Source organism: Pedobacter lusitanus (assembly GCF_040026395.1).
GTDB lineage: Bacteria > Bacteroidota > Bacteroidia > Sphingobacteriales > Sphingobacteriaceae > Pedobacter > Pedobacter lusitanus.
Genome location: NZ_CP157278.1, coordinates 3,171,927 through 3,633,299, shown reverse-complemented (window position 1 = coordinate 3,633,299; position 461,373 = coordinate 3,171,927). Strand labels below are relative to the sequence as shown.

Here is a 461,373-nt window from a genome sequence, read left to right as displayed (position 1 = left end):
AAATTGTCCCTATAATATTAACAGTACTGCTAATTGCAGGTGCCATCTTCGGCATAAAAGAATACATGTACTACAGAAATCACGTAGATACTGACGATGCACAGATAGACGGTGATATCAGTCCGGTAGTAGCACGTGTAGGTGGCTATGTAAAGGACATTAAATTTGAAGAGAACACTAAAGTTAATGAAGGCCAGATACTGGTTACTTTAGACGACAGAGACTATAAAGTCAAATTAGAACAAGCTATGGCCGGTCAGAAAGGTGCTGATGCCGGTGTTGGCGTTTCAGAATCTCAGATTATTGCTACTGCAGCCAATACAGGTACAGCTAAAGCTAATATTGAATCTGCCAAAGTAAAATTATGGCAGGCACAAAAAGATTATGATCGCTATGCAAACCTGATTAAAGACGGATCAATCACTCAACAGCAATTTGACCAGGCTAAAGCGACAAGAGATGTTGCTCAGGCTGCTTATAATGCTGCTCAGGATCAGTATACAGTTGCCCTTAAACAAATCGGCACAACAAAATCTCAACTTGCGGTAAGCAGCAATAGCGTATCTCAGCACCAGTCTGATGTTGATTTTGCTAAATTACAATTATCTTATACAGAGATTAAAGCACCGGCAACAGGAATCGTTTCTAAGAAAAGTATCCAGAAAGGTCAGTTAATCCAGGCAGGTCAGTCTTTATTTTCTATCGTGAATGAAAACAGTCTTTATGTAACCGCAAACTTTAAAGAAACCCAGTTGCAGGACATCCGCGCAGGTTTAAAAGTTGAAGTTGAAGTTGACGCGTTCCCTGATCAGAAAATAGAAGCAGAAGTTTATAACTTCTCTCCTGTTACCGGAGCAAAAGGTTCATTGCTTCCTCCTGATAACGCTACAGGTAACTTTGTTAAAGTTGTACAACGTATACCTGTAAAAATAAAACTTAAGGCCTCAAAAGAAGTTCTGGACAAATTACGTCCGGGTATGAGTGTTAAAGTTTCTGTAACTACAAAAGACTAAAAAAATGGCCGAGCATGGTTTAAAAAAATGGATAATCACGTTTACAGTGATCACAGCTTCCTTACTGGAGCTGATTGATACCACTATTGTAAACGTGGCTTTACCACAAATTCAGGGTAACCTGGGTGCAACCCTCGAGGATGTCGCCTGGTTATCAACAGGATATGCCGTTGCGAACGTAATAGTCCTGCCTATGTCAGGATGGCTTGGCAGTCGTTTCGGGCGTAAAAATTATTTCCTTACCTCCATTATTGTCTTTACGATAGCCTCATTCCTGTGCGGGAATGCGACTTCACTGGGTGAACTGGTTTTATTCCGTATTCTTCAGGGGATTGCCGGAGGTGGATTAATCTCTACTGCACAGGCAATTCTGATAGAAACCTGGCCACGTGAAGATATAGGTATTGCCACAGCATTATTTGGATTAGGTGCTGTTGTAGGACCAACTGTAGGACCAACTATCGGAGGATATATTCTGGACATCAGTTCATGGCCATGGATATTTTATGTAAATATCCCCGTCGGAATTCTCGCCGCCTACTGTACCATAACCTATATAAGGGCTACCCCTAAGGATGGGCAGGGTCTACCTGTCGACTGGTGGGGTATCGCATTACTGGCAATTGCAGTGGGTAGCTTACAAACCGTACTGGAAAAAGGAGAAAGTGAAGATTGGTTCGCAACTCCCTATATTATTGCCTTGTCAATAGCTTCAGTACTGGGTTTATTATTGTTCATATGGCGGGAAATGTCAACAGACCACCCGATTGTAAACTTTAAAATTCTGCGCCACAGAAGTTTCTCCATTGGTCTGGTCACCTCGTTTATTCTCGGTTTCGGACTTTATGGATCTGTGTTCGTTTTCCCTGTTTTCTGTCAGAACCTGCTAGGTTTCTCTGCTTTACAAACAGGAGAATTATTATTCCCTGGTGGTCTTTGCACCATAGCAATGATGCCATTTATTGGTATATTCCTTAAAAAGGGTATCCCGGCACAATTTATGGCAACGATGGGTATGTTCCTGTTCTTTGTTTTCTGTAATATGCTGAGCAAATCAACCCTTTCTTCAGGAACAGGTGATTTCTTCCTGCCACTGGTTATCAGAGGTATTGGTATGGCCTTATTGTTTGTTCCGTTAACAACACTGGCTATACAGGATCTTAAAGGTGCAGAAATTGGTCAGGGTTCAGGACTAAACAACATGATGAGACAGTTAGGCGGATCTTTTGGTATCGCAGCTTTAACTACACTGATTCATACCCGTCAGGGCTTCCACAGAAGTAGTCTTCTGGCAAATGTAAACGAATATAACCCTGCATTTACAGATAGACTGAATGCCTTTATCCGAAACTTTATGTCTAAAGGATACAGCATGCTTGATGCTAAAATGATGGCAATTAAAGCAATCGATGGCACAGTGACCAAACAGGCATTGCTGCTAACTTACAGTGATGCATACTGGCTGGTTGGACTGGTTCTGTTATGTTCTATTCCACTGCTTTATCTGCAGAAATTCAAAAAGAACGTGGACATCCCGGTTGACGTTCACTAAAATAAAAAACAGGCTGCCTTTTTGGGACAGCCTGTTTTCATTTCACAAAAAAATACAATGTCGCTACACACAACGAATGCTTATACTTTTAAAAGAGTTAAAAAACCTTAATGAAAGCAATTTATAGTATTTGTAATTAAAAAGCAAAATAAATTTATTAACATTATCTATAGGTCTTCCCGTCATTATTATGTAGCTTAAGCTCCCAAAAAGAACCCTTTTGTTATGACGCAGAAACTAAGAGTTACAGGACAAAGAGAATCCATTTTTAACAACGAAGTTGTCTCCAGATTTGAACTTTACAACAGCCTGTTCCTAACCCTCCCATTTTACAAAATCAAGGATACCGGTACCTTGCTGCCCCTTTTTATTAAGCACTGTGAAGACGGGGTAAAGAATCTCAAGACTCCTGCAGAAATCATTAAAACCTTTTTTGACCGGTATACCCAAACTACAGATCCTAAGGATATTATCGATTTATTATTCCGGTTTATTCAATATATTGAGCGTCAGGTTGTACTATTTGATGCTGTTGAAGATGCATCTTTCACTAAACTAAACACAACAGAAGATCATAGTTCACTGATTTCAATGTTGAAAAAAAGTGAATTCAATGCTGAACTTCATGAAAAAATAGAGCAGCTGATCAAAGATTTCTCTCTGCGTCTGGTTCTTACAGCTCACCCTACGCAGTTCTATCCGGGCAGTGTGCTTTCTATTATCAACGACCTTACCTCAGCCATAAAAATCAATGACATTGTCACTATTAATCAGCTGTTGCAGCAATTAGGGAAAACACCCTTTTTCAATAAAAAATCACCAACACCAGTTGATGAAGCATTGAGCTTATCCTGGTATCTGGAAAACGTATTTTATTTTGCCGCGGCCAAAATTCAGTCAGAAATAGACAGTAGTCTGGAGGAATTTAATATTCCTTCGAAAAAAGCAATAGAGCTTGGTTTCTGGCCAGGCGGAGACAGGGATGGGAATCCTAACGTACATGCTCAGGATACCATACAAGTTTCAAAAATGCTTCGCCAGATCCTGTTCCGCTGTTATTACAGAGATTTCAGGAAACTGAAAAGAAGGATCACTTTCAGAGGAGTGGAAGAAACTGTTTATAAAGTACAGGATGTACTTTATAAAAATGCATTTGACACTAATATTGAACCGGAAAACATTTCAGCCTTTCTGATTGAAAACCTGAATCAGATTAAAAATACACTGATTGAATTTCATGATGGGCTATTTGCAGATCTGGTGGATGACCTGCTGCGCAAAATTGAACTCTTTGGTTCTCACTTTGCCTCTCTGGATATCAGACAGGACAGCAGAGTTCTTCGTGACGTACATGCTTACTGCAGACAGTTCAAACCAATTATCTCTCTCTTCCCCGAAGATTATGATGAATTGAGCGAAGAAGAAAAAATACAGCAGCTTTCCTTCAAAACCGCAAAAGTAAACTACTCAGGTGATGCAGATCCGCTTACACAGGATACGCTTCAGACTATTGCCGAAATCAGACAGATACAACAACAGAACGGAGAACTTGCCTGTCATCGTTACATTATCAGTAATTGCCAGCAGGCCAGTGATGTGCTGCAGCTGATGGAGTTATTCTTATGGAACGGATGGGATGAAAAACAGCTCAGTATAGATTTTGTTCCATTGTTTGAAACCGTAAACGATCTGGCAGGAGCCTCACAGATCATGGAACGTTTGTATACCCATCCATTTTACAGAAAACATCTGGAAAGCAGAGGCAACAAACAGGACATTATGCTTGGTTTCTCTGACAGCACAAAGGACGGCGGTTATTTAATGGCCAACTGGTCCATTTTCAACGCCAAGGTGGCCTTAACTGCGACCTCTGTGGCTCATAACATACAGTTGGCGTTTTTTGATGGCCGTGGCGGTCCTCCTTCAAGAGGCGGGGGTAAAACCCATCGTTTTTACGCCTCCATGGGTAAAGAGATTGCTAATAAAAATATTCAGCTTACTATCCAGGGGCAGACGATCAGTTCTCAGTATGGCTCTGTTGACAGTGCCGAATTCAATATCGAACAACTGATTAATGCCGGGATTTCATCAGGATTGAAAGAGAGACACAATATCTTACTTGATTCACCACATAAAGACATACTAAATGTAATGGCAGAAGATAGTTTCAACGCTTTTGTTGCGTTGCGCAAACATCCCTTGTTTTTAAATTATCTTGAGCGCTTCTCTCCTTTAAGCCTGTTATCAAAAATCACAATCAGCAGCAGACCTGTAAAAAGGAGTTCAGGTGAGAAATTACGTCTCGAAGATCTCAGAGCTATTAGCTTTGTAACAGCCTGGGGCCAGCTAAAACAGAATATCCCTGGCTTTTATGGTATCGGAACCGCTTTAAAAAATCAGGAAGCTTCCGGGAACTGGGAAAAAATCCGCCAGACTTATCAGGAGTCAGGCTATTTTAAAACTATTATTGACAACGGAATGATGTCGATGAGCAAGACTGATTTTTCTATTACTGCACATTTTGCCAATGATCCTGAGTTTGGTGATTTCTGGAAAATGCTGCGTGATGAATACGAAAGATCTAAAGAAATGCTGCTAAAATTGGCTGGTCACACCACCTTAATGGAGAATTATCCGGTTGAGAAAAGGTCTATCGCAGTGAGAGAAAAGATCGTACTTCCACTGGTTCTGATCCAGCATTTCGCTTTAGAGAAGCTACAACAGCAACTAACCGATCAGGAGCATCAGTCTTATGAGAAACTAGCTATAAGAACCGTTTACGGAATTGTAAATGCAGGCAGGAACTCTGCTTAACGCTATAAAATCCATTTATATAAAAATAAAAAGGAGGCACCCCAAAATCTGGCGCCTCCTTTTTATTTTCATACCTGATCTGCAGATATATGCTCTTCAACCTCTATTGCCGGAGGTATCAGCTCGTAAATAATCGGGGTAACAATTCTGGATAATAAAGTAGAACTGATCAGTCCGCCGATTAAAACAATGGCCAGTGGTGCAATTAGTGGATTAGTGGAGATAGCAATAGGTATTAACCCCCCAATTGCAGTCAGCGAAGTCAGTACAATTGGTAAAAACCTTACCTCACCAGCCTCACGAATTGCATCCTGCAGACTCTTACCCTGCTTTCTCAGCTGATTAGTGAAATCTACCAGCAAAATTGTGTTCTTCACCTCTATCCCTGCCAGTGCAATCAATCCAATAATTGCTACAAAAGACAGCGAATTTCCAGTTATCCATAAAGCTACCGCAGCTCCAACCACTCCGAGCGGGATGACAGATAAAACGATCAGCGTACTTTTAAATGTCTTAAATAAAAGAATCAGCACAGCTATAAACAAGAATACAGTAACCAGAATAATGTTTAAAAATCCACCAAAAGAATTATTTCTGGACTCCACTTCTCCGCCCATTTCAAAACTGTAACCAGCCGGCAAATGAAGTTTATCCATTTTCAATACCACGTCATCAATTACGCGGTTAACCAAAAAGCCATCCTGAACATTCGCCTGTACAGAAACCACTCTTTTCTTTTCCTGGTGATTGATCACTGCCTGTGACGCTTCCAGCTTCAGATCAGCGACTTGATTCATCGGTAAAGCATTACCTTTAGTATTATCCACGTATAAATTACGGAAAGCATCCATTCCCGGTCTGCCTTCTTTAGTCCTGGTCAGTAATACGCCATATCCATTTTTATTATCGTTATTATAAAAAGTACCCAGGTTCAAACCAGTAACGGCAAGTCTTGCAGTCTGGTCAATACTGATCGTCGGTACCCCCAGCAGCTGCGCTTTTTCTTTGTTTATCACTACACGAATATCACTTTTAAGCAAATTAACTGGATTTCTGACATACATGGTTCCGGGGGCTTGCTGCAATAACTTTTCCACCTGGAGAGAAATTGAACGCAGTGTATCCAGATTATCTCCAAAAAGACGAACCTCAACCGGTGCCACAACCGGAGGCCCCTGCTGGAAATTCTTCACTTCAACTTTTGCTCCCGGATAATGTGCCCAGCGCTGCTGCAGTCTTTGAATGAGCTTTAACTTTTCATCAGGTGAGGTGTTTTCATCCAGCTGTACAAATAACTGAGCAAAATCACTCCTGTCATTTTCAGGTATTACATTGTAATAAATACGTGGATTCCCTTTTCCTACATTCGAAGAATAATATTTCACCTCTGGTTGCTGTTTCAGTTCTTTCTCGATAGCCCTTGTCACTGTATCGGTATAGGACAAATTAGATTGATTAGGTGTAGTGATATTGACCAGAAACTGAGGTTTTTCTGATGCCGGGAACAAGCTGAATCCAATAACCTTAAAAAGGAATATGGATGTAACAAAGAGTATAACAGCAATAGAAATAGTCAGCAGTGGTTTTTGAAGTGCTTTGTCCAGTAAACGGGCATAGCTACCATGAATTATTTTTTTCAATCCACGCATCAGCATGTTTCCTTCCGGATTTCCGACATGTGTTTTTAGCAAACGACTAGATAAAAAAGGGATAATCGTTAAAGAGACCAGCATTGAAGCCAGAACCGAAAAAATAACAGCAAGAGGTAAAGATCTGATAAAATCTCCTGAACCTTCCGGCAGGAACACCAATGGCATAAAAGCAATGATCAGCGTAATTGTACAGCCCACTACCGCCATACCTATCTGCCTGGTTGCCTTTAAAGTTGCTTCCAGACGACTATGACCTTCAAGCATCCAGCGTTCAATGTTCTCCACTACAACTATACTATCATCCACCAGGAGTCCAAGGGCAACGACTAATCCAACAATACTCAATTGGTTCAGGTTGAAACCAAACAATTGAAGCAATACTATCCCAATAGCCAGAGAAAGCGGAATTGAAATCATGACGATGATAGCCGGACGCATCCCCAAAGGCAATAAAGTCACTGCAACAAGCAAAATTGCGATGATAAAATCATGTCCCAGGCCAGATAATCTCCTGTTCACATTATCTGCCTGATCAAAATTCTGCACCAGATCAATATTAGCTGGTAATGTCTTTTTAAAACTGGCTAATACCGGCTGATAATCCTTTTGCGTTTTACTGATATTTTCACCCTCTTTCTGAGCCGCCGTTACAAATAAACTCCTGTGACCGTTAAGCCGCGTAATATGCTTATCTTCCTCATAACCATAATAAACTTTAGCTATGTTTTTTAAGACTATATTTTTCCCTCCCGCAGCATAAACAATCGTATTCTGAACGGCATCCAGTGTCCGGTATTCATTGGTTACAATATTAAAAGTCTGATGAGAAGCGTCAATGCTTCCTCCGGGAATACTGGCCATTTCACTCTGAAGACTATTCTTAACTGCACTGACCGGCAGGTTCATCTGTGCCATTTTTTCCAGATCCAGCTCTATACGAACCTGCTGTCTGGGCAAACCAAAAATGGATACTTTTTTAAGCGCAGCCACCTTTTCAAGTTCATCCTGGAGTTTTTCCGCATAATACTGCATCTTGCTGCGTGGCGCATTTTCCGATACCAGTGCAACCTGCAGTACATTAACATCCGAAGGCTGCTGTTTCTGTACTTCTATACTATAAATATCTGCCGGCAGCTCACTTCTTTTACCATTTACTTCTCTTACAATTTCCTGATACTTTCCTTCCACACTGCTGCTATACTTATAATCCACGCGCAAAACAGCCACACCATTAGAGATATTTGTTCTGATCCTTTTGATATCATCCAATCCGGATATTGTTTTTTCCAGCGGGGTAACCACCCTGTCTTCTATATCCCTGGGACTGGTACCCGGATAAACAATAATGACAGAAAAAGAAGGTGCATGCATTTCCGGATCCTCAGATCTGGGCATACTCAGCATGGTAGTAATTCCCAAGACAATGATCATCAGAAAGATTACCAGTGTAAACTGGCTGTTTTTTACAGCATAATCTGATATTTTCATTTTGTAGCCGTTAATGATGAATGAATACTTATCGGGCTGTTATCTGTCAGATATGCCGATCCCGAAACAATTAATGCCCCTGCATCCTGAAGGCCATCGCTGATGATAACCGTATTTTTTTCAATTCCGGCAACTGTCACTTTCACCTTACGGGCCGTTTTATTGTCATTGGTAATAAATACAAAACCACTATTCCCATTTCCGTCCAGTAAAGCTTCATAAGGTATTTGCCAGGTTCCTTTGTGATCAATTGTTTTTGAAGGTTTGAGTACAGCTTTCCCAAACATACCAGCTGCGATTGCTTTAGGTCTGCTGCCGGTCAAAGTAATATAGGCTGTAAAAGTTCCTGTAACTGCATCAACCCCTTCAGATTTACGACTGACTACCCCATCCAGCACCTGTCCCGGAATCGCGGTGGTTTCAATCTGAGCATGATCATTTAATTTTAAAATAGCCCATTCCCTGTCACTGATGCCTACTTTCAGCTGCCATTTTCCAGATTGAGCGCCATTAACCTGAAGCACTGCCGAACCCGCTGCTATCTGCTGCCCGGCATCGGCCAGCTTACGCAAAATGAATCCATTTTCCGGGGCATGTATTTCAGAATATTTTCTGTTGAAAGACACCAGATTAAGCTGTTGCTGGGATACCTGAAGAGCAGTTTTGCTATTCTGCAGTTGCTCCAGAGTCGCGACACTGTCACTGTAAAGATTTTTTGTTCGCTGGTAATCCCGTTTTGCCTTTTCAAAGCCCAGCTGTGCCTGCTGCACCTGTGCATTAATCTCGGTCAGGTTTAATGTAGCCAGTAATTGTCCTTTTCTGACCGCATCACCTTCTTTAACCAGCAGACTATTGATAATTCCTCCTGTTTTAAAAGACAGCAGAACTTCATCATCAGTGGTAAATTGCCCCGATACTGCAATTGAAGCATTACTGCTCTCCTGATTCAGCTTCATGATTTTAACCGGTATAGTATCATTACCCGTTTTACGGGCAACCGGAGTTGAAGAATTGCACGCGTAAAACAGTGGTATACACAGCAACAACGTGGTATAATGAATAGCTTTCATTTGTATATATTTAAATATTAATTAGTTAGTGGATAGGTGGCCTGATTACGTTCCAGATCAGCCAGTGTGATTTGCAAATCGGCCTGAGCGTCTGCCATTCTCAACTTTGCACTGGTTAACTGATCCTGCGCATCAATCAGTTCCAGATATAGCAGCTGTCCTGCACGATATGCCTTGAGCTGATCTTTATAGTATCTTCCAGCAAATGACAGCCCCGAGACAGCACTCACACAGGCAGCCTTTGCAGACAGATAATTGTTAAACGACTGCGTCAGCTGTAATTTAAATGCCTGTTCAGTTTCATCAATCTTCGCCGCATTGGCACGGATATTAGACTGAGCCTGTGCAGCTCTGAATTTATTTTTGCCCCCTGTAAACAAATCCCACTGAAGATTTACACCCCATAGGTAATACCTGGTTTTATCATTTACCTTAAAATCCATTCCCTGTGATCCCAGGTCAATAAATGTACTCAGCTTTGGAATCAGGTTAGATCGCTGTAGTTTATAATCAAGATTATTCACCGCTTTCAGTACATTTAGCTGCTTTAATTCTTCCCTGCTGGTCACCCCTGCTGTTGTATCAGGTACGGATAAAACAGCAGCGATAGTGCTGCTATCCGTATGAATAGAATCCTTTAAAGAGCGGTTGAGTAAAAAATTAAAATAAGCCTTCGCGTTATCTGCGTTACGCTGCGCATTGATTAAAGCCGCATTCGTTTTTTCCTGCTCGGTCTGAGCCCGGAGTAGTGCCGTTCCGTTTCTTACCCCATTACGCAATAAGCTCGTGTTTACCCGTATATTTTCATTAATAAGGATCAACGCACTCCTATAGGCTTCAATGCCCTGTAAGGCCTGGAAATAATGATAGTATGCCGTTTTAATATCTTTGACCAAAGTTCTTTTGTAAACATTCACTGCCGCCTGCTGGCTGCTGATCAGTTGCTGTTTGATCAATTTATTATAACGGATCTCCGCGTTAATCAGCGGAAGCGAGGTTCTGAGCTTCAGGTCATAAAAATTATCGGGATTCAATAAGAAAGACTGATTTGCAACCTGCGGAAATTTCGACGATGAGGTCAGCTGATTAAGTGCTGTATAAATCGGATTAACCAGATCACCAACAGGTACATCTATAGTTCTGCCCCCGGCAGACTTGGTATAACTCCCGAGCATGCTTACCGTAGGCATATACATAGCCTTTGCCTCTTTCAATGCAAACATTGATCTTTCCAAATCAAAGACCTGCTGTTTTAGGCCCTGATTCTGTGTAAAAGCGAATGAAATATAGTCATCCAGCTGCGGGTTCTGCTGCTGAGCCCGGACGGGGTTTCCCAAAAAAAGCATCCATCCGGTGAGTATTACAGACGCTTTAATAAATGATGTATACATAATAAACAGTGTTTAGTAAAAGGTCAAAAAAAAGGCCTAGGCCTTGATTGATAATAAATATTCTTCAATTGCCTGATGCAAAATTTCAGGAATTGATGCTTCTTCAGGGATCATAACCTTTAATCTGCAACGAAGATTAAGGGAGACCAGCCCGTGTACCATTGACCAGATCTGCAAAGCAGCCTGACTGGTATCTTTAAAAATCAACAGGTTATCCTTCATACAGTCTTCCAGACAGTCAATTAAAAATTTAAATGTGGCATCTCCATTATGTCCATGAACTGATTCATCTACATTTGTAGGTGCCCTGATAATAAACATCAGATCATACAATTCCGGATTAGCCAGGCCAAAGGAAACGTAGGTTTTACCTAATTGTTCCAGTTTTTCCAAAGGATCTTTGCTTATTGCCCCTTTCTTAAACGCTTCCAGCAATTGAAGATAAGCCTGTCCCTGAACTTCAAAAAGCAACTCATCCTTATCCTTATAATACAAGTAGATTGTGCCTGGGCTGTATTCAATAGCGTCAGCGATATTGCGGATAGAAGTTTTTGCATAGCCATCCTCCAGGAACATTTTCATGGCCGCTGTAGTGATCATTGTTTTCATTTCCTCCCTCTCGCGTTCTTTTCTCTCTGATATACCCATTATCTTAAATTATACACTGCAAATGTAATGAACACCGTTCAGTAAATCCAAGTAAATTCTCACCTTTTTTAAAAAAACAGCTTGTAAAACAAAAAGAGGCCCTTTTGGGAGCCTCCTTTTATATAATTAATGCCTTAGTAAAGGATTTTACCTGCAGAAGTGACAATTGAAGCAATACGGATTGCATCAAATACACGCTCTTCAGTGGCACCTAAAGCCAGAATAGATTCTTCATGAGCATTTACACACATTTCACATCCGTTAACGGCAGAAACAGCCAGACTCATCAGCTCAAAAAACTCTTTACCTGTAACCGGATTACCCATTAACTGCATTCTGACACGTGCAGGCATACGCGTGTATTTCTCTTTTGCAGTAAAATGACGGAAACGATAAAGTACATTGTTTAAAGCCAGCAAAGACGCACAGCCGGTTGCCTCGGCAATTTCTTCTGCTGTAGCTTCTTTCTGCTGCGCATATCTTTCAAAGAAATCAGTTAAAACTTTATTATTGTTATTGACAGCAATACTTAATCCCAGTAAAGCACATTCTTTTTCTGTGATATGCGATGAAGTCAGGGTGCTGCTGAAGTTTAATTTCAAGTCACGTACATATCTTGAATTTCCTTTTTCCAGCAGATGTATACTTTCATTTCTGTAGCCTGGATTTAAACCGACTATGGCTAATAATTCCTCTATGGTTTCAGTACTTTCACTCATTTTTTATGATTTTATGAACCTGCGCAAACCTAAACCGGCAGATTCTATGGATACAAAAAATCCCTGCAAAATGCATTTACAGGGATTTTTAAGAATTAAACCCTGTTTATAAAAACAGGATTATAAATTAAACTGTTAAAGTTGCTTCACCTTTTTCCCAGTTACAAGGACAAAGTTCGTCAGTTTGTAAAGCATCAAGGACTCTTAATACTTCTTTTACGTTACGTCCAACGCTTAAATCATTCACACTTGCCCAACGGATAATTCCTTGTGGATCAATGATGAAAGTTGCTCTGTAAGCGATTTTTTCTGTTGGCTCTAAAATATCAAGTGCTTCAGCTAACGATTTAGAAGTATCTGCAAGCATTGGAAATTTCAAACCACGTAAATCATCATGGTTATGTCTCCATGCCAAATGCACGTTTTCTGAGTCTGTAGATGCACCAATCAGTGTTGTATCACGGTCACGGAACTCACCAAAATTTGCATTAAATTCAGCGATTTCAGTAGGACAAACGAAAGTAAAATCTTTTGGCCACCAGAACATACAAGTCCATTGGTTGTTGTCATTTACTAAAGTTTCAGAAGTTAATGTTTCAAACTCTTTTCCTTTTTCTATACTAACTACAGCTGGTTTTGAATAAGCTGGAAATTGTTCACCTATATTAATCATAATGTTCTTTTTTTCGTTGTGCAAAAATACATCAATACCGGCTCTTTATCAACCCTATTAAAAAGATAACAGATATTTAATATTGATGCCCCCATAGACAAAAACTATACGGGAAACATCAGAGATTAGCACACCTCTATTTCCTTACTTTAAGGTAGTTTCAAATAGTTTAAAGATTCTTTTGTACTCATCAGTCCAGCTTGAGGGTTGCACAAATCCATGGTCTTCAACGGGGTAAACTGCCAGTTCCCAGTTGTTTTTACCTAATTCTATAAATCGCTGGCTCAGACGAACGATGTCCTGGAACTGTACATTTTCATCAACCATTCCATGACACATCAGCAAATTGCCCTTTAACCCTGCTGCAAAATAAATTGGAGAGCTGCGTTTATAAGCAAGTTCATCAGTAGCAGGTTCATTCAGAATATTGGAAGTATAGCCATGATTATAATGTGCCCAGTCTGTTACAGAACGCAATGCAGCGCCCGAAGCAAAAACATCAGCTTCATTAAACAAAGCCATCAGGGTAATAAATCCACCATAAGACCCTCCATATATCCCCACATGTTTAGGGTTTACATTATACTTTTCGACCAGAAATTTCACACCATCAACCTGATCCGTTAAATCTTTTCCGCCCATATGACGATAAATACCGGTACGGTGATTTCTGCCATAGCCAGAACTACCCGTATAATCAATATCAATTACAGTATAGCCATTATCAGCAAGCAGGTTATGGAACATATATTCCCTTGAATACTGGCTCCACCAGTAATGCACATTCTGGAGATAACCTGCCCCGTGTACAAACACAACCGCAGGACGGTTTGCCGCAGGTTTTAAAGCGGGATAAACCCGTGCATAAACTTCATCCCCATATCTGTTTTTAAATGACACCATTTCCGGCTCTCTCCAGGGATAAGCCTTAAAAGCAGCAGAGGAAGACTCCGTTACTTTTACTGCCCTTGCGCCGGGTTTATTAGCCTGAATATACAATTCCCATGGCTTGTTCATCGTAGAATAATTAATGGCCAGCCATTGCTCATCCGGAGATAATGTAACTTCATTACCACCTTTCATACTGGTAATTTTAACAGGAGTTCCCCCATTAACACTCACTTTATAAAAATGGGTAATCCCGGGATGCTCTATATTTCCGGTAAAGTAAAATGATTGCCTGTCTTTGGCTAAAGAAAGATTTTTCACTTCCCATTTCCCACTGGTCAGCTGTCGTTTACTGCCGGAAAAAACATCCGCAATGTACAAATGAGAATATCCGCTGGCTTCACTCTGAAAATAAATATGCTGATTATCTATCCATCCAATATTATCCGTTCCTATACCAGGTCCGCCAATCCAGGCCTCATCCCGCTGTCTGTCTAAAACTGTCAGATTTCCTGTAGCAGGATCCAGTTTCAATATCCAGCGATCTTTATTATCCTGAGATTCTGCAATTAAAACTGCGACAGTGCCAGACAGATTCCAGACTGGCTGAAATAAATTCACTTTCCTGTCCTCGTTTTTCTTAATTGCCGCCTCTTTTTGTTTAGGATAATCTTTCAGATAATCAGGTAAATCTTTAATTCCTGGTATCTGTACTGTCTGGATTTTGTAAACAGTATCTCTCTGTTTATCATAAATAAAATTATCGTAAGCAGGTAAAGGCTCTCCCACCTTAGTTCTGCCGGGAATATCTTCTGTATAGCCAGAAGCAGTAACAAAATTAGGTACAATGGTGGCTTTCCCTTCTTCAGTCTGAATTTTCAGCCTGTAACCAATATAACGTCCGTCCGGACTGATTACAAGGCTACTCAGTTCCTGATTTCCCAATTCAATTATTTTTAAAGGCTGATCATCTGCGCTCAGATATTTTTTTCTGGCCAGCTTATACGCTTCTTTCTCTTTTTTACTTTTGAGTACATCAAAAAGCCCGTCCTGATCAGTTTTCAACCAGTTATCCTGTGAGTTTCCTGTACGCAGAACTAACGCAGCAGTACTTTTTTTACCTGATACAAAATTAGTCAGCTGTCTGAGCTCACTGCTTTTAAGATTGAGTGCATATAAATTATTTCCTCTTTGAAAAGCAACCGTCCCATCATTTAAAAAAATAGCATTACGTTCAAATTCAACAGTATTTGTTAATCTTTGCTTCTGCTTTGTTCTGAAAGAATACAGATATAAATCACCCGCTCTTTCGCTTAAACCCAAACTACGGTCTTTATTATAAACATATTCAGGCATGATTTCCTGGTTGGCCAGCTTTTCGTCCGTCTTTACTGGTTTTCCGGAAGATACATCAGCTCTATAGGGCTCACTGTTTTCTTTTCCTTCAGGATTCCACTTAAAATAGATCGTTTTGCTATCACCAGACCAGTGATATTCAGTAGGAGAAACACCCAGCCACTTCTGGTCACGCATTATACTTTCTACAGTTAAAACAGGGCGGTCCTGTGCCCGTACAATACTATTACCCAATAAAAATAAGAGGCAGAATTTCTTCATTAATTTAAGCTTAGACCGCAATTTATGAAAAAATCAAACCTCCAGCCCAACGGCAAAAGAAGGTTTTATAAATGTTACAGGATCCGGTATGAATTCAGAAGAAAATTTCTGCCCCGCTTAGCCTATACGCACAGAAGTCATAGTTAAAGAGCCCCCTACTGCCTTATCATTAAAAACCGAGACTTCTTCCTGATTATTTTGCAGTCCCAGTGTATACAATAGAGGCAGATAATGCTCAGGGGTAGGAATAGCCAGCATGGCTGCCTTACCTAAATTCTGATAAGCCATTAAAGGCTGATGCTCCTTATTCATAATAAGATTTTTAAACCGATCATTCATTTCCAGTGCCCAGTCATATCCGCCACCATCCATCATCTCCCAGCTTAACATCCTCAGATTATGGACCATATTACCGCTACCCAGGATCAAAACCCCTTTTCTGCGCAGCTGATAAAGTTCAGCCGCCATTTCATAATGCGCTTTTGGATCTTTGGTATAATCAATACTCAACTGAAGCACTGGGATATCAGCATTGGGGAACATATGTTTCAGCACTGTCCACGCTCCATGATCCAGCCCCCAGTCATGATCCAGAACAACTTCAGTACTGGTAATCAGTTTAGCAGTTTCAGCCGCCAGCTGAGGATTTCCAGGTGCAGGGTATTCCACATCAAACAACGCCTGCGGGAACCCACCAAAGTCGTGAATCGTTTTCGGAAAATTCATCGCTGTCACTGCAGTCCCTCTGGTAAACCAGTGCGCAGAAACGACAATAACGGCTTTTGGCACAGGTATATTCCTCCCTGTTTCAGCCCATTTCTGACTAAATTCATTGTCTTCAATTCCATTAAATGGTGACCCGTGACCAATAAACAAAACAGGCATCAGTTCATCCTGAACAGGAAGGTTGGCGGTTAAATTTTTAAGCTCTGATAAGTTTGCCATAGTTTTATTCATAAAAAAGGGCTGTTTAAGTATTTAGAATGCTTAAACAACCCTCATTTCTGTTTGAAGACACTCTATTATTTATTTGGCCTGAACAAATTCCAGGTTTAACTCAATTTTGATGTCTTTCGCAACAGCCATTCCGCTCGGATCATATTGAATATGGTAGTCCAGACGGTTGACTGTGGTAGTAGCGTGAAAACCTGCTCTTGTATTGCCCTGCTGGTCTTTAGCCGTACCGCCATAAACAACGTTGAATTTAACGTCTTTAGTGACATCACGGATAGTTAATTTACCTGCAAGCTCATAATTATTATCCTTCAGTTTTCTGAAAGATGAACCCACAAAACTCATGGAAGGATACTTTTCTGCATTCAAGAAATCATCTGTTTTCAAGTGATTATCTCTCATTTCAACCCCGGTTGTAATACTATTTACATCAACAGTAAAGTTGATTTTTGCATCTGTCAGGTCTGGTTTGGCAGCATCAATTGTTCCTTCAAATTTTTTAAAGGATCCGTTGACAAAGGATATACCCAAATGTTTAACTTCAAAATTAATGAAGGTATGCATCGGATCTACTGACCACTTTGTTTGCGCAAATGACGCTGTGCTGATCGATACGACAAGCAGGAATAAAAATATCTTTTTCATAATGATGTGATTTAATAACCATACAAATCTATAGGGAATTATGGCAAAAACCCTTGATGTATGTTAAGAAACTATCAGTTCTTTTCAAGCGTATCTTTCACAGTACCACAGTCATACATCTGGCTGCCGTAATAAGGATTCTGTATTTCCTTAACCTCATTCAGCCAGCTGAATTTACCCATCGGACAATATTGAACAAAAACAGGCTGATCATTCAGCTTCAGCTCTTGTGCCAGTTTGATAAATGAAGTACTTATGCTTCCAAAACTCTTACGCTGGCTTTCCAGATCTTTGGATAAAGCTAATTCCGCAGCCTTTTGCTGAATTAATGCAGACTCTTTCATCCATAACACATGCTGTTCAGCACCGGAAAACCCCTGATGAGGTACATCTTTTACTGCTTTTTGAAGTGCCAGAGCCAATTTTGGAGCTTCTTCTGATTTATCCGTCGCCAATGCATTTTTCAGTGCGTAGTAGCTTTTCAAACTTTGATTAAACTTTCCCGATACATTCGTTTTCTGCGCAAAGGCAGGCTGTAATGATGCTATTAAAAGCAGAGCAAAACCTAAAATTATTTGTTTCATTTATTGATTGATTTTTTGTCGGATGAACCCGACATGATTTTATTTTAAAACATTAAAGAAATTAAACTCAGCACGTACCAGGTACATGTTTTTATTATATCTGCCAGCCATATCGCCTGCCACCTGGAATCTGTATCCCAGATCAATACGGGTTCTGCTATTTAGAATAACCTGTAAAGCAGGAGCAAGATCAAGATAAGATCTTCCATTTGCCGGATTTGTTTTACCCAGCATTTCAAAATAGACATTAAAATTTGGCTGATTATAGTTTTTATATACAAAAGGAAGAACCAGATAGCCTGAAGATAAGCTATAACCAATCATCTGATCAGGCCCGGGCATCCCCGATACCTGTTTGCTTTCCACATCAAAAGCTTTCGTATAACTCACCGTACCAGATAAAGCCAGTTTATGCAGTAACTGCGTTACAACCAATCCTCCCTGAATACCACTATTATCTCCTTCCAGGTTAATATCCTCAGTATAGACCGGGCGTTTACTTGTACTCACCCTGGCAAACACCGCTGCACGCAAATGACGCTGTGCATCATCTACGGAAAGAAAACGATATTTAGCATATACACTTCCGCCTTCCAGTCTGTATTTACCATCCATATCTGATAAAAACCCCTGAAAATGGGTCATCAGATTTTTATTGAAACTAAACATCACTTCCGGCATGGTTCTGTTTCCGCCGCCGTTGAAGATTCCTTCATTAGTAAGTCTGATACCTATTGATTTGGCAGCCATGTTACTTGCCGGTTCAGTAAACACATACAATTCCTGTGCACCAGCGCGCAGACCACTCCCTAGCAGAAAAATTACTGCTGCAAATTGAATATATTTCATTCCGGCAATTAGATACTTAAATGAAAAATACGTGTTTCTTTTCCTTGTACAAGACCTTTTCCTTTAAGATAGCTTTCCGAGTTTAATTCAGCAGCTTTTTTCTTAAAAGCCGAAGAAGTAATAAAATCTTTGTCCATTATTCTGGCTACAACCGGTCCGTCAAGAGTTTTATTTTTCGCATTGATAAATTGAAAAACATTCCCGTCAAGCTCAGCAAGACCGCTATCATTAACCTGTGTGTTTTTGAAGTTAATCGTTGCAGACAAGTCTCCGATAGAGAATCCGGCATCCTGAACCTTGTCTCTGATCTGATCCAGATCGACCTTCTGATCAGATTTAAAAGTAATAACAAAAATATTCCTGTTAAGATCAGGAGCTACATTTTCAATAAATCCAAGACTTTTTAAAGACGTCTCAGTTGCTCTTGAACACATAGAGCAGGTTAACCCATTAACCTGTAATTCAGCTTTGGAAATTTGCTGGGCGAAAGTATTCCCGCCAATAAATAAGAATAAAAAGAAGATGAAATATCTAATTGTTTTCATGATGAAATTTTTAATTGAAATAAATTAAACCTGCCTGGATTACCGGCAAATTCTGATACATAGGTTTACGTACGGACGATTATCCGTAACAAATGTCAATTTATTCCTGGTCTAATTTCTGAAAACGCAATTATAGGCATGCAATGCAAGCCGGGCAGATAAGGGGGGCACTTTGTTTTCTATTCTGCTAAACAGATTAGGTAAAACAAAATCTGCAATTTCTGCAAAAAAAGAAGGAACCAGCACCGGAAGGCTCTGGTTTTTAGGAACATCGACTTTCAGACCTGTCTGATGACTGTCTTTGATTTTAGCATCAACCTTAGTGTTTTTACAGCAGGAATCATCTGCTTTAACAGGTTTTTCAGCTTCCTTACAACCTCCGCAATGCGCAACTTCTGTCAGATGAATACCAGATAACTTACCCCCGCAAAAATGCAGGCTCAGGGCAACACCAATTACACTTACCAGGTAAAAGGCACATAATCCTAAAGCTATCTTTTGTTTTAATTTCATCCGGTTTTATTTCTGCGCTGATAAATACAGATTATTAAAAGATTCTGTCTGAGCATTATGAATGCCCATTTACTTTATCACTTTTTCAAAAATAAGTATTAATTCTTAAAAAGAACAAGAAGAGATGTTAAGAAACAGAAAGATTACAAGATTATGCTATACCTGTTTTTTAAAGCAGAATTCTCTCTTAACTTAGCCCAAAATACTCATTTGCAATGAAGCCATTCCTCACTTTACTACTTTTTTTCTGCTTAAACGCAGTTTTCGCTACCGGACCAAAACACCAGTATATAAAGATAACAACCGCTCAGGGCGAATGTATTATCATGTTATATAATAAAACCCCGCAGCACCGTGACAATATTGTTAAACTAGTCAAAAAAGGGTTTTATAACGGCACTTTATTTCATCGTGTAATTAACTCCTTTATGATTCAGGGAGGAGATCCCGACTCTAAAAATGCCCCTGCTGGTAAAGAGTTGGGTAATGGAGATGTAGGTTACACCGTTCCGGCAGAATTCAGGGATAGTCTTTTCCATAAAAAAGGCGTATTGGCTGCTGCCAGAGATGATAATCCCCTGATGGCTTCAAGCGGTTGCCAGTTTTATCTTGTACAGGGAAAAAAATTTACAGATGCACAGCTGGACAGTATGGAAGTTAAAAGGCTTCATTTCAAAATTCCGCAATGGGAACGCGAGATCTATAAAAAGACAGGCGGTGTACCTCATTTAGATAAAAAGTATACTGTTTATGGGGAGGTAATCAGCGGCCTGCCACTAATTGACACGATCGCGTCTGTAAAAACAGACTCTAATAACCGTCCTTTAACAGATGTTAAAATGGAGATTACCCTGTTAAAACGTAGAAAAGCAAAAAAACTGGAAAAAGAAATGAGAAAGTCAGGGGGCGATGAAGTCAGTTCTCTGCTTAATCAATAAACAACAAATAGATACTATAATGAAAATACTTTCTTACAACGTCAACGGAATTCGTGCTGCCTCTACAAAAAACTTTGTCGGGTGGCTGCAATCAACGGATGCAGATATGATCTGTCTTCAGGAAGTGAAAGCGCTTCCTTCACAAATTCCTGAAATAATCGCTTTAGTTGAAAACCTGGGTTATCATCATTATTGGTTTGCAGCAGAGAAAAAAGGATATAGCGGAGTAGCCATATTTTCCAAAATAAAACCGAATCACGTAGAATATGGTTGTGGTGAAGAATGGATAGATAAAGAAGGACGCATTTTAAGAGCCGATTTTGACACTTTCTCCTTAATGAGCGTATATCTTCCGTCGGGCTCTTCCGGAGACGAGAGACAGGTTAAAAAGTATGAATTCATGGCGTATTTCGAGAAGTATATCACTAAACTCCGTGAAACTTATCCAAATCTGATTATTTCCGGCGATTACAATATCTGTCATACCGCCATAGATATACACAATCCCAAATCAAACGCCAATTCGTCAGGCTTTCTGCCAGAAGAAAGAGCATGGATGGGCACATTTCTGGATGCCGGCTTTATTGATACTTTCAGGCATCTCAACAAAGATCCCCATCATTATACCTGGTGGAGCTACAGAGCCGGATCAAGAGGCAAGAATCTGGGCTGGCGTATCGATTATCATTTAGCAACAGCACCTATGCTGGAGCGCATTAAACATGTAGAGATCCTGTCTGATGCAATACATTCTGACCATTGTCCGATATTACTGGAACTGGAGGCATAAGTTGACTATTGAGGGCCGGTTTAAATCCGGCTCTCAGTTTTTAAAAGAAATTATTCCATCTGGTGTAATACACAAATCCAGGCGGACATCATTTACATCAGGATCAGTAATGATTCCCACACTTTTAAAAAGAGACAGCCCGACCTTCAACGTCTTTCTTCCTTCCAGAAAGCGGTCATAGAACCCTTTCCCATAGCCAACACGATATCCCCGGTCATCAAATGCCAGTAATGGCACAACAACCAGATCTATATCACCTGTATGCTGCTCTTCAGCCACAGGCTCCAGAATATTAAATGAGCTTTTCAGCAGCTCCTGTTCCCCGTTATAATAGTGATGAGTCATAATCAGCTGCTCAAAATCAGCTCTCGGAACAATAATTTTGACCTTCGGATGATTTTTCTTCAGCCAGTCAATAAACAAAAACGTATCCGGTTCATTTTTTTCTGCAATAGGCAGGAAAATGTGTAGTGTATTTACTACACTAAAATCAAGCAGGGTAAACTGTTCAAGCAGTTTTTTGCTTAGTACTGCCAGTTCTTCCGGAGTAAGCGCCTTTCTTTTTCTGTTTTCCTGTTTTCTTATTTCCGCTTTATTCATCTTTTTATCCTGTTATATTCTGCATTTTATGAATCCTGCAAAACTACAATGTCCGAAAATACAAAAAGGCTTTGGGAACCACCCCAAAGCCCTGATTAACTTTAACTAACCCCAAACAGATATCCGGAAGATTTCATTTAACCTCCCCCCGAATACTACCTGTGAAATAATTAATGCTAAAACAAATTGATTTGACAGCCTCATCGCAATATCCTGAACTACATAAACATGTGATACATGAACTCGCGGAAAGATAACAGGTAAAGAAAAACTGCCGTAAAAAAAATATGGCTTCGGGAACCACTCCGAAGCCAAAATCAACCTAAACCTAAAACTAAACTATGAAAATTCTTATTTTACTCTTTCTATATATTCGCCTGTACGTGTATCAACCTTAACTTTATCGCCCTGATTGATAAACATTGGCACTTTAATTTCAACATCTGCTCCAACGGTTGCATACTTCAATGCATTTGTGGAGGTATCCCCTTTAACAGCGGGCTCAGTATATGTCACTTCCAGTTCAACATGCTGAGGAGTCTGTGCCATAATCGGCTCGTCACTCTCAAAGGATATTACAACATTCGTGCCCTCTTTTAAGAACTTAATCTGATCCCCAAATAATGATTTTGGGATGTTAAATTGTTCAAAAGAACTGTTATCCATTACAACGAGGAATTCTCCATCTTCGTATAAATATTGGTAATCATTTGTCTCTACCCTGCAAATTGTTACCTCTTCATCTGTGCGGAATCTATACTCGACTAATTTGCCGCTTTTAATATTCCTCATTCTCGCCTGGTAGAAAGCTCTTAAATTCCCAGGAGTACGGTGAAGAAACTCTTCTACTTGTATTAATTCTCCATTGAAACGAAGAATATTACCGCTTTTTACTTCTGATGCTTTTGCCATTTTTTTCTGAAATTCATTGCTCTACCAGCAGCGCTATTTCGTGCCGCAAAGGTAAAAACAATTATTGGTTCTACAATAGTTATTTTTAAAATTATATATATAGCTAATTTTACGTCGATTTCTTGACATTAGCCTTGCAATTCAACACGTTTTGCTTTATTTATAGTCTGTTATCTTTATAAAATTATCGCAAAAAGAATACTCGCTTTCCTGATTGGACCCCACAAGTACCAATTTATCAGCCGTAAAATCTCTGATCAACTCATGATACCACTCAATTCCCTGTCTATCAAGGTTAGAAGTTGGCTCGTCCAGTAACAATAACGGTGTATTTGTACAGCAGGCCAGAGCAAGCTTGGTGCGCTGTTTCATTCCCGAAGAAAAATATTTCAGTGCTTTATCCTGAGCTTTCCCTAAACCCAGCAGATCCATCAGATGTGCTGCTCCGGTTCCTGGATGAAATTCTTTAAATTTAAAATGAAAATCAATGGTTTCCCGCAGCGTAAACTCTTCAACGAGATCCAGGTAGGGCGCCGCAAAACTAACCTCTTTATACCATTTTTCAACCGGAATGGCATTTCCACCCGCCGAATAACTGATACTTCCTTCAGAAGGCTCCAGATTGCCCAGAATTACACTTAAAAGCGTCGATTTACCAGAGCCATTCGGCCCGAGTATAGCATATTTACCGGCAGCGTTAAACTCGTAGGTGAAATTTCTGAAAATCCACTCCTGATTAAACCTTCTGCCGGCATCTTTTAAATCGATCGTCATTCAGATTTTTAGCTACTTGACCCAAAACCTTTCATTACACCTCTGTTTGAATTTCTGATAAAATCAACGATTTCATCACGAATTTCAGTTGGTGCAAATTCAGCCTCTATCTTATCCAGAGCTTTGGTTACATTATTATGTTTGACAAAAAGTACCCTGTAGATCTCTTGTATTTCGTTGATTTTCTCTGAAGAGAAGCCCCGTCTTCTTAATCCCACAGAATTAATTCCTGCATAAGATAACGGCTCTCTCGCAGCCTTAACATAAGGAGGTACATCTTTCCGAACCAGTGAACCACCGGTAATAAAAGCGTGCGAGCCTACGTTAACGAACTGGTGAATAGCAACAAGCCCCGCCAGAACAACATAATCACCAATGGTAATATGCCCTGCCAGTGTAGTACTATTAGAAAAAATACAGTTATTACCAACCTCGCAATCATGCGCGATATGCGAATAAGCCTGGATCAGACAATTACTTCCGATTACAGTTTTCCATTTATCTTTAGTTCCTCTGTTGATCGTAACACATTCTCTGATCGTGGTATTATCCCCGATTTCAGCAGTTGTAACTTCACCTGCGAACTTTAAATCCTGAGGGACACCAGAAATTACAGAACCAGGAAAAATCCTGCAGTTCTTTCCTATTCTTGCTCCATCCATGATTACCACATTAGAGGCAATCCATGTTCCTTCTCCAATTACAACGTCTTTATGTATAACAGAAAAAGGCTCTATTACTACATTATCAGCTATTATCGCATCAGGATGTATATATGCTAAAGGTTGTATCATGATACGCGTTCGCTATCTTTAACTTTTGAAATCTGGGCCATCATCTCTGCCTCTACTACTACTTTGTCTCCTACCATACCCACACCTTTCATTTGTGCAATTCCTCTGCGGATTGGCTCCATCAGATCACATCTGAAAACGATAGTATCACCTGGTAATACCTGCGCCCTGAATCTCACTTTATCAATTTTAAGGAAATAAGTAAGATAGTTTCTTGGATCAGGAACAGTGCTTAACACCAGAATTCCGCCAGTCTGTGCCATTGCTTCAATCTGGATTACACCTGGTAAAACCGGCGCTCCAGGGAAGTGTCCTTTGAAAAACTCTTCGTTCATGGTCACATTCTTTACACCAACCACATGTGTTTTAGACAGTTCAAGAATTTTATCAATGAACAAAAATGGTTGTCTGTGCGGTAAGATATCCATAATCTGTACCACATCATATAGCGGTTTTACAGCTGGATCATAAACATGCTGAACTTTTTTATTCTTTTCTTTTTTGATCGCTGCTTTAATTTTTTTCGCAAAGGCAATATTTGCCGCATGACCAGGTCTTGCAGCCATAATGTGTCCCTTAATATGCATTCCCACAAGTGCGAGGTCACCAATCATATCTAATAATTTGTGTCTTGCAGGCTCATTCTGGTAACGCAGCTCCATGTTGTTCAGAATACCCTGTGGTGCCACATCGATCTTCTCTCTGTTGAATATTTTCGCCAGGTGATCTAATTCATCACGTGTAACTTCCTTATCTACAATCACAATTGCATTATTCAGGTCACCACCTTTAATCAGATTATTCTGTAACTGGTATTCCAGTTCATGCAGAAAGCAGAAGGTACGGCAGGATGCAATTGCACTTTTAAATTCTGCTATAGTAGAAATTACTGCATGCTGACTACCCAAAACAGGAGAATTATAGTCAATCATACAGGTAAATCTGTAATCTTCAAGCGGCATAGCCACAATCTCCACTTTACGGTCAGCATCAGTATAAGTGATATTATGAGGAATCTGGAAATATTCACGATCAATACTCTGATTGACCACTCCAGCACTTTCCAGTGCCTCAACAAAGAGGATTGCGCTTCCATCCATAATCGGAGTTTCAGGGCCATCCAGTTTCATTAATATATTATCCAGGTCCATTCCAACCAGAGAAGCCATTACATGCTCTACAGTGCTGATACTTGCTCCGTTTTGTGTAATTGTTGTACCTCTTGCTGTATCAGTAACATTATCACAGTCAGCATCTATAATTGGTTGACCTGGTAAATCAGTTCTTTGAAATTTAAACCCGTGGTTTTCCGGAGCCGGACAAAAAGTTAAAGTAACAGTAGCTCCTGTATGCAGGCCTACTCCGTGTACAGAAACTTCGCTTTTTATGGTTTTTTGTTTAACGTTCATTATTGTTCTATGTGGTACTAATTATACTATGACTGGAGTTTCGATATAATTTCAGCCTCTAATTTTGCTATGCGTTTGTCAATTCCCGGCAAATGCCTGAACAGTACAGACGCACGCATCCAGTCTCTGTACGGTTGGGCAGGTGTTCCGTGCCATTGTTTATTTTCTTCTGTTATACTGGAGTTAACTCCCGCCTGAGCTCCAAGCTGTGAGCCTTTGGCTATGGACAGGTGTCCGGCTATACCTACCTGACCACCAACGATAGATCTTTCACCTACCTTACTGCTCCCCGAGATCCCTGCCTGCGCAGCAACTACGGTGTTTTCGCCAATCTCAACATTATGAGCAATCTGAATCAGATTATCCAGCTTTGACCCTTTCCTGATGAAAGTAGACCCCATTGTAGCTCTGTCTATCGCTGTATTGGCGCCTATTTCCACATCATTCTCAATCACAACATTACCAATCTGTGCAATTTTGGTATAAGTACCATCGGGTTGCGGAGCAAATCCAAATCCATCACTGCCAATCACCGTATTGGAATGGATAACGACCCCATTTCCAATTACTGACCGGTTATAGATTTTAACTCCAGGGTGAAAAGTTCCACCAGAGCCTATTTTTGAATCCGATCCGATATGAACCTGCTGTAAGATTTTAGTATCATCTCCAATCTCGACATTCTCATCTATATAAGAGAACGCCCCAATAAATACATTTTTGCCGATTTTGGCTGTTGGATGGATAAAACAGGGTTGCTCTATACCTGTTTTACCGGAAGTCTGATTTAATACTTCATTGTATTTTTCCAGTAAAACTGAAAACGCACTATATGGATCCTTCACCTTTACCAGCGTACAGCTGATAGGTTGTGAAGGAACAAAATCCAATCCTACGATAACCACTGACGCGTTCGTTGAATAGATGTAGTTCTCGTATTTCCGGTTAGATAGAAAACATAAGGTCCCTTTTCTTCCTTCTTCTATTTTTGAAAGCTCAGAAACTATCATCGTTTCATCACCTTCAACCGTTCCACTTAAAAAGTCGCTTATCTGCTTGGCAGTAAATTGCATTCTACAAAGTTAAATGTTAAATTGATATGAACAAATAATCACAACCCCCTATTTTATCAGCCATTTGAGCTTTTTTATGTGCTTGTATAATCGGATAAAAAACGGGATAATTATTGGATTATTTTGTTAAATAATGCTAAATAATTCGCGGATAGCAAAGTATGTGCTTTCTAACTGTCCTGTCAAGTGATTCCAGGTTGGATAAATCGGACGCTTTTGCAATATCAGTTGTTGTATTATTCTTCATTAAAATATTTATTGTACTGTTTCCGGCCCCCGTATTATAAGCCCGGTTGCTGATTACGTCTGTAAAAACAAAATAAGAAACCTCATTCTGACTAATTCCAAGACTAAACGCCGTGTTTTCACCCAGCAGAGAAACTCTGGCTGCATCAGGCGGATCATTGCTGATCTCCGTTTTAAATAAATTCCGGTTAACCAGCATATTACATAACATAGAAAGAATTCTGTCCGGATGTCCGCACCAGACTTTCACAGAAGCGAAAATATCCTGATCATCAAGTTTGGCAAATTGTAATAAATGTATATCTGTTTCAAAAAACTCCTTTTTTGAAATTTCATTTTTCAGAAAGTGCTGTAAAGCAGGAGTTGCAAATAAGTCTGCACCTTTAACCGCCAGATCCTTAGCTCTTTTTAGAATTTTCACCAGCAGCATTTCCCCAGAGATAACTGTTTTATGCAAATAAACCTGCCAGTACATCAGTCTTCTTGCAATCAGGAATTTTTCTATAGAATAAATCCCTTTTTCCTCAATCACAAGCTGATCATCAGCTACATTGAACATCTTAATAATACGATCAAAACTGATCACCCCCTCACTTACACCGGTAAAAAAACTGTCCCTGTTTAAATAGTCCATTCTATCCAGGTCAAGCTGACTGGAAATCAGCTGATGAAGAAATTTCCTGTGATACTCTCCTTTAAATATAGCGATCGCAGTATTTAACTTTCCCTCAAATTCCATATTCAGCCGCTCCATTATCAGGATAGAAATATCCTCATGCTGAATCTCTCTGACCAGTGAATATTCCAGTGCATGAGAAAATGGCCCATGACCTATATCATGAAGCAATATAGCTATCGTAGCACCCTCTTCTTCTTCTTTTGTAATCTCATGTCCCTTACTACGTAAAATGTCTATTGCCAGGCACATCAGGTGCATTGCTCCCAGTGCATGATGAAAACGCGTATGCAAAGCCCCCGGATAAACCAGATGCGTCATCCCCAATTGCTTTATATAGCGTAACCGCTGAAAAAAGGGATGCGAGATCAGATCAAAGATCAATTCTGAAGGTATATTGATAAATCCATATACCGGGTCATTTATTATTTTCTTTTTATTCAATCTTAGCAAAATAAATTATACGGTACAAAAATTGCTATTTTTATCCGTACTTAAGAAAGAGATGTCTCTTTTTAAGGAATTATTTACACCATATACATACAATAATGCAGGAAACCAAGATTCTATGGGCCGACGATGAGATAAACTTATTAAAACCACATATATTATTATTAAACGAAAAAGGGTACCACGTCACTACATTCACCAATGGGAACGATGCATTGGAGGCTTTTGGCAAAGAGCATTTTGACCTGGTATTCCTGGATGAAAATATGCCTGGTATGAGTGGCCTGGAAACCCTGTCTGCCATTAAAAATATAAAAAGTGACATTCCTGTTGTCCTGATTACCAAAAGTGAAGAGGAAAATCTGATGGAAGATGCGATCGGATCAAAAATTGACGATTATCTGATAAAGCCCGTGAATCCCAAGCAGGTACTGCTAACTATAAAAAAGATTATCGATAACAAAAGACTGATCAGTGCAAAAACTTCAATGGCTTATCAGCAGGATTTCAGACGCCTGGGAATGACCCTGAATGATAAATTAAGTTATGAAGAATGGACAGAGGTCTATAAAAAACTTATTTTCTGGGAACTGGAACTGGAAAAGCTGGATGACCCTCAGATGCATGAAATTTTAACTATGCAGAAATCTGAAGCCAATACACAGTTTTCCAAATTTATTGAGGACAATTACATTGACTGGGTAAATAAAAGAGGAAAAACGCCATTGTTATCCAATGAGCTGCTTAAAAAGAAAGCTTTTCCGCATATCAACTCTACCACACCTGTCTTTTTTATCCTGATTGATAACCTGAGATATGATCAGTGGAAGATTATCAACCCGTTAATTACTGAACATTTCAGACTGGATGAAGAAGATATTTATACAAGTATCCTTCCTACGGCAACACAATATGCCAGAAACTCGATTTTTTCCGGACTGATGCCTCTTGAAATGGAAAAACGTTTTCCGTCACTCTGGCAGAACGATGATGAAGAAGGTGGAAAAAACATGCATGAAGAAGCTTTTCTTGCTGACCAGATTAAACGCAGCGTTCGTAAAGACTGTAAATTCAGCTATCATAAAATTCTTACCTATGATGATGGAAAAGCACTTAATGAACAAATGAATAATCTGATGCAGAATGAGTTTAATGCAATCGTCTATAACTTTGTAGATATGCTTTCTCACGCACGTACAGATATGGCCATGATCAGGGAACTGGCAAATGATGACGCTGCCTACCGCTCACTGACACTTTCCTGGTTTGAACATTCACCTCTGCTGGAACTGCTGAAAAAACTTGCTCAGAAGCAGGTAAAGGTTATAATTACAACAGACCACGGAACAATCAGGGTTAAACATCCGAGCAAGGTAATCGGAGACCGGAATACAAATACAAATCTGCGTTATAAACAAGGCAGAAATCTGAATTTTAATGCAAAAGAGGTCTTTTTGATTAAAAATCCTCATGAGGCCCAGTTACCTAAAATAAATATCAGTTCTAATTATATTTTCGCCAAGGAAGACCGTTATTTTGTCTATCAGAATAATTACAACCAGTTTGTGAACTATTATAATGAAACATTCCAGCATGGCGGAATCTCTCTGGAAGAAATGATGATTCCGGTAGCGACTTACAGCTCAAGATAGTATCTTAAATGAACATTGAAATCAATCACCCGGAAAAACTGGGCACTGCTGCAGAAGCATTGCTCGGTTTTGCCGGAAACGAAAAAATATTCGCCTTTGAAGGCGAAATGGGCGCAGGAAAAACAACCTTTATCAAAGCGTTCTGCGAGAAATTAGGTGTAAGAGATGTGGTAAACAGCCCTACATTTTCTATCGTAAACGAATATGCTGCCGACGGACAGGTTATTTATCATTTTGACTTTTATAGAATTAAAAATCTGCAGGAGGTTTTTGACATCGGTTATGAAGAATACTTTTATTCCGGCAATATCTGCCTGATAGAGTGGCCCGAAAAGATCAGGGAATTAATGCCTGAAAATTATATCGAAGTTGAAATTACAGTGTTATCTGAAATGCACAGATCATTTTCCTTTACAAGAATTTAACATTCAGAACCTGCTTAAGTTCAAACAGTTTCTTATATTCAGCTTATTTTTCTTAATTTCAATCAAAAAATCACATAGACAAAATGGCTACAGGATTACGGGAAGAAATGGCCTCTATTGCTCAGAAAGGGTTGCTGCAACCTAAAGAGACATTGTCAGAAATCAAAAGTAAAAGCAACAGTTTATATATTGGCATACCAAAAGAGATTTCTTTTCAGGAGGCCCGCATTGCACTTACACCATTGTCTGTTGCGCTTTTAGTCAATCACGGTCATAAGGTACTGCTGGAAAGTGGCGCCGGTACAGGAGCAAATTTTTCTGATAATGATTACAGTGAACAGGGCGCACAGATAACTTTTAATAAAAAGGATGTTTATGATGCAGATATTATTGTAAAAATAGCGCCACCTACTTTAGAAGAGATAGAACTGATGCACAAGGGTCAGACGCTGATTTCTGCGCTGCAGATGGGCGCTCTTAAAGAAGGGTATCTTAAAGCACTGCTCAATAAAAAGATCAATGCATTATGTTTTGAAAGTCTGCGCGATGAAGGAAACGTTTTGACCGTAGTGAGGGCAATGAGTGAAATTGTAGGAGCGACTTCTATTTTTATAGCAGCGGAGTATCTAAGCAGTGTAACTGGAGGAAAAGGCCTGATGCTGGGCGGATTTACAGGCGTTCCTCCTACAGAAATTGTCATTCTTGGTGCAGGAACCGTTGGCGAATATGCTGCCAGAACAGCACTTTCCCTGGGGGCTGAAGTCAAAGTATTTGACAGCTCTATTTATCGCCTGCGCCGTCTTCAGAATAATTTAGGGAGCCGGGTGTTTACCTCTGTCATGCAGCCTATAGTACTGGGAAAAGCAGTAACCACCTGCGATGTCGTCATTGGTGCCATCCGCGCAACCAATGGCAGAAGCCCATGTGTCATCATGGAAGAAACGGTTAGCAGAATGAAGCCTGATTCTGTTGTTATAGACGTGAGTATAGATCAGGGAGGTTGTTTTGAAACCTCTGAGGTCACTAATCATAAAGATCCTGTTTTCAGAAAACACGATGTAATTCATTATTGTGTGCCTAATATCGCATCCAGAGTACCAAGGACAGCTTCTTATGCGCTGACTAATATCTTTACCCCAATTCTTGTGGATATAGGCGAGATGGGCGGGCTGATGAGCCTGGTATGGAATAAACCTGGTATAAGAGAAGCGCTGTACATTTACAAAGGACACCTGACCAGTAAAGATCTGGCTGCCAGATTTGGTCTCCCTTATAAAGATATTGAACTCCTGGTAGCTGCAAATCAGTAATTATACTGTTTCTGCAGGTTTAGCTTTCCAGATAAACTGGAGATAGACCAACGCTGTTATAGTGATCCCTGTACAGATGTAAAATGTAATGGGAATGGTTTTGATATCGTCAATAAACAGCCATCCTGCCAGTAATGCGCCTAATCCGATACCGACTTCCAGTGCAATATACATTGTTGCCATAGCCTTTCCGCGATGCTTTGGATCACTCAGATCTATAGTCCATGCGTTTACTGCCGGAGAAAGCATGCCGGTTGCCACGCCATATAAGGCCGCTGAAGCCATTAAAGTTGTCGAAGAGTAAGCAAGACCTGTACAGACCAGTGAAATGGCCAGCAGCACAAGAGAAATCTTCAGAATCAGCACTCTTCCATGTTTATCGGATGCCTTTCCTGCTACAAATCGGATCAGCAGAGATGCAAGGGTGAATACCATAAAGAATAATCCCTTATTACTTGTCCCCAGGTACTTGCTCCAGTCACCTACCACAGTCAGAATCGCACCGTAACTTACATAACTCAATAAAGTAATCAAGGCTGCGGGAATAACTCTCCAGTCAATAATATCCTGTCTTTTGATTTTCAGCAAAGCAAAACTGAAAGGTTGTTTTTCTTTCAGGGTTTCTTTCATATTTCCCAGGATAACAATCGAAGATAACGCAAATACGGAAGAGCAGTAAAACAACACGTTAATTGAAAAATGATCGGTAATTGTACTTCCGATAGCGGGCCCGATAGCCATTCCGGTACTAAAACAAATTCCATGAATACCCATAGCCTCACCCCACCTGTTTACAGGAACCAGATCTGCCACATAGGCTGCGGTTGCGGTTGGTTTAAACCCTGTAGAAAAACCATGAAGCAGTCTGAGCATTAAAAACCCGGCAATTGTGGTGAGTACCGGATAAAGGAAGCCGCAAATAAAACAAACAATTGAACCTACAGCCATCACTGGTACGCGACCAACCGTATCAGTCAGTTTACCGCTAAAAGGTCTGGATATCCCTGCTGTGAGCGTAAACAACGCAATAATCAATCCTTTATAAGACGCTCCTCCCATTGCGCTTAAATAAGCAGGCAATTCTGGGATTAACATATTAAAACTAGCTGAAAAGAGGAAAGAGCTTAAACATACCAGGCCAAACTGGAGGGTATAAATCGATTGATCAGACTTTTGCATATCCACACAAAAGTAGAGATTAAATCCATAGGATGATGTTAAATTTTTATGATCAAATAATTGGCATTGAAGCATCGAAGCCCGTTTATTTTTATAAGGAAAAGCCCATTGAAAGGACATTAAACAGGCATTGGAAGGGGGTTGGAAGGACCACAGTCCTTGCAACGTCCTTTCAAGGTCCTTCCAACCCCCTTCCAACCTCCTTCCAATAGCGAATAAAGGGGCTTTTCAACCCCTATTTGAATCGAAAAAAACAGGCGAACCGCTATTTTTAATATTTTTCGTGGATATAACCCATCAGTCTGGCCATTTCGGCCTTAATCCGGGTAACAGGTTCCATGAAATTATTATTCATGAAAGAGAAGACCAGCACTTTTCCCTTTTTCGTCAGGACGTAACCACTCTGATTATAATTATTGGAAAAAGTTCCAGTTTTAGCAAATACAAAAGGATGATCTGTTGTCGGATACGAATTTATCAGCGTTCCGCTATAGCCACCGGCTGGCAGCATGCTGAATAGCTTTGATCTGTTGTTTACTTCTTTATCAATCATCCTGAGCAGCATTACCATGTCTGCCGGACTAAACAGATTCATACGGGATACGCCCGATCCATCTACCCAGCGTGGACTGTCAGGCAGATCTTTCAGGTATTTATTCAGGATATACCGGATAGCATCAGTTCCATTCAGTTTCTGCTGAAACTGATTTGCATAAACCAGCAACAACTGTTCTGCAATAAAATTATCACTCGGCAACAGCATTTCCCGAAAGATATCTTCAGATTTCATATTATAAATTGTACCAGCGCTTTGTGGCATTTCCATATCGATCAGCTGTACGTTGCGATGTAAAGTATCCCTGAGTACACTTAATGTAGTTGCTGTACTCGTTTTATAGGGAATAAGCTGTTTAAACCCGTCTGGTATACTTCCGGAAGGATAATTAAATTCATTTTTTTCCGGATTCCTGATTACAGTGAAACCTTTTTCGGCTATTGAACTGTCTTTAAGCAGACAATCATTAAAAACCCGGGGAATTACGTCGATTCTGCCTCCCATATTTTTAATTTCAACCAGATTATCCATTAATGGAAATTCTGTTATTTCTGCTTGTGAATCATCATTATAATCGTCCCAGGCCCAACCCTTACCATAAGCATTTCCAGTATACCTGCCTGGCGCAAAAAATAACTGTTTAGAACTTGTCCTTAAAAAATTAAGGGCCCGGGCTCCATCTAGTCTACGTTTTAAAAAGGACGGATCTCCTGTACCCCAAAAGATCAGAGAGTCCCCCCGCTCAATATAACGCAAAGACGGAATAGAATCCGGCAGCATTTTCAAACCTGCGTAAAAAGTATATAATTTCACATTGGAGGCCGGAATAAAGTATTTGCCGGCATCTTTCTCATAGATCACTCCCTGCTGATCAAGATCTGCCAGTGAAAATCCAACCAGATGACTGTTCAGAACAGGAGAATCCGCTATAAAATGCGCAACATTTTTTTCCATTTGCCTGTGCACAGTACAGCTTTCAAAAAGGACTATAAGCAGCAAAGTCAAAACACAAAGCGGTTGAAAAAGACGGGCTGTCTTAAATTTCATTTCATTGTTTATTATTGATTCAAACCTAATGTATTGCTTTTTCTAATAAAAATGGTATTCGGCTTATATTTTGTAACGTTGCAATTACGTTGCATCATTTTCAATTACAATCAATATTTTTATCCATTCATCCCAAACCCTAAAATTTTTTAATCCTGATGAGTTCAAAGACTAAATTACTGGCCATTGCCGGTATATGTCTTTTAGGAACATTCTGTAATGAAACAGCTTCTGCGCAGAAAAAATCCAAAAAGACAAATACTTCTGCGGCCCCGGCTCCTGTTATTCCTGCAGCAAAAAAGGAAGGAATGAAACCCTTTTCTGAGGTGATTACTGCTAAGGCAAAGACAAAAAACGGCCTGTTTAAAACTTACAAAGTTGATGATAAATGGTTTTTCGAAATTCCAGATTCATTATTAAACCGGGAAATGCTTGTGGTAACCCGTCTGAATAAGGTTCCTTCTGGTGTCTCAGTAGGTAATCAGCAATATGGCGGAGAAAAATTAAATGATCAGGTATGGCAGTGGGAACGTCGCGGTAAACAGGTCTTTATCCGCGTTCCTGGCTACTCAGTAAGAGCAGACAGTACGTCTGATATGTATCAGTCGGTTAAAAACTCTAACCTGTCTACAATTCTCGCCAACTTTGAGATCAAAGCTTATAATAAAGATACTACAGGAGTAGTTATCGATGTGACCGATTTCTATAATGGCGATGTCATGGCTATTGGAGCCAGTGATGCTTTAAGAAAAGCTTATAAAGCAAGCTCTCTGGATGCTGGACGTTCTTATGTGGACACGATCAAAACATTCCCCATAAATATTGAAGTGGTTACCAGTAAAACCTATAAATCGGCAGAATCACCGATTGACAATACTATTGGAGCTGTAACTTTCGAATTCAATACTTCCATGCTCCTTTTACCAAAAAAACCTGCGAAAGCCAGGTTAACGGATGCAAGAGTAGGCTTTTTCGGACAGTCTCAGACTGACTATGGTACTGATGCACAAAAAGCAGAACGTACCGCTTATATCCACCGCTGGAGCCTGATTCCTAAAGATACTGCTGCTTATATGCGCGGCGAACTGGTAGAACCGGTTAAACCTATAGTCATTTATATTGACCCTGCTACCCCAAAGAAATGGGTTCCTTATTTAATACAGGGAATCAATGACTGGAATATCGCCTTTCAGGAAGCCGGATTTAAAAATGCAATTATAGGAAAAGAAGCCCCTACACCAGCCCAGGATCCCGATTTCAGTGTAGAAGATTCCAGATATTCTGTAGTTCGTTATTTTGCTTCAAATATTGCCAATGCCTATGGCCCTCATGTTTCTGATCCACGCACCGGACAAATTCTGGAAACACATATTGGCTGGTATCATAATGTGATGAGTTTACTCAGAAACTGGTATTTTGTGCAAACTGCGGCAGTAAACCCCGCAATCAGAAAAGCAAAATTTGATGATAAACAAATGGGTGAACTCATCCGTTTTGTGTCTTCTCATGAGATTGGTCATACACTGGGCCTGCCACATAACTTTGGTTCCAGTTATGCTTATCCCGTAGACTCTCTGCGCTCTAAAACTTTTACCAATACACATGGGACTGCTCCTTCAATCATGGATTATGCCCGTTTTAATTATATCGCACAACCCGGGGACGGTGTAACAAAACTTCACCCTGGCATCGGTGAGTATGATAAATGGTCAATTAAATGGGGATATACCTGGTTTCCGGGAAATTTAACCCCGAAACAGGAAAGAGAAAAACTGGATGTATGGACAGTTGCAAAGGCTGGAAATCCATTGTACTTCTATGGACGTCAGGGCACAAGTCTTGATCCTCGTTTACAAAGCGAAGATTTAGGAGATAATGCAATGAAGGCCAGCACATATGGCATTGCAAATCTTAAACGGATCCTGCCAAATATAGAAAAATGGACTTACCAGAAAGGGGCAGATTTTAGTGACCTGAAAGATATCTATGGTGAAGTAATTGCTCAGTTTAACCGTTATATGGGCCATGTAAGAGCCAATGTCGGTGGAATGAGTGAGAACTTCAAAACCTATGATCAGCAAGGTGCAGTGTATACATATCTGCCAAAGACGAAGCAGAAAGAAGCAATTGCCTTTTTCAATGCACAACTATTTAACACTCCACTATGGCTGATTAATAATGAACAGCTGAATAAGTTTGATAACGGACAGATACTGAATAAAATAAAAGCCGTACAAACCAGTACACTGGATAATTTGCTGAATCCATCCCGCATAGCCAGACTATTAGACAACGAAGCAAAAAACGGTATTGCAAGTGCCTATACGCTTCCTGAATTATTTACAGATCTGAAAACCGGTATATTCTCTGCCAGCAGACCAGATGCCTTCAAACGTAATCTGCAGCGCTCTTATGTAGAGATACTTTCACAGCTAATGACAAAAGAGATGGAAGCCCCATCAGGCGCAAGCCCTGAGGCCCTGGCTAATTATGGTTTTACTCCTGTAAATGTTTCTCTGTCAGATATCAGACCACTGGTCAGAGCAGAACTCAAAACCTTGCTGACACTAGTTAAATCAAGAGCAGTAGCAGGAGACAACCTGACAAAAGCACATTATGATGACGTGTCTGTCAGAATCAGCAACATCCTTTATCCTAAAAAATAAAAAATCATCTTTTACAGCTCCTCAGTCCTAAAAATCATCCGTTTTTAAGGCTGAGGGGCTTTTTGTTTCTTACGCATCCGCAATTTCATTCCTGAGTTCCGGAAGCGAATATTTCCTGAGTTATGATTAGCCATGAAAGCCTGATATATTTGCAGAAAAAAAGCGTTATCTGTTATATGAGAGCATATCCCTCCCTGTCCGTTTTTGTCATTTCCGTTCTGTTGTTTACAGCTTGCAATAACAGTAAACAGGCAAAAGAAAAATCACCATCAAAGACTCAGCTGGACGTCACTCCGGTAAAAGGGATCAGATATACAGAGGTAAAACGCCGCTTTAGTAACGGACTGTCTTTTGACACTACTGGTTTCCAGCAGGAACCAAGCTGGATTATTGAATTTAAATCTGCCGATACCGTATTGGCATACGATCCTGTGCAGAAGATCATGCAGGGTTTTCATTTGCATCATGATCATGCAGACGTCTTCAATTTTGCCAAAGAATGGTTCAGGTTTAAGCTGATCAGTAAAGACAGTCTTGTTTTTCAAAGGCTCCAGGTCTCTAAAAAGGAAATCGCCGATGATATCCGTTCGGATGTGAACATGACTTTTTATGCAGATGACTATATCAGGAATAAATTAAAGACCAAGCCCGAAAAATTACAGCGTCCAAGCAAAGCTGATACTATTTTTATCCGGGAACTGGTTGCAAGAGCTAATAAATACCCGGATAACAGGGACAGCGTCTTTGCAGGCCGTCAGGTCGCCACGCTGCGACCAAAAGATAACCGTATTACAGTAGAACGATTAAGCAGTGTAGATAAGCTAAATGGCCGCACTGAGGCCTATGATTACCTCTATCCACGTTATAAATTAGTTATTCCTGATGCCTATAAAGATTTCGCTTATGAATTCAATGTTGTGGTTGATGAAAATGGGAAATTACAGCTGAGTTATTTCTTTACCAATCTTCCGGAATTCAAGGAAACACGTAAAAAAGTCCTTGCCGGAATTACCAGTGTATACCTTCAAAATTTACTTATAATTAAACCGGGAAGTACCCTGGGGATACCCCACGCCAGTGAAATTACTGTTGACGTAACTGGCAGAAAGACTGCAAAATAAATCGTCAAAAATTATATTTATCAAAAAATGAAGCATTTGCATATTATAAAAAAATAATTACTACATTGCAGACTTAATTATTAATACATAATACAATGCAAGAAGGAACAGTAAAATTTTTCAATGTAACTAAAGGTTTTGGATTTATCGTACCAGCAAATGGCGATAGCGAAATTTTTGTACATTCAACAGGCCTTATCGATGAAATCCGTGAAAACGACAAAGTAGAATACGATGTTGAAAGCGGTAAAAAAGGTTTGAATGCGATCAATGTTAAAGTAATCTAGATTATTATAACCATAATTCGTACAAGCTTCCTGATGAGATATCGGGAAGCTTTTTTTATGCCCTTCAGATGCGGTTCGTTTTTCTTTAATTCCTGTTTTTTATCCGTAAAAGATAAAAAACAACAATTAGATTCGTTCTCTGCTTAAGGCTTTTCTATCTTTAAATTCAGGAAAGCTCAAATAGATTTTATGTAGCAGAGATGGATAGCAATTACAGTCTTTTAATTTCAAAGATTAATGAGTTTAAACAGCAGTTTTATCTCAATAAATTGCTCCATGGCCTGATTTATACGCTTGCCCTGCTATTTGCGCTATACCTGTTATTATTTATTCTGGTGTATTTTCTGCATCCAGCTCCGCTGATCAAAACGATCCTTTTCTTTTCCTACTTACTGATATTGCTGGGCTCTGCCGCTATTGGCATTATTAAACCTGCACTTGCTTACTTCAGACTAAGTAAAACGCTGAGTATGGAAGAATCAGCAGAGATTATCGGCAATCATTTTCAACCTGTTAGGGATAAATTATTGAATACGCTGCAGCTTAAAGCACTGGCTGATTTATCTCCTGCACATAATCAGCTGATCCTGGCAGGAATAGATCAGAAAATCAATGAGCTCACCCCGGTTCCTTTTAGTAAGGCAATTAATCTTGGGGAAAATAAAAAACTGGTTAAGTATTTTCTGGTACCTCTGGCTCTGATTCTACTCATCGGACTCCTTGCCCCTGCTGTACTGAGAGAAGGAACCAGAAGTTTTGTTGCTTATGACAAAGTAGTACTGCCCCCTGCGCCTTTTGAAATGATACTGCTGAACAAGGCACTCACAGTTACACAGGGCGATGATTTACAGCTCAGCTTAAAACTCGATGGAGATCAGCTTCCACAGGAAGTTTACCTGAAAGAAGGGCTGAATACTTTCAAATTTGAAAAGAAGAGCAGCAGTCTTTTTCAGTATACGCTAAAAAACCTGCAGCAAACGCAGGTTATACAATTTAGTGCGGGTGGCTTTGATTCCAGATCCTATACTATAATTGTTAAACCCAGACCTGCGGTATTAACTCTGGAAGCCAGTCTGAGTTATCCTTCTTATCTGAAAAAAAAGAACGAAATCATTCCCAATGCGGGCGACATCATTTTACCGGAAGGAACGGTTGTGACCTGGAAAATTTCAACTGAAAACACAAAACAGCTCTTATTCGCACTCGGCCCGGATCTGCAGAATCTTACTGTAATGGATAATCAGGCCGTTTTTAAAGCCACGCTGAAAAAAAGTCAGGATTACCGGATTGTACCTAAAAATGAATTCTCTTTACATAATGATTCTATCCGTCATAAAATTGAGGTGATCGCTGATCTCTCACCAGCTATTGAAGTGAAAGAAACTACAGATTCATTAAGCCGTAAGGCTTTATATTTTACAGGAAATATACATGATGACCACGGTTTCAGTGCATTGAAATTCGTTTACATCCTTAAGGAAAATGGAATTGCCAGAAAAACTGTTCAAACAGGAATTCCAGTGAAATCCAATCAGCAGGAAAATGCTTTTTTCTATTTCTGGAATCTGAAAAATATCGAAATAAAGCCTGGTCAGGTACTTGAATATTATTTAGAGGTGGCCGATAATGATGCTGTTAACGGACCTAAAAAAACCAGAACAGCTGTAAAGTCTTTTGCGGAGCCTACGGCCGTACAACTGGAAAAACAAATGAATACGGCAAGTACGCAGCTCAAACAAAAAATGGAATCTGCGATTAAGCTTGCCACACAGGTAGAAAAAGAAAGCAAAAAACTGGGAGAAACCTTACTGGATAAAAAAGATCTCACTTTCGAGGACAAAAAAGAGATCAGCCAATTACTTGATAAACAGAAAAAACTGGAAGATGCGGTCAGGGAAATACAAGAAGCCAAAAAGAAAGACACCTTTAATACAACTGAAAATAATGCGCTAAAAGAAGAACTGGCTGAAAAACAGAAAAAAATAGACGAGTTGTTTAATAATGTCCTGGATTCTAAAACCAAAGATCTACTGGAAAAACTGCAGAATTTAATTAATCAGAATAACAAAGAGCAGACTCAGCAGGAATTGGGTAAAATGACAATGGATAATAAATCCTTAAAAAAGGAACTTGACAGGATTTTAGAATTATACAAACAACTGGAATTTGAGCAGAATCTGCAGAATAAAATTGACCGGCTGACTGATCTTGCAAAGACACAAAAAGAACTGAGCAAGCTAACTTCTGATAAAAAAAATAATTTAAATGATCTGCAGAAACAGCAGGAAAAACAGCAGCAGGAATTTAACTTCCTGAAAAAAGAACTCAAAGAGCTGGATGCCAAAAATCAGGCTCTGGAGCGTCCAAATTCTTTCAAACCACAAGAAAAAACGCAACAGCAAATTCAGGAGCAGCAACAGCAAAGCCTGGAAAGTCTGGAAAAAAACCAGAGGCAAAAAGCCGCGGAGCAACAGCAAAAGGCTGCTGATAAAATGCAGGATATAGCACAGCAGCTTAAAGATGATCAGCAATCAGCAGCAGAAATGGAAAGTAATCTCCAGACTGAGGAACTAAGATTATTACTGCAACACTTGCTCAAAACTTCTTTTGATCAGGAAAAAGTAATGCTCAGCTTAAAGAAAATGGCTTTTAATGACCCGGCTTATGTAGCCCAGGTACAATTACAGCGTGGAATAAAAGACAATCTGAAAACTATTTCAGATAGCCTGTCCTCATTGAGCAGAAGGGTTCCCCAGATTCAAAGCGCAGTGGGCGAAGAAATGCAGCAGATCAATTTTAACCTGGATAAAAGCCTGGAAAATCTGGCTGATCGCAGAACTTATGAAGCTATTAAAAATCAGCAGTACACCATGACTTCGATCAATAACCTGGCATTGATGCTAAACGAGGCACTGGAACAGCTGGAAAAGAATAAACGGAATTCAAAATCCGGTGGAAAGGGAAAAGGAAAACAATCTATGCAGCAACTCCAGCAAATGCAGCAGCAACTCAATAAAAACATGCAGCAGGCCAGACAGCAACTGCAAAAAGAAGGTAAACAGGGTAATGTTCCCAAAGGAGAGATGAGTGAAAATTTTGCAAAAATGGCCCAGCAGCAGCAAATGATCAGAGAAGCATTGCAAAAACTCAATACCGAAGAAAATAAAGACGGGAATGGAAAGCTGGGAAATTTAAACCAGACGATCAGGGATATGAAAACTACAGAAACTGACCTGATCAATAAAAGACTGGAAGAGGCGACAATCAAACGGCAGCAGGATGTATTGACCAAACTGCTGGAAGCTGATAAAGCCAGCCGTGAACAAAACGAAGATGGTAAAAGAGAAAGTAAAGCAGGAAAAGATTTCCCTCCTTCTTATCCAAAACTGCTGGAACAATTCAAAAAGAAACAAGCCAGCGAAAATGAATTGTATCAGAAACTTCCCCCTTCTTTGAATTACTATTACAAAAATAAAATAGCAGACTATTTTAAATTGCTAAATTTGCAGCCGTAAACTGTGATTCATGAGTAAACCTGCTATCAATTTTTTTCTGGAAGACGTTAAGTATAATCTTAAAAATAAAACCCTGATCAGAGGATGGATCAATGATACAATCATTGCAGAAGGTTATCAGCTGGAGGAGTTAAGCTTTATTCTTTGTTCTGACGAATATCTGCTGGCTATAAACCAGCAATATCTTAATCATGACACCTACACAGATGTAATTACTTTTGATAACTCAGAGACGCTTAAAATGATTGAAGGAGATATTTTTATCAGTATTGAGCGCATACAGGAAAATGCTAAACAATTCAAAGGAACTGTACAACATGAACTATGCAGAGTAATGATTCATGGTACACTTCACCTGTTAGGTTATAAAGACAAAGGAAAAGCAGCAAAAACGCTGATGACCCAAAAAGAAGATGAATATCTTGCTTTATGGAGTGCTGCACTGACTAATTCTGCTATTTGATTTTGATTTCCAGCAACAGAAACAAATAAACAACTGATTATAAACTAGTTACAGACAACTTTCTCGACTCAAAAACCCGACTCATTTTAAAGCAGTACAGGCCATTTTTAACTTTTCTTAGGGTTATTATTCCAAAATGCCAATAACCTCGTTAAATCGCCTCTAATGTACGTTAAAAGGAAGATTAAAACCAGAAGCCAGATCAAATACCTCATTTCGCCGGTTTTTTGTATTTTGATTCAAATTATCCGGCAAACCTGCTGAAATGACGAACAATGATACCCCAGTTTTTTAAGGCCCTGTGGCTACGGCATATAAATTATTTCAGCATTCTGATTTCCCAAATCATTGCCATTTCTGATTTTCATTATATACTTATAACTCCGTACGTTACTTAATTGTAATATAATATTTAGATGTTTAAACACATGAATATTATACCCACAAATATTGCTTACTTTTGCCGGTAATTTCTTATCTGATAATTCGTTAAAAATATACTTTGAGCACATTAATTGCAGCAGAAAATTTAGGCCATGCCTACAATGATGAATGGTTATTCAAAAATTTAACCTTAGGCATCCAGACAGGTCAGCGGGTAGCGTTGGTTGGAATCAACGGAGCCGGTAAAAGTACCTTATTAAAATTACTTGCCGAGCGGTTTACTCCGCTGGAAGGGAAAATTGTAAAAAATAAATTTGTAAAGATTGGCTTTCTTGATCAGGAGCCCTCCTTCCCTGACGGCTATTCTATCAGTGATTTTATTTTTTCTACAGAGAATAAACAGCAACAGTTAATCAAAGAATACGAAGAGCTGATTGAAGATCCTAATCCTGATGAAAAAACGCTTAACCGTTTATATGAAGAATTAAGCGAACATAATGCGTGGGAATATGAGCATGAAATCAAAACGATTTTAAGCCGTATGGGTATAAATCATCTTCAGCAAAAAATAGCAACCTTATCCGGTGGTCAGAAAAAACGTTTAGCACTAGCTAAACTGTTAATTGAAGATCCGGAGATTTATGTATTGGATGAGCCTACCAACCATTTGGACATTGACACTATTGAATGGCTGGAAAAATTACTGACTTCAGGAAATAAAACTATCCTGCTGGTAACACACGACAGGTACTTTCTGGATAATGTTTGTAACACTATAGTCGAGCTGGATAGAGGTAAGATTTATAATTACAATGGGAACTACGCTTATTTCCTGGAAAAAAAATCAGAAAGGGAAGCTTCTGATGATGCTACCTTTCAGAAAAATAAAAACCTGCTGAAAAAAGAATTGGAATGGATGCGCAGAATGCCTGCTGCAAGAACAACTAAATCTCAATCCAGAATAGATGCTTTTTATGATTTAGAGTCTAAGACCAAACAACGTTCAGACAATGGAAGTGTAACACTGAGTATGAAAATGTCCCGCCAGGGAAATAAAATCCTGGAGCTGGATCATATCGGTCAGTCCTTTGATGAGAAAAAAATAATCAACGATTTCAGCTATACATTCAAACGCGCAGACCGTATTGGTCTGGCAGGAAAAAATGGTACCGGAAAATCTACTCTTCTGAATATTATTACAGGATTTTTAACTCCTGAAAAAGGGAATGTAAGTACCGGAGAAACTACTGTCTATGGATATTATAAACAAGGTGGTTTAGCTTTCAATGAAAAAGAAAGAGTAATTGATATCGTAAAATCAGATGCTGAATATATTAAGATGGCTGATGGTTCTATGATCTCAGCATCTCAGTTATTAACTTTATTCCTCTTCCCTCCTAAGAAACAACATGGGATGGTAGAAAAATTAAGTGGAGGAGAGAAAAAGCGTTTACACCTGATGAAGGTTTTGATGCAAAACCCTAACTTCCTTATACTGGATGAGCCTACCAATGATTTAGATATTGACACCTTAAATGTACTGGAAGAATTCCTTGAAAATTTTCCTGGTGTTTTAATACTGGTTTCTCACGACAGGTATTTATTAGACAAAATGAGTGAGCAATTATTCATTATGGAAGGTGATGGTGCGGTAAGCATTTACAATGGTAATTATTCAGAATACAGAATCAGCCTTGAAACTCCAAAAGAAAAAACAGATAGTAAATCTCCCAAAAACGAACAGAAAACTGCAGCGGCTCCTACTCATAAATTAACTTACAAAGAGCAGAAAGAACTGGATGATTCTGAAGCAAAAATAGCAGAAACAGAAAACGAAATAGATAAATTAACGAACTCATTGCTTTCTATTGATAGTGCTAACTATATGGAAATACAAGAAGTAACCAAAGCAATTGAAAAGTTGAATACTACCCTGGAACAAACTATGGAACGCTGGGTTGAATTATCAGAAAAAACAAATAAACCGGCTTAATTTAAGCCCTCACAAGGCTCTCTTTAAAATAAACAAGCCCGTTGAACTATAATAAAAATTAACGTTCCACGTGGAACACACTCGCTTCACAAAGAAAAATACAGGCGACGTTTCACGTGGAACATAAATAAAAATAAGATGTTTAAAGAATATGATGTGATTGTTGTAGGTGCCGGACACGCAGGTTGTGAAGCCGCGGCGGCAGCAGCAAACATGGGATCTTCCGTTTTATTAGTCACCATGAATATGGAGACAATTGCACAGATGAGTTGCAATCCAGCAATGGGTGGAGTGGCAAAAGGACAAATAGTAAGAGAGATAGATGCTATGGGTGGCTACTCCGGAATCATCAGCGATAAGACCACTTTACAGTTCAGAATGCTGAATCTTTCTAAAGGTCCGGCTATGTGGAGTCCACGTGCACAAAACGATAGAAAACGATTTGCAGAAGAATGGAGACTGGCTTTAGAACGCACACCAAATGTAGATTTCTGGCAGGATATGGTCAGCAGTCTGATCATAGAAAACAATAAAGTAACGGGTGTAAAAACATCCATCGGAGTTGAGATAAAAGCCAAAAGTGTAGTCCTAACCAATGGTACATTTTTAAATGGATTAATCCATATTGGTGAGAAGAAATTTGGTGGTGGCAGAACAGGTGAAAAAGCTGCTACTGGAATTACAGAACAATTAACTTCAATTGGTTTCGAAGCCGGCAGAATGAAGACTGGTACTCCCCCACGCGTGGATGGAAGATCATTAAATTATTCACTGATGGAAGAGCAATGGGGAGACGAAAATCCGGGAAGATTTTCTTACACAAATGTAGAAAGACCAACGGAAAAAAGATGCTGCTGGATCACCTATACAAATAGCAATGTTCATGAAACTTTAAAAGAAGGATTTGAAAAATCTCCAATGTTCACTGGAAGAATAAAGGGGCTTGGGCCAAGATATTGTCCTTCAATTGAAGATAAAATAAACAGGTTTGCAGAACGTGACAGACACCAGATTTTTGTAGAACCAGAAGGATGGAATACCTGCGAAATCTATGTAAACGGATTTTCAACTTCCCTGCCGGAAGATGTACAATACAGAGCACTGATTCAGATACCAGGTTTTGAAAATGCAAAAATGTTCAGACCAGGTTACGCAATTGAATACGATTATTTTCCGCCTACTCAGCTTTCTCTGACATTAGAAACCAAATTAATAGAGAATTTATACTTTGCAGGACAGATTAATGGAACTACAGGATACGAAGAGGCTGCTAGTCAAGGTTTTATCGCAGGAATAAATGCGCATTTAAAGATAAATGAGAAATCTCCGTTAATTATGAAGAGATCAGAGTCTTATATAGGTGTATTAATTGATGACCTGGTTACTAAAGGAACCGAAGAGCCTTATCGCATGTTTACTTCAAGAGCAGAACACAGATTACTATTACGTCAGGACAATGCGGATATCAGGCTCTCCCCTATTGGTCACTCTCTGGGATTAATTAGTGACGAGCGTTTAGCAATCGTTCATCAGAAAATTTCAAACTCAGATGATATCGTAGCATTTACCCGTAAACAGGGAATTGATATGACCGAAGCAAATGATATGCTGGAAACTTTAGGTTCTACACCACTAGCTCAAAATGTAAAAATAGTAAGTGTACTCGGCAGACCACAGGTTAGCATAGATGATGTAAGAAAGGTAAGCAAAAGCCTGGATGAATATCTGAATACCTTTGATCAGGAAACTATTGAACAGGCAGAAATCAAAATCAAATATGAAAGCTATTTCCAGAAAGAACAGGAAATCGTAAACAAAATGCAAAAGATGGAGGACAAAGATATTAATCCTGATTTTGATTATTCATCTTTAGTGTCCTTGTCAAAAGAAGCAAGAGAGAAATTATTGAAAATAAAACCACGTACTTTAGGACAGGCATCAAGAATTTCCGGAGTTTCTCCATCTGATATCTCAGTTCTAATGGTACATATTAGCAAATAAAACACAATACACTGAATATCAGTGTATTAACTATCAAAACAAAGACATCCGAAAGCGACTTGATTTAAAGCGATATAAGGCGCTTTCAGATGTTCCAGATCATAATTATTAAAAAGGTTAAAGATTTCATTATATCGCATATAAATGGCCAAAAACAGCTTATTAAAGATTACACAGATTTTCTTTTACATATTTTTAGGAATTTCCCTGATTTATGGTTGCGCAAGCATTGGACCGGGTCCACAGGGAGGCCCGAAAGATAAAACTCCACCAAAAGTTCTTTCTATGCTTCCAAAAAATCTGACCAGAAATTTCAGTACAAAAAAGATAGTGATACAATTTGATGAATATTTTAAACTGGTGGATCAGTACAAACAATTTTCCATCTCTCCGGATGTGGAAGTACTGCCTACCTTAAAAGTAAAAGACAAATCACTTGAAATTACCTTTAAAGATTCCCTGGAAAAAAACACAACTTATACACTAAACTTTGGTAAAGCAATTGCTGACGTTAACGAAGGAAACGTACTAAAAAATTTCAGCTACGTTTTTTCAACCGGACCATCTCTTGACTCTTTAAGTATCTCTGGAAATATCAAAGAATCGTTAACAGGTAAACCATTAATAGAAGGTGTAGCTTTTGTATTCCCCCTATCCAGAGACACACTGTTCGGAAAAAAGAAAGCTTCAATTTATACTTTAACAGACAGTAGCGGAAATTATAAAATAAATAATTTAAGAGCTGATACCTATAAAATCTATGCGCTGAAAGAGCAAAGCAGTGACAAGATTTATCAGCAGGTTTCTGACGAAATAGGCTTTATAAAGGAACCGATAGTACTTAAAAAAGACACACAGAATGTTAACATGGCCGTCTTTAAAGAGGATGCAATTGTCTTCAGAATAAACGACAGAAGATTAAATCCCGATGGAAGTATTACCATGAATTTCAATCAGAAACTGAAAAAACCTGAAATTATAGTCCTTGAACCTAAAAATCTGGACATCAGTAAAAAGGTAAAATTCAATAAAACGGGTGATTCAGTTAAAGTCTGGTTAGCAGATTTAAGCTTTGACTCCACAAAAATAAGTATAACTGATGCAGGTAAATTGCTTCAGACAGCCAATTTCAACAGAGGAAAAAAGGATACTTATAAAAGAACAGTTGTAGCTACAGATAATATCGAAGCAAACCTGATTAACCCGAATAAACCTTTTACATTAACTTTTGGTATACCAATAACAGCAGTAGATCCATCAAAAATAACCCTGATGGAAGACTCAGTAGTCAAAACCAATTTTACTGTAGTACAGGATAGTTCAGATTTTCTTGCCTACCATCTGATTTATCCCTGGAGAGCCAATAATATCTATGAAATCAAATTCAAAGAAGGTTCATTTACAGCTTTGTTTGATACCAAAAATAAAGAGTTTACCAAAAAATTCCAACTAGCTAAAAAAGATGATTATGGTACATTACAGGTGAAAATTGTCGTACCGGAACCTAATAAACAATTCCTGCTGGAGGTTACAAATGAGTCAAAAGCCATTGTAAACAGCCTGGTGGTATCCAGTGATACCACCGTAAAGTTTGCTAATTACAGAGCCGGAAAATATTTTATCAGAATTATCTATGATACCAATAAAAACGGCGTCTGGGATACGGGTAATGTCAAGCTGGGTTTACAACCAGAAACTATATATAATGAGCCTAAAGAGCTCTCAATACGTGCTAACTGGGATAGAAACGAGACGATAACCTTACCTAAAGAAAAATAGATTATCTGAACCAGTCAGCATACATAATATAATTATCCGGCAGCTTATTCAATAAAGCCCTTTGCTCTTCAGTAATGGGCTTTATTTTTTTTGCTGGTGTACCGGCATAAAGAAATCCGCTCTCACAAATTGTGTTTTCCAGCACCACAGAACCAGCTCCGATTATACAATACTCTTCTACAATAGCATTATCCATCACTATAGCTCCCATACCTATTAAAACATGATCCTTCAGTACACAGCCATGTACTATGGCATTATGCCCTACAGAGACTCTATTGCCTATTGTAGTAGCAGCCTTAAGGTACGTAGCATGTATAACAGCACCATCCTGGATATTGCTGTCATTTCCAATGGTAATAGTATTTACATCGCCTCTGATCACAGCATTAAACCATACCGAACAATTTGTTCCCATAGTTACATCTCCTACTATAGTTGCATTGGGAGCAATGAAACAATTCTCTCCCCATTGGGGATTTTTATCTAAAACCGGCAAAATAACGGGCATATTATATATATATTAAAAAATAGTATCTGTTAATTTTTCAGCATGACCGGGATAATCAGTAGTATAATGTAATCCCCTGCTTTCTTTTCTGGCCATTGCGGACTTAATCACTGTAAAAGCAACCTGTATCACATTTCTTAATTCACATAACTTAACTGATACTTTATTCGCTTTATAAAATTCTTCAGTTTCTTCATGAAGTAAAAACAAACGTCTCATAGCCCTGTCAAGCCTGAAATCAGAACGTACAATACCCACATAATCACTCATTAATTTCTGAGTTTCTCTCAGGTTATGTGTAACCAGAATATCTTCATCAGATTGAACAACACCATCGTCGTTCCATTCCGGAATATTTTCCGGAATAAAGCTTTCTTTAAACTTTTCTACTGCATCCAGATAAATCCGATGGGCAAAAACAGGAGCTTCCAGCAATGAATTTGAAGCAAGTCTGTTTGCACCGTGTAAACCTGTGGAAGAACATTCTCCGCAGGCATATAAATTATGAATAGAAGATCTTCCAAATTCATCCACCATAATTCCTCCGCACATATAATGTGCTGCCGGAGTTACAGGAATTAAATCTTTGGTCATATCAATTCCTATAGATAAGCACTTCGCATAAATATTAGGAAAGTGTGTCAATATGTCAGTTTTTGAACGATGTCTTATATCAAGATAAACGAAATCTTCTCCAGATTTTTTCATTTCAGAATCTATCGCTCTGGCAACAATATCACGTGGTGCAAGAGACCCTCTTTCGTCATATTCATACATAAATTCATCACCATTCTTACGTTTTAATACCCCTCCAAAGCCTCTTACAGCCTCCGAAATTAAGAACGATGGATACTCTCCAGGGTTATACAAAGCCGTCGGATGGAATTGAATGAACTCCATATTCCTTAATTTTCCCTTAGCACGATAAACCATTGCCATACCATCTCCAGTTGCAATCACCGGGTTTGTAGTACTTGAATAGACATGACCAGCACCACCAGAAGCAAGAACGGTCACCTTTGCTAAGATCTTTTCCACATCGTTAAGCTCTGTATTAAAGGCATATACACCAAAACAGTTAATAACTTTAGTGCTCTTGTCAACAAACTCACCAAGGTGATGTTGGGTAATTAACTCCAAACAAAAGTAATGTGTTAATATCTCTATGTTCGGATTTTCATGAATTTGCTTCAGTAAAACACTCTCAATCTCATATCCAGTAACGTCTTTATAGTGCAAAACACGATGCTCTGAATGCCCTCCCTCTTTAGCCAGATCATAAACGCCAGCGGTGTCCTTGTCAAAATTAATTCCGTAATCTATGATCTCCTGAATGCGCTGAGGCCCTTCTTTCACCACGATCTCCACAATTTTCGGATCACAAAGTCCATCACCGGCAATTAAAGTATCCTGAATATGTTTTTCAAAAGAATCATCTTTATCAACAACTACAGCTACCCCACCCTGGGCATATTTTGTATTCGATTCATCTTCGTTTGATTTTGTAATAATCAAAACTTTACCATGCTTAGCGGCCTTTAAAGCGAAGCTCAAGCCCGCAATCCCCGATCCTATAACTAAAAAGTCTGTATTCTTCATTGAATTCTGCTAATTCTACCTTGTTGTTAACAACGTTAGAAATATGTTGATTACTTGTCTAAATAAATAGAGTAACTATTTAAGAATGTTTAAAGCTAAGGTAAAATGAGAATTAGACACAATATTTTAAGTTATTTTTCAGCAACTTTGCATGAGTTATTAACTTTTTACTACCAGATAACTAATAAACATCTGAGTATGGATAAGTTTTTAATCTTAAAAATATCTAATTGTAAATCAGCGGATATTTTCTAAAAAAAAAGTGATTTATTTGTGGATAAGTATAGAACAAGTTATAAAAACGAATAAAAATCCCAGAGTTACAAACATTACTAACACACTAATAAACAATAGAAATCTATTTATATTAAATAATTATTAATTATTGAAACGTTGAAAATGGATACCTTAGAAGAATTGAACAGAAGAGGATTTGTAGAAGAAAGTATCGACCCAACACTTGATCTTTTTGCGGAAATTGAAAAGTTAAAAAAAGAGAAAAATGCAATAATCCTTGCACATTACTATCAAGATCCTGATATACAGGATGTTGCGGACTATATAGGGGATAGTTTGGGTCTTTCGCAGGAAGCCGCCAGAACAGAGGCTGATGTGATTGTGTTTGCAGGAGTGCATTTTATGGCAGAAACAGCTAAAATCCTCTCTCCGGAAAAAAAGGTTTTATTACCGGATTTAAAGGCAGGGTGCTCATTAGCTGATAGTTGTCCACCACATTTGTTTAAAAAATTTAAAGAAAAATACCCGGATCACCTGGTAATTACCTATGTAAACTGCACAGCAGAATTAAAAGCGATGAGTGATATCGTTTGTACTTCAACGAATGCAGTCCAAATTGTAGAAAGCCTGCCAAAAGAGCAGAAAATTATTTTTGGTCCGGATAAAAATCTTGGAGCCTGGGTAGCAAAGAAAACCGGCAGAGATCTGGTATTGTGGAATGGTGCCTGTATGGTTCATGAGATATTTTCAAGAGAGAAAATAACAAAGCTTAAAGAACGTCATCCGAATGCGAAATTTATTGCGCATCCGGAATGTGAAGAAGCAGTATTGCAGATGGCTGATTATATCGGATCTACTACAGGTTTGTTAAATTATTCTATCAAAAGTGATGCAAAAGAATTTATAGTAGCTACTGAAAGTGGTATAATCCACCAGATGGAAAAGGCAAATCCTACAAAAACATTTATTCCGGCACCACCGAATAATAATTGTGCTTGTAATGACTGCCCGTATATGAAAAGAAATACTTTAGAAAAATTGTATCTGTGTTTGAAAAACGGATCTCCTGAAGTGACTGTTCCTGAGCATATTATAACAGAAGCAAGAAAACCGATTGAAAGAATGCTGGAAATTTCAGCAAGTCTTGGATTGTAGAAACCGAACGGAGATTCCGCCGGTTAAAATTAGTATAGAAAAAAATGTTTGAAAATAAAGAACGTACAGAGTTAGGTGAATTAGGTGAATTTGGTCTGATTGATCACCTGACCAATAATTTCAAAATAAGACATGAAAGCAGTGTCAAAGGAATTGGTGATGATGCTGCAGTACTGCATTCGGGTGATAAAGAAGTATTGATTTCTACAGATTTATTACTGGAAGGAATTCATTTTGACCTGGCTTATGTACCCTTAATGCACCTTGGTTATAAGGCCGTACAGGTTAATCTGAGTGATATTTATGCTATGAATGGAGTAGCCACCCAGATCACAGTTTCTATTGGTGTTTCCAGTAAATTTCCGCTGGAAGCTGTTGAAGAAATTTATAAAGGAATAGAACTGGCCTGTAATAAGTTTAATATTGATTTAATTGGGGGGGATACTTCTTCAAGTAAACAGGGATTAGTATTGAGTGTAACGAGTATAGGTTATGCTGCAAAAGAGGATATCTGCTACAGAAATGGTGCAAATGAAGGTGATTTAATCTGTGTTTCCGGCGATTTGGGCGGTGCCTATGTAGGTCTTCAGATTCTGGAAAGAGAAAAACAGATATTCCTGGAAAATCCTAATATTCAGCCTGATCTGGAGGGTAAAGATTATATTATTGAGAGACAGCTTAAACCTGAAGGAAGAAGGGATATAGTGGATTTACTGGCTCAGATGAAAATTATACCGACATCAATGATTGATGTATCTGACGGGCTGGCTTCTGAAATTATGCATATCTGCAAGCAATCTGAAAAAGGCTGTACCATGTATGAAGATAAATTTCCTATTGATCCGATGACTTATGAAACTGCAAGAGAACTTGGTCTGGATCCAACTGTTTGTGCTTTAAACGGTGGAGAAGACTATGAATTGCTGTTCACGATCAAACAGGATGATTATACAAAATTAAAGCATGATGTGGATATTACCGTCATTGGACATATTACTGAGAAAGCATCAGGCTGTAAAATGATTTCTAAATCAAATGTGGTTCATGAACTGAAAGCACAGGGATGGAGTGCTTTTAAGTTATAGGATTTCATCGTCTATTAAAGCTGGGTCTAAAAATTTACGATCAATCTGTTTCGTGGTTTTTGCACCCAGTTTTTTTATTTTATCTGCGGTAACAGCCAGATTTCCTGTACCTGCTGATAATTTTCCTATGGCTTTGTCATAGGCATCCTGACTTTGACGGATGTTTCGTCCGATACTTTCCATATCAGTGATGAAACCAACAAATTTATCGTACATACTACCACTTAACCGGGCAATTTCCAATACGTTTCTATTTTGTCTTTCCTGCTTCCAGATACTTGAAATTGTACGTAATGTGGCCAGTAAAGTTGAAGGACTTACGATCACTACTTTTCTTTCCCAGGCATAGTTGAATAGTTCGGCATCTTTTTGTACAGCAATACCAAATGAAGATTCTATAGGGATAAAAAGTAAAACAAAATCAGGTGAATTGATTTGATAAAGCGCCTGATAGTTTTTACCTGACAAATCCTGTACGTGATTTTTTAAGGAGAGCAGATGCTGCTTAACAAATATTTCTCTTTCTTCTTCTGTTTCTGCAGTTACATATTTTTCATAGGCAATCAGAGAGACTTTAGAGTCCACTACAATGTGTTTATCTTCCGGCAGATCAATTATTACATCTGGCTGTACCCTGTTGCCGCTGGAAGTACTAAAACTGGATTGTATGCGATATTCCTGGTCTTTAACCAATCCTGAACGTTCCAGTACTCTTTCCAGAATAATTTCCCCCCAGTTACCTTGTTTTTTATTATCGCCTTTGAGTGCTTTGGTCAGATTATTGGCATCTTCCTGTATTTGTCTGCTCTGATCCATGAGCTGTGAAATTGCTCCCTTGAGTATATTCCGCTCATCAGACTCCGCTTTGTATACCCGGTCAACCTTTTCCTCAAATGCTTTTATATTTTCCTTCAGCGGGCTTAAAATGAGATCCATGTTAGCCTTATTGTTTGCTGTGAATTTTGATGACTTTTCTTCTAGGATCTTATTGGCAATATGTTCAAATTCCAGCTGGAATTTTTGCTGAAGCTCGGCTATGTATTTTTCCTGTTCTGTTTGTTTATCGAGCTGTGCTTTCAGCATTTCTTCTGCTTTTACAGCACGGCTTCTTTCGTCCATAAACCCTTTACGCAAATCGATAAGTTCATCTTCCAGATTTTGTTTTTCTTCTTTGTAATAAGATAAAATCTTATCATGTTCGGCTTCTTTTAAACAAAGAAGATCTTTTTGGTTATCGGCCACTCCTGGTTTTTTTAACAGAATTAAAAAAAGGAAAAGGATAACAATGGCGAGTAATACTATAATGACAATGTTCATTTACTAATTTTTTTATCAAAAATCTATAATATAAACGATTTTAACAAGTATTTTAGTATTATAATCTGTGTAAATTGTGGATTTTATGAAGTTTTTATAAGACATAAAATATTTTTACAAAAAATAAACTGATTATTTTAAGAGATATAGCGTGTAATTTTTTAATGGTTAATTAATTTATTAACTGTAAAGAGTGTTTGTTAATTTAAATCATCTGTTTTAATTTAATTATGTGGATTTCATTTAAAAATTATTGGAATAGAGAATTATAGGAACAATTTTTGAGTTATGTACATTTAGTAAAATGTGATATTAAGAGATGGGAACCTATTTGTTTTTTATAATTCCGATACTGATTCTAAGCATGTTTGTGCAATGGAAGTTCAGACATAAATTTTCGAGATATGCAGAAATGCAATTAAATTCAGGATTTTCAGGAAGGGAAGTTGCGGAGAAAATGCTTCATGATAATGGTATTTATGATGTGAGGGTAATGAATGCTGACGGACAATTAACAGATCATTATAACCCGGCTGATAAAACAGTTAATCTTAGTACAGATGTTTATTACGGGCGAAGTGTTGCAGCCGCAGCAGTAGCTGCACATGAATGCGGACATGCTGTTCAGCATGCCAAATCTTATCACTGGCTGCAATTCAGAACAAATATGGTTCCGGTAGTCAGTATATCTTCCAATCTTTTGCAGTGGGTATTGATTATAGGTATTTTACTGATAGGTTTTACCGGTAATCCTTTTGTATTGGGAATTGGTGTTGCCGGACTTTTACTGATAACCATTTTTAGTTTTATTACACTTCCGATAGAATTTGATGCCAGTAAAAGAGCTCTGATATGGCTTAAAAACAACCAGGTTGTTATGCATAGTCAGGAAGAAAATTCACAGGCCAAGGATGCTTTATGGTGGGCAGCAATGACCTATGTGGTAGCCGCACTGGGTGCATTGGCTAATTTAATATATTATGCATCCATGTTATTCGGAAGAAATAAAAACTAATTTAAGCGGTAGGGTACAATGAGTTGAAATTCAGGAATATCAACTGTAAAATCACTTTCATCAACCATACGGTGCATCAGGTAGTTTCCTGACATTGACCCCATATCTGTGGTTAAATTACATCCTGAAACATAAGAATAACTTTCTCCGGGTTCGATAACAGGTTGTATACCTACTACTCCTTCTCCTTCAACTTCACGCTGAGTACCATTTGAGTCAAATATGAACCATTGACGGCGCATTAATTGTATAGCGTAATCTGACAGATTTTCTACAGAAATCTGGTAAGCAAACATAAAATGTTCTTTCTCAGGATTGGAATATTCTTCCTGATACACCGTATCTACCGAAATCTTAACGCCTTGTGTAATCGCTGTAACCATTGTATTATAAATTGTAGTCTAATTGATTAAGTGGTTTTCAAAAATCAAGCCATTTCTCCTTCCAGGAGCAGGTGATGATATTTATCTGCCACTTCGTCTAAAATAGCATGAATTATTTCAATATTATCCTCTTTTACCAATAACATTCTATAATTCTTGAAATCAGGTAAGCCTTTGAAATAATTAGCATAATGGCGTCTCATTTCAAATATACCTACCTTCGGACCTTTCCAGGCAATAGATTTATCTAAATGGACTCTGCAAACGGCAACTCTTTCCGCAACAGTAGGACCGGCAAGTTTTTCTCCGGTCTTAAAGAAATGAGCGATTTCTCTGAAAATCCATGGATAACCAATGGCTGCCCTGCCTATCATGATTCCGTCAACTTCAAATTCTCTGCGCCAGTCCAGTGCTTTCTGAGGGCTGTCAACATCTCCGTTACCGAAAATGGGAATCTTAATCCGGGGATTTCTTTTTATCTCCCTGATCATACGCCAGTCCGCTTCTCCTTTGTACATCTGAGATCTTGTTCTGCCATGAATGGTCAGCGCCTTTATTCCGATATCCTGTAATCTTTCAGCTACTATATCTACATTTTTTGTGTTATCATCCCAGCCTAATCTGGTTTTAACTGTAACTGGTAAATGCGTAGCTTTTACGACAGCTTCAGTCATTTTAACCATTTTATCTATATCCTGTAAAAGAGCTGAACCTGCCCCTTTACAGGCTACCTGTTTAACAGGACAGCCATAATTGATATCGATAAGATCTGGTTTAGCCAGAGTAGCAATCTCTGTAGCTTCCTGCATAGTGGAAATCTCGCTTCCAAAAATCTGGATACCAATAGGTCTTTCATATTCAAAAATATCCAGCTTCTGTCTGCTTTTTGCAGCATCACGTATCAATCCTTCGGAAGAGATGAATTCTGTATACATCATATCCACCCCACTTTGTTTACAAACAAAACGAAAAGGCGGATCACTTACATCTTCCATTGGTGCAAGTAATAAAGGGAACTCTCCCAGGTCAATATTTCCTATCTTTACAGACATTTTTCTATCTTCAATCCAAAATTAAAACACAAAGGTACAAACTATTCCCAATAATGAATTTCATTTACAACGAGCCTGAAGAGAAGGGAGCTTATATACAGTTACTTATGATTCTCTGTTACGCTATAATAGGTTTGATTATTGGTTCTGTTCTTAGTCTGGCAGTCATACTTGGTGTTTATGGTTTTGATGGCCTGGGCAATGCTGATTTACTGACAGGTGGAGATGCAACTGCTATTGCTGTACTTAAAGTATCACAGGTTTTAACTACAGGCTGTATGTTCATTTTACCGCCATTAATGCTTGCATGGACGGAAAAAAGAAAAGTCAGCAATTTTTATGGATTCATTAAACCTAAAATTTCATTTCTTTTTTTAGTGTTTATGATCATGCTTTGTTCTATGCCGATTATGGAATGGGTTGGACTGGCTAATCAGAAAATGATACTTCCTGATTTTCTGAAACCAGTTGAGAACTGGATGAGAAATAAAGAAGATGAAGCAATGAAAATGACAATTTTATTATTAAAAACTAATAATGTTTTTGACTTTTTAATCAATATTCTGGTCATTGCTTTGATTCCGGCTATAGGAGAAGAACTTATTTTCAGAGGAGGTGTACAAAGATCATTTACCAGAATGTTTAAGAATCCACATGTAGCTATATGGATTTCTGCTTTTATTTTTAGTGCAATACATCTCCAGTTTTTTGGTTTTTTTCCAAGATTATTCCTTGGAGCAGCTTTTGGGTATATCTATTTATGGACAGGAAGTTTATGGTACGCGATGCTGGCTCATTTTTTAAACAATGCTTATGCAGTTAGTGTTGCCTGGTACCTGCAAAAACATAATATTCCTTTGACTGAAGCTGATAATTCTTCAAATTTTCCATGGTATGGATATGTTATTAGTTTAATTTTGAGCATCTTTTTATTTAAGTATTTAAAAAACAAAACCACAGCGAACGATGGAGAACAATTGGGTTAAGGTTTATACCACAGAAAATCCTGTAACAGCAGAGATTATTAAACAGGGATTAATAGAGAATGATATTGCAGCGGTAGTTATGAATAAAAAAGATTCTTCTTATCAGACTTTCGGTATCATTGAAGTATTGGTTAGTCAAAAGGATTTTGATGCCGCTGAAGCTTATATAAATTCTACAGAAACAGAATGAAAACCAGAGCAATAACGGCATTTTTTTTTACGATTGTTATGTTGGGTTCCATTTTTCTGGGGGCCTATACTTTTACTTTCTTCTATCTGCTTTTAAGCGTTTTTTCGCTCGCAGAATTTTATAAACTGGTTAAAACTTCCGGGATCAGACCCCATCGTAACATTGGTCTGGTTGTAAGTGCATTGATATTTTTAATTACAGCTGGTTATCATTTATATCAGTTTGAAACAAAGTATTTATTGTTACTTATTCCGCTGGTATCTGCTGTGTTTTTAGGTGAATTATACAAGAAGGATAAAATTCCTTTCGGCAATATTGCCTATACTTTTGTGGGATTTGTCTATGTGACAGTACCTTTCTGTTTTTTCTATTCACTAGCATTTATACAGGACTGGACAACACATAATTATCATTTGCCACTGGCTTTTCTGCTTTTATTGTGGGCTAGTGATACCGGTGCTTATTTATTTGGCAGAAAACTGGGAAGTCATAAATTATTTGAACGTCATTCTCCGAAAAAAACCTGGGAAGGTTTCTTTGGCGGTATGTTTACAAGCCTGGTGGTTTCTTATATTATTTCTTTGTTTTTTACCGAAATATCCGTGTTGGTCTGGGCTGGAATGGCCATCTTAATCGTAAGTTTTGGTACTTTGGGAGATTTGGTGGAATCCATGCTTAAAAGGAGTCTGAATGCAAAAGACTCTGGTACACTTTTACCAGGCCATGGTGGTTTACTGGATAGATTTGATGGCTTATTAATAGCTGCTCCGGTTGTTTTTGCCTATTTATACCTGGTTTTAAAATAGTATCTGATGAATAAATTAGCTTATTTCCTTTTGCTGTTTGTATTGCTTTCTGCCTCCTGTAATCAAAAAAATGGAACAGGAGAAAACAGTTCCGGTTCTGCTAAAAATAAAGGGCTGCAGGATGCAGCAATTAATCCTGATCAAAGAGAATTGATTGTTGCCGAACTGAAACAAATGCAGCAGGCATTCGGAGATAAAGATGTAAATAAAATTGAAAAATACTTTATTTTTCCACTAGCAGACAGTACTTTATCAATTTATGAAGTCAACGAGGATTTTGATCTGGCAAGAAAATCAACCGGAGGAAATATCAGCAGGGATCTTTTTGTAAAGAACTTCAATGATATTTATGATTATTTCCAAATGGGTGGTTTCAGTGATTTGTTTAAAGCAGTTGATTTGGATGAGCTGAAAAGCAAGCAGGAAGTCACCAGTGAACATCATGTGAAAGATGAGAGTTGCTATACTTTTTACCGGATCAGTATTGAAGGAGATATGGTGAATCTGCAATATGGAACAAATTCTGATCAGGCTTACAGGGAAGCACACCCTGATGAAGAAGAAGTTTGTGGTGAATCTGCTTTTAACTGGCTTTTTAAGCTGGAAGGAAATAAGTTACGTTTTATCAAAGAAATGACTGCCGGGTAAATAGACAGGCAGTTATTTCTTATCTTGTTTTTAATGGTTTTAACAGATATTCCAAACCGTTTAATCTGATCTCATACATGGTACCAATCAGCTCTCCGAGTTTACCAGGGGGCAGACCCTTATGATTAAACCAGATCAGATAGGATTCCGGGAGATCACAAATCAGCTTGTCTTTGTATTTACCAAAGGGCATTCTGAAGGTTACCAGATCATTTAATAATTGTGGATTCATCCTGAAATAATTTATTGTGGAACCATTTCCAGCATCTGAATAGCTTCATCTACGGTTTTCAAATCTTCAAATGCTATTCTTAAAGTATTTTTGACTTCTTTCAGATTACACATCCGGGGATGTTGCTGCGCAAAATGAAGTATATTATGGAATATTGGGGAATCAAAGAAGTTCGATTGTTTATCAGCAATAAAATAACCTCTCAGAACGCCTTTTTTAAAACTCAGTTTTTCAAATCCCAGTTTTTTAGCTGCCCATTGCAGACGCAGTACATTCAACATAGTCTTTACAGGCTTAGGAACCGGGCCAAAGCGGTCTTTTAAAGAACTTTCGAAGGACTTTAGCTGTAATTCGTCATCCAGTTTGGAAAGTTCGGTATAGAGGTTGTATCGCTCTGTAATATTGGTTACATAGTCATCCGGTATGTATAATTCCAGATCAGTATCTATTTGGGTGAAGGTTACAAAAGGACGTTCTTTATCATCTTTGAAAAGCTCTTTGAATTCATCTGCTTTGAGTTCCTGTATAGCCTCATCCAATATCTTATGATACATTTCGAAACCTATTTCTGCAATAAAGCCGCTTTGTTCTGCACCAAGAAGATTTCCACTGCCGCGAATATCGAGATCGCGCATGGCAATATTAAAGCCGCTGCCCAGATCAGAGAACTCTTCGATTGCACTCAGACGTTTCCGGGCTTCTGATGTCAGGGTGGATAGTGGAGGGCTTAACAAATAACAGAAGGCTTTTTTATTGGATCTTCCTACCCTTCCGCGCATCTGGTGCAAATCACTCAGACCAAACATATGAGCATGGTTAATAATGATTGTATTGGCATTTGGAATATCCAGTCCTGCTTCTATAATTGTAGTTGCTACCAGCACGTCCTTTTCTCCATTAATGAAATCGAGCATGACATCTTCCAGTGCATCTCCATCCAATTGCCCGTGCGCAATACCAATACGGGCTTTAGGCACCAGGGTTTGTATCAGTCCGCCCAGTTGTGGCAGATCATTTACTCTGTTATGAATGAAAAATACCTGACCGCCCCTGTCCAGTTCAAATTGTACGGCTTCCTGTATCAGTTTATCATTAAAAACATGAAGTTCTGTATTTACAGGCTGTCTGTTTGGTGGCGGAGTACTCATGATGGACAAATCTCTCGCTCCCATCAGCGAAAAATGCAGTGTTCGCGGGATAGGAGTTGCGGTAAGTGTGAGTGTATCTACGTTGACACGCAGTGCCCGGAGTTTTTCTTTGGCAGAGACGCCGAATTTCTGTTCTTCGTCGATAATCATAATACCAAGAGACTTAAATTTAACGTCTTTACTCAGTAAACGGTGTGTGCCGATAATAATGTCAACTTTACCTTCTTCTACCTGTGCAAGGGTCTCTTTGATCTGTTTATTTGTCTTGAAACGGTTGATATAATCAACCCTGCATGGAAATTCTTTAAGTCTTCCTGAAAAGGTTTTGAAATGCTGCAGAGCAAGAATAGTTGTAGGGACTAAGACCGCAGCCTGTTTTCCATTGGCTACTGCTTTAAATGCTGCTCTGATTGCAATTTCTGTTTTACCAAAACCTACATCTCCGCAAACAAGCCTGTCCATTGGATGCGGGGCTTCCATATCCTTTTTTACATCGCTTGTGGCTTTCATCTGATCGGGAGTATCTTCATAAATAAATGAAGCCTCAAGTTCCGTTTCCAGATAGCCATCAGGATCAAATGCAGTTCCTACCTGTGATTTTCTCAGTGCATAAAGCTTGATCAGATCACGGGCAATGTCTTTAACTTTTTTTTTTGTGGTCTTTTTAAGTTTATCCCAGGCTTCTGTGCCCAGTTTATTCATTTTTGGTGGTGTACCATCTTTTCCGCTATATTTTGCAATACGGTTCAGTGAATTGATATTGACATAAAGGAGGTCATTATCTGCATAAACCAAACGGATCATTTCCTGTGTTTTGCCATTTACCTCTACTTTTTCCAGACCGGCATATTTACCTATTCCATGGTCAATATGAGTAACAAAATCGCCCGGTTTCAAGTCTCTCAGGTCTTTCATGGTTATCGCCTGACTACGCTGATAACCTCTTTTTAATTTGTATTTATAAAATCTGTCAAATATCTGATGATCAGTATAAAATGCAATTGACTGACGGGGATCTATAAATCCCTCTCTGAGCTGAATATTGACAGGAACGAACTTAGCTGTTTTGTCAATGTCATCAAGTATGGCATATAACCGCTCTGTTTGTTTTGGAGAAGAGCTGGAAATAAAGTTATGAATACCATTTTTCTCATTCTCTTTCAGATTATGAATCAGGAGATTGAAATCTTTATTGAAAGAAGGTTGTGGTTTAGTGTCAAAAAGAAAGACATTGTCGGTCTTATAAAAAAATTGCTTTCCAAATTCAATCAGGGAGAAGTCATGAACGATATCTCCAATCATTCTTTCATCTGAAAAGGCAAATTTTGGATCGATCCAGTCCGGATTTTCCTGTTTTTCTTTTGAGGGAAGTGCTTTCCAGAGCTCTACTGCCTTTTTATAACCGGTTTTAATTATATCCAGGGTAAATTCCACATCTTTAAACCAGAGCTGGGTATCTTTTTCAATATAATCAAGCAGATTAATATTGCTTTCTGTAAGATATTTGGATTGTACATTAGGAATAATAGTGAAGGTCTTAACATCTTCTACAGACAACTGGCTTTCAATTTCAAAGGTTCTGATACTCTCAACCTCATCCCCGAAAAATTCTATTCTGTAAGGTAAATCATGAGAAAAAGAGAAAATATCAACTATACCACCCCGAATAGAGAACTGGCCCGGTTCATAGACAAATTCAGTACGGTTAAAGTCGTAATCAACCAGAAATTCATTGATAAAGTCTATGCCTAATTTCACACCCAGACTAATTTCAAGTGTGTTTTTTTCCAGAATGTCTCTGTTGATAACCTTTTCTGCCAGTGCTTCAGGATAAGTAACTACAATTTTTCCATAAGATGAATTATGGTTGAGTTCATTGAGCACTTCGGCTCTGGCTAATACATTGGCGGTATCTACCTGAGTGAAATCAAATGCTTTACGGAATGAAGAAGGAAAAATAAGAACTTCTTTTTCCAGTATACTTTCCAGATCTGCCATAAAATAGGCAGCCTCTTCACGATCGGGAAGAATAAACAATTGTGGTTTATGCAGTAAAAAATAGGTGGTTACAGCAATTGTGGCATCGGCAGAGCCAACTAAACCTTTTAATTGAAGTTTATTACCTTTACCCGAGTTGAGGGTCTTTGCAAGCGCTTCGATGCGCTCATCAGTTTTATATCTATTGATCAGGTCACGGATGTTCACTTCACAAAGATAATATTTATGATTTGCTAAAATGTAACAATGCAGCCATTTATAACTCTAAAATTCAAAACGAGGGTGCTTAACTGGTTAAGCCGCATACCATTGGAATTAATTTTCTGGGTTGTGAGTTTATTATTACTGGCAATAGCTGAACCTCAGGGACATGAAGCCGTAAATCACTTTACTTTTTGTCCGCTGGCGAATCTGGGACTGGACTGGTGTCCGGGCTGCGGACTGGGAAGATCTGTTACGCAATTGTTCCATGGTAACCTTGAAGAGAGTTTTCATCAGCACTGGTTAGGTATACCAGCGGTAGTGATTATCGGGCTGAGAATAATAACACTTGGTCGATACGAGTGGAAAAAAAATAAGAATAGATAAATTAAATATAAGGAGAGAGATTATGTACAATTCACCATTTATGATGCTTCCGGGCATCACGCCTCAGGAGTTTTCTTACCTGCAATCTATAACAACAGGTTTTAATGAGCAGCAGCTGAATGGATTTCTAATGATTTATAATAGTAAAAGAAGAAATCCGGATGATATGGTTCTGTATTGTGTGCTGGGATTTTTTGTACCGGGATTGTCGAGATTTTTAGTAAACCAGATTGGAATGGGTATTCTTTACTTTTTCACTTACGGACTATGTATGATCGGTACTATTATAGATCTGGTAAATTATAAGAATCTGGCTTTTGAATATAATCAGAAGGTTGCTTTTGAAAGTTTACAGATGGCAAAAATGGGTGCTATAACTCAATAAATCAGATAAATTTTAAGCTGGCTGTAAACCTTATTGTATCTTTACGTATTATGAGATTAGCTGTAATTACGAAACATCTGGAGACTTATGCGCCACTGAACTATCAGGAAGACTATGATAATTCAGGCTTGCTGACGGGTGATATGAACCAGGAAATCACAGGAGCTCTGGTTGCTCTTGATTGTACTGAAGATATTGTTGATGAGGCGATTGCTAAAAACTGTAATCTGATTATTACACATCATCCTATTGTTTTTAAAGGATTAAAAAGATTCACCGGTAAAAATTATGTGGAACGGGTAATTATCAATGCCATTAAAAATAATATTGCTTTGTATGCTATTCATACTAATCTGGATAGTGTCCAGAATGGGGTAAATGGTGTAATTTGTAAACGATTGGGCTTAAAGCAGGCTAAAATTCTGGCTCCCAAAGCTGGGATTTTAAAGAAATTGATCACTTTTTGTCCCATAGCTCAGGCAGGCAGACTGAGAGAGGCTCTTTTTGCTGCTGGTGCAGGGAATATTGCAAATTACAGTGAATGTAGTTTTAATACAGAAGGTACAGGTACATTTAAGGCCTCTGCTGGTACACAACCTTATGTTGGTCAGCATGGAATGCAGCATCATGAACAGGAAATAAGGATTGAAACTGTATTTCTGATTCAGGATGAAAGGAAAATATTGCTGGCGCTGCTGGAAAATCATCCTTACGAAGAGGTTGCCTATGATATTTTTCCTATGGAGAATAAACTGGATACAGTTGGTTCCGGAATGGTGGGCTGGCTGGAAGAAGAGCTGGATGCAGCGGATTTTCTGCGCTTTGTAAAATCAAGAATGAACGTAACGCTGATCAGACACACCCGGGATACTGGCCGGAAGATAAAAAAAGTGGCTGTTTGCGGTGGTTCAGGAAGTTTTCTGCTTGGACATGCTATTGCTGCTGGTGCAGATGCTTTTATTACTGCAGACTTCAAATATCATGAGTTTTTTGATGCTGATGGGAAACTTATGATAGCTGATATCGGACATTTTGAAAGTGAACAGTTCACATCTAACCTGCTGGTTGATATTCTGGAACGGAAGTTCCCTGAAATGACTGTACATTTAACAGGAGTGAATACGAATCCGATAAATTACTTCTACTAAGCAAGATAAATTAAGGCATAAAAAGGGCCTCCGAATTATTCGGAGGCCCTTTTTTATTATTCTTTAGTTTCTTCGCCTCTGGCATTATAATCTACGACAGCGACCTCCACGCCTTCTTTTTTCCAATGGTTCTCAATCAGTTTCATTGTGTTTTGGAAATAAGTATAATCCTTGCGGGATAAGTCTGTCCATCCTACTTCTGCATACGCAGCTAAACGCGGATAAATTTTTTGCTGCATATCTGCTACTTCCGGAATAAATTCACTCCACATCTGACAGCCCAGGCCCAGTACATGCTTATCATATTTCGGGTCCAGTCCTTGCGGAATCGGATTAAAATCATAAGCCTTTCTAATCGGGATTTCCTTGTAATCATAATCCAGATAGGTATAAATATGATAGGAGTTAACCAGGTCATATCCTTTTGAAGCTGCGCTGGTAATCATATCAGTTGTACCTCTCCAGAAATGAACAATAGTTCCCTGATCCAGTTTTTCTTTAACTACAGTTTCTTTGTCATCTGTGAATTCATGGACTTTGCCTCCCATAATTTCATTCCAGCCCATCATCCGGCGACCTTTTGAGGCAATGAATTTGGAAATTTTGTTGGTAAACCAGATCTGTACATCGGCAGGCGATTTTAAGCCTTCTCTGCCCATTAGAGCCTGTATCTGAGGGGAACTTTTCCATTGGTCATATAAAACCTCGTCTCCGCCAATATGAATAACTTTAGAAGGGAATAATGCCATCACTTCGGTTAGTACATCTTCTAAGAAGGTATAAACTTTTGGATCTGCGACATTGTAAGTATCTTTAAATTTACCAAACGTCACCGGCACTTCCACTTTTTCTCCGGTTGTACCCAACCATGGATAGGCGGCAATCGCTGCTGTAGCGTGGCCCGGCATTTCGATTTCTGGGACTATAGTGATATGTCTGTCTGCTGCATAGCGGACAACTTCTTTAATTTGTTCTTGTGTATAGAATCCTTCATGTGGTTTTCCTGAGCGTTTTTCGCTTCTCCAGGCCAATTGTGAATCTTTACGTTTGGACCCGATTTTAGTTAGTTCAGGATATTTTTTGATTTCAATCCGCCAACCCTGATCGTCTGTTAAGTGCCAGTGGAATACATTCATTTTGAGCATTGCCATATCATCCAACAGTTGTTTTACAACTTTTTCTCCTTTAAAATGACGTCCCTCATCAAGCATTAAAGCTCTCCAGCCAAAACGTGGTTTATCTTTAATGGTTACATATGGCACTGTTGCACTTTTTCCAGGTTCGGTTACTGTAATTAATTGCAGCAGACTTTGTATACCATAAAATAAGCCGGCCTTATCTGCTGCTGATATTTTAATACCATTAGTATTTACAGTAAGTTCATAACTTTCTTTACCGTAAGTTGCTGCCGGATTTTCTTTCAAATCCAGAAGTATATTGTTTTTACTGGCTTTTGGGGTAATAGTTACCGGAATATTCAGCCCGGCAATGAGCGAGAGTTTGTCTTTCAGGTACTGTGCTTCCGCTGGTAATCCATGAACAATAATTTTTGTTGCTGCACTCAGGTTTAAAGTCCCTTTTTTTGCTGTTTCCAGGATCAGGGGACGGGGAGAAATGAGGGGTTCCGTCTGGGCTGATACATGCTGATTACTGATCAGCAAACAGACTGCCGCAAACGATACTAAAAGCTTTTTCATAATGGTTATTTGGTTAAGTTGGGGAATTCTTAAATATAAGGGTTTAATGAAATAGTTTTTTATTCGTCTCCCATTAACGGGTCAGTAAAGCTCTCGCGGGAATGCTCAACATGACCTGCAAATTGCTGGCTGAATATGTGATTACCCTGCGCTTTTATTGTGAAATCATACCAGTGATGGCTCTTCCCTAACGCTAAAGGAACCAGTTTTTCTGTTTCTTTAGCTCCTATCAGAATATCCAGAGGAGGGTTATAATAAGCATTGTCTGTCAGTGTTAACTTTAGCGGAACCCCTTTTTTAAGACGTTTGATCTGCAAAAGAACATTTCCATTTAATTGATCAATCTTACCTTTCTGATTCTGATAAAGCAGAGTGAGTATAATTTCAGGATCATTCACATCACCGGTAAAATGTCTGAAAAAGCCATTTATGCTATATACTTTTAAATCATAGCGCTGATCTTCAAAGGTTTCTAATGGCCATTGGTATGAAAGCGTATCTCCTGCATCGGCTGTAAATGACCAGTTTTTGGCTTTTGCATAAATATTAAAACCTGCTCCGCTTGATTTTTTTCCAAAGTATTTATTACCGGCAGTGAGGGTTATTTTAAATGTTGTTTTATCTGTAGTTAATCCACCATCTGCGTAAATTTCATATGGAATTGCATTGGCTGGCTTAATCCCTTTTTCCTGTTTGGGAAGATGGGCTGAATCTTTTGTTTTTTTAACTATTTCAGCAATTTCAGTAGGTGTCAGTTTTTTAAAGTTATCTGGTAATTTGGCAAACTGAGCTTTATGGATTTCTTCAATGAAAGGCTTTTTCTCTATAGTTTTTGGCAGCGGAATTTTCTCTCCGTTATAAGGCCTGAACACAGAAGTAAGGTCCCCGCATAAACTTCTGCGCCAGGAAGTCAGATTGTCTTCATGAATTTTCTGTCCTGTTTTATGGCTTAGGAAATGTTCAAGGAACTGAATGGAAGATGTGTGGTCAAAGACCTGTGAATTGACATAGCCTCCACGTGTCCATGGGGAGACAACGACCATAGGAATTCTATAGCCAAGCCCAACCGGACTTTCTCTTTCACTTTGTCCTTTCTGCACAAACTCAGCCTCAGTATCAAGACTTTTTGAAACGATTCCGGTAGATGAATCTTTTGGGTTAGGAGCAACGAATGGTGGTAAATGATCAAAATAACCATCATTTTCATCATAAGTAAGAACGAAAATTGTCTTTTTCCAGACTTCGGGATTTTTGGTTAAGATATCAATGGCTTCTGACAGGTACCAGGCACCATACCAGGGCGCACCAGGATGGTCAGAGAAATTACATGGGGCAACCAGCCAGGAAACGGCAGGTAGTTTTCCTGTATCTACATCCTTGCGAAACTGATGTAATACATCGCCTTTTGGAATTTCAGTAGTCCTTTCTTTTCCGTTGTCGTTATAAGTAATAGATTCCAGTTTATGAAAGTCGGGATCATTTCTGTTGGTTGTAAAAGCTCGTTTATGTAGTTCCTGTTGTTCAGGTGATAATGATTCGAGGGGATTATTCTCTAGAAAATCAAGATCTTTCTGATAGCGTTCAAGAGTTTTTTGGAGTTTGGGGTCTGGTTTAATCTTTATTTTCGCAGCTAGATCAGCAGTAGCCTTTTTAAGCCATAGAATATGCTCAGGGTGTCTTTTAACATGGTATTGCTGAAAAAATTCAATAGGGTTGTCTGTGAAATTTCCAAGCCAGTCATCTTGTTCTCCTTCAAAGCCCACTCCTGCACTAAGCTCATTCTGATATATTTTCCAGTCTACTCCATGTTTAGACAGGCGCTCTGGAAAGGTTCCCCATGAAAGTCGTTCTGAACCGTCAATATCTCCATTGTTCAGATGAGCTTTGGCTGTTCCGTTTTGTTCTTCTCTGATTTTACCTGTCCAGAAGAAGGTACGGTTGGGGCTTGTTCCTGTAAGGGAAGAACAAAAACTATGATCACAAACTGTAAAGGCATCGGCCAGGGCATAATAAAAAGGAATATCTTCCCTGTTATAGTAACCCATTGTTAATGGCATATCGGCATAATTCTTATTGCCTGATCTCTTTGCTTCCAGCCAGCCATTATAATCACCGTTGTTACGGGCATCAACCTGATTTTCCCAGGAATGGGGCAGGGAATTCATCCAGGTTGCTCTGGTGTCTTTAAGATCTAATCTGAATGGAGCATAGGTTTCTCCTTTTTTATTGCTCTGCAACCAGACGGGATAATTGTTTGGTAAACGGATCGCCCGGGGATCATTAAAGCCCCGGACCCCCTTCAATGAACCGAAGGCGTGGTCAAAAGACCTGTTCTCCTGCATTAGAAATACAATATGCTCTGCATCTAAATAAGTTGTTCCAAGATCAGGATCAATAGCTAAAGCTCTTTGTATTGATCCCGGTAAAATTGTTGAAAGACTTAAAGCTCCGGTTAGTAATGAAGCTTTCCTGATAAAATCTCTTCTGTTTTCCATGTAAATAAAAATCTAAAAATTATTTTAACAAGCAAGCTTCAGGGGCGATTTAATATCGTTTTACATAATATCGTTACATATACATCTGTTTTGAATCGTTCTAAATTATCTTACCTTTGACGATTAACTCATAATGGATCGTGTCTGAACAGTCAACTGATAAATTAAAGAATCAGCTTAGAATTGATGAAGTCTCTTTCTTTCATCTTTACGAACGCTATTGGAAAAAGCTATATCAGCTGGGATATAAATATCTTGGAGATGCTTATCGCGCTGAAGGCGTAGTACAGGAGGTTTTTACTTCTATCTGGCAACGCAAGGATAGCTTATTGCTAAGCGAAGATACTATAGAAAATTATCTGGTCAGAGCAGTAAGATTCCGGATCAGCAGGATTTATAGTGATGAAGTCCGGAAAGCAAAAAAGATGGATGAATTATTACAGAGACAAACGGTCGGTGATACCAATCATACAGAGCAGGAAGTTTTATACAGATTTTTAAGGGAAGATATTGATAAACTTGTCAGTTGTCTTCCGGATCGCTGTAAGGAAGTTTATGTGTTGAGCAGGGAAAAAGGGTTAAATAACCAGGAGATTGCAGGAAATCTGCTGATCTCTGAAAAAACGGTCGAAAATCAATTGACAAAGGCCCTGAAATTTATCCGTAAAGGGCTTGAAAAATACCCTTTGTCTTAAAAATCATTCTTCGTCTGCTATAGGGGATAATGGCAGGTTGTGATAATATTAGTCAGTAAGCCAGGTATATGAATCCGGAATTATTAAAAAAATGTTTATCGGGAAATGCTTCTGAAGAAGAACTGAAAATCTATGAGAACTGGATAGAAGGGGGAGATGACGATTTTGATGCGGAAGAAATTACTGCTGAAAATATTCCTTCACAACAGGACGCATGGTCTAAAATCAAGGCACAAAACTTAAAGCATGATTATTCACAGCTCTATAAAAACCGGATATTTAAAATGGCAGTTGCTGCAAGTTTAGTGGCAATATTCTATTTCTTTGGTTTCCAGGATAAATGGATATCTGAAAAGCAAATGGTGTTTCATTATGACCATTCCCGGCCTTCAATGGAAAAAGAGTTTGATGGGCTTCGGATCCGTCTGGGACATAATGGAATGGTCAGATTAGCACAGCAGAGTGATGATTTAACGGATATTAGTTTTTCGGGAAATATGATGTTAAGTAATACAACTTCTGCTGATAAAGAGCTTATCGTTCTTTCTAAAGATCGTGAAGGCCAGACCAGGTCTAAAAAAATTAACCTGCGCAAAGGACGATCTTATTTACTGGCACACTATCTTTTTAGAGAGGATGAACTGGTTATGGTAGAGAACCATAATCTCATAAATATGCCACCAGCCCTGGCTATTAATATGAAGAGAGATTTTAACCTCTAAATGATTAGATTGAAACGATATTCCCTCCTACATCTCCGGATTATAACTGATATTGGAGTCCTGTTTATATTGCTTTTTTTTGCTGGTTGTGAAAGCAATAAAGGAAAGGAAAAATTTAGCTATGGGCTCATTGTATATAACCAGGAGAAAGATGTAACCAATTTTATGCCTGTTTACTCCATGGAAAATGGAAAACCGGAACCAGAAGGGATTGCTTTGCCAGGAATGGTTATTACCGTTGATGACAGGTGTTACTTTTTGATGGACAAATCAGATAAGACTTTGCTTAAATACAGGGCAACAGCGGATGGATTGGTACTGCAGCAGTCTGTTGATATGAAGGCGATTGCATGGGAACCTTATTCGGGCTGGGTAAACCGGGTAAATGATCATACTATTCTATTGGGTAGTGTAGTAAATGAGCGGTTCAGTTATTCAGAAGTCGATCTTAAAGAAATGAAAATATTGCGTAATGGCATATTAGCTGTTCCGCCTGCACCGAAAGGGGTAAATTATACAGGGATTTCTGCACAAATGGCTGATAACAGACTGTTTGTTTCCTATACTTTTCAAAAGGGTTTTATGAGGGAACATATTAATCCTCCTGATGATGCTGTTCATACGGCTATATTCAATTATCCTTCATTAAAATTGCAAAGGAAATTTGAAGATAAAAGAACTACCTGGCCCGGAAGCTATAATATCTGGAGTTCTAATTCTCTTGTCCTGAACGATACAGTTTATGTACTGGGGCAGCCAGGAGGCAGGACGGGTAATCATCCCTCTGCACCTTCGGCTATTTTAAGGCTCAATAAGGGAGAAAACACTTTTGACCCGGGGTACTTGTTCAAGTTGGGAAATCAGGGCGTACAGGAAGCTTATACGCTTTACAACTTAGGTCATGGACTGGCTGTTACAAAAATAGTAGAGTCTCCGGTGATCAGGGAGTTTGATGACTATATGACGAAAAGAATCTCCAGGTATGAACTCGTGGATCTTCGCAGGCAAAAAAAAATTGCACTGGCCATGCCTCCGGTATTTCTTGATTTTCTTATGAATGTTGCTGCGGATGATAATTTTGCATATTTTTCTGTCTATCAGGAAAATAACAAGAGCCAAATCTGGCTATATGATCTCCGTTCGGGGATACTTAAACGTGGCACTGAGGTAAATGGACAAATAATCCGTATAGATAAGTTAACAGATTAAAATCTTCAGGCTAATTTATTTAAAATAATTCTAAATAGATGTAGGGGTAATTGCGTGCTTATGATAATAGTATAAGTAGAAGCAGGGAAACCGATGTTTATGTTGTAAAAATTAAATAAAAAAGAGCCATACAGTTCGTACCTGTATGACTCATCCCCAGATGGGGTTACCTCTAAATCGTTTATCATTTAAAAGTAATGCAAAGTAAGAATTTTTTTCTGACGGGTATTTTGTGCGCCCTCATTTTTTTCGCTCAGGCTCAGAACAGCAGGAACGGCACGATTAAAGGAAATGTATATAATGACCAGTCGGAAGCTATTCCGGGCGCAATTATCAAATTATTACCACTTAATAAGACAACAGTCAGTGATGAAAGAGGGGAATTTCATTTTACTGGTGTTGCTGCCGGCTCTTATAAGTTGTCAATTCATGCACTGGGCCATATTAAAGCAGAGAAAAGCTTAACGGTTATTGCTGAAAAAGAGGTCGCTGCTAGCTTCAGACTTAAACAGGATGTAAGACAGATCGATGAAGTCGCTATTCTCGGCTTTAGCAAAAATCAGAAAACGAACAGGCAGGCATATAATGTAATATCGATAGACGCAAAAGCTCTTCATAATACGACGATGGATCTTGGGCAGGTCATGAACCGGGTTTCTGGTGCGCGTGTCCGTGAATCTGGCGGAGTTGGGTCGAATATGACTTTTAGTCTGAATGGCTTTACTGGTAATCAGGTGAAGTTCTTTCTGGACGGAATACCGATGGAGAATTTTGGATCTTCTTTCCAGCTAAATAATATTCCGGTAAATCTTGCTGACAGAATTGAAGTTTATAAAGGAGTTGTTCCGGTATGGCTTGGAGGAGACGCGTTAGGCGGAGCAGTAAATATAGTAACGAATACAGATCCGGGAACTTATGTCGATGCTTCTTATTCTTATGGATCTTTTAACACACATAAAAGCTCGGTTAATGCAGGCTATACTGCTAAATCTGGCTTTACAGCACAACTAAGTGCTTTTCAGAATTACTCCGATAATAATTACTGGATAAACGGAAACATAACAGACAGTATAACCGGAGTAAATACATTGAGAAGAGTACGCAGATTTCATGATCAGTATCATAATGAAACTGTAATCGCAAATATTGGAGTGTCCGGGAAAAAATATGCTGACCAGTTTCTGGTGGGTATTACTTTAGGACAAAACAAGGCAGACATACAGGTTGGAAACAGGATGGAAGATGTATTTGGTGCGAGATGGAAATCCGGAAATACGATACAACCTACCCTTAAATATGTGAAGAGAGATTTATTTGTTAAAGGACTGGATTTAAGGGTGAATGGAAATTTTAATTTTGGAGAAGAGCGTAATGTGGATACTGTTCCCAGAACATTTACCTGGGATGGATCTTCGGTAGCCAGATACCGGGGTATGCCTAATGCTATTGGCGGGGAAGTTAGTCTAACCGATTTTAAGTTTAAAAATAATAGTGGTCTGGCTAATGCAGGTCTGAATTATACGCTTAATGACCGTCACTCCTTTTCTCTTAATGAGCAATTCTCCACTTTTAACAGGAAAGGACTGAACCGTTTTGATCCGGAAAACCTGCAGGATAAACAACCCCAGGTTTCCAGGAAGAACATGTTAGGATTAGGTTATCGCTTTAATCTTAATGAAAAATCGAATTTTACTGCCTTTATCAAACAATATAACCAGCATATTTCCAGTAATAATGTAGTTAGTGAACTTGATAAGGTGACTAAAGAAAAAGTCTACGGTATACTTTCAAGGAACAAAGACTTATCCAGACAGGGATATGGTCTTGCGGGATCTTATTTTTTAACAGAAAACATTCAGCTTAAGGCTTCTTACGAAAAGGCTTATCGTTTACCAGACAATGATGAGTTCTTTGGTAATGTATATACTACTATTGCAAATCTGGACCTCAGGCCGGAGAAAAGTGATAATATTAACATTGGAGCCACTTATACTGCAGAAATAGATAAAATACATTTCTTCCAGATTCAGGCTAATTATATTTTTCGTAATGCGACCGACTATATCCGGGCCAGAGTACTTCCCGGAGGGAGTAACGGAACTTATTTGAGCATATCTGAGAATGTAGGAAAAGTAACCAATCGTGGGATTGATGCAGAACTGCGCTATGCCTATAAGCAATTATTCACGTTAAATACCAATTTTACTTATCAGAATTTAAGGGATAACAATGAGTTTGAAAAATTGAGAAGTGGAGAATTTTCTGCAACAAGAAGTATCAATTACAGAGATCGTATCCCTAATACTCCCTACCTTTTTGGAAATGCAAATGCCAGTGTTTATTTCAATAATGTCCTGAAAAAAGGGAACCAGCTTACTCTGGGTTATAATCTGTTATATGTCAATAAATTTTATCTGTACTGGCCTGGTCAGGGATCTAAAGAGGGTAAGATGGAAGTGCCAACACAGTGGGCGCATGATGTCAGTATGGTCTACGCGATAGGCGGGGGCAAATATAATATCGCAGTAGAGTGTATGAATTTAACTGATTCTGAGCTGTTTGATAATTATGCATTGCAAAAGCCAAGCCGCTCTTTCAATGTTAAGTTCCGCTATTATTTTTCTAAAAAAAGAGGCACCTGATTGCGGAGGACCATTTAATCCTTAAATAAATAAAACCATCATGTGTAACAGAACGCAAACCGAAATGAATACTATCTCTCGGTAGTACATGACTACAATTAACCACGACGTGCTCCTGAGAGCCATTAAAAACTTAAATAACACGTAAAAACAAATTATAAAACAATGAAAAAGACTACTAATTTTTTAATAACAGGCATATTAGGGATGAGTGTACTATTAGGCGCTTGCAGTAAGAATAATTCAGAAAATCCGGGTCCTGTCGATCCTGTAAAACCTGTTCGTTCAAAATATGTATTTGTTTATACTGGAAAGGGTGAAGCTGCCGCAACATATATCGTAAGTACTGATGATATTACCAAAGGAGGAGTTTCATCAGTCAATAATGGCGTGGAAGTAGACGCCTGGTCTTTTATCGTCCAGAATAATACTGTATTTGCCCAGGCTTATAATGAACAGGGACTTGTAAGACCATTTCGTCTTAATGAACAAGGCAAAGTTGTTGAAGCCGGAAGATCAGTAACGACTTTTCGTACAGGTGTATCCGGTAAAGTGGGTAAAGATTTCTGGATAGGTGGTGGTGACCCGCGTTCAAGTGGTATAGGTGAATTATACCGTTTTGATGCAGTTAATCTTCAAATTTCAGGAAGAAGTACAACTGATTTAAATAAAATAACAGGTACTGGCTTTAATGCTGTATGGACAGGCTTATTTGAAGTAGGGAATAAAATATATCTTCCTTACTATAAGTTTAAACATACTCCAGGTGGCAGAGTTTACGAGGGTGAGTACGGAAGTTTAGACAGTACGTGGGTGGCTGTTTTCAGTTATCCTGAGCTTAAATATGAAAAAACAATAGGAGATGATCGTACTGGTTTTATCGGAGACTGGAGCAGTCAGCAGGGTATGCATCAAATCGAGAATGGCGATACTTATGCATGGTCTACAGCAATGGGTGATGGTGAACATAGAAAATCGGCAAAGCCATCTGGTATTGTACGTATCAAAAAAGGAGCTGAACAGTTCGATAAATCCTATTTCTTTAATATTGAGGGTGCGACAGGGTCAAAAATATCAAGAGGTGAATATATTGGAAATGGCAAATTTCTGATGGCAGTTTATACTAATGCCGGAGCAACCGGAGGAAAAATCAAGATGATTATCGCAGATGTATTTAATAATAAAGTTACTCCCGTTACAGGTGTTCCTGTCCATGAATTTGGTGGATTTAAGCTGATTGTTTATGCTGAACAAGATGGTAAAACAATCAATTATGTAATGCAGGATGATGCAGGTGAGTACTATGTTTACATTATCAATGCAGATAGCGGAACGGCAACAAGAGGTGTTCATATTGAGGGCGCGGATGGTGTAACTGCTATATCGAAATTAAACTATTAAAATATTGTGTTTTGTTGGGCCGCATTATCAGGTGTAAGCGGCCCTTTTTTTAACTGTTTTTCAATGTTCAAAAAAATCAATGGCTGGCTCCATTTGTGGTTGGGACTTGCTTCTGGTATTATTGTAGTTATTGTTAGTCTGACTGGCTGCATACTAGTGTTTGAGCAGGAAATAAATAATTTACTCTATCCATATCTGACAGTTGAGCCAGAGGCGGAAAGTAAATATCTTCCGCCCTCTCAGATTTATAATAGTATCGCAAAAGCCTTACCGGGTAAAAAAGCTGGGAGCATCTGGTATCATGGGTTAGATAAATCTGCCCATGTGACGGTTAATTCTGATTCTACGGTGTATGTTAATCCCTTTTCCGGAGAAATACTTGCAGTTGCTGATCATGATGCATTCTTTCATTTTATGGATGAAGGTCACCGGAATCTGTGGATGGGGAGAAAAATCGGGAAAGCTGTTGTAGGTTGGGGAACTTTTATCTTTTTCTTGCTCTTAATCAGCGGACTCATTTTGTGGTATCCAAAAAAATGGAATAAAACGAATATCAATAAGAGTTTTAAAATAAAATGGAACGCTAAATTTAAAAGGGTCAATTATGATCTTCATAATGTACTTGGATTTTATTCTTTGTTAATAGCCGTTGTACTAGCATGCACGGGGTTGATAATGAGCTTTTCATGGTTTTCAAAAAGTGTTTACTGGCTGACCGGTGGCACTAATTCCAAGCGTCAGAAGCAGCAGGAAATTAAAATACAGCCTCCGCCAAACCCCATAGTTTACAGTTCAGACAAGGTATGGTATAAGGTAAGAAAGGAAATGGCGGTACATGAAAAAAATGCCATTATTGTTACTATTCCTGACCATAATGATGAAGCAATTTATGCCTGTACGGATATGCATAATGGTAGTTGGAGAGATCTTTACTTTGATCCGGTTACAATTGAAGCACTGCCTTATTCGGGGAAACGTTTAGCAGATCTTCCTTTTGCAGACTGGCTCCGTAAATCTAATTATGCCTTTCATGTAGGAGCTGTTGGTGGGCTTTTTACAAAAATTATTGCCTTTATAACAAGTTTGATCTGTGCGAGTTTACCAATTACGGGGTTTTATGTCTGGTGGGGTAAAAGAAAGAAAGTGAATAAAAATAAAAGAATGACTGCATGAAAGTACTCCTGACCCTATTAAGTTTTTTCATATTCTCTCTTATACAGGCACAGACACATCAGGTGAGAGGCCATCTGACAGATGAACAGCAAAAACCGGTTGGCTATGCAGGCATATTTTTGCTCAGGGCTGCAGATTCTGCAAAAGTGAAAGCGGTTGTAAGTGATTCTACGGGATATTTTAATCTTTCGGACATCCCTAAAGGCAAATATTTTGTCAAAATTAGTTTTATAGGTTATCAGCACTATATTAGTGAGCCTATTGAATTGAATGGTACTAATGTAATCTCTAATCTTGGCCGTATCAGGATGATAACGGATCAACTGGCCCTGAATACGGTTGAGATTAAAGCTGGTAAATCAGCTATTGTACAACAGCTTGACCGGATGGTGATGAATGTGGAAAATAGTATTATGGCAGAAGGCGGAACGGCATTGGAATTATTGAGTAAGGCACCTGGTGTAACCGTTAGTGATAAGGGCGAACTAAGTTTAAAAGGCAGACCTGGTACTATGGTCATGATTAACGGAAAACCGACTTATTTATCGGGAAATCAACTGGCAAATCTGTTACGTGGAACAGCCTCAAACACTATTTCCAGGATTGAAATCATGGCAAATCCATCCTCTAAATATGATGCGGCTGGTAATGGAGGTATAGTCGATATTGTCTTAAAGAAAAATGTTAAAACCGGCCTCAACGGAACAATTTCTGCTAATGGAGGGGCAGGAAGGGCTGCTCGTTTTGGCGGTGGTACAAGTCTTAACTACCGGTCAGAAAAAGTAAGTTTTTTTGGGAATTATAACTATTTCTATCAGGATCTGGAAGGGTCTGAAGAAGTTAGAAGAAATTTTTACCGCGATGGAAGCAGAAATGCATATAACAGCTCCATACAGCAAATGAATGAAAAAGCAAGGCTGCGGTCCCATAATTTCCAGGTTGGGATGGATTTGTTTCTTAATGAAAAGAACACGCTGGGTTTTCTTGTGAATGGAGGAGTCGGTCAATATCCAACAATTCAGCCAACGCGAAATCGTCTTTATGATAATTCAACAGGTGTTTTAATCTGGGATGCTCAGACTAATACTGAAGGAAAAGAAAGATGGACAGATATGCTCTATAACATTAATTACAAGCACCTGTTCAATGATAGTGGCCATGAACTGACTGCAGATCTGGACTATGTAACACATTCCTCTAAAATGAATCAGCAGCTGGATACCTGGTTTAATGGAGCTCACCATGCTGTTTCACCTACAGGTAAATCAAGAAAAGGAGACCTGCCTTCTGACAATGATATCTATGTGGCAAAGATAGATTATGCATTGCCAGTGGGTAATCTGGTAAAACTGGAAGCTGGCTGGAAAGGAAGTTTTGTCCGGATGCTAAATAATTTGAAGTATGATACACTGCAAAATGAGATTTATGTACCTGATTATTCAACCAGCAATGACTTCATTTATAAGGAACAGATTCAGGCGGGGTATATAAATTTGAAAAAAGAAATAGGTAAATTTAGTATACAGGCCGGGCTTCGCGGCGAGTACACTTATACCAGGGGACATCAGCTGACTACAGACTCTCTGGTGAAAAGAAGTTATTTCAAATTGTTTCCAAGTGTATTCCTGACGCAGGAAATTAATGATAAAAATAGAGTACAGTTAAGCTATAGTAAACGTATAGAGCGACCAGGTTACTGGGACATGAATCCTTTTAGAGTCTATATGGATCCTTTTTCTTATGAAGAAGGAAATCCGTATCTGCGGCCTTCGGTTGTAAATGCGTTTGAATTAAGTCATGGGTTTCGTTCACGGTATTATACGACACTTACTTATAATTCAAGCACGGATGTAATCAGTAGTCTGGTTGGAGGAAATGGTGAATTATCCTTCCAGAAACCTGAAAATCTGGCTACTTTTAAAAATTATGGCATCAGTTTTACAGCTTCAGTAGATTTTTTCAAATGGTGGTCAGGAACGCAGTTTGCAAATCTTTTCCATAATAATTTTTCTGTTGCAGGACAAAAAGGAGAGGAAAATATTAAAGGGACCAGTTTTTCTTTTGATTCACAGCACTCATTTAAGCTGGGAGATGGCTGGAAGGCAGAAATTGACGGATTGTATAAATCAAAAGTAATCTCCGGAGTGTTTACAACAAAAGCTTATTATATGATATCAGCAGGTGGCCAGAAGGATATTATGAAAGAAAAAGCCAGCATAAAGCTTCTGGTTAATGATATTTTTCAGAGCAGGCAAATTAAACAATCTGCTACGTATGATAATATTGCTACCTATAGCCATAGCAGGTCTGATAGCCGCGCAGTAGTCCTCTCATTCAGTTATCGCTTTGGAGGAGACGGATCTGGTAGTAAACAACGTAGTACAGCAAGTGAAGACTTAAAAGGGAGGATGAAATAAAGGGTTAAGCTCGACCGGACGAGGATAAAATATTTAATTAAAAGCCAATCAGCAGATTAATAGCAAATTGTATGGCTGAAAGAAAATATAATACTTATCTTTGCAAGCTTTAGCAATAGACTGTATGATAATTAATTCCAATAATTTAGGGAATTAAGTTTTGTTTTGAGTCTTTGCGAAAGCTAAGAAACGGTTAAATAACTGATATTTAGTTAAATATAATTATACCCATAAATTATTTCATTTAATGGAACAAACTGTAGAGCAAAAGCTGAAAGCTTTATACGAATTACAAACCCTTCATACAAAAATTGATAAAATACGTCAGATCCGTGGTGAATTACCAATGGAAGTAGCGGATTTAGAAGATGAGGTAGCTGGATTGGAGACGCGTATACAAAAATTCAAAGCTGAATTGGATGATACCGAAGATGCTATTGTAACACGTAAAAATATGATCAAAGAATCTCAGGCTTTGATTAAAAAATATGATACTCAGTTAAAAGAAGTAAAAAATAATCGTGAGTATGATGCTTTAACAAAAGAAGTTGAAATCCAATCTCTTGAAATTCAGGTTTGTGAAAAGAAAATCAGAGAATACGGGTTTGATATTTCTTCTAAAACTGAAGTTTATGAGAAAGCTTTGGCCGATCTTGAATCCAGAAAAAATGATTTAGAGATTAAAAGAGGAGAATTGCAGACTATTACTTCTGAAACAGAAAAAGATGAGCAGGCTTTAAATAAAAAAGCCGAAAAAGCTGAAGCTGTAATTGAAGAAAGATTATTGGTTGCTTACAGAAGATTAAGAGGAAATGCAAACAATGGTCTTGCTGTTGTAACCATTGATCGTGATTCTTGTTCAGGATGTTTTAATCAGATTCCTCCTCAACGTCAGCTGGATATTCGTCAACGTAAAAAAATCATCGTATGTGAGCATTGCGGTAGAATTTTAGTTGATGAGGCATTGACATTGGAAAATGTACCTGCATAATTAAGCTATTATTGCTAACACTATAAAAAAAACGGTCAGATTGTAATCTGACCGTTTTTTTTATACAGAATTTTCCGAATTTAAAATAATAATATACCCTTAGTCGTTTTTATGGATTCACGATATAGAAATACTGTAATTATGCCTGCCAAAAGGAAACTGATAATCCTGTTAAAATATTGTCTTTTACCTCTGCTTTTAGCTCTTCCCGGTACAGTACATGCCAACTTTGATTTTAATGCAAATTGCCTGAAGGCTTATCAATTGATATTTGAGCTTAAAATAAATGCAGCAAAACAATTGATTGCTGCAGAAAAGAATGTGCACCCAAAGAATTCTATCGTTCCTTTATTGGAGAATTATGCAGATTATTTTTACCTGATCACGGTAGAAAGCAAGCAGGATTTTGACAAATTGAAAGATGAAAAATCCAGCAGGTTAAGCCAGATTGAAGATGACGATGAAAAGTCTCCATATTATTTATATGCGCAAGCGGAAATCAATTTGCAATGGGCTTTATTGAGAAGTCGGTATGGAGAGTATTTCACTGCTGCCAGAGAAATCAAAAAAGCTAATGGTTTATTGCAGGAAAATAATAAGAAATTTCCTGGATTTCACTTAAATAGTAAAGGTTTAGGTCTTATCAATGTTTTTTTAGGGAATTTGCCAGACGGTGTGCTCAAAAGTACTCTTTCTACTTTTGGTGTAAAGGGGGATGTGCAAAAGGGACTTGTTATGCTGGATAAACTTGCTCAAAACCTACCCCGTTCTACTTTCGAGCCCTTTTATGAAGAAGTCGTGTTTTATTATTCTTATGTTTTATCCGATGTAATTCATTCTCCTGAAGCTTATGCTAAAACTATGAAGTATACTGCCAGAATATCAGATAATAGCCTATTAAAAGCATATCTTCAAGCATATGTATGTGCCAGAAACGGTCACAATGAAGAGGCTATAGCTATTCTTGCAAAACGACCTGCTGGTGAAGGTTATCAGGCATTCCCTTATCTGGAATTGTTAATGGGTACTGCAAAGCTGAATAAACTGGATTATTCAGCTACAAATAATTTCAAAAGATTTTTGCAGCTGAATAAGGGCGTGAATTACATTAAAGATGCAAACCTTCACTTGTCGTGGATAGCGTTATTAAATGGCGACACGGGAGCTTATAGAGGCTATATAGCTAAAGTTAAGAGCTCAGGTTATACTTATGCAGAAAAAGATAAACAAGCGGTGAATGAGGCTGGTGCCCCCGCTCCGGATAACAGCTTATTAAAGGCCAGGCTATTATTTGATGGAGGCTATTATGCTAAAGCGCTGGATTTGCTCGTGGATGAAAACGCATCGGGTTATCAGTCTGTAAAAGATAAAGTAGAATACTACTATCGTATGGGCAGAATATATGATGCTCTGGGCAAGGATGATAACGCATTACAATATTATCAGAATGCTGTAAACAATGGCAAGAATTTAAAATACTATTATGCTGCAACTTCTGCCTTGAATATGGGCAAGATATATGCAGGTAAAAAGAATGATGCCAAGGCTAAAGTTTACTTTAGCCAGGCAATCAATATGAAAAATCATGAATATGAGAACAGTATTGAGACTCAGGCAAAAGACGGTCTGAGAAAACTGAACAATTAAAATCGATATACGAAGGCGTTAATATGCATTCCTGCTCCTACAGAAGCAAATACGGCATATTCGCCTTTCTTTATTTTATAGCCGGCAACCTTTTCTTTGATGACCAGGTCTAACAAGGTAGGGATAGTTGCAACTGAACTATTACCTAACCATGAAATGGTCATAGGTACAAGGTTTTCGGGCACTGAGTCCTTATGATATAATTTGAAAAGTCTTTTCATAATCGCATTGTCCATTTTGCCATTTGCCTGATGAATAAATACGGTTTTGATATCCTCAATATCCAGCTCTGCTTTATCTATAGCCATTTTTACCACATGAGGAACGTTTACAACCGCAAATTCATATAGCTTGCGACCATTCATTTTCATGTAGGTATTACCATCATTTGCAGCTGGATTACAGCTTTTAGACATGTACAAGAGCGAGGCGAAATTACCCGCAAACGTTTGAGTTTTATGAGCAATAATACCGATCGGCTGATCATCTTCAGTTGCTTCAAAAACTACAGCTCCTGCCCCATCTGAAAATATCATGCTATCCCGGTCATGCGGGTCAATTATTCGGGATAGTGTTTCTGATCCAATGACCAAAACACGTTTTGCATCGCCGCTTTGAATTAGATAATTTGCCTGTATAGCACCTTGAACCCACCCCGGACATCCAAAAATGATATCGTAAGAAACACAATCCGGATTTACGATTTCCAGTTGCTGTTTAACTTTAGCAGCAAGCGAAGGCAGAATATCCATACGGTTACTGCCATGGTGGATATCTCCGAAGTTATGGCATACAATGATATGATCCAATGTCTCTTTATCGATTTTAGCATCGTCAAGAGCCCTTTGTGCGGCAATTGTAGCAATGTTGCTGTTCAACAGGTTATCATCTATGTAACGACGTTCTATAATTTCAGTAATTTCAGAGAATTTACTAATAATGTCTGCGTTGTCCTTTTCAAGAATGAGTCCGTTTTCGTAAAAAGTAGAGTTCAGGAAAGAATCACCTGAAACGATGTTCTCCGGAATGTAACTTCCTGTGCCTGCAATTACTGAAGATATATGCTTTTTATTACCCATTCTGAACCGTATACTATTTTAGTATTTAGTATAAAACTAGGATTAATTTATTGAAAACAAAAATTTAAGAGAAATCATCAATTAAAAAAACAAATAATTCTTTTGGACCATGGGCACCAAGAACAAGTGTCTTTTCAATATCGGCTGTTCTGCTTGGGCCGGTGACCGTACTGATCATTGATGGAATCCGCGATCCGTATTTGTTTTTTATTAATTGAAAGCCATCTTTAAGGTCCATTACCAACTGACCGGTTCTGGCAATAACAATATGATGATGAGGAAAAATACTTAGTCTTCTACCCGCTTCGTTCTGATTGCTAAGCAAAATGGAGCCATTTCTGGCAATTAGGGCTTCACACATGGTAATTCCAACTTCAGCCATCTCAAAGTCCTTATCAGTCTTGTAAAATGGAAATTCATAAGTGGAAAGTAAATTCTGAAGCTCGGTTTCCCAGCAATAGATTTTTCTCCATTTAAACTTATCCGCAAGTTCAAGGATGTTTTCAATAAATTCAACACCGTTTTCACAATAAATAAAATTTCCTGAAACAGCAGTGAGCTGCTCGGCAAATAAAATTTCCGGAATTTCTGTATTGGTCTTGTAGAGTGGGGTTTCTTCTAAATTAGGATAAGGGTTATCTCTTTTTTCCAGCAGAGCTTTCCTTATCTTTTTTAGCATTAACTCCTTTGAAGAAATATTCTCTTGCATAAAAAAATGGATTTGCTGTTACCAGATATTCTGGTAACAGCTCCATAAAGATAATTATTATGATTCAGAATTTAAAGGCGTTACCAATGGAGAAGACGGGTCTGTTGTCTCTCCGACGCCTTCATGAAGTAGACCTTCAGCAGCAGGTTTTTGATCACCTGTTCCATTCACGAATTCATCATATGTAGTACGGTTATCGAAAGGACGTTTGCCCAGGATTTCTTCAAGATCTGCCTGGAAAAGAATCTCTTTTTCCAATAGCTTTTCTGCAAGTTTTTCCAGGCCTTCTCTCTTTTCGATCAATAATTGCATGGTTCTTTCATAAACCTGATTGATCAATGTACGTACTTCGATATCAATCAGTTCAGACGTTTTTTCTGAATATGGTTTGTTGAAATTATACTCGTTTTGCGGATCATGGAAAGAAACATTTCCAATAGTTGTGTTCATTCCGTAAATAGTCACCATTGCATAAGACAATTTGGTAATTCTTTCCAGGTCATTCTGTGCACCAGTGGATATTTTACCAAAAACAAGATCTTCTGCAACACGGCCACCCATAGTCATACACATGCCATCAGTAAGTTGTTCTGTAGTATACAGGAACTGTTCTTTAGGTAAATATTGCGCATAACCAAGGGCTGCTACACCACGCGGTACAATAGAAACTTTAACCAGTGGGTCGGCATGTTCAAGGAACCATCCTGCTATAGCGTGTCCGGCTTCGTGATAGGCAACTATGCGTTTCTCCTCTGGAGAGATGATTTTGTTTTTCTTCTCTAAGCCACCAATAACGCGGTCAATTGCATCCTGGAAATCCTGCATGTCAACTGATTCCTTATTCCTTCTGGCAGCGATTAATGCAGCTTCATTACAAACGTTGGCAATTTCGGCACCAGCAAAACCAGGGGTTTGAGCGGAAAGTTTTTTGGCGTCCACAACTACATCAGTCTTGATTGGTTTCAGGTGAACCTTAAAAATCTGCTCTCTGCCAACCAAATCAGGTTTATCAATAGAAATTTGTCTGTCAAATCTTCCCGGACGAAGTAATGCACTATCTAATACATCAGGACGGTTAGTTGCAGCAAGAATAATAATTCCAGAATCTGTACCGAAACCATCCATCTCTACCAGTAACTGATTCAATGTATTTTCACGTTCGTCATTGCCACCCATCATGCTGTTTTTTCCACGGGCACGACCGATTGCATCCACCTCATCAATAAAGATAATACAAGGCGCTTTATCCTTAGCCTGTTTGAATAAGTCACGTACACGGGATGCACCAACTCCCACAAACATTTCTACAAAGTCAGAACCTGACAGAGAGAAAAACGGAACCTGAGCTTCACCGGCAACGGCTTTGGCCAATAAGGTTTTACCTGTACCCGGGGAACCAACAAGAAGAGCTCCTTTTGGTATCTTACCACCCAGGTTAGTATATTTTTTTGGGTTTTTAAGGAAATCTACGATTTCCATAACCTCCTGTTTGGCTTCTTCCAGACCAGCAACATCATTAAAGGTCACGTTTACCTGGCTTTCTTTGTCGAACAGGGTTGCTTTAGATTTTCCTATATTGAAAATCTGTCCACCACCACCGCCGGCACCGCCACCCATTTTGCGCATGATAAAGATCCAGAATCCAATGAATAACAACACAGGAATAATTACTGTGAAGAACCATGAATTGAATGTGCTCTGTCTGGTTTCTTTCTCAGCTAAAATCTGACTGTCAACAGGAACTGCTTTCTGTGACTCAGATAATTGCTTATCCAGAGCATCCATTGAACCCGCGGTAAAAGATACTGTCGGGCCACCGGTTGAGCCAAAATTACTTTTGGTCTGGTATTTTTTATATTTCTCCTGGTTCAGACGATCTGGCTTAATAAAAACATCGGCCCTGACCAGGTCTTCATATTTGTAGGCAACTATTTTTTGAACATCTCCAGGAGCGAGCATGTTTGTTTCAAACTCCCTGTATGTAATTGTTTTATTAGTATCATTGGTAAATAAAACGGAAACCAGGACAAGGCCTAAAATGATAGCAGCGTAAACCCAGAATATATTAAAGTTTGATCCTTTTTGAGGCTTTTTTGGAATGTTCGGTATTCTCTTTATTAATTTGGGCTTAGTATTTTCTTTCTCTTTCATCGTTGATTCAAAAAAATGTATAAGATTGTAACTGGTTATGCGCTTTGATAAGAAGTGGTCTGAGCATCGCCCCATAAGTCTTCTATACCGTAAAAATCTCTTTTTTCAGTTTTGAAGATATGAATAACAACGTCAAAATAATCCAGAATTATCCATTCTGCATTTTCTAATCCTTCTTTTCTCCACGGCGTGGCTTCTGTGTTTTTGTAAATTTCATCTTCAACACTATCAGCAATTGCTTTTACCTGTGTTGAAGAATCTGCATTACAAACTATAAAATAATCTGATACGGAGCTGTTTAATTCTCTTAAGTCCAGACGGACGATATCGTGGCCCTTTTTTTCCTGCATGCCTTGAACGGCTATTTCTGAAAGGTAGGTAGAAAGGTTTACTATTTTCTTTTTTACCATTAAAATGTTTTATTTTTGATAAATAACAACTATAAAATCAACTATTGCAAAATAACACTTTTTCAACACTATTTGTTGGTCAAAATCTTATCAAATTATTAGCAGTTGATTCTACCAATAATTTTCTGAAAAGGATGGTGTCAAATTCCGAGCCATTACCCGAAGGAACTGTTATTATGGCAGAGAATCAATATGAGGGACGCGGCCAGGCAGGAAACAAATGGCATGCAGAACCAGGCAAAAACCTGACTTTTAGCGTACTTCTCCATCCTTCTTTTCTTCCGCTTAATGAGCAATTTAACCTGAATATGACTATTAGTATAGCAATTCAAAAGGCGCTTTCAGGCATTATTGATAAAGGTTTAAGTATAAAATGGCCAAATGACATCTATTTTATGGATAAAAAAATAGGCGGCTTATTATTGGAGAATATCGTCTCTGGAAGTCGAATAAAGGCATGTATTATCGGAATCGGGATAAATGTTAATCAGGAAATTTACGAAACGGAACTAGAGCACCGTGCAGGTTCGATCTTTCAAATTTTACATCGGCATGTTGATTTAGTAGCGCTTTTAGCAGAAATTTGCAGTCATATTGAAGCAGGGTATTTAAAACTTAAAGCGGGTAAGGATAGCGGCCTGCGTAAGGAATACCTGAGTTATCTTTACCAATATAATATAAAGGCTAATTACAGACAAAATGGCGAGATAATTGAGGGAAGAATCACTGATGTGAGTGAGAGTGGGTTATTAAGTCTTGAAACCAGTGATGGATTAAAGACGTATAATTTTAAAGAAATTGAATTTGTTCATCCATAAACAATAATTATCATTTCATAAAACACCATTATAATTTATAAACATGAAAAGAATAACCTTAGTATTTGCATTTTTATTATTTACAGTTCTTGGGGCGTCAGCTCAGATTGAGACTCCGGTAACGTGGTCTTATGCACAAAAGAAAATCAGTAATACAGAAGCAATAGTTTACCTTAAAGCGACTATCCAGGATGGTTGGCATATCTATTCGCAAACAGTGAAACCTGGTGGACCGGTTAAAACAACCATTAAATTTAATCCATCAAAAGATTTCACCGTAGTTGGAAAAACTATTGAACCGAAAGCTCTTTCTAAATTTGAAAAGGTTTTTGATATGAACGTTGGTTATTTTGAAAACCAGGTTGTTTTTCAGCAGAAAGTCAAATTGAATAAACCTTCCACTGTTGTGACAGGAACAATAGAATTTATGGTTTGCGATGCTACGAAATGTCTTCCTCCGGATGAGGTGAAGTTTTCAGTTCAGGTCAAATAGATTTGTTTATAGCTTATGAAGAGTGTCAGGATTCCTGACACTCTTTTTTTTTGTCTTTTTCTATCGAATATCGCTGTATAGTAAAATATTGGCTATCCGATAACTCAATACTTTTTAAACAAGAAATTATAAGTAATTTCACAGCCTTATAGAATAGGGTGATACCCAATCAGGTTAAAAAAATATAAGAATGAAAAAGTTAATTTTAATGCTAGGCTTGGTCCTTTCAATGCTTTTCCTGCATTCCAGCGAGGGTTTTGCTTTGGTACAAAGTCATGATTCTACTGCGGTAAGTGATGACATTCAATTTACCGAAATTGGTTCTGCAGCAGATAGTGCTGCAAATGCTGTTGTGAAAGATAGTGTCAGGAAGGATAGCGTTAAAGCAGTTTCTGACGTTAAAACTGCGCCTGTTTTGCAGCAAACTGAACAGGAAAAAACATTATGGCAGACCTTTATACAAGGGTTAATTGGCGGATTCATTGCTTTTCTCATGCCTTGTATTTTTCCTATGGTGCCGCTTACTGTAAGTTATTTTACTAAGAGAGCCGGCAGCCGAAAAAAAGGAATAGGACAAGCAATAATTTATGGAATATCAATTATCATAATCTATGTAGCCTTTGGATTATTGATTACGCTGCTTTTTGGTTCGGCTAAACTTAATGAGTTGAGCAGCAGTGGTTGGTTTAATTTCGCTTTCTTTATTTTACTTGTTGTTTTTGCAGTATCATTTTTTGGTGCTTTTGAAATTACCCTGCCAAGTTCTTTTGTCAATAAAATTGATCAGAAGGCCGATGATAGTAAAGGTCTTGGCGGAATATTTTTTATGGCCGCTTCACTGGCTTTGGTTTCATTTTCCTGCACCGGGCCGATTATAGGCACCTTGCTGGTACAGGCAAGTTCTAAAGGTGAGATTCTTGCGCCCGCAATAGGGATGTTTGGTTTTGCTGTGGCACTGGCACTTCCTTTTACTTTGTCTGCAATATTTCCTGGTTTCCTGAATAGTATGCCTAAATCGGGTGGCTGGTTAAATAGTGTAAAGGTTTGTCTTGGATTTTTAGAGCTGGCTCTGGCGCTTAAGTTTTTATCTGCGGCTGATCTGGTTTGGCACTGGGAATGGTTTGACAGAGAGATATTCCTTGTATTGTGGATTGTTATCTTTTTCCTGATGGGGATTTATATACTTGGCAAAATTAAGTTTTCACATGACAGTGATATCCCTTACGTTTCTGTGCCAAGGTTGTTTTTTGCTATTTTCTCTTTCTCTTTTGCCATGTATCTTGTCCCTGGTCTTTGGGGGGCTCCGGTTAATATCTTAAGTGGTATCGCTCCTCCTTTGAATACACAGGATTTCATTTTGGGTGGAAACAGTAATGGAAGTTCACAGGGATCATCTGATTTTCCTGCTTCAGTTAAATATAATGATGTATTGCATCCTCCGCATGGTTTTAATGCATTTTTTGATCTTGATGAAGGATTGGCTTATGCTAAAAAAGTGAATAAACCAGTACTGATAGATTTTACCGGTCACGCATGTGTGAATTGCCGGAAAATGGAAGACAAGGTGTGGATAGATCCGCAAGTGGGTCATTTAATTAAAGATGAGTATGTTCTTATACAGTTATACGTTGACGAACGTTCGGTGAAAATGCCTAAGGATAAAGTTCATTATTCTAAAATTTTAAGAACTACAACTGATGATCTGGGGCGTTGGAACGGAGATTTTCAGGCTACGACCTATAACTCAAACTCGCAGCCATTTTATGTCCTTGGCGGGCATGATCTGGCTCCTTTGGTTGCCCCTCAGGGTGCAATCTTTGACGCTAAAGAATACGCTGCATATCTGCAAAGCGGTCTTGATAAATTTAAAGCATCCAAGAAATAATGAATAAAATTAAGAACATAGCTGTATTAACATCAGGGGGAGACGCACCCGGGATGAATGCTGCCATAAGGGCAGTAGTCAGAGCGGGTATATATTATGATTTAAATGTTTCAGGAGTACTAAGAGGATATGAAGGATTAATAAATGGTGATTTTATCGCTATGGACAGAAAATCCGTTGCAAATATTATCCAGCGTGGAGGAACCATTCTTAAAACTGCCAGAAGTGATGACTTCAGGACTAAGGAAGGAAGACAAAAAGCTTATAACCAGTTAAAGGAGCATAATATTGATGCTATGGTTGTGATTGGTGGTGACGGTACGTTTACAGGAGCGAATTTATTTACAAGTGAATTTGATTTCCCTGTAATTGGGTTGCCAGGTACAATTGATAACGATCTTGCAGGGACTGATTTTACAATTGGTTATGATACTGCAATTAACACAGTTGTAAATGCAATTGATAAGATCAGAGATACAGCAGAATCACATGACAGGCTTTTCATTGTAGAGGTTATGGGCAGAGATTCCGGATTAATAGCATTAAGAAGTGGAATTGGTGTAGGTGCTGAAGCAATTATGATTCCTGAAGCCAATATGGGTGTTGATGGGCTAATTAAAAGGTTAGAATACGGACGGAAAGATAAAGCTTCCAAAATTATAATAGTTGCCGAGGGTGATGAAGTTGGCGGAGCTTTTAATGTGGGAGAAGTTCTAAAAGAAAATTTTCCTAATTATGATATCCGGGTGTCTGTTTTAGGACATATTCAGCGTGGTGGAAAGCCAAGCTGTATGGATAGGGTGTTGGCCAGCCGTTTTGGTGTCGCTGCTGTAGAAGGCTTGCTGGCAGGTAGATCCGGTGGTATGGTCGGACAGATTAATAAGGAAATCTTATTCACTCCTTTTGATCATGCGATTAAACATATTGATGCTGAAGAAGTCAGTCCTGCCTGGTTAAAACTGGTAGAGATCTTGTCTTTATAAAAAAGGAATAGGCGTCATTATGATATGGCGCATTAATAATTTTTGTGGCATCTTGCTAATCATTAGTATTTTACTTACTTTTGCATCCCCGCTAGCATGAAGCTCCGGGAACTATGTTGAATACATAAACTTATAAAGAAATGGCAACTAAAATCAGATTGCAAAGATTCGGTAAAAAGAGCAAACCTTTTTTCCACGTAGTGGTAGCGGATTCACGCTCACCGAGAGATGGTAAATTTATTGAGCGTTTAGGTTCATATAACCCAAACACCAATCCTGCAACCATCGAAATTAATTTCGAAAAAGCATTAGACTGGGTAAACAAAGGTGCTGAGCCTACGGATACTTGCCGTACTATTTTATCTCACAAAGGTATCTTGTACAAAAAACACTTACAAGGTGGTGTTAAAAAAGGCGCTTTAACAGTAGAACAAGCTGATGCTAAATTTGCTGAATGGTTAGTAGCTAAAGACAGTAAAATTGAAGGCAAAAAAGACAGTCTGACTAAATCTAAGGATGAAGTTAGAAAAACTGCTCTTGCTGCTGAAGCTAAGAAAAATGCAGACCGTGCTGCTGCTATCGCATTGAAAAATGCACCGGTAGCAGAAGAAGTTGTTGTTGAAGAAACTACTGAGGAAACTCCGGTAGCTGAAACTCCAACTGAAGATGCTCCTGCAACAGAAGAAACAAAAGAAGAAGAAGCATAGTAATTTGTAATTCTTGATTATAGCGAAGAATCCTTCATTTGAAGGTTTTCTTCGCTATTTTTATTTAATGTATACTGATTTAGATTTTAATGACGCACGAAGAAGCTTTTTATATAGGATATTTTACCAAAACAAAGGGATTAAAAGGGGAACTTCAATTGTTCTTTGAATATGATGAACCTGGTCTGCTTGACCTTGATGTCATATTTGCAGATATGAATGGTAAGATGGTGCCTTTTTTCGTGTCGGCATGTAAAATGCAGCCGAACAGTACAGGGAATATTTATCTCGATGATATTGATCATATTGATAAGGCGCAGATTTTACTTAAGAAAAAGGTTTATTTGCCGATCAGTAAAATGCCAGACAGGGATGATGAGGATTTTCATTATACAGACCTGAAAGGGTTTATTGTGTCTGATGAAACTCATGGTGAACTTGGAGAGATACTTGAGGTAAATGAATATCCGCAGCAATTTGTAGCTACAGTATCCTACCAGGAGAAAGAAATTATGTTTCCCCTGAATGAAGATATGATTGTTGAAATTGATGAAGATGCCGGTACGTTGCTGGTTGACCTGCCAGATGGCCTGCTTGATATTTATCTGTCTAATTAAAATTTGTCATTATGCGTTTTGATATCATAACGGTTTTACCGGATTTATTGCAGAGTCCTTTTGCGCACTCTATTTTGCAGAGAGCACAGACCAAAGGCATTGCTGAAATTGTAGTACATAGTCTTAGAGATTATTCCAATAATAAGCAACGAAGTGTGGATGATTATCCATATGGTGGTGGCAGTGGGATGGTGATGTCAATTGAGCCTTTTGCCCGCTGTATTGATGCGTTAAAAGAACAGAGAACCTATGATGAAATTATTTTCATGACTCCTGATGGGGTAACGCTGAACCAAACAATGGCTAATGAGTTATCAGGGAAAGGAAATGTGATTATTTTGTGTGGGCATTACAAGGGAATTGATCAGCGTATCCGGGATATTTATGTGACCCGTGAAATCTCTATTGGTGATTATGTTTTATCTGGTGGAGAATTGCCTGCGGCAGTACTTGTCGATGCAATTGTCAGATTAATACCGGGCGTGCTGAATGATGAGACGTCAGCTTTGAGTGATAGTTTTCAGGGAGGATTACTGGACGCTCCGGTATATACCCGTCCTGCCGATTATAAAGGGCACCAGGTGCCTGAAATCCTGCTGAGCGGTCATGAGTTAAAGATTAACAACTGGAGGCATGAGCAGGCTCTATTGCGTACTCAGCGACTGCGTCCTGATTTGTTGGAAGACTAACGGTTTCTTTGAATATTTCCGCAGACTGTTCTAATTCTTTAATAAATAATTTATTTGCCTTATTGTTTATTTGCAAATGAAATTATTTATATATTTACGAAATAATATTTGGGCCTCTGTCAGCAGGCAATAAATAGGTTATGTAAATAAATTCAATAAGAATGAGCGAAAGTATAGATAAATATAAGATCAATTATTTTTTAGACCAGCTTACCGTTAAGGAATATAAGTTTGCAATGAAGACTATTCCTAAAATGTTGAATATTTCTATGAACACGTTTCATAACTACCGCAGGATAAAGATTGGGGAGACTCAGGATATTCCATATGAAAAAGTCAAACTCATGGAAATTTTATTTGACACAGAGAGCGGAGCGCTGGAAAATACAAAAATGAATGGAAAAAGCCTTGTACAATTGCTTAAAGGCCAATGAGAAGGGTAAAATAATTTCAATTCACAAACAAAAAAAAAGAGAATTATTGTGGATTTCGGAAAGAATGTTGAAAAAAAACAAGAATCACTTTTTTTTATTAAATAAAATTCCTAATATTGCAGTCCGATTTTAAACAACAAAAAGTCGGCTTAATAGCTTAAAATCATGGATTTAGTAAAATTTGTTGAAGAGCAGGTAATCGCAAAGAACGAGTTTCCTGCATTCAAATCAGGAGATACAGTGAGTGTTCACTATAAAATTCGCGAAGGTAATAAAGAACGTGTTCAAATTTACCAAGGTGTAGTCTTACAACGTAACAGCGTAGGTGCTAATGAGACGTTTACTGTTCGTAAAATGTCTAATGGTGTTGGTGTAGAGCGTATCTTCCCAATCAATTCGCCAAACATCGCTAAAATTGAAGTTAACAGTCACGGTAAAGTGCGTAGAGCTAAGTTGTTCTATCTTCGTGAACTGACTGGTAAAGCAGCTCGTATCAAGTCTAAGAGAGTTTAATTTCTCTACAAAATATATAGGCCTTCCCGATCGTATCGGGGAGGTTTTTTTGTATGCACTTAACTCATCCTTACTTTCGGTACTTCGATCTGTACAAATTTATTAGTCTATCGTGATAACCTGGTTTTGTACTTTTGCCGGATAAAATCATGAACATGGATTAAGCGAGGCAGATGGCCGGTTAAGCGGCGTTATAAAGCGATATAAGATCGTAAAACAGGATTGTAGGTGTTTGGGGTGCTGCGTCTGTATCTTGACCCTGCTGAGATGTAAACAAGCCTTGTATTATCTGGAAAAAGCTTAACAAAAAAGAGGGGCAATGTGTATACTTACACATTGCCCCTCTTTTTTATTTTATTCCGGTTAAAGATTATGCTAATTCGGCCAGGACAGTAATCCCGCCTTTAACTACCTGATTTAGCTCAAGATTTACTTTTGTACCAACAGGAAGGAATATATCTACTCTGGATCCGAATTTAATAAAACCGAATTCTTTAGTCTGTTCTACTATATCTCCCTCTTTAACATACCATACAATCCTTCTGGCAAGAGCTCCCGCAATCTGTCTGAATAATACAGGCGTTCCATTTGCATGTTCTACAACAACTGTTGTACGCTCATTTTCTGTAGAAGATTTGGGGTTCCATGCAGCAAGGTATTTACCTGGGTGATACTTGAAAAATTTAACGACACCTGCAATTGGATTTCTGTTTATATGAACGTTTACAGGAGACATAAAAATGGATACCTGTAATCTTTTGTCTTTGAAGTATTCATTTTCCTGTGTTTCTTCGATTACAACAACTTTGCCGTCAGCCGGGCAGATTACCAGATTGTTGCCTGTTACAAATGACCGGGATGGATTTCTGAAGAATTGAAGGACAATAACGAATAAAGCAAATGATGCGACATATACGGCCCATCTTAACCAGGTAACATCAGCAAATCTATAGTCGATGATGGCATTCAGGACGAAGATAAAAAGGAGTGAGAGTGCGATGGTTGTATAACCTTCTTTATGTATTGTCATTTAAATATAAATATGTTTTTGCAAAATTGTGAAAAATTTACGGGAATCAAGCTAAAGAATCTCGATCATGAAATTGTACGGTAAATATGTTTAAGATTTCTGCCTAATTCATCATAGTCCAGACCGTAACCAACTACAAATTCATTAGGAATCTCAAAGCCAACATATTCTAATTCTTTAATTGGCGAAAGTATCGCTTCCGGCTTAAAAAGGAGGCTGCAGACACGAACAGAAGCCGGGGCCTGCAAATAAACTTTTTCTAATATGTACTTTAGTGTAAAACCAGTATCAACGATATCTTCTACCAAAATCAGATGACGGTCTTTTAAGTTATCAGGCAGGCCGAATATTTCTTTCATTTCTCCACTGCTTGTTAAACCTCCCTGATAGCTTGAAACTTTCATAAAAGCCACCTCGCATGGGATTTCTGTTTCCTTAAGCAGATCAGCCATAAATAAAAAGCTGCCATTTAATACCCCAATAAAAATCGGGCATTTATCTTTATAATCTGCACTGATTTGTGCTGCAATCAATTTTGTACGCTCGTTAATGCGTTCGTTCGTTATCGATATCTCGAACTTTCTGTCTCCAACTTCTATCGTATTCATCATTTTTTATCTAGCGAAGTTAATTTGCTTCTTTTTCTTTTTCCAGACGGCGTTTTTCCCGTCTTTCCCTTCGCAGTTCTTTTCTTGTCTTTTTTACTGTGTCCTGTACCGTTAGTTGTTTTGTCGTGGTATCTTTTTTAGACCGGCCAAATAGCCTGTCAAAAAGGTTTTTTGATTCATCCTGCATTTTAACAGGTGCATCGGTGTCTGTATCAAAAGCAGCTGTATCAACCTTTGCTGAATCAGGCAGCAGGTAACGGCGCAGGCCTTCTCTTAGTCGTACATTATAAAAGCCATAACCACTGGTATCTGCAGGCGTTAAACCTCTTTTAGCCATTATTCTACCCATATATCTGAAGTAAGGCAGCATATAATCTTTAAGTCCTCCGTCACCGCGGAATTTGAACATGGCTATTTTTGGACGCGGAACTATATTTGCCAGAAAAATGCCTTCACCTATGTTCAGTTGCGACGGACTTTTGCCAAAATATTGTCTGGATGCCTCACCGATTCCATAAATGTTTTTGCCCATTTCAATGATATTGAAATAAACCTCCAGCATTCTTTGCTTACTGATGAGGTGATTATTTTCAATTAACCAGACAATCAGAATTTCTTCTGCTTTCCTGGCTAGTGTTTTCTGACGGCTTAGAAATACATTTTTCACTAGCTGCATAGAGATTGTACTACCACCTCTCACAAATTTCTTCTCTTTGAAATTAATCACAAAAGATTTACGTATAGACTCCTCAACAAAACCTTTGTGTGTGTAAAAAGAAGGATCTTCAGATGTTAAAAGTGCATTTTTAAAATTGCTGGAAATTTCCGAGAGCGGTGTATAGTTGGGATTTGAAGGACCAATGGTGATATCCCGCATTGGTTTTCCATATTCATAGGGTGTATAAACAAAAGTATCATTGATCTTTTGCAGATTTAACTTACCCCATTTGACTATTTTAAAGTTGTATGGTGTTAGCGCAGACGTAAATTTGAGGCTATCCGGTGTGCTGCTATCCAGATAGAAATTAAGGTCGTACTTAATCTTTCCTTTGACCTGTAATCCATCCAGAGATTCAAATAGTCCTTCGGGAAACGCATTTAAAACTGCCTGTGCATCCTGTTCATCAGCATGAAGCTTTACTTCATAAATTTTATTTGGTGTAAGTGTGTATTTCAAATAAGGATGAATTGCAGCATCTTTCAAAAAGACGGTTGATGTACTATCCAGGGCAACAAAGTTTGGCCCTATCAACATATCTGCGTCGATCTTCGCATCCTTTACTACAATATCATTTGACGCTATTTTGGGATGGTTGATTAATAGGTTTTTGACAGACCATGACCCTGTGATTTTAAAATTGTCCCCACTGTAATCGGCACTTTTCATCTCAGTTCTGACCGTGTCAAAACTTAATTTTGTATGTAGTTTATTTTCCAGGTAAGGCAATTCGACCTTTTGTCCGTCAGCAAAGAAAATTACATCCATTTGCTTTTTACCCGGTTTCAGTTTACCATCAATATGCCAGGTAGCTTCACGCCCATTCACAAGAATAGTTGATTTTAAGTCTCCACCATCAATTGTAGCTGTCGTAGTCAGGAAATTCAGTTTTGCCGTATCATTATCATTCAGTGTAAAAAGAAGGTCTTTCATCTCCATATCATCAGGTATTTTATTTAATACCTGATTAAGTACGTCATGAGCAATTTCACTCAGATCAATTTTTGCTTTATTGTCTTTTTTATCTTTCTTCTTTCTTTTCAGAATAAAGTCCAGATTGGTCAGACTATCCTTCAAAACCACGTTAACCTTTCCGGAATTTAAAGCAATTTCTGCCAGTTTAACATCGCCAAAAAGTAAAGGAAAGAGCTTAACCCCAATAGTGAGGTCAGCTACAGTGGATAATGTATCCCTGTCTTTTGGCACTACAGAAATATCTTTCATGTGTACTGTACTCAGTCCGTTGAAACCGGCGTTACCTATTTTTATAGCTAATCCGTAATCTGTGTCTGCCTTCTTAATAGCCTTGGCTATCATTTGTTTAAGGAGAGCTTCTCTTTTGCTGTAGGCTACAGAACCAAGAATGATGATGATTACAAGAAATACCCCTAGAACCCATGCACCTGTTTTGATGTATTTTTTAGGGATGTTTATTTTTGGAAGACGCATGCTGTAAAATAGATGTTTAATTGCTTAACGCTAAATGCAAATGTTTATTTCGTGTTAAAATTACACTTAAAAAGCCTAAAATCAATTAATTGTAACGTCCTTTTGTTAATTTTGGGCAATGAAGATTAGCAATGAACAAGTTTTAGCTGCTTTGAGAAATGTCGAAGACCCTGATCTTAAAAAAGATCTGGTGACATTGAACATGATTAAAGAGCTGAGCATCGAAGATAAAAAAATAAATTTCACCTTAGAACTCACCACTCCGGCGTGTCCAATGAAAGATATGCTTAAGAATGCATGTTTAAATGCTATCAGGCATTTTGTAGACAAGGAGGCTGAAATAAATATTAAGATTACTTCAAGAGTAACTAAACCAAATGATACCACGCAACTAAAAGATATTAAAAATATCATATTGGTATCTTCAGGTAAAGGTGGAGTTGGTAAATCAACAGTAGCAAGTAATCTTGCTGTTACTTTAGCTGCAGATGGAGCAAAAGTAGGTTTAATTGATGCCGATATTTATGGCCCTTCAGTACCAACTATGTTTGATCTTCTTGGAGCTAAACCTAGTGCAAGGGAAACAGCTGAAGGAAAAACGCTTATACTGCCCATAGAAAAATATGGTATAAAACTATTGTCTTTAGGCTTTTTTGCCGATCCTGATCAACCTGTCCCATGGCGTGGTCCTATGGCCTCCAATGCAATCAAACAATTGTTCAATGATGCTGACTGGGGAGAGCTGGATTACCTGATTGTGGACCTTCCTCCGGGAACTGGTGACATACATATTACTATTACACAAAGTTTTCCTATTGCAGGAGCAGTAATTGTAACTACACCACAACAGGTAGCTTTAGCAGATACAAGAAAAGGTCTGGCGATGTTCAGAATGCCAGGTATTAATATTCCTGTATTGGGGGTAATTGAAAATATGGCTTATTTTACTCCGGAGGAATTACCTGAGAACAAGTATTATATCTTTGGTAAAGATGGAGGAAAAGAGCTGGCAGCCTCTTTTGACGTTCCTTTTCTTGGTGAAATACCTTTGGTTCAGGGGATTACAGAAGGAGGGGATCGTGGTACGCCTATTGCAATGAATAAAGAGAGCCAAACGTCTATTGCATTCTCAGAAATGGCAGGAAAAATTGCACAACAGATTGCAATTAACAATGCATTGCGGACGGATTGCTAAAAAATTAGTAAATTTATATTTTAAAATATATCATGGATTTAAGAGAACAAGTAGAGCAAGCATTAGAAACCATTCGTCCTTATCTTAAGGCAGATGGCGGAGATGTTGCTATAGAAGAAATTACACCGGATAATGTCGTTAAACTGAAATTATTGGGAAACTGTGGGTCTTGTAAAATGAGCTTTATGACCATGAAAGCCGGCATTGAGCAGGCTATTATGAAAGCGGTACCACAAATTACTGCCGTTGAAGCAATTAACCTGACTGAGTCGGTTTAAACCATTTAACAAAATTTAACTAGTCACTGTAAGAAATACAGTTATTTTTGTACGATGAAATACATTTTTGCGGTAGTTTTCATTTTTTTTACTACAGGACTGTTTGCTCAGCAAACTCCTTCGGGGAAGAAACTGATTCAATTTTCCGGGATTATAACTGACAGGGACAGTGGTTTTGTTGTCCCTTATGTGACTATAACCAATAAAACTAATCAGGATCAGCGTTACGCAGCGAATTATAAAGGATATTTTTCTTTTGTAGCTCATCCTGGTGATACCTTGATTTACAATGCGATTGGATATACGGATAAGGTTGTGTTGATTCCGTCTGACGTTAAAGACTCAAAGTATACGGCTATGGTAAAAATGAAGTCAGATATTATTTACCTGCCGGCAGTGCGGATTTATCCATGGGCAACGGTAGAAGAGTTTACGAAAGATTTTCTGGCGATGAAAGTTGCAGATGATGATATGGAGATTGCAAGGAAAAACATGTCTTCACATTCCATTAATGGTAAGATTCAATATCTCCCCAGGGATGCTGGAGAGATTTCTTCCACGAATTTCCGTATAGATCAGGAAAGGGCGTTGAATAAGAATATGGTACAAACTAATCCATTATTAAACCCTTTCGCCTGGGGTAAATTAATGCAGCAGATCTTTAGTGGAGATAAAAGCAGGCAGATGAATAACAATTAACGCTTTTTATTGCGTTGTTGCGGGAACTTCATTCTGTAGTCTGCGTGTATGTCTCCTCTTGAGATAGAGTCCAGTTTAGATTTTAGCATCCGTTTACGTAATAAGCTAAGCGTATCTGTAAACAGCTTTCCTTCTATATGATCATATTCGTGTTGTACAACACGTGCAGGCATTCCAGATAGTGCTTCTTCATGCAATTCCCAGTTTTCATCGTAGTACTGTACTCTTACATTTGGTTTGCGCAATACATCCTCTCTGATTTCAGGAATACTCAGGCAGCCTTCTGTAAAAGCCCATGGTTCGCCGGTTTCTTCCAGAATAACAGCATTAATAAATACTCTTTTGAAACCTTCTTTACCATCTTCATCCGCACCTGTATCTACAATAAATAACCTGATTGGCAGACCGATCTGAGGTGCTGCCAGTCCAACACCACTTGCTGCGTACATGGTATCAAACATATTGCTGATCAGTTTTTGTAAATCCGGATAGTTTTCATCAATGCTCTGGCATACTTTCCTTAAAACGGGGTCTCCATAAGCTATAATAGGTAATTTCATTTGTATAATATTTTTTGACCTGTTTAATACATACAATTTGTATGATATCTTTTTCCCGCTCAATTGCGATGAACAGAATATGATACAAAAGTACGAATATTAGAGCCTGTTTAAAATTTATCTTGTAATCAGGGGATATGCAGATTTTACCCTGCAGGGTTAAAGGTTAAGACACTCAGATTTTTTTCATTTAAAATCTCGTCAGCAATCTTGGCTACATCCTGGGTACTTACATCCTCTATTTTCTGAAAAACTGTTTCAAGACTATCTATTTTATTATAATCGATTAAGCTTTTTGCCATTGAAACAATTAAGCCAATCCTGTTTTCTTCTCCAAGAGCAATCTGTCCGATAAATTTATTTTTTGCTTTTTGAAGCTGCACTGCAGTTAATGGATTTTCCCTTATCTTTTTAAACTCTTTATAGATAAGTGACAGTGCTCTGTCAACTTTTTCCTTATCTGTACCAAAGTATAAAGTGAAAATTCCCGTATCACTAAGTGGACTGTATCCGGATTCTATGCTGTAGGCAATTCCATGCTTTTCTCTGATCTGCAGATTCAAAATAGAACTCATTCCTGTCCCGCACAGTAAATTATTCAATAATAGTAAACCAGTTTTAAAAGGATGATGCAGGGAATAAGCAGCAGAGCCGATCATTGTGTGTGCCTGCATAATCGGTTTCTGATCAGTTCTTGTAATTACAGCTGATTTTTCAGGAGTTTTTCTATTCTCCGGATGCAGGTTTTGTGGAATTGCTTCGTAATATCTGGTGAAGACTTTAACTGCTTTAGGCAGGCTGTAATTGCCTAATACCGCTACAACAATCTTACCTGTGTTGTAATTATCAGCTATAAAGTCTTTAATATCCTGTTGGGAAAGACTGTTTACACTCTCAGTTGTCCCAAGGATATTTCTTCCTAATGAATGACCGGCAAATACGATATCTTCAAAATCATCATAGATTGCCTCTTCCGGCTGGTCCAGGTAAGATGCGATTTCATCTAATATAACCCCTTTTTCTTTCTCCATCTCCTCTTCAGGAAATGTAGAATGGAATACGATATCATTGAAAAGCTCGAGCGTTCTGTCCAGATAGGGATGTAGAAAGGATGCATGGATACAAGTATATTCTTTAGTTGTATAGGCATTTAAATCTGCCCCAACACTTTCCAGTCTGTTCAGAATCTGATTTGTATTCCGTTTTTCTGTACGCTTGAAAATTAAATGCTCAATAAAATGAGCTAGCCCGGCCTGGCTTTCAGTCTCATCACGTGAACCACTGTTTACTATAATACAGGCATGCGAAATTGCTGATGCTGAGGGTACGTGAAGAAGACGAATGCCATTAGGCAGTGTGTGTACATTATATTCCATTCTATGCAAAGATACAGAAGAACATTGCTAACCAATTGTAATATTCTTTCTTAAAAAGTTGAAGAAGAACCACCACCTCCAAAATCTCCGCCTCCAAACCGGGTTTCTGTACCTTTAGGAGCATCCAGCTGAGTGGTTGCTATAATAAGTGATTCCATATTAATTCCACCAGCTATGGTGTCCTGCTGAAGTTCTCTGGAGGTAAAGCCATTTCTCGGCGTTTTAAGGTATCTGATAGTCAGGTATGAGCCTGCCAGTGTAAATAATCCTATCAGAACAAGGGTAACCTCAATTGGCAGCACGTGATAATAATTTTTAAAAGTAATGGCAGCTATTGCGATCAGTACCAGTCCTGTACGCAATAGAATTACATTCTTTTTATAAATACCGAGCCCGGTATAAATAAATGGCACAAGGATAGTCCATGGCCAGAAAAATATGGGGTATGGGACCTTATATGGGCCAATAGAGGTATATCCGTAAAGCTCATTCCCTAATTGCTGGACTACATAGTAATTACCGGCCAGGTATAAAGTAAGGAGGCTACCGGTTTGCAGAAAGAGTAAGCAGTGCTGATAATGTACAAATTTCAGTTTGCTGCCTGCAGATAAAAAAAAGTAATAGACAACAGCAGAAATCAGCATGACTAAAAACGGGAGTATTGAAGCACCAAAAGAAAGATGATAAATGGCCAGCATTACTATAAGACTCAAAAGAGCAAGAAAGGAAAATAATGCCATCAGGCTGTCTGCAAACCTTAAAGCCAGGTATATACTTAACAGCAACGCGAAGGTGGCTATTGGTATAGAGGAATGCAGGTCACCATTATTGAAAAACCAGTTAAGCTTTGCTGTCATCCAGACAAAGGAGACACAGAATAAGCCACCTGAAATCCACAACAGCGCATCATCGGTTCCGGATCTGAAATGGTTCTTTTTTTTAACCACAATTTCAAGAGCAATATAACTGATAAGCCCTAAAAACAATATCCAGCCACCACTATCGACCATTCCCGTGTCCCAGAATATATAGCTCAGTAAACATCCGCCAAATAATGCAATGATACAGGTTAGCACAAATAATCCTGTTCTGACAAAGATATTGGGAGAATAGAATCCGACTGGATAGGTCCGTTCTATGTTTTTAAACTCTTCTTTAGGCAGGTCGCCAGCAATTACCGACTTATTCATCTGATCCTGTATAATCAGATTGGCGAGCCATGTTTTATTGTAGATAATCATGATTCTTTGATTTTTTTATTCAGCTGGATCAGCGCAATGATTAAACAGATAGCTGAACCAATAAAATATAGTAAGCCCATCACAAAGGCCGCTTCTGAGTTCATGTTAAAAAGAACTCTTACAATCAATGTACTGATAGCTGTATAAGCGTAAAGAATAATCAGCAAAAGAAAATAGAAGGATTTGTTCTTCAGGGCATCTGTGTATAAAATGAATGCAAGAACGAAGACACCAATCAGCCACAAAAAGCTTAGGGCGTTATCATAGGTAGTGAAATAACCAGTAAAAAGAGCAAGAAAGGAAATATTCAAACCGAAATTCTGATAGGTGAACTTGAAGTGTTTTTTGAAATTATAGCGCTCCGAAACATATCCTGCGGCCAGTAAAAACAGACCGAGAAAAAGATAGGGAATGATCAGCGAGTTATTACTACCCAGTCCGTTTGATAATATAGTATAGGGATTAACAGTTAAGCCCAGCCAGATTGCAAGATTGGTAATACCCATGCATAAGATGCCTATATGATCGAATTCATAAGCAACATAAAAAAGAATAAGCATAGGAATGAGTGTTGCGAGGCCATAATTATCACCAAAAACATGATATTGAAATTGAAGATAACCTAAAAAGCTTAAAAGGCTCAGACAACCCAATAACAGGATATAATCATAAAATGAACTGGGTGAATCGCTCTTTTCTCTGCTGAAAGGATTTCTGTTTTTAATGCAGTAAATGAAACAACCAGCGCAGATAGCTGCAATGAAAAGTAAAATAAACTGATGGCCAATAGTATCAATGTTTTTATAAATTAAAACTCCCAGGCCGGTACTTAAAAGCGTAACGCCAAGGTATAACAGGGTTTTAAGTTCCCAGTGCAAAGAGAATAAAGGGGTCGTGTTTTTGGCTATTATTTTCTCCAGTGTTTCATCACTGATAAGTCCTTCGTTATGGAGTTTTTTATAGAGGTCTGTATTCATTGATCAGGCTCAAAAGTTAATTCTTATTGTAAGCTTACGAAAATTTAATTGCTTAAGAGTGTGTTTTAAATTAATCTGTTCATTTTTTACTGTCAATTTGACAACTGAAATCAAATTGGAACATCCCTTGATAAAGCCGTTATGTACTTAAAAATGAGTTAACATATGAGCATAGAAGAAAAAGGGAGTATTTCCATACATACCGAAAACATTTTTCCTATTATTAAGAAATTCCTGTACTCAGACAATGAGATATTCCTGCGCGAGCTGGTTTCCAATGCGGTTGATGCGGTACAAAAAATCAAACGTTTAGCTGCATTAGGTCAATACAGTGGTGAGCTGGGTAGCCCTTTGGTAGAAGTAGCGCTTGATGTGGAAAAGAAGACTATCACTATCAGTGATAACGGCTTGGGAATGACTGCTGAAGAGATTAAAAAATATATTAATCAGGTGGCTTTCTCAGGAGCGAGTGAATTTGTAGAAAAATTCAAAGATGCTAAAGACGCAAATGAGATCATTGGTAAATTTGGATTAGGGTTCTATTCTGCATTTATGGTAGCTGATCTGGTTGAAATACAGACATTATCTTATCAGGATGGCGCAGAACCTGCACGTTGGGTTTGTGACGGAAGTACTTCTTATGAGATTACTGAAGGTTCACGCACGACTAGAGGAACAGCAATTATTCTTCATATTAATGAAGAATCAGCAGAATTCCTTAGTCAGCACAAATTAGAAGAGATCCTTGATAAATACGGTAAATTCTTACCGGTACCAATTAAGTTTGGTACAAAAACAGAACAGATTCCTGATGGTGAGGATGAAGAAGGGAAGCCAAAAACAGTAGCTGTTGAAACTGATAATATCATCAATACAACTGATCCTATCTGGACTAAAGCACCTGCAGATTTGTCAGATCAGGACTATCTGGATTTCTATAAGCAATTATATCCATTTGGCGAAGATCCATTGTTCTGGATTCACCTGAATGTAGATTACCCATTCAACTTAACGGGTGTTTTATACTTCCCTAAAGTGAAGAATGATTTTGATATGCAGCGTAACAAAATCAAGTTATTCAGCCGCCAGGTATTTATTACTGATGAAGTAAAAGATATCGTACCTGAATTCTTAATGTTGCTGCATGGTGTTATTGATTCTCCGGATATTCCATTGAATGTTTCCAGAAGTTTCCTTCAGGCAGATAGCAATGTGAAAAAAATCAATAGCTATATTACTAAAAAAGTAGCTGATAAACTAGGTGAGCTCTTCAATAAAGACCGTAAGGCCTATGAAGAAAAATGGAGCGATATCGGTCTTTTCGTGAAATACGGAATGGTAAGCGAAGAGAAGTTCTATGATAAAGCAAAAGATTTCGCTTTGGTGACGAACACTAAAAACGAAAACTATACGCTTGATGAATACCATGCAAAAGTTAAAGATATTCAGACCGATAAAAATGGTCAGGTTGTATACATCTATACCAATGATCCGGCTAAACAGGATGGTTTCATCCAGTCAGCTAATAAAAAGGATTATGATGTTTTACTGATGAATTCGGCAATTGATAATCACTTTGTAACTTCTTTAGAGCAAAAACTGGAGAAAACATTGTTGAAACGTGTTGATTCCAGCGTAGCAAGTAAACTGATCGAAAAGGATGAAGTTGTCGAATCAGTATTAACTGATGAACAATCAGCAACAGTGAAAGGTGTTTTTGAAAAAGCGATTGTTAAACCAGGTTTCCAGGTGGAGATTGTTGGCTTACATCCTGAAGAATTCCCTGTAACAGTAACTATGGATGAATTTATGCGCAGAATGAAAGACATGGCTCAAATGGGTGGTGGAATGAGTTTCTATGGTAATATGCCGGATAGTTATAAAGTTGCCATTAATGGTAATCATAAATTAGTAAATAAGATTTTACAGACTGAGAATAGTGAAGAGCAAAGTGCTTTGGCTAAACAGGCTGTTGATCTGGCTCTGCTATCTCAGGGTATGCTGACAGGTGCTGAACTGACTGCATTTGTTAACAGAAGTGTTGAGTTGATTTAATCTCTCCAGACAAAACTGCCGGTAAAAAAACATCCCTGTTTTCTGTATCTCCTTTCTGAAGGATTTATAGGAAACAGGGATTGTTTTTTATAGAAAAACCAGCTTGCTGTCTGGTGTTTTTATTTTTTTATATTCTCCAGACTAAGCAGGAAAGCGTAGTTCAGTGCAATATCTTTTAAATAATCGAATCTCCCGGATGCACCACCGTGACCAAAATCCATATCTGTCTTCAAAAGGAGGATGTTTTTGTCAGTTTTTTCAGCTCTGAGTTTAGCGACCCATTTAGCAGGTTCGAAGTACTGAACCTGACTATCATGCAGACCTGTTGTTACCAGCATATTCGGGTAATTTTTGGCCTCAATATTTTCATAAGGCGAATAACTCTTCATATAATGATAAGCATCCTCTTTTTTAGGGTTACCCCATTCATCAAATTCATTTGTAGTCAAAGGGATACTTTCATCAAGCATGGTATTGATAACATCTACAAAGGGAACCTGAGCGATAATACCATTCCATAGCTCTGGCTCAAGGTTAATTATAGCTCCCATCAATAAACCGCCGGCACTACCACCCTGGGCATATAAATGTGCAGGACTTGTAAATTCCTTTTCAATCAGGAATTTTGCGCAATCGATGAAATCAGTGAACGTATTCATTTTTTTCATCAGCTTTCCATCTTCATACCAATAGCGGCCCATCTCCTGTCCTCCGCGAATATGTGCAATGGCATAAACGAAACCTCTGTTTAATAAGCTGAGGTTACTGGTTGAAAAGGAAGCATCCATGCTATGGCCATAAGAGCCATAGGCATATAGCAGTAAAGGAGCCTTGCCATCCCTCTTTAAGCCGTTTTTATAGACTAGTGAGATGGGAACTTTGGTCCCGTCTTTTGCTGTGGCATACAGGCGTTCTGTAGTATATTCGGATTTATTATATCCGCCTACCACCTCCTGCTGTTTCATGAGCAGTTTCTCTCTGGTGTCCATATGATAGTCATAAACAGAAACCGGTGTAGTCATGGAAGTATATATAAAGCGAAGTTTTGTACTGTTATATTCCGGATTATTACCAACCGAAGCACTATAAGCCGGATCTTCGAAATCTATATAATGCTCAGATCCGTTTATGTTACGGATCCTCAATTGAACAAGGCCATTTTTACGTTCAGAGATTACGATGAAATCTTTGAATCCCTCAACATCTTCCAGCAAAACATCTTTGCGATGGGGGATTACCTCTTTCCAGTTCTCTATACCCATTTTATCCAGGGGACATTCCATTAAGCGAAAGTTCTGAGCCTCCCAGTTAGTCAGTATCAGGAACTTATCGGCCAGTGCAGTTACACTGTATATTACATCCTTAACCCTGGGCTGGAACACTTTGAAATCTGCATCAGGCTGGTCAGCAGGTATTACCCATTCTTCTGTAGATAATGTTGCGGACGAATAAATGAAGATATATTTGCCGGACTTTGATTTTCCAACGCTTATAAAATTTGACTTATCTTTTTCGTGATAAACAACCTTGTCTTTAGCAGTACTGGTCCCCAGTTTATGTTTTTTGATTTTTTCACTTAACAGGGTCTTTTGATTTTTTGAAGTATAAAAAAGGGTTTTATTATCTGCTGCCCAGACAGCATCCCCTTCAGTATTGGCAATACTATCTTTTAGTAATTCTCCCGTTTCCAGATTCTTAATCAGAATTGTATACTGCCGTCTGGATACATTATCTACTGCAAATGCCAGTAATTTGTTATCAGGACTAACAGTATATCCTGTGGCCGAATAATATGGATGACCCTTCGCCATTTCATCAATATCCAGGAGGATTTCTTCCTCCGCTTCTAAAGTCCCTTTCTTCCGGCAAAATTTAGAGTACTGTTTTCCTTCTTCTGTTCTGGAATAATAGAAATAACCATTTTTAAATGCAGGTACAGATTCATCTTTTTCTTTAATACGGCCTTTCAGTTCTTTAAACAAATTGGCTTGTAGTGTCTCTGTTCCGGCCATCATCTTCTCCAGATAGACGTTTTCGGCATTTAGATAATCAATTGTTTTTTCACTGTCCGGACCTTTTTTAAAGTAATCTATCATCCAGTAATAATTATCTGTTACTGTATCACCATGAAAAGTTCGCTGTTTAGGTTTAATATCCGCTACCGGTGCTTTTGCTGCGGGCCATTTATAAGTTTCCATTTTTGTATCTTTGTTTGTGTTGATTAAGGTTGAACAGAGCAATTGAATAAACAGAATGATCATTCCTGAGAAGGCCTGTTCCGGGATTTCTAATTGCCTTTTTGGTTGTCTTAATAATGCAAAATAGGATTAATTTACTAAAGTGGATATCATGATGAATAAGATTTTTAACCGAAAGAATATAGTTAACGGGATTCTGATTGTATTATTTCTGATATTATTGTTCGTTCCTCCTGCAAAGGCCCTGGTTCTGGAAGGGTTAATGAAAATCGGATTTTTCAAACCTGATACGGCAATGGTAAAAGAGCAGGTTAACGCTAACGGAGATTTGTCGGGGATTAAATTTAAAGATGTGAAAGGTAACCTCGTTGATCTTGGAGAGCTTAAGGGAAAAGTAATTTTTCTTAATTTCTGGGCTACCTGGTGTCCTCCGTGTCTGGCAGAAATGCCAAGTGTAAATGCATTGTACGAAAAATTTAAGAATGATAAAGAGGTAGTCTTTATCCTGGTAGATGCAGATAGTCAGTTGCCTAAAGCACAAAAGTTTATGGATAAAAAAGGATTTCAGCTGCCTGTATATGCTGTTGCCAGCGAAATTCCAGAGGTCCTTTTTCAGGGATCTTTACCAACTACAGTAGTTTTTGACAGGCAGGGCCGGATTTCCTATAATGAATCAGGTGCAGCAAATTATGGGGATTCAAAGTTTATTGAGTTCATCAATAAGCTCAAAACATCAAATTAATAATTATCAATTTATATACCCATCTTATCAGCTACTGTTTTGCGTAAATTTTAAGATGGGATTTTAAGAAAACAATCATGCAGGAACCATTTGATATTACCATAGGAGAAATTGATTATGCTATTTTTCCGGAAGGAAATGATACTTATGTCGTTTTTAAAGATGGCAGGGAATATCGTCACATACTAAAAGATACAGAATCACAGTGGCTGACACTTGATCCTGATACCGCATTACCTTTGTTTGGAGAAGACGAAGAAGTAAATGCCATAGGCAAAGAGATTACCAATTACGTTCCGGAAGCAGAAGAGGGTGAGGAGGACGATCAGGAAGAAGAGTTGTAATTTTTCTGATAAAAAATGATTAAAAGATAGGCCAGTTGCAGGACCTATCTTTTAATTATTTTGATCTTTTTGAGCGTATTCCCGTTTCTGGTTATTGTTCCAAGATATAGCCCGGTAGATAAAGCTGATAAGTCAAACTGATATAATCCGTTAGCTTCCTTTAAAAAGATCTTTTGTCCCGACAGGTTATAAAGAGAAAGCGTATAAGGCTCAAAATCTCCGCTGCGGATCGATAGAAAGTCTACTACCGGATTCGGGTAGGCTACAAAATCATTTTCTTTAAGAAAATTAAGCGGTAAAATATCCGAATATATTTTAATTCCTTCAGTAGTTTCAAAAGTTACCCGGTAAAACTGAATGCCGCGTACCAGATTTTTGTCAGTCTGGCTGTAATTGAGTAAGCCCGAAGTAACAGCCGTTTCTGCCAGAGGAGCAAATACTCCCGGCGAAGTCTGCTTTTCCCAGATGATGCGTTTCAGGTTATATGTTGTTCCTATAGTCAGATCAAGCTTACCTGCGTCATCTACAATATTGGCCTGAAAAGTTCTCACATAACAGACTACACCCTGTGTAGTGTAATTTTTGGTTTCACTTTTTATACCGCTGAAATCAGGACCATTAGCTGCAACTGTAAAATAGGGGGTTGCCATTTCTGATTTATCTATGATCACAACAGTATCTGTAAGTTGTCTGATCTCTTTTAGCACATTATCCTTCAGGTTATAAAGAGTATACCCTGTAGCTGATTGCTGCGGAGACCAGTGAAACAAAATCTTATCCGCACAATTATATCCGACTTTAAGATCTTCAGGTGGAGATACGACAAAAGACTCTGTAATAAACGCTTTTCCGCCGGTTTCCATTTTAAGTAGTGCCCTTGTAAACAGATTTGGGACGCTCCATTTAAAGAAAGGAGTACTGAAGTTGATATTGTCACTTAAAACTGTCCAGTTGGTGCCGTTATCATAGCTTACAGAGAGTTTCCCTGTCTGACCTGATAAAGTACTGCTCCACCTTACATAATTGTCCTGAGCGGCGAATATGGCGGCATCTTTTAAAGGGAAAGTCCAGTTAAATTGCCCGATGCCTTTCAGCTGATAGGCAATGCTGAAATTTTGCGAACCCTGAGTAACCGTTCTGCCTTTTACATGTACCGTATAATTTCCTGCCGGGACATTGGTTAAACTAACCTGCTGTACAGTATTGATATTATCAATTCCTCTTTTCGCTGGTAAAGATAAAGAGTCTGCACTTGGATAGCTGCTTAATATCCAGGGTAAAATAACTGTACCGGAAGGTGTTTGCACTGATAAGTCCAGGTGGTTAATAATTCCCTGCACGTTATTAATTGCAGCGGGAGGGTCAATCCAGGTCAGCGTAACTTTAAGCTCCTGCTGATCGGCAGGAACCTGCAGAGGGATTGTAAAATCCTGCTGGTCATTCACCGTTCCGGTTTTAAATCTGTTTTCTATGATCGTCTGAATAGCTTCCAGTGCGTTTAATTTTCCAAACCCTGTAATATGATCTACCTGTGGTGCGCCAATATCATCCGCCGAATTGACAAAGACACTTTTGACAACTGCAAGCGAGGGTTGTTTTCCAAAAAGGCTTTTGTATTTCTGCTGAAAAATAGCCACAGTGCCTGAAGTTAATGCAGCTGCCCCTGAAGTTCCATCCTGACCTAACGTGACTATTTCCGGTTTGATCCTGCCATCATAAGCAGGACCTCTGCTGCTTCTGGCTTCAGGAATGTTTTCCAGGCCAATTCCGCCAACCACAATTACATTTTTTGCTGTTTTAAAATTTCCTGTGATGTTTGCCATCAAAGGGATGTTTTTGTAAATACCATCGGTGGGAGTGATCAGACCAGAGTTTCCTGCAGAAAAAACATGAATGATGGTATCTGACTCGAATACCTGCTTGTCATAAGCAGCAGCCTGCATTCCGTAAAAGTTATCTACCCCCAAACCATAAGAATGATTTTGTACACTTACTTTATATTGATTGAGTTCTTTAATGTCGTCAGGCATCAGATCATCGTTGTTCTTTCTATAGTCAGATGCTGTCAGCGAGGCAAACGGAGCTGCTCCACGTCCAAGAATATAAGAGTTCCCTCTGCCCAGGGCAAGCGTGGCCATGTTGGTAGCGTGATCATCTACTACCGGAGCATTAGAAGGCGAGGCCACAATGTTTCCAATCAGGTCTATATCAGACTTATCAAACATCTGCTCCTTAACAGACAGCGTTATGCCTTTACCATTGATATCCGGATAGCGCAGCTGGACTGCTGAAATCTGATTTACCGATAGATCCAGATCTTTAATCAGCGCTTCATCCTGTGCTGCCTGTATAATATCAGCAAACAGAACTTCGTCCAACTGCAGAATTGGCATCAGCTCACTCATTTGAATAGTAGCTGTAATCAGATGATTCTTCTGATCCAGCGTATAAGATTTTAAGGCTTGAAGAGAAGGCGGTACAGTTAATGTTTGTGGATTTATCGCAATTCTTATGGTAAATTGCTTATTCTGAGCGATATATTGCTCGTATAGCCGGCTTAATTTATCACTGGCTTTCCATAAAGAATTTGCTTTTGACTGAGAAACAATCAGAGAACCGACTTTCGAAGCTGTCTTTTCCGGAATAATAATATGATTCAGAGAAAAACTGCGTAACGGTTTTAGTTCCTGAATTTCTGCGGCCGTCAAGGGGCGTGAAAGTTCAACAAGTAAAAGATTTCCACCCTTTTTCTTTGAATCCGATACAGTAGTGCTGTATTTGTGGAAAATATCTTTTTTTTCGGCAACCGATAAATTCTGTGCCTTTGCAGCTATGTTGCAAAGAAGAATTATAGCTAAAGCATATTTAATTTTGAAATTCACAATAATTTGAAATTAAAAATTTGTTTATGGTTAAAATTATATATAATTTTAGATTAACCTATTAGTTCACAAAACATTCTACCTAAAAAACTAACTTAATGAAAAAATTTAACTTATTCTCGCTTGCCGTTGCCGGCATGCTTGCACTGTGTGTTTTCGGATGCCAGAAAAAAGACGCTGCTACTACAGCTTCAACAAATCAGGATGAGATTTCAGCAACTACTAAAAGCCAGATTTCTAAATTAGGTTTCAGTACTGAAAACGCCAGAAAAGTAGATGGTGGTTACCTTGTTGAGGGTGATATCCTTCTAAGCGAAGCAAATCTTACTGAAAAAGCTGAAACTACACATTTAAGTGTTGCTGAAACCGAGCAATACAGAACCACAAATCTTGTTAAAGCTTTACCAAGAGTAATTACTATTTCTGTAACTAACCTGCCTACAGTATATAGTGATGCTGTTAATGCAATGATTACCAGATACAACAATTTAGGCTTACGTTTTACTTTTCAGCGTGCAGCTGCAGGTACTACTGGTCAGATTAATGTAATTGGTTTTAACGAAGGTCCTTCTGGTGGTTATATCACTTTAGGTTCTTCTGGTTTCCCAACTTCTGGTGGTAACCCTTACAGCCAGATTAAAATGAACACTAACCCGGCTGCTTACGGAGCTAATCCTAACCTTTTATATCTTACTTCAGTTTTACAACATGAAGTTGGACATTGTATTGGTTTCCGTCATACTGACTATTCTAACAGAGCTTATAGCTGTGGTGGAAGTGCAGTGAACGAAGGTCAGGCTGGTGTAGGTGCAATCCTTATTCCAGGAACTCCTTCTGCTCCGGATGCAGCTTCATTCATGTTAGCTTGTTCTAACGGTGGTGACAGAACTTTTAACGCTAATGACGTTAAAGCAATCAATTATTTATATAAATAAAATATCTAACCATAGATTTTTTGTGAATTAAAGGCTTTAAGCCCGGCGATAGCTATCGCCGGGCTTAGTCTTTATATAGGGTTTTCGTTCTGTTCTTTGTATCACTTGTTAATCAGTAATTTATATTGTAAAAAAATCGTTTTAATATAAAATTATATATAATTTTAGGTTACCTATGACTTATTAATCATCTACCTAAAATTAACTTAATGAAAAAACTGAATTTATTGTCATTTGCTCTTGTGGGCACAATGGCGCTGTGCATTTTCGGATGCCAAAAAAAAGAAGGACAAACTTCTTCAACTTCAACTGCAGGTCAGGACCAGATTTCTGCAAGCACCAAATCTCAGATCAGTAAACTGGGTTTCAGTACTGAAAATGCCCGGAAAGTAAAAGGAGGATACCTTGTAGAAGGAGATATTCTTTTATCTGAGAAAAACCTCAATGATGCAGCAACAACAAGTCATTTAAGTATTGCTGAAACCGAACAATACCGGACAACAAATCTGGTTAGTGGTTTACCAAGAGTTATTACAATTTCAGTAACTAACCTGCCTACGGTTTATAGCAATGCCGTTAATGCGATGATTACCAGATATAATAATTTAGGCCTGCGCTTTACTTTTCAGAGAGCAGCGGCAGGCGATGTTGGTGATATCGACGTTGTTGGTTTTAATGAAGGCCCATCTGGTGGATATATTACTTTAGGTTCATCAGGCTTCCCTTCAGGTGGTGATCCATATAATGAGATCCAGATGAATACAAATGCTGCCGCTTATGGTTCAAATCCTAACCTGGGATACCTGACTTCTGTTTTACAGCATGAGGTTGGACACTGTATCGGATTCCGTCATACTGATTATAGTAACAGAGCTTATAGCTGTGGTGGAAGTGCAGTGAACGAAGGACAAAGTGATGTAGGTGCAATCCGTATCCCTGGTACTCCATCAGGACCAGATGCAGCTTCTTTCATGTTGTCTTGTTCAAATGGTTCTGACAGAACTTTTAATGCCAATGATAAAATTGCTTTAAACTATTTGTATAAATAATCATTAAACCATAGATATTATAAGTCATGGTTTTAAGCCCGGCATTGATTTGCCGGGCTTTTATATTGATCAGCCCGCCCAGTTATTACGATCCAGACTGCGGTAGTGTATCGCCTCTGCCAGATGTTCCATTTCAATATCCTTACTGCCGGAAAGATCAGCGATTGTCCTGGATACCTTTAAAATCCGGTCATAAGCGCGGGCAGATAAGCCAAGTTTTTCCATCGCCTTTTTGATCAGGATAAGGCTGTCTCCATTAATTTTGCAAGTTTTCCTGACCATATTAGAACTCATTTGTGCATTATAATATAAACCTGAATGATTAGCGAAGCGGGATTCCTGTATCAATCTTGCCTGGATTACCCTTTTCCTGATCGTTATGCTTTGTTCTGAAGGATAGGGAGAAGAAAGCTCATTAAAATTAACGGGCGTTACTTCCACATGCAGATCAATTCTGTCCATCAGCGGGCCGGAGATTTTGCTCAGATATTTCTGTACTATATATGGCGAGCAGCCGCACTCTTTTTCCGGATGATTGTAAAAACCACAGGGGCATGGATTCATAGAAGCAATCAGCATAAAACTGGCCGGATAATCAACACTTAAACGCGATCTTGATATCGTTACTTTCCGGTCTTCCAGAGGCTGTCTCATAACCTCCAGTACTGATCTTTTAAATTCAGGCAATTCGTCAAGAAAGAGAATCCCGTTATGGGCGAGCGATATCTCTCCGGGTTGAGGATTACTGCCTCCGCCAACCAGTGCAACATCAGAAATGCTATGATGAGGGCTGCGAAACGGTCTTTCGGTCATCAGGGATTGAGCTGCACTTAATTTCCCTGCTACAGAATGAATTTTGGTAGTTTCCAGCGCTTCTTCTAAACTTAGTGATGGCAGAATTGTGGGCAGGCGTTTGGCCAGCATTGTTTTTCCTGCTCCGGGCGGACCAATCAGAATTACGTTATGGCCGCCCGCTGCGGCGATTTCCAGTGCACGTTTAATACTTTCCTGGCCCTTAACGTCAGAAAAATCATGATCATATAAACTTGTGTTTTTTGAGAATTCTTCTTTAGTATTAACCATAATGGGCTCAAAAACTGCTGTTTCATTAAAAAATGAGACCAGGTCTGTGAGGTGATGCATCCCGTAGATGAGCAGATCTTCAACAACCGCTGCCTCCCTTGAATTATCTTTAGGTAAAATGAAACCTGTAAAACCTGCTTTTCTGGTTTGTATAGAAATAGGTAAAGCTCCTTTAACAGGCTGTATCCCGCCATCCAGAGAAAGTTCTCCGGCAATAACGAAGTCTTTCACCCTCTCAGCAGATAATTGTCCTGAGGCGGCTAAAATGCCTACCGCTATAGGGAGGTCATAAGAGGTTCCCTCCTTTCTGATATCTGCTGGTGACAAATTAACTACGATCTTTTGTCTGGGCATCTTTAAGCCCGATGACTGAATAGCACTTTCTATTCTTCTGAGACTTTCCTTAACAGCATTATCTGGTAGTCCGACTATATGGTATTTATTTCCGCTGCTAATGCTGACTTCAATAGTAATGGTTAAGGCATTTACACCAAAGACAGCGCTTCCGAAGGTTTTAATGAGCATAAATGTTTACATATTAGCTGATAAATTTAACTAATTGTTAACTATTGCTGGTTGAAAAGAATGAGCGTCCCGGGGAATAAAATTCAGATCCGGAAAATAAGGCATAAAAAAAACCGGATTGAGAGCCCGGTTTTTTAAAGATCAGCGAAGAATTTACATTCTTCCCTGTGGCATTTTAGGCATACCGCGCATCATTTTTGCTGCGGCTGCAGGATTAGAAAATTGTTTCATCACCTTACGCATATCCTCAAACTGTTTGATCAGTTTAGTTACTTCCTCTATTTTATTTCCTGAACCTTTGGCAATACGCATACGTCTGCTTTGCTGAATGCTGTCTGGGTTCTCCCGTTCATATTTCGTCATTGACTGAATAATCGCCTCCACATTTTTGAAAGCATCGTCTTCAATCTCAACGTTTTTCATCATTTTACTTACCCCGGGAATCATACCCATCAAGTCTTTCATATTACCCATTTTCTTGATTTGCTGAATCTGGTTATAGAAATCGTTGAAGTCAAATTTATTCTTGCGGATTTTCTTTTGAAGTTCTGCTGCTTCTTTTTCGTCAAACTGCTCCTGAGCACGTTCAACAAGGGAAACAACGTCACCCATTCCCAGAATACGGGATGCCATTCTGTCCGGGTAGAAAACATCAAGTGCTTCCATTTTTTCACCGGTACCAACAAATTTGATCGGTTTGTTAACTACAGACTTGATAGACAGCGCCGCACCACCACGGGTATCACCATCAAGTTTTGTCAGCACAACACCTGTAAAATCTAATCTGTCGTTAAATGCTTTAGCTGTATTAACCGCATCCTGTCCGGTCATGGCATCAACTACGAACAGGATTTCATGCGGTTTAGTATGCAATTTCACTTCAGAGATCTCATTCATCATCTGCTCGTCTATCGCTAAACGACCCGCAGTATCAATGATGATCACATTGTTATGTTCTTTTTTTCCCTGTTCAATACCTTCCAGTGCAATAGCTACCGGGTCTTTTGAATCTTTGTTCGCGTAGACAGGAACGCCGATTTGTTCACCCAGTATCTGAAGCTGGTCGATTGCTGCAGGACGATATACGTCGCCAGCTACCAATAAAGGTTTTTTTCCTTTGCTTTTCAGGTAATTTGCCAGTTTTCCGGAGAAGGTAGTTTTACCAGCACCGTTCAGACCAGCAATTAATATGATCGTAGGGTTTGTTTTTAAGTCTAATTCTGTAACCTCACCACCCATCAGCTGTTTCAGCTCATCGTTCATTACTTTAGTCAGTAATTGTCCCGGAGAAACAGCAGTAAGTACATTCAGGCCGAGTGCCTTTTCTTTAACTTCGTCAGTAAAGCTTTTAGCAGTTTTAAAATTTACATCGGCATCCAGTAAAGCTTTACGAATTTCTTTCATGGTCTCAGCCACGTTGATCTCTGAAATGCTTCCCTGACCCTTTAGAACTTTAAATGCCCGGTCTAGTTTATCCTGTAAATTTTCAAACATGTTTTGTTAATTGATAGTCAATTAGTTAATGTATAATGGTAGAAGAGTACAAAGTTGCAAACATTTTTAATAACAATCAACATTAAAATATGATGCAAAGGTATTTAGCGCGGGAATATAAACATCACTCCCATAGCCAGTGACTGGCTTCCCTGAATTTTCGAGCTTATGGTCTTATCATATATTCCAACCCCATTCAGTGTAACATTCATAAACCTGTTGACTTTAGTCGTGACGGTTACATCCAGTCTGTGTTTCATGTTCTCAAAATAATCATAGGGTACAAAGACATAATACCTGCTTTTGAGATTTACATTATGGAAAATGTCTTTGTCAAAGTTAACCGTGATCTGAAAAGCCAGGTCATTTTTGAAAGTATTTTCAATTGGAACTCCGAAAAAGTCTTTTTTTCTGTTTACAGGATCCGGATTTGCCCTGGCATCTGCCTCAGCCAGCGCCTTGTTATCCAGTACAAAAGTTTGTTTGGCGGCACCTGTACCAAATTGTGTAGAGAAATACTTGTTTGGTTTATATTCAAAACCGAATGATTCTGTTAAATAGCCGGGAGACATGAATTTAGAAATTAGTATGCCCGATTCAACTCCGTTGGTTGTTGAATATGAATATCCATTGTCAAATTGTGATTCAAAAGTAACCTGGGTAAATAAATTCCAGTTTTTAGAGATTTTGAATGCGCCGGTATTATTCCAGAATATCCGGTCATTCGTTTTCTTTTGCAACTGTCCTTTATTTCTTATTTTTCCATAACGGAGATCAACTTCAGTCAGATAACTGTAGTTTTCTTTTTTGTACTCCGCTTTATAATTGATTAATCCTTCAACAGCCAGTGAATTTACCCCACCACCACTCCAGTTATTACTGAATGACGATTGATTGACGTTGATTCCTATCGCTGTTTTGGTTTTCCAGTAATTAACCTTTGAGCTAACGATCAGTGGTTTGATTTCCAGTGGTTTAAAGACGATAACGCCTTTTACCGAAGGCATCGGACTCTTCTTGAGTTTAAGATCGTAATCTTTAACCGGAATAGGAATTGTATCTATTTCTTGTGCACTTACTTGTGCTGAAACTGCAAATACAAATAGTAAACATGCATATATACCTCTCATTGATACAAAGAAAAGAAAAATGTTCTTAGAATTTAGTATAAATATTTAAACCATGAATACAGTTTCCTGTTTTTCAGATATTTCATGTTCTGATCATTGGCATAAGCCTCTTTTTCAAAACTAATATTGAAATAAGCTTTACTATGGTTTCTGAACCGGATCAGGTTAACCAGGTAATTCAGCACATAGAGGATATAAAATGGGATAATCAGCAGTTCCAGCTGCTGATAAAAATGAATTTTTTCGTGATTGATCAGTAGTGTATCATTTTTCTGACCGGGATCTTTAAAGAACATAAATGGAAAAACGGCCATGGCATTGGCAGGAAGTCTTCTCCATGTTACCGGCCAGTACCTCATGGCTGTACAATTTTAATGGCCGGCAGAGGTTGCAGCCTGAATGCTTTCGGATTACGTTTGTAAGAAGCATAATTATTTTTAAGAAAAACAATGAATGCATAATCAGAAGCTGCCAGTACAAAATCATAGCTGGGGCGATACTGCTGCATGAAATCCTTCAGTTCAAAATCCCTGATCCTTAAGACACGGCTTACAAAAGCAGGATTATATCTGTAGTCAATGATTTCTTCTTTATAATCCCTTTCCAGGATGGCTTGCAGATGTCTCGCGTTTTTACCTTTTCTGCTCAGTAAGTTGTAAATCGCATCTATTCCAAGTCCTACACCTCTTGAACTCAGATTCAGCAGATCCCTTGAGCTGCCCAGATCAGTGGCATATTTAAATTCTCTTGTCCGCTGATCATAGCGTTGTTTTGGAGAAAGGGAGCTCCCGATAATAGAAACCTCTTTCAGCTGAATAGCAAGAGGCTTTAACTGGAAAAAGATTGTGCTTCCTTTATAGACCACGGTATCCAGCCCATATCCTTGTCTGACTGCAAATAACGTATCACCTACAGCCGCCTGAGTTGTAAATTCTCCCTTACTGTTGTTATAAATACCATCATCATTATGAGAATTGTAAATATATACTGTAGCCAAACGCTGTTTGGACACTTTGTCTATGACAAAACCCTGCACAGCTTTTTTCTGGGCTAATACAGTACCACAAAAAAAACAGCAGAAAAGGAATAAAAGAGTAGGTTTCATTGAGCAGCAAAAATACAAATAAGCAGAAGCTAAATGGCTTATATTAACATTATTTAACTACAATCAGCTTCTGTCCGATTTTTACGCCTTCGTCTGTCAGGCCGTTCAGTGACTTTAATTCATCTACGGTCATATTATATCTTTTGGAAATATTATATAGCGTATCCCCTTTCTGAACGGTATAATTAGGATCGGTGGTATTGATAATCTGTTTGGAAACGGGTACTTCCACAGGCGTGAACTTTTTGGTATCCTTCGGTATATTGGCATTGATCTCTGTGAAAACACGATCTTCACGTTTAATCTTATCTTTTTCAGATTCTGACTGATCATACTGGTGTAAATTGTATTTCTCAATCGTATTGATCAGCATATCAGGGTATTTTGGGTTTGTGGCATAACCGGCCTGTTTTAAGCCTTTTGCCCAGTTTTGATAATCGTTTTTATCCAGCTCGAATAAAGAACTGTAACGTTTTCTCTTTAAAAATTCGGAGTGATCCTTATAAGATTCCCTGGCATCTTTATACACTCTGAAACAATCATTACTCTTGTCATCATCTTTGTAATAGGCCTTCCCTTTCCATTCTGCAGTACATTTAATGCCAAAATGGTTATTCGCATATTTGGCCAGGCTGCTGTTTCCACTGCCCGATTCTATGATTCCCTGTGCCAGGGTAATACTGGCAGGAATTCCATAGGTATTCATCTCTTCAATAGCGACACCCTTAAAAGCATCAATATAGCTTAACGTATTATAGTCAGTAAAATTCGGATTGGCTTTGTTTGCAGCTTTTTCTATCTGCGCATTATTCCGGTGATACTTTCTCGTTTTACACGAGGATAAAAAAACGATCGCTATAGCGAAGAGTAAGAGTGTCTGTTTCATTTAATTCTGATTTTTTGCCCCGGCTTAAGTGCTGATTTTTTCAGCCCGTTTTTACGCATAAGCGAAGTCGAAGAGGTCCCGTGTGATTCAGCAATTTTATTCAGGTTGTCCCCTTTTTTTACCGTATATAATTTAGCTGAAGAATGATGGCGTTTAGTTCTGTAGCTGTGACTGTGTTTTTTTCTTACACTGACAGGAGCAGCAGCTTTTACAGGCTCAACATAATCATCAGGTCTGTTGTCATACTGGTATAATTCGTATTTATCAATGATTGCTATCACTTGTTTAGCCCAGGTTCTGCTGCTTGCGTAGCCGCCTCTCTGTATCCCTTTAGCCCATGCAGGATAATCATACTGGTCACATTCCTCAAATAATTTACTGAAGGAAGATTTGTTTTGTAAAACTTCTACAAAGTTATCATACGATTGATCTGCCGTTTCAAAATCACGATACGAAGAATTGATTTCCGAATTGCAGTTAGCCCCTTTGATGCCAAAATGATTATTTAAATGACGGGCAACTTTACTTTTTCCTGCTGCAGACTCATGAATAGCGACTGCTAAAATTACACTTGCTGGTACTTCGTATGTTCTCATGAGTTCCTGTGCGTGATCTGTATGCTCTTCCACATATTCGGTGACGGTCTGGCTTTGGGCAGTTGAACCCAGTAAAATCAGGGCCAGCCAAATCAGCATTAGTTTTTTTGTTATCATGTTTTATTTTTTTCTGATGATAAACAAGCCATCCCTGACGGGTAAGATTAATTTCTCAACCCTGTCATCTCCAGCAACTTTATCATTAAAAGTACTAATATTAACGGTATCTCTGTCTTGCTGGTGTGTCAGTACTTTTCCACTCCACAACACGTTATCAACAATGATCAGCCCACCAGGTCTCACGCTGTCAAAAATGAGGTCGTAATAGGTGCCATTGTTTTTCTTATCAGCATCAATAAAAACCAGGTCAAAAGTTTCATCCAGGCCATTGATGGTTTGGGTGGCATCACCCATAATATATTTTATCTGTGAATTATAAGGGGAGTCTGCGAAGTAACCACGTACGCGGTCTTCCAGTTCCAGATTCTTGTCCAGTGTATAAATAAGACCATCGTTTGTCAGTCCTTCTGCCAGACATAAAGTAGCGTAGCCGGTAAAAGTACCAATTTCAAGAATACGTTTGGGGGTAATCAGCTTACTTAGCATGCTCAGAACACGACCCTGGTAATGTCCGGAAAGCATTCTGGGCATTAAAACCTTGAGATTGGTTTCGCGGTCAATCCGTTGTAATAATTCGGATTCCGGTTCGCAGAAATTTAGCAGTAAAAGTTGTAAGTCGTCTTTAATCAGGCTCATGTAATGTTCTATAAACGGTGTTCTTCCATGAAATATTGTAAAATAATTGTTGCAGCGATTGTATCTACGCGGTCTTTATTCCGGCGGTCCTGTTTTTTCAGGCCGCTCTGCATGATAGTCTGATGGGCAAGTTTAGAAGTAAAACGCTCATCAATCCAGTGCTGGGGAATATCCGGAAAATTTTTTTTCAGTGTGGTGGAAAAGCCTTTAACATGCTGTGCCGATTCGGATGGTGTGCCATCCATTTGTTTTGGCAGACCAATAACAAAGGCTTCTACCTGTTCGGTAAGCAGATATTTTTTTAAATATTCTACAATATCTTTTGGGTGTATGGTATCCAGCCCTGTAGCAATAATTTGCAGTGGATCTGTAACGGCAATGCCGATACGTTTGGTACCATAATCAAATGCGATAATACGGGACATAGCTGCAAAGATTGTTATAAATTTACTATTTTGCACCAAATGCAGTTTAAAGAGATCGTAGGACAAGAGGAAATAAAGCGTCAGCTGATACAGACAGTTGCTGAAAACAGGGTAAGTCATGCCCAGTTATTTCTCTCTGCCGAAGGGACGGGTTCTTTGCCCCTGGCTATAGCATATGCTCAGTATATCAATTGTTTAGATAAATCAGATACGGATAGTTGCGGCGTTTGTTCATCTTGCCGCAAATATGAAAGATATATTCATCCTGATCTGCATTTCTCTTATCCGTTTTTTGCTTCCAAGGATGTTAAAATTGCTGTAGATGTACTGGAAGAATGGAGAACAATGCTATTGGCAGATCCTTATGTTGATCTTGATATCTGGAGACAACAGCTAAGTGCTGATAATAAACAGGCCAATATTAATATTGCAGAATGCCATGATATCATTAAGAAATTAAGCTATAAAGCTTTTGAAGCAGAGACGAAGGTGCTGATTATGTGGTTACCTGAATATCTGGAAAAAGAAGGGAATTCACTGCTTAAAATTATTGAGGAACCACCTGCAAATACCTTGTTTTTATTGGTGGCGAATAATCAGGAGCATATACTTTCTACACTGTTATCCAGGACACAAATTGTTAAAATTCCAAAGCTTCCATCACCGGTAATTGAAAATTATCTGGTAAACAGCTATAATCTTTCAGAAGAACAGGCTTCCACTTATAGTTTTCTTGCAGATGGGAATTTAATAGAAGCCAAATTGCAGGCTGCACAAGCTCACAATGATAATGCAGAGGTCTTTGCGGAGTGGCTGAGAATGGGATATGGAAACAGAGTTCCTGATCTGGTGACCTTTGTAGATCAGGCGGCCAGCTGGGGAAGAGAAAATCAAAAGAATTTTTTAAAATACGGAATCAGCTTTCTGAGAGAGTGCAGTTTATTGATGAGCGGGGCAGATAGCTTAGTGAAATTACCGGCCAGAACGCTTGAAACAGCACAAAAATTAAGTAAACACGTGCTTGACCTGAATATGGCTTCTGCAATTATTACAGAACTGGAACAGGCACATTATCATATAGAACGTAACGCTAATCCGAAAATACTATTTTTAGATGTATCTTTACAACTGGTAAAAATAATCAAGTTTAAAACGCTCCCGAAAGGGACTCAACATATATACAATTAGTTATGGGATGTGGAAGTTGTTCTACAGGTGGCGGTTGCGCCCCCTCAGGCTGCAAAAGTAATGGCTCGTGCCTTACCGGAGGTTGTCAGAAAATGGAAGTTTACGATTGGCTGTCTAATCTGGACATGCCTTCTAATTATAAGCCTTTCGAGGTCATAGAAGTTAAATTCAAAGGTGCCAGAAAAGAATTTTATCTGAATAGTGATAATATTTATCTGGAGATCGGAGAACTGATTGCGGTAGAAGGATCTACCGGAGGATATGATATTGGCCACGTTTCTTTAACAGGAGAGTTGGTCAGAATGCAGATGAAGCGTCGTAAAACACCAATAGATCAGGTTGTCCGCAAAGTTTACAGAAAAGCTACAGAAGCTGATGTAGATAAGTGGAAACTGGCAAAAGATCTCGAGTGGGAAACGATGCATAAAGCCCGTACGCTGGCGCTTGATCTGCGTCTCTCGATGAAAATCAGTGATGTGGATTATCAGGGTGATAAAACTAAGGCGACTTTCTTTTATACAGCCGAAGGCCGTGTGGATTTCAGGGAGCTGATCAAGAAAATGGCCGAAACTTTCCGTATAAGGATAGAAATGAGGCAAATCGGAATGCGTCAGGAAGCCGGAAGACTTGGAGGAATAGGTTCCTGCGGACGTGAATTATGCTGCTCTACCTGGTTGACAAACTTTAAAACAGTATCTACTGCTGCTGCAAGATATCAGAATCTTTCTTTGAATACGCTTAAACTTGCAGGACAGTGCGGTAAATTAAAATGCTGTCTGAATTATGAGCTGGATACCTATCTGGATGCGTTAAAGGATATCCCTGATCGTGTAGAAAACCTGCAGACTGAAATAGGTACCGCCCGTCATCAGAAAACGGATATTTTCAAGAAATTAATGTGGTTTAGTTATCCGAATCAGGAAGACTGGATTCCATTAAAAGTAGACCGTGTGAAAGAAATCATGGCGATGAATAAAAGGGGGCAGAAACCGATTAATTTAAAAGATGAAGCGGTAGAACTGACAACCACAGTTTTTGTGGAGAAAACACCTGATTATGAAAATGTTGTTGGTCAGGACAGTTTAACCCGTCTGGATGATAAACCGAAGAATAAAAATTCAAGAAATAACAATAGGAATAAGAATAATGCTCAAAACAGACCGGAAAGAGGTGGAAAGCCGGGGCAGCCATCTGTAAAAGCAGGTCAGCCTTCGGTGAAGCCAAATCAACCTGCTGTAAAACCTGGCCAGCCTGCACCAAAGCAAAGTAATCAGGGTGTGAAACCAGGTCAGCCGGCACAAAAGGCAGCTCAGAATAATCAGAAACCTGTTGAAAACAGAAGAAATCAGGAGCCTAAAAAAGCACCGGAAGCTGTTAAAACAGAAGATGGAGAGGTAACGAAAGCTCCTTCTGCAAACAGAAATAACAGATCAAGGAATAACCGCAGACGTAACAAACCATCGGATAAGCCAAAGAATGAAGAAAATTAAGCTTTTTGTATGGTTCCTGTTCAGTGTACTGGCGACAGGACTATTGGGATGTAATACAAATAACCTGATTGATACCAATGAAGAAATGCCTCAGCGTAACTGGAGCTATGTGAATAAAATAAAAGGCGTTGCAGAAATTAAAGATCCTGCCAAACCGGTTTCACTTAGATTTAAGCTCAGACATACAGCTGATTACAGATATTCGAATATTTATATTTTAATGCATTTAAGCGGTCCGGGAATCCCTAAGATTACCAGACGCTATGAATATAAACTGGCTGAACAGGATGGACAATGGTTAGGTAAAGGATCGGGAAACTTATATACTTATGTACTTCCGCTGTTAACTGACTATCATTTCCCACAGGCAGGGAAATATAACATTGAAATTGAACAAAATATGCGTGATAATCCTTTAAAGGAGATCAGTGATGCAGGGATTATGGTTTCGCGAATCCCGGAAAAATAAAACACCGTTAATATTTATAAGGAAAGCCGTATCATATGAAGAATATGATGCGGCTTTTTGTGTTAAAGAAAACCTGAGTTTGTCTAAGGTCTTACTGGCCGTTAACTTAAGTTAGCCGCTATACACTGGCTAATGTTGAAACGGGGTTGAAGCGGGTTTGATACGGGGTTGAAACGCCTCGACCCGTATCAACCCCGTATCAAACCCGCTTCAATGGCGTATCAATGGTAAAGCGTGTCTAGCGGAAGTCTTGTTTACGTATAATGTGGAACAGAATTGTATAAGAACCGTAATACAGAAAAGAGGCTGTTAGCTATACCAGGTTTTGCAGTTTGCAGCGAAATCTGGTATAGCTAACAGCCTCTTTTATCAAAAAAATGCAGTTAATTTCTTTATAAGGTAGGAAGCAGCTGTTCCAGTGCCATTCCTCTGGATCCTTTTAAAAGGACAAGACTGTTTGTGATTGGATTTTCTTTTAACCAGGCTTCTGCTTCTTTAGGTGTACTGAAGAATAAACCACTAAACTGATCTTTTAAGAGGTAAAAATGTTTGCCGATTAAAATAACCGTATGGAGACCTGATTTTTCTGCCAGGGCAGCGATCTCGTGATGCTGTTTTTCTGTTTCAGGGCCTAATTCAAACATATCCCCGATGATAGCCACTTTATTTTTGGCTTCCAGTATAGAGATATTAGCCAGTGCCGCGGTCATGCTGCTGGGATTGGCATTGTAGAAGTCACAAATAACCGTATTGGTTGCTGTTTTAGTCAGTTGTGAGCGATTATTGTTGGGGTAATATCCTGCCAGACCTTTGTTGATCTGATCCGGGCTCAGCTCAAAGAATGTAGCAATGCAGATTGCTGCCAGAATATTTTCGAAATTATAAGCTCCTGTCAGATTAGCTTTAGCATTGAAATCTTCATTTTGTTTTTTCCAGGTCAGCTCGATCAGCGGGTCTGATTTCACCAAGTGTCCTGATATGGTGTTTTCTCCTTCTTTCCCATAATAAACAAGGCTGGTTAATCCGGCTACAGTGCTCATTTCCATGATGTAAGCGTTATCCCGGTTTACAAAGGCAATGCCTTGTGTTTTTTTCAGATAGGCGAACAATTCTGCCTTGCCTTTTTTTACGCCTTCAAAACCACCAAATCCATCCAGGTGAGCCATTCCGATATTAGTAATCATTCCATGAGTCGGCTGAGCGATTGTGCATAGAAATTCAATTTCTTTCTGATGATTGGCACCCATTTCAATGACTGCAATTTCAGTGTCCGCCGATATGGATAAAATGGATAAGGGTACACCTATATGATTATTCAGATTTCCTTTTGTAGCAAAGGAGTTATACTTTTCTGCAAGTACCGCATTGATCAGTTCTTTGGTTGTCGTTTTACCATTACTTCCTGTCAGACCAATCACTGGGATATGAAGCTGAGTTCTGTGATAACGGGCCAGATCCTGTAAAGTAGTCAGTACATCGTCAACTAAAAGACATTTATCATTTATCCTGTAGTTTGCATTATCAATAACAGCGAATGCTGCACCCTGTTTCAAAGCTTCGCCGGCAAAGGTATTTGCATCGAAATTTTCTCCTTTTAAAGCGAAAAACAAACAGCCTGCACTAATACTCCTGGTGTCGGTACAAACTACCGGGTTTGACAGGTAATGCTGATAAATAGTTTCAATCTGGGACATAGCTTAGGTTGTTGAAATAATAGTGGGTAAAATTACATTATGGATTACAAACAAAAAATATTCTTTAGTACTTTGGTGTTAAATTAACTTATTATTAATAACCTGAATAAGTTGGCCTGATGACACTATCCTAATCTTATAGATCTATGCTGATGAAAAGAATTATCCTCTCATTTTTATCGTTGCTCTTGTGTTTTACGGCTATTCAGGCCCAGATAAAGTCTCCGGATGCCTTTTTAGGTTATCCGCTGGGAACTAAATTTACCTCGCATCATCAGGTTCTGGCTTATTTTAAATATCTGGCCGCTGCGGATAACAATATCAGATTGATCAATTATGGCAGATCTTACGAAAACCGTGAACTGCTTGTCGCTGTAGTCTCTTCAAAAGAGAACATGGCAAACCTTGATCAGATCAGGAAAAACAACCTGAGCCTGAGTAAGGCAGAAGGCGGACTGGTAAATATCAATAAACAACCGGCAATTTTATGGCTCAGTTATAATGTTCATGGAAACGAAGCAAGTTCTACTGAAACAGCGATGAAAATGCTCTATAGCCTGGCTGAAGGTGTGAACCGGCAGACAAAAGACTGGCTGAAAAACACAGTTGTGGTTATTGATCCCTGTTTAAATCCCGATGGAAGAGAAAGATATATTAATTATTATAATGCGGTAGCAGGTGTTAATCCCGATGCAAATCCCATGGCAAGAGAGCATACCGAGCCGTGGCCAGGCGGGCGCTCCAATCATTATTACTTTGATCTTAACCGGGATTGGGCATGGCAGTCACAAATAGAAACGCAGCAACGCTTATTACTCTATCATCAGTGGATGCCAGAGGTACACATTGATTTTCATGAACAGAGTTATAATGAACCGTATTATTTTGCTCCTGCAGCTGAACCCATGCATCAGGATATTACCGCTTTTCAACGTGAATTTCAGGTCATAGCCGGAAAAAATAATGCTAAATATTTTGATAAAAACGGATGGCAGTATTTTACAAAAGAGCGTTTCGATCTTCTTTATCCTTCGTATGGAGATACTTATCCATTATATAACGGTGCAATCGGAATGACTTATGAGCAGGGAGGAATCGGTGCAGGTTTAGTTGTCATTACTGCAAATGGTGATTCTTTAACCCTATCGGACAGGATATATCATCATTTGACAACCGGACTTGCTACGCTGGAAACGGTTTCTGATAATTCCTATAAACTGGTAGCAGAGTTTAAAAAATATTTCACACAGGCGGTAGCTTATCCTTCTGGTATATATAAGACATATGTTGTGAAAGCAGATAATGTAAGCAGGATGAAGAAGATGACTGCTTTGCTGACTAAGAATAATATTAAGTATGCATTTGGAGGAGATAAGACTGTTACCGGTTTTAACTTCGCCACAAAGAAAACGGTTCTTTTTCGTGTTGGGAGAAACGATATGGTTATCAATCTTAAGCAACCGGCATCCGTGCTGGCCAATGTTCTTTTTGAGCCACAGACCGTTGTTACAGATTCAAATACTTATGATATTACCGCCTGGGCATTACCTTATGCTTATGGTTTGAATGCTTACGGTTGTAAAGAGCTGCTGACGGGGGAGTTCCCGGATATGGAGCCCCGTAAAGACAGTACAATAGTTTTGACAAAACCTTATGGATGGGTTTTATCCTGGGATGCGGTAGAAGATGCACAGGTTTTAATTGCATTGCACCGGGCAAATATCAAGGTTCGGATTGCAGAACAGGCTTTTACTATTGGAGGTAAAATTCATCCGGCCGGCTCTTTGCTGATTTACAGATCAGAAAATGAAAGGGTTAATAAAATGATAGAAACGGATATCGTTATGCTATCTAAAAAGCTAAAAAAACCTTTCATTCCCATTTCTGGCAGTTATGTGGAAAAAGGGAAAGATTTCGGCTCATCTGTTTATCCTCTTTTGCCAGTCCCGAAAGTGGCAATGGTTGCCGGGACGGATATTTCTTCCCAAAGCGCCGGAGAAGTCTGGCATTTTTTTGACCGGGAATTAAATTATCCTTTGAATATTATTTCTGAGCAGGCTATAGGAAGTCTGAATCTTGCGACTACCAATGTGCTGATTTTGCCCGACGGGAGTTATATGCGCAGGAATATGGAAAAACTGGAAGATTGGATTAATCTTGGCGGAAAAGTGATTTTAATGGAGGATGCGATTTCAAGTGTTGCGGGGATAAAGCCTTTTGATATTAAAAAGAAAGAACAGCCTGTTAATACAGAAAAAGAGGTTTTCTCCCGTAGTTACAGGGAAAAAGACAGGGATAATTCGGCCGATGCTATTCCGGGAGCTATTTACAGGGTTACGCTCGATAAAAGTCATCCTTTCGCCATTGGTTTGGGAGACACTTATTATACGTTAAAAACAGATGAGAAAATTTACGAACCGCTGCAAAAGGGCTGGAATGTTGGCGTGCTTAAGCAGGATGCTTATGTAACAGGAATTGCAGGGAAAAACGTACAGGATAAACTTTCTCAGGGGATGTTGTTTGGTGTGCAGCCGGCTGGTAAGGGAAATGTCGTTTATCTCTCGGGCGACCTGTTGTTCCGTTCTTTTTGGGAAAGTGGGAAACAACTTTTTGTAAATACAATATTTCTTGTTTTTTAAACAGGCTGTTTTCTATATTTTGAAAGATTGATGAAATAATGTTGTGTCATTTTGCTGTTTTTTGGTATTTTATTCTATTTTGTTCGATACAACTTGCTGAAGCTGATAGTCCTAGTTCGAATAGTCACGGAACTGTCATAATTGCGTATCGTTTTAGCAAATCTTAAAAGGAGAATTTCCAAAAATCTATCTTAGGTCTATAATTAATTAACTAGACCCAAACTTAAACTACTGAATCTAATGAAAGAGTTTCCATTGCTTATTCATTCTTTGTGCGTTGAAGAAAGATAAGAACGCCCAAATCTAAAGGATAATGATGTTTTGTAAAGATTTGATTTAAAGTCAGATACAGAATATAATTATCATATTTCAATAAATGCTTTCCTGGCGGGATTGCATTTCAATCAATTTTGAACCATTATTTAACTAAATTATTTATGAAAAAACTTATACTAAGTTTGTTCGTATGCTTATCTGTGGCGGTGACTGCCGTAGCACAAGAACGAACAATAACTGGTACGGTAACCTCACAGGAAGATAAATTACCTATCCCTGGTGTTAGCGTTAAATTAGTTGGAGCTCCAGGCGGAGCTGTAACAGGATCAGATGGAAAATTTGCTGTTAAAGCCCCTTCATCTGTTAAATCGATACAATTCTCTTTTATCGGTTATATTACACAAACTATTGCATTGACATCTTCTTCAAATGTGAATGTCGTGCTGACAAGTGACAGCAAAGGATTAAACGAAGTTGTTGTTACGGCTCTTGGTGTAAACAGAGAGCGTAAAAGCTTAGGTTACTCTTCGACTGTAGTGAATTCTGAGGAAATCAACAGAGCAGCACCTACAAATCTTGCTGCTGGTTTACAGGGAAAGATTGCAGGTGTTGACATTTCCAATACCTCTGGTCAGCCTGGTGGATCAAGTAAAGTTATCTTACGTGGTTTTGCATCAATTGGTGGTAACAATCAGCCGCTTTATGTAGTGGATGGTGTACCAATTAACAATGCGCGTCCAGGTGGAGAAGCTCCGGTAGGAAGTATCGGTGATTTAACTGACAATTATGACTTTGGTAATGCGGCAAATGATATCAACCCTAATGATATTGAAAGTATCAGTATCCTTAAAGGAGCTGCAGCAAGTTCATTATATGGTTCACGTGCATCAAGTGGTGTTATCTTAATCACAACCAAAAAAGGACAGAGTGGTAAATTGAAAATCAATTTCTCAACTGCGGCATCATTCACCCAGGTTTCTATTGTTCCGGATTTGCAGGATCAATACGGACAGGGATGGGGTAAAGTAAACTATATCGCTGAGAATGGAAGCTGGGGCCCGAAATTAGATGGAATGAACAGACCATGGGGTTCTATTGTTGACGGTGATCAGCAAACTAAATCATATTCTGCTGTAAAAAGTAACTTTAGAGATGCTTTTGATACTGGTAAAGAATTTAATAATACTTTATCTTTCAGCGGTGGTAATGATAATTCAACTTTTAACGTATCATATGGTAATGTTTACAGCGATGGTATTTTACCAGGAAAAAATGACACCTACAAAAGAAATTCATTAACCTTAGGTGGATCAACTAAATATAAAGCCTTAACTATTACTGGTACTGCAAACTATATTGGTAAGAACACAAGATCTGTTCAGACAGGTCAGGCTACTTCAGGAATTGGTTCTTCTTTCTATGAAGATATTCTGCAGATTCCTGTGGATTATCCAATTAAGAGTTTTCAGGACTACAATGCCAAATTCAATAATGTGAACGATTATTTTTCTCCGTTCTCTCAAAATCCATATTATTCAATAAACGAAAATGGATCAGTTTTTAAAAGTGATCGTCTTTATGGAAACGTGGATTTTAAAGTTAAAGCTACTGACTGGCTAACTATGCAGTTCCAACAGGGAGCTGACCTGAATAATATTGGTGTTAAGTTATTCAACGCAAAAAATGCACCTATTGCAGGAAGCTGGGCAGGCGGTGGAAATGATGAAGCCTATAACAGACAGGCAAGTGTAGGTAATGTCGTTGAAGGTTCTGAAAGATACTTTGAATACGATTCTAAATTAAATGCGATTTTTAATAAAAAAATCGATAGTGATTTTGATCTGAACGGTCTTGTGGGTATGAACTTTAATGATCGTGGATCAAGAGCATTGTATACTGGTATTGAAAATCTGGCCATTCCAGGGTTCTATAGTATCAGCAACTCTGCAAATGACCCGACTTCAACCAATACTGAAACACACAGAAGAATTTTCGGTATGTATGCTTCTGCTACACTTGGTTACAAAAACTATGCTTTCTTAACCTTAAATGCACGTAACGACTGGAGTTCTACGTTGCCAACTAAAAACAATAGTTTTTTCTATCCTGGGGCTAACTTAGCTATTATTTTGTCTCAGGCATTTGATTTGTCGGCGGCTAAAATCAGTTTGTTAAAAGTTAGAGCTGCTTATGGAAAGACTGGTTCTGATACAGACCCATATAGAATTTATAATACATTACAAAGAGCCAATATTCCACTGGGTTTTGGAAATATTATTTCTCCTATTGGTGGTGTTGCGGGATATTCGATTGCTGACAGATTAAACAATCAAAATTTAAAACCAGAGATCAGTACAGAAACTGAGTTTGGTGGTGAGATCAAATTTTTTGATAATCGTTTAGGAATTGATGCAACATATTACAGTCGTGTTACCAATAATCAAATTCTTCCAATCGGTGTTTCTCCTTCAACTGGTTATACAACAAGAGTTGTAAACTTTGGTAAGGTAAGGAACAGAGGCGTTGAGATTGCTGTTACAGGAACTCCGATTAAAACAAAAGATATTACCTGGGATCTGGGTTATACATTCAGCAGAAACAGAAACGTAGTATTAGAATTACCTGATGGATTAACTTCAGTAGATTTGAACTCAGCTTATAATGCAAGATTTGTAGCTAAGGTTGGTCAGCCACTGGGTGTTTTTGAAGCTCCGGTACCGACTTATGATCCTCAGGGAAGAATAGTTGTAGGAGCTAATGGTTTCCCTCTGGTTGCACCTACAAACGGAGAATACGGAACATCACAACGTGATTTTGTGATGGGCTTTACCAACAGATTTACTTATAAAGATTTTAGTTTCTCATTCACTTTAGATTACAGAAAAGGTGGCGTGTTCTACTCAGGTACAGCAGATTTACTGAATTTTGTGGGTAATGATCCTAAAACACTTTATAATGACAGACGTACGATGATTATACCAAATTCCGTAAGAGCGGTTACAGGTGCAAACGGACAGGTTACTTATGTTGAAAATACAATTCCGATATCTGAGGCAAATTTCAATGCTAACTATTATACTTCTCAAGGTCTTGCGACTGCTTATCAGAACAGGATACTGGATAAAACCTTCTTAAAAGTCAGAGATATTACGCTTAGTTATTCTTTGCCTAAATCTGTAGCAAAAAAGATCGGATCTGAAAGAGCAACAATTACGGCTTATGGAAGAAACATGTTTACCTGGTTACCTAAATCGAACCGTACTATTGACCCGGAAGTTTCAAACTTAGGAAACGATCTTGCCAGTGAATTTGGTGAATTCAGATCAGGACCGTCTACCAGGAATTTCGGCCTTTCTTTAAACCTAACTTTTTAAGCGATCGATCATGAAAAAAATATTTAATAAAAAAGTAGCAGTGGTTTCTTTATTAGTCCTTTCTCTTGGATGTAAGAAATCATTAGATATAAATCAAAGTCCAAACTATCCACCAGTTGAATCAGCAACAATGGAGACTTTATTCCCTGCTGCGGTGTTGTCTACTGCAGGAAGAGTTGGAGGTGATCTGTCAATTGTTTGTGGGATGTGGGCACAATACTGGACTCAGAATAATAACTCAAGTCAGTTCAGAAACGTTGATACCTACGATCTGCAAAGTGCTTCTGCATTTGTAGACGGACCTTATACCCAGTTGTATGCAGGCGGATTGTATGACTACACAACAGGATTAGCTTTAGCTAATACAAGTAAAAACTACAGATATAAGCTGATGTATACAGTCATGAAAGCTTATACCTATCAGGTTTTGGTGGACTTGTATGATAAAGTGCCATATTCGGAAGCTTTTCAAATTGGTACAATCTTACAACCTAAATTTGATGATGGTTATACAATTTACCAGGCTCTGATTAAGGATATGGATGATGCATTATCTAAAGATTATAGAACAGGTCCATGGACTGATGAACAGCGAGCTACCGATTTTGTTTTTGGCGCTGAAGAGTTGAAGGAAGTGCAATTTGATTATTGGGAGAAGTTTGCTAATACATTAAAATTAAAAATGTATTTGCGTATGGTCAATGCTAAACCAGCAGAAGCTGAGGCTGGCATCAGAGCATTATATGGAGCTAATGCAAAATTTTTAGATATTTCTGCACAGGTTAATCTTTTTGTTAATGTACCCAATAAAAGTAATCCATTTTTTGAATACAATTTCAGGAGGTTAAATACCCCGGATAATTTGAAAGCAAGTGCCACTTTTACGAGCTGGCTGGATAAAAATGCTGATCCAAGAGCAAAAGTTTATTTTGGAGTTGACAATCCTGTACCTTCGATTAATCAGGGTGATTATTTAAATGGATCGACACATCCGGAGTATAATGATGCAGTCAATGTTGTGGTAAAAGCAAATGATCCTGTTCCTTTTATCAGTGCTGCGGAATCATATTTTATGCAGGCAGAAGCTTTGGAGCGTTATTTTGGTGGAGCAGGAGCTAAGGACATGTATGATAAAGGTGTTGCTGCGGCTTTTGCTCAGGTGAAAATTACTCCACCCGCAAGTCTTTTAGTTACTTATGCGTATCCGGCAACAGGTAATTTTGAAACTAAATTAGAAGCTATCATTACACAGAAATGGGCATCAATGTTTGGCTCTCATGGTTTGGAAGCCTTCTTTGAGCAAAACCGTACCGGTTATCCAAAAATAAGTGCTGTATATTCTGATGATCCTGCTTATATTCCAGGACAGATTGTATATGCACCTAATGGGGTGACGGGTGAAGGTAATTTTCCAAGACGTTTTGTGTTCCCTGACAGTGAGGTAAGAAGAAATAGCAATACACCTGCAGCAGTTCCGATTACTACTAAAGTTTGGTGGGGTAAATAATTTATTTTAATTAAAAGAAGAACATGAAAAAGAATATTATAATAAATACTGTGGTGATGGCATTGCTGGTGATCTTTTCTTCTTCCTGCAAAAAGGATCAGGAAATTGGTGGTACAGCAGTACAGAATCTCGCAGGAGACTGGTACGTTAAAGTTAACGGTACAGGTCCTTATATCGTTTTGTCTACGTACAACACTTCAGCAAACGTAAGCACTGAAATGTGGCTTCAGTCAACCGGGCTTAAATCCGGAACTACGGCACTGGGTGTGAAAGGTAAAGTTAGTGTTGACGTATCAAGCCAGACATTTACTGCAGCGAACACTGCCAATGTTGCTGGTACTAGTGCTACTATTCCAACCTTTAGCGTAGCTAATGGAAAAGTTGTATCTAACGGTACTGTTGGTCCTGGTTCTAAAACACCAACGGATTTAATTTCTCTTGATATCACTATTAACGGAGTTTCCTATAAAGTAGAAGGTTTCCATAAGACTGGTTTCCAATCAGATCTTCCGGGTAATCTTCCATAGGGTAGAAAAATCATAGAAATGTAATTTCAAAGGGCTGTCTCAAACATTGGAGACAGCCCTTTTTTTGTGAAATCTTTTAAAGGCGTGATTTTGGTATGGGTAAACTTCATGTCTGTTTAGGCTATTTGTCGTATTGATTACTATAGCCTCAAAGTTGAATAATAAGAGTTTGATTTTTTGCTAAATCGTTATATGATGGTTTTTGTTAAATAAATGTTCCCAAAAGATGGTTTTCAGGATAGGAAAGTGGATGACAAAGCTTTAATTAACAATGACTTAAGATGCTGTTTTCGTGTGTTTCTTTTAGATGTATATATTTCCGTATAACGAAACTTTGGTTGGTTTAGTTTTGTAGTTTTTGTCCTGAAAACAGCAAACGAATTTTATAGACGTCAGTCTAAAAATGCTGATTTTACTATCGTTATAGCTTTTTATTTAGAACACATCTTGTCTAATAATTTTTGTGTTACAACACGCAAAAAAGGAGTAAAAGAATAATTATAACGATTTTTTACTTTATCTTAGGACCCTAATTAACTAATTTATAACCTAGACAAATTTTTTATGAAAAAACTTATACTAAGTTTATTCTTGTTCTTGTCTCTTGCGATGATCGCATCGGCTCAGGACAGAACAATAACTGGTACTGTTACAGGAAAGGATGATGGGCAACCAATTCCTGGTGTCAGTGTAAAAATCAGAGGAGCTCAAGGTGGAGCTCAGACTGGTGCTGACGGAAAATATGCAGTTAAAGTTCCATCTGGAGCAACAGCATTGGACTTCAGCTCAATTGGCTACGTAGCACAATCTATTCCACTTAAAGCAGGGAATTTAATCAACGTGAGTTTACTATCTGATTCAAAATCTCTTGGTGAAATCGTTGTAACTGCTAATGCAATTAAAAGAGAAAAAAGAACACTGGGATATTCAGCGCCAACTATTAAAGCTGCTGAATTGACTGAAAGTGGTAGCCCAAGTGCTATTAACTCTTTAGTTGGTAAAGTAGCAGGTGTAAACATTTCAACATCTTCTAACTCACCAGGTAGTTCATCAAGAATCGTTCTTCGTGGAGGATCTTCAATTAGTGGTTCAAATCAGGCACTGATTGTTGTTGATGGTGTGCCTATTGATAATACAAGTCAGATTGGTGGTGCTGGTAGTACTGCAAGTAATGGTGCTTCTGCTTTATCAAGTGTAGACTTTGGAAACAGAGGTAATGATATCAATCCTGATGATATTGCTTCGGTTACAGTATTGAAAGGCCCTGCTGCTGCCGCTCTTTATGGATCACGTGCATCAAACGGTGCGATGATCATTACTACTAAAGGTGGTACTAAAAACGCTGCAAAGACTTCTATTACTTTTAATACATCAAATACATTTTCTTCAGTATTGAAATTACCTGATTTTCAAAATGAATATGGTCAGGGCTATTATCAGGCTGATCCAAAAACAGGTGCCCCTGTTTACTTAAATGGTCAGCCGGTATATAACGGTGATTTTAGAGAAAATGGTAGCTGGGGTGCTCCTTTCACGGGAGTGGTACAGCCATGGGGTCAATCTATTGATGGTGTTCGTCAGACTAAAGCATATTCTGCCGTTAAAAATAATGTTCGTGATTTCTTCGATAAAGGTTTTGCAACAGACAATAACTTAACTTTTTCTGGTGGTGGTGATAAAACGACATTTTATTTAGGTTTAAACGGCTTAAATTCTAATGGTGTATTCCCTGGTAATAAAGATGTTTTCAACAAATACGGAGTTAGATTTAATGGTACTGCAGATTTCAGTAATAAGTTCTCAGCTGGCGTATCATTTAACTACAATAAAATAAGTGCTAACCAGGTAGCTGGTGGTCAGGGTACCTCTTCTGTATTTAATAACGTATTACAAACTCCAAGAGATATCAGTTTGGTTGGTTTGAAAGACTTAAATAATAAATACAATGGTTATGGCTATACTGATGCAAATGGTGTAGTTCAGAAAAATTCGTATGGATATTATGGTGCTTATACTATGAATCCATACTGGGTGCTTGATAATTTTGACAACTTTAATGATGTAAGCCGCGTAACTGGTAACGTTAATCTGGCTTATAAACCATTAAAATGGTTAGATGTAACAGAAAGAGTTGGTATTGATACTTATTCTGATCGTCGCAGATTATTATCTCCGAAATTTAGTTTTACTCCTGCACCTGGTACTGCGAATGCTCCATATGGTGCTAGTAATATCAGAACAGATAATGGTTTGTATGAAATTGACCAGTACAATGTTACTGAGCTTGTACATGACTTAATGATTACTGCCCGTCATAAATTCAATGACGATTTTGAAGGATCATTTATGATTGGTAACAACGTTCGTCAGAGATCTGCTAATTCGCTTTTGACTGCAACAAATGCTTCTGGTGGTATGGTTGTTCCTGGGTGGTATAATCTGGCTAACAGCAATGGTCCTGTTAACGTTATTCTTGATAACATCAGCAGAAGAAGATTAGTTGGTGTTTATGCAGATTTAAACTTATCTTATAAAAACTTCCTTTTCTTAGAAGGAACGGCAAGAAATGACTGGTCGTCTACTTTACCAGTTCAGAACAATTCATTCTTTTATCCAAGTGTCAGCGGATCATTCGTATTCTCAGAATTATTAAAAAGCTCTTCAGTGAATAACTGGTTAAGCTATGGTAAAGTAAGATCAAGCTGGGCTCAGGTAGGTAACGATACTGATCCTTATCAGTTAGCGACTACCTATTCAAGAGCAATTGTTAGTGGTAACTTTGGTAATACAACTTTCCCTTTTGGTAACGTAGCTGGATTGACTGCCAGCCCCACAATCGGAAATCTTAACCTGAAACCGGAAAGAACAACTTCTTTTGAGGTAGGTACAGAATTAGGGTTTTTAGATAGCAGAATCTCTGTAGATTTCAGCTATTACAAAAACAATTCAAAAGATCAGATTATTGCAGTTCCAATTCCTAACTCGACTGGATATGGTTTCTCTCTTGTAAATGCTGGTAAAATCCAGAATAAAGGTATTGAGTTAAGTTTAAGAGGAACAGTAATCAAATCAACAAATGTAAACTGGGAACTTTATGGTACATTTACCAAAAACAACAGTTTAGTCGTGTCACTAATGCCAGGAGTTGAGCAAATCTCTATTCCGGGTGGTGCTGTGGGTGCAAACGTTGTCGCTGCTGTAGGCAGACCATTTGGTGAGTTTTATGCTGTTGATAACTTAAAAGATGCACAAGGCAGAACTGTTGTTGATCCAAAAACAGGGCGCCCTCTGCCAACTTCTCAGGCACAATATATGGGAAGTTATAACCCTAAATATCAGGCTTCATTCGGAACAAATTTCCGTTATAAACAATTGACTTTCGGAATGTTGTTTGATGTAAAACATGGTGGGGTATTCTATTCGAGAACTAAAAGTATATTGGCATTTGTTGGAGCTTCCGCTGAAACAGGAGGAGAAAGATTCAACCAGATCTGGCCTAATTCAGTTACTTTAGATGCGGCAGGTAACAGTATACCAAATACTTCAATTACTTATAATAAGCAGGATTATTACGGTGGAAATTTAAATCCGGGAACAAACATTGTTGATGCTTCTTATGTGAAATTACGTTCAGCAAATCTTTCTTATGCGTTTACTAAAGATCAGTTAAGACGTACTCCGTTTGGTGCCTTATCAATAGGTGTTTTTGGTAACAACTTATTTATCTGGACTCCAAAATCGAATCAGTTCGCTGATCCTGAGGTTAACTCTGCTGGTGCAGGTAACCTGCAAGGTTTTGACTTTACTGCACAACCTTCGCTGCGTAACTACGGTGTTAATTTAAAAGTATCATTCTAAAACAACTCGATTATGAGAACGAATAATAATATTAATCCTAAGAAGTTATTACTTCTGCTTTTTATAGCCATGATTGGATTTTCAGGCTGTAAGAAATATTTAGATATTAATCAGAATCCAAATAATCCGGATAATGCAGATCCTAACTTGCTTTTACCTACGGTACAGGCTGCAATGGGACAGGTTGTTGGTAATGCATTTCAGGTTTATGGTGGTATGTGGGCTCAGTACTGGACTCAAAGTCCAAACTCAGGGCAGTACAAAGGTATAGATGAGTATAATCTGGCTAACACTTCTTTTGACAGACCATGGTTAACTATCTATCGTAACTCTTTGGTAAATGCTGAAGCAATTATTAATAGTCAGATTCCTAGTATTGAGTATACTAAAGGTATAGCATATCTGATGAAAGCATACACCGTTCAGGTTGCCACTGATGCGTTTGGTGACATTCCTGTAGCTGAGGCTGTGAATTCAACGTTGTTCCCTGCACCTCATTATCAGACCCAGGAAGTAGCTTATGACAGTGTGTTTAAATATATTGACAAAGGTGTTGCTTTATTAAGTATAGCCGGACGTGTTTCTCCCGGAGGTCAGGATCTGGTTTTCAATGGTGATGTAGTACAATGGAAAGCATTCGCAAATACTTTAAAACTTAAAGCTTATTTGAGGATTGCGTATGCTAATCCAACAAAAGCAAGTGCGGGTATTGCTGCTTTATATGCTGCAACTCCAAATTTTTTAACTACCGATGCAGCAATTAAGTATTTAACCATTGGTGGTAATGAAAACCCACTATATAACGAGATGGTTGCGTTGAAAAGAGTACAGAATCTGGTTGCAAGCAGTACAGCTGTTGATGCTTATGTAAAAAACAACGATACTAGATTGCTTAAATTCTATGATCCGATTGCAACAGGTGATCAAACTAAGATTACAGCGATTCCTCAAGGTAGTTTCGGGGCGAATTCTGGTAAAAATGTGTCTATCCCTACTGCGTTGGTAGGTGCTAATCCATTGCTTCCTGCGTCAGCTACTACTCCCGTTAAGTTCTTCTCAGCTGCTGAAAGTTATTTCCTTCAGGCAGAAGCGGTGGTTAGAGGATACGCTGCTGGTGATGCCAATTCATTGTATACTCAAGGTATCAAAGCAAGTTTTACTGCTACAGGAAATGCTGGAGATGCAGCTGCTTATACTGCAACTGCTCCTGATGGATTGGCTGCATTAACAGCTGCTACAAGTGTAGAAGCTAAAGTTAATGCTATTATTACTCAGAAGTATTATGCCTTAAATGGTTTCCAGGGTTTTGAAGCCTGGACTGAGTATCGCAGAACGGGGTATCCTACATTTCTTGTTAAGTCTGTGGCCTCTAAATTAGGGGGAGACAGAATGCCACAACGTATGTTATATCCAAGTTCTGAAGGACTTTCTAACAGTAACTTCCCGGGTAATCTACCATTATATACTCCACTTTGGTGGGCTAAAAAATAGCCTTCCTTAAAGGATAAAAAAATAGGCCGTCATTGACGGCCTATTTTTTTATGTCTTTATTTATAAGAGAGCACAACGTCATTATTACTGACTTTGAGCATAACTTCTCTGCCTAAAATCAATGCCTGGTTATCATCAATATGGCCTGCCGGGAAATTAAAACAAACCGGATAATCATATTCCTTTACAATCTCAAAAATGAGCTCTTCCGGCGTTTGTCCAAAAGGTATCTCCTGTGGTGGTACACTATTAAATGCGCCAACAATTAAGCCCTTTAAACCGGCTAATTTTCCACTGCGTTTCAGCATGCGCATCATTCTGTCTATAGCGTATTCCTGTTCACCTACATCCTCCACAAAAAGAATCTTATCTGTATAGTCCACCTCTGATACTGAGCCCTGCAGAGCAATAAGGAGGGAAAGATTGCCTCCGATAAGAATGCCTTCTGCCTGTCCTCCTCTATTGGGAAAAGAACTGGTATAGGCATAGCTGAAGTCTTCTCCAAACAATGCTTTTCTTAAAGTTTCTAAGGATTGCGGGGTTCCGGTTTCAAAAGAAGCCGGCATTTGTCCATGAATACTCTGGGTGTTAAGTGCGGCAAGGAGGTGAGACAGGAATGCTGTCGTATCACTGAAGCCGGCAATCCATTTGGGGTTTTGATGAAATGTACTAAAATCCAGTTTGTCAATAATCCTTATGCCGCCATAACCTCCCCTGGCAGCAAGGATTGCTTTGATACTGGTGTCGTCCAGAAATACCTGCATGTCTGCTGCTCTGAATTCATCATCCCCCGCAAAATTAAAATGATCGCCGGAAATACTTTTACCAGTTATAACCTCTAATCCCCAGTCTTCCAGCATGGCTATTGCAGGAGAGATAGATTTTTTAAGTTTGTTTGCGGGGCAGACAATTGCAATCTTGTCTCCCTTTTTCAGATATGGGGGTTGTGTGTACATGGATGTTCCTGATTGATACAAAAGAATGTAAATAGTATTGAATTGTGGCAATATAACTAAACGATTTCTTTAATGCATTTGCAAGATATATTGTTGTTACACAATATCAAAATCAGACCGTCTGAACAATAAGTACCACTTTATGAAATGGCTGATATTTTCTTTTATGATTATTATTCGTCGTGCAGACTTATGATGGCTGCATATTTCTTTTCCTTGTGATAATTAAAATATATTATTCAGGATGTATGCAGGAATTGACGGGGATAAAATCTGATTGTGTAACCTGTTTTTCCTTAAAAATCTGCAAGGAGGGTGGTTGTTAACGTAAGCTGAATTTAAATAACGAAAAGTTATTAATTGCCAACTTATTTTTCCGTTAATTCTGTTTTAGCGGAAATGAGATGTTCGCATAGGTGTAAAATATTTCTTTTATTGACTAAAATCAGAATGTAAATATTTATTGTGCAGAACTTTAACATTTTAGTCATAATTATGTCATAATGATATGGGCGCCGGTTTTTTGCTGTTTCTGTTATGCTAAATCGTCTATATTGGAGTATTAACTTAACTAAAAACCAAGAATTTATGAAAAAACTTCTACAAAGTTTGTTCGTATTGATGCTATGTGCAGTTTCTGCATTGGCTCAGCAACGAACCATTACCGGTACGGTTACCGGGAAAGAGGATGGATTGCCAATACCCGGGGTAAGTGTAAGGGTAAAAGGTACTAAAACCGGGTCCCTCACCGGTGCTTCTGGTACTTATTCAATCGTTGTGCCGAAAGGATCAGTTGAACTGATATTTTCTTCTCTTGGCTATGTCACTCATACCAGAGCAGCACATACAAATGTGTTGAATATTACACTGGAAAATGATGTGCAATCATTACAGGATGTAGTTATTACTGGTGCATATGGTAGTGAGCAGACTAAAAAAACACAGACCGGATCTATCGGGATTGTAAAAGCTAAGGATTTAGAAGCTACACCACTGGTTTCTATTGATAAAGCATTACAGGGACGAGTTGCGGGTGTAATGTCTGTGTCAGGAAACGGACAGCCAGGTTCTAATCAGGATGTCCGTATCCGTGGTACAAGTTCTGTGAATGCAAGTAATCAGCCATTATATGTAGTTGATGGGATTCCTATCAATACAGGTGATATTTCGCGTAATACCACAACAAGTAATACACTTGCCGGACTTAATCCTAATGATATTGAAAGTCTGACTGTATTAAAAGATGCATCGGCTGCATCAATTTATGGATCAAGAGCGGCTAACGGTGTAGTTTTAATCACAACCAAAACGGGTAAAGCTGGTAAAACAAGAATCAGAGTTGATGCTGAATACGGTATAGCAAAATCTGCTTTCCTGAACGGCCCAAATAAGCCACTTAATGCTGGTCAACTGAGAGAGCTGACAGCAGAAGGACTGGTTAATGCCGGAAAAGTAAGTTCAACTCCAATTCCGGATCTTACTGCAGCTTATAACTATTATGATAATACTATTGTTGGTGCTGCAAGACAGGGTGTTAATACTGACTGGCTGGATGTAGTTAATCAAACAGGTAAACAGCAACAGTACAATGTAGCTGCAAGCGGAGGAACTGAACAAACTCAGTTTAATATATCAGGAGGGTATTTCAAGCAGGAAGGTACGGTAGTTGGTTCTGAGTTTAAACGTTATTCAACTGCTGTGAACGTCAGACATAAATACAATGAGAAATTATCTTTTGGTATTAATTTAAATGTATCTAATTCGGGTCAGAAAGGGCCGTCGGCAGGTGGGGCTTTCAGAAATCCGGTTTTGGCAGCTTATTTTTTGAATCCTTATCAAAGTCCGCGCAATGCTGATGGAAGTGTTAATAACTCACCAACAGACTTTGCGCCAGGATCAGTATTTAATCCTTTGACAATTATTACGCTTGATCAAAATAGATATAATGCACTTAAAGGTATTGGTGGTGCTGATCTTGCTTATAAGATTCTTCCAAATCTGAAATTTACTTCTAAGATTGGTATAGATTATAACGCACTGGAAGAAGATTCATATTGGAATCCTGCTTTTGGAGATGGTGGAAATACAGGAGGAAATTCAGGTAGATATTATACCAGGTATTTTAACTGGGTAGCCACTAACTTATTGAATTATTCAGCGACAATGCTGGCAGATCATTCTTTAGTAGCTAATGTAAGAGCTGGATATGAAGCTCAGAAGTCAAGTCGTTACACGTTAACTGCAATAACTACAGGTCTGCCTGCTAACGTTGATTTGAATGTTCCTTCGGCAGGGTCGGTTTTAAATACCGCTAATGGTTCTAATGAAGATTATACTTTTGCCTCTATGCTGGCCATAGGTGATATATCTTATAAAAATAAGTATGTCTTACAAGCGAGCTTCAGAAGAGACGGCTCTTCGAAATTTAGTGCTAACAATGCTTATGGTAATTTCTGGTCATTAGGTGCAAGCTGGAACATAGATCAGGAAGAATTCATTAAGCAATATAAATGGATAGATCAATTTAAGATCAGAACATCTTATGGGGTAAATGGAAATGCTGGTATTGGTAATTATGACTGGAGAGCATTATATTCTTTTGGATCCAGCTACAATTACAACGGTGTTCTTGGAAGTGCTCCATCTCAGGTAGGAAATCCTAATTTAACGTGGGAAGTAAACAAGCCATTTGATATTGGTGTAGATCTTGCCTTTTTCAAAAGCAGACTAGCCTTAAATGTGGATTATTACTCGAGAAAATCGGAGAAATTATTATTGGATGATCCTTTGTCTGTGACTTCTGGTTTCCCATTTTTCAGTAACAATGTCGGATCAATGAGAAACAGAGGGGTAGAGATTGGTATTTCAGGGACACCAGTTATTGCAGGTGATTTTAAATGGGATGTTTCATTCAATATTGCTTTCAATAAAAATGTACTGCTGGAATTATCCAATGGTCAGACCAGAGCAATTTCGGGAGTAACTGTAAGAGACATCGGCTCTAATGTGACTACCTGGTTTATGAGAGAATGGGCAGGTGTAGATCCGGCAAATGGTAACCCATTATGGTATACGGACGCTACTAAAACTGCGACGACAAGTAATTATGGTTCTGCGCAACAGGTGAATACAGGAAAACAACCAGATCCTAAAGGATTTGGAAGTTTAACCAACGGATTTAAATATAAAGGATTCAGCTTAGAAGCAATGTTGTATTTTAGCTATGGTAACTATATCAGAGATGCCTGGGCAGCTTATACACAGTCGGATGGTGCAAATGCAACATCTAACAGAGTGGCGGCACAAATGGACAGATGGCAGAAACCAGGAGATATTACTAATGTTCCTAAGTATGTTTATAATAATGCCAATAGCTCTAATGCAACATCTACAAGATTCTTGTATAAAGGGGATTATATCAGATTAAGAGATGTGACTTTGGGTTATGACTTGCCTAAGTCGGTTTTAACTTCTCTTAAAGTTTCAAGCATCAAAGTTTATGCAAGAGCATCAAATCTGTATACCTGGGTTAAAGATAAAAATCTACCTTACGATCCTGAATCTTTTGCAACCAGTTCAACAAATTTTACAGTTTATAATCCAAAAACGATTGCTTTTGGGATAAATGTAGGTTTCTAATTTAAATTATATAAAAATGAAAAGATATATAAAAAATTCAATCATACTGGCTGGATTTATCGTAGTGGGGACATTAAACTCCTGTAAAAAGAGCTTTCTGGATCAAAAACCATACGTCAGTGTAAATGTTGCAGAAGCGATTTTGACTGAAAAGGATATGTTCACAGCCTTAAATGGTACCTACTCATCTCTCAGATCTGCTCTTGTGGCTTTTGGTGGTGCGTCGGTAGCATCAACTACTACAAATAGTTTTGCCAGAAATATGCCTGTAATCGGAGAAGTCGCTGCAGATAACGTATTCGTCTCTGCTAGAAACTCGGGCAGATATGTGACTTTTGGCGCATATAGCTGGACACAGGCTGCCACAGAATATCGTGATATATGGGGAAATTTATATGCTACGATCTTAAAGGCAAATAACATTATAAATGCTTCCTTGCCACAGAGTGTAAATACAGATCAGTATAAAGGAGAGGCTTACGCGCTGAGGGCATTGTGTTATTTTCAACTGGCTCAATTTTATGCAAAACCGTATACCGACAATCCTGCCGCTGAATGTGTTCCAATTGTATTGACATTTGATTATACACTGAAACCGAAGCGTAATACCGTTGGCGAGGTATATACACTGATAATGGCTGATCTGGAAAAAGCCTATACCATGGCTGTTGCCTACAGAGGTAGTGCATATCTTTCTAAATATTCGGCACGTGCTCTTGAGGCTAAAGTAGCGTTATTTAAAGGTGATTATCCAACTGCTTTAACTTATGCTGAGGATGTCATAAAAAATAGTGGTTTCAGTCTGTTGACTTCAAGTAATTTGGTTACTTATTGGGCAACAACAGCACCTCAGGCAGCGACCAAAAATGAGACTTTATATGAAGTTGTTTCTGACAATGTTTTAAATCTGGCAACTGATGAACTTGCGTATATGTATAGCCAGGATGGGTATGGCGATCTGTTATGTGCTCCGGAACTATATAATTTGTACCGTACATCAGATGTGAGAAGATCTCTTATTACAGCTGGCAGAAGAACTAATGCGGAAAACCCTGCTTATATAGTAACTAAATTTAAATCTATTTCTGATGATAGAGATGATAAAAAAGTAATCAGAGTTTCTGATGTTTATTTAATCGCAGCAGAGGCAGCAAAAGGATCAAATAATGAGCCTTTAGCTTTAACTTATCTGAACAAGCTGGTGTCTGAGAGAGATCCTGGTCTGATTTATGCCTCATCGGGACCACAATTGCTAGAAGACATCTTAACTGAACGCAGAAAAGAACTGGCATTTGAAGGGGACAGATTACATACGCTTAACCGTTTGAAAAGAGATATTAAGAGATCAAATGTGTACCCTACGGCAGCATTGAATATTCCTTATACTGACTTTAGAAGGATTGGTCCGATCCCTCAGACAGAAACTAATAATAACCCGAATATTACTCAGAATCCAGGTTATAATTAAGGGTTCCATGTTTTTCGGTTAATCAATAAGCGGGCTGGTTTTCTTCGGGAATACCGGCCTGTTTTATACCAGCCTTTCTTTATCTTTAACTTATAAATCAACGAAAAATGAAAAGGATTATCGTTTTATGTTTTGTAATAGTCTCCTTAACTGCTTTCAGTTCTATGGGGCAGGGAATGTATATGCAGGATGTTAATGGGCGCCCATTATTAACCAGCGTATATCAAAATGTTTCTGGTTCACCGTATTTTAATCCTGATTGGATACCTGGTAAAGTTATATTGTCTGATGCCAGAACATATGAAAATGTAGGTCTGAAATATGATGAGATTAATGATGATGTAATTTACAAAGGAAAAGATGGTTCAGCTATGGCTGCTGATAATGTAAAGGAATTCAGATTGGCACCTTACGGAGTGGTAACAGACAGTACGGTATTCAGGAATGGTTTTCCGGCAGTGAAATCAAATACAGCAAAGAGTTTTTATGAAGTTTTGGTTGATGGTAAAACAAAATTGCTGAAAAAAACTATCAAAACTATTAACACATCCAGAGAATATAATTCGGCTACTGTAGATAAAACAGTAGTTGCTTCGGCTACTTATTATTTATTTCATCCTTCAGGTAATATTGCCTTTATTTCAAAAGACAAGAAATCTGTATTCAAAGAATTACCGGGTAAAGAAGCAGAGCTGACTGCCTTTATCTCTTCAAATAAACTGAATCTGAAGAATGATGCTGATCTGGTAAAACTTATCGTCTACTATAACAGTCTTTAACAAGGCTGTTATAATGCTTTGAAACGAGTTCATTTTCGTCTGTCTTTTTAGGGCTGGTGGTTATTTAATCAGCCGTAAAACTCTTATCTTTGAGCAAATAATAAAATTAGTTTTGGATAACAGTAAAATAAAAAGATATACCGTTACGGCGGCCTTACCCTATACGAATGGTCCGGTGCACATTGGGCATTTAGCCGGTGTTTATTTGCCTGCTGATACTTATGTGCGTTACCTGAGATCAAATAAAAGAGACGTTAAATTTATTTGTGGGTCTGATGAAAATGGTGTTCCCATTACATTAAAGGCTAAAAAAGAAGGTGTAACTCCGCAGGTTGTAGTTGATAAGTATCATAAAATTATCGGGGATTCTTTTAAAGAGTTCGGTGTATCTTTTGATATCTATCACCGAACCTCTTCTGAAATGCATCATGAAACAGCATCCGCTTTCTTCAAAACGCTTTATGATAAAGGTATTTTCACAGAAGAAGTAACTGAGCAGTACTACGATGAGAAAGCACAGACTTTTCTGGCTGACCGTTATATTACCGGAACATGTCCTAAATGTGGGAATGAAAATGCTTATGGTGATCAGTGTGAGAATTGCGGAAGTACATTAAATGCAACTGACCTGATTAATCCAAAGTCTACTCTATCAGGTGAACCTCCGGTTCGAAGAGAAACTAAAAACTGGTTTCTGCCATTAGAGAAATATGAAGAACAGTTAAGAACATATATTGAAAGCCACAAAGAGTGGAAACCGAATGTTGCCGGTCAGTGTCAAAGCTGGTTAAACGCAGGTTTACAGCCAAGGGCTATGACCAGGGATCTGGACTGGGGTGTAAAAGTTCCTGTAAAAGATGCTGAAGGTAAAGTCTTATATGTTTGGTTTGATGCTCCAATCGGTTATATCTCTGCAACTAAGGAATTATTCCGTTTTGCAGGTGCTGAAGCAGCTAATCCTAAGGCAGATGAATATTATCTGGATAAGAATGCTGTAGCGAAAGGAAGCTGGGAAGATTACTGGAAAGATGACACCACTAAGCTGGTACATTTTATCGGGAAGGACAATATCGTGTTTCACTGTATTATATTCCCGGCAATGTTAATGGCTCATGGGGATTATATTCTTGCTGATAATGTTCCTGCCAATGAATTCCTGAATTTAGAAGGACAAAAAATATCTACCTCCAAAAACTGGGCTGTATGGTTGAATGAATATCTGCTTGAATTTAAAGACAAGCAGGATGTATTGCGTTATGTACTGACTTCAACTGCTCCGGAAACCAAGGACAATGATTTTACCTGGAAAGATTTTCAGGCGAGAAATAATAATGAATTAGTTGCTGTATTAGGGAACTTCATCAACAGGGTGGTTGTACTTACCCATAAGTATTTTGAAGGCAAGGTGCCTGCTGTAATGGACTTAAATGAGCAGGATCAGCAGGTGATTGATGAGCTGGCTTCATATCCTGCAAAAATCGGTGCTTCTATTGAGAATTACAGATTCAGGGAAGCTCTGACTGAGGTGATGAATGTCGCGCGACTGGGTAATAAGTATCTGGCAGAAACTGAGCCATGGAAAGTTATTAAAACTGATGAAAACCGTGTTAAAACTATTTTAAATATCAGTTTACAGATTGTAGCTAACCTTGAAGTGCTGATTGAGCCATTTTTACCTTTTACAGCTGAAAAGTTAAAGGAAATGTTGAACCATGAAGGTCATTTATGGGGAGATACGGGTAAAATTGATCTGTTGCTGCCTGGTCATCAGTTGAATGAAACTGCTTTATTATTTGATAAGGTAGAAGATGCAGACGTGCAGAATCAGATTGATAAATTAAACCAGAGCAAAGTAGATAATATTGCAGCTAATGCTGTAGTTACTCCTGCGAAAGAAAATATAGACTTCGATCAGTTCAGTGCAATGGATATTCGTGTAGCAACGATTATCGCTGCAGAAAAAGTGGAGAAAACGAAGAAATTACTGAAACTTACTTTGGATACAGGACTGGATAAACGCACTGTGGTTTCAGGAATTGCAGAGTATTTTACGCCTGAAGAAGTAATAGGTCAGCAGGTTAGTCTGCTGATTAATCTGGCACCGAGAGAGATCAAAGGAATTTTATCTCAGGGAATGATTTTAATGTCTGAAAATTCGGATGGAAAACTTACTTTTGTGTCGCCTTTACAAAATCATGCAAATGGTAGCGTAATCAGGTAATACAGGTCCCGTAGTTCAACGGATAGAATAGAAGTTTCCTAAACTTTAGATATGAGTTCGATTCTCGTCGGGACCACAAAGCCTTTAGATTAAGATCTAAAGGCTTTTTAGTTTTTATATGATTGTTGCCTTACGGCAGTAGAGCAAAGAAGGGTAGAACCCTTTAATGTCTAGAAATACATATTAAAAGGAGAGGTCATATTTGTTGAAATTCGCAGGAATCCTCCTTTAATCCTGTAAAGTTTCTCATTGATGTCAAATAGATTTACCTCAAATTTAGCTTCAATCAGGTAGAGATTATCTTTGAGCTTTTCAACTTTGGTAATTTCAAAATTTGAATTATTCTGGATGTCTTTTTTTAATCCGGATCTGATTAGTATTGAAAAACCAGGAATATTGGTCGTTAATCCATCTTTCATATCATTTCCACGGAAGTCAATTGAAATTCCTTCCGTGGTGTTTTCCTTTTCAAGGTCGACAGCAAACGTTTGTTTGCCCAGTTTAAAGATATCATAGTAATCTTGAGGTGCTAACATCACATTGTTGTTCAAGAGTTGGCTGTCTTTAAATTTCTTAGTGAATAATATTTTAAAATAATCTCCTCCCTGGCTGGAACTTAAACCGCGGATTACAGTATACAGAGTCGAATCTTTTGCTCCATACCAATAATATCCACCAGTCTCATATGCTAATTTTCCTCCTTTGATTACGGTAGGAGAAGGTTTTATATTGATTGGCAGATTGCCCCTTCCATTACTGAATTTATTATCCAATATATATTGTTTCTCATTTATAGTAAAGGAAACACTGTCCCTGTAATAGGTGATTTTCTTATCAACAGGATCAGGAAGAGGAGCGGCTTCATTATTGTTTTTTTTTACAAGCAACGATTGAAATCAGAGCTATTGCTAATACTGAGTAACGTCTTATATTTTTCATGCGTGTGAAAATAGAAACAAATGAGCTATTAATTGCGATGTTTTGCTCGTATTGTAATTATTTGTACGAAAGAATTAAATAAAGAGTCTGTATAAATTAATAGAAGCGTTAAAGGTAGACCATCTCTCGTTACCCAAAGTACGTTCCTGCTGGTATCAGTTTTTTAGCTTTTAACTTTGTCTTCTTTTGCTAAAACAGGAATCTCTTTTCATAGGATATAAGGGTAATTGAATACCTGGGGTATGTTTATGACACTTCAATGGGAAACAAAATCGCCAGATCTTCTGTAAGATTGCAAAACGGGCGACTTTTACATGAAAAGCCGCCCGTTTTGGATTAATAGCTGTACTTATTGAATACTTAAAGTGTAGCCATATCAATAACAAACCTGTAACGGACATCTCCTTTAAGCATTCTTTCATAAGATGCTGTGATATCCCTGATGTCGATTAATTCAATGTCAGAAACAATATTATGTTCTGCACAGAAATCAAGCATTTCCTGAGTTTCTGCTATACCACCAATGCCTGAACCAGCTACACTTTTACGACCGCCTAATAGAGAAAATGGTTGAATTGCATAGGGCTGAGATGGTACACCAACACAAATATGAGTGCCGTTGGTTCTCAGTAAGGAAATGTACATGTCCATGTCGTGCTCTGCAGATACAGTATCCAGAATAAAGTCAAAAGAGCCTTTTACAGCGTCTAATTGTGCAGGATCTGATGTAACTACAAAATGATGAGCTCCTAAAGCTTTGGCAGCCTCTTCTTTTGCAGGGGAAGTACTTAATACAGTTACTTCTGCTCCGAAAGCCACACCAAATTTAACGCCCATATGGCCAAGGCCACCTAAACCTAATACAGCAAGTTTATGACCTTTGCCAACTTTCCAGTGACGCAGAGGTGAGTATGTTGTTATACCAGCGCAAAGTAATGGTGCTGTCGCTGCCAGGGATAACTTTTCAGAAATGTGTAATACAAATTCTTCGCGTACGACTATAGTATTAGAGTAACCGCCATAGGTTGGTACTCCTGATCTGTCGTTATTGTTATAGGTTTGCGTGCTGCCTTCCAGACAGTATTGCTCCAGACCGTCTTTGCAGTTCTCGCAAATCTGGCAGGAATCTACCATACAACCAACACCAGCTAATTGTCCTGTGCTGAATTTTTTTACATGATCACCTACTTTAACGATCTTTCCTACTATTTCATGTCCTGGTACCATAGGGAATATGCCCGGAAACCAATCGTTTTTGATCTGGTGAAGATCGGAGTGGCATACACCACAGTATGCTATTTCGATTTGGACGTCATGTGGTCCAACTTCCCTGTGTTCAAAATCCCAGGGAGCTAAATCTGTTTGCGCATCTTGTGCTGCATATCCTTTGGCTTGTATCATGGTTAAGATCTTTATGTTTTATAAGAAACAAATGTATCATCTAAAAGTTAGACCTTAGCTAAGAAATTCAAAGCAATAATTATACTATTCAAAGAATTTTACGAAGTGCCGTAGGTGTAAGTCCGGTGTGCTTTTTGAAAAAATTATTAAAATATGAAGCATAGCCAAAGCCAAGGCTCCCTGCTATTTCTGCTACATTCCAGTCTGTATGGGTTAGCAGTGATTTTGCTTCAGCAATTATTCTGTTGTTGATATGCTGAGTGGTTGACAAGCCGGTAACCTCACTTACTGCCGCATTTAAATGATTGACATGTACGGCCAGCTGATCTGCAAAATCACTGGCCTTCTTCAATAGGAGTGAATATTGTTGCGAGTCAACAGGAAACTGTCTTTCCAGGAGATCCAGAAATAATTTTGCAATACGTGAAGATGCTTTTTGCGGAGTAAAATAGGCAATAGCGGGCTGCATTTTAATGGCCTCGTGAATGATAAGATTCAGATGATTACGGATCAGATCGTTTTTATAGATATAGTCACTTTCTTGCTCCAGTTTCATTCTGGTGAAGATGCTATTAATATAATCAGCCTGCTCATCGCTCAGAAAGTAGATAGGATCTCCGCCAACCTTAAATAAATTAGATTCTTCCAGACTATGCACACGTCCGTTTTCCTGGAGGAACTCTTTAGTAAATACACAAAAATGAGCTACGGTAGCTTCATGATTGCCCTCCCACGAATAAGGAACCAGAGGGTTGGTAAAAACAAGTGCTGGTCTGTTAATTTCAATAGCTTTATTGGCATAATACAGTACACTTTTTCCTGCCAGTGTCAGTGTGATCTTGTAAAAGTCACGGCGGTTATAAGAAACCAGACTGCAGTTCGCTGTACAGGTGTCCGCAACCCTGAACTGTGTCCGTTCGGTTTGTATATTTTCCAGATATTGATCGGTAATGCCTGTCTCTCCTGATAAACTCATATGCAAAGTTAAATATTTCAAAGAGAAAATGGTTTGACTTAATTAACGGTCATCAGTCCAGACTTTTAATAATTTTAGCTGCATTTGTATTTTTCGGATCCAGTTTCAGCGACAACAAGTAGTTGATTTTGGCTTGCTTTTTATCCCCTGCTGCCAGATAAGCCTCTCCCAGGCTATCATAAACATCGCTGCTTTCAGGATAGAGTATAGTATTCACTTTGAAAATATCTATAGCTTTTTTATTTTCTTTAATCTTTAAAAATCTATAACCCAGTCTATTGATGTATGGTTGACTTAAGGCAAAGTGTTCTGGGCTATCCGTCTTTGCCTGCTTGTAAGCTGATAGTGCTTTTTCAAACTGACCATCGAGTATGAATTCGAAAGGCACTTTTTCTTCAGCTTTTAGCTGCGGATTTACAAAAGAAATGGAATCAGTACTCATAACTGAAGCTAAATACCTGATGTTATCAGCAGGATTCCGGACAATTTTATTCTGTCTTTCCCAATTGCGCAATACATAGGTATCTGCTGCCACTTTGAATAACTCTTCAGGATCTTCTGCGTTTTTTTGAAGAAAAAGTCTTTCTCCATCAGCATAGATTTTTATTAATTCATATTTTTCAGACCGGTACCGGCCACAATTATTTTCTGTGTCAGCAGCTGTAAGATTTATCTTCTTATACACTGGCATTACATAGCCAGACCAGTTGTAGGTGATTGCCACGGCCCGAATTAATTCATCAATAAGCAATGGCTGATTGCTATTGGTAAGTATAGCCACACCGTAGCCTTTATTTTTATGAGCAATCATTTTACTCGAAAAACCTTCGTTCCATCCGCCATGAAAGAAATACAGATCCTGTTGCTTTTTATCCAGGAAAATTCCCAGACCTTCAAAAGGCTCAATAAAAGGACTGGTCATTTGATCTGCCATTTGCCTGGACAGTACCTTTTCGCTTTGTCCCTTTATGGTTAATTGCAAATCTATAGCAAATTTTGCCAGGTCTGTTGCGGTAGTCCAGAGGCCGGCAGCCGCCATCTCCGGATATGTATGTCTTTTACCCGTGGTTTGCGTCCCGTCTGGTAAATAACCCGTTGCAGCCCATTTTAGTTTGTCCGCAGGCAGGGGCTGACTATAGGTGCTGTTTTTCATTCCGAGGGGTTTTAATACCAGCTCATTCATGATTTGGGGATATGGTTTGCCTTCCAGGTCAATCAGCATTTGCTGTACAATGGTATACCCTCCTCCGGAGTAACGGAAAGTCCCTCCTGGTTCTTTATCTACCCTGATAGCAGGAGAATTTGACGGGGTCTCTCCATTCAGCACTTGTACCAGTGCAGGTACTTTATTCGGAATGGCGTAACCTGCAAAACCACCTACGGTAACTCCGGCGCTATGACTAAGGAGATATTTCAATGAAACCTTCTTTTTGGCTGTAAAGGAATTTTCAGGTACTTTCCAGGATTTAAGATATAAATTTACATTTTCATCAGGATTTAGTTTTCCGCTTTCAACTTCCTTTAGCGCTGCATAAGCACTTACTGGCTTACTGATAGATGCCGCCTGAAAAAGAGTCTGATCAGTAACCGGCTGTTTACTCTCCCGGTCAGTTATTCCATAGCTTTTTGTCCATATAATTTTTGAGTCTTTTATTACGGCTATGGTGAGCCCGGGAACACCGTAATGTTTCATACGTGATTCAATAGTCCATGTTGAATCATCTTCGAAACGCGTGGGAGGAGCTAATGCTGACTCGACTTTTTTTATCTCTGTTTGTGTTTGATGGTCAGTCTGGGCAAACACGTGGTGGCAGCATGTTGAAAAAGACACGAACAAAATAAATGAAAGAGCATATGGTTTCATCTTTTTAGAATTAGAGTTGATTGGAAAGGGGATAGAAATAAATTTAGCTAAATTAATCGTATACTTTGGGATTAAATTAACTGATTGTTGTTCAGTGTGATGCTGATTAATGTTGTTATATTGTGTATAACTAAATTAGCCTCTGTTATCATGAAAAAAATTATTTCAATTGTTTGTTGTGGCCTGCTCCTTTGTTACTTTTCCACCGTTTTCATTGCTGGTATTGTCTTCGCCAAACAGTAATGGTTCTTACCCAAGATGGTCCAGTGTGGATGTTATATTTTATTTTGATGATAATACGCTCCCGGTCGGTGTGAAATATGAGTTTAAGGTAGTTCAGCCTAATGGATTGGTTAATTATTATCTACCAAAGGCATCACATAAAATAGCCGTTTCACTGGATGCCGCCGGATCTTATGAAGTTTATGGCAGGATGGTCGGTAGTGCAGGTACAACGAGTGTGTGGGAATCAATAACACTGTTGTCATCTAATTAATTTGTTTGATAAAATCTCTTTATGAAATTTGCCGGGAGGAAAGTTTCATAAAGAGATTTTATATCAGTTAATTGTTGATCAGATGCGGGACGAAGCAAGACTTATTGCCAGTTATCAAGCTGTTGTCTTCCCTGATACCTATACCAGCAGGCTGCTGACCTATAACCCACGAACCGATAACCGGGATTTTATTTTCCTGTCCTGGAATATCAAATGTTTGCTGACAGATGAAACCTTCTTTACCATAAATCCCTTTGGTCTCTTCTAATACCTGTCCGTTTTTTACAATACTGATGTTTGCTCCTTCTCTGGAATAGATAGGTTTTTTGACATAATCTTTTAAAGAGTTTTCTTCCTCAAAATAGCATTCCAGAATGTAAGGACAGTTTGGATACAATTTCCATAAAATGGGTAATAACGCTTTGTTGGAGAGGAGCATTTTCCAGGCCGGTTCTATCCAGTATACTTCCGGATTTAGTAAGAGCTGATCAAAGAAAGGCTCATTAACCATCCATTCCCAGGGATACAGCTTAAAGATGTTTTTGATTTCCTGATCCTCCAGATCTACGAACTCACATTCCTCCTGATTCCATCCGATATCATCAATAAAAATAAGCTTTGTTGGTATTCCGGCTTGTATAGCACAATCTCTCATATACTCTGCTGTGGTTAAGTCTTCCAGAGATTGTTTAACACAGGTAAAGTGCAGTATGCCCTCATGGAGATAAGGCTTTAAATATTTCCAGTAGTCAATCAGGCGTTCGTGAACGGAGTTAAACTGATCTTTATGTGAAGCGAAATCCTGTAACCAGAACCACTGTACAATCCCGGCTTCAAATAAAGAAGTAGGAGTATCTGCATTAAATTCAAATAGTTTTAAACTGCTTCCGTCAAAACCAAAATCAAATCTTCCATAAATGGCGGGAACGTCATCATTCCAACTTTTTTCTATGATTGCTATTGCTTTCTCCGGGATCGCAAACTTAGAATAGAGCTTATGATCTATGATATATTGTACGGCTTCAAGGCACATACCCCAAAGTTCGGCTGTTGCGCTTTCAATTTTCGTTATTTCGGCCAGTGAAAATTCATAATATGCACTTTCATCCCAGTAAGGGACATCGGCAGTATGAAATCCGAATCCGAGCTTCTCTACCAGGCTCTGCCAGTTATTTCTGGGTATAATGGTGTGTCTCTGCATCAGGATGAAACGGAAAATGAATGCGAACCCCCAAAACCTCCTCTTACAGCTGCCCCTTTCATGGCCGATCTGCCAATATTTGAACGCTCAGAAAGTGATGAAGAATAATAGCCTGAGTGGTGATATCTGCCTCCATAATACATGCCATAGGGTCTGAAGGCATAATACCATAGAAAAGGTGAGATATGCGGACCCTGGGTATGCGTATAATTTGCAGTAGTATCAGAACGCATATATACTTCATTAGAATCCCAGTCCGGTTTAGGTTTATTGCAGGAAGCCAGAGCTCCTGTAATGAGTACCAGGGTTACAACCTTTGATTTCTTCATGTTAATTTACTGTAATAAAGATCTGATAGTTTTTTCTGACCTTTATAGTAGTATCCTGGCCAGAGCTGTTTTCTCCCTGTTCATCAGAGACCCCCAGTGATGGTATGGTGTCCAGCCGGATTACTCTTTTAGCTTCCTGATTTTTAACCCAGAATATATTCTCAGTTTTCATTACATCAAGTGAATCAGTTAAGTGTGTTATGTGCACTTTAGTTTCTACAGAACCATTTTTGTCTACCTCTTTAACTTTATCGTCATTTTTCTCTTTACATGATATAAACGACAAAACCAGAATAGCGAGTGCTAATTTTTTCATGGATTGAATTTGATCAGTTATTGCCGGAAAGATAAGAAATCTAAAATATCAATACAGCATAAAGGGGGAGCTTTCTGATTCAGAAAACTCCCCCTTTATTATTTATTTAAAGATATTTGTTGTTGACTGAGATTAACAATCAAGACATCTCCATTCTACTATACCTTCTCCAGATCCGAAACGCTGCATTGTATATTTCTCCAGATCAATTAAGAATCCAATTCCATGTTCATTGGCATTAATTGTACAGCATCCGTCACAATCATCATCATTACAGTTATCATACACTTTTGCATCAATTTGTTTACTTCCCTGTCTGATTCTAAGTGTTTTTAGTTTGTACTTTCCTGCATCTTTTGAGTGAATGGAAATGATGTCATGTGATTTTACCCAGCTTAAAGTCTGTTTGCCATCCAGAAATGCAAACTGACCAGCCCATTTACAACCATTGAAATCCTCACATTCAGGACTGCCTGGAAGTGGAAAAGATTCATAATTGGTAAGATTCGCTTTGCGCCACACCTCTGCTGCAGCATCGACATTTTTTGCTGAAACATCCTGCGACCCAGGATTTTGGACTTCAACTTCTTTTTTACATGAGGCAAGAATCATCGTGCCTGCTAAAACGAAAAGAGCCGTTTTAGACTTTAACAGATTGAAAATTGTTAAATTTTTCATAGGGTTTGGTTAGATTGTTGTATATCAGACATTTGATACACTATTTTAAATGTAATTATTTTATTGGTTAAAATAAAAGATTTAAAAAATATATTATTTAATAATAAATTGAGTTATTATTTTGTGTATTTGATATATATGCGGACTGATTTCTTTATTATTTTATAAATATGATAATATTGAAAAATATTTTTTAGCCTGAGATCGGCTTGTCCCGGGAGGGAATTGGGGTGCAATTTGAAAATCAGCCGAGACGGTCAATTTTATGCTGAATTTCCTCTTTTTCAGTCAGTGTTTTAGCCAGCTTATAAGCGGTCTGAAAATTGCATTTTGCTTTTTGGTTATCTATATTTTTGTAAAGTTCACCCAGAAGGATAAAGTAAAAATGATTATTCACCAATTTTAACTTCTCGGCTTCTGCTAAAGCTTCCTGTTGTCCGTTTGCCTTGTATAACGCAAAAGTTCTGTTTAACGCTACACTTGGCGAGTAATTAATGAGCAGCAACTCGTTGTATAACTGCAAGATGTCTTCCCACTTTTCCTGTGTATCTTCTTTGAAGCAGTGCCAGTAAGCAATTTTTGCCTCTAAGTGATAAGAACTGATTTCGTTGCCCTGTACCGAATTATTTAAGAAATGTATACCCTGATTGATTAAATCATTATCCCATAATTCTTCATTTTGCTGTTCATAAAGAACCATTGTATTTTCACCGGATTGCCTCGCATTGAACCTGGAAGCATGAAAACACATCAGTGCAATTAAGGCATTTGTCTTTGGCAGGTTGGTTTTTTCATATGCTGCAAGCAACAAACCCAGACGTAAGGCTTCCAGACACAGGTCTTTTCTTAAAATCTGATTTTGAGTTTTAGAATAATATCCTTCACTAAAGAGCAGATAAATTATATGTAATACATTATCCAGCCGGTTGACTATTTCGTTTTTGGCTGGTAATTCCATCTGGACCTTCTCGGTACGTAATTTTTCTTTAGCTCTGAATAATCTTTTATTGATAGTTTCTTTATTGGATAAAAATGCTTCTGCTATCTCTTCAATACCAAAACCGCAGAGAATACGGAGCGCTAATCCAATCTGAGCTTCACTGGCAATCACAGGTGTACAAATGGCGAAAAGCATTTGTATCTGACTATCCCGGATATTTTGCGCAGAAAAGTTTAGTTCTGGAATTTCATTGTCTTTTTCTTGTCTCAGACCTAATTCGGGCAGGACCTTTTCTTCAAAAATTTTATTCCTTCTGAAATATTGAAGTGTTTTCTGTTTAGCCACTACATAAAGCCATGCTGTTGGATTTTTTGGAATACCCTTTACTTTCCAGGATTCGGTTGCCAGCAAAAATGTTTCACTGACAATGTCCTCTGCAAGTTCAATATGCTCCAAACCAAAAAGCTTACTGATAACAGCAACCATTTTAGAGAACTCCTGTTGGAACAGGTATTTTAAAGAGTCATTTGGTTTTTCCATAATTAATAGCAAAACCTGCTTTTTCAATGAGGCAGGTTTTGCATAAGCGGTCTGATCAATGTTTATATAAATACAGGGCGGATTTCAACACTACCACCAGCATCCAGAGCCGGACAGCCGTGAGCTAGTGTTGTGGCTTCGTCGAGATTATCTGCTTTAACAACGATAAAGCTACCTAATCGTTCTCTGATTTCAACAAAAGGACCATCTGTAATTATTCCGCCGGCTCTGAGTACTTTGCCTTCCTGAGTTAGCCGCTGTGGTCCGTTACTGACAAGTTTTCCCTGTGCTGCTATACCACCTACCCAGTCCTGCCATTTTTTGGTGAGTATCTGCATTTCCTGCTGCGGAAGGGTATCATAGTTGTAACTTGGTTGTCTGAACAATAACATGAAATCTTTCATTTTCTTCTTTTTTAGAGTTGCTGAATATATGAATTACCAGATTTTCTCTGGAATAAAATTTTATTTTGTGTGGCCGGCCGGCTGATAAGATCCTCCCTTAATATTAAAGGCGATATTAAGACGGTTGTAACTGTTAATTGTGGTCACTGCCAGTGTCAGATCAATTAATTCCTGCTCAGTGAATTGTTTTATTGCTTCGTCGTAAACCTCATCAGGTACATAGCTGTCTGTGATTTTTGTTACTGCTTCTGCCCAGGCAAGTGCTGCACATTCACGCTCTGTGTAAAGTGGAGCTTCACGCCATGCACTTAAAACGTATAGACGCTGTTCATTTTCACCTCTTGCACGCAGATCTTTTGAATGCATATCAAGACAATATGCGCAGCCATTGATTTGTGATACCCTGAAATAAATTAATTCCAGTAATGATTGCTCAACTGGTGATTTTGACAGATAAATTCCTAAGCCATATACTGCTCTCATAGCGCCCTGGCCTTTTTCGTGAAGATTGATTCTTTGTCCCATTTTATTTTTAATTAATAATGATTTATACCTCAATAATGATTGAGATTTTAGAAACTGGACATCTTTTGAAAAAAAAATATTTTATGCTTGTTTTTTATTCCCTGTCTCTTTGATATTGGTCTTGTGGATTACATTATATTTGATAACTGCATCAGTAAATTTTTATGAAGAAAGCCTTTATTTCCCTTATTATCCTCTTTTTGATTCATTTGAATACCTATGCTCAGGAATGTAACTGTGCAGAAGAATTTCAATACATAAAAGGGAAAATTGAAAAAAATTATTCTGGTTTCAGAGATAAAGTAAATCCGGCAACTAAAATTGCTTATCAGAAATACTCGGGACAGATCCTGGAGAGATCAAAAAAGATAAACTCGGCACCTTATTGTATTAACCTCATTAATGAATGGATTGGCTTTTTTAAAGATGGTCATATCGAAGTTGGACGTAACCGGCTATCACCAGAAAAGCATGCTGCTGATCAGAAAAGACTGGTTCAGCAAATAGAGAAAGTAGTGATTAGCGACGCTGATTTGAGCAGATTGAAAAACTCTAAATCCATCGAAGGAATTTACTGGGATAAGGATTCTATCTATAAAGTTGCTGTAATCAATAATAGGAATAATGAACGGGATTATGCAGGAGTAATTTTGAAATCAGCCAATAAGACCTGGCAACCTGGTGCTGTAATTTTGGAGTTGAAGACGAGAAAAGACGGCCTGGCTGGTATTGCTTATGACAAATATTATACACCTGAATCTGTTTCTCTTAAAATTGGCGAAAATGCATTGGGAGAATGGCAGAGAGAGGGGGCAACACAGATGAAAAGAGAAAAAATTCTGAATGATGATGTGTCCTGTAAGGTACTTTCTCCTCAAACCTTCTATATACAGATCGGAACATTTAACCAGAGAAATGCTAAAAGTATTGACTCCCTGCTTCAGGCAAACAGTGTACTTTTGAAAAAAACACCTAACCTGATTCTGGATCTGAGAAATAATGGTGGTGGGGCAGATTTTTCTTATCGTGGTCTTATTCCTTATTTCTATACAAACCCTATTAAAACAGTCGGGCCTGATATCTTATCTTCGGATGATAATATTGCAGGATGGGCAGGTTTATTAAAGATGAATAATATTCCGGAAGATCAGAAAGTCTTTATCAGAGAGAAAATTGCTGCAATGGAACAGCATAAAAATGAGTTTATTGACCTGGGAGAAGATAAAGACCTTGTATTGGACAGTGTCAGTGTATTTCCCAAAAAGATTGTTGTATTGATTAATAAAGGTTGTGGCTCAACTACTGAGCAGTTTCTTCTGGCGGCAAAACAGAGTAAAAAAGTAACTATTATGGGGCAGAACTCTGCCGGAGTACTTGATTATGCCAATGTCAGGGATATTCCTTTTAGCTGTATGCCATATGCGCTTCATTACGCCACAAGTCGTAGCAGAAGAGTAGAAATGGGACAGGGAATAGATAATATTGGGATTACACCTGATCGTGTGTTAACTGCTGTACAAAACTGGGTTATAGCCGCACAGCGGTTTTTAGAGCAAAAATAAGCGCTCTAAATCGTAAATCCTTTACCAAAGACATCATGTACATCATGGATCACAACAAAAGCATCAGGATCTGTTTCATGTACCATAGTTTTTAATTCTATAAGTTCTGGTTTGCTGATCACTACATAAATAACTTCTTTTCGGTCTTTTGTATAAGCACCATGACCATGTAGTACGGTAGCTCCTCTTACCAGACCCATCGTTATTTTCTCTGCAATAATCACTGATTGAGAAGAGATGATAGTGACTGCTTTTTTGGTATTGAATCCTTCAACGATGAAATCTACAACTCTAGCGCCTATATAAACAGCGACAAGTGTATACATGGTCTTTTCCGGTCCTATAATAAAGGTTGATAGTCCGATAACGACAATATCAACGATCAGCATGGCAGTTCCCAGTTTCCATCCCCATAGTTTTTGAAAAAGTCTGGCAATAATTGCTGAGCCGCCTGTTGTCCCACCGGATAGAAAAACCAATCCTATTCCTCCGCCAACGAATAAGCCGGCAAATATAGCTGCCAGAAGAGGATCAGACGTTAAAGGAGGGTGTGTGTTTTCTGTCAGAAATAGAAACAGAGAAGAGAAAAAAATACCAAACAGGGTATATACAATTGTACGTTTGTCAAGCAGCTTGTATCCTATAGTCATTAAAATAGCATTCAGAATCAGATTTAGAATGCCGGGTGACCAGTTGAAATAATAAAAGGCCACAATGGTCAGTCCGATTACACCACCTTCAGACAGCTTGTTGGGAATAGCAAAGTAGTTAATCCCTGCGGCAAAAATCAGGGTCCCTAAAATTATCAGTGCGATATTTTTTGCGTGTTCTTTTGTTGCCGGCATTGCCATGGTATTGTTTTAGATAATTGTAGATAAACAGGAAAGAGCGATCATTAAAAAAGGCTTTTAACGATATTTATTCTGCAAATATCTAAAACAATTCCGGTTTTTTAAGCAACTAATTCCATCCTCCCCCTAATGAGCGATACAGATCTACCATTGCACTTAACTGTTGACGTTGTATGTCCATGAGGCTCAATTCACTCTGCAAAACATTACTTTGTGCAGTAATTACCTCCAGATAATTAGCCATGCCGTTTTTAAACAGCATATCTGCATTTTTGATGGCCTGATTAAGAGTTTTTACCCTTATTTCCTGCAGTTCGTGCTGTTTCTTTAATTGCTCAAGCTTCACCAGCGCATCGGTGACTTCTGTAACGGCATTGATAACGGAACGCTTAAATTCTATAACAGACTTATCTTTTTCTATTCTGGCCAGTTCCAGCTGTGTCTTTAACTGACGACGTTGAAATAAAGGCTGTGTTAAACCCCCTGCAACAGTTCCGAATAGTGAGCCTGGAATATTAAACCAGTTACTGGCTTTAAAAGCATTAATCCCTCCGCTTGCAGTAATATTCAGAGAAGGGTACATATTTGCCTGTGCTTCTCCTACCTTTGCATTGGCAGCCATAACATTTAGTTCTGCAGCTTTGACATCAGGTCTGATCGATAAGATGTCGGCAGGAATACCTGTTGTCAGGTGTTCGGCTACAGCAAAAGCACTCAGACTTACTTTGCGCTCTATTTTTGAAGGTAAAGCGCCAGCCAGTGTTCTTAATGCATTTTCCTGAATAGCAATCTGCTGTTCTAACTGTGGAACAAGTAATGCTGCAGAGAGCTGCTGTGCTTCAGCCTGCTGAACGGCAAGGATGTTTACCTGCCCGGCATCTTTTTGCAAGCGGATAACGATCAAAGTGCTGTCATTGAGTCTGACATTGTGTTTGGCTATTTCCAGTTGGGCATCCAGCATCAGCAGATTAAAAAAGCCCTGTGCAACATTAGCTACTACCTGGGTTTGAACTGCCCTGGCAGCAGCGCCAGTTTGCAGATAGGTATGTAATGCAGCCTCTTTTTGTCTTCCGATTTTCCCCCAGATGTCTGCCTCCCAGGATAAACCTAAACTTGCATTGTAATCTTCTATATGTTTCGATCCTGCAAACATAGCAGTACTCATTCCGTTCAAACTGTTGTCTGAGGGTCTGTTGCTGGATGCATTTACCTGCAGATTAAGATCCGGGAATAAACTGGAATTTGCCTGTTTCAGACTTTGCCGGGCACTCTCTATATTTTTAATAGCAAATTGCAAATCAAAGTTATGTGATACGGCACTATCAATTAATTGCTTTAAGGTCGGCTCTGTGAAGAAATCCTTATACGCAATATTAGCAATACTCGGACCCGCAGTTACTGCTGCTACGGTCCGGGTATTGAATTGTTCAGGCAGGGAAGTTTGGGGTCTGACGTAATTTTTCCCAACCTTACAAGCTGATAATACCAATGGTATGGATATGAGGTATATATATTGATTCAGTTTCATGTTCTAAATTTCTAAAGGCCCGTTCGATTCTGTTACAGTGCGTTTACCACTGATTTTTTCGTGTAAATACTGAAAGGCGACGTAGAGTACCGGGATGATAAACACACCCAGGATTACACCCAGTACCATTCCGCCTGCTGCACCCGTTCCAATAGAACGGTTACCTATTGCTGATGGGCCAACTGCCCGCATTAATGGAATTAACCCTACAATAAATGCAAGGGAAGTCATGATGATCGGACGTAATCTGAGTTTGGAAGCCTCAATTGCTGAGTCTAATAAGGTCATTCCTGCTTTACGACGCTGTACTGCATATTCAATAATCAGAATCGCATTTTTGGCCAGTAAGCCGATAAGCATCACCATTGCAACCTGTACATAAATGTTATTTTCAAGACCAGCAATATTAACAGCTAATAATACACCCAGAATACCTACGGGAACGGAAAGAATAACTGCAAGGGGTAAAATGTAACTTTCATACTGCGCTGCCAGCAGGAAGTAAACAAATAACAGACATAAACCAAATACTGTTGCTGCCTGTCCGCCAGAAGTTTTTTCTTCCAGAGACATCCCTGTCCATTCATAACTGTATCCTGCAGGCAGGTACTTAGCTGCAACTTCTTCAGTCGCCTGGATGGCATCTCCGGTACTGTAACCTGCTTTAGTCATCGCATTTATACTAATTGCATTGAACAGGTTATATCGCGAAACTGTTTCAGGACCATATACCCTTTTTAACTTAATCAGCGTACTTACCGGAACCATTTGCCCACCGGTGTTTTTAACAAATATTCCATTGATTGCTTCAGGGGTTGCTCTTGCTGCAACATTAGCCTGTACAACAACTCTGTAATATTTTCCAAAGCGGTTAAAGTCTGAAGTCTGTATACTTCCGTAATAGGCTTGCATAACACCCATCAGGTCTTTTATACCCACACCCAATTGCTTGGCTTTAACAGCATCTACTTCCATTTCCAACTGCGGATAGTCTGTGCGGAAAGTCGTAAATGCAGCCTGTATCTCTTTACGCTTCATCAACTCCTGGGTAAAGCCCTGGGCAACTTCACTGAATTTATCAAGCTTTGCACCTGTACGATCCTGTAACACCAGCTCAAGTCCGCTTACATTCCCGAAACCAGGAACTGTAGGCATCGTAAATACAAATACAGTACCTTCCAGTATCGTTGACAATTTCTGATTCATTATACCAATGATCTGATTGATATCTTTTACTTCACCCCTTTTATCCAGATCTTTTAGTTTCACAAAACCAACACCGAATGATGGACTGGTTGCATTACTCAGCATATCAAAGCCAGAAATACTGGTGATGTTTTCAGTCGATGGCATTGTTTTGATAATACTGTCAGCCTTTTTTAATGCTTTCCCTGTCCGGTCTAAAGAAGAACCGGCTGGCATAGCCATAGAGAAGACGGCAAAGCTTCCATCCTCATCAGGAATAAATCCTTTTGGGGTAGTACGCAGCATCCAGAAAGTCAGGAGCATCAGCAAAGCCAAAGCGCCAAAACTTGCCCATTTAAAGCGGATCAGTACTTTAATACTTTTAATATATCTATCTGTCATTGCTGAAAAACCAGTATTAAATGCAGTGAAAAATCTGTCACTGAATCCGGTTTTTTTATTTGGATCGGTATGACTGTTTTTCAAAAACAGCGCACATAACGCAGGGCTAAGGGTTAATGCATTTACAGCTGAGATCACAATAGCGATAGCAAGGGTAAAAGCAAATTGTCTGTAAAATACTCCGGTAGGTCCCTCCATGAATCCTACAGGTAAGAATACCGCAGCCATTACCAGTGTAATTGAAATTACTGCACCGGTAATATCGTGCATAGCAGATAATGTTGCCGGACGGGCAGCAAGATGTTCATGTTCCATTTTTGAATGGACTGCCTCGACCACAACGATCGCATCATCGACTACAATCCCGATTGCCAGGACAAGAGCAAACAAGGTTAACAGGTTAATAGAGAATCCGAATAACTGCATGAAAAAGAATGTTCCTACAATTGCTACGGGTACTGCAATAGCCGGAATCAGCGTAGACCGGAGATCCTGAAGGAAAATAAATACAACAATAAAGACCAGTATAAAGGCTTCAATCAGGGTATGTATTACCTGTGATATGGATTGATCCAACTGTACTTTTGTGCTATAAGGAGTATCATATCCCAGCCCCTTAGGAAAGGTTTTTGATAGCTTTTTCATGGCTATATTAATATCTTCCTGTACTTTGTTTGCATTGGATCCTGCAGTCTGATAAATTGCCATTCCTGCACCGAATTTACCGTCTACCCAGGTGTCACCGCTATAGGTATAAGAACCGAACTCTACTTTGGCAACATCTTTAACCCGTAATACTGAACCGTCAGCATTGGCACGTATAATCATGTCTTCGAATCCTGAAGGCTGATTGGATTTTCCTTTATATTTCAGTATATACTCAAATGCTTCTTTACTTCCTTCTCCGAATTTCCCCGGAGCAGCTTCTACGTTCTGGTCCTGAATGGCTGTCATGACCTCCTGAGGACTCAACCCATAAGAAGCCATTTGTTCAGGATTCAGCCAGATACGCATCGCATAATCTTTATTTCCAAATACAGTGACATTACCAACTCCCGAGACCCTTTTCAGAACAGGAATGATATTGATTTTTGCATAGTTTTCTACAAATGCAGCGTCATATTTTTTACTGTCATCTGAAATAGACATGAACATGATCATGCTGTTTTGTTGTTTTTGTGTACTCACACCAATCTGAACAACTTCAGCAGGTAACTGGCTTATTGCCTGAGATACCCTGTTTTGTACGTTTACTGCTGCCTGATCGGGATCAGTTCCCAGTTTGAAGTATACCTGGAGACTCAGTGCACCATCATTACTTGACGTAGACTTAATGTAAGTCATATTTTCTACTCCGTTGATTGCATCTTCCAGAGAGGGAGCAACTGTACGTGCTACTGTTTCTGCATTTGCACCCGGATACACTGCAGTAACGAATACACTTGGTGGTGCGATATCTGGAAACTGCGTAACCGGTAGTCTTGTCATACTTAAGAAACCAAGTATTAACAATAAAATGGAGATCACCGTAGCCAGTACGGGTCTTTCTATGAATTTCTTAAACATGGTATTGTTGTATTAAGAGGCCAGGTAATTCAATTACCTGGCTTATGTTTATATTATTTTTTTTCAACTTTTGCAGGGGCCGATGCGGAACCTGGATTGATAACCATTCCTTCCTGTAACCGATCGAGTCCTGTAAAGACGATCTTGTCACCAGCTTTAAGACCATCTTTAATAATATAGTCTGTGCCACTTTTACCAGCAATGTCAATCATGACTCTGTTGATTTTATTACTATCAGCCAGTTTATAGACAAATACTTTATTCTGAAGCTCCATTGTAGATGCCTGCGGAACCATTAATGAACTCTCGTGAAGCTGATCAATTCTTATTTTTCCTGTATTTCCGGCACGTAATAACCCGTCTGCATTAGGGAATGTCGCTCTTAACATAATGGAACCTGTATTCTTATCAAATTGTCCATCCACCATGCTGATATGTCCTTTGTGAGGATAAGTAGTATAGTCTGGCAGGATTAACGAAACCGGAGGCATCTGCTTAATTTTTTCAGTCAGTGTTTTGCCGGGATATTGTGCTTTAAAATTGATAAAGTCACTTTCTCCAATAGAAAAATACGCGTAAATTTCATGTACATCTGATAATGTTGTTAATGGCTGCTGATCACTTTTGCCAACCAGGCTACCCAGTCTGCGGGGAATACGGCCAATAAAACCGCTGACAGGAGCTTTGATATTGGTAAAAGCCAGATTGATCTTTGCTGATCCAACGGCAGCTTTGGCCTGCTCAAGATTTGCTTTGGCTACGTTATGAGCAGCCTGTACTGTTTTAAGCTGTATAGGAGAAACTACGTTACTTTTAACCAGAGGGACTACCTTGTCCACTTCAAGCTGAGCGTTACTCAGGGCTGCTTCAGCTGCATGCATAGTGGCTAACGCATTATTTAACTGCTGCTGATAAGGCTGATCGTTGATCTTAAAAAGAGACTGGCCTGCCTGAACAAATGCACCCTCGTCAATAAAAACCTTGTCAAGATAACCATCCACCTGCGGTCTGATTTCAACGTTCACTTTTCCCTCAAGTGTACTGGTATAATCTTTAGTAGTTGTAGCTGCTGATTGGGTAAGCGTAATTACCGGTATGGTTGGAGGAGCTGCCTGTGCCTCTGTATTTTCATTTGCTGAATGACAACCGAATAAGACAGTAAACAGTAGTGCGGAACCAAATAAAAAGCCCGGTCTTCGTAATAGAAGAGATTTGTTTTCAACTTTCATGAGTCTGATAGGATTTGCATAATTTGCGGAATCCATATTACTTTGTGAAATACAGATTACAACGGTGCAATTTTATAACTAATGACTCGAAATGACAGTGAAGAAATAACTGAGAACGCTTTATTGGCAGATGAAACAACTCTTAGTGCTCCTGAATCAGCTATCGAGCCATTTCTTAAATTGACTGGCCTTTTCTTTACTGATATGTATATCGGCTGCAGCCGGAGGAACCAGCATAAGTTTTAATTTCCCGTTGAAATAATTATGTATGCTCTCCAGGCTTTTAATATTAATGAGATATTGTCTGTTAGCACGAAAGAATACTGCAGGATCAAGCTGTTCTTCCAGTTCATCCATTGTATAGGAAACAGCCTGTTCTTTTGCATCGTGCATTACGATATTGGTGATTTTATTTTCAGAGTAAAAATATGCTATATCAGAAACCATAATAGTTTTATAACCATCTCTGTAAGGGATTAGAAAACGGGAACGATAATTTGGGTTTTGTTTTTTTATGATAGCAACGACCTCTTCAATTGTACCGTGGGAGATTTTCTGAGTATTCTGCTGTTTAAATTTAGAGATGCTTCCTCTTAATTCGTCAATATCAATAGGTTTTAGAAGATAATCGATACTGTTTACTTTGAATGCACGAAGGGCGTATTCATCATAGGCAGTGGTAAAGATAACCGGCGCTGTAATTTCGACCCGCGTGAATATTTCAAAACAGATGCCATCAGCCAATCGTACATCCATTAAAATCAGATTGGGGGTTGGATTTGAACGCAGCCAGTTCACACTATCGGCAATGGTATCCAATGTGGCTACTATTTCTGTCTGGTTATCTATTTCAAGCAATATCTTTTGCAGGCGTATAGCATTCAGTTTCTCATCTTCTATGATTAATACATTCATTTTATATTATTCTGATATTTCTAATAAAGGTAGTTTGACTATGAATGTGCTCTCATTCTCAATTATCTGCGGGCATGCATCTGATAACAACCGATAACGGCTGATGATATTCTTCAGACCAACTCTTGTAGAAGGGATATGGAAGTTTACCAGCTGCAGATTGTTGGAAACCTCAAGCCAGCCTTCCTCGTTAATATTAATGTCGATGTGTAATGGACGTGAACGGGATGCTATATTATGTTTAATCGCATTTTCTATTAACAGCTGCAGTGTGATTGGTGGCACACCTTTTATTTCATAATCTTCTGGTATATTGATGTTAATCTGCAAATTGTCAGATACTCTTATTTTGATCAGATAGATATAAGAGTGGATAAACTTAATCTCATCTTTTAATGAAATAATATCCCTGCTCAGATTAATAATCATGTACCGGTATACTTTGGAGAGGTTGTCCAGAAAAAGGAGAGCTGAATCCGGATTTTCAACAATCAGACTTGATAAAGTGCTGAAATTGTTGAACATAAAATGCGGATCGAGCTGCGCTTTTAATGATTGTAGTTCAGCCTGCATGGCTATTTGGTTCAGATCATAGGCTTTAAGTTCAAGTGCAGAGGTTTCCAGCATGGACATTTTCCATTTGCGCAGAAAAAAATCGGCTGTGTAGATTGCACTGATTAAAGTACTGATGACAATACTTACCATACACACCTGCCAGGCTGAAGCCTTATCATTTTGCGAGTAGTTATGATGACTGGGGTAAATCAGATGATCAATATAAAATAGTATGCTGATGACAATGACTGCGCTGAGAATTTGTAAAAAAAACTGACAGAAGAAACGTAATATGGGGGATTCTATCCAGGGTATATGACGATCGAGCCATCGGGCGATAAATAAACTGGATTCGGTAATTAAAAAGCAGACAATCATTACACCTATCCATTCAGTTAACAGGGTATATATACTCTGGTCAAAATAAACATTCCAGAATGGATCGTAAGGATTTAAAAGATATACGAAAATATAAAAGCAGAAAAAGACAATAGGCAAAATGAAGAACCTGAAATTCTGATAAAAAGCACGATCACTTATTGTTTTATGATTGGCCATGGCTATATAAGTTTATTATTCATCAACGTTACAGGTTAGAACCTGTAAAATTAATGCCAGAATCAATAATGTAATGAGCTTATTGACTGAACATCATATTTCTAGTGCTGAAACAGTCTTTTGAATCACTCAATAGTATTGGCCTTTCACAGGTGAGGCAAAGATAAGGAAAACAGGCTACCTGTAGGGATAAGTGATCCGGGGTTTGGTTAGCAGATTTTATTTGATCAGAGTTTTGGTTGCTAAATTGTTTTTTTATTGCTTAATGGCGTTTTTGTGATAGTTGTTTTCTGAATAATAAAAATTGCAGGTTAATAAGAAGAATAAATGTCTTATTTCGCTATCTGTTCTTATAAGAATAATTTATTCTGCATATTATAGCCCAAACAACAATTAATTAATCCTATTTATTCTAGATGAAAAGAAAACTACTCAATTTTATTGTGCTGGGTTTGCTATGCATTAGTTCTGCATTTGCACAAAATGTAACAATAAAAGGTAAAGTTACAGGAAAGGAAGATGGTCTTCCTGTTCCAGGTGTATCAGTAAAAGTTAAAGGAAAAACTGCGGGTGCACAAACAGACGGAAATGGTGCCTTTGCGATAGGACCAGTAGCTCCAACAGATGTGATTGTGTTCTCTGCAATCGGTTATGCCACTGTAGAACAGACAGTAGGCTCAAAGACGGTAATCAATGTTACCATAAGTGAAGATTCCAAGTCATTAAATGAAGTAGTAATCAACGTTGCTTATGGAACTTCGAAAAAAGAAGCGATCACAGGTTCGGTAGCCCAGATTGGTAAAAAAGAACTTGAATTAAGGCCATTGACAAACATCAACAGTGCTTTGTCTGGGGCTTCTGCCGGGGTGACATCAACTGCCGGAAGTGGACAGCCGGGGGCTTCAGGATCTATTCGTATCCGCGGTTTCGGTTCGATCAATGCCTCGAACGTGCCACTATATGTGGTTGACGGGGCTCCTTATGATGGTGACCTTGCGAATCTGAACGTGAATGATATTCAAAATATTTCAATCCTTAAAGATGCCTCTGCATCTGCGTTATATGGATCACGTGCAGCTAACGGTGTTGTTATTGTGACAACCATTAAAGGCAGAAAAGGTAACGATCAGTTAACCGTGAACGTTACACAAGGAATAAGTTCAAGAGGAATTCCAGAATATCAGAGAGTTGACGCAGCTCAGTACTATCCTCTGGCATGGCAGGCGCTGAAAAACAATCTTGTTTATCCGCAGGGTTCAACAAAACCACTGGAGGATGCTGCAGCAAGAGCTAAAGCCAGTTCATCAGTTAAAGCAGCTTTGGGGTACAATCCTTTCAATGTTGCAGATGATGCAATTGTTGGTACTGATGGTCTGCTTAATCCTTCTGCGAAGTTGTTGTATAACGATTTCGATTGGGTTGAACCGCTAAGACGTGTTGGTAAAAGGACTGATGCAAACATTAATTACAGCGGTGGGTCTGACAAATCAGATTATTTTATGTCACTGGGTTATCTGGATGACAAAGGTTATGTTCAGCGTTCTGATTACAACAGAATTACCGGGCGTGTAAGTTTGAATGCAAACCCGGTAAAATGGTTTAAAACTGGTTTGAACGTTTCAGGAAACTTAAGCAAATCTAACAGAGCCAGTGGTCAGACTATAGGATCACAATCGAACTCCGGCTCATCAAGTTATAACAACATTTTCTATTTTGCCCGTAATATTGGCCCGATTTATCCTGTATATGTGCATGATGCATCAGGTGCTTTTGTAAAAGATGCAAATGGACAAAATGTATACGATTTAGGTACAAGTCGTCCTGCTGGCGCAAATAGTGGCAGACACGTAGTACAGGAAACTCTTTTAAACCAGGATATGGTTAAAAGAAATATGCTGAGTGCAAGAACTTTTGGAGAGATTACTTTCCTTAAGGATTTTAAATTTACTCAGAAGCTGAATGTAGATATAACGAATTACAATGCAAATCTATATTATAACAGAATTGTAGGTGACGGTGCTCCTGGTGGTACATCAGCAAATACAGGTTCTACGACTTCATCATTTACTTCTACCCAGGTTTTAAATTATAATAAAACTTTAGGAAAGAACAATTTCGATTTTCTTGCAGGTCATGAGATCTATAAATATGATTATTCTTACAGGTCAGGAACAAGAAAAGGACAGGTTTTAGAAGGCAATACTGAACTGATTAACTTTACGACAACAAGTAATTTAAATGCGTATAAAAATCTTTATAACCTGGAATCATATTTTACGCAGTTAAACTATAACTATGATGGTAAGTATTTTGCAAACGGGTCAGTAAGACGCGATGGTTCTTCTAAATTCGGGCCAACATCAAGATGGGGTAATTTCTTCTCCCTTGGTGCTTCATGGTTAATCACGGCTGAAGACTTTATGAAAAGTGCATCATGGGTAGATTATCTGAAATTACGTACTTCGTATGGCTCTGTTGGTAATGACAGATTGCTTGATATTGATGGAAATGAGATTTATTATAACTACAAATCTTATTATAACTTAAATTATAACAATAATAAAGAAGGTGGACTTTCTTTAGTTACTTTACCAACTCCTGATCTGAAATGGGAGACTAACTATTCTACCGACATTGCTGTAGAATACGGTCTATTTAAAAACAGATTACGCGGTACCATTGAGGTATTTGACAGAAGATCAAGCAACCTGTTATTTAATGTTCCACTGCCAATTTCCAATGGGGTTTCAACCGTAGCGAGAAATGTTGGAAGTATGTATAACAAAGGTATCGAGATTGAAATTGGCGGAGACATTATTAAGAATAAAAACTTTAAGTGGGACGCCAATATTAACCTGACTGCTGTTAAAAACAGAATCACGAAATTGCCGGAAGAAACTCCGACAATTGTTGACGGAACCAAAAAATTAGAAGTTGGTCATTCAAGATATGATTTCTGGTTAAGGAAATGGGGTGGTGTAGATCCTACTGATGGGGTCTCATTATATGTAAGAGATAAGGCTATTGCTGTTGGTAATCCGGCGCAGAGCAGAACAATTAACGGTGTTGATTATACAACTAACCATAATAATGCAGAGTACGGCTATGCAGGAACAGCTATTCCTAAATTTGCAGGAAGTATCACGAACTCGTTTACCTATAAAGATTTCCAATTTTCATTTATGGTTAATTATCAAGTTGGCGGTAAGGTGTATGATTCATCTTATGCTGGTTTAATGAGCTATGGCAGCTATGGTGGTGCTCTGCATGTTGATGCTTTGAACGCATGGAAAAACCCGGGTGATATTACTAATGTTCCGCGTTTGGATGCTGGTCAGTCTTCATTCAATAATGCAGCATCAGACCGTTGGTTAATCAGTGCTTCTTATCTGGCTTTCAGATCAGCAACGCTTTCTTATAATTTACCAAAAGCTTTAGTCGCTAAGGCAGATCTTAAAAATGCAAGGGTATATGTAGGTGGAGAAAACTTATTCCTATTATCTAAACGTAAAGGATTAGACCCTAGCTATTCTTATAGCGGAACTACAACTGCTGGTTACTCACCAACACGTACAGTTACTCTAGGTCTGAATGTTGCATTTTAATTAAAAACAAATGAAAAATACAAAATATAAATATCTTTCTTTTTTACTGATTGCACTGACTTTTGCATCATGTAAGAAGTCTTTTCTGGAAACAAATCCAACAGATATGTCGGATGATGCTTCAGTATTTAAAACAACAGATAATGCGATGGCAGCCCTGAATGGTATCCACCGTATGATGTACAGACAATTTGATGAGCAGGATCAGGGGGGAGAATCAGGAATGAAGATTAACCTGGAGATGCTTGGAGATGATGTAGTAAATACCTCTGCGGGTAACGGATGGTATAACAGCGCTTACAAATGGACTGCTCACAGAAGTGCATCAAGTACCACTGATAAGTATGCCTACAAATTCTATTTTACAGTGATTGCAAATGCAAATATGATCATTGAAAAAGTCAATGGAACTGAAGGTCCGCAGGCAGACAAAGATGCAATTATGGCCGAAGCCCTGACTTATAGAGCATGGGCGAACTTTATATTGGTACAGCTTTATGGAAAGCGTTATGATAATGCCGGAAGTAATACACAGCCAGGTATACCTCTGGTATTGGTAACGGATGTTAAGCCAAAGCCAAGGGCTACAGTTGAAGAGAATTATACGCAGATCAATAAAGATATTGATGCGGCTATTGTGCTTTTTGCTACTGCAAAAGCCAGAGCAAATAAATCTCATTTTGATTTAAGAGTAGCTAAAGGTATTAAAGCCAGGGTTGCACTGACTCAGGGGCAATGGGCTGTTGCTGCTCAGAATGCAGTTGCGGCAAGAGCATCTGTTAAATTGATGAACAATGATGAGTATAAAAGTGGATTTAACAGCGCTGCAAATCAGGAGTGGATCTGGGCAAGTATACAGGTAGAAGATCAGACTTCTGATTTCGCTTCATTCTTTGCTTATATGTCTGGCAATTTCGGATCTTCTAATATCAGATCGAATCCAAAAGCAATTAACTCTTTATTGTACGCTAAAATAACGTCAACTGATGTAAGAAAAGGATTATGGGATCCTACTGGTAAGAATACTGATTTCCCAATCCCTGCAAGTGGAGCAAGAAAACCATATATGAACAGAAAGTTTCTGGTAGCTGGTACCACAAGTGTTGGTGATGTTGCACATATGCGTGGTGCTGAAATGTACCTGATCGAAGCAGAAGCTTTAGCCAGATTAGGGCAGTATGGTCCGGCACAAGCGGCATTATTTGCCCTGGCGAGTAACAGAGATCCTAAATATGTACTATCGACTAAAGCGGGAACTGAGCTGATCGAAGAAATTTTAACTCAGCGCCGTATTGAATTATGGGGTGAAGGATTCCGTTTTACGGATCTTAAGCGTTTAAACCTTCCATTAGACAGAATGAATTCTAACCATGATAGTACGTTAGCAGTAACATTAAGTGAAGTTGCTGGTGATGTGAAATGGCAGTGGTTAATTCCTCAGGACGAAATCAATGCTAACCCAATGATTGGTCCGGGTGGACAAAACCCATAATAATTATTTCATCAATTCAGAGGCTATCCTAAAAGGATAGCCTCTTTTTTTTGATAAACATTTAGCTTTCCGGTAATCATTAATATCTTAGCAGCATGTCATCGCATCACATAGTCAGAGAAAAACAGGAACCAGCATTATACATTCATAATCTGGGCAATTTTGATGAAGAATATTTAGGTCAGATTCTGGAATGGAGTCCAACGCTAGTTGTTAACAGTGCCATTTATGAGAAAGTCATAAGTCTGGGACTGAAGGTCGATGTTGTTTTGAATGCAGCTGATGGGTTAGTCCCTCAGGAAAATACGAAATCTATTATTGGCCCCGGAGATGACTATAATACTGTTTTAAACTATTTAATCTCAGAAAAATATCCTGCTGTAAATATCATTGATGATCAGAAAGCATTATCGGATCTGGCATTTTATCTTCCTAAGATCAATATTGTTCTTTTTACAGCAACAGAGAAATCTTATGCAGTTAAAACAGGCTTTAGTGTCTGGAAGCCTGCCGGTAGTATATTTTTGATTGATGTGGTTTCTTATTTTGAGGCGACCAATCTGATGCAAAAGGAAGAACGGGAATTTGAGGTGGTGAAGGATGGCTTTGTAGAGCTTACTTTTAATACTGAATACGTGTTTCTAACAGAGAAGATATGATTACCTTAAGAAAAGCAAAAGAAGAAGATCTGCCGGTTATTCAACGGATCGGGACAATTGTCTACGGACCAACCTATACGCATCTGATTGGTCAGGAACAAGTTGATTTCATGCTGGATAAGTATTACAGTATTGTTGCTTTAACGCAGCAGCTGATGGAAGGCCATACTTTTTTGATTGCACAGGACGGAGATAAAGATCTGGCTTTTGCATCCTATTCATTAGAAGAACGCAATCAGCATAGTGTTGTCAAATTGCATAAGTTATATGTTTTACCAGATGCGCACGGAAAAGGCCTGGGTAAACTGTTGGTTAATGAAGTGCGGAATAAGGCAATAGATTTAGGTGCTGAGAGCCTGGAGTTAAATGTAAACCGTTACAACAAAGCAAAGGATTTTTATGAGAAGGCAGGCTTTATCATAAAAGAAACCGTTGACATTGAAATTGGCAACGGTTTCTTTATGAATGATTATGTAATGGCACTTCCTTTAGCACCGGTTAAGCCGGTCTAATTTGTTAGTTTAGGTATTCTGGTCGGTGTGTCCGTCCCTTTTACTATGGTTATCGCACTTTTAGCAATTGCTTTAATTGTGGATAATATATTTTCAGTATCCAGTGAACTATATTCATCTTTCACTGTATGATAAAGTTTGTCAGTATCTATCTGATCAGTACTGATAGTATGCGCAGGTACACCTAAAGCGGCTAAAGTAGCGTTATCACTTCTGTAGAACAGGTTTTGCTGTGGATAAGGATCAGGGTGAAAAGTAAAGGCTGTACCCTTCAGGTTTTTTTGCAGTATTGCTCCAAAATCAGACTTGTCAAAGCCTGTAATGAAGGCCGTGTTCTTACCAAACTTACTCTCTTTCCCAATCATTTCAATGTTAAACATGGCCACAACTTCATCTGGATTTAGCTGTTGAGAAAAATATCTTGCGCCAAAGCCACCAATCTCTTCAGCAGTAAAAGCAACAAAAATTAGTGTGCGCTCATTGTTGTTCAGTTTCTTATAATATTTTGCAAGGGCGATCATGGCAGTAGTACCAGAAGCATCATCATCTGCACCATTTGCAATACTATCCTGGTCTGCTGAATGAATAATGCCTAAATGGTCATAATGACCTGAAAATACGACCAGTTCTTTAGCTTTTGATTTTCCCGGGATAACTCCTGCCACATTAAACAGCGGTAGCTTTTCGATGTTGTTTTTTACTGTGACATTAAAGGTTTTTACAGCAGTGTCTGCAGATAATACCAATACTAAAACAGAAGGATTAGCCTGATTTACAGTTTCTTCATCCACAACTGCCGACTTTGAAACATAATCTCTTAACTGATTAAACTCGTTGGTGAATTTTTTATCTACCAGGACCAGCTGTCTTTTTTTGTTACGTACCAAAAGTCTGTATTGCTCTCTGAAAGATTTTGAAGGATCAAGTTTTATCCAGCCATCACTGTTTGTATTGTCTAAATTCAGTGTCGCGGCAGTATTGCCCCAAATGGCTACTTCAGCAGGAGCTATAGTTTTTCCATCAACTGAGACTTCAGCAGAAACAGGTTTAAGCTGATACTTGTAAAATGTCTGTCTGTAGCCTGTTGCACCTTTCAATGGTTGTAAACCAATTTTTTTAAATTCACTCTCGATAAAGGTTGCGGCCTTATCAATCCCTGGGCTAAATGTTGCTCTGCCCTGCATGTCATCACTACTCAGAGTTTTAATCAGATTGTCTACGTAATCTTTAGAGATAATTTTATCAATATCCTGGGCAGTTGCCGTTCGGGCGATAAAAAGTAAGATCAAAGGGTAATAAAAGTATTTCATCATAATTTAGTTAATATTTCTTTCTGTTTCTCAATGGCACTGGTTACTCTTGTATCATGCACTCCGTCGGTAACTTCAACCTCGAAATCCCTGTCTTTTTCTGAGGTATGGATCTGGCTGAATTCAAGATTTTCCACAGCCCTGTCGTATGGTCCTCTTGAGCTCATCATTTTTACAAAAACAGGCAGACATTCAAAAAAGATAAATAACAGACCAATAAATGTAACAGCCAAAGCGGTTGTTGTATCACGGCTGCCGTCTGTATTGAAACTTAGCTGTCCCAGTGCCCAGTTACGATCAGCAAAACCTGCGATACTGGCCAGACTATCCAATTGTTTCCCTGTATAGAGTCTTTCTGCCAATAAGCCATCAAACTGCTTTCTGCCATCCACAAAATGCTCCATTCTTCTTACATCAGCATTCAGCGAATCCAGGTTTTGTTGTCTTTGTTTTAACTCTTCCTCTTTTCGTTTAGCATAAGGACCATATCCCATCACACCGGATGTCTCAGTCGTTTTAGTCCCGAAGACTTCAAAGTTAAGTTTTTGCCGGTCAGATTTAATACCACTTTCTACAGAATCTCTCTGCGCTTTAACTTCTTGAAGTTTATTCAGTTCAATCGTGTATTTATTAGTGAATGCTTTGTTAAGCGTGTCAATCTTTGAACGCTGATTATTCAGATAACTTACCTTTAAACGTTCTTTGATTTCCTTATCAAATATTTTAAGCTCCAATGGACGGGATATGACCATTCCAATCATAATAGCCAGTAATATACGGGGGGTTGCCTGCAGGATCTGTTTGGTTGAAGAGGCATTTTTATTAATACTGGAAACGATATAGCGGTCCATATTAAAAATAGCAAGACCCCAGAGTATTCCGAAAAATACAGCAAAGAGAACAGCTGCGGTATCGCCTTTAAAAACGAAATACATGGCATATCCGCCGGATAGTGCAGCAAATAAACCAGTAAAGAAAATAGTTGCGCCAATACCGACATATTTATTATGTTCAGTAGGGTGCTTCTCTAAAGTAGGCTGGTGGATACCAGAACAAAACCAGAAGAAACGTGACAGAGCATCCATAATAACAAAGTTAAGAAAGAATACTATTAAACGCCCGGCATCCGGAGTTGTTACAGTGTACACGTCTGAAACCAGAAATTTTGACTTGTCTTTAGCAGATAAGTTGTTGATAAACTTTATATTTGACAATTATACATGGGCGAGAGACCGTCCATTTAAAAGCGTAGAAGATGAAAGAAATTAGCGTAGAAGAACTGAAACAAAAAATAGATAACAAGGAAGATTTTCAACTGATTGACGTAAGAGAAACTTTCGAATATGATACTTCAAATCTAAATGGAGAGAATATCCCTTTAGGAGGAATTCTGATTGAAGTAGATAAAATTGCTACTGATAAACCGGTAATTATGCAGTGCAGAAGTGGTAAACGCAGTGCAGCAGCAGTAATGCAACTGGAACAGCTTCACGGTTTTACAAATCTTTATAACCTAAAGGGTGGTATTCTTGCATGGCAAGCTGCATTTGATCCTGGTATGCCTGTTTATTAAGATGAAGAAGAAAATTGCATTAAATACATTTTACACGCTGGGTATAGTAATTTCAGTGATAGGTCTTAAGTGGGCTTTCCAGAATGCTAATTACCCGGTTGTTGGGTTATTAATCGCTACGGGTTTATTTTTTGTTTACCTGAAGATTAATATCGTCAAAGAAGTAAGAGCGAGTATTAAAGAAAAAGAAAATAGTCTGAAATCTTCCGTTAAGGACGAAACAAATTAGGCGAGAGACCTTTCAGCCCTAAACCTGGAAGGTCTTTTAATAGGTATCTGCCCTTTTCAAAGGCAGGCTGTTCAAATGGATTGTTCTTAGTCAGAAAAGGGCCGTCCAGATCCACCCAGTCACATAAAGGAGCTAAAGCCAGGCCAGCCTGGGTAGCGATCGAAGTTTCACTCATACAGCCAATCATCACTTTCATGCCGTAAGAGCGTGCCTTTAAAATCATTTGGTGTGCTTCATACATTCCTCCGCTTTTCATCAGCTTAATATTTATTCCGTGATAAGCTCCTTTAACATTGTCAATATCTGTTAATCTCTGGACTGCTTCGTCTGCAAGAATGGGAATAGGACTACGGCTCGTTAGCCAGGCATTACCCTCGGTGTTTTTTTTATCCATAGGCTGTTCAATCAATAAAACTCCCTGATCGTGGAGCCAGTAGATCAGATCTATAGCCATTTTGCGTTCTGTCCACCCCTGGTTAGCATCTACGTAAAGCGGTAAATCACTTACACTCCTGATGGTATTGATCAGTTCCTTATCATTTGCAGAGCCCAGTTTGATTTTAAGTACTTTGAAATCTTTAGCTCCGGCAACTTTTTCTTTAATGATTTCGGGTTTGTCCATGCCTATGGTATAAGAAGTGACGGGCATTTTAGCCGCATCTGCCTGATATATTTCAAAACAGGGTTTTTGCCGGATCTTTCCATTAATATCATTCAGTGCAATATCAATCGCAGCTTTTATCGCCGGGTTTCCTGCACTGATACTGTCCAGATAGGTAACGATCTCTTCAAAATTAAACGGAAAAGTAAAGCGGGCCCAGTCTACCTGATCCAGAAATGCTTCTGCTGAATTATAATTTTCGCCAAGATAAGGTACCATAGAAGCCTCGCCGTACCCATCCGTATTTTCATAAGTCAGCTTTAATAACAATAAAGGAGTACTTGTTCTGGTAAAACCAGTGATAGAAAACGGATGTTTAAGTTCAAGATTGTAAGAGATATGGACTGCTTGCATGTGTTTTAAAAGCTTTTGGTAATATCAAAGTTAAAAAATGGGTGCCTCGCCGAATGTAAAAATAATATCCCTAATATTGCGCTTAATATGAGTAACACAATCTATCAGCCGTTTAAAAACTTCGATTTTAAATTTAAAAACTGCTTTCTGAGCGGAGATACATTTGACGCACCCCTGATACAGACTAATATATTGCCTGCATGGTTGCTGGAAGTAGCTGATTTTAGTGGCGATGAACAGATTAAGTTATTGGATGAATCCATCAGATCATATAATACATTAAAGGTACCGGTAAGTGAAGAGGTATTGCTCGGTTTTATCGGTCCGCTGGAGGATAAGATTTCTGCGGCATTTGCAGACGGATTTGCAGGTGTTTCTAAACTGGATGAACTCGATTTATTTAAATGGGTAGGCAAGTTTCTGTATAGTCTGATTTATATTGAAATGAATGCTGCAGTCGGTTTACAGCAATTAAGTGATGACGGATTAAATATGTCGCAGGGGCTGATGCACAAATTCGGCAATTTGCAGACTATGATTCAGAGCATTTACCGAAGTGTAGTTTTTGAAGATTTTACGCCCTGGTCTTTAGTAATCGTTCCTTTGGAACAGCAGGATATTCCATTTAGTTTCAGAGATGAAATCAATACCCTTACTTTTTCTTTAAAACTTAAGGATTTTGGTATTATAGCCTGTTTACAGGATAACGGTACAAATAAAAGATATCATCAGGAGATTCTTGATCAGATTGGAGATCAGGCCGTGACAGATCAGCAATTTGAAGAGTTATGTGCGCGTTTCTTTTATTCAGCTTACCTGTTTAACCGTTTACCTGAATATACTATTATGCCAGTTGATGGATCAATCTATATTGATGCAATGCCCTTAAGAGGAACCACTAATAAGCCCCTGTTTGATGTTTGGCAGCATAAAACCTATGCACAGGTTCTGGAAACGTTCTGGAAACCGTGGGGTAACCTGTTGATGGAGATCAGAAAAGATCCTACGGCACCAACAAGTTATTTCAATCCGCCAAGTTTGCCGGCTACAGACTAAGCTCCGAAACGGGCGGCAACCGTTGTAATAAAATGCGGAATAATATTAGGAACGACTAATATGGTAATGATTATACCAGTAATCGCCCCAAATAAGTGCGCATCATGATTTATATTATCTCTCGAGTTTTTGGACATATAGTATGAATATACGAGATAAAGTACACCAAACAGCGCTGACCAGATAGGAACCGGTAAGGGGAAAATCATTAAAGTATTCAGCGGATAAAATAAAATATAGCTGAACAGCACAGCAGAAATTGCTCCTGAAGCTCCCAGACTATGATAATGAAAATCATCTTTATGTTTGATGACAGATGGGATATCGCTTAAGATCAGGCCAATAAAATAGATCAGTCCAAATCTCAGACTTCCAACCGTCGCTTCCAGTGAAAAAGCAAAGAAATAGAAAGTGAACATGTTAAATATCAGGTGCATCCAGCTTCCATGGATTAATCCGCTCGTTATCAGTGTATAAACGTTGTTTCTACGGTAAACACTATAAGGATGAAGCATGAACTTCCCGTAAAGAGAGCTGTCATTGAAGGCGTAAATACTGGTTACCAGAGTGAAAATGAAAATCAGGGAGGCAACAGGTGTGTTTATGAGATATTCTATCATATCGAATTTAATAATTAGTGCAATCTAGCAATTGGATAACGTAAATGTGTCTTTTCGTAATAATTTGAATTCTTATAAACAAACTCTAGTTGCGCCGAAGGGTTCTGTGCAAATGTATTATCACTTACTTTTTTCTGATTCAGTTTGGTTTTAAGATCTGGATTATCTTTTAACAGGCCAGCTGCCGTGTCTTCAAATACATAAGCAGAATAATGCTCTTTCTGATCCAGAATAGAATCGAAAAAGTTCCAGTTAAAAAAAGAATCAGTTGCCTGTGGCTCAAGTGTCTCCATGATATACCGGTTTTGTGGCTGGTCTACATAAACGATATAATCTCCCTTGTAGAAATTCAGGGTTTGTTTTTTTGTTGTTAGTTCAACATTATTATGAATATAATGACCTTCATAAGGTCTGGATGCTGTTTTATAGTCAGCGATGTAATAAACATCAACAGCCATTTCTTTATCTTCTTTTAATTCCTGAAGTTTTACACCGTTTAACTTCAGGAGATCGACAACTTTGTCCCATGCTTTTGGAATAACATAGGCAAGAGGTTTTTCTACTGTAAGTTGTGGTTCAAATTTATTCCAGTATTTAATAGTTTTGGTATAAGGGTCGTTTCTGTCATAATAGAGCCTGTCTGTGCCACTAACTTCGCTAGGCTTGTACTTGGCTGCAAATCCTTTAAATGTGAGCAGCTCATGAGTGTTTTCGTTTAGTTTCCAGCTTAGTGGAAATTCTTTTTGCCGGGAAGTTGCTTCATCAGCTTTGCGTTTATTTTCCCCAATGATTTTCGCGTCTCTGCTAACCAGATCTACATAAGTTTGGAGCAACTGATAAGTGGATTCTACCCTTTTCTGATAGGCTTTCAGCATATGTGTTTCTGGCATAAAGCCAATAGTATTATGCAGGGCCGCATAGCCTGTTGAATAGCGTGGGGTTTCCAGAAACCCGGTAATTCCCGCATCCGGCGTATTTTCAACGGAATTGATATAGGGAATCAGTTCGAACCCCTTTTTCTTCATTTCTTCATACAGGGCAGGAATCATCGTATCGGTCAGATAACCTGCAAGAATAGGGTTTAATTTGTCTTTTTGTGTAGGAATAAGTGTCATTGTATATTGATAATCCGCACCGTTACTGGTATGGGTATCTACAAAAATTTCCGGTTGCCAGTAATTGAATATTTCCTGAAAGGCGGCTGAGTTTTTAGAATCCGTTTTGATGAAATCTCTGTTCAGATCATAGTTTTTGCTGTTTCCTCTAAAACCATAAAGTTCAGGCCCATTCTGATTTGCTCTTGATGTACTGCTGCGGTTAAACGAGCCGTCTATATTATAAACCGGAATAATACAAATCACCACATTGTCAGGTAAGTTATTGTTTTTTAACAGATCTCTGGCCAGCATCATTGAAGCATCTATGCCCTCTGGCTCGCCAGGGTGAATGCCATTATTGATCAGTAATATTCTCTGATTGTTTTTTCTGATTTCGGCCGGATCAAAGACCTTGTTTTTCGATAAAACAAGGAGGTTAAGCGGTTTTCCGAAATCTGTAGTCCCATAGGAAAGAAATTTTGCCTGGGGAGATACCTTAGCCAGTTGCTTGTAAAAGTCAATGGCCTGCTGGTACGTTGCTGTTTGATTTTTGTTGCTTAACTCATAAGGTGTTTGCTGCGCAAATGTTTTCATCGTTATTGTAAGGATTAAAAACAGTAAAGAATATTTCATTTATAGGGTAATTAAAGACACGTTCGTTATCTTATAGGGTTAAAACGGTTTGAATCTCTTTTTATAGAGGCCGATTTTTCCAAAGTTGTATTTGACCCCAATGGAGTAAAAAGCATATATATCCGGATTCCCGGATTTGTGCCTTACGGATGAATCATCGTAACCATCCAGTCCTTCGCCCAGCGTCACATTCCCCTGGTAGTTGATGTTTAGCACATATCTGTAAAAACCATCGCGATCGGGGAAAAAGAAATTGATTCCCAGATTCACGGGGAAGTAAATATCTTTCGAAGCATTCTGACCCGGATAATAGATGGAAGGATCATTGGGGTTATTGCGGACTATTCCTTTCATCTTATTCTGAACAACTCCTACTCCACTACCAAGATACAGGCCCTTGAGTCTGCTGGAAATGCCAGTATAGTTAAAATCTATAAATTGTCCCAAAGATATTTTGCCGTTAACGGATATAGCCTGATATGAATTGATGAATTGCCTGTTGTAAGGATCGGTATGAACATTTCCACCGTTGATTTCCCCTTTCTGGAACTCCAGCCCCAGACTGATGTAAGGTGTAAACAAATAATCCAGCGTACCATACCCGGCCAGCCCGAAATCATGTTTTCTGACATCGGTAAAAGATTGCGTGACACCTGCACCAGCACCAATAGAAAGCTTATAGAAATTTGACTGTCCAAAAGACGGTAATGATAGGGCAAATAAAATTGTCGAAATAAGTATCCTTTTCAAGTTATGCTGATTGTTTATAGATAAAATATCATCTTTGGCTATCTTTAGACTTTTAAGGAAAGCTTAAAAATTTAAGATCAATAAGGCCTTTACTTTTTTAAAATTATGTTAAAATATCATAACACTGGTAATTCTTTGCAAAATAGATTTACCGAATACGTAAAAATAGATACACAATCTGATCCTGAGTCTGCCAGCATACCTTCTACAGAAAAACAGAAGAATCTGGGTAGGGTATTGGTTGCACAATTGCTGGAAATGGGCATAACAGATGCACATCTGGACGAATACGGCTATGTATATGCAACAATCCCGTCAAATACGACAAAAAATGTGCCGGTGATCTGCTTCTGCTCACATATGGATACTTCTCCTGACTGCAGCGGCTATGGTGTTAAACCTATTATCCATACTAATTATCAGGGGCAGGATCTGGTTCTTCCTGATGATCATACCGTGGTTTTGAGAATGAGTGAACACAGAGATCTGAAAGATCAGATAGGAAACGATATAATCACTGCCAGTGGCACTACTTTGCTGGGCGCAGATAATAAGGCCGGTGTAGCCGAAATTATGGAAGCAGCTGCTTTCCTGATGCAAAACCCGGAACATAAACATGGTAAAATCAGAATCCTTTTTACACCCGACGAAGAAATTGGCAGAGGAGTGGATAAAGCTGATCTGAAAAAATTAGGAGCTGACTTTGCCTATACGATAGATGGTGAAACCTGTGGTTCTATTGAAGATGAAACTTTTTCTGCAGATGGAGCGGTTCTGATTATAAACGGAATCAGTTCTCATCCCGGATTTGCCAGAGGTAAGATGGAAAGTGCAATCAAAATTCTGAGTGATATTATCAGTGCATTGCCAAAAGACAGATTAACACCAGAAGCGACTTCAAAAAAAGAAGGTTTTCTGCACCCGGTAACTATGCATGGAAATGTAGAACAGGCAGAAGCTCATTTTATTATCCGTGACTTTGACGATGCTTTACTGGCTGAACATGGCCGTACACTGGAGAGTATTGTTCAGCAGGTTATAGCTGCCTATCCGAATGCTACCTATGAACTGAAGATTAAAGAACAGTACCGTAACATGAAAAAAGTACTGGATCAGCATCCTCAGGTACTGGAGTACGGAGTTCTGGCTATTGAGCGTACTGGTATTCCTGTTAAAAGACAAAGTATCAGAGGTGGTACAGACGGTTCAAGACTGTCATTGATGGGATTGCCATGTCCAAATGTTTTTGCAGGTGAACACGCATTCCATGGTAAGCAGGAATGGGCTTCAGTACAGGATATGGAAAAAGCTGTAGAAACAATCATAAATATTGCCCTGATCTGGGAAGAAAAGAGCAACTAAATTATTTCAGATACATTGCTGCTAAAAGCTCATAAGAGCGTATCCGTTCTTCGAAACCTTCGGTTATCGTTACGGCCATCAGCTCATTTACCTTGTAGTCACTCAGCAATGTATCTATTTTTTCTTTCAGGACATCGGGCGTGCCAATCAGCATCCTTTGTCTGTGATGAGCTATTCTTTCCTGTTCAGCGTCATTATAGCTGATATGTTTAATATCATCATAACCAACCGGAAATAATCTGCCCCCTTTTTCAAGCTGAAGATATCTGTAATCCATTACAGCCTGCTGACGAAAGATCACTTCTTCATCTTCTGAACAGAATACACCCACGCCTACATTTACTACAGGTGCAGTTAAGTCAACTGATGGCTGGAAGCGATCGCGGTAAAGCTGTACAGATTCCGGTCCGCCTGCAGGGTTGATAAAATGAGCAAATGACATCCCCATTCCAAAATGTGCAGCGAATAAACCACTTTGCCCACTGGAACTTAATAACCACATTGGTGGAACAGTTAAGGCCTGCGGAATGGCAATGATTTTTTCCTGTATCGTGCCCGGTTCTGCTACATCATGCAAATAGTTTCTCAATTCGTTAAGCTGTTCTAAAAAATCCTGTTCTTTCCAGTGATTGGATGGATTAAGTACACTGGCCGTGATTCTGTCTGTGCCCGGAGCTCTGCCTAATCCCAGGTCAATTCTTCCCGGAAAGAGTATTTCAAGCATACGGAAATTTTCAGCTACTCTTAACGCACTGTGATTTGGAAGCATTACTCCTCCCGAACCCAGCTTTATGTTTTTAGTCTGACCTGCCAGATGCGCAATCAGAATTTCCGGAGTTGAACCTGCTAATGCTGTGGTATTATGGTGTTCAGAAACCCAGAATCGTGTATAACCTAGCTGATCTGCAAGTTTTGCAAGTTCGGTGGTTTCCAGTATAGCCTGTTGTGCGGTAACACCTTTTCTGACCGGTGACTGATCAAGAATACTTAAATGAATAGGACTAGTGCTCATATTGACAAATTGTATGGCAAAAATACAATCTGTGATTCTGATAAATGAGTTTACAGATTATTGTGACTTCCGGATTATTGAGTTACCCTCATTTCCGCAAGATACTGATCCTGGCCATCATCAAATAGCAGATGGCACTCCCATCCACATTCTTTAGCAATTTTTTTAAGGAGCTGCGGATCCAGGTAGAGCCAGTTAAACCATTCTCCTTTCTGACCTTCATATTCATACTGATAGGCTATCTCTCCGTGATACTTATCAGCGGGTTTTTCCATGTCTTCATATAAATAGGAGATGTCAGAAGTATCAAATAATAACTGTCCGTCTTCATTTAATAGTGATCTGGCATGAATAAGGAATGTTTTAAAGCCTTCCAGTGTACCTGTCAGCCCTATTCCGTTCATCAGAAATAATAAAGTATCAAATTTTTCACCCTGGTAACTAAAGATATCTCCCTGTGCGGCATTTTTGACACCCCTGGCTTTCATGATCTCTACCGCTACCGGTGAGATATCGAGTGCAGTGACATCAAAGCCACGTTCCTGCAGAATAAGTGCATGGCTGCCAGCTCCGCCACCAACATCCAGTACCCGTCCTTCACAAAGATCCATTGCTTCCAGTTCTATGTCCGGCATTTCTTCTTCTGTTCGAAAAAAGATATCTACTGGCATCTCTTCCGGTTCATCGTAAGAATTGTGCAGCCATAAAGTTGCTGCTGTACCACTGGTAAACTGATCTTGTAAAGCTTTTCCGAAAACGTCCATCGGCGCAAAGGTATCAAATTATTTTTTTCTGATCAGCGATCTCCATGCCCTGCTTCTGCAGATTTATACGACGTTATAGGCTACCTGAGTCTCACAGTCAAATACCTGATGATATTCAGGGATAGCCACATGTTTAAAACCATGATCATTCAGTCTTTTGGCGAACTTCTGCTGTACCGGATATTCTCCATGTACAAGGAAGAGCTGTTTAACCTTTGATGGATCCTGAGAAGAAAGAAACTGAATTAAGTCTTCATAATCTCCATGGGCACTCATGGACTGAATAGAGCGTACTTCTGCGAGTACCTGAAGGTTCTGTCTGAACAGATATACTGTTTTATCTCCGGCCAGTAATCTGCCTGCAAGTGAACCGGGAGAAGCATAACCTACCATTAAAATGGTGTTTTTCTGATCACCTATGGTATTGTTGATATGATGTCTTACTCTTCCACCTTCGGCCATGCCTGACGAAGAAATAATTACGCAGGGTCTGTGATCGTTGTTCAGTGCTTTGGATTCTTCTACACTTTCAATGAATCTGAGTCCTTTGAAATTAAACGGATCCTCATCTATTTTCAGCACTTCCTTTACCCCGTTGTTATAGACTTCCGGGTGATTTTTTAATACCTGGGTGGCCTGAGCAGATAAGGGACTGTCTACATAAAAAGGGACATCCGGTAATTTGTGTTTAAGCTCCAGATTGTTCAGTGCGTATAATAACTCCTGAGTTCTGCCGACACTGAATGCAGGAATAACCACTTTCCCTTTTTTATCTATACAGGTATGTCTGATAATTTCCAGCAGCATATTCTCGATTGGTTCGAGGTCTTTATGCAGTGAATCGCCATAGGTAGACTCCATAATAATGTAGTCTGCCTGTGAAAAAGTTTGCGGGCTTTTTAGTAAAAGATCTCCATAACGGCCAACATCACCACTAAAAGTAAGACGGGTTGATTCACCATCTTCTCTGATCGTCAGGTGTACGGCCGCACTGCCTACAATATGTCCCGCATCAGTGAAACATACTTTCACCTCAGGGCAGATGTCAAAATCTGTATCATAGTCAACAGTTTTGAACTGACTTAATGTTTTGATTACATCATCATCAGTATAAAGCGGCTCTTCCGCTTCTTCGCCCTGTTGCCTTTTTTTGTTTGCATATTCAGCATCCTGCATCTGAATTTTTGCCGAGTCCAGTAAAAGGATTCTCGCGAGATCCATTGTGGAAGGAGTACAAAAGATGTTTCCCGTGAAACCTTCTGCAACTAAACGGGGCAGCAGTCCGCAATGATCAATGTGAGCATGCGAAAGTATCATATAAGTAACTGCCGATGGATCAAATCCGAAATAGCTGTTGAGTTTCTCTGTCGCCTCTCCCATGCCCTGAAACATGCCGCAGTCCAGTAGTATTTGTATATTATTTTTTAAAGTAATAAGGTGTTTACTACCGGTAACGGCGCGTGCAGCGCCATGAAAAGCGATTTTCATCTTTTATATTTAGGTATAATAGTTAATAATGCCACCGGTAAGCGCCGGTGGCATCTATGGGGTTAAATGAGCATTAAGCTCTTACTTTTGCAATTTTGTCTTTTACAGTATCAGCAACATCGGACAACCTGTCTTTAGAAGCATCCAGTAAGTCGCAGAACCAGTCTGTTACTTTATCTTTTACATCATCACTTTTGTCTGAAGATAAGATCAATGCTACCGCGGCACCCAGGGCAGCTCCTGCCAATATACCTGCAACTATTTTTGTTTCTTTTGTCATAATAATTGTCTTTTATAATAGTGTAACAATATGCGAATAAAAAGGTTCTTGAAAACTGTTAATTTTATATAATAAACGTGGTTTTTGAAAAACATATACATGCTTGGAGCTTTATCTTATCTGAACCTGATATTTGCAGTCCTTTATTTTCTGGCCTACCTGCTGAACGGAAACCGTTTGGTCGTTTTGGGTTTGCTGATTGTTATTGTCTTTAACTGGATGGCTCTGCGTAATCTGGAAATCCGGCAGAGGCAGTGGTCAGCTTTCCAGTGGCTGGCGGCACTGATAACTATATTATATGCTTTTTATATGGGATATGGTGCTGTTCTGCTGTTGCTGGATGCTATTCGTTATCAATATTATCCTGCAGCAGCAATTCTGCTCATTTTATCAGGGTTAATATTCTCATTTACTATCATTTTGCAGCTTTTTGCCGGGCTGTATCAAAAAACAAATAAAAAAAGTGATTAACTATTTGACAATTAAACATATTAATCTATCTTTGCAGTCCCTAAATCCTAGGGAGAAAAAATAATTGTTTAACAAATTAAATACAAGCAAGTGAATACGTTAAGTTACAAAACTGTCTCTGCCAATGCTAAAACTGTTAACAAACAGTGGATTGTTGTTGATGCACAAGGCGAGATTTTGGGGCGCTTGTCATCGAAGATCGCAATGATCATCCGTGGTAAAAACAAGCCTGAGTACACCCCACACGTAGACTGCGGCGATAATGTGATCGTTATCAATGCGGACAAGATTAAGTTGACCGGAAACAAAATGAATGATAAACAGTATATCTCATATACTGGATATCCAGGTGGTCAGCGTTTCATCTCTCCAAAAGAGTTATTGGCGAAACATCCTACGCGTGTAGTAGAAAAAGCAGTTCGTGGTATGTTACCTAAAACAAAATTAGGTAAGAAATTATACACTAACCTTTTTGTTTATGCAGGTACTGAGCATCCTCATGCAGCACAATCACCAAAAACCATTACACTTTAATTAAAGGAAGAAAGAAATGTCAGTTACTAACACTTCAGGAAGAAGAAAAACTGCTGTTGCAAGAATCTACATGAAAGAGGGCAACGGTACAATTACTGTAAACAGTAAAGATCACAAAGTATATTTCCCTACATTACCATTACAATATATTGTAAACCAAAGTTTTGAAGTTTCAGAACTTGCTGGTCAGTATGATGTTCAGGTAAACGTAGCAGGAGGTGGTATTAAAGGCCAGGCAGAAGCTGTTCGTTTAGCGATTGCTAAAGCTATTGTTGAAATAGATGCTGAGAAAAAACCGGCATTACGTGCTAAAGGGTTAATGACCCGTGATATGCGTATGGTTGAACGTAAGAAACCAGGACGTAAGAAAGCTCGTAAAAAGTTCCAATTCAGTAAACGTTAATCTCAAGGAGGACAAAGACAATGGCAAGAACAACATATCAAGACTTATTGGATGCAGGTGTACACTTTGGTCACCTTACCCGCAAATGGAATCCAAAAATGGCACCATATATTTTTATGGAGCGCAATGGAATTCACATTATAGATTTAAACAAAACTTTAACTAAAACTGAAGAAGCTGCTTCAGCGATCAAACAGATCGTAAAATCAGGTCGTAAGATCTTATTTGTAGCGACTAAGAAACAAGCTAAAGAAATCGTTGCTGATCAAGCAAAAAAAGTAAACATGCCTTTCGTAACTGAGCGTTGGTTAGGTGGTATGTTAACTAACTTCCAAACTGTACGTAAGTCAATCAAAAAGATGTCTAACATCGATAAAATGACTAAAGACGGTACTTACTCTATTCTTTCTAAGAAAGAGCGTTTGATGATCCAGCGTGAGCGTATTAAATTAGAAAGCCTATTAGGTGGTATCGCGGATTTAAACCGTTTACCAGCTGCTATCTTTTTAATTGACGTTAAAAAAGAGCACATCGCTGTTAGCGAAGCGTTGAAATTAAACATTCCAACTTTCGCAATGGTTGATACTAACTCTGATCCTTCTAACATCGATTTCCCTATTCCAGCGAATGATGATGCAACTAAATCTATCTCTTTAATTACTGATGTTATCATCAAAGCAATTGAAGAAGGTTTAGATGAGCGTAAACGTGAAAAAGATGATGAAGCTGAAAAAGAAGCTGTAGCTGCTAAAACTGCTGCTGATGCTCCTGAAACTGCTGCACCTGGCGCTAGAAGAGCAAGAAAAGAAAATGCTGAAACTGAAGAAGGTACAAGCGAAGCATAAATAATATATTTTTGGGTTGTATGTTGTGCGTTGCGGGTTTTACTTACAACATGCAATGTACAACCCATAATTTTTTAGATAAAAACTTAAAAAAGAAAATAAAATGTCAGTACAAATTTCTGCAGCAGATGTAAACAAATTACGCCAACAGACCGGTGCCGGTATGATGGATTGCAAAAAAGCATTAATAGAGGCCAATGGCGATTTCGAAGCTGCGGTTGATTACTTACGTAAAAAAGGAGCTAAAGTTGCAGCAAGTCGTCAGGATCGTGATTCTAACGAAGGTGTTGTAATCGCAAAAGCTACAGCTGACGGTAAACGTGGTGTTGTAGTTGAATTAAACTGCGAAACAGATTTCGTAGCTAAAAATGCTGATTTCATCGCTTTAGCAAATAAATTCACTGATTTAGCTGTAGAGAAAAACCCAGCTACTTTAGAAGAATTATTAGCTCTTGAAATTGATGGTCAGAAAGTTTCTGATATCATCGTTGAAAATACTGGTAAAATCGGAGAGAAAATTGGTATCTCTAAATTTGAAACAGTATCAGGCGAGAAAGTTATCCCTTACATCCACGGTAACTACCGTTTAGGTGTTTTGGTTGCTTTAAACCAGGCAGTTGCTGGTGCTGATGAAGCTGGAAAAGATGTAGCGATGCAAATTGCTGCAATGAATCCGGTTGCTTTAGACAAAGCAGATGTTGACACACACACTATCGAGCGTGAAATGGAAATTGCTAAAGAGCAAATCCGTGCAGAAGGTAAACCAGAAGAAATGGTTGAGAAAATTGCTGCAGGTAAACTGAACAAGTTTTACAAAGACAGTACTTTATTAAACCAGGAATTTGTTAAGGATTCTTCTAAAGACGTTCGTAAATTTTTAAATGACACAGCTAAAGATTTAACTGTTACAGCATTTAAACGTGTTCAATTAGGATCATAGTTCCTTCATGATAAATTAAAAGGTCCCTTATTTTAAGGGACTTTTTTTTGCCCTGTATTTTTTGCCATATTTAGCAATGATATAGTTTCTCGGATTTTGCTCTCAAGGAAGCTTAGAATAAGTTATCGGCTGAATTTTAATTTTCAGCGTATTAAAAATAAAATATGATAGCCATTAAGAACTCGAAATTTTTTAAAGATGAGGAGCTGATTACCGATGCAACTGTTTTAATTGCAGAAGGAGTAATTCAGGACATTACGAAAGATGCTGTACCTGCCGGATATGAGGTAATTGATGGTCAGGGAAGTTATCTTTCTCCGGGGTTTATTGATCTGCAGATCTACGGTAGTGGTGGGAATTTATTCTCTGCCTATCCCACAGCAGATACCCTGAAACAAATGGACGAGGACCTGATCAGTAAGGGAACTACAGGTTTTTTAGTTTGTTTAGCAACAAATACGCTTGAAACATTTAAAAGGGCTATTGAAGCTGCCAAAGCTTATCAGTCACAGGCCCGGGCTTTTTTAGGCCTGCATCTGGAGGGACCTTATTTAAATCCCGGAAGATTAGGGGCACATCCGCTTGAATATGTTCATAAAGCAACCCTTGAAGAAGTAAAGTGGTTACTGGATGATGCTGATGGGGTGGTTAAAATGATGACTATTGCACATGAACTACAAGATGATGCGGTAATAGAATACCTGCTGGAACAGGGTATAGTCCTTTCCCTTGGACATAGCAATGCTGATTTTGAGCAGGCAAATCATGCTTTTGGCAGCGGCTTTACAACAACAACGCATTTATATAATGCAATGCCTTCTATTCACCACAGAAATCCGGGTTTGCCCGCAGCTGTATTTAATCATCCTACAGCTATGGCCAGTATTATAGCCGATGGAGCACATGTTGATCTGGAGATTATTAAAATGACTTATAAGCTGATGCCAGAAAGACTTTTTCTGATAACGGATGCAGTTACGGCCTGTACAATTGGGCCATATAAACATCAGCTGGAAGGATCCAGATATGTAACACCGGAGGGAACTATATCCGGATCTAATATCACCTTACTCGATGCAGTGAATAACTGTGTTAAACATTGTCATATACCCCTATCTGCAGCTATAAATATGGCTTCATTGCGCCCGGCGGAAGTTTTGAAGATAGACGATCGTTATGGACAGATTGCCATTGGAAAGGTGGCAGATTTATTGCTGATTACGGACAATCTGACCTTACAAAAGGTTTTTGCTGGTGGTTTATTAAACGTTTAAACATTTCAGCTTAATAATTAAAACAAATAGTTATTTTTGGAGTCATGAAGTATAAAAGGATCCTACTCAAGTTAAGCGGAGAATCGCTAATGGGCGAAAAGCAATATGGTATTGATAATGACCGCGTTAAGCAATACGCAGAAGATATTAAAGCTGTTCATGCACAGGGCCTGGAAATTGCAATTGTTATAGGTGGGGGTAATATTTTCAGAGGTTTGAGTGCAGAGAAATCAGGAATGGATCGCGCACAGGCTGATTATATGGGAATGTTAGCTACAGTAATCAACAGTATGGCTTTACAGGATGCACTGGAAAAAGTAGGACTTAAAACAAGATTACTTACAGCAATTAAAATGGAGCAGATCTGTGAACCATTTATCCGCAGAAGAGCGGTAAGACACCTTGAAAAAGGACGTGTTGTTATATTTGGTGCGGGTACGGGAAATCCTTACTTCACTACAGATTCTGCTGCTGCGCTGCGGGCAATTGAAATTAAGGCAGATGTTGTACTGAAAGGTACAAGAGTAGATGGCATCTATACTGCAGATCCTGAAAAAGATCCATCAGCAGTCCGCTATAATGAAATCTCTTTCAAAGAAGTTTATGCGAAAGGATTAAATGTTATGGATATGACTGCCTTTACACTTTGCGAAGAAAATGAGCTTCCTATTATCGTTTTCGATATGAACAAGACAGGAAACTTTATGAAAATTGCCCAGGGTGAAGAAATTGGCACACTGGTAAAAGGCTAAATTTAATACAAATATATTTTTTTGATAAAAAGCACAAATTATGAACGACCTCATAAAGAAACAACTACAAGATGCTCAGGCAACAATGGACAAAGCGATTGCTCATTGTGAAACTGAATTGACTAAAATACGTGCGGGTAAAGCTTCAGTGGGTATGCTGGATGGAATTATGGTTGACTATTATGGTAGCCCGACTGGTTTGAGCCAGGTGGCAAGTTTGACCACTCCGGATGCACGTACTATTCTGCTTCAGCCATGGGAAAAAAACATGTTAGTTCCTATTGAGCGTGCAATTATGGAAGCGAATATCGGGATCAACCCACAGAATGATGGTGTTGTTATCCGTCTGGTAGTTCCTCCATTAACAGAAGAGCGTAGAAAAGACCTGGTAAAAAAGGTTAAAGAAGAGGCTGAGCGTGGTCGTATCACTGTTCGTAACATTCGTAAAGATGCGAATGAGAAGATCAAAAGATTGAAAGGTGAAGGCGTTTCTGATGATGAAATCAAGACAGGTGAAGGAGAAGTACAGAAAATGACGGATCTTTATATTGTTAAGGTAGATAAACATGCCGAAGCAAAAGAGAAAGACGTAATGACTGTATAAGTCTGAAACAACAAATATAATTTAAGAGTAATTAAAAGGGAATATGGTTTTTGCTATATTCCCTTTGTTTATTTTTGTTCTCTATTTTTTCTGCATGAACTTATTAGTACAGTATCTTAAAAATTACAAATGGGTAGTCTGTCTGGCTCTTGTGCTGGCCGCCATCAATATAGGTTTCTCTCTGCTTGATCCATATATTACCGGGAGGATCGTTGATAATTTCATTGAGAAAAAGGACGTGCTTAACCGCGACCAGTTTGTCTGGGGTGTATTAGGACTGATCGGGCTGGGTGTTGGTGCCGCAATGGTATCCCGTATAGCAAAGAATTTTCAGGATTATTTTACCAGTATTATCGTTCAGAAAGTAGGTGCAGAGATGTATGCTGACGGGCTGAAACATTCCCTTGAACTTCCATATCAGGTCTTTGAAGATCAGCGTAGCGGAGAGACGCTGGGTATTCTTCAGAAAGTGAGACTGGACAGTGAGAAATTTATAACCTCTTTTATCAGTATTCTGTTTGTCAGTCTGATCGGGATGATCTTTGTGATTGTCTATTCGGTATCCGTGAGTTATAAAGTGACTGTTATTTACTTTCTGGCTATCCCGGTGATCAGTTTTGTCAGCTGGTTTTTAAGCAGAAAGATTAAGGTAATCCAGCGTAATATCGTAGCTGAAACTACTGCGCTTGCCGGTTCAACAACAGAATCTTTAAGAAATATTGAACTGGTTAAGAGTCTTGGGCTTGCCAATCAGGAGATAGAACGTTTGAATAAAACCACTTACAAAATTCTTGGCCTGGAATTAAGAAAGGTCAAATATGTAAGAAGTATGAGTTTTGTACAGGGAACAACCGTTAACCTGGTCAGGAGTATCATGGTAGTTGTGTTGCTTATTCTGATTTTTGAAAATACAATTTCTGCAGGTCAGTATTTTTCTTTCTTGTTTTATTCCTTTTTCCTTTTCGGACCTTTACAGGAACTGGGGAATGTGATCCTTTCCTGGAGAGAAGCCGAAGTTTCACTCGGGAATTTCAAAAAGATTCTCAGTACACCTGTTGATCAGAAACCGCTGAATCCAAAGGTGCTGCACAAAATTGAATCTCTTGAGTTTTCAGGATTAAGTTTCAGACATCTGACAGGAAAAACCAATGCCCTTAATGAAATAGGTTTCAAGGTTCATGATGGAGAAACGATAGCCTTTGTCGGGCCTTCAGGTTCTGGCAAAACTACCCTTGTAAAGCTTTTGGTGGGACTTTATCAGCCAGAGGTTGGACAGGTATTATATAATGGGATTTCGAGTAAAGAGATTGATCTGGATCGTTTAAGAGAGAAGATTGGGTTTGTTACTCAGGATACGCAGCTGTTTTCCGGAACAATCAGAGAAAATCTTCAGTTTGTCCGTCCCGGAGCAACAGATGAAGAGTGTTTACGTGTGATGGAGCAGGCAGCCTGTCAGACGCTTTTAGCAAGAGCTGATAAAGGTCTGGATACAGTAATCGGAGAAGGCGGAGTTAAGGTTTCAGGAGGAGAAAAACAACGTTTATCAATTGCCAGAGCTTTACTGCGCAGACCGGATATCCTGGTTTTTGATGAAGCGACCTCTTCTCTGGATTCACTGACCGAAGAGGAAATCACTGCTACAATAAGAGAAGTTTCAGAATTTACAAACCATATCACCATCCTGATTGCGCACAGATTATCTACTATCCGTCACGCAGACCGTATATATGTGCTTGAGAAAGGACATATCATTGAACAGGGAAAACATGCAGACCTGCTGGAAGAGAAAGGACTGTATTATGCAATGTGGAGACAGCAGGTAGGAGAAAGATAAGCAGGTTAAACTGTTTCTTCGTGGATATCCTGTAAAGTAAGACCAAGCAGGCTTTTGGTTTTAGTATAAGTGATACCCGCTACGATAATAGTCATACATCCGCCAAATACTACTGCCGGAACTGTTCTCATGAGTTTTGCGGTAAGCCCGGATTCAAATGCGCCGATTTCATTGGAAGAACCTATAAACATACTGTTTACAGCCGATACCCGGCCACGCATCCTGTCGGGTGTCAGTAATTGCATGATTGTAGATCGGATAAGGACGCTGACGCTATCAAATGCACCTTCCATGAACAGGAACAGCAATGTTAAATAGAAGTTCTTAGAAAGGCCGTAACAGATAATGCTTGTGCCAAAACCTACTACTGCTACCAGCAGGTTTCTCCATGGTCTGTTCATCGGGGAAATTCTGGTCATCACCAGCATCGTCAGAACAGCTCCCGCAGATGCAGCCGCACGCATAAAGCCCAGTCCTTCAGAACCTACTTTTAAAATATCGTTCGCGAAAACTGGTAATAAAGCAACCGCACCGCCAAAAAATACAGAAAATAAGTCCAGGCTCATTGCACCCAGCATCATTTTACTTTTGAATACAAACTGCACACCCTCAGTCAGACTTTTCATGATACTTTCTTTGGGAATGTATTTTGGAGGATGTGATTTCAGGAAAAACACACAGACCAGTGCGACGAAGATGAACAGGATAATTACCGAATAGGTAACGGTGATTCCATAAAAACCATAGATTAATCCGCCAACTGCCGGTCCCAGAATAGAGGCTGTCATATAAGAAGAACTGTTCCAGGTACTGGAATTGGGATAAAGCTCTCTTGGAACTGTCATCGCCATCAGAGAAGAAGTTGCAGGGCTGAAAAATCCCCTGGCAATCCCTATCCCAAATACCATCGTATACATAATAGGAATGATATAACTTTCCAGGACATAAGGATGCATCTGATGGGAGGTTGCGACCAGCATAATCAAAGAGCAGATAAAGACTCCCAGAAATATTTTAAGCAGCAGTCCCCTTTTTTCTGACTTATCGGCAACATAACCACCATAGAGTGCAATACCTATAGAAGGGAGTGCTTCACAGAGCCCAACCAGGCCCAGTGCAAGCGGATCTTTTGTTAAATGATAAATGTGAAAGCCGATAATGACGGCTTGCATCTGGTAGGCAAACGTGAAAAAGAAACGCATACCAAGGAAAGATCTGAATTCCCTGTAACGCAGGGCGGCATAAGGATCTTGTTTATCTACAATTCTGGGACTGTCCAAAGGAAAATGATTTGGAACAAATGTATAGGATAAGAAAGGATTTTTGAAATGTAATGTCAAATATGACAGAGTCATATCTGACATTAGTATTATTTTACAAGATCATAGAAATCCTGATAAGCATGTTTCATGTTTTCAGCCTGATTAATTGCAGAAGAAACTGCAATTCCGAAGATACCGGTTCCTGTCAGGGCTTCAACATCAGTTAACTTAACGCCGCCTACGGCCAGCACCGGAAGCTCAATTCCCTTTTCTTTTAAGACTGCAACAATCTCTGTATACCCATCCAGTCCTAACCATGGAGAATTATTGGGTTTGGTATCCGTATGGCTGAAAGGTCCGCAGCCTGCATAATCCGCACCTTCAGCAGCAATTCTGATTAACCCTTCAACAGTATTTGAAGACCCGCCAATAGTAATATCTTCGCCCAGTTGTTCACGTAAAGCTTTAAAATCAGCATCCATGTCTTCAATGTGGAAACCCTGGATATCTGCCTTTCTGTTTAAATGAATATGATTGGTTACAATCAGTGTAGCTCCCCAGTCATCACAGATCTCTGCGATGGCATGAATATCTTTCAGAAGAGCTTCGTCATCTTTAGTCAGACAACGGTATTGAATCCATTTTGCTCCCGCTTCACAAGCAATCTGCGCCTGTTCTATGTGAGTCAGGGTATCAATATCATGGGTGATAAACTGAAGTTTTTCGATGAATTTTTTCATGTGTATATATACCTGATAATTTTTTTAATTTAGTCTTTAGAATCTAACATTTAAGGACAAAAGTAAGTTAGTTCCGGCCTGTGGGAAGTAGAAGTTTTCTGTTACCCTGTTACCACCGCTATAAGAACCATAGGTATAGCCATTTGACTCATATTTTTTGTTTAAAATATTATTAGCCAGCAAACCAATATTCATATTCTTAACACCTTTGAAGCTAAAATCATAGCCTAAACGAAGATTGTTAACCCAGTAACCGTTAAGTTTCCTGCCTTCATTTTGTGTGTTATCCATATACTGTTTGCTCACATACTTACTTTGTAAAGCAATCGCAAAACCGGTAAATGGTTTATAAACCAGCTCTCCAAACAATACCGCATCAGGTGAAAAGGAAATATTGGTATTGGTGTAAGTATACATATCCTCCTTTTTCGTGTCATAATTATGAATGAACTCCGAAAAATCCTTAATCTTATTTCTGCTGATTGCGGCATTGGCATTAACTAAAAAGTATCTGCTAAGCGTATAAGATCCGTCAAATTCAATTCCCAGTCTGGAGCTGTTCGGTACATTTTGTCTGATTGATGCACCGACATCACTTACTTTACCGGTAACCACAAGCTGATCTTTATAGAACATACCATAAACATTGATACCAGCACTGTAACGGCTATCTTTGATACGATACCCTGCTTCCACGTTGTACAAACGTTCAGGATGAGGAACAGTCCCCACATTGGCATTTACATAATCATCCCGGTTGCCCTCTTTATTAGCCACACTCAGGGAGGCATAAATATTACTTTTCGGATCTATAAAGTACGATGCACCAATTTTAGGATTAAAGAAGTTGAGTTTATCATGAACATTTAAAGGCAGCAGGTCATTATCTTTCCCTGTAATATCATATTTCAGTGCTCTGTATTGCAGGTCTGCGAATAAGTTAAGTTTCTCAGCCGGGCTGTAGGATACTTTGGTATAGACATTAAAATCATTTTTATTTCCATCGCCATCATAATAGTGATCTGAGTTATTCAGATTTGAAGACACCTGTGACCAGCTGATCTGACCATAATGTTTACCACGGTATTGATTGTATGCACCTCCTACCGTGAAGTTTAAACTGGAACTGGCCTTATAGTTAAAACTATAGGTTGCGCCGTAAAAATTGTTGTTTAACCAGCGTCTGCGTACCAGGTCAGTTGATAAAACAGGAGCTCCGTTAATTACAGGGTTTTTCAGACCATAGTCAGCGAAAAGCTGACCGGCCTTAAATTCTTCATAATAACCTCTTCCGTAGGTATAGTGGAGCGCACCATTAAAAGAGAGCTTATCATTAAACTGTTTGGCGTATAATACCTGATAGTGATCCTGCCAGTAATTATCATTCTGATCTTTATACAGGAATGAGTTGTATTTCCGGCTGTCAGAATTTAACAGGTTATCTGCATCGGCACCTGTCAGTTCATTTCGAACAATATAATCTTTCATTCCCTGTAAGTCTCCCCTTAGTCTTGATTCAGGCACACCATTCCATGACTGATAGGTCTTTTCTGAACCTGAAAAGACATTGATACGTAACAGATCAGTTTTTCCATGGTAAGCACCAGATAAGAAATAAGATTTCAATAGCGATGCACCACGGTCTACAAATCCATCAGATTGTATACGGGATAGACGGCCGTCAAAACTAAACTTGTTATCAATTAATCCTGTTCCGATTTTTACCGTGTTTTTTAAAGTATTGAAAGAGCCGTAAGTACTGTTCACTTCAGCATAAGGATCCAAGGCAGGTGCAGAAGTCTGGATGTTTAAGCTCCCGCCAAAGGCGGCAGCACCATTGGAAGAGGTACCCACGCCACGCTGAATCTGAATACTTTCAACCGAAGAAGCAAAATCAGGCATATTTACCCAGAAAGCACCCTGACTTTCAGAGTCATTTAATGGGACACCATTCACTGTGACATTTATTCTGGCAGCGTCACTTCCCCTGATTCTGATACCTGTATAACCAACTCCTGCACCAGCGTCCGAAGTCACAACGACTCCTGGTGTATTATTGATTATAAAAGGTAAATCCTGACCAAAATTATTGACAGCAATGTCAGCTTTGCTTACATTTTTATAAGTGGTACCGGATTTTTCTGTTGCTCTGGTGGCCATTACAATAACTTCATCAGCCAGGTATGCCGAAGGTTTCAGTTCAAAATCAATTCGCTGATCTCCGTTAACCTCAATAGTTTGATGCTGAGTTTCATAACCCACAAAACTTACTGTCAGGACATATTTACCTGCTTTGATGTTTTTGAGCTGATATTCTCCGCGAGAGTTGCTGTTTATACCGTTGTTTGTGTTTTTTAGGCTGATACTTGCTCCGGGTAAACCGGTATGCTTTGTTTGCTCTGAAACGGACCCCGAAATTGTAAATTGCGCGCTGGCCAATACAGGTAAAAGGAACACAGCTATAACTGCGATCAGTAATGTTTTCAATTTGCTACTGTTTTTTAGTAAAACCTGTTACACATAGGGCTAATGCAACATAATTAAACTCCATAACTCCAATCCCTCCGCCGGCATTATCCGGATCAGGTGTATATTTGAATAGCATGATATTTATTCAGCTATCAAATAATGGGTATGATCTCAGCCCGTCTTTGTGTTTTTTACAAAACAAGGCACCCCTTTTGATATCGGCAAATGTATGAAATATTTTAGATATAGCAATTAAACGGTGTCTGAGGGCTTACTCTATATCTTCTTTCTCCTCTAATGCATTCTGATAACCCTGTGAATATTTAATACTTCCCCAGGCAGTTAACATGGTAATCACATCTTCATCCTTAAGCGGGCCGGTAAGCTGGCTTTTACAATAGGCTAAAAATTCTGTTTCGTTCATTTGATCTGTTTATTTAATGTCTTTAAATTTTAAGCCGTTTTTATTTCTAAGAACTGATCTATTACTGTAATTGCATTTTGCAGACGGTCTTCAATACCTCCGACAACAACATAATTAGCGTTCAGGTTTTTTAATTCTTTATGCCAGACAGACATGAAATGCTCACGCATATGAGGAAAATCGCGTAAAGGATCTTCCTGCCATGGCAAGTCTATATCAAGCAGCAGATAAAGGTCATAGGTTCTTTCATTCAACGCATCTAAAACCATTTGCGGTGTTTCACCGAGCATCTCATCGCTCCATATTTTTACAGTCAGAATCGTCGTGTCGCAAAAAATAAAATCCTTTTCTGTCATGGCCAGTACAGACTCTTCCAGTGCTACCTGCCCGTGAAACATGTTAATCTCATCCTGCATAGTACAGGGGGCTGTCAATGCTGCACAATAATAGCGCGCAAACTCTGATACCCAAAGCGTATCATAATGTTTGGCTAATAATTTTGTAATGGTTGATTTTCCCGTACTTTCAGGGCCTACAATAGCTATTTTCTTAATCATGAATTCCTTGTGATTGCTGTTCTAACCTTGTTTTTTTCCATCCCTGATAACCTACCCATGCAATATAAACATACAAGGTATACATGATTGCCGTTGCATACAGATCTTTGGAGATATAAACACCCACATAAATAATGTCTACAAAAATCCAGATCAGCCAGTTCTGTAATATTTTTCTGGCCAGGAAGATTTGGGCAACAAGACTGCATGCAGTACAAAAACTATCCAGGAATGGATAGGATGCTTTGGTAAAATAATGGAGTAAAGTTCCAGGAAGAATGGTGAGGAGAATAATTGCTATAGCCGAAAGGGCCATTTCTTTATTGGTAATTGTACTTACGGGTCTGGATGACTCAGAGTTATTCCTGTTTTTGCTCCAGAAATACCAGCCATAGGCGTTGGTGACCAGGAAATATACCTGCAAACCCATATCAGAATATAACTTACTTTCAAAAAAGATGAAAATATAGATCAGTACACTTATAATGGCAAGTGGCCAGTTTAGAATATTGTTTTTTGCCGCGAGCCAGACACAAAGAGTCCCTGTAATCACACCGCACCATTCCAGCCAGCTGGTTACCCTGAAAAAATGGGTGATACTCTCCCTGACTACATCAACAATAGCTACCATGTGCCAAATGTAAAATTATTTTTCTGTCCATAACTATTTAGAATTATTTTAAATAGTTTGAATTTTAAAGATGTATCACTTACTTTTGCCCTTATTCATAATCAATCCAAATAACTTAGATGTATAAAACCAAATTACCTATACTAACAGCAGTGCTGTTGTTTAGTAGTTTAATCGCTTTAGCGCAACAAAGCGCAGTGATAAAAGGCAAAGTTACCATATCCAGCGGAAAGGCCGCTTCCCAAATCTCGATTACACTGAAAGGCAAAGGCATCGCCACTATGACTGATGAAAAGGGGGAGTTTGTGATTAAACATGTCAAAGCAGGAACCCATACAATCAAAGCCTCGGCAATAGGCATTCGTTCTACTGAAAAAAACATCTCAGTGAATGCCGGAGAAACACAAACCATAGATTTTGTGTTAGCTGAAAATGATGAAGCTTTACAGGAAGTCAAAATTGCAGCGATTAAAAATAAATATAAAGTAAGTCTGCCATCTGCCACTTTAAGGTTAAATGAACCTTTGCTGGAGGCACCGCAAAATATTCAGATTGTTAGCGAACAAGTCCTCAAAGACCAGCAGATCACCAGTATGAGTGATGGAGTAATCAGAAATGTCAGCGGAGCCATACGTACCCAGCACTGGGCTGATATGTATGCCAATATCAAAATGCGGGGTTCACAGATTCAGGCTTTTAGAAATGGCTTTAATGTGGTTAATTCCTTTTGGGGACCCCTTACCGAAGACATGAGTTTTGTTGATCATATTGAATTTGTTAAAGGTCCGGCAGGTTTTATGCTGGGCAGCGGAGATCCGAGCGGGTTATATAATGTAGTTACTAAAAAGCCTACGGGAATCAATAAAGGGGAAGTTTCATTTACTACCGGAAGTTACGGATTGTACCGTACTACTGTGGATTTTGATAGAAAACTGACTGAAGATGGTAAGTTATTGTTCAGACTCAATGCATCCGGGCAAAATAAAAAATCACACAGAGACTTTGAATACAATGACAGGTACAGTATCGCTCCGGTGCTGTCTTATCAGACCGGGAATACTAAGTTTACTGCCGAGTATACTTTGCAGCGGGCTAAAACCAGTCAGGTAGGCTCCTCTTATGTGTTTGGAGTAAATGGTTATGGTAGTTTACCGGTTAATTTGTCACAATCTGATCCCTTGATTCCACCTACAATCATCAATGACCAAAGCATTACATTGAATGTGCAGCACAGGTTTGATGAGCACTGGAAGCTAACCGCCCAGGGAGCATATTATAATTACAATATGTCGGGTAACAGCGGCTGGCCATCTAAAATAAATGCCGACGGAACAATCATTCGTAACATTGGAATATGGGATGCAACCAGCAGTATGAAACTGGCTCAGGTATTTTTAAACGGAAACTTTAATACAGGCGCTGTACAGCACAGGATTCTGGCTGGTTTTGATGCCGGAGATAAAAAATACGCAGCTGACTGGAACAGTAGTGTTAACCTGGATTCCGATGCCAGTCCATTTAACAGCGAACATCCTGTATATGGGACTAATCCGGCAGCATATACGGCTTTTGATATCAGACGCTTAACTCCTTTAAAAGAGCGGGCTATAGATGCCGGAGGTTTAATCGGCTCTAAGTATCACTCTTTTTATTTGCAGGAAGAACTGGGCTTTTTTAATAACAAATTAAGATTAACCCTGGCCGGCAGGTTTACCAATATCAAAGAATACAGCTGGGGTAAAAGTGCCGAAGATCCCAATAAGGCAAACCAGTTTTCACCAAGGTTTGGTCTGAGCTACTCTATCGACAACAATACCTCTTTATATGCCGTTTATGACAAGGCTTTTATCCCTCAGAGCGGAATACTCAGAGACGGAGGCAAGATTAAACCGGTTACCGGAGTCAATACGGAATTTGGTCTCAAAAGGGACTGGCTTGACGGTAAGGTCAACACAACTTTATCTTTTTACCGTATCGTCAAACAAAACGAACTGACCGGAGACCCAACTGATCCCAAAAAGATATACAGTGTTGTTCTGGGTGAAAAAAGAGTACAGGGTATTGAGTTTGATCTGAGAGGAGAAATAGTCAGAGGACTACAGCTGATAGCCAATTATGCTTATACTGATGGTAAAGTAACCAAAGCAAATCCTGATGTGGAAAGTATTAAAGTAGGAGATGTTGTGCCCGGGTTTGCCAAACATACTGCAAATAGCTGGTTAACTTACACTGTACAAAACGGACTATTGCAAGGTGCCGGAATTTCTACAGGCTTCTCCTGGCAGATTGACCGCGTACCGGGTAGCTGGAGCAGATCTGATGATAAACCTTTACCAAACTATTTCCGTTTGGACGGCGGACTGTTCTGGAGTAAAGGCAATATCAAAATTACAGGTAACGTGTTTAATATCTTAAATAAATACCTGTATGATGGTGAAATCTATAATTTTGGTACTGTTACCGCTTATGCATGGCAGACAGAGCCATTGAGAAATTACAGAGTCGGCATTGCTTACAAATTTTAATAAGTTTCCATAAGCTATTTGAAAAAGAGTCCGTATGGGCTGTCCCAAAATTGTCTGGATTTCCGGGAGCAGTTTAATGCGGACTCTTTTTTGTTATTTTTTGCTGTTAGGCGACGAACTGAAACTCAGCGATGTTCTGACACTTACGTCTGTTGTTAAGTTTTCTCTTAACACATATTCCAACCGTACTTTAAGGTTGTTGCCTTTCATGTACTGATCTACAAAACGGGAGTTGTCAATATCCAGTACCAGAGAAGATCCGATATGTTCAGCAATGTCGTTTCTGGAAGCCACCATAACTTCTCCGCTGTTTCCATTGGAAACAAATATCTTTAAGGATTTAAACATCCCCATGCTTTTATCATTGGGATCAGAGGCGACAATACGTGCCGAAGCTATTCTGATATCCCTGACATAGTCATTTCCGCTCTGATTTCCGATGACCTCATCAAAACTGCCGGCTGTACTGGTCACTGAACTTATGCTGTCAGCTCTGGAAGATTTGGGAATAACCAGTGTGGCGGTATACGGAAAACTGGACTTGATAATAGACTGGACAGTTCCGCAACCGCTTAATAAGATCACTGCAGCAAGGACTGTAAATAGTAATTTCTTCATTGTTTTTAATCATGTATGACAGCGTCAGCTGTTTTCTAGTAACGTATAAAAGCTGTGCAAAGTACGCTCCTGAAAATCAAACCGTCTCTGGCAGCAGATAATGCTGTTTTTTGAGCGTAATTATTACTGTTTAAGTTTATAAAACTCTTTAAAATAAATCTGAATTATTACCAGCTAATAATGTAACTTTGCATCCCGACAGAACAGTCGGGATTCTTCAACCATAGCATAGAAAATCTCGCCCAGCTATCAGTCTTACAAGACGAACATTTTTTAACAACACTTTAGACTTTTTTAAAGCCTTATGCCTAAAGACACATCCATACGTTCAGTATTGATTATCGGTTCCGGACCTATTATTATTGGCCAAGCCTGTGAGTTTGATTACTCCGGATCCCAAGCTGCCTTATCCTTAAAAGAAGAAGGAATTGAAGTTTCTATTATTAACTCCAATCCTGCAACTATTATGACCGATAAGATCATTGCAGACCATGTTTACCTCAGACCTTTAACGGTAGACTCTATTGAGCAGATTTTAATAGAGCGGAAAATTGACGCTGTATTGCCAACCATGGGAGGGCAGACTGCTTTAAACCTTTGTAAAGAGGCTGAAGAGCGCGGTGTCTGGGAAAAACATGGTGTTAGAGTGATTGGAGTTGATGTTGCTGCCATTGAAAAAACAGAAAACAGAGAATCTTTCCGCCAGTTAATGGTTGACATAGGTGTGGGTGTTGCACCATCAAAAATTGCGAACTCTTTCCTTGAAGGTAAAGAAGCTGCACAGGAAATAGGCTATCCGCTGGTTATTCGTCCTTCTTATACTTTAGGAGGATCAGGTGGTGGATTTGTTCATAAAAAGGAAGAATTTGATGCTGCGCTTAAACGTGGTCTTGAAGCTTCTCCAACACATGAAGTTCTTGTAGAAAAAGCAGTTTTAGGCTGGAAAGAATATGAATTAGAGTTATTAAGAGACAGCAATGATAATGTGATTATCATTTGTTCTATTGAAAACTTCGATCCGATGGGTATTCATACCGGTGACTCTATTACAGTTGCGCCGGCAATGACATTATCTGACAGCTGTTACCAGGACATGCGTAACCAGGCTATCAAAATGATGCGTGCGATAGGTACTTTTGCAGGGGGATGTAACGTACAGTTCTCTGTTAATCCTGATAACGACGATATCATTGCTATTGAGATTAACCCAAGGGTTTCCCGTTCATCAGCACTGGCAAGTAAAGCAACAGGTTATCCGATTGCTAAAATTGCTTCTAAGCTGGCGATTGGTTATAACCTTGATGAAATAGAAAATCAGATTACAAAAACTACTTCGGCTTATTTTGAGCCAACTTTAGATTATGTAATTGTTAAAGTACCACGCTGGAACTTTGATAAATTCAAAGGAGCAAATCCTGAACTGGGCTTACAGATGAAATCTGTTGGTGAAGTGATGGCAATTGGCCGCAGTTTTACTGAAGCATTGCAGAAAGCTTGTCAGAGTCTGGAAATCGGACGTGCTGGTTTGGGTGCTGATGGAAAACATAACAGAAGCATCGAAGAGATTATGCACGGCCTGGAGCATCCAAGCTGGAACCGCTTATTCCTGATCAAGGATGCCATGAGTATGGGCGTTCCACTGGAATCTATCCGTAAAGTCACTAGAATTGACAAATGGTTCCTTGCTCAGATCCAGGAGCTGGTACAGCTGGAAACAGAATTAAAACGTTATTCATTAACTAATATACCGAAGGAATTTTTCTTCAACCTGAAACAAAAAGGATTCTCTGATATCCAGATTGCTTACCTGTTGGGTAATGTAACTGAGGATGAGGTTTATGACCGCAGAAAATCACTGGGAATCAGAAGAGTGTATAAGATGGTAGATACCTGTGCTGCTGAGTTTGCTGCACAGACACCATATTACTACTCGACTTTTGAGGAGGAGAACGAATCAGTTCCTTCAGATAAAAAGAAAATTATTGTATTAGGATCAGGCCCGAACCGTATTGGTCAGGGTATTGAGTTCGATTACTCTTGTGTGCACGGTTTACTGGCAGCAAAAGAAAGCGGATTTGAATCGATTATGATCAACTGTAATCCTGAAACTGTTTCTACAGACTTCAACATGGCAGATAAGTTATACTTTGAGCCGGTATTCTGGGAACATGTACGTGAAATCATCGAACTGGAAAACCCTGTAGGTGTGATTGTACAGTTAGGTGGTCAGACTGCTTTGAAAATGGCAGAAAAGCTTCATGAAAACGGAATTAAAATCATTGGTACTTCTTATAACGATATGGATATTGCAGAAGACCGTGGCCGTTTCTCAGATCTGTTAAAAGAATTAGATATTCCATATCCTAAGTACGGTGTTGCCGAGAATGCAGAAGAAGCTATCGTAGTAGCTAATGAAGTAGGTTATCCGGTATTGGTCCGTCCTAGTTATGTATTGGGTGGACAGGGAATGAGTATTGTGATCAATGATGAAGATCTGGAAAAAGCAGTAGTGAAGTTACTGGGTGATTTACCGGGTAACAGAGTGCTGATTGACCATTTCCTTGACAGAGCAGAAGAAACTGAATCAGATTCAATCTGTGATGGTGAGGATGTACATATTGTTGGTTTAATGGAACACATTGAGCCGGCTGGTATCCACTCCGGAGATTCATTTGCAGTATTGCCACCGTTCAGTCTTTCTGCCAAAGTGATGGAAAGCATGGAGACTTACTCTAAAAAAATAGCCAGAGCTTTAAATGTAATCGGTTTACTGAATATTCAGTTTGCCGTAAAAGATGAAAAGGTTTATGTAATTGAAGCAAATCCAAGAGCATCAAGAACGGTTCCTTTTATCGCCAAAGCATATGATGTTCCTTATATCAATATCGCTGCTAAAGTAATGTTAGGGGTAAACAAACTGAAAGACTTCAAAATTGAACGTAAATTAGAAGGCTACGCAATTAAAGAGCCGGTTTTCTCTTACGATAAATTCCCTGAAGTACCGAAAGAGTTAGGTCCTGAAATGAAATCTACAGGTGAATCTATCAGATTTATCAAAGACCTGGAAGATCCTTATTTCAGAAAACTGTATAAAGACAAATCAATGTATTTATCAAAATAATATATGTTTGATAACAAAAAAGTCCCGTATTTACGGGACTTTTTTTATGCCTGTGTGATTTGTCAGCCGACCGGCTTGAAAATACGTTTCAGGTGTATATTTTCTACAGGATAAACGACCAGTGGGATTTTTTCAATAATCGTTTCACTCGTATCCAGGCCAAAAGCTTTAGTGTCAGACTGCGCCAGTTTTTTTATCGCAAAATAGCTTCTCAGAATAAAACCGTCTTTCAGACTGAATTCGTTTTCATAGGAAAGGAATTTCTCCATGATCACAAAGCGGAAATCTGCTGCCAGGTTAAACTTATTCAGGGAATCATATTTACTGGTAATGTCAATCTCTTTATTAGCGACCATTTCCTGCACGACCTTTCTGAACAGTACGTTAATCCTTGGATGAATACGGAAACCCAGTCTGAATTCTATGCGGATAATCTTATCATCAGCAAGCTCCTCGACCATAAACTCCATCGTATAGGGTTCATCGGTTCTTTCAATATGTACAAACCAGTATACATCTGCTCTTTTGGGATTCCTGCTGAAAATAGAATAAAGTACTTTCTGTTCAATTTGTTTACTGTTATTTGCTTTGGTCAGATAGATCAGATGCGTACAGTATTTAGCTATGGAGCGATCTTCGCTTAAAGCCTTCAGCATGGGTACCTGGTCTTCCAGATCAACAAACTTTAAGAAGCGGTTAGTAATCTTACGGGCTTTAAACCAAACAAACATGGTGAAAATCAAACCCACTTCAAAAACGAGGAAGAATAACCTTTTGACAATTTTTACGGAGTTTGCTACAAAGAAAGAAAGTTCAACCACAGCAAATACACTGACTATCAAAAGAACCAGCCAGAGTGGCCACCGTTTTACATAACGCATAAAATAATACATCAGAATAGTAGTCATCAGCATTGCAATGGTGATAGAGAATCCATAGGCTGCGGTCATATTCTCAGATGTTCTGAAATAAAGGGAAACAGCAATACAGCCTATACAAAGCAACCAGTTTATACTTGGAATATAAATCTGTCCGCGAATATTAGTGGGGTATTTGATGGTCACCTTTGGCCAGAAATTCATACTTACAGCCTCGCTGATTAAAGTGAAGGAGCCCGAAATCAATGCCTGGCTGGCAATAATTGTCGCCATGGTGGCAACAATGACAACAGGAATTAAAAATAAGTGCGGCACAATCTCAAAAAACGGATTAACACCATCAAAGCTTTTTTGCGGACTTTGCATTAATACCCATGCACCCTGTCCAAGGTAATTCAGTACTAATGCTGTCTTTACAAAAATCCAGCTGATCTGTATGTTTTTTCTGCCGCAGTGTCCCAGGTCAGAATATAAAGCTTCGGCTCCGGTGGTACATAAAAATACCGCTCCCAACAGCCAGAAGCCATGTGGATGATCCATTAGTAAGCGTGCCCCGTAATAAGGGTTGAGCGCTTTAAATATTTCCGGATAATGAATGACCTGGATTAGCCCCAGTAAAGCGATCATACAAAACCAGCAAAGCATAATCGGACCAAATGAGGCCCCGATTACTTTAGTGCCAAATTGTTGAAAAAAGAACAGCAATACAATAATGGTGATCACTATACCCAGAATGAGTGTATTCCCGGGAACAATAATCTGTGATAATGCAGGCACGAGATTTAGCCCCTCAATGGCAGAGGTTACAGAGATCGGTGGGGTAATAATACCATCGGCGAGTAATGTTCCTGCTCCGATTATTGCAGGGATAGCCATCCATTTACCATAACGTCTCACTAGTGCGTACAAAGAAAAGATTCCTCCCTCTCCTTTATTGTCTGCCTGCAGTGTAATAAAAATATATTTGAAAGTGGTTTGCAGGGTCAGCGTCCAGAACACGCACGAAATAGCCCCCAATACTAAAGCCGGGTTTACCTGTCCCCCCTCTTTGAGTAATACCTGAAAGGTATAGAGCGGGGATGTTCCGATATCACCGAATATGATACCCAGTGTAACTAACATACCCGCTGCGGATAATTTTTTAAGATTAGGATGCATGATTATTTTGGCTATTTTTAATCAAAACTACGCTTTCTTATTCCATCTCAACGCTATGCAGTTTAATTTTAACCGCATTTTAATGCTTAGTATCAGTCTTTTATGGCAGAATCCTACCCGAACAACAGGGAGAAAACATCTTCAATTTTATTGACACCCGTAATTTCAAGTTTATATTTATCCGTAACCAGTCCTTTCAGATTATAGTTAGAAACAAAAATTCTTTCAAAACCCAGTTTATCTGCTTCAGCAATCCGCTGTTCAATTCTGTTGACAGCCCGGATTTCGCCGGATAAACCTACCTCTGCTGCAAAACAGATTTTCGAAGAGATGAAAATTTCCTCATGCGAGGAGATAATCGCGGCCAGAATAGCCAGGTCAATAGCAGGATCTTCCACCTTAATCCCTCCGGCTATGTTTAAAAATACATCTCTTGTACTCAATCTGAAACCGCATCTTTTTTCCAGCACTGCAAGCAGCATGTTCATTCTTCTGGTATCAAAGCCGGTAGCAGAACGCTGAGGCGTTCCGTATGCAGCAGTACTCACCAAAGCCTGTGTTTCAATCAGCATGGGCCTGGCGCCTTCTAAGGTTGCTGCAATGGCAATCCCGCTTAATTCCTCGTCTCTTTGGGACAGTAGAATTTCAGAAGGGTTGGATACCTGTCTTAATCCACCGCTGTGCATGGCATATATACCCAGTTCTGCGGCAGCTCCGAATCTGTTTTTGATGGAGCGGAGAATCCGGTATACATGATGTCTGTCACCTTCAAATTGTAAAACCGTGTCAACCATGTGCTCCAGGATTTTAGGGCCTGCGATGGCTCCGTCTTTGGTGATATGGCCAATTAAAAATACGGGAGTATCAGTTTCTTTGGCAAAACGTAATAATTCTGCGGTACACTCCCTTACCTGTGAAACACTGCCCGGCGTGGAGTCAATATGTGCAGAGTGGAGTGTTTGTATAGAATCTACCACAATAATATCCGGTTCAAGTATTTCTATCTGCTTGAATATATTTTGAGTAGAAGTTTCAGTAAGGATATAGCATTCAGCAGTTGGACTGCTGGTTATTCTTTCCGCACGCATTTTGATCTGCTGTTCACTTTCTTCTCCTGAAACGTACAGGACTTTTTTCCCGGTAATATTCAGAGCAAGCTGTAACATCAGGGTAGACTTCCCTATTCCGGGTTCCCCGCCGATAAGTACAACGGAGCCGGCAACAAGGCCGCCACCCAGTACACGGTCCAGTTCAAAATCACTCGTCGAGATTTTATTCTCTTCGGTAAAAGCTATATTGGTAATCTTGTTGGGCTTATTTGATCTTTTTGCCGAACCTGATGGCTGCCATGCAGGTACACTAGCTCCTGGTTTTTCAATTACTTCCTCTACGAAAGTATTCCATGAATTACACGAAGGACATTTTCCAAGCCATTTGGCTGATTCATATCCACAACTCTGACAGAAATATGCTGATTTAGTTTTAGCCAATTGATTTGAGATTAAAATTACAAGAAGACGAATTTAAATAATTCGGTGGGATATTGGGAGCCGGAACGAATTTATGCCGGTATAAAATAGAAAAGCCTGGTACGTTGACCAGGCTTTTCTATTATGTTTTGAACATGAGCTCTACAATTTTATTTCTTCGTCTTTGGAAGAGATAAAATGAAACTCTGTTAGTAAGTAAGACGGAACTGCCTTTACTTTAATTTTCTGTCCGAATTTAAAGAACCACTTCCATTGCAGGGAGTAAATACCTTTCTTGATAAAGGCCTCTATATACGGGTGTACACAAAGTGTAATATTCTTTTCATTTTGCTCACGCAGAATGTAGTTCATATTACTTTCAATATCATCCATTAAAACAATACTGGCTTTAATTTCGCCGGTACCATGACACATTGGACAAACTTCGCTGGTCACGATGTTCATCTCAGGACGAACACGCTGACGTGTAATTTGTACAAGGCCAAATTTACTTGGAGGCAGAATAGTGTGTTTAGCACGATCCAGCAGCATCAGTTCACGCAGGTAATCAAATAACATTTTACGGTTAACCGGTTTGTGCATATCGATAAAATCGATAACCACAATACCGCCCATATCACGTAATCTGAGCTGACGGGCAATTTCTTTTGCAGCCTCTTTGTTTACCTGTAAGGCATTCTCTTCCTGATTTTCCTTATTGGCAGTTCTGTTACCGCTGTTCACGTCAATAACGTGTAATGCTTCTGTATGTTCTACAACAAGATAAGCTCCGCCGGCAAGATTTACGGTTTTGCCAAAGCCATTCTTAATTTGTTTTTCAATACCGAAATGCTCGAATATAGGTTCCTTGTGCTTATAAGGTTTGACTATTTTCTCCATTTCCGGAGAAATCTCATGCACATAAGAACGGATATCTTCAAACAAACCCGTATCGTTCACATAAACATTGGTGAAATCTGCACTTAAAATGTCACGAATTAACGTTGACGTTCTGTCCATTTCACCCCAAACACGTTTGGAAGGTTCTGCTTCAGGTAATTTCTTGATGAAATTTTCCCATTTAGAGACAGAATCCAATAAATCTTTTTGTAATTCTTCAACACCTTTACCTTCAGAAACAGTTCTGATGATCACACCGAAGTTTTTAGGCTTAATACTTTCAATAATCTTTTTTAGACGATTACGTTCCGTATTACTCTTAATTTTTTTCGAGATTGAAATTACATTAGAAAATGGGACTAATACTATGTACCGTCCTGCAATAGAAAGATCAGAGCTTAGACGCGGTCCTTTAGTTGAAATAGGCTCTTTAGCTATTTGAACAGGTATAAGCATGTTTTTGGAAACTACCTCAGATATTTTGCCAGCCTTATTAATATCGGCTTCAAGCTTTAAATTGTCTAATAACGTTCCACTAACAGTGCCATTCCGCTTAATTTTTGTAAGCTTTAATAAAGATTGAACTTGCGGACCAAGATCGAAATAATGCAAAAAAGCATCTTTCTCATAACCCACATCAACAAACGCAGCATTTAGTCCCGGCATAATCTTTTTTATGCGGCCTAAATAAATGTCGCCTACGGCGTAGTTAGTGTTAATGTGTTCTTTATGAAGTTCTACAAGTTGTTTATCTTCAATCAAAGCTATGGTTACTCCCGTAGGAGATGAATCGATAATTAATTCCTTTACCAAAAGCTATACATTTAAAGGGATGAATCCCTTATTAAACACATGGACTGAATATATAAAAAACAAATCAACGAAGAATAGATACTAAGGCCAGCCTTAGTATCTATTCTTCGTTGATCATCTAGAAAAATCTATTTTTTCTTATGTCTGTTTTTTCTTAAACGTTTTTTACGTTTGTGGGTGGCCATTTTATGTCTTTTTCTTTTTTTACCGCTTGGCATAATTGTAAGGTTTAAATATTTTTATAAATCTGTTTATTAGTTTTTGGTTTTCAGTTCAGCCACTTTCTTATCAATAAAGTTTGATAAGGTTGGATTTGCTGCCAATTTTTTACTGTTTAAGTAAGCCTCAACAGCCTCTTTGTTTTTGCCCAGGTTTTCATAAGCTGTAGCCAGATAAAAATAAGCATCTGGTGAAGGCTTTTTGGCAATGATACCGTTAAACCTGGTTATTGCTTTATCAAATTGTCCGGATTTTATCGCAAAAGTCCCCAAGCTCATGTTTGCTTTCAGGTTATCAGGGTCTTTTTTAATGACATCCAGCAACATTGCTATTCCTGACATTGGTGCACCCATGCCGTTAACGACAGTGATCCCCAGGCCGGTTTTAGCTTCAAGATTTGTTGAATCCAGTGCAACAGCATTCGTATAAGCTGCATTTGCTTTCTGTAATAGTACAGGAGAGATTAAACTATCCTGTGTATTGTCAAAAGCTTTCATTAACCGGCTACCAGCAGCTAACCAGCTATTCAGGTTACGCTCTTTGCCAGCAATGATTTCCAGATATAATGCGCTTGGAACAGCTTGTTCAACATCATCCCATTTTTCTGCCAGAACTTTTGCTGCATTCACTTTCTGATCTTCAGATGCAGTTTTATATGCATTTTCCAATGTAGTGATTTCAGCAGCTAAGTTAGCATTAATTGAATTTTTAGCAGCGGTTGAAACCTCTGTTAAATTAATTGTACTGCCTGCTGAAGTAAGTTGCCCCCCGGCAGGAACGCCAGTTGTTTCTTTCTTCGGCTTCACTAAACCTTTAATATCTCTTGTAAACAAAAATACCGCAAGCAAAATTACTGCTGCAATAATCAATGTCTGTTTAGATCGGATAGTGTTCATCATAAGCAGATTAAGCTTCTACGCTTAGTTTTTTTGAATTGTTTTTTACTTTATCAACAAAAACTTTTGCTGGTTTGAAACTTGGTACAAAATGCTCTGGAATAATAATCGCAGTGTTTTTTGAAATATTTCTGGCAGTTTTTTGTGCTCTCTTTTTAACAACAAAACTTCCAAAACCCCTAACATAGACATTTTCGCCACCGATCATGCTACTTTTGATTACTTTGAAGAACGCCTCAACGGTTTCCTGTACATCTACTTTTTCAATTCCTGTTTTCGTTGATATTTCTGAAATAATATCTGCCTTAGTCATATTTTCTATTATTAATTGTTGTGTGTTTAATATTATAAGTGATTTGGGGTTGCAAAAGTATTGCTTTTTAATGAGATAGGAAAATAAAAGATCAATTATTTATCTCAAATAGTATCAGGGAATTGCAAGTTTTACAGAAATGGACTTTTCTACAGGGTAAAGCAAAATATACATTGGAGAATTTTGAGCACTGAAAAATAATAATTTATAAATCGACAAAATAATGGATTACTTGTATTTTTGGGGTTATGGCATTTCAGCAAGAGCTTACCAGATGGTATCTGGCTAACAAAAGAAATCTTCCCTGGAGACACACACAGGATCCCTATGTGATCTGGTTATCAGAGATTATTTTACAACAGACAAGGGTGGAACAGGGGTTGCCATATTTTAATCGCTTTCTGGAGGCCTATCCTGCTGTAAGTGATTTTGCAGCGGCCAGTGAAACAGAGATCTTAAAGCTCTGGCAAGGTCTGGGTTATTATTCCAGGGGGAGGAATATGTTGTTTACTGCGCGTCAGATTATGGATCTGTATGATGGGGTTTTCCCTGTCAGCTATAAAGACCTGATCAAACTTAAAGGAGTGGGTGAATATACTGCGGCAGCTATTTCGTCTTTTTCTTCCGGTGAGGCAAAAGCGGTTTTAGATGGGAATGTGTTTCGCGTACTTGCCCGGTATTTTGGGATCAGTACACCAATAAACAGTACTGCCGGAAAAAAGCAGTTTTCTGAACTTGCGCAGTCTCTGATTGATCAGGAAGATCCCGCATTGTATAATCAGGCCATCATGGAATTTGGTGCACTGCAGTGTAAGCCAAAATCACCGGATTGTGAAGTTTGCCCGCTGGTACTTTCCTGTTATGCGAAAAATAATAAACTGATACCTGTTCTTCCTGTTAAACTCAAAACAGTGAAGGTTAAAACCCGTTATATCAATTATTTTATCTGTGAGCAGGATAATACTGTCCTGGTTAATAAAAGGATTTTAGAAGATATCTGGCAGCATCTGTATGATTTTCCGCGTATAGAAACTGCGGCTGAGGCAGCTGTAAATCATGAAGAGTTTACTCAGGAAGTTAAACAAAAGTTTGGGGCAGATGTTATTATTCGTCCGTTGATGGAGATGAAACATTTACTGACACACCAAATTATATATGTTCAATTTTTTGCTTTAGATAATTATATCGTTAACTTTAATATGAGCACAGAAGCGAATTGGGTCACTTGGCCTGATTTGGATCAACTGCCGCAACCGAAAATTCTAACCAAATTTATTAACTTCTATTTTAACAAATAGCAAACTCCAAATTCATGTCAGGTATTAACAAAGTAATTTTAGTTGGACATTTAGGGAAGGATCCTGAAGTCCGTCACTTAGATGGTGGTGTTACCGTTGCCAGTTTTCCATTGGCTACATCCGAAACCTATAATAAAGATGGAAAACGTATTGAACAAACAGAATGGCATAACATCGTGCTGTGGAGAGGGTTAGCCGAAGTGGCATCAAAGTATTTGCAGAAGGGAAAACTCGTTTATATAGAAGGAAAACTACGTACACGGTCATTTGAAGACCGGGAGAAGATAAAAAAATATGTAACAGAAGTTGTTGCTGAGAATTTTACTATCCTGGGCAGAAAAAGCGACTTTGAAAATACACCGGTAACCACGAACAGTACACCGAAAAGTGAAAATGATTATTTGGATGCAGATGGTATTTCAGGTGATCTGCCTTTTTAATCAGTCTGTTGATCAGGCCTGAAATAGCAGGCTCATAATTTATGGAAAGCCCGGAATGCCTTACAGCATTCCGGGCTTTTTCATTTGGAATTTAATTAGACAGACTTAGTCCGGCTGTTAACTACCGTATGAGTCCACGTTGAGTCCACAGTAAGTCCACATCGAGTCCACCTTTTTGTGCAAAAAGGTGGACTCGATGTGGATCTGAAGTGTAACGGATGTGGGCTCGCAGAGAAGTTGATATGATCATGCTGGTATCCTGCTGATTTACATGGGGGTGTCCGGAAACAAAAAAGGCCACCCAGTTTGGGCGGCCTTTTTTATAATATGAACATTAAAGATTAATTAGGATTTTTAATGTAATATATGTTAAGTCTGATTTTTGTGTTCGACGGATTATTGAATGAACCAATTACCGCTCTGCCAGCTGAAGTCGGATAAGGGAATACATTAAATTCACTTGCCGATGTAGGGGCCAGATAAGTTCCGTAATCAACAGTTTTGCCATCAACCAGATCCTGAATATAGTTGGTAATTACGAACGTATAACTTTTCTTGGTCTTATCATAGTAACCTCCAAAAGGTAATACAGCACGCGGATCTCCAGAAGGATTAGTTTGTGATGCCGGGTTGTTATCAGGTATATTCTGTCTCTGTTGAGCAATATCCAGTCTGTATAAAGCAAGACGTGGTGGGATTTTGAATGGAATTGAATCGGCAGGATCACTGATATCAACTACCAGTTCTGCCTTGTTGATTACAATTTTGGTGCCCAGAGATGCTTTCAGGTTTTTAAGATAAGGGAAAGTGATCTTGTTTCTCACACCACTCATCGCCTGTAAATAAGTTACCGGATAATCTGCAGGTGTCTTAATCTGCGCAGCTATTGGCGTATTCGTATAATCATGATTTACAGTTGCAGCAACCGGAGCTGATCCCACGTTAACAGGGAATCTGACTACAGCAGTATCTGTATTTGCCGGTGTCGTTTTATTTGGTCTTCTGTAATACACTTCAAGATTAGCGCTTGTGCTTCTGAAATCAATAAACATGATTCCCCCTGGTTTTCCCGAAGCGGCAGCTGCTGTAACTTTTAAACCTTTAAAAGATGCATTCAGGTTAGCTACGGTGCTTAATGTAGCTGAATCCAGTGCCGCGATTTTACTTTGTATCATGCTTGGTGTCAGCTTAATTCTAAGCTGAGGAACTACAGCAATCAGGGTGTCCGGACCTCCGGTTACGATTGTTCTGACTTTGAACGGGGTTGTCGGTTTTGCCAAAGCGAGTAATGAACCCAGTGGAGTGCTTGCAGCGTATGCTGTATTACTCATGAATTTACTTTGCGTATACAGGTTTGCATCCAGCTGACTAACATTGATGTTAAATGCTGCAGTACTGTCACCATACAATGGAGAGAAGAGGCTCACGCCTGCTGCCGTACTTGCTGCTGTTGCAGGTGTTATCTGATAAGGTAATACTAAAACCGCAGAGTCAACCGTTGCATTTTTACCAAAATCATTAAATCCGGTATTTGAAGGTAAACCCAGGGACATAGCCAGACTTGCTGTTGTAGAGCCGAAAATAGCATCGGTCATCTGTCCAAGCGGGTATCTTGAAAGTCCTGCAGCTGAGGTTTGAGTTGCTGAAAAGTAGGTAGTAACGGGCTCGTCTGCTACTGTTCTTGAAGTAACTGTAACGGTATCAAGCAGTATTCCGTCAATTCTGTTAGCAGGATCAACATCTAAACCTATAGTACTGGAGTCTTTACAAGACGAGAAAAGAAAAAGACTTATTAACAGGGTCAATAAGTCTAGTTTTGAAAATTTCATAATTAATTTAATAATACCTGAGTTTATGCAATTGAAACCAATTCATCGTTCGAGATTTCCTCATATAAAGAGTAGAAGTTCTCGAAATTTTCGGTTAAATTAAAGGCTAAAGTTGGCTTATTTGAATCTTTAACAAATTTTAACACATTGGCATCAATTTTCTCATCGGCCAGAACCACAGCGTCAGAGTAAGCAATTGCACCCATATGTAAAGTATTACTGTCTGCATTTTCGAAAACTTTAGTGTCGTCAGCTGTCATGTTGTTCATCACGGCTTTCTTATGCAAATCAGCATGTAAAGTCTCTGTGAAACAATTTTCATAAACAGAATAAACAACTTTTGAATTCTTGAATGTAGGGTCGTTTTTGTAAGAAGTTTTGATATAGGCAGGAACCAGTGAGGTCATCCAGCCATGGCAATGCACGATATCCGGTGCCCAGCCCAGTTTTTTAACAGTTTCCAGTGCGCCTTTGCAAAAGAAGATTGTTCTTTCGTCATTGTCTGCATAAAACTTGTTTTCTTTATCTCTGAATACATACTTGCGCTGGAAATAATCTTCATTGTCCAGGAAGTACACCTGCATACGGGCTGCTGGAATTGATGCAACTTTGATAATAAGTGGGTTGTCATTGTCATCAATCATGATGTTCATACCCGATAAACGAATAACTTCGTGCAGCCTGTTCCTACGTTCATTAATATTCCCGAACCTTGGCATTAGAATACGGATCTCAAATCCTTTTTCCTGCATTGCCTGAGGTAATTGACGGGTAATCTCTGAAATTTTGGTGAGTTCCAGGAAAGGCGACATCTCGTGTGTAACAATCAGTAGCTTCGTTTTTGCCATCTCCATATTTGTGAATAAATATTTATGTTAAAGAAAAGATAATCAAGGGGCAAAGGTAAGCAATTTATTCAAATTTATCAATATCTTGCCGAGATGTTTTGTTGGGATTATATAATTGACCAACTTTGGACTTTGAAATTTTACAACCCGGTTTGGAAGTTATAAATACTATAGCAGGTTTAAATAGCTTGCTGAAGCCGCGAAAGCTGGCTCAACAAAAAATTGCATTAGTACCTACTATGGGTGCTTTGCACAAAGGACACGTTTCTCTGGTTAAGATTGCTCAGCAGCATGCAGATATTGTGGTATGCAGCATTTTTGTGAATCCAACGCAGTTTACTGACCCTAAAGATCTTGAGAAATATCCGAGGCCTCTGCAACATGATATTGAAATGTTACAGGAGGCGGGCTGCGATTTCGTTTTTATGCCCTCGGTTAACGAGATGTATCCTGTACCTGAAAAGTGGCATATTGATCTTGGTCCTGCCGAGTTTTTGCTGGAAGGCGAATTCAGACGCGGACATTATCAGGGCGTAACACAGATTGTGAAAAAACTTTTTGATGCAGTAGATCCTGATCTTGCTTTTTTTGGTCAGAAAGATTTTCAGCAGGTGCTGATGATCCGCAATATGGTAGCTCATTTCAATTTACCGGTACAGATTATTTCCTGTCCTATAATCAGAGAAGATGACGGTCTGGCTATGAGTTCCAGAAATATACATTTATCTGCTTTGGAGCATGAACATGCTTTGGTGCTAAGTAAGGCGCTGTTTTATGTAAAAGATCATTTCCATACAGAAAGTATAGAAACCCTGCTTCGGGAGGCTGTTGCTATTATACATAGTGCAGAAGGTGTGGAACTTGATTATTTTACGATCGCAAACAGCGAAACCCTTCTTCCTGAACAGGACAAAACGGCGCAGCATCTGGTTGCACTGGTTGCGGCGAAAGTCGGAGAGACCAGGCTGATCGATAACATGATGCTGAACTGACACGAATTACATTAAATCTATATTATATTATCTAACTTTACAGCATGATTATCGAGATATTAAAATCGAAAATACACCGTGTCAGAGTAACACAGGCGGAATTAAACTATGTAGGCAGCATTACTATTGATGAAGACCTGATGGATGCCGCAAATATCATTGCTAATGAAAAGGTTCAGATTGTCAATAATAATAACGGGGCAAGATTTGAAACCTATGTGATTAAAGGCGAACGCGGTAAAGGTACAGTGTGCCTGAATGGTGCAGCTGCAAGACAGGTACAGGTTGGAGATACGCTGATTATTATTTCTTACGGATCCTTACCTATAGAAGAAGCTAAAAAATACAAACCTATCCTGGTTTTTCCTGATGATAACAACCACTTGCTGAAATAGGCAGCCGGTTAAAATTTTATCAGAATATCGTTATTTTTCGGAAAGATACTATGCAACCATAGTATCTTTCGTTTTGAAATACTAAATTTGGCAAAAAGTAATTTTCCAAATATAATTATTATGCTATTTCAACTAAGTGAAGAACAATTGATGATCCAGCAGGCTGCGAGAGATTTTGCGCAGAATGAATTGAAGCCTGGCGTGATTGAAAGAGATGAACACCAGAAGTTTCCTGCAGAACAAGTTAAAAAACTTGGTGAGCTGGGCTTTTTAGGAATGATGGTTTCAGAAAAATTCGGTGGCAGCGGTCTGGATGCAGTATCCTACGTCCTGGTCATGGAAGAACTTTCTAAAATTGATGCTTCAGCTTCGGTTGTGGTTTCAGTCAATAATTCTTTGGTTTGTTACGGTCTGGAGGCTTATGGCTCTGAATTCCAGAAAGAGAAATATCTGAAGCCTCTGGCTTCGGGACAGCAGATCGGTGCGTTTTGTTTATCTGAACCTGAAGCAGGATCTGATGCGACTTCCCAGCAAACCACTGCCGAAGATAAAGGTGATTACTACTTGTTAAACGGAACAAAAAACTGGATAACAAACGGTAAAAATGCCTCAACTTATCTGGTAATTGCTCAGACCCATCCGGATCTGAAGCATAAAGGAATCAATGCTTTTATTGTAGAAAAGGGAATGGAAGGCTTTACTATTGGCCCGAAAGAGAATAAAATGGGGATCCGTGGATCTGATACGCATTCTCTGATGTTCAATGATGTTAAAGTTCCAAAAGAAAACAGGATTGGTGAAGATGGTTTCGGTTTTAAGTTTGCGATGAAAACCTTAGAAGGTGGCCGTATCGGTATTGCAGCTCAGGCACTGGGTATTGCTGCAGGGGCATATGAACTTGCGCTTGCTTATGCTAAACAACGTAAGTCGTTTGGTAAACCTATTGCGGAACATCAGGCAATCGCCTTTAAATTAGCAGACATGGCTACTCAGATTGAGGCAGCAAGGATGCTGGTTTATAAAGCAGCATGGTTAAAAGATCAGGGTTTGCCTTATACGCTGGCTGGCTCGATGGCTAAGCTGTATGCTTCCAAAGTAGCTATGGATGTAACAGTAGAGGCTGTTCAGGTACATGGCGGTTATGGTTTTGTTAAAGAATACCATGTGGAGCGTTTAATGAGAGATGCAAAAATTACACAAATATATGAGGGAACTTCTGAGATTCAGCAAATGGTGATCTCCAGGGAAATACTCAGATAATATAGTTTTATCGAAAAAAAAGCGGTCTTTTCCTTTAGAAAAGACCGCTTTTTTTATTTCTGACATTTAGTCTTAGTCATTGTCTGTACCAGCGATAGTACCAAATAAAGCTTTGATAATAGCCACTACTATAGCTAAAAATGCAGCTGCGAAGAAACCTGAGGTATTAAATCCTGACATCATGCTATCTACTAAAAGAATCATCAGTACAGTAATAATGAAAGACATCAGTCCCAGGGTTAGAAAATTAACCGGGAAGGTAAGGAGTCTTAAGATAAAACCGATCGTAGCGTTTGCCAGGGCGATCAGAACGGCAGCAATGATAGCAGTACCGAATCCATCGATATGAACTCCGGGAACGATGTATGAGCCCAGAAGCATAGCCAGACCCATTAATAAAATTTCAATAATAAGTTTCATAATGTTTAGTTTTAAAAAATGTATAGTGTTTTGTTAAAATTACCTCCGGTGCTATTTGGGATGGCCTGTTTGATGTCATGTTCATTAGCAAATAATAAGCCACTTTCTATACGGTTCTCGGCAGACAGCAGTGCGATTGTTTTTTCTGAGATAGATCCTGCCGGTTTGTGGCAGATTAAAAACGGATTGAATACGGATACTGTTCATACTGATCTGGTCGCTGTACTGGAAACACCGGCAGATGAAGATACTTCAGGTATGGAGCATCCTGTGGCCGGAAAACTGGAAGTAACAGACAGTACTTTGGTTTTTAAACCGGAGAAATCATTTGTCCGGGGGAAAAACTATTTGATTGTATCTTTTATGAATACCAATTTTGCCGGTACATCAAAGCTGATCAGGGGAAAGCTGGATCATAGTGTAAAGCCTCAGCAGGTCATGCTAAAGCGTTAAGACCGCTAATTTCCTGTGTTTCTGTTTTTTTTATTTTCTGTTTCAGGCTGTTATTTAATTTTTTTAAATTAGATCTGATAAACATCCAATGGATTTACAAGCGGTATTTGTTTTTATTTTTGAAATAAAATCTCTACCTTTGCACTGTTATAGAGGGACAAGAGGGGGCAGAGGTCCCCTCTTTTCTTTTATCCGCAAATTGGGTTATGCAAGTAGAGAACAGAGTAAAAGAATTAGTAGAGGAAAAAATTTCGGACAGACCGGAGTTGTTTTTGGTTGAGGTAAAGATGTTGCCTGGCAATAAACTGATTATTCATGTAGATGGTGACCAGGGCATAAGTATTCAGGATTGTGCTGCCATAAGCAGACATGTTGGATTTCATCTGGAAGAAGAAAATACTATTGAAAAAGCATATAATCTGGAAGTTTCTTCTCCTGGTGTTGGTGAGCCTCTTAAGCTTAAAAGACAGTACGAAAAAAACATCGGACGGGAGTTAAGTGTTAAGCTTAGCGGTGGTGACATCACTGAAGGGAAACTATTAGAGGTAAATGAACAGGGCATTACCATAGAAGCGAAAGTAAAAGAAAAAGGTAAGAAAGCACAATTGGTTGAAACCAGTCTGGACTTTAATAATATAATAGAAACAAAGGTTTTAATTTCATTTAAATAAAAATGAGCAATATTAATTTAATCGATTCATTTCAAGAATTCAAAGAGTTCAAGAACATCGACCGTCCTACGGTGATAAGTGTGCTGGAAGAAGTATTTCGTAGCATGTTGCGTAAGAAATATGGTACTGATGAGAATTGTGATGTAATTGTTAACCCTGATAATGGTGATTTAGAGATCTGGCGTACAAGAAAAGTAATGGAAGATGGCTTTTCTGAAGATGATGATCTGGAAATCGAACTGGCAGAGGTTAAACAGTTAGATGCAGACATGGAAGTTGGTGACGACTACATCGAGCAGATTACTTTAGAAAGTTTCGGCAGAAGAGCTATTTTAGCTGCACGTCAGACACTGGTATCTAAAGTACTTGAATTAGAGAAAGACGAGATCTTTAAGAAATATAAGGACAGAGTTGGAGAAATTGTAACCGGAGAGGTTTATCAGGTTTGGAAAAAAGAAACATTGGTACTGGATGATGAAGGTAATGAGCTGATCATGCCTAAAACTGAACAGATACCTGCGGATTATTTCAAAAAAGGTGATACTGTCCGTGCGGTAATCTTAAAGGTGGATATGATGAACAGTACACCTAAGATTATTATTTCGAGAATTGCTCCTGAGTTTTTACAGCGTTTGTTCGAAATTGAGGTTCCTGAGATTTTTGACGGTTTAATTACCATTAAAAAAATCGTTCGTGAGCCAGGAGAGCGTGCTAAAGTTGCTGTTGAATCTTATGATGACAGAATTGACCCGGTGGGTGCTTGTGTCGGAATGAAAGGATCGCGTATTCACGGAATTGTAAGAGAGCTTAAAAATGAGAATATTGATGTAATCAATTTCACAAATAATATCTCTTTATATATCACAAGAGCTTTAAGCCCTGCCAAAATCACTTCAATTAAATTGGATGATGTAACTAAACATGCTTCGGTTTATCTGAAGCCTGATCAGGTTTCTCTTGCAATTGGTCGCGGAGGACATAATATCAAGCTTGCCGGCAAATTAACCGGTTATGAAATTGATGTTTACCGTGAAGCTGGTGAGGAAGATGAAGATGTGGATATCGAAGAATTCTCAGATGAAATCGATAGCTGGATCATTGACGAATTGAAAGCAATTGGTTGTGATACTGCAAGAAGCGTACTAGCGCTGTCAGTAGACGAATTAGTAAAAAGAACTGATCTGGAGGAAGAAACTATTAAAGAAGTTATCAGTATATTACAGTCAGAATTTGAATAAGCGTTGACTTGATGAGAAAAAACAAGAATAAACGTTACTTTTGTATAAGAATTAAGAAAAAATAGGATATCAATGTCAGACGACAAACCAATAATTTTATTCAAAGCAGTTAAGGAACTTAACGTAGGGATAGCTACGGCCGTTGAGTTTTTAGAAAAGAAAGGCTTTTCTGTTGAGAATAAACCCACTACTAAACTCTCCCGCGATATGTATAATGCATTATTGAAAGAGTTTCAGGGAGATAAAATCGTAAAAGAAGAAGCCAATCAAATTGTTATAGGTAAAATTCGTCGTGATGAGCCTGAAGTAACTGAAAAAGTTACTGATGCACCTAGAAAAAATGTTGAATTCGAAAGCGAGGGCATTTTAATTAAAAACCTTCATTCCTATACTCCTCCTGCTGTTGAGAAACAGAAGGAAGAAGTAGCTCCTGCCCCTGCTCCTGAAAAAGCAGCAGAAGTGGAAAAAGAAGCCGAAAAGGTTGATGAAGGAACATTGAAAGGTGTTAAAATTGTGGGAAAAATCAATCTCGATGATTTAAACGCCAAGACCCGCCCTGCTAAAAAAGAAGAACTTCCAGCTGCTGAAGCTGTTAAAGAGGAAGCTCCGGTTGTTGTACCGGCTGCTCCTGTTGAGACACCTGTACCAGCAGCGATTATCCCGGAGGCACCTAAGGTAGTTCAGGAGGAAGTTAAGCCAGTAGAAAAACCTATTGAGGCTAAACCTGTTGAAATTAAACCTGAAGTAGTTAAACCTGTGGAAGAAGTTAAAGAAGAAAAACCAAAACCTGTGGAATCACCAGTTGCTAAAGCAGAGCCGGTTAAAGAAGTGAATACACCAAAAGCAGATAAGCCTGACGAAGTTGAGGTTATCAAAGCGCGTTCGGTAAAACTTTCCGGACCAAATATTATAGGTAAAATTGTTTTACCTACTACACCTGAGCGTAAATCACAACCTGTAGCTTCTTCAGCTGACAGTAATGATGCGAAAAGGAAACGTAAACGTAAAAAGGCTCCGGGATCACCTGGACAGAATCAGTCGTCAGGAGGTCATCCTTCGGCTACTGGTCAGCAAGGCGGGAACAACAATCCTGCTGCACCTGCAAAACCTGCGGGAGCACCTACTTTTACCAACAGACCTGATTTCAGGAACAATACAAACAATACAGCCAACAGGCCTAACTTTAGAAACAGCAAACCAGGCGGAACTGGAGGCACTAAAGAAGAACCTACGGAAAAAGAAATACAGGATCAGATTAAAGCAACGCTTGCACGTTTAAGCGGAGCTGGTAAATCTGGTAAATTTGCACAGCGTGCAAAACTGCGTCGTGGTAAACGTGATGATGTAGCTCTTTCAGCTGAAGAAGCTGCAATGGAGCAGGAACTGCAATCCAAAGTATTAAAAGTAACAGAATTTGTTACCGCTAATGAACTGGCAAGTATGATGGATGTACCGGTTACCAAAATTATTGGTACTTGTATGAGCTTAGGCATGTTCGTATCCATCAATCAGCGTTTGGATGCAGAAACACTAACTATCGTTGCAGATGAGTTTGGTTACGAAATACAATTCGTTAAACCGGATGATGAAGGCGACAGTATTATTGAAGAATCAGATGATCCGGAAGATTTAGTACCAAGAGCTCCGGTAGTTACGATCATGGGTCACGTCGATCATGGTAAGACCTCTTTGCTGGATTATATCCGTAAAGCAAATGTTGTAGCTGGTGAAGCAGGGGGTATTACACAGCACATTGGTGCTTATATGGTAACTACACCAACTGGTAAAAAAGTTACTTTCTTAGATACACCGGGTCACGAAGCCTTTACAGCGATGCGTGCACGTGGTGCGAAAGTAGCGGATATTGCAATTATTGTTGTTGCAGCGGATGATGCAGTGATGCCTCAGACTAAAGAAGCAATCAGTCATGCTCAGGCAGCTGGTGTTCCTTTGGTATTCGCCTTCACCAAAATTGATAAACCGGGTGCAAACTCTGATAAAATCCGTGAGCAGTTATCTATCATGAATATCCTGGTAGAGGATTGGGGTGGTAAATTCCAGTCTCAGGAAATTTCAGGTAAAAGCGGCTTAAACGTTGATCTGTTATTAGATAAAGTATTATTGGAAGCTGAGTTGTTAGAATTGACAGCTAATCCTAATAAACGTGCTACTGGTAGCGTAATCGAAGCGACTCTGGATAAGGGACGTGGTATTGTAACTACTGTACTGGTTCAGGCTGGTACTTTAAAAGTAGGTGATCCGATTTTAGCGGGTAGTTACAGTGGTCGTGTAAAAGCGTTATTCAATGAGCGTGGACAGAAAGTAGAGCAGGCAGGTCCATCGGTACCGGTACAGGTACTGGGTATGCAGGGTGCGCCTACAGCTGGTGATAAATTCAATGCTGTGGAGAACGAGTCTGAAGCGAGAGAAATTGCAAACAAGCGTTTACAATTAATGCGTGAGCAGGGCTTGAGAACGCAGAAACATATTACTCTTGATGAGATTGGCCGTCGTTTAGCGATTGGTAACTTTAAAGAGCTTAACCTGATTGTTAAAGGTGATGTGGATGGTTCAATTGAGGCATTAGCGGATTCATTACTGAAACTGTCTACTGAAGAAATTCAGATTAATATCATCAGTAAAGCAGTGGGTCAGATTTCAGAATCTGATGTATTGTTAGCTTCGGCTTCTGATGCGATTATCATCGGTTTCCAGGTTCGTCCATCTTCAGGTGCAAGAAAGCTTGCTGAAGCTGAGCAAATCGATATCCGTCTGTACTCTATCATCTATGATGCGATCAATGAGATCAAAGCTGCGATGGAAGGTATGCTTGCTCCTGAATTCCAGGAGAAAATTACTGCAAACGTAGAGATCAGAGAGACCTTCAAAATCACGAAAGTGGGAACTATTGCAGGTTGTATGGTTCTTGATGGAACGATTACCCGTAACAGCAAAATCCGTATCGTAAGAGATGGTGTAGTTGTTTACACTGGTGAGCTGGCTTCACTGAAACGTTATAAAGATGATGTGAAAGAAGTAGCCAGAGGTTACGAATGTGGTCTGAACATCCAAAACTTCAACAATATTGAAGTAGGTGATATCGTTGAGGCTTACGAACAAGTAGAAGTAAAAAGAAAGTTATAAGTTTATAATTAAAACTAATTGAACGCCCTGTTAAGGAATCTTGAAAAAGATTTTTAACAGGGCGTTTTTTATGGGATTAAGCTTAAATTAGCGTTTTGCCCGGAACAGCTATCCTTGCCGGCGGGTACAGCATCTTAAAATGAATATAAAAAGAAGTATCAGTAAAAAAGTCAATAAATTATTCGGGACTGGCAGGGTAAAGTCCGATCAGGCTCCGATTTATAATTTATATCAGACAACTTATGAAAGAAGCGTCCTGATATGCTATATAACGCATCCATTTTATAAGGCTAATCATTTTACGCATCAGAATTATATTACCTCGCATATCATCGCAGAAAGCTTTTCTGAACTGGGATACAACGTAGATATTATAAGTTACCTGGACAAAACTACGGAGATTGATTACGGAAAATATGCTGTGATTTTTGGTATGGGTTACCGATTCGAAGATTCCTTTTACCACGCAGACCGAAATATTCCAAGGATCATGTTCGTTACTGGTGCACATGAGCATCTGCACAATGAAATGTGCCTGAGAAGTATAAATGATTTTCACAGGTTATCGGGGCTGTGGCTGGCGAATGAAACCAATATGATTTCAGTAAGTACTTATTTCTCGCTTTTTAATGCAGATTTCGCTATTATTCTGGCCAGGGGTTTTGTTTATGAGGATTATAAAAGCAGATTCGTGAATCATCTGTATTCACTAAATAATAATATTCTTGGTTCCTTTAGTGAGTTTAAGCCCAAAACTGCAGAATCACGTACAAAAAGCTTCTTATTTCTAACCGGAGCTAAACTGGTAACCAAGGGGTTGCATATTTTACTGGAGGTTGCAAAATTAAGAACAGATCTGAATTTCTATATTGTAGTACCTCATATGGATATCCATTTTGAAAATTATTATGAGCAAATATTACATCATACCCCTCATGTGTTCTTATACAAAAATATAAGAATGGACTCAGTAGAAATGAGACATATTATTGAAAATTGCAGTTATACAATTGCCAGTAGTTATGTTGATGGCCTGCCAGGCGGCACAATTGAACCAATGTCTGCAGGTCTTATTCCAATAGTAAGTAAATACTGTGGATTTGCAAGGGAAAAATTTATCTTCGAGATGGAAGAGTTATCATCAGAGGGATTAAACCAGACCATTGAAAAAGTATTGGCCCTGGATGATCGGACCTATGCTGAATACTGTACACAGGTGAGAACATATACCATAAATAAATTTTCTGCAGCTTCTGTTAAAGCCGATTTGCTTGAATTATTGCAAAAAGAGCTTAAAGCTGTTTAAGCAAGTAAGATATAAGAATAATTACTAAAAAACATTTGATGAAAAGTAAAGTTACCGGCGGATTAACCAAACATCTCTTTGATGCAAAAATATTAGGCAGATATGATGTCAGTTACTATCAGTGTCTGGAGACTGGGTTTATTCAGACTGAGGAACCGTACTGGCTGGATGAAGCCTATTCATCGGCAATAACAAAACTGGACCTGGGACTTGCTCATCGCAATGAAATGCTAAGGGAACGCGTGATTAAGGTGTTGAATAAGCATTTTGACAGAGATTCGGTATATCTTGATTACGCAGGAGGTTATGGATTGTTTACAAGGATGATGCGGGATAAAGGTTATAATTTTTATCATAGTGATATTTATTGCCAGAATTTATTTGCTGAGCATTTTGATATCAGTGAATTAAAGGCCGATACAAAATTTGAACTGGTAACTGCCTTTGAGGTATTTGAACATATGCCCGATCCTATTGCAGAAATAGAGGCGATAACCAAATATGGTGATCATATTTTCTTTACCACAGAAATACAACCCAAACAGGATCTGACTTCTGTAGCAGACTGGTGGTACTTTATACCGGAAACAGGGCAGCATATTTCTCTTCACACAGAAAAATCCCTGAAATATATTGCCGGACTATTAGGTTATAACTTTTATACTGACGGACAAAGCAATCATTTGTTTACTAAGAAAGAATTGACTGATAATCCTTTCTCGGTAAAACGCGATCCGTTTCTGATCAGAAAGATGAGAAAGCTGGTCAATAAATTTGATCGTAAAGCAGTGCCGGAAAAGGAATCCCTTCTATCAAAGGATTTTGAATATGTTAAATCAAAGCTGGATTAAATAGCGTTTTCCAGCTCTTCTTTAAGCAACAGGTCTAAGGTCTGATAGATATCCAGATCGTATACCCAGCCTAATTCCTGTTTAGCTTTAGCATTGTTGCCATAAATGTTTTCGATCTCTGCAGGTCTGTATAAGTTATCATCTATCTGGCACAACTCATGAGAAATATTCAGTTTATCGAAAATATAATAAATAATCTCACGCAGGCTTATAGTCTGCCCTGAGCAGATCAGATAATCGGATGGATATTCCTGCTGAAGAATCAGATACATTGCCTCTGTGTATTTTGGCGCATATCCAAAATCTCTTTTGATGTCAATGTTACCTACTTTAAGTACATCAATCAAACCTTTACTTATCTTAATGCTTTCCTGTATTACCTTTTTAACAAAGAAAGTGTTCTGTCTGAGGTATGATTCATGATTAAAAAGGACACCGCAACTAACGTGTAACTGGTAACTTTCCCGGTAATGGATACAGGTAAAATGTGCTGCTGCCTTGGATATCGCATATGGACTCAATGGATGCAGGACACTATTTTCAGTAATTGGCAGATTATTCACTTTTCCATACATTTCACTACTGCTTGCCTGATAAAAACGAATGCTTTTATCAACCATTTTTATAGCTTCTAAAAGATTAAAAACACTGAGTGTATTAAATTGAAATGTCCCGATAGGCTGCTGGAAAGACAGGGATACAGAACTTTGAGCCGCCAGATTATAGAAATGCGTAGGTTTGGTTTGCTGGAGTATTTTAATGACTTGTGAGATATCGAGCAAATCGCAGGTCATCAGGGTAACCTTATCTTTTATGCCCAGATAGAAAAGCCCGTTTAAATTATCATTATGATATCCACGTGTTAATCCGATTACCTTAAAATTGTCACGAAGTAATAGTTGGGCCAGATAAGCCCCGTCCTGTCCTGTAATACCGCTTATAATTGCCGTTTTTTGCTTCATAATACTGTTTGATAAACTTTTAAACATTCATCTGTAGTTTTCTTCCAGTTGAATTTATCTGCCTGGGCTATTCCTTTCAGCTTATATTCTTCACGGATTTCAATATGATCCAGTAATCTCATTATTTTCTCTTTTAAATCTGTGGAATTATTAAGCTCAAAATAAATACCAGCATCTCCGGCAACCTCTGGAAAGGAACTGTGATTTGTCAATACTACCGGGCAGCCGCATGCCATTGCTTCGAGTACCGGGATGCCAAAACCTTCATACTCGGAAGGAAAAACAAAGCATAAAGCCTTTTTATAATAATCTGCTAATTCTGAATCTTTAAAATTACGTTGTATAAGCTGATCTCTGACACCTGATTCCTGAATAAGATGGGTTTCTTCTTCATTAAATGCATTCCCCCCTGCACAAAGGATGTAAAGATCTTTACGATCCTTCAGAACAGGTAACATCGCCTTCAGAAAGAAAATAAAGTTTTTATAAGCTGCCCTGTTACCTACAAATAAAATATAGTTTTCAGGAGTATCTACTTTTGTCTGAATTCCTGTGTTTACTGTATGTGCCAAATAAACGATATCGATTTTTTCTGCAGGGATATGTGGATAGATCTTTAGAATATCTCTTTTTGTACTTTCTGAAATGGCAATTATTTTGGTCGCTTTTTCCAGCAGTATTTTTTTGTTCGGAACAGTTGTCTTATCATTCGTAAAATAATGTGGATACAATTCATGAATCATATCATATACAGTTAATACAAACGGCTTGGTTTTTATATAGTCCAGGAAATAGGGATCGTAGTAAGTAGGTATAAATACATCGAATTCCTGTTTTTTTAGCAGAGATATGGTTTTCTGTTTGCTTTTCTTTTTTAGTTTCCTCGGTAAGTATCCTCTCAATAGCTTACTGCATTTAATTAAGAAGGATTTTTTTTGCTGATAGCTATTTTCGAAAAGCGGGGTTTCTTTCAGATGAATATTATCAGTGTAAAGAATGGGACAGGTAATTTGTGTCTCTGCATTATTTTCAAATGCACTGTAAAGTTCTGTGTAATATCTGGAGATACCACCGAATTCCTGAAGTATAAATATTTCCGGGTCTAACAGTATTCTTGTCATTCTTTTATCTTGTTCTTTGGGAGAAATAACGTAATTGCTTTAATGCAGAATTTTAAAATCTTCCAGGCAAAAGGATGCCCTTTGATATAAAAAAATTGCTTCACTCTTTTGTGTTCCAGTTCACCTATCTGAGTATAATCATCTTTAAAGGCAGGAAAATACCTGCGCAGGGAAATTTCGCGCTCCTGATACATCAGCTTTAAGTTATCTGCATTGGAGGATATCCCGTTCCCATCATAGATGGTAACTAATATATTCAGGTGTTTATAAGTTATATTCTGTTTGCAAATCGCGTAGGTGAAAAACTCCCAGTCGGATACGATTTTAAAGTCTTCATTGTAAAAAAAAAGTTCATCAAAGAGCGCTTTTTTGATGAAGCTTGCCTGGTGTGACAGACTTTGTTTGTAAAAAAACGTGAAAGAAAGTTTATCAGGAAATACTATCTTTTTCTGTTGTTCAGGCTCCTCGAAGATAATATCACCATAGTAAATACCATAGGTGCCATCTATTTCCTGGTCAACCTGTTTAATCACTTCTGTATCGAATAGTATATCTCCGCTATTTAAAAATAATAAGTATTCTCCGGTAGCCATGCGGGTACCTTTGTTCATCGCATGATAAATGCCATTGTCCGGCTCACTTATCCAGCGTATTGACGGCTCACTGTTTTGCTGCAGTAATTCTTTACTTCCGTCATTGCTGTTACCATCAATAATTATAAATTCAAAATTTTGGAGGGATTGATTTAAAACGCTGTTAATTGTTTTTTGTAACCCTGCACTGTCATTATAATTGACGGTAATTATTGATAATTTAATACTCATAATTGCCTTTTAAAGCCTTGCAGCCCCAGTTTGAGAGGCGAATAAAGACTCGAAGGTAATGTTAATTTTATTCAAATACAGCCGAAACAGAACCAGTTTGTTTTTTTTGTAAGTTTGTGCAGCTAACTGAGCATCATTAAAGACATAAATATTACTACGAAAATATATTCCAATGAAAAAAATTGCCCTGGTTGTACAGCGATATGGTTTAGAGGTCAATGGCGGTGCAGAATATCTTTGCAGAGTGCTGGCTGAAAAACTGAACTCTCTGTATGAGGTTGAAATCCTGACTTCCTGTGCGAAGAATTATTTTACCTGGGCCAATGAATATCCTGAAAGCGTGACAACAATTAACGGGGTAACGGTGAGGAGGTTTAGTACGTCTCAGGAAAGGAATAAAAGTAAGGTACATCGTTTAGTGAGGAAATTACAATCCAGAACTTTTTCTCAGAGAATATTAAAAACACTGGGTCTTCAGGATCATACGGATTTTGAACAGACAAGCTATGACTGGTCTAAGCAACAAGGACCGTTTACTCCAGGGCTGATCAGTTATCTGGAAACCAGTTATCATGAATATGATGCAGTGATCTTTTTTACTTATCTGTATTTTCCTACGCTATATGGGCTTAAAGCGGCAGCTGACCGTTCTATTTTAATCCCTACTGCGCATGATGAGGAGGCTATTTATTTACCGGTATACAAGTCTTTCTTTAAATCACCAAAAGCTATTTTATACCTTACACTTTCTGAAAAAAGACTGGTAAACCGGTTGTTCAGTAACGCAGATATTTATAGTGACATTGTCGGAGCAGGAATTGAGAAGGTAATACCTGAACATAAATTTACTGCTGCTGAAATCCTCAAATCTGATCAGCCTTATCTGATTTACATTGGCAGAATAGATCCTGATAAAGGAGGAGAAATCCTGTTTCAGAATTTCTTAAAATATAAAGAGGCTACTAAAAACGCAATAAAGCTGGTTTTGGTTGGAACTGCTTTTATGGATATTCCTAAACATGAAGATATTATCAGTATGGGATTTGTGGACGATGATGTTAAATATGCTTTATTACAGGAGGCAAAAGCACTGGTTATGCCTTCTTTGTATGAAAGTTTATCATTGGTAACTTTAGAGGGAATGTTAGCCGGAGTCCCTGTTATTGCCAACAAAGACTGTGAAGTGCTCAAAGATCACATTGAAAATAGTCAGGCAGGATTTACTTTTAACGATTTTGAAAGCTTTAAATTTGCTGTGGATAAAATTTTAAGCAAAGGAATGGATCTGCATACACTGCAGTATAATGGCAGGAAATATATAGCGGAAAATTATAGCTGGGAAGCAGTGATTAGTAAAATGACAAAGGCTATAGATTTTGTGTCTGAAAAGAATTCCTGATTTTACGATTGATTTAACGTCTCTCTGTATACTTTCCAGTAGGCTTTGGCACTGTTATCCCAGTTAAACTGTTTAGCGTGTCTGATGATTTCCTGTGCAGGTTGAAGCCGGTTATAGGCATTCATGCCATCCTCAAATACTTGTTTTATAGCTGCAGGCTCATAGCTGTTGAAATAATAAGCTACATCACCTCCTATTTCAGGTAGTGAAGTCGCACTGGACAGAAAAGTCGGTTTACCAAATCTCATTGCTTCTATAGGCGGAATACCAAAACCTTCGGCAATGGATGGGAATAAAAAAGCTTCACAGTTTTTATAATACCATAATTTTTCCTGCTCTGATACAGGACCGATAACTTTTACTCTGTCTGCTACCTGATAGCTGCTCGCTTCGGCCATTATTTTGTCTCTGTAGTCAGGTTCAGTTTTTCCGGCAATAATCAGTTCGTAATCGTTTCCGGTTAGCAGGGGGATTAAGACGTGAAAATTCTTTTTGGGATTTACGGTGCCTAAAGCAAAAAGGAATGGCTTTGCAGCAATGTATGCCGGGATGGTTTGTGCAGAAAGGATACCTTCAGCGCAGCCATTATAGATAACAGTTATGGGTTTATTACCTGTATCCAGATTTTTGAGAATATCTTGTTTCGTAAAGTTTGATATTGCTACAATATGATCTGCAAGGTCTATGTTTTTTTGATGTTTCTTTAAGTAGTAATTTGTTTTTGACAAAGACTTGCCCTCATGGAGAAAGTTAAGATCATGAATGGTCAGCACCCGTTTAATGGACTTACTAACCGGGATATAAGATGATAGCTGATAAGTTGTATGCCAGAGATCTATATGACGGTGTCTGGGGAAAATGAATTTCTGTAAGCTGTTCTGATTAAGAAAATGATCTTCAGCATCAAAATATTGCTGCAGATCAGGTTTAAGATAATAACTGATCTGATCTGCTGCACTTTTATCTGCCTTCAGTGCCTGCCCCAATTGATGACAATACTCAAATATTCCTGTATGAGCATATTTCATTCGTTCACAATCAAAGGCTAATTTCATTTCGGCTAAAAGGTTATATTTTTATATTCGTTAATCTGCAAAAGTCTGCATGTCAATAAGTCTTTTGTAAAGACCATTCTGCGCAAGTAATTCAAGGTGGGTGCCGCGCTCTGAAACTGTCCCGTTATCTATTACAATAATGGTGTCTGCATGCTGAATTGTACTTAATCTGTGTGCAATCACAATAGAAGTCCTGTTTTTCATCAGGTTGTTTAAGGCATCCTGTACCAGTTTTTCTGATTCTGTATCCAGTGCTGAAGTTGCTTCATCGAGCAGCATGATCGGTGGATTAGCCAATACGGCTCTGGCAATACATATCCTTTGTTTCTGGCCGCCTGATAATTTATTACCCCTGTCTCCTATGCTGGTTTCATAGCCATTTTCTGTATTCAGAATGAAATCATGTGCATTGGCAATTTTTGCAGCAGCAATAACCTCTTCCTGGGTTGCTTCTGGTTTTCCGAATGCAATATTATTATAGATCGTGTCATTAAAAAGGATAGACTCCTGATTAACTGTTCCCATCTGATGTCTAAGGCTGTTGAGCGCTGCATCTTTCAGATTGACACCGTCAATAAGGACACTGCCGGATTTTGGATCATAAAACCTTGGGATAAGATCTATCAATGTACTTTTTCCGCCTCCGGAAGGACCAACCAGAGCAACGGTCTGACCTTTGGTAATTGTTATATTGATATCTTTCAGGACTTCTTTTTCTCCATAATTGAAAAAGACATGGTCAAATTGAATGCGGTCATTAAATTCATTAAGCTGGACAGCGTTTTCTTTATCCGTTAATTCTGGTTTAATATCTACCAGATCTAGAACTCTTTCACCGGCTGCTATCCCGGTATGGATTGCACTAAAGGAATCTGACAACGCTTTGATTGGTTGCATCACCTGTGAAAATACGGCAATATATACCAGGAATTTAGAAGGAGTAAGATCTCCCTGATTGCTCAGGATCATCGATCCTCCGTATAATACAATGAAAACAACGACAAGAACTCCCAGCGTTTGAGATACCGGCGAGGCCAGTTGCTGCCTGCGGGCTATTTTTCTGGTTAAATCGGAATAATAAATGTTTTCATTCTGAAACTTATCTTTTATTCTTGAGGTTGCATTAAAGGCTTTAATAATTCTTATCCCGCCTAATGCTTCGTCTAAGAACCCAATCATTTTGGCAAAACTTTCATGCAGTTCTTTTGCCTGATGTCTCAATCTTTTAACAATTTTACTAATGATAAAGCCGGAAACCGGAATAACAAGAAGGGAAAAGACGGTCAGTTTTATGGAAATAGATAATAAAACTCCAATATAAAATATTACCTGGACAGGTTCTTTAAAAACGACCTGGAGGGTATTGGTAACTGTACCTTGTACGACCTGAACATCTGAAGCAATTTTAGAGATAATATCACCCTTCTTCTCATTGCTGAAGTAGCCGATATGCTGATCCATAACGTTATTGAAAACTGCACGGCGTAAATTAAGCAAAGTGTGAACTCTCAGGTCTTCCATGATGCGCTGAGACATGTAACGGAAAAAATTGGCCAAAAAGACACTGCCGACAATAATAGCACAAACTATCTTTAAGGTATATAATTTACCATAAGTGACTATAGTGAAGTTGATATAACTATTGAACTGGCCAATAAAGTCAAGCGTTGAGGCTTTTTCCAGCATCGTTACTTTTGTAGTAGAAAAAAGGGTTTCCAGTAACGGACCTAATAAGGTGAATAGGAATGTGTTAAAGAAAATGGCTAATAAGGTCACTATAATATATGGAATAGCGTATTTCTCAATTGGTTTTGCAAAGCTTAATAGCCTGAAATAGATCTTCATCAGAATTTAAAAATTTTTCAAAGCTACGGATTTACTAGCTTTGTTTATAATTGGTATTATTTACTGGCTTTCTATGCCATTACAGAGTTCCGGTGATGATTCAGATCGAACGTTAAAAAAAATCAAAAATGAATAGCTGCTTGTCGCTTGTTGCTGATATTAAGAAGGGAAATTTTATTGCGTTGGCCAGAGCTCTTACTTTGGTCGAGAATAGTATAAACGGGAGTGAAGAGTTATTAAAAGAAATACAGATTAATCAGCAGGTTCCTGTGATTGGTATTACAGGCCCTCCAGGTGCTGGTAAGAGTACATTAGTCAATGCGATGATTGAAAAATGGACTGAAAAAGGAAAACGTATAGCTGTTATTGCAGTAGATCCTACTTCTCCGTTTAATCTGGGATCACTTTTAGGGGACCGGATCCGGATGTCTGCACATTTTAATAAACCTAATGTATTTATCCGCTCGGTAGCAACAAGAGGGTCAGTTGGTGGACTCTCTGCAAAGATTATTGAAATGGTGGATGTACTGAGGTCTGCTGATTTTGATTATATCATTGTGGAAACTGTTGGAGTTGGGCAGTCAGAAATAGAAATTGCGGGTCTGGCAGATTTAACCATCGTAGTTTTAGTACCTGAGGCGGGTGACGAAATTCAGCATATTAAATCGGGTTTAATGGAAATCGGAAATGTTTTTGTAGTTAATAAGGCAGACAGGGATGGCGCAGCTACATTTGCGAATAATCTTACCAAGATGCTGCATCAGCGTCATACCGTTGTTCCTGTTTTTAAAACGGTTGCTGATAAGGGGACGGGTATTGATGAATTGCTAAACTGGATTAACGAAGCACCTGTTCATGAAAATGAGCGGAAAATATACCTGTATGTAGAAAAGGCATTCAGGTTAATTCAGAATTACAGAATGAAGGATATAATCAGAACAGACCTCCAGCAAAAAATTGCCGGGGCCTATGCGGAGGATAATTTTAATTTGTATAAGTTTATTAATCAGTACAGATAGTCTACCGGATCAGCTTGTAGTTTTTATATTCACCTATTCTGATTCCCGTAAGCTTATATATTTTTAATAATAATTTGATACGGAAGCTGTCGTTATTTTTGGTTTTTGTAGGGTCGATGCTGAATTTCCAGTTAGCCTTATGGATACGCCCGGTCATGACTGCCGGATGTGTTCCTTTGAAATGATTTAACTTATCGGCATTGCCATAATCAAAAGTAGCGGTTACAGGCACCTCTCTGATAACGGCATTGGGATCATAAAATGTATTGAAGTTTAACCCTTTTTTCACTAGTCCGTGTGGCGGTTTTACCCAGCCATAATGGTTAATGAAAGCATTGATTAATTTTACATTTATTTTTCTTCCGTCAATTCTGAAACCCTGAGCATCTCTGTACGAACTGACGTTGAGATTTCTTCTTACAATGCGGATTTCTCTTCTGTACCATCTTCTTGATTCGGCTATATAATCATAAGAGCCATAGAAGTGGTTATACTTGAAAAGTAAGCCCTCTACCTGTTTATCATCCAGGTTGTCCTGCATCTGTTTCAGAATTTCCGGGAGGTCATTTTCATGAACACATTCGTCACCCTGTATATAGAATGCCCAGTCGGCATCTTTGGATATATTTTCAAAAGCTTTATTGGTTTCGGAAGCAAACACAGCCCCGCCTTCTCTGAGGTTCTCCTCCCAGATTGTATCTATGATCTTTATTTTTGGAGAGTTGATACGCTCAATTAATTTTCTGGTGTCATCTCCGGAGTTTCCCACAGCAACGACAAACTCATCGCAAATAGGTAGAATTGAGCAGATTGCTTCAACAATAGGATAGTCATTTACTACTGCATTTCTGATAAAGGTAAAACCGGCAACTTTCATGATTAAATTAATTTGGGTATTTGATAAGGCAAAGATAGTTTTATTCCGGTTTTAGTACAGGTTTAGTCAGCTGAGCTTTCTTCCAGTGTTCCCCTTTTTCATAGAGCAGTTTGCTTAATGGGTACTTAAATCTGAAATGATGATCATAGTCTACCCCGGTTAGACGATGAGGAATATCCGGCGATTCTGTTAAACATTCACGAACAGCTCTGGTGTAAACTGATGGTCCTGTCATTTGATGAACATCATGTGGATACCTGTTGCTTCTGATGTTCCCGTACATCAGCTCAAGGGTTTTTTTTAGGAATGGGTGATGCGGTTCATATATTAACGCCCATTGTACAAACATGTCAGGATTTCCTTCGGGAGAGACCACGGCCTTGTCGCCGGGGAGAATGAAATTGTCAAGACGGCCATTTATCCCACTGTCAATATCCAGGTAAACCCCGCCTTTTTTATAGAGTACCGCGTATCTGAAAAAATCTGCTTTAGCTGCACCTATATTAATTCTTTGATAAAGAGATAAAATATCTTCACCAAATTCTTCTGACAGGAAGGCTTCAATACGTTTGTCATCATAAAATTCATAAACATAGTCCGGGTTTTTTCTTCTGAATCCTGCAATATGCCAGCGGGTTATCAAAGGTAGCTTAGACGTTTTGAATGTCTGATGTATGATTTTGGGTATTGACATGTTTTATAATTGTTGCTGCTTAAATTTAGATGGGACTATTCATGATTTCTTCAATTTCTTCTGCTTCAAGCGGAATTTCAGCCATTAAATCGATATTGCCATCTGCTGTTATCAATATGTTATTTTCCAGACGGATACCGAAACCTTCTGCAGGAATATAAATTCCGGGCTCGCAGGTTAGCAGATTACCTGCAGTGAAAGGTGTATATCTGCCAGCGAAATCATGAACATCCAGACCAAGGTGATGGCTTATCCCATGCATGAAATACTTTTTATAAGCGGGATATGCCGGGTTCTGATTTTTTATTTCTTCCAGAGAGATTAACCCAAGTCTGACCAGTTGTTCAGTCATTAGCTCACCGGCATTGGTATTATAATCATTTATTGAAGTGCCGGGTATCATTAATTTCTTCGCTTCCTGCATTACATGCTGTACTGACTTGTAAACATCTTTTTGTCTTGGTGTAAATCTGCCACTGACAGGAATGGTACGGGATAAATCTGCGTTGTAATTAGCGTATTCTGCACCGAAGTCCATCAGGATTAATTCATTCTCTTTGCATGTCTGATTATTATCGCCATAATGGAGAATGTTTGCATTATTGCCTGAAGCGATAATTGGCGGATAGGCATGTCCGGTAGCCCGTTGTCTGATAAATTCATGGATAATCTCCGCCTCTATCTCGTATTCTGTTACTTCGGGACGCGTAAATTTAAGTACCCGGATAAAAGCATCTTTTGTAATATCACATGCTTTTTGGATTAACTGCACTTCTTCGGCAGATTTTGTTTCGCGAAGCTGACGCATAATCGGTGCCGCTCTTTCATAATGATGCAGCGGGTATCTCTTTTTCATCTCTTCAATAAAACGGATATCCCGGTAAGCAACTGTATGCGGGCTGCTGTCATTCTCATTGGTATTCAGGTAAATGTGATCTGCATAAGGAATAATACTGTGAATAATATTGTCAAAATCTTCCAGCCAGTAGATTTTTTTTATGCCGGAGGCAAGTTCTGCCATCGGTTTGGTATACTTATGACCTTCCCATATTTTGATGTGCTCATTTGTCTGTCTTAAAAAAAGGACTTCTCTATATAAGGGATTAGGACAATCAGGATAAAGCAGCAATATTGTTTTTTCCTGGTCTATCCCGGAAAGATAAAACAGGTCACAATTTTGTTTAAAAGGGAAACTCTGGTCCCCGCTTCTTGGAAACTCATCATTGGAATTGAATATAGCTAATGAATTGTTTTTTAGGTGTTTATTGAAATTTGTTCTGTTTTTAACAAAGAGTTTATTTTCAGGATTCTGATATTTCATATCTGGCTTTATGAGTAGACAAATAAAGTCAATTATATCGAATTCTTAAAATTTGTTAAAATTGGAACGGAGTTTGTATGTGCCTTGTGAGAATTAAAAATTTGTTTAATTTTGCTACACAAAAAAATTATACATTTTTAAATTTGTTTAACCTTAAAAAAGAAAAATTATGAATTATTCTACTTTAAAGAAGGGTTTAGCAGTTTCTTTTGTTGCAGTTATGGGTGTTACCACTCTTGCTTCAGCACAGGATTCTACTTCGACTTCAACTTCAGCCAAAGTGTTTGGCGGAAGAGGCCAGTACAGAACCTGGTCTATCGGTGTTAATGCTGGTGTTTTATCTCCATTCGTTGCGATTGGTGGTACAAATGACTTGAAAAATGCTGATGTTAACTTAGGTTATGGCGTTTCATTGAGAAAACAATTAGGTCATGCATTTGGTTTAGAAGGTAACATTTTCCGTGGAAAAGTTTCTGGAACTAACAAAGACAGACCAGGTGGTCAGCTTAATGGTATCACTGCTTCTGAAACTCAGATCGGTTATGCTGCTGACATCCGTGGTGTTGTTAATGTTGCAACTGTAGATTTCTTACGTCGTGAGAATTCAGTTAACTTCTTCGTTACTGTTGGTTACGGTTTAGTTGCTTATGCTCCTAAAGTAACAGCAGTTGGTGGTGCAGTTACTGACTGGAAAGACAAAGCTGGTGATAACCATGACAAAACTTATGTTAAAGAAGCTTACATCCCAGTTGGTGCTGGTGTGAAATTCAAAGTTTCTGACCGTGTTGCTTTTAACTTAGGTTATACAATGCACTTCATTGATGGTGATAACTTCAACGGAATTTATGGTAGCACAACTACTAAAGATAAATTCTCATACGGTTACGCTGGATTAGAATTCTCATTAGGTTCTAAATCTAAACCAAACCTGGATTGGGTTAACCCACTTGCAATGATGTATGATGAATTGAAAGATCCTTCATTACGTCGTGAAGTTGAAGCACTTAAATCTCGTGTTTCTAACGTTGAAAAATCTGTTGAAGATTTGAAAAAAGATAGCGATGGTGACGGTGTTTCTGATCAGTTTGACAAATGCCCAGGAACTCCTGCAGGTACTGCAGTTGATGGATCAGGATGTCCTCTTCCAGTTGCTACTACTACTGTAGCTCCTGTTAACACTAGTAACTTAACTGGTTTTGAGACTATCCAATTTGAATTCAACTCTTCAGTTTTAAAAACTGAATCATACCCAACTTTAGATAAATTATCTTCAGTGTTAAAAGAAAGCAATGGTAAAGCCTTAGTAAAAGGTTATGCTTCAAGCGAAGGTACTGCTGCTTATAACCTGAAATTATCTAAAGACAGAGCTAATTCAGTAAAAACTTACTTAGTTAACTCTGGAGTTAGTGCTAGCAAAGTTGCTACAAAAGGTTTAGGTGAAGCAAATCCAATCGCTTCTAACGATACTGAAGAAGGTCGTATCCAAAACCGTCGTGTTGAAACTTCAAGAAACTAGTATTTCTTAAACAACATAGAAAAGGGTTCTGATTTATCAGAGCCCTTTTTTTATGCTTTAAATCGGGATGGGTTTTACCTGAATGAAACTTTATTTTATACATTTGTGATATGTACTTTTTTAGAAAAAAAGATCCGAACAGGCCAACTAGTGTTGACATCAAAATTATGCATGTCATCAATGCGCTTGCCATATCAATTTTCATAATTGGAATCATCTTGAAACTTTTACACTGGATATAAATGAAAACAATCATCAACACCTCGAATGCACCAGCTCCGATCGGCCCTTATAGCCAGGCTGTATTAGCTAATGGATTTCTGTATGTATCCGGACAAATCCCAATCAATCCTGCAACGGGACAATTAACACAGTCTTCAATTAAAGAAGAAACTGAACAGGTTATGCGTAATCTGAATGCTGTTTTATTAGAAGCAGGTTTTGAATTTACACATATCCTGAAGTCGACTATATTTTTATCGGATATGGATTTGTTTGCAGAAGTAAACGAAGTATATGGTTCATATTTTGAATCTGACTTCCCTGCGCGTGAAACCGTAGCTGTGAAGGGTCTTCCTAAGGGTGTAAATGTAGAGATTTCAGTTATTGCTTATAAGGGATAAATGTCTGCGTCAAATGTACGTTACCTGCTGGCAGGATTCATCCCCTTTGTAATCTGGGGATGCTTTGCTATTCCTTTGAGGAATATCAAAGGCTTCCCATCTGAAGAGATTCTGTACTACCGTATATTTACGTCTGTGGTTTTAATCTGGGCGGCTATTCTGCTTTTCAGGAAAAAACAATTAAAGGCTGACATAGTCTATGTAAAGTCTATATCAAAGACACAGAAAATAACTTATATATGGCAGATCCTTTTGGCAACTGTATTTCTGACACTCAATTGGTACACCTTCATTTATGCAGTCAATAATGTAAGTCTTACTTCGGCGGCATTTGCGTATATGGTATGTCCGTTGCTTACGGCTTTTGGAGGGTTTATTATTCTGAAGGAAGAATTGTCTGCGGTTAAGCTGGTCTCCCTGGCTGTCGCGCTGGTTAGCGTCGTCTTTTTGGCTACAGGTTCATTAAGGGATGTCTTGTGGTCAGTTATTATAGCTGCATTTTATGCTGGTTATCTGGTTATTCAGCGAAAGATGCAGGGCATTGATAAGCTTAATGTACTTGCTGTTCAGTTTTTGGTGGCCTGTCTGATTCTGCTGCCATTTTATTTTTATCAGTTTAACGGGATTCCGCAAAGCGGATGGTTCTGGATGAATATTGTGATTATCGCTGCTGTATTTACAATTATCCCACTGTTTTTAAGTCTTTATTCCCTTATTGGTATACCTTCATCTACATTAGGTATACTGATTTATATTAATCCGATTATTGCCTTTGCAATAGCTGTATTTTATTTTGGAGAAGCGATTAATACTAATCAGCTTTATGCTTATCTGTTGTTATTATTTTCGGTAATTTTATTTAACTGGAGTCTGATAAAGGATATGTTTACTGCAAGAACCAGAGTGAATTCAAAAATTATATAACAAAATACCTAATTACCAACAGCTTGTTTGCTTCTGATTTAGATACAACGATTGAATTTTTGAAAGGAGTAGGTCCTAAACGTGCCGAAATCCTGCAAAAGGAATTGGGTATATTCACCTATGCCGATTTACTGGCTTTTTATCCATTCCGGTATATTGACAGAACGCGTTTCTATAAAATCAATGAACTCCATCCGGATTTACCTTATGTTCAGATCCTGGGGCGTATTACAGGAAAAGAAACTATAGGTGAAAAGCATAAAAAAAGAATTGTCGCCAGACTGACTGATGAAACCGGAACTATTGAACTGGTTTGGTTTCAGAGTTTGAAATGGGTAGATGAAAATGTAATGCGCGGCAAAGTATACATTGCATTTGGCAAACCGACTGTTTTTAACGGCTCATTTAGTATTTCTCATCCGGAGATGGAGAATTATCCAAGACCGGCTACCCTCACAGGGAATCTGACTTTACAACCTGTTTATAACTCCACTGAAAAACTTAAAAAGTTTTCACTTGATAGTAAGGGTATTCAAAAAATGCAGGCTTTGGTAATTGAACATTGTCTGCATGAAATTAAGGAAACCATTCCGGCATATATTCTGGATAAGTACCGGATGATTAACCGTCGTGAAGCGCTGTTAAATATTCATTTTCCGAAAGATACGACAGCTTTGCAGGATGCGGAACGCAGACTGAAATTTGAAGAATTATTCTTTATCCAGCTGCAGTTACTGAGTAATAAACAATTCAGAGAACTAAAATTCAAAGGGCATTTATTTAGTACTGTTGGCGAAAGGGTAAATACTTTTTATAAGGAAATCCTGCCGTTTGCGCTTACAGGAGCACAGAAGAGAGTTATCAAAGAGATTAGAACTGATACTCAGCGCGGCATTCAAATGAACCGCCTGGTGCAGGGTGATGTAGGAAGTGGAAAAACAGTAGTTGCATTAATGAGTATGCTGCTGGCAAATGATAACGGCTATCAGGCCTGTATGATGGCTCCGACTGAGATCCTGGCCCGTCAGCATTATCATTCTATAGCTTCTTTACTGGATGGAAGATTAATTAAGGTTGATATATTAACCGGTAATACTACAAAAAAACAAAGAACTCTTTTGCATGAGCAGCTGGAGGCTGGGGAAATTGATATTCTTGTAGGGACACATGCACTCATTGAGGATAAGGTAATATTCAAGAACCTGGGACTGGTTGTTATCGATGAGCAGCATCGTTTTGGTGTAGAGCAAAGGGCAAAGCTATGGCGAAAAAATAGTATTCCCCCTCATATTCTGGTTATGACTGCTACGCCAATTCCCAGAACGCTTGCCATGACTTTATACGGAGATCTGGATGTTTCTATGATTGATGAACTTCCTGCTGGCAGAAAGCCAATTGAGACTAAACATCTGGTTGAAGGGCAGCGTTTGAGGATGTTTGGTTTCATGAAGACAGAAATTGCCAAAGGCAGGCAGGTATATGTGGTCTATCCTTTAATCAAGGAGAGCGAAAAATTAGATTTGCTGCATTTGGAGGCTGGTATTGAACAAATGCGTTATCAGTTCCCGCTGCCGGATTATCAGATTAGTATTGTTCATGGGAAAATGCCAAATAAGGACAAGCAATTTGAGATGCAGCAGTTTATAGAAGGCAAAACGCAGATTATGGTAGCGACAACTGTAATTGAGGTTGGTGTAAATGTTCCGAATGCATCTGTTATGATTATTGAAAATGCAGAAAGATTCGGGCTTTCTCAATTGCATCAGTTACGTGGAAGGGTTGGCAGGGGTGCTGAACAATCTTTTTGTATTTTAATGTCTGGTGAAAAACTAAGCAGGGAGGGCCGGAAACGACTGGAAACGATGGTGAAAACCAATAATGGGTTTGAAATTTCTGAGATAGATCTGGAGTTGCGCGGACCTGGAGATCTTTCGGGTACCATGCAAAGCGGAGTGCTGGATCTTAAGCTTGCGGATCTGGTAAAGGATCAGCAGATTTTACATGAAGCAAGAAATACTGTGATTGATGTCTTTCAGCAGGACCCTACGCTTTCTTTACCGGAAAACGCTCTGCTTAAGCGTTTTGTCGATAAAAAAAGCAGAGGGATCGCTTTAGATAAAATATCTTAATTTTTTAATCTTCATCACTTCCAGGCATAGACCCTGTTCCGGTGTATGCTCCTTTTCTGATTACTGGAACACCAAGGTGTTTATACAGGTCATCCAGATGCATTAAACTGCCATTAGTCAGGTTGCCCAGGAAAATAATGACGATATTCTTTTGTATATCCCGTACATAGATGTGACGGAAACCATGCCACCAACCTGTATGGTAGACTACTTTGCGTCCGTTTTCTCCATCGTACATTCTCCATCCGTAGCCATAGTTAAAGTGACCGTTGATGGCTTTATTATGGCCGGTGTAAGCTGAGTCAAGACTGGCTTGTTTTAACAAACGGCCTTTTTTTAATGCATTATCATAAAGTACTAGATCATGAACAGTACTGTAAATCCCTTTATCACCGACGGGCCCGTCAAGGAAATTTTGTACTACTGAATATTTCCAGGTACGGTCGTGGCCTACTACATCAACCGGGATCTTTGAATAGGCTGTTGTAGAGTATACGTGGGTATGTTTCATCCCCGCTGGCTTGAATACATTTTCCATCATATATTCTGCATATGTTTTGCCGGTTACTTTTTCAATAATGGCACCAAGTACCATAAAGTTGGAATTGTTGTAATGAAATCTTGTATCGGGTTTAGCGTAACGGTTGGGTTTATATTGTGCAATGAGATTCATAACGTCAACGTTACTCATCGGCTTCTTCTTGTCTTTCCAAACCCCGTCACTGAAATAGACGTAATTCATCATTCCGCTGCGGTGTGTAAGCAGTAATTTTACGGTGATATCTTCGTAAGGGAAATTAGGATAGAATTTTTTTACATTGTCTGTCAGTTTAATTTTGCCCTGTTCAACCAGTTGCATGATCGCAACACCGGTAAATGTCTTGGTGATTGAAGCAAGCTCAAATTCTGAATTAATCTTTAAGCTATCGCGATGCAGATAATCAGCCCATCCAATAGCTTTTTCATAAAGTATTTTGCCGTCTTTTGCTACAAGCATATTTCCGTTGAATCCGAATTTCCTATGCAGGTTATCTACAAAGTTTGCTATCCATTTATCTCCTTTAGCCGGATCGTACGAAATGAGAAGGCTATCTGTCTTGTCATCGTTTACAGTTCTGATTTTTGGATCCTGATGTTTTTTATTGGCATGTGAACAGGCGCTAATGAGAAAAGTGGCCAGCACAGCCACGGGAAAAAAGGTACGGTAGGTCATGAATTAGATTAGTCTTTTTTGAAGCCCGAAAAATAAACAATATTAACCCTTTAAACGCAAAAGAGTTTTAAACATTATCATATACTTTACATTCTTCTATAGAGATAAAACCTTATTTTTGAAAAAAAACAAAAGAAATGAATTTTAGAACCGAACACGACACCATGGGCGAAGTGCAGGTCCCTGCTGATAAGTATTGGGGAGCACAAACTGAACGTTCACGTAATAATTTTAAAATTGGTCCTGAGGCTTCCATGCCAAAAGAGATTATCCATGCTTTTGGTTATCTCAAAAAAGCTGCAGCACTGGCTAATCAGGAACTTGGTGTACTGGCAAGTGATAAGGCAGAATGGATTGCTAAGGCATGTGATGAAGTTATTGCCGGAAAATTAGACGATCAGTTTCCTCTTGTAATCTGGCAAACAGGTTCAGGAACACAGAGCAATATGAATTCAAATGAAGTGATTGCCTATCGTGCGCATGTTATGAACGGTGGTAGTCTGACAGATGAAAAGAAAATTCTGCATCCGAATGATGATGTCAATAAATCACAATCTTCAAATGATACTTATCCTACAGCTATGCACATTGCGGCATATAAACAAGCTGTAGAAATTACTATACCAGGGCTTGAAAAACTGGAAAAGACATTACAGGCTAAAGCAACTGAATTTGCTGATATTGTTAAAACCGGAAGAACTCACTTCATGGATGCAACTCCGTTAACACTTGGACAGGAGTTTTCAGGTTATGCACAGCAAATCACCAATAGTATCAGAGCAATTAAAAATGCGCTGGTAATGATTACTGAACTGGCTTTAGGTGGTACTGCCGTAGGAACGGGTCTGAATACTCCAAAAGGATATGATGTACTGGTTGCCCGTAAGATTGCAGAACTTACCGGTTTACCTTTTGTTACGGCTCCGAATAAATTTGAAGCACTGGCTGCACATGATGCTATGGTAGAATTGTCAGGTGCTTATAAACGTGCTGCAGTAGCTTTAATGAAGATCGGCAATGATGTGAGAATGTTAAGCTCAGGCCCGCGTTCTGGTATTGGTGAGATCATCATTCCGGACAATGAACCAGGTTCTTCTATTATGCCTGGAAAAGTTAATCCTACTCAGCCTGAAGCATTGACAATGGTTTGTGCACAGGTAATGGGAAATGACGTAACTGTAGGTATTGGTGGTAGCAACGGCCATTTTGAACTAAATGTTTTTAAACCGGTTATCGCTGCAAATGTATTACAGTCAGGAAGATTACTGGGTGATGCCTGTGTATCATTCAATGATAACTGTGCTGTTGGTATTCTGCCTAATTTACCGGAAATTAAAAAACATCTTGAAAACTCTTTAATGCTTGTTACGGCTCTGAACCCACATATTGGTTACGAAAATGCTGCTAAGATTGCTAAAAAGGCACATAAAGAAAATAAAACATTACGTGAGGCTGCAGTAGAACTGGGGTTATTAACCAGTGAACAGTTTGATGAATGGGTAAAACCGGGAGATATGGTAGGTAGTTTAAAATAATATGAATAGATACCATTATCTAATTATTCTATTTTGTTTGATGGCGTTTCTCGGTTGTGAGAGACGCCCAAACGTTCAGGGTAATGGAGAAAAATTTTTACAGGGTGTCTGGAGTCAGGACAGCATTACCAATGCTGCTAAACTGATGAATTACACTCAGCATCAGATAAAAATTACCTGTGACTCTTTTTATGTTGATCTGACTACACATTCAAAGGTGAATTACTATGAAGATCCGTGCTATAATAATGGTGTTTGGAAAGAATATGCAAAAGGTGTATATCAGGTAAGAAAGGATAGTTTGTTTCTGGAAGGAACGTATACCAAAGCTAATTATAAACAGAAAGTCTCCGGCTGCTATACAGTTGGGATATACAGAAAAAGTTTTTTGATCAGATCAACTGATTCTACTCATCTTTTTTTACAGAGTCTGAGTGATCAGCGGGACGTAAATCTAGTCCTGAAACAAAAAATCAAGTGCGTACCGCAAGAATTATAAAATAAAACAATGATTTCAGTAGTTAAAATAAAAAAGGTTTGTATCGCAATCGCATTAGTTGCTTATTTACCATTGAATGCTGCTGCCTGGGGGCAGACAGGACATAGAATTGTCGGACAGATTGCCGACTATTACCTGACCGCAAAAGCCCGGAAAGCAGTAAAACAGGTTTTGGGTAATGAAAGTATGGCTATCGCGAGTAACTGGCCTGACTTTATCAAATCAGATACCTCGTATAATTATATGGGTAGCTGGCATTATGTAAATATTCCTGGCGATTTAGATCAGAACGGAGTATTTAATTTCCTGGAAACAACTAAGGAAGCTAATGTGTATAATAAGATTCCTGAGATGATTGCTATACTTAAAAATAAACAAAGCACAGCCGATAAGCAACAGTGGGCTATGCGTTTATTAATACACATGCTGGGTGATGTTCATCAGCCGATGCATACCGCAAGAAAAGAAGATCTTGGCGGCAATAAAGTAAGTGTAATGTGGTTTGGACAGCGGTCTAATCTTCACCATGTTTGGGATGAAGATCTGATTGACAGACAGCAATTAAGCTATACAGAGTATGCCGAAGCAATTAACCATCCTTCAAAAGAGCAATTTACCAAATGGAGTCATGACTCACTGAAAGAAACAGTTTATGAATCTTACATGGCTTGTAATAAGATATATGACAAGACTAAAGCTGATGATAAACTGAGCTATCGCTATAATTTTGAGTTTATCGATTTGCTGAATGAGCAGTTGTTAAAAGGCGGTGTGCGTCTGGCACAGATTATTAATGATATTTATTCATAAAACAATGAAGATCCTGATGGTTTGTTTGGGCAATATCTGTCGTTCTCCGCTTGCAGAAGGGGTTGTCAGACAGTTGATTGCAAATGAGAATCTGGATTGGGAAGTAGCCTCGGCAGGAACAGGGAACTGGCATACCGGCCAGCCCGCTGACCGTAGAAGTATTGCGGTTGCTAAAAATTATGGATACGATATTTCCAGACAGCGTGCCCGCCTTTTCGGAGGGGAACTGTTTGATGAATTTGATCATATCCTGGTGATGGATAAAAACAATTTGCGTGATGTACTAAAACTGGCCGTTAATGAAGAACAACGTAAAAAAGTAAGACTATTTTTAACGGATAATCAGGAAGTTACAGATCCGTATTTTGATGATAAATTATTTGATCCGGTCTTTCTGACTATTGAAGAAAGAGCTAAAAGACTGATTGAAGAGCTAAAAAAACATTAATGAAGTCTTTGAAATTGTACCAGTTATTATTGGGTTGTAAACCTGCCGGCAGAAATACGGAACAGCATGATGTGTTTTTTGCTGTTGGAACCTGTTTGAAAGATCTGGAACAGGAAATTTTAAATTTCTGGCCTGAGGCTAATGGTAAAATACATTTAGATGCCTGGAGAGAGGTTACTGCTGTTGAGGGTTTCAGTATACAGGTAGTTGAGAAGGATAAAGCTTCGGAGCCATCACCAAATGCACTTTTTTTTCTTAATCTGGGAGGATATAAACCAGATGAATTTGATGAGCTGCATTATAGAATGCTTTTGATTGGTGCAGGTAAAGCTGAAGTTATTAAAAAGGCCAAAGAGTCGGCATTCTTCCTTCATACAGGCTTTGAAGGGGCACCATCTCACATCGATGACAAATATGGAGTTGATGTAGATGATATATTTGAAATTGAAGATGTGTTACCGGCTGGAATAAAAGAGAATTACAAAATTGTAATATCTCCGGCTGAAACGACTTTTAAAGATGAAATCCACCTGGGGTATTTTCCTTTGAAAAATTTGTAAAACTTTTTTTTAGGGGATATGTTACTTCCTGACATCAAATTTTTTAGAGATATGGAAAATACTAAAGTAAACCCAGAGACACTGAATGACCTGATTAAAATTAATAATGATCGTATTACCGGATATGAAAAAGCTATTCAGGAATTAACAGATAACGATCGTGACTTAAAGGACTTGTTTTTGAAAATGATTGCCGAAAGTCATACCAATAAAATGGCTCTTGCTTCTGCTGTTCAGGGCTCAGGAACTGAACTGGAAACAGGAACTACTGCTGCAGGTAAAATCTATCGTGCATGGATGGATGTTAAAGGTGTATTTACAGGGTATGATCGTAAAACAATTTTGAATAATTGTGAAGCCGGAGAAGATGCAGCTCAAAAAGCATATAAGATGGCTTTGGAAGAGGAAGATCTGTCTGCCGAAACGAGAAATCTGATCGAAGAGCAGAAAGTGAAATTGCGGGCTTCGCACGATCAGATCAGGGCATTGAGAGATCAGACCGTATAAGATGATGAAAATAAAAAAGCCGGAGACTTTTGAAGTGAACCCCAAAAGTTGGACAAAAACTTTTGGGGTTTATCATTTATGGCAAAACACACATTTGAGGAGAAGCTCGATATAGTTTCTCAAGTGATAAAAGGGACACCGATTCTTTGGATATCCCGAGAACGGCGTATTGATGATGACATGATATTGGAATGGGTTCGGAAATATAACCTCCATGGAGAAAGTGGGCTACGCAAGCAAGCCAATATCAAGTCTACTTCTGGTTTCAAAGAAGAAGTTGTAAGGCTCATTATAGAAAAAGGTGTACCTTTAAGACAGGTTGTTCTGGAACGTAAAGTAAGTAGAAGTGCCTTAGAGAGCTGGGTAAGATTAGTACGAGGTGAAGGCTACGCAGTACTATACAAACAAAAGCCCCGTGGACGACCACCTAAAGGCATGGGAAAATCAAAGAAACTTGGACCTGAAACAGAACTAGAGAAGCTCCAGGCGGAGAATGCCCGCTTGCGAGCAGAGAACGCGCTATTAAAAAAAGTCAAGGCCTTAGTACAGGAAAGAGAAGCCCGCGAACGTATGAGTGGGCAAAAGCCATCGAAGAACTAAGGCCGGAACATGATATTGCAATTCTATTGGATTGTAAACAGATGGCTCGTTCGGTATTTTATTATCATCATAAGCGGCTGAATGCTGATGATAAGTACAAGCATGAAAAAGAAGAGATCGCAAGTATATACCACCTGCATAAAGGCAGATATGGTTATCGGCGAGTCACCGCCGAAATGAAGAACCGGGGTTATAACATAAATCATAAGACTGTGCAAAAATTGATGGGAACATTAGGCTTAAAATGCACTATCAGGAAAGCAAGTTATCGATCATACAAAGGCGAGGTTGGCAAAATTGCCCCTAATGAACTTGAAAGGGATTTTGAAGCAAGTTTGCCTAATCAGAAATGGGCTACGGATGTCACCCAGATGAACATTAAAGGGGAGAAGATTTACCTGTCTCCTATAATTGACATGTTCAATGGGGAAATCATTTCCTATAGTATTTCAAAAAGTCCAAATATGCAGATGATAGAAGAAATGTTATACGAGGCTTTTGATAAAGTGAAAGATACAAAGGGACTTATTTTTCATTCTGACCAAGGCTGGCAATATCAACATTACGGATATAGAAAGGCTCTGGAAAAAAATGGAATTATTCAAAGCATGTCCAGAAAAGGAAATTGCTTAGATAACGCCTTGGCCGAAAGCTTTTTTGGTATTATGAAGACAGAATTGCTGTACAGAGAGAGCTTTGAAACTACAGAAGAATTTATCACTTCTTTAAAAGAATACATTCATTACTACAACAATAAAAGAATAAAAAACAGGTTAAATGGAAAGAGCCCGGTGGAATACCGAGCTCTCGTACAAAAAACTTAATTTTGAATCTGTCCAACTTTTTGGGGTCACACCACTTTACTCCGGCTTTTTTATTTGATTAAATACCGAATTCCTTGTCCAGGTACTCAGTGACTTTTTCTATCGCATTATCTATAGTATCACTCAAAATAGTAATAAAAGAACCTGATTTTGCAGTCGCAATCAGGAACTTCAGACAGTCAGTGGAATCATTATTAATGATGATTTCCATATTAGGTTTAACTTCTTTAATTCCGGCAATCAGTAAGTCTATAATTTCCTGTTGCTGACGGCCACGAAGATATTTTTCCTGACAAATAATGATTTTATCAAACATCTGTGCTGAAATACGGGCGGTTGCTTTAATATCTTCATCACGTCTGTCACCAGTCCCGGATATTACCCCGATATGTTCTGTAGCCTCAATGGTTTTCAGGTAATCTTTGATCCCGTTGAATCCATTGGTATTATGGGCAAAATCTACAAGAATTTTAAACTCTTTGAATTTAAAGATGTTCATTCTTCCTGGTGTTTGGGCAGCGGATGGAATGAAGGTCTCCAGAGACATTCTGATATCTTCAATCTTATACCCCCAAAGGAAGGTGGATAATGTTGCAGCAAGTACGTTCTGAATCATGAAATCAACACTCCCACCAAAGGTAAGTGGGATATGGGTAACCTTGTCTACTCTTATTTTCCAGTCACCTTTTTTGATAGTAATATATCCGTTCTCATAAATGGCTGCTGAACCGCCCTTTTTGCAATGTTCAACAATAACGGGATTATTTTCATCCATGCTAAAGTAGGCGATTTTGCAGTCTGCAGTTTCAGCTATTTTGACGCAGTATTTATTGTCTGCATTTAATACAGCCCAGCCGTCTCTTTTGACTGCACCAATAACAACTGCTTTTACTCTGGTAAGATCATTCAGATTGTGTATATCGGCAATCCCAAGATGATCTTCCTGTATATTAGTTACCACACCAATATCACAGCGTTTAAAGCCAAGTCCTGCTCTTAGAATACCACCTCTTGCGGTTTCAAGTACTGCAAATTCAACAGTCGGATCTCTGAGTATAAATTCTGCACTGACAGGTCCTGTGGTATCACCTTTCATCAGCATAGTATTTTGCACATAGATTCCGTCTGAAGTTGTAAAACCAACCCTGGTACCATTGCTTTTTACAATATGTGCAATCAGTCTGGTCGTCGTTGTTTTCCCGTTGGTTCCGGTTACTGCAATTATTGGTATTCTGGTTGATTTGCCCGGAGGGTATAACATATCTATGACAGGGGCAGCTACATTCCTCGGCAGTCCTTCACTTGGAGCAAGGTGCATGCGGAAACCAGGGGCAGCATTGACTTCCAGAATCACGCCGCCATTTTCCGTTAATGGTTGAGTAAGGTTTTGCGCCATTACATCTATTCCGCAAATATCTAATCCGATAATCCGGGATATACGTTCACTGATGAAAATATTTTGGGGATGTACAAGGTCAGTTACATCTATGGAAGTTCCTCCTGTGCTAAGATTGGCCGTTGACTTTAAATAAACAAGCTCTCCGTTAGGTACAACTGTTTCCAGTGTGTAATTCTTTTTAGATAACAAATCCAGTGTGTCACGGTCGATAAGTATCTCCGTTAAGACATTCTCATGTCCGTATCCACGTCTTGGATCTTCATTTTCTTTATCAATTAATTGCTGAACCGATGCAATTCCGTTTCCGGTGACATGTGCCGGTACACGTAAGGCGGCTGCAACCATTTTGTTGTCGATTACCAGTATTCTGAAGTCATAACCTGTAATGAAACTTTCAATGATTATTCTTCTTGAATACTGTTTAGCATGCTCGAACGCAAGTCTGGCAGCTTCTGGTGTTTTGACATTAATCGATGCACCTTTACCGTGGTTTCCATCAAGAGGTTTAAATACAAGAGGGAAACCAATACGCTCAATGGCATCATCCAGTTCGTCTATACTTGAGATGGTGACTCCATTAGCTACCGGAATGGCTGAATCTTTCAAAATACGTTTGGTCTCATCTTTGTCACCGGCAATATCTACAGCAATACTATTTGTACGTTCTGTCATGGTAGCTCTGAAGCGTACCTGATTTTTGCCATAACCCAGCTGTATCAGAGAACTTTTATTCAGTCTGATCCAAGGAATATCTCTTGCAATCGCTTCATCTACTATAGAGCCTGTGCTTGGACCAAGACGCTCCATTTGTCTTAATTCTCTTAAACGGTGAATGTCAAATTCAAGATCATAATCCAGATTATCAATTAATGCTTCTGCGATTTTTACGCTGGCTTCAGCGGCATAAATACCGGCTTTTTCTTCGAGATAGCTAAATACTACATTATAAATACCTTCTGTTTTGGTCTGTCTGGTTCTTCCAAAGCCTGTATCCATACCAGCTAGTGTCTGGATTTCAAGAGCAATGTGTTCTATGACATGTCCCATCCATGTTCCTTCTTTAATACGGGCAAAGAAGCCTCCCGGTTCACCTTTTGAACACCGGTGTGTAAACAGACTTGGAATCATTTTTTCCAGACGATCACCAAATCCGTCGATTACATTTGTAGGACGTTGTTCCATGTCCTCCAGATCCAGTCTCATCTGTATTAGCTTTTTTCTGTTGACCGACCAGATATTTGGTCCTCTTAGCACTTGAATGCCGAGTATTTTCATATGTTGTTTATTGTTTTTTATGGTTATGAAGCTTGCCGGGCTGAAGGAGCTCAGGCAGGTTGTATATTGGGGGTGTTTTTTTGTCAGAATATCTTGTTTTCAATGGTACTCAAGAACTCGCTTGCTTGGCTGTATTTAGGTAATAACGCTTATTCGAAGCTCATTGTTTTTTGTTTCAGGTAATGCAGTTTTTAACATTAAACCTTTGACCCCTGGGGATCATCCTGATTTCAGGTTAATCAATTTTAAATTTCAGTAAAGTTCTGTTTGGATAATCTTACTTATCGTCTGATTAGGTTTTTGCTGTTAAAACGCAGTTAATCCAGACTATTAATATATGAATGTTTTTTTTAAATAACGTATGCTATCCGTTTAAAAACACTTAACATAAAAACGTGCATAAATTTAATCAAAGAATTGGATAATAAAGGAATAATTGTAGTTAGCAATCAGATTATTGATGAAATATGGTAATATTTAAAGTAATGAGTATATATTTGAGATTTTAGGTTAAGAAAATAAATAAGATGGTTCCAAAGGGTAAATTGATAATTATTGGTGGTGCAATAAATACCGGGAGTTTTACTGAAACACAATTCGGGCTGCCTCAGAACATGAATTTCTTTGAGCGCGGAATCCTAAAACGTATTACTACTGAATCGGTAAAAGATACGTTATCCCGCTTTGAAATTATTACTACAGCCTCACTGGTTCCGGAAAAAGTTGGAGAAGAATATATCAAAGCCTTTGCGCAACTCGATGTTCATGATGTTGGTGTATTAAACATAGTAAACAGAGAACAGGCGAACGATATTTTGAATTGTGAGCGGGTTAAATCTGCTGATGTACTGGTTTTTACAGGTGGAGATCAATTAAGACTATCTTCTATTTTTGGTGGTACAGCTATTCATGAAATACTATTGGATAAGTATGCAAATGAAGAAGTTGTAATTGCCGGGACATCAGCTGGTGCTGCGGCTAGCTCAAAAAATATGATATACCAGGGGAACAGTAAAGATGCTTTGCTGAAAGGCGAAGTCAAAATTACAGCCGGACTGGGATTTATTGATGGAGTAATTGTCGATACTCATTTTGTACAGCGTGGGCGTATAGGAAGGCTTCTTTATGCTACGGCAAGCAGTCCGGGGATACTTGGGATTGGTCTTGGTGAAGACACAGGTTTGTATATTTCAAATGGTAATACGATGGAAGCGATAGGCTCCGGTATGGTCATTTTAGTAGATGGCAGAAGTATGTCAGATACCAATCTGACAGATGTGGAAATGGGACAACCGGTTTCTATAAAAAATATGATTGTACATGTGATGTGTGACGGAGATATTTATGACCTGACTGCGCATCAGCTGAATATTCATCACCCTAAAGTAATACCGACAGCATAATATTCATGAAATTAATTATCCACGGTGGATTCTTTAGTGAATCATCAACTAATCAGGAAACTAAAAAAGCCAAGCAAGATGCACTGGCAGAAATTGCCACACTTTCCCATGCTTATCTGCAGACTCATACAGCACTCGAAACAGTAACTTATGCTGTTAATCTGCTGGAAGATAATGTGCTTTTTAATGCGGGTTTGGGGTCACAGATTCAAAGTGATGGCAAGGTAAGATTAAGTGCCTCTGTTATGGATGGAAAAACACAGAAATTTGCAGGAGTAATTAATATAGAAGATACCAGGCATCCCATTCAGGTAGCTTCTTTACTGTTGAATTATGAAGACAGTGTTTTAAGCGGAGAGGGTGCAATTGATTTTGCAAGAAAAAATGGGTATGAATTTTTTGATCCTGTAACTCCTCAGCGTTTAGCTGAATTTGAATTGAAACTAAATCAGCAGAATAAACAAGGTACAGTTGGTTGTGTAGCTCTTGATGCGGCAGGGAATCTTGCTGCGGGAACATCTACAGGAGGAAAAGGATTTGAAATTCCATGCAGAGTCAGCGATTCTGCTACTGTTGCTGGAAATTATGCAAATAATTATGCTGGTATTTCCTGTACAGGTGTAGGAGAAGATATCGTTAGTGTAGCCTTGTCAGCCCGGATTGTTACACGTGTTACTGATGGCTTTACACTGAAGGAGGCTTGCGATAAATCTTTTAATGAACTTAAAGCTATAAATGGCTTTGCCGGGGTAATTGGCATAACGTCGGCCGGCGAAATTTATCATACTGATTCGCATCCATATATGGTGTGGGCTTCTTTTGATGTTAGTTTACAGGTGTTTAACTAAAATATATATATATTTGTAATATGTATAAACTCTGTTTCGCTTTGTTATGCCTGGTTTTTTCCGGGTCAGCGATGGCACAAACAAATACTTTTGTTCAGCAGGAACCACTTTCCAGTAATGGTTCTATTACGATCGCTGTATCTGGAGCAGATGGTGATTTCTATTTTGAACAGGCCGAAAAGAACGAAAAAAATGGTGATCTGAATGATGCCGTTACTTTATTTGGAAAGGCAGCTTTTGAATATAATAATTCTAAGAATTTTGCACGTTACGGTGCTTCACTTTTAAGATTAAGTAACGTACACTATCTGATGGAGCATTATACGGAAGCTGAACAGGTTACTTTAAACGTTGCACTTAAAACTTATTCCCGTTTTGGAAACAGAGCAGGGCAAATGGCTTCATATAACCAATTGGGTAAAATTTATCTGGCAGCAAATAAGCTTACACAGTCGATGTGGTTTTTTACCCAGCAGGGGATTTTAGCCAGACAGGTTAATAATAATTCAGCTTATATTGACTCTATCCTGGGACTTGTTCAGGTGAAAATGAAGAAAAAAGAATTTTCTCTGGCTTTAAAAGATGTTAACCGGGCGGAGCTTTTTGCCAAAACTTCAAAAATAAGCCAGTATAATGGTCAGTTTAAGCTGGCAAGAACCTCTATCGCTGAAAAAAAGAGCGTCCTGAAATAAAAAATACTACCATTTGTTTGAACAGAAAATACTGTTTATGTGGGTGTTATAGTGTATTTTAATCGTTATGATGGATGGTATTATACAGTATTTAATTATATTTGGTAAAGATTACAGAAAAGAGACAGTATTATACTGTCTCTTTTCTGTTTATTTGAGAAATTGGTATCATATTGGTTGTTATTATAAAAATGGATTTTAAATTATTTAAAGAGATGTTAAAAAGAATATTACTGGTAACCTTCACTGCAGCTGTTCTAGCCTGTTCAGCAGCGCCTAAAGCACAACCGCTTGTTGAAGGTATCCCTAATATTAAGCCTGATGAGCAACAGAGTTTGGTATGTAAGGAGATTGTCGCTCTGATAGAAAATTACAACTATAAGAAATTAACGGTAAACGATTCGATTTCATCTCTGGTACTGGATAAGTATATCAAGGCACTTGATCCATACAGAAGTTATTTTCTTGCTTCGGATATTAAAGATTTTGAGCAATTCAGAACCACTCTTGACGATGATTTCAGAGCAGGCGATTTAAGTGCTCCATTTTATATTTTTAATGTCTATTCCAAAAGATATAATGAGACTCTTGATTATGCAATGGCGCATATCAAGGATAAATATGATTTCAACCAGAATGATACCTATGTTTTTGACAGAGAGAAAATGCCATGGGTAACTTCGACAGCGGCATTGAATGATATCTGGAAAAAGAGAGTTAAATATGAACTGATCAATTTAAAAATAGCCGGTACTGCCGAAGCTAAAAATGTAGAGACACTGACTAAAAGATACCAGAATCTGAAATCACAATCTGCTAAACTGAATAATCAGGATGTATTTCAAATGATCATGGATGCTTTTACAGAAACAATTGATCCGCACACAAATTACTTTAATCCAAGCAAAGCTATTCAGTTTAATGAGGATATGGCCCGTTCTTTTGAAGGAATTGGTGCACATCTGCTATTGGAAAATGATATATTGAAGATTTCAGAAATTATCCCGGGTGGTCCTGCTTTCAAAAGCAAACAGCTGAATTCCGGAGATAGAATTGTTGCTGTAGGACAGGCGACCGGAGAGTTTGAAGATATCATCGGTTGGAGAATTGATAACTCTGTAGCTAAAATCAAAGGCCCTAAGGGAACCAAAGTAAGATTGAAAATCATTCCTGTAGGTCAGGATATGTCTTCAAAGCCGATCATTGTAGAAATGACCAGGGAGAAGATCGTGATGCAGGATCAGTCGGCTAAAAAAGAAGTGAAAACTATAGAGTCCAATGGTAAATCCTATAAAATCGGTGTCATTATTGTCCCTGCGTTTTATGCAGATTTTAAAGCGGCAAATGCTGGTGACCCGAACTATAAAAGTACTACACGTGATGTAAAACTATTAATCGATACACTGAAAAATAAAGATAAGGTTGATGCAATCATGATGGATCTGCGTGCCAATGGCGGTGGATCTTTACTCGAGGCAATTGATCTTACAGGGTTATTTATTGATAAGGGACCTGTCGTTCAGGTTAAGGACTTAAAAGGCAATGTAGAAGTGAGTAATGATGAACATCCTGGTGTGGCATGGAGCGGCCCTTTCGGTGTAATGGTGGATCGCTTAAGTGCTTCTGCATCTGAAATTTTTGCTGGTGCAATACAGGATTACGGAAGAGGAATCATTATAGGTACACAAACTTATGGTAAAGGTACAGTTCAGTCTTCTATTGATTTAAATAAGTTGGTAAACCCATCTATCCTGCAGCGTCTGGCTAGTCTTGTTCAGAAGGGTAATCCCGGAGCTGGACTGACAATCAAAGGAGGAAAGGATACGCCTCAGCTTGGACAGATTAACCTGACTATGGCTAAGTTTTACCGTGTAAATGGTAGCAGTACTCAGCATAAAGGAGTAATGCCGGATATTACTTTACCATCTTTCTATCCAATGGATAAGATTGGCGAAGATACTGAGACATCGGCACTGCCATGGGATGAAGTTCAGAGATCCAACTTTACACCGGTTGCTAACCTGTCAGCAGTTAAACCTGAATTGGTTAAGCTGCATAATGCAAGGATGGAAAAATCTTTGGATTATAAAGTCCTGATCCAGGGTATTGCAGATATGAAAAAACGTGATCTGGAAACCTCAGTAACATTAAATGAAAGCAAATTGAAAGCTGAAAGAGATAGTCTGGAAGCCAAATCTTTGGAGAAAACCAATAAGCTGAGAGCTTCGAGAGGTTTGCCTCCGGTTAAAAAAGGAGATAAAATCAAGAAGAATGAAGACTTTGATTTCTTTCAGGACGAAAGTCTGAGAGTTATGGGAGACTTTATGGAGGTAAAGAAATAATTATACGATCAACACTAATTAAACAAAGAGGCCGCAGCAGATTAATCTGCTGCGGCCTCTTTGTTTAATTAGTGTTTGTGAGAAAGACTAATTTTTCGGTTTCTGGAATTGCATAGACATCATTTCCTTCATCGTCTTATTCATCCCATCTGTAGAACCATCAAGGAAGATCACATTACCATCGCTATTCTCTGCAAAATGTTTAATAGACTCAGTCCACATCGTGAATAAGATCACTGAGATATCCAGATTTGCCTGCTCCATCTCCTGGGCAGCTTTTGTCATCCCGTGTGCAACTTCGGCTCTGAACAGTGCAATACCCTGTCCGCGTAACTGTGCGGCCTCACGTTCGGCAGCTGCGGCAATCTTGATGGCATTACCATCAGCTTCAGCTCCCTTGGTTTTGGTAATTAGTAAAGCCTGTCCCTCATTTTCGGCTGCTGCTTTAAGATTATTTGAAGCTACCACACGACTCATTGATCTCATGATCTCGTCATCAAAAGTAATATCATTCAATTGCAGATCCTGCAGGTGATAGCCCCATGATTCCAGTACGATATCGATTTGTTCTTTTACGTGCATTACGATCTCGTTTCGTTGTGCTAAAACATTAGCTTGTTTCTGAGTGGCGACATAAGCCCGGATTGATCCTTCAATAGTACGGATCAGTGCCTGCATTAAATTTGTCGCATCAACGAATTTAAAGGCTACATTCTTAATAGTCTCTTCATCGTGATTCAGTACTGAATACAATAGCATAGCCTTGAAATATACGTTGGCCTGATCCTGTGTTACTGCCTGGAAAGAAAGTTCTACAGAACGGTTCTGTATCGAAATTCTGGAATGTATAACCTCAATAAGCGGGATTTTGAAATTTAGTCCTGGTCTCAGCTGGCGTCTGTATTTTCCAAAGACTGTAACAACAGCAATTGTCCCTTGCTTTACCGTCACAAAAGAGCTGAACAGCACTACTATGACAAAGAAGAAAAAAATGTACATGGCGTAATTCATGATTAATAATTAAATAAGTTAAACTGTTTCAAGGTACGAAATATTAATATCAGTCTAATTGTCCATTTTTAATCGCTGAAGATATTCCTTTGTATCTTAAAACTACTTAAGAAAGGGCATACGATTACCGCTGCCCGGCAGAGCAAAAAGGAAAGAAGCGGGAAAGACAGTTTTTATTTTTTCAGTTCAATTCTCTGATCATTAAAAACCAGATTATGTCCCGGGAAATCTAAATCAGTAAGAGACTTGATTTTATTAAATGCGGTGTGATTATTATCCAGTGTCAGTCTGTTGACTTTATCCTGTTTAACAGAAACAACGTCGGCATAGAGAAAATCGCCTTTACCATTTAATTTGACTGTTATAAGCGGAGCAAATCCATTTGGTCCCTTTAAGCTGAACATGCCATAAGTACAGAAATTTCCAAGACTGTAAGCAATGAGCTTGTTTTTGTAAACCTCTACTGCACGGGTGACGTGTGGGCCCTGTCCTAATACAATATCTGCACCAGCGTCAATGACAGCGTGAGAGAAGGCATATACATTTCCTCTGTTTTCCTTGTAGAAAATTTCATTGGCCCGGGTTACATGTTCAAATCTAGCTCCCTCACCACCACCATGGAAAGACACAATAACAATATCAACTTGTTTTTTAAGAAAGGACACCAGTTCCTTTGCACTGTCAATCTGATTGATAGAAACTGTATTTTCGTTCGGTGCAAAGGCACAGAATCCGTACTTTACACTGTCTTTTTCAAAAATTGTATAGGGATGAGAAGTTAAGCCTGCATATTTTATACCAAGAGAGTCCAGGATTGCAGCACTGCGCTTTCTCCCTTTCCATCCAAAATCACCAACATGATTATTGGCAACGCTAAGTAGATTGAATCCTGCTTCCTTATAAATACCTGCATAACGTTCCGGCATTCTGAAAGCAAAACAACTATTACCGATTGTGTCTTTGCATTTCGTGGATTTTCCTGCATTCAGGAAACATCCTTCCAGGTTACCAAATACGATATCACCCTTTAGAAAAGAAGCTACATTTTTGAAACTCCCCACAGCATCATCAGCAGGAAGGTTGGATTTTGAAGGATAGGCAGAGCCAAGCATAATGTCACCAACAGCTGTAATCGTGAGCGTATCTTTAGTGACTTTTAGCAGAGTATCCTTTAGGGGTGATGTTTTCTGTTCTGCAGCTACATTAACGTTTCCTGTGCAGCTTAACAGGATAAGGCTGGTTATTACAGCGAGTAAAATAAAGCCTGTTATTTTGAATTTCATTGAGGTAAATTTGTTTTTGTAGTAATTAGGAGCATAAAAAAATCCTTCTAAAAGGATCTAGAAGGATTTTGTAGCTATTTTTGACGAAGATCTTATTCTTCTATTAAATCTTTTTTAGCTGATTCTAAAATCCTGCCACCCTTATAAAAGAAGCGGGAATAATAAGGTTCATTCAGATTGCTGATCACGACACCTCTTGAAGAGGAAGCGTGTGCAAAACGGTTATCACCTAAATAAATTCCTATATGTGTAATTCTTGTACTTCTGATTTTAAAGAAGACCAGATCTCCTTCTTTTAGTTCATCTTTAGGTAGTGGGTCTACCATGCTGAAGATGTCTCTTGAATTTCTTAACAATGTAGTGTTGAAAACTTTATCGTAAATCGCTTTCGTGAAGGCTGAACAATCAATTCCTTTCTTGGTATTTCCACCAAACCGGTAAGGAGTTCCTATCCATTCATAAATGAATTTGTAGAGTTTGACGTTAGATGTCGCGTCGACTGCGATACCCATAACCTGGGAGAAATATTGGGAAGCTAAGTTGTCAGGATCCTCTAATTTATTGGTTTCTTTTGTTTTAGTTTGTGCGTTTAAAGCAGTTACGCTGCACAAAGCAATAAGGGCAGAAAACAAAAATTTTTTTATCATGTTACACTGTTAAGTTTGGGTAAAAGGTACTTGCACTTAAACGTACACCAGCTAAGGCTTATTGTCAGGTTGTCAAAACTATGTAAATTAGATATGTTATCCAAATGTATTTTGTTGAAATGTGTGAGTTATTAACATTTTACGGTCATTGATCACATCCATTTTACACTATTCCTTCGATATATTACAATAAAAAAGTAGATTTGCTCTCATAAATAAAAATCAATAGCCAAAAATGAGTGCAGTAGAAATTAATAAGGATACCTATCTGAAGTGGTTTGAGTCGATGTTACTGATGCGTAAGTTCGAAGAGAAAACTGGTCAACTTTACGGACAACAGAAAATCCGTGGTTTTTGTCATCTATATATCGGTCAGGAGGCTGTAGTTGCCGGAGCGATTTCTGCATTACAACCTGAAGATTCTATGATCACCGCTTATCGTGATCACGCTCATGCTTTGGCGAAAGGTGTAAGTGCAAACGCTATAATGGCAGAGATGTATGGTAAAGCTACCGGCTGTTCCAAAGGTAAAGGTGGTTCAATGCACATGTTTAGCAAAGAACATAATTTTTATGGTGGTCACGGAATTGTAGGTGGACAAATACCATTAGGTGCGGGTATCGCATTTGCTGAAAAATATAAAGGGACTAAAAATGTAAACGTTTGTTATATGGGTGATGGTGCAGTTCGTCAGGGCGCACTGAATGAAGCCTTTAATATGGCAATGTTATGGAAACTTCCTGTAATCTTTGTTTGTGAGAATAATGGTTATGCGATGGGAACTTCTGTAGAACGTACAACAAATATGCTGGATCTGTATAAAATCGGTTTAGGATTTGATATGCCATGTGCTCCTGTAGATGGAATGGATCCTGTTGCTGTTCACAATGCAATGGATGAAGCAGCTCAGCGTGCGCGTAATGGTGAAGGACCAACATTTTTAGAAATGAGAACTTATCGTTACCGTGGACATTCTATGTCTGATCCTGCTAAATACCGTACTAAAGATGAATTGGAAGAGTATAAAGCTAAAGATCCGATTGAATCAGTAAGAGAAACTATTCTTAATGAAAAGTATGCTGATCAGGCGTGGATTGATGAAATTGAAGCTAAAGTGAAACAGATCGTGGATGAATCTGTAAAATTTGCTGAAGAGTCACCATGGCCAGAAGCATCAGAATTATATACTGATGTTTATGTGCAACAAGACTATCCATATATCCAAGATTAATTTTACAACATATTTCAATTGATATTATAGAATGGCTGAAGTAGTTAAGATGCCCAAAATGAGCGACACCATGACCGAAGGGGTGATGGCTAAGTGGCATAAAAAAGTTGGCGATAAAGTTAAAAGTGGAGATGTTCTGGCAGAAGTGGAAACCGATAAGGCTACCATGGATCTTGAATCCTACTGGGATGGCACCATCCTTTTTATTGGTGTAGAAGAAGGTAAAGCTGTTCCTGTTGATGCTGTAATTGCAGTTATTGGTAAAGAAGGCGAAGATTATAAAGCTGCTCTTGATGCTGAAGGTGCTTCTGCACCGGCAAAAGAAGAAAAAGCTGCAGAAACAAAACCTGCTGAAGCGGCTCCTGCAGCTGAAGCAAAAGGTGCTGCAGTAAGTGATGCTGATCTGGAAAAACAAGGTGTTACTGTAGTACGTATGCCTTTGTTAAGCGATACTATGACTGAAGGCGTAATTGCTGAATGGCATAAAAAAGTAGGTGATAAAATTAAGAATGATGATATCCTGGCTGATGTAGAAACCGATAAGGCTACTATGGAGGTAATGGGTTATGCAGACGGAACTTTGTTACATATTGGTGTAGAAAAAGGTGCTGCTGCTAAAGTAAACGGTATTATTGCAATAGTAGGTCCTGAAGGATTTGATATCAGTGGAATTTTAAGTCAGGGTGATGCTCCGGCTAAACCTGCTGCTGACAAATCGGATGCTCCGGTAAAAGAAGCAGCTGCTGCTCCTGTTGCTGAAGCACAGGAAGAACAACATAACGCTGATGGCTCACGTCTGAAAGCATCTCCTCTGGCAAAAAGAATTGCAAAAGAAAAAGGTATAGATCTTTCACAGGTTTCAGGTAGTGCTGATGGTGGTCGTATCATTAAAAAAGATATAGAAAACTTCAAGCCTGCTGCTGCGGCAAAAGCAGCTGATGCTGGTTCAGCCCCTGCAGCTGAGAAACAGGCACCTGTTCTTGCTCAGTATATAGGAGAAGAAAAATATACAGAGAAACCAGTTTCTCAAATGCGTAAAGTAATCGCGAAAAGATTATCAGAAAGCTTATTTACTGCTCCGCACTTCTATCTTACGATGAGTATTGATATGGATGCTGCTATGGATGCGCGTACTAAGATGAATGAGTTCTCTCCGGTTAAATTGTCATTCAATGATTTAGTGATTAAAGCTGTGGCTGTTGCGTTAAAACAACATCCTAATGTGAACTCTTCATGGTTAGGTGATAAGATCCGTTACAATGAGCATGTTAACATTGGTGTAGCTATCGCAGTAGAAGACGGACTATTAGTTCCGGTTGTACGTTTTGCTGATGGAAAACCATTGTCACGTATCTCGGCTGAGGTCAAAGATTTTGCGCAACGTGCAAAAGCAAAAAAACTACAGCCTTCAGACTGGGAAGGTTCAACTTTCACCGTATCTAATTTAGGTATGTTCGGCATTGAAGAATTTACAGCTATTATTAATACTCCTGATTCTTGTATCCTGGCAGTTGGTGGGATATCACAGGTTCCGGTAGTTAAAAATGGTGCTGTTGTTCCAGGAAATGTAATGAAAGTTACTTTAAGCTGTGATCACCGTACGGTTGATGGGGCTACAGGTGCTGCATTCCTGCAAACATTCAAAGCATTATTAGAAGAACCGGTAAGATTATTGGTTTAATAATTTTAAATATGAGTTAAAAAGCTGCTTCGGCAGCTTTTTTTGTGCCTTTTAATGTCGTTTTAAGCTTAATTATAAACTTAAACTGGCTCTTGGTTTTGTAATTTTGTACTTTTGCCCCCATGTCAAACATTAAACCGTCTTTAGCAAAAGGAACCCGTGATTTTTCACCTCAGGAAATGGTGAAACGTAATTACATATTTGATACCATTAAAAAGGTATTTAAGAAATATGGCTACGCTGAAATACAGACCCCTGCGATGGAAAACCTTTCTACGCTGACGGGTAAATATGGCGATGAGGGAGATAAACTGATTTTTAAGATTTTAAATTCAGGAGACTATCTTTCTAAAGCTAATGCAGCTCATCTGAGCGCATTAAATTCCAATGCACTGATTTCCTCAATCAGTGAGAAAGCATTACGTTACGACCTCACTGTGCCCTTTGCACGCTATGTAGTGATGCACCAGAATGATATTTCTCTTCCTTTCAAACGTTTCCAGATACAACCGGTATGGAGAGCCGACAGACCTCAAAAAGGACGTTACCGTGAGTTCTTCCAGTGTGATGTGGATGTAGTGGGATCTGAAAGTCTGCTGAATGAAGCTGAATTTGTACTGATCTATCAGGAAGCGTTATGTAATTTAGGCATGACAGATTTTACAATTAAAATCAACAACCGGAAGATTCTTTCAGGAATTGCAGAGATTATCGGTAAACCAGAACTGATCATAGACATGACTGTTGCCATTGATAAACTGGATAAGATCGGTTTTGAAGGGGTGACAAAAGAATTGCTGGAAAGAGGATTTACTGAAGATGATATTACCAGGCTAAAACCAGTAATCTTACTGGAAGGGACAAATGCTGAAAAATTAAACCGGTTAAAAGAGGTATTAGCAGGTTCTGAGATCGGACTAAAAGGAATAGCAGAGATTGAAACCGTATTTGCTTATGTGCAGGGGCTGTTGAAAAACAGCGATCTGAAACAACCTGATCTGGAGCTGGATATCACACTTGCCCGTGGTTTGAATTACTATACCGGTTGCATATTTGAGGTAAAAACCAATGAAGCAGCGATGGGGAGTATCTGCGGTGGTGGACGTTATGATGATCTGACCGGAATGTTTGGTTTGAAAGGACTGACAGGAGTGGGTATTTCATTCGGGGCTGACCGTATTTATGATGTTTTACAGGAGCTGAATCTGTTTCCTGAATCGGCTGCTGCCGGAACAAAGGTTCTGATCAGTAATTTTGACGCGGAATCTGAACTTTATGCGCTACCGCTGTTGCAGCAATTAAGAGATGCAGGTATTGCTGCCGAACTTTACCCATCTGCTGCGAAACTGAAAAAACAGATGAGTTATGCTGATGCAAAATCTATTCCTTATGTGATTCTGATAGGGAGCGATGAGTTGCAGAGCGGCATATTGACTTTTAAAAATATGCATACAGGAGAGCAGCAGAAAATTACCGCCGCTGCTATCGTAGAGCTGCTTCAAACTGAAATATCAGCCGGTTAACCGGCTAATATTTCATCGAAGAATAATAACATATGTTTCCATGATCTTTTCGCTGCCAGCTCATTGTAAGCTGCACCTTTCGAATTATCATTACCTGCATCAGGGTCAGTAAATGCATGTACTGCATTAGCATATTCAATCATTTGCCAGTCTGCCCTGGCATTTCTCATTTCCTGCTGAAAACCCAGGACCTGTTCCGTGGTCATTGAAGGATCATCTGCGCCATGCAATACCAGAACCTTTGGTTTAATAACCGCTGTTTTTCTTTCCCCCGCATATTGACCTAAGCCACCATGGATAGAAACGACCCCTTTGACTGGTAAATTAGCCCTTGCAGCTTCTATTGCACCTGTGCCGCCAAAACAATATCCAATAACAATTATCCTTGAAGGATCTGCACCTGCCTTAATCAGCTGTTGTAAAGCCAGGCTGATTCTTTGCTGGTATACACTGGCATTCTTTTTATAATAGCCTGATTGCTGACCTGCTTCTTTGGTATCCTTTGGATAATTTCCTTCTCCATATATATCGGCCACAAACGCATAATAACCCTGTTGGGCTAATTTAGCCGCTGTTTCTTTAGCATTGTTGTCAATTCCTTTCCAGGCCGGAAGAATCAGTATACCTGCTTTTTTTTGAGTAGCCTTTGCCGGTGCAATTACCAGACCATTCAGTTTTTGTGCGCCATCATGGTAGGCAACCGGTTTTAGCTGTGCAAAGGTGCTTGATACTACAAGCGTCAGAACAAGTGTAAGTGCTGGTTTCATATGATTTTTAGGGTATAAACAAAAGATGAATTTATATTGTTTAGCTTGAGTTAAGAATGAGCGGCCATATATAAACGCAGATTTTCTGCAGCCCGTTTACGTATCTTGTTCTTCAGGAAATCAGTCCAGCCTAACAGTAATCCGGGTAATCCCAAAGCCTGTCTTGACCAGTTATAGAAGCTGAAATTATCTTCATGTTGTACAATTTTCCCGTTTTCAAACCTGAACGATGCTTTGATACTGTTAACGACCTTTTTTCCAGTTGCAGAAAAAGTATAATGTGCAACCCATTCTGCAGAGCCGGTTTGTTCATCCGCTTTAACGTGATTGTATTCCACACGCATATCTTTTCCACTTTTAATCAGCATTTCCCACATGCAACGTACCTGTGCAGTGTTTAGATTTCTAAATGCAGCGTCATTGAAAGTTGCGTGATCAGCATAACATTCCTGCATAGCCTTAAAGTCTTTATTTTTAAAAGAGGTATAGAAATGATGAATCAGTTCTTCGTTGGTTTTCATAGTGGTATCAGGTTGTAGATATTGAGATTTTGATTACACTAATATATATAATAATTCTAGCGTACTAAATCTCTGATTCAGTTGAATATCTATATATTAAGATGTGAAAATTGCTTTTCGGCAGAGACGTGTTGAAATGTTAAAAAATATTTGCAAACTCAATGAAACCTTTTTAGTTCATTTACGTCTTATATACAAGTTTTTAGGTTAGTAGAGGTATAGTTGTGGCGACTATACCTCTACCTTTGTTATAGATACAGACCCTTTTCAGGATGCATAAAGACTTAAATATGCGGATTATAGGTATCCGTTTTCACCACTGCTTTTAGCTCCTGTAAAATAGTGTATAAACCAAAATTTGTACGGTTGATATAAATAAAGTGTTTTACACCTCTTGCCTGTTTAAACTCCGGCATTTTAGTGATCTTTTCACCATAAGCATACAATTGAGCAAAGAACTCCGGCTGGCTGAAGTCAAATGTTTTACTCGTATAAGGTTTGGCAAATAATTGTATCATTTCAAGATATGCCTTATAATAAAATTCGATCTGTGCAGCATCATCACCCGGATGTATCATTTCCAGTTTCCTGAAAGCCTCAATCGTTTTCTTTTTATCATTAATAATATCTGAGGAAATCAGCGAAAAGAAGGGCACATAGAAATCATCCGGCATTTCTTTGATACAGCCAAAATCTATCACTCCCAATTTTTCATCCGGTGTGATCATGAAATTACCAGGATGTGGATCTGCATGTACCGCTCTGAGTTCATGTTGCTGGAAATTGTAAAAATCCCAAAGTGCCTGCCCGATTTTATTTCTGAGTTCCTGTGATGGATTAGTCTGAAGAAACTCCTTTAAATGGAGACCATCTATCCAGTCCATCGTAATAATCCGCTTGCCCGAAAGATCGGGATAGTAAGCAGGAAAGACCACATTCTTCAGGTTTTTGCAAGCCAGGGTAATCTCAATAGAACGGCGAACCTCCAGTTCATAATCGGTTTCTTCCAATAATCTTTCCTCTACCTCCCTGATGTAGATATTAAGCTCCTTCTCGCTCATCCCCAATAGACGGAAAGCAAAAGGTTTTACTAATTTCAAATCCGAAGAAATACTGTCTCCGACTCCGGGATACTGGATTTTCACGGCCAGCTTTTTTCCATTCAGTTCAGCCTCATGCACCTGGCCTATAGAAGCTGCATTAGTAGAAACCAGGTTGAATTTATCATAGATAACCTCCGGTGTCTTACCGAAATTTTTGGTAAATGTCCTTACAATCAACGGGCCTGATAGCGGAGGTGCATTATATTGTGATTGCGTGAATTTGTCCACATATGATTTGGGAAGTATGTTTTTATCCATACTGAGCATTTGTGCGATCTTCAGCGCACTGCCCTTCAATTCACTTAGTGATTTATAAATATCGGTAGCATTATCCTCATTCAGTTCATCCCTGCCCAGCTGCGGATTAAATAGCTTTTTAGAATAGTGCTTAATGTAATTTCCTCCAATCTGAAAGCCTGTTTTTACAAATTTAGCAGAGCGTTCAGTTTTGGTTACGGGTATACTGTTCTGTTCGGCCATGTCATTATCTGCTTCTGGTTTCAGCAAATTTCCCATTTCTGGATAAGAATTTACCGTATTCTAAAAGATTGTCAATAGGAGAACGCTGGAATAAGTCGAAGGTCACATTGATTCCTTTTTCAATGGCTTCGTCGGTTTTTTCAAACTCAGTACTGTCATCATTAACCCAGAAATTCAGGATAAAGGCAAACTGAACCCAAAGAGCATCCTTGTATCTTTTGCTGAAGAGTTTGCGGTCTGCGAGTTCACCACTTTCCAGACCCTCATTAATCAGTTCATCTGCAAAGTTTTCAAAAATTGGTTTTACTCCTGACAGGACCTGAGGAGTAGCAAATCTGTCTTTGTGGCTTTTAAGGCTATAGACGATAAAGCTTCTGTGTTTTTTTAGTAATTCCACATAACTGTAGAAAAACGAAAGCATTCTGTCCCTGGATGAATACTGTGCCCAGACTTCCTGCTGTTGAATTGCATCAATAGTTTCGACAGTGAGGTCTGCCCATACCATTTTTTCAATACTTTCAAAAGAACCATAGAATTCATAAAACTCAGCTTCTGATATCTTCAGTTTTTTAACAAAACTATAAACAGATTTAGGTTTTTCGTCCTGCGTTAAGACATAGTCGATGTAAGCAGTTCTGATTTGTTGAGACGTTGCCATATCTTTTATTTTTATTAACGATTTATAATCCTGAATAGTTTTAAGCACAGCGTAATCAGGCGGTATCAGACTGAATAAAAGCATTCTGATGACATATCACTGCAGAACCACAACAGGTTGATCTTCTGGCGTCTTTTTAAAGATATAAAAGCAATGTTACGAGAACATTACCTGAATTATAGAGATTTGATTACTTTTGTGTTGAATTGAACAACAGACGCTTACATATCAACCGTATTCTTGCGACGCTGCTGCTTTGGGTATTTGCCATTGCACTGACGCCGTGGAGCTCGCTTCATCATCATGAAGTGCAGTCAGACTATTGTGCTGGAAACGGGAAAGAATGTATGCATAAAGTGCATGTGGGAAGTGAGAGACATAACTGTCTGATCTGTTCCGCACATTTCGAAAAAGATTATTATACTGTCGCAGTAGCTTATAAGGCAAAACCTGAAAGCAAGCCCATCGTGCGAAACTATGCTTTGACAGGATCTTTTTATATTGCATTAATCAGTACCTCCCTCCGTGGTCCCCCTGTCGTGTTAGCTTAAAAATCTTCTGATTCAGGTTATAACTGTCCCGGTTTTTCCAGTGCGGTTATATACCGGTTGCTGAATATATCTTTCTGATATATTGCTGCACCAGTCAATTTTATTCAAAAAAGAAACACACACATATGAAATCTGAATGACCTTACCGGTTCATGAAAGATTCATGATCATTATAAAAATATATGAAAAAGATACATCTATATTTAGTTGTACTGTTAACTGTCTTTACTTTTACCGGCGCATTTGCTGCTGATCTGGCAGAAATCAAAGGTAGAATTATTGATGCTCAGACTAAAACACCATTACCGGGTGCTTCAATCACTATTCCTGATTTGCGCACATCAGCTATTACTAACCAAAATGGAGAATTCATCTTCAAAAATATACCGGCACGTGGCCGTTTTCTTGTTCAGGTAAGCTATATTGGCTATAGAACAATTACCCAGTCGATAGATCTTTCGAATGTTGGAAAACTGGAATTTGCTTTAGAGCCAAGTGTGATTGAAGGACGGGAAGTGGTGATTACCGGCTCAGCTTCAAGCTCAGATAACCGTAAAAACAGTACTTCAGTATCTACTGTCAGCAAGGCTGATTTATTATACCGTCCGTCTACAAATCTGATGGATGCTATTTCAAGGGTGCCGGGCGTTTCGCAGATTACTACCGGCCCTGCAATTTCCAAACCAGTTATCCGTGGTTTAAGCTATAACCGTGTTGTGACACTAAACGATGGAGTAAAACAACAGGGACAGCAATGGGGTGATGAACACGGAATTGAAATCGATCAGTACAGTGCAGACCGCGTAGAGGTATTAAGAGGCCCTGCCAGTTTAATGTATGGTTCAGACGCACTCGGTGGAGTAATTAATATTCTGGATGGATTACCGGCACCGGACGGAACTTTAAGAGGTGAATTCCTGACTAATTATGCGACCAATAATGGTCTTACAGGAAGTTCATTAATGTTACAGGGTAACGAAAATGGCTTTATTTATAAAGTACGTGGTTCTTATAAAAATGCCTATTCTTATAAAACACCAACAGAATACGTACCTAATTCAGGATTCAATGAGACAAATTTTGAAGGACAGATTGGGCTGAACAAGAAATGGGGATATGCACATTTAGACGCGTCAAGTTTCCGTACAAATATTGGTTTTTACGAACCGAAAAGAAATGAAGCAGGTCAGCTGGTAGGAGAAGACGATCAGCCATTCACAGATGCCCAGAATAAAGACAGAACGCTGGCTTATCCGAAACAGGACGTCCGTCACTATAAGATTGCTTTAAACAGTAATATCCTTTTAGGAGACGGAAGTTTAAAAACTACTTTAGGTTATCAGCATAATTTGCGCAGAGAACTGGGGACAGCAGGAGAAGGTCCGGATTTGTTTCTGAACAGTTATACCTACAGTTATGATTTGAAATACTCCTTCAAAGAAATCAACGGCTGGGCACCGGTCGTAGGTGTTTCAGGGGAATATATCCATAGTTTAAATACTACAGGGAAAGAACAGCTGATTCCTGATTTTGATACTCAGGCTTTTGGTGGTTTTGCATTTGTTAAAAAGACATGGGATGATGATACTTTTAACGCAGGTATTCGTTTTGACTACAGAAAAATGACGGGCAAAGAGTTTCATGGTGATTCAGACTATCCTGCATTCAGCAATAAGTTTTCACATGTGACCGGAGCATTAGGCTACACCCATGAATTTAATGAGGCTTTTAGTTTTAAAGCGAATGCCGGAAGTGCTTTCAGAGCACCAAATATTGCTGAACTGGCATCAAACGGTGTGCATGAAGGTGTATTCCGTTATGAGGTAGGTAACCCGAATCTTAAACCAGAGCAGAGTTATCAGTTTGATGCTTCCTTTGATTATGAAAATCAATATATAAGTGCAAGTCTGGGTGGTTTTGCCAATTTTATTAATCATTATATCTATTACAATACCGACGGGACAACCAAAAAGGTAGATGACAGAGATTTTCCGGTATATAACTTTGTACAGAACAATGCCTTTTTACGTGGAATAGAAGCCTCTTTAACTTTACACCCGGTTAGTTTCATCCATTTTGAAAATGGATTCTCTTATACCAGGGCAACTAATCGCACGACTAAACAATCATTACCATTTATTCCTGCAGCAACTTTACATAATGAATTACGTTTTGAGCCAACTATCGCCGGAACCTCACATTCTTATGTTTCAGTAGGTATTGATAATTATTTCAAGCAAACTAAAATCGATAGTTTTGAGACCTCAACTTCAGGTTATACTTTGTTGAACGCATCGGTTGGAACAACACTGAAGTTAAGCAAGAATCAGGATATCACAGTTTATATAGCTGGAAAAAACCTGTTGAACAAAGCTTATTATGATCATTTAAGCCGTTTTAAACCAGGAAGATTAAGCGATGAAGATCCTACACTGGGTATCTATAACATGGGGCGTAATATCACCTTTGGTGTGAATATCCCATTTACTTTAAAAAAATAACAAACACACACACGTTTGAGACGAAACCCCGCTTCCTGTATAAGGAACGGGGTTTTTCTGTAAAATAATCGTTAGTTTTAGAACTTTCGGCCTTTTACTTTGTTTCTAGGCTACAATCAGTAAAATATATGTTCAAAAAACTACTTCTACCCGCTCTTCTATTATTTAGTATTTCCCTGTCGGCTTCCGCACAACAAACAGATACACTGTCTGTTACTTTAGAAAATGTCAAATATGCTTATCCCGTAAAATATTTCCCCATCCGTACAGAAGGACAGGATATACGTATGGCCTACATGGATGTTGCCCCGGTACAAAATGCAAATGGGAGAACTGTAGTTTTGTTTCATGGTAAAAACTTTGGCGGATACTACTGGACTAATGTGATCAAAGCATTAACCAGCAGAGGATTCAGGGTAATTGTGCCTGATCAGATCGGGTTTGGGAAATCGTCAAAACCTTATATTCATTACAGTTTTCATCAGCTGGCCCGCTGGAATAAAGCTTTGTTGGATACCCTGGGTATTCAGAAGGCAAGCATTCTGGGACATTCAATGGGAGGCATGCTGGCTACGAGATTCGCTTTAATGTACCCTCAGGCTACTGAAAAGTTATTACTGGAAAACCCTATCGGACTGGAAGATTACCGTGCATTTGTGCCCTATGTCACTACAGAAGATCAATATAAAACAGAACTTAAATCAACAGCAGAAAGCATAAAGAAATACTATCAAAGCTCTTATTTTACTGTTTGGAAACCAGAATATGATGAATTGGTAAGCATTGCTTCCGGAGTAACACTGAGTTCCGATTACCCACGATGGGCTAAGGTTGCTGCAATGACTTTTACTATGATTTACGAACAACCTGTTGTTTATGAATTTCAGAATATCACAGTTCCAACGATTCTCTTTATTGGTAAGGAAGATAAAACTATCGTCGGAAAGGGATTGTTAAGCCCGCAGGAGCAGGCGCTTCATGGTCAGTACAAAATATTGGGGAAGCAGATTGCGGCGAGAATACCGGGTGCCAAGCTGATAGAATTTGATGGTAGCGGACACATTCCGCATTTGGAAATACCTACCGAATTTACCGTAGCCCTGTTGGGTGGTTTATAGAACCAGCAGAACCGGTAACCGAATTATTCTTTTACCAGAGCAGAATTATCTGGTTACCGGATCCTGTGAAAACGTAGTGGATAATATTTGATAAAGCTCGGGATGTTTGTCTTTGAACTGAGCAGGTTTCTCAAAGAAATATTCTGAAACTACAGCAAAGAATTCAGCCTCATTGGTAACAGCATAAGGATTGATATCAGACTTTCCGGCCTCAATCTGATTGATTTCCTGATGAATCATTTTTACCCAGGGAATAATATACTGATGCGGCATCAGATTTTCAGGAATACCATCAGTTGCCCCGTCAGATTTATCCAGCAGATGCACAAATTCATGAATGGCTGTATTTTCTTTGTCTGCACTGATAGAAAATCCTTCCAGCAGGGCAGAACGTGATAAAATCATCTGGCCGTTCATATACCCGGTACCTACCATTCCAAGAATGTTGCGGTCACCGCCCTCAAATTGAAAATCTTTGTTGAAAGTGTCAGGATACAGGATCACTGCATGCAGATTTTTATATTTCCACTGTCCAAATCCAAAGACCGGAATAACGGCGCTGGATGCAATTAATAAACGATCAGTCCTGTCAGGTGTCAGATCAATACCTTCAATGCGTACATCACTTAAAAAGTCTTCGAGCATTTGCTCAAATTTTGTTCTGTTTGCAGCATCGAGGTTTTTATAATAAGCCACATGACTAAGCAGTAGCTGCCTTTCAGCTTCACCGATGATGTTTTCAGGGAGCTGTTTAGATTTTTTGTTTCTGAATATAAAATACAGAGCGATCAGAAATGCGGCGAGTAAGATCAGGTAGGTTGTCATGATCAGGCTTCCAGGATTGCTATCTGCTTTAATATTTGCTGCTGTAGTACCGGGAAGGGTTGCTGGTTTACCAGAGACTGATATACCGCTTCAAAAAGAGCCATATAACTGGCTGGTTCAGAAGCTATCAGCTGGCTTGTTCTATCCCCGTTTGCATTGATCAGGGTCAGTTTCCCTTCTTTACCTTTTGCCTCAATACCAAAGCCCGGTTCATTCGGTTTAATCCCTTTCAGTAACTGTTCTTCCTGTACATCCGCTCTCTCTTTAATAAGCGAGCCGTTTCTGCCATGCAATACAAAAGCAGGCTGTATGTCAGTCACCATCATGTTGGAATGTACAAATACATTTAAGCTGTCAGGATAGCTCAGATGGATAGAGAAGAAGTCATCAACTTTTGTGTTTTCTCTGTTTCTGCCTAATATTTTATGAAATGAATCAGGCTGTCCGAACAGGCTGATTGCCTGGTCCACCAGATGCGGGCCTAAATCGTACTGTAAACCACTGGCGGCTATCGGCTCTTCCTTAAAGCTTTTTACACCAATACCAGCTTTATATCTGTCAAAGCGCAGATGAACTTCTGACAGTTTACCCAGCTTATCACTATTAATTATATTTTTTACTGCGACGAAGTCACTATCCCATCTGCGGTTTTGATAGACAAATACCTTTTTATCCAGACTTTCTGCCAGTTTAAATATTTCCGCTGCTTCTGCCAGATTTGCGGTAAACGGTTTTTCTACCAAAATATGTTTGCCCGCATTCAGTGCCAGCTTTGCATATTCGTAATGTGTATTGTTTGGAGTATTGATAACAATCAACTCCAAACTTTTATCATTTAGTAACTCTTCAATACTGTCATAACTGATAATCCCCGGGAAATCCTTTTCCGCATTTTTTTGATTACGTTCAGTTACAGCATGAAGTTTAAATCCTTGATGTGAAGTTAGAAAAGGTCCGTGAAAGATCTTGCCGGACATACCATAAGCCATCAGGCCCGTTGTGATTACTTTAGTCATCAATAATATATTTTAACGGCTAAATTAGCGAATCCAAAAATTGATGTATTAATATAATTGTCATAAACCGTTTTTATATTTTTTATCTTTGGACTATGAAACCCGCAGAAATTAATGCCAAATGGAAGGTTCTTCAGCAAAAGATTGCTGAAGAATTTGACTCAGATATACCTGATTTAAAGGTAATGTTATTTTTGATAGGTGTTCAGGAACTCGGCAAGGGACCAGGTAAGTATAGCAAACGTCAAAAAGAAGAGCTGATGCATATCGCAACCTGCCGTTTATTGAGTGAAATGGGATTTTATGAGCTTGAAGGACTGGATCAGGACGGATGGCCGCATTGGAAGCTGGTAAAACAGGTTCCGTCATTTGCAATGATGGAGCAGGAATTACTCTTAAAATCACTGGCAATTCATTATTTTGAAGATATCTATCAATAAAACAGGATAAAAAATCTATGTCATCAAAAAAGCCGAAGTATAATTACTTCGGCTTTTTGTTATTAAAATAGGTAGATCTTAATATTTTTAGTTGTTAGCTTGCTGAGCTTGTTTTTTCAATTGATCATTTGCTACGATAACAATTTCAACTCTGCGGTTAGCAGCTCTTCCTGCGTCAGTTGCATTATCAGCAATTGGCTCAGAGAAACCTTTACCTACAGTAGTTAAACGTGATGATGGTACGCCCTGAGAAACTGCATAAGCTTTAACAGCTGCTGCTCTTCTTTCAGAAAGACTCATGTTATAAGTTTCAGTACCTCTGCTGTCAGTATGACCGATAACCTTGATTTCAGTATCAGGATATTTTTCAAGAGATCCGGATAATGATTTTACATTTTCTTTAGCTTGTGCTTTTAAGTTTGCACTGTCAAAATCAAATAAGATTCCGCTATCAAATTTCACGATGATACCTTCACCTTCACGTACTACCTCTGCATTTGGAATAGCATTCTGAATTTCAGCAGCCTGTTTATCCATACGTTTTCCGATGAATCCACCAGCAGTACCACCAATAGCACCACCTATAATTGCTCCAATAGCAGTATTACCAGCTTTTTTTCCGATAATAGCACCTAATACACCACCTGCTGCAGCACCGATACCAGCACCCTTTTGTGTTTTAGTTAAACTGTCGCAGCCCTGAAAAGCCATTGCGCTTAACGATAATGCAATACTGAATGTAGCTATTTTGAATTTCGAAGTAATCATGATAATAATTTATTTGTTTATATTGGCTTTTACTCAAAGGTAATGCCAAGTGTAAGTTTTCTGTGATTTATCAGAATAAGACAGGATTTTTGTCTAAATTTCATCGAATAGCTGACACAAAAGTGTCCCGAAACAGCTATGTTGACTACAATTCTGTACAACTGTCTTAAAAGCTGGGGATAAATTGTCTAGTAACCGTATTTATCTTTCCAGTTCTGTTTCAATTTTTCTCTGAGTTTATCTTCCGCAGGATTATGTCCCGGATCATATAGTTTGGTGCCGCTGATCAGGTCAGGTAAATATTCCTGGGCAGTAAAATTCCCTTCATAACCATGAGCATACTTGTAGTCTTTTCCATAACCGATATTTTTCATCAGTTTGGTTGGCGCATTTCTGATAGGTAAGGGAACAGGTAAATTACCGGTCTCTCTGACCAGTTGCTGTGCCTTATTGATCGCTTCGTAAGCAGCGTTGCTTTTCACCGAAGAGGCAAGATAGGTCACTGCCTGTGAAAGAATGATTCTGGCTTCGGGATAACCGATGACATTCACCGCCTGAAAGCAGTTATTGGCCAGTAACAGCGCATTGGGATTGGCATTGCCGATATCTTCCGAAGCGAGAATGAGTAACCGTCTGGCAATAAATAACGGATCTTCGCCGCCTTCAATCATTCTGGCAAGCCAGTAAACAGCGGCATTGGGATCACTTCCTCTTATGGATTTGATAAAAGCAGAAATGATATCATAATGCTGTTCTCCGGCCTTGTCATATAAAGCGAGATTCTGCTGGGCGTGTTTCAGTACATTTTCGTTGGTCAGAACCAGCTGATCACCACCAATGCCATTAATTGCAATTTCCAGTACATTGAGTAGCTTTCGGGCATCACCTCCGGATAAACGGATCAGTGCTTCATGCTCTTTAATGGTGATTTTTTTCTCTTTCAGGATGACATCTTCACGGATTGCAGTTTGCAGCAGACCGGAAAGCTCCTGCTCATCCAGTGATTTCAGGATGTAAACCTGGCAGCGGGATAATAAAGCGGAAATCACTTCAAAAGAAGGATTTTCTGTCGTAGCACCAATGAGTGTAACCAGGCCGCGTTCTACTGCGCCCAGTAAACTATCCTGCTGTGATTTACTGAATCTGTGGATCTCATCAATGAATAAGATCGGTAAGCCCAGAAAACTATCCTTTAACAGTGCTGCTTTATCGATAACATCGCGTATGTCCCTGACTCCTGAATTAATGGCACTCAGATTAAAAAACGGACGATCTAACGTTTGCGAGATAATATAGGCTAAAGTTGTTTTTCCGACCCCCGGAGGGCCCCAGAAGATCATGGAAGGGAGCTGGCCGCTTTGTATCGCTTTGCGCAGTACCGCATCCGGACCTACCAAATGTTGTTGTCCAACATATTCATCCAGATTTTGCGGACGCATCCGTTCGGCTAATGGAGGTAGGTTTTGCATAAATGTAAAGATAAAAAAACAGGAGCAATAAAAATTGCTCCTGTTCCTGAACTGCTTAATTTTACAAATAAAACAATAAAATTTTACTTTAAGCGGTTGTTATATTATTCAGATTTAGGTACGGAACCTTCTGTTTTTGGTGCAGTATTCTCAGCCTGGGGCAACGAACCATTGGTTTTAGGTTTCTTTTTCCAGAACTTACGCTGAGGTGCTTTCTTTTTTTTGTGCTCTGTTTTAGGTTCTGTGGTAACAGCTGTTTCTACAGGTGCCGCACCCAGATGTTCAGGTAAAGGCATTCTGTCTATGGGTTTGCCAATCAGCTTCTCAATGTTGGCAAACTTACGTTTGTCCTTATCATTAACTAAAGTGATCGCTGTACCTGTGGTTGCAGCTCTCGCTGTCCGGCCTATCCTGTGAATATAATCTTCCGGATCATGTGGTACATCAAAATTGATTACCAGCGTGATTCCTTCCACATCAATTCCTCTGGATAATACATCAGTACCAATCAGCACAGGAACACGTTTATTTTTAAATTCTGATAAAATAGCTTCTCTTTCTTTTTGTCCCAGATCGGAGTGAAAAGCTTCTGCTTTAAATCCAAGTCCACGGAAGACTTTACCCAGATTTTTAACCTTGTCTTTCGTAGAAGCAAAAATTAAAATACTTGGATAATCAACGTTTTTCATGAGTTCAGTAAGCAATTTTACTTTCTGTGTATCATGTACGATATAAGCCTGCTGATTGATCCCGGCTGCAGGTTTTGAAATTGCAATACTGATCTGTTCAGGATCTTTTAACAGGTTACCTGCAAGCTTTCTTATTTTAGGTGGCATGGTTGCCGAAAATAATACCGTTTGTCTTTTTTCCGGAAGGAAACTTACGATGCGCATAATATCATCATAAAAACCCATGTCGAGCATCCTGTCCGCTTCATCCAGAACCAGGTGCTGTAGCTGATCAAGTTTGAGTAATCCTGAAGAAAGGTGAGAAATCAGTCTGCCCGGCGTGGCAATGATAATGTCCACACCTTCACGCATACTGCGTTTCTGTTGTTCATAGGCAATACCATCTCCTCCTCCGTAAACTGTCAGGGAGCTGATATTGGTGAAATAGGAAAGTGCTTCAACCTGCAGATCAATTTGCTGTGCAAGCTCCCGGGTAGGGGCAAGAATAAGCGTATTATTATGCCGCTCCTCGGTCTGGCTGATCATATTCATGACCGGCAGCAAATAAGCTCCTGTTTTTCCTGTCCCGGTCTGGGCGCAGGCAATCAGGTCTTTTTTTGCCAGGATAAGCGGAATTGCTTCCTGTTGTATAGGGGTTGCATTTCTGAAACCCATTGCTAATAAACCCTCTAATAGATCAGGGTTAAAATTAAAATCTTTAAAATCCAATATACTTGTAAGTTATTCGTAATTGTACTGCATAAAAGTAGCCTTTATTTTCGGCTTTTTTATTTTTTCTGATCGGCGTATCCGAATACTTTCTGAAGAACTGATGTCGTACGTCCGCCCAGGTTATTTCTGATCGCTGCCTCTTCCTGTGCAACCTGGATAAACATGCCTTCTACGGCTTTCTGAGTTACATAACCCGTAAGATCAGTAGTTACCGGTTTAACCAATGGTAATTTATTGTACTGATTGGTTGCGTCTCCCCAATATTTAGCTGCGCCGACTTTACTTAAACTGGAAGTAACGACAGGTTTGAATTTCTCCATCAGTTGAGAAGTCGTTGCCTTTTTAAAATATTCAGTTGCTGAATTTTCACTCCCCAGTAAAATATTTGTAGCATCAGTAATGGTCATTTGTTTAATTGCCGAGACGAATATCGGTTTAGCTTCTTTTGCTGCATCTTCTGCTGCCCTGTTTAAACTGGTCACGACATTATCAGCCAGAGAACCCAGACCTACACTTCTCAGTGCTTTTTCTACCTTTTGTGCTTCGGGAGGGAATAATATTTTAACTGCCATATTACCCAGGAAACCGTCTTTCATAGATAACTGATCTGCCCCTTTGGAAATACCTGCTTCCAGTGCCTGTTTAATTCCGGTACCAATTTCCAGGGTACTTGGTTTAACTGCTGTAGAAGTTGTTGCGGTAGCCGTGGGCTGATTTGTTTGCTGGTTTGCCGGCTGGGTAGTAGTTGTCTTAGTCTCGGTTGCAGATTTTACTTTTTTTAAAATGCTTCCAAGTGATTGGCTTTGTGCGTTATAGGTGTTCAGTGCGATGGCTGCGAAAGCCAGGGATAATAATTTGATTTTATTCATTTGTTTGGTATAAAGTCAATAGTAAGCAAATTTCTGGCCATTAAATGAAGATTATCAGAATCATATGAATTTAAAGAGGCTCAGAGTCAGAAAATATTTTTATACTTGAAAAGAATTTTCCTCCATATATAATTTGAAATTTATAAAAAATACAGCAGGAGTCAGAGATACCGATGATGCAGGCCTTCTTTTACAGTACAAAAGTACAGGAAGTCTGGATGCATTAGGGGTGCTTTATAACCGGTATATGCATCTTGTTTACGGGGTTTGTCTTAATTATTTCAAAGACGAGGAAGCGAGCAAGGATGCCGTTATGCAGATTTTTGAAGAACTGGTAGTCAAACTGAAGATTCATGAGGTTCAGAATTTCAAAAGCTGGCTGCATGTATTGACCAGAAATCATTGTTTAATGGCACTGAGGAAGTTAGCTAAAAACAATACGGTCTCAATTGATGATACTTTTGTGGAAAATACCGACTTTGTGCATCTGGATATAGATGATACCAAAGAAAAGCAACTGACCGTTATGGAAAGGTGTATGGAGACCCTGACCGAAGAGCAGCGCACGAGTGTGGATTTATTCTATCTCCAGGAAAAATGTTATAAAGAAGTAGCAGAACTGACCGGGTATGAAATGGTCAAGGTAAAGAGCTATATTCAGAACGGAAAACGCAATTTGAAAATTTGCATAGAGAAAAACAGCAGTGAATAACAATTGGTTAGATATAGAATTACTGGAAGATTACCTGGATGGTAAGCTTGACAGCAAAGCTATGCACAAGATTGAAAAGCAGGCGCTGGAAGATCCTTTTGTTGCACAGGCACTTGCAGGTTTAAGTGAATCGCCGGGAAGGGCTGTGCAAAACGTATCTCTGCTTCAGCAGCAGCTATATGAACGTATAGCCCGGCAGCAGGAAACTAAAAGAGAAACTGTCTTTACCTGGCAGCGTCTGAGCGTGGCAGCAGCAGCGGCGGTAATGTTTATTTCTGTCAGTATCATGTTCTTCATGAAGGACAGGGAGAAAAGAAATGAGTTAGCGAGAACCAGGCCGGAAAAGGTTGAAGTAAACATTGCTCCTTTACCAGGTCAGGCAGTTATAGATTCGGCTAAAAATGATATTTATGCCAGTAATGTACCTGCAAAAAGAACTAAAGAAGCAGTAACCGGGCAGCCGGATCTTAAAAAAGAGATACAGGGTGAAGTCGTGGCAATGGACAGAGTGGTTCAGCCATATGCCATACAGAGTGCTCCGGTGAGGATTGGTGATAGTACAGTGGTTCCTGTTCAGGCGATGCGCAGAATGAGTAAAAGTATTCCGGCCGCAGATCAGCCCGTGATAGAGAAAAATGAGGGTAAACCACTGGCAGAAGTAGCAGTAGCTACGGCTGTACCGGCACTATCTGCTCCGGTGGGCGGATGGGTAAATCTCGATACTTACCTGAATGATCACAATAAATTGCGTGGTACCGGAGATAAGCTGGTCGAATTAAGCTTCCTGGTTGACAGCGAAGGTAAGCCTGCTGATCTGAAGGTCATGAAAGGTATCAGTAAAGAATTTGATGAAGAAGCTGTAAGGCTGATTAAGGAAGGACCTAAATGGGAACAACCTAAAAATAAAGAAAGCCGTGTGAGTTACACGGTTGTGTTTTAAAGAAAAGAAAAAGCCTCTGAACATCATGTTCAGAGGCTTTTTTTATTTTATCTTAATGCTATTTATACAGCTCCCAGACCTGGAAAACAAACGTCAACTACCTTAAAGATAATGGCAGCCAGTAATGCTGAAACCGGGATAGTTAATACCCATGCCCAAAGCAAACTTACCGTTACGCCCCATCTTACTGCTGAAACTCTTTTTAACAATCCTACCCCAACAATTGAACCTGTAATGGTATGTGTAGTAGATACAGGTATACCAAAATGTTCTGTGATACCCAGGGTTACCGCACCTGCAGTTTCTGCAGCAACACCTTCAAAGGCATTTACTTTGGTGATTTTTGAACCCATTGTTTTAACAATTTTCCATCCGCCACTCATTGTACCTAAAGAGATGGCAGCATAACAGGTAAATGGAATCCATTCCGGCATGGTATCTCCTGTTTTTAATACTTTGGCAGCAACCATGGCTACATAAATAATACCCATTACTTTCTGTGCATCATTTCCTCCGTGAGTGAAACTCAATGCTGCAGAAGAGATTAACTGTAGTTTTTTGAACCATTTCTCCGCAACCGAAGGTCTTGCATTTTTAGAAAGATGCAATAAAATAATCGAAATGATTACTGATATGAACATCCCGATAACAGGGGCAAGTACAATAAAAGCAATGATTTTAAGGATCGGGGCAAGGTTAATTGCAGACAGCACACCAAAACCCAGTGATCCTGCCTTAGCCATACCAGCTCCTGCAAAACCTCCAACCAGGGTATGTGATGAACTCGATGGAATACCATACCACCAGGTAAACAGGTTCCATGTAATCGCAGCTAACAGTCCGGCCAGAATTACCTCGAGGGTGATAAAATTCTCCACAACCGTTTTAGCAATCGTATTGGCAACTTTGTGATCCGTAAAATAGAAGTAAGCAGCAAAATTAAAAAGTGCTGCCCAGAGTACTGCCTGAAAAGGGGTAAGTACTTTTGTTGATACAACGGTTGCTATAGAATTAGCTGCATCGTGAAAACCATTGATATAATCGAAACCGATGGCCAGTACAATTACGACGATCAATAAGGGTGTAAGCATTTTCGTTGAATTTTAAGCGTTTTTAACCAATATAGATTCCAACACATTTGCTGCATCTTCACATTTATCTGTAGCCATTTCAAGTGTTTGAAGGACTTCTTTTTGCTTGATCAGTTCAATTGCATTGGTTTCAAATTCAAATAACCTCGCAATTGCAATATTACAAACGTAATCTGCCTGATTCTCGCCACTGTTAATACGTACACAGGCGTCAGCAATTACACGGATATTTTTAAAGCTTCTCAATTCTCTGATTGCCTTATCTAAATCTGTACACATTTCTACCAGTAATTCTGCCAGTTTAATCATGGCATCGCCGATATTCGTAATGTTATACAGTTCTATATTACTTGCCGAAGCATGGATATAATCTGCAATATCATCAACTGCACTAGCCAGTGCATGAATATCTTCCCTGTCAAAAGGAGTGATAAAGTTTTTACTTAATTCTAAGAAGATAGAGTGAGTGATTTCATCACCAACGTGCTCAAGACGTTCAATCTCTTTTATATATTCTTTTCTTTTTTCCAGATCTTTTGTACTTAATGCAAGAAAAAGTGCTTCTGAGATCTTTAATACATTGCTTCCGGCTTGTTCAAACAGCGGTTGGAATTTTTTGTCTTTTGGTGTAAAGAACTTGAAAATATTATTCATGTTAACTATAAGATATGGTTACAAAAGTAGGATCGCAATGTTAAGTTAGTGTTAAGTGTTAACATTAAAGGAATATTTCTTTAAATCTTAACCAATTTTTTGCAACGTAAAAGCAAAAGTTGTCCCGATCTGAAGAGTGCTTCTCACAGATATAATCTGCTGGTGAGCTTCCAGAATATGTTTGACGATAGCCAGTCCCAAACCTGTTCCGCCAACTTCTCTTGACCGGTGAGAGTCAATTCTGTAGAAGCGTTCAAAAAGTCTGGGCAGGTGTTTTTCATCAATTCCAATTCCATCGTCTGTGACCTCAATAAGGTACTGATCATGTAATTCAAATATTTTTATAGCAGTAGATCCGTTTTCTTTTCCATATTTAATGGAGTTGGAAATCAGGTTAATCATAACCTGTCTGATTTTTTCGCGATCGGCGTTTACAAAAGCGGGGTGCATATATTTCTCTTTGAAAGAGAGCTGAACTTTTCTTTTGCTGGCTTTATCCTCCAGTGCTTCCATAACTTCCTTAGCCAGCAGTACAAAATCAAACTTCCGGTAATCGATAGGTACCTCTCCTGATTCAAGTTTTGAAATCGCATCCAGGTCATTGATCAGATAACTCAGGCGTTCAACATTTTTCTCTGCCTTTTGCAGAAATTTAACAGCCATTTCAGGATCGTCCAGCAGACAGTCCTGTAAAGTTTCTATATAACCCTGAATTGCAAAAAGCGGGGTCTTAAATTCATGAGAGACATTTGATAAAAATTCTCTTCTGAACTGTTCCTGTTTTTTAAGCAGGTCAATTTCCTGTTTCTTTGCACCGGCCCATTCTTTCACTTCGTGCTCCACATCATTGATCGGATCTGTACTCACATATTCGCCCAGTGCATCTTTCAGGTCTTTACCCAGCTTAAGATTATGGATCAGTTTATAGATCAGTTTAATTTTTGAATAGATGTATTTTTCCAGCAGGTAGTAAAACATAATAAAACTTGTCACGAACGAAACCCCGAAAGAGACAAGCATAAAATACCAGCTTTGCTGGAAATGGAAATTTACCAGCCCGATAGACAGGCCAACTGCCAGAGCAGTAATCAGAACAAGGACACTTAACTTCATGGCAGGCAATTTACAAGATAATTATCAGATAAGTTTTAACAGGTTTTAAATTTAACTTACACCTTCCCATTCTGCATAAAACTGATCCAGATAGAGCAGCATAAACTGATGTCTCTGCGCTGCAATTTGTTTTCCGGTGCCGGTTTTCATCAGATCCTTCAGGCGAAGGAGTTTTTCATAAAAATGATTGATGGTAGGGGAGACCGAGTTTTTATAGGCTTCTTTACTCATATTCAGGTCGGGCTGAATTTCCGGGTCATAGAGTACCCTGTTTTTAAATCCGCCATAAGTGAAGGCCCTGGCAATTCCAATGGCACCTATAGCATCGAGTCTGTCTGCATCCTGTACAATATCCAGCTCTCTGGAAAAAAAGTTTATCTGACCCAGGCTGGCTTTATAACTCAGGTTTCTGATGATTTGCTGTACCTGCAGAATGATGTCATCAGGGATACCTGCTGACTGCATGAAGCGGCCTGCGATTTCCGGCCCGATTTCTTCGTCTCCGTTATTGAATTTGCTGTCAGCAATATCATGCAGTAATGCAGCAAGAGTTACAATAAGTAAATCGCCGTTTTCTTTTGCATTGATACTCAGGGCTGTTTTATAAACCCTTTCTATATGAAACCAGTCATGACCGGCCTCAGCTCCTTCGAGCGTTTTTTTTACAAAACTGATTGTTTTTTCTTTGATAATATCCAGATCCATTTGCATGAAACAAAGATATTATATTCCGGGTTATTCGGTTAACTGATTAAGATTAACACCATGGCTGTAATCCGCCATAATCAGCTGCGTGACTTTAACGTCAAGTATAGCGGCTATCTGAAATAATCTTTCTACAGTAAGTTTACTGTAGCCCAGCTCAATTTTGCTGTAGGCATTTTGCGAAATTTCAAGTTTGGCAGCAAGATAATCCTGAGTGTAATTCCTAAACTCTCTGATTTTTCTGATGTTGCTTGCCACAATTTCTGGTTTTATATCCGGGGCGTCTTTCATAATATATGATACTGAATACATACTAACGAGAATTCAGAGCCGGCGGATTTGGAATTGGAAAATATATTCCTGTTGAGGGTAAAGAGTGGGAATAAGACAAATTACTATTGCATCTATATTCTAGTATAGAACCGGATATATACTGGTTAGTGTTGAAGCGGGATTGAAACGGGGTTGAAGCGGGGTTGATACGGGTCGAAGCGTTTCAACCCCGCTTCAACCCCGTTTCAATGGCGTATTAACTCTAACGACTAACTAGCGACAAAATAATGTCATACCAGTTTTTCTGCTATTGGAACCAAAAGAAAAAGACCTGCAGGCCTGAACATTATTTCCTTTTAAAGGAATGTTCAGGCCTGCAGGTCTTATATAGGATTACTTGTTTGTTTAAAGAGAACTAGTTTTCCGGATTATGTTCTTTAGGCTTAGGTCTTTCTTCTTCAGCCCGGCGTGTACCGTCATACAATTCGTATTCCAGCATACGGCAATCCAGTTTACCATTATAGAATTCAACTTTGCGGGATGCTTTTAATCCGATTTTTTTAGCCAGATCAGGATTACCGGTGAAAATATAGCCACTGTAACCTTTACAGTCCTTTTTCAGGAAATCACCAATCCGCTTATAGGTCAGTTCCAGCTGAGAGTGAACACCCAGACGCTCCCCATATTCAGGGTTGAATACGACCACACCTTTTCCGCCTTCAGGAACCTGTGTGTCTGCAAAATCACAAACTTCAAAGGTAATCAGGGTATCTACACCGGCAGTTTTTGCATTTTTACGGCTCACATCAACTGCGTCTTCCGATAAATCTGTCGCTACAATCTGCAAATCAACATTTTTGATGACCTGGTCTTTAAGAATTCTGCGTTCAGCAAAAAACACTTCCTCATCATAGCCAATGATATGCATAAAACCATAATTCATCCGGAATAAACCAGGTCTTCTGTTGGTCGCCAGTAATGCGGCTTCAATAGCCAGGGTTCCTGAACCACACATCGGGTTAATAAATGGTGATTTCTGGTCCCAGTTTGTACTCATCACTACGCCTGCCGCAAGAGCTTCAAGCATCGGTGCTTTTCCAGGAATTTTACGATAACCGTGTTTGGCTAAAGTTTCTCCCGAGGTATCCAGAAAAATAGCTGCTTCGTCGTCTTTCCAGTAAAGGTGGACTACAGTTTTGTTCGCATCTGAACCCGAATTCGGACGCATTCCTTTTTTGTCTTTTATTCTGTCAACGATAGCATCCTTAACTTTCAGGTTAGTGAAAAGCGGAGTGGTTATCGTTGGATTATCTACGTTGGAAGTAACCGAGAAATAACCGGAAAAATCAATCAGATCTTCCCATGGCATATCTACCAGTTCGCGGTATAATTCTTCGGGATTATTGGCTTTAAAGCTATTTAAACAGTATAAGATCTGACTGGCACATCTCAGGTTTAAATTCAGTTTAATACACTCTGTTAAGGTGATATTCAACTCTACTCCGGTAGGGAAATCTCTTACGATTTCATAGCCAAGCGCTTTTACCTCTTCTACCAGATAAGGCGAAAGTCTTTTGTTACAGGTTAAAATAACCTTACTTTTGTTGTGGAAAACTTGCATAATTATTGTGCTAAGTTATCAATAATAATATAGAGATTTGAACTAGAAAGTAGAATAAAAGAGTAATTGTTATGGAATTAAAAGGAAAAGTGCACGAAATTGGTGCATTACAGCAGGTGAGTGAGACTTTTAAAAAGCGTGATCTCATTATTGAATATGCAGAAAACCCAACTTATCCTGAATACATCAGGTTCGAGGCTTTACAAGATAAAACTGCTTTATTTGATAGCTTAAAAACTGGTGATGATGTTGAAGTTTCATTCAATTTGCGTGGTCGCCCGTGGACAGATAAAATGGGAAAAGTTTCTTATTTCAATAGTTTGGTAGTTTGGCGTATCAATGCACTGACTAATAGCGGTGCTGCGGCTTCTACTCCACAATATGCTCCCCCTGCAGATTTAAACAATGCACCGGGTGAGGAAGATGATCTGCCATTCTAAGGATCTTTTTTACAGGAAACAAATATTATGAAAATGCCGGGAAATATTTCCCGGCATTTTTTAGTAACGGGATTTTAAAATCTGATATTGAGTTTGTCCTTTATGGGTTGGGCTTTCCGTGATTTTTTCTTTCCAGGCAGGATCTAAACGATCCAGTATATAGCCTAATGCAGCGCCCGTAGAGTAGAAGACTGATCTTTCCAGAAAAGAATAATTTTGCCCGCTTTTTAACAGGCTGTCCAATGCCTGTGAAAAAGTGGGTCCTTGTTTCTTCTTATGGTCAATCAGTTTTGCATATTTTAATTCTATATATTTTGCAGTACCCTCGATCGCTTCAAGATTTGTCTCTCCGATAAGCTGAGGCCATTTTGCGTAACGGCTATTTCGTACTTGTACCCATTCTTTCATTATCTTGTTTAAAGCGACAGTATCAGTTGTATTTAATGCGGTATCAATCAGCACATATTCTTTTTTTAGCAGGTTGTAATTTTCGTTATTATGCGGGTATGGATTGGTCGATGCTTTAGCATCAGCATCATATTTCCAGTCTTTTTGTGCATACAGGTGAAATGCTTCATGCATGGAGAAAAAAGAGAAGTCCGGAAATGTAACCCCATTTTTAAATAATTCCGGATAATACTTAAAAGCCAATACTTCCTGATTGCCTAAGGTGCTATAGTCAAAAGCAAACGGGAACCAATATTGCAATGACGTTGTACCTAAAGAAGTGGTTGCATATACATCCTGCAGGTAGGGGTTGCCGGGGAAGTGTATCTTTGTATATTTACTGGTATCTATCAGTTTACCTGCGTTTACAAGATAGATATAGTTCCATATAAACTTGTTTTTAACAGAACGGATCAGAATCAGTGGTTTTTTGTCGTAACGATAGTTAGCTGTCCAGATCTGTTCTGATTTCTCTGCGAAGGTTTTATACTGTAAGGTCAGCTCATCAAACAATTGTTTATCTGTTTGATTTAGATTCTTGTAATTGTTTTCAGGAGTTCTTTTTACAGCAAAAGTAAATACGAAGAGGACAAATATTCCTGCAAGCAACGTGAAAAACAGGTATCGGAATGTTTTAAGTATCATCATAAGAATAATTAGGATACTGGTTTTAATGAACTTTGTTTATTTATACTAAACTTTATTGCTTTTTTCAAAAACCGTTCCAATTTATGCAGTATGTCTTTTGTCCGGCTCACAGATGGCTGATTGTATATTTTTGTAATCCACTCGTGTTAAATATTGTTAAAATAGACGTTATTAAACTGGTCTTCCTTATTTTTGAATTCGATAAATGAAGAAAAGAAGTCTCTGGCTGATTACTGCCCTCATGACCATAGCGCTGCTTGGTGTGTTTGTAATGCAATTGTATTACATCAGGGAGGCTTATAGACTTAAATCACAGCTTTTCGAGCAGGAAGTGAATCAGGCTTTAAGTGCCGTAGCCGATAAGGTACAGCGTTTGAATGCAGTGAATCATCTGAATAAAAAAGATGTGGAATGGCGGATTAAAATAGAGAATCAGCGTCGCGACAGAACCCGCCGTCTGATAGATCTGGATCAGAAATACAAAGAAGAAGAGCGCAGAAGAAAATATGATCAGCGCAAGCAGATGATTGATGAACTCAATTATCAGGATGAGATGATCAGAAAAATGTATCTGAGTCCGACAATAATTTCAGAGTCTGATTTTTATAACCTGGCCAACCAGGCTACAACGCCTTTGAATGTAGATGTTAATGTAGGTTTTGATGCCAATCTGAATATGATTGGCAGTAACGTGCAAAAAACATTTAAGCTCGGATCTGTTAAAACTTTCGATATAGAGCCTAAAAAACTGCCCGATAGTATTCGTTACCTTGTTTACAGCCGTTATGACAGCAGACCGCTGAGGGTATCTTTACCAACACTCAACGGAGACATGCGGATTAAATTCAAAGTTGAGGATGAGATTGCCAACAGAAGACGGGACCATGCTTTAAGAGAATTGCAGGCTGATACAGTGCGTCTGCTTGATGAAGGTAGTTTTAATGTACTGGAAGCGGCTGCCAAAGAGATGAGTCAGCTGGATATTCCATTGACTGAGCGGATTTCCAAAGCAACCCTTGATACTTTGCTGCGCGCAGAACTGGTCAATAAAAATATAGACCTGGATTATGACTTCTGGCTGAAAAGTTTAGCCAGTGATTCGATTGTATTTCGTAAAATATCATCGGTTTCAGGAGAGATTTTGCCTGCCAATACTTATAAAACGACACTTTTCAGTAATGATGTGCTCCGCGATCCGGGGATGCTGTATATCAATTTCCCAAATAAAAGCGCTGCAATATTCAGCAATCTGAGCGTAACGATGGCCTCTTCTGCTGGTTTGCTGATCGTGCTGATATCTATTTTCTCTTATACACTTTACGCTATATTGAGACAGAAAAAGATTGCAGAAATGAAGACTGATTTCATCAATAACATGACTCATGAATTCAAGACCCCGGTTTCTACGATTATGATTGCCAGTGAAGCTCTGAAGGATCCGGATATTCAGGGAGATAAGACAAGAATTGGCAGGCTTGCCGGAATTATATATGATGAAAACGTTCGTCTGGGAAATCATATTGAGCGTGTACTGAGTATTGCGAGACTGGATAAAAAGGAATTGAAGCTGGAGGCCGAGGATGTCGAGATGAATGAACTCATCGCTGCTGTGGCCGATAGTATGAGTCTTCAGCTGCAGAAAAGAGAAGCTGTTTTAACTTTGGAGCTGAATGCTTCTGCTGCGGTAGTATCCGGAGATGAGCTGCATTTGTCAAATGTGATTTATAATCTGATTGATAATGCGAATAAGTACAGTGTCGGGCCACCACAGATTGTATTAAGTACAAGGAATTCGGGTAAAAACCTTTATATTGATATAGAAGATAAGGGTATCGGAATGACGAAAGAACAATGTAAGCGTGCTTTTGATCAGTTTTACAGGGTGCCGACAGGGAATCTGCATGATGTGAAAGGATTTGGACTTGGCCTGAATTACGTCATGGACATCGTTACACAGATGGATGGAACGATAAAGGTGAAAAGTGAGAAGGACAGAGGAACAGTATTTGAAATAATTATACCCCTAAAACAACAATAAGAACTTATGAAAATTCTATTGGTCGAAGATGATCCTAACCTGGGAATGCTGCTGCAAGACTATTTACAGCTAAAGGGTAAACTTGATGTAGTGTTATGTGCAGATGGCGAAGAAGGTCTCAGGACTTTTAATAAGCAGACTTTTGATTTGTGTATTCTGGATGTGATGATGCCCAAAAAAGATGGTTTTGCATTAGGTAAAGAGATCAGAAAGATCAATGAGAATATTCCTATTATTTTTGCCACTGCAAAAGCGATGATGGAAGATAAAGCTTCGGCCTATGACTTAGGGGGAGATGATTATATTACAAAACCATTCCGTATAGAAGAACTGCTGCTCAGAATCAATGCGCTGCTTAAGCGTGTATCAGCCAGGGAAACGAAGACTGCTGAGCCTGTTCAGTCGCAGTTCCAGATAGGAAGTTATACTTTTGATTATACGACACAACTGATTCAGCATAACGGACAGCAGCAAAAACTTTCAACCAAGGAGGCTGAGCTTCTACAATTGCTTTGCCTGAAGCAGAATGCGGTTCTTACCCGCGAGGAGGCTTTGCTGAGTATCTGGCATGATGATAATTACTTTAATGGCAGAAGTATGGATGTGTTTCTCAGTAAACTGCGCAAATACCTGAAAGAAGACCCTAAAGTGGAGATTCTGAATGTACATGGTAAGGGCTATAAACTTTTGATTAATTAGTTTCTGGAAAGCTTTAGTACCTTTGCTTCTCAAAATTGGTACAAGATATGTCTGAATACAACCCTGCTGAGATAGCAGCTAAATTTATCAATTATACTTCCAGGCACATCTTCCTTACAGGGAAGGCCGGAACCGGGAAGACTACTTTTTTGAGAAATTTAATTGAACTGACGCATAAAAAAGCAGTTATTGTGGCGCCTACGGGGATTGCTGCGATTAATGCGGCAGGGGTAACCATTCATTCGCTGTTTCAGCTTCCATTTGGCACTTACCTGCCTAAACAGCCAGCAGTTGAACCGGTGAATCAGCAATATAATACGCCGAGATCTATCGTTCGTCACCTGCAGATGAACACAACCAAAAGAAGAATATTTCAGGATCTGGAATTACTGATCATTGATGAGGTCAGTATGCTACGTGCAGATTTACTGGATGCGATAGATATGGTACTGCGCTATATCAGGAAAAATAATGCCAGTTTTGGAGGGGTACAGGTCCTGTTTATCGGTGATCTTCACCAGTTACCTCCGGTAGTTAAGTCTAATGAATGGCAGTTACTGGGTGAGTTTTATCAAAGTGTTTATTTCTTTGATGCCCATGCACTGTATCATAATCCTCCGGTATATATCGAACTGGAAAAAATATACAGACAGGCAGATTCAGTATTCATTAACCTGCTGAATAATCTGAGAAATAATGAAATTACAGCAGAAGACATTACGCTGCTGGAGAAATATTACAAAGCTGATTTCGAACCGGCAAAAGACGATAAATATATCACGCTGACTACTCATAATCAGCGTGCAGATACTTTAAACAAGAAAAGCCTGGAAGAGCTTTCGGGTAAATCTTATTTTTTCAGAGCGACCATAGAAGATGAGTTTTCTGAAAGTTCTTATCCTGCCGAGTACTCACTGGAGCTAAAGCTGGGTGCGCAGATCATGTTTATTAAGAACGATCAGAGTGGTGAGCGCCGCTATTTTAACGGAAAAATTGCTACAGTAACCGGTTTGCGGGAGGATGGCATAGAAGTAGAAACAGAGGGCGAAAGGGAAAGGATCGTTCTTGAAAAATTTACCTGGAAAAATATAAAATACAGCAATCATAAAATTACCAATGAAATTGAAGAAGAGGTTATTGGTAAATTTATTCAGTACCCGATTAAACTTGCCTGGGCAATTACTGTACATAAAAGCCAGGGCTTAACTTTTGACAAAGCCATCATTGATATTGGTAATGCTTTTGCGCCTGGACAAATCTATGTAGCCCTGTCGCGTTTGCGTTCGCTTGACGGATTGGTGCTTACTTCTTTAATTTCCAGAACAGGAATCAGACAGGATCAGAATGTTGCCTTATTCTCAAAGAATAAACAGCAGGAGGAGGAATTGAACGCCCAGATTAAACTCGAGAGCGAAGCTTTCCTGAAAAGCTACCTGTTGACTTGTTTTGACCTGACGCCGCTCGATAATTATGTTTATGAGCATGTTCACTCTTACAGTAAGGATATCAATAAATCTGCGAAACAGAAACATGTCAAATGGGCTCAGCAGTTGTTAAAAGATCTGAGTGAGATTAAGGCTAATGCCAATAAATTCCTGGCGCAGCTTCACCGTTTATGCAACGATCAGTCTGAAGAGGGGCTGGCCAGTCTGCTGGTGAGAACTACTGCAGCAGAGAATTATTTCAATCCGCTGATACTGGATCTTTCGAAGCGTATTTTTGACCGGATGGAACTGGTTAAACAGGATAAACAGGTGACTGCTTATCTGACAGAACTGCTGGACATGGAATCACTGTTTTATGAGCAATTTAAAAAGATAAGAAAAGCTTCTGGTTTATTGCAGGCGACAATCAATGGTACAGATTTTACTAAAACGGATGTAGGCTCTCTGTTGAATCAGAAAGAGCGTGAAGCCCAGATGAAGACGGTTTTTGCGATGCCTAATCAACTGGATTTTACAGCGAAAAAAGAAAGAACTAAAAAAGCTGCTGTAGTTAAACCGCCTAAAGAAGATACCAAAATGGTTTCTCTGGAGCTGTTTTTAAAAGGGAAAAATATAGCTGAAATTGCTGAAGAGCGAAAAATGGTTGTGGGTACGATAGAAGGGCACCTTGCGCATTATGTCGCTCTGCAGGAGATTTCTGCCAAAGATATTTTAGGTCGCAAAAAACTGGACAATATTCTGCAGGCAATTAAAGAATTGCAGACCATGAGTTTAACACCCATCAGGGATCACCTGGGTAAAAGCTTCACTTTCGGGGAAATTAAGATTGGCATTGCTGCCCATCTGGCGGAGAATTAGAATTTAACGTTGCCTTCAAACACCAGTTCGGCAGGACCACAAAGAAATACTTTGGTGAAATCATTGCCGTCATAGTTAAAACCAACGCGAAGATTTCCGCCCAGAACCTCTATTTCAGTAACCTGGTTGCCGGTTTTTTCATTCTTCTTAGCCATAGCAAGTGCAACTGCGGTTACTCCGGTTCCGCAGGCAAAAGTTTCATCCTCTACACCACGTTCAAAGGTGCGTACAAAAAGATGATCGCCTTTGTCTTCCACGAAATTTACATTGATACCTTCTTTTTTGTAGGTCGTATTGTTGCGGATTTTTTTTCCTTTTTTAAAAACATCCATTTCCTTAAGCTCTGTGACCTGTTCCACGTAATGCGGAGAACCGGTATTTAAAACATAAGCCTCTCCGTCTCTGCTGATCTGATGTACGTCAATCATCTGCAGATCAACCCAGTCGCCTTTTGCTGTAATTTTGGCATAATGAGGGCCATCCACTGCCAAAAAGTTAGTTTGGGTGTCTATAATGCCGAGGTGTTTGGCAAAGGCGACGATACATCTCCCACCATTTCCGCACATGCTGCCCAGCTTTCCGTCTGCATTGAAATAGAGCATTTCAAAATCGTATTCAGAGTGGTTTTGCAGCAGCATTAAACCGTCTGCTCCAACGCCAAAACGCCTGTCACACAGTTGGTAAACAAGATTATTATCCTTATATTCAAATGTTTGACGACGGTTGTCGATTAAAACAAAGTCATTGCCAGCTCCCTGGTATTTATAGAAATGAGGTTTTAACGGATCGTTGTTTTTTGTATTTAACATTTTTTAACAAATAAGGGATGCTTCGGTGACACAAATATCGTTGTATTGGTATTAAATTTGAATTGTCAGACAAAAGAAATTACATAATACGCACAAATGAAACCTGTATGAGTTTATTTCATTCAAATTAATGAATAAAATAGGGTCCCGCAAGCTTCAATACCATTTAAATATTAAATTAACAGACTAATGAAAAAAATAGCATTAATAGTTTTAGCTGCATTCATTGGAGGTGCAGTAGCAATTGGCGGTTATAAAATGTTAGAGCGCAATAGTAGTGGGCTCACGCTGGCTGAAAAGCAAAATGTTCTTTTTGCCAGCAATCCGGTAAAGATATCTTCTACAGGAGCAGTTGACTTTGTTCAGGCTGCTGCAGCGGTTTCCCCGGCAGTAGTACATATCAGAACAACTTTTAATACAGAAAATGCTGGCGGAGGCTCAGGTTCTCCAATGGATATGATGGAAGAGTTTTTTGGTGGCCGTGGAGGCAGAAGATCACGTGCACCAAGGGCTGCATCAGGTTCTGGTGTGATTTTAACGCCTGATGGTTATATCGTAACCAACAATCACGTGGTAGATAATGCAGAGAAAATCCAGGTGGTTTTATCTGATCGCCGTAAGGTTGAGGCCAAAGTAATCGGCAGAGACCCGAATACAGATTTAGCTTTAATCAAAGTGGACGCAACAGATTTACCGGTGGTAAAAATGGGTAACTCTGATAATGTTCAGGTAGGAGAATGGGTACTGGCAGTAGGTTTCCCGTTAGATCTGCAAACTACGGTAACTGCCGGAATTGTAAGTGCCAAAGCACGTGCTATTGGTATTTTAAACAGAGATCAGCAGCCAACTGAAGAAGAGTTTGAAGAGTATCAGCGTACTGGTAAGGCACCTGCAAGAACAAACAGTGCTATCGAGTCTTATATCCAGACTGATGCGGCAATTAATCCTGGAAACAGCGGTGGCGCTTTAGTGAATGCTAATGGTGAACTGATTGGTATTAATGCAGCGATAGCTTCTCAGACAGGCACTAACGAAGGTTATGGTTTTGCTATTCCGGTTAACCTGGCTAAAAAGATTCTGGAAGATTTCAAAAAATTCGGAAGTGTAAAACGTGGTTATGTAGGCGTTACTTTCCAGGAACTGAATGCTGATGCAGCAGAAAACCTGAAAATTAAAGATGTATCGGGATTATATGTGAATGATGTAATGCCAAATGGTGGTGGTGCTGCAGCGGGTATCAAAAAAGGTGATATTATCAAAAAAGTAGAAGGTAAAGACGTTTTTGCGTCTCCTGATCTTCAGGAAAAAATTGGACGTATGAGCCCTGGTGATAAAGTTCAGCTGACTATATCCAGAGATGGTAAAGAGCAGAATGTAAATGTAACTTTAAGAGGTGATGAAAGCGTTAATAAAGCCAAAAATCTTTATGCAGCAAAAACAACAGGAACTACGATGAGTAAACTGGGTGCTTCATTTGCACCGGCTTCACCTGCGGTTAAAGCTAAATTCGGCGCTAAAAACGGAGTGGTTGTCACTGCTGTTGAACCTGGTAAAGCCTTTGATAATCTGGATATTCCTAAAGGACTGCTGGTAACGTCTATCAATGGCAAACCTGTTAACAGTGCTAAAGATGTAGAGGCCGCATTGCCGACATCTAAAAATGGAAAGACTACAGTTTCGGGGGTAGGACCGAATGGAAATTATACTTTCAGCTTTAATTAATCAGAACTGATTTTAAGGTTTTTAAAACGGGAAGCAATTCATATTGCTTCCCGTTTTTTTTGTGCCTTCCGGTTCGTGTAATTTGTACAGGAACCCCTTAAAACGAGAAAACTTAGAACGTTTCTAAATAGTTTATTTATTGATTTTTACTGTAATTCTTGTATAAATTAAGTCATTTATTAAATACTTTTGCAGGAATAGAACTCAAAAATATAAATCTAATGGCTAGTTTCGGAAACGCTTTTTCCTCGTCTATAGGAAAAAAACTAATAATGGGTATCACCGGCCTGTTTCTTATTTTATTTCTAATCGTACATTGCTTTATCAATTCGTTGATATTTCTGAATGACGGTGGATTAACATTCAATCTTGGTGCGCACTTTATGGCTACTAACTGGTTAATCAGGGGGTCAGAAGTTATCCTGATGGTTGGTTTGCTTTTACACATTGTACAAGGTCTTCGTCTGACTTTTCAAAATCAGGCAGCCCGTCCGGTAAAGTATGCAGTAAGTGATGGAAATGCAAATAGTAAATGGTACTCCCGTTCAATGGGATTATTAGGTACGTTATTGCTGATCTTTCTGATTGTGCATTTGTCTAATTTCTGGGTAGTATCCCGTTTTACAGGTATCCCTACAGAAGACTTAAATGGACATGAAGATTTGTTCGCAGTGATGAAAGAGACTTTTCAAAATGTTTGGATCGTGGTTTTATATGTCCTTGCAATGGGATCGTTAGCTTACCATTTATTACATGGTTTTGCTTCTGCATTCCAGACACTGGGATGGAATCACAAAAAATACACTCCGCTTATTAAAGGATTGGGAGTATGGTATTCGATTATCATTGCAGTACTTTTTGCTGCTATGCCGATTGCAGTTTATGCAGGGCTTATTAAATAAAATTTCGAACGTATAAAACGCTAAATAAAATGGCAGATTTTAATGCAAATATACCGGAAGGGGAACTGACCGTGAAATGGACTAAACTGAGGTCTTCAATGCCTCTGGTTAATCCGGCGAATAAAAGAAGTATAGAAATTGTAGTAGTAGGTTCAGGACTTGCGGGTGCTTCGGCAGCAGCAACTCTGGCTGAAATGGGATATAAAGTTAAATGTTTTTGTTTCCAGGATTCACCAAGAAGAGCGCACTCTATCGCGGCTCAGGGTGGTATCAATGCGGCAAAAAATTACCAGAATGACGGAGATAGTGTTTACCGTTTATTCTATGATACAATTAAAGGTGGTGATTACCGTGCCCGTGAAGCTAACGTTCACCGTTTAGCTGAAGTCAGTGCAAATATCATTGACCAGTGTGTAGCTCAGGGTGTTCCTCTGGCAAGAGAGTATGGTGGATTACTGGATAACCGTTCATTCGGTGGTACTCAGGTTCAGCGTACGTTCTATGCTGCCGGACAAACTGGTCAGCAATTGCTTTTAGGTGCATACAGTGCACTGGAGCGTCAGATTGGTATGGGTAAAGTTGAGATGTTTACCCGTCACGAAATGCTTGAGGTTGTTGTGATTGAAGGTAAAGCACGTGGTATTATTGCACGTAACTTAATCACTGGTGAGCTGGAGCGTCATTTCGGCCATGCTGTATTATTGGGAACAGGTGGATACGGAAACGTATTTTTCCTTTCTACCAATGCAATGGGTAGTAATGTTACTGCTGCCTGGAAAGCACATAAAAAAGGAGCTTTCTTTGGTAATCCTTGTTTTACCCAGATCCACCCAACGTGTATCCCGGTATCAGGAGATCACCAATCTAAATTAACCCTGATGTCTGAGTCATTACGTAATGACGGACGTATCTGGGTGCCTAAGAAAAAAGACGATCAGCGTAAAGCAACAGATATTCCTGAAGAGGAAAGAGATTATTACTTAGAGCGTCGTTACCCTGCTTTTGGTAACCTTGTACCACGTGATGTGGCTTCAAGAGCGGCTAAAGAGCGTTGTGATGCAGGTTATGGTGTAGGTTCATCTAAACTGGCTGTATATCTGGATTTCACTGCGAATACAGAGCGTTACGGACGTATTGAGGCTTCTGTCCACAATATTCATAACCCGGATAAAGAAACTTGTATGCGCCTGGGTCGTGAAGTAATCAAAGAAAAATACGGAAACCTGTTTGACATGTATAAACAGATTACCGGTGAAGATCCTTATGAATTGCCTATGCGTATTTATCCTGCGGTTCACTATACAATGGGTGGACTATGGGTAGATTATAACCTGATGACAACTGTACCGGGCTTATATGCTTTAGGTGAAGCTAACTTTTCAGACCATGGCGCTAACCGTTTAGGTGCTTCTGCTTTAATGCAGGGACTTGCGGATGGTTACTTTGTGATTCCTTATACTATTGGTTCTTATATCTCCAAAGAGCTTGCTACTAAAGCAATTCCGCTGGATCACCCGGCATTTGTAGAGGCTGAGGCTAGTGTTAAAGCTATCCTTGATCAGTTTATCTCTATCAAAGGAACCAAATCGGTGGATTATTTCCACAAGCGATTAGGTAAGATCATGTGGGAAAAATGTGGAATGGCCCGTAATGCACAGGGATTATCTGAAGCAATTGCTGAAATTCAGCAGCTGCGTAAAGAATTCTGGTCTGATTTACGTGTTCCCGGTTCAACTAATGAGTTCAACCCTGAACTGGAGAAAGCCGGCCGTGTGGCTGACTTTATCGAGTTAGGTGAGTTGATGTGTCTGGATGCATTGAACAGAAATGAATCATGCGGAGGTCACTTCAGAGAAGAATATCAGACTGACGAGGGTGAAGCTTTAAGGGATGATGAAAACTATGCTTATGTTTCAGCATGGGAATACAAGGGGGATGTTAAATTTGAACTTCATAAAGAAGAATTGAAATTCGAAAACATCAAAATTGCACAAAGAAGTTATAAATAATCTAGTACTAAAATCTCCATACCATGAGTACAGGAAATATGAATTTAACGCTGAAAGTATGGCGTCAGAAAGATAACAAAGCCAAAGGCAATTTGGTCGACTATAAAATATCAGAAATTTCTCCTGATATGTCTTTCTTAGAAATGTTCGACGTTTTAAATGAGCAGCTGATTAATAAAGGTGAAGAGCCGGTAGTTTTTGACCATGACTGCAGAGAAGGTATCTGCGGTGCATGTTCTATGTATATTAATGGAAGACCACATGGACCAAAAGAGGGTGTTACTACCTGTCAGTTGCACATGCGTTCTTTCAAAGATGGTGATACTATTGTTGTAGAACCATGGAGAGCGAAAGCTTTTCCGGTAATTAAAGATTTAACTGTAGATCGTACTGCATTTGACAGAATTATTGCAGCAGGAGGATTTATTTCAGTAAATACGGGTAATGCGCAGGATGCGAATGCACTGCCGATTCCAAAGTTCCAGGCAGATTTAGCTTTTGAAGCTGCGGCTTGTATTGGTTGTGGTGCTTGTGTGGCTACCTGTAAAAATGCATCGGCGATGTTATTTACTTCAGCTAAGATTTCACAACTGGCGTTATTGCCTCAGGGTCAGCCAGAACGCTACCGTCGTGTACAGAGTATGGTTGCACAGATGGATGCTGAAGGTTTTGGTAACTGTACCAATACCGGTGCCTGTGAAGCAGAATGCCCTAAAGGAATTTCTTTAGAGAATATTGCAAGAATGAACAGAGACTTTTATTCTGCAAAATTTGTTTCTGAGGAAGAAGTTTAATAAATTTAGTCAACGAGACAAGGATTTAACACAGAACCCCGGCTATTTTAGCTGGGGTTCTGTGTTAAATCCTTGTTTTAAGGCTTAGTTCTATTTTTTGGTTGTAACCACAATAGCCCCGTTTTTGCCCGCTTCACCATAAATTTCAGTGGCTTTGGCGCCTTTCAAAACCTCTACAGATTCTATGTCATTTGGTGAAATAGCATCTAAAGCAGCTTTATCTGATACTGGTTTACCATCTATAACATATAAAGCATTAGCTGGTGGTAATTCCTGAGCCTTGTTATCCTCCTTTGTAAAAGAAAAAGAAATAGGAATATTGTATTTGACTCTTACAGGCAGATTGTCATTATAACCCGGTTCCCATTTTGGTGATTCTTTCAGGATTCTTACTGCCTCTTCATCAAGGCCGCTTCCCACTCCGCGAATTACACGGATATCATTGAGCGTTCCATCCATTTCTACGATAAAAGACAGAAATACTTTTCCCTGTACATTATTCTTTTTGGCCTCGGCAGGATAGTTAACGCTTTTAGCCAGGTAAGCATAAAATTTGTTCATTCCTCCGGGGAATGAAGGTTGTTTGGTTATAGAAACGAAATCATAAACCTTAGTACTGTTATCTGGTTTTGAACTGTTATAACCAGTTATCGTAACTGATTTCAGTGCCTGATAACCTTTTGGAGTAACAGTAAACTTATTCTGTATCTGTGTACCAGCTCCGTTCAATCTGAAAGCTACAGCAATGCTATATAAGCCATTTTCGGTCGATTTAAAGCCGTCAAATGCTGCGATTGCGCGGATAACCTCGGCATCACAGCCCGAGCCCAGCTGAGTGATCGCACCGACGTTTTTCAGTTCGCCATTCTGCAGCGTAAATTTAATGATCACATTCCCCTGAAGCTGATCTTTAAAAGCAGCAGCAGGATATTTGATGGTGCTGGCTAAATGCTTGTAAAACGGGTCCCAGATATTGGTTTCTTGTGTAAGGAATTCGCTACCGGGTAAAGGTAAACGGGATGCGGTGAGAGAAACCGGGGCAGCTATTTCTCTGGCTACATTTCTTAAACTTTCATTTTCGCTGATCGTTGCTGATGATAACAGCAAAGTAACCGCGAACAGGGGTAAAAACAGGCCATATTTCAATATGGCAGTTTTTGTGGAGCGTTGTTTATACAGCATAAATACACGTTTTTTAATTAATGATTTGTTGAAAAAACTGTTGGTTAATATATTCTGATTTACTCCGAATGCCTGGCTAAGGATAAGCATGGCATAAGTTTCTTTGTCTCCCTGAAAACGGGCGGCTGCTTCATCAGCCAGATATTCATGGATGTTCTTTACAGCGGTTTTATAGAGATAAATAATGGGGTTAAACCAGACCAGGACTCCCAGCAGCCCGAAAAACAAGACATCTATGGTATGATACTGACGAATATGTACATCCTCGTGTTTTTCTATGATATCTTTGCCTTTAAATGCCGGATCAATTACTTTTTTTCTGAAGAATGAAAAGGCCATGCCTGCCGGATTGGCTCTGAGCAGCTTTTTTACACGATATAGCTGAAACAGGAACCGGCCAAGGAAGAATAATGCACCAATGATATAGATAATGGTTACCGTCTCGCTCAGGCTAAGGTGGTAATTTTCATCAGATGCGACAGTGCCCTCTGCCATCATACTCAGCTGTTCGATGCCGATCTTAATTTGCTGGGTTGCCGGTTGTTTCACAAACCATTCCGGTCTTAGAAATGGAATAACCAGAGAAAATACACCGGCCGAAATGAGATATATCCTGTTCAGCATAAAGTATGTCTCTTTGTCCAGCAACAATTTATAGAAGGCGTAAAATATAACCAGGTATATATTTACCTGCAGAAGATAGTGGGCCCAGGTCATTTTGATTTGTCTTTAAGTTTGCTGATCATTTTAAGAATTTCATCCACATCACTTACGTCCATCTTTTCTTCCTTCACAAAAAAGGAAAACATACTTTCTACCGAGTTCTCAAAGTAACCTCCCAGTAGTTTTTCTGTTGCGTGACGTTTATAGTCTTCTTTAGATATAAGGGGATAGTACTGATGTGATTTTCCAAAAGCTTCATGTCCGATAAACCCTTTGGTTTCCAATATCCGGATAATGGTAGAGACTGTATTATAAGCCGGCTTGGGTTCGGGCAATAGATCTATGACATCCTTGACAAAACATTTATCGATTTGCCAGACAATTTGCATAAGTTGTTCTTCGGCTTTGGTCAGATCTTTAATTTCCATATAGTTGGTTTTCTTTGGTTTACAATAGAACTAAAAGTTTAGTTATATAAATGTATAAACTAATTCTTTAGTTTCAAAATGTATTTGCAAAAAAAATATGGAGACCATCCAGTCACCATATTTTCTAACTATTAACTAAAAACTAAATTTCTAAAAGAGGGTTCAGGTCTATTTGACCTGATAATAGGCTGTTTTTGCAATTTCTGCTGCCGGAGCAGATTTCATTGCCAGTCCATCACGCTGATTCATGTCTTTACCGTTGGTTAGCGCAAAAATCATCATTACAAAAACGGGAATCAGCAAAAGGATAAAAGGAGAGACATTCGTTAACTTTTTCATGATATAGGTATTTACATTGGTCAGTTTACTGATTTCTAAATTGTAGGAATTATGCAGTCTGTTATTTACTGTAGTATTGATGTATTGAATAGATGCAGTTTCCATAATTGTTTCGTTTTGATGAAACAAATAGACTCATAAAATTAACCACCTTAAAATGTTTTATACCAAGTGGATATAATTATAGATCAACGGGTAATTAACTAAATAAAAGAGAGAATGGCGGGTTTTGAGGAGTTCGTAGAAGAAAAATGCCAGTTCGTCGAAAGCTATGACCAAAAATTGTTACTTTCACTACTTTGGAAAGTCTCAATAGCGGACCTCAGTATAAAACAATAAATAAAAATGATAGATAAGAGAGCATTGATAGCACATTCCGTTTACTGGCTGTTTATTGGTGGTATTATGGGTTTGATTATGCTTTTTAGTAAAGAGCCTGTAACCAGGTCTGTACTTCTGGTTGGCATTGGTTATTATTCGGTTATTAATATCTCTATATTTTATATTAATTATACCCTCCTAATTCCGCAGCTGCTGAAAAGATACTGGGTATATGTGATCTCTCTGATTGGCCTGATCATCCTGATGGCTGGTGTCAAAACGGTTCTTGCGGTGCTTTACAGGGATGTGATCCTTCAGTATAACAACCCCAAGACGGGTGCAGTTGAATATAAGGATCTCATTTCTTATATGGTACTGACGGTATTTGTTTCCGGATTTTTTATCATTTCGAGCTGTCTGATTAAGTTTATGCTGGACTGGTTTAGTAATACCCGTATTCAGCGCAGTCTTGAAACCGAGAAAAAGGATATGGAGCTGCAGTTCCTGAAATCGCAGCTCAATCCGCATTTTCTTTTCAATTCATTAAATAATATTTACTCGCTGGCTTATCAGAAATCTGATAAAACGGCTGATGCTATCTTAAAGTTATCAGAAATTATGCGGTACATGATCTATGAAAGTAATGATAGCTGGGTGGCACTGAGTAAAGAAATTGAGTATGTACAGAGTTATATAGAGCTGCAGAAATTAAGATTTAAAAACGGTGCTGCAGTTGAAATGACATTGAACGGTGAGATTAACGATCAGCAGATTATACCGCTGATTCTTATCTCATTTGTAGAAAATGCCTTTAAGCATGGTGTTGCAAATGACCCTAAAGACCCTATCCGGATCAATATTATTGCTAATCAGAAGATTCTGCATTTCAGTATTACGAATAAAAAAAGCAATGGGAATAAAGATGAGGTAGGGGGCGTTGGCTTAAATAATGTTGAACGTCGTTTGCAGTTACTTTATCCGGAAAGGTATAAGTTAAATATCGTAAATTCGGCTACCCACTACACTAGTGAGCTCATGCTTGATATATAAAAAACAAAAGAAATTAAATGACACTAAAATGTATAGCCGTAGATGATGAGCCTCTGGCGCTTGATATCATTGAAGATTATGTTTCAAAAGTGCCCTTTCTGGAGCTTGTAAAAAGGACAGAAAATGCCATCGAGGCTTTGCAGCTCGTTCAGGCTGGTGGAATAGACCTGGTGTTTCTGGATATACAGATGCCGGATCTGACGGGTATTCAGTTCCTGAAAATTGCGAATAATAAAGCCAGTTATATTTTGACTACTGCTTATTCGCAATATGCACTGGAGAGTTATGATCTGAATGTCTCTGATTACTTATTGAAGCCAATTGCCTTTGACCGGTTTTATAAGGCAGTAGAGAAAGTACATAATCAGCATAAGAATAATGCAGAACCTGTAGCTGTTCCCGCGCCTGTGGCTGTAGCGGCACCTGTGCCTGTAGCGGTGCAGCCTGTTCAGGATTTTATCTTTGTAAAAACCGAACATAAAATCCAGAAAATTGAACTGGATGATATTCTGTATATAGAGGGTTTGAAGGATTATATCTCAATTTTCACGAAAACGGAGCGGATAATCACATTGCAGAATATGAAGAGGATGGAAGAAACGTTGCCTCCGGCTCAGTTTATCCGTGTTCATAAGTCATATATTATTGCGCTTGATAAGATAGAAAGTATCGAGCGTAGCCGGATTGCAATCTGCGGAAAGATTATCCCGATAGGCGATACCTACCGGGATGAGTTTTTTAAGCGGATAGAGAATAAAAATATTTAGCCGGCTATTGATTTAAAGCTTTTCTGATGGCCTGTTCGGCTGCCAGTGTAAGTTCTTCGGGGTTAAGTCCGGCAGTCACCACTGGAGGAAGGACAGTCCATCTGATCTTTTCTCCGGCGCTTAGTGGAAAAGCCCCGTACTGTACAATTTTCCAGGAGTTTTCTATGGCTATAGGAACAATCATCGCATCAGGTACAGCTTTGAGCAGCGTGGCAATTCCTCCTACCTGGAAAGGTTTCATTCGCCCGTCTTTTGCCCTGGTGCCTTCGGCAAAGATCATTGCAGACCAGTTATTGTCTTTCATTCTGCGGCCCAGTTTGATGATTTCAGATACGGCCTGTTTGCTGTCCTTACGGTTAATATTGGCTCCTCCTCCATGTTTTAAATTAAAAGATATGGAAGGGATACCTCTGGTCAGTTCAATTTTTGAAATGAACTTGACGTGGTATTTCCTTAAGAACCAGATGATACCAGGAATATCGTACATACTCTGGTGGTTGGCTACAAAGATAATCGGGCGGTTAAGTGGTAAGTCCTGATGATTGATAAACGTAGTTGAATTTCCTAAAAATACCTGGCAATACGTCAGAAAAAAGTTCAGACAGTCTACAGATACTTTATGTGCTTTATAGCCAAAAAGGCGGAAGCATACCCATTGAATGGGTTGAAAAATAATAAGTATCAGGAAAAAGAAAATGTAAAATACAGGAGTAAAGATATATCCCAGAAATTTGTTCATATGATTATGCTAAGCTATAATTTGCCTTCTAGTAGTAATATTTTGGTTTTCAATAATGCTGCGACACTCATGCTGTCGGTAATTCTGCCATCAATAGCCATTTGATAGGCTTCCTCAAAGGGTAACTTACGTAAAACGAGCTCTTCGGTCTCTTCAGGTTCAGCCTGTCCCATGGTAAGTCCTCTGGCTACATAAATTATAGCGAGTTCATTACTTACTGAGTTGGACAGGTGCATTCTTTGTATCTCAGTCCAGTCACTGGCTATAAGTCCAGTTTCTTCCTGTAGTTCACGTTTGGCACTATTGAGTATTGGCTGATCCAGCGGGCCTCCGCCTTCGGGAATCTCCCAGCTGTAGGCCTTGAGCGGAAAGCGGTATTGCCCTACAATCCAGGTATTCATTTCTTCATCCAGTGGTAAAATACCAATTGCATAATTTCTGAAATGAACTTCCCCGTAAATACCTTTCCCACCCGAGGGATTTAGTACATTATGTTCTGTTATCCCAATCCAGTTATTCTCATAAATCTTGCGGCTATCTAAAATAGTCCAGGGATTGTGATCTTCCATGTCCGCAAGTTACAAAATTTCTAAAAAACGGCTATGGTATATTTGAGTGGTGGTGGTCTTTTAAGAAGCTGTCTACGGTGTGTTTATCTTTACATGACGCAGAAGGAAGGCCTGATATCATATGTAATTTAAGGCAGGTAAAAAAAAGAGGCTCTGTCTGCGGACATTATTTCTCATTTCAGAGAAATGCAGTCTGCAGACAGGGCCTCTTTTTTTTACCCCCTGAGAATTACCCCTGATGAAGCTTCCTTAAAAGGAACCTTCATCAGGTTTGTTCTCCTGTTGTTCCGGCTTCTTACTCTTTTTCATAAAGCTGGTTTTTCCGAATCTGTAAGAAAAGGTCAGGTTCCCCATTGGTCCCTGCTGATATCTTTGAAAAGCGATAATAGAATTTTGATCTTCGGTGATCATGCCCCATTTCCTTGTGTTGAAAATATCTCTCACATTTAAACTCAGTGAAGCTTTCTTGTTTTTAAAATCATATTTTGCACCACCATCAACACCGTACATTGCTTTTCTTGTTCCCTGAGCCATAACCTGCGAAGAATTATAATCGGCTCTGACCTGAAGCGTAATACTATGCGGCAGCACGAAGTTATTGGTTAGATTCGCATTCCAGCTGAAGCCCGAATTACCTGCAATGTTGTAAGCAGGAACAGCATCAATTTTACTGTGGTATATATTCACATTGGCAGTAAAGTTCCACGGTTTCACTATATCGGCCTTGGCAATAAACTCTAAACCACTTGAAAGGTCTTTGGTTAAATTCTGCGGAGTGGTTATAATTACGCCATCCGCATCAGGCACAGAACGCACTCTTTGAATCAGATCATTGGTCTGTCTGACATAAGCACTGGAAATCAACGTGACTTTTGGCCAGAATTTGCTGTAGCCCAGTTCAAAAGAATGAACATCTTCTGGCAGCAGGTTTGGGTTACCCTGACGCCAGTTAAGTGGATCAGAATAATCAATAAAAGGATTCGTATCCCATGGTCTTGGTCTGTTTACTCTTCTGGTATAACTTAACTGTATCTGCTGTTCGCCTGTAAACTTCTGCGTTAAATAAATACTTGGATATAATCTTTTATAAGCGATGCGTGCAGGAGCAGTTGTAAGGTTCCCGGTCTGATCATAACCATTGGAATTTGTAGTTAATAAAGCATCTTCTGCTCTCAGACCAATCTGGTATCCGAAGTTCTTTATCTGATTCTGATAATTCAAATAAAGGGCATGAACCTGATCTTTACTGTCAAATTCATTTGATAACAAAAAATTATCTGTATAAGTGCCTGAAGCATTATCATATTTTTTAGCTATAGTGTTGGCATCAGCATATTTGATCTGGCTGCGGTAACCGGTTTCAATTTTCCCCAGTTTCCCTAATGGCATGGTATAATCCAGCTGTATATTATAATTCTTATTGGTTCCGTCATTGGTGTTGTTCAACAGTTCAGGAGTTGTGGTAACAGGTGCACCGTTTACACTATATATTGAAGTGTTGTAAAGCTGAAAATTGTCGTTGGTTCCATTGGAGTAGCCAAAATTAAAAGTCAGCTCCTGATTAGGTTTAAATTTATGGCTGTAATCCAGATTTAAATCATAGCTATGTCCGCTTCCGTTATTCGTATTGATTCGCCTGCTAAATTCCAGCGGGGCTCTTCCCTTTTTGTATTTATTAATGTCTAATAGCTCGGTACGATCATTTTCCCTGCTGTTGAAACCACCTGAAAAACTTAAAATATCTTTATCAGTCAGGTAATAATCCAACCCGGCCTTTGCATTATGACTTTTATCAGTTGATTTCCAGTTACTCAGCTGATCAGCGTAAACCAGTGAATCTTTACGGGTCAGATATTGGATATTATTATAACCACCACCAGGGCGATTGCCATAACGGTAGCCATAGTTTCCGTAAATATTAATCTTTTTATTCTGGAAACTCAGGCTGACATTTCCGTTGTAATTATCTCTGTTGCCAGCGGTCAAAGCCACATTCCCGTTAAAACCCAGTTTGGTGTTCTTTTTCAGTACGATATTGATAATGCCAGACTGGCCTTCTGCATCATACTTTGCCGATGGATTGGTGATCACTTCTACGGTCTCGATAGAGCTGGCGGGAATAGAAGCCAGTACTTGTGCAATGTTGCCTCCTGCAATTAATGAAGGTTTTCCATCAATCAGTACTTTTACTCCGGTAGAGCCTCTCAGGCTGACATTGCCATCTACATCTGTTTGAACTGAGGGTACATTTTGCAGTAAATCGCCGGCGGAACCTCCTTCACTTACCAGACTCTGGTCTACGGCAAAGACTTTTTTATCTATGCCCAGCTGGATAGGGGCTTTCTGCCCGGTTATAGTAACTTCGCTCAGGACATTTCCTTTTGCGGCTTTCATCTTTATAGTGCCTAAGCTGATTAACCGCTGGTTTTTAGTAATTGCGACAGAATCTCTTACCATCGTCTGATAACCGACATAGCTGATTTTAAAAGTAAATACGCCAGCAGGAACATCATTCATAATCAATGAACCGTCGGCATCTGTCTGTGCGACTTTTACGGTTGCCTTTGTTTTTTTGTTAATTAGTACAGCAGTGGCAAAAGGAACTGTTTCATTATTTTGGATGTCTACTACTTTTCCAGTAAGTTTACCGGTAGGCAGGTTTTGTGCATTTAGTTGAAAGATTGTAGTACAAATAGTGAATGTTACCAATAGAAATTTAAAGAGATATTTCTTCATTGAGAATAGTCTGTTTTTAGGTTTTTATATAGCGGCAAAGTAACGGCCTGAGAATGGAAAAAACGGGGGGTAACTATTTTATTACAGCAGGATTATGAGTAATTACAGTAATATTTTTGTGAATGAAGGAATGACTTATTCCGGGTATAGGGATTTGATAGATTCTCTTCTTAAAAGCAATAAAACAACGGGAGAAGATAATAGTGAAGCCATGCTGCATTACAGTAAAATGAATGTACAGCGTATGAGCAGAGTTGACAAAACTGTTGAGCTTAATGATGCTTTTATACAAGCAATTAATAGATTAAAGAACAGCTATCAGCTACTGGTTATTTCTGAAGGCTGGTGTGGGGATGCGGCGCAGATTGTTCCCTTGTTTGATAAGATGACTCAGCTTGCACCGGAAAAACTTTCATTGCGTTTAGTACTGAGAGATAAAAATCTGCCGCTGATAGATGCACACCTGACTAATGGGGGCCGGGCTATTCCCGTATTATTATTACTGGATGCACAAGGCGAACTGATTTCAAAATGGGGTCCCAGACCAGACATTCTTCAGCACTTATTAGGAGAATGGAAAGCTGAGATTTCAGATATGTTTGAATTAGCTGAGCGCTTGCATTTATGGTATGCCAGAGACAAAACACAGACTACCCAGCAGGAATTAACTGCGCTGATCAGTAAACTGGAATAGTCTGATTAGTCCACTGTAACTGTTAAACCTTCCTGCTGAAGAATTTTGCGGTAAACTTCCATTTCAGTGAAAGAACCTTCCAGTACAGCGCATTTACCTTTATTATGAACTTCCCATGCAATTTTTTCTGCCTGAGAATCCGTATAATCCAGGTATTTTGTCATACAGTAGATTACATGATCAAAGGTATTTACATCATCATTCCATAAAATCAGTCTGTGAGAGGTTTTTAATGAGGTTAAAATCTCTTCCAGTGTAAATGTTTCTTCTTTTGTTTCTGTTGACATGATACAAAAATAAGCTATTCTTAAGAAACTGTTTAAATTTAGATGATAAAATTAAACAGTCTCTTATCAGGTTACGAATGATTCTGATTCAGGAAATCAGTTTAGCTGCCTTTAGCTGATCTGGTCATTTGCTCAAAGGCATCCCACATCTGATCCGGGATAGCTTCCAGCCCATTAAATTGTCCTGCGCCCTGTAGCCATTCACCCCCATCTATACTAATTACTTCTCCATTGATATATCCGGAGAAATCACTGACCAGGAAGGCTGCAAGATTTGCCAGTTCCTGATGTTCACCAACACGTTTCAGCGGGACACGGTTTTTAAAGTCGAATTTTTCTGCCAGATCACCTGGTAGCAGGCGTTCCCAGGCTCCTTTGGTCGGGAAAGGTCCAGGTGCAATTGCATTGGTTCTGATTCCATATTTTCCCCACTCAACGGCAAGAGAACGTGTCATCGCTAAGACGCCGCCTTTAGCACAGGCCGAAGGAACAACAAAAGCTGAACCTGTAAAGGCATAAGTTGTCACAATGTTTAAAATGCTGGCGGGTTGTTTTTCTTTGATCCAGTGTTTTCCAAAAGCAAGCGTACAATTTACAGATCCCTTTAAAACAATATCAATTACAGTAGAGAAGGCATTGGCCGATAAACGCTCAGTAGGAGAGATGAAGTTTCCAGCTGCATTATTTAACAGACTGTCCACGCGGCCAAAGGTTTTTATAGTTTCTGCCAGCACATGTTCTACCTGCTCATAATCGCGTACATCACAGGTTACAGCTAATACTTTACCGCCGGTTTCTTTCTCCAGCTCATCTGCTGTTTTTTGCAGTACATCAGCTTTACGGCTGGTGATTACCAGGTTAGCACCCAGTTTTAAAAAGTAGGTGCCCATTGCTTTACCCAGACCGGTACCACCGCCTGTAACTACAATTGTTTTGCCTTTTAAAGCATCATCTCTTAACATAGGTTGATTGTACATAACTTATTTCTTTTGAAGGTTGTCAATAATCATTTTCAGGATGTTCCTGGTAGCCGGAGACCACCATTGTGCCAGCATAATTTTTAATGCTTCAGACTGATCGGCTGAAGTTGCAGTAATCAGCTCTTTTCTGATATTCAGTTTACTTTGCTGCCACGTATTAGGCTCCAGGGCCATATATTTTCTTATTCTGCGTTCGGCAGCAGTCATGATGCTGTCCGGATTAACCAGTTCATCAACCAGGCCTATACTTAATGCTTCTTCAGGGCTGAATAACTTACCCTCCAGTAAACTTCTGGTCGCATGCCCCTTACCCAGCCAGAAAGAGTATAAGCTGAAAATGCTTTCAGGCACTATAATTCCAACCGGAACCTCATTCAAACCAATAATAAACTTACCTTCTGCCATAATCCTGGCGTCACAGGCTAATGCAATCACACAGCCTCCGGCAGGAGAATGCCCGTTGATTGCTGCAACCATTGGTTTCCTGAAAGCTGTAATTTTAGCAATGAAATCCAGAAATAAGTGCCAGAAAGATTTGGCTTCTTCCTCATTATAACCATATAGCTCAATCAGATCCAGACCGGCAGAAAAGAAGCTTTCCCTGCCTGTTATAATCACACCACCAATATTATCATCATTGGCTATATTATGGAGCATATCGGTAAGCTCAGTGATCATTTCCCTGTTCAGGGGATTGGATTTACCACGGTTGAGTGTTATCAGTGCTAAACGGTCTTTTATTGTCACATTAATTGTGTTCATAGCTTATTTATTTTACATCGTAAGTATATACTTTTCTTGCCAGGTGCCCCTCGGCATTGATTCCTTCTATAACAACTCTATAAGTTCCTGATTCGTCTGTATTATAGAAATTAAATTTAGCAGAACCTGCAGCACTGGTTGGTAAATGCGGATTCCAGTATACTGTAGTTCTTTTATCTGCTGCCCTTATTTGTTGCGGAGTACTATATTTTGGAGAATAGAACTGGCGTACGGCATAATAACCTGAAGGTGTTGTGGTCACAATTCCAGGTGCGTATCTGACATAGCTGGAATCTCCGCCTCTTTTGGTAGTGATGATTAAAATACCTCCGCCACCCTGAGATCCATATATAGCGGTATTACCCACACTTTTTAATACCTCTATAGTGGCTACTTCTGTAGGCTGTATATTATCCAGAAAATCTGATCCTACATTGGTTCCGTCCAGAATGATCTGCATCGGTGTGTTGCTGCTCCGCATCAGATAGGCTTTCCCATCCCGGATCAGTAATCCGGCCACTCTGCCCTGCAAACATTGAGATAAATTGGTGCAATAACCCAGATCTGTGTCTTTTAAAATAGCATCCGCACGTCCTGCACCATTTAAATTTGCAGAGTTTTTAGCCTGTATTTTCTTCTGTACAATATTAACCTGGTCCAGTGTATAACTTCTTTCCAGCAGCCCCCTTTTGGTCAGGTCATTAAAATATCCTTCACTTTTGATAATATAACTTTGTATAGCTTCATTGACATTGACCTCGATATCGCCGGTATTCTTATTCCTGGTTACTATTTGTCCCGGAATCTGGTCCAGATTAATCTCCACATTTTTTTTGTCTTTGGCATTACGTGCCTGGACTACAAATTTTGTGCTGTCACCAAAACTAATATTATCAAAATTAAAATGCCCTTTGGCATCTGTCAAAGTATCTATCATGAAGATCCCGCCTGCGTTTGAAAACAGAGTGACTTTCCCGTTAGGGATCGGTTTACCTCCAGGGGTGGTCACCGTACCACTGACTTTAAGGGATTTTTCGGCCTGGAAAACAGGTTTGGCAAATGTGTTTCCCATGATATCCTTCCATAATACGCGGCTCCATCCCTGAGTAAGCATCAGCTGATCCAGATGCTCTCTTGTTTGTTTGCTGTTATCCCTGAAATATTGATTGGGCTTCTCGATATATCCTTTCAGATCTGAAGTGAGCAGTAAAGAAGTCAGTATATTACTCTCATTATCTGCATCAGGATCTACGATACTGGCGTTGGTCACTGCAATAGAAAAGCTACCTATTGTAGGTTTGCCATTATCTTTAGCCATTAATTCAAGCGGTACATTTTCTCTGATACCATACGATGGTTTTAAATTCAGCAGCTCTGTATTCATCAGCTCTGCAGGATTATTATTAAAAATCAATCTTTCTCCAACCGGAATATTATCCGGAGAGAATAACGTGAAATGAATTATGCCCGATGGAAGTTCTTCTTTATTCAATGACAGCGTGGATACTTGTTTGATTGTGGTGATTTTCAGCACTCCTGATACAGTATTATTATGCTGTATCACCAGTTTCATTTCTCCCTTATTCAATAAAGATTCACTGATCAGTAATTTAATATTTACTTTACTGCTGTCACTATTGTTGACAGTCATTACATAGCCTGCTGTAAGTGCTTTTGGCAGGGCGATATTTTGAACTGAGCCATCTTTTAATTTAATTCTGGCTGTATATGTTCTTCCGGCCTGGGGATTAATGATAAAACTCCCCATACCCTGATGGCTGGTTTTAAAAGGAAGAACTTCTGAACCATCCTGGTCAATAACAGCGCCTGAAACATCTTCACCCAGACCAGCAGAGTTAATAGCTTTGATACCTACCCTTGAAGGCAGGTCTTCTGTCAGATTTCCGCTTTCGGGAAAGAACTGAACTGAAACTGCATCTGATGTAGCTTTGACTGGGATAGTTTTAACAACTTTCTCCTTGTTGTCTATAGTTAGTGTTGCAGTGATTCTCCCGGATACGTTAGCTTCTGCCTGTTTACTGCTAAAGGAAATAGTCATCGCACCCTGTGCATTAGTCAGGCCTTTTCCTCTTTCTACAGTTTTATCTTTTAAACGGACATTATAGCTGACAGGAACATTCGCATAGGGCTGTCCTTTTTTATCTGTAAAAGTAACTACCGCATTTACATGTTCTTCATTGTTAGTGCTGCTATAGGTATATTTTGTATCAGTTAAGACTTTGTTTGTCCAGGCATTCCCGATTTTAATCGTTTTATCAAAAAAGTAATCGGGGCCGGCATTTCTCATCCATTGCGTATAAGCTCTGATTCTGTAATTTCCCTCTGGCAGAGTATCAGTTAATTTGAAATCTCCCCAGGATAAACCTGATTCCAGCGGAAGTTTGACCTGACGTTTTACAGAGTCATTTTCATTAATCAGTTCTACGTATAAAATATTGCTGATTTTGGAAAGCTGATTAGTGGAATTATCCGTAACATAGGCTTTGAACCAGATATTATCGCCAATGGCATAGTAAGGTTTATCCAGATGCAGATGGACTTTTTCCTGCGGATTCTCTTCATTAAAGTCTGATAGCTTTTTTAGCAGTGCCTCAAATGGGTCATCCGCCAGTCTGAATGCAAAAGAGAAAGTGCAGATCAGCAGGACAAGGCATGCATAAAGATATTTGGTTTTCATAATATAGCAATTGAGCCTCAATATAGGGATATTGAGGCTCAATTGCTATATTATTAATGCAATTTTAGGAAGCTTCTAAAAGGTATTCTTCCACATCATGCTTTCAACCGGTTTGGTTGTTTTATTGCTGTATTTTGCATCATCTTTAGCGTTATACATCTTCTCAATATCTCCTTCCACAGCAAAATAGATCAACTGTCCGATAGGCATGCCTGCATAAATTCTTACGGGTTGTGCACAGGAAATTTCCAGTGTCCAGGTATTGCAGAAACCGACATCACCTTTTCCTGCTGTGGCATGGATATCAATTCCCAGGCGGCCGGTACTTGATTTACCTTCCAGGAATGGAACATGTGCATGTGTTTCGGTATATTCAAGGGTTACGCCCAGATATAAAGTACCTGGTTGCAGAACGAAACCATCTTTTGGAATCTCAAAATGTTGAATTTTATTATGTGCCCTGGCATCAAGTACCCTGTCAGTATAAGTTGCCAGGTATTTCCCCAGATGAACATCATAGGAATTTGTGCCTAAACATCCTGGATCAAAAGGTTCAATAATTATTGTTCCTCTGTCAATTTCTTCTAGAATACGCTTATCGGAAAGTATCATTTGTAAAGTCTTTGGGCGAAATTATGATTAATTTAAGATACTTTTGCATTGATTTTTTAAATACGATGCCTGTAATCTATAATAAAGACATTGACGATCAAACCATACTTGCCGTATGGAAAATCGAAGAACGGGAAGAAGACCTGATTTCCGGCCTGCAGTTAAAGAAGCATGAGCTGGATTTTCTGGCGACATTGAACAATGGTAAGCGGCTGTTGCACTGGTTAAGTACGCGTTTGCTTCTGCGTACGATGCTGAATACAGCCGATTATATTGATTGTCGTATTGATGAGCATGGAAAACCATATCTGGTTAATTCTGATTCTACCATTTCACTGAGTCATTCTTTTGATTACGCAGCGGTGATGATCGGAAAAAAAAATGGAGTAGGCGTTGACATTGAAAGAATCGAACCTAAGATTCACCGTATTCAGCAAAAATTTCTTTCCCCTCCCGAACTGCTGCATGTTAAGGATAATACTGACGGACTTTATGTTTGCTGGTGTGTAAAAGAAGCAATCTATAAATGGTATGGTAAAAAAGGCCTGGAATTTAAGAGGGATATTCACATACAGCCTTTTGAGTTGCATGAAGAAGGATCTTTAACTGCTTTGGTAGATTTGCCTGAAGGCCGGAGAACTTTAACTGCAAATTATTTTAAGACAACAGATGGTTATATGCTGGGATACGTTGTTGCTTAATTTTAAACTGAGATGAATAAGAAAGTAAAATTTGTTGACTGGGGATTGGTGGATTATCAGGATGCCTGGAATAATCAGGAACTTATTTTTAAAGATACCATTGCTGTCAAGACAAATAACCGCATACAGGAGACTACAGATGAAACGCCAAACTTCCTTGTGTTTTGTGAACATCCCCATGTTTATACCTTAGGAAAAAGTGGACATCCGGAGTATCTTTTACTGGATGAAGAAGGACTTAAAGAGAAGGAAGCTACCTACTATAAAACCAATCGCGGAGGAGATATTACTTATCATGGCCCCGGACAGATTGTAGGTTATCCGATTCTTGATCTGGATAATTTTTTTACAGATATACATTTATATCTCAGAACTCTGGAAGAAGCTGTTATTCTAACCCTAAAAGATTATGGTATTGCAGCTGGCAGGTATCCTGGGTTTACGGGGGTATGGCTTGATGCTGATAATGAAAAGGCAAGAAAAATCTGTGCGATGGGTGTGCGTTGCAGCCGTTGGGTAACCATGCATGGTTTTGCTTTTAACGTAAATGCGAATCTGGAGTATTTTAAAAATATAATTCCTTGTGGGATAGATGATAAGGACGTTACCTCTATGCAGAAAGAACTTGGTTATGAATTAAATTTGTCTGAGGTAAAAAACGTGCTTAAAAAACATATTTCCACTCTGTTTCAAATGGAATTATATTAATTAATTGTTATTTGTCACCGTTTAGTAAAACATTTATTTATTTTTTTTCCTATCTTACAAATACTAAAAAAATAAACTATGGATTATAACGCTACTGGTACTTCTCCAATGGGAATCGGCCTTTTTGGAGGATTAATGTATTTTGCTGTCCTTATCTTGATTGTGTACTCCATGTGGAGGATTTTCGAAAAGGCGGGCAAACCTGGGTGGGCGGCAATCGTGCCCATTTATAATATGATTGTTATACTGGAAATTATTGGAAAACCACCAATCTGGATTCTATGGTTGATTTTGCCATGTACAAACATTGTTTTTGGTATCTGGTCAATCAATCTTCTGGCTAAGAGTTTTGGTAAATCGGAAGGTTTTACAGTAGGTTTACTCTTATTACCATTTATATTTTTCCCATTACTGGCTTTCACAGATGCAAGATATCTGGGGCCTTCGGCTAAAGAAGCAAACGGATTTGGTTCTAATAACCAATTTGGAGCAAACAATCCTTTCGGTGGGAACAATCCTTTTAATCAACCTCCTACACCTCCAACAACACCGGAGGCATAATTCCAATGCATAAAATATTTATCTTATCAGCTTTCTCTGCCTTTTTAGAGAAAGCTGATAATTATATGCTGCCCTGCCCCTTTAAATATATTACAGGCTATGACTGTCCCGGCTGTGGTTTTCAGCGTTCCTTTTTAGCCTTGCTCAAAGGTGATTTGTATCATAGTTTTTATCTATATCCTGCTACTATACCTATATTGATAACTGTGATAACAGGCCTTGCTGCCCATTTCTGGTGGGGCCCTAAAAGTAAAAACCTGATTAATGTATTGTACATGATTACTGCATCTATCATTACCATCAGTTATCTGTTTAAGATTTTTATGCCGCATACGCATTAATAAAATGATGCATATCTGCTCGGAGAATATATAAATTATTACCTTCAACATCTGATTGCATCCAGTCTCCGTAAATCTTCAGATGAAGTTAATAACCACATTTGTCCTGTTGATTTTCCTGCTTGGGTGTGCAAAGGAAACTATAAACGGCATGAATAAAATTACTACACCTGAAACCGGCCCGCCTACAGATCAGTTGTCATATCTGGCAATGGGAGATTCTTATACTATTGGAGAACAGGTAACGCAAATGGAAAGTTTTCCATACCAGTTAACTGTGAGCCTGAGTAAACAAGCTTTAAATCTGTCTGCGCCTAAAATTATTGCCACAACAGGATGGACAACCGGCGAATTAATAGCCGGGATTAAGGCTGAAAATCTTAACCGGAAATATGATCTGGTCACGCTGCTGATTGGTGTTAATAATCAGTATCGTGGTAACTCAATAGCTATTTACCGTAATGAGTTTAAAGAGCTGCTCAAAACTGCTGTTGGCTTTGCAGGAGGAAATACTGCACATGTTTTTGTGGTATCTATCCCTGACTGGGGCTCGACTGCCTACGGTGCACAAAGTGGCAGAGATGTGAAGGCTATTGCCAGAGAAATTGATGCTTTTAATACGGTTAACAGAGAAGAAACGCTTCAGGCAGGAATAAGCTATACAGATATTACACCGGGTTCAAGAAAAGCATCGGCTGATGCTTCACTCATTACAACAGACGGACTTCACCCTTCAGGAAAAATGTATAAGGAATGGGCAGAAGCGCTTAGTCCATCAGTCATTAAAGCTTTTAAAAATTAACACTCCGGTAAGCTGATCGGGATATTAGTGGCTAAACCACCGTCCGAAGTTTCTTTGTACTTGGAGTTCATATCCAATGCGGTTTCCCACATTGTGTTGACAACAGCACCTAAACTTACTTTGGCTTTATCGGGATTACTTTGTAAGGCCAGCTGGCTTGCAGTAATTGCTTTAATTGCACCCATTGTATTTCTCTCAATACATGGAATCTGTACAAGACCGCCAATAGGGTCACAGGTTAAGCCCAGATGATGTTCCATAGCAATTTCAGCTGCCATCATCACCTGTCGTTGTGAACCTCCCATACATTCGGTCAGGGCAGCAGCAGCCATGGCAGAAGATACGCCGATTTCAGCCTGACAGCCACCCATTGCAGCTGATATAGTTGCTCCTTTTTTGAAGATACTGCCTATTTCAGATGCACAGGCAATGAACTGTATGATTTTCTCTTCATCAAAACCATCGCAAAAAGCGATATAATATTGTAATACTGCCGGAATTACTCCCGCAGCTCCATTTGTAGGGGCGGTAACCACGCGGCCAAATGAAGCATTTTCTTCATTCACTGCCAGGGCGAAGCAACTTACCCAGTCTAAAGTATAATTAAAACCATTTCCTCCGGCTCTGATTGCTTGTATCCAGCTTTCATAGTCGGTGTACGGTCTGTTTCCAATCAGTCTTTTATTTAAAGCTGTAGCTCTGCGGCCAACATTTAATCCGCCAGGTAAAAATCCACCTGTATGGCAGCCTCTGAAAGTACATTCTTTCATGACTTTAAAATGCTGGAGAATACCGTGTTTAGTTTCTGCCTCAGTGCGCCACATCAGTTCATTTTCCATGACCACTTCAGAAACCTTTAATCCCGTGGTTAAACACCAGTGTAATAAGTCTCCTGCAATTTCAACAGGGAAAGGTAATTCTACTTGTTCTTTATCTCCGCCTGTTTCACCTTCTTTGACTACAAAGCCTCCTCCAATGGAATAATAAGTTTCAGAGAATGCAGTGCCGTTACTCAAAAATGCCTGAAAAGTAACTGCATTAGGGTGAAAAGGAAGGCTTTCATGATATAGAAAAATAAGGTCGTCTGTATAATTGAAAGAGATCTGATGGCTGCCTGCAAGAGATAGCTGCTGCCCGGTTTTGATAGCTTCAATAGTTGAGTCAATTGCATTGACGTCAAATGTTACCGGATCAGCACCAACCATTCCCAGAAGAATAGCAATATCGGTACCGTGGCCATGACCAGTTTTGGCAAGAGAACCATAAAGCAATATTTTTATCTGTTCTACACTATCCAGCAAATGCTTACTGGCTAAGGAAGCAGTAAACTGCTGAGCGGCCCTCCAGGGACCAAGAGTGTGTGAACTTGACGGGCCTATCCCGATTTTAAAAATATCGAATACGGAGATTTGTTCTCTATGCATGATGCAAAGCTAAATAGTTAAAGTGAATAAAGGGAAATTAGAACTGAAATTCAAGAATTTTTTCATCCTGTAGCATGTGGTCAACAAATAATTTGTGATTTTTCGGACTACCCGCAGCAGTCCAGGTACCACTGATAATTCCATCAGAAAGATTTTGCTGTCCACGGCTTAATTTTAAACCGGCAATTTTAAAGTGCTCTTCATAGCTGTCGAGACCTTCATTTTCATATTTCTTGACAATTCTGTATTCTCTGGAAGTAGACCTGTGCTGCACGAAATCTTCCACATAGGGAAAAAGAATTAATGCCAGCAGAACGATGACCGTTACCCCGATGGCCTGTTCAGAAAAACCAGCACCGATAGCCATTCCGATTGCTGCGACAATCCAGATTACACAGGCAGTAGTTAATCCTCTTACCTTACTCTCCTCTTTGAAAATTACCCCTGCACCCAGGAAACCTATACCGGTTACAATATTAGAGGCGATACGATCAGCATTACCTATCCCGATTTTAATAGATAAGATGGTGAACAGCGTAGAGCCCAGGCCGATCATAATCATAGTTTTCAGCCCGGCTTGTTTGGCTCTCAACTCCCGTTCAAGGCCAATAAGTCCGCAGAGTAATATCGCCAGTAAAAATTTATATACTTCACTCTGTGTAAGAAAATGATTGCCTTCAATTAGTTGCTCCATTGCTGTCAAAAAGATAAAAACCGGTTAAACCTGTCTGTGAGATTTAAACAGTTTTAAAGTTAAGGAAAGAATTTCAGATAGTTATGCAGGGAGCCGGGTTCTAATAAAAATCGTAACACCTTACCCCATTGAACTTATTATATCCCGCACTGTTAGGGAAATACTTCTGATAACCTACGCTGGCTTCGGTTGTGCCATTTGTATTGGTGTAATTGATTTTTGAAGTTGTAGCATCATGACTGATACCCAGTCTTAATTTCTCTCCGTTTTCCCGGCCGGTAAAAATATCAAAGATCAGGGAGACCACAATTGCATCCGGGCCGCCTTCACCTGCCGAACGGTACCAGAGACCAGAATTCAGTCCTTTGTGTTTAAACTGTAAACCTGCACTCATGGAGGATACGTTTTGCTGTCTGTAATAAACTACCGATGGAATCAGATAAGAAGCGATGTCTTCCCCGTAAATGAAATTCTGTGTTAAAGCGATCCGGTAGCTGGCATAACCCGTAATCCGGCGCGGAAGTTTTGCCTGTGCCCCACTAAAAGATTCATCAGGCTGGTTAATATGATGCATTGCTGTGCCGGCCATGAAATTTCCATAAACCAGGTTGATCCCGGCAGCAGGATCAAAGAAATACTTGCGGGCCTGTGCAGGAGGCTGGGCAGCACTGATACTGCCGGGAATATATCCCAGTCTGTTGTCTATCTGATCTGAAAAAACCAGTTTGTTCCAGTCAATCTGCCGGCTTGTAAAGCCAGCCTGTATGCCGAAAGATAAAACAAAATCATCAGTCCCGACACTGTAAGAGTAGCTTGCTGCTATATTGTTTTTTACCAGGAAGGCTGTGCCCTCAGAGCTGCGGTTGAACTGTATACCCACACCGCCACCAAAACGGGGAATATTCAGATCAGCAGAAGCGTTGATATAAGATAAAGTACCACTCAGTCCTGTCCATTGGTTCCGGTAAATCATATTCATCCGGAAATCCCCCTCAAACTGCCCGGTAAGAGAAGGGTTAAGATATAGCGGAGCATTAAAAAACTGAGAATAAATATGATCCTGAGCAGATGCAGCGATTGACCTGGTCAGTACGTATAGCAGAAAGACACATTTTAAGTACAGCTTCATTTTCCGGTTATCTGATCAAGTGAATAATTCCTGTTCTTTTGGGGGCTGAAGAATCGTAGGTCATCCCTTTCCATTCCGTACCATTGATGAGCTGGACGTCAATCTTCCAGAAATACACGTCCTGGGGGACGGGACTTCCATTGAAGATGCCATCCCAGCCATCTGCCGGCCGGCCTTCATCAAGTTTTGTTGTTTCCCAAAGCGACTGTCCCCATTTATTGAAGATGGACATCTTCCAGGTTTTTATACCAGATCCCTTGGCTTTGAAAACCCGGAGTTCAGGCGTTTCGCTTCCTGGTATAAACGAATTAGGGACAAACAGATAACCCGGAACACCAACAATGGTTACTTTTTTAAATGTAGTGGTAAAACATCCCTGCTGGTTGGTCACCCTTAGCGTAACCACATAAGTACCCGTATCAGGATAAGTATGAGAAGGATTTTTCAAAGCAGAAAGTTGTTTGTCGCCAAAATCCCACGACCATATGGTAGGATTTCCGGTACTCTCATCCTGAAATCTGAATGTGTAATCAGGGATGCTGATGAGGGTTGAAGGCAGGACGTTAAACGACGCAACGGGCGGTGGAACGATATGAATATATTCATTCATCACCAGCGTATTGGTGCAGCCCAGTGTATTGGTCGCTTTGAGGCTGACTGTGTAGAACTCCTGGCCGCTGCTGAATATATGTTTCGGTTCAAGTTCTCCGGAAGTGGTCCCGTCTCCAAAGTCCCAGAGATAACCGACCCCGCCAACGCTCGTATTTTTAAACTGAACCGGCAGTCCCGGACAGCCCAGAGTTACATCAGCTGTAAAGGATACAACGGGCTGTGGAAGCACTTTTACAGTTTCTGTGGTCGTTGTATCAGAACAGCCATTTGAAGCTGTTAAAGTAACCGTAAAGGTCCCGGAAGTATTAAAAGTATGGGTGACAACTTCTGGAGCAGACCGGGTCACCAGGGTACTGCCGTCCCCAAAATCATATTTGAAGCTGCTTGCTCCTTTGCTGTTATTATAGAAATTTACTTTAAGAGGAGCACAACCTTCCTTTTCACTTGCATTAACTACTAATTCCGGTAAAATGGTATTTGGTGATACACGAATGGTATAAAAGCTTTCTTCGCTGCCACATTCATTTTTTGCAAGCATCCTGACTATATAATCTTTTACAGCTCCGGTGACATAAGTATGCTCTACAGGTAATTTATCAGTCTTTGTCAGTAAAGTACCATCTCCGAAATCATAATAATAAGTATTGGTTCCGCCCGGCGAGGTATTGCTGAAAGTCACTTTCATTGGTGAGCAGCCAACCGTTTTATCCGGAGAGAACAACGAAACTGGTTTTGCCTTAACAAATACACTATTGACTACCGTAGTTTTTCCGCAGGCAGTTGTTGAAGTCAGAGAAACCATATAGGTTGTGTCTTTGCCCTGCGGATCAGGTGAAAAAGTGATTTGCCCGGGCATCACATCCGTGGTGGTAATACCATTGCCAAAGTCCCACTTGAATGTGGCGCTTGTTAAGGAAGTAGAGGTATTGATAAAAGTGACTTTCAAGGGGCCGCATCCCTCTTTGGCACTCTGTGTAAATGCCGGCACCACATTCTCTATCGTACTGAAAGTATGGCTGAATTCATCCTGTGTGCAGCCCAGACTGCTGCTTACAACCAGTTTAATGACTACAGTCGCATTACTGTTTTTCATGATATAACCAGGGAACCTGATACCCGTTCCGATCTGTACATTGTCAGCATACCAGGTATAGGTGTCATTACGGTCGGGATATGGTGTTGCTGTCAGATTCAACGTAAAAGGGATACAGCCATTGTCCGCAGTAAAAGTATATTCGGCTTTTGCATTTGGCTTAACCGTGATTTTAACCGCAGGACTTATATTTTGCAGTGCCCCGTTACAAGCCTGTGTGCTTACTTTACGTCTGTAATAAGTGGTTGCTGTTAATGTCTGCGGGCTATAATTGACAAATACAGCACCGCTGATCTCAGTCCAGTTTACATTATCAGGGCCAGACTCCCATTGATAATTGAAATGACCATCAGAACCAGTTGGTGCACTTCCTGTCAGCGGAGCAGGAATCAGACCGGTACATATAGTCTGTGCTGCTGCTATGGTATTGTTGTCAATAGGAGGTTGCGCAATAATACTGATCACATTACTTGTTTTTGGACATGGCCCGCTGCTGACTGTTCTTCTGAAGCTTAGAGTGCTTAACAATTGAAAATTCAGGTTTTGCTGGGTTTGACCGCTGATCAGACTCCATGTTGTTCCATTATCTGCACTGCTTTCCCAGCTATATGTATAGGTTCCATTCCCTCCGGCAGGCGTGTCACCTGTAATAGTAATATTTTGTCCGTAACAAACTTCCGTACTGCTGCTGGCAATCGTATTACTGATTACAGGGAAATTAGTGATTGTCACATCAGCAGAAGTGGGCGTACAGTTAGAAGGACCTTTGATTGTCCATCTCAGCACGTAGGTCTGTCCACCTGTTAATCCCGTAATTGTAGTCGTAGGATTCGACGCATCAGTAATAGTGGCAGTTCCTGAAACGAGAGACCATAAACCTGTTTCTCCGGCCTTTGGATTATTACCCGCCATTGTTGCTGCTAACTGGTTACAGAGTAGCTGGGCGGGGCCGGCATTGGCAGCAGTAATCGCCGGATCAATCTTTACCGTTACCGTTACAGCTGCACCCTGACATCCTGTGCCGGAAACCGGTGTAATCACATAAGTAACTGTTCCCTGTACAGCACCGCTGTTTGATAAGATGTCATCAATAGAAGTAACTGCTGCAGGCACTCCCTGATTCGTATTACCAGTAATTCCTGCAGTTGCTGTACTGGTCCAGGTATATTTGGTACCTGTTATCGTTGAAGACATGGTGATACCAGCATGTTCATTACCACAGATGGCAAACTGTGGCGCGGCAGGCGTGATTACCGGGATAGGGGTAATCGTTGCTGTAAAAGTATAGGGAACTCCATCACAGCTATTGCTTTGAGGAGTAATGGTATAAACTACCACAGCATTGGCCGTTGCATTGCTATTGGTGATCACGTCATTAATAGCACCGGTTCCCGCAGGTGTAAAACCACTAGCCATTCCGTCTGCATTTGCTGCCGTCCAGCTGAAAGTGCTGCCGGGTACACTGGATGCAGGTGTATGAAATGCCCGCTGACCAGAGCAGATATTTTGGGTGACATTGGTGCCTGTATTGTTAGGGTAGATCTGCACCGGTAAACTGGCTTCAACCTGGGCACATGGATCAGGGAGACCTGTTTTGACCCGCAGTATAATTGTCGCAGTTCCTGCAATGCGTTCAGCGGCTGTGGGGGTATAAGTTGTAATCAGATCTGACAGAGCAGAGAAAACGCCTCCGTTGCCTATCCATTCAAATTTAGTATTCGGATTATCATCAATTATTTTTCCCGTTAAGTTAATCGCTGCATTATAACAGACCGCGCTTGGTAAAGCAGTTATTTCCGGTTTAGGAGATTTAGAAAAGGTAATGTTTTGTGTTTTGGTAATCGTACCGCAGTTGTTGGTATGGGTTACTGTTACCGTATAAGTACCATAATCAGAAAAATTTATTGTTGGATATTTTGTAGACGGGCCATCCGGAGCAACAAAAGTATAATTGGTATTTCCGGTTACTGTCCAGTTGTAAGTTCCCGCTATTTCTTCTGCTGTCCCGCTCAGTGTAGTCTGGGTCGGTCCGGTTGCGGTGCCAAAAGTGTAATTTCCAATTGCGCAAAGAGTTTTGTCTGGCGAAAGAGATGCCTGCGGCTGTGTGTTGACTACGATTTTCTGTGATGCACTCGTCACAGAACAAGTTCCCGACTGGATAGTTAAAGTGACATTATATACACCAATCTGAGTGAACTTAAACTGAGGAGCCGGATTAGCAGGATCAAAAGTGATACTGGACAGCGGGACACCAGCCGGAGGGGTAATTACCCATTTGAAAACAGGCAGCGCCGCCGGACAGGTATTATCCAGTACAGAAGTATTGGCCGGAGTTAAAGTACCCGGGTTAAGACAGATCAGCGGATTACCCAGATCAAAGCTGGGTTTTGGAGGATCCTGTACACATACTTCCTGCTCCGCATCATCTGGCTGGCAGTTACCCGCGCTCCTGGCGGTAAGCCTGATCTTGTGTTTGCCTTTGGAAGTGAATACAATATCCGGGATAAATGAAAAAGGGACATCCGTAGCAACAGCTACGCCATTTGCATACCACGTATAAAAAATTTGATTATCGGTACAGCCAGAAGAAGTCGAATTTGGATTCTGTCCGGCAGTAGATTGGTTGGTTATCGCCAGATGATCACCAAGACAAGCTACAGCGGGAGCACTGAATCTGTTTATCGGTCTGGACACAACCCTTGCCGTTGTGGAAATTGGCGTGCCTATTGCCCCGCAATAAGGACTGTAGACACCCACATTAATTCCGAATGCATTATAGGTAGTTTGATTACCTGTTGTATAAGTGAATCCGCAGGATGATTTGGTAAAGGTATGCTGTACCTTATTGCTGTTTGAGATGATATCGCAGATTGTATATTCATTGGATGTTCCATCTCCCCAGTCTATTTTATACGTGTTCCCCGGGAAATTGGCTGAAATACCACTGGAACCATTAACAGTAACACCATATTCAAAAGAACCAATCGGGTAACAAACCGTATTGCTACTGGAAGTAGTAAACGCTGTCACTGCAAGATTGTTAATCAGAAAATAGGCATGTGTCCCAACCGTCCCGTCAGGTGCAGTTGCTTTAACAAAAACGGTATAGTGAGCCAGATTTGCTTTAAAAGTATTTACCGGAGTAGTAGCCGAATAAGTTAAGGTGACCGGAGTTCCCGGATTTAATTCATTGTTAACTGTGGCGGTTACCTGATTAGTGGAAGAAGTATTGGTGAAATTGAAATTTGTATTATCTGTGCTGTTACAAGAGCCAAAAGTCAGCGGATTGTTACTGATGGTAGAAGCTACGCTGCTAACACCTGCGGTAACCGCTGTGCCAGCTTTAATTTCGAAAGCGGCAGATAAATCAGAGCTCAACGCCGGGTTTGAAGATTTAACCCTTACTTTATAACCTGTGCCTGCCGTTATACCTGAAGGAATAACCCCATTGACAAAAGTAGAGTAGAATCCATTATACGTTCCGATGGAAACTTCGTTCCCTCCGGCGTCCACCAGGTACAGATTAAACGTATTACCAATCTTAATACAACTGTTTGTTCCAATAGTAAAAGTGGCGCTAATGGTTGACCCGGGCGTATAGGGGCCTGCATCCACCATTCCAATAGTAAGCTGGGCATTGGAATGAAAGGATATAATATTAAGGAAGAGAGCGAAAAAAACAGTTAGAATTTTCCTCATATTGTATCGGTATATCAATTTAGAAAATAGAATCTAATTTTCCAAACAACTGCCTTACAACGAGTTAAAATTTCTATAACATAAAAAACCTCCAGTTTTTAGACTGGAGGTTTTAATTAGTAATTAACAGAATTGACTTACATCATTCCGCCCATTCCGCCGCCACCCATAGGAGGCATAGCAGAACCTGCTGCATTATCTTCAGGATCATCAGCTAATACACACTCAGTTGTTAACAACATTGCTGCGATTGAAGCTGCGTTTTCTAAAGCTACACGACCAACTTTAGTTGGGTCGATAACACCAGCACTGATTAAGTTTTCATAAACATCAGTACGGGCATTGTAACCGAAATCACCTTTACCTTCTTTAACTTTTTGAACTACGATAGAACCTTCAATACCTGCATTCTGGCAGATTTGACGTAATGGCTCTTCGATAGCACGTTTAACGATTGCGATACCAGTAGTTTCGTCTTCGTTAGATCCTTTCATGCCTTCTAATGCTTCGATAGCACGGATGAAAGCAACACCACCACCAGCAACGATACCTTCTTCAACAGCCGCACGGGTTGCATGTAAAGCATCATCAACACGGTCTTTTTTCTCTTTCATCTCAACTTCAGAAGCTGCACCTACATAAAGAACTGCAACACCGCCAGCTAATTTAGCCAAACGCTCCTGTAATTTTTCTTTATCGTAATCAGAAGTAGTAGTTTCGATCTGAGCTTTGATCTGGTTAACGCGTGCTTTGATGTCTTCAGAAGAACCAGCACCGTTAATTATAGTAGTATTGTCTTTATCAACAACGATTTTTTCAGCAGTACCTAAATAAGTAAGGTCAGCGTTTTCTAATTTGTAACCTCTTTCTTCAGAAATTACAGTACCACCTGTTAAGATAGCAAGATCTTCTAACATTGCTTTTCTACGGTCGCCAAAACCTGGAGCTTTAACAGCAACAACTTTCAGAGAACCACGGATTTTGTTTACTACTAAAGTAGCTAAAGCTTCACCATCTAAATCTTCAGCGATGATTAATAATGGTTTGCCAGTCTGAACCTGTTTCTCTAAAATCGGCAGCAATTCTTTCATGTTGCTGATTTTTTTGTCATAGATTAAGATGTAAGCGTTTTCTAATTCCGCTTCCATTTTATCTGCGTTAGTTACAAAGTATGGAGATAAGTAACCACGGTCAAATTGCATACCTTCAACTGTTTTTACTTCAGTTTCAGTACCTTTTGCTTCTTCTACAGTGATTACACCATCTTTACCTACTTTACCCATTGCTTCAGCAATCAGCGCACCAATAACTTCGTCATTGTTAGCAGAGATAGACGCAACCTGTTTGATTTTGTTGTTATCTTCACCAACAGTTTGAGACTGAGCTTTTAAATTAGCTACAATTGCAGTAACCGCTTTATCGATACCACGTTTCAAATCCATTGGATTTGCACCAGCAGCAACGTTTTTAATACCCGCTGTAACGATTGCCTGAGCCAGTACAGTAGCAGTTGTTGTTCCGTCACCTGCGATATCTGCAGTTTTAGAAGCAACTTCTTTAACCATCTGAGCACCCATGTTTTCGATTGGGTCTTTTAATTCAATTTCTTTCGCAACAGTAACACCATCTTTAGTAATAGCTGGTGAACCGAATTTTTTATCAATAATTACATTACGTCCTTTTGGACCTAGAGTTACTTTTACTGCATTAGCCAAAGTGTCAACACCTTTTTTCAGGGCGTCACGGGCTTCTACGTTATATTTTACTTGCTTTGCCATTTTTAAACTATTTTTTTAATATTTGGTGAGATTTGCCAGAATTAAACCAGCAACTAAAGAACTGCGTAAAGATCAGTTTCACGCATAATAAGATACTCTTTACCTTCAAAGGTAATTTCAGTACCTCCGTATTTGCCATATAAAACTACATCACCAACTTTAACGCTCAATGGTACTAAGTTTCCTGTTAACTCGGCATATTTACCCGGGCCAACTGCAACTACTGTTCCTTGCTGAGGTTTTTCTTTAGCTGTATCCGGGATATAAATACCCGAAGCAGTTTTTTCTTCGGCAGGAGCAGCTTCAACAACTACTCTATCTGCAATGGGTTTAATGTTTAAAGCCATAACTTAATTATTGTTTTAATTTAAAGGTTAACGTATAAATTTTGTAATAACATTAAAGATACATCAGTTTTTATGCCAAGGGGCTATTGGTTGCCAAATTTACACAGGCTTGTCAGCTAATGGATTATTGCCTGTTTTTTTTTGTGTCAGACTGGCAGGGATAAACGAAAGAAGCCCGTCAGAAATATTTCTGACGGGCTTCCTGAAAATGTGTTTTAGCTTATTTTTTTGGAGCTTCCTGAGTTGCAGGAGTAGTAGTAGCAGGAGCTGGTTTTACGCCGCCGCCAATTGGTGAAGGTGTAGGTGTTTTATCCAATTGCTGCTGAATTTTTGAATCTCCGCCGCCTGTAGTTCCGGTTGAGCCGGTTTTACCAATAGCAGTAATTGCAAGAGAAACAACCACGATTAACGTTAAAAGTACCCAGGTGCCTTTTTCAAGTACATCACCGGTACGTTGTACGCCGAACATATTGCTGCCCGATCCGCCTGTTGCAAGACCACCGCCTTTAGGATTTTGTATTAAAACAAACAGACCTAATGCAACACAAATAATGATCAATAAAATAATTAAAAAAAGCATAGTATGTTAAATGGTTAAATTTTCTTTTCTATAGATTGGATAAGGTCGGCAAAGTAACGTCTTTTTTCTGGAAACTTCAAACTTAATTTTTCATAAGTATCTATAGCCTTGTCGTAAAGCATTTGCTCGATGTAAATATTGGCCAGTGTTTCAGATACAAGGTCGTTCTGATCCTCTGCACTTTTCTTCGCTTTGTTTTCATTATCGATCTGCTCTGCTTTGGGAGGCATAATCTGCGGATCATTTTTGATAAAGCTCTCTATAATTTCTGCATCCTTTGTTGCCGGCCTGTGCTGTTCTTCATTTTCCAGCAGGGTTTCATTTCCGGTCAGGTGACTTTGTATATGAAAAATATGCTCTACATATTGCTGCTGCAGTTCCTGAGAATTATTTGTTTTGGGTACAGCATAAGGCTGAAAGATACTCTGGTGTTCTTTGCGGGTTTTAGCCAGCCACCATAAAAAGGTGTAAGGTAAATTTTCATCATGATAATTACTTATCTGACTGTTTTCCACTTCGGCTGCTGCTGCAGATTCATGTTCTTCAATTACCGGAATTACCTGTTCAGGTTCTTTTTCCTGCTGTTCAATAACCTCAGTACTAAAGTTCTGTTCAAAGGCGAAGAAATCTGATGAGGCGATGCTTTCAAATACAAAATCATCTTCCAGAGAATTTTTACGCTCAGCAGTTTCCTCTGTATTTATAGTTTCGGCAGGATGTTCGGAATTTTTAAACGGGCGATAATTGGTATGATCAACTTCAGCAATTTCTTCATAAATCTCCTGCTGATCAAGTATCTCCTGTTCATTTTCTTCCCTTACCCCATTACAGCCATTGACAATCAGGAAATTTGCTGCTTTGTTTTCCTTTCTGAACAGGAAATGGTGTAATAAAGAGCCGTTGGTATAAAGAGAAGCCTGAGCAAGCTGATTGGTGTCTTTTGCGCGCTGCAGATCAGCTTTGGCCAATAGCAGATGCAAAGGTTGATAATAAGGGTACATCTGCAACAAATCACTCAACATAGCCGAATGCTGCGGAGAAGCCTTTTGAGGGTCCGCTATTAATTCAGCAAGTTGTTGTTGTATGTTTTTATCCAGCTTCACGAGACTAAGTTAACGATTGAAATTCATTTTTATGAACGGTATGACTGTTTCTTTACCACTGTGCAAAAGCCCTGTTGAATATATCTTCAGTAAGCTGTGCATTGATGTCCTTATTTAATTGATTCTGAACAGATTCCAGGCTCTGAGAACCCATGTTGAAATCCTTGAATCTTTCAAAAGATTCCTCGAAACTCTGTTTAGGACTCAGATTATTCGTGTATTTTACGCTGATTCTGATGGTCAGCCTGTTTCCACCCGCACTCGGTGCATTATTATTTTGCAGTGCGATAGGTTTAATATCATAACCAGTAATTCTGCCTTCAAAAATTGCATCCGCGTTACTTTGCGTAACAGCAAGACGTGTCTGGTTCCTGATGCGCAGTTTTAATGCCTCGGTAAAATCAGCACTTAATGTTGGAATAACCAATGGCGCATTATTTTCGAAATAAGCTACCGTTACAGTTTTCATCTCTGCAGGAATAGATGCGCCGTTTAATTTTACAGAACATGAATTCAATAAAGTAAGTGCAGGAAGCAATAACAGCAAACAGATTTTTTTCATCGGTGTATATGGTGTCATAACTAATTTAAGTTGAGTTCCTTGATTTTTCTGTATAACGTACGTTCTGAGATTCCCAGTTCCTGAGCCGCGAACTTACGTTTGCCTTTATGTTTTTTAAGGGCCTTTTTGATTAAATCAGATTCTTTGTCAATCAGGGATAATGACTCTTCCACTTCTTCCGCATCATGGGTGTAGTTATAATCTACAGGTGTACTTTGAGGAGACTTTTTGATCATGAAAGTGGACTCCGTATTACCGGTCTGATCTACTTCCTGATAAAGCTGATTGATATAATGCGGATTCTCTTCCATGATATGCGAAGTATTTCCGCCGCTCTGAATAATTTCAGCAACCAGTTTTTTTAGATCCATCATGTCCTTTTTCATATCAAAAAGAACCTTGTAAAGAATATCCCGTTCAGAAAAATCCTCTTTATTGTTACCATTGTTCAATGCTACAGGCAGATTGCTGCCGCCTTCATTGGGAATATAGCTTAATAAGGCATTGGCTGTTACGTTACGGTCTTTCTCTAATACACAGATCTGTTCAGCGATATTTTTCAGCTGTCTTACGTTGCCGGGCCAGCTGTAATTACTCAGCATTTGTATGGCATCCGGTTCCAGGTGGATACCCGGGCTGCGGTATTTGTCGCTGAAATCAGCAGAGAATTTTCTGAATAACAGGAAAATATCCTCTTTACGTTCATGCAGCGCAGGAATACGCAAAGGCACGGTATTTAAACGGTAATATAAATCCTCACGGAATTTGCCGGATTTAACCCTGTTGTAAACATCCACGTTGGTGGCTGCAATAATACGAACATCTGTTTTCTGTACTTTTGAAGAACCTACCCGCAGGTATTCTCCGCTTTCCAGTATCCTTAATAAACGGGCCTGAGTACCCAGAGGTAATTCAGCAACCTCATCCAGAAAGATTGTTCCTCCGTTAGCGACTTCAAAATAGCCTTTACGTGCTTCATGTGCACCAGTAAAAGACCCTTTCTCATGTCCGAATAATTCTGAGTCAATTGTACCTTCAGGAATTGCTCCGCAGTTTACGGCAATAAAGGCACCGTGTTTACGGGTGCTCATCTGGTGTATAATGTGCGAAAACACTTCTTTTCCGCTACCACTTTCACCAGTAATCAATACTGACATATCCGTTGGTGCTACCTGTCTGGCAATATCAATAGCACGGTTTAAAAGTGGAGAACCACCAATAATTCCGAATCGGTTTTTAATATCTTGTACGTCCAAAATAATTTTATATTTAAAGTCTCACCAGGATGTATTTCTTTTCTAATCTGTAATTCTGCCCAGTAATGTTGCAGATGTACAACGCTCAATAATGACGTTTACATATTGTCCGGGCATAACATTTTCTACTGCCGGGAATACGATCATGGCATTCTGGTCATTTCTGCCGCAAAGATCTTTGTCAGATTTTTTGGAGAAACCTTCTACCAGGATTCTAACCGTTTTTCCTACAGACTTTTGCAGTCTGTAATGAGAAGTAGACTGTTGCTTTAACAGGATTTCCTGCAGGCGTCGTTTTTTTACTTCCTCAGGAATATCATCCTCGAGTTTTCTCGCTGCCATGGTTCCCGGTCTTTCAGAATAACTGAAACAGAAAGCAAAATCATAACCCACATAATCCATCATACTCAATGTTTCCTGATGTTCTTCTTCAGTCTCTGTACAGAAACCTGCGATGATATCTGTAGAAATTGCACAATCCGGAATAATATTTCTGATTGCATCAATCCTGTTAATATACCATTCACGGGTATAGGTACGATTCATCAGTTCCAGTATCCTGCTATTTCCCGATTGTACAGGCAAGTGGATATTGTTACAGATGTTATCATGCTTTTTAATCGTATATAATACTTCGTCAGTGATATCTTTAGGATGAGAAGTTGAGAAACGAACACGCAGTTCCGGGCTGATCAATGCTACTTTTTCCAGTAACTGGGCAAAGTTGACCATAATTTCTGCTCCGTCTTCCGCTTCTTCTTTACCTTTCCATTTGTAAGAGTCCACATTCTGTCCAAGCAGTGTAACTTCTTTGTAACCGCGGTCATATAGATCCTGTGCTTCTGCCAGAATAGAATGCGGGTCACGGCTGCGTTCGCGTCCTCTGGTAAAAGGAACCACGCAGAAAGAGCACATATTATCACAACCACGCATAATGGAAATGAAAGCAGTAATCCCATTTCCGTTTAAGCGGACCGGGCTGATATCTGCATAAGTCTCTTCTCTTGATAACAGTACATTGATCGCTTTCTGACCTTCGCCCACCTGTTCTAACAACTGAGGCAGATCACGATAGGCATCAGGGCCAACAACCACGTCTACCAGCTTCTCTTCTTCCAGGAATTTGGATTTTAAACGTTCTGCCATGCAGCCCAGTACGCCGACAATCAGTTTTGGGTTTTTACGTTTTTCTATACCGAACTGCGATAATCTGTTACGTACACGCTGTTCGGCATTCTCTCTGATGGAGCAGGTATTGATGAAAATTGCATCTGCTTCCTGATAGTTGCCTGTCGTCTCATAACCCTGATCCAGCAGGATAGACGCAACAATTTCACTATCAGCAAAGTTCATCTGACAACCATAACTTTCAATATATAGCTTTCTCGCATTAAGCAGTTTCGGGGCCTCAACAATCAGGGCTTCACCCTGGCGGGCTTCATCATGAGTTTTGTCTGTTAGCTGTAAATCGATCATAAAAGAGTAACATTCGTAAGAGGACAAAAATACTAAATTTAATTTGTAAATGACAAATTGGCAGCATTTAAATTAGCTCGTCCTTATTTCAAATATCGAAAACATTATAACTCTTCAGCTGTAATCTTAATGAAAAACCAGAAATATGACAGACAAAAGATCAGGGAGTAAAAAGTTATGGAAATGGATTACCGCAATAATTATTACCCTGTTCGTCATCATTGGCGGTGCTTCGTTATACCTGAGCCTGAGCTGGAAGCCTGTACTGACAAAGAAGATTAAAGAAGTAGTTTACCGGGGTTCCGGGCATTTGTATCAGATTGATTTTAAAGATATACAGCTTAATCTGCTTTCAGGAAGTGTGACTGTTGACAGTATTTTTCTAAGACCAGATACCGCCATTTTCGCACAGCGAAAGAAAGCAGGGACAGCGCCCACACACCTGTTTCAGGTTAAACTGGCCAGGTTGAAATTGCGCCATATAAGAATACTCCAGGTCTATTTTCAGCAAAAGATAGCAATGAATGATATTATTCTGGAGAACCCTTCCATTAACATGATTTATAACAAAGTTTATAAAAAGGCTGATACCGCAAAAGCCGGACGCAGTTTGTACCAGCTCATCTCAGGCACACTGAAATCAGTTCACATCAAAGGAATTAAAATTGCAGATGCTGATTTTGACTATGTCAATGGTTCAACCAGCCTGGTGCTGAATTCCGTAAAACACCTGAATGTACAGATCAGGGATTTCAGACTGGATGCCCGGTCTGAAAGCGATACCACAAGATTTTATTATACCAAAGATGTATTTTTTGAGCTGGCGGGTTATCATGCTGTATCAAAAGATAAACTTTACACCATGAAAGCTGATACAATTACAGGGTCGGCAACAGGTAAAAAGATAAATATTAAAGGTTTTAAAGTGATTCCGATGTATCCCGATCTGGCTTTCAGCAGAAAGCTCAAAATCCAGAAAGACCGTTATGATCTGGTTTTCGGTCAGGTCAGTTTCAGCGGAGTCGATTTTATGAAGTTTAACACAGATCGTGTTATTCATGCAAAGGCGCTTGAGATTAAAAACACAGAGGCCAGAATATTTATGAACCGAGAGATGCCTCCTGGTAAAGGAAATAAGGGCCGTAATTTTCCGCATGTGGCTTTACAAAGACTGCCGGTTCCGGTTACGATTGATACCTTGAAATTTAAAAAAGTAAATGTGGCTTATACCGAGTATAATCCGATGTCACAAAAACGAGGAACGGTGAATATTGACCAGCTAAATGGCCATATTCTGAATGTGACCAACGATTCTTTATCCCGGGTTAAAAATCATTATGCAGCAGCCGATTTGCATGCACAGCTCATTAAGGCTGCACAGCTGCACATCCTGATTAATTTTGATCTGTCTTCAAAAAACGGGGCATTCACTTTTAAAGGAAATATAGGTAAGCTGGATATGACCAGTTTAAATCCATTGTCCAGACCATTGGGGCTGGTAGAGATTGAAACCGGGCAAATACAGAAAATAGACTTTGAGGCGAAAGCCAGTGAGCAGGGTTCTGAAGGTGTGATGCAGCTCTATTATAATCAGCTGAAGATTAAGTTGCTGAAAGAAGGAGAAGAAGGGAAGCCGGCACATCAGAAAGGTTTACTTTCTTTTTTAGCCAATACGCTGATTATTAAAGATGCCAATCCGTCAAAAGGAGAGGCAGTACGTACAGCCAGAATTCATTATGAGCGTCCGCCCGGTGCTTCTTTCTTTAACCTGTTATGGAAAAGTGTTTATACCGGTATGCGGGAAACCATCGGACTGGGAATAATCCCGATGAAGAGTCCGGAAGAAACCCGGAAGGCGGTTGTTAAAAAAATGGAAGACCGTAAAGAGAAAAAAGAACAAAAAAAGCAGCAGAAACAAGGAGAAAAGAGAAATGATTGATGTTTTATAGCGTTATTAAAAAACGTATCTTGTAAGAGTCCGTTTAAAATAAGTAACATTTTATACACAGGTTAGGCATGATTGAAAAAAACCGAAAGACATTTACGGTAGTTAAATGGGTTGCCGGAGTCATGTTTCTGCTGTTTTTAGCAGCAGATGCTATGTCCTGGTATCTTAGCGTCAAACTAAGGCCCGTTATTAACAAAGAACTGAAAGATCTGGTGCTGAATGCGACAGATAGTTTATACCGTGTTGAATTTTCAAGGGTGAATACCAATTTTCTGCTGGGAAATGCTTCTGTCAGCGATGTGAAGATCATTCCCGATACCAATATCTTTAATAAGCTGATCAAGCTAAAAAGAGCTCCCAATAATATTTACGAAGTAAGTTTGAAGAAGCTTACGATAAGACATTTTCATCCGCTGCGGATTTACAGAGATAAGCGGTTGAATGTTGGTCAGCTACTGTTTGAACATCCTAAAGTTGTGATGATCAACAGACAGTTTGATTTTAATGAAAACAGGCCGCCCAGACCCAATAAATCGCCCTACGATTATATCTCCAGATTTCTCCGTGAAGTTAGTGTGGACAAGGTCAGTCTGAAAGATGTCAGCTTTAAATACATCAATAAAAACCTTCCGGTACCTGAAACAGATTCTGTAAATAAGCTGGATATTACACTTAAAGACTGGTTAATTGATGCAAAATCAGCCACAGATCCAACCCGGATTTACCTGTTAAAAGACGTGCTGATCAATTTAAATGATTATCAGTTTGCCACCCCGGATAGTTTATACGATATCCGGATGAACGAGTTCTCATTTACCGCTTCTACGGGGAAGCTGAATATTAAAAAGTTCGGGGTTATTCCGAGATATTCAGAAATGGACTTTGGGCGCAAAGCCGGTTTTGCCAAAGAGCGTTTTAATATCCAGCTGAGTGATATTAATCTGAAGGGGGTCGATTTGCCTTTATATGTAAAAAAGCAGGAGCTTGCGGCCAGTGAAATGAATATTAACAACGGTTACGTATCAGTTTTCAATAACAATGAACTTCCCGGACACGGAGAAGAGCGCATAGGGAAGTTTCCGCATCAGCTTCTGCAGCTGGTTAAAGCGCAGCTTACCGTAAAGAAATTAAATCTGAATGATATAGATATCAGTTATGCAGAATATGATAGTGACAGTAAGCAAAAGGGCAGAATAACCTTTGAGAAGACTTCAGGAACAATTTCGAATGTAACCAATGAAGCAAAGGTAAAAGCAAAAAATCACTTTATGCTCGCTAACCTGAACACCTATATGATGGGACAGGGGAAACTGGCGGTTAACTTTAAGTTTGACCTGAATGCCCCCAACGGAGCTTTTTCTTATCAGGGTGAACTGGGTAATATGGATGGCGGGGTGCTGAACAGAATTACCAAACCGCTCGGGATGCTTCAGGTAAACAGCGGTATGGTTAAGAAACTAAGTTTTAAGGTCATCGCGGATGAGGCTAAAGCGAGTGGTGATCTGAATTTTCAATATAAAGATTTATCAATAGGCCTGCTGAAAAAAGTACAGGGTAAAACCAGGCTGGTCAAGCTGGGACTGTTTTCTATGCTGGCCAACTCACTGGTCATCCGGCCGGATAATCCTGATGCCAGAGGGAAAGAGATTTCAGCGTCTGTATACTTTCAGAGAGATCCGAGAATTTCTTTTTTCAGCTTTATCTGGAAAACATTATTGCAGGGGATCAAGTATACAGTAGGATTAACGCCAGAGAAACAGGCAGAAATTGATAATCAGATTGCGAAATTTGAGCAGATGAAAAGAGACCGGGAGCTAAGGCGTGAAGCCAGGAGAAAACGCCAGTTAAAAAAATAACCCTGTTCCGTTCAGCATTTCATTTTCCCCGGAAGGATAATCTTGCTCAACAGGACTGGGTTATTTACGCAGCTGTAAACTTGTTACAGGCTGTTTTTTTAGTTTAACGCCTCTGCCGGGATTGGTTTTTCCAGCAGGTTGTTATAATAGAAACGTGCACGCTCTGAAAAATCATGTTTACCTTTTGTGTTTTTCCAGCCATGTCTGCCGCCAGGGTAAATCATCAGTTCAAAGTGTTTATTTTCATCTTCCAGCTTATTGATGAGCTGAATGGTGTTTTGCATATGAACATTATCATCCATGTCTCCATGCATGATGCGCAGGAGTCCTTTGTATTTTTCAGTGTAGGTTAATACAGAAGCATTTTTATAACCTTCAGGGTTTTCCTGAGGCGTATCCATGAAACGCTCTGCATAAACACTGTCATACAGTTCCCAGCTCGTTACAGGAGCACCCGAAAAACCGTAGTCGAAGTAGTCTGCTGCATAAGTTAGGCCCATTGCAGCCATATAACCACCATAACTGTGACCAGAGATCAGCAGTTTTTTGTTATTTACCCATGGTTTGGCTTTTAACCATTTTGCTGCGGTGATATAATCTTTCATTTCCCATTTACCAAGGTTTCTGTGCATTAAGGCAACACCTTCTTTACCGAATTTGCCCGAAGCACGGTGATCTACCTCGATCTGGATTATACCTTCATTAGCCCACCATTGCAAATCAGCTTTTTTCCAGGTGTTTTTTACTGTCCCTGCGTTCGGACCTCCGTAAATACTGAAGATTACTGGATATTGTTTGTTCGCATCGAAATCAACAGGATAAGTAATTGTAGCCGGCAGGTTATAACCATCATCTGTCGGGATGGTGATCATTTCTGTTTTTCCGATATTGAAACTGGCAAAATCAGCAGCCTTGCTGTCTCCGATTTCTTTAATGATTTTTCCATTGTGATCCACTAAAGTTTGTTTTGGCGGTGTAGACACATTAGAATAAGTAGTAATGAATTTATCGCCCGAAGGAGACATTTCCACTTCGTGCGTATAGTCCCCGAAGGTCAGTCTTTTCAAATCTTTACCGTTGTAGTTTACACGGTATAAATCTGTTCTGGTATTGGCTTCTTTAATCGCCATGAAATAAACCAGCTTGTTCTTCTCATCTACTTTAACGATGTCTTTTACCTGCCATTTACCGCTGGTTAAAGGGTTTACCAGTTTGCCGTCCAGCGTGTACAGGTAATAGTGTGCCCATCCGGTTTTATCACTTTTTAAGATATAGTGTTTTTTGTCTTCGAGATAGGTAATACGGCCATCAAATTCCAGGTCTACCCACGAAGATTGTTTCTCATCGTAAATTTCTTTTTTAGCACCGGTCTCTGGTTTAACAGCATAAAATTTCAGGTTATCCTGTCCGCGGTTTGCCCATTGCACCATCATATTGCTGCCATCATAACTCCAGTATGGAGTGCCAAAATACTGATCGTCTTTTTCGTTGAAATCTGCCCATACTATTTTGCCACCTGCAGCCTCCACAAAACCTATTTTAACTTCCGGATTTGGATCTCCGGCTTTAGGGTAACGTGTTTTTTCTACATAACCATGCTGTCCGGTTGATCCGTTGATAGGGAACATCGGGACTTTAGTATCATCAAAATGCATAAAAGCGAGGTGTTTGCTGTCCGGAGACCACCAGAAAGACTTGTATTTTGTAGGGCGGCCCAGTATTTCTTCATAATAAACCCATGAAGAATAACCGTTGTAGATTACATCAGTAGCGTCAGTAGTATATCTGATTTCTTTACCTGTTGCCAACTCAACTGCATACAGATCATTATTGCGGGTAAAAGCCACGTATTTGCCGTCCGGAGAGAGTGTTGGGTTTTGCTCTTCCTGTAGGTTGCTGGTTAATCTTTTAGGGGTAGCTTTACCATACTGAATATAAACATCATTGTCTTTCACCATTACCTCGACATTACTTTTAGGTGGCGGTGTATAAGCGGTACGTGCACCAGAATTGATGTTCACCGCATATAGCTGACGTGTTTTTTCATCTCTTTCTATATAGTGTTCTTCATCACTCCAGCCATATATTTTATTCATGCTTTTGGTCAGCGAAGGAGCGTTGCCCTGAGTCTGTGCAAAATTAAGTTTGTGCTGCTGTGCCTGCAGATTGGAACTGAGACATAATCCGACAGCCAGGCTGAATAGTAAAGCGTTCTTCATGTTGAAAATTTTTGTGGCAAACATAATAAAGCTGATGCGTATTCCAAGTATTGTTTAACAGATGTTACCTATTATGTATTTCTAGTGTAAGATTTTGCAAGTGTGTTGCAAATAACGAACAAAAACGGTGATGTTTCTGTTGTTAACAAAGATATTTAATATAGGATACTTATGAATAATCAACTTAATTTACCACTGGCAGGAAAAGTTGCATTGGTTACCGGAGCTTCCTCGGGTATTGGTCAGGGAACAGCAAGAGCTTTGGCTCAATCGGGAGCAATTATTGTAATCGCAGCACGCAGGATAGAAAAATTGGCAGTTTTTGAAAAAGAACTTGTTGCGCAGGGTTCAACTGTTCTTAGCATAGAGCTGGATGTAACGTTGCCCGCTAATTGTGAAGAAGCAATTAATAGTGTAATTGAAAAGTTTGGACGTTTAGACATTTTAGTCAATAGTGCAGGGTTGATGCTGTTAGGGCCGGTTCAGGATGGGAATCTCAAAGAATGGGCAGAACAGATCAACACAAATTTATTAGGACTGATGTATATGACCCGGTTTGCATTACCACACCTGATTGAAACACGTGGTGCTGTTGTGCAGATTTCTTCTACGGCCAGCCGTGCCGCAAATCTGAACGGAGGAATCTATTCAGGGACAAAATGGGGCGTGAATGGATTTAGTGAAGGCTTACGTAAAGAAGTTTCGTCCAAAGGCGTAAAGGTAATTGTCATTGAACCTGGCGTAGCACAAACAGAATTACGTCAACATATTACCGATGAAGCAGCAAAGAAGAGTATTGATACTGCAGCAGCAAAGATGCGTCAGTTACAACCGGCAGATATAGCTGAAACGATTGTTTTTGCTGTTACGCGTCCCGATCATGTGCTGATTAGTGAATTGTTGATCCGTCCTTTAGATCAGGACTTTTAAATCTTAACGATCATCCGGTATTCTAACGGGTGTAAAGATTAGAGCCAATAAAAATCAGGTCCGGTTTAGGTGTGCCGGGCCTGATCAATGTCTTATTCCGTTTCCAGATCCGCCATGCCAAACATGATCACCAGCTTATTACCCAGATAAAGATTTAAAGTCTGATCAGCAATATCATATCTGAAAGTTTTGTCATTCAGGAGATTCACAAACGTGTTTTCCAGCTTCATTTTGTCTTCCGGACAAGCCATCATCGTGCTGCCTATTTGTTTAAAGGTAATGGCTCCATTACTGAATTCATAGCCGCCGAAAATGTTATTACAACCGGCAGAACCATTAAACCGCTGGTCTTCCCTGTGAAAAATCAGGTAAGCAGGAGATTCTTCCTGGGTAATTCCTTCCATCTGGATCAGTTTCCATTTATGGTTGAATACAAAATTTGTTTCTGGTGTATTCGGTGTTGTGCCGGTATTTGCCGATATTTTTTGTCTTTTAATTACTCTTTTGACTCTATAGGTATAGATAGACGCATCTGCCGGTACATTGGCTCTTCTGGTGCGGGTAACCAGCAATGTATAGCGGTAGCCTGGTTTATAGCTGAAGCCTGAAATGCCACTATAAAAAAACTCCCAGTCCCTGCTGGTTTTATATTTAACCAGGTAACAGGTTTGCGGACCTACGCCCGTGCAGTTTGCCCGTTCCTCTTTGATAACCATTTGGATATCTTCTGCTTTGGTATAGAATGAAAGACCAGCTATAAATGCGATTGTTAAAATTAGTTTTGTGCCGAAGTTTTTAAATAATGTTTTCATTGTGTGTGTGTTAATATTTACTCCAACATGATGCCCAAACGTCCTCTTTTCCATAAATATAAAAAAAGGGATGTTCATAAACTATGAACATCCCTTTTTTATTTAAAAATTTTATGCAGAATTAAATTGTCCAGTTCCAGCCAAATTCATCGGCTGTAACTCCGTAGCGGATATCATTTAATTTTTTGGCAATGCTGATTGAAACTGTTCTTGTAGCAGGATCAGTAAGGGTATACTTTTTACCTTCATAAGTGATCTCACTGATTTGTGTAACAGTTGCAGCAGTACCTACAGCGAATGCTTCTGTTAAGGTTCCGTTTTCAATGTTGTCCAGAACTTCCTGTATCAGGACTCTTCTTTCTTCCACTTCTATACCCATGCTTTTTGCCAGCTGGATAACCGTATCTCTGGTTACACCATCCAGAATAGTTTCGCGTACTTCAGGAGTTACGATTTTACCACCGATGACAAACATCAGGTTGGCAGCTCCGGATTCCTCCAGGTACTTGTGTTCTTTTGCATCAGTCCAGATCAGCTGGTCAAAACCTTCTGCCTGTGCTTCAGCAGTAGGAAGCATTGCTCTGGAGTAATTTCCTGCAGTTTTTGCAGCACCAACACCACCTTCAGCCGAACGGGTATAATGCGTTTCCACTTTAACTTTCAGCGGTTTGCTGTAATAAGGTGCACTTGGGTTGGTCAGGATCACAAACTTGTAGGTTGATGACGGTCTTACACCCAGTACAGGATCTGTCGCAAACATCACAGGTCTGATGTATAAAGAATAATTTTCTTCAGCAGGAACCCATGCTTTATCAATATCAATTAATGCAGCAATACCCTGCATAAACACTTCTTCAGGAATAGTTGCCATCGCCATGCGGACAGCAGATTTATTGAAACGTGCAAAATTTTTGTCAGCTCTGAAAACGCTTACGCTTCCGTCAGCCTGTTTATAGGCTTTCAGTCCTTCAAAAATTGCCTGTCCGTAATGTAAAGCCGAAATAGCCGGGCTCATAGAAATAGGGCCGTAAGGAAGGATTTCAAAATTCTTCCATTCACCATCTTCATAATCAGCGACGAACATATGGTCAGTAAAAACTTTTCCAAAAGGCAGGTCAGTGTAATCTGTTTCAGCCAGTCTGGAATGACCAGCTTTTGTGGTTTTAATAGTTAATGTATCTATCACGGTTTCTCTAATTTATCAGTACAAAATTACGAAATATTCGTTTTATATAATATTTTATTTCTATTTATGACAATTCTCCGTTATCAGTGCCGGAACTATCATTTGTCAGGCAGATCTTATTTTTTGATAGTTTTCAGCACACTCAGCACCCACGATTTCCCCCATTCCTCCAGTTGTTCTGCTGTCCACAAAAAAGGGTAAAAAATTCTTTTCTGAAAACGCGGAGGCAGATATTTCTGCCAGTTTGTGCCTCCTGTAGCTGCAATATCTACCGGATCTTTTTCCAGGTATCTTACTGCAGACTTATAATGTGATAAAGGCCATTCCACATTGACAAACAGATCCAGTTTTCTTAATTCTTCTGCTAAAGCACTTACATCCTGTCCTTGTTCTGCGAATTTAGTATATAAAGCGGAAAAATTGGTGTGTTCACGGTCTTTAACCAGTTGTAAAAACTGTGTTGCATATTTGCTGATAAATTGTTTTAATGTCAGGGTCTGTTTTCCGCTGGATAATTCAGTAGCACCAAATTTCCAGTAGATATATTCAAATTTCTCTTCTATAGTTGCGTTTGCCAGTTCTTCTCTCTTGCTCTTGTCAACCAGCCTGGTGAAGTCGGTAGCACAGATTTCTATCATTCTGTACTGACCGGATTGAAAACCGCTGGCCGGTAACAGCGACATCCGGAATTTAAGGAACTGTTCCTTTTCCATGCCATCTACCATAACCTCAAAAGAGCTGGTCAGTGCATTGAAATAAGCATTGATCCGTTTCACACGGGCAGTGAAAAATTCTACTGTTAAATCAGCCTGTTCAGCAATTTGTTTACATTCATGCAGACAAAGCTTAAAGTAAAGCTCTGTAATCTGGTGGTACATGATAAAAATCTCTTCATCCGGAAAAGGTGTTTTCGGATTCTGAAGACTCAGCAGGGTGTCAAGATGGATATAATCCCAATAGGTCAGGAAATCAGCATAAAGCAGCCCGTCCAGATAGGCGGCCATATCCTGGCCCATAGCTTCATACTTTTCCTGGAGTTTGTCCAGTTTGCTTTTTATTTCGGGTGTAAGCTCCATTTCTTAGTATAGTACTCTGAATTTTATAGTATGTTCAATTTTCTTTAAAGACTTAAAAAGGTCTTTATCATATTCTGCATTGATGTCTGTGATCGCATAACCGATAGTAGGATTGGTCATCAGAAACTGACCTACAATATTGATACTGTGTTTGGCAAAAACGGTATTAATCTGTGCCATAATACCCGGAACGTTGTGGTGGACGTGAATCAGGCGGTGTGAAGACTCAATTCTTGGCAATTGCAGGTTCGGGAAGTTACTGCTCAGATAAGTCGTTCCTTTATTCATGAAATCCAGCATCCGTTTAGGAATGAAATTGGCATTTCTCGGATTGTTCTTAGGGTCTTCAAAAATGACGATACCCATAGCTGTACAGGTCTGCAGATCCAGTTTGCCGGCAATACCACCCAGGTAACCTATGGTCTTTAATTTCAGGGCCATTTTCAGTTTTTCAGGATCGATTTTCTCTCCTTTAGCCAGCAGGATCATATGCACATCTTTCACATATTTATCTTCAAAAGAAGTTTTGTGGCGGATAGAAAGACCATCCTTTTTCAGCAGTGCCAGACTTTCTTCAGGAACATCGCCAATGGCCAGACATAAAATCCTGTTTTTAGGGTAGGAAATCGCTCTTGGCAGGTTATTTACATATAGAAATTCGTCGAAGCTTGGCGTAATATGATCCGCTCTGCTGACTATGCTTTCTCTGGATATGTTCTCGGTAAAAGCATAGAACTTTTTGATCATACCACTTTCACGCAGCTGGAAATCAGAATAGCCGTCCCCGATTCCGTATAAGTCTCCTTCAAGATTGAGGTGCTGCATCAGTTTGACTTTACCACCTTCCTCGCTAAGCGGGTTGGCGTGATCATAATCTATAATTTTGCCATCGCCGGTGGTGACAAAGGTATTGGCGTAGATATTTTCTTTTTTAATATGATACTGACTTACTACCGGAGTGATAAATTCTTTAAATCCTCCGGATACGATCAGGACCTGGTCGGCATGTTTTTTAAAGAAGGCTGCATTGCGGGAAAAAGATCTGGATACTTTTTTCTTTAAGCGGGTAATCAGTTGTTTAAGGTGATCTTCTGAAGCTTCCAGTAATTTTACTCTTTGCGCAAGACTTTCACTGAAGGATAATTTCCCCTCCATGGCCAGATTGGTCAGGTCCTCAATTTTTTTGAAAATAGCTTCCTTTTCGGGATGTTTTTTCAGAGAGATGCGGGCAAGCTCATCAAGAGCCTCTACCTGGGTGAAAGTGCTGTCGAAATCAATGATGTAAATATTCTTTTGCTTCATTTTAAAGTTTTTTTAAGCCTGCACATACTTCCTGAATGCTTTGATGCAGGGGCTTGAAGGTGATACCCGTACTGTTTCTGATCTTATCGTTACTGTATAAACTTATATTTAAACTGCTTTTAGCAGCATCGCTGGTCAGTGCGGCTGCTTTTCCTGTAAATAGGGAGGCAAATTTCGCGGCGCGCCATGCAATGCCAAGCATCCATGGTTTAGCTTCTCTGGAGGGTGCTTTAACGCCCATTCCTTTGGCAATTTCTGAAAAAAACTGCTTATAGTGGTAATTCTCAGCTGATATTGTAAATCTTTCTCCGGTAATTTCACTTTCCATTAAAGTGATCATGCTTTTTGCCACATCCTCTACGTCGACAATTCCGGTGGCACCTTTGGTATAGTAGCTCAGGCCATCTCGGACCAGTTTGAAAATTGCGCCACTTCCGGCATATCCGGCATTGGGGCCGATGATTACTGATGGATTAACAATTACCGCATCCAGTCCTTCGGCCATGCTGCGCCATACTTCCATTTCTCCTTCATATTTGGAGATTGCGTAAGAGTGCACATTGGCATCATATTCCCAGAAATCTTTTTCTGTAATCTGTTTTCCCTTTTTGGCTTCTCCCAGCGCGGCAACCGAGCTTACATGAAGCAGTCTTGCGTGATGATGGGCGCATAGATTGGCGACATTGCTGGTTCCTTCGATATTGACTTTCAGCAGGGCTGCTTTATCTTTGGGGTCAAAAGAAACCATAGCTGCACAATGATATACTTTGGTGATATTTTCAAAGGCATCATCTAATGCAGAAAGTTCATTAATGTCGGCTACAACCCATTCAATCAGTGTATTGTCTTTTAATAAAACAGGGATTACTGATTTCTCCCTTTTCAGCGCACGTACTTTACTGCCCTGTGCTGTCAGCTGATGAATGAGTTCAGATCCTAAAAATCCTGTGGCACCGGTAACTAAAATCATTTCATTTTTTTTAGGATGTTCATTAATATATGATCTCAAAAATAGATATTTGACAGCATAGATACCATTAATTATGTCCTTATCCGATTTTTTCTCCCCTTTAACTCTCGAAAAATTCACTCCTAAAGAGGGCTTTTATACCAGTCAGCTGGGAATGAAGGCTACTTTTTACACGGAAAAATTTCCTGAACTGGGTGATGCAGCTTTCGATATTGCCATTATAGGTGTTAAAGATGACCGTGCTGCGGTGAATAATAATGGCTGTTCTCTGGGGCCTGATTATTTCAGGGAGCAGTTTTATTTATTGCATGAAGGTGCATTTGAAAGCCGGATTGTTGACCTGGGGAATATCATTGCAGGTGCTGCGGTTTCGGATACTTATGTGGCGTTGAAAATGGTTGTCACTGATCTGATCAGGTTGAATATCGTTCCGGTGATTATCGGTGGCGGACAGGATCTGACTTATGCCCAGTATATGGCTTATGAAGCTTTGGAGCAGAAAGTGGATCTGGTTGTGGTAGACAATAAATTTGATCTGGATGAGGATGAAAATGAGCAGGTAAGTATTGCGACCAGGTCGGATACCTATCTGAACAGGATATTTATGCATCAGCCTAATTATCTGTTTAATTTCAGTAATATCGGTTATCAGACTTATCTGGTCAATCAGGATAGTCTGAAGGTGATGAATAAGCTGTATTTTGATGTGCATCGTCTGGGTGAATTTTTGACTGATGTAAGTTCTGCAGAACCTGTAATCAGGAATGCGAACATGATGAGTTTTGATTTTTCGGCTATCCGTTCTTCTGATGCTCCGGCCAGTGGAAATGCGGGCCCGAATGGTTTTTATGGTGAGCAGGCTTGTAAGATCGCGCATTATGCGGGATTAAATGACAAGTTAACCTCAATCGGTTTTTATGAATTTAATCCCGCTTTTGACCGGAGCAGCCAGTCGGCAATGTTGCTTGGCCAGATGGTCTGGTATTTTGTAGATGGTTTTTATAACCGTAAAAAGGATTTTCCATTAAATCCGAAGTCTCAGTATTTAATTTACCGTGCCAGTTTAAATGATGGCACCGGTGAGATGCTTTTTGTGAAAAGCAAGAAATCTGACCGCTGGTGGATGCAGGTTCCTTATCCCACAGGTGTATCTAAAAATGAGCGTTATCATCTGGTTCCATGTAGGTATGAAGACTATACGATGGCTGTGAATGGGGAGATGCCTGATTTGTGGTGGCGTACTTATCAAAAGCTGCTTTAGTCCATTTGGTCTGTTGCCAGGGGAAATCTTTCTGGAAGACAAAAGTTCCTTCAGTAACTACTGCACTGCAAATTTGTGCGGGGTTAAAGTCTTTATGATTATATAGTACGGTTAACTGGTGTTTTTTGGTAAAATACTGAATTGCCATAGTGGTCAGGCAGAGACATCCCTCTGGTAGCTGAAAGCTGAATTCCTGTTTTTCGAGCAGCGGACTATTCTTTTTAATTTCTATTTTTTTTACATCAGGCCAGATGTTCAGGTATCCTTTTTCCAGGTCAAAGTAATTGGTACTGATTGTAATGACACAGCTGTCGCAGTTTCCCGGAAATTTTAATTCTTCAGGGATTTTAATTTCGGGTAAGATGAACTGAAGTTCATGGCCTTTTAAAGTAATCAGCGGTTCTGCCCACAGGCTTTTGTGTAAAGGGGAGTTCAGATTGAAGTCAAAGCCTTTCAGCTGAATAAAACTTTCTTCATTAAAAGGATGTGTTTCCTTGTCAACCGGGTAATAGTGCAGCAGTATTTCCTGAAGTTTTTTGGTTAGCCGGTTGACCATCGGCCCGTCGTGGAACCCGAAAATCTGGTCTGCTGACTGATAGCGGATAATCTTTCCGAGCATACTTGCTCTTCCAAACAGGTAGGCTAGTTTTTTGGTTCCGGTTGTTTGTCTGACACGACCTTTTCCGGGGGCGCTTTGTGCAACCTGTGTGTTCTTAACTTTTCTGTAAACGAGGTCTTTGAGTTTTCCGATCAGGAAATCGCCTTTTCTTATTGCCATAGTGTTAATTGTTTATAGTGAATTAATGTTCTTGATCTAATTAAGTTAGTTATAGTTCGCTGTGAATCCAATTCAGGTACAGCGCAGCTCCATAACGAGTCCACCTATTCCTGGAAAAAGGTGGACCCGACGTGGACTCATTGTGGACTCGCGGTGGACTCAGAGAGATCTCTGACAGGGATTATTCAGACAGAAACCGGGATTGTATCTTTCTTATCTGTCAGTGTTTATTTTTTATTAATACGTAAATAATTAGTCTGTTTTTTGTAAAAAGTATCGCAAATGTGGTAACTTGCCTTTTGATTTACCTGTCTAATAACGCTGTTGGCGTAATAAACAGGAAACAGGAAACAGGAAACAGGAAACAGGAAATCAGGAAGACAAAAAAACAGGATTTGAGATGATATATGTATTGATTGCAGGTTTGCTGATGTCAGGTTTTGGCCTTTTTAAAGTTTTGGAAAGAAGACAGTATAAAAGATCGGGAATAAGAGTTCCTGGTGTTGTTTCTGATATCGTATTGTGTGGCAGAAATTATTATCCGATTGTGAATTATCAGACGCTGGATAAGCAGGATATGGTAGAGGAATATGGTATGGGGACATCTCCTTCGGTTTATAAGCGGGGAGAGCAGGTAAAGGTAATTTATAAGCAGGAGGATTGTACAAAGTTTATTATTGATAACAGGAGCTCGGCATATATTGAAATTATATTTTTGGTTATTGGTTTACTGGCGATTGCCGGGGCCGGTCTTTATCTGATGCAGCCGGATTTGTTTGATGCCTTCTGATTTCTTATCATTGAATAAGAATTGATTGATCAGTTCTTCTTTTATAAAAACATGATATATCCAATAAACACAAGTTCACTGACTGAAAGTCTTGACTTTTATACCGAAGTCATTTCAATGCAGGCCAGAGCAGATCAATATATAAAAGGGTTTCCCTGGTGCGCCGCTGTTAAAACCTCTTCTCTTTATTTCAACTTAGGAGAGAAGTTATGTGTTTTTCTTTATGAAATTGATAATTCGGCAAGTAAAGAAGATAATTTCCTTTGGGTTATAGTAGGTGATCTTCCTTCGATGTACCTGGATACTTATGGACCTAAAACTACGATGCATGTCCTTGCGGATTATGCTGATCTGGCTAAAGACTGGATTACTAAAGTCGAATCAGGATTATCTGTTGCAGGTTGTTATCCTTTTAATGCGGAACCGACAGTTGAAATAGCGGAAATGTTGAAAAAGAGGGTTGTTTTGATTGAGAACTCTGTTATTCCTAATATGGATGAAATTGAACTGCCTGCACTGTTGAAGGAAAGATAACTGTTTTTGATGTGTGAGTTTCTTCAATTACCTTGTTCACAGAGAAATAAAATTATTTGTGTAAAACAATAAATGCGAATATTTTAGTAATATATTTACGCCTGATATGGAGTGGCGTTTATAATAAATATGAAAATTATCATTTTATAAATATCACTTTAACAACAGGTGTTGTTTTTGTATACCAGTAGATTAGCTATTGGAATTGCGACTTGTGCGATCCTCAATATTAAGCCATATAAGACGAATTTGAATAGTTGCAAAATCACGATGAACGTAACATCAGAAAGAATAATTGCCATTTTAAGAATTAATGCCTCATGAAATTAAGATTACTACATTTTGGTTCAATTTTTTGTGCCTTATTTTTAGTGAATGGTTTTGCTTATGCACAGATACCTCAGGATACGGTGCTGGATACTTATACCGGCCAAACCGAGATTACCGCTAAACGGCGGATTACACTTAAGTCTGGATTTCGTATTCCTGCAGGAAAAAAAGTAAGGATTTTTACTGGTGCAGGTTTTGGGACATGGAGGGCTATTGCCAGTAATCCAAGTGCTGATCAGAATTATATATTGACCAGGGTCTTTAAAAAACCTGGTATTAAGGATGACGCTGCTGCTGGCTCGAATGGTTATAAGACAAGTGAAGTTAACCAGAGTATACAATATTTTGATGGGTTAGGACGCCCGCTGCAAACAGTAACGGTACAGGGTAGTCCCAGTTTTGCTGATGTAGTGCAGCCTGTTGTTTATGATGCTTTTGGACGTGAGGCGGTAAAGTATCAGCCTTATGCGATTGGGAGCAACGGGGGTGGGTATCGAGGTAGCGGGGTAACTGAACAAGGGGCTTTCTATACAACGCCTCCGGCGGGTATCGCAGCAACAGCTAATGCTTATGGGGTAACTGTTTTTGAATCTTCGCCATTGAACCGTGTTTTAGAACAGGGTGCACCAGGTGCTGCATGGCAACCAGTCTCTGGCAATAGTACCGGGCATACTCAGAAAATTGAGTATGGAACTAATGCTGCAGAGGTAAAACTTTGGGTGGTGAATGCAACTGGAGCCTCGGCTAGCTCTAATTATGCTGCAGGGACATTATATAAAACGACGACAAAAGATGAGAACTGGGTTGCTGCGGATTTAAAAGCAGGGACAGTAGATGAGTATAAAGATTTTGAAGGCAGAGTGGTTTTAAAACGTGTGTGGGAAAGTGACGCGCAAGGTCTTTCTACATATTATGTGTATGATGATCTGGGCAATTTGCGCTATGTATTGCCTCCGGGAGTTGGAAGTATCAGCACTTTTTCTGAGAGTGATGATGTCTATAAGCAGTTTATTTACGGGTATCATTATGATGGCAGGAAGAGACTGGTAGAAAAGAAAATACCGGGCAAAGGTCAGGAATCTATGGTGTATAATACATTGGATCAGGTGATTTTGACCCGGGATGCGAATCAGGGAGCAGGTCAGTGGTTGTTTACCAAATATGATGCTTTTGGGCGGGTAGTGAGTTCGGGTATATATAGCGGAGAGAATGATAGAACTACTTTACAAGGAGTTGTCAATGCACAGACTGTACTTTGGGAGAAAAGAGTTGCTGGTGGTATAGGTTATGATAATCTTTCTTTTCCACAGGTTTCTTCGATAAGTTCTTATCATGTGATCAATTATTATGATGATTATAGTTTCCCGGAGAATACTTTTGGTGAGCCATCAGGAAGCCAGATGAAGGGTGACCGGGTTAAATCGTTATTAACCGGGACTAAAGTGACTACTTTGGGTACAGCGAATATGTTACTTTCAGTTCATTATTATGATGATGAAGGTCGGGTGATTCAGAGTAAAAGTGAGAACCATTTGGGTGGAAAGGATATTATTGATAATACGTACAATTTTGCGGGAGAGCTGACAGCGAGTACACGTAGTCATACGACTGGCAGTACGACTACAGAGATTGCCAATCGTTATTTCTACGACCATATGGGGCGTAAGATTGCAACATTGGAGAATATCAATAACAAAGGAGAAGTGGTGCTGAGTCAGCTGGATTATACTGAAACCGGGCAGCTGCTGAAGAAACAGTTGCATAGTACGGATAGTGGATCGAACTATCTACAACATACAGATTATGCTTATAATGAAAGAGGTTGGCTGAACAAGGCTACAGGCAAAGAGTTCAATCTGCAGCTGAAATATACTGAGGGTGATGTGCCTCAATGGAATGGTAATATTTCTGGTCAGGTTTGGGGTAGAGGAGAAGGTAAATTTGATAATACGTTCAAATACAGTTATGATAAACTAAACAGGTTGACTGGAGCTGTATCACCAGGTCTTGGAGAGAACATCATTTATGATGTGATGGGAAATATCAAGATGCTGAACCGGGAAGGTCAAGCGATCAATAACTATAGTGGGTATACCGGGAATCAGCTGACCAAAATAGAAGGGGCTACCAATAGTACTTATAGTTACGATAGCAATGGAAACTTAATCACTGATAGCGGGAAGGGAATAACGCTGACTTATAATTACCTGAATTTGCCGGAGAAAGTTACGGGTAATAAGACTTTGAGTTATACTTATGATGCGACTGGAAATAAACTGAGAAAAACAAGTGGATCGGAGGTTACGGATTATATCGGTGGCATTCAGCACAAGACTGATGGAAGTATTGATTTCATTGCTACTGAGGAAGGATTAGCGAGAAATAATGGTGGAACTTACAGTTATGAATATAACCTGAGTGATCATTTGGGTAATGTGCGTTATAGTTTTAACAAGCATCCTGTAACGGGTTTGATACAACAGATACAGAGTGATGATTATTATGCATTTGGACTAAGGAAAGTTGTAAGCGCAGGAACTAATAAATATCTTTATAATAAGAAAGAGTTACAGGAAGAGTTGGAGGAGTACGATTACGGGGCAAGGTTCTATGACCCGGTAATAGGGCGTTTTACAGCAATAGATCCGGTTGCTGAACATTTCCCTTGGATGACTAGTTATCAGTATGGTTCTAATGACCCTATTAAAAACATTGATTTAGATGGGTTAGAGGGATTGCCATTTACCTTCTTCTTTGAGAGTACCAGTATGGTTCCTAAACTTGCCCCTTTGGCTGAAGCAGGCGCGAAATATTCTGCAGAAAATATTACAAAAGCGGGCGGTGAGTTTAGTGGAAAAACATTAGAAAGTTTTAGAAGAGGTAATGCGACAGAAGCGGAGCAATTGTCTAAAAATGGATTGGAGAAGAATTACAAGCCGATAAAAGAGACTGATCCTAAAACAGGACAAGAGGGGAAGACTATTCCTGATGCATTTAAAAATGAAGGTGAATCTACAGTAGAAATAAAAGACGTAAAAAACCAGTCGTTTACCAAACAATTAAGGATGCAAGAAAAATATTCTAATGATAATGGTTATAGTCCTGAGTTGATCATAAATAAAGGTGCAAGATTATCTGAGCCTTTGAAAAAATCCTCTTTTATTATAAAGACCTATCAAATTTCGCCAACTTTAAAAGTTGATAATGTAAAAGTAGTTAGTCCAGTATTGGTGCCTCAAGGCAACAAGCCTAAACCATTAGACCCAAATTTGATGCTATGAAAGAACAATATATTCAAAAATTGACATTGATTATACAGGAGCAGGTACAGATGTTTTTGTTGGATGCTGGCGAATTTTATCCTTTTGGGACTTGTATTGATAAAAATGAAAATGTCAAACCTGTAGGGGTTTATTTGGATAATGACAATCCTACTTCTTTGGAAGTAATATCCCTTTTGGAAGAGAATATGAAAAGAGGAGTTGAAAATGGGCAATATAAAATTGGAGCAGTTGTAATAGATGTGACGATTAAAGAGGGTGAAGTGAATTTTGACGCAATAGAAATTCGTTTTTTTGAGCCAGACAATCAAGAATATAAAAGACGCATAAAGTATAAGACTTATGGGAGTCATATAGAGTTTATGTAGAGAGATGAATTATAGTATTAGTGGTCTGTTTGATCTACTCTAAAGTATATAGGAGCCCAGCTATAAGCTGGGTTTTATTGTTTATTGTCCGTAAGCTTTTCTGGCATTAGCATCTCTAAGAAATGCGTCAATAATCACCAGTAAGTGAGTTCTGTCGTTTTCTGGCAGGTCTTCTATCTCCTGTATCCTTTTTACTGTCTTTTTATCAAAAGCGGCGCTGGTGCCTTCGCCGCCGATATAATCCAAAGTGACTTCGAAAGCCTGGGCAATCTTTTTGGCTACTTCTATAGAAGGAATAGCTTCTTCTCTTTCGTATTTACCGATCATGACCCTTGAAATGCCACTTTTGGCAGCCAGGTCACTCTGTGACCAGTTTTTGCGATCTCTTAAATTTGATATAATCTTGCCTGTATTCATCTCTTAAAAGACACTTTTTTGTTCATTATTGCCTGATAAGTCAAATTTAGCGTAAATAAAAGGGATAAAAAAATCTAATAGTTTTTGGTGTAAAGTAAATAATAGGGTATATTTGTATCTGATAGTTACATATAAAAACTTTAATAAAGATGGAAAATCAGCAACACAGATCAATTAAGTTACAAACTAAATATGTACCACTGGCCTATCACCAGTCCAGACAGGTTCCTGAACTGAGAATCTCAGGAGTCTGGCTGGATCAGTGCGGCTTTCATGCGGGCGATATGGTTGATATCGCTATTGTTGAAGGGGAGCTGCTCATTAAAGTGAAACGGTAATGAGTAAAGGACAATTGCATAGTGATAATCCTGAGTTATTGCTGTATACCGAAGGGAAGCTGCACATCACAGTACTGGGTGGTGTGCGGCTGACCGGTCTTGAGCGGCTGAAAGTTACGCTGAAGCTGATCCGTATAGATAATCGGGATCATGCCTTTCGTCATCATCTGGATCTGTATAACAGTATCCATAGTGAGCAGCTGATTGAGAAATCTGCGGAAGTACTGGAAGTGAGTACGGTGGAGGTGAGTTTGGCGGTGAAAGGTCTGACTAGTGCACTGGAAAATTACCGGGGGGAGCGGCTAGAGTCGATGAAGCCCAAGCAGGCGGAGAAAAGAGAACTGAGTGCAGCAGAACGTAAAGCAGCATTGGCTTTTCTGAAATCTGGAAACCTGCTGGAGCGAACGCGGGAGGCGATTGCTGCCAGCGGGCTGATTGGAGAGGAATCCAATAGTCTGATTGCTTACCTGAGCTATACTTCCCGTAAGCGCAATACACCTTTGCACCTGATGTGTCTGGGAGCCAGCGGAACAGGAAAGACCTGGCTTCAGGAGAAAGTATCAGAGCTGATGCCCGAAGAAGACAAGCTTGAAATTACTACGCTTTCCAGTAATGCCTTTTATTACTTTGGACGGGAAGAGCTGAAACATAAACTGCTACTGATCGAAGACCTGGATGGTGCAGAAAGTGCGCTTTATCCTTTGCGTGAATTGCAGAGTAAACGGAGAATCTCCAAGACTGTGACTTTAAAAGACAATAAGGGGAACCTGAAAACAGTGACGCTGAATGTCGAAGGTCCGGTCTGCGTGAGTGGCTGTACCACGCGTGAGCAATTGTATGAAGATAACGCGAACCGGTGTATTCTGCTCTATATGGATGTGAGCGGAGAACAGGATCAGCGGATCATGGAATACCAGCGCCGGCTTAGTGCCGGACAGGTTGATCAGGGTGCCGAGCAGCAGAGCCGCGCACTGATCAAGAACGTGCAGCGTATCTTAAATCCTATTACGGTAAGAAATCCCTTTGCTGTTTACATGAAACTACCTGAAGAGGTGTTCAAGCCCCGCCGGACGATGCTGTTATTGCTGCTGTTTACCGAGACGGTGACCTATTACCACCAGTACCAGCGGGAGTTGAAAACAGACCTGGATACCGGAGAACAGTATATCGAGAGTACGATTGAAGATGTAGAAACCGCCTTCAGGTTATTGGAAACCACGCTGCTGAAAAAGAGTGATGAGCTGAATGATGCCTGTCGTAACTTCTTTGAACGTTTGAAGAGTTACCTGAAAGGGAATGATACAGATAGCTTTTATAGTAAAGAGATCCGCTCAGCTTTCCGGCTTACGCCCAGTAGTATTGGTCGTTATCTGTATGAGCTGGAACGGATGGGCTATATCCGGATCACCCGTGGAAACCGCTATAAAGGCTTTGAGTATAAGGTGCAGCGATGGAATGATCTGGAAACGTTGCAGGAGAGTGGTCAGGCCATGGTGTTGGGTATCCTCTCTCAGATCCGTTCAGTATCCTGTAACCCATCAGTATCCCAGAAGAGCAGTGGGTTAGTCAAGGTGCAGAGCCTCAGTAAGAAAGGGGCAGTAACCCGGACTGGTTAAGAAACGTACAGTTAGTAAAAAATATACATGATGGAAAATCCACTTTATATCCGGCAGCAAACAGGCTTTGAACAGTGGCTCAAGGTACTGAACTTTGATGTCAGCAGTCAAAGGGATATGCCTAAGCTGCTGGGAGAGTTCCTGAGCTATCTGGAATCACAGGCTTGTGTTAGCCTGTCACAACTCCAGGAAAGTCATCTGCACAATTACCTGATTGAGCTGAGTGAGAAACCGGGTAAAACCGGCAGAGGTTTACTGAGTTTGAACTACCGGCGTAAACACCTGCAGGTGATCCGTAAGTTTGCGCGGTATCTGGCTGAAAGCGGACAGGAAAGCTTTACGGTCAAGGTTCAGCTTAAAGAGAAGCCTGTAATGGGCAAGAATATACTGAGCAGAAAGGAAGTGGGGAAACTTTATGCTGCCACCTCGGATAGTCCTTTGGGTCTGCGAGACCGTGCACTACTGGCTTTGTATTATGGATGTGGTCTTAGAAAAAGTGAAGGGCTGAGCCTGAATACAGAAGATGTACTGCTGGAAAAAGAACTGGTGCTGGTTCGTAAAGGTAAAGGTTATAAAGCGCGTTATGTTCCGCTGACAGGAAGCAATAAAACAGATCTGGAGCATTACCTGCGCTATGGGCGGCCTTATCTGCTGAGTGGGAATAAAGAATCTGCGCTGGTGTTAACGATCCATGGGGGACGGTTAAAGACGGCTTTTAAACGTATTGAACGGTTAAAAGAAAAGGCAGATCTTGATCAGGCCATCGGCCCCCATACCCTTCGTCATAGTATAGCGACTCATCTGCTTGCAGCAGGAATGAGGTTGGAACAGATCCAGCGGTTCCTGGGTCACAGCAGTTTGGAAAGTACGCAGATCTATACCCATATTGTACATGAGCTTTGAGCAGTACCTGGAGCATCATGGCTTAAAACCTGTTACGGTTTACCAGCACCGGAAATATACGAGTCACTTTCTGGGCTGGCTTGCAGAGGAAGGCTTCAATCTGGAGCAGGTGAGCTATAATGAAATCCTTGATTATGCAGCTTACCAGAAGCAGGAAAATAAAGGAGTGGGACTGGTTAACCGGATGCTGCTGGCTATCCGGTATTACTTTAGCTGGTTACAGAAACAGGGCAGGGTCAGTAGTAATCCGGTAGCAGGTATCAGGTTGAAAGGCAGTACCAGAACTGTTCCCAGTGGTCTGTTGGAAAAAGGCGAGCTGGATGCTTTATATGAAAGTTATCAGGTTAAAGATGAGCGTAGTCAGCGTAATAAAGTGATGTTGTCTTTGCTGATCTATCAGGGTTTGAGTACTCAGGATCTGCATCAGCTGAAAGAAGAGCATCTCAAGCTAAAAGAAGGAAAGGTATACATCGCTGCAAATGAGCATAGCAATAGCAGAATGCTTAGGCTGGAAGCCTTTCAGATCATGGAACTGTATGAATATATCCATGTTACCCGTTCTAAGATCCTGGTTAACAGAATGGCAGGACGTTCCGGTAGAAAACCTAAAACAATGAAATCAGCTGAACAAATCAGTCAGTTGTTCATCAGTATGAATGGTTGTGAAAACATCAAAAACAGCTTATATCATCTGAACCAGGCTTTACGTAGGTTGAACGTAAAATATAAAAATGCAGTACAGCTCCGTCAAAGTGTAATCACTGAATGGTTGAAAGAAAAAGACTTACGGACAGTTCAATATATGGCAGGCCATAAATATGTGAGCAGTACTGAATGGTATCAGACCAGTAATCTGGAAGACCTGAAAGAGGCTCTGAATAAACACCATCCGCTAAAATAAAATTGCGCACGCCCTCAGTCCATCAAAATCCAGCCAGCTCGCTAAAGGGGCTCGCTTGTCTCTGTCTTTTGCTGTCCTTCCGCTGGCCATCTCTTCTGCCGGTGAAGAACCAGCCCAAAGCAAAATAACATAATACACATTATAATCTCAGCAGTGCTCCATGACTTTGGTTAACTCCCAGAGCTGAGCTGATAATGGGTATTATGTTAAATAGCCGCTCGGCCTACGCTCGGCCACCGCTCGCGTTCCAGCCCATAGCCAAAGTGTTTTCATGAAAAAAGGTGTACCCGGGCTATCGGCTTCCACTGCCTACAGTGTAGGCAAACGCCTGCGAAAAGCAGCCTTTGCCTTTGTTGATATATGCCGTCTCCTTCCAGTCGGTCAGCGGCAAGGCCTGCGGCAGCAAGGTATTGTTCATTGATGGTGGCAGTGCAAGACTGGTCGGGGGAACATCTCATGCCCCCTGAAACAGGGACAGTGCTCCCGCCCAACCTCTCAGGGATCAAAAGAGCCGCTCTTGTCCTCCCCGCTACCAAAGCTCGTTTTATCCCTGGAGGGAGCAAGATGGCGCCCCTTTCATCATGGGTTCAGGTAGTTCATTTGTTAAGCCACCCCGAGCCTAAGAAAGTGAAGCTGTCAAGGGATCGTGGAATAAATGGCCTTTTTGAGGGCAAAGGCTACGAGCGTTTATGCCGCGAAAGCCCTTTACAGCTTTACTTTCGGGGCTATCTTTGCTATAACAGATGAACTAACGAACAAGCAGTACCGTTTATAGTTCCGCACCTTCAAAGTCGAATCTCCAACAAAAAAAAGCCAAACAAGTCCAACCAGTAAACACAAATAAAGCACTAACTTTACGGAAAAGGAAAGTTCTTTATAGCACTGAAAAAGTGCAGCCGGCAAATCCGGCGAACCCGAAAAAAGTCGCATAAGGGTACACGATTACGGGGCAAGGTTCTATGACCCGGTAATAGGGCGTTTTACAGCAATAGATCCGGTTGCTGAACATTTCCCTTGGATGACTAGTTATCAGTATGGTTCTAATGACCCTATTAAAAACATTGATTTAGATGGGTTAGAGGGATTGCCATTTACCTTCTTCTTTGAGAGTACCAGTATGGTTCCTAAACTTGCCCCTTTGGCTGAAGCAGGCGCGAAATATTCTGCAGAAAATATTACAAAAGCGGGCGGTGAGTTTAGTGGAAAAACATTAGAAAGTTTTAGAAGAGGTAATGCGACAGAAGCGGAGCAATTGTCTAAAAATGGATTGGAGAAGAATTACAAGCCGATAAAAGAGACTGATCCTAAAACAGGACAAGAGGGGAAGACTATTCCTGATGCATTTAAAAATGAAGGTGAATCTACAGTAGAAATAAAAGACGTAAAAAACCAGTCGTTTACCAAACAATTAAGGATGCAAGAAAAATATTCTAATGATAATGGTTATAGTCCTGAGTTGATCATAAATAAAGGTGCAAGATTATCTGAGCCTTTGAAAAAATCCTCTTTTATTATAAAGACCTATCAAATTTCGCCAACTTTAAAAGTTGATAATGTAAAAGTAGTTAGTCCAGTATTGGTGCCTCAAGGCAACAAGCCTAAACCATTAGACCCAAATTTGATGCTATGAAAGAACAATATATTCAAAAATTGACATTGATTATACAGGAGCAGGTACAGATGTTTTTGTTGGATGCTGGCGAATTTTATCCTTTTGGGACTTGTATTGATAAAAATGAAAATGTCAAACCTGTAGGGGTTTATTTGGATAATGACAATCCTACTTCTTTGGAAGTAATATCCCTTTTGGAAGAGAATATGAAAAGAGGAGTTGAAAATGGGCAATATAAAATTGGAGCAGTTGTAATAGATGTGACGATTAAAGAGGGTGAAGTGAATTTTGACGCAATAGAAATTCGTTTTTTTGAGCCAGACAATCAAGAATATAAAAGACGCATAAAGTATAAGACTTATGGGAGTCATATAGAGTTTATGTAGAGAGATGAATTATAGTATTAGTGGTCTGTTTGATCTACTCTAAAGTATATAGGAGCCCAGCTATAAGCTGGGTTTTATTGTTTATTGTCCGTAAGCTTTTCTGGCATTAGCATCTCTAAGAAATGCGTCAATAATCACCAGTAAGTGAGTTCTGTCGTTTTCTGGCAGGTCTTCTATCTCCTGTATCCTTTTTACTGTCTTTTTATCAAAAGCGGCGCTGGTGCCTTCGCCGCCGATATAATCCAAAGTGACTTCGAAAGCCTGGGCAATCTTTTTGGCTACTTCTATAGAAGGAATAGCTTCTTCTCTTTCGTATTTACCGATCATGACCCTTGAAATGCCACTTTTGGCAGCCAGGTCACTCTGTGACCAGTTTTTGCGATCTCTTAAATTTGATATAATCTTGCCTGTATTCATCTCTTAAAAGACACTTTTTTGTTCATTATTGCCTGATAAGTCAAATTTAGCGTAAATAAAAGGGATAAAAAAATCTAATAGTTTTTGGTGTAAAGTAAATAATAGGGTATATTTGTATCTGATAGTTACATATAAAAACTTTAATAAAGATGGAAAATCAGCAACACAGATCAATTAAGTTACAAACTAAATATGTACCACTGGCCTATCACCAGTCCAGACAGGTTCCTGAACTGAGAATCTCAGGAGTCTGGCTGGATCAGTGCGGCTTTCATGCGGGCGATATGGTTGATATCGCTATTGTTGAAGGGGAGCTGCTCATTAAAGTGAAACGGTAATGAGTAAAGGACAATTGCATAGTGATAATCCTGAGTTATTGCTGTATACCGAAGGGAAGCTGCACATCACAGTACTGGGTGGTGTGCGGCTGACCGGTCTTGAGCGGCTGAAAGTTACGCTGAAGCTGATCCGTATAGATAATCGGGATCATGCCTTTCGTCATCATCTGGATCTGTATAACAGTATCCATAGTGAGCAGCTGATTGAGAAATCTGCGGAAGTACTGGAAGTGAGTACGGTGGAGGTGAGTTTGGCGGTGAAAGGTCTGACTAGTGCACTGGAAAATTACCGGGGGGAGCGGCTAGAGTCGATGAAGCCCAAGCAGGCGGAGAAAAGAGAACTGAGTGCAGCAGAACGTAAAGCAGCATTGGCTTTTCTGAAATCTGGAAACCTGCTGGAGCGAACGCGGGAGGCGATTGCTGCCAGCGGGCTGATTGGAGAGGAATCCAATAGTCTGATTGCTTACCTGAGCTATACTTCCCGTAAGCGCAATACACCTTTGCACCTGATGTGTCTGGGAGCCAGCGGAACAGGAAAGACCTGGCTTCAGGAGAAAGTATCAGAGCTGATGCCCGAAGAAGACAAGCTTGAAATTACTACGCTTTCCAGTAATGCCTTTTATTACTTTGGACGGGAAGAGCTGAAACATAAACTGCTACTGATCGAAGACCTGGATGGTGCAGAAAGTGCGCTTTATCCTTTGCGTGAATTGCAGAGTAAACGGAGAATCTCCAAGACTGTGACTTTAAAAGACAATAAGGGGAACCTGAAAACAGTGACGCTGAATGTCGAAGGTCCGGTCTGCGTGAGTGGCTGTACCACGCGTGAGCAATTGTATGAAGATAACGCGAACCGGTGTATTCTGCTCTATATGGATGTGAGCGGAGAACAGGATCAGCGGATCATGGAATACCAGCGCCGGCTTAGTGCCGGACAGGTTGATCAGGGTGCCGAGCAGCAGAGCCGCGCACTGATCAAGAACGTGCAGCGTATCTTAAATCCTATTACGGTAAGAAATCCCTTTGCTGTTTACATGAAACTACCTGAAGAGGTGTTCAAGCCCCGCCGGACGATGCTGTTATTGCTGCTGTTTACCGAGACGGTGACCTATTACCACCAGTACCAGCGGGAGTTGAAAACAGACCTGGATACCGGAGAACAGTATATCGAGAGTACGATTGAAGATGTAGAAACCGCCTTCAGGTTATTGGAAACCACGCTGCTGAAAAAGAGTGATGAGCTGAATGATGCCTGTCGTAACTTCTTTGAACGTTTGAAGAGTTACCTGAAAGGGAATGATACAGATAGCTTTTATAGTAAAGAGATCCGCTCAGCTTTCCGGCTTACGCCCAGTAGTATTGGTCGTTATCTGTATGAGCTGGAACGGATGGGCTATATCCGGATCACCCGTGGAAACCGCTATAAAGGCTTTGAGTATAAGGTGCAGCGATGGAATGATCTGGAAACGTTGCAGGAGAGTGGTCAGGCCATGGTGTTGGGTATCCTCTCTCAGATCCGTTCAGTATCCTGTAACCCATCAGTATCCCAGAAGAGCAGTGGGTTAGTCAAGGTGCAGAGCCTCAGTAAGAAAGGGGCAGTAACCCGGACTGGTTAAGAAACGTACAGTTAGTAAAAAATATACATGATGGAAAATCCACTTTATATCCGGCAGCAAACAGGCTTTGAACAGTGGCTCAAGGTACTGAACTTTGATGTCAGCAGTCAAAGGGATATGCCTAAGCTGCTGGGAGAGTTCCTGAGCTATCTGGAATCACAGGCTTGTGTTAGCCTGTCACAACTCCAGGAAAGTCATCTGCACAATTACCTGATTGAGCTGAGTGAGAAACCGGGTAAAACCGGCAGAGGTTTACTGAGTTTGAACTACCGGCGTAAACACCTGCAGGTGATCCGTAAGTTTGCGCGGTATCTGGCTGAAAGCGGACAGGAAAGCTTTACGGTCAAGGTTCAGCTTAAAGAGAAGCCTGTAATGGGCAAGAATATACTGAGCAGAAAGGAAGTGGGGAAACTTTATGCTGCCACCTCGGATAGTCCTTTGGGTCTGCGAGACCGTGCACTACTGGCTTTGTATTATGGATGTGGTCTTAGAAAAAGTGAAGGGCTGAGCCTGAATACAGAAGATGTACTGCTGGAAAAAGAACTGGTGCTGGTTCGTAAAGGTAAAGGTTATAAAGCGCGTTATGTTCCGCTGACAGGAAGCAATAAAACAGATCTGGAGCATTACCTGCGCTATGGGCGGCCTTATCTGCTGAGTGGGAATAAAGAATCTGCGCTGGTGTTAACGATCCATGGGGGACGGTTAAAGACGGCTTTTAAACGTATTGAACGGTTAAAAGAAAAGGCAGATCTTGATCAGGCCATCGGCCCCCATACCCTTCGTCATAGTATAGCGACTCATCTGCTTGCAGCAGGAATGAGGTTGGAACAGATCCAGCGGTTCCTGGGTCACAGCAGTTTGGAAAGTACGCAGATCTATACCCATATTGTACATGAGCTTTGAGCAGTACCTGGAGCATCATGGCTTAAAACCTGTTACGGTTTACCAGCACCGGAAATATACGAGTCACTTTCTGGGCTGGCTTGCAGAGGAAGGCTTCAATCTGGAGCAGGTGAGCTATAATGAAATCCTTGATTATGCAGCTTACCAGAAGCAGGAAAATAAAGGAGTGGGACTGGTTAACCGGATGCTGCTGGCTATCCGGTATTACTTTAGCTGGTTACAGAAACAGGGCAGGGTCAGTAGTAATCCGGTAGCAGGTATCAGGTTGAAAGGCAGTACCAGAACTGTTCCCAGTGGTCTGTTGGAAAAAGGCGAGCTGGATGCTTTATATGAAAGTTATCAGGTTAAAGATGAGCGTAGTCAGCGTAATAAAGTGATGTTGTCTTTGCTGATCTATCAGGGTTTGAGTACTCAGGATCTGCATCAGCTGAAAGAAGAGCATCTCAAGCTAAAAGAAGGAAAGGTATACATCGCTGCAAATGAGCATAGCAATAGCAGAATGCTTAGGCTGGAAGCCTTTCAGATCATGGAACTGTATGAATATATCCATGTTACCCGTTCTAAGATCCTGGTTAACAGAATGGCAGGACGTTCCGGTAGAAAACCTAAAACAATGAAATCAGCTGAACAAATCAGTCAGTTGTTCATCAGTATGAATGGTTGTGAAAACATCAAAAACAGCTTATATCATCTGAACCAGGCTTTACGTAGGTTGAACGTAAAATATAAAAATGCAGTACAGCTCCGTCAAAGTGTAATCACTGAATGGTTGAAAGAAAAAGACTTACGGACAGTTCAATATATGGCAGGCCATAAATATGTGAGCAGTACTGAATGGTATCAGACCAGTAATCTGGAAGACCTGAAAGAGGCTCTGAATAAACACCATCCGCTAAAATAAAATTGCGCACGCCCTCAGTCCATCAAAATCCAGCCAGCTCGCTAAAGGGGCTCGCTTGTCTCTGTCTTTTGCTGTCCTTCCGCTGGCCATCTCTTCTGCCGGTGAAGAACCAGCCCAAAGCAAAATAACATAATACACATTATAATCTCAGCAGTGCTCCATGACTTTGGTTAACTCCCAGAGCTGAGCTGATAATGGGTATTATGTTAAATAGCCGCTCGGCCTACGCTCGGCCACCGCTCGCGTTCCAGCCCATAGCCAAAGTGTTTTCATGAAAAAAGGTGTACCCGGGCTATCGGCTTCCACTGCCTACAGTGTAGGCAAACGCCTGCGAAAAGCAGCCTTTGCCTTTGTTGATATATGCCGTCTCCTTCCAGTCGGTCAGCGGCAAGGCCTGCGGCAGCAAGGTATTGTTCATTGATGGTGGCAGTGCAAGACTGGTCGGGGGAACATCTCATGCCCCCTGAAACAGGGACAGTGCTCCCGCCCAACCTCTCAGGGATCAAAAGAGCCGCTCTTGTCCTCCCCGCTACCAAAGCTCGTTTTATCCCTGGAGGGAGCAAGATGGCGCCCCTTTCATCATGGGTTCAGGTAGTTCATTTGTTAAGCCACCCCGAGCCTAAGAAAGTGAAGCTGTCAAGGGATCGTGGAATAAATGGCCTTTTTGAGGGCAAAGGCTACGAGCGTTTATGCCGCGAAAGCCCTTTACAGCTTTACTTTCGGGGCTATCTTTGCTATAACAGATGAACTAACGAACAAGCAGTACCGTTTATAGTTCCGCACCTTCAAAGTCGAATCTCCAACAAAAAAAAGCCAAACAAGTCCAACCAGTAAACACAAATAAAGCACTAACTTTACGGAAAAGGAAAGTTCTTTATAGCACTGAAAAAGTGCAGCCGGCAAATCCGGCGAACCCGAAAAAAGTCGCATAAGGGTACACGATTACGGCGCAAGGTTCTATGATCCGGTTATCGGTCGTTTCAATACAATAGACCCTCTTTCTGAAAAAAGTAGACGTTTCTCCCCATATGTTTACGGTTTGAATAATCCAATTAGGTTTATTGATCCTGATGGTATGGAAGCTACTGATTGGGTGGAAAAAGGAAATAAATTTGTTTGGGATGACAGAGTTACTGATGCCGTAACGGCAGAAAAATATCAAGGAGAAGGGGCGAAGTATATAGGTAAGGAGGCCACAGCATCTGTAAGCAATGGTTCTACCTCATTAGAAACTGTATCCCTGCATGAGGATGGTTCTATTACAAAAGGAGGGGTGACATTGGCAGCAGGTTCTAAGGAAAGTTTTTCAAACTCACTCGGATCTACCTTCACACCTAGACAAACAGAAGGAAGCTATATGGGAGTTTCGGCAGGCTTTGCTGCAATCGGAGGATTTGGAATAGGTGCAGGTTTAGTTACTGACGCTACAGGGAATAGTGATTTTTATGTCTCATTTTCGGGTAATATAGGCATAGGTATTGGTGCGCAATTAGATTTTGGACAAACAATACCGACTGCTACTAATCAACAGTTTCATAACCAAGATTTTGTTGGTAAAGGAGCTTCTTATAATGTTGGTGTTTCAACCCCACTTATGGATGCTGGTGTAAGTTATGGAGGAAGCTTAGATCCTAATACAGTAGGAGGAAAAGCAATGAACTATAACAGATTTGGCGCAAATGATGGGGGATATAAAACTCATCAAACTGGTTTCTCATTTGGTACTGGTTGGGGTGGAGGGGCAATGTATAGTAATTCAAGAACAAAATTATTGCGATGATTGGAAAAAATATTTCAGTAAGAGATCGTATTATTATAGGTGTAGCTATTGCTGTTCCGTTAATGTTTTTAGTTGGTTTTATTCTCCACTCAATTATTTCTAGCCCGGGGACAGTAGAAATAATACAAAAAGATAATCTAATGAAGCATTTTAACGGTAAAATTGATAGTATGTATTTTGATGAAGAGAATCATAATGTCAAATATGCGGTGTCAAATAAAGTAAGGTTCCCAATCTTTAGAAATTGGGAACCTTATATAGAAATGGGAGATTCATTATCAAAGATTGAAAACTCTTTCAAGTTGGAAATCTATAAAAAAAATGGAAGTAAAATTATCCTTGATTACAGAGATAATTATAAGAAATCCAAGTGATTTGCAATAGGAAGAGTTAGGGGAGTACAATTACGGGGCAAGGTTCTATGATCCTGTTATTGGGAGATGGACTAGTATAGACCCGTTAGCTGAGAAGTCAAGAAGATGGAGTCCGTTTGTTTATGGCGACGATAACCCAATTCGATTTGTTGATCCTGATGGAATGGAGACCCAAGCGTGTTGTGGTCTTTTCTTTAAGGGAGTTGCGCAAGGTTTTGTTAATAATTATAAAGCGATAGGTAAGGTTTTAACTACTAATCCTATCACTACATTAAAAAGCATAACACTCGGTGGTGCGGCCAAATTTGCTGCAAATACGGCTACGCTTGGGATGTCAGGTGCAGTGGAACAAAATTATGCGTTGGGTAAGGCGGTACTGTCTGGTGATGCTAAAACGGCAGGGAATATAATAGGAGATGCTGGTGCAAATGTAATAAATACGGCCGCAACAATGGGAGTAGGTGCTCTTGTTAGCAAGGCTGCTGGAGCTTTAAAGGGAGCTAGCGCAGCTACTTCTGAGTCTTCAGGTGGTTTTGTGTTTAGAGGGGATAGTCGTGCGCCAAACGAAGTGTTTTCTAATGGATTTTCTTCAAAAGGTAACAATATGAATTTATTAGATCATGCCGCAAATAATCCTTCTAACAGCGGTTTTATTTCTACATCTTCTTCACCAAGTGTATCTAGAGGATTTGCTGGAGAAGGAGGATTTGTATACACAATAGGAGAGCCTGCTAATGGAGTAAAAGTGAATCAAGCATTAGGTAGCTCTAGTCCCTTTCCTGGTGAATTGGAAACAGCTGTGCCCTTAAATATCTCGAGTCAATCAATCATAGGCGCTAGGCAGGTGGGCGCTAATGGTAAATTTGTTGGCCCTTTTATAAAGAACAAATGAAAATAAATAAAGAGCTAACCATATCGGATAAGCAGGGAAATAGTTTTGTTGCTTATTTGAATGGGAAAACCAATCAAGGTGTAGCGACGATATTACTTAATGCTAAAGAATTGGATTTGGAAGAATTGTCGGGAAATGATTTTTTTGAGTGTCTGACTAAATTAAGGCAAATTTTAGAATCAAAGGATTTATATGTTCTATGCCAAGGATCGGTTAGGAATGTTTATCCTTCAAGAATGTCAAGTCAAATGAGTGGTGGACTTAAAGCTTACATATTGAAATTGGGAATGCAGGCATCCTTAACTGATCTTGTTAACATTTTTGATTCTGCATTAATTGGTGAAGTAGCTACTGTAAATGAACAAAAAATATTTTATAAAAAATGGATAGAGAGCTTAAATAAGTGACTTATCTAAATATTTAGGATTTGGAATAAAATCCCCCTCAATGAGGCCATTTTCATTTACCTTCCATGCACCAGCTATGGCTTCAGGAGGGACATCCTTTTTATCAGAATAGGCTTCATTAATAACGTAGACATATCCATTAGGATGGTTAAGCGCTTCTTTTTTTGCTTTTTTAGAAGGAACATTAAAAATAGTATTCATAAGAAATCCGGATTGCTGTGAAATTAAATTTAATGATTTATTCTGGTTGTCACGGAAAAATATTTAAGAACAATACTTTTGATTTGTTTAATGAGAGTTTTTTTATAAAACTTATAAATTCCTCTCATTGAGTATTTGCATCTTAAATAAGTAATAAAGGTGATTGGGAATAAGATTTTATTTACGGACGGATTTTAATGCTATCTAGTATTGCATTTTTTTAAACGAATGAACTAATAGAAAAGTATTGTTATTTATAGATTTTGAATTTTAAAAGTAAAATCTCCAACAAAAAAACGCGAATCCTTGCAACCAGTAAACACAAATAAAGCACTAACTTTACTGTAAAGGAAAGTTCTTTATGGCACTGAAAAAGTGCAGCCGGAAAAACCGGCAAACCCGAAAAAAGTCGCATAAGGGTACACGATTACGGGGCAAGGTTCTATGATCCGGTAATTGGAAGGTGGAATGTAGTTGATGCGTTGGCTGATCATCCTAATCAAATTCATCTTTCTCCTTATGCATATGGTTGGAACAATCCGACTAACTTAACTGATCCGGATGGTAATTGTCCGGCGTGTATAATATATGCAACGGAAGCGTTAACTTATATTGCTGCTGCCACATTGGCCGCAGTGTCGACATACATGGTTGTTAACACTGCGAAGCAGGTTTCAAATAATGGTAGTTTTTATAGTTCTGCTCAGGATAATACTAGTGTTTCTAAACCTAAATTGCAGAGTATTGCAAAAACAGAGAACAAGGATGATCATGTTGAGGTTGGCGTTTCCAAAAGTAAGCATCCTGAGTCTGCTGAACATTTAGAAGAAGCAATAAAAAATGGAGTGAATAATAAGGGAACTATAGACCGGAAAGGGGCAAGTGAAAGAAGGAGAGAGAAATTAAAGGGTACAAAAACGGAAAAAGGTAAGGATAGGGACGAAGTTCCCCCAGCTGTTATTGATAATGATAATGGTGGTTTTAGTATTAAACATATTGGACCTTCAGATAATAGAGGCGCTGGCGCATCGATTAGACACCAGATAAGAAATTTGCCAAATGGAACAAAGGTGAAAATTATACCAAAAGATTAAAAGATGAAACATTACAAAAGATTGATCGTTGAGATAAATAGTGAATATAAGACCTCACATATTGCTGGTGCTAGTTTAAATGTACTTAAGCAATCTATTTCAGATATAGAATATTTTGATTTTTTGACAAATGGTGTAAATGGAGGTTTTTTCTTTAGAAATTCACTGCAAGTTTACTCGTTGGATGATGTTAATGATTATAATAATATTATGATTATTAACAAGTATATGGAAACTAACTATTCTAATATGCTGGAAGGTGAATTTTTCTTTGCTCAAGATATATTTGGTAATCAATTTGGTTTCTCAACGAAAGGAATAGTGTTCTTTAATATTGAAACTGGAGAGAAAGAATATGTAGCCGAAAGATTTAATGATTGGATTGATTTGATATTCAATGATCTGGAGTATTATTCTGGTGTTGTTATTCTGGAGCTATGGGATAGTAAAAAAACTCATATTAACTATAATGAACGATTATGCCCAATAATTCCTTTTGTTGTTGGTGGTGAATATGAAATTGAAAACTTGTATGCGGGTTCTTTCCCTAATTATATTTTAGCTAATGCGAATATAGCAAATCAAGTATATAATTTGCCTGAGGGGACAGATATTCAATTGAAACCAATTGATTAATTCGGTTGTGGGGGGCTATACACTGGCATTTCATGGTAAGCCTCGTCACACAGGCGATCTCGATATTTGGATCAATGTATCTGAAGAAAACGCAATTCGAATGCTCAAAGTCGTGAATGATTTTGGGTTGCAATCTCCAGGCTTCCAGAATGAGGTTTTTTGACTGGAGGATTAATTAGCCAGATTGGATATCCACAATTACGGATTGATATGCTGAATATTATTGATGGAGTTAAGTTTAGTGAGGCGATTTTAAATATGGAAAAGATAAAACTCGAGGACGATCTTGTCATCAATTATATCGGCCTTAATGATCTCGTGAAAAATAAACAAGTCTCCGGCCGTAGACAGGACATCACCGATGTTAAGCCATTACAAAAGGTAATAAAATCTAAAAAAAAAGGTAGTTTTCTGGATACTACCGATGAAAATTAAAGATATGTAAATAATAGACTTTATAGTACTATAGCTGGTTATTAAAATAAAAGATTAAATCCTCTGCCTTTTTTAGGCTTACCCATTTCTGGGTTGAATGAGCAAGAATTTGTAGACTTGATGTCGCAAAATGCGATATCAAGTTGGAAGCACTCGAAATGCCAATGAACAACAAATTAGACTATTAAAAATTAGTTATAAATGGAAAAATCATTAAATAATAATTTTGGACATATAAGCTTGTATTTGTTGTGGGCGGGTTTATATTTAATCTTTGGGGTAATAATACCCATTTTAAGTGCTGAAGTTCGATTAATATTGCGGACTTATGCTATTACTGGATTAGTTTGTGGAACATTTCTAATAAGTTTATCTAACATGGTTTTCTTTAAAGGATGGATTCAGATATCTTGGTATATAAATGATCTTATAACTTTAATTACTGGGGGTATAATTGCTTATTATATTGTGAAAATGATTACTTTATAGTATTGAGAATGTTATCTCGGTATTGAGGAGTATGATTACGGAGCCCGTTTCTATGATCCGGTGATAGGGAGGTGGAGTGTTGTAGACCCACTTTATGAGAAGATGAGAAGATACTCTCCTTATGTTTATAGCTTTAATAATCCTATTCGCTTCGTTGATCCTGATGGGATGAAGCCTGAAGACATAATTATTGTTGGTACAAAAGGGTATCGGCAACAAGTTCTTAATCAACTTCAATTATTGACGAATCAGAAAATAAGTATATCAAAAGGTGGGAAATTGGAAATGTCGGGTGGTACTAAACCAATTGGAACAGATTTGGTGTCTAATTTGATTACAAGTGATAAAAAAATAATTATTCAAGATGCAAAAGGTTTAGGAAATAGCACATCATTTATTGATGGAGCCGCAGCAAATGGAAATGTGAGAGGCAGATCTGGTTCAACGATTAGTTTTGATCCAAATAATTTAGAAAATTATGAAGAAGGTATAAAAAATGGTGACGGAACTACAGGCAGACCAGCACAGGTTGGTTTAGCACACGAGCTGGGGCATGCGAAAGATGGTATTGACGGGAAGGCTACTAATGAGACATTAACCGTAATAGATCCTGATCGTAGAGATAATTCACCTACGCCAATGACAAAAGATGAATATAGAATTCGAACTAGGGTTGATAATCCTATAAGAAGAGAACAGGGCGCTAAAAGAAGAGCAATCCCAATAATCACGAATTAATATGAGATATTTTATTTTATTACTATCAGCTGCATTGTTCTGGTCATGCTCAAGTGCTGTGAAATGTACATCGAATTTTGATCAATATTTGAATGATGATTTTTTGAAATTATGGAACGCTGAAACTAATAAAGCTATGATCAAAAAAGGGGATAAGAAGTCTATTTTTCTCTTGGATTTTGAAAAAAAACATAATCTGTCTGTCTTCGGCAGAAAGGATTTTCTGAAAAGCTTTAAACAGGGGAAAATATATAGCGAAATTAGTTTCAGTGAACTTTGGGTATTGGAAATAAATTATTCTGGAGAAAAAAATCAACGAATAAAGTATCTCATGGGAATTTGTGGTAATGCTTGTCATATGACTAAATGGACTGAGGGAGTTAGGGGATGGCTTGCTTCTGAAGATCATAAAATCAAAACAGAAGATTTTGAAAATTTATACACTGTTCTCAATCGCAATGATGATAAGAGATCTTATTGGGGAGGTAATATTACTGAGATTGCTAGTCTGACGCAATTTAAAGATGGTAATCAAATCTCTGTTCAAGTGTTTGGGGCTTTAAATAAAATGCAGTTTGATACTATAAATGGATTGAATTTCAAATAGTAATCATGATAGTCAGTTATATTAACTCGGGGATTGTAACACAGATTTCTGAACACTGTCTTAGATTCTAAAAGTATCTGAAGAATTTATAAAATAATAAAGCCGTGATCTTGGAGTGAGTCCCAAAAGTTGGACACTATTTGGGACTCACTCCATCTTTTGATCCGAGCTTTGTTATTTACTGTCTATTAATTTTTCTGGCATTTTCCTCCTAAGAAAGTCATTAATAATTACCAGTGAATGACTTTTGTCGTTTCCTGGTAAGTCTTGTATCAGTTATATCTCATTTACTGTCTTTTGTTAAAAGTGAGATTAAGCATTATCCATTGAAATAATCATTCGATGGGATAAAAAGAAAAACATTAATATTGTAATTATGAACGATACTCTGGCAACTCATATAGAGAGACTTTACAGCAATATAAAGCAGGTAATTGATAAAGGAAAAGATACTGCCTACCGAGCTGTTAATGCTACAATGGTTGAGGTCTATTGGCAGATTGGGAAATTGATTGTTGAAGAAGAACAGGGTGGGAAAGAAAAAGCAGATTATGGAGCAGTTTTATTGGAAGAACTATCAATTCGGTTAACCAAAGAATATGGAAAAAGCTTTAGCAGTCGACATTTACGTTATATACGGCGGTTTTACGTTATTTTCCCAAAATGGAACGCAGTGCGTTCCGAATTGAGTTGGACACATTTCCGTTTGCTGTTAAAAACAGAAAGAGAAGATGCCAGGTTGTTTTATATGCAAGAAGCCATTGAGGGTAATTGGAGTACCAGAACACTGGAAAGGCAACTCAATAGCCTGTATTTTGAAAGAATGGTATTGACCCAAAAGGGAGGTCGGGCACTAGTAAAATCAGAAGCGGAAGGTAAAAAAGAGTCTATGGAAGCAAGAGATATAATCAAAGATCCTTATGTACTTGACTTTTTGGAACTGAAAGCTAATACCAATTTTTACGAACAAGAACTTGAACAAGCTATTATTGATAAGCTACAGGAGTTTTTATTGGAACTGGGCAAAGGCTTTTCATTTGTAAGCAGACAATATCGAGTAAGTTTAGAGGGGGAGCACTTTTTTATCGATCTGGTTTTTTACAACTACATTCTAAAATGCTTTCTACTGATTGACTTAAAGACAGGTAAACTCAGCCATCAGGATGTTGGGCAAATGGATATGTACGTTCGGATCTTTGAAGAAAAAATGAGACAGGAAAGCGATAATCCGACTATCGGATTAATACTTTGTTCCGAAAAAAACAATGCAGTAGCCAAATACAGCCTTTTGAATGATAGTAAACAAATCTTTGCATCGAAATACAAAACCTATCTTCCAACCGAGCAAGAGTTACAGCAAGAAATTGCAAAAGAAAGAGAGGCTGTAGAAATGGAGAAGGGACTAAAATAATGCTAGTACGTCGCTACTTCTGCTGGTGAAAAATCCGGCCGGAGCTAAATAACATAATGACCATTATTAACATAGCCATTGGGATTGCCACTAGATACCGAATGAGACTATTAAAATTTATTTATAAATGGAAAAATCGTTGAATAAGAAATTTGGACCTGTGGGCTTGTCTTTATTATGGATAGGTCTGTGTTTAATTTTTGGATTAATTATACCCGCTTTAAGTGCAGGCTCTAGTTCCAGTTCCGAAGTTCCATTTGTATTACAGATATATAATATTATTGGTCTAGTTTGTGGGACGTTTCTAATAAGTTTATCTAACACATTTTTCTTTAAAGAATGGGTTAGGAGATTTTGGTATCTAAATGGTTTTATAACTTTAATTACTGGTGGTATGATTGCTTATTATGTTGTGAAAATGATTAGTTTATAGTATTGAGGACGTTATCCCAGTAGAGAGGAGTACGATTACGGGGCTCGTTTTTACGACCCGGTTATAGGGAGGTGGAATATGATTGATCCGCTGGCGGAGAAGATGATGACATGGTCACCTTACACCTACGCATTCAACAACCCAATAAAGTTTATTGATGTTGGAGGTATGTGGCCATATCCAGTTACAGTTAGGGCGTTTGCACCTACAGGCTCTTTTAGAGGTACTGGATTCAATGATGATAATAGAGGTTTCTCAGCGAGTAACAATGTAACTTCTCGTTTATCCCAGACTACTACAATCGATCCGAGCAAAGGCACCATACGTGGTGGAAATGTAACTAGTTCTGGAACACATTGGAATGGTATACCTGCTGGTAATGCTGAAAACTTTACTTCAGAAGGAGGTGTAGACAGAATTTTTACTTCCAGCGATAACGTTAAAAATACTATGTCGTATGATGCGCATCTTACCGGCTCAGATCCTGTGGGTCTTGGCCTGGCACCAGAAGTAGGAGTAAATTCATCTGTTAGCTTAACAGAGAATATTAAAGAAGGTTATGTTGACGCGAGTGTTACCTTATCAAGTAAAGGGTTTCCTGCAACTGAAGCAACAATAGGCGATTCAAAAGGACAGCGTATTTTACTAACTGGGGCTGCAGCTTATGGTGGACTTAAAACACTAGCATCTGGTGATGTAAAAGAAGTGGCGAAAATAGGTGTTCGGATTAATATTAATAGTAAAGGTCAATTTACTGGAATTGTATTTGGAGGTAAAACCTATAAAATAGATGATTGGAACAAGGCACAGCAAGCTAAACCAGCTGGTCCATTCCCAGAAAAAAAAGAATAATAATGAAGAAGACTATATACATAACTTTTAACCTAGCATATCAGTTGATTGTGTTCTTTTGTTTACTATATGCAAATACATATATTAATGATAATGTTGTGCCAGAGAGTCTCTTATGGCAAAATAATCAGCCTAGAATAGATGCAGCAGGTATGTTGGGATTTGCAACGATTAAAACACTTGTTTTGATCGTTGAAGGAGGAGTCCTTGTATTATTGGTATATTTTATCAATCGATCAGTTATGAATAGTGGTACTATTGTAAAACGTACCCTAAAAGTAAACGTGATTGTGACTATGTGTTTTATTATAGTACTTATCTGGGGTAGTTTTAATGGGTATCTTTGGTGAAATTAATTTCTAAAATAAACAATAAAAGCCCTCAAACGAGGGCTTCTAGGATAAATAAGTAAAGGGTTAAAAGGAATTGCTGTAGGTACTGCTGGTGCAACTGAACTGTTAGTAAAGCTGCCGATGGTTCAGTATATTCTGTAGTTTTTGAAACAGAATTGTCGAGCACACTTTATCCAGGAAAAGGCTATATCATACACATTTTAAGGCTGCAAATACATCTCTTAATGAAACTGTGGCATCAGATACTTCATTTTTATCATCTATGTATGATTTTGGGGTTTCAGTCCCTAGTTCGCCAACGGAGAATATATTAGGGAAATCGCCAACTGACTGGGTTTGGCATCATGATATAGGAAATGGAGTTATGCAGCTTGTGCCTAAAACACAACATACTACTGGTAATGTTTTTTTGGTACAATGCACCTTTATGGAGTTGGTGGAATGGCAATATGGGGATGATAGAATGAATAAATATGAAATTGATAACGTTAATATCTAAAATAACTGATTCGGTTGGACTGGATCAGTTTTATGTTGAGCAAAAGTTAGATGTAGAATCTGAAGCTCTGATTATTTATATGAAAGAATCCTTGGATCTGGATTCTGAAGTGTATGTGTTCCCAATAGAAGAAACGGAAGATGATCTTGTGTTTGAAAAAGATGGTGTTAAATATGTTCAATTCTTTCCAATTGAATACGTACTGGATCTTATTGAATCTGATTTGGACTTGAAAACAGGAGCTTATACTGATAAGGAAATAGCCGAACGATTACTAGAATATAGATTGAATGATGCTTAGTTCTTGTTAAAGTTAATTGTGAGAAAACTCGCAGTCTTTATGTCTGTAGGGAGTTCTAATAAACATTTCTATACTTATTCTGGATTATATAAAAGCCCGTGATCGTTGATCCGGGCTTTGTTGTTTATTGTCCTTAAGCTTTGCCTGTTTTGGCATCCCTGATAACCGTGTTGGCGAGGAAAAAGAGCTTTTCTTTTACTACAGGGTCGAGTTCATCAATCTCATCAATGAGTTTAAGTGTTTGTTTGTCTACGCTGACTTTGTCGCTGCTTCCGGCAAGATAATCCAAAGAGACTTCCAGTGCATCGGCAATCTTTTTTGCTACATCTACAGAAGGCGAAGCCTCGCTACGTTGTAGCGTCCAATGATTTTGCTGCCGTCGGGAGGTGAAAGCAGAGCTACTAATACGGGGCAATTTATAATAAAAGGAACTGCCAATAAATCTAACATCATAGATAGTTATCTTGCAAGACCTTTAGACGGAAATAAAGGAGGGAATGGAGTATCTTATCGACCCACAAAATGTAAAGCCAATCAAAGCATCAACTGCAAAACCCGCATTTTAACTATGGACGGCAAAAGTAAATATTCAGGAATGACAGTTAATGAACGCCTCTACATAAGCGGATTAATAGATAAGTATTATGAGGCTGTAAGGGAAAAAGATATTGATGCTGCTATCTCAATACTTAAAGCAGTTGATTTGGGCGAAGATAACATAATGGCCAATTTGAAGTTTGCTGGCCTAATTAGCGATGACTAACCCCCACGCTGATGCGGGCTTGTCGTTCGTGATCATAGTTCTGCCTACTGAACCAAGCTTTGCTGTTTGTCTGATAGTCGGTTTGCTAATTGGCTGCATGGACGTACATGCAGTCTTTTGTTATGGTTTTATAATCTACAAGTTGTGTTATTGAATACTCAATAATTACCTGCCTCCGTTTTGTGACGAAGGAGAAAAAACGATGCAACTTAGTTTTTCCTGCAAGCAAGCGGACTGAAAAGTCTGGTCTGCCTGTTTATTGATTATACGCTTTTCTGGTATTAGCATCCGTGATAAAGGCATCCATAATGGCGGTGAGATGAGATTTGTCTTCGTCGGAAAGTCCTTCTATCTGTTGCATTCGCTTAATTGTCCTTTTATCAAAAGAGGCATTGGCACCTTCGCCGCCAATGTAATCTAAGATGACCTCAAAAGCCTGAGTTATATTTTTGGCTACTTAAACGCCATCCACTAAAATAAATAACCAGGTTGAATACATACCTGAATACATTTGTAATATGAGCGAGCATAAACCCATAACCATATCTGATGAAGTAATCATCAATAAAATCTATCTGGTCAGAGGCCAGAAAATAATGATAGATCGTGATCTTGCTGAAATGTATGGCGTAGAAACCCGCATATTGAATCAAGCTATCAAGCGGAATGAAAAACGCTTTCCCCCTGACTTCATGTTTCAGCTGAGCGCAGTAGAGTTGTCAGATTGGAAATCACAAAATGTGATATCCAATAAAGAGAAAATGGGTTTACGGAAGCTGCCATATGCTTTCACGGAACAGGGGGTTGCGATGTTATCCAGTGTGCTTAACAGTGAAACGGCTATAGAGGTAAATATACAGATCATCAGGATATTCACCCGGGTCAGGCAACTATTGACTGATCATACTGAACTACGTTTGGAGGTGGAAAAGATCAAGAAAAAGTTAGACAACCAGGACAAGAATATGGAAGTTGTATTCCAATATCTGGATGAATTACTGGAAAAGAAAGATGATTCCAATACTGGTAGAACCATTATCGGTTATCAAATCGGATCAGGTCAGTCATAGTCCGCAGGTTCCCGGTGCATCGAAATCCAGGCGGCTTCTTGCAAACATTCATAAAGTTTCATCGCCTTGTCCAGCGGGTTAAACACTGGAAGTTAAAAGAACTCTAATCGTGAAAGTAGTTGATAATAGCATCCTCACTAAAGTTCTTGATGGCCTGAGGTGTAAGGACCAGGTGGGACAATTTCATCTTCTTATGACTAATATTGTTATGATATTTGTTATATGGAAAAGCTAAATATTCAGGGAAAAAGAGTAATCGTAGTTTTTTGGAAAAATAGTACAGAGAATCCTTTTGAAGTATTTTCTAATTTAAAGAACTTTAGTTTAAGCTATCCACAGTTTAACTACAAAACCATAAGTAATTATTTGAGTAAGGCTAAAGTCGCTTATGAAAATCAGGAAGTGCGAATAGAACGTAAAAATATTATTTTAAAGCCTAAGCCTGCTTCTGAACCCCGAATTAGAAAAATAGCACCTGTACTAAGAAGGGTTATGATGAAAGATGCCAATGATGAACAGCATGATCTGGAATATTGGTTGAGTCGACCGGTAAAAGAGCGTGCTGCTGCGGTTACTTACATCATTTCTCAATCTTTAACAAAGGGACAAAGAATGGATAAAACGAAACTGGTAAAGAAAAGAATGTACGAATGACATTAGCCGAAGATTTTTTGATGTGCTGAATCTCATTGACGGAGTTAAGTTTAGTGAGGCGATCTTAAATATGGAAAAGATAGAACTCGAGAATGATCTTGTCATTAATTATATCTGCCATAATGATCTCGTAAAAAATAAACAAGTCTCCGGCCGCAGACAAGACATCACCGATGTTAAGACATTACAAAAGTTAATGAAATCTAAAAAAGGTAGTTTTCCTGATGCTGCCGATAAAAATTAAAGACATGTAAATAATAGGCTTTATAGTCTTATATGTCCACAGTCCAGTCTATAGCAAAGGAGCCCCTTTCATTTAATGAAAGGGGCTCCTTTGCTATAGACTGATTAATATCAGGTATTTATTATTTGCCTGTATAATGATAATTTACAGTCTTAATAATATTACCATACTGATCTTTCACACTTATTAAGCGCTGATAGGTGTCATACTGATAATATGCTGTATTACCCTTTGGATCTGTAGTACTTTCAATAGCACCAAATGTCTTATAACTAAACGAACTGAAGTACGCTGGTTTAAGAGGTGACAGGAAACTGTCAATTGCAGCTTTTCCTGGTGTCTGAGAGCTGAATGTCGTTATAGTACTGCTACCAAGTTTAGTTTTAAGATCGGCATAGCTGATATCCTTGATTTCTGCGATAGGATAATGACCATCATAACTCCATAAATAAGATGTTTTCTGACCATTGGTAAGACCTTGTTCCAATACGTTCCCCTGAGCGTCATAAGCGTAGAACCGAACTCTCTCTTCCAGTCCTTTATCCGGAGCGTAAATCTGTATGCTTTCAGGAGCTGTAACCGAAGTACTCCAGCTTTTGTAATTAACTCTTTTTTGTGCAGTCAGTGTGCCTGAAACGGTTTCGCTCTGATCTAAAACAGGGCTGATATTATACTGGTTGATCAATTGTTGTTTCCCGGATTGAGCTTCGGCAGATAAACCAGTTATATTGTCCTGTGGGTACAGATAATCAGTCTGAATGATCTTTTTATCACTGCCATATTTTTTTACGGAACTTATCAGCTGATGGCTTGTATTATTATACACATTGCTGTATCCGCTCACAATTGGGTTTCCACCCGAAGGATCATAGGTTGTCGTAGTAACGGAGTCTGCATAAACCCAGGCCGAGGACAATTCATACTGAGCTACATTTATTCCTTTATAGGCTGGAAGTGTAGCAACAGCAGGTAAAGAGGTATTAACAATTTCTGAAGTTGGTTCGGCCTGTATAGCAAAAAACTTAGTCCGCTCCATAAGACGGGGATCAGATTTATAACGCGTTTTTGTTTCGCTGACAGGTATTATAGTGCCGTCAACTTTTTTAAAGTTTAAAAGATTTGCTTCCAGCGCCTGACTGTAAACCCCTGAATTGGAAATAGGTCCCCCGTACATTAAATAACCTGCAATTAATGCCGGATAACCGTCCAGGTATAAATTGAAATTATGTTTTGTACCTCCACCTTCAAAATTCTCACCTATACTCTCTGTAACTGAAGTATAGTAGATATGGTTTCCGGATAAATTTTCGGCACTGAAATTTGGTGTAGATGAGAATTTGGTATAGGCACAAGAACTAAACAGGAAAAATATCCCACTTTGCTCACCTGGTGTAGAGCATTTTGTATAACGGATTATATTGGAATCGTAAGATGGTTTGGCATTATAAATCTTACCTGAAGATTTACCTGTAGTTAAATCACCGTAATAGAATTTTTTGATCTTGGTTTGTTGCGTTACAGGATCGACAGAAAGAACTCTTTTCAGGCGCAGACCAGCAACTTCGATGTTGCCATCAAATGCTGGTTTACCAGTATAATATTCGAAATTCATGGACCCGCCCGAATCCCCCTGGACTTTCAGAACTATCTCATAGTCTCCGGGAGAAAGATTTAAGTTCCCAGTTTTATGCTGACCTGCACCGGCTTGTAAACTTTCTCCGGAAACGGTCTCCCCGGTAGCAATATTTCTGACACTACCTATAACCAAATAGTTACCCAACGGGTATAGGGGTCTTCCGTCAGCGGCGACTTGTCTGGGTACACAGCCAATATTTACAAAAACCGATTGCTGGCAGGTTATTTTAAAGGGTTTTGAAGTATACACATTTGGTGGTTCTTTAAATTCAGCAGAACCACTTACTCTGGCCTGGAAAGTACTTTCTTTAACGTTACAATCCATAGTAGTATTTGCATAAATAGTATTTGCTTCATATTCTAAACTGTCAACACCTCCTGTAGGATAAGTGATTTTTCTTAACATACCTGTTACCGAGAAATTAGCATCAGGATTTCTGTCTCCGAAACCTCCTGGTGCAGAAGTATTTAAATATGCTGCATCAAGTGGTTTTGGAATCATCGAAGCATTATTTTTTCCATTAAAGTATCCATAATGATCCTGAGCATAAGATAGGCGTGATGGCAGTGCTGACAATTTATAATAGTCAAAATTGTATACCTGATCCTGTACAGCCAGTTTTTTCAGATAGAAACGATCTGTCGCATCTGCATAAGTAAACGAAGCTTTTTTAAGTGTTACATCAGATAAGTCTTTATAGGTGACATCAGTCAAATAAAAATCTCCTTTAAGATCAGTTCTTGGTGCGTAAGTAAACTTTATTTTTCCGTCAAATGTTGAATTGCTATTTATTTCTGAAACATACTGTCCATAATTAATGATGGTCGTGATCTCTTCTTTTGAGGGGATATTTGGACAGTTATTACAACTTCCGTCAATAAGACCATCAAAGTAGATATAGGCATTACTTTTTGAGGCTACATAAGTAAACTGGCAAGGGGCATAGACCAAATTAATCTGATCGCCTAAAGGATGGGTGATAGAGCTTAAGAACCATGCATTATTTATTTTGCTCCTGTACATCACGTTTGATGAGGCAATTGCTGCGGAAGCCTCTACGGCATCGAAGGTATACAGTACGCCGTCTGGTGTGCGGATAAAAAATCCATCATTCATATTTCCTGTAATCTGGAGATTATTCTGGTCCAGTTTCTTAATCACGTCATTATAGATGATGAATTTCCCGGAATAACCAGGGAAGCTAAACGTGAAAATATCAGGCTGTGTATCATAACGACTGCTGATTACAGAGTTTAGGTATGTCTTTAACGGTTCCCCTGCTGTATTGGGAAAATCTGCCGGAGGAATTGCAAAAGCATTATCACCATCCGGACTTCCATAAACAGTTCTGCTGATTACCCCACCTGCACTTAGGGCCCAGTCCATACCGGTCCGCGAAGGTACTTTGTCAACCTTTAAGCCTGTTGAACTATAATCAATTCCTATAGGAAGGCTTAGATGTTTTGTCTTATAGGTGAAAAGCTCAACGTGCGAATTTGCAGCACCTGTACTTAATGAATTGCCTACTATAGCAAACTTGCCAAGTTCTGATGCAGTTGGCGAGGGGGATAATATGTTGGGGACTTCTACACCATTCTCATTGTTTTTTTGTGCATACGTGCTGCTGGTAATGCCTGTTGTCAATAGGCTGATAAAAGCAAAGATTACCAGGTAATAAATTCGGGAGCTGTTTTTTTTCATTAAGTATGCTGATTTAGAACTCTGTTTCGGGCAACTAAAATAAACAATAGTATATGATAGTTCATTGGTTGGATGTTATTTTTTATCTGGTTATTTATATTGTCCTTCTTGTAAAACAATAAGAGATTTGTCTATTGTAATGCGAGTGGTAGTTACTATCAGTTAAGCCTTTCTGCTTCCAGGTCAGTTTTTGCTTTCTACTTTGACCTCCTTTTGCTCTGACATTTCTGTTGACTGAGGGGGAGGGGCTCTATACCGAGGTCATTGTAATGCAGGCCAGAGCAGATTAATATATAAAAGGGTTTCCCTGGTGTGCTGCTGTTAAAACCTCTTCTCTTTATTTCACCTTAGGAGAGAAGTTATGTGTCTTTCTTTATGAAATTGATAACACGGCGAGTAAAGAAGATAATTTCCTTTGGGTTATAGTGGGTGATCTTCCTTCGATGTATCTGGATACTTATGGACCTAAAACTACGATGCATGTCCTTGCGGGTTATGCTGATCTGGCTAAAGACTGGATTACTAAAGTCGAATCAGGGTTATCTGTTGCGGGTTGTTATCCTTTTAATGCGGAACCGACAGTTGAAATAGCAGGAATGTTGAAAAAGAGGGTTGTTTTGATTGAGAACTCTATTATTCCCAATATGGATGAAGTTGAACTGCCCGCCTTGTTAAAGGAAAGATAACTATTTTTGATGTGTGAGTTTCTTCAATTGCCTTGTTCGTATGGAAATAAAATTATTTCTGTAAAACAAAAATATAGTATAGGCCGTCGACTTGATGTTTTTTACTATTTTAAGATACGAGATGCTATTAAGTTTCGTGAAATTCTTATTGTGAAACAAATAGCGAAGTTTTAAACGAAAAATAATTATGAACAAGATAATTTTTGGGCTCTTGTTATTCTCCTTAAGTTCTTGCTCTCAAAGAGAAAACAATAGCGATCTTCAGAAGGCTAAAAGTGTCATAGTTGTAGACAGTGACAGTCTGTTGATTAACAGTATGATGAAACAACAGAAATTTAATCAGGTAAAGACTAAAATTGATAGTATTATGCCTCTAAAACCCTTGAATCAGCAAGGATATTATTATTATCAAAAGGGGTTCAGTGATTTAATGTTGCAAAATCATAAAGAGGCAATATCAAATTTTGAACAAGCAGTGTCACTAGGATTTAGAATAAAGGCGTCAAGAGCTATGATTATCACCGCAAAAAAAATGCAGGAAACTTATGCTAAGTATAATTAAAAAAGCCGCGATATCTTTTAATGTATATTCATTTTATTTTGTTCGATCTTTTTGGCTAAAAGATAGTGGAACTTCAGAAGAATATAAATTAGGCTCTAGCTTTACACTTTTGTTGATAGCAAATTACTCGTGGATATATTTTATCTATAATCAAATTTCGTTTAACTGGAAGGCATTTCTTTTTTTTGTTAGCTGTTATCATATTTTAATTTCTCTGATCTTCTATAAGGATATATTTAATTTGGCTGATGATGCTAAATCGGTAAGATTTACAAAATACTATCCCTTTTTTATTGCTTATCTAAGCATAGGGGGCATATTGCTTTTTGTTGACATATTTTATTACGGATAACTAGACTGAAAAAAAGGTGGAGCTTTCCAATATTATAGTTACTGAAAACTTAAATAGATGAGTTAGTGAATTTGCTTAAACACCAACTAAATGTGAGATCTTTAGTTGGTGTTTATAAAGTTGGAAGATTATAAATTGTTAACTTTTGTTCTCATTTTCATAATCTCTTCCTGCTGCTCTTTCAGCTGCTGCGTCAGTCCCTCAATCTTTTTATTTTGTTCAATAAGATGCAGAATCAGTTCTTCCTGCTGTTTAAGGAGCGTTTTGTTAAGTTTACCCAGTTCAATACCTTCAGTCTCCACTTCTTTTGCGGAAGGAACCCCTGGTAAATGTTTATTTTGTAGCACATAAGATTCCAGTTCGGCCAAAGGCATTGGATTATAGGCTGATTCGAATACGTAGTCTGGCCAGTTTTCACTTTCTACTGTGACCTCTTTCGCTCTGATATTTCCATTGACTGATAGCTTTTCTTTAGGAGTTTCAGTATCAATTCCAACATTGCCATTATTTGTCATGATAGATATAGTACCTCCTGATATTTCATTGGTAAGCTGAAGTGCTTTAGTCCCCCTTGCACCATAGCCGAACCAGGCACTTCTGATATCCGGAGTACTGGTTCTTGCATAGAATTCTATGTAGGTGTGATCGTCCTGAGCGGGTTTTAGTGCAATTGCTGATGATCCACCGTTAACTGCAATTCTGTTATTGGGATCTGAAAGAACAATTTTGCGCCATACATTCCATGCGTTATTGCCATTTAATCCTGTCCTGTAGAACAGACCACTGTTATTGAAATTAAGTTGATGGTTAAGATTCCCGGTGGCATCGATCCATGGAGCGACGGTAAGCATTGTACCATAGTCGTCATTGATGACAGCCGGTAATCCTATGATAGCTTTTGATTTAAAATCAAATCGGGCTACATTTTTAAAATCACCGGGTAATTCATTGATGTTGCGGCTGTCTATAACCTGTAATTGAGTTGCAGTTTGGGCGTAAACTAATTGAATGGAGAAGAGTATGCTTAAAGTAAAGAAGAGATTTTTCATAAAAGAGTATAATAAGCCACAAAAGTACTGGATTTTTATGGAGTTATAAATTAAAATCCATCTGCGTTAACAGCGGATTAAAAAAGGGTAGGCAGCCGTTTCTGTTTCGGAAATGTTTTAGTAATTTAGCGCAATAATAAGACTCTCATGAAATTACACATAAATAGCAAGGTAAAGGCTTATACTCTGACTGAGATTCTTGTAGTGCTGGTGATTATTGGAATTCTTGTTTTATTGGCTCTTCCCAATCTTATGCCACTGATTACAAAAGCAAAAACGACGGAAGCCAAATTGCAATTGGAACATCTGACCAAACTGGAGCAAACTTATTTTTATGAGCATTCCAAGTATACCACAGATCTGAACGAACTTGGATTTATTCAGGAGAAATTATCCTCTGATGGGAAAGACGGGAAGGCAAATTATAAAATAGAGGTTACTGCGGCTACAAATAACACCTTTACCGCTAAAGCAACTGCTGTAGCAGACTTTAATGGAAATGGTGTTTTCAATGTCTGGCAGATTGACCAGGATAAGAATCTAAAAGAAGTTACTCCTGACTAATGTTGGTTTTATCTGGCGTAATCCTGATCGTTTTAGGCATCATTGCTTATCAGGATTTTAGGTACAGAGAAGTTTACTGGATTTGTTTTCCACTACTGGCAATTTTGTTCAGTATATATAAAATAACAACTGTTGGTTTGTCTGCTTTACTAACAGATATTATATTTACCGGTGGGTTCTTACTATTGCAGTTTTTAATCTTATGGTTGTATTTCTGTATTAAATATAGAAAAACCGTAAACCTGACCAATGGATATCTGGGTTGGGGTGATATCCTGTTTCTGCTGGCGATTTGTTTTTATCTGTCTCCCGTAAATTATATTGTGTTTTATGTAGTTAGCCTGGTGGTGTCTATTGTTTATGCTCTTTTCACAAGGCTGCTGTCTGAAAAGGAGGAATTAACGATTCCTCTGGCTGGAATACAGGCATTAATATTCGCATTGATTTTAATAGTCGAAAGATCTGCCCGGCTGAATTTTTACGGCGATACGAGCGCTTATTATAACTGGTTGTTGCATTAAAAATTAAAACTTTATATAATACAATGAAAAAAACGCTGCTTATCTTTCTTCTTTTAATTTCAAAACTGAGTTTTGGACAGAATAATTCGGAATGGAACGGATCTGTAGAATTCCCGACAAATTATAAGGTTGGTGATTTTATAGAGTTTTTGGCTGTTCAACCTATAAATGTTAGTGCATCTGGAAACTATGAGGTCTCTATTTCTTATACCAGAGGAAATATTGCTGCCGGTGCAACTTATCTGGCAAGTATTTCGCATTCAAATCCTGATTTATGGAGAGAAGCAGGTAGAGTAAATAGTAACGGTTATTTTATTCATGGTTCTGAAGGACATGCATTTACATTGGATTGCAATACTCAGTATGGTTACCCCCGCTTCAGATTAAGAGCTATTAAAGTGTTGGGAGATGCGGTTACTCCAATAAAAGTTGATATCAAAGTAAGATCTATCAGTCAGAATTCGGGCTGGAATCCTTATAATACAACCGGGACAGATTTAACTGTAAATAAGTTTTTACCAATGACTAACGACTGGAGTTTATATGTTGGTAATCCATTTTTTCCTGATGGTGCAAGCCTTGCTATTAAGGCTATTACTAATGGGAACGTAGGTATTGGTATAGCTAATCCTGCTGAAAAACTTTCTGTCAACGGAAATATCAGGGCGAAAGAAATTAAGGTAGAAACGGATAACTGGCCTGATTATGTGTTTCATGAAGGTTACCCTGTTCAGAGCTTGCCTGAGCTGGAAAAGTATATCAAAATCAATAAACATTTACCTGATATGCCTTCTGCTCAAAAAGCGGAAAATGATGGAATTAGTTTAGGTGAAATGAATAAGTTATTGCTGAAAAGACTGGAGGAGACAACAATGCAGTTAATAGAATTGAATAAAAAGGTTGATCAGCAATATCAATTGATAGATCAGCAGAATAAAAGGATTGATACGCTTTCTGTTAAGAACAAACCCTTGAAAAAGAAATCTAAATAAAATATAAAATGAGAAAAATATTTACGCTTTGTCTGTTTTTTTTAATTCAGTATGTTGCTGTAAAAGCGCAATCTACAGGTTCTTTTCTTGTACAGGGGGATGTTGATAAATTCTATCCTGTAGTTTTTACTGACGGAAACTGGGGTAATAATATAGCCACCGAATTGGAAATAGGTAGATCAGATACTCACATAAATGCACCCTGGAGAGGATCTTTGATTTCAAAATTCAGATTTCATAATTCGGTATGGGGAAACGGATCTAGCTTTGCTGATGTAGAAATACAGAATAATAATGGAATTAGTGGAACAACAGTTTCTTTCGTTGCCGGCTATAAAGATGCTACTTTGCAAAATGGAGGTTTTGATTTTATAATCTGGCTTAAAGGTCAGACATCTTATATTTATAGATCTAACGCCATACAGAATCCGGTAATTTATGATGGTGTTCAAAAAGCATTACCATATCAGGAAGTGAATGGCCGGGCTCACGGTTATAAAACTACAGTTGATTCTTATGTCAATGGTGGTGGTAAGAGTACTACCGGAACCTTGTTTACACACGATGATGGTTTAAACTATATGGCAGGAAATTTAGGTTTAGGAACCTTTGATACTAAAGGTTCGAAGCTTGCAGTCAACGGAAATATCCGGGCAAAAGAAATTAAAGTTGAAGCGGATAACTGGCCGGATTATGTGTTTCATGAAGGTTACCCTGTTCAGAGCTTGCCTGAGCTGGAAAAGTATATCAAAATCAATAAACATTTACCCGATATGCCTTCTGCTCAAAAAGCTGAAAACGATGGAATTAGTTTGGGCGAAATGAATAAGCTATTGTTGAAAAGACTGGAAGAAACAACAATGCAGTTAATAGAATTGAATAAAAAGGTTGATCAGCAATATCAATTGATAGATCAGCAGAATAAAAGGATTGATACGCTTTCTGTTAAGAACAAACCCTTGAAAAAGAAATCTAAATAAAATATAAAATGAGAAAAATATTTACGCTTTGTCTGTTTTTTGTATTTCAGTATGCTGTAGTAAGAGCGCAGTCTAATACAGGTTCATTTACAGTTCAGGGAGATCTTGATAAATTTTATCCGGTAGTTTTTACAGATGGAAACTGGAATAGTAGTGTCGCTACTGAATTGGAGCTGGGTCGTAGTGGGACACATGTTGATGGTGAATGGAGAGGATCACTTATATCAAAATTCCGGTTTCACTGTACGCTTTGGGGCAATGGGTCAAGTTTTGCCGATGTAAATATAAATGACCAAAATTTCAATGGTTTTAATGGCACACCTGCTCCATTTATAGCTGGTTATCGGGATGTGAGTGGCAGTAATGCATCCGTAGATTTCATAATCTGGCTTAAAGGGAAGACAACATATTACTTTAAATCCAATACGAATCAAGCTCCAGCTATTTATGACGGAGTTCAACGCCCTTTACCTTATCAGGAGATAAATGGTCCTGCTCATAATTACAAAACTACTGTTGAACCATACGTGAATTCTAATGGTGAAAGTCTTAATGGAGCTTTATATACACATAACGGTGGTTTAAATTATATGGCAGGAAACCTAGGGTTAGGCACATTTGATACTAAAGGCTCCAAACTTGCAGTCAACGGAAATATCAGAGCAAAAGAAATTAATGTTGAAGCGGATAACTGGCCTGATTATGTTTTTCATGATGATTACCGTAGGATGAATCTGCATGAACTTGAGGCTTATATTAACACAAACAAACATTTACCTGATATGCCTTCGGCTCAAAAAGCAGAAAAAGAAGGTGTAGACCTTGGTGAAATGAACAAGCTGTTACTCAAAAAAATAGAAGAACTGACTCTCCATGTGATAGAGCTGAATAAGCGACTGGATCAGCAGGAGAAGAATAAATAGGGTGATGAACCAGTAAACCAGCAGATAATGAGTTTAAGTGAGCAAGCAATTAACCCGGTATTTATCCATTCGATTTCTAAAGAGCAGGCCTGGAATTACCGGATACTCCCTTTTTTAGTAGATGGGAATACAATGTCTTTTTATTGTGATGCTGCCAGTGAGCCAATTGTATTAAAAGATGAGCTGGAAGTTATTTTAGGAAAAACAGTATCCTTAGAAAGTATCAGTAGCGGCGAAATTGACAGGTTACTTTCCACCTATTATTTTGCTGAAGAAACGGGTGCAAATAAACCTGCTGAGCAGCAGGTTATTTCGACTAATGATGATTTTCTGGCAGCGCTGATCACTGAAGCACGCAGACTGAAAAGCAGTGATATTCACATAGAAACCTATGAACAAAAATGTCGCGTAAGGGTACGCATAGATGGGATGATGGTAGAGCGTTACCAGATACAGCGGGATGATTATCCGGCGTTGGTTAACAAGATCAAGATCATGGCCAATCTGGATATTGCTGAAAAACGTTTGCCTCAGGATGGTCGTATTCATTATAAGTCATCTAAAATGGAAGCTTTTGATATCAGGGTATCTGTTTTACCTACGCTGCATGGAGAGAAAATCGTATTGCGTCTGCTCAATAACAGCAGTGTGGACGTAGATCTGAATACTATGGGCTTATCTGAGATTGATATGCACAATTATATGCAGGGTATACAGCGGCCAAATGGAATTATCCTGATCAGCGGGCCAACAGGATCGGGTAAAACAACTACACTTTATGCTACGCTTAAGTTGCTGAACAAGTCTACCCGGAATATTTTGACGATTGAAGATCCTATAGAGTATACCCTGGAAGGAATTAACCAGGTGCAGCTGAAAGAAAGTATAGGACTGGGATTTGCCTCAGCTTTGAGAACATTTCTGAGGCAGGACCCGGATGTGATTATGGTGGGAGAGATACGTGATCCTGAAACAGCTAATATGGCAATCCGTGCCGCGCTAACCGGTCACCTGGTTTTGTCTACTATTCACACTAACTCGGCCTGGGGGACAGTATCCCGTTTAATGGATATGGGTATACCGGGGTTCCTTGTTGCCAATACTTTAAATACCACTGTTGCACAACGGCTGGTACGTTTGCTTTGTCCGCATTGCAAAACTGAACAGGATTTTGATCCTGTTGGTTATCCAACACAATTTAAAGCGCCTTTTGCTGTTGCGAAACATTTTGTTGCTAAAGGATGCGGCGAATGTTATTATACGGGTTATAAAGGAAGAAAGGCTGTATATGAAGTTATTCCTATTGATACAGAACTGGCTTTTGAAATCAAACAAGGGAATTTGTATATTGACCCACTATTGAAAGCCAGGAAAATTAAAACACTTTCGGAAAATGCTTTTGCTTTGTTTGTAACTGGTGAAACCTCATTAGAAGAGATTTTTCCGCTATTGCTATCTATCTAAATGAAAAATAAATTTTCTGAATACCGAATTACCTCTATTTTCTTTTTCTGTCTTTTTTTTGCTTTTATCGGACGTGTGAATGCACAGGACAATAATGCCGAAAGGTTAAAGCTGATTGATGAACGACTGCGTACCGTATCGGTAACTGTCCCTGGCTTAAACCAAAAGGTACAGCTTGCGATGTCCGGCGCTTCTGCTCAGGAGTTCTTAAGAGCACTCGCTCAGGCCAATAATTTAAATATCAATGTAGATCCACAACTCAATTTTAAAGTCTATAATAACTTTAGAAACGAGACTGCGATTAATATATTGTTGTTCCTGGCAAAAGAATATGATCTGGATATAAATATTATCGGGTCAATTATGTCGGTCACTAAAGTAGTATCACCAAGGGCTATTTTTGTGCCTAAGGAAATTAAGGTGACTTATAATCCTGAAAATGATAAGCTTGGCTTTGAATTGAATGATGACAGTTTAAGACTGGTCGCGAAAAAAATTAGCCAGCTTTCACAGAAAAATGTAGTTGTGCCCATTAATTTGCTTGGGAAAAAAGTTACGGCTTTTATCGCAGCTGCGCCATTTGAAACAGCACTGGAGAAAATGGCTTATGCAAATGAGCTCAAATTGAATAAAACCAATGATAATGTATACATCTTTCAGCCATTGAGCGAAGGGGAAGAATTATATATCAGCGGAGATAATGCAACTGCGGTTAAAAGAAATAATAAACCAACCATGAGCGGGGGCAATGGAGCTCCGCAGGGCAATTTTAATGTCTCAGGACGTAAGGATGCTGCCGGACAGAAATTAATTAGCGTGGATGCGTTGAATACGCCCATTCTGGATTTGATTAAGTCGACCTCTATTGAAGCCGGAGTCAATTATTTTATTTATTCGGACATCAAAGGAAATATTACTACCCATCTGAATAACATCAGTTACGATAATTTTCTGACTGCACTGTTACAGGGTACTGAATATACATTTAAAAAAGATGCCGGCGTTTATTTACTGGGTGAAAGGAAGCTGGAAGGATTAAGGGCAACACGCATCGTGCAATTGCAGCACCGTTCTATTGATACGATCCAGGTCATGATTCCATCTGAATGGAAACGTGGTGTTGAAATTAAAGAATTCAGAGAACAGAATACTTTGCTCTTATCTGGCTCTGCACCGCAGATTAATGAAATAGAGAATTATATCAAACAGATTGACAGAGTTGTACCGATGGTACTCATTGAAGTTACGCTGGTTGATGTTCGTAAAGGTAAAGCTGTAAAAACGGGGATTTCCGCGGGGGTAGATGCTACAAAAAAACCAGGCGGAACTGTGCTTTCCGGACTTGATTATACTTTTGGGTCCAGGTCAATTAATGATTTGCTTTCCAGAATTGGAAGTAACAGTTCGGTCAATCTGGGAAGGGTAACACCTAATTTTTATGTAACACTGAGTGCACTGGAAACGAGTAACAATGTAGAAATCCGGTCGGTACCGAAATTATCTACTTTGAATGGACATAAAGCAACTTTAAGTATTGGTAGTTCCAGATATTATAGTCAGAGCACACAAAACGTAATTCCCTCGTTAAATGCTCAGACTGTAGTGACGCAGCAGTTTACAGAAGTAAATGCCAATCTGGAAATTGATATCAGGCCAATAGTTTCCGGCGATGACCAGGTTACACTGAATATTGGCGTAAATATCTCTGACTTTATCGGGAATCCACCGTTAAATGCTCCGCCACCAAAGTCTACGAGTAAGTTTACTTCTATTATACGTGCAAAAAATGAGGATATGATCGTGCTTGGCGGACTGGAACGTACTGAAAGTAGTGAAACTGGGTCAGGCATTCCTCTTTTATCAAGAATACCTATCCTGAAATGGCTCTTTAGCAGCAGGGAAAAATCCAATAGTAAGGTAGTTACTTTAGTCTTTATCAAACCTACAATCATGTATTAATGATGCTGTCTTCTGAATTAACAACTTCACTGGGTATAGAACTAAAATGGCTGACTGATACCACCTTCAGCTGTCGTTTTTGTGTGCTGACTAAAAATAAAAACAGTTTAACAATTACTTCTAAAAAGGTTGTTGAGGGGTCTTTATCAACGGTTATCGAGTCACTGCCGAGGAATTATCCGGTTGCGCTTACCTTGTCAGGAAAAGGTACACTGCATAAAGTTATCCATACAGAAAATGATCCTGATGCAGCGCAGGTGCTTAAAAATGCTTTTCCCGGTGTTGAAGAGAATGACTTTCACTGCCAGGTATTTACTGATGAGGGTGTTTCTCTGGTCAGTATTGTCCGTAAAAGTATAACTGACCCACTGCTTGATAAACTGGAAAGAGCCGGGATAAAGATTTATAATCTGACGGTAGGAGCTGGGGTTACTACTCATATCTGGCCGCAATTAAGTATCAGGCATAAGGAGATGCGCTTTGACGGCCACATGTTTACTTTGTCAGAAAGTAAGACCTTACTGAATTATAGTGCGAGTCCGGAGTTTAAACATGAGCTTCCTGTTAAAATAGGAGATGAAGCAATAGCCGAAAATATGATTGTAGCCTATGCCGCTGCATTTCAGCTGATGCTCCATGACAGATTATCTGTGATAGCAGCCAATACGGAGACTGTACAGGCAGCATTCGAAAAGTTTCTGGAACAGGCGAAACTTAAAAAGCAGCTTTTGGTAATGACCTTCGGTCTTTTTTTTCTGTTGCTGATTAGTTTTCTGTTGTTCTCTTATTATAATGCGGAGAATTCCCGTCTGGTACGTGAAGTAGGCACTCAAACAGCATCTGCTGATCATACGGAGCTTTTACAAAGGCATATAGCTGAAAATGAATACCTCATGAAACGGCTGGGCTGGAATGGCGGATATAACTATGGCTATTTGTTAAATGAGCTTGGATCGAGCGCGCCAAATCGGCTTGTGCTGACAAATGTCCTGATGAATGATTATAAAACCGATCAGGAAAAACAGCTCATGGAACCCAATATCAGAATTAAAGGGACTACAGATAATCTGGCTGCGGTAAATAACTGGATCTTTATACTGAAAGAGAAGCCATGGGTGAAAACGGTCAGACTGGTGCAGTATCAGCAAGAGGCTGAGAGTGAGCTTTATGAGTTTAATTTATTATTAACCTATTAAGCGATGTTGGATAAATTAGATTTTAAGAAAAAACAGTTACTGGTGATAGCACTTGCTGTGTTATTGCTGTATATAGCCTATCAGTTTTCTTTTAAAAATGCATTTGAAGCCATGCGTCTGAACAGCCAGCTGCGGAAGGATCACCGAAGCGAATCGGGGCAGGTTGTATCCTATCCTCAGATAGAAAGAAAGGATCAGTTTTGCGCGGCTATTATCAAACGTTATAAGGTTAAAAAAGAAGATCGTGAAAACTATTTATGGCAGAGTTTATCAGGAATGGCAATGGCCAATAATGTTGAAATAAGTTTTGTCCAGGGGAACACACTGCCAGCTGATACATCGGCCTTGTCAAAAGGGACGGTAGTTAATCAGTTTAATTTCAGAGGGCCCTATGTGAATATAGTGCATCTTTTAGATACGGTAAGTAAAAGCCCTGGTATAGGGAAAATTCATATGCTCAAACTGGAAAGTCCTAAGAAGGAAAATAAAAAAGCAAATGATAATAGGTTAATCCTTGTTTTAGGGTTGAAAGGCATAGAAGGTTGATTATTTCTTACTGGGTTAATATTTAGTTGGAATACGTTACATTTCTTTATATAAAATAATATTACATTTAATTATGAATAAATCGTTGTTGGTATTGCTTGGTTTCTTGTTTTTATTTGCGGGCTGCAAAGAATTTATAGAGCCATCTCTGGGGGGTAAACGTGTTAATTTATTGGGGCCTGGCGATAAAGCAGAAAGTATTATTTACGATCAGACTTTCTGGTGGGAGACGCATGATGATGCATTGAAATACCGCCTGCAGATCGTAACCCCGAAATTTGACAGCGTAACAAAACTTATTGCAGATACATTGATGACAGGCAATAAATTCCCAACCTCGCTTGAACCAGGAAGATATGAGTGGCGGGTAAGACCGGAAAATGGAAGCAGCAAAGGAGATTATACAACAAGAAGTTTTGTCATTTATCCTTCTTCGATTAAAGAACAGTCGGTGCAGGCCTCATTGCCGGCCGCTGGTTTAATTACCAATGCAGGTAGCCAGCGTTTTGAGTGGCTTAAGTTATTTGGTGCTCAGAATTATCGTTTGCAGGTAGATAACAATAATTTCGCGGATGAGACTAAACTGATTTTAAATACGGTCACTAATAACCTGAATTATATACAGCAAATTCCGTCTGACGGGACTTACCAGTGGCGTGTACGCGCAGAGGCTGGTGCTGATAATTCCAAATGGTCTATAGTAAGAACTTTTATTTATGATATTACGCCTCCTGCTAAGGTTGTGTTGTCTGCCCCTGGAAACAATCAGACAGTTACCAAACCTGCAAAACTAGTTTGGAACACATTCGCTGATGCTGATAAATATGAATTGAAAGTATGCAAAGGGGATACTTCAACGGTGTTTAACAATACATTCCCAATGATATTGACGGATGGCTCATATACGCTTAACGAAGGAGAAAGTACAATGAAAATATTCTGGAAAGTTCGCGCGATAGATAAAGCAGGTAATAAAGGTGCTTACAGCGATTTTTTCAGTTTTACGATTCAATAGGATGAAAGGAAAGAAGTTTACTTACCTCCTTATTGTTTGCGTTGCAGGGGTATGGGGTATTATTTTTTATCGGATTTATGCTGGTCTTGAACAGGAAGATGAACTGCCTGTCGCGATAGTGAGTAAAGGGAAACCTGAATATTTCAAACTGGTCAACCATGAAACGGACAGGGTTGCACTGAATTTAAATTACCGCGATCCTTTCGCAGTTATATCTTCCCCGGTTAAAAGTATTGCTGACCCGGCTGCTGTTCAGCATGAAGTTAAATTGTTATCTACTCCAGTTATGCCTAAACCGATGGTTAACTGGTCTGCTATTCAGTATACGGGGTATATCAATAACCCGAGTACTAAAAGCAGAATTGCTATTATCAAAGTGAATGGCAGAGAGGGAATGCTGACTGAAGGGCAAAGTCTGGAAGGACTTAAACTGATCAAAAATGCCGGGGATTCAGTTAAAGTCCGGTATCAAAATAGTACAAAATATATTAGCTTAAAATAATATGCGCATTTACCTGCTGACTTTATTTCTTTTTACGGTGCCAGTTCTTCCTCTGAGTGCACAGCAAAAATTTTCTTCTTATTTAGATAATTACAAACATACAATTAGCTATGCTGATCATAAGGTTACACTGCATGTGCAGACGGATGATCAGATACTTCGTTATACAGATTTAACGAAGTCATATTACTGGTACAGTAACAACCAGATCAAGATTACTCAGGGGGGATTTAGCGGGAAATTGTTAAATGGACTTTACAGCAGTTATTATGATAATAAGAGTTTGCAGGAACAGGGATATTTTAAGATGGGACTAAAGACGGGGGAGTGGAAAAGCTGGACCGAGGACGGACAGCTGATCAGTGATGTGACTTTTTATAATGGTGTGCCTGAGGGAGACTTTTATAAATATGATGGTCATGGAAAGTTACTGGAGAAAGGAAGAAATGTAAATGGGAAACTGGAGGGAGAGTTTGTAAAGTATCAGGGAGATAGCTCAGTCTCTGTTAAGTATAAAAATGGAGTTGTTGTTCCTCCGAAAATTAAAGAGAAAAAAGGTCCGGGCTGGATTAACCGGTTTTTTAAAAAGAAGAAATCTACAAATGTTGTAAAACCAGTTTAAAATTATGATAAAGAAAATTATTGCACTCAGTATTGGAGGTTTGTGTTTTTGTTTGCAGGGGTTTGGACAAGAGACAGGCGATTTTAGCCAGGTTACGGTTAAGGTCGGGGAACTTATTAAAGGTTACGGAGCAGATGGCTATTACGGATGGGGGCTGAATAAAAATAAAGCTTTTGATATCCGTCCAAATTCTCCAGATCAATCTCCATATGTAATTAATCATCATACGGGACTGACTTTCTCTGCTCATTCAGTGTACGGAGGAATCAGGTTTTATAATCAGGCATATCCTGGTTTACCTTTGGACCCTGCTAACGGAGCTACAATGGTAATGAGTATAACCAATAATGCTGTTGGTATAGGAACAACCAACCCACGTGTTTTGTTGGATGTAGGTGGTGATGTCAGTAATGGTAAACTTGGAGCTGTTTTAGGACGTCTTCCTGAAGGGGATAGCGAAGGTGATGGTACTTTTGTTGGGTTAAGAGGCTTTACTACGAATGCCAGTAATAAAAGTTTTGCCCTGGAACACAGTTTTTATGGTAAGGTAAACAGTTCTATTAATTTCTTTAGGGGAGATGGTAAAGATGGTGGTTTTATTGCATTTAATACAATGAATAATGCGGAAAGAGTACGTATTGATGCCTATGGTAATGTAGGTATTGCAACGGTTAAGCCAATAGCTTTACTGGATATTGGTACCGATATCAGCAATGGTAAACTAGGAGCCGTTTTCGGCCATCTTCCTGAGGGAAATCTTGAAGGAGAAGGAACTTTTCTAGGGGTAAGAGGAACTAGCACTTCTACAGTTGGTGGAAAAAGCTTTGCTTTGGAACATAGTTTTTATGGTAAGGTAAATAGTTCTATCAATTTTTTTAGAGGTGGAGATAAGATAGGTGGTTTTATCGCTCTTAATACAGGCAATAATATTGAACAGGTGCGTATTGATGCATCTGGAAATGTAGGTATCGGAACTACAACGCCAACTGCCAAGCTTTCTGTGAATGGAAATCTATGGGCAACTGAAATCAGGGTTGATTCTACTAATCCCTGGCCGGATTATGTGTTTGAACCCTATTATGAGAAATTACCACTGACAGAACTGGAAAGCTTTATTAAAATCAACAAACATTTACCTGAAATACCTTCTGCCGGAACGATTGCAAAAGAAGGTATTGATTTGGGCGATATGAATGCAAAGCTCTTGAAAAAAGTTGAAGAGTTAACCTTGTATCTGATAGAGCTTAAAAAGGATAATGAAGTGCTGAGTGAAAGAGTTAAGAAATTAGAAAACAAAAATTAAGGTGAAATATATTTATTCTTTAGTATTATCCCTGTTCCTGGTATCAGGTTTAAATGCACAGACCATTACAGGACCAGCAGGTTATAGGGTAATAAATTTAGGAGATAATGGTACCGGGGATTATACCAGGTCATTGATCCTATTACATGAAGCCTATAATAATGTAACGCCCTTGTCATTTAATAATGCAGTAGGAACTATTACTGCTTTCAGAGGTAATACCGGAGCATTTAGCAGGATTAATATAGCCACCATAAATACAACTTCTGCCTATGGGAGTAATTCAGGAACTATTCAATCTTATGCTGAAGATTCACCCTGGAAACTTAAAACCTGTATGTATAACGGTAAAAAATATATGGCACTGGAAGTTCCTTATCTGGATGCCTATCATAATCATGGGTATCAATTTGCCGGGTGGACCAATTCAAGTGCAGAGAATTTAAAAGTAGTTAATTATATGGCCAATGGTCAGCCGGTTAATCAGGATATTCTTACAGATATTCAGGATTTCAATTCAAATATGACCGAAACACATAATGCAAAGGATTTGAATCTTTATGCAAATGTCAACATAGGTACTAATGTAACTTCGACTGGTTATCAGCTTCAGGTAAAAGGCAATGTTCGTGCACAGGAAATTAAGGTAGAAATGGACGCATGGCCTGATTATGTTTTCGAACCATCTTATGAAAAATTATCTCTGACTGAACTAGAGAGTTTTATTAAAACAAATAAGCATTTACCTGAGATACCCTCAGCAAATACTGTTGCTAAAGAAGGTATTGAGCTAGGTGATATGAATGCCAGACTTTTAAAGAAAATTGAAGAACTGACTTTGTATGTTATTGAGTTAAAGAAAGAAGTCAATCAGCTTAAAAAAGAGAACAAGCTAAAGTAATCCAGTAAATACAAAAGATGTTAAAAGCCGGAGCCTTATATTTTGCTATAGTTGTAGCTTTTTTTATCGCAATAATTACGGCTTCACTGATTATGCTTGCTGCGCATTTCCGGACTTCTTATATGAAGGAAATGCGGTATACCCGGCTTTTGACTAATTTGAATTCTGGTATAGCTTATGTACTCGCTGATGATGGCTCATCCGCCTCGAAAAAGGAAATAGATTTATTCGGTAAACAGTCTGATAGTGTCCTGATCGAAAGAAAAAACTGGGGTATCTATGATCTTGGAGTAGTGAGAACTCATATACTTGGAGACACAATTGGCAGAGTTTTCTTTACCGGAATAAACACGGATAAAGATTTGGATGTATTGTACCTGAGTGATGAAGATCGTCCTGTTTCGGTCAGCGGAAAAACACAGCTAACCGGAAATGGTGCCTTGCCTAAGGCTGGTATTAAACAATCTTATGCTGAAGGTAAACCTTATACAGGAAATAAAAACATGATTGACGGGAAAATTACCTCCAGTACCCGGACATTAAAAGGACTGAATAACGGGATGATTAAGGAGCTGGAGGCAAAGCTTAAGACTGATACAAAATTATTGAACTCCTTTAATCCTGTAAAGTTGAGTGTCTCCTTTAAAGATTCAACAAAGACTTTCAGATTGCTTCCGGGAACAGTAATAGAAGGGGATTTATCGGGCAATATCATTTTAATATCGGATTCTTCGGTTGTTATTTCTGCGGCAGCTAAGCTTAATCATATCCAGATATATGCACATGCCGTTAAGATAGAATCTGGTTTTAAAGGAAAATGCCAGATTTTTGCAAGAGATTCTGTAGTTGTTGGTGATAACGTGCATTTTGATTATCCTTCAACAGTGGGTGTGATACGTACGATTGGTGCTGCTGAACAGCCTTCAATAATATTTGGTAATGGTTTACAATTTAACGGAATTGTGTTTAGCTACGAGGATAAACGAAGCGCCATGCAGACCATGATCAGTCTTGGGAAGGAAAGTCGGTTAATTGGCGAATTATACAGCACAGGGCTTGTAAAGATGCAAAAAGGAGCATTCATTGCAGGAAAGGTCTCGTGTAACCGTTTTATCATGCAGACGCCGGTAACCTTATATGAGAATTTTTTAATTGATGTTGTTTTTAACCGCAAAGCCAGAAGTAAATATTATCTGAGTTCGGGGTTGTTTGAAGGGCAGTCTAAGGAGAAAGGGATACTGGAATGGTTAAAATGAAAGTACAGGCTTCTACCTTGATTGAGGTGTTGATTGCCATGGTTATTATCATGATTGTTTTTACACTCGGAATCAGAATTTTTAATAATGTGATGTATAGCAGCCCTGCGTCAAAGAAGATACAGGTACAGCAGCAGCTTGATATTTTTTCTAAAGAGATACAGCTCCGGGGATATCCGGAAAAGCCAGAGATAATTTTAGATAGCGTACTTTATAAGTTTACAATTGATGATAATAATGTAAATGGATTGAAACATGTGGAAATTACTGCCAGTGAACATGAACATCATCTGGGACATATAGATATTTTATATAAGGGAAAAAGCCATGAGGAATAAAGTATCGGCCTTTACGCTCATGGAGGTTACTGTTGCGATGCTGATTTCCGCTCTGGTGATTACAATCTGTTATACTGCATATGGATTGATACAGGGATATTATTTACGGTTCGGGGAGAAAAATAAGACTTCTGCGATTGTACTGGATTTAAAACATGTGCTGGAAAGAGACTTTTTTAAAGCGGTGCATATTATCCGGACGGAGGATGGACTTAGTATAGAGCAGGATAGTTTAGTAATTGATTATATTTTCAATGATAAACAGGTATTAAGGGAAATCAAGAGTCTGCACACGGACACATTTGCTATGCCGGTACAGCAAATGAAATTTTCTTTTGAGGGACGTGAGGTTAATGTGGCAGATACTGTAGACCAGGTCAACCTTGAACTCCAGATGGATAAGGATACAAAAGTACCGTTACAGATCAATAAGTATTATAGTTCTGCCGATTTATTTAAGTAATTATGGGGTCTATCGATATATCAAATTTTAAGCAGAAACCTAAGAAGACTAATGAAGGTTCAAAGACAGGTATACTTGACTTTTTGAACAGGGATATTGCTTTTGGTGATGGCCAGTTACCGGATAAAAAAAAGGAAGCTTTTTATAATGAGCTGGGTACGCTAACCCGGTCTGGTATTGATATTAAGACCGCGCTTGATCTGACGAGCAGTTCTTATACCAAGCCAAAGGATGTTGAGTTATTTAAGAGCATCCGGGAAGCTGTAGTCGCTGGAAAGTCCTTGTCTGAGACCTTAAAGGATCAGGACAAATTTAGTAGTTATGAATATTACAGTGTGCGTATTGGTGAAGAAACAGGGAGATTGGGAGAGGTTTTAAATGAACTGGCGAAATACTTTAAGAGTAAGATTCAGCAGCGGCGAAAAATTATAGGAGCGATTACTTATCCTGCATTGGTATTGAGCACTTCATTTGCTGCGATCTTTTTCATGATTAAGTTTGTAGTGCCAATGTTTGCTGATGTATTTAAGCGTTTTGGGGGTAAGCTCCCTTATCTTACGGCATTAATTGTAAGTTTTTCGGACTGGTTTGACAAGTATATTTATGTGATGCTTTTTGGCATTGTAGCTTTAATTGTGTCTTATCTGATCAGCAGGAAACAACCGTGGTTTCAGCGGGTTTCAGCAAAAGTTATTCTGAGAATACCACTGGCGGGTGATATTGTAAAAAAGGTATACCTGGCACGTTTTGCGAATACGATGCGATTGTTAACAGGAACGAATACGCCTTTACTGCATGCACTGGGGATGGTTAAACAAATGATTGTTTTTTATCCGATAGTAGAATCGTTAACTCAGGCGGAAAAAGATATCCTGCATGGCAGCAGTCTGTCTGAAACACTGGCTAAACATGATTTTTATCCGGTTAAGTTTATACAGATGATCAAGATAGCAGAAGAAGTTAATAAGCTGGAATATTTCTTTGAACAGCTATCCACTCAATATACTGAAGAAGTGGAATATAAGACAAATGCGATTAGCGGCTTGCTGGAGCCTTTGATTATTATCTTTTTAGGACTGGCGGTAGGTGTGATTCTGATAGCAATGTATTTACCTATGTTCCAGATGAGTAATAGTTTTTAGGTGGAAATAGGTGAGTTTTTCTGAACTGGTGAGGTAATTAGAAAATTGAGGCTGGACCTGACTGCCTAACCTCAATTTTATTCATGTTGTTCTTATTATATGATTGCTGAAATTATTTATTTTTTAGCCCGGTCATTTCCTCTTTCATCATTTTATTCTCCCGTTTTACACTTTCTAACTGTTCTTTAATATCAATCATATACAAAGTCAGCTCTTCTATTTTTTGCAGGAGTTTTATATTCATTTGACCCAGTTCTAAACCATTCTTTTTCATCTCGTCAGCTGAAGCTATTTCAGGTAAATGATTTTTATCCCTGATATAAGCTGCGACTTCTTCCAATGGTTTTAACTGGTAATCTTTCTGGAATACAAAATCTGCTCCGGCGTCAACAGAAACTTTTACTTCCTGTGAATGAATATTACCTGCTACAGTTAATTTAGCATCGGGTTTTACAGTACCTATGCCAACGTTGCTGTTATCAGAATTGATAAATAGTGATGCTCCCATCCAGTTATTGCTGGTTTTACCCCATCCTCCGATTACAAAGTCTCTTCCCTGATAAGTCAGTGCTAAAATATCAGGGGTCTGTCCCCATGCGCCTGTAATAGCTGTTCCCCGCCCCAGGTAACCAAGAGGATTAGTGCCTTCTGTAAAGCTAACCAGATTCGTAATTGTAGCGCCGTTAACATGAAGTTTGGCTTCCGGACTTGTCGTTCCCAGACCTACATTACCATTGTCAGAATTAATAAATAATGAAGCTCCCATCCAGTTGTTATTGGATTTTGCCCATCCCCCTATAGCAAAATCTTTTGCCTCATAAGTTAAGGTTAGTAAATTTGGTAGCGGATTCCATGCTCCGGTAATCGTGGTTCCGCGACCCAGAAAACCGTAATTAGTTGTGCCTTCGGCAATAGTAACAAAAGAGGTTACCGTACCCGTATTAGTTTGGGAATAGCCTGATGCAGTAAGCAAGGTTAAGCAGACAATTATAAGCGCTTTTTTTATCATAATTTTTGTGGTTAAATTCATGTCCTAAATTTCAGGAAAGGACAAGTGTCTAAAAAAAAAGCCCGAAACTATCATCCCGGGCTTTTGTATGTTTTACTATATGTAGTCTTACATCAGATCAAATCCGATATCTTCTCTGAAATATTTTCCGTCAAAATATATCCTTGCTGCATCAGCTGTTGCTGACTGTAAGGCTTCAAACATGTTATCCTGTAAACTGGTTATTGCTAATACGCGTCCGCCATTACTTTTAATCACGCCTCCTTCAGCAATAGTTCCTGCATGGAAAGCCAGTGATTTACGGATGTTATCAATTCCGGTCATTACTTTACCCTTTTCATAGTCTCCTGGGTAACCACCAGCTACAATCATTACTGTTGCAGCACTTTTAGGACTGATCTTCAATTGAACATCTTTCAGTTTTTTCTTCGAAGTAGCAATGAACAGTTCTACCAGGTCATTCTCAATTCTCGGGAATACACTTTCAGTTTCAGGATCACCCATTCTGCAGTTATATTCTATGATCATTGGTTTATCGCCAACTTTGAATAATCCGAAGAAAATGAAGCCTGTATAATCTATTTTATCTTTCTTTAATCCGTTTATTGTAGGGATGATAATGCTGTTTTCTACCTCTTTTAAGAATTTCTCATCAGCAAACGGAACTGGAGAAACAGATCCCATACCTCCTGTATTCAGTCCGGTGTCACCCTGGCCAATACGCTTGTAATCTTTTGCTTCCGGTAAAATCACATAGTTATCACCATCGGTTAATACAAATACAGATAATTCAATACCAGTCAAAAACTCTTCGATAACAACTATTGCTCCTGCATTACCGAATTTGCCTTCACTTAGCATTAAAGTTAGTTCTGCCTGTGCATCTGCTGTGGTTTCACAAATTAAAACGCCTTTACCAGCAGCTAAGCCATCTGCTTTCAGTACAACGGGTAAGCTGTGCTTTTCAAGATAAGCCAGTCCTTCTGCCAGTGTATCTTTAGTGAAAGATTTAGAACCCGGATGCGGAATACCATGGCGTGCCATAAATTCTTTGGAGAAATCCTTGCTGCCTTCCAGTATAGCACCTTCTTTTTTGGGGCCGATAACTGGAATTCCGGCAAGCTTTTCATCTGCCAGGAAAAAATCATGAATACCATTTACCAGAGGTTCTTCAGGTCCGACAACAACAAGTTCAATTTTTTCTGCTAAAACAAATGTTCTGATAGCTTCAAAATTATTTGGATTAAGATTTACATTTTTACCATATGCTGCTGTCCCACCATTACCCGGTGCGATAAATAGCTGTGAGCATTGCTCAGACTGACTCATTTTCCAGGCGAAAGCGCTTTCTCTCCCACCAGAACCTAATAATAAGATATTCATATGGGCAAAGATAACCGCTTTGCTTAAAAAAACTGTTTAAAATTTCTAAGATCATCAATTTATAGTTTCCTAATCATTACCCGGAGATGACAATTTGTACTTATCTGCTTAAATAAAGATCATATAGCTAATGCAATTACAAGATATTTTGTAGTTTTATGCCTCGATAACTGACAAAGTGGCCTGTCCGATGATATGGCTTGGTTGTTGTAAAATGATGATTTTAAAACAAATAAAACATAAATAGAAACGATGCTAGGATTTTTAACCAAAGTTTTTGGAAGCAAATCAGAAAGAGATATTAAGGCAATCCAACCACTTGTCATTAAGATAAATGAAGAATACGCTAAACTTTCGGCCTTAAGCAATGATGAATTGCGGAATAAAACTGTCTATTTTAAGGACATTATTGCCAAATCTTTAGCTGAGATTGATACTCAAATTAGTACACTTAAAACTGATGCTGAAAGTCAGGAATTATCATTGCCTGAAAAAACTGCCATTTATGAGCGGATTGATGCGTTGGTAAAAGACAGAGATAAAGAATTAGAAGTTGCCCTGCTGGGAATTCTTCCGGAAGCCTTCGCTGTTGTCAAAGAAACCTCAAGACGTTTTTCTGAAAACCCTACACTTGAAGTAACCGCTTCGGCATATGACAGAGATTATGCTGCGCGCAGAGCCAATGTGAAAATTGAAGGTGATAAAGCTTTCTGGGCTAATACCTGGGATGCTGCGGGGAGTACAGTAGTATGGAACATGGTACACTATGATGTTCAGCTGATTGGTGGTATTGTACTACATAATGGTAAAATCGCCGAGATGGCAACGGGTGAGGGTAAAACACTGGTAAGTACATTACCTGCTTATCTGAATGCATTAGCTGGTCAGGGTGTACACATTGTAACAGTGAATGATTACCTGGCACGACGTGACTCGGAGTGGAATGGTCCTTTATTTGAATTCCATGGTATCAGAGTAGATTGTATCGATAAACACGAACCTAATTCTCAGGAACGCAGAAACGCTTATCTGGCAGATATTACTTATGGTACCAATAATGAGTTTGGTTTTGATTACCTGCGTGACAATATGGCGCAGGAACCAGGTCAGCTTGTTCAGCGCAAACTGCATTTCGCTATGGTTGATGAGGTCGATTCAGTTTTAATTGATGATGCACGTACTCCATTAATTATCTCTGGTCCGGTTCCTTTTGGTGATCAGCATGAATTTCATGAACTGAAACCAAGAATTGAGCGTTTGGTTAATGCACAGAGAGAATATGTAACCAAAGCTTTAAATGAAGCTAAGAAATTAATCGCTGATGGTAAAACCGGAACCGAAGAAGGTGAAGGTGGTCTGGCTTTATTAAGAGCACACCGTGGTTTACCAAAAAATAAAGCACTGATCAAGTTTTTAAGTGAAGGAAATAATAAAAATATCCTGCTTAAAACTGAAAATAGCTATATGGCTGATCAGTCTAAAAATATGCCTAAAGTTGATGCTCATTTATATTTCTATATTGATGAGAAAAACAATCAGGTAGAATTAACAGAAAAAGGAATTGAGCTGATCACTAAATCTGGTGAAGATGAGCATTTCTTTGTATTGCCTGATGTAGGTACTGAAATTGCTGAAATTGAGAAATCAACTCTGGAAAGCGAAGAAAAAGTTGCGAAGAAAGATGAACTGATGCGTGACTACTCTATCAAAGCTGAACGTGTTCACTCCGTAAATCAGTTGTTAAAAGCTTATACCTTATTTGAAATCGACGTTGAGTATATCATCGACGAAGGTAAAATCAAGATTGTTGATGAGCAGACTGGTCGTATTATGGATGGCCGTCGTTATTCTGACGGTTTACACCAGGCGATTGAAGCTAAAGAGAATGTGAAAGTAGAAGATGCTTCACAGACTTACGCTACAGTTACTTTACAGAACTTCTTCAGAATGTACCATAAATTATGTGGTATGACTGGTACAGCAACAACAGAGGCTGGCGAGTTCTGGTCTATTTACAAACTGGATGTGGTAGAAATACCAACAAACAGAGTGATGTTAAGATTAGATCAGCAGGATTACGTTTACCGTACTGTTCGTGAAAAATATAATGCAGTTGCAGAAGAGATCGTTAAATTAACAGAAGCAGGCAGACCGGTACTGGTTGGTACGACTTCGGTAGAGATCTCTGAGCTGTTAAGCCGTATGCTTAAATTACGTGGTATAAAACACAACGTACTGAATGCTAAAATGCACCAGAAAGAAGCTGATATTGTTGCTGAAGCAGGTCAGGCCGGTACGGTGACTATTGCAACGAACATGGCTGGTCGTGGTACGGATATAAAACTTGGCGCCGGCGTTAAAGAAGCAGGTGGTTTAGCTATTGTTGGTACAGAGCGTCATGAGTCACGTCGTGTAGACAGACAGTTACGTGGTCGTTCAGGTCGTCAGGGAGATCCGGGTTCATCTCAGTTCTTCGTTTCACTGGAAGATAACTTAATGCGTTTATTTGGTTCTGAGCGTATTTCCAATATCATGGTTAAGATGGGAATTGAAGATGGTGAAGTAATTCAGCATTCGATGATTACCAAATCTATTGAGCGTGCACAGAAAAAAGTAGAAGAAAATAACTTTGGTATCCGTAAGCGTTTACTGGAATATGATGATGTGATGAACTCACAGCGTTCAGTAATCTATGCTAAACGTAAAAATGCTTTGTTTGGCGAACGTCTGGATGTAGACATGAACAACATGGTATTTGATGTTGCTGAAGACGTTGTTTCTGAATATAAAGAAGCTGGTAATTATGAAGGATTCAAATTAGAGGTTATCAAAAACTTCTCTCTGGATACTGATATTACAGAAGCTGAATTCAGTTCAAGAAGCATTCATATCTTAACTGATAAGTTGTTTGAGGAAGCAACTACTTTTTATACAAGAAAATCTGAAAATATCATCCTTCAGGCAATGCCGGTATTAACACAGGTATTTGAAGAGCGTGGTGATCATATTGAGCAGATTGTAGTTCCTTTCACTGATGGAATCAGAAGCATTCAGGTTCCTGTAGAACTGAAAAAAGCAATTGCTAATCATGGTAGAGAAGTAACGAAATCATTCGAGAAAACTATCGTTCTTGCTTTAATCGATGAATCATGGAAAGAGCATTTGCGTGAGATGGACGAATTGAAACAGTCTGTACAAAACGCAGTTTATGAGCAGAAAGATCCATTGATCATTTATAAAATGGAAGCCTTCAACCTGTTTAAAAATATGTTGAATGCAGTAAATAAAGAAGTAGTAAGTTTCTTATATAAAGGTGGTATCCCGATGCAGCAGGAAGCTGATGATATCAGAGAAGCTCAGGCTCCTAAACCGGCACCAAGCAGATTAAAGATGTCAAAACCTGAATTTGCTTCGTCAACCAGTACAGGTGATGTAGAGTTTGATGATACCCGTGAAGCTGCTCCGCAACAGCCTATACGTAAAGAAGTAACTATTGGAAGAAACGATCCTTGCCCTTGTGGAAGTGGTAAGAAATACAAAAACTGTCATGGTGCAGGATTGTAATTTGTAATACACATAAAGAATGCCGATTTTTGTAAAAAGAAATCGGCATTCTTTTTTTATAACAGTTTTTACCCTTCCTATGAGATCATTTTTTACATTTATTATTTGTTGCTTTTCTTTGGCTGGTTTAGCCCAGAAAAGAGGAGAGGTGGTTATTCTTAAAGATCCGCTGGTAGACAGCCTGATTGAAAAGAGGATTGCCTTAAGTAAAAAAGTAGCTCCTGTAACCAGTCAGAGGGCTGGTGGAGCTATTGTCTCGCAAATGGGCTTTCGTGTCCAGGTATTTTATGGCTCTGACAGGAGACAGACTTTTAATGAACAGGCACGTTTTAAATCGGCTTATCCAAAGCTGAATACCTATATCACCTATAAAGAACCAAATTATTATCTCCGTGTTGGAGATTTCAGAACACGTCTGGAAGCCCAGAGACTGATGAATGAACTCAGATCAACATTTCCGACTCTGTTCATTTTCAGAGAAAAAATCAATGCACCCCGTTTATAGCCAATCAGATGATTAACAAAGAGCAGATTCAAAATTTAGCGAATACTATATTTCAGGACGTTGTCGGTTACCGCCGTCATCTTCACATGAATCCGGAACTTTCTTTTGAAGAGTTTCAGACCTCAGCATTTATTAAGGATAAACTGACCGAATGGGGTATTCCCTTTACAAGTATGGCTAATACCGGTGTAGTTGGTCTGATTACAGGAGATCTGCCTTCTGAAGAGGTTATCGCCTTGCGTGGAGATATGGATGCCTTACCAATTATTGAGGCTAATGACAAGCCTTATACTTCACAAAACCCAGGGGTAATGCATGCCTGCGGACACGATGTTCATACTTCTTCTTTGCTGGGTGCTGCTTATATTCTGAATAAGATGAAAGCAGAATTTGGCGGGACAATCAAATTAATCTTCCAGCCAGGTGAAGAAATGCTACCTGGTGGGGCAAACCTGATGATTCAGGAAGGCGTGTTGGAAAATCCAAGACCTTCAAATATTGTAGGACAGCATGTAATGCCGTGGATTGATGCCGGAAAAGTAGGTTTCCGTTCTGGTATATACATGGCTTCTGCTGATGAATTGTATGTTACCGTAACAGGAAAGGGCGGACATGGAGCTCAGCCACAGCAGAATATTGATCCTGTATTGATTACCTCTCATATTATTGTTGCCTTACAACAGATTGTGAGTCGTAATGCTGATCCAAGACTGCCATCAGTGCTTTCCTTTGGAAAAGTAATTGCAAACGGTGCGACTAATATTATTCCGAATGAAGTTAAAATAGAAGGAACTTTCAGAACACTGAATGAAGAGTGGCGTGCTGAAGCCAAACGTCTGATGAAGAAAATGGCTGAAGGTATTGCTGAAAGTATGGGCGGAAGCTGTGAGTTCAATATCATGCATGGCTATCCTTTTTTAGTGAATGAAGAAAAACTAACTGCCAGTGCGCGTGCCTATGCAGAAGATTATCTGGGTGCAGAGAATGTTGTGGATCTGGATATCTGGATGGCAGCAGAAGATTTTGCTTATTATTCTCAGGTTACCAATGCTTGTTTCTATCGTTTAGGTACCGGAAATGCAGCAAAAGGAACCTTGTATTCTGTGCATCATCCTAATTTTGATATAGATGAGGATGCGCTGAAAATATCGACCGGACTGATGGCATATATTGCGCTGAAGCAATTAGGAAACTAAAGATGAAGAGTCTGTTAATTGCAGCTTTGATGGTATGCTCATTTGGAGGTTTTGCTCAGCAGATCCCCCGTTTTAATCCGGATAGCATTAAAACTATCCAGCTGGATTCAAATGTGAATATTGTTGCACAAAAGCTGAGTGTGGAGACCTTTATTAAGGCAATCACTACAGATACCAGTTTTTATGCCGCATTCAGAAAGATGAAGAAGTATAGTTTCATTGCTGAAAACAGGATCTATACTTATGATAAGAAGAATCAGGTAAACGGAAAGATTTATCGCAAAATCCGGCATACGAATTCCGGACCGGTAAAAATGGAGTACCTGGTTAAACAGGATACAGGAAAAGTGTTTAAGAAGAATGGCAAATATCAGCTGTATACAGTAGAGATGTTTGATTATATTTTTATGAATGCTTATAAATCTGATCTGGTTGCCGATGCACCCACGGCTTCTCCGGGAGCTAAAGGAGATACCAATGCCAGCTATAAAGATAAACTGAAAACTTTGATTTTTAATCCGGGAAAACCTGTAAAGGGGATCCCCTTTATTGGAAGTAAAACAGAAATTTTTACGGCCAATATGCGCCAGTATTATGATTATAATTTCCAGAGCGGAACCTATCTGGATTCAATCCCTGTGTATCGTTTCAGGGTCAGTGTGAAAGATGACTTAAGTAAATGGACTAAGGATGGATTAATGATTAAAGAGCTGGTTACAATTTTTGATAAGCGTGATTTTGCTATTCTGGGACGTTATGTAGATATGAAATACAGCAACATGCTGTTTGATTTTAATGTGCAGATGAATATTGAAATGGGTTATTTTGGAGAGGATAAACTGCCAACCAAAATTACTTATCAGGGAAACTGGAATGTACCTTTCAAGAAAGAAGAACGCGCGAGCTTTTTGATTTTACATAAAGATTATCATTAAAATACAGAGAGAGGACCTTGCAAAGCTTACCTAAAAAGTCTTAAATTGGTTAACTTTGAATATCCGGTAATAGTGACCGGATATTCCTGAAACCTATTCTAACCTCAAACCACCTATTAATGAAAAGACTAACCCGAGCAATGGTATTTCTGGCTGCAGGATGCTTATTGATTACTTTTATGGCAATGAAAACCAAATCTAAAAAGATTATCTTTTTTGGTGATTCCATTACTCAGATGGGTGCGAAACCCGGAGGATATGTTGATCTGGTTAAAAAAACACTTGGCCCGGATGCTTATGAGGTCATTGGAGCGGGGATAGGTGGTAATAAAGTATATGATCTTTATCTGCGTTTAGAGGACGATGTGCTCAATAAAAAACCAGATCTGGTTGTGATCTATATCGGGGTAAATGATGTCTGGCATAAACAGACCTCACATACAGGGACTGATCTGGATAAATTTGTGAAATTCTATCAGGCCATGATTAATAAAATTCAGGCTAACGGCTCTAAAATTGTTGTTTGTACGCCTGCAGTAATTGGGGAGAAAAAAAATGGAGCTAATGAAATGGATACTGAGCTGGATAAGTTTTCAGCAGCTATCCGGGAACTGGCCACTAAAAATAAGCTGCCTTTGTGTGATCTGAGAAAGTTGTTCACGGATTATGATTTGCAGAATAATCCCGAGGATCTTTCCAAAGGAATTTTAACAACAGATGGAGTCCATCTGAATGAAAAGGGTAACAAAACTTTAGCTGAGACGTTGTTACCATTTGTAAAGTAATTTGTTTTAATGATATATCAGGATACTATTAACAAAATCATGGACACTTCCCGTATTGAGGAAGTTGTCGGTGATTTTGTGTCTTTAAAAAAGCGTGGGACAAGCTTAATTGGTAATTGTCCTTTCCATAATGAGAAAACACCTTCTTTTCACGTTTCGGTAACCAAAGGTATTTACAAATGTTTTGGTTGCGGTAAAGGGGGGGATTCTGTGCGTTTCATTATGGACCACGAGAAGTATTCTTATCCTGAGGCTTTAAAATATCTCGCGCAGAAGTACAATATTGAGATTGAGGAGAAGGAGGAGAGTCCGGAAGTAGTCCAGGCAAATAATGCAAGGGAAAGTCTATATGTGGTCTCTTTATATGCTGCAAATTATTTTGCCAATGAATTATGGACCGGTGAACAGGGACGTGCAATTGGTCTGAGCTATTTTAAGGAGCGTGGGTTCCGGGAAGATATTATTAAGAAATTTGAGCTCGGATATTCTCCTGATCAATGGGATGCACTGATCTTAAGTGCCGCCTCTGCCGGTCATAAGGAAGAGTATCTGGAAAAAACCGGTCTGGCTATCCGCAATGAAAAGGGAAAGGTTTATGACCGCTTCAGGGGCAGGGTAATGTTCCCGATTCATAGTTTTACTGGCAGGGTTATAGGTTTTGGTGGAAGAACACTGAAAACAGATAAAAATGTTCCTAAATATGTCAATTCTCCCGAAAGTGATATTTACCACAAATCGAATGTGCTTTATGGTCTGTTCCAGGCAAAAAAAGCTATTCGTGATGCTGATAATTGTTACCTGGTAGAAGGCTATGCAGACGTGCTTTCTGTACATCAGGCAAATATTGAAAATGTAGTTGCCTCTTCCGGTACTTCATTAACTATAGAGCAGATCAGGCTGATCGGACGTTTTACACAGAATGTAACTATCTTATATGATGGGGACGCTGCAGGTATTAAGGCGTCACTGCGTGGATTGGACATGATCCTGGAAGAAGGACTGAATGTGAAAGTGGTTAACTTTCCTGATGGCCATGATCCGGATTCCTATATGCACAAGGTTGGTGCAGGTGCCTTTAAGGCCTATATAGAAAACAACCGTAAAGATTTTATTCTTTATAAAGCTGATACCCTGCTTAAAGAAGCTGGAACAGATCCGATTAAACGTGCGGGAATTATCAGGGATATTGTAGAAAGTATTGCGAAGATACCTGATGATATTAAGGCTTCAGTGTTTATCAGAGAATGCAGCCACCTGCTTCAGGTAGAGGAACGCATGCTGATGACTGAGCTGAACAAAATTCGGTCTGCTAAATTTAAAAAAAGCGGACAGGGCGGACAGCAGTATCAGCAGAGATCCTCAGGTCAGCAGCAATCTCATACCCCCTATCCGGAAGGACCACCTGACAACCTGTTTGATGATGATGCAGGACCGGATCTGCCGGGAATGGATAATCCGGCAGATGATGATTTATTGCAGGAGCATGAGATTGTACGTCTTTTACTGGCCTTTGGACATGAATTGGTAAGCTGGGATAATATCGATAACATGTATATCGGATCGTTCATCATGCAGAATCTGGCAGATGTGACTTTTGAAGATGAAATCTGTCAGCTCATTATTCAGAACTATAAAGAAGAAATAGAGAACGGCCATTTGCCGATAGCCAATCAGTTTATTAAAAATGAAAACCGTAAGATTGCAGATTTAGCTATTACTTTATCAACCTCTCCTTATTCATTAAGTGAAAACTGGTATAATAAACATCAGATTTATGTACGTGATGAAACGGTCAATTTAAAAGCAACAATTCTTGGCGGGCTTTATCATCTGAAAAAAAAGAAAGTAGAACGCCTTTTATTGGGATTATTACAGGAAATCAAGATGGAGACCGACCCTGTGAATCAGGATATTCTGATGGGTAAGTATGCCTTTATGAAAAATGTGGAGCGTGAAATCTCTAAGTTTCTGGGCTCAGTAGTTATTAAATAACTCATGGCAGCACATAACGAACTGGGAAGAAAGGGGGAGCTGCTTGCAGCAGGCTATCTGGAATCCTGCGGTTACCATATTCTGGAAAGAAACTGGGTGCATAGAAGAGCAGAAATAGATCTTATTGCTTTTTATGACAGTAAGCTTATTTTCGTTGAGGTAAAAACCCGTAGCTCTGTCAGTCACGGAGAACCAGAGGATTTTGTGGACTGGAAAAAAGAGAAACAACTTGATTTTGCTTCATCCGTTTATATCGAAAGAAAGAACCATCAGGGGGAAATCCGGTACGATATTGTTGCAATTGTTTTTGAAAATGAACAACTTTATAAAATTAATCATATTGAAGATGCATTCTGGCCAAACTAATACATTTGTTAAATTACCTAAATTAATACTACTGATTTGTGCGCTTACTGGTATCACTTTCGTAATCTCCTGTAAGAGTGGTGGAAGTCATAGTGATACACTGAGCTTTAAAACTCCTGAACAGGGACAGGGTTATGGACTGGGAGAGGATGTAAAAGTTCAGCTGGATGTTCCTGCGGATGCTAAAATTGGCAGTGTTAATTATCTGCTGGATGGTAAACCAGTCGGCACAAAGAATAACGCAGAGGCACTAACCATTAAAACAGGTGACTTATCTCTGGGATATAAACTGATCACTGCTGTTGTAGATAACGGTTCGAAAAAAGATACCGTTACTATCAATATCGTATTGAAATCAGCAATTAAACCTAGTCAGTTCAGCTATAAGGTTATCAATACATTTCCTCATGATACAAGTTCGTATACGCAGGGTCTGGAGTATCATAACGGACGTTTGCTGGAAAGTAGCGGTGAATATGGTTTTTCTACGCTAAAATGGGTTAATCTGCAAACCGGTAAAGCATCGCCTAAGATTGATCTGGAGGAGAAATTTTTTGGTGAAGGTTCTACGCTGATAGGTGATAAAATCATTTTGCTGACCTGGAAAGAAGATGTGGGTTTTGTTTATGATGCCAAATCTTTAAAACAGCTGGGAACTTTTCCTTATCAGAACAGCAGAGAAGGCTGGGGACTTGCATTTGATGGAAAACGTATCATCAAGTCTGACGGGACTAACAGAATCTGGTTTTTAAACAAAGACAACTATAAAGAAGAAAGTTTTGTTGATGTTTATGATAACAACGGGCCGGTAGATCAGCTGAATGAACTGGAGTATGTTGATGGTAAAATTTACGCCAATATCTATCAGACCGATAAAATTGCTATTATAGACCCTAAAAGCGGCTCTGTGGTGAGTTATATTGATCTTACCGGAATATTGCCTGCAAAAGATAGATTCCCTAATACAGACGTCCTGAATGGTATTGCCTGGGATGCTGCTGGTAAACGTCTTTTTGTTACAGGTAAGAAATTTAGTAAATTGTTCCAGATACAACTGGTTCCAAAGGGATAGCAGACAGGATTGCCATATTATTTTTCAAAAGATCTTAGCAGGTTTTCAATCTGTCAGCTGATCTGGCATCGGGACTATTTTACCTGTAGTTTTGTCCAGTGGTAGCTGAGCGTCACAATCTTTTAGTTTTGCAGTTAAAATCCGGGCTAGTTTTTGAGTAAGTACCGGTAAGGTAGCAGCTAAATCCCTGCTCTCCTGAATATCATCTTTAAGATTGTAGAGTTCCAGTTTTCCTTCTTTTTCAAAATAGATTAATTTCCAGTCTCCCTTTCTCAGTGAAGTTGCCCAGGAGTGGTTCCGGTTTGATTTTCCGCCGGTCCAGTTATTAGGGTAATTCCAGATCATTACACGCCCCGTATCAAGTTTTTCAGGATCTTTTAAATAAGACGTCATACTTACGCCATCTACTTTCTGTACCGTCTTATAATGCTTGATTCCTGCCACTTCCAATAGCGTCGGGTAAAAGTCCTCTATACGAACATACTGTTTGCTGGTACTTCCTGGTTTAGTCACCCCGGGCCAGCGTACGATAAGAGGTTCTCTTACCCCGCCTTCATACAATGACCCTTTACCGCCCCTTAAGGGATAATTCTGAGTATTCTCTGCACCTTCGCGTGGCGCATGCGAAAAGCCGCCATTATCAGACATAAAAACTATGATAGTGTTTTTTGTCAGCTTATGCTGTTCCAGATATTGCATAAGTTCACCTAAACTATGATCCATTCCTTCAATCAGTGCCGCGTAAGCTGCTTCAGGTTTGGTCAGGCCTCTGTCCAGATAAGGTTGTATAAAACGTTTGTCAGCCTGGTATGGCAGGTGTACTGCATAATGCGACATATAGAGAAAAAATGGTTTCTTTATCATTTGTGCCGTATCCATGGCCAATTTTGCTTCTGCTGTCAGATCCTCCGTTAAAAAGGTATTGGTATGCCAGTACTTTTTCATATTGGGGATGTCAGCCTGCACGATATATTTTTCCGGGTTATATCCAAAATCATCTTCGGCCAGGTAAGATGCCGGATGACCAGCAGCGCTTCCACCTACATTTTTTACAAAACCAAGTTTCAGTGGATTCGCTCCAATGGTTCCGTAAGCCCCAAAATGAGCTTTACCACATTGAATCGTATAATAGCCATTTTCTGCTAACAGTTGAGGTAATGTAGTTGCATAAACACTTCGTTCATTACCTTTTACCGGGGATAATCCATTGACATTCCATTTTGGAGGAGATAATTTATCGTCGGGATAATCTACAGTTTCATTTTTTGCAGATGTCCAGTTTGTAACCCGGTGCCGGGCAGCATTCATGCCGGTGAGAAAACTTACCCGTGTTGGAGTGCATACCGAATTGGCATAAGCCTGTGTAAATTTCATAGAAGAGGCTGCAAGCTTCTCCATGTTTGGTGTATGGAATTTTTGATTTGCCGGTGTAATCTTTTCCCAGAAAGGGACTGATGTATCCTGCCATCCCATATCATCTACCAGAAAAAAAATAACGTTAGGTTTATTCTGCAGAGCTGACTGTGCTATTCCCTGATATGGTCCTAATAAGCAAAGAAATATAAACAGCCCTTTTATTTTGTTTTTCATTCTTTGTTTTTCAAATTATTTATCTTTTTTGGGCTTAGGTTCGGTTATGTTCCCGTTGTAGGAAATTGACTGCTGACTATTACTTGTTATTGTTAATGTGGCATTGCCTGTTTTAGTGACAGAAAGCGTCAGATTATAATTGTCTTTAACGTCTTTTGGATTAATCAGAATTGTCCAGTTGCCCTTTTTTGTTTTAGTGCTTTTGTAAGTAAAGTTTTTAGATTTGAATTTGATGCCGCTATCGTTGGGATCTCCCAGTTTAGGAGTAAAGGAACGGCCATAATAAGGAAGATAAGCAACTACGCTGTCTGGTGTTACCGAAAGGTCATAATTAGAGCCGTTGAGGTTGATATTGCCTCCGCCGGTATAACCAGGCATCTTACTCATTACATTATTGATATCTGTTACATTTAAAGGACTTGCACTCGTAGCCGAAAATACATAGTTCTTTTCATTAATAACTTTTGCTGTTGTTTCCTGACTGGTTTGTGCTTTCAGCTGCAAACCTGAAAAAAGCAGTGTGAGGATTAATAAGTTTTTAAACGTTTCCATTTGTATTTAATTTATGTGTGTATGAATAAGAGAGACTTTTGATACAAAGGTTTAAAAAGCAACTCAATATACACAAATGAAAACGTTATAAGTATATGTTTTTAAAAACTTAACAGCCGCTTTAGCAGACTGTTAAGTTTTGTTTTATCAGAAATTATCTCCAGCTTTTATACTGGTTAATCAATCCGTTTGTAGAGGCATCATGAGAAGATACCGGTTCATTATCCTTTAATTCAGGAAGGATACTTTTTGCCAGTTGTTTTCCCAGTTCCACACCCCATTGATCAAAGCTGAAAATGTTCCATACAATTCCCTGAACAAATATTTTGTGTTCATAGATCGCAATAAGACTTCCAAGACTGCGTGGGGTAACTTTCTTCAGTAAAATGGAGTTGGTTGGTCTGTTTCCTTCAAAAACTTTAAATGGAGCAAGTTTTTTGATCTCTTCTTCAGACTTACCTTCTTTCTTTAGTTCGACAGTAACCTGTTCTTCAGTTTTACCGTTCATCAGGGCTTCTGTCTGTGCAAAAAAGTTGGACAGTAAAATCGGATGATGTTCTCCTATAGGGTTCAGACTTTGTGCCGGTGCAATAAAATCACATGGGATAATACGTGTTCCCTGGTGAATTAGCTGATAAAATGCGTGCTGACCATTTGTACCGGGCTCACCCCAGATAATTGGTCCGGTCTCATAAGTTACATCGTTACCGTTGCGGTCCACATGTTTACCATTGCTTTCCATATCTCCCTGCTGGAAATAAGCTGCAAAGCGATGCAGGTATTGATCATAAGGTAAAATGGCTTCAGTTTCAGCGTCAAAGAAATTGATATACCATATGCCCAGCAGTGCCAGAATTACAGGGACATTATTTTCAAATGGGGTGTTTTCAAAATGTTCGTCAGCAGCATGTGCGCCGGCAAGCAATTCTTTGAAATTGGCAAAACCTATGCTCAGGGCAATAGGCAGTCCGATAGCACTCCATAATGAATATCTTCCGCCAACCCAGTCCCAGAAACCAAACATATTCTCCGTATCAATACCAAATGCAGCTACGTCTTTGGCATTGGTAGATAATGCAGCGAAATGTTTAGCGACATCTTCCTGTTTTGCACCTTTGCTCAGAAACCACTCTTTTGCCGTATTTGCGTTAGTCATCGTTTCCTGCGTGGTGAACGTTTTTGAAGCTACCAGGAATAAGGTAGTTTCAGGATCAACAGTCTTCAGGGTTTCTACGATATGTGTGCCGTCGATATTAGACACGAAATGCATGGTTAAGTGATTTTTATAAGCTTTCAAAGCCTCTGTAACCATTACCGGACCTAAATCAGAACCACCAATACCAATATTGACTACATCAGTGATCGCTTTACCAGTATAACCTTTCCATGATCCTGAGATAATTGCTGCACTGAATTTCTCCATTTTAGCCAGTACCCCGTTAACATCGTCCATTACATTTTTACCATCAGCATAAACAGGTTTATTGCTCAGATTACGCAATGCAGTATGTAAAACAGCTCTGTCTTCTGTCTGGTTGATCTTTTCTCCGCTAAACATTGCTTTAATAGCTTCATCCAGTTTACATTCTCTGGCAAGCTGCATCAGTAAAGCAAGAGTAGTGTCATTGATCCTGTTTTTAGAGTAATCCAGCAGGATATCTTCGAAAACAAGAGAAAATTTCTCAAAACGCTTTTCATCTTCTGCAAACAGCTGTTTTAAATTTTTTTCATTGATATCAATGAAGTGATCAGCCAGGTATTTGTAGGCCGCTGTCTCTGTGAAATTTATGGTTGGTAGCATAATGTTGGTGTTTCTTTCTGTAAATGTAAGAATTATAAGATGAACTAAATGTCGTCAGAAAGGGTTGGAATTAATAGTAAAAAGGGCTTTAAAACTAAACTTTTTACTTTGCGCTGTTGATTTCAGAGCTGGAGATCTGATCCGGTGCTGACAGAAACCATGTTAAATTACTGGTCGGTAACTGCCCGAATATAACCTGATAGTTAATGTATTATAAAATTGTTACTTAATGATCTGATTTTGAAGAAATAGTGCTTTTTTTTTAATGTATCTATGGTTTTATTTATATTATATTTAATCAAAAAATAACTTATCACCTATAAAAACTACCCATCATGTTAGAAAACTTAAATCAATTAGTTAAAGATAGTACTCAGGATGCTATCGTAAATAATACTGCTATTCCTAATGAGCATAATGAAGCCGCTATTTCTGCTGCTTCGGGTTCTATCATCGATGCTTTAAAACAACAACTGACTTCTGGTAACATTGGTGGTCTTGTTGACGCATTCAAAGGTGGAAATGTTGAAGGAAGCGCGGTTGTACAGGATGCTTCAGCAGGTTTTATTGATAAACTGGCAGGTATGGGCATTAATCTGGAATCTGCTAAAGGAATTGCTGCCTCTGTTATTCCGGGTATTATCAGCAAATTCATTAATAAAACAAATGATCCTAATGACAGCTCTTTTGATATCAAAGATGTATTGAGTAAAATATCTGGTCCTGACGGAAAATTTGAATTATCTGATCTGACAAATCTGTTTACCAGTGCCAAAGAAGGCGAAGCTGGTGCTCAGGGTGGCGGTATTGTAGATAAGCTTAAAGGACTTTTTAGCTAAGCACATAATTAATTTTGTAAAAGGCTATCTGAATATTATTCAGATAGCCTTTTGTGTTTATAGCCTGCTTAATATTTATATATTTGTGATTATGACAAAAGAACAAATACAGGATTTAAGGGACAGAGTAGCGTCGCTGAGGAGGCATCTTTGACGTCGAAACCCGACTCGAAGCTATTTATATAGAACAGGAGCTTACCTTACAACCAGATTTTTGGGACGATCCCAAAAAGGCTGAAAAGCACTTAGCAGAAATGAATGCTAAGAAAGTGTGGACTGATGCCTGGCAGAAAGTTAACACTGAATTTGAAGATACACAGGTACTGTTTGATTTTCTGCAGTCCGGAGATGCGACCAATGAGGAGATGGAGGAGCAGTATGAAAAGTGTCTGCACCTGATCGAGGATCTGGAATTGAAGAACATGCTGAGCAGCAAGGAAGATCAGCTGAATGCGGTAATGCAGATTACAGCCGGAGCCGGTGGAACCGAAAGCTGTGACTGGGCAGCCATGCTGATGCGGATGTATATCATGTGGGGAGAAAAGAATGGTTACAAGGTAACTGAGCAGGATTTCCAGCCGGGTGAGGTAACAGGTGTTAAATCTGTAACCCTGCAGTTTGCCGGAGATTTCTCTTATGGCTATCTGAAAGGAGAAAACGGAGTCCACCGCCTGGTACGTATTTCACCTTTTGATTCTAATGCACGCCGTCATACTTCATTTGCTTCAGTATATGTTTATCCTTTAGTGGATGATACTATTGAAATTGAAATCAGGGATGCAGATATAGAATTTGAAACTTTCCGTTCAGGTGGAGCCGGAGGACAAAATGTGAATAAGGTGGAAACAGCCGTACGTCTGTATCACAAACCTTCAGGTATTGTTATTAAAAACCAGGAATCACGATCACAGCTTCAAAATAAAGAAAATGCCCTGCGATTGCTTAAATCACAATTGTATGAAGCGGTTATGCGCGAGAGAATGCTGGCTTCTGCAGCAGTTGAAGGATCAAAGATGAAAATCGAATGGGGATCACAAATCAGAAACTATGTCTTACATCCGTATAAACTGGTTAAAGATCTGAGAACCAATTATGAAACTTCAAATGCCCAGGCAGTTCTTGATGGAGAACTGAATGACTTTTTGAAAGCTTATTTAATGGAATTCTAATGAATAAAAACTGGTTGTTACTTTTAATTATGATAACAGGGGTGAATATCGGACAAGCTCAGGAAGTAATGAAGCTGTATTCAGGGAAAATACCCGGAGCAAAACCTGCACCTTCAGCTTATAAAGAAAAGGAAACAATCATCAAAGGTAAAGTTTTTGGACTGAGCAAGGTAACTGATCCTTCGCTCAGTCTTTATAAACCGGATCCGCTTAAAGCAAACGGGACTGCGGTAATTATCTGCCCGGGTGGTGGCTATGCATTTCTGGCTACCGATCATGAAGGAGATGAAGTAGCCCGCAGATTTGCTGCAATGGGTGTAACAGCCTTCGTATTGAAATATCGTCTGCCAAATGACACCATTATGGTAGATAAATCAAGCGGCCCTTTGCAGGACGTCCAGCAGGCAATTTACCTGGTACGTAAAAATGCTGCTTCCTGGAATATTAATCCTGCCAAAGTCGGAATTATGGGTTTTTCGGCCGGCGGACATCTTGCCGCTTCGCTTGCTGTTCATTATGAAGACCGTAAGAACAAAGCTACAGAAGGGACAAACCTGAGACCCGATTTTGCAATTCTAATCTATCCTGTAATCAGTTTTACAGCCTCAGCGCATACGGGTTCTGTGAAAAAGCTGATCGGCCCTAATGCCGTAGAGGCACAAAAAGAATACTTTTCCAATGAACTTCATGTCAATGCACAGACACCGGTTACTTTTCTGGTGCACGCAAATGATGATGATACCGTACCAGTTGAAAATACCATTTTATTTACCCAGGCAATGGTAAAACATAAAGTTCCTGTAGAGACTCATCTCTATCAGGCGGGCGGACATGGTTACGGCATGCATAACAAAAAGACTTCTGACGAATGGTTTATGCGTTTGCAGGAGTGGATGTCAGCAAATCATCTGCTGGATTAAAGACGGCTTAAATGTCGCTGCCAATCAGGATATCCTGTAGTTGTTTCAATTCTTCCACTTTTTCTGTACTGCCCAGATTCTCATAGGCCGATATCAGGTTACGTATAATTCTGCGTATAATTTCGACATTACTGCATGGTGCATAAAATCCCGGTAAAGGCTGCAGATTTAACTGGCGTAAAAACTGGTCTACATCATGTTTGCCAAAAATAGCTCCCTTGTTGAAGGCATTGATATAAAAAAGAACGCCAAATTCATTTTCTTCTATTTTGCTTTCATCAATATAGCCGAGGATAAAATGCTGCGGAAGATTAACACCATAGACCGGAATATCCAGTTTCTGTGCTATCGTAGCATAGATAATAGCAAGTGAAATCTGGTTCCCTTTTTTGGTTTCCAGGACCTGGTTGATATAGGAATTCTGCGGATCATGGTGATTTTTGGTATTGCCCTTGAACCCGTGTACATTATAGAAAATATGGTTGATGAGTTTAATCTTTTCTACAGAGCTCATTTCATATTGAAGACCCATCCAAATTTCTCTCTTGATTTCTTCCAGGTGGTTAATTACCTTTTGCTCGTCAAGATCAGGATACTGGTACCGGTTAATAACCAGCGCTCCCTGTAAAAGATCAAATGCTCCGCTCTGATACCAGAGATTAAGATCTTCTTTTACAGTGTTGAACTGAATCTGATGAACGATATTTTCAATTCTTTCCTGCAGCAGGGTATCAAGCGATTTCTCCCATTCCGTTTCCAGAAAATGAATCACTGATGTTCCATGTTCAAGCAGCCGTTTCTCTACCTGTTCGAAGACTTCAGGATCTGTATCATCGAGTAATTTTACCAGCGCTTTTATTTCTGTACTATTTTCCATTAAAAAATACCAATTAGAATGCTTCGTTTACCTATTTTTGCATTTATGGCATTACAATTTATCAGCGACTATCTGAAGCATCGTTTAACCTCTAAAAGCAGACATGGAACTCATTCACCTTTTGTTTACCATTTGGTAGATGAGGTAATTTACGATTTTAACTCCAAAACTGAATACAATGGCATTGAGGAACAAAGAAAAAAACTTTTAAATGACGATGCATTAATCACTGTTACTGACCTTGGCGCAGGTTCACATCTGAATAAAAACAGGACAAAAAAGGTAAAAGAGATTGCTAAAAATGCTTTAAAATCGCCAAAACTGGCGCAGCTGATTTATCGCCTGGCAAAAAACAGCAAGCCAGCCAACCTGATTGAACTGGGTACCTGCTTAGGGATTACTACTGCCTATTTATCCCGTGCCTGTCCTGAAGCAGATATCCTCACTATTGAAGGATGTCCCGAAACGGCAAAAAAAGCCTATGAGAATTTTCAGGATTTAAAGCTGGATAACATAGAGCTGCAGGTCGGAAATTTTGATGAACTGTTACCTGAAGTGATTAAACAGGCCGGAAAGCTGGATTTTGTTTATATCGATGGTAATCACCGCAAAGATGCCACTATAAATTATTTCAACTGGTGTCTGCCTAAAGTACACGAAAATTCTTTACTGATCTTCGATGATATTTACTGGAGTAAAGGTATGAAGGAAGCCTGGGAAGAAATCAAGAATCATCCGGATGTTACTGTCACCGTAGATCTGTTCTGGATAGGTCTGGTTTATTTCAAAAAAGGACAGGTAAAAGAACATTTTAAGATTAAGTTCTAAATACCTGTTCCGCTGATTCCTTTAAAATGCTTCGGCCAGGCTCAGGTAAAATCCTGATTGTCTGGCTTCATTAGGCCTTTTTTCTCCAACTGCGTAATCTGCTCTTACACTCAGACCTTTAGCAGGATCATAGAAGTATCTTATTCCCCCTCCGAATGAAGGTTTAAACTGTTTTAAAGAGAAATCACCATTAGCGAAAACGCGTCCGCCGCCTCCAAATGCAACTAAACCAAAACGGTTGCTGAAACGGTAGCGTAGTTCAGTCTGAGCTGCCAGCAGGTTTTCGTCTCTGTATCTGCCAGAATAATAACCGCGCATCATCTCGTCATTGCCAAGCTGCGGCAGCAGATAGAATGGCGTATTGCTGCTTTGTACAGTATGATAAATCCCGTTCACACCCAATACAAACTTTTTGGAAATCGGCCAGAAGTTACGGATAACAACCTTGATCTGACTGCCGGTAAAATCATTTCCGCCAAAGATGTTTGGTGCATACTGATAAGATACTCTTCCGAAAAAACCTTTAGTGGGGTAGTTATTTGAATTTCTGGTATCATAAGTCTGGGATACCCCAAGATAGATGACCGATCCGCCGTTTTTACCCAGTACAGCAGGGTCTGTTGTATAAATACCACCAGGTTCCTTATCTGTGAAATTGAAGTTCTCAAATCCCAGGGATACTCCGGTATAGGCAAAAGGCAGAATGTTTTTTTCTACATCAAAAAAAGCTCTGATCTGGCGCTGAACCAACCTGTCTTTATCCGCTTCGTGTGTTTGGTTTCCTATACCAAAGAAATCAAATGGCATGCTTCTGAACCGTAGTTCGCTGATCAGGTGGAAAGCATTATGTTTGGTCCATACATCACCTTTCAGACTCACATTATATTGCTTTTTGGTGGAAAAAGAAAGTACAGTTGAAAAATTGGAGCTGCGGTTCAGCGTGTCTTTTCTGTCAAGGTAGGTTGAGTAAAGACCCCCGAAACCAAATTCCAGACCTGTTTCCTGTGCATATCTTAACAGCGGGAGAGGCATGAAACTGGCTTTACGCGTAGTATCTACATCTTCTGATAACATACGTTTGATCAGTTTCATTTGTCCAAATCCATGAAGCGTTGAGAGCAGTAGGGTGGTGCAAAGCAAAAATTTTCTCATTAGGCGTGTCTGCGCGAAGATAAAACAGGGTAAAATAAAGGCGCTAAAGTAAGCAATTTATGAGTAAAATTATGCTGAGCTTTAATTATAGCTAGCGATTTGTCCCGGGTTCTGTGCCCATCAGCGAATAAACTTCTTTCATGAACACAGCTTCGTTGAGCAGGGTACGAAAAGATTTCAGTTCTTCATTGGTAAAGGCGAAACTGATATCCTGATCCGGAGTGGGTAATAGCACCCTTTCTTTTTTGTCAGGAAAAGGCATGCTGGTTTCATCAAAAGAGGTGTTTTCAATAATATTTTTAAAATTAAAGAAATCGTCAGGGCTAAGGCTAAGCATGAGGTTATTATGCCATATATAGAATATATCGCAAGATGGGCAATGTGAAATTGCGGTGTCTTTTCCCGTACTTAAAACTATAGTTTTACACATAGTATTGCATTTTTAGTTTAACCATCAAGCTTAAAATGAGAATGGTTCAGCAGCTATAATTCAAACATAATACATTATTTATAATAAATCTAAATAAATAGTAATTATTTATAAGAGTTCTAAATGAAAGCTGGTGTACGCATAACAATACATATCTGGTGTACGCATAACAATACATATATAATAGGTATAAATCCGGTTAATATAAGAAAGACCAGGATAACAGCTTACTTCTCTGCTTGTACAACGCTATAATAACGTTATACATTAGTTAATGTTGATACGGGGTTCAAGCGGGTTTGAAGCGGGGTTGAAACGCCTTGACCCGTTTCAACCCCGCTTCAAACCCGTATCAATGGCGTATTAACCTTAACCACAACATAGCTGCAGTCTATTCAGTATCTAAATTGAATAGGATGCTGGTCACATTTCAACCATATGGTCATTCAACCTGATCTGGTTTTTAATAATATTTACTTATTTTTGCGGCGGTTTATACAAAACAGAATAATCTTAATTAAAATGAGCGTAACAAGAGGACCAATATCAAAATTCATGGAAGGGCATTACCTCCATTTCAATGCAGCAGCAATGATGGATGCGGCTAAAGGCTATGAAACGCATTTAGATGAAGGTGGTAAAATGATGATTACCCTTGCAGGTGCAATGAGTACTGCAGAACTGGGTATTTCATTGGCAGAGATGATCCGTCAGGATAAAGTTTCTATTATTTCATGTACAGGTGCGAATCTGGAAGAAGATATTATGAACCTTGTTGCCCATTCACATTATAAACGTGTACCAAACTACCGTGACCTGAGCCCTCAGGACGAGTGGGATTTATTGGAAAACCATTATAACCGTGTAACTGATACCTGTATTCCTGAAGAAGAAGCTTTCAGACGTTTACAAAAACATATTCATGAGATCTGGACAAATGCTGAAAAAGCAGGTGAGCGTTATTTCCCGCATGAGTATATGTACAAAATGTTGCTGAGTGGAGTGCTTGAGCAATATTATGAAATTGACCCGAAAAATTCATGGATGCTTGCAGCTGCAGAAAAGAATCTGCCGATTGTAGTACCAGGATGGGAAGATTCAACGATGGGAAACATCTTCGCTTCTTATGTGATGAAGAACGAATTGCAGGCTTCAACAATGAAAAGCGGAATTGAATACATGGGTTACCTGGCTGACTGGTATATTAAAAACAGTGCAGGCAAAGGAATCGGATTCTTCCAGATTGGTGGTGGTATTGCCGGTGATTTCCCAATCTGTGTAGTACCTATGTTATATCAGGATATGGAAATGGAGAACATTCCTTTCTGGAGTTACTTCTGCCAGATCTCTGATTCAACTACTTCTTATGGTTCTTATTCAGGTGCTGTGCCTAATGAAAAGATCACCTGGGGTAAGCTGGATATCAATACACCGAAGTTTATTGTAGAGTCAGATGCGACTATTGTAGCTCCATTGATTTTTGCCTGGATATTAAAAATGTAAATTAAAATTCCAAATCCCTATATAAGTTTTGGTTCGTAAGAAAATCAGCAAATTGAAAATTTTGCTGATTTTCTTCGTTTAAAGCCCCAAAAACGAAAAGTTTAGAATGATTATAAATTGTATTTACTGTCATTTCTTTGTCATTGGTAACTTAATAAATTTTACTTTTGTGGACGTTTTGGTGAAGAACAAGAGTTTAAACATCAATCCGTTCATTACAGTTTTTTAAAATAAAGCATAAAATACTCATTATGAGGAATATCTCATTGATCATTAGAAGAGTTTGGAAGTCGGCATTTATGTTTACGGCTCTATCTGTTTTAATCGTTTCTGGTACGCAAGCACAAGACGCAGTAGAAGGTAGAAAAATCTTCAAGGAAAAATGTACTTCATGTCATGCACTGGACCGTGATTTAATCGGGCCTGCATTACAAACTGTTGTACCAACAAAGAGCGAAGCGTTTTTGTTAAAATGGATCAACAATGCTCCGGCATTTATCGCATCGGGAGACAAAGAGGCTGTAGAGGCTTCGAAGTTTAACCCAAGTGCAGATATGACGGCGTTTCCATCTCTGACGCCTGAGCAGATTAAAAGTATCCTTGCTTATGTAAAAGCAGGTGAGCCTAAAAAAGAAGGAGCTGCGGCTGCTGCTACCGGTTCTGATGAAGTTTCCAACTTCTCGATCGTTGGTGTTATCGCGGTTATCCTGATCTCTATTATTGTATTAGTGATCCTGGCCAGAGCAATTAAAATGCTTGAGCGTTTGATCCTTAAAAAACAAGGTGTAGAAATCGAAGAAGAAGAGAAAGTTTCAATGGTTGCTGGTATCGGCCAGTTATTCAAAAACAAGAAATTTGTATTCTTTGTGATTCTGTGCCTGGTAATCAGTTTAGGTTCATTCGGATGGATGGGAATGTGGAACACTGGTGTTGCTACAGGTTACCAGCCAACTCAGCCAATTAAATTCTCTCACGAATTACACGCTGGTGTAAACCAGATTGATTGTCAGTACTGTCACGCAGGTGCATTTGAATCTAAAAATGCAACTATACCTTCTCTGAATGTTTGTATGAACTGTCACAAACAGGTTCAGGCAAGAGACAGCCATGATGGAAACATCTCTCCTGAGATTCAGAAAATCTATAATGCATTGGGTTACGATGCAGATAAAATGACTTATGACAAGTCTAAAGAAAAACCAATTGAATGGGTACGTGTTCACAACCTTCCTGATTTTGCTTATTTCAATCACTCACAACACGTTGTTGTAGCTGAAGAAGCTATCCGTAAAGAAAAAGGGCTGAAACCAAACGAACCGGTTTGTTTTGCTTGTCACGGACCAGTTAATACAATGGAAGAGATCTATCAGTATTCTCCCCTGACCATGAAATGGTGTATCAACTGTCATAAAGACACCAAGTTAGAAGTTAAGGACAACGCATACTACACCAAAATTATTGAGGCTCATGAGAAAATCAAGAAGGGTGAGAAAATTACACCAGCAGCATTAGGTGGAATTGAGTGCGGTAAATGTCACTATTAATAGAGTTTAGTAAAAAGAACGTTCGATAAACAGTAATATAGCTTAAATGGAAAGCAATAAAAAATACTGGAAAGGCTTAGAGGAATTTAACAAGACCTCCGATTTTGTTGAAAACAACAAAAACGAATTTGCGGAGCCGCTTCCAATAGAAGATGTTTTAAATGAAGCAGGATTAAGTACAGTAACTCCTCGCCGTGACTTTTTAAAAGCCTTAGGCTTTGGTCTTGGTGCGGTAACGCTTGCAGCTTGTCAGCCTGCTCCGATTCACAAATCAATACCTTATCTGGTTAAACCTGAAGAAGTAATCCCGGGTATCCCGAATTACTATGTGTCAAGTTACAATGGTCAGAGTGTTCTGGTGAAGACCAGAGAAGGAAGACCGATCAAGATTGAACCAAATCCTAACGCAGGTGAGTTCAATTGCGGTACTGACGCTCAGGCTCAGGCATCTGTATTAGATTTGTACGATGTTTCGAAACTTAAAGCACCTGTATTAAAGAATGATGAGACTACATGGGCAAAGGTTGATGCATATGTTGTTGCTGAGCTTGCAAAGGCAAAAGCATCCGGCAAAAAAATCCGCATCGTTTCTTCGTCTGTAAACAGTCCTTCTACTAAAGCAGTGATTGCAGATTTTACAACTGCTTTCCCTGGAACAAAACATGTACAGTATGATGCTGTTTCTTATACAGGTATCATCAAAGCGAATGAAAATAGCTTTGGTAAAGCTGTAATCCCTAAATATAACTTCGACAAAGCTGACTTAATCGTGAGTTTTGCTGCAGACTTTTTAGGTACATGGATCAGCGGAGAAGAATTTACTTCTCAGTATGTGGCTAACAGAAACCACAAATCACTGGCAAAAGGTAAAATGTCACGTCACTTCCAGTTTGAAGCAGGAATGAGTCTGACAGGTACCAACGCTGATACACGTATACCGGTTAAATTATCAGAGCAGGGTCCTGCACTGATTGCTTTATATAATGAGATCACTGGCGGTAATTTAGCTGGTGGTTCTTTACCTAAGAATGCAACTGCAGAGAAAGCGCTTAAGCTTGTAGCTAAGGAATTAGTTCAGCAAAAAGGAAAAGCTCTGGTAGTATGTGGTTCTAACGATGTTTCTACTCAGATCCTGGTAAATGCGATCAACTCTGCTATCGGCAGTTATGGTACAACTATCGATCTGGATAATCCTAACAAACGTTACTCAGGTAATGATGCTGAATTTGCAGAATTCTTAAATGAGATGAACAGAGGCGAAGTTGCCGCTGTATTCTTCCTGGATAACAATCCTGCTTATGACGTAGTTAATGCAAAATCATTCACTGATGGATTAAGTAAAGTTCCATTGAAAGTTTCTTTCTCTGACCGTAAGGATGAGACTGCTACTTTATGTGATGTGATCGCTACTAACCTGAACTATCTGGAATCATGGGGTGATGCAAACAGCTACGAAGGATATTATTCTATCGTTCAGCCAACAATCAACCCGGTTTTCAATGCACGTCAGGCAGAAGAAAGTTTACTGATCTGGTCTAACGCACCTGTTAAAGAATATTACCAGTATGTACGTAACAACTGGGAGAAAAATATACTGCCTGCATTAGGTAAAACATGGAATAATGTTTTAGAGACAGGGGTATTTGCTTCAGCACCTAAAACTGCTGGTTCTTATACTTTCAATCTTTCTCTGGCAGCAGTTGCTCCTTCAGTAGTTAAAAGCAGTGCTGCTTTAGCTAAGGATATCGAGCTTCAGGTTTATGAAAGTGTACCGATGCGCGATGGCAGACATGCAAACAATGCATTTTTACAGGAATTGCCTGATCCGGTTTCTAAAGTAACCTGGGATAACTATATCGCTCTTGCGCCTAAATTCGCTAAATCACTGGGAATTCAGGAATTTGATGTGGTTGATGTAAAAGGCAGCAACGGTTATAAAATTACCTTACCGGTTCTGATTCAACCAGGACAGGCACAGGGTACTGCTTCCATTGCTTTAGGTTATGGACGTACTAAAGTGGGTAAGGCTGGTGATAATGTAGGTCAGAATGCATTTCCTTTTGTAAGTTTCAGCAACGGAACTTTACAGTATGCAACTACAATTACTATTACTAAAACAGGTGCTACCAACGAGCTTGCTCAAACGCAGACTCACCACTCTTTTGAAGGCAGAAACATTATCCGCGAAGCAACTTTCAAAGAATATGTAAAAAATCCTTCAGCTGGTACTGGTAAGCATGATGGTGAACATAAAACTTACGATTTATGGGATAAATATGAGAAACCAGGAAATAACTGGGTAATGGCAATCGATCTGAATGCCTGTACCGGTTGTGGTTCTTGTATTGTTGCCTGTAACGTAGAAAATAATATCCCTGTAGTTGGTCGTGACGAAGTTCGCAGACGCAGAGAGATGCACTGGATCCGTATTGACCGTTATTACAGCTTTGAAGAAGGTGATAAGAGCGTAACTGAGGAGAAAGAGATTGCCCACATGGAAAATCTTGACAATGTATCAGTTGTGCATCAGCCAATGTTATGTCAGCACTGTGATCACGCTCCTTGTGAGACTGTTTGTCCGGTACTGGCAACCACGCACTCTTCAGATGGTCTGAATCACATGGCTTATAACCGTTGTGTAGGTACCCGTTACTGTGCAAATAACTGTCCGTACAAAGTGCGTCGTTTCAACTGGTTTAACTACTGGAATGATTCACGTTTTGATAACTACCTGAACAATGAATTCACTCAGCTGGTTCTTAACCCTGATGTAACTACACGTTCAAGAGGGGTTATGGAAAAATGCTCTATGTGTATCCAACGTATCCAGGCTGGTAAATTGTCAGCTAAGATTGCAAAACGTCCATTGAAAGATGGAGATATCAAAATGGCATGTCAGGAAGCTTGTTCAGCCAATGCAATTATATTTGGTGATGGCAACGATCCGGAATCGGAAGTATCGAAAGCATTACGTAGTGAGCGTATTTACTATGTATTGGAAGAGATCAATACACAACCGGGAGTAGGTTATATGACAAAAATTAGAAACACAGATTCATTACCAACAGTACAAGCGTAAGCTGATATTAAAGAAAACACATTATGTCAGGACATAACGAATCAATATTAAGAGAACCACTAATCACCGGCAATGATATCACGTATGCAAAAATTACGGATGATATCTTAATGCCAGTTGAGAATAAGCCGAACAGGGCCTGGTGGATAGGTTTTATAGTTTCCCTGATGGGAGCGACCTTATGGTTAGTTGCAGTAAGTTATACTTTCTGGAACGGTATCGGATCATGGGGTCTGAACAAAACTGTAGGATGGGCATGGGATATCACCGGTTTCGTATGGTGGGTAGGTATTGGTCACGCAGGAACACTGATTTCGGCGGTATTATTACTCTTCCGTCAGAACTGGCGTAACTCCATTAACAGATCGGCAGAGGCGATGACAATTTTCGCCGTTATCTGTGCCGCAACGTATGTTGTTTCCCACATGGGAAGACCTTGGTTAGCTTACTGGGTATTACCTTTACCGAATCAGTTTGGTTCATTATGGGTAAACTTTAACTCACCACTGGTTTGGGATATGTTTGCGATCTCTACTTACTTCTCTGTATCCTTATTATTCTGGTATACAGGTTTATTACCAGATATTGCTACTATCCGTGACCGTGCGACAGGTTTACGCCGCAGAATTTATTCTATCTTCTCTTTCGGATGGAATGGTAACGTTAAAACATGGCAGCGTTTTGAGACTGTGTCTCTGATCCTTGCCGGTATCTCTACACCACTGGTACTTTCGGTACACACGATTGTATCCATGGACTTTGCTACCTCGGTTATTCCGGGATGGCACACTACAATTTTCCCTCCATACTTCGTGGCTGGTGCGATCTTCTCTGGTTTCGCCATGGTATTAACCTTATTACTGGTTGCACGTAAAGTATTGGGTCTTGAAAACTACATCACCATGTTCCACATTGAATCGATGAATAAAATCATCATTCTTACAGGATCGATCGTGGGTGTGGCTTACATCACTGAGTTTTTTATCGCCTGGTATTCAGGTTCAGAATATGAAGCATATGCCTTCATCAACCGTTCAACCGGTCCATACTGGTGGGCTTACTGGATGATGATGACTTGTAACGTAATTTCTCCGCAGTTACTGTGGTTCAAGAAAATCCGTTTGAGCATACCTGCAACATGGATCTTATCTATCGTGGTAAACATCGGTATGTGGTTTGAGCGTTTCGTAATTATCGTTACCTCTTTACACCGTGATTATCTTCCATCAAGCTGGGCGATGTTCTATCCGACATGGGTAGACGTGAGTGTCTTTGTAGGTTCAATCGGGGTATTCTTTACTTTATTCCTGTTGTTCTTAAGAGTTCTGCCTTCAATTGCAATTGCAGAGGTGAAACTGTTACTTAAAACTTCAAGTGAGCAAGCGAAACTTGAGCAGATTAAAGAAGGTCATCTGGACAAAACTCACGTTAAGGAATATGTTGAGTCTTTAGAGAAATTTGATAGTGTTAAACAAGAAGAATACGCAAAAATATAACAATGAGTAATATCAAATATATTTTAGGCAGTTTTGGCGATCCTGACGAAATGATGCATGGCATCGAAAAGTTACAGGAGAACAACATTAAAATCCATGATGTTTATACGCCTATGCCTATCCACGGCATCGAAGCCAAATTAGGAGTTAAAAGATCAAGATTGGATATCCTTGCATTTTTCTGCGGGATAACCGGAACTGTATCAGCATTTGCACTGATCTATCTTACTTCGGTAGTAGATTGGAAACACAATATTGGTGGTAAACCAGCATTCGCATTACCGGATTTTATTCCGATTATGTTTGAGGTAACTATTTTATTCTGTGCATTTGGATTAGTTGGATCTTACTATGCATCTACTCACCTTTTCCCGGGAAGAGCACCAAGAGTAATGGATTTAAGAGCCACAGATGACAGATTTATTATTGCTGTTGATGCTCAGGAAAACGGAGATCACGGTAAAATTGACGGATTATTAAAAGAAGCTGGTGCTTTAGAAGTTAAGCACAATGAAAGGAAGTACATTAGCTATGAATAAGAATAAAATAGTTGCAGCCTCATTTGTTGTTCTTGCACTGGCTGTTACAACATTTTCGTCTTGCAGGAATAAGAATAACCCGGGTTTGGAGTATGCGAGGAATATGTATGATCATATTGCTTATGATCCTGACCAGCCAAACAAAAACTTTGCAAACGGACAAACTGCACAAACGCCTCCTGCCAACACAAGTCCTGTAGGATTTGTGAAGTATGAGTACGCAAATACTAAAGAAGGTTATGAAGCCGCAGGTTTAAATCTGCACAATCCTTTAGCTAAGACTCCACAGAACTTATTATCCGGTAAACATTATTTTACTGTATTCTGCGGACCTTGTCACGGTGAAAAAGGAGATGGTAAAGGTCACCTTGTTCAAATTGAGAAATTTACAGGCGTACCGGCTTATCATGGTGATGCAGCTTCGTCCCGTGGTGGTATGATGAAAGATTTATCAGAAGGTAAAATCTATCACACTATCATGTACGGTTTAAATAACATGGGGTCACATGCTTCTCAACTTACTCCTGATCAAAGATGGAAAGTTGTGATGTATGTTCAACAATTACAAAAAATACAATAGAAAAGCAGATATAAATGGGAACTCACAATTATAATTTCAATGAGCAGTTTGAGTTTACAGGTAAAGCTAAAACTTTAAGCATCGCGGCTATCGTTATCGGTATCGCAAGTATTGCTTATGGTTTCTCTGATCATGGTCTCCATGAGCGGACTTTCGCCAACCTGTTACTTATGGCCTATTACTTCGCCTGCGTATGTATGTCGGGTGCATTCTTTTTAGCTGTTCAGTTTGTAGCGCAGGCGGGATGGTCTGCATCTATCTTACGTGTACCTCAGGCTATGGCAAAGGCATTACCTATTGCAGTAGTAATCCTGATCGTTATTATCGGTCTGGGTCTGTATACACATAATCTTTATCACCACTGGAATGCACCGGGTCTGACGGACAAGGCTTCTTCCAATTATGATAAACTGATTGATGGTAAATCGGCTTTCTTAAATGTACCTTTCTTTTTGGGACGTCAGGTTGTATTTTTAAGTATCTATTCTTTCTTCGCCGTATGGTTATCCAAGTTATCTAATAACGAAGATTTAGAAGGAGGTTTAAATTCATACACGAAAAGTTTTAAATACTCTTGTATATTTTTAGTTATCTACGGTTTTACAACTCCAATCTTTGCATTTGATACTGTGATGTCTTTAGAGGCACACTGGTTCTCAACCATGTTCGGATGGTATAACTTCGCAGCAATGTGGGTGAGCAGTTTAGCGACTATCGCTATCATTATCATCCTGTTGAGAAAAGCAGGTTATATGCAGTGGGTTAATAATAGTCACCTGCATAACTTAGGTCAATTCATCTTCGGGTTCTCAATTTTCTGGACTTATGTATGGTTTGCTCAATTTATGTTGATCTATTATGCCAACATGCCGGAAGAAACTGTGTATTTTTACAAACGATTTGAATTCTACAAGTTCTGGTTCTTCCTGAATTTAGTATTGAACTTCCTTACACCGGTTCTGTTATTAATGGATCGTGATAATAAAAGGCAGGAAAATATCATGCTGGGTGTATCAATAGTTGTATTGTGTGGTCACTGGGTAGATTACTACCAGATGATTATGCCTGGAACTGTAGAGTCACATAATGGTTTTGGTATTATTGAAATAGGAACAGCTATTGGTTTTGTAGGCTTGTTTACCTTTACAGTATTATCTGCATTAAGTAAGAAACCTTTAATTGCAAAGAATCACCCTTTCTTACAGGAAAGTTTGAATCACCATTTGTAAGCCGGGTTAGAGTTATATACATTAATTTATAGTAGAAGTACATCGTACTACTTTTAAGAAAATGAGTTTAAGAAAATTTATAAGCAATAAGACAATAGCGGCTCTGGCAGTAATTGTTACTGTGTTTGCAAATACAAGCGCATTTGCACAAGAAGCTGCCGCCGGTGCTGCCGCTGCGGCTGCCAAAAAACCTATTGATATGTTCCCGGTCTACAAGTCGGCAGCATTCTATACCCTGTTATTTTTACTGCTTTGCTTGTTTATAGCAATAGTTGGTAAAGCTATGCGTGTATATGAATTAACACGTGAAGCTCAGGATAAACCTGCAGGAATCAACTGGAATACTATTAATGGTGTTCTCTTTGTGATTTTCTTAATCGTTGGATTGTACGGTGTTTATTTTGAATATACAGTTCACGGAAGTATGATTCTTCCTGATGCTGCTTCCGAGCATGGTAAGAAAATCGATCAGATGTTTAACATTACACTGATCCTGACAACTATCGTGTTTATCGGTACTCACCTTGTATTATTCCTGTTCTCTTATTTCTATAAGAACTCAGGTAAAAGAAAAGCTTATTACTACCCACACAATAATGCATTGGAGCGTATCTGGACAATTGTTCCGGCTTTAGTACTGACTGTACTGGTATTAATGGGATTCCTTACCTGGAGATCAATCTTCTATAAAATTGAAGATCCGAATAACAAGCCATTGAACATTGAGATTACTTCTCAGCAGTTTGCATGGACTATCCGTTATCCGGGAGCTGATAAAATTGTAGGTAAGAAAAACTATAAACTGATTACCGGAACGAATGGTTTAGGTATGGACTTTAATGATAAGGACAACCTTGACGATCAGATGGCAGAAGAAATGGTTATTCCTGTCAACAAACCAGTAAGATTGATTCTGACCAGTAAAGATGTATTGCATAGTTTCTACATGCCTAACTTCAGAATTCAGTTAAATACTGTTCCTGGTATGACTTCTTATTTTGAATTCACGCCAACTATTACTACTGCTGATATGCAGACTAAAGTAAATGATCCAGCATTTAAGTACCTGTTCTATTGCTCGAAAATCTGCGGATCTGGTCACTATAATATGCAAAAGGTTGTTAGAGTTGTATCTCAGGCTGAATATGATGCCTGGATAGTTAAACAACCTAAGTTTATCAATAACGAGTTGAGAAAGCAGTTTAACCTGCCAATCGTACCAGAACCAGCAGCTGCACCAGCGGCGGCAGCTCCAGCTGATAGTACAGCTAAAGCTGCTACTGAAGCTCCTGCTGTAGCAATGAATAAACCGGCTTTAAAAAAATAATTTTACTGGAATAGCGCATTATGTCAACTATAACATTACACGATACACATAACAACGATCACCATGACGGTCACGATCATGGGCATCACAAAGAAACGTTTATAACGAAATACATTTTTAGCCAGGATCACAAGATGATCGCTAAACAGTTTTTGATAACTGGTATCGTTATGGCGGTTATTGCAATGGGATTGTCTATTTTATTCCGTTTGCAACTGGCATGGCCAGATAAGAGCTTCCCGATTCTTGAAACATTTTTAGGTAAATGGGCAGAAGGTGGAAGGATCAAACCTGATTTTTATCTTGCACTGGTAACCATACATGGTACCATCATGGTATTCTTCGTATTGACCGCAGGATTGAGCGGTACCTTTAGTAACTTACTGATACCTCTTCAGCTTGGGGTACGGGATATGGCATCACCATTTATGAACATGCTTTCATACTGGTTATTCTTTATCGCCTGTATCGTTATGATGAGCTCATTCTTTATTGAAACAGGTCCTGCAAGTGCCGGATGGACAGTATATCCTCCGTTATCTGCTATTCCAAAAGCTATTTCAGGTTCAGGATTAGGTATGACCTTATGGTTAATCAGTATGGTTCTTTTTGTAGCTTCTCAGTTAATGGGTGGTATCAACTATGTAAGTACTGTATTAAACATGCGTACTAAAGGTATGGATCTTTGGAAAATGCCTTTAACTATCTGGGCTTTCTTATTAACAGCTATCTTAGGTATTTTATCATTCCCGGTTTTAGTAGCGGGTGTTGTATTATTAATTTTTGACCGTAGTTTCGGTACAAGTTTCTATTTATCTGATATCGTAATGGGTACTCAGGTATTACCAAACGAAGGTGGTTCTCCAATCTTATGGCAGCATTTATTCTGGTTCCTTGGTCACCCTGAGGTATACATCGTAATTATGCCTGCTTTGGGTATCTCTTCTGAGGTTATCTCTGTAAACTCCAGAAAACCAATCTTTGGTTACCATGCGATGGTTTACTCACTGATCGGTATTACTATCCTTTCATTTATCGTATGGGGTCACCATATGTTCGTGACAGGTATGAATCCGTTATTGGGTGGTGTATTTATGATCACGACACTGATTATCGCTGTTCCTTCAGCAGTAAAAACTTTTAACTACTTAGCTACATTATGGCGCGGTAATATCAGGTTTACACCTGCTATGTTATGTGCTATTGGTATGGTTTCATTCTTTATCTCTGGTGGTTTAACCGGTATCTTCTTAGGTAATGCATCTTTGGATATTAACCTTCATGATACTTACTTCGTAGTTGCCCACTTCCACCTGGTTATGGGATCTGCAGCGATCTTTGGTATGCTTGCAGGTGTTTATCACTGGTATCCGAAAATGTTCGGCAGAATGTTAAATGCTAAATTAGGTTACCTTCACTTCTGGGTTACTTTCATCTGTGCTTACTTAGTATTCTTCCCGTTACACTTCTTAGGTTTAGATGGCGTACCACGTCGTTACTATGCTTTCACTGAATTTGAATTCATGCAGAAATGGGTTACAGTAAACATCTTTGTAACATGGGCAGCTATTGTAGCAGCTTTAGCTCAGGTGGCATTCCTGTTCAACTTCTTCTACTCAATTTTCAAAGGTAAAAAAGCACCTCAGAATCCATGGGAATCTAATACTTTAGAATGGACTACTCCGGTTGAGCGTATTCATGGTAACTGGCCGGGAGAAATTCCAACAGTATACCGTTGGCCATATGATTATAGTAAACCAGGTGCTGACCAGGATTTCATTCCTCAGACTGTACCTTATTCTCAGACCATGAGCTCTAACATGCCACATGATTTTGAAGGAAACGCTGAATCTGAGCGTATCCAGAGAGAATGGGAAGAAAAACAAGCAAAAGAAAAAGCAATACTGGATTAATCTCCTTTATTAAAATATACAATGAGGTTATCTGCTTGAGTATCTACTTAGAACGATAACCTCATTTTTTTTAAAATAAAACCAATGGTTCCTAAATCTGAAAAGAGATTTATCCGGTTAAACCTGATTACTTTAATTGTAACGTTAGTACTCATCTTAGCCGGTGCAGTAGTGCGTAGTACAGGTTCAGGTATGGGATGCCCGGACTGGCCAAAATGTTTTGACCAATATATTCCACCAACATCGGTAGATCAGCTTCCGAAAGATTATAAAGAGAAATACGTAGCAGGCAGGGTTAAAAAGAATGAGCGTTTTGCGCTTATGCTTGATAAAATGGGTAAAAAGGACGTGGCTGACAGTATCCGTCACGATCAGAGTATAACGGTTCCGGAATCATTTAATGCAGCAAAAACCTGGACTGAGTATATCAACCGCCTGACTGGTGCAACAACTGGATTTTTATTAATCGCAGTTACCGTTCTTTCATTTACGTATAAGAAGAAAGCTAAAAGGATTATAGTTTTAAGCATACTGAATCTTTTTATGGTGGTTTTTCAGGCATGGCTTGGTTCCATCGTAGTTTCTACTAATCTGCTGGCCTGGGTAGTTACTGTTCATATGCTGCTCGCCCTGGTTATGCTGGCCATACTGGTTTACACTTATTACTATGCGCAAACCTTGTATAAAGAGCCGAGTGTTGTTATTTCTAAAGTATTCTGGTTAAAGGTTCTTATCCTGGTTTCTTTAGTGCTGAGTGTACTGCAGATTGTTTTAGGAACAGAGGTAAGAGAGGCTATAGACGAAATTTCCAAGAATCTGTTATATCAGGAGAGAAATACCTGGGTAGGAAAGGTTGGTGATATATTTAATTATCACAGGGATCTGGCAATTTTAGTTGTCATACTCAATGCTTTTATTTACCAGTTTGTGATGAACAAATTTGGTGGGAAGGCAACAGAATTGAAATTAGGCAATTCGATAGTGCTGGTGTTACTGCTGCAAATTGCGAGTGGTGTATTATTAGCTAACTTTGCATTGCCACCTGCAGCACAGGTTATACATTTAGTGTTCTCAACAGTTCTGTTTACACTCCAGTTTTATCTTTATCTGCTGGTATACAGAACAAGTACTTATAATCAATAATATTAAAATACATAGAATTGAAATTATTTTTCTCAGATTTATCTAAACTCATCAAATTCAGACTTACTTTTCTGGTGGTGTTTTCTGCGTCAGTTACTTTTTTAATTGGCTCAAGGATGCAGGTTGCCAGGGGTGAGGTTCCGTCTATTGACTGGGGAAACTGGCTTATTCTGGTTGCTGGTGGATTTTTGGTTACAGCAGCAGCAAACTGTTTTAACGAGATTATAGAAAAGGATTTGGATAAGCTGATGACACGCACTATGGATCGTCCAATGCCGGCCGGAAGAATGACTACAGGCCAGGGACTGGTACTGGGGCTGATTATGGGGATGCTTGGAACCTGGTTATTAGGGAAGTTAAATCTGGAAACAGGGCTTTTATCTGTATTTTCTATTTTGCTGTACGCTTTTGCCTATACGCCTTTAAAACGTAAATCTCCGATTGCTGTATTTGTTGGGGCTATACCAGGGGCTTTACCTCCGCTGATTGGTTATTTAGCCGCGCTGGGACATACCACGAATTTCACACATGTGGACTATGAAGTAGCAGGCATACTTTTTCTTATTCAGTTTGTATGGCAGTTCCCGCATTTCTGGGCAATTGCATGGGTATTGGATGATGATTATAAAAAGGCAGGATTCAGATTATTGCCTACCAAAAAAAGAGACAAGACAAGTGCTTTTCTTGTCTTCTTAAGTACATTGATATTAATACCTGTGAGTTTGCTGCCTACCTTTTTTGGTTTTGGTGGTTATTATATCGCAGGGGTTTCGATCATAGCCGGTGTAATCTTTGCATTGCTGGCATTTAAACTACTGGTAAAACTGGATATAGACAGTGCGCGTAAAGTAATGTTCTGTTCTTTCTTTTACATACCACTGGTTCAGTTGATTTTATTGTTTGATTTTATAGGTAAATAGTTTTTTTTATATGGTACATACATTGAAACAGGAAGACGTAGCGCAGGATAGACAAGCTATTTCTTTTAAAGCCAAGAAATTTGTTCTCTGGCTGTTTGTGGTATCCTCGACTATTATGTTTGGAGGATTTACCAGTTATTATATTGTTTTTGCGGCATCAAAGGGTAAAGGGCATGGCTTAGTTCTTCCTGATGTCTTTATGTACAGCACAGCAGTGCTTGTATTAAGCAGTATCTGTTTGTTTTTCGCAGCAAAGGCGGTGCGTCAGCAAAATTTACAGACACAAAAAATATTTCTATGGGCGACTATGATACTGGGGATTGCTTTTGGTTATCTTCAGTTTGATGCATGGTCGGCATTATACCACAGTGGAGCAACACTGGTTAACAATAACGCAGCAATTTCTACGATTTATATTGTTTCCGGCATGCACTTACTGCACATTTTTGCAGGTCTTTGTTTCATCCTGAACAGTCTTTGGGGTGCATATAGCAAAGTTCCTAAAGAAAATGCGGTATATCGTATAGAAATAGCCTCTATATTCTGGCATTTTATAGATATATTATGGATATATCTTTATGTTTTTTTACTTTTGAACAGTTAGACTTTTTAACAAACTATTACAATTTTTAAAATGAATTCATTATCACAATTAGATCAGGTAAAAACTACTCCATGGAGTGGCGGCCGTTCACCGTGGTCGGTAGAGTACGGAAAAATAATGATGTGGTTTTTCTTGCTATCAGATGCATTTACATTCTCTTCATTATTGGTATACTACGGAGCGCAACGTTTCACTAAGTTTACATGGCCTGATCCGGATTTGGTATTCCAGTCTATTCCAGGTGTGATGGACTCAGGAGCACCATTAGTGTTCGTAGGTATCATGACTTTTATCCTGATCATGAGTTCAGTAACAATGGTTTTAGCTGTTGAAGCTGGTCACAGACGTTCTAAGAACGAAGTTGTAGGATGGATGATTGCAACCATTATCGGTGGTTTCATGTTCCTGGGTTGTCAGGCATTAGAGTGGACTCACCTTCACCACGAAGGTTTCTGGTGGGGTTCTATTCCTAAACCTGAAGAATTACAGCATTTCTTTGTTGGCCCTGTGTCTAACGTTGCCGCACAACAATTTGCTAACTTATTCTTTACGATTACAGGATTCCACGGATTTCACGTATTTACAGGTGTGCTGTTAAATATTATCATCTTAATCATGACTATCAACGGTACTTTCGAGAAACGTGGTCATTACCTGATGATTGAAAAAGTAGGTTTATACTGGCACTTTGTTGATTTGGTTTGGGTATTCGTATTTACCTTCTTCTATCTAGTTTAATTCCCCTAAAATAAAATATTATGTCTGAACATAACTTACACAATACAGAAGAGCATGCACATGATGAGCATGCTGGTCTAAGCAAATCTAAAATCTGGCAGGTATTCTTTATCTTATTAGGGATTACTGTTGTAGAATTTATAATCGCATTAGTGATTTTACCAAAGAATCTGATTCCTCATACTGCAGGTAATATTGCTTATATCTTATTAACCCTTTTAAAAGCATATTATATTGTAGCTTACTTTATGCACCTTAAGTTTGAAAAGACCGGGTTGCAGCTGTCACTGGGGCTCGCATTTATATTTATCATATACTTTATTACTTTGATGCTTATCGAAGGTGGTTATTTGCATATACATATGAGTTTTAATCCATGAAGTTCACTTCAATAAAAAAAATAATAATCCTGGTATCGATTTTAGCGGTACCGGGATTTTTATATTATGAACTGGTTGAGCAGGGTAAAAACAGGTATAAACCATTACCCTTTTTCGGCCCCAAAAAAGTTGCTGCTACTTTCCATTCTAAAAGAGGCAAACAGATTCCCGACACGATCTATCATCAGCTACCTGACTTCAGATTTATTAATCAGCAGGCAGATACAATAAGCTGGAAGAATTACCAGGGAAAAATCATTGTACTTAATCTGTTTTATACCTCGGGTAATAATTATGCGGTAGAATTTGCGAATAAGGCAATGAACGTTTATGCCAATACTTATGGTAAGAATCCGCTGGTTCATTTCATAGGATTGAGTATAGATCCTGTAACGGATAGTCCGGCTAAACTTGTTCCTTATGCTGAAAAATTAAAGGCTAAGGCCGGTAAATGGGATTTGCTGACCGGTGACAGTACCGCGGTTTATAACTGGATCAACAAAGGCCTTTATGTAGATGCTCAGCAGCATTTTGAAAAAGGAGAACGTAAGTTTATCTACAGTAATTTATTTGTTCTTCTGGATCCTCAGCACCGTATCAGAGGCTATTATGATGCGACCAATCAGGAAGCACTTTCTAAACTGAATGATGAAATAAAAGTTCTTATTGCCGAAGAACTTAGAAATGTAAGGGACGGAAGATAACTTGTTCAGTCAATCGCCCGTTGCTTAAAATAATATACACCATGAATATCAATGACAAATTCTTTTTGCGCCTGATCTGGATTGTTACAGCAGTTGTACTTGCTGTAGTAATTACTTTAAAGATTGTGCCTCCGCCAACTGTAAAGCCTTCATTTATCTATTTGCTGCCGCATTTAATTGGTGGTATTAATGCGACCTGTTCGGTATTATTAATCCTTTCTCTGATCTTCATTAAAAAGAAGAATATACAGGCACATAAAGTGACGAATGTGGTTACTTTTATTCTGTCTGCTATCTTTCTGGTTTTTTATATTTTGTTCCATCTCTATGAGAAAGATACCAAATATGGGGATATAGATCATAACGGAATCCTTTCTGCTGCTGAACTGGCAGCTGTAAGCGGAACAAGAATGATTTATTTCTTCATCCTGATCACGCATATTATGCTGGCCATTATTGTCCTGCCATTGATTCTGATCAGTTTCCTGAGAGGCTTCAGTATGCAGATTGAAAGACATCGCAAAATTGTCAGATGGGCTTACCCGGTATGGCTGTATGTAGCCGTTACAGGGGTGATTGTTTACCTGATGATTTCTCCATATTATAATTTTTAAAAACAAGCCCGGCATTTTTACAATAGCGTTATGTAATGTCGGGCTGGTTTGTTCGTTTAATCTTATATTTGCTTATTGTTGGCTTCCCGCCATTGAAAAAAATATTAGCTAATGAAAAGAGCATTGATCATCTTTATTCTTATGATTGCTGTAACCGCAGGTGCGGGTATACAGAAAGCTGCAGCGCAATGTGCAATGTGTACAATAAGTGCTGAACAGGGTACTCAGAACGGGAATACACAAGCTGTAGGATTAAACACAGGAGTATTGTATCTGATGGCGATTCCGTATTTACTGATCGCTGCTATCGGTTTTCTGTGGTATAAGAGATACCGTCGTTCACAGGCTTCTGTCCGTTCCTGATTTCTCTTGTTCTGCATGGAGAAAACAACAAAACTATATGCGCTGGTAAATGGTAAATGTCCGCATTGCCGCAGGGGTGATATCTTCACAGGCAGTTTATACGGCTTCAATATACAGCGCACAAATGAGTTCTGCAGCCACTGCGGACAGCGTTACGAAATAGAACCCGGATACTTTTACGCTTCAATGTATGTTAGCTATGCGATGAATGTCGCAGAGATGATTGCTATAGGAATTGCAACCTATGTCTTTTCTGGCGGTAATCTCGAATTCGATTCGTTGTGGCTGTATGTAGGTGTGATTTTTAGCGGATGTTTTATTCTTGCCCCATTTAACTATCGTTATTCACGCGTGATTTTATTACATTGGCTCTCTCCTAAAATTAGTTATAACGCCTATTACGACCAACCATGATTAAGCCAGAAACACTAGCTTTTTTAAGCGCAGTAGCAGCAAATAATAACCGGGAATGGTTTGCCCTGAACAAGGAATCTTATGAAGCAGCAAGAGCTGATGTAATCAGTCTGGTTGATGAAATTATTCCTGTTTTAGCTAATATTGATCCTCAGTTTCCGCTCGAAACACAAGCTAAAAAATGTGTATTGCGTATTTACAGGGATATCAGGTTCAGTAAAAATAAGGATCCGTATAAGAACAATTTCGGGGTTTCCTTTTCCGTTAAGAATACAAATGGAAACGGTCCTGAATTTTATCTGCATCTGCAGCCGGGAAGTTCTTTTCTGGCAGGCGGTTACTGGATGCCGGACGCACCGCTGCTAAAAAAAATAAGAGAAGAAATAGATTACAATACTTCAGAATTTCTGGAGATTATAGAAGCGAAAAGTTTTAAAGAGCTTTTCAGTTTAAGTAAGGAAGAGACCTTAAAGAATGCGCCTAAAGGATATGATCCGGAGCATCCTCAGATTGAGCTGTTAAAGCTTAAAAGCTATATTGGTGTTCTTCCGATCAAAGATGAAGAACTGTTACAACCGGCATTGATTAACCATTTAGAGAAGGCTTTTAAGGCTATTTACCCATTTGTCCGCTTCCTGCGGGGAGCCATAGCACCATAATTATGAAGAGAGTCATTTTGTTTTTAAGTATTGGCTTACTGGCCAGTGCATTTAGTTCATGTGTAGTTTTATCCCCTAAAAAATATAAAGCGCTGCTGGCAAAGCAGGATTCTTTAAGCAATGGCTGGACAGGCGCACAGGGATCTATTGATAACCTGCAAAGTGCAATTGCAAAATTGCAGCGGGATACCGCAAATCTGAATGGACAGTTAAATGAGCTTCAGGGGAAATACAGAACAGTAGACGGCAATTACGTTAAATTGAAGAATAATAGCTCATCTGCAATTAATAAGCTCTCTGAAGATCTTAAAAAGCGTGAACAGCGTCTTAAAGAAGTAGAAGAGATCTTACGTAAACGTGATGAGGCTTCTAATCAGTTAAAAGAGAAATTGCAGCAGGCTTTACTTGGATTCTCTAAAAACGGACTGACTGTAGAAATGAAAAACGGAAAGGTCTATGTATCTCTTACGGATAAATTATTGTTTCCTTCGGGAAGTATAATCATCGATGAGAAAGGGAAACAGGCATTAACCCAGCTGGCCAAAGTTTTAAAGGAGCAGCCGGAAATCATCATTGCAGTAGAAGGACATACGGATTCACAAAAGATAACCAATCTGGGCCAGATCAAGGATAACTGGGATTTGAGTGTATTGCGTTCTACTTCTGTAGTCCGTTATCTTACAGAAACTGAAAAGGTACCAGGCGTGAGGATGACTGCCACAGGAAAAGGAGAATTCCAGCCGTTGGAATTAAATACCACCCCTGAAGGACGTAGTAAAAACAGAAGAATTGAAATTGTATTGTCTCCGAAACTGGATGAGCTTTACGATCTGATCAAAAAATAAATATAGCTGTATAAGAGAAAAGGCTACCGGATTATCCGGTAGCCTTTTCTCTTTATATATAACTTGTCCGAAACGGAAGTTTGATTTAAAATCAGTTAGAAAGGACTAACGAAATCTTTAAATGAAGACAAAACAAGATCTTTATCTGAAAGCAGTAATTCTTCTTTAGTCAGCTCTTCGCTCCAGTTAATGTTCAGGTCAGGGTCATTCCAGATTACTCCGCACTCAGAATCCTTATCATAATAGCTGGTCACTTTATAAGTGAAGATAGTATTATCTTCCAGTGTTAAAAAGCCATGCAGAAATCCTGGCGGAACCCATAATTGCTTATGATTCTCCCCGCTGAGAACAATACTGAAATGCTGGCCATAAGTAGCAGAGTCTTTTCTGACATCAACTGCAACATCAAGAACTTTTCCCTGTATTACTCTTACCAGTTTACCCTGTGCAAACGGAGCTTTCTGTGCATGTAAGCCACGCAGTGTACCTTTTTGCGAAAAGGATTGGTTATCTTGTATAAAATCGGCCTTAATGCCGGCATCGGCAAATGCCCGGGCACTAAAACTTTCATAGAAATAGCCACGGTTATCTTTCCAGATTTTGGGCTCAATGACAAAAAGGTCAGCAATAGGTGTCTGTACTATATTCATATTTAAGCGATATATTCCATGAGGGTGGCAAAAGAAACGTATTTATCTTTGAACCGGGAGTTTAATTCAGCTGAAAATGAGTCAGCATGTTTAAGCTGGTAAGCATTATAATCTTCAATTGACTGCAGAACATACTGGGCACAATAAGTTACCCCTTCATTTGGTGAGTCAACCACTCTTAATAATCTGTTGGATACGAATAATCCGGTAGACATCACTTCCGGAATGTGCTCTTCCTGCATCCATTGCAGCCATGCTGCAGCAGAAACTTCTTCAATAATCAGGGTTACATTGTATAATAACATGCGGCAAATATATAAACTAAGATTCAATATTATCACCTCTGATTTTTCTGAAATGCTTACGGGCTTCGGTCACAAACATGCTTCCAGGAAAATCTCTGATCAATTGCTGATAAAGTGTTTTTGCCTGTTCCGGATCATTCAGCTGATCTTCATATAATCCCGCAAGAATAAAGAGCGCTTCATCTGCCCAGTTTCCTTTCTGGTCATGATTAATCAGCTCTTTGAGTAAGACAGCAGCACGTGTAAAATCTTTGTTTTTAATATAGATATCAGATTTAAACATTAAGATGTCATCTGTAAGACTGTTTTTGGGATATAACAAGGGGATACTATCCACCTTGGCAATAGCCGCCGCGGAGCGATTGCGGAATTGCAGTAATTCGGCTGCAGCGTACATTTTCAAAGCCAGTGTATCGGCAGCAGTTTCCAGATGATCAGAGATCAGCAAACTTAGATTAAGCGCATCGTTGGCAATTAATTGCTCCGTAGAGGCTTTTAATACATCCGCCTGAGATTTGGCATAGCTGAAATTTCCCTGTTCAAAAGATAGTCTTGCTGACCTGTATTTGGCTTCGGTTCCTATATTCTGATTCTCAAATTCTTTAGCTACTTGTCCATACAGGAGAATTGCTTCCCAGGGCTGTTCGGTAAGTCTGTAAATATCTCCAAGCTCCAGTTTCATTTCGCCAATTTCTGTACTGGAGATACCAGGGATCTTTATAGCTGCTTCCAATGCGGTTTCTGCTTTTTCGGGATGCTGAAGATAATAAGTTTGCAGGTTTGCCCATTTTCTTACAGCAAAAAGAGTCTTTGCATTTTTGCCATATTCATCCAGAATTTCCTGATACTGATCAGCAAGAGTAATAATTTCTTTCTGATCAGTCTTACCTGCCAGCAACAATTGATACCTGGCATCAATCAGCGATAATTTTGAAGGCAGATAATATTCGTTGTCCTTACCTTTCAGCAGTAAAAATGAATAAGCTTTGATAGCCGTTTCATAAGTTTTGTTCGATACAAATAATTGTGCATGTTCAAATAAAATAGCACCGTTATCTTTAGTCCTTTTATCCTGTGCAATCAGCTGACGCAGCGCCATGTCATATTCTTTCTGCTGCAGATATTGCCAGATCAGCAGCTTTGAATAAGATTCATTTTGCGGGTCTTTTTGTACTCTTTTAAGTAAAGCATTCTGAAGTGTAAGATAATCAGCATTGGTTTCAAATACAGAAGGTAATACAGTCTCGGCTTGCTGAAGCATTTGCGGCATGGTGGACAGTGCATTTAAATACTCTTCAATCAGCTTGTTCTTATCCCGTTTAAAACGGTACAGACTTAATAATTCAAAAGTAAATGCCTGTTCATTCTTCAGGTTTTTCCTGCCCTGCAGAAACACTTCGGTTGCCAGCTCATATTCACCAAGCTGATAAATATCATTAGCCAGTGCTCTGATTTTAAACTCATCATCTGGTAAAGTGCGCAGAAGATGTTCGAAAACTTTTGCTGAATTTGCCTGATCACCTCTTTCTTTATAAATCCTGCCCTGTAAAAGTCCGTATTTTAAAGATTCAGGACTTTGCCGGATTAGCTTTTTAATAGCTTTATCGGCTATGTCATATTGTTTTGATTTTAGCAGGGAGTTGAAATACAGGTCAAGATATGCCTCGTTTTTCGCATTGAATAACAGCTTGCCGAACAGCATTGATGCTTTTTGAAAATCTCCATTCTGATAATACTGCATGGCTACTTCATTATCATTGTTATCCTGGGCAAATAAGGATAAGGAACAGGTGAGAATAATGAGGATTGCAAATATGGGTTTCATGATGTTGTGGATCATTCTGACTATCAAAAATAAAGATAGTAATTTCTGTATGGGCTTAATCATTGGATCCCGGTATTTTAAATGTTACCACTTATTTCTTTGACACCCGTAAAATATTACTATTTTGACTCGCTCTCCATTTGCGGTTAAGGTAACAATATTAGTGTATTGCCTGTTTAGACAAATGGCGTTGCGTATTTTTGCAGGCTACCTGATAGTTATGACCGTAAAGAAAAGATATCTACTAATTGTTCTCCTTGGCCTTTTGAGCGCTTGCCGGCAAAATATGCAGGTAAGAGTTATTCCCGTGGCAGACTTCTTTAAGTCGCAGGATAAGGGGGCTTATGCAATTTCTCTGGACGGCAGGACTATGTCATATCTGAAGCTTCAGGGGAAAAAGCAAAATCTGTTTGTTGAAGACCTGGCAACCGGAAAATCAGCACAGATTACACAGTTAAATGAGAAAAATATCAATTATTACTTTTGGGTTAGTGATGACGAAATTGTCTACTACAAAGAAAAGGCAGGGGCAGAGCGATTATCCGACATTTTTATTATCAATAAAAACGGAGAAAATGAACGTCAGCTAAGTGACAACGGTAAAAGCCGGATGCATGTGCTGAAAGATCAGCTGATAGATGGCAAATTCCTGCTGGTATCCTCAAATAAAAGAGATTCAACTGTATTCGATGTTTACAGATTAAATGTGAGGGATGGCCGTATGGATATGGCGGCTAAAAATCCGGGTAATATTACCAATTGGGTTACCGATTCCAGAGGGAAGATACGTTTGGCTACTACCAGTGACGGTGTAAACCAGACTTTATTATACAGAGAGACAGAAAATCAGGCATTCCGCCCGATAGTTACCAATAACTTTAAAACGACTTTTACACCCATTGCCATCTCAGATGATAAACCAAATATTGTCTATGCGATTTCTAATGTGAACAGGGATAAAAATGCACTGATAGAGCTTAACTGTGTAACAGGAAAAGAAAGTAAGGTACTTTTCAGCAATGATACTTTAAACGTGGTGGATGCTCAGTATTCAGAGTCTAAAAGAACAATTGCATTTGTGATTTGTGAAACCTGGAAAAAAGAAAAGCATTATCTGGATTCAACAGTCAAAAAACTATACGAGAAACTGGATAAGCTGTTGCCTGGCACTGAATCGAGGATTATTGACAGGGACAAAGCAGAAAACACGTTTATTGTAAGGACATTTACAGATAGAAATCCGGGTTCTTATTACCTGTATGTAGCTGATAAGGGTACAATCAGGAAACTGAGTGATTTTAATCCTTCTGTTAAAGAAGCAGAAATGTGTGAAATGAAGCCGGTTTCCTATACCGCCCGCGATGGATTAAAGATCCAGGGTTATCTTACTTTACCGATTAATAAATTACCGGAAAATCTTCCTGTGGTTGTGCTGCCGCACGATGGTCCGGGACGCAGGAACTCCTGGGGATATAACGCAGAAGTCCAGTTTCTGGCTAACAGAGGTTATGCTGTTTTTCAGGTTAATTACCGTGGATCATCTGGTTACGGAAAATCTTTTGCAGCTGCCGGATCGGGTCAGTGGGGTGGGAAAATCAAGGATGATATTAATGACGGGGTAAGATGGCTGATTGCCAACAAGATTGCCAACCCTAAGAAAATAGCGATTTATGGTACAGGATTTGGAGGATATATTGCATTAAACAGCTTGTACTCAAGTCCTGGAATGTATGTTTGTGGCGGATCAAATTCAGGGGTACTCAATTTATTCAGCTATTTAAAATCTATTCCGCCATTTTTGAAGACCAATCTGCAAATGTACTATGAGGTCATAGGTAACCCAATAACAGAAGGCGATAGAATGCGTCAGGTATCACCAGTTTTTCACGCAGATAAATTCAGAGTACCAGTATTTATTACACAGAGTCCTAAAGACCCCAGAAGTAATTCGGGGGAGGCCGTTCAGTTTGTTAAAGAACTTAAAAAACGAAATGTGAATGTGACCTACCTGGAAAAAGAATATAATGAGTTTTCTCCGCAGGGCGAAGATGTGCGCCAGACACTATATGCTTCACTGGAGCAATTTTTATCTGCTAATTTGTCTAAGAAATAGGCTGTATGGGTTCAGAAAGAAACAGTGGTTACCGTAAAAACTTTTCATTGATCGTGACTTTTATTGTGCTGATCTCTGTCTTGTTCGTGCTGTCACTTTTCTTAGCTTATAATTTTAGCAAGAAATTTATAGAGAATGAATTTGTGTCTGAGAAGGTAAAAGTACTGGAAGAAAGTATTAAGCCATACAATGAGTTCTTCCAGAATAAGGTCCCGGAGATTTCTTATTATAATGGTTATCTGGATTCTGCGACGGCATCAAAATTTGTAGACACTATCATAAATACTTATCCGTTTGTATCAAAAGTGGTCTTCTATGATTCGGAGATTGGTAATGCTCCTCCTATAAGAGACGGATTAAATACCGGGCACTTTTCTTTTGGCCCCAAGTATATCTATCAGTTTGGTGACCTGGTCCCGCTGGATTCTGTAAAGCTGTTTTCCAGAGATGATACAAAGAAATTTAGCAGGGGCGATGATTTTAATGCATTGGGTATAAAACTGATCTCTTATATAGAGAGTCTGGACACGACAAGTGTACCCACTCAGGATGAGCTTTTTACTAATTTTAGTATTATCCGGTCAAACAAAATTACTTATCTGAATATTCCCAGGCTGGAAGATCTGAAAGTCTATAAACAGATGCTCAGGCAGCAGCTTAGTCCTTCACCTGTTTATCAGCAGGATATGCTGTCGTTTCATTTGGATCCTTACAAGCTTAAGATTATCAATACAAGACCGTTATTGTATCAGAATATCAGGATAGAACCCCTCACTTATGATCCTTTAAATACCTCTACGGAGTATGTAGCGACAGAAATTACCTTGCCAGGTCCGTTTTCTGATTATAAGCTTTATTTTATTTCGGCAAAATCATTTGTCGCTCAGGAAATTCTGAGCTATTTTCTTCCTATTGCCATGGTGATGTTATTGTTTTATAGTATTCTGGTACTGGTAACAGTCCTGATTTACAGAAACCTGAATATCAACCATAAGATGTTTAAGCTGCAATATGACTTTATGAATAACCTTACCCATGAGTTTAAAACTCCTGTAAGTGTAATTAAAATAGCCGGTAACAATATTAAAAGTGCAAATACGCTGACAGAGCGTGAGCTCAAGTTATATGGGAAAATCCTGGATGAGGAGGCTGATAAATTAAACGGGCTGATGAATAAATTGCTGGCCTTTACGCAGATTGAAAATGGGGCTATACAACTCAATCAGGATGAAATCAGCATTGTGGATTTTATTGAAAGTACAGTGGAATCCCATACACTGAAACACCCTGATTTTGTGGTTACCTATGAAGTGACCGGGTTTACAACTTTTATCACAGACCCGGTATTATTAGGAAGTCTTTTTGATAATCTGGCTGAGAATGCATACAAATACTCTTCACCCGATCATAAACGTTTACATATAGTAGCCAGAATGATCAAGGGGAAAGTTGTATTTAGATTTATAGATCAGGGAATAGGTATTCCTACACCAGAAATTAATAATATCTTTAAGAAGTTTTACCGCATACAGAACCAGTATAATCAAAATGGAAGTGTAGGGCTGGGTTTGGCTTTTTGTAAAGAACTGGTGAATTTCATGAAAGGTGAAATCACCGTAAAGAGTAAAGTAAATAAAGGAACAGAATTTAAAATAGTACTGCCTTATAATAATTAATGATATGTCTAAAGGAATTAAAATACTGATAGTTGAGGATGATGAGAATTTAAGATTTTTAGTTGTACACAGGCTGAAGTCAGAGGGCTATGAGATGCTGGAAACCGGTGACGGAGAGTTGGCGGTGAGCGTAATCATGGAAGAAAAACCAGATATAGTATTATTAGACTGGATGCTGCCGGGTAAGCAGGGATCGGAAGTCTGCCAGGAGGTCCGTCAGCAGGGATTTGAAAACCTGATTATTATGATGACGGCCAAAGCTCAGGATGTTGATAAGATCGATGCCTATACTTTTGGTGTTTCTGATTATGTAACCAAGCCTTTTAATATGGACGTTCTGGTAGCGATGCTGGATAGTAAGGTGAAATTTCTGGTGAACAATGATAAATCAGAAATTCATCGTTTTGGAGATATGGAACATCATCCAAATATCCATACACTTTACAGAAGCGGAAGGAAAATTGAGTTGACTATACTGGAAAACAGAATTCTACTGTATTTCCTGAGAAATCCTAATAAAGTGATTAACCGTGATGAGCTGATGCTGGTAGTATGGGGATATAATTCTGACGTGAATACCCGTACACTTGATATGCATATTGTCCGCTTAAGAAAGAAAATCGAATTAAACCCTGATAATCCTCAGTTACTGCAAACGGTCAGAGGAGTGGGGTATCGTTTTAATGCCGGGTAAATAACTAATTATATATTACAGAACAGCTTCCTGCAACTATCGAAACTGTTCTGTAATACCATATTTATTAATCTTTCAGGCGGGCTGCCCAAAAAGGACAGGACCCTCCATCTTTAACGAAATTCTGAAAATAAGTCTCATCCGGTAGAATTAAGGCTCCCCGCGTTTTTCTGATTATACTGAATATACTCTGATCATGGCGGTGGTCAATAAAGGATGGATGCTGTATAGCGGAATCCTTTTCATCTGTAAACAGAGCAGAGTTTTCGTATAAAGTATCATACCATTGGTTAACCAGCGAAGTGGCGTGCTGACATTTTCTGAGCAGGATTACCGTTGCCATCAGCTGATCTGAATTGATAATTTCATCAGATACTTCAAAATAATCAAAGACCTCCCGTTTTGTATATTCACTCTCTTTATGAGGTAGCTGAAATGCCAGCGTGCCGGTATCTGTTGCCTCTAACAGGAGCTTGTAGTCATTAAAACGTTGTTTCCCTTTTTTATTAATCAGACATCCGGCATCAGCATATATCAGTATGTCGTTGTCGGGAAGGCTGTCCAGTGTTTTTTTGATGAAATAGGGTTTCCATATCCAGTAACCGCCACCTCTGGGCTGTTGAAGAATAGATTGAAAGTGTTTGGTAAATACAGGGTCTATAGCCGAAGGACTGAAAATTTTTACTTCGTCAAAAAAGGCAGAATCAGTTGCAGTTTGTTTGAGTAGTTTCCTCTGATCTCTGTATTTATCGTCTCCATAGGTTATAAAGTGAGTTTTCATAGCAATTAATTTATTTATAATGTAATAAATTAATTTTAACGGGTGGTGAGAAGTTTTCAGAGAGTTATCCACAAAAAATAATCATACAGATGCGGGGCATACTGATGATTATTTTTTGTGATGAAACAAATGGGATGTACTGCGCTGATTTGCGATATAGTACGCTATTAAATTGACTAATAGGATTAAGCTCTTTTAAGAGTGAAAATAGTGATCTCGGGTAAGATCCCTACTCTGCCAGGATAACCAAGGAAACCATAACCTACATTGACGTAGAGCTGTTGTTTTTGTTCCTGATATAACCCTGCCCATTCTTTATAGATATATTCTATAGGGCTCCACTGATATTTTTCGGTACGTACACCAAACTGCATACCATGCGTATGCCCGCTAAACATCGCGTCTATCTGCGGATATTTAAGAAGTACTTCATTACGCCAGTGTGAAGGATCGTGAGATAATAAAAGTTTTACCGGAAGATCATCCGTGTTCTTAGTGGCGAGATCCATACGGCCATATTTAGGGAAGCGTCCCATGCCCCAGTTTTCAATGCCCAGGATACCTATTTCTTCTCCATTTACTTTGAGTCTGCGGTTTTCGTTCATCAGCAGATCCCAGCCCATCAGTTCGTGGGTTTTGATTACATCTTTCAGGTTTTTGACTTTAGCAGGCGAAGACTCTTTCCCAAAATGATAATCACCATAATCATGATTCCCAAGGGAAGAATAAACTCCGAGAGGAGCTTTTACTTTACTGAAAATGTCCTGATAGTCTCTCATTTCAGTGGCCATATCATTTACAATATCACCTGTAAAAAAGATAAAGTCAGGTTTTTCCCGTAACAGCATTTCCACACCACCTTTTACTGCTGTTTTGTTATAAAAACTTCCCGAGTGGATATCGGAGATCTGGCCCATTGTAATACCGTCAAAGGCAGCAGGTAAATTCGGGAGTATTAATGTTTTTCTTCTGACCTGATAATCATAGGCTCCGGATGTAATTCCCCAGGTTAATGACGTCAGGGGTATTGCAGCTGCAACCAGACCTGCCTTAACAATAAATGAAGACCTGCTGATTGGTTCCTGACCAGGTAAAACAGTCCTGGCCGGTTCATTACTACTCTTGTCCGGAGCAGTAACACTAAACTCATCGGTGGTTTTTGTTTCAGCAGAGATCGCTGATCTTTCTATAGGATTTGCAGGGTTTTTCAGACGTCTGTACAAGGTAATAACCAGTCTGCGCAGGTCGTCAGCTAACAGAAAAGGCAACATTACAATTTTACAGGCGGTTGTCAGGAAAAATGAAACCAATATAATTGCCCGCAGGGAAAGAAACAGGTTTAAAAATATACCGGCAAAAACACCAGTTACCAATACAATGGTAATCCCCCAGTAGATTCTGGTAAATCTGGTTTTTGCTTTTTCACTCCAGTTTTTAAAGGCAGATAAAATCGCTTTGACAAAATAAAAATCGAATGCTATTATTAAAATGCATCCTGCTATAAGAAAGGGTAATCGGCCCATTTTTCAGGTTAAATATAAAAATCTTTTAAAGCTATCATTACGGCTTATTCTAGGAGTTGAAGTCAATATCATCATCATCTTCTTCAAGCTCGGTATTAAATAAGCTGTCAAACATATCAGAGAAACCAAAACCACCACTAAGGTACTTTTTGTTTAACTGGGAATATTCGGCTAAACCATGAAGCGCAAACTCCATTAATAATAAGGTTTGGTTCGCACTTAGTTTAGGATGAAACTTTTTCACCAGTTCATTGAGCCCATCAACCTGCATCAGTTCTTTTTTATACTGTGCAGCAGTCAGGTTATCAGCAATATCAAGTGTGTTTCCATCAGTAAACCAATCTGTAATCAATTGATAAGGATTGGCTGTTTTACTTTTCTTGGCTTTCTCAGGATCAGGGAAATAACGGCTGAACAGGCTTTTAATAGCTTTGCCGATTAAGGTATTGGCTACTTTAGCCGGGCCTTCCAGCTCACCTTCATAAACCAATTCAATCTTACCCGTTACAGCCGGTATAATACCTGTCAGGTCTGCAAGTCGGACAAAAGTGTTTTCTTCACCATTGATCAGCATTCTTCTTTCGGCAGTACTGATCAGGTTTTCGTAGGCAGAAATCGTTAAACGTGCAGATACCCCCGACTTCTGATCAATAAATTCACTTTTACGCGCTTCAAAAGCTACCTGTTCAATCAGATCTTTAACCAGACCATCTGCCTCTACAGTTAATTTCTGTGCATCGGTAATTTTTGCTTCCTGGAAAGTGATTTTTCTCGAGATTGCAATCGTTTTGGGATAATGCGTAAGGATCTGACTTTCAATTCTGTCTTTTAACGGAGTTACAATAGAGCCCCTGTTGGTATAATCCTCCGGGTTGGCTGTAAATACAAATTGTACATCCAGCGGAAGACGAAGTTTAAAACCTCTGATCTGAATATCCTTTTCCTGCAGCATGTTAAACAAGGCTACCTGTATTCTTGCCTGCAGATCGGGAAGCTCATTGATAACGAAAATACTGCGGTGTGCTCTTGGTATTAAACCAAAGTGGATCACGCGTTCATCGTTGTAGGTTAGTTTCAATGTAGCGGCTTTAATCGGGTCCATATCACCAATTAAATCTGCTACAGTTACATCAGGAGTAGCCAGTTTCTCGGTATAACGTTCCGAACGGTGCTGCCAGCTGATTGGAGTTGCATCACCATGAGTGGCAATTTCCTGTTTTCCGTACCATGAAATCGGGTTCAGCGGATCATCAAATATTTCACTTCCTGTAATGTAGGGGATATATTCGTCCAGTAAATTGACCATTAAGCGGGCAATACGTGTTTTGGCCTGACCCCTTAAACCTAGTAACAGGATATTATGTCTGGATAAGATTGCGGTCTGAAGTTCCGGTATAACAGTTTCATCGTAACCCAGAATTCCTTCAAATCCGGCATCCTTATTTTGCAGCTGCTGAATGAGGTTTTTACGTAATTCGTCTTTTACTGTTAATGAGCTATAATTTGAGGCTTTTAGTTCGCCAAGAGTTTTAATTGAGATCTGCTCCATATGTTTAGTCTGACCGCATTAGCGGACTGTTTTTCTTCTGTTTTTAATGTAATCTTCAAAAATATATTCACCTAAACCCGTAAGTGAGCTGTAAAAAGCCCGGCCTCCGTTGATTTCTGTAAACTCCCTTACAAATTGTTGTAAATAGGGGTCCTGAGCAATCATAAATGTAGTAATTGGAATATTGAGCCTTTTGCACTGCGCTGCCATATTCAGTGTTTTGTTAATCACTTTTCTGTCCAGCCCCATGCTGTTTTTATAATAACGGCCATTCTCTTTCAGACAGGTGGGTTTACCGTCAGTGATCATGAAGATCTGTTTATTGTGTGTTTTGCGGCGGCGAAGTAAATCTGCGGCCAGCTCCAGGCCGGCGAGTGTATTGGTGTGATATGGGCCAACCTGCAGATAAGGTAAGTCCTTAACGGTAATCGGCCAGGCATCATTACCAAATACAACAATATCCAGTGTGTCTTTAGGATAACGGGTATGGATCAGCTCGGCCATGGCCATAGCTACTTTTTTGGCCGGAGTAATCCTGTCTTCGCCGTATAGGATCATGGAATGAGAAATGTCAATCATCAGCACTGTAGAGGTCAGTGTTTTATAATCTTTCTCCTCTACCTCGAGATCATTCTCAGTTAAAGTAAAATTTCCGATTCCATGATTGATCTGTGCATTCTGTATCGATGCAGTCATATCGATCTGGTCAAGACTATCGCCAAAAGTATATTCACGGCGATCTGCATTTTTCTCCTCGCCAATCCCTGAGATATTACTATTGTGATTTCCCTTGCCGGCCTTTTTCAGTTTTCCAAAGATTTCCTCCAGTGCAGATTTACGGATAACCTGTTCAGTTTTTGAAGTGATATCCATACTGCCGTCTTTGGAATTCTCTTTGATGAAACCTTTATCCTTCAGGTCATCAATAAAATCACCCATACCATAATCGCCGGTGGTAAACTTATATTGCTTATCCAGCTCGTTCATCCATGCCAGTGTTTCACCTGCATCACCCGCAGTATAATTCAATAGCTGGGTAAATAACTTCAGCATTTCATCAAAGCCACCCTTAGGCTTATCATCTGCCTGAAAATTAGAAAAATGGAAACCTCTCATGATCCGGAACCTGTTTTAAATTCATCTGTCCATTTTGTTACTGTCTTTTTAGATGCAAATCATCCTGTTTCAATTCAGGCTGGTTTTTCCTGCCCGGGAAATTAATAAC

General features: G+C 39.2%; 410 protein-coding genes, 1 tRNA gene and 5 pseudogenes (1 of these 416 cut by a window edge). 238 read left to right on the top strand and 178 right to left on the bottom strand.

What is annotated here, in order from left to right; all coding sequences use genetic code 11:
• From PL_RS15535 to PL_RS15525, 3 genes are all read left to right on the top strand, one after another.
• Positions 1-1,013, top strand: partial view of an HlyD family secretion protein gene (locus PL_RS15535; protein WP_041883562.1) — the 3' portion only. 52 nt of this gene lie to the left of the window's left edge; only the last 1,013 of its 1,065 coding nucleotides appear in the window; the start codon falls outside the window, past its left edge; the stop codon is at positions 1,011-1,013.
• 4 nt (positions 1,014-1,017) lie between these two features.
• Positions 1,018-2,565 carry a DHA2 family efflux MFS transporter permease subunit gene (locus tag PL_RS15530; RefSeq protein WP_041883563.1) on the top strand — a complete coding sequence of 516 codons (1,548 nt, stop codon included), beginning with the start codon at positions 1,018-1,020 and terminating at the stop codon, positions 2,563-2,565.
• 225 nt (positions 2,566-2,790) lie between these two features.
• Complete coding sequence (locus tag PL_RS15525; protein ID WP_041883564.1) at positions 2,791-5,379, top strand: phosphoenolpyruvate carboxylase; 2,589 nt, start codon at positions 2,791-2,793, stop codon at positions 5,377-5,379.
• A gap of 68 nt (positions 5,380-5,447) precedes the next feature.
• Here PL_RS15525 and PL_RS15520 read toward each other — a convergent pair whose 3' ends face one another.
• From PL_RS15520 to PL_RS15460, 13 genes are all read right to left on the bottom strand, one after another.
• Positions 5,448-8,519, bottom strand: a complete 3,072-nt coding sequence (locus PL_RS15520) for an efflux RND transporter permease subunit (protein WP_041883565.1) — start codon at positions 8,517-8,519, stop codon at positions 5,448-5,450.
• The gene (locus PL_RS15515) at positions 8,516-9,589 is read right to left on the bottom strand and encodes an efflux RND transporter periplasmic adaptor subunit (RefSeq protein WP_041883566.1); all 1,074 of its coding nucleotides are present in this window, start codon (positions 9,587-9,589) and stop codon (positions 8,516-8,518) included. Before PL_RS15515 ends, PL_RS15520 begins: the two co-directional genes overlap by 4 nt.
• Positions 9,590-9,606: 17 nt before the next feature.
• Positions 9,607-10,980: a TolC family protein gene (locus PL_RS15510; protein WP_041883567.1), complete on the bottom strand. Its 1,374-nt coding sequence runs from the start codon at positions 10,978-10,980 to the stop codon at positions 9,607-9,609.
• Positions 10,981-11,016: 36 nt separating this feature from the next.
• Complete coding sequence (locus PL_RS15505; RefSeq protein WP_041883568.1) at positions 11,017-11,628, bottom strand: TetR/AcrR family transcriptional regulator; 612 nt, start codon at positions 11,626-11,628, stop codon at positions 11,017-11,019.
• Positions 11,629-11,762: 134 nt separating this feature from the next.
• Positions 11,763-12,347 carry a carboxymuconolactone decarboxylase family protein gene (locus PL_RS15500; protein WP_041883569.1) on the bottom strand — a complete coding sequence of 195 codons (585 nt, stop codon included), beginning with the start codon at positions 12,345-12,347 and terminating at the stop codon, positions 11,763-11,765.
• Between the two features lie 127 nt (positions 12,348-12,474).
• The gene (locus tag PL_RS15495) at positions 12,475-13,020 is read right to left on the bottom strand and encodes a peroxiredoxin (protein ID WP_200890769.1); all 546 of its coding nucleotides are present in this window, start codon (positions 13,018-13,020) and stop codon (positions 12,475-12,477) included.
• A 144-nt stretch (positions 13,021-13,164) separates the two neighbouring features.
• A complete protein-coding gene (locus tag PL_RS15490) occupies positions 13,165-15,525 on the bottom strand; it encodes a S9 family peptidase (protein WP_041883570.1) in 2,361 nt (786 codons plus the stop codon).
• Between the two features lie 117 nt (positions 15,526-15,642).
• Positions 15,643-16,470 (bottom strand): 4,5-DOPA dioxygenase extradiol, encoded by an 828-nt coding sequence (ygiD, locus tag PL_RS15485; protein WP_041883683.1) that lies wholly within the window; start codon positions 16,468-16,470, stop codon positions 15,643-15,645.
• An 81-nt stretch (positions 16,471-16,551) separates the two neighbouring features.
• Positions 16,552-17,124: a YceI family protein gene (locus tag PL_RS15480; RefSeq protein ID WP_041883571.1), complete on the bottom strand. Its 573-nt coding sequence runs from the start codon at positions 17,122-17,124 to the stop codon at positions 16,552-16,554.
• A 74-nt stretch (positions 17,125-17,198) separates the two neighbouring features.
• On the bottom strand, positions 17,199-17,708 hold the full coding sequence (locus PL_RS15475; RefSeq protein ID WP_052496422.1) for a DUF3347 domain-containing protein: 510 nt from the start codon (positions 17,706-17,708) through the stop codon (positions 17,199-17,201).
• 39 nt (positions 17,709-17,747) lie between these two features.
• Positions 17,748-18,557, bottom strand: coding sequence for a hypothetical protein (locus tag PL_RS15470; RefSeq protein WP_041883572.1), 810 nt, complete (start codon positions 18,555-18,557; stop codon positions 17,748-17,750).
• A gap of 8 nt (positions 18,558-18,565) precedes the next feature.
• The gene (locus PL_RS15465) at positions 18,566-19,102 is read right to left on the bottom strand and encodes a heavy-metal-associated domain-containing protein (RefSeq protein ID WP_041883573.1); all 537 of its coding nucleotides are present in this window, start codon (positions 19,100-19,102) and stop codon (positions 18,566-18,568) included.
• A 111-nt stretch (positions 19,103-19,213) separates the two neighbouring features.
• Positions 19,214-19,615, bottom strand: coding sequence for an HYC_CC_PP family protein (locus PL_RS15460; RefSeq protein WP_041883574.1), 402 nt, complete (start codon positions 19,613-19,615; stop codon positions 19,214-19,216).
• A gap of 215 nt (positions 19,616-19,830) precedes the next feature.
• Here PL_RS15460 and PL_RS15455 point away from each other — a divergent pair, with 215 nt between their 5' ends.
• The gene (locus PL_RS15455) at positions 19,831-20,553 is read left to right on the top strand and encodes a peptidylprolyl isomerase (protein ID WP_052496423.1); all 723 of its coding nucleotides are present in this window, start codon (positions 19,831-19,833) and stop codon (positions 20,551-20,553) included.
• 19 nt (positions 20,554-20,572) lie between these two features.
• On the top strand, positions 20,573-21,343 hold the full coding sequence (locus PL_RS15450; RefSeq protein WP_041883575.1) for an exodeoxyribonuclease III: 771 nt from the start codon (positions 20,573-20,575) through the stop codon (positions 21,341-21,343).
• A gap of 33 nt (positions 21,344-21,376) precedes the next feature.
• Here the strand turns inward: PL_RS15450 and PL_RS15445 are convergent, their stop codons facing one another.
• The 7 genes from PL_RS15445 to PL_RS15415 form a co-directional block, all read right to left on the bottom strand.
• The gene (locus PL_RS15445) at positions 21,377-21,943 is read right to left on the bottom strand and encodes a 5-formyltetrahydrofolate cyclo-ligase (RefSeq protein WP_041883576.1); all 567 of its coding nucleotides are present in this window, start codon (positions 21,941-21,943) and stop codon (positions 21,377-21,379) included.
• A 351-nt stretch (positions 21,944-22,294) separates the two neighbouring features.
• The gene (efp, locus tag PL_RS15440; protein ID WP_041883690.1) at positions 22,295-22,855 is read right to left on the bottom strand and encodes an elongation factor P; all 561 of its coding nucleotides are present in this window, start codon (positions 22,853-22,855) and stop codon (positions 22,295-22,297) included.
• Positions 22,856-23,011: 156 nt separating this feature from the next.
• Positions 23,012-23,629 carry an ABC transporter ATP-binding protein gene (locus PL_RS15435; protein ID WP_041883577.1) on the bottom strand — a complete coding sequence of 206 codons (618 nt, stop codon included), beginning with the start codon at positions 23,627-23,629 and terminating at the stop codon, positions 23,012-23,014.
• Positions 23,630-23,637: 8 nt separating this feature from the next.
• Positions 23,638-24,423: an acyl-ACP--UDP-N-acetylglucosamine O-acyltransferase gene (gene lpxA, locus PL_RS15430; protein WP_041883578.1), complete on the bottom strand. Its 786-nt coding sequence runs from the start codon at positions 24,421-24,423 to the stop codon at positions 23,638-23,640.
• Positions 24,420-25,832 (bottom strand): bifunctional UDP-3-O-[3-hydroxymyristoyl] N-acetylglucosamine deacetylase/3-hydroxyacyl-ACP dehydratase, encoded by a 1,413-nt coding sequence (locus PL_RS15425; RefSeq protein WP_041883579.1) that lies wholly within the window; start codon positions 25,830-25,832, stop codon positions 24,420-24,422. The genes lpxA and PL_RS15425 overlap by 4 nt, the downstream gene beginning before the upstream one ends.
• Before the next feature lie 26 nt (positions 25,833-25,858).
• Positions 25,859-26,905 (bottom strand): UDP-3-O-(3-hydroxymyristoyl)glucosamine N-acyltransferase, encoded by a 1,047-nt coding sequence (gene lpxD, locus PL_RS15420; RefSeq protein ID WP_041883580.1) that lies wholly within the window; start codon positions 26,903-26,905, stop codon positions 25,859-25,861.
• Positions 26,906-27,041: 136 nt separating this feature from the next.
• Positions 27,042-28,271: an HD domain-containing protein gene (locus PL_RS15415; RefSeq protein ID WP_041883581.1), complete on the bottom strand. Its 1,230-nt coding sequence runs from the start codon at positions 28,269-28,271 to the stop codon at positions 27,042-27,044.
• A gap of 104 nt (positions 28,272-28,375) precedes the next feature.
• Here PL_RS15415 and PL_RS15410 point away from each other — a divergent pair, with 104 nt between their 5' ends.
• The 3 genes from PL_RS15410 (at position 28,376) to PL_RS15400 (ending at position 31,664) form a co-directional block, all read left to right on the top strand.
• Positions 28,376-29,929, top strand: a complete 1,554-nt coding sequence (locus PL_RS15410; protein ID WP_041883582.1) for a bifunctional response regulator/alkaline phosphatase family protein — start codon at positions 28,376-28,378, stop codon at positions 29,927-29,929.
• A gap of 8 nt (positions 29,930-29,937) precedes the next feature.
• A complete protein-coding gene (tsaE, locus tag PL_RS15405; RefSeq protein ID WP_041883584.1) occupies positions 29,938-30,354 on the top strand; it encodes a tRNA (adenosine(37)-N6)-threonylcarbamoyltransferase complex ATPase subunit type 1 TsaE in 417 nt (138 codons plus the stop codon).
• A gap of 83 nt (positions 30,355-30,437) precedes the next feature.
• A complete protein-coding gene (locus PL_RS15400; RefSeq protein ID WP_041883586.1) occupies positions 30,438-31,664 on the top strand; it encodes an alanine dehydrogenase in 1,227 nt (408 codons plus the stop codon).
• Here the strand turns inward: PL_RS15400 and PL_RS15395 are convergent, their stop codons facing one another.
• Together PL_RS15395 and PL_RS15390 are read right to left on the bottom strand one after the other, a co-directional pair.
• Positions 31,665-32,843: an MFS transporter gene (locus PL_RS15395; RefSeq protein ID WP_041883588.1), complete on the bottom strand. Its 1,179-nt coding sequence runs from the start codon at positions 32,841-32,843 to the stop codon at positions 31,665-31,667.
• A gap of 271 nt (positions 32,844-33,114) precedes the next feature.
• A complete protein-coding gene (locus PL_RS15390; protein ID WP_041883591.1) occupies positions 33,115-34,446 on the bottom strand; it encodes a D-alanyl-D-alanine carboxypeptidase in 1,332 nt (443 codons plus the stop codon).
• 158 nt (positions 34,447-34,604) lie between these two features.
• On the opposite strand from PL_RS15390, the gene PL_RS15385 reads away from it, so the two are divergent.
• From PL_RS15385 to PL_RS15350, 8 genes are all read left to right on the top strand, one after another.
• Positions 34,605-37,112: a zinc-dependent metalloprotease gene (locus tag PL_RS15385; protein WP_348619857.1), complete on the top strand. Its 2,508-nt coding sequence runs from the start codon at positions 34,605-34,607 to the stop codon at positions 37,110-37,112.
• A 176-nt stretch (positions 37,113-37,288) separates the two neighbouring features.
• Positions 37,289-38,233, top strand: a complete 945-nt coding sequence (locus tag PL_RS15380; protein WP_041883592.1) for a hypothetical protein — start codon at positions 37,289-37,291, stop codon at positions 38,231-38,233.
• Between the two features lie 95 nt (positions 38,234-38,328).
• A complete protein-coding gene (locus tag PL_RS15375; protein ID WP_037441187.1) occupies positions 38,329-38,520 on the top strand; it encodes a cold-shock protein in 192 nt (63 codons plus the stop codon).
• A gap of 200 nt (positions 38,521-38,720) precedes the next feature.
• Entirely contained in the window at positions 38,721-42,035 is a 3,315-nt protein-coding gene (locus PL_RS15370) for a hypothetical protein (protein WP_348619853.1), read from the top strand.
• Between the two features lie 10 nt (positions 42,036-42,045).
• Positions 42,046-42,498: an rRNA maturation RNase YbeY gene (ybeY, locus tag PL_RS15365; RefSeq protein ID WP_041883596.1), complete on the top strand. Its 453-nt coding sequence runs from the start codon at positions 42,046-42,048 to the stop codon at positions 42,496-42,498.
• A 502-nt stretch (positions 42,499-43,000) separates the two neighbouring features.
• The gene (locus PL_RS15360) at positions 43,001-44,875 is read left to right on the top strand and encodes an ABC-F family ATP-binding cassette domain-containing protein (RefSeq protein WP_041883597.1); all 1,875 of its coding nucleotides are present in this window, start codon (positions 43,001-43,003) and stop codon (positions 44,873-44,875) included.
• A 138-nt stretch (positions 44,876-45,013) separates the two neighbouring features.
• Entirely contained in the window at positions 45,014-46,876 is a 1,863-nt protein-coding gene (gene mnmG / locus PL_RS15355) for a tRNA uridine-5-carboxymethylaminomethyl(34) synthesis enzyme MnmG (protein ID WP_041883598.1), read from the top strand.
• Between the two features lie 144 nt (positions 46,877-47,020).
• Entirely contained in the window at positions 47,021-48,655 is a 1,635-nt protein-coding gene (locus tag PL_RS15350) for an Ig-like domain-containing protein (protein WP_041883599.1), read from the top strand.
• 1 nt (position 48,656) lies between these two features.
• Here PL_RS15350 and PL_RS15345 read toward each other — a convergent pair whose 3' ends face one another.
• Both PL_RS15345 and nadB read right to left on the bottom strand, forming a co-directional pair.
• Positions 48,657-49,166 carry a gamma carbonic anhydrase family protein gene (locus PL_RS15345; RefSeq protein WP_041883600.1) on the bottom strand — a complete coding sequence of 170 codons (510 nt, stop codon included), beginning with the start codon at positions 49,164-49,166 and terminating at the stop codon, positions 48,657-48,659.
• 12 nt (positions 49,167-49,178) lie between these two features.
• Complete coding sequence (nadB, locus tag PL_RS15340; protein ID WP_041883602.1) at positions 49,179-50,765, bottom strand: L-aspartate oxidase; 1,587 nt, start codon at positions 50,763-50,765, stop codon at positions 49,179-49,181.
• Positions 50,766-51,164: 399 nt separating this feature from the next.
• On the opposite strand from nadB, the gene nadA reads away from it, so the two are divergent.
• Entirely contained in the window at positions 51,165-52,157 is a 993-nt protein-coding gene (nadA, locus tag PL_RS15335) for a quinolinate synthase NadA (RefSeq protein WP_041883604.1), read from the top strand.
• Between the two features lie 44 nt (positions 52,158-52,201).
• Complete coding sequence (thiL, locus tag PL_RS15330; protein WP_041883605.1) at positions 52,202-53,242, top strand: thiamine-phosphate kinase; 1,041 nt, start codon at positions 52,202-52,204, stop codon at positions 53,240-53,242.
• Here the strand turns inward: thiL and PL_RS15325 are convergent.
• Positions 53,237-54,559 carry a DNA recombination protein RmuC gene (locus tag PL_RS15325; protein ID WP_041883607.1) on the bottom strand — a complete coding sequence of 441 codons (1,323 nt, stop codon included), beginning with the start codon at positions 54,557-54,559 and terminating at the stop codon, positions 53,237-53,239. The two genes, thiL and PL_RS15325, sit on opposite strands and share 6 nt — an antisense overlap.
• A gap of 319 nt (positions 54,560-54,878) precedes the next feature.
• Here PL_RS15325 and PL_RS15320 point away from each other — a divergent pair, with 319 nt between their 5' ends.
• Positions 54,879-55,574: a zinc metallopeptidase gene (locus tag PL_RS15320; RefSeq protein WP_041883609.1), complete on the top strand. Its 696-nt coding sequence runs from the start codon at positions 54,879-54,881 to the stop codon at positions 55,572-55,574.
• On the opposite strand, the gene apaG is transcribed toward PL_RS15320, so the two are convergent.
• Both apaG and dusB read right to left on the bottom strand, forming a co-directional pair.
• Positions 55,571-55,957, bottom strand: a complete 387-nt coding sequence (gene apaG / locus PL_RS15315; RefSeq protein WP_041883611.1) for a Co2+/Mg2+ efflux protein ApaG — start codon at positions 55,955-55,957, stop codon at positions 55,571-55,573. The two genes, PL_RS15320 and apaG, sit on opposite strands and share 4 nt — an antisense overlap.
• Before the next feature lie 44 nt (positions 55,958-56,001).
• The gene (gene dusB / locus PL_RS15310) at positions 56,002-57,009 is read right to left on the bottom strand and encodes a tRNA dihydrouridine synthase DusB (protein WP_041883613.1); all 1,008 of its coding nucleotides are present in this window, start codon (positions 57,007-57,009) and stop codon (positions 56,002-56,004) included.
• A 53-nt stretch (positions 57,010-57,062) separates the two neighbouring features.
• Between dusB and PL_RS15305 the strand changes: the two genes are divergently transcribed.
• Genes PL_RS15305 through PL_RS15290 form a run of 4 tightly spaced genes read left to right on the top strand, consistent with a single transcriptional unit; the run spans position 57,063 to position 59,639 of the window.
• Positions 57,063-57,995, top strand: a complete 933-nt coding sequence (locus PL_RS15305) for a CPBP family intramembrane glutamic endopeptidase (RefSeq protein ID WP_348619844.1) — start codon at positions 57,063-57,065, stop codon at positions 57,993-57,995.
• Positions 57,976-58,185, top strand: coding sequence for a DUF2007 domain-containing protein (locus PL_RS15300; protein ID WP_041883614.1), 210 nt, complete (start codon positions 57,976-57,978; stop codon positions 58,183-58,185). Before PL_RS15305 ends, PL_RS15300 begins: the two co-directional genes overlap by 20 nt.
• Positions 58,182-58,991, top strand: coding sequence for a phosphatidate cytidylyltransferase (locus PL_RS15295; protein ID WP_348619842.1), 810 nt, complete (start codon positions 58,182-58,184; stop codon positions 58,989-58,991). The genes PL_RS15300 and PL_RS15295 overlap by 4 nt, the downstream gene beginning before the upstream one ends.
• Before the next feature lie 6 nt (positions 58,992-58,997).
• The gene (locus PL_RS15290) at positions 58,998-59,639 is read left to right on the top strand and encodes a hypothetical protein (protein WP_041883615.1); all 642 of its coding nucleotides are present in this window, start codon (positions 58,998-59,000) and stop codon (positions 59,637-59,639) included.
• A 19-nt stretch (positions 59,640-59,658) separates the two neighbouring features.
• Here the strand turns inward: PL_RS15290 and PL_RS15285 are convergent, their stop codons facing one another.
• Both PL_RS15285 and mfd read right to left on the bottom strand, forming a co-directional pair.
• Positions 59,659-59,871, bottom strand: coding sequence for a DUF3820 family protein (locus tag PL_RS15285; RefSeq protein ID WP_041883616.1), 213 nt, complete (start codon positions 59,869-59,871; stop codon positions 59,659-59,661).
• Positions 59,872-59,882: 11 nt separating this feature from the next.
• On the bottom strand, positions 59,883-63,224 hold the full coding sequence (gene mfd, locus PL_RS15280) for a transcription-repair coupling factor (protein WP_041883617.1): 3,342 nt from the start codon (positions 63,222-63,224) through the stop codon (positions 59,883-59,885).
• A 123-nt stretch (positions 63,225-63,347) separates the two neighbouring features.
• On the opposite strand from mfd, the gene PL_RS15275 reads away from it, so the two are divergent.
• Genes PL_RS15275 through PL_RS15265 form a run of 3 tightly spaced genes read left to right on the top strand, consistent with a single transcriptional unit; the run spans position 63,348 to position 65,138 of the window.
• Positions 63,348-63,605, top strand: a complete 258-nt coding sequence (locus PL_RS15275) for a DUF2752 domain-containing protein (RefSeq protein WP_348619839.1) — start codon at positions 63,348-63,350, stop codon at positions 63,603-63,605.
• 22 nt (positions 63,606-63,627) lie between these two features.
• On the top strand, positions 63,628-63,990 hold the full coding sequence (locus PL_RS15270; protein ID WP_041883620.1) for a TM2 domain-containing protein: 363 nt from the start codon (positions 63,628-63,630) through the stop codon (positions 63,988-63,990).
• A gap of 50 nt (positions 63,991-64,040) precedes the next feature.
• Positions 64,041-65,138, top strand: a complete 1,098-nt coding sequence (locus PL_RS15265) for a Nif3-like dinuclear metal center hexameric protein (protein ID WP_041883622.1) — start codon at positions 64,041-64,043, stop codon at positions 65,136-65,138.
• Positions 65,139-65,194: 56 nt separating this feature from the next.
• On the opposite strand, the gene PL_RS15260 is transcribed toward PL_RS15265, so the two are convergent.
• Positions 65,195-66,835 carry a beta-N-acetylhexosaminidase gene (locus PL_RS15260; protein WP_041883623.1) on the bottom strand — a complete coding sequence of 547 codons (1,641 nt, stop codon included), beginning with the start codon at positions 66,833-66,835 and terminating at the stop codon, positions 65,195-65,197.
• A 59-nt stretch (positions 66,836-66,894) separates the two neighbouring features.
• Entirely contained in the window at positions 66,895-69,330 is a 2,436-nt protein-coding gene (locus PL_RS15255; protein ID WP_041883625.1) for a phosphocholine-specific phospholipase C, read from the bottom strand.
• A gap of 140 nt (positions 69,331-69,470) precedes the next feature.
• On the opposite strand from PL_RS15255, the gene PL_RS15250 reads away from it, so the two are divergent.
• From PL_RS15250 to PL_RS15210, 9 genes are all read left to right on the top strand, one after another.
• Positions 69,471-70,025, top strand: a complete 555-nt coding sequence (locus PL_RS15250; protein WP_052496425.1) for an RNA polymerase sigma-70 factor — start codon at positions 69,471-69,473, stop codon at positions 70,023-70,025.
• Between the two features lie 68 nt (positions 70,026-70,093).
• Entirely contained in the window at positions 70,094-70,747 is a 654-nt protein-coding gene (locus PL_RS15245) for a hypothetical protein (protein ID WP_041883626.1), read from the top strand.
• 9 nt (positions 70,748-70,756) lie between these two features.
• Positions 70,757-71,956 (top strand): hypothetical protein, encoded by a 1,200-nt coding sequence (locus PL_RS15240; protein ID WP_348619835.1) that lies wholly within the window; start codon positions 70,757-70,759, stop codon positions 71,954-71,956.
• 197 nt (positions 71,957-72,153) lie between these two features.
• On the top strand, positions 72,154-74,598 hold the full coding sequence (locus PL_RS15235; RefSeq protein WP_041883631.1) for a TonB-dependent receptor: 2,445 nt from the start codon (positions 72,154-72,156) through the stop codon (positions 74,596-74,598).
• Positions 74,599-74,763: 165 nt separating this feature from the next.
• On the top strand, positions 74,764-75,999 hold the full coding sequence (locus tag PL_RS15230; RefSeq protein ID WP_082035978.1) for a DUF4374 domain-containing protein: 1,236 nt from the start codon (positions 74,764-74,766) through the stop codon (positions 75,997-75,999).
• 63 nt (positions 76,000-76,062) lie between these two features.
• Positions 76,063-77,172, top strand: coding sequence for a PepSY-associated TM helix domain-containing protein (locus PL_RS15225; protein WP_041883634.1), 1,110 nt, complete (start codon positions 76,063-76,065; stop codon positions 77,170-77,172).
• Positions 77,169-79,589 (top strand): outer membrane beta-barrel protein, encoded by a 2,421-nt coding sequence (locus tag PL_RS15220; RefSeq protein ID WP_052496426.1) that lies wholly within the window; start codon positions 77,169-77,171, stop codon positions 79,587-79,589. Before PL_RS15225 ends, PL_RS15220 begins: the two co-directional genes overlap by 4 nt.
• 247 nt (positions 79,590-79,836) lie before the next feature.
• The gene (locus PL_RS15215; RefSeq protein WP_041883636.1) at positions 79,837-80,580 is read left to right on the top strand and encodes a zinc ribbon domain-containing protein; all 744 of its coding nucleotides are present in this window, start codon (positions 79,837-79,839) and stop codon (positions 80,578-80,580) included.
• A gap of 111 nt (positions 80,581-80,691) precedes the next feature.
• On the top strand, positions 80,692-82,227 hold the full coding sequence (locus PL_RS15210) for a tetratricopeptide repeat protein (protein WP_235324587.1): 1,536 nt from the start codon (positions 80,692-80,694) through the stop codon (positions 82,225-82,227).
• Here PL_RS15210 and PL_RS15205 read toward each other — a convergent pair.
• The 4 genes from PL_RS15205 to rsfS form a co-directional block, all read right to left on the bottom strand.
• The gene (locus tag PL_RS15205) at positions 82,224-83,306 is read right to left on the bottom strand and encodes a 3-oxoacyl-ACP synthase III family protein (protein WP_041883639.1); all 1,083 of its coding nucleotides are present in this window, start codon (positions 83,304-83,306) and stop codon (positions 82,224-82,226) included. The genes PL_RS15210 and PL_RS15205 overlap by 4 nt on opposite strands.
• Positions 83,307-83,370: 64 nt before the next feature.
• Positions 83,371-84,015: a LutC/YkgG family protein gene (locus PL_RS15200; protein ID WP_041883640.1), complete on the bottom strand. Its 645-nt coding sequence runs from the start codon at positions 84,013-84,015 to the stop codon at positions 83,371-83,373.
• A 57-nt stretch (positions 84,016-84,072) separates the two neighbouring features.
• Positions 84,073-86,166, bottom strand: a complete 2,094-nt coding sequence (ftsH, locus tag PL_RS15195) for an ATP-dependent zinc metalloprotease FtsH (RefSeq protein WP_041883641.1) — start codon at positions 86,164-86,166, stop codon at positions 84,073-84,075.
• Positions 86,167-86,201: 35 nt separating this feature from the next.
• A complete protein-coding gene (gene rsfS / locus PL_RS15190) occupies positions 86,202-86,576 on the bottom strand; it encodes a ribosome silencing factor (RefSeq protein ID WP_041883644.1) in 375 nt (124 codons plus the stop codon).
• A gap of 44 nt (positions 86,577-86,620) precedes the next feature.
• Between rsfS and PL_RS15185 the strand changes: the two genes are divergently transcribed.
• The 9 genes from PL_RS15185 to rplS all read left to right on the top strand — a co-directional run bounded on the left by PL_RS15185 (position 86,621) and on the right by rplS (position 93,715).
• Complete coding sequence (locus PL_RS15185; RefSeq protein ID WP_041883645.1) at positions 86,621-87,394, top strand: biotin--[acetyl-CoA-carboxylase] ligase; 774 nt, start codon at positions 86,621-86,623, stop codon at positions 87,392-87,394.
• 43 nt (positions 87,395-87,437) lie between these two features.
• Complete coding sequence (locus PL_RS15180; protein ID WP_041883646.1) at positions 87,438-87,887, top strand: protein-disulfide reductase DsbD domain-containing protein; 450 nt, start codon at positions 87,438-87,440, stop codon at positions 87,885-87,887.
• Positions 87,888-88,077: 190 nt separating this feature from the next.
• Positions 88,078-89,772, top strand: a complete 1,695-nt coding sequence (locus PL_RS15175; RefSeq protein WP_041883648.1) for a protein-disulfide reductase DsbD family protein — start codon at positions 88,078-88,080, stop codon at positions 89,770-89,772.
• Entirely contained in the window at positions 89,772-90,755 is a 984-nt protein-coding gene (pfkA, locus tag PL_RS15170; RefSeq protein WP_041883650.1) for a 6-phosphofructokinase, read from the top strand. Before PL_RS15175 ends, pfkA begins: the two co-directional genes overlap by 1 nt.
• A 140-nt stretch (positions 90,756-90,895) precedes the next feature.
• Positions 90,896-91,462 carry a 30S ribosomal protein S16 gene (locus tag PL_RS15165; RefSeq protein ID WP_041883651.1) on the top strand — a complete coding sequence of 189 codons (567 nt, stop codon included), beginning with the start codon at positions 90,896-90,898 and terminating at the stop codon, positions 91,460-91,462.
• An 89-nt stretch (positions 91,463-91,551) separates the two neighbouring features.
• Entirely contained in the window at positions 91,552-92,079 is a 528-nt protein-coding gene (rimM, locus tag PL_RS15160) for a ribosome maturation factor RimM (protein ID WP_041883652.1), read from the top strand.
• Between the two features lie 11 nt (positions 92,080-92,090).
• Complete coding sequence (trmD, locus tag PL_RS15155; RefSeq protein WP_041883654.1) at positions 92,091-92,768, top strand: tRNA (guanosine(37)-N1)-methyltransferase TrmD; 678 nt, start codon at positions 92,091-92,093, stop codon at positions 92,766-92,768.
• 161 nt (positions 92,769-92,929) lie between these two features.
• Positions 92,930-93,202: a hypothetical protein gene (locus PL_RS15150; protein WP_041883656.1), complete on the top strand. Its 273-nt coding sequence runs from the start codon at positions 92,930-92,932 to the stop codon at positions 93,200-93,202.
• 165 nt (positions 93,203-93,367) lie between these two features.
• Positions 93,368-93,715, top strand: a complete 348-nt coding sequence (gene rplS / locus PL_RS15145) for a 50S ribosomal protein L19 (RefSeq protein ID WP_041883657.1) — start codon at positions 93,368-93,370, stop codon at positions 93,713-93,715.
• Between the two features lie 370 nt (positions 93,716-94,085).
• Here rplS and PL_RS15140 read toward each other — a convergent pair whose 3' ends face one another.
• The 3 genes from PL_RS15140 to PL_RS15130 all read right to left on the bottom strand — a co-directional run bounded on the left by PL_RS15140 (position 94,086) and on the right by PL_RS15130 (position 97,520).
• Positions 94,086-94,745, bottom strand: a complete 660-nt coding sequence (locus PL_RS15140; RefSeq protein ID WP_041883658.1) for a phosphatidylserine decarboxylase family protein — start codon at positions 94,743-94,745, stop codon at positions 94,086-94,088.
• Positions 94,746-94,810: 65 nt separating this feature from the next.
• Positions 94,811-95,356 (bottom strand): hypoxanthine phosphoribosyltransferase, encoded by a 546-nt coding sequence (hpt, locus tag PL_RS15135; protein ID WP_316933280.1) that lies wholly within the window; start codon positions 95,354-95,356, stop codon positions 94,811-94,813.
• A gap of 16 nt (positions 95,357-95,372) precedes the next feature.
• The gene (locus PL_RS15130) at positions 95,373-97,520 is read right to left on the bottom strand and encodes a transglycosylase domain-containing protein (protein ID WP_041883662.1); all 2,148 of its coding nucleotides are present in this window, start codon (positions 97,518-97,520) and stop codon (positions 95,373-95,375) included.
• Positions 97,521-97,638: 118 nt separating this feature from the next.
• Here PL_RS15130 and PL_RS15125 point away from each other — a divergent pair, with 118 nt between their 5' ends.
• The 3 genes from PL_RS15125 to PL_RS15115 are packed head-to-tail and all read left to right on the top strand — an operon-like array spanning position 97,639 to position 99,692.
• Positions 97,639-98,715 carry an Mrp/NBP35 family ATP-binding protein gene (locus tag PL_RS15125; protein ID WP_041883664.1) on the top strand — a complete coding sequence of 359 codons (1,077 nt, stop codon included), beginning with the start codon at positions 97,639-97,641 and terminating at the stop codon, positions 98,713-98,715.
• Positions 98,716-98,747: 32 nt separating this feature from the next.
• The gene (locus PL_RS15120) at positions 98,748-98,993 is read left to right on the top strand and encodes a NifU family protein (RefSeq protein WP_041883666.1); all 246 of its coding nucleotides are present in this window, start codon (positions 98,748-98,750) and stop codon (positions 98,991-98,993) included.
• 54 nt (positions 98,994-99,047) lie between these two features.
• Positions 99,048-99,692: a hypothetical protein gene (locus PL_RS15115; protein ID WP_041883668.1), complete on the top strand. Its 645-nt coding sequence runs from the start codon at positions 99,048-99,050 to the stop codon at positions 99,690-99,692.
• Here the strand turns inward: PL_RS15115 and def are convergent.
• The 4 genes from def to PL_RS15095 all read right to left on the bottom strand — a co-directional run bounded on the left by def (position 99,689) and on the right by PL_RS15095 (position 103,846).
• Positions 99,689-100,252 carry a peptide deformylase gene (gene def, locus PL_RS15110; protein ID WP_041883669.1) on the bottom strand — a complete coding sequence of 188 codons (564 nt, stop codon included), beginning with the start codon at positions 100,250-100,252 and terminating at the stop codon, positions 99,689-99,691. The two genes, PL_RS15115 and def, sit on opposite strands and share 4 nt — an antisense overlap.
• Before the next feature lie 146 nt (positions 100,253-100,398).
• Positions 100,399-101,628, bottom strand: coding sequence for a M16 family metallopeptidase (locus PL_RS15105; protein WP_041883671.1), 1,230 nt, complete (start codon positions 101,626-101,628; stop codon positions 100,399-100,401).
• A 50-nt stretch (positions 101,629-101,678) separates the two neighbouring features.
• Positions 101,679-102,869, bottom strand: coding sequence for a hypothetical protein (locus PL_RS15100; protein WP_348619824.1), 1,191 nt, complete (start codon positions 102,867-102,869; stop codon positions 101,679-101,681).
• Complete coding sequence (locus PL_RS15095) at positions 102,866-103,846, bottom strand: DUF2157 domain-containing protein (RefSeq protein WP_041883678.1); 981 nt, start codon at positions 103,844-103,846, stop codon at positions 102,866-102,868. The genes PL_RS15100 and PL_RS15095 overlap by 4 nt, the downstream gene beginning before the upstream one ends.
• A 165-nt stretch (positions 103,847-104,011) precedes the next feature.
• On the opposite strand from PL_RS15095, the gene htpG reads away from it, so the two are divergent.
• Positions 104,012-105,901 (top strand): molecular chaperone HtpG, encoded by a 1,890-nt coding sequence (gene htpG, locus PL_RS15090; RefSeq protein WP_348619823.1) that lies wholly within the window; start codon positions 104,012-104,014, stop codon positions 105,899-105,901.
• A gap of 119 nt (positions 105,902-106,020) precedes the next feature.
• Here htpG and PL_RS15085 read toward each other — a convergent pair whose 3' ends face one another.
• Complete coding sequence (locus PL_RS15085) at positions 106,021-108,099, bottom strand: S9 family peptidase (RefSeq protein ID WP_235324691.1); 2,079 nt, start codon at positions 108,097-108,099, stop codon at positions 106,021-106,023.
• A 151-nt stretch (positions 108,100-108,250) separates the two neighbouring features.
• Between PL_RS15085 and PL_RS15080 the strand changes: the two genes are divergently transcribed.
• Positions 108,251-108,841 (top strand): TlpA family protein disulfide reductase, encoded by a 591-nt coding sequence (locus tag PL_RS15080; RefSeq protein ID WP_235324693.1) that lies wholly within the window; start codon positions 108,251-108,253, stop codon positions 108,839-108,841.
• A gap of 77 nt (positions 108,842-108,918) precedes the next feature.
• Positions 108,919-109,185: a hypothetical protein gene (locus PL_RS15075; protein WP_041886625.1), complete on the top strand. Its 267-nt coding sequence runs from the start codon at positions 108,919-108,921 to the stop codon at positions 109,183-109,185.
• Between the two features lie 44 nt (positions 109,186-109,229).
• On the opposite strand, the gene PL_RS15070 is transcribed toward PL_RS15075, so the two are convergent.
• A complete protein-coding gene (locus PL_RS15070) occupies positions 109,230-112,067 on the bottom strand; it encodes a S8 family peptidase (protein WP_041886628.1) in 2,838 nt (945 codons plus the stop codon).
• 98 nt (positions 112,068-112,165) lie between these two features.
• Between PL_RS15070 and PL_RS15065 the strand changes: the two genes are divergently transcribed.
• The gene (locus PL_RS15065; RefSeq protein ID WP_041886630.1) at positions 112,166-113,002 is read left to right on the top strand and encodes a M57 family metalloprotease; all 837 of its coding nucleotides are present in this window, start codon (positions 112,166-112,168) and stop codon (positions 113,000-113,002) included.
• Between the two features lie 209 nt (positions 113,003-113,211).
• Positions 113,212-114,051 carry a M57 family metalloprotease gene (locus tag PL_RS15060; protein WP_041886633.1) on the top strand — a complete coding sequence of 280 codons (840 nt, stop codon included), beginning with the start codon at positions 113,212-113,214 and terminating at the stop codon, positions 114,049-114,051.
• 69 nt (positions 114,052-114,120) lie between these two features.
• On the opposite strand, the gene PL_RS15055 is transcribed toward PL_RS15060, so the two are convergent.
• From PL_RS15055 to ruvX, 9 genes are all read right to left on the bottom strand, one after another.
• The gene (locus PL_RS15055) at positions 114,121-115,659 is read right to left on the bottom strand and encodes a YifB family Mg chelatase-like AAA ATPase (protein ID WP_041886635.1); all 1,539 of its coding nucleotides are present in this window, start codon (positions 115,657-115,659) and stop codon (positions 114,121-114,123) included.
• A gap of 153 nt (positions 115,660-115,812) precedes the next feature.
• A complete protein-coding gene (ffh, locus tag PL_RS15050) occupies positions 115,813-117,153 on the bottom strand; it encodes a signal recognition particle protein (protein ID WP_041886636.1) in 1,341 nt (446 codons plus the stop codon).
• Positions 117,154-117,257: 104 nt separating this feature from the next.
• Entirely contained in the window at positions 117,258-118,283 is a 1,026-nt protein-coding gene (locus PL_RS15045) for a DUF3078 domain-containing protein (protein ID WP_041886638.1), read from the bottom strand.
• A 32-nt stretch (positions 118,284-118,315) separates the two neighbouring features.
• A complete protein-coding gene (locus tag PL_RS15040; protein ID WP_041886641.1) occupies positions 118,316-118,642 on the bottom strand; it encodes a hypothetical protein in 327 nt (108 codons plus the stop codon).
• A complete protein-coding gene (locus PL_RS15035; RefSeq protein WP_041886643.1) occupies positions 118,639-119,388 on the bottom strand; it encodes a hypothetical protein in 750 nt (249 codons plus the stop codon). Before PL_RS15035 ends, PL_RS15040 begins: the two co-directional genes overlap by 4 nt.
• Positions 119,389-119,437: 49 nt before the next feature.
• Positions 119,438-120,274 (bottom strand): glucosaminidase domain-containing protein, encoded by an 837-nt coding sequence (locus tag PL_RS15030; RefSeq protein WP_041886644.1) that lies wholly within the window; start codon positions 120,272-120,274, stop codon positions 119,438-119,440.
• Positions 120,271-120,987 carry a glucosaminidase domain and LysM peptidoglycan-binding domain-containing protein gene (locus tag PL_RS15025; RefSeq protein ID WP_082036047.1) on the bottom strand — a complete coding sequence of 239 codons (717 nt, stop codon included), beginning with the start codon at positions 120,985-120,987 and terminating at the stop codon, positions 120,271-120,273. Before PL_RS15025 ends, PL_RS15030 begins: the two co-directional genes overlap by 4 nt.
• Positions 120,988-120,990: 3 nt before the next feature.
• Positions 120,991-121,626: an O-methyltransferase gene (locus PL_RS15020; protein ID WP_041886647.1), complete on the bottom strand. Its 636-nt coding sequence runs from the start codon at positions 121,624-121,626 to the stop codon at positions 120,991-120,993.
• An 8-nt stretch (positions 121,627-121,634) separates the two neighbouring features.
• Positions 121,635-122,051, bottom strand: coding sequence for a Holliday junction resolvase RuvX (gene ruvX / locus PL_RS15015; RefSeq protein ID WP_041886649.1), 417 nt, complete (start codon positions 122,049-122,051; stop codon positions 121,635-121,637).
• Positions 122,052-122,090: 39 nt separating this feature from the next.
• On the opposite strand from ruvX, the gene PL_RS15010 reads away from it, so the two are divergent.
• Genes PL_RS15010 through PL_RS15000 form a run of 3 tightly spaced genes read left to right on the top strand, consistent with a single transcriptional unit; the run spans position 122,091 to position 125,198 of the window.
• Entirely contained in the window at positions 122,091-123,239 is a 1,149-nt protein-coding gene (locus PL_RS15010; protein ID WP_041886651.1) for an ATP-binding protein, read from the top strand.
• Between the two features lie 2 nt (positions 123,240-123,241).
• On the top strand, positions 123,242-124,729 hold the full coding sequence (locus PL_RS15005) for a PSP1 domain-containing protein (RefSeq protein ID WP_082036048.1): 1,488 nt from the start codon (positions 123,242-123,244) through the stop codon (positions 124,727-124,729).
• Positions 124,716-125,198: a gliding motility lipoprotein GldH gene (locus tag PL_RS15000; RefSeq protein ID WP_041886656.1), complete on the top strand. Its 483-nt coding sequence runs from the start codon at positions 124,716-124,718 to the stop codon at positions 125,196-125,198. The genes PL_RS15005 and PL_RS15000 overlap by 14 nt, the downstream gene beginning before the upstream one ends.
• Before the next feature lie 392 nt (positions 125,199-125,590).
• On the opposite strand, the gene PL_RS14995 is transcribed toward PL_RS15000, so the two are convergent.
• Positions 125,591-126,892 carry a UDP-N-acetylmuramoyl-tripeptide--D-alanyl-D-alanine ligase gene (locus PL_RS14995; protein WP_041882957.1) on the bottom strand — a complete coding sequence of 434 codons (1,302 nt, stop codon included), beginning with the start codon at positions 126,890-126,892 and terminating at the stop codon, positions 125,591-125,593.
• A 152-nt stretch (positions 126,893-127,044) separates the two neighbouring features.
• On the opposite strand from PL_RS14995, the gene PL_RS14990 reads away from it, so the two are divergent.
• The 6 genes from PL_RS14990 (at position 127,045) to PL_RS14965 (ending at position 140,564) form a co-directional block, all read left to right on the top strand.
• Positions 127,045-129,531, top strand: a complete 2,487-nt coding sequence (locus PL_RS14990) for a M14 metallopeptidase family protein (RefSeq protein ID WP_041883027.1) — start codon at positions 127,045-127,047, stop codon at positions 129,529-129,531.
• A 437-nt stretch (positions 129,532-129,968) separates the two neighbouring features.
• Positions 129,969-133,181 (top strand): SusC/RagA family TonB-linked outer membrane protein, encoded by a 3,213-nt coding sequence (locus PL_RS14985; protein ID WP_041882958.1) that lies wholly within the window; start codon positions 129,969-129,971, stop codon positions 133,179-133,181.
• A gap of 10 nt (positions 133,182-133,191) precedes the next feature.
• The gene (locus PL_RS14980) at positions 133,192-134,688 is read left to right on the top strand and encodes a SusD/RagB family nutrient-binding outer membrane lipoprotein (RefSeq protein ID WP_041882959.1); all 1,497 of its coding nucleotides are present in this window, start codon (positions 133,192-133,194) and stop codon (positions 134,686-134,688) included.
• A 23-nt stretch (positions 134,689-134,711) separates the two neighbouring features.
• Complete coding sequence (locus tag PL_RS14975; protein WP_052496368.1) at positions 134,712-135,215, top strand: lipid-binding protein; 504 nt, start codon at positions 134,712-134,714, stop codon at positions 135,213-135,215.
• 564 nt (positions 135,216-135,779) lie between these two features.
• Complete coding sequence (locus tag PL_RS14970; protein ID WP_041882960.1) at positions 135,780-139,073, top strand: SusC/RagA family TonB-linked outer membrane protein; 3,294 nt, start codon at positions 135,780-135,782, stop codon at positions 139,071-139,073.
• Between the two features lie 12 nt (positions 139,074-139,085).
• The gene (locus tag PL_RS14965) at positions 139,086-140,564 is read left to right on the top strand and encodes a SusD/RagB family nutrient-binding outer membrane lipoprotein (RefSeq protein ID WP_041882961.1); all 1,479 of its coding nucleotides are present in this window, start codon (positions 139,086-139,088) and stop codon (positions 140,562-140,564) included.
• Between the two features lie 56 nt (positions 140,565-140,620).
• On the opposite strand, the gene PL_RS14960 is transcribed toward PL_RS14965, so the two are convergent.
• Positions 140,621-141,520: a S66 peptidase family protein gene (locus PL_RS14960; RefSeq protein ID WP_041882962.1), complete on the bottom strand. Its 900-nt coding sequence runs from the start codon at positions 141,518-141,520 to the stop codon at positions 140,621-140,623.
• Between the two features lie 588 nt (positions 141,521-142,108).
• On the opposite strand from PL_RS14960, the gene PL_RS14955 reads away from it, so the two are divergent.
• The 5 genes from PL_RS14955 (at position 142,109) to PL_RS14935 (ending at position 149,703) form a co-directional block, all read left to right on the top strand.
• Positions 142,109-145,159, top strand: a complete 3,051-nt coding sequence (locus tag PL_RS14955; RefSeq protein ID WP_160292118.1) for a SusC/RagA family TonB-linked outer membrane protein — start codon at positions 142,109-142,111, stop codon at positions 145,157-145,159.
• A 16-nt stretch (positions 145,160-145,175) separates the two neighbouring features.
• Positions 145,176-146,627, top strand: a complete 1,452-nt coding sequence (locus PL_RS14950) for a RagB/SusD family nutrient uptake outer membrane protein (protein ID WP_041882964.1) — start codon at positions 145,176-145,178, stop codon at positions 146,625-146,627.
• A 107-nt stretch (positions 146,628-146,734) separates the two neighbouring features.
• A complete protein-coding gene (locus PL_RS14945; protein ID WP_152620329.1) occupies positions 146,735-147,406 on the top strand; it encodes a hypothetical protein in 672 nt (223 codons plus the stop codon).
• Positions 147,407-147,518: 112 nt separating this feature from the next.
• Positions 147,519-149,627, top strand: coding sequence for a methionine--tRNA ligase (gene metG / locus PL_RS14940; RefSeq protein WP_087149090.1), 2,109 nt, complete (start codon positions 147,519-147,521; stop codon positions 149,625-149,627).
• 4 nt (positions 149,628-149,631) lie between these two features.
• Positions 149,632-149,703, top strand: a tRNA-Arg gene (locus PL_RS14935).
• Positions 149,704-149,797: 94 nt separating this feature from the next.
• On the opposite strand, the gene PL_RS14930 is transcribed toward PL_RS14935, so the two are convergent.
• The 4 genes from PL_RS14930 to PL_RS14915 form a co-directional block, all read right to left on the bottom strand.
• Positions 149,798-150,514, bottom strand: a complete 717-nt coding sequence (locus PL_RS14930; RefSeq protein WP_348619814.1) for a hypothetical protein — start codon at positions 150,512-150,514, stop codon at positions 149,798-149,800.
• Positions 150,515-150,926: 412 nt separating this feature from the next.
• The gene (locus PL_RS14925; RefSeq protein ID WP_041882968.1) at positions 150,927-151,967 is read right to left on the bottom strand and encodes an NAD(P)-dependent alcohol dehydrogenase; all 1,041 of its coding nucleotides are present in this window, start codon (positions 151,965-151,967) and stop codon (positions 150,927-150,929) included.
• 88 nt (positions 151,968-152,055) lie between these two features.
• Positions 152,056-152,943 carry a helix-turn-helix domain-containing protein gene (locus tag PL_RS14920; protein ID WP_082035955.1) on the bottom strand — a complete coding sequence of 296 codons (888 nt, stop codon included), beginning with the start codon at positions 152,941-152,943 and terminating at the stop codon, positions 152,056-152,058.
• A gap of 52 nt (positions 152,944-152,995) precedes the next feature.
• The gene (locus tag PL_RS14915; RefSeq protein ID WP_082035956.1) at positions 152,996-154,807 is read right to left on the bottom strand and encodes a serine hydrolase; all 1,812 of its coding nucleotides are present in this window, start codon (positions 154,805-154,807) and stop codon (positions 152,996-152,998) included.
• Positions 154,808-154,985: 178 nt separating this feature from the next.
• Between PL_RS14915 and PL_RS14910 the strand changes: the two genes are divergently transcribed.
• Complete coding sequence (locus tag PL_RS14910) at positions 154,986-155,303, top strand: hypothetical protein (protein ID WP_152620330.1); 318 nt, start codon at positions 154,986-154,988, stop codon at positions 155,301-155,303.
• Positions 155,304-155,370: 67 nt separating this feature from the next.
• On the opposite strand, the gene PL_RS14905 is transcribed toward PL_RS14910, so the two are convergent.
• The 7 genes from PL_RS14905 to PL_RS14875 all read right to left on the bottom strand — a co-directional run bounded on the left by PL_RS14905 (position 155,371) and on the right by PL_RS14875 (position 160,236).
• Positions 155,371-156,504, bottom strand: coding sequence for a glutathionylspermidine synthase family protein (locus PL_RS14905; protein WP_041882970.1), 1,134 nt, complete (start codon positions 156,502-156,504; stop codon positions 155,371-155,373).
• On the bottom strand, positions 156,504-156,833 hold the full coding sequence (locus tag PL_RS14900) for a hypothetical protein (RefSeq protein ID WP_052496371.1): 330 nt from the start codon (positions 156,831-156,833) through the stop codon (positions 156,504-156,506). Before PL_RS14900 ends, PL_RS14905 begins: the two co-directional genes overlap by 1 nt.
• 1 nt (position 156,834) lies before the next feature.
• Positions 156,835-157,149 carry a hypothetical protein gene (locus PL_RS14895; RefSeq protein WP_041882971.1) on the bottom strand — a complete coding sequence of 105 codons (315 nt, stop codon included), beginning with the start codon at positions 157,147-157,149 and terminating at the stop codon, positions 156,835-156,837.
• A gap of 132 nt (positions 157,150-157,281) precedes the next feature.
• A complete protein-coding gene (locus tag PL_RS14890; RefSeq protein WP_052496372.1) occupies positions 157,282-157,827 on the bottom strand; it encodes a hypothetical protein in 546 nt (181 codons plus the stop codon).
• A gap of 244 nt (positions 157,828-158,071) precedes the next feature.
• A complete protein-coding gene (locus PL_RS14885) occupies positions 158,072-159,307 on the bottom strand; it encodes an RNA polymerase sigma factor (RefSeq protein WP_348619810.1) in 1,236 nt (411 codons plus the stop codon).
• A 62-nt stretch (positions 159,308-159,369) separates the two neighbouring features.
• The gene (locus tag PL_RS14880) at positions 159,370-159,711 is read right to left on the bottom strand and encodes a YciI family protein (protein WP_041882972.1); all 342 of its coding nucleotides are present in this window, start codon (positions 159,709-159,711) and stop codon (positions 159,370-159,372) included.
• Between the two features lie 60 nt (positions 159,712-159,771).
• Positions 159,772-160,236 carry a carboxymuconolactone decarboxylase family protein gene (locus PL_RS14875; RefSeq protein ID WP_041883038.1) on the bottom strand — a complete coding sequence of 155 codons (465 nt, stop codon included), beginning with the start codon at positions 160,234-160,236 and terminating at the stop codon, positions 159,772-159,774.
• A 164-nt stretch (positions 160,237-160,400) separates the two neighbouring features.
• On the opposite strand from PL_RS14875, the gene PL_RS14870 reads away from it, so the two are divergent.
• Positions 160,401-161,798, top strand: coding sequence for a S41 family peptidase (locus PL_RS14870; RefSeq protein WP_041882973.1), 1,398 nt, complete (start codon positions 160,401-160,403; stop codon positions 161,796-161,798).
• 5 nt (positions 161,799-161,803) lie between these two features.
• On the opposite strand, the gene PL_RS14865 is transcribed toward PL_RS14870, so the two are convergent.
• The 6 genes from PL_RS14865 to PL_RS14840 form a co-directional block, all read right to left on the bottom strand.
• Entirely contained in the window at positions 161,804-162,649 is an 846-nt protein-coding gene (locus PL_RS14865; protein ID WP_235324554.1) for a YitT family protein, read from the bottom strand.
• Positions 162,650-162,758: 109 nt separating this feature from the next.
• The gene (locus PL_RS14860) at positions 162,759-164,177 is read right to left on the bottom strand and encodes an efflux transporter outer membrane subunit (RefSeq protein WP_041882974.1); all 1,419 of its coding nucleotides are present in this window, start codon (positions 164,175-164,177) and stop codon (positions 162,759-162,761) included.
• Positions 164,178-164,180: 3 nt separating this feature from the next.
• Complete coding sequence (locus PL_RS14855) at positions 164,181-167,330, bottom strand: efflux RND transporter permease subunit (RefSeq protein WP_041882976.1); 3,150 nt, start codon at positions 167,328-167,330, stop codon at positions 164,181-164,183.
• 53 nt (positions 167,331-167,383) lie between these two features.
• The gene (locus PL_RS14850; RefSeq protein WP_052496376.1) at positions 167,384-168,559 is read right to left on the bottom strand and encodes an efflux RND transporter periplasmic adaptor subunit; all 1,176 of its coding nucleotides are present in this window, start codon (positions 168,557-168,559) and stop codon (positions 167,384-167,386) included.
• Positions 168,560-168,715: 156 nt separating this feature from the next.
• Complete coding sequence (locus PL_RS14845) at positions 168,716-169,474, bottom strand: LytR/AlgR family response regulator transcription factor (RefSeq protein WP_041882980.1); 759 nt, start codon at positions 169,472-169,474, stop codon at positions 168,716-168,718.
• Between the two features lie 6 nt (positions 169,475-169,480).
• Positions 169,481-170,587: a sensor histidine kinase gene (locus PL_RS14840; protein ID WP_348619806.1), complete on the bottom strand. Its 1,107-nt coding sequence runs from the start codon at positions 170,585-170,587 to the stop codon at positions 169,481-169,483.
• Positions 170,588-171,003: 416 nt separating this feature from the next.
• On the opposite strand from PL_RS14840, the gene PL_RS14835 reads away from it, so the two are divergent.
• The 4 genes from PL_RS14835 (at position 171,004) to PL_RS14820 (ending at position 176,855) form a co-directional block, all read left to right on the top strand.
• On the top strand, positions 171,004-174,192 hold the full coding sequence (locus PL_RS14835) for a SusC/RagA family TonB-linked outer membrane protein (protein ID WP_041882982.1): 3,189 nt from the start codon (positions 171,004-171,006) through the stop codon (positions 174,190-174,192).
• Positions 174,193-174,202: 10 nt separating this feature from the next.
• Positions 174,203-175,684, top strand: a complete 1,482-nt coding sequence (locus PL_RS14830) for a RagB/SusD family nutrient uptake outer membrane protein (protein WP_041882983.1) — start codon at positions 174,203-174,205, stop codon at positions 175,682-175,684.
• A 95-nt stretch (positions 175,685-175,779) separates the two neighbouring features.
• Positions 175,780-176,343 (top strand): hypothetical protein, encoded by a 564-nt coding sequence (locus PL_RS14825; RefSeq protein WP_041882984.1) that lies wholly within the window; start codon positions 175,780-175,782, stop codon positions 176,341-176,343.
• Complete coding sequence (locus PL_RS14820; protein WP_041882986.1) at positions 176,340-176,855, top strand: GNAT family N-acetyltransferase; 516 nt, start codon at positions 176,340-176,342, stop codon at positions 176,853-176,855. The genes PL_RS14825 and PL_RS14820 overlap by 4 nt, the downstream gene beginning before the upstream one ends.
• Here the strand turns inward: PL_RS14820 and PL_RS14815 are convergent.
• Positions 176,852-178,168 (bottom strand): M20/M25/M40 family metallo-hydrolase, encoded by a 1,317-nt coding sequence (locus PL_RS14815; RefSeq protein WP_348619803.1) that lies wholly within the window; start codon positions 178,166-178,168, stop codon positions 176,852-176,854. The two genes, PL_RS14820 and PL_RS14815, sit on opposite strands and share 4 nt — an antisense overlap.
• Positions 178,165-179,250 (bottom strand): DUF4407 domain-containing protein, encoded by a 1,086-nt coding sequence (locus tag PL_RS14810; protein WP_041883040.1) that lies wholly within the window; start codon positions 179,248-179,250, stop codon positions 178,165-178,167. The genes PL_RS14815 and PL_RS14810 overlap by 4 nt, the downstream gene beginning before the upstream one ends.
• A 170-nt stretch (positions 179,251-179,420) precedes the next feature.
• On the opposite strand from PL_RS14810, the gene PL_RS14805 reads away from it, so the two are divergent.
• Complete coding sequence (locus tag PL_RS14805) at positions 179,421-179,738, top strand: rhodanese-like domain-containing protein (protein ID WP_041882987.1); 318 nt, start codon at positions 179,421-179,423, stop codon at positions 179,736-179,738.
• 1 nt (position 179,739) lies between these two features.
• Positions 179,740-179,967 carry a DUF6358 family protein gene (locus PL_RS14800; RefSeq protein WP_041882988.1) on the top strand — a complete coding sequence of 76 codons (228 nt, stop codon included), beginning with the start codon at positions 179,740-179,742 and terminating at the stop codon, positions 179,965-179,967.
• Here the strand turns inward: PL_RS14800 and PL_RS14795 are convergent.
• Positions 179,948-180,982 (bottom strand): dipeptide epimerase, encoded by a 1,035-nt coding sequence (locus tag PL_RS14795; RefSeq protein WP_348619801.1) that lies wholly within the window; start codon positions 180,980-180,982, stop codon positions 179,948-179,950. The genes PL_RS14800 and PL_RS14795 overlap by 20 nt on opposite strands.
• A gap of 87 nt (positions 180,983-181,069) precedes the next feature.
• On the opposite strand from PL_RS14795, the gene PL_RS14790 reads away from it, so the two are divergent.
• Entirely contained in the window at positions 181,070-182,038 is a 969-nt protein-coding gene (locus tag PL_RS14790; protein WP_041882989.1) for a hypothetical protein, read from the top strand.
• Here PL_RS14790 and PL_RS14785 read toward each other — a convergent pair.
• Genes PL_RS14785 through PL_RS14775 form a run of 3 tightly spaced genes read right to left on the bottom strand, consistent with a single transcriptional unit; the run spans position 182,035 to position 185,138 of the window.
• A complete protein-coding gene (locus PL_RS14785; protein WP_041882990.1) occupies positions 182,035-182,658 on the bottom strand; it encodes a rhomboid family intramembrane serine protease in 624 nt (207 codons plus the stop codon). The two genes, PL_RS14790 and PL_RS14785, sit on opposite strands and share 4 nt — an antisense overlap.
• A gap of 14 nt (positions 182,659-182,672) precedes the next feature.
• A complete protein-coding gene (locus PL_RS14780) occupies positions 182,673-184,388 on the bottom strand; it encodes a M14 family metallopeptidase (RefSeq protein WP_041882991.1) in 1,716 nt (571 codons plus the stop codon).
• Between the two features lie 39 nt (positions 184,389-184,427).
• Complete coding sequence (locus tag PL_RS14775; RefSeq protein WP_235324556.1) at positions 184,428-185,138, bottom strand: hypothetical protein; 711 nt, start codon at positions 185,136-185,138, stop codon at positions 184,428-184,430.
• A 105-nt stretch (positions 185,139-185,243) separates the two neighbouring features.
• Between PL_RS14775 and pepT the strand changes: the two genes are divergently transcribed.
• Entirely contained in the window at positions 185,244-186,500 is a 1,257-nt protein-coding gene (pepT, locus tag PL_RS14770; protein ID WP_041882992.1) for a peptidase T, read from the top strand.
• 1 nt (position 186,501) lies between these two features.
• Here pepT and PL_RS14765 read toward each other — a convergent pair whose 3' ends face one another.
• From PL_RS14765 to PL_RS14750, 4 genes are all read right to left on the bottom strand, one after another.
• A complete protein-coding gene (locus PL_RS14765) occupies positions 186,502-187,512 on the bottom strand; it encodes an LLM class flavin-dependent oxidoreductase (RefSeq protein WP_041882993.1) in 1,011 nt (336 codons plus the stop codon).
• Between the two features lie 74 nt (positions 187,513-187,586).
• Complete coding sequence (locus tag PL_RS14760) at positions 187,587-188,276, bottom strand: class I SAM-dependent methyltransferase (protein ID WP_041882994.1); 690 nt, start codon at positions 188,274-188,276, stop codon at positions 187,587-187,589.
• Positions 188,277-188,339: 63 nt separating this feature from the next.
• Positions 188,340-189,764, bottom strand: coding sequence for an MBL fold metallo-hydrolase RNA specificity domain-containing protein (locus PL_RS14755; RefSeq protein ID WP_041882996.1), 1,425 nt, complete (start codon positions 189,762-189,764; stop codon positions 188,340-188,342).
• Between the two features lie 73 nt (positions 189,765-189,837).
• Entirely contained in the window at positions 189,838-190,044 is a 207-nt protein-coding gene (locus PL_RS14750; protein ID WP_041882997.1) for a YtxH domain-containing protein, read from the bottom strand.
• Between the two features lie 84 nt (positions 190,045-190,128).
• Between PL_RS14750 and PL_RS14745 the strand changes: the two genes are divergently transcribed.
• The 9 genes from PL_RS14745 to PL_RS14705 all read left to right on the top strand — a co-directional run bounded on the left by PL_RS14745 (position 190,129) and on the right by PL_RS14705 (position 197,701).
• Positions 190,129-190,515, top strand: a complete 387-nt coding sequence (locus PL_RS14745; protein WP_152620331.1) for a hypothetical protein — start codon at positions 190,129-190,131, stop codon at positions 190,513-190,515.
• 90 nt (positions 190,516-190,605) lie between these two features.
• On the top strand, positions 190,606-191,049 hold the full coding sequence (gene rplM / locus PL_RS14740; protein ID WP_041882999.1) for a 50S ribosomal protein L13: 444 nt from the start codon (positions 190,606-190,608) through the stop codon (positions 191,047-191,049).
• 16 nt (positions 191,050-191,065) lie between these two features.
• Positions 191,066-191,452, top strand: coding sequence for a 30S ribosomal protein S9 (gene rpsI / locus PL_RS14735; RefSeq protein ID WP_041883000.1), 387 nt, complete (start codon positions 191,066-191,068; stop codon positions 191,450-191,452).
• Between the two features lie 20 nt (positions 191,453-191,472).
• Complete coding sequence (gene rpsB / locus PL_RS14730; protein ID WP_041883002.1) at positions 191,473-192,297, top strand: 30S ribosomal protein S2; 825 nt, start codon at positions 191,473-191,475, stop codon at positions 192,295-192,297.
• Positions 192,298-192,400: 103 nt separating this feature from the next.
• Positions 192,401-193,237, top strand: a complete 837-nt coding sequence (gene tsf / locus PL_RS14725) for a translation elongation factor Ts (protein ID WP_041883003.1) — start codon at positions 192,401-192,403, stop codon at positions 193,235-193,237.
• A 164-nt stretch (positions 193,238-193,401) separates the two neighbouring features.
• Positions 193,402-194,511 (top strand): N-acetylglucosamine-6-phosphate deacetylase, encoded by a 1,110-nt coding sequence (gene nagA / locus PL_RS14720; protein ID WP_041883004.1) that lies wholly within the window; start codon positions 193,402-193,404, stop codon positions 194,509-194,511.
• Positions 194,512-194,555: 44 nt separating this feature from the next.
• Positions 194,556-195,263, top strand: a complete 708-nt coding sequence (gene pyrH / locus PL_RS14715) for a UMP kinase (RefSeq protein WP_041883005.1) — start codon at positions 194,556-194,558, stop codon at positions 195,261-195,263.
• A gap of 40 nt (positions 195,264-195,303) precedes the next feature.
• Positions 195,304-195,867 carry a ribosome recycling factor gene (gene frr / locus PL_RS14710; RefSeq protein WP_041883007.1) on the top strand — a complete coding sequence of 188 codons (564 nt, stop codon included), beginning with the start codon at positions 195,304-195,306 and terminating at the stop codon, positions 195,865-195,867.
• A 94-nt stretch (positions 195,868-195,961) separates the two neighbouring features.
• Positions 195,962-197,701, top strand: a complete 1,740-nt coding sequence (locus PL_RS14705) for an ABC transporter ATP-binding protein (protein ID WP_041883008.1) — start codon at positions 195,962-195,964, stop codon at positions 197,699-197,701.
• Positions 197,702-197,706: 5 nt separating this feature from the next.
• Here the strand turns inward: PL_RS14705 and PL_RS14700 are convergent, their stop codons facing one another.
• The 6 genes from PL_RS14700 to pnuC form a co-directional block, all read right to left on the bottom strand.
• Complete coding sequence (locus tag PL_RS14700) at positions 197,707-198,981, bottom strand: MFS transporter (protein ID WP_041883043.1); 1,275 nt, start codon at positions 198,979-198,981, stop codon at positions 197,707-197,709.
• Between the two features lie 89 nt (positions 198,982-199,070).
• Positions 199,071-199,703, bottom strand: a complete 633-nt coding sequence (locus tag PL_RS14695; RefSeq protein ID WP_041883009.1) for a thiamine phosphate synthase — start codon at positions 199,701-199,703, stop codon at positions 199,071-199,073.
• 36 nt (positions 199,704-199,739) lie between these two features.
• Positions 199,740-202,190: a TonB-dependent receptor gene (locus PL_RS14690; protein ID WP_041883010.1), complete on the bottom strand. Its 2,451-nt coding sequence runs from the start codon at positions 202,188-202,190 to the stop codon at positions 199,740-199,742.
• A 253-nt stretch (positions 202,191-202,443) separates the two neighbouring features.
• Positions 202,444-202,596 carry a hypothetical protein gene (locus PL_RS14685; protein ID WP_160292119.1) on the bottom strand — a complete coding sequence of 51 codons (153 nt, stop codon included), beginning with the start codon at positions 202,594-202,596 and terminating at the stop codon, positions 202,444-202,446.
• A 29-nt stretch (positions 202,597-202,625) separates the two neighbouring features.
• A complete protein-coding gene (locus PL_RS14680) occupies positions 202,626-203,153 on the bottom strand; it encodes an AAA family ATPase (protein ID WP_041883011.1) in 528 nt (175 codons plus the stop codon).
• Positions 203,146-203,784 carry a nicotinamide riboside transporter PnuC gene (gene pnuC / locus PL_RS14675; protein WP_052496375.1) on the bottom strand — a complete coding sequence of 213 codons (639 nt, stop codon included), beginning with the start codon at positions 203,782-203,784 and terminating at the stop codon, positions 203,146-203,148. The genes PL_RS14680 and pnuC overlap by 8 nt, the downstream gene beginning before the upstream one ends.
• 119 nt (positions 203,785-203,903) lie before the next feature.
• Between pnuC and PL_RS14670 the strand changes: the two genes are divergently transcribed.
• Positions 203,904-206,309 carry a TonB-dependent receptor gene (locus PL_RS14670; RefSeq protein ID WP_041883013.1) on the top strand — a complete coding sequence of 802 codons (2,406 nt, stop codon included), beginning with the start codon at positions 203,904-203,906 and terminating at the stop codon, positions 206,307-206,309.
• A 93-nt stretch (positions 206,310-206,402) separates the two neighbouring features.
• Here PL_RS14670 and PL_RS14665 read toward each other — a convergent pair whose 3' ends face one another.
• Positions 206,403-206,927: a hypothetical protein gene (locus tag PL_RS14665; protein WP_041883015.1), complete on the bottom strand. Its 525-nt coding sequence runs from the start codon at positions 206,925-206,927 to the stop codon at positions 206,403-206,405.
• A 304-nt stretch (positions 206,928-207,231) separates the two neighbouring features.
• Here PL_RS14665 and carB point away from each other — a divergent pair, with 304 nt between their 5' ends.
• Positions 207,232-210,048: a carbamoyl-phosphate synthase large subunit gene (gene carB, locus PL_RS14660; RefSeq protein ID WP_041883016.1), complete on the top strand. Its 2,817-nt coding sequence runs from the start codon at positions 207,232-207,234 to the stop codon at positions 210,046-210,048.
• A gap of 62 nt (positions 210,049-210,110) precedes the next feature.
• Here carB and PL_RS14655 read toward each other — a convergent pair whose 3' ends face one another.
• The 5 genes from PL_RS14655 to PL_RS14630 form a co-directional block, all read right to left on the bottom strand.
• Complete coding sequence (locus PL_RS14655) at positions 210,111-212,084, bottom strand: KUP/HAK/KT family potassium transporter (RefSeq protein ID WP_041883017.1); 1,974 nt, start codon at positions 212,082-212,084, stop codon at positions 210,111-210,113.
• A gap of 113 nt (positions 212,085-212,197) precedes the next feature.
• Complete coding sequence (radA, locus tag PL_RS14650; protein WP_041883018.1) at positions 212,198-213,574, bottom strand: DNA repair protein RadA; 1,377 nt, start codon at positions 213,572-213,574, stop codon at positions 212,198-212,200.
• Positions 213,575-213,715: 141 nt separating this feature from the next.
• Positions 213,716-215,266, bottom strand: coding sequence for an Rne/Rng family ribonuclease (locus PL_RS14645; RefSeq protein ID WP_041883019.1), 1,551 nt, complete (start codon positions 215,264-215,266; stop codon positions 213,716-213,718).
• Between the two features lie 254 nt (positions 215,267-215,520).
• A complete protein-coding gene (locus PL_RS14635; protein WP_041883021.1) occupies positions 215,521-216,384 on the bottom strand; it encodes a tetratricopeptide repeat protein in 864 nt (287 codons plus the stop codon).
• Between the two features lie 7 nt (positions 216,385-216,391).
• Complete coding sequence (locus PL_RS14630) at positions 216,392-216,694, bottom strand: HU family DNA-binding protein (protein ID WP_041883022.1); 303 nt, start codon at positions 216,692-216,694, stop codon at positions 216,392-216,394.
• Between the two features lie 248 nt (positions 216,695-216,942).
• On the opposite strand from PL_RS14630, the gene mutY reads away from it, so the two are divergent.
• Positions 216,943-217,992 carry an A/G-specific adenine glycosylase gene (mutY, locus tag PL_RS14625; RefSeq protein WP_041883023.1) on the top strand — a complete coding sequence of 350 codons (1,050 nt, stop codon included), beginning with the start codon at positions 216,943-216,945 and terminating at the stop codon, positions 217,990-217,992.
• 14 nt (positions 217,993-218,006) lie between these two features.
• Positions 218,007-218,432: a single-stranded DNA-binding protein gene (locus tag PL_RS14620; protein ID WP_041883024.1), complete on the top strand. Its 426-nt coding sequence runs from the start codon at positions 218,007-218,009 to the stop codon at positions 218,430-218,432.
• Between the two features lie 341 nt (positions 218,433-218,773).
• Here the strand turns inward: PL_RS14620 and PL_RS14615 are convergent, their stop codons facing one another.
• Positions 218,774-220,261 (bottom strand): DUF4270 domain-containing protein, encoded by a 1,488-nt coding sequence (locus PL_RS14615; RefSeq protein WP_041886239.1) that lies wholly within the window; start codon positions 220,259-220,261, stop codon positions 218,774-218,776.
• A gap of 23 nt (positions 220,262-220,284) precedes the next feature.
• Positions 220,285-221,109, bottom strand: coding sequence for a glycogen/starch synthase (locus PL_RS14610; protein WP_041886254.1), 825 nt, complete (start codon positions 221,107-221,109; stop codon positions 220,285-220,287).
• Between the two features lie 152 nt (positions 221,110-221,261).
• Here PL_RS14610 and panC point away from each other — a divergent pair, with 152 nt between their 5' ends.
• The 3 genes from panC (at position 221,262) to PL_RS14595 (ending at position 223,756) form a co-directional block, all read left to right on the top strand.
• Complete coding sequence (gene panC, locus PL_RS14605) at positions 221,262-222,101, top strand: pantoate--beta-alanine ligase (protein ID WP_348619786.1); 840 nt, start codon at positions 221,262-221,264, stop codon at positions 222,099-222,101.
• Positions 222,102-222,145: 44 nt separating this feature from the next.
• Positions 222,146-222,496, top strand: a complete 351-nt coding sequence (panD, locus tag PL_RS14600; protein ID WP_041886236.1) for an aspartate 1-decarboxylase — start codon at positions 222,146-222,148, stop codon at positions 222,494-222,496.
• A gap of 120 nt (positions 222,497-222,616) precedes the next feature.
• Complete coding sequence (locus PL_RS14595) at positions 222,617-223,756, top strand: acyl-CoA dehydrogenase (RefSeq protein WP_041886251.1); 1,140 nt, start codon at positions 222,617-222,619, stop codon at positions 223,754-223,756.
• A gap of 72 nt (positions 223,757-223,828) precedes the next feature.
• On the opposite strand, the gene PL_RS14590 is transcribed toward PL_RS14595, so the two are convergent.
• On the bottom strand, positions 223,829-224,176 hold the full coding sequence (locus PL_RS14590; RefSeq protein ID WP_041886233.1) for a phage holin family protein: 348 nt from the start codon (positions 224,174-224,176) through the stop codon (positions 223,829-223,831).
• 72 nt (positions 224,177-224,248) lie between these two features.
• Between PL_RS14590 and PL_RS14585 the strand changes: the two genes are divergently transcribed.
• The 6 genes from PL_RS14585 to PL_RS14560 all read left to right on the top strand — a co-directional run bounded on the left by PL_RS14585 (position 224,249) and on the right by PL_RS14560 (position 231,839).
• Positions 224,249-224,629: a hypothetical protein gene (locus PL_RS14585; RefSeq protein ID WP_152620387.1), complete on the top strand. Its 381-nt coding sequence runs from the start codon at positions 224,249-224,251 to the stop codon at positions 224,627-224,629.
• Positions 224,630-224,835: 206 nt separating this feature from the next.
• Positions 224,836-225,300, top strand: coding sequence for a ribosome assembly cofactor RimP (gene rimP / locus PL_RS14580; protein WP_041886228.1), 465 nt, complete (start codon positions 224,836-224,838; stop codon positions 225,298-225,300).
• A gap of 2 nt (positions 225,301-225,302) precedes the next feature.
• Positions 225,303-226,538 (top strand): transcription termination factor NusA, encoded by a 1,236-nt coding sequence (gene nusA / locus PL_RS14575; RefSeq protein WP_041886225.1) that lies wholly within the window; start codon positions 225,303-225,305, stop codon positions 226,536-226,538.
• Between the two features lie 72 nt (positions 226,539-226,610).
• Positions 226,611-229,682 carry a translation initiation factor IF-2 gene (gene infB / locus PL_RS14570; RefSeq protein WP_041886223.1) on the top strand — a complete coding sequence of 1,024 codons (3,072 nt, stop codon included), beginning with the start codon at positions 226,611-226,613 and terminating at the stop codon, positions 229,680-229,682.
• Between the two features lie 139 nt (positions 229,683-229,821).
• Entirely contained in the window at positions 229,822-230,988 is a 1,167-nt protein-coding gene (locus tag PL_RS14565; protein ID WP_041886220.1) for a glycosyltransferase, read from the top strand.
• A gap of 38 nt (positions 230,989-231,026) precedes the next feature.
• Complete coding sequence (locus PL_RS14560) at positions 231,027-231,839, top strand: class I SAM-dependent methyltransferase (RefSeq protein ID WP_052496579.1); 813 nt, start codon at positions 231,027-231,029, stop codon at positions 231,837-231,839.
• On the opposite strand, the gene PL_RS14555 is transcribed toward PL_RS14560, so the two are convergent.
• From PL_RS14555 to PL_RS14545, 3 genes are read right to left on the bottom strand one after another with little or no spacing between them, the layout of a single operon-like run.
• Positions 231,836-232,801 (bottom strand): GDP-mannose 4,6-dehydratase, encoded by a 966-nt coding sequence (locus PL_RS14555; RefSeq protein ID WP_041886246.1) that lies wholly within the window; start codon positions 232,799-232,801, stop codon positions 231,836-231,838. The genes PL_RS14560 and PL_RS14555 overlap by 4 nt on opposite strands.
• Positions 232,798-233,922, bottom strand: a complete 1,125-nt coding sequence (locus PL_RS14550; protein ID WP_348619780.1) for a glycosyltransferase family 4 protein — start codon at positions 233,920-233,922, stop codon at positions 232,798-232,800. The genes PL_RS14555 and PL_RS14550 overlap by 4 nt, the downstream gene beginning before the upstream one ends.
• Positions 233,919-234,746, bottom strand: a complete 828-nt coding sequence (locus tag PL_RS14545; protein WP_348619778.1) for a glycosyltransferase family 2 protein — start codon at positions 234,744-234,746, stop codon at positions 233,919-233,921. The genes PL_RS14550 and PL_RS14545 overlap by 4 nt, the downstream gene beginning before the upstream one ends.
• Positions 234,747-234,918: 172 nt before the next feature.
• On the opposite strand from PL_RS14545, the gene PL_RS14540 reads away from it, so the two are divergent.
• Positions 234,919-236,145, top strand: coding sequence for a glycosyltransferase family 4 protein (locus PL_RS14540; protein ID WP_041886216.1), 1,227 nt, complete (start codon positions 234,919-234,921; stop codon positions 236,143-236,145).
• A 2-nt stretch (positions 236,146-236,147) separates the two neighbouring features.
• Here PL_RS14540 and PL_RS14535 read toward each other — a convergent pair whose 3' ends face one another.
• A complete protein-coding gene (locus PL_RS14535) occupies positions 236,148-237,200 on the bottom strand; it encodes a glycosyltransferase family 4 protein (RefSeq protein WP_082036038.1) in 1,053 nt (350 codons plus the stop codon).
• A gap of 30 nt (positions 237,201-237,230) precedes the next feature.
• Positions 237,231-239,045, bottom strand: coding sequence for an ABC transporter ATP-binding protein (locus PL_RS14530; protein WP_041886212.1), 1,815 nt, complete (start codon positions 239,043-239,045; stop codon positions 237,231-237,233).
• A gap of 128 nt (positions 239,046-239,173) precedes the next feature.
• Here PL_RS14530 and meaB point away from each other — a divergent pair, with 128 nt between their 5' ends.
• Positions 239,174-240,064, top strand: coding sequence for a methylmalonyl Co-A mutase-associated GTPase MeaB (gene meaB, locus PL_RS14525; RefSeq protein ID WP_041886208.1), 891 nt, complete (start codon positions 239,174-239,176; stop codon positions 240,062-240,064).
• Position 240,065: 1 nt separating this feature from the next.
• On the opposite strand, the gene PL_RS14520 is transcribed toward meaB, so the two are convergent.
• The 3 genes from PL_RS14520 to PL_RS14510 are packed head-to-tail and all read right to left on the bottom strand — an operon-like array spanning position 240,066 to position 242,956.
• Positions 240,066-240,941 (bottom strand): glycosyl transferase, encoded by an 876-nt coding sequence (locus PL_RS14520; RefSeq protein WP_041886207.1) that lies wholly within the window; start codon positions 240,939-240,941, stop codon positions 240,066-240,068.
• 40 nt (positions 240,942-240,981) lie between these two features.
• Positions 240,982-241,635 carry a glycosyltransferase family 32 protein gene (locus tag PL_RS14515; protein ID WP_041886204.1) on the bottom strand — a complete coding sequence of 218 codons (654 nt, stop codon included), beginning with the start codon at positions 241,633-241,635 and terminating at the stop codon, positions 240,982-240,984.
• 25 nt (positions 241,636-241,660) lie between these two features.
• A complete protein-coding gene (locus tag PL_RS14510; protein ID WP_348619773.1) occupies positions 241,661-242,956 on the bottom strand; it encodes an aminopeptidase P family protein in 1,296 nt (431 codons plus the stop codon).
• 169 nt (positions 242,957-243,125) lie between these two features.
• On the opposite strand from PL_RS14510, the gene PL_RS14505 reads away from it, so the two are divergent.
• The 5 genes from PL_RS14505 (at position 243,126) to recG (ending at position 248,148) form a co-directional block, all read left to right on the top strand.
• Positions 243,126-244,472, top strand: coding sequence for an OmpA family protein (locus tag PL_RS14505; protein ID WP_041886201.1), 1,347 nt, complete (start codon positions 243,126-243,128; stop codon positions 244,470-244,472).
• Between the two features lie 110 nt (positions 244,473-244,582).
• The gene (locus tag PL_RS14500; RefSeq protein WP_316933293.1) at positions 244,583-244,714 is read left to right on the top strand and encodes a DUF6728 family protein; all 132 of its coding nucleotides are present in this window, start codon (positions 244,583-244,585) and stop codon (positions 244,712-244,714) included.
• Positions 244,715-245,095, top strand: coding sequence for a RidA family protein (locus tag PL_RS14495; RefSeq protein WP_041886199.1), 381 nt, complete (start codon positions 244,715-244,717; stop codon positions 245,093-245,095).
• Positions 245,096-246,019: an EamA family transporter gene (locus PL_RS14490; protein ID WP_041886197.1), complete on the top strand. Its 924-nt coding sequence runs from the start codon at positions 245,096-245,098 to the stop codon at positions 246,017-246,019. It begins immediately after the preceding gene.
• A 23-nt stretch (positions 246,020-246,042) separates the two neighbouring features.
• Positions 246,043-248,148, top strand: a complete 2,106-nt coding sequence (gene recG / locus PL_RS14485) for an ATP-dependent DNA helicase RecG (protein ID WP_041886193.1) — start codon at positions 246,043-246,045, stop codon at positions 248,146-248,148.
• 4 nt (positions 248,149-248,152) lie between these two features.
• On the opposite strand, the gene PL_RS14480 is transcribed toward recG, so the two are convergent.
• On the bottom strand, positions 248,153-249,361 hold the full coding sequence (locus PL_RS14480; protein ID WP_041886190.1) for a serine hydrolase domain-containing protein: 1,209 nt from the start codon (positions 249,359-249,361) through the stop codon (positions 248,153-248,155).
• Between the two features lie 137 nt (positions 249,362-249,498).
• On the opposite strand from PL_RS14480, the gene fumC reads away from it, so the two are divergent.
• The 8 genes from fumC (at position 249,499) to PL_RS14440 (ending at position 255,144) form a co-directional block, all read left to right on the top strand.
• Positions 249,499-250,896 (top strand): class II fumarate hydratase, encoded by a 1,398-nt coding sequence (gene fumC, locus PL_RS14475; protein WP_041886188.1) that lies wholly within the window; start codon positions 249,499-249,501, stop codon positions 250,894-250,896.
• A gap of 40 nt (positions 250,897-250,936) precedes the next feature.
• Entirely contained in the window at positions 250,937-251,395 is a 459-nt protein-coding gene (locus PL_RS14470) for a fumarate hydratase (RefSeq protein ID WP_235324668.1), read from the top strand.
• Positions 251,396-251,404: 9 nt separating this feature from the next.
• Entirely contained in the window at positions 251,405-252,205 is an 801-nt protein-coding gene (locus tag PL_RS14465; RefSeq protein WP_041886183.1) for a S1/P1 nuclease, read from the top strand.
• A gap of 4 nt (positions 252,206-252,209) precedes the next feature.
• Complete coding sequence (locus tag PL_RS14460; RefSeq protein ID WP_041886243.1) at positions 252,210-252,653, top strand: low molecular weight protein-tyrosine-phosphatase; 444 nt, start codon at positions 252,210-252,212, stop codon at positions 252,651-252,653.
• On the top strand, positions 252,653-253,213 hold the full coding sequence (locus PL_RS14455) for a DUF1543 domain-containing protein (RefSeq protein WP_041886181.1): 561 nt from the start codon (positions 252,653-252,655) through the stop codon (positions 253,211-253,213). Before PL_RS14460 ends, PL_RS14455 begins: the two co-directional genes overlap by 1 nt.
• 51 nt (positions 253,214-253,264) lie before the next feature.
• Positions 253,265-253,720, top strand: a complete 456-nt coding sequence (locus tag PL_RS14450) for a PA2169 family four-helix-bundle protein (protein WP_041886242.1) — start codon at positions 253,265-253,267, stop codon at positions 253,718-253,720.
• Positions 253,721-253,798: 78 nt separating this feature from the next.
• On the top strand, positions 253,799-254,320 hold the full coding sequence (locus PL_RS14445) for a helix-turn-helix domain-containing protein (protein ID WP_041886258.1): 522 nt from the start codon (positions 253,799-253,801) through the stop codon (positions 254,318-254,320).
• Positions 254,242-255,144, top strand: a complete 903-nt coding sequence (locus PL_RS14440; RefSeq protein WP_200890807.1) for an IS3 family transposase — start codon at positions 254,242-254,244, stop codon at positions 255,142-255,144. Before PL_RS14445 ends, PL_RS14440 begins: the two co-directional genes overlap by 79 nt.
• A 58-nt stretch (positions 255,145-255,202) precedes the next feature.
• Here the strand turns inward: PL_RS14440 and cphA are convergent, their stop codons facing one another.
• Positions 255,203-257,818: a cyanophycin synthetase gene (gene cphA, locus PL_RS14435; RefSeq protein WP_348619767.1), complete on the bottom strand. Its 2,616-nt coding sequence runs from the start codon at positions 257,816-257,818 to the stop codon at positions 255,203-255,205.
• Positions 257,819-258,345: 527 nt separating this feature from the next.
• Here cphA and PL_RS14430 point away from each other — a divergent pair.
• From PL_RS14430 to PL_RS14415, 4 genes are all read left to right on the top strand, one after another.
• Positions 258,346-259,221: a cyanophycinase gene (locus PL_RS14430; RefSeq protein ID WP_348619765.1), complete on the top strand. Its 876-nt coding sequence runs from the start codon at positions 258,346-258,348 to the stop codon at positions 259,219-259,221.
• 5 nt (positions 259,222-259,226) lie between these two features.
• Positions 259,227-260,069, top strand: a complete 843-nt coding sequence (locus PL_RS14425; RefSeq protein ID WP_348619763.1) for an isoaspartyl peptidase/L-asparaginase — start codon at positions 259,227-259,229, stop codon at positions 260,067-260,069.
• 20 nt (positions 260,070-260,089) lie between these two features.
• On the top strand, positions 260,090-260,761 hold the full coding sequence (locus PL_RS14420; protein WP_348619761.1) for a hypothetical protein: 672 nt from the start codon (positions 260,090-260,092) through the stop codon (positions 260,759-260,761).
• A 215-nt stretch (positions 260,762-260,976) separates the two neighbouring features.
• Positions 260,977-263,103 carry a carboxy terminal-processing peptidase gene (locus PL_RS14415; protein WP_348619759.1) on the top strand — a complete coding sequence of 709 codons (2,127 nt, stop codon included), beginning with the start codon at positions 260,977-260,979 and terminating at the stop codon, positions 263,101-263,103.
• 87 nt (positions 263,104-263,190) lie between these two features.
• Here the strand turns inward: PL_RS14415 and PL_RS14410 are convergent, their stop codons facing one another.
• The 3 genes from PL_RS14410 to PL_RS14400 all read right to left on the bottom strand — a co-directional run bounded on the left by PL_RS14410 (position 263,191) and on the right by PL_RS14400 (position 266,044).
• Complete coding sequence (locus tag PL_RS14410) at positions 263,191-264,114, bottom strand: SPFH domain-containing protein (protein WP_041878633.1); 924 nt, start codon at positions 264,112-264,114, stop codon at positions 263,191-263,193.
• 173 nt (positions 264,115-264,287) lie between these two features.
• Complete coding sequence (locus PL_RS14405) at positions 264,288-265,397, bottom strand: CapA family protein (protein ID WP_041878631.1); 1,110 nt, start codon at positions 265,395-265,397, stop codon at positions 264,288-264,290.
• A gap of 92 nt (positions 265,398-265,489) precedes the next feature.
• A complete protein-coding gene (locus PL_RS14400) occupies positions 265,490-266,044 on the bottom strand; it encodes a C40 family peptidase (RefSeq protein WP_041878629.1) in 555 nt (184 codons plus the stop codon).
• Between the two features lie 235 nt (positions 266,045-266,279).
• Here PL_RS14400 and pdhA point away from each other — a divergent pair, with 235 nt between their 5' ends.
• The 3 genes from pdhA to hisS all read left to right on the top strand — a co-directional run bounded on the left by pdhA (position 266,280) and on the right by hisS (position 270,479).
• Positions 266,280-267,275: a pyruvate dehydrogenase (acetyl-transferring) E1 component subunit alpha gene (gene pdhA / locus PL_RS14395; protein WP_041878627.1), complete on the top strand. Its 996-nt coding sequence runs from the start codon at positions 266,280-266,282 to the stop codon at positions 267,273-267,275.
• 31 nt (positions 267,276-267,306) lie between these two features.
• Positions 267,307-268,956: a pyruvate dehydrogenase complex dihydrolipoamide acetyltransferase gene (locus PL_RS14390; protein WP_041878625.1), complete on the top strand. Its 1,650-nt coding sequence runs from the start codon at positions 267,307-267,309 to the stop codon at positions 268,954-268,956.
• Between the two features lie 122 nt (positions 268,957-269,078).
• Entirely contained in the window at positions 269,079-270,479 is a 1,401-nt protein-coding gene (hisS, locus tag PL_RS14385; protein ID WP_041878623.1) for a histidine--tRNA ligase, read from the top strand.
• Here hisS and PL_RS14380 read toward each other — a convergent pair.
• From PL_RS14380 to PL_RS14365, 4 genes are all read right to left on the bottom strand, one after another.
• Positions 270,476-271,246: a dienelactone hydrolase family protein gene (locus PL_RS14380; RefSeq protein ID WP_041878621.1), complete on the bottom strand. Its 771-nt coding sequence runs from the start codon at positions 271,244-271,246 to the stop codon at positions 270,476-270,478. The two genes, hisS and PL_RS14380, sit on opposite strands and share 4 nt — an antisense overlap.
• A 50-nt stretch (positions 271,247-271,296) precedes the next feature.
• Positions 271,297-271,767, bottom strand: coding sequence for a nuclear transport factor 2 family protein (locus PL_RS14375; RefSeq protein WP_041878619.1), 471 nt, complete (start codon positions 271,765-271,767; stop codon positions 271,297-271,299).
• A gap of 284 nt (positions 271,768-272,051) precedes the next feature.
• Positions 272,052-273,386, bottom strand: a complete 1,335-nt coding sequence (locus PL_RS14370; protein ID WP_235324439.1) for an ABC1 kinase family protein — start codon at positions 273,384-273,386, stop codon at positions 272,052-272,054.
• Positions 273,355-274,008: a TetR family transcriptional regulator C-terminal domain-containing protein gene (locus tag PL_RS14365; protein ID WP_041878641.1), complete on the bottom strand. Its 654-nt coding sequence runs from the start codon at positions 274,006-274,008 to the stop codon at positions 273,355-273,357. Before PL_RS14365 ends, PL_RS14370 begins: the two co-directional genes overlap by 32 nt.
• Before the next feature lie 206 nt (positions 274,009-274,214).
• On the opposite strand from PL_RS14365, the gene PL_RS14360 reads away from it, so the two are divergent.
• The 3 genes from PL_RS14360 to PL_RS14350 all read left to right on the top strand — a co-directional run bounded on the left by PL_RS14360 (position 274,215) and on the right by PL_RS14350 (position 278,178).
• A complete protein-coding gene (locus PL_RS14360) occupies positions 274,215-274,559 on the top strand; it encodes a hypothetical protein (RefSeq protein WP_041878617.1) in 345 nt (114 codons plus the stop codon).
• Between the two features lie 182 nt (positions 274,560-274,741).
• Positions 274,742-277,060, top strand: a complete 2,319-nt coding sequence (locus PL_RS14355) for a TonB-dependent receptor (protein WP_041878615.1) — start codon at positions 274,742-274,744, stop codon at positions 277,058-277,060.
• A 128-nt stretch (positions 277,061-277,188) separates the two neighbouring features.
• The gene (locus tag PL_RS14350; protein WP_041878613.1) at positions 277,189-278,178 is read left to right on the top strand and encodes an alpha/beta fold hydrolase; all 990 of its coding nucleotides are present in this window, start codon (positions 277,189-277,191) and stop codon (positions 278,176-278,178) included.
• 45 nt (positions 278,179-278,223) lie between these two features.
• Here PL_RS14350 and PL_RS14345 read toward each other — a convergent pair whose 3' ends face one another.
• Positions 278,224-279,003 (bottom strand): zinc-dependent peptidase, encoded by a 780-nt coding sequence (locus PL_RS14345; RefSeq protein WP_041878611.1) that lies wholly within the window; start codon positions 279,001-279,003, stop codon positions 278,224-278,226.
• Positions 279,004-279,005: 2 nt separating this feature from the next.
• Complete coding sequence (locus tag PL_RS14340) at positions 279,006-280,019, bottom strand: Gfo/Idh/MocA family oxidoreductase (protein WP_041878609.1); 1,014 nt, start codon at positions 280,017-280,019, stop codon at positions 279,006-279,008.
• A gap of 95 nt (positions 280,020-280,114) precedes the next feature.
• Between PL_RS14340 and PL_RS14335 the strand changes: the two genes are divergently transcribed.
• Positions 280,115-280,459, top strand: coding sequence for a hypothetical protein (locus PL_RS14335; protein ID WP_041878607.1), 345 nt, complete (start codon positions 280,115-280,117; stop codon positions 280,457-280,459).
• Positions 280,460-280,546: 87 nt separating this feature from the next.
• Here PL_RS14335 and PL_RS14330 read toward each other — a convergent pair whose 3' ends face one another.
• From PL_RS14330 to PL_RS14315, 4 genes are all read right to left on the bottom strand, one after another.
• Positions 280,547-281,227 (bottom strand): OmpA family protein, encoded by a 681-nt coding sequence (locus PL_RS14330; protein WP_200890691.1) that lies wholly within the window; start codon positions 281,225-281,227, stop codon positions 280,547-280,549.
• A gap of 188 nt (positions 281,228-281,415) precedes the next feature.
• Positions 281,416-282,696: a replication-associated recombination protein A gene (locus tag PL_RS14325; protein ID WP_041878603.1), complete on the bottom strand. Its 1,281-nt coding sequence runs from the start codon at positions 282,694-282,696 to the stop codon at positions 281,416-281,418.
• 104 nt (positions 282,697-282,800) lie between these two features.
• Positions 282,801-284,093, bottom strand: a complete 1,293-nt coding sequence (locus PL_RS14320) for a DEAD/DEAH box helicase (protein WP_052496069.1) — start codon at positions 284,091-284,093, stop codon at positions 282,801-282,803.
• Between the two features lie 59 nt (positions 284,094-284,152).
• Positions 284,153-284,965, bottom strand: a complete 813-nt coding sequence (locus tag PL_RS14315; protein ID WP_041878601.1) for a DUF4197 domain-containing protein — start codon at positions 284,963-284,965, stop codon at positions 284,153-284,155.
• A gap of 133 nt (positions 284,966-285,098) precedes the next feature.
• Here PL_RS14315 and PL_RS14310 point away from each other — a divergent pair, with 133 nt between their 5' ends.
• Together PL_RS14310 and PL_RS14305 are read left to right on the top strand one after the other, a co-directional pair.
• Positions 285,099-285,677, top strand: coding sequence for an RNA polymerase sigma factor (locus tag PL_RS14310; protein WP_041878599.1), 579 nt, complete (start codon positions 285,099-285,101; stop codon positions 285,675-285,677).
• Positions 285,670-286,617, top strand: a complete 948-nt coding sequence (locus tag PL_RS14305; protein WP_041878597.1) for an energy transducer TonB — start codon at positions 285,670-285,672, stop codon at positions 286,615-286,617. Before PL_RS14310 ends, PL_RS14305 begins: the two co-directional genes overlap by 8 nt.
• A 62-nt stretch (positions 286,618-286,679) precedes the next feature.
• Here PL_RS14305 and PL_RS14300 read toward each other — a convergent pair whose 3' ends face one another.
• From PL_RS14300 to PL_RS14275, 6 genes are all read right to left on the bottom strand, one after another.
• Complete coding sequence (locus PL_RS14300) at positions 286,680-287,708, bottom strand: inorganic phosphate transporter (protein WP_041878595.1); 1,029 nt, start codon at positions 287,706-287,708, stop codon at positions 286,680-286,682.
• Between the two features lie 12 nt (positions 287,709-287,720).
• Positions 287,721-288,362 carry a DUF47 domain-containing protein gene (locus tag PL_RS14295; RefSeq protein ID WP_041878593.1) on the bottom strand — a complete coding sequence of 214 codons (642 nt, stop codon included), beginning with the start codon at positions 288,360-288,362 and terminating at the stop codon, positions 287,721-287,723.
• Between the two features lie 87 nt (positions 288,363-288,449).
• Entirely contained in the window at positions 288,450-289,475 is a 1,026-nt protein-coding gene (locus PL_RS14290; protein ID WP_041878591.1) for a sensor histidine kinase, read from the bottom strand.
• 51 nt (positions 289,476-289,526) lie between these two features.
• On the bottom strand, positions 289,527-290,180 hold the full coding sequence (locus PL_RS14285; RefSeq protein WP_200890692.1) for an HD domain-containing protein: 654 nt from the start codon (positions 290,178-290,180) through the stop codon (positions 289,527-289,529).
• Positions 290,181-290,210: 30 nt separating this feature from the next.
• Positions 290,211-290,492 carry a helix-turn-helix domain-containing protein gene (locus PL_RS14280; RefSeq protein WP_348619749.1) on the bottom strand — a complete coding sequence of 94 codons (282 nt, stop codon included), beginning with the start codon at positions 290,490-290,492 and terminating at the stop codon, positions 290,211-290,213.
• Between the two features lie 376 nt (positions 290,493-290,868).
• On the bottom strand, positions 290,869-292,074 hold the full coding sequence (locus PL_RS14275; protein WP_041887174.1) for a THUMP domain-containing class I SAM-dependent RNA methyltransferase: 1,206 nt from the start codon (positions 292,072-292,074) through the stop codon (positions 290,869-290,871).
• A gap of 71 nt (positions 292,075-292,145) precedes the next feature.
• Here PL_RS14275 and PL_RS14270 point away from each other — a divergent pair, with 71 nt between their 5' ends.
• Entirely contained in the window at positions 292,146-292,514 is a 369-nt protein-coding gene (locus PL_RS14270; RefSeq protein WP_041887175.1) for a DUF3127 domain-containing protein, read from the top strand.
• A gap of 60 nt (positions 292,515-292,574) precedes the next feature.
• On the opposite strand, the gene PL_RS14265 is transcribed toward PL_RS14270, so the two are convergent.
• The gene (locus PL_RS14265) at positions 292,575-293,609 is read right to left on the bottom strand and encodes a hypothetical protein (protein WP_348619747.1); all 1,035 of its coding nucleotides are present in this window, start codon (positions 293,607-293,609) and stop codon (positions 292,575-292,577) included.
• Between the two features lie 205 nt (positions 293,610-293,814).
• On the opposite strand from PL_RS14265, the gene PL_RS14260 reads away from it, so the two are divergent.
• The 3 genes from PL_RS14260 to PL_RS14250 are packed head-to-tail and all read left to right on the top strand — an operon-like array spanning position 293,815 to position 298,649.
• Positions 293,815-295,647 carry a sensor histidine kinase gene (locus PL_RS14260; RefSeq protein ID WP_348619746.1) on the top strand — a complete coding sequence of 611 codons (1,833 nt, stop codon included), beginning with the start codon at positions 293,815-293,817 and terminating at the stop codon, positions 295,645-295,647.
• A gap of 6 nt (positions 295,648-295,653) precedes the next feature.
• Positions 295,654-296,346 carry a response regulator transcription factor gene (locus PL_RS14255; protein WP_041884592.1) on the top strand — a complete coding sequence of 231 codons (693 nt, stop codon included), beginning with the start codon at positions 295,654-295,656 and terminating at the stop codon, positions 296,344-296,346.
• Between the two features lie 47 nt (positions 296,347-296,393).
• Positions 296,394-298,649 (top strand): helix-turn-helix domain-containing protein, encoded by a 2,256-nt coding sequence (locus tag PL_RS14250; RefSeq protein WP_041884591.1) that lies wholly within the window; start codon positions 296,394-296,396, stop codon positions 298,647-298,649.
• Here PL_RS14250 and dapF read toward each other — a convergent pair.
• A complete protein-coding gene (dapF, locus tag PL_RS14245) occupies positions 298,646-299,458 on the bottom strand; it encodes a diaminopimelate epimerase (RefSeq protein ID WP_041884589.1) in 813 nt (270 codons plus the stop codon). The genes PL_RS14250 and dapF overlap by 4 nt on opposite strands.
• A gap of 189 nt (positions 299,459-299,647) precedes the next feature.
• On the opposite strand from dapF, the gene PL_RS14240 reads away from it, so the two are divergent.
• The 4 genes from PL_RS14240 (at position 299,648) to PL_RS14225 (ending at position 304,885) form a co-directional block, all read left to right on the top strand.
• A complete protein-coding gene (locus PL_RS14240) occupies positions 299,648-301,180 on the top strand; it encodes a Do family serine endopeptidase (RefSeq protein ID WP_041884588.1) in 1,533 nt (510 codons plus the stop codon).
• A 221-nt stretch (positions 301,181-301,401) separates the two neighbouring features.
• Positions 301,402-302,082 (top strand): succinate dehydrogenase cytochrome b subunit, encoded by a 681-nt coding sequence (locus tag PL_RS14235; protein WP_041884586.1) that lies wholly within the window; start codon positions 301,402-301,404, stop codon positions 302,080-302,082.
• Between the two features lie 29 nt (positions 302,083-302,111).
• Positions 302,112-304,091 (top strand): fumarate reductase/succinate dehydrogenase flavoprotein subunit, encoded by a 1,980-nt coding sequence (locus tag PL_RS14230; RefSeq protein ID WP_041884585.1) that lies wholly within the window; start codon positions 302,112-302,114, stop codon positions 304,089-304,091.
• A gap of 23 nt (positions 304,092-304,114) precedes the next feature.
• The gene (locus PL_RS14225; RefSeq protein WP_041884583.1) at positions 304,115-304,885 is read left to right on the top strand and encodes a succinate dehydrogenase/fumarate reductase iron-sulfur subunit; all 771 of its coding nucleotides are present in this window, start codon (positions 304,115-304,117) and stop codon (positions 304,883-304,885) included.
• A gap of 90 nt (positions 304,886-304,975) precedes the next feature.
• Here the strand turns inward: PL_RS14225 and PL_RS14220 are convergent, their stop codons facing one another.
• The 3 genes from PL_RS14220 to PL_RS14210 form a co-directional block, all read right to left on the bottom strand.
• Positions 304,976-306,691: a TonB family protein gene (locus tag PL_RS14220; protein WP_348619742.1), complete on the bottom strand. Its 1,716-nt coding sequence runs from the start codon at positions 306,689-306,691 to the stop codon at positions 304,976-304,978.
• An 89-nt stretch (positions 306,692-306,780) separates the two neighbouring features.
• A complete protein-coding gene (locus PL_RS14215) occupies positions 306,781-307,158 on the bottom strand; it encodes a BlaI/MecI/CopY family transcriptional regulator (RefSeq protein ID WP_041878229.1) in 378 nt (125 codons plus the stop codon).
• 168 nt (positions 307,159-307,326) lie between these two features.
• On the bottom strand, positions 307,327-307,602 hold the full coding sequence (locus tag PL_RS14210; protein WP_041878228.1) for a hypothetical protein: 276 nt from the start codon (positions 307,600-307,602) through the stop codon (positions 307,327-307,329).
• 240 nt (positions 307,603-307,842) lie between these two features.
• Between PL_RS14210 and PL_RS14205 the strand changes: the two genes are divergently transcribed.
• Together PL_RS14205 and PL_RS14200 are read left to right on the top strand one after the other, a co-directional pair.
• A complete protein-coding gene (locus PL_RS14205; protein ID WP_041878227.1) occupies positions 307,843-308,868 on the top strand; it encodes a sensor histidine kinase in 1,026 nt (341 codons plus the stop codon).
• 17 nt (positions 308,869-308,885) lie between these two features.
• Positions 308,886-309,635, top strand: a complete 750-nt coding sequence (locus PL_RS14200; RefSeq protein ID WP_041878226.1) for a LytR/AlgR family response regulator transcription factor — start codon at positions 308,886-308,888, stop codon at positions 309,633-309,635.
• Positions 309,636-309,639: 4 nt separating this feature from the next.
• Here PL_RS14200 and PL_RS14195 read toward each other — a convergent pair whose 3' ends face one another.
• The 3 genes from PL_RS14195 to PL_RS14185 form a co-directional block, all read right to left on the bottom strand.
• The gene (locus PL_RS14195) at positions 309,640-310,374 is read right to left on the bottom strand and encodes a lysophospholipid acyltransferase family protein (RefSeq protein ID WP_041878225.1); all 735 of its coding nucleotides are present in this window, start codon (positions 310,372-310,374) and stop codon (positions 309,640-309,642) included.
• Positions 310,375-310,388: 14 nt separating this feature from the next.
• Positions 310,389-310,943, bottom strand: a complete 555-nt coding sequence (locus PL_RS14190) for an NUDIX domain-containing protein (RefSeq protein ID WP_041878224.1) — start codon at positions 310,941-310,943, stop codon at positions 310,389-310,391.
• Positions 310,944-311,192: 249 nt separating this feature from the next.
• Entirely contained in the window at positions 311,193-313,679 is a 2,487-nt protein-coding gene (locus PL_RS14185; protein WP_041878223.1) for a TonB-dependent receptor domain-containing protein, read from the bottom strand.
• Between the two features lie 94 nt (positions 313,680-313,773).
• Between PL_RS14185 and PL_RS14180 the strand changes: the two genes are divergently transcribed.
• Complete coding sequence (locus PL_RS14180; RefSeq protein ID WP_041878222.1) at positions 313,774-314,373, top strand: thioredoxin family protein; 600 nt, start codon at positions 313,774-313,776, stop codon at positions 314,371-314,373.
• Between the two features lie 5 nt (positions 314,374-314,378).
• On the opposite strand, the gene PL_RS14175 is transcribed toward PL_RS14180, so the two are convergent.
• The 5 genes from PL_RS14175 to dcd all read right to left on the bottom strand — a co-directional run bounded on the left by PL_RS14175 (position 314,379) and on the right by dcd (position 319,712).
• Positions 314,379-314,660, bottom strand: coding sequence for an ATP-dependent Clp protease adaptor ClpS (locus PL_RS14175; protein ID WP_041878221.1), 282 nt, complete (start codon positions 314,658-314,660; stop codon positions 314,379-314,381).
• A gap of 101 nt (positions 314,661-314,761) precedes the next feature.
• A complete protein-coding gene (locus PL_RS14170) occupies positions 314,762-315,637 on the bottom strand; it encodes an SDR family oxidoreductase (RefSeq protein ID WP_041878220.1) in 876 nt (291 codons plus the stop codon).
• Between the two features lie 3 nt (positions 315,638-315,640).
• Positions 315,641-316,402, bottom strand: coding sequence for an enoyl-CoA hydratase/isomerase family protein (locus PL_RS14165; RefSeq protein WP_041878219.1), 762 nt, complete (start codon positions 316,400-316,402; stop codon positions 315,641-315,643).
• Between the two features lie 7 nt (positions 316,403-316,409).
• A complete protein-coding gene (locus tag PL_RS14160) occupies positions 316,410-319,100 on the bottom strand; it encodes a carboxypeptidase-like regulatory domain-containing protein (protein WP_041878218.1) in 2,691 nt (896 codons plus the stop codon).
• A 75-nt stretch (positions 319,101-319,175) separates the two neighbouring features.
• On the bottom strand, positions 319,176-319,712 hold the full coding sequence (dcd, locus tag PL_RS14155) for a dCTP deaminase (protein WP_041878217.1): 537 nt from the start codon (positions 319,710-319,712) through the stop codon (positions 319,176-319,178).
• Positions 319,713-319,735: 23 nt separating this feature from the next.
• Between dcd and PL_RS14150 the strand changes: the two genes are divergently transcribed.
• The 5 genes from PL_RS14150 to PL_RS14130 all read left to right on the top strand — a co-directional run bounded on the left by PL_RS14150 (position 319,736) and on the right by PL_RS14130 (position 322,825).
• Positions 319,736-320,413 (top strand): 4'-phosphopantetheinyl transferase family protein, encoded by a 678-nt coding sequence (locus tag PL_RS14150; RefSeq protein WP_235324429.1) that lies wholly within the window; start codon positions 319,736-319,738, stop codon positions 320,411-320,413.
• Positions 320,414-320,425: 12 nt separating this feature from the next.
• Entirely contained in the window at positions 320,426-321,121 is a 696-nt protein-coding gene (gene lipB, locus PL_RS14145) for a lipoyl(octanoyl) transferase LipB (RefSeq protein WP_041878215.1), read from the top strand.
• 78 nt (positions 321,122-321,199) lie between these two features.
• Entirely contained in the window at positions 321,200-321,682 is a 483-nt protein-coding gene (locus PL_RS14140) for a DUF5684 domain-containing protein (RefSeq protein WP_041878214.1), read from the top strand.
• 5 nt (positions 321,683-321,687) lie between these two features.
• On the top strand, positions 321,688-322,023 hold the full coding sequence (locus tag PL_RS14135) for a DUF2752 domain-containing protein (RefSeq protein WP_041878213.1): 336 nt from the start codon (positions 321,688-321,690) through the stop codon (positions 322,021-322,023).
• Between the two features lie 250 nt (positions 322,024-322,273).
• Complete coding sequence (locus tag PL_RS14130; RefSeq protein ID WP_410429540.1) at positions 322,274-322,825, top strand: GDSL-type esterase/lipase family protein; 552 nt, start codon at positions 322,274-322,276, stop codon at positions 322,823-322,825.
• Here the strand turns inward: PL_RS14130 and PL_RS14125 are convergent.
• From PL_RS14125 to miaB, 11 genes are all read right to left on the bottom strand, one after another.
• Positions 322,822-324,249, bottom strand: coding sequence for an L-serine ammonia-lyase (locus PL_RS14125; RefSeq protein ID WP_041878211.1), 1,428 nt, complete (start codon positions 324,247-324,249; stop codon positions 322,822-322,824). The two genes, PL_RS14130 and PL_RS14125, sit on opposite strands and share 4 nt — an antisense overlap.
• Before the next feature lie 37 nt (positions 324,250-324,286).
• Entirely contained in the window at positions 324,287-324,943 is a 657-nt protein-coding gene (locus tag PL_RS14120; protein ID WP_082035803.1) for an MgtC/SapB family protein, read from the bottom strand.
• A 100-nt stretch (positions 324,944-325,043) separates the two neighbouring features.
• Positions 325,044-326,072 (bottom strand): PorP/SprF family type IX secretion system membrane protein, encoded by a 1,029-nt coding sequence (locus PL_RS14115; RefSeq protein ID WP_041878210.1) that lies wholly within the window; start codon positions 326,070-326,072, stop codon positions 325,044-325,046.
• Between the two features lie 7 nt (positions 326,073-326,079).
• Positions 326,080-331,476 (bottom strand): PKD domain-containing protein, encoded by a 5,397-nt coding sequence (locus PL_RS14110; RefSeq protein WP_041878209.1) that lies wholly within the window; start codon positions 331,474-331,476, stop codon positions 326,080-326,082.
• 137 nt (positions 331,477-331,613) lie between these two features.
• The gene (groL, locus tag PL_RS14105; protein ID WP_041878208.1) at positions 331,614-333,254 is read right to left on the bottom strand and encodes a chaperonin GroEL; all 1,641 of its coding nucleotides are present in this window, start codon (positions 333,252-333,254) and stop codon (positions 331,614-331,616) included.
• A 53-nt stretch (positions 333,255-333,307) separates the two neighbouring features.
• Positions 333,308-333,601, bottom strand: coding sequence for a co-chaperone GroES (groES, locus tag PL_RS14100; RefSeq protein ID WP_041878207.1), 294 nt, complete (start codon positions 333,599-333,601; stop codon positions 333,308-333,310).
• A 220-nt stretch (positions 333,602-333,821) separates the two neighbouring features.
• Positions 333,822-334,181, bottom strand: a complete 360-nt coding sequence (gene secG, locus PL_RS14095) for a preprotein translocase subunit SecG (RefSeq protein ID WP_041878206.1) — start codon at positions 334,179-334,181, stop codon at positions 333,822-333,824.
• A 14-nt stretch (positions 334,182-334,195) separates the two neighbouring features.
• Positions 334,196-335,284 carry a hypothetical protein gene (locus PL_RS14090; protein WP_041878205.1) on the bottom strand — a complete coding sequence of 363 codons (1,089 nt, stop codon included), beginning with the start codon at positions 335,282-335,284 and terminating at the stop codon, positions 334,196-334,198.
• Between the two features lie 52 nt (positions 335,285-335,336).
• On the bottom strand, positions 335,337-335,864 hold the full coding sequence (locus tag PL_RS14085; protein WP_235324428.1) for an LptE family protein: 528 nt from the start codon (positions 335,862-335,864) through the stop codon (positions 335,337-335,339).
• Positions 335,865-335,866: 2 nt separating this feature from the next.
• Complete coding sequence (locus PL_RS14080) at positions 335,867-337,102, bottom strand: sigma-54 interaction domain-containing protein (RefSeq protein ID WP_041878204.1); 1,236 nt, start codon at positions 337,100-337,102, stop codon at positions 335,867-335,869.
• A 42-nt stretch (positions 337,103-337,144) separates the two neighbouring features.
• Positions 337,145-338,578: a tRNA (N6-isopentenyl adenosine(37)-C2)-methylthiotransferase MiaB gene (gene miaB / locus PL_RS14075; protein ID WP_041878203.1), complete on the bottom strand. Its 1,434-nt coding sequence runs from the start codon at positions 338,576-338,578 to the stop codon at positions 337,145-337,147.
• A gap of 145 nt (positions 338,579-338,723) precedes the next feature.
• On the opposite strand from miaB, the gene PL_RS14070 reads away from it, so the two are divergent.
• Both PL_RS14070 and PL_RS14065 read left to right on the top strand, forming a co-directional pair.
• Positions 338,724-340,517, top strand: coding sequence for a DUF748 domain-containing protein (locus PL_RS14070; protein WP_041878202.1), 1,794 nt, complete (start codon positions 338,724-338,726; stop codon positions 340,515-340,517).
• Positions 340,518-340,594: 77 nt separating this feature from the next.
• Positions 340,595-342,382 (top strand): hypothetical protein, encoded by a 1,788-nt coding sequence (locus PL_RS14065; protein ID WP_348619729.1) that lies wholly within the window; start codon positions 340,595-340,597, stop codon positions 342,380-342,382.
• A gap of 98 nt (positions 342,383-342,480) precedes the next feature.
• On the opposite strand, the gene PL_RS14060 is transcribed toward PL_RS14065, so the two are convergent.
• The gene (locus PL_RS14060) at positions 342,481-344,601 is read right to left on the bottom strand and encodes a S9 family peptidase (RefSeq protein ID WP_041885520.1); all 2,121 of its coding nucleotides are present in this window, start codon (positions 344,599-344,601) and stop codon (positions 342,481-342,483) included.
• A 171-nt stretch (positions 344,602-344,772) separates the two neighbouring features.
• Between PL_RS14060 and PL_RS14055 the strand changes: the two genes are divergently transcribed.
• Positions 344,773-345,531, top strand: a complete 759-nt coding sequence (locus PL_RS14055; protein WP_041885515.1) for an SDR family NAD(P)-dependent oxidoreductase — start codon at positions 344,773-344,775, stop codon at positions 345,529-345,531.
• Between the two features lie 92 nt (positions 345,532-345,623).
• Here PL_RS14055 and PL_RS14050 read toward each other — a convergent pair whose 3' ends face one another.
• The 5 genes from PL_RS14050 to PL_RS14030 all read right to left on the bottom strand — a co-directional run bounded on the left by PL_RS14050 (position 345,624) and on the right by PL_RS14030 (position 350,877).
• Positions 345,624-346,343 (bottom strand): DUF4377 domain-containing protein, encoded by a 720-nt coding sequence (locus PL_RS14050; RefSeq protein ID WP_052496531.1) that lies wholly within the window; start codon positions 346,341-346,343, stop codon positions 345,624-345,626.
• A gap of 121 nt (positions 346,344-346,464) precedes the next feature.
• Complete coding sequence (locus PL_RS14045; RefSeq protein WP_041885514.1) at positions 346,465-347,529, bottom strand: branched-chain amino acid aminotransferase; 1,065 nt, start codon at positions 347,527-347,529, stop codon at positions 346,465-346,467.
• A 116-nt stretch (positions 347,530-347,645) separates the two neighbouring features.
• Positions 347,646-348,605 (bottom strand): tryptophan 2,3-dioxygenase family protein, encoded by a 960-nt coding sequence (locus PL_RS14040; protein WP_041885513.1) that lies wholly within the window; start codon positions 348,603-348,605, stop codon positions 347,646-347,648.
• A gap of 3 nt (positions 348,606-348,608) precedes the next feature.
• On the bottom strand, positions 348,609-349,907 hold the full coding sequence (locus PL_RS14035; RefSeq protein WP_348619726.1) for an HAD-IB family phosphatase: 1,299 nt from the start codon (positions 349,905-349,907) through the stop codon (positions 348,609-348,611).
• Between the two features lies 1 nt (position 349,908).
• The gene (locus PL_RS14030; RefSeq protein WP_041884710.1) at positions 349,909-350,877 is read right to left on the bottom strand and encodes an NAD-dependent epimerase/dehydratase family protein; all 969 of its coding nucleotides are present in this window, start codon (positions 350,875-350,877) and stop codon (positions 349,909-349,911) included.
• Between the two features lie 73 nt (positions 350,878-350,950).
• On the opposite strand from PL_RS14030, the gene PL_RS14025 reads away from it, so the two are divergent.
• Entirely contained in the window at positions 350,951-352,138 is a 1,188-nt protein-coding gene (locus PL_RS14025; RefSeq protein ID WP_041884700.1) for a formimidoylglutamase, read from the top strand.
• On the opposite strand, the gene PL_RS14020 is transcribed toward PL_RS14025, so the two are convergent.
• Positions 352,029-352,916 (bottom strand): hypothetical protein, encoded by an 888-nt coding sequence (locus tag PL_RS14020; protein WP_041884702.1) that lies wholly within the window; start codon positions 352,914-352,916, stop codon positions 352,029-352,031. The two genes, PL_RS14025 and PL_RS14020, sit on opposite strands and share 110 nt — an antisense overlap.
• Positions 352,917-353,316: 400 nt before the next feature.
• Here PL_RS14020 and PL_RS14015 point away from each other — a divergent pair, with 400 nt between their 5' ends.
• From PL_RS14015 to PL_RS14000, 4 genes are all read left to right on the top strand, one after another.
• A complete protein-coding gene (locus PL_RS14015) occupies positions 353,317-353,706 on the top strand; it encodes a DUF3592 domain-containing protein (protein ID WP_041884704.1) in 390 nt (129 codons plus the stop codon).
• 51 nt (positions 353,707-353,757) lie between these two features.
• Positions 353,758-354,240 carry a hypothetical protein gene (locus tag PL_RS14010; protein WP_152620366.1) on the top strand — a complete coding sequence of 161 codons (483 nt, stop codon included), beginning with the start codon at positions 353,758-353,760 and terminating at the stop codon, positions 354,238-354,240.
• 320 nt (positions 354,241-354,560) lie between these two features.
• Complete coding sequence (locus PL_RS14005) at positions 354,561-357,851, top strand: DUF6443 domain-containing protein (protein WP_348619721.1); 3,291 nt, start codon at positions 354,561-354,563, stop codon at positions 357,849-357,851.
• On the top strand, positions 357,848-358,219 hold the full coding sequence (locus PL_RS14000) for a hypothetical protein (protein WP_041884429.1): 372 nt from the start codon (positions 357,848-357,850) through the stop codon (positions 358,217-358,219). Before PL_RS14005 ends, PL_RS14000 begins: the two co-directional genes overlap by 4 nt.
• 81 nt (positions 358,220-358,300) lie before the next feature.
• Here PL_RS14000 and PL_RS13995 read toward each other — a convergent pair whose 3' ends face one another.
• Complete coding sequence (locus PL_RS13995) at positions 358,301-358,636, bottom strand: helix-turn-helix domain-containing protein (RefSeq protein WP_041884427.1); 336 nt, start codon at positions 358,634-358,636, stop codon at positions 358,301-358,303.
• A gap of 149 nt (positions 358,637-358,785) precedes the next feature.
• Here PL_RS13995 and PL_RS13990 point away from each other — a divergent pair, with 149 nt between their 5' ends.
• From PL_RS13990 to PL_RS13960, 7 genes and pseudogenes are all read left to right on the top strand, one after another.
• Positions 358,786-358,974, top strand: coding sequence for a SymE family type I addiction module toxin (locus tag PL_RS13990; protein WP_041884425.1), 189 nt, complete (start codon positions 358,786-358,788; stop codon positions 358,972-358,974).
• Positions 358,974-360,590, top strand: a complete 1,617-nt coding sequence (locus PL_RS13985) for a hypothetical protein (protein WP_052496479.1) — start codon at positions 358,974-358,976, stop codon at positions 360,588-360,590. Before PL_RS13990 ends, PL_RS13985 begins: the two co-directional genes overlap by 1 nt.
• A gap of 30 nt (positions 360,591-360,620) precedes the next feature.
• Positions 360,621-361,493, top strand: a complete 873-nt coding sequence (locus PL_RS13980) for a tyrosine-type recombinase/integrase (protein ID WP_160292138.1) — start codon at positions 360,621-360,623, stop codon at positions 361,491-361,493.
• The gene (locus PL_RS13975; RefSeq protein WP_041884423.1) at positions 361,483-362,394 is read left to right on the top strand and encodes a tyrosine-type recombinase/integrase; all 912 of its coding nucleotides are present in this window, start codon (positions 361,483-361,485) and stop codon (positions 362,392-362,394) included. Before PL_RS13980 ends, PL_RS13975 begins: the two co-directional genes overlap by 11 nt.
• A 919-nt stretch (positions 362,395-363,313) precedes the next feature.
• A pseudogene (locus PL_RS13970) lies at positions 363,314-363,460 on the top strand (RHS repeat-associated core domain-containing protein); the annotation flags it as partial.
• A 51-nt stretch (positions 363,461-363,511) separates the two neighbouring features.
• A complete protein-coding gene (locus tag PL_RS13965) occupies positions 363,512-364,024 on the top strand; it encodes a putative toxin (RefSeq protein WP_348621861.1) in 513 nt (170 codons plus the stop codon).
• Positions 364,021-364,392: a hypothetical protein gene (locus PL_RS13960; RefSeq protein WP_041884429.1), complete on the top strand. Its 372-nt coding sequence runs from the start codon at positions 364,021-364,023 to the stop codon at positions 364,390-364,392. The genes PL_RS13965 and PL_RS13960 overlap by 4 nt, the downstream gene beginning before the upstream one ends.
• A gap of 81 nt (positions 364,393-364,473) precedes the next feature.
• On the opposite strand, the gene PL_RS13955 is transcribed toward PL_RS13960, so the two are convergent.
• Positions 364,474-364,809, bottom strand: coding sequence for a helix-turn-helix domain-containing protein (locus PL_RS13955; protein WP_041884427.1), 336 nt, complete (start codon positions 364,807-364,809; stop codon positions 364,474-364,476).
• A gap of 149 nt (positions 364,810-364,958) precedes the next feature.
• On the opposite strand from PL_RS13955, the gene PL_RS13950 reads away from it, so the two are divergent.
• The 10 genes and pseudogenes from PL_RS13950 (at position 364,959) to PL_RS13910 (ending at position 372,020) form a co-directional block, all read left to right on the top strand.
• Positions 364,959-365,147, top strand: coding sequence for a SymE family type I addiction module toxin (locus PL_RS13950; protein ID WP_041884425.1), 189 nt, complete (start codon positions 364,959-364,961; stop codon positions 365,145-365,147).
• Entirely contained in the window at positions 365,147-366,763 is a 1,617-nt protein-coding gene (locus tag PL_RS13945; RefSeq protein WP_052496479.1) for a hypothetical protein, read from the top strand. Before PL_RS13950 ends, PL_RS13945 begins: the two co-directional genes overlap by 1 nt.
• Before the next feature lie 30 nt (positions 366,764-366,793).
• Complete coding sequence (locus PL_RS13940) at positions 366,794-367,666, top strand: tyrosine-type recombinase/integrase (RefSeq protein ID WP_160292138.1); 873 nt, start codon at positions 366,794-366,796, stop codon at positions 367,664-367,666.
• The gene (locus PL_RS13935) at positions 367,656-368,567 is read left to right on the top strand and encodes a tyrosine-type recombinase/integrase (protein WP_041884423.1); all 912 of its coding nucleotides are present in this window, start codon (positions 367,656-367,658) and stop codon (positions 368,565-368,567) included. Before PL_RS13940 ends, PL_RS13935 begins: the two co-directional genes overlap by 11 nt.
• A gap of 928 nt (positions 368,568-369,495) precedes the next feature.
• Positions 369,496-369,585 (top strand): annotated as a pseudogene (locus PL_RS26020) (hypothetical protein); the annotation flags it as partial.
• A 21-nt stretch (positions 369,586-369,606) separates the two neighbouring features.
• Positions 369,607-370,347 (top strand): hypothetical protein, encoded by a 741-nt coding sequence (locus tag PL_RS13930; protein ID WP_431357128.1) that lies wholly within the window; start codon positions 369,607-369,609, stop codon positions 370,345-370,347.
• Complete coding sequence (locus PL_RS13925; protein ID WP_348619717.1) at positions 370,344-370,721, top strand: hypothetical protein; 378 nt, start codon at positions 370,344-370,346, stop codon at positions 370,719-370,721. The genes PL_RS13930 and PL_RS13925 overlap by 4 nt, the downstream gene beginning before the upstream one ends.
• A gap of 58 nt (positions 370,722-370,779) precedes the next feature.
• Positions 370,780-370,827, top strand: a pseudogene (locus tag PL_RS26015) (hypothetical protein); the annotation flags it as partial.
• A gap of 57 nt (positions 370,828-370,884) precedes the next feature.
• Positions 370,885-371,613, top strand: a complete 729-nt coding sequence (locus PL_RS13915) for a scabin-related ADP-ribosyltransferase (protein WP_041886372.1) — start codon at positions 370,885-370,887, stop codon at positions 371,611-371,613.
• Positions 371,610-372,020 carry a hypothetical protein gene (locus tag PL_RS13910; RefSeq protein ID WP_052496584.1) on the top strand — a complete coding sequence of 137 codons (411 nt, stop codon included), beginning with the start codon at positions 371,610-371,612 and terminating at the stop codon, positions 372,018-372,020. Before PL_RS13915 ends, PL_RS13910 begins: the two co-directional genes overlap by 4 nt.
• Here the strand turns inward: PL_RS13910 and PL_RS13905 are convergent.
• A complete protein-coding gene (locus tag PL_RS13905; RefSeq protein WP_041886373.1) occupies positions 372,009-372,221 on the bottom strand; it encodes a hypothetical protein in 213 nt (70 codons plus the stop codon). The two genes, PL_RS13910 and PL_RS13905, sit on opposite strands and share 12 nt — an antisense overlap.
• Before the next feature lie 401 nt (positions 372,222-372,622).
• Between PL_RS13905 and PL_RS13900 the strand changes: the two are divergent.
• From PL_RS13900 to PL_RS13845, 12 genes and pseudogenes are all read left to right on the top strand, one after another.
• Positions 372,623-373,315 (top strand): annotated as a pseudogene (locus PL_RS13900) (RHS repeat-associated core domain-containing protein); the annotation flags it as partial.
• Between the two features lie 3 nt (positions 373,316-373,318).
• Complete coding sequence (locus PL_RS13895; protein WP_052496468.1) at positions 373,319-373,951, top strand: SMI1/KNR4 family protein; 633 nt, start codon at positions 373,319-373,321, stop codon at positions 373,949-373,951.
• A gap of 210 nt (positions 373,952-374,161) precedes the next feature.
• Positions 374,162-374,386 (top strand): hypothetical protein, encoded by a 225-nt coding sequence (locus PL_RS13890; protein WP_348619713.1) that lies wholly within the window; start codon positions 374,162-374,164, stop codon positions 374,384-374,386.
• Between the two features lie 201 nt (positions 374,387-374,587).
• Entirely contained in the window at positions 374,588-374,875 is a 288-nt protein-coding gene (locus PL_RS13885) for a hypothetical protein (protein ID WP_041884274.1), read from the top strand.
• A 60-nt stretch (positions 374,876-374,935) separates the two neighbouring features.
• Positions 374,936-375,613 carry a M91 family zinc metallopeptidase gene (locus tag PL_RS13880; protein ID WP_431357127.1) on the top strand — a complete coding sequence of 226 codons (678 nt, stop codon included), beginning with the start codon at positions 374,936-374,938 and terminating at the stop codon, positions 375,611-375,613.
• Position 375,614: 1 nt separating this feature from the next.
• Positions 375,615-376,220, top strand: a complete 606-nt coding sequence (locus PL_RS13875) for a hypothetical protein (protein WP_152620357.1) — start codon at positions 375,615-375,617, stop codon at positions 376,218-376,220.
• Between the two features lie 376 nt (positions 376,221-376,596).
• Entirely contained in the window at positions 376,597-377,631 is a 1,035-nt protein-coding gene (locus PL_RS13870) for a PDDEXK nuclease domain-containing protein (protein ID WP_348619710.1), read from the top strand.
• A 127-nt stretch (positions 377,632-377,758) separates the two neighbouring features.
• Positions 377,759-378,064, top strand: coding sequence for a hypothetical protein (locus PL_RS13865; RefSeq protein ID WP_041884268.1), 306 nt, complete (start codon positions 377,759-377,761; stop codon positions 378,062-378,064).
• 27 nt (positions 378,065-378,091) lie between these two features.
• A pseudogene (locus tag PL_RS26010) lies at positions 378,092-378,244 on the top strand (RHS repeat-associated core domain-containing protein); the annotation flags it as partial.
• 674 nt (positions 378,245-378,918) lie between these two features.
• Positions 378,919-379,266, top strand: a complete 348-nt coding sequence (locus PL_RS13855; RefSeq protein ID WP_348619709.1) for a hypothetical protein — start codon at positions 378,919-378,921, stop codon at positions 379,264-379,266.
• Positions 379,267-379,423: 157 nt separating this feature from the next.
• The gene (locus tag PL_RS13850) at positions 379,424-379,768 is read left to right on the top strand and encodes an HNH endonuclease (protein ID WP_082036000.1); all 345 of its coding nucleotides are present in this window, start codon (positions 379,424-379,426) and stop codon (positions 379,766-379,768) included.
• A complete protein-coding gene (locus tag PL_RS13845; protein ID WP_041884263.1) occupies positions 379,743-380,069 on the top strand; it encodes a hypothetical protein in 327 nt (108 codons plus the stop codon). Before PL_RS13850 ends, PL_RS13845 begins: the two co-directional genes overlap by 26 nt.
• Before the next feature lie 133 nt (positions 380,070-380,202).
• Here the strand turns inward: PL_RS13845 and PL_RS13840 are convergent, their stop codons facing one another.
• Entirely contained in the window at positions 380,203-380,484 is a 282-nt protein-coding gene (locus PL_RS13840; RefSeq protein WP_152620356.1) for an XRE family transcriptional regulator, read from the bottom strand.
• Between the two features lie 153 nt (positions 380,485-380,637).
• Between PL_RS13840 and PL_RS13835 the strand changes: the two genes are divergently transcribed.
• The 4 genes from PL_RS13835 (at position 380,638) to PL_RS13820 (ending at position 382,800) form a co-directional block, all read left to right on the top strand.
• Complete coding sequence (locus PL_RS13835; RefSeq protein WP_041884261.1) at positions 380,638-380,832, top strand: hypothetical protein; 195 nt, start codon at positions 380,638-380,640, stop codon at positions 380,830-380,832.
• A 518-nt stretch (positions 380,833-381,350) separates the two neighbouring features.
• The gene (locus PL_RS13830) at positions 381,351-381,902 is read left to right on the top strand and encodes an ORF6N domain-containing protein (protein ID WP_041884259.1); all 552 of its coding nucleotides are present in this window, start codon (positions 381,351-381,353) and stop codon (positions 381,900-381,902) included.
• Between the two features lie 222 nt (positions 381,903-382,124).
• Positions 382,125-382,556 (top strand): hypothetical protein, encoded by a 432-nt coding sequence (locus PL_RS13825; protein ID WP_052496466.1) that lies wholly within the window; start codon positions 382,125-382,127, stop codon positions 382,554-382,556.
• Between the two features lie 22 nt (positions 382,557-382,578).
• The gene (locus tag PL_RS13820; protein ID WP_052496465.1) at positions 382,579-382,800 is read left to right on the top strand and encodes a hypothetical protein; all 222 of its coding nucleotides are present in this window, start codon (positions 382,579-382,581) and stop codon (positions 382,798-382,800) included.
• 121 nt (positions 382,801-382,921) lie between these two features.
• On the opposite strand, the gene PL_RS13815 is transcribed toward PL_RS13820, so the two are convergent.
• Positions 382,922-386,137, bottom strand: coding sequence for a hypothetical protein (locus PL_RS13815; protein WP_041884258.1), 3,216 nt, complete (start codon positions 386,135-386,137; stop codon positions 382,922-382,924).
• 425 nt (positions 386,138-386,562) lie between these two features.
• Here PL_RS13815 and PL_RS13810 point away from each other — a divergent pair, with 425 nt between their 5' ends.
• Positions 386,563-386,823, top strand: coding sequence for a hypothetical protein (locus PL_RS13810; RefSeq protein WP_152620355.1), 261 nt, complete (start codon positions 386,563-386,565; stop codon positions 386,821-386,823).
• A 187-nt stretch (positions 386,824-387,010) separates the two neighbouring features.
• A complete protein-coding gene (locus PL_RS13805) occupies positions 387,011-387,385 on the top strand; it encodes a hypothetical protein (protein WP_041884254.1) in 375 nt (124 codons plus the stop codon).
• A gap of 480 nt (positions 387,386-387,865) precedes the next feature.
• Here the strand turns inward: PL_RS13805 and PL_RS13800 are convergent, their stop codons facing one another.
• On the bottom strand, positions 387,866-388,786 hold the full coding sequence (locus PL_RS13800; protein WP_052496464.1) for a hypothetical protein: 921 nt from the start codon (positions 388,784-388,786) through the stop codon (positions 387,866-387,868).
• A 147-nt stretch (positions 388,787-388,933) separates the two neighbouring features.
• Here PL_RS13800 and PL_RS13795 point away from each other — a divergent pair, with 147 nt between their 5' ends.
• The 18 genes from PL_RS13795 to PL_RS13710 all read left to right on the top strand — a co-directional run bounded on the left by PL_RS13795 (position 388,934) and on the right by PL_RS13710 (position 405,473).
• A complete protein-coding gene (locus PL_RS13795) occupies positions 388,934-389,350 on the top strand; it encodes a type IV pilin protein (protein ID WP_041884252.1) in 417 nt (138 codons plus the stop codon).
• Positions 389,350-389,871: a hypothetical protein gene (locus tag PL_RS13790; RefSeq protein WP_041884250.1), complete on the top strand. Its 522-nt coding sequence runs from the start codon at positions 389,350-389,352 to the stop codon at positions 389,869-389,871. The genes PL_RS13795 and PL_RS13790 overlap by 1 nt, the downstream gene beginning before the upstream one ends.
• Before the next feature lie 23 nt (positions 389,872-389,894).
• Positions 389,895-390,863, top strand: a complete 969-nt coding sequence (locus PL_RS13785) for a hypothetical protein (protein WP_052496463.1) — start codon at positions 389,895-389,897, stop codon at positions 390,861-390,863.
• Between the two features lie 8 nt (positions 390,864-390,871).
• The gene (locus PL_RS13780) at positions 390,872-391,843 is read left to right on the top strand and encodes a hypothetical protein (RefSeq protein WP_348619703.1); all 972 of its coding nucleotides are present in this window, start codon (positions 390,872-390,874) and stop codon (positions 391,841-391,843) included.
• An 8-nt stretch (positions 391,844-391,851) separates the two neighbouring features.
• Positions 391,852-392,766, top strand: coding sequence for a hypothetical protein (locus PL_RS13775; RefSeq protein WP_348619702.1), 915 nt, complete (start codon positions 391,852-391,854; stop codon positions 392,764-392,766).
• A gap of 27 nt (positions 392,767-392,793) precedes the next feature.
• Positions 392,794-394,230 carry a GspE/PulE family protein gene (locus PL_RS13770; protein WP_041879518.1) on the top strand — a complete coding sequence of 479 codons (1,437 nt, stop codon included), beginning with the start codon at positions 392,794-392,796 and terminating at the stop codon, positions 394,228-394,230.
• Positions 394,231-396,189 (top strand): type II secretion system protein GspD, encoded by a 1,959-nt coding sequence (locus PL_RS13765; RefSeq protein ID WP_348619701.1) that lies wholly within the window; start codon positions 394,231-394,233, stop codon positions 396,187-396,189. It abuts the gene before it with no gap.
• Complete coding sequence (locus PL_RS13760) at positions 396,189-397,385, top strand: PilN domain-containing protein (RefSeq protein WP_041879521.1); 1,197 nt, start codon at positions 396,189-396,191, stop codon at positions 397,383-397,385. The genes PL_RS13765 and PL_RS13760 overlap by 1 nt, the downstream gene beginning before the upstream one ends.
• 3 nt (positions 397,386-397,388) lie before the next feature.
• Positions 397,389-397,931 (top strand): hypothetical protein, encoded by a 543-nt coding sequence (locus PL_RS13755; protein ID WP_041879523.1) that lies wholly within the window; start codon positions 397,389-397,391, stop codon positions 397,929-397,931.
• A gap of 73 nt (positions 397,932-398,004) precedes the next feature.
• Positions 398,005-398,946 (top strand): hypothetical protein, encoded by a 942-nt coding sequence (locus PL_RS13750; RefSeq protein WP_041879525.1) that lies wholly within the window; start codon positions 398,005-398,007, stop codon positions 398,944-398,946.
• A 1-nt stretch (position 398,947) separates the two neighbouring features.
• Positions 398,948-399,448, top strand: coding sequence for a hypothetical protein (locus PL_RS13745; RefSeq protein ID WP_041879528.1), 501 nt, complete (start codon positions 398,948-398,950; stop codon positions 399,446-399,448).
• 1 nt (position 399,449) lies between these two features.
• Complete coding sequence (locus PL_RS13740) at positions 399,450-400,070, top strand: toxin-antitoxin system YwqK family antitoxin (RefSeq protein WP_052496118.1); 621 nt, start codon at positions 399,450-399,452, stop codon at positions 400,068-400,070.
• Between the two features lie 4 nt (positions 400,071-400,074).
• Entirely contained in the window at positions 400,075-401,373 is a 1,299-nt protein-coding gene (locus PL_RS13735; RefSeq protein WP_052496119.1) for a hypothetical protein, read from the top strand.
• 1 nt (position 401,374) lies between these two features.
• A complete protein-coding gene (locus tag PL_RS13730) occupies positions 401,375-402,274 on the top strand; it encodes a hypothetical protein (protein ID WP_052496120.1) in 900 nt (299 codons plus the stop codon).
• A gap of 17 nt (positions 402,275-402,291) precedes the next feature.
• Positions 402,292-403,530 (top strand): hypothetical protein, encoded by a 1,239-nt coding sequence (locus PL_RS13725; RefSeq protein ID WP_041879532.1) that lies wholly within the window; start codon positions 402,292-402,294, stop codon positions 403,528-403,530.
• Complete coding sequence (locus PL_RS13720) at positions 403,518-403,868, top strand: PulJ/GspJ family protein (protein ID WP_041879535.1); 351 nt, start codon at positions 403,518-403,520, stop codon at positions 403,866-403,868. Before PL_RS13725 ends, PL_RS13720 begins: the two co-directional genes overlap by 13 nt.
• On the top strand, positions 403,858-404,331 hold the full coding sequence (locus PL_RS13715; protein WP_041879537.1) for a PulJ/GspJ family protein: 474 nt from the start codon (positions 403,858-403,860) through the stop codon (positions 404,329-404,331). The genes PL_RS13720 and PL_RS13715 overlap by 11 nt, the downstream gene beginning before the upstream one ends.
• A gap of 2 nt (positions 404,332-404,333) precedes the next feature.
• On the top strand, positions 404,334-405,473 hold the full coding sequence (locus PL_RS13710) for a type II secretion system F family protein (protein ID WP_041879540.1): 1,140 nt from the start codon (positions 404,334-404,336) through the stop codon (positions 405,471-405,473).
• 112 nt (positions 405,474-405,585) lie between these two features.
• Here the strand turns inward: PL_RS13710 and PL_RS13705 are convergent, their stop codons facing one another.
• Both PL_RS13705 and purD read right to left on the bottom strand, forming a co-directional pair.
• The gene (locus tag PL_RS13705) at positions 405,586-406,482 is read right to left on the bottom strand and encodes a hypothetical protein (protein ID WP_152620268.1); all 897 of its coding nucleotides are present in this window, start codon (positions 406,480-406,482) and stop codon (positions 405,586-405,588) included.
• Between the two features lie 108 nt (positions 406,483-406,590).
• Positions 406,591-407,865: a phosphoribosylamine--glycine ligase gene (gene purD, locus PL_RS13700; RefSeq protein WP_348619700.1), complete on the bottom strand. Its 1,275-nt coding sequence runs from the start codon at positions 407,863-407,865 to the stop codon at positions 406,591-406,593.
• Between the two features lie 252 nt (positions 407,866-408,117).
• On the opposite strand from purD, the gene secA reads away from it, so the two are divergent.
• From secA to PL_RS13660, 8 genes are all read left to right on the top strand, one after another.
• Entirely contained in the window at positions 408,118-411,429 is a 3,312-nt protein-coding gene (gene secA / locus PL_RS13695) for a preprotein translocase subunit SecA (protein WP_041879543.1), read from the top strand.
• 79 nt (positions 411,430-411,508) lie between these two features.
• Positions 411,509-411,934: an SPOR domain-containing protein gene (locus PL_RS13690; RefSeq protein ID WP_348619699.1), complete on the top strand. Its 426-nt coding sequence runs from the start codon at positions 411,509-411,511 to the stop codon at positions 411,932-411,934.
• A gap of 8 nt (positions 411,935-411,942) precedes the next feature.
• Complete coding sequence (locus tag PL_RS13685; protein WP_041879550.1) at positions 411,943-413,130, top strand: M20 metallopeptidase family protein; 1,188 nt, start codon at positions 411,943-411,945, stop codon at positions 413,128-413,130.
• A 2-nt stretch (positions 413,131-413,132) separates the two neighbouring features.
• Entirely contained in the window at positions 413,133-414,065 is a 933-nt protein-coding gene (locus tag PL_RS13680) for a hypothetical protein (RefSeq protein WP_041879555.1), read from the top strand.
• 119 nt (positions 414,066-414,184) lie between these two features.
• Positions 414,185-414,850: an SGNH/GDSL hydrolase family protein gene (locus tag PL_RS13675; RefSeq protein WP_041879557.1), complete on the top strand. Its 666-nt coding sequence runs from the start codon at positions 414,185-414,187 to the stop codon at positions 414,848-414,850.
• A gap of 9 nt (positions 414,851-414,859) precedes the next feature.
• A complete protein-coding gene (gene dnaG / locus PL_RS13670; RefSeq protein ID WP_348619698.1) occupies positions 414,860-416,842 on the top strand; it encodes a DNA primase in 1,983 nt (660 codons plus the stop codon).
• 3 nt (positions 416,843-416,845) lie between these two features.
• Entirely contained in the window at positions 416,846-417,208 is a 363-nt protein-coding gene (locus PL_RS13665) for a YraN family protein (RefSeq protein WP_041879559.1), read from the top strand.
• The gene (locus PL_RS13660; RefSeq protein WP_052496122.1) at positions 417,189-418,280 is read left to right on the top strand and encodes a glutaminyl-peptide cyclotransferase; all 1,092 of its coding nucleotides are present in this window, start codon (positions 417,189-417,191) and stop codon (positions 418,278-418,280) included. The genes PL_RS13665 and PL_RS13660 overlap by 20 nt, the downstream gene beginning before the upstream one ends.
• A gap of 45 nt (positions 418,281-418,325) precedes the next feature.
• Here the strand turns inward: PL_RS13660 and PL_RS13655 are convergent, their stop codons facing one another.
• The 3 genes from PL_RS13655 to pgi form a co-directional block, all read right to left on the bottom strand.
• Entirely contained in the window at positions 418,326-419,870 is a 1,545-nt protein-coding gene (locus PL_RS13655; RefSeq protein WP_041879561.1) for a sulfatase, read from the bottom strand.
• Between the two features lie 15 nt (positions 419,871-419,885).
• Positions 419,886-420,422: a DUF4251 domain-containing protein gene (locus PL_RS13650; RefSeq protein WP_041879562.1), complete on the bottom strand. Its 537-nt coding sequence runs from the start codon at positions 420,420-420,422 to the stop codon at positions 419,886-419,888.
• A gap of 154 nt (positions 420,423-420,576) precedes the next feature.
• Positions 420,577-422,223, bottom strand: coding sequence for a glucose-6-phosphate isomerase (gene pgi / locus PL_RS13645; protein WP_348619697.1), 1,647 nt, complete (start codon positions 422,221-422,223; stop codon positions 420,577-420,579).
• A 335-nt stretch (positions 422,224-422,558) separates the two neighbouring features.
• Here pgi and PL_RS13640 point away from each other — a divergent pair, with 335 nt between their 5' ends.
• The 3 genes from PL_RS13640 to PL_RS13630 all read left to right on the top strand — a co-directional run bounded on the left by PL_RS13640 (position 422,559) and on the right by PL_RS13630 (position 425,151).
• Positions 422,559-423,062, top strand: coding sequence for a hypothetical protein (locus tag PL_RS13640; RefSeq protein WP_041879564.1), 504 nt, complete (start codon positions 422,559-422,561; stop codon positions 423,060-423,062).
• A gap of 91 nt (positions 423,063-423,153) precedes the next feature.
• Positions 423,154-424,231, top strand: a protein-coding gene (gene prfB / locus PL_RS13635) for a peptide chain release factor 2 (RefSeq protein ID WP_152620269.1) whose coding sequence is annotated in 2 segments (ribosomal slippage) — positions 423,154-423,213 and positions 423,215-424,231 — 1,077 coding nt in all. Because the reading frame shifts where the segments join, the coding sequence is not laid out codon by codon here.
• Positions 424,231-425,151, top strand: coding sequence for an alpha/beta hydrolase (locus PL_RS13630; RefSeq protein WP_041879566.1), 921 nt, complete (start codon positions 424,231-424,233; stop codon positions 425,149-425,151). The genes prfB and PL_RS13630 overlap by 1 nt, the downstream gene beginning before the upstream one ends.
• Before the next feature lie 7 nt (positions 425,152-425,158).
• Here PL_RS13630 and PL_RS13625 read toward each other — a convergent pair whose 3' ends face one another.
• Positions 425,159-426,028, bottom strand: coding sequence for a transglutaminase-like domain-containing protein (locus tag PL_RS13625; protein ID WP_041879568.1), 870 nt, complete (start codon positions 426,026-426,028; stop codon positions 425,159-425,161).
• A gap of 45 nt (positions 426,029-426,073) precedes the next feature.
• Here PL_RS13625 and PL_RS13620 point away from each other — a divergent pair, with 45 nt between their 5' ends.
• Positions 426,074-426,856, top strand: coding sequence for an O-methyltransferase (locus PL_RS13620; RefSeq protein WP_041879569.1), 783 nt, complete (start codon positions 426,074-426,076; stop codon positions 426,854-426,856).
• A gap of 21 nt (positions 426,857-426,877) precedes the next feature.
• Here the strand turns inward: PL_RS13620 and PL_RS13615 are convergent, their stop codons facing one another.
• A complete protein-coding gene (locus PL_RS13615) occupies positions 426,878-428,008 on the bottom strand; it encodes a BamA/TamA family outer membrane protein (protein WP_041879571.1) in 1,131 nt (376 codons plus the stop codon).
• 91 nt (positions 428,009-428,099) lie between these two features.
• Positions 428,100-428,438 (bottom strand): DUF6686 family protein, encoded by a 339-nt coding sequence (locus PL_RS13610; protein ID WP_316933254.1) that lies wholly within the window; start codon positions 428,436-428,438, stop codon positions 428,100-428,102.
• Between the two features lie 522 nt (positions 428,439-428,960).
• Here PL_RS13610 and PL_RS13605 point away from each other — a divergent pair.
• The 20 genes from PL_RS13605 to PL_RS13510 all read left to right on the top strand — a co-directional run bounded on the left by PL_RS13605 (position 428,961) and on the right by PL_RS13510 (position 449,032).
• On the top strand, positions 428,961-429,941 hold the full coding sequence (locus PL_RS13605) for a deoxyhypusine synthase family protein (protein ID WP_041879573.1): 981 nt from the start codon (positions 428,961-428,963) through the stop codon (positions 429,939-429,941).
• A 251-nt stretch (positions 429,942-430,192) separates the two neighbouring features.
• Positions 430,193-431,485 (top strand): c-type cytochrome, encoded by a 1,293-nt coding sequence (locus PL_RS13600; protein ID WP_041879575.1) that lies wholly within the window; start codon positions 430,193-430,195, stop codon positions 431,483-431,485.
• A gap of 46 nt (positions 431,486-431,531) precedes the next feature.
• The gene (locus tag PL_RS13595; RefSeq protein ID WP_041879577.1) at positions 431,532-434,564 is read left to right on the top strand and encodes a TAT-variant-translocated molybdopterin oxidoreductase; all 3,033 of its coding nucleotides are present in this window, start codon (positions 431,532-431,534) and stop codon (positions 434,562-434,564) included.
• Positions 434,565-434,587: 23 nt separating this feature from the next.
• Positions 434,588-436,060 carry an NrfD/PsrC family molybdoenzyme membrane anchor subunit gene (nrfD, locus tag PL_RS13590; protein ID WP_041879579.1) on the top strand — a complete coding sequence of 491 codons (1,473 nt, stop codon included), beginning with the start codon at positions 434,588-434,590 and terminating at the stop codon, positions 436,058-436,060.
• A gap of 2 nt (positions 436,061-436,062) precedes the next feature.
• Entirely contained in the window at positions 436,063-436,599 is a 537-nt protein-coding gene (locus tag PL_RS13585; RefSeq protein WP_041879581.1) for a DUF3341 domain-containing protein, read from the top strand.
• The gene (locus PL_RS13580; RefSeq protein ID WP_041879583.1) at positions 436,571-437,179 is read left to right on the top strand and encodes a c-type cytochrome; all 609 of its coding nucleotides are present in this window, start codon (positions 436,571-436,573) and stop codon (positions 437,177-437,179) included. Before PL_RS13585 ends, PL_RS13580 begins: the two co-directional genes overlap by 29 nt.
• A 14-nt stretch (positions 437,180-437,193) precedes the next feature.
• Positions 437,194-438,408 carry a hypothetical protein gene (locus tag PL_RS13575; RefSeq protein ID WP_041879585.1) on the top strand — a complete coding sequence of 405 codons (1,215 nt, stop codon included), beginning with the start codon at positions 437,194-437,196 and terminating at the stop codon, positions 438,406-438,408.
• A 61-nt stretch (positions 438,409-438,469) separates the two neighbouring features.
• Positions 438,470-439,735: a cytochrome c oxidase subunit II gene (locus PL_RS13570; RefSeq protein WP_041879588.1), complete on the top strand. Its 1,266-nt coding sequence runs from the start codon at positions 438,470-438,472 to the stop codon at positions 439,733-439,735.
• Positions 439,736-439,755: 20 nt separating this feature from the next.
• On the top strand, positions 439,756-441,648 hold the full coding sequence (locus PL_RS13565) for a cytochrome c oxidase subunit I (RefSeq protein ID WP_200890702.1): 1,893 nt from the start codon (positions 439,756-439,758) through the stop codon (positions 441,646-441,648).
• An 84-nt stretch (positions 441,649-441,732) separates the two neighbouring features.
• Positions 441,733-442,791 carry a COX15/CtaA family protein gene (locus PL_RS13560; RefSeq protein WP_041879592.1) on the top strand — a complete coding sequence of 353 codons (1,059 nt, stop codon included), beginning with the start codon at positions 441,733-441,735 and terminating at the stop codon, positions 442,789-442,791.
• Between the two features lie 17 nt (positions 442,792-442,808).
• Complete coding sequence (gene cyoE / locus PL_RS13555; protein ID WP_348619696.1) at positions 442,809-443,711, top strand: heme o synthase; 903 nt, start codon at positions 442,809-442,811, stop codon at positions 443,709-443,711.
• Between the two features lie 10 nt (positions 443,712-443,721).
• Positions 443,722-444,315 carry a cytochrome c oxidase subunit 3 gene (locus PL_RS13550; protein WP_041879595.1) on the top strand — a complete coding sequence of 198 codons (594 nt, stop codon included), beginning with the start codon at positions 443,722-443,724 and terminating at the stop codon, positions 444,313-444,315.
• Positions 444,316-444,345: 30 nt separating this feature from the next.
• A complete protein-coding gene (locus PL_RS13545) occupies positions 444,346-445,053 on the top strand; it encodes a cytochrome c oxidase subunit 3 (protein ID WP_041879597.1) in 708 nt (235 codons plus the stop codon).
• 20 nt (positions 445,054-445,073) lie between these two features.
• Positions 445,074-445,433 (top strand): cytochrome C oxidase subunit IV family protein, encoded by a 360-nt coding sequence (locus PL_RS13540; protein ID WP_041879599.1) that lies wholly within the window; start codon positions 445,074-445,076, stop codon positions 445,431-445,433.
• A complete protein-coding gene (locus PL_RS13535) occupies positions 445,430-446,137 on the top strand; it encodes an SCO family protein (protein WP_041879601.1) in 708 nt (235 codons plus the stop codon). Before PL_RS13540 ends, PL_RS13535 begins: the two co-directional genes overlap by 4 nt.
• A 41-nt stretch (positions 446,138-446,178) precedes the next feature.
• On the top strand, positions 446,179-446,751 hold the full coding sequence (locus PL_RS13530; RefSeq protein WP_316933255.1) for a DUF420 domain-containing protein: 573 nt from the start codon (positions 446,179-446,181) through the stop codon (positions 446,749-446,751).
• A gap of 111 nt (positions 446,752-446,862) precedes the next feature.
• Positions 446,863-447,114: a hypothetical protein gene (locus PL_RS13525; protein ID WP_041879603.1), complete on the top strand. Its 252-nt coding sequence runs from the start codon at positions 446,863-446,865 to the stop codon at positions 447,112-447,114.
• Between the two features lie 15 nt (positions 447,115-447,129).
• Positions 447,130-447,528 carry a hypothetical protein gene (locus PL_RS13520; protein WP_041879606.1) on the top strand — a complete coding sequence of 133 codons (399 nt, stop codon included), beginning with the start codon at positions 447,130-447,132 and terminating at the stop codon, positions 447,526-447,528.
• The gene (locus PL_RS13515; RefSeq protein ID WP_348619695.1) at positions 447,525-448,187 is read left to right on the top strand and encodes a DUF2461 domain-containing protein; all 663 of its coding nucleotides are present in this window, start codon (positions 447,525-447,527) and stop codon (positions 448,185-448,187) included. Before PL_RS13520 ends, PL_RS13515 begins: the two co-directional genes overlap by 4 nt.
• A 2-nt stretch (positions 448,188-448,189) precedes the next feature.
• Positions 448,190-449,032: an OmpA family protein gene (locus PL_RS13510; RefSeq protein WP_041879608.1), complete on the top strand. Its 843-nt coding sequence runs from the start codon at positions 448,190-448,192 to the stop codon at positions 449,030-449,032.
• 95 nt (positions 449,033-449,127) lie between these two features.
• Here the strand turns inward: PL_RS13510 and rfbC are convergent, their stop codons facing one another.
• From rfbC to PL_RS13495, 3 genes are read right to left on the bottom strand one after another with little or no spacing between them, the layout of a single operon-like run.
• Positions 449,128-449,682, bottom strand: a complete 555-nt coding sequence (gene rfbC / locus PL_RS13505) for a dTDP-4-dehydrorhamnose 3,5-epimerase (RefSeq protein ID WP_041879611.1) — start codon at positions 449,680-449,682, stop codon at positions 449,128-449,130.
• Positions 449,683-449,684: 2 nt separating this feature from the next.
• A complete protein-coding gene (locus PL_RS13500; protein ID WP_041879613.1) occupies positions 449,685-449,987 on the bottom strand; it encodes a DUF4286 family protein in 303 nt (100 codons plus the stop codon).
• Positions 449,988-450,003: 16 nt separating this feature from the next.
• A complete protein-coding gene (locus tag PL_RS13495; protein ID WP_041879616.1) occupies positions 450,004-451,812 on the bottom strand; it encodes a tetratricopeptide repeat protein in 1,809 nt (602 codons plus the stop codon).
• A gap of 286 nt (positions 451,813-452,098) precedes the next feature.
• Here PL_RS13495 and PL_RS13490 point away from each other — a divergent pair, with 286 nt between their 5' ends.
• Genes PL_RS13490 through PL_RS13480 form a run of 3 tightly spaced genes read left to right on the top strand, consistent with a single transcriptional unit; the run spans position 452,099 to position 456,295 of the window.
• Positions 452,099-453,925, top strand: a complete 1,827-nt coding sequence (locus tag PL_RS13490) for a S9 family peptidase (RefSeq protein WP_235324461.1) — start codon at positions 452,099-452,101, stop codon at positions 453,923-453,925.
• Between the two features lie 5 nt (positions 453,926-453,930).
• Complete coding sequence (locus PL_RS13485; protein ID WP_041879620.1) at positions 453,931-455,601, top strand: sensor histidine kinase; 1,671 nt, start codon at positions 453,931-453,933, stop codon at positions 455,599-455,601.
• Positions 455,602-455,605: 4 nt separating this feature from the next.
• Positions 455,606-456,295 carry a response regulator transcription factor gene (locus PL_RS13480; protein ID WP_041879623.1) on the top strand — a complete coding sequence of 230 codons (690 nt, stop codon included), beginning with the start codon at positions 455,606-455,608 and terminating at the stop codon, positions 456,293-456,295.
• 67 nt (positions 456,296-456,362) lie between these two features.
• Here the strand turns inward: PL_RS13480 and PL_RS13475 are convergent, their stop codons facing one another.
• The 4 genes from PL_RS13475 to PL_RS13460 form a co-directional block, all read right to left on the bottom strand.
• Complete coding sequence (locus PL_RS13475; RefSeq protein WP_041879625.1) at positions 456,363-457,076, bottom strand: hypothetical protein; 714 nt, start codon at positions 457,074-457,076, stop codon at positions 456,363-456,365.
• Positions 457,077-457,261: 185 nt separating this feature from the next.
• Positions 457,262-458,599: a metallophosphoesterase gene (locus PL_RS13470; RefSeq protein ID WP_041879628.1), complete on the bottom strand. Its 1,338-nt coding sequence runs from the start codon at positions 458,597-458,599 to the stop codon at positions 457,262-457,264.
• Positions 458,600-458,648: 49 nt separating this feature from the next.
• On the bottom strand, positions 458,649-460,148 hold the full coding sequence (locus PL_RS13465) for a sigma 54-interacting transcriptional regulator (RefSeq protein WP_041879630.1): 1,500 nt from the start codon (positions 460,146-460,148) through the stop codon (positions 458,649-458,651).
• A gap of 18 nt (positions 460,149-460,166) precedes the next feature.
• Complete coding sequence (locus PL_RS13460; RefSeq protein ID WP_041879633.1) at positions 460,167-461,264, bottom strand: vWA domain-containing protein; 1,098 nt, start codon at positions 461,262-461,264, stop codon at positions 460,167-460,169.
• Between the last annotated feature and the right edge of the window lie 109 nt (positions 461,265-461,373).

Bases quoted from the DNA above. Each gene is read 5' to 3' on its own strand.
- PL_RS14420 (WP_348619761.1), top strand. From the start codon at position 260,090: ATGTATAAACTCTGTTTCGCTTTGTTATGCCTGGTTTTTTCCGGGTCA.
- PL_RS14160 (WP_041878218.1), bottom strand. From the start codon at position 319,100: ATGAAAACCAAATATCTTTATGCATGCCTTGTCCTGCTGATCTGCACT.
- PL_RS15225 (WP_041883634.1), top strand. From the start codon at position 76,063: ATGTTCAAAAAAATCAATGGCTGGCTCCATTTGTGGTTGGGACTTGCT.
- PL_RS14030 (WP_041884710.1), bottom strand. From the start codon at position 350,877: ATGATTTTAGTTACCGGTGCCACAGGATTTTTAGGATCTGAACTCATT.
- PL_RS14230 (WP_041884585.1), top strand. From the start codon at position 302,112: ATGGCAGATTTTAATGCAAATATACCGGAAGGGGAACTGACCGTGAAA.
- PL_RS14325 (WP_041878603.1), bottom strand. From the start codon at position 282,696: ATGCAAAACCTACCTCCATTAGCCGAACGGATGCGTCCGCAAAATCTG.
- groL (WP_041878208.1), bottom strand. From the start codon at position 333,254: ATGGCAAAGCAAGTAAAATATAACGTAGAAGCCCGTGACGCCCTGAAA.
- PL_RS14050 (WP_052496531.1), bottom strand. From the start codon at position 346,343: ATGAAAACATTATTTAAAAACTTCGGCACAAAACTAATTTTAACAATC.
- PL_RS14300 (WP_041878595.1), bottom strand. From the start codon at position 287,708: ATGCTTACACCCTTATTGATCGTCGTAATTGTACTGGCCATCGGTTTC.
- PL_RS13760 (WP_041879521.1), top strand. From the start codon at position 396,189: ATGATGCTGTCTTCTGAATTAACAACTTCACTGGGTATAGAACTAAAA.
- PL_RS14285 (WP_200890692.1), bottom strand. From the start codon at position 290,180: ATGGATCTGGATATTATCAAAGAAAAAACAATCAGTTTTGTAAAAAAA.
- PL_RS15000 (WP_041886656.1), top strand. From the start codon at position 124,716: ATGAAGAAAATTAAGCTTTTTGTATGGTTCCTGTTCAGTGTACTGGCG.
- PL_RS13615 (WP_041879571.1), bottom strand. From the start codon at position 428,008: ATGAGAAAATTTTTGCTTTGCACCACCCTACTGCTCTCAACGCTTCAT.
- PL_RS14205 (WP_041878227.1), top strand. From the start codon at position 307,843: ATGATAGATAAGAGAGCATTGATAGCACATTCCGTTTACTGGCTGTTT.
- PL_RS14460 (WP_041886243.1), top strand. From the start codon at position 252,210: ATGAAGATCCTGATGGTTTGTTTGGGCAATATCTGTCGTTCTCCGCTT.
- PL_RS13480 (WP_041879623.1), top strand. From the start codon at position 455,606: ATGTCTAAAGGAATTAAAATACTGATAGTTGAGGATGATGAGAATTTA.
- PL_RS14995 (WP_041882957.1), bottom strand. From the start codon at position 126,892: ATGTCCCAGATTGAAACTATTTATCAGCATTACCTGTCAAACCCGGTA.
- pyrH (WP_041883005.1), top strand. From the start codon at position 194,556: ATGAAGTATAAAAGGATCCTACTCAAGTTAAGCGGAGAATCGCTAATG.
- pdhA (WP_041878627.1), top strand. From the start codon at position 266,280: ATGAGTGCAGTAGAAATTAATAAGGATACCTATCTGAAGTGGTTTGAG.
- pgi (WP_348619697.1), bottom strand. From the start codon at position 422,223: ATGCTACCAACCATAAATTTCACAGAGACAGCGGCCTACAAATACCTG.
- PL_RS14450 (WP_041886242.1), top strand. From the start codon at position 253,265: ATGGAAAATACTAAAGTAAACCCAGAGACACTGAATGACCTGATTAAA.
- PL_RS14555 (WP_041886246.1), bottom strand. From the start codon at position 232,801: ATGAAGCAAAAAACGGCAATTATAAGCGGTATTACAGGACAGGACGGG.
- PL_RS14630 (WP_041883022.1), bottom strand. From the start codon at position 216,694: ATGACTAAGGCAGATATTATTTCAGAAATATCAACGAAAACAGGAATT.
- PL_RS14455 (WP_041886181.1), top strand. From the start codon at position 252,653: ATGAAGTCTTTGAAATTGTACCAGTTATTATTGGGTTGTAAACCTGCC.
- PL_RS13870 (WP_348619710.1), top strand. From the start codon at position 376,597: ATGAACGATACTCTGGCAACTCATATAGAGAGACTTTACAGCAATATA.
- PL_RS13875 (WP_152620357.1), top strand. From the start codon at position 375,615: ATGAGATATTTTATTTTATTACTATCAGCTGCATTGTTCTGGTCATGC.
- PL_RS13710 (WP_041879540.1), top strand. From the start codon at position 404,334: ATGGGGTCTATCGATATATCAAATTTTAAGCAGAAACCTAAGAAGACT.
- PL_RS15060 (WP_041886633.1), top strand. From the start codon at position 113,212: ATGAAAAAACTGAATTTATTGTCATTTGCTCTTGTGGGCACAATGGCG.
- PL_RS14750 (WP_041882997.1), bottom strand. From the start codon at position 190,044: ATGACAAAAGAAACAAAAATAGTTGCAGGTATATTGGCAGGAGCTGCC.
- PL_RS14010 (WP_152620366.1), top strand. From the start codon at position 353,758: ATGATATATCCAATAAACACAAGTTCACTGACTGAAAGTCTTGACTTT.
- PL_RS13525 (WP_041879603.1), top strand. From the start codon at position 446,863: ATGAAAAGAGCATTGATCATCTTTATTCTTATGATTGCTGTAACCGCA.
- PL_RS14040 (WP_041885513.1), bottom strand. From the start codon at position 348,605: ATGGAGCTTACACCCGAAATAAAAAGCAAACTGGACAAACTCCAGGAA.
- lpxA (WP_041883578.1), bottom strand. From the start codon at position 24,423: ATGATACAACCTTTAGCATATATACATCCTGATGCGATAATAGCTGAT.
- PL_RS13515 (WP_348619695.1), top strand. From the start codon at position 447,525: ATGATTAAGCCAGAAACACTAGCTTTTTTAAGCGCAGTAGCAGCAAAT.
- PL_RS13940 (WP_160292138.1), top strand. From the start codon at position 366,794: ATGGAAAATCCACTTTATATCCGGCAGCAAACAGGCTTTGAACAGTGG.
- PL_RS15125 (WP_041883664.1), top strand. From the start codon at position 97,639: ATGAAGATTAGCAATGAACAAGTTTTAGCTGCTTTGAGAAATGTCGAA.
- PL_RS15220 (WP_052496426.1), top strand. From the start codon at position 77,169: ATGAAAGTACTCCTGACCCTATTAAGTTTTTTCATATTCTCTCTTATA.
- PL_RS13825 (WP_052496466.1), top strand. From the start codon at position 382,125: ATGGAAAAGCTAAATATTCAGGGAAAAAGAGTAATCGTAGTTTTTTGG.
- PL_RS14520 (WP_041886207.1), bottom strand. From the start codon at position 240,941: ATGAAAGTTGCCGGTTTTACCTTTATCAGAAATGCAGTAGTAAATGAC.
- PL_RS14235 (WP_041884586.1), top strand. From the start codon at position 301,402: ATGGCTAGTTTCGGAAACGCTTTTTCCTCGTCTATAGGAAAAAAACTA.
- PL_RS14225 (WP_041884583.1), top strand. From the start codon at position 304,115: ATGAGTACAGGAAATATGAATTTAACGCTGAAAGTATGGCGTCAGAAA.
- PL_RS15380 (WP_041883592.1), top strand. From the start codon at position 37,289: ATGAGAGCATATCCCTCCCTGTCCGTTTTTGTCATTTCCGTTCTGTTG.
- PL_RS13620 (WP_041879569.1), top strand. From the start codon at position 426,074: ATGGCATTACAATTTATCAGCGACTATCTGAAGCATCGTTTAACCTCT.
- lipB (WP_041878215.1), top strand. From the start codon at position 320,426: ATGAATAAGAAAGTAAAATTTGTTGACTGGGGATTGGTGGATTATCAG.
- PL_RS14380 (WP_041878621.1), bottom strand. From the start codon at position 271,246: ATGAAACCAGCACTTACACTTGTTCTGACGCTTGTAGTATCAAGCACC.
- infB (WP_041886223.1), top strand. From the start codon at position 226,611: ATGTCAGACGACAAACCAATAATTTTATTCAAAGCAGTTAAGGAACTT.
- PL_RS13680 (WP_041879555.1), top strand. From the start codon at position 413,133: ATGAAGAGTCTGTTAATTGCAGCTTTGATGGTATGCTCATTTGGAGGT.
- PL_RS13530 (WP_316933255.1), top strand. From the start codon at position 446,179: ATGAATATCAATGACAAATTCTTTTTGCGCCTGATCTGGATTGTTACA.
- PL_RS15095 (WP_041883678.1), bottom strand. From the start codon at position 103,846: ATGAATACAGACCTCTATAAAAAACTCCATAACGAAGGACTTATCAGT.
- PL_RS14430 (WP_348619765.1), top strand. From the start codon at position 258,346: ATGGTTCCAAAGGGTAAATTGATAATTATTGGTGGTGCAATAAATACC.
- PL_RS14920 (WP_082035955.1), bottom strand. From the start codon at position 152,943: ATGAGTTTATCAGGAGAGACAGGCATTACCGATCAATATCTGGAAAAT.
- PL_RS14905 (WP_041882970.1), bottom strand. From the start codon at position 156,504: ATGCAGAGACACACCATTATACCCAGAAATAACTGGCAGAGCCTGGTA.
- PL_RS15395 (WP_041883588.1), bottom strand. From the start codon at position 32,843: ATGCAAAAGTCTGATCAATCGATTTATACCCTCCAGTTTGGCCTGGTA.
- PL_RS14975 (WP_052496368.1), top strand. From the start codon at position 134,712: ATGAAAAAGAATATTATAATAAATACTGTGGTGATGGCATTGCTGGTG.
- PL_RS15265 (WP_041883622.1), top strand. From the start codon at position 64,041: ATGAGATTAGCTGTAATTACGAAACATCTGGAGACTTATGCGCCACTG.
- PL_RS14000 (WP_041884429.1), top strand. From the start codon at position 357,848: ATGAAAGAACAATATATTCAAAAATTGACATTGATTATACAGGAGCAG.
- PL_RS14255 (WP_041884592.1), top strand. From the start codon at position 295,654: ATGAAAATTCTATTGGTCGAAGATGATCCTAACCTGGGAATGCTGCTG.
- PL_RS14665 (WP_041883015.1), bottom strand. From the start codon at position 206,927: ATGAAGAAATTACTATTTACAGTCCTTGCTGCAGTGATCTTATTAAGC.
- PL_RS14130 (WP_410429540.1), top strand. From the start codon at position 322,274: ATGGAAAGTTTTCCATACCAGTTAACTGTGAGCCTGAGTAAACAAGCT.
- PL_RS15140 (WP_041883658.1), bottom strand. From the start codon at position 94,745: ATGACAATACATAAAGAAGGTTATACAACCATCGCACTCTCACTCCTT.
- PL_RS13595 (WP_041879577.1), top strand. From the start codon at position 431,532: ATGGAAAGCAATAAAAAATACTGGAAAGGCTTAGAGGAATTTAACAAG.
- PL_RS14415 (WP_348619759.1), top strand. From the start codon at position 260,977: ATGTTAAAAAGAATATTACTGGTAACCTTCACTGCAGCTGTTCTAGCC.
- PL_RS15245 (WP_041883626.1), top strand. From the start codon at position 70,094: ATGAATCCGGAATTATTAAAAAAATGTTTATCGGGAAATGCTTCTGAA.
- PL_RS13735 (WP_052496119.1), top strand. From the start codon at position 400,075: ATGATAAAGAAAATTATTGCACTCAGTATTGGAGGTTTGTGTTTTTGT.
- PL_RS14480 (WP_041886190.1), bottom strand. From the start codon at position 249,361: ATGACCTACCGTACCTTTTTTCCCGTGGCTGTGCTGGCCACTTTTCTC.
- PL_RS14355 (WP_041878615.1), top strand. From the start codon at position 274,742: ATGAAAAAGATACATCTATATTTAGTTGTACTGTTAACTGTCTTTACT.
- PL_RS15505 (WP_041883568.1), bottom strand. From the start codon at position 11,628: ATGGGTATATCAGAGAGAAAAGAACGCGAGAGGGAGGAAATGAAAACA.
- tsf (WP_041883003.1), top strand. From the start codon at position 192,401: ATGTCAGTACAAATTTCTGCAGCAGATGTAAACAAATTACGCCAACAG.
- PL_RS14065 (WP_348619729.1), top strand. From the start codon at position 340,595: ATGATTGAAAAAAACCGAAAGACATTTACGGTAGTTAAATGGGTTGCC.
- PL_RS13770 (WP_041879518.1), top strand. From the start codon at position 392,794: ATGAGTTTAAGTGAGCAAGCAATTAACCCGGTATTTATCCATTCGATT.
- secG (WP_041878206.1), bottom strand. From the start codon at position 334,181: ATGCTTTTTTTAATTATTTTATTGATCATTATTTGTGTTGCATTAGGT.
- PL_RS14820 (WP_041882986.1), top strand. From the start codon at position 176,340: ATGATTACCTTAAGAAAAGCAAAAGAAGAAGATCTGCCGGTTATTCAA.
- PL_RS13460 (WP_041879633.1), bottom strand. From the start codon at position 461,264: ATGAGAGGTTTCCATTTTTCTAATTTTCAGGCAGATGATAAGCCTAAG.
- mutY (WP_041883023.1), top strand. From the start codon at position 216,943: ATGGCATTTCAGCAAGAGCTTACCAGATGGTATCTGGCTAACAAAAGA.
- rsfS (WP_041883644.1), bottom strand. From the start codon at position 86,576: ATGGTAAAAAAGAAAATAGTAAACCTTTCTACCTACCTTTCAGAAATA.
- PL_RS15075 (WP_041886625.1), top strand. From the start codon at position 108,919: ATGCAGGAACCATTTGATATTACCATAGGAGAAATTGATTATGCTATT.
- PL_RS14495 (WP_041886199.1), top strand. From the start codon at position 244,715: ATGAAAACAATCATCAACACCTCGAATGCACCAGCTCCGATCGGCCCT.
- PL_RS14890 (WP_052496372.1), bottom strand. From the start codon at position 157,827: ATGAAAAATTTAACAATTTTCAATCTGTTAAAGTCTAAAACGGCTCTT.
- PL_RS13815 (WP_041884258.1), bottom strand. From the start codon at position 386,137: ATGAAAAAAAACAGCTCCCGAATTTATTACCTGGTAATCTTTGCTTTT.
- PL_RS13890 (WP_348619713.1), top strand. From the start codon at position 374,162: ATGCTGAATATTATTGATGGAGTTAAGTTTAGTGAGGCGATTTTAAAT.
- PL_RS15300 (WP_041883614.1), top strand. From the start codon at position 57,976: ATGGAGAACAATTGGGTTAAGGTTTATACCACAGAAAATCCTGTAACA.
- PL_RS14755 (WP_041882996.1), bottom strand. From the start codon at position 189,764: ATGAAAATCGCTTTTCATGGCGCTGCACGCGCCGTTACCGGTAGTAAA.
- PL_RS13725 (WP_041879532.1), top strand. From the start codon at position 402,292: ATGTTAAAAGCCGGAGCCTTATATTTTGCTATAGTTGTAGCTTTTTTT.
- PL_RS15490 (WP_041883570.1), bottom strand. From the start codon at position 15,525: ATGAAGAAATTCTGCCTCTTATTTTTATTGGGTAATAGTATTGTACGG.
- meaB (WP_041886208.1), top strand. From the start codon at position 239,174: ATGAATAGCTGCTTGTCGCTTGTTGCTGATATTAAGAAGGGAAATTTT.
- PL_RS15400 (WP_041883586.1), top strand. From the start codon at position 30,438: ATGGCTACAGGATTACGGGAAGAAATGGCCTCTATTGCTCAGAAAGGG.
- PL_RS14850 (WP_052496376.1), bottom strand. From the start codon at position 168,559: ATGAAAGTTGAAAACAAATCTCTTCTATTACGAAGACCGGGCTTTTTA.
- secA (WP_041879543.1), top strand. From the start codon at position 408,118: ATGCTAGGATTTTTAACCAAAGTTTTTGGAAGCAAATCAGAAAGAGAT.
- PL_RS14795 (WP_348619801.1), bottom strand. From the start codon at position 180,982: ATGCAAGCAGTCCATATCTCTTACAATCTTGAACTTAAACATCCGTTT.
- ygiD (WP_041883683.1), bottom strand. From the start codon at position 16,470: ATGGCAAACTTATCAGAGCTTAAAAATTTAACCGCCAACCTTCCTGTT.
- PL_RS15375 (WP_037441187.1), top strand. From the start codon at position 38,329: ATGCAAGAAGGAACAGTAAAATTTTTCAATGTAACTAAAGGTTTTGGA.
- purD (WP_348619700.1), bottom strand. From the start codon at position 407,865: ATGAATATCTTATTATTAGGTTCTGGTGGGAGAGAAAGCGCTTTCGCC.
- PL_RS14805 (WP_041882987.1), top strand. From the start codon at position 179,421: ATGAAAGAAATTAGCGTAGAAGAACTGAAACAAAAAATAGATAACAAG.
- PL_RS14265 (WP_348619747.1), bottom strand. From the start codon at position 293,609: ATGATGATACTTAAAACATTCCGATACCTGTTTTTCACGTTGCTTGCA.
- PL_RS13800 (WP_052496464.1), bottom strand. From the start codon at position 388,786: ATGAAAAATCTCTTCTTTACTTTAAGCATACTCTTCTCCATTCAATTA.
- PL_RS14950 (WP_041882964.1), top strand. From the start codon at position 145,176: ATGAAAAGATATATAAAAAATTCAATCATACTGGCTGGATTTATCGTA.
- PL_RS13885 (WP_041884274.1), top strand. From the start codon at position 374,588: ATGGAAAAATCATTAAATAATAATTTTGGACATATAAGCTTGTATTTG.
- PL_RS14845 (WP_041882980.1), bottom strand. From the start codon at position 169,474: ATGAATGTATTAATCATAGAAGATGAGAAACTGAATGCTATACGCCTG.
- PL_RS15010 (WP_041886651.1), top strand. From the start codon at position 122,091: ATGCAGTTTAAAGAGATCGTAGGACAAGAGGAAATAAAGCGTCAGCTG.
- PL_RS15480 (WP_041883571.1), bottom strand. From the start codon at position 17,124: ATGAAAAAGATATTTTTATTCCTGCTTGTCGTATCGATCAGCACAGCG.
- PL_RS14685 (WP_160292119.1), bottom strand. From the start codon at position 202,596: ATGAACGAAACAGAATTTTTAGCCTATTGTAAAAGCCAGCTTACCGGC.
- PL_RS14810 (WP_041883040.1), bottom strand. From the start codon at position 179,250: ATGGATGCTCTGTCACGTTTCTTCTGGTTTTGTTCTGGTATCCACCAG.
- PL_RS15215 (WP_041883636.1), top strand. From the start codon at position 79,837: ATGGAACAAACTGTAGAGCAAAAGCTGAAAGCTTTATACGAATTACAA.
- rpsB (WP_041883002.1), top strand. From the start codon at position 191,473: ATGGCAAGAACAACATATCAAGACTTATTGGATGCAGGTGTACACTTT.
- PL_RS14180 (WP_041878222.1), top strand. From the start codon at position 313,774: ATGAGTAATTACAGTAATATTTTTGTGAATGAAGGAATGACTTATTCC.
- PL_RS15510 (WP_041883567.1), bottom strand. From the start codon at position 10,980: ATGTATACATCATTTATTAAAGCGTCTGTAATACTCACCGGATGGATG.
- ffh (WP_041886636.1), bottom strand. From the start codon at position 117,153: ATGTTTGAAAATTTACAGGATAAACTAGACCGGGCATTTAAAGTTCTA.
- rpsI (WP_041883000.1), top strand. From the start codon at position 191,066: ATGTCAGTTACTAACACTTCAGGAAGAAGAAAAACTGCTGTTGCAAGA.
- hisS (WP_041878623.1), top strand. From the start codon at position 269,079: ATGTCAAACATTAAACCGTCTTTAGCAAAAGGAACCCGTGATTTTTCA.
- PL_RS13985 (WP_052496479.1), top strand. From the start codon at position 358,974: ATGAGTAAAGGACAATTGCATAGTGATAATCCTGAGTTATTGCTGTAT.
- PL_RS13975 (WP_041884423.1), top strand. From the start codon at position 361,483: ATGAGCTTTGAGCAGTACCTGGAGCATCATGGCTTAAAACCTGTTACG.
- PL_RS14825 (WP_041882984.1), top strand. From the start codon at position 175,780: ATGTCATCGCATCACATAGTCAGAGAAAAACAGGAACCAGCATTATAC.
- PL_RS14190 (WP_041878224.1), bottom strand. From the start codon at position 310,943: ATGGAAGATCACAATCCCTGGACTATTTTAGATAGCCGCAAGATTTAT.
- PL_RS15115 (WP_041883668.1), top strand. From the start codon at position 99,048: ATGAAATACATTTTTGCGGTAGTTTTCATTTTTTTTACTACAGGACTG.
- PL_RS13720 (WP_041879535.1), top strand. From the start codon at position 403,518: ATGGTTAAAATGAAAGTACAGGCTTCTACCTTGATTGAGGTGTTGATT.
- PL_RS15350 (WP_041883599.1), top strand. From the start codon at position 47,021: ATGGCCAAAAACAGCTTATTAAAGATTACACAGATTTTCTTTTACATA.
- PL_RS14260 (WP_348619746.1), top strand. From the start codon at position 293,815: ATGAAGAAAAGAAGTCTCTGGCTGATTACTGCCCTCATGACCATAGCG.
- PL_RS15410 (WP_041883582.1), top strand. From the start codon at position 28,376: ATGCAGGAAACCAAGATTCTATGGGCCGACGATGAGATAAACTTATTA.
- PL_RS14115 (WP_041878210.1), bottom strand. From the start codon at position 326,072: ATGAAGCTGTACTTAAAATGTGTCTTTCTGCTATACGTACTGACCAGG.
- carB (WP_041883016.1), top strand. From the start codon at position 207,232: ATGCCTAAAGACACATCCATACGTTCAGTATTGATTATCGGTTCCGGA.
- PL_RS14515 (WP_041886204.1), bottom strand. From the start codon at position 241,635: ATGTCAATACCCAAAATCATACATCAGACATTCAAAACGTCTAAGCTA.
- PL_RS13580 (WP_041879583.1), top strand. From the start codon at position 436,571: ATGAAAGGAAGTACATTAGCTATGAATAAGAATAAAATAGTTGCAGCC.
- PL_RS15210 (WP_235324587.1), top strand. From the start codon at position 80,692: ATGGATTCACGATATAGAAATACTGTAATTATGCCTGCCAAAAGGAAA.
- PL_RS14765 (WP_041882993.1), bottom strand. From the start codon at position 187,512: ATGAGCACTAGTCCTATTCATTTAAGTATTCTTGATCAGTCACCGGTC.
- PL_RS14120 (WP_082035803.1), bottom strand. From the start codon at position 324,943: ATGGAGCAACTAATTGAAGGCAATCATTTTCTTACACAGAGTGAAGTA.
- PL_RS14110 (WP_041878209.1), bottom strand. From the start codon at position 331,476: ATGAGGAAAATTCTAACTGTTTTTTTCGCTCTCTTCCTTAATATTATA.
- PL_RS15470 (WP_041883572.1), bottom strand. From the start codon at position 18,557: ATGAAATATATTCAATTTGCAGCAGTAATTTTTCTGCTAGGGAGTGGT.
- PL_RS14860 (WP_041882974.1), bottom strand. From the start codon at position 164,177: ATGAAACTGAATCAATATATATACCTCATATCCATACCATTGGTATTA.
- PL_RS15325 (WP_041883607.1), bottom strand. From the start codon at position 54,559: ATGAACATTGTCATTATAGTATTACTCGCCATTGTTATCCTTTTCCTT.
- PL_RS13550 (WP_041879595.1), top strand. From the start codon at position 443,722: ATGGTACATACATTGAAACAGGAAGACGTAGCGCAGGATAGACAAGCT.
- PL_RS14215 (WP_041878229.1), bottom strand. From the start codon at position 307,158: ATGGAAATTAAAGATCTGACCAAAGCCGAAGAACAACTTATGCAAATT.
- apaG (WP_041883611.1), bottom strand. From the start codon at position 55,957: ATGGTTACAGCGATTACACAAGGCGTTAAGATTTCGGTAGATACGGTG.
- dnaG (WP_348619698.1), top strand. From the start codon at position 414,860: ATGATATATCAGGATACTATTAACAAAATCATGGACACTTCCCGTATT.
- PL_RS13830 (WP_041884259.1), top strand. From the start codon at position 381,351: ATGAGCGAGCATAAACCCATAACCATATCTGATGAAGTAATCATCAAT.
- PL_RS15085 (WP_235324691.1), bottom strand. From the start codon at position 108,099: ATGGAAACTTATAAATGGCCCGCAGCAAAAGCACCGGTAGCGGATATT.
- thiL (WP_041883605.1), top strand. From the start codon at position 52,202: ATGTTTGAAAATAAAGAACGTACAGAGTTAGGTGAATTAGGTGAATTT.
- frr (WP_041883007.1), top strand. From the start codon at position 195,304: ATGAACGACCTCATAAAGAAACAACTACAAGATGCTCAGGCAACAATG.
- PL_RS14220 (WP_348619742.1), bottom strand. From the start codon at position 306,691: ATGCTGAACAGGATATATCTCATTTCGGCCGGTGTATTTTCTCTGGTT.
- rimP (WP_041886228.1), top strand. From the start codon at position 224,836: ATGCAAGTAGAGAACAGAGTAAAAGAATTAGTAGAGGAAAAAATTTCG.
- PL_RS14970 (WP_041882960.1), top strand. From the start codon at position 135,780: ATGAAAAAACTTATACTAAGTTTATTCTTGTTCTTGTCTCTTGCGATG.
- PL_RS13585 (WP_041879581.1), top strand. From the start codon at position 436,063: ATGAGTAATATCAAATATATTTTAGGCAGTTTTGGCGATCCTGACGAA.
- PL_RS15295 (WP_348619842.1), top strand. From the start codon at position 58,182: ATGAAAACCAGAGCAATAACGGCATTTTTTTTTACGATTGTTATGTTG.
- PL_RS15180 (WP_041883646.1), top strand. From the start codon at position 87,438: ATGAAAAGAATAACCTTAGTATTTGCATTTTTATTATTTACAGTTCTT.
- PL_RS14990 (WP_041883027.1), top strand. From the start codon at position 127,045: ATGAAAAGAATTATCCTCTCATTTTTATCGTTGCTCTTGTGTTTTACG.
- PL_RS13565 (WP_200890702.1), top strand. From the start codon at position 439,756: ATGTCAACTATAACATTACACGATACACATAACAACGATCACCATGAC.
- PL_RS13465 (WP_041879630.1), bottom strand. From the start codon at position 460,148: ATGGAGCAGATCTCAATTAAAACTCTTGGCGAACTAAAAGCCTCAAAT.
- PL_RS15460 (WP_041883574.1), bottom strand. From the start codon at position 19,615: ATGAAATTAAAACAAAAGATAGCTTTAGGATTATGTGCCTTTTACCTG.
- PL_RS13755 (WP_041879523.1), top strand. From the start codon at position 397,389: ATGTTGGATAAATTAGATTTTAAGAAAAAACAGTTACTGGTGATAGCA.
- PL_RS14895 (WP_041882971.1), bottom strand. From the start codon at position 157,149: ATGAAAAAATTAGCACTCGCTATTCTGGTTTTGTCGTTTATATCATGT.
- PL_RS14330 (WP_200890691.1), bottom strand. From the start codon at position 281,227: ATGATTACTTCGAAATTCAAAATAGCTACATTCAGTATTGCATTATCG.
- PL_RS14925 (WP_041882968.1), bottom strand. From the start codon at position 151,967: ATGATACAAGCCAAAGGATATGCAGCACAAGATGCGCAAACAGATTTA.
- PL_RS14655 (WP_041883017.1), bottom strand. From the start codon at position 212,084: ATGCATCCTAATCTTAAAAAATTATCCGCAGCGGGTATGTTAGTTACA.
- PL_RS14960 (WP_041882962.1), bottom strand. From the start codon at position 141,520: ATGTACACACAACCCCCATATCTGAAAAAGGGAGACAAGATTGCAATT.
- PL_RS15465 (WP_041883573.1), bottom strand. From the start codon at position 19,102: ATGAAAACAATTAGATATTTCATCTTCTTTTTATTCTTATTTATTGGC.
- PL_RS14610 (WP_041886254.1), bottom strand. From the start codon at position 221,109: ATGGCAAAAACGAAGCTACTGATTGTTACACACGAGATGTCGCCTTTC.
- PL_RS15005 (WP_082036048.1), top strand. From the start codon at position 123,242: ATGGGATGTGGAAGTTGTTCTACAGGTGGCGGTTGCGCCCCCTCAGGC.
- PL_RS13675 (WP_041879557.1), top strand. From the start codon at position 414,185: ATGAAAAGACTAACCCGAGCAATGGTATTTCTGGCTGCAGGATGCTTA.
- PL_RS14835 (WP_041882982.1), top strand. From the start codon at position 171,004: ATGAAAAGAAAACTACTCAATTTTATTGTGCTGGGTTTGCTATGCATT.
- fumC (WP_041886188.1), top strand. From the start codon at position 249,499: ATGAATTTTAGAACCGAACACGACACCATGGGCGAAGTGCAGGTCCCT.
- PL_RS14015 (WP_041884704.1), top strand. From the start codon at position 353,317: ATGATATATGTATTGATTGCAGGTTTGCTGATGTCAGGTTTTGGCCTT.
- PL_RS14375 (WP_041878619.1), bottom strand. From the start codon at position 271,767: ATGAAAACCAACGAAGAACTGATTCATCATTTCTATACCTCTTTTAAA.
- PL_RS13845 (WP_041884263.1), top strand. From the start codon at position 379,743: ATGAAATTGATAACGTTAATATCTAAAATAACTGATTCGGTTGGACTG.
- PL_RS14250 (WP_041884591.1), top strand. From the start codon at position 296,394: ATGTCTGAATACAACCCTGCTGAGATAGCAGCTAAATTTATCAATTAT.
- PL_RS13630 (WP_041879566.1), top strand. From the start codon at position 424,231: ATGAATAAAAACTGGTTGTTACTTTTAATTATGATAACAGGGGTGAAT.
- PL_RS14800 (WP_041882988.1), top strand. From the start codon at position 179,740: ATGAAGAAGAAAATTGCATTAAATACATTTTACACGCTGGGTATAGTA.
- PL_RS13865 (WP_041884268.1), top strand. From the start codon at position 377,759: ATGGAAAAATCGTTGAATAAGAAATTTGGACCTGTGGGCTTGTCTTTA.
- PL_RS14345 (WP_041878611.1), bottom strand. From the start codon at position 279,003: ATGACAACCTACCTGATCTTACTCGCCGCATTTCTGATCGCTCTGTAT.
- PL_RS15520 (WP_041883565.1), bottom strand. From the start codon at position 8,519: ATGAAAATATCAGATTATGCTGTAAAAAACAGCCAGTTTACACTGGTA.
- nagA (WP_041883004.1), top strand. From the start codon at position 193,402: ATGATAGCCATTAAGAACTCGAAATTTTTTAAAGATGAGGAGCTGATT.
- PL_RS15385 (WP_348619857.1), top strand. From the start codon at position 34,605: ATGAGTTCAAAGACTAAATTACTGGCCATTGCCGGTATATGTCTTTTA.
- PL_RS15165 (WP_041883651.1), top strand. From the start codon at position 90,896: ATGGCAACTAAAATCAGATTGCAAAGATTCGGTAAAAAGAGCAAACCT.
- PL_RS13520 (WP_041879606.1), top strand. From the start codon at position 447,130: ATGGAGAAAACAACAAAACTATATGCGCTGGTAAATGGTAAATGTCCG.
- PL_RS15260 (WP_041883623.1), bottom strand. From the start codon at position 66,835: ATGAAAAAGCTTTTAGTATCGTTTGCGGCAGTCTGTTTGCTGATCAGT.
- rimM (WP_041883652.1), top strand. From the start codon at position 91,552: ATGACGCACGAAGAAGCTTTTTATATAGGATATTTTACCAAAACAAAG.
- PL_RS14085 (WP_235324428.1), bottom strand. From the start codon at position 335,864: ATGACACCATATACACCGATGAAAAAAATCTGTTTGCTGTTATTGCTT.
- PL_RS13745 (WP_041879528.1), top strand. From the start codon at position 398,948: ATGAAAGGAAAGAAGTTTACTTACCTCCTTATTGTTTGCGTTGCAGGG.
- PL_RS14465 (WP_041886183.1), top strand. From the start codon at position 251,405: ATGATTTCAGTAGTTAAAATAAAAAAGGTTTGTATCGCAATCGCATTA.
- PL_RS14980 (WP_041882959.1), top strand. From the start codon at position 133,192: ATGAAAAAAATATTTAATAAAAAAGTAGCAGTGGTTTCTTTATTAGTC.
- PL_RS14695 (WP_041883009.1), bottom strand. From the start codon at position 199,703: ATGAAAAAATTCATCGAAAAACTTCAGTTTATCACCCATGATATTGAT.
- PL_RS13665 (WP_041879559.1), top strand. From the start codon at position 416,846: ATGGCAGCACATAACGAACTGGGAAGAAAGGGGGAGCTGCTTGCAGCA.
- PL_RS13895 (WP_052496468.1), top strand. From the start codon at position 373,319: ATGAAACATTACAAAAGATTGATCGTTGAGATAAATAGTGAATATAAG.
- PL_RS13655 (WP_041879561.1), bottom strand. From the start codon at position 419,870: ATGAAAAACAAAATAAAAGGGCTGTTTATATTTCTTTGCTTATTAGGA.
- PL_RS14985 (WP_041882958.1), top strand. From the start codon at position 129,969: ATGAAAAAACTTATACTAAGTTTGTTCGTATGCTTATCTGTGGCGGTG.
- PL_RS14885 (WP_348619810.1), bottom strand. From the start codon at position 159,307: ATGGAAAAACCAAATGACTCTTTAAAATACCTGTTCCAACAGGAGTTC.
- PL_RS15320 (WP_041883609.1), top strand. From the start codon at position 54,879: ATGGGAACCTATTTGTTTTTTATAATTCCGATACTGATTCTAAGCATG.
- PL_RS14175 (WP_041878221.1), bottom strand. From the start codon at position 314,660: ATGTCAACAGAAACAAAAGAAGAAACATTTACACTGGAAGAGATTTTA.
- PL_RS14365 (WP_041878641.1), bottom strand. From the start codon at position 274,008: ATGGCAACGTCTCAACAAATCAGAACTGCTTACATCGACTATGTCTTA.
- PL_RS13805 (WP_041884254.1), top strand. From the start codon at position 387,011: ATGAACAAGATAATTTTTGGGCTCTTGTTATTCTCCTTAAGTTCTTGC.
- PL_RS14545 (WP_348619778.1), bottom strand. From the start codon at position 234,746: ATGAGTATTAAATTATCAATAATTACCGTCAATTATAATGACAGTGCA.
- PL_RS13510 (WP_041879608.1), top strand. From the start codon at position 448,190: ATGAAGAGAGTCATTTTGTTTTTAAGTATTGGCTTACTGGCCAGTGCA.
- PL_RS13640 (WP_041879564.1), top strand. From the start codon at position 422,559: ATGTTAGAAAACTTAAATCAATTAGTTAAAGATAGTACTCAGGATGCT.
- PL_RS14865 (WP_235324554.1), bottom strand. From the start codon at position 162,649: ATGGCAATGCCGGCAACAAAAGAACACGCAAAAAATATCGCACTGATA.
- PL_RS13600 (WP_041879575.1), top strand. From the start codon at position 430,193: ATGAGGAATATCTCATTGATCATTAGAAGAGTTTGGAAGTCGGCATTT.
- PL_RS14390 (WP_041878625.1), top strand. From the start codon at position 267,307: ATGGCTGAAGTAGTTAAGATGCCCAAAATGAGCGACACCATGACCGAA.
- PL_RS14815 (WP_348619803.1), bottom strand. From the start codon at position 178,168: ATGATGAAATACTTTTATTACCCTTTGATCTTACTTTTTATCGCCCGA.
- PL_RS13915 (WP_041886372.1), top strand. From the start codon at position 370,885: ATGGAGACCCAAGCGTGTTGTGGTCTTTTCTTTAAGGGAGTTGCGCAA.
- PL_RS14470 (WP_235324668.1), top strand. From the start codon at position 250,937: ATGGCGTTTCTCGGTTGTGAGAGACGCCCAAACGTTCAGGGTAATGGA.
- PL_RS14135 (WP_041878213.1), top strand. From the start codon at position 321,688: ATGCATAAAATATTTATCTTATCAGCTTTCTCTGCCTTTTTAGAGAAA.
- rplS (WP_041883657.1), top strand. From the start codon at position 93,368: ATGGATTTAGTAAAATTTGTTGAAGAGCAGGTAATCGCAAAGAACGAG.
- PL_RS13560 (WP_041879592.1), top strand. From the start codon at position 441,733: ATGGTTCCTAAATCTGAAAAGAGATTTATCCGGTTAAACCTGATTACT.
- PL_RS13955 (WP_041884427.1), bottom strand. From the start codon at position 364,809: ATGAATACAGGCAAGATTATATCAAATTTAAGAGATCGCAAAAACTGG.
- PL_RS14025 (WP_041884700.1), top strand. From the start codon at position 350,951: ATGTCCTTATCCGATTTTTTCTCCCCTTTAACTCTCGAAAAATTCACT.
- PL_RS15305 (WP_348619844.1), top strand. From the start codon at position 57,063: ATGAATTTCATTTACAACGAGCCTGAAGAGAAGGGAGCTTATATACAG.
- PL_RS14560 (WP_052496579.1), top strand. From the start codon at position 231,027: ATGAAAAGTAAAGTTACCGGCGGATTAACCAAACATCTCTTTGATGCA.
- PL_RS14705 (WP_041883008.1), top strand. From the start codon at position 195,962: ATGAACTTATTAGTACAGTATCTTAAAAATTACAAATGGGTAGTCTGT.
- trmD (WP_041883654.1), top strand. From the start codon at position 92,091: ATGCGTTTTGATATCATAACGGTTTTACCGGATTTATTGCAGAGTCCT.
- PL_RS13960 (WP_041884429.1), top strand. From the start codon at position 364,021: ATGAAAGAACAATATATTCAAAAATTGACATTGATTATACAGGAGCAG.
- PL_RS14150 (WP_235324429.1), top strand. From the start codon at position 319,736: ATGATTAATTTAAGATACTTTTGCATTGATTTTTTAAATACGATGCCT.
- PL_RS14490 (WP_041886197.1), top strand. From the start codon at position 245,096: ATGTCTGCGTCAAATGTACGTTACCTGCTGGCAGGATTCATCCCCTTT.
- PL_RS15525 (WP_041883564.1), top strand. From the start codon at position 2,791: ATGACGCAGAAACTAAGAGTTACAGGACAAAGAGAATCCATTTTTAAC.
- PL_RS14410 (WP_041878633.1), bottom strand. From the start codon at position 264,114: ATGAATTACGCCATGTACATTTTTTTCTTCTTTGTCATAGTAGTGCTG.
- PL_RS15285 (WP_041883616.1), bottom strand. From the start codon at position 59,871: ATGAATCCACAATTATTAAATGATCTGGTAACCTTCAGAATGCCCTTT.
- PL_RS15150 (WP_041883656.1), top strand. From the start codon at position 92,930: ATGAGCGAAAGTATAGATAAATATAAGATCAATTATTTTTTAGACCAG.
- PL_RS15100 (WP_348619824.1), bottom strand. From the start codon at position 102,869: ATGATTATCTACAATAAAACATGGCTCGCCAATCTGATTATACAGGAT.
- dapF (WP_041884589.1), bottom strand. From the start codon at position 299,458: ATGTTAAATACAAAAAACAACGATCCGTTAAAACCTCATTTCTATAAA.
- PL_RS14680 (WP_041883011.1), bottom strand. From the start codon at position 203,153: ATGATTAAGAAAATAGCTATTGTAGGCCCTGAAAGTACGGGAAAATCA.
- PL_RS13935 (WP_041884423.1), top strand. From the start codon at position 367,656: ATGAGCTTTGAGCAGTACCTGGAGCATCATGGCTTAAAACCTGTTACG.
- panD (WP_041886236.1), top strand. From the start codon at position 222,146: ATGATTATCGAGATATTAAAATCGAAAATACACCGTGTCAGAGTAACA.
- PL_RS14295 (WP_041878593.1), bottom strand. From the start codon at position 288,362: ATGAATAATATTTTCAAGTTCTTTACACCAAAAGACAAAAAATTCCAA.
- PL_RS14670 (WP_041883013.1), top strand. From the start codon at position 203,904: ATGTATAAAACCAAATTACCTATACTAACAGCAGTGCTGTTGTTTAGT.
- PL_RS13965 (WP_348621861.1), top strand. From the start codon at position 363,512: ATGGTTCCTAAACTTGCCCCTTTGGCTGAAGCAGGCGCGAAATATTCT.
- PL_RS13610 (WP_316933254.1), bottom strand. From the start codon at position 428,438: ATGTGTAAAACTATAGTTTTAAGTACGGGAAAAGACACCGCAATTTCA.
- PL_RS15080 (WP_235324693.1), top strand. From the start codon at position 108,251: ATGATGAATAAGATTTTTAACCGAAAGAATATAGTTAACGGGATTCTG.
- PL_RS14785 (WP_041882990.1), bottom strand. From the start codon at position 182,658: ATGATAGAATATCTCATAAACACACCTGTTGCCTCCCTGATTTTCATT.
- PL_RS15030 (WP_041886644.1), bottom strand. From the start codon at position 120,274: ATGAAACAGACACTCTTACTCTTCGCTATAGCGATCGTTTTTTTATCC.
- PL_RS14840 (WP_348619806.1), bottom strand. From the start codon at position 170,587: ATGGCCAATCATAAAACAATAAGTGATCGTGCTTTTTATCAGAATTTC.
- PL_RS14550 (WP_348619780.1), bottom strand. From the start codon at position 233,922: ATGACAAGAATACTGTTAGACCCGGAAATATTTATACTTCAGGAATTC.
- PL_RS14210 (WP_041878228.1), bottom strand. From the start codon at position 307,602: ATGGAAACTGCATCTATTCAATACATCAATACTACAGTAAATAACAGA.
- PL_RS14275 (WP_041887174.1), bottom strand. From the start codon at position 292,074: ATGCAAGTTTTCCACAACAAAAGTAAGGTTATTTTAACCTGTAACAAA.
- PL_RS14875 (WP_041883038.1), bottom strand. From the start codon at position 160,236: ATGGGACAAAGAATCAATCTTCACGAAAAAGGCCAGGGCGCTATGAGA.
- PL_RS14540 (WP_041886216.1), top strand. From the start codon at position 234,919: ATGAAAAAAATTGCCCTGGTTGTACAGCGATATGGTTTAGAGGTCAAT.
- PL_RS14280 (WP_348619749.1), bottom strand. From the start codon at position 290,492: ATGTATTCAGTATCATATATTATGAAAGACGCCCCGGATATAAAACCA.
- PL_RS13650 (WP_041879562.1), bottom strand. From the start codon at position 420,422: ATGGAAACGTTTAAAAACTTATTAATCCTCACACTGCTTTTTTCAGGT.
- PL_RS13705 (WP_152620268.1), bottom strand. From the start codon at position 406,482: ATGATAAAAAAAGCGCTTATAATTGTCTGCTTAACCTTGCTTACTGCA.
- PL_RS14585 (WP_152620387.1), top strand. From the start codon at position 224,249: ATGTCATGTTCATTAGCAAATAATAAGCCACTTTCTATACGGTTCTCG.
- pnuC (WP_052496375.1), bottom strand. From the start codon at position 203,784: ATGGTAGCTATTGTTGATGTAGTCAGGGAGAGTATCACCCATTTTTTC.
- PL_RS15500 (WP_041883569.1), bottom strand. From the start codon at position 12,347: ATGAGTGAAAGTACTGAAACCATAGAGGAATTATTAGCCATAGTCGGT.
- PL_RS14510 (WP_348619773.1), bottom strand. From the start codon at position 242,956: ATGAAATATCAGAATCCTGAAAATAAACTCTTTGTTAAAAACAGAACA.
- PL_RS14170 (WP_041878220.1), bottom strand. From the start codon at position 315,637: ATGTACAATCAACCTATGTTAAGAGATGATGCTTTAAAAGGCAAAACA.
- PL_RS13775 (WP_348619702.1), top strand. From the start codon at position 391,852: ATGAGAAAAATATTTACGCTTTGTCTGTTTTTTGTATTTCAGTATGCT.
- PL_RS14615 (WP_041886239.1), bottom strand. From the start codon at position 220,261: ATGAAATTTTCAAAACTAGACTTATTGACCCTGTTAATAAGTCTTTTT.
- PL_RS15200 (WP_041883640.1), bottom strand. From the start codon at position 84,015: ATGCAAGAGAATATTTCTTCAAAGGAGTTAATGCTAAAAAAGATAAGG.
- PL_RS14445 (WP_041886258.1), top strand. From the start codon at position 253,799: ATGGCAAAACACACATTTGAGGAGAAGCTCGATATAGTTTCTCAAGTG.
- pfkA (WP_041883650.1), top strand. From the start codon at position 89,772: ATGAATAAAATTAAGAACATAGCTGTATTAACATCAGGGGGAGACGCA.
- PL_RS15025 (WP_082036047.1), bottom strand. From the start codon at position 120,987: ATGATAACAAAAAAACTAATGCTGATTTGGCTGGCCCTGATTTTACTG.
- PL_RS14945 (WP_152620329.1), top strand. From the start codon at position 146,735: ATGAAAAGGATTATCGTTTTATGTTTTGTAATAGTCTCCTTAACTGCT.
- PL_RS14565 (WP_041886220.1), top strand. From the start codon at position 229,822: ATGAATATAAAAAGAAGTATCAGTAAAAAAGTCAATAAATTATTCGGG.
- tsaE (WP_041883584.1), top strand. From the start codon at position 29,938: ATGAACATTGAAATCAATCACCCGGAAAAACTGGGCACTGCTGCAGAA.
- PL_RS15390 (WP_041883591.1), bottom strand. From the start codon at position 34,446: ATGAAATTTAAGACAGCCCGTCTTTTTCAACCGCTTTGTGTTTTGACT.
- PL_RS14595 (WP_041886251.1), top strand. From the start codon at position 222,617: ATGCTATTTCAACTAAGTGAAGAACAATTGATGATCCAGCAGGCTGCG.
- PL_RS13475 (WP_041879625.1), bottom strand. From the start codon at position 457,076: ATGAAAACTCACTTTATAACCTATGGAGACGATAAATACAGAGATCAG.
- efp (WP_041883690.1), bottom strand. From the start codon at position 22,855: ATGGCAAAAGCATCAGAAGTAAAAAGCGGTAATATTCTTCGTTTCAAT.
- ftsH (WP_041883641.1), bottom strand. From the start codon at position 86,166: ATGAAAGAGAAAGAAAATACTAAGCCCAAATTAATAAAGAGAATACCG.
- PL_RS15450 (WP_041883575.1), top strand. From the start codon at position 20,573: ATGAAAATACTTTCTTACAACGTCAACGGAATTCGTGCTGCCTCTACA.
- PL_RS14965 (WP_041882961.1), top strand. From the start codon at position 139,086: ATGAGAACGAATAATAATATTAATCCTAAGAAGTTATTACTTCTGCTT.
- PL_RS14055 (WP_041885515.1), top strand. From the start codon at position 344,773: ATGAATAATCAACTTAATTTACCACTGGCAGGAAAAGTTGCATTGGTT.
- PL_RS13575 (WP_041879585.1), top strand. From the start codon at position 437,194: ATGGGAACTCACAATTATAATTTCAATGAGCAGTTTGAGTTTACAGGT.
- PL_RS13625 (WP_041879568.1), bottom strand. From the start codon at position 426,028: ATGGAAAATAGTACAGAAATAAAAGCGCTGGTAAAATTACTCGATGAT.
- groES (WP_041878207.1), bottom strand. From the start codon at position 333,601: ATGGCTTTAAACATTAAACCCATTGCAGATAGAGTAGTTGTTGAAGCT.
- PL_RS13660 (WP_052496122.1), top strand. From the start codon at position 417,189: ATGCATTCTGGCCAAACTAATACATTTGTTAAATTACCTAAATTAATA.
- PL_RS13785 (WP_052496463.1), top strand. From the start codon at position 389,895: ATGAAAAAAACGCTGCTTATCTTTCTTCTTTTAATTTCAAAACTGAGT.
- PL_RS13750 (WP_041879525.1), top strand. From the start codon at position 398,005: ATGAATAAATCGTTGTTGGTATTGCTTGGTTTCTTGTTTTTATTTGCG.
- PL_RS14870 (WP_041882973.1), top strand. From the start codon at position 160,401: ATGAAGAAAGCCTTTATTTCCCTTATTATCCTCTTTTTGATTCATTTG.
- PL_RS14500 (WP_316933293.1), top strand. From the start codon at position 244,583: ATGTACTTTTTTAGAAAAAAAGATCCGAACAGGCCAACTAGTGTTGAC.
- ybeY (WP_041883596.1), top strand. From the start codon at position 42,046: ATGAGTAAACCTGCTATCAATTTTTTTCTGGAAGACGTTAAGTATAAT.
- PL_RS15270 (WP_041883620.1), top strand. From the start codon at position 63,628: ATGTACAATTCACCATTTATGATGCTTCCGGGCATCACGCCTCAGGAG.
- PL_RS15065 (WP_041886630.1), top strand. From the start codon at position 112,166: ATGAAAAAATTTAACTTATTCTCGCTTGCCGTTGCCGGCATGCTTGCA.
- PL_RS15045 (WP_041886638.1), bottom strand. From the start codon at position 118,283: ATGAGAGGTATATATGCATGTTTACTATTTGTATTTGCAGTTTCAGCA.
- dcd (WP_041878217.1), bottom strand. From the start codon at position 319,712: ATGATACTTTCCGATAAGCGTATTCTAGAAGAAATTGACAGAGGAACA.
- PL_RS15530 (WP_041883563.1), top strand. From the start codon at position 1,018: ATGGCCGAGCATGGTTTAAAAAAATGGATAATCACGTTTACAGTGATC.
- PL_RS13780 (WP_348619703.1), top strand. From the start codon at position 390,872: ATGAGAAAAATATTTACGCTTTGTCTGTTTTTTTTAATTCAGTATGTT.
- PL_RS14620 (WP_041883024.1), top strand. From the start codon at position 218,007: ATGTCAGGTATTAACAAAGTAATTTTAGTTGGACATTTAGGGAAGGAT.
- PL_RS14200 (WP_041878226.1), top strand. From the start codon at position 308,886: ATGACACTAAAATGTATAGCCGTAGATGATGAGCCTCTGGCGCTTGAT.
- PL_RS14635 (WP_041883021.1), bottom strand. From the start codon at position 216,384: ATGATGAACACTATCCGATCTAAACAGACATTGATTATTGCAGCAGTA.
- PL_RS15055 (WP_041886635.1), bottom strand. From the start codon at position 115,659: ATGCTCATTAAAACCTTCGGAAGCGCTGTCTTTGGTGTAAATGCCTTA.
- PL_RS14195 (WP_041878225.1), bottom strand. From the start codon at position 310,374: ATGAACAAATTTCTGGGATATATCTTTACTCCTGTATTTTACATTTTC.
- def (WP_041883669.1), bottom strand. From the start codon at position 100,252: ATGAAATTACCTATTATAGCTTATGGAGACCCCGTTTTAAGGAAAGTA.
- PL_RS13995 (WP_041884427.1), bottom strand. From the start codon at position 358,636: ATGAATACAGGCAAGATTATATCAAATTTAAGAGATCGCAAAAACTGG.
- PL_RS15130 (WP_041883662.1), bottom strand. From the start codon at position 97,520: ATGCGTCTTCCAAAAATAAACATCCCTAAAAAATACATCAAAACAGGT.
- PL_RS13690 (WP_348619699.1), top strand. From the start codon at position 411,509: ATGAGATCATTTTTTACATTTATTATTTGTTGCTTTTCTTTGGCTGGT.
- PL_RS15515 (WP_041883566.1), bottom strand. From the start codon at position 9,589: ATGAAAGCTATTCATTATACCACGTTGTTGCTGTGTATACCACTGTTT.
- PL_RS14125 (WP_041878211.1), bottom strand. From the start codon at position 324,249: ATGCATAGAGAACAAATCTCCGTATTCGATATTTTTAAAATCGGGATA.
- PL_RS14780 (WP_041882991.1), bottom strand. From the start codon at position 184,388: ATGAAATATTCTTTACTGTTTTTAATCCTTACAATAACGATGAAAACA.
- PL_RS13925 (WP_348619717.1), top strand. From the start codon at position 370,344: ATGATTGGAAAAAATATTTCAGTAAGAGATCGTATTATTATAGGTGTA.
- PL_RS15290 (WP_041883615.1), top strand. From the start codon at position 58,998: ATGAATAAATTAGCTTATTTCCTTTTGCTGTTTGTATTGCTTTCTGCC.
- miaB (WP_041878203.1), bottom strand. From the start codon at position 338,578: ATGATCGATTTACAGCTAACAGACAAAACTCATGATGAAGCCCGCCAG.
- PL_RS13990 (WP_041884425.1), top strand. From the start codon at position 358,786: ATGGAAAATCAGCAACACAGATCAATTAAGTTACAAACTAAATATGTA.
- PL_RS14900 (WP_052496371.1), bottom strand. From the start codon at position 156,833: ATGAAGAAATCAAAGGTTGTAACCCTGGTACTCATTACAGGAGCTCTG.
- pepT (WP_041882992.1), top strand. From the start codon at position 185,244: ATGTTAAAATATCATAACACTGGTAATTCTTTGCAAAATAGATTTACC.
- PL_RS14350 (WP_041878613.1), top strand. From the start codon at position 277,189: ATGTTCAAAAAACTACTTCTACCCGCTCTTCTATTATTTAGTATTTCC.
- PL_RS14290 (WP_041878591.1), bottom strand. From the start codon at position 289,475: ATGAAGTTAAGTGTCCTTGTTCTGATTACTGCTCTGGCAGTTGGCCTG.
- dusB (WP_041883613.1), bottom strand. From the start codon at position 57,009: ATGTCTGTAAAGATAGGAAATATTGACCTGGGAGAGTTCCCTTTATTA.
- PL_RS13765 (WP_348619701.1), top strand. From the start codon at position 394,231: ATGAAAAATAAATTTTCTGAATACCGAATTACCTCTATTTTCTTTTTC.
- PL_RS15035 (WP_041886643.1), bottom strand. From the start codon at position 119,388: ATGAAACCTACTCTTTTATTCCTTTTCTGCTGTTTTTTTTGTGGTACT.
- PL_RS13855 (WP_348619709.1), top strand. From the start codon at position 378,919: ATGAAGAAGACTATATACATAACTTTTAACCTAGCATATCAGTTGATT.
- PL_RS14590 (WP_041886233.1), bottom strand. From the start codon at position 224,176: ATGAAACTTATTATTGAAATTTTATTAATGGGTCTGGCTATGCTTCTG.
- PL_RS13980 (WP_160292138.1), top strand. From the start codon at position 360,621: ATGGAAAATCCACTTTATATCCGGCAGCAAACAGGCTTTGAACAGTGG.
- PL_RS13545 (WP_041879597.1), top strand. From the start codon at position 444,346: ATGAATTCATTATCACAATTAGATCAGGTAAAAACTACTCCATGGAGT.
- PL_RS15040 (WP_041886641.1), bottom strand. From the start codon at position 118,642: ATGAGGTACTGGCCGGTAACATGGAGAAGACTTCCTGCCAATGCCATG.
- PL_RS15205 (WP_041883639.1), bottom strand. From the start codon at position 83,306: ATGGGTAATAAAAAGCATATATCTTCAGTAATTGCAGGCACAGGAAGT.
- PL_RS14340 (WP_041878609.1), bottom strand. From the start codon at position 280,019: ATGACTAAAGTAATCACAACGGGCCTGATGGCTTATGGTATGTCCGGC.
- PL_RS14035 (WP_348619726.1), bottom strand. From the start codon at position 349,907: ATGAAGCAAAAGAATATTTACATCATTGATTTCGACAGCACTTTCACC.
- PL_RS14370 (WP_235324439.1), bottom strand. From the start codon at position 273,386: ATGGGAAATTTGCTGAAACCAGAAGCAGATAATGACATGGCCGAACAG.
- PL_RS13535 (WP_041879601.1), top strand. From the start codon at position 445,430: ATGAAGTTCACTTCAATAAAAAAAATAATAATCCTGGTATCGATTTTA.
- PL_RS14830 (WP_041882983.1), top strand. From the start codon at position 174,203: ATGAAAAATACAAAATATAAATATCTTTCTTTTTTACTGATTGCACTG.
- PL_RS14880 (WP_041882972.1), bottom strand. From the start codon at position 159,711: ATGAAAGATTTCATGTTATTGTTCAGACAACCAAGTTACAACTATGAT.
- PL_RS14855 (WP_041882976.1), bottom strand. From the start codon at position 167,330: ATGTTTAAGAAATTCATAGAAAGACCCGTACTGGCTACGGTGATCTCC.
- PL_RS14070 (WP_041878202.1), top strand. From the start codon at position 338,724: ATGACAGACAAAAGATCAGGGAGTAAAAAGTTATGGAAATGGATTACC.
- nrfD (WP_041879579.1), top strand. From the start codon at position 434,588: ATGTCAGGACATAACGAATCAATATTAAGAGAACCACTAATCACCGGC.
- PL_RS13835 (WP_041884261.1), top strand. From the start codon at position 380,638: ATGGACGGCAAAAGTAAATATTCAGGAATGACAGTTAATGAACGCCTC.
- PL_RS14165 (WP_041878219.1), bottom strand. From the start codon at position 316,402: ATGAACACAATTAATGTGACAATAAAAGACCGTTTAGCACTGATAACA.
- PL_RS15370 (WP_348619853.1), top strand. From the start codon at position 38,721: ATGGATAGCAATTACAGTCTTTTAATTTCAAAGATTAATGAGTTTAAA.
- nadB (WP_041883602.1), bottom strand. From the start codon at position 50,765: ATGAAGAATACAGACTTTTTAGTTATAGGATCGGGGATTGCGGGCTTG.
- PL_RS15495 (WP_200890769.1), bottom strand. From the start codon at position 13,020: ATGATTAATATAGGTGAACAATTTCCAGCTTATTCAAAACCAGCTGTA.
- PL_RS14140 (WP_041878214.1), top strand. From the start codon at position 321,200: ATGGATTATAACGCTACTGGTACTTCTCCAATGGGAATCGGCCTTTTT.
- PL_RS14790 (WP_041882989.1), top strand. From the start codon at position 181,070: ATGAGTAACACAATCTATCAGCCGTTTAAAAACTTCGATTTTAAATTT.
- PL_RS14760 (WP_041882994.1), bottom strand. From the start codon at position 188,276: ATGGACGTTTTCGGAAAAGCTTTACAAGATCAGTTTACCAGTGGTACA.
- PL_RS13950 (WP_041884425.1), top strand. From the start codon at position 364,959: ATGGAAAATCAGCAACACAGATCAATTAAGTTACAAACTAAATATGTA.
- PL_RS15345 (WP_041883600.1), bottom strand. From the start codon at position 49,166: ATGCCCGTTATTTTGCCGGTTTTAGATAAAAATCCCCAATGGGGAGAG.
- PL_RS15255 (WP_041883625.1), bottom strand. From the start codon at position 69,330: ATGGAAAACAGAAGAGATTTTATCAGGAAAGCTTCATTACTAACCGGA.
- PL_RS13905 (WP_041886373.1), bottom strand. From the start codon at position 372,221: ATGAATACTATTTTTAATGTTCCTTCTAAAAAAGCAAAAAAAGAAGCG.
- PL_RS14400 (WP_041878629.1), bottom strand. From the start codon at position 266,044: ATGATAAAAAAATTTTTGTTTTCTGCCCTTATTGCTTTGTGCAGCGTA.
- PL_RS14185 (WP_041878223.1), bottom strand. From the start codon at position 313,679: ATGAAGAAATATCTCTTTAAATTTCTATTGGTAACATTCACTATTTGT.
- PL_RS15230 (WP_082035978.1), top strand. From the start codon at position 74,764: ATGAAAAAGACTACTAATTTTTTAATAACAGGCATATTAGGGATGAGT.
- PL_RS14270 (WP_041887175.1), top strand. From the start codon at position 292,146: ATGGAATTAAAAGGAAAAGTGCACGAAATTGGTGCATTACAGCAGGTG.
- rfbC (WP_041879611.1), bottom strand. From the start codon at position 449,682: ATGAATATAGTACAGACACCTATTGCTGACCTTTTTGTCATTGAGCCC.
- PL_RS13685 (WP_041879550.1), top strand. From the start codon at position 411,943: ATGATTAACAAAGAGCAGATTCAAAATTTAGCGAATACTATATTTCAG.
- PL_RS15105 (WP_041883671.1), bottom strand. From the start codon at position 101,628: ATGGAATATAATGTACACACACTGCCTAATGGCATTCGTCTTCTTCAC.
- lpxD (WP_041883580.1), bottom strand. From the start codon at position 26,905: ATGCAATTTACTGCCAAGCAGATAAGCGACTTTTTAAGTGGAACGGTT.
- mnmG (WP_041883598.1), top strand. From the start codon at position 45,014: ATGTTTAAAGAATATGATGTGATTGTTGTAGGTGCCGGACACGCAGGT.
- PL_RS14915 (WP_082035956.1), bottom strand. From the start codon at position 154,807: ATGAAACCATATGCTCTTTCATTTATTTTGTTCGTGTCTTTTTCAACA.
- PL_RS14005 (WP_348619721.1), top strand. From the start codon at position 354,561: ATGAAATTAAGATTACTACATTTTGGTTCAATTTTTTGTGCCTTATTT.
- nadA (WP_041883604.1), top strand. From the start codon at position 51,165: ATGGATACCTTAGAAGAATTGAACAGAAGAGGATTTGTAGAAGAAAGT.
- PL_RS13570 (WP_041879588.1), top strand. From the start codon at position 438,470: ATGAGTTTAAGAAAATTTATAAGCAATAAGACAATAGCGGCTCTGGCA.
- PL_RS14505 (WP_041886201.1), top strand. From the start codon at position 243,126: ATGAATTATTCTACTTTAAAGAAGGGTTTAGCAGTTTCTTTTGTTGCA.
- PL_RS14240 (WP_041884588.1), top strand. From the start codon at position 299,648: ATGAAAAAAATAGCATTAATAGTTTTAGCTGCATTCATTGGAGGTGCA.
- PL_RS13540 (WP_041879599.1), top strand. From the start codon at position 445,074: ATGTCTGAACATAACTTACACAATACAGAAGAGCATGCACATGATGAG.
- PL_RS14315 (WP_041878601.1), bottom strand. From the start codon at position 284,965: ATGAATAAAATCAAATTATTATCCCTGGCTTTCGCAGCCATCGCACTG.
- PL_RS14405 (WP_041878631.1), bottom strand. From the start codon at position 265,397: ATGAAATTCAAAATAACAGGCTTTATTTTACTCGCTGTAATAACCAGC.
- PL_RS13740 (WP_052496118.1), top strand. From the start codon at position 399,450: ATGCGCATTTACCTGCTGACTTTATTTCTTTTTACGGTGCCAGTTCTT.
- htpG (WP_348619823.1), top strand. From the start codon at position 104,012: ATGAGCATAGAAGAAAAAGGGAGTATTTCCATACATACCGAAAACATT.
- PL_RS15445 (WP_041883576.1), bottom strand. From the start codon at position 21,943: ATGAATAAAGCGGAAATAAGAAAACAGGAAAACAGAAAAAGAAAGGCG.
- PL_RS15175 (WP_041883648.1), top strand. From the start codon at position 88,078: ATGAAAAAGTTAATTTTAATGCTAGGCTTGGTCCTTTCAATGCTTTTC.
- PL_RS13490 (WP_235324461.1), top strand. From the start codon at position 452,099: ATGCAGGTAAGAGTTATTCCCGTGGCAGACTTCTTTAAGTCGCAGGAT.
- PL_RS15235 (WP_041883631.1), top strand. From the start codon at position 72,154: ATGCAAAGTAAGAATTTTTTTCTGACGGGTATTTTGTGCGCCCTCATT.
- PL_RS15425 (WP_041883579.1), bottom strand. From the start codon at position 25,832: ATGAACGTTAAACAAAAAACCATAAAAAGCGAAGTTTCTGTACACGGA.
- cphA (WP_348619767.1), bottom strand. From the start codon at position 257,818: ATGAAAATACTCGGCATTCAAGTGCTAAGAGGACCAAATATCTGGTCG.
- hpt (WP_316933280.1), bottom strand. From the start codon at position 95,356: ATGATGAATACGATAGAAGTTGGAGACAGAAAGTTCGAGATATCGATA.
- nusA (WP_041886225.1), top strand. From the start codon at position 225,303: ATGAGCAATATTAATTTAATCGATTCATTTCAAGAATTCAAAGAGTTC.
- PL_RS13605 (WP_041879573.1), top strand. From the start codon at position 428,961: ATGAGCGTAACAAGAGGACCAATATCAAAATTCATGGAAGGGCATTAC.
- PL_RS13715 (WP_041879537.1), top strand. From the start codon at position 403,858: ATGAGGAATAAAGTATCGGCCTTTACGCTCATGGAGGTTACTGTTGCG.
- PL_RS14060 (WP_041885520.1), bottom strand. From the start codon at position 344,601: ATGAAGAACGCTTTACTATTCAGCCTGGCTGTCGGATTATGTCTCAGT.
- PL_RS14530 (WP_041886212.1), bottom strand. From the start codon at position 239,045: ATGAAGATCTATTTCAGGCTATTAAGCTTTGCAAAACCAATTGAGAAA.
- PL_RS13790 (WP_041884250.1), top strand. From the start codon at position 389,350: ATGTTGGTTTTATCTGGCGTAATCCTGATCGTTTTAGGCATCATTGCT.
- PL_RS15475 (WP_052496422.1), bottom strand. From the start codon at position 17,708: ATGAAACAAATAATTTTAGGTTTTGCTCTGCTTTTAATAGCATCATTA.
- PL_RS15020 (WP_041886647.1), bottom strand. From the start codon at position 121,626: ATGAGCCTGATTAAAGACGACTTACAACTTTTACTGCTAAATTTCTGC.
- PL_RS14020 (WP_041884702.1), bottom strand. From the start codon at position 352,916: ATGGCAATAAGAAAAGGCGATTTCCTGATCGGAAAACTCAAAGACCTC.
- PL_RS14335 (WP_041878607.1), top strand. From the start codon at position 280,115: ATGAAACCCGCAGAAATTAATGCCAAATGGAAGGTTCTTCAGCAAAAG.
- PL_RS13795 (WP_041884252.1), top strand. From the start codon at position 388,934: ATGAAATTACACATAAATAGCAAGGTAAAGGCTTATACTCTGACTGAG.
- PL_RS14535 (WP_082036038.1), bottom strand. From the start codon at position 237,200: ATGAAATTAGCCTTTGATTGTGAACGAATGAAATATGCTCATACAGGA.
- PL_RS13500 (WP_041879613.1), bottom strand. From the start codon at position 449,987: ATGTTATTATACAATGTAACCCTGATTATTGAAGAAGTTTCTGCTGCA.
- PL_RS15435 (WP_041883577.1), bottom strand. From the start codon at position 23,629: ATGACGATCGATTTAAAAGATGCCGGCAGAAGGTTTAATCAGGAGTGG.
- PL_RS13485 (WP_041879620.1), top strand. From the start codon at position 453,931: ATGGGTTCAGAAAGAAACAGTGGTTACCGTAAAAACTTTTCATTGATC.
- PL_RS13910 (WP_052496584.1), top strand. From the start codon at position 371,610: ATGAAAATAAATAAAGAGCTAACCATATCGGATAAGCAGGGAAATAGT.
- ruvX (WP_041886649.1), bottom strand. From the start codon at position 122,051: ATGTCCCGTATTATCGCATTTGATTATGGTACCAAACGTATCGGCATT.
- PL_RS14425 (WP_348619763.1), top strand. From the start codon at position 259,227: ATGAAATTAATTATCCACGGTGGATTCTTTAGTGAATCATCAACTAAT.
- PL_RS15455 (WP_052496423.1), top strand. From the start codon at position 19,831: ATGAAGCCATTCCTCACTTTACTACTTTTTTTCTGCTTAAACGCAGTT.
- PL_RS15120 (WP_041883666.1), top strand. From the start codon at position 98,748: ATGGATTTAAGAGAACAAGTAGAGCAAGCATTAGAAACCATTCGTCCT.
- PL_RS14955 (WP_160292118.1), top strand. From the start codon at position 142,109: ATGAAAAAACTTCTACAAAGTTTGTTCGTATTGATGCTATGTGCAGTT.
- PL_RS13945 (WP_052496479.1), top strand. From the start codon at position 365,147: ATGAGTAAAGGACAATTGCATAGTGATAATCCTGAGTTATTGCTGTAT.
- PL_RS13495 (WP_041879616.1), bottom strand. From the start codon at position 451,812: ATGAAACCCATATTTGCAATCCTCATTATTCTCACCTGTTCCTTATCC.
- PL_RS13470 (WP_041879628.1), bottom strand. From the start codon at position 458,599: ATGGGCCGATTACCCTTTCTTATAGCAGGATGCATTTTAATAATAGCA.